The organism is Rhizobium sp. 862_C5_N1_2 (assembly GCF_051811205.1).
GTDB lineage: Bacteria > Pseudomonadota > Alphaproteobacteria > Rhizobiales > Rhizobiaceae > Rhizobium > Rhizobium leguminosarum.
The window spans coordinates 115,344-576,716 of the sequence record NZ_JBPWPT010000003.1; the positions used below are offsets into that span (position 1 = coordinate 115,344).

418 protein-coding genes, 17 pseudogenes and 1 riboswitch (2 of these 436 running past the window's edge) are annotated in these 461,373 nt (G+C 60.8%); of the genes and pseudogenes, 203 read left to right on the top strand and 232 right to left on the bottom strand.

From position 1 onward, the window contains the following. The 5 genes from ACD590_RS30485 to ACD590_RS30505 all read left to right on the top strand — a co-directional run. Positions 1-957, top strand: the 3' portion of a protein-coding gene (locus tag ACD590_RS30485) for an ABC transporter permease (protein ID WP_439004114.1). The gene continues 1,452 nt to the left of window position 1, outside the view; the window shows 957 of its 2,409 coding nt (coding positions 1,453-2,409); its start codon lies off the left edge, out of view; the stop codon is at positions 955-957. Continuing rightward, positions 947-2,014, top strand: coding sequence for a lipocalin-like domain-containing protein (locus ACD590_RS30490; protein ID WP_439004115.1), 1,068 nt, complete (start codon positions 947-949; stop codon positions 2,012-2,014). The genes ACD590_RS30485 and ACD590_RS30490 overlap by 11 nt, the downstream gene beginning before the upstream one ends. 108 nt (positions 2,015-2,122) lie before the next feature. Then, complete coding sequence (locus tag ACD590_RS30495) at positions 2,123-2,872, top strand: sulfite exporter TauE/SafE family protein (protein WP_439004116.1); 750 nt, start codon at positions 2,123-2,125, stop codon at positions 2,870-2,872. 481 nt (positions 2,873-3,353) lie between these two features. Next, positions 3,354-3,638 carry a DUF1778 domain-containing protein gene (locus tag ACD590_RS30500; RefSeq protein WP_439021038.1) on the top strand — a complete coding sequence of 95 codons (285 nt, stop codon included), beginning with the start codon at positions 3,354-3,356 and terminating at the stop codon, positions 3,636-3,638. Then, positions 3,638-4,126 carry a GNAT family N-acetyltransferase gene (locus tag ACD590_RS30505; protein ID WP_439004117.1) on the top strand — a complete coding sequence of 163 codons (489 nt, stop codon included), beginning with the start codon at positions 3,638-3,640 and terminating at the stop codon, positions 4,124-4,126. Before ACD590_RS30500 ends, ACD590_RS30505 begins: the two co-directional genes overlap by 1 nt. A 294-nt stretch (positions 4,127-4,420) precedes the next feature. Here ACD590_RS30505 and ACD590_RS30510 read toward each other — a convergent pair whose 3' ends face one another. Beyond that, on the bottom strand, positions 4,421-4,633 hold the full coding sequence (locus ACD590_RS30510; RefSeq protein WP_245268285.1) for a hypothetical protein: 213 nt from the start codon (positions 4,631-4,633) through the stop codon (positions 4,421-4,423). 612 nt (positions 4,634-5,245) lie between these two features. Between ACD590_RS30510 and ACD590_RS30515 the strand changes: the two genes are divergently transcribed. Further along, entirely contained in the window at positions 5,246-5,506 is a 261-nt protein-coding gene (locus tag ACD590_RS30515) for a DUF982 domain-containing protein (RefSeq protein WP_018246330.1), read from the top strand. 30 nt (positions 5,507-5,536) lie between these two features. On the opposite strand, the gene ACD590_RS30520 is transcribed toward ACD590_RS30515, so the two are convergent. Then, positions 5,537-5,833 (bottom strand): hypothetical protein, encoded by a 297-nt coding sequence (locus ACD590_RS30520; protein ID WP_439004118.1) that lies wholly within the window; start codon positions 5,831-5,833, stop codon positions 5,537-5,539. 168 nt (positions 5,834-6,001) lie between these two features. Here ACD590_RS30520 and ACD590_RS30525 point away from each other — a divergent pair, with 168 nt between their 5' ends. Together ACD590_RS30525 and ACD590_RS30530 are read left to right on the top strand one after the other, a co-directional pair. Beyond that, positions 6,002-6,265 (top strand): DUF982 domain-containing protein, encoded by a 264-nt coding sequence (locus ACD590_RS30525; protein WP_018246331.1) that lies wholly within the window; start codon positions 6,002-6,004, stop codon positions 6,263-6,265. A gap of 293 nt (positions 6,266-6,558) precedes the next feature. Then, positions 6,559-6,885: a hypothetical protein gene (locus tag ACD590_RS30530; RefSeq protein WP_439004119.1), complete on the top strand. Its 327-nt coding sequence runs from the start codon at positions 6,559-6,561 to the stop codon at positions 6,883-6,885. Between the two features lie 36 nt (positions 6,886-6,921). On the opposite strand, the gene ACD590_RS30535 is transcribed toward ACD590_RS30530, so the two are convergent. After that, positions 6,922-7,134, bottom strand: a complete 213-nt coding sequence (locus ACD590_RS30535) for a hypothetical protein (protein ID WP_018246334.1) — start codon at positions 7,132-7,134, stop codon at positions 6,922-6,924. 424 nt (positions 7,135-7,558) lie between these two features. On the opposite strand from ACD590_RS30535, the gene ACD590_RS30540 reads away from it, so the two are divergent. Beyond that, positions 7,559-7,777, top strand: a complete 219-nt coding sequence (locus ACD590_RS30540) for a hypothetical protein (protein WP_439004120.1) — start codon at positions 7,559-7,561, stop codon at positions 7,775-7,777. Beyond that, positions 7,770-8,471 carry a DUF899 family protein gene (locus ACD590_RS30545; protein WP_439004121.1) on the top strand — a complete coding sequence of 234 codons (702 nt, stop codon included), beginning with the start codon at positions 7,770-7,772 and terminating at the stop codon, positions 8,469-8,471. Before ACD590_RS30540 ends, ACD590_RS30545 begins: the two co-directional genes overlap by 8 nt. Positions 8,472-8,490: 19 nt before the next feature. Here the strand turns inward: ACD590_RS30545 and ACD590_RS30550 are convergent, their stop codons facing one another. From ACD590_RS30550 to hutI, 6 genes are all read right to left on the bottom strand, one after another. Next, the gene (locus tag ACD590_RS30550) at positions 8,491-9,120 is read right to left on the bottom strand and encodes a J domain-containing protein (protein ID WP_026188749.1); all 630 of its coding nucleotides are present in this window, start codon (positions 9,118-9,120) and stop codon (positions 8,491-8,493) included. Between the two features lie 175 nt (positions 9,121-9,295). Beyond that, entirely contained in the window at positions 9,296-9,871 is a 576-nt protein-coding gene (locus tag ACD590_RS30555) for a HutD/Ves family protein (protein ID WP_439004122.1), read from the bottom strand. A gap of 5 nt (positions 9,872-9,876) precedes the next feature. After that, complete coding sequence (gene hutU, locus ACD590_RS30560; protein ID WP_439004123.1) at positions 9,877-11,550, bottom strand: urocanate hydratase; 1,674 nt, start codon at positions 11,548-11,550, stop codon at positions 9,877-9,879. Between the two features lie 24 nt (positions 11,551-11,574). Continuing rightward, positions 11,575-12,396, bottom strand: coding sequence for an N-formylglutamate deformylase (hutG, locus tag ACD590_RS30565; protein WP_439004124.1), 822 nt, complete (start codon positions 12,394-12,396; stop codon positions 11,575-11,577). A gap of 1 nt (position 12,397) precedes the next feature. Next, a complete protein-coding gene (hutH, locus tag ACD590_RS30570; RefSeq protein WP_439004125.1) occupies positions 12,398-13,933 on the bottom strand; it encodes a histidine ammonia-lyase in 1,536 nt (511 codons plus the stop codon). Continuing rightward, on the bottom strand, positions 13,930-15,192 hold the full coding sequence (hutI, locus tag ACD590_RS30575; RefSeq protein WP_439004126.1) for an imidazolonepropionase: 1,263 nt from the start codon (positions 15,190-15,192) through the stop codon (positions 13,930-13,932). The genes hutH and hutI overlap by 4 nt, the downstream gene beginning before the upstream one ends. Positions 15,193-15,314: 122 nt before the next feature. On the opposite strand from hutI, the gene ACD590_RS30580 reads away from it, so the two are divergent. Next, the gene (locus ACD590_RS30580) at positions 15,315-16,661 is read left to right on the top strand and encodes a formimidoylglutamate deiminase (RefSeq protein WP_439004127.1); all 1,347 of its coding nucleotides are present in this window, start codon (positions 15,315-15,317) and stop codon (positions 16,659-16,661) included. A gap of 119 nt (positions 16,662-16,780) precedes the next feature. Then, positions 16,781-17,503: a histidine utilization repressor gene (hutC, locus tag ACD590_RS30585; RefSeq protein WP_439004128.1), complete on the top strand. Its 723-nt coding sequence runs from the start codon at positions 16,781-16,783 to the stop codon at positions 17,501-17,503. 36 nt (positions 17,504-17,539) lie between these two features. Here hutC (ACD590_RS30585) and hutC (ACD590_RS30590) read toward each other — a convergent pair whose 3' ends face one another. Beyond that, positions 17,540-18,295 carry a histidine utilization repressor gene (hutC, locus tag ACD590_RS30590; protein WP_439004129.1) on the bottom strand — a complete coding sequence of 252 codons (756 nt, stop codon included), beginning with the start codon at positions 18,293-18,295 and terminating at the stop codon, positions 17,540-17,542. Between the two features lie 196 nt (positions 18,296-18,491). Here hutC (ACD590_RS30590) and ACD590_RS30595 point away from each other — a divergent pair, with 196 nt between their 5' ends. The 5 genes from ACD590_RS30595 (at position 18,492) to ACD590_RS30615 (ending at position 23,280) form a co-directional block, all read left to right on the top strand. Beyond that, entirely contained in the window at positions 18,492-19,334 is an 843-nt protein-coding gene (locus ACD590_RS30595) for a transporter substrate-binding domain-containing protein (protein WP_439004130.1), read from the top strand. 105 nt (positions 19,335-19,439) lie between these two features. Further along, on the top strand, positions 19,440-20,165 hold the full coding sequence (locus tag ACD590_RS30600) for an ABC transporter permease (protein WP_018069855.1): 726 nt from the start codon (positions 19,440-19,442) through the stop codon (positions 20,163-20,165). Positions 20,166-20,175: 10 nt separating this feature from the next. Next, positions 20,176-20,880 carry an ABC transporter permease gene (locus tag ACD590_RS30605; RefSeq protein ID WP_439004131.1) on the top strand — a complete coding sequence of 235 codons (705 nt, stop codon included), beginning with the start codon at positions 20,176-20,178 and terminating at the stop codon, positions 20,878-20,880. A 139-nt stretch (positions 20,881-21,019) separates the two neighbouring features. Next, a complete protein-coding gene (locus ACD590_RS30610; RefSeq protein ID WP_018246352.1) occupies positions 21,020-21,796 on the top strand; it encodes an ABC transporter ATP-binding protein in 777 nt (258 codons plus the stop codon). Beyond that, complete coding sequence (locus tag ACD590_RS30615; RefSeq protein ID WP_439021040.1) at positions 21,793-23,280, top strand: HAL/PAL/TAL family ammonia-lyase; 1,488 nt, start codon at positions 21,793-21,795, stop codon at positions 23,278-23,280. Before ACD590_RS30610 ends, ACD590_RS30615 begins: the two co-directional genes overlap by 4 nt. Before the next feature lie 7 nt (positions 23,281-23,287). On the opposite strand, the gene ACD590_RS30620 is transcribed toward ACD590_RS30615, so the two are convergent. From ACD590_RS30620 to ACD590_RS30645, 6 genes are all read right to left on the bottom strand, one after another. Next, the gene (locus ACD590_RS30620) at positions 23,288-23,833 is read right to left on the bottom strand and encodes a hypothetical protein (RefSeq protein WP_018448842.1); all 546 of its coding nucleotides are present in this window, start codon (positions 23,831-23,833) and stop codon (positions 23,288-23,290) included. Positions 23,834-23,929: 96 nt separating this feature from the next. Then, positions 23,930-24,733, bottom strand: coding sequence for a transporter (locus tag ACD590_RS30625; protein WP_370091298.1), 804 nt, complete (start codon positions 24,731-24,733; stop codon positions 23,930-23,932). Between the two features lie 189 nt (positions 24,734-24,922). After that, positions 24,923-25,711, bottom strand: coding sequence for a hypothetical protein (locus ACD590_RS30630; RefSeq protein WP_018246356.1), 789 nt, complete (start codon positions 25,709-25,711; stop codon positions 24,923-24,925). A gap of 88 nt (positions 25,712-25,799) precedes the next feature. Continuing rightward, on the bottom strand, positions 25,800-28,073 hold the full coding sequence (locus ACD590_RS30635) for a tetratricopeptide repeat protein (RefSeq protein WP_050566359.1): 2,274 nt from the start codon (positions 28,071-28,073) through the stop codon (positions 25,800-25,802). A 73-nt stretch (positions 28,074-28,146) separates the two neighbouring features. Then, positions 28,147-29,157: an HAD family hydrolase gene (locus tag ACD590_RS30640; protein WP_018246358.1), complete on the bottom strand. Its 1,011-nt coding sequence runs from the start codon at positions 29,155-29,157 to the stop codon at positions 28,147-28,149. Positions 29,158-29,242: 85 nt separating this feature from the next. Continuing rightward, positions 29,243-30,913 carry an arylsulfatase gene (locus ACD590_RS30645; RefSeq protein WP_026242472.1) on the bottom strand — a complete coding sequence of 557 codons (1,671 nt, stop codon included), beginning with the start codon at positions 30,911-30,913 and terminating at the stop codon, positions 29,243-29,245. Between the two features lie 295 nt (positions 30,914-31,208). Here ACD590_RS30645 and ACD590_RS30650 point away from each other — a divergent pair, with 295 nt between their 5' ends. The 6 genes from ACD590_RS30650 (at position 31,209) to ACD590_RS30675 (ending at position 36,221) form a co-directional block, all read left to right on the top strand. After that, complete coding sequence (locus tag ACD590_RS30650) at positions 31,209-33,104, top strand: sensor histidine kinase (RefSeq protein WP_439004132.1); 1,896 nt, start codon at positions 31,209-31,211, stop codon at positions 33,102-33,104. Then, the gene (locus ACD590_RS30655) at positions 33,101-33,733 is read left to right on the top strand and encodes a response regulator transcription factor (RefSeq protein ID WP_130653700.1); all 633 of its coding nucleotides are present in this window, start codon (positions 33,101-33,103) and stop codon (positions 33,731-33,733) included. The genes ACD590_RS30650 and ACD590_RS30655 overlap by 4 nt, the downstream gene beginning before the upstream one ends. A gap of 79 nt (positions 33,734-33,812) precedes the next feature. Next, entirely contained in the window at positions 33,813-34,184 is a 372-nt protein-coding gene (locus ACD590_RS30660; protein WP_439004133.1) for a response regulator transcription factor, read from the top strand. Between the two features lie 278 nt (positions 34,185-34,462). After that, on the top strand, positions 34,463-35,191 hold the full coding sequence (locus ACD590_RS30665; RefSeq protein ID WP_439004134.1) for a phosphatase PAP2 family protein: 729 nt from the start codon (positions 34,463-34,465) through the stop codon (positions 35,189-35,191). 56 nt (positions 35,192-35,247) lie between these two features. Beyond that, positions 35,248-36,000 (top strand): COG4280 domain-containing protein, encoded by a 753-nt coding sequence (locus ACD590_RS30670; RefSeq protein ID WP_439004135.1) that lies wholly within the window; start codon positions 35,248-35,250, stop codon positions 35,998-36,000. Further along, a complete protein-coding gene (locus ACD590_RS30675; protein WP_018246364.1) occupies positions 35,997-36,221 on the top strand; it encodes a hypothetical protein in 225 nt (74 codons plus the stop codon). Before ACD590_RS30670 ends, ACD590_RS30675 begins: the two co-directional genes overlap by 4 nt. Positions 36,222-36,585: 364 nt before the next feature. Here the strand turns inward: ACD590_RS30675 and ACD590_RS30680 are convergent, their stop codons facing one another. The 6 genes from ACD590_RS30680 to ACD590_RS30705 all read right to left on the bottom strand — a co-directional run bounded on the left by ACD590_RS30680 (position 36,586) and on the right by ACD590_RS30705 (position 42,255). Continuing rightward, positions 36,586-38,106 carry a mechanosensitive ion channel family protein gene (locus ACD590_RS30680; RefSeq protein ID WP_439004136.1) on the bottom strand — a complete coding sequence of 507 codons (1,521 nt, stop codon included), beginning with the start codon at positions 38,104-38,106 and terminating at the stop codon, positions 36,586-36,588. Between the two features lie 382 nt (positions 38,107-38,488). After that, positions 38,489-41,050, bottom strand: coding sequence for a GcvT family protein (locus tag ACD590_RS30685; RefSeq protein ID WP_018246366.1), 2,562 nt, complete (start codon positions 41,048-41,050; stop codon positions 38,489-38,491). 103 nt (positions 41,051-41,153) lie between these two features. Then, on the bottom strand, positions 41,154-41,321 hold the full coding sequence (locus ACD590_RS30690; RefSeq protein ID WP_342593564.1) for a hypothetical protein: 168 nt from the start codon (positions 41,319-41,321) through the stop codon (positions 41,154-41,156). Between the two features lie 100 nt (positions 41,322-41,421). Then, positions 41,422-41,661, bottom strand: coding sequence for a hypothetical protein (locus ACD590_RS30695; RefSeq protein WP_018246367.1), 240 nt, complete (start codon positions 41,659-41,661; stop codon positions 41,422-41,424). Between the two features lie 9 nt (positions 41,662-41,670). Next, positions 41,671-41,931, bottom strand: a complete 261-nt coding sequence (locus ACD590_RS30700; protein WP_025397793.1) for a hypothetical protein — start codon at positions 41,929-41,931, stop codon at positions 41,671-41,673. 3 nt (positions 41,932-41,934) lie between these two features. Continuing rightward, positions 41,935-42,255, bottom strand: coding sequence for a helix-turn-helix domain-containing protein (locus ACD590_RS30705; protein WP_018246368.1), 321 nt, complete (start codon positions 42,253-42,255; stop codon positions 41,935-41,937). 281 nt (positions 42,256-42,536) lie between these two features. Here ACD590_RS30705 and ACD590_RS30710 point away from each other — a divergent pair, with 281 nt between their 5' ends. Then, positions 42,537-43,598 carry a class I SAM-dependent methyltransferase gene (locus ACD590_RS30710; protein WP_018246369.1) on the top strand — a complete coding sequence of 354 codons (1,062 nt, stop codon included), beginning with the start codon at positions 42,537-42,539 and terminating at the stop codon, positions 43,596-43,598. Positions 43,599-43,622: 24 nt separating this feature from the next. Here ACD590_RS30710 and ACD590_RS30715 read toward each other — a convergent pair whose 3' ends face one another. Beyond that, entirely contained in the window at positions 43,623-44,648 is a 1,026-nt protein-coding gene (locus ACD590_RS30715) for an AraC family transcriptional regulator (protein WP_018246370.1), read from the bottom strand. A gap of 60 nt (positions 44,649-44,708) precedes the next feature. Between ACD590_RS30715 and ACD590_RS30720 the strand changes: the two genes are divergently transcribed. The 6 genes from ACD590_RS30720 to ACD590_RS30745 all read left to right on the top strand — a co-directional run bounded on the left by ACD590_RS30720 (position 44,709) and on the right by ACD590_RS30745 (position 53,775). Next, positions 44,709-46,175: an alpha-glucosidase/alpha-galactosidase gene (locus ACD590_RS30720; protein WP_439004138.1), complete on the top strand. Its 1,467-nt coding sequence runs from the start codon at positions 44,709-44,711 to the stop codon at positions 46,173-46,175. Between the two features lie 122 nt (positions 46,176-46,297). Next, positions 46,298-48,385 (top strand): ABC transporter substrate-binding protein, encoded by a 2,088-nt coding sequence (locus tag ACD590_RS30725; RefSeq protein WP_018246372.1) that lies wholly within the window; start codon positions 46,298-46,300, stop codon positions 48,383-48,385. Between the two features lie 173 nt (positions 48,386-48,558). Beyond that, on the top strand, positions 48,559-49,566 hold the full coding sequence (locus tag ACD590_RS30730; protein ID WP_026188757.1) for an ABC transporter permease: 1,008 nt from the start codon (positions 48,559-48,561) through the stop codon (positions 49,564-49,566). 1 nt (position 49,567) lies between these two features. Continuing rightward, the gene (locus ACD590_RS30735; RefSeq protein WP_018246374.1) at positions 49,568-50,704 is read left to right on the top strand and encodes an ABC transporter permease; all 1,137 of its coding nucleotides are present in this window, start codon (positions 49,568-49,570) and stop codon (positions 50,702-50,704) included. Between the two features lie 10 nt (positions 50,705-50,714). Continuing rightward, positions 50,715-52,382, top strand: a complete 1,668-nt coding sequence (locus ACD590_RS30740; protein WP_018246375.1) for an ABC transporter ATP-binding protein — start codon at positions 50,715-50,717, stop codon at positions 52,380-52,382. 22 nt (positions 52,383-52,404) lie between these two features. Continuing rightward, positions 52,405-53,775 carry an alpha-glucosidase/alpha-galactosidase gene (locus ACD590_RS30745; protein WP_439004139.1) on the top strand — a complete coding sequence of 457 codons (1,371 nt, stop codon included), beginning with the start codon at positions 52,405-52,407 and terminating at the stop codon, positions 53,773-53,775. A gap of 139 nt (positions 53,776-53,914) precedes the next feature. Here ACD590_RS30745 and ACD590_RS30750 read toward each other — a convergent pair. The 5 genes and pseudogenes from ACD590_RS30750 to ACD590_RS30770 all read right to left on the bottom strand — a co-directional run. Then, a pseudogene (locus ACD590_RS30750) lies at positions 53,915-54,435 on the bottom strand (transposase family protein); the annotation flags it as partial. A 124-nt stretch (positions 54,436-54,559) separates the two neighbouring features. Then, positions 54,560-54,900, bottom strand: a pseudogene (locus tag ACD590_RS30755) (NIPSNAP family protein). Positions 54,901-55,038: 138 nt separating this feature from the next. Next, positions 55,039-55,527 (bottom strand): cupin, encoded by a 489-nt coding sequence (locus tag ACD590_RS30760; RefSeq protein ID WP_222312604.1) that lies wholly within the window; start codon positions 55,525-55,527, stop codon positions 55,039-55,041. A 1,136-nt stretch (positions 55,528-56,663) separates the two neighbouring features. Then, positions 56,664-57,275, bottom strand: a complete 612-nt coding sequence (locus ACD590_RS30765; RefSeq protein ID WP_018246381.1) for a L,D-transpeptidase — start codon at positions 57,273-57,275, stop codon at positions 56,664-56,666. A 338-nt stretch (positions 57,276-57,613) separates the two neighbouring features. After that, positions 57,614-57,892, bottom strand: a complete 279-nt coding sequence (locus ACD590_RS30770; protein ID WP_026188759.1) for a hypothetical protein — start codon at positions 57,890-57,892, stop codon at positions 57,614-57,616. 279 nt (positions 57,893-58,171) lie between these two features. Here ACD590_RS30770 and ACD590_RS30775 point away from each other — a divergent pair, with 279 nt between their 5' ends. Further along, positions 58,172-58,339 carry a hypothetical protein gene (locus tag ACD590_RS30775; protein ID WP_157626510.1) on the top strand — a complete coding sequence of 56 codons (168 nt, stop codon included), beginning with the start codon at positions 58,172-58,174 and terminating at the stop codon, positions 58,337-58,339. Between the two features lie 138 nt (positions 58,340-58,477). Here the strand turns inward: ACD590_RS30775 and ACD590_RS30780 are convergent. Further along, positions 58,478-58,659: pseudogene (locus tag ACD590_RS30780) on the bottom strand (regulator); the annotation flags it as partial. A gap of 275 nt (positions 58,660-58,934) precedes the next feature. Here ACD590_RS30780 and ACD590_RS30785 point away from each other — a divergent pair. The 3 genes and pseudogenes from ACD590_RS30785 to ACD590_RS30795 form a co-directional block, all read left to right on the top strand. Further along, positions 58,935-59,933: an ABC transporter substrate-binding protein gene (locus ACD590_RS30785; RefSeq protein WP_018246383.1), complete on the top strand. Its 999-nt coding sequence runs from the start codon at positions 58,935-58,937 to the stop codon at positions 59,931-59,933. Between the two features lie 7 nt (positions 59,934-59,940). Then, positions 59,941-61,728 (top strand): adenylate/guanylate cyclase domain-containing protein, encoded by a 1,788-nt coding sequence (locus ACD590_RS30790; RefSeq protein WP_018246384.1) that lies wholly within the window; start codon positions 59,941-59,943, stop codon positions 61,726-61,728. Between the two features lie 128 nt (positions 61,729-61,856). Beyond that, positions 61,857-62,003 (top strand): annotated as a pseudogene (locus tag ACD590_RS30795) (alpha/beta hydrolase); the annotation flags it as partial. Between the two features lie 57 nt (positions 62,004-62,060). On the opposite strand, the gene ACD590_RS30800 reads toward ACD590_RS30795, so the two are convergent. The 5 genes and pseudogenes from ACD590_RS30800 to ACD590_RS30820 all read right to left on the bottom strand — a co-directional run bounded on the left by ACD590_RS30800 (position 62,061) and on the right by ACD590_RS30820 (position 66,566). Beyond that, positions 62,061-62,855, bottom strand: a complete 795-nt coding sequence (locus tag ACD590_RS30800; RefSeq protein ID WP_018246385.1) for a potassium channel family protein — start codon at positions 62,853-62,855, stop codon at positions 62,061-62,063. A 245-nt stretch (positions 62,856-63,100) separates the two neighbouring features. Beyond that, a pseudogene (locus ACD590_RS30805) lies at positions 63,101-63,705 on the bottom strand (hypothetical protein). Positions 63,706-63,778: 73 nt separating this feature from the next. Beyond that, complete coding sequence (locus ACD590_RS30810) at positions 63,779-64,075, bottom strand: PRC-barrel domain-containing protein (RefSeq protein ID WP_047617754.1); 297 nt, start codon at positions 64,073-64,075, stop codon at positions 63,779-63,781. A gap of 84 nt (positions 64,076-64,159) precedes the next feature. Next, positions 64,160-64,342 (bottom strand): hypothetical protein, encoded by a 183-nt coding sequence (locus tag ACD590_RS30815; protein ID WP_018246387.1) that lies wholly within the window; start codon positions 64,340-64,342, stop codon positions 64,160-64,162. A 214-nt stretch (positions 64,343-64,556) separates the two neighbouring features. Next, positions 64,557-66,566: an AI-2E family transporter gene (locus tag ACD590_RS30820; protein ID WP_205931436.1), complete on the bottom strand. Its 2,010-nt coding sequence runs from the start codon at positions 66,564-66,566 to the stop codon at positions 64,557-64,559. 369 nt (positions 66,567-66,935) lie between these two features. On the opposite strand from ACD590_RS30820, the gene ACD590_RS30825 reads away from it, so the two are divergent. The 3 genes from ACD590_RS30825 (at position 66,936) to ACD590_RS30835 (ending at position 69,114) form a co-directional block, all read left to right on the top strand. After that, positions 66,936-67,754 carry an alpha/beta fold hydrolase gene (locus tag ACD590_RS30825; RefSeq protein ID WP_245268297.1) on the top strand — a complete coding sequence of 273 codons (819 nt, stop codon included), beginning with the start codon at positions 66,936-66,938 and terminating at the stop codon, positions 67,752-67,754. A 457-nt stretch (positions 67,755-68,211) separates the two neighbouring features. After that, positions 68,212-68,406, top strand: a complete 195-nt coding sequence (locus ACD590_RS30830) for a hypothetical protein (RefSeq protein ID WP_018246390.1) — start codon at positions 68,212-68,214, stop codon at positions 68,404-68,406. A gap of 273 nt (positions 68,407-68,679) precedes the next feature. After that, positions 68,680-69,114, top strand: coding sequence for a hypothetical protein (locus ACD590_RS30835; RefSeq protein WP_130822174.1), 435 nt, complete (start codon positions 68,680-68,682; stop codon positions 69,112-69,114). A 38-nt stretch (positions 69,115-69,152) separates the two neighbouring features. On the opposite strand, the pseudogene ACD590_RS30840 reads toward ACD590_RS30835, so the two are convergent. From ACD590_RS30840 to ACD590_RS30890, 11 genes and pseudogenes are all read right to left on the bottom strand, one after another. Then, positions 69,153-69,284 (bottom strand): annotated as a pseudogene (locus tag ACD590_RS30840) (transposase domain-containing protein); the annotation flags it as partial. Positions 69,285-69,398: 114 nt separating this feature from the next. Further along, a complete protein-coding gene (locus ACD590_RS30845; protein WP_096772358.1) occupies positions 69,399-70,400 on the bottom strand; it encodes a tyrosine-type recombinase/integrase in 1,002 nt (333 codons plus the stop codon). Continuing rightward, the gene (locus tag ACD590_RS30850; protein WP_086083856.1) at positions 70,397-71,320 is read right to left on the bottom strand and encodes a tyrosine-type recombinase/integrase; all 924 of its coding nucleotides are present in this window, start codon (positions 71,318-71,320) and stop codon (positions 70,397-70,399) included. The genes ACD590_RS30845 and ACD590_RS30850 overlap by 4 nt, the downstream gene beginning before the upstream one ends. Further along, on the bottom strand, positions 71,317-72,207 hold the full coding sequence (locus ACD590_RS30855; RefSeq protein WP_439020950.1) for a site-specific integrase: 891 nt from the start codon (positions 72,205-72,207) through the stop codon (positions 71,317-71,319). The genes ACD590_RS30850 and ACD590_RS30855 overlap by 4 nt, the downstream gene beginning before the upstream one ends. Positions 72,208-72,711: 504 nt before the next feature. Further along, a pseudogene (gene tnpC / locus ACD590_RS30860) lies at positions 72,712-74,127 on the bottom strand (IS66 family transposase); the annotation flags it as partial. A gap of 68 nt (positions 74,128-74,195) precedes the next feature. After that, positions 74,196-74,549, bottom strand: a complete 354-nt coding sequence (gene tnpB, locus ACD590_RS30865; protein WP_439003302.1) for an IS66 family insertion sequence element accessory protein TnpB — start codon at positions 74,547-74,549, stop codon at positions 74,196-74,198. Further along, positions 74,546-74,929 (bottom strand): transposase, encoded by a 384-nt coding sequence (locus ACD590_RS30870; protein ID WP_439003301.1) that lies wholly within the window; start codon positions 74,927-74,929, stop codon positions 74,546-74,548. The genes tnpB and ACD590_RS30870 overlap by 4 nt, the downstream gene beginning before the upstream one ends. Before the next feature lie 416 nt (positions 74,930-75,345). Beyond that, positions 75,346-75,603 carry a hypothetical protein gene (locus ACD590_RS30875; RefSeq protein WP_018246391.1) on the bottom strand — a complete coding sequence of 86 codons (258 nt, stop codon included), beginning with the start codon at positions 75,601-75,603 and terminating at the stop codon, positions 75,346-75,348. A 171-nt stretch (positions 75,604-75,774) separates the two neighbouring features. After that, a complete protein-coding gene (locus tag ACD590_RS30880; protein WP_245268287.1) occupies positions 75,775-75,999 on the bottom strand; it encodes a hypothetical protein in 225 nt (74 codons plus the stop codon). A 922-nt stretch (positions 76,000-76,921) separates the two neighbouring features. Then, positions 76,922-82,453 carry an AAA family ATPase gene (locus ACD590_RS30885; RefSeq protein WP_439004238.1) on the bottom strand — a complete coding sequence of 1,844 codons (5,532 nt, stop codon included), beginning with the start codon at positions 82,451-82,453 and terminating at the stop codon, positions 76,922-76,924. A gap of 730 nt (positions 82,454-83,183) precedes the next feature. Further along, complete coding sequence (locus ACD590_RS30890; protein WP_018246394.1) at positions 83,184-83,822, bottom strand: response regulator transcription factor; 639 nt, start codon at positions 83,820-83,822, stop codon at positions 83,184-83,186. A 582-nt stretch (positions 83,823-84,404) separates the two neighbouring features. On the opposite strand from ACD590_RS30890, the gene ACD590_RS30895 reads away from it, so the two are divergent. The 4 genes from ACD590_RS30895 (at position 84,405) to ACD590_RS30910 (ending at position 89,320) form a co-directional block, all read left to right on the top strand. Continuing rightward, positions 84,405-84,800, top strand: a complete 396-nt coding sequence (locus ACD590_RS30895; RefSeq protein WP_018246395.1) for a response regulator transcription factor — start codon at positions 84,405-84,407, stop codon at positions 84,798-84,800. Positions 84,801-85,592: 792 nt separating this feature from the next. Further along, the gene (locus tag ACD590_RS30900) at positions 85,593-86,072 is read left to right on the top strand and encodes a hypothetical protein (RefSeq protein ID WP_018517540.1); all 480 of its coding nucleotides are present in this window, start codon (positions 85,593-85,595) and stop codon (positions 86,070-86,072) included. Positions 86,073-86,428: 356 nt separating this feature from the next. Continuing rightward, positions 86,429-88,726, top strand: coding sequence for a PBP1A family penicillin-binding protein (locus ACD590_RS30905; RefSeq protein ID WP_018246398.1), 2,298 nt, complete (start codon positions 86,429-86,431; stop codon positions 88,724-88,726). A 372-nt stretch (positions 88,727-89,098) separates the two neighbouring features. Continuing rightward, entirely contained in the window at positions 89,099-89,320 is a 222-nt protein-coding gene (locus tag ACD590_RS30910; RefSeq protein ID WP_130719118.1) for a hypothetical protein, read from the top strand. 211 nt (positions 89,321-89,531) lie between these two features. On the opposite strand, the pseudogene ACD590_RS30915 reads toward ACD590_RS30910, so the two are convergent. Beyond that, a pseudogene (locus ACD590_RS30915) lies at positions 89,532-89,771 on the bottom strand (amino acid ABC transporter ATP-binding protein); the annotation flags it as partial. Positions 89,772-90,384: 613 nt separating this feature from the next. Further along, the gene (locus ACD590_RS30920; protein ID WP_018246401.1) at positions 90,385-90,819 is read right to left on the bottom strand and encodes a hypothetical protein; all 435 of its coding nucleotides are present in this window, start codon (positions 90,817-90,819) and stop codon (positions 90,385-90,387) included. 205 nt (positions 90,820-91,024) lie between these two features. On the opposite strand from ACD590_RS30920, the gene ACD590_RS30925 reads away from it, so the two are divergent. Beyond that, entirely contained in the window at positions 91,025-91,921 is an 897-nt protein-coding gene (locus ACD590_RS30925) for a GGDEF domain-containing protein (protein WP_018246402.1), read from the top strand. 134 nt (positions 91,922-92,055) lie between these two features. Here the strand turns inward: ACD590_RS30925 and ACD590_RS30930 are convergent, their stop codons facing one another. From ACD590_RS30930 to ACD590_RS30970, 9 genes and pseudogenes are all read right to left on the bottom strand, one after another. Further along, positions 92,056-92,361, bottom strand: a complete 306-nt coding sequence (locus ACD590_RS30930; protein WP_018246403.1) for a hypothetical protein — start codon at positions 92,359-92,361, stop codon at positions 92,056-92,058. 204 nt (positions 92,362-92,565) lie between these two features. Further along, entirely contained in the window at positions 92,566-92,871 is a 306-nt protein-coding gene (locus tag ACD590_RS30935; RefSeq protein ID WP_018246404.1) for a DUF982 domain-containing protein, read from the bottom strand. A gap of 85 nt (positions 92,872-92,956) precedes the next feature. Then, entirely contained in the window at positions 92,957-93,160 is a 204-nt protein-coding gene (locus tag ACD590_RS30940) for a hypothetical protein (RefSeq protein ID WP_370091309.1), read from the bottom strand. Then, positions 93,151-94,110, bottom strand: a complete 960-nt coding sequence (locus tag ACD590_RS30945; RefSeq protein WP_018246406.1) for a ThiF family adenylyltransferase — start codon at positions 94,108-94,110, stop codon at positions 93,151-93,153. Before ACD590_RS30945 ends, ACD590_RS30940 begins: the two co-directional genes overlap by 10 nt. Continuing rightward, positions 94,110-95,693, bottom strand: coding sequence for an aKG-HExxH-type peptide beta-hydroxylase (locus ACD590_RS30950; RefSeq protein ID WP_018246407.1), 1,584 nt, complete (start codon positions 95,691-95,693; stop codon positions 94,110-94,112). The genes ACD590_RS30945 and ACD590_RS30950 overlap by 1 nt, the downstream gene beginning before the upstream one ends. A 103-nt stretch (positions 95,694-95,796) precedes the next feature. Further along, a complete protein-coding gene (locus ACD590_RS30955) occupies positions 95,797-97,491 on the bottom strand; it encodes a S8 family serine peptidase (protein WP_439004141.1) in 1,695 nt (564 codons plus the stop codon). 31 nt (positions 97,492-97,522) lie between these two features. Next, positions 97,523-98,557: a phosphatase PAP2 family protein gene (locus ACD590_RS30960; RefSeq protein ID WP_130653671.1), complete on the bottom strand. Its 1,035-nt coding sequence runs from the start codon at positions 98,555-98,557 to the stop codon at positions 97,523-97,525. Between the two features lie 41 nt (positions 98,558-98,598). Then, a complete protein-coding gene (locus ACD590_RS30965) occupies positions 98,599-100,554 on the bottom strand; it encodes an SARP family transcriptional regulator (protein WP_130653670.1) in 1,956 nt (651 codons plus the stop codon). A gap of 164 nt (positions 100,555-100,718) precedes the next feature. Continuing rightward, positions 100,719-100,844, bottom strand: a pseudogene (locus ACD590_RS30970) (ABC transporter ATP-binding protein); the annotation flags it as partial. 210 nt (positions 100,845-101,054) lie between these two features. Between ACD590_RS30970 and ACD590_RS30975 the strand changes: the two are divergent. The 3 genes from ACD590_RS30975 to ACD590_RS30985 all read left to right on the top strand — a co-directional run bounded on the left by ACD590_RS30975 (position 101,055) and on the right by ACD590_RS30985 (position 105,871). Next, positions 101,055-102,830, top strand: a complete 1,776-nt coding sequence (locus tag ACD590_RS30975; RefSeq protein ID WP_439004142.1) for an adenylate/guanylate cyclase domain-containing protein — start codon at positions 101,055-101,057, stop codon at positions 102,828-102,830. A gap of 493 nt (positions 102,831-103,323) precedes the next feature. Beyond that, entirely contained in the window at positions 103,324-104,346 is a 1,023-nt protein-coding gene (locus ACD590_RS30980) for a class I SAM-dependent methyltransferase (protein WP_018246412.1), read from the top strand. 604 nt (positions 104,347-104,950) lie between these two features. Then, positions 104,951-105,871, top strand: a complete 921-nt coding sequence (locus tag ACD590_RS30985; protein WP_018245186.1) for an ArdC family protein — start codon at positions 104,951-104,953, stop codon at positions 105,869-105,871. A gap of 43 nt (positions 105,872-105,914) precedes the next feature. On the opposite strand, the gene ACD590_RS30990 is transcribed toward ACD590_RS30985, so the two are convergent. From ACD590_RS30990 to ACD590_RS31040, 11 genes and pseudogenes are all read right to left on the bottom strand, one after another. Beyond that, positions 105,915-106,160, bottom strand: coding sequence for a WGR domain-containing protein (locus tag ACD590_RS30990; protein WP_439004143.1), 246 nt, complete (start codon positions 106,158-106,160; stop codon positions 105,915-105,917). A gap of 96 nt (positions 106,161-106,256) precedes the next feature. Beyond that, positions 106,257-106,409 (bottom strand): annotated as a pseudogene (locus ACD590_RS30995) (type IV secretory system conjugative DNA transfer family protein); the annotation flags it as partial. A gap of 58 nt (positions 106,410-106,467) precedes the next feature. Continuing rightward, entirely contained in the window at positions 106,468-108,708 is a 2,241-nt protein-coding gene (locus tag ACD590_RS31000) for a bifunctional diguanylate cyclase/phosphodiesterase (RefSeq protein ID WP_018246415.1), read from the bottom strand. 206 nt (positions 108,709-108,914) lie between these two features. Then, a complete protein-coding gene (locus ACD590_RS31005; RefSeq protein ID WP_018246416.1) occupies positions 108,915-109,727 on the bottom strand; it encodes an ABC transporter ATP-binding protein in 813 nt (270 codons plus the stop codon). Then, entirely contained in the window at positions 109,724-110,713 is a 990-nt protein-coding gene (locus ACD590_RS31010; RefSeq protein WP_018246417.1) for an ABC transporter ATP-binding protein, read from the bottom strand. The genes ACD590_RS31005 and ACD590_RS31010 overlap by 4 nt, the downstream gene beginning before the upstream one ends. A gap of 1 nt (position 110,714) precedes the next feature. After that, a complete protein-coding gene (locus ACD590_RS31015; RefSeq protein WP_018246418.1) occupies positions 110,715-111,572 on the bottom strand; it encodes an ABC transporter permease in 858 nt (285 codons plus the stop codon). A gap of 3 nt (positions 111,573-111,575) precedes the next feature. Beyond that, the gene (locus ACD590_RS31020) at positions 111,576-112,580 is read right to left on the bottom strand and encodes an ABC transporter permease (RefSeq protein WP_018246419.1); all 1,005 of its coding nucleotides are present in this window, start codon (positions 112,578-112,580) and stop codon (positions 111,576-111,578) included. Positions 112,581-112,692: 112 nt separating this feature from the next. Next, complete coding sequence (locus ACD590_RS31025) at positions 112,693-114,597, bottom strand: ABC transporter substrate-binding protein (RefSeq protein WP_018246420.1); 1,905 nt, start codon at positions 114,595-114,597, stop codon at positions 112,693-112,695. Between the two features lie 191 nt (positions 114,598-114,788). Beyond that, positions 114,789-116,297, bottom strand: a complete 1,509-nt coding sequence (gene arfA / locus ACD590_RS31030; protein ID WP_018246421.1) for an arabinosylfuranosidase ArfA — start codon at positions 116,295-116,297, stop codon at positions 114,789-114,791. A 210-nt stretch (positions 116,298-116,507) separates the two neighbouring features. Continuing rightward, positions 116,508-117,434 carry an ArsR/SmtB family transcription factor gene (locus tag ACD590_RS31035; protein ID WP_018246422.1) on the bottom strand — a complete coding sequence of 309 codons (927 nt, stop codon included), beginning with the start codon at positions 117,432-117,434 and terminating at the stop codon, positions 116,508-116,510. Between the two features lie 134 nt (positions 117,435-117,568). Continuing rightward, positions 117,569-118,858: a cytochrome-c peroxidase gene (locus tag ACD590_RS31040; RefSeq protein ID WP_439004144.1), complete on the bottom strand. Its 1,290-nt coding sequence runs from the start codon at positions 118,856-118,858 to the stop codon at positions 117,569-117,571. A 199-nt stretch (positions 118,859-119,057) separates the two neighbouring features. Here ACD590_RS31040 and ACD590_RS31045 point away from each other — a divergent pair, with 199 nt between their 5' ends. After that, positions 119,058-120,602 carry an acid phosphatase gene (locus ACD590_RS31045; protein ID WP_018246424.1) on the top strand — a complete coding sequence of 515 codons (1,545 nt, stop codon included), beginning with the start codon at positions 119,058-119,060 and terminating at the stop codon, positions 120,600-120,602. A gap of 55 nt (positions 120,603-120,657) precedes the next feature. Here the strand turns inward: ACD590_RS31045 and ACD590_RS31050 are convergent, their stop codons facing one another. Continuing rightward, a complete protein-coding gene (locus ACD590_RS31050) occupies positions 120,658-121,416 on the bottom strand; it encodes an IclR family transcriptional regulator (protein WP_018246425.1) in 759 nt (252 codons plus the stop codon). A 156-nt stretch (positions 121,417-121,572) separates the two neighbouring features. Here ACD590_RS31050 and ACD590_RS31055 point away from each other — a divergent pair, with 156 nt between their 5' ends. The 9 genes from ACD590_RS31055 to ligD all read left to right on the top strand — a co-directional run bounded on the left by ACD590_RS31055 (position 121,573) and on the right by ligD (position 131,222). Next, positions 121,573-122,280, top strand: coding sequence for a 3-oxoacid CoA-transferase subunit A (locus tag ACD590_RS31055; protein ID WP_018246426.1), 708 nt, complete (start codon positions 121,573-121,575; stop codon positions 122,278-122,280). After that, positions 122,277-122,966, top strand: a complete 690-nt coding sequence (locus tag ACD590_RS31060; RefSeq protein WP_018246427.1) for a 3-oxoacid CoA-transferase subunit B — start codon at positions 122,277-122,279, stop codon at positions 122,964-122,966. The genes ACD590_RS31055 and ACD590_RS31060 overlap by 4 nt, the downstream gene beginning before the upstream one ends. A gap of 9 nt (positions 122,967-122,975) precedes the next feature. Then, positions 122,976-124,181, top strand: a complete 1,206-nt coding sequence (pcaF, locus tag ACD590_RS31065; RefSeq protein WP_018246428.1) for a 3-oxoadipyl-CoA thiolase — start codon at positions 122,976-122,978, stop codon at positions 124,179-124,181. 76 nt (positions 124,182-124,257) lie between these two features. Continuing rightward, positions 124,258-124,740 (top strand): GNAT family N-acetyltransferase, encoded by a 483-nt coding sequence (locus ACD590_RS31070; RefSeq protein ID WP_018246429.1) that lies wholly within the window; start codon positions 124,258-124,260, stop codon positions 124,738-124,740. A gap of 132 nt (positions 124,741-124,872) precedes the next feature. Continuing rightward, complete coding sequence (locus ACD590_RS31075; protein ID WP_018246430.1) at positions 124,873-126,087, top strand: MFS transporter; 1,215 nt, start codon at positions 124,873-124,875, stop codon at positions 126,085-126,087. Between the two features lie 197 nt (positions 126,088-126,284). Beyond that, the gene (locus ACD590_RS31080) at positions 126,285-127,079 is read left to right on the top strand and encodes an SDR family NAD(P)-dependent oxidoreductase (RefSeq protein ID WP_020493446.1); all 795 of its coding nucleotides are present in this window, start codon (positions 126,285-126,287) and stop codon (positions 127,077-127,079) included. Between the two features lie 95 nt (positions 127,080-127,174). Beyond that, on the top strand, positions 127,175-129,331 hold the full coding sequence (glgX, locus tag ACD590_RS31085; protein ID WP_018246432.1) for a glycogen debranching protein GlgX: 2,157 nt from the start codon (positions 127,175-127,177) through the stop codon (positions 129,329-129,331). An 8-nt stretch (positions 129,332-129,339) separates the two neighbouring features. Next, complete coding sequence (locus tag ACD590_RS31090; protein ID WP_018246433.1) at positions 129,340-130,347, top strand: DNA topoisomerase IB; 1,008 nt, start codon at positions 129,340-129,342, stop codon at positions 130,345-130,347. Beyond that, the gene (gene ligD, locus ACD590_RS31095) at positions 130,344-131,222 is read left to right on the top strand and encodes a non-homologous end-joining DNA ligase (RefSeq protein ID WP_018246434.1); all 879 of its coding nucleotides are present in this window, start codon (positions 130,344-130,346) and stop codon (positions 131,220-131,222) included. The genes ACD590_RS31090 and ligD overlap by 4 nt, the downstream gene beginning before the upstream one ends. A 122-nt stretch (positions 131,223-131,344) precedes the next feature. Here ligD and ACD590_RS31100 read toward each other — a convergent pair whose 3' ends face one another. Genes ACD590_RS31100 through ACD590_RS31110 form a run of 3 tightly spaced genes read right to left on the bottom strand, consistent with a single transcriptional unit; the run spans position 131,345 to position 132,741 of the window. Then, positions 131,345-132,070 carry a glutathione S-transferase gene (locus ACD590_RS31100; RefSeq protein WP_018246435.1) on the bottom strand — a complete coding sequence of 242 codons (726 nt, stop codon included), beginning with the start codon at positions 132,068-132,070 and terminating at the stop codon, positions 131,345-131,347. Between the two features lie 6 nt (positions 132,071-132,076). Beyond that, on the bottom strand, positions 132,077-132,367 hold the full coding sequence (locus tag ACD590_RS31105) for a DUF3175 domain-containing protein (protein ID WP_026188762.1): 291 nt from the start codon (positions 132,365-132,367) through the stop codon (positions 132,077-132,079). A 59-nt stretch (positions 132,368-132,426) separates the two neighbouring features. Continuing rightward, positions 132,427-132,741 carry a hypothetical protein gene (locus ACD590_RS31110; RefSeq protein ID WP_018246437.1) on the bottom strand — a complete coding sequence of 105 codons (315 nt, stop codon included), beginning with the start codon at positions 132,739-132,741 and terminating at the stop codon, positions 132,427-132,429. A 163-nt stretch (positions 132,742-132,904) separates the two neighbouring features. Between ACD590_RS31110 and ACD590_RS31115 the strand changes: the two genes are divergently transcribed. Beyond that, positions 132,905-133,273 carry a hypothetical protein gene (locus ACD590_RS31115; RefSeq protein WP_018246438.1) on the top strand — a complete coding sequence of 123 codons (369 nt, stop codon included), beginning with the start codon at positions 132,905-132,907 and terminating at the stop codon, positions 133,271-133,273. Positions 133,274-133,370: 97 nt separating this feature from the next. On the opposite strand, the gene ACD590_RS31120 is transcribed toward ACD590_RS31115, so the two are convergent. From ACD590_RS31120 to ACD590_RS31135, 4 genes are all read right to left on the bottom strand, one after another. Continuing rightward, positions 133,371-136,088, bottom strand: coding sequence for a hybrid sensor histidine kinase/response regulator (locus ACD590_RS31120; RefSeq protein WP_018246439.1), 2,718 nt, complete (start codon positions 136,086-136,088; stop codon positions 133,371-133,373). Between the two features lie 215 nt (positions 136,089-136,303). Then, positions 136,304-136,477, bottom strand: coding sequence for a hypothetical protein (locus tag ACD590_RS31125; protein WP_003548963.1), 174 nt, complete (start codon positions 136,475-136,477; stop codon positions 136,304-136,306). Between the two features lie 316 nt (positions 136,478-136,793). Beyond that, the gene (locus tag ACD590_RS31130; RefSeq protein ID WP_026188763.1) at positions 136,794-137,048 is read right to left on the bottom strand and encodes a DUF2934 domain-containing protein; all 255 of its coding nucleotides are present in this window, start codon (positions 137,046-137,048) and stop codon (positions 136,794-136,796) included. A gap of 143 nt (positions 137,049-137,191) precedes the next feature. Then, a complete protein-coding gene (locus tag ACD590_RS31135; RefSeq protein ID WP_439004145.1) occupies positions 137,192-137,833 on the bottom strand; it encodes a UdgX family uracil-DNA binding protein in 642 nt (213 codons plus the stop codon). Between the two features lie 212 nt (positions 137,834-138,045). On the opposite strand from ACD590_RS31135, the gene ACD590_RS31140 reads away from it, so the two are divergent. Beyond that, positions 138,046-139,509 carry a phospholipase D-like domain-containing protein gene (locus ACD590_RS31140; RefSeq protein ID WP_026188764.1) on the top strand — a complete coding sequence of 488 codons (1,464 nt, stop codon included), beginning with the start codon at positions 138,046-138,048 and terminating at the stop codon, positions 139,507-139,509. A 93-nt stretch (positions 139,510-139,602) separates the two neighbouring features. Continuing rightward, positions 139,603-140,418 (top strand): endonuclease/exonuclease/phosphatase family protein, encoded by an 816-nt coding sequence (locus ACD590_RS31145; protein ID WP_026188765.1) that lies wholly within the window; start codon positions 139,603-139,605, stop codon positions 140,416-140,418. A gap of 250 nt (positions 140,419-140,668) precedes the next feature. Here ACD590_RS31145 and ACD590_RS31150 read toward each other — a convergent pair whose 3' ends face one another. Both ACD590_RS31150 and ACD590_RS31155 read right to left on the bottom strand, forming a co-directional pair. Further along, on the bottom strand, positions 140,669-141,592 hold the full coding sequence (locus ACD590_RS31150; RefSeq protein ID WP_026188766.1) for a nucleotidyltransferase and HEPN domain-containing protein: 924 nt from the start codon (positions 141,590-141,592) through the stop codon (positions 140,669-140,671). Between the two features lie 151 nt (positions 141,593-141,743). Next, complete coding sequence (locus tag ACD590_RS31155) at positions 141,744-142,160, bottom strand: WGR domain-containing protein (protein ID WP_018246443.1); 417 nt, start codon at positions 142,158-142,160, stop codon at positions 141,744-141,746. 446 nt (positions 142,161-142,606) lie between these two features. Between ACD590_RS31155 and ACD590_RS31160 the strand changes: the two genes are divergently transcribed. The 5 genes and pseudogenes from ACD590_RS31160 to ACD590_RS31180 all read left to right on the top strand — a co-directional run. Beyond that, the gene (locus ACD590_RS31160) at positions 142,607-142,930 is read left to right on the top strand and encodes a DUF736 domain-containing protein (protein WP_018246444.1); all 324 of its coding nucleotides are present in this window, start codon (positions 142,607-142,609) and stop codon (positions 142,928-142,930) included. A gap of 338 nt (positions 142,931-143,268) precedes the next feature. Further along, positions 143,269-143,436, top strand: coding sequence for a hypothetical protein (locus ACD590_RS31165; RefSeq protein ID WP_164903098.1), 168 nt, complete (start codon positions 143,269-143,271; stop codon positions 143,434-143,436). Between the two features lie 352 nt (positions 143,437-143,788). Next, a complete protein-coding gene (locus ACD590_RS31170; RefSeq protein WP_018246446.1) occupies positions 143,789-143,953 on the top strand; it encodes a hypothetical protein in 165 nt (54 codons plus the stop codon). 620 nt (positions 143,954-144,573) lie between these two features. Continuing rightward, complete coding sequence (traA, locus tag ACD590_RS31175) at positions 144,574-149,187, top strand: Ti-type conjugative transfer relaxase TraA (RefSeq protein WP_439021043.1); 4,614 nt, start codon at positions 144,574-144,576, stop codon at positions 149,185-149,187. A 392-nt stretch (positions 149,188-149,579) separates the two neighbouring features. Next, a pseudogene (locus tag ACD590_RS31180) lies at positions 149,580-149,919 on the top strand (LysR family transcriptional regulator); the annotation flags it as partial. On the opposite strand, the gene ACD590_RS31185 reads toward ACD590_RS31180, so the two are convergent. The 3 genes and pseudogenes from ACD590_RS31185 to ACD590_RS31195 all read right to left on the bottom strand — a co-directional run bounded on the left by ACD590_RS31185 (position 149,873) and on the right by ACD590_RS31195 (position 150,972). Next, complete coding sequence (locus ACD590_RS31185) at positions 149,873-150,379, bottom strand: hypothetical protein (RefSeq protein WP_018246449.1); 507 nt, start codon at positions 150,377-150,379, stop codon at positions 149,873-149,875. The pseudogene ACD590_RS31180 and the gene ACD590_RS31185 overlap by 47 nt on opposite strands. A gap of 161 nt (positions 150,380-150,540) precedes the next feature. Next, positions 150,541-150,627, bottom strand: a pseudogene (locus ACD590_RS31190) (sugar-binding domain-containing protein); the annotation flags it as partial. Positions 150,628-150,813: 186 nt separating this feature from the next. Continuing rightward, positions 150,814-150,972: a hypothetical protein gene (locus ACD590_RS31195; protein ID WP_018246450.1), complete on the bottom strand. Its 159-nt coding sequence runs from the start codon at positions 150,970-150,972 to the stop codon at positions 150,814-150,816. Between the two features lie 119 nt (positions 150,973-151,091). Between ACD590_RS31195 and blh the strand changes: the two genes are divergently transcribed. Genes blh through ACD590_RS31220 form a run of 5 tightly spaced genes read left to right on the top strand, consistent with a single transcriptional unit; the run spans position 151,092 to position 154,342 of the window. Beyond that, positions 151,092-152,390, top strand: a complete 1,299-nt coding sequence (blh, locus tag ACD590_RS31200) for a bifunctional sulfur transferase/dioxygenase Blh (RefSeq protein WP_018246451.1) — start codon at positions 151,092-151,094, stop codon at positions 152,388-152,390. After that, entirely contained in the window at positions 152,381-152,728 is a 348-nt protein-coding gene (gene bigR, locus ACD590_RS31205) for a sulfite-sensing transcriptional repressor BigR (protein ID WP_018246452.1), read from the top strand. The genes blh and bigR overlap by 10 nt, the downstream gene beginning before the upstream one ends. Further along, positions 152,725-153,135, top strand: coding sequence for a YeeE/YedE family protein (locus tag ACD590_RS31210; protein WP_018246453.1), 411 nt, complete (start codon positions 152,725-152,727; stop codon positions 153,133-153,135). The genes bigR and ACD590_RS31210 overlap by 4 nt, the downstream gene beginning before the upstream one ends. Beyond that, positions 153,132-153,563: a YeeE/YedE family protein gene (locus ACD590_RS31215; RefSeq protein ID WP_018246454.1), complete on the top strand. Its 432-nt coding sequence runs from the start codon at positions 153,132-153,134 to the stop codon at positions 153,561-153,563. The genes ACD590_RS31210 and ACD590_RS31215 overlap by 4 nt, the downstream gene beginning before the upstream one ends. Continuing rightward, positions 153,545-154,342 carry a sulfite exporter TauE/SafE family protein gene (locus ACD590_RS31220; RefSeq protein WP_130653941.1) on the top strand — a complete coding sequence of 266 codons (798 nt, stop codon included), beginning with the start codon at positions 153,545-153,547 and terminating at the stop codon, positions 154,340-154,342. Before ACD590_RS31215 ends, ACD590_RS31220 begins: the two co-directional genes overlap by 19 nt. Before the next feature lie 218 nt (positions 154,343-154,560). On the opposite strand, the gene ACD590_RS31225 is transcribed toward ACD590_RS31220, so the two are convergent. Both ACD590_RS31225 and ACD590_RS31230 read right to left on the bottom strand, forming a co-directional pair. Continuing rightward, entirely contained in the window at positions 154,561-155,394 is an 834-nt protein-coding gene (locus ACD590_RS31225) for a universal stress protein (protein ID WP_018246456.1), read from the bottom strand. A gap of 66 nt (positions 155,395-155,460) precedes the next feature. Then, entirely contained in the window at positions 155,461-158,139 is a 2,679-nt protein-coding gene (locus tag ACD590_RS31230) for a cation-translocating P-type ATPase (protein WP_130653939.1), read from the bottom strand. Positions 158,140-158,364: 225 nt separating this feature from the next. Here ACD590_RS31230 and ACD590_RS31235 point away from each other — a divergent pair, with 225 nt between their 5' ends. Together ACD590_RS31235 and ACD590_RS31240 are read left to right on the top strand one after the other, a co-directional pair. Next, the gene (locus ACD590_RS31235; RefSeq protein ID WP_018246458.1) at positions 158,365-158,688 is read left to right on the top strand and encodes a TraR/DksA family transcriptional regulator; all 324 of its coding nucleotides are present in this window, start codon (positions 158,365-158,367) and stop codon (positions 158,686-158,688) included. 28 nt (positions 158,689-158,716) lie between these two features. After that, positions 158,717-160,579 carry a heavy metal translocating P-type ATPase gene (locus tag ACD590_RS31240; protein WP_439004147.1) on the top strand — a complete coding sequence of 621 codons (1,863 nt, stop codon included), beginning with the start codon at positions 158,717-158,719 and terminating at the stop codon, positions 160,577-160,579. Here ACD590_RS31240 and ACD590_RS31245 read toward each other — a convergent pair. Then, entirely contained in the window at positions 160,576-161,397 is an 822-nt protein-coding gene (locus ACD590_RS31245; protein ID WP_130653938.1) for a universal stress protein, read from the bottom strand. The two genes, ACD590_RS31240 and ACD590_RS31245, sit on opposite strands and share 4 nt — an antisense overlap. A 129-nt stretch (positions 161,398-161,526) precedes the next feature. Here ACD590_RS31245 and ACD590_RS31250 point away from each other — a divergent pair, with 129 nt between their 5' ends. Continuing rightward, positions 161,527-161,985 (top strand): pyridoxamine 5'-phosphate oxidase family protein, encoded by a 459-nt coding sequence (locus tag ACD590_RS31250; protein WP_026188768.1) that lies wholly within the window; start codon positions 161,527-161,529, stop codon positions 161,983-161,985. 46 nt (positions 161,986-162,031) lie between these two features. Beyond that, complete coding sequence (locus ACD590_RS31255; RefSeq protein WP_018246461.1) at positions 162,032-162,403, top strand: hypothetical protein; 372 nt, start codon at positions 162,032-162,034, stop codon at positions 162,401-162,403. Positions 162,404-162,413: 10 nt separating this feature from the next. Here the strand turns inward: ACD590_RS31255 and ACD590_RS31260 are convergent, their stop codons facing one another. Together ACD590_RS31260 and ACD590_RS31265 are read right to left on the bottom strand one after the other, a co-directional pair. Further along, on the bottom strand, positions 162,414-162,824 hold the full coding sequence (locus tag ACD590_RS31260; RefSeq protein WP_018246462.1) for a universal stress protein: 411 nt from the start codon (positions 162,822-162,824) through the stop codon (positions 162,414-162,416). A 1-nt stretch (position 162,825) separates the two neighbouring features. Beyond that, positions 162,826-163,125 (bottom strand): hypothetical protein, encoded by a 300-nt coding sequence (locus ACD590_RS31265; RefSeq protein ID WP_018246463.1) that lies wholly within the window; start codon positions 163,123-163,125, stop codon positions 162,826-162,828. Positions 163,126-163,289: 164 nt separating this feature from the next. Between ACD590_RS31265 and ACD590_RS31270 the strand changes: the two genes are divergently transcribed. The 3 genes from ACD590_RS31270 (at position 163,290) to ACD590_RS31280 (ending at position 166,509) form a co-directional block, all read left to right on the top strand. Beyond that, complete coding sequence (locus ACD590_RS31270; protein ID WP_026188769.1) at positions 163,290-164,273, top strand: zinc-dependent alcohol dehydrogenase family protein; 984 nt, start codon at positions 163,290-163,292, stop codon at positions 164,271-164,273. A 108-nt stretch (positions 164,274-164,381) separates the two neighbouring features. Further along, entirely contained in the window at positions 164,382-165,737 is a 1,356-nt protein-coding gene (locus tag ACD590_RS31275) for a trypsin-like peptidase domain-containing protein (protein ID WP_018246465.1), read from the top strand. A gap of 124 nt (positions 165,738-165,861) precedes the next feature. Next, the gene (locus tag ACD590_RS31280) at positions 165,862-166,509 is read left to right on the top strand and encodes a BON domain-containing protein (RefSeq protein WP_026188770.1); all 648 of its coding nucleotides are present in this window, start codon (positions 165,862-165,864) and stop codon (positions 166,507-166,509) included. 328 nt (positions 166,510-166,837) lie between these two features. Here ACD590_RS31280 and ACD590_RS31285 read toward each other — a convergent pair whose 3' ends face one another. Together ACD590_RS31285 and ACD590_RS31290 are read right to left on the bottom strand one after the other, a co-directional pair. Beyond that, positions 166,838-168,757: a PAS domain S-box protein gene (locus ACD590_RS31285; RefSeq protein WP_439004148.1), complete on the bottom strand. Its 1,920-nt coding sequence runs from the start codon at positions 168,755-168,757 to the stop codon at positions 166,838-166,840. Then, the gene (locus tag ACD590_RS31290; protein ID WP_245268291.1) at positions 168,735-169,418 is read right to left on the bottom strand and encodes a helix-turn-helix domain-containing protein; all 684 of its coding nucleotides are present in this window, start codon (positions 169,416-169,418) and stop codon (positions 168,735-168,737) included. The genes ACD590_RS31285 and ACD590_RS31290 overlap by 23 nt, the downstream gene beginning before the upstream one ends. 173 nt (positions 169,419-169,591) lie before the next feature. Here ACD590_RS31290 and ACD590_RS31295 point away from each other — a divergent pair, with 173 nt between their 5' ends. Next, positions 169,592-170,335 (top strand): response regulator, encoded by a 744-nt coding sequence (locus tag ACD590_RS31295; protein ID WP_018246469.1) that lies wholly within the window; start codon positions 169,592-169,594, stop codon positions 170,333-170,335. On the opposite strand, the gene ACD590_RS31300 is transcribed toward ACD590_RS31295, so the two are convergent. Then, positions 170,298-170,741, bottom strand: coding sequence for a hypothetical protein (locus tag ACD590_RS31300; protein ID WP_018246470.1), 444 nt, complete (start codon positions 170,739-170,741; stop codon positions 170,298-170,300). The two genes, ACD590_RS31295 and ACD590_RS31300, sit on opposite strands and share 38 nt — an antisense overlap. Before the next feature lie 206 nt (positions 170,742-170,947). Here ACD590_RS31300 and ACD590_RS31305 point away from each other — a divergent pair, with 206 nt between their 5' ends. Further along, positions 170,948-171,457 (top strand): Hsp20/alpha crystallin family protein, encoded by a 510-nt coding sequence (locus ACD590_RS31305; RefSeq protein ID WP_026188771.1) that lies wholly within the window; start codon positions 170,948-170,950, stop codon positions 171,455-171,457. An 81-nt stretch (positions 171,458-171,538) separates the two neighbouring features. On the opposite strand, the gene ACD590_RS31310 is transcribed toward ACD590_RS31305, so the two are convergent. Beyond that, positions 171,539-172,186 carry a BON domain-containing protein gene (locus tag ACD590_RS31310; RefSeq protein ID WP_018246472.1) on the bottom strand — a complete coding sequence of 216 codons (648 nt, stop codon included), beginning with the start codon at positions 172,184-172,186 and terminating at the stop codon, positions 171,539-171,541. Between the two features lie 214 nt (positions 172,187-172,400). Here ACD590_RS31310 and ACD590_RS31315 point away from each other — a divergent pair, with 214 nt between their 5' ends. From ACD590_RS31315 to ACD590_RS31355, 9 genes are all read left to right on the top strand, one after another. Then, positions 172,401-174,035, top strand: a complete 1,635-nt coding sequence (locus tag ACD590_RS31315) for an MBL fold metallo-hydrolase (protein WP_130653937.1) — start codon at positions 172,401-172,403, stop codon at positions 174,033-174,035. Next, the gene (locus ACD590_RS31320) at positions 174,016-174,369 is read left to right on the top strand and encodes a hypothetical protein (protein ID WP_018246474.1); all 354 of its coding nucleotides are present in this window, start codon (positions 174,016-174,018) and stop codon (positions 174,367-174,369) included. The genes ACD590_RS31315 and ACD590_RS31320 overlap by 20 nt, the downstream gene beginning before the upstream one ends. Next, on the top strand, positions 174,362-175,534 hold the full coding sequence (locus ACD590_RS31325; RefSeq protein WP_018246475.1) for an acetate/propionate family kinase: 1,173 nt from the start codon (positions 174,362-174,364) through the stop codon (positions 175,532-175,534). Before ACD590_RS31320 ends, ACD590_RS31325 begins: the two co-directional genes overlap by 8 nt. Before the next feature lie 9 nt (positions 175,535-175,543). Continuing rightward, positions 175,544-177,937 (top strand): phosphoketolase family protein, encoded by a 2,394-nt coding sequence (locus tag ACD590_RS31330; protein ID WP_018246476.1) that lies wholly within the window; start codon positions 175,544-175,546, stop codon positions 177,935-177,937. Between the two features lie 329 nt (positions 177,938-178,266). Next, complete coding sequence (locus ACD590_RS31335; protein WP_439004149.1) at positions 178,267-178,914, top strand: CBS domain-containing protein; 648 nt, start codon at positions 178,267-178,269, stop codon at positions 178,912-178,914. 39 nt (positions 178,915-178,953) lie between these two features. Further along, complete coding sequence (locus ACD590_RS31340; protein WP_018246478.1) at positions 178,954-179,106, top strand: hypothetical protein; 153 nt, start codon at positions 178,954-178,956, stop codon at positions 179,104-179,106. Positions 179,107-179,113: 7 nt separating this feature from the next. Then, positions 179,114-180,301: a hypothetical protein gene (locus ACD590_RS31345; RefSeq protein ID WP_018246479.1), complete on the top strand. Its 1,188-nt coding sequence runs from the start codon at positions 179,114-179,116 to the stop codon at positions 180,299-180,301. Positions 180,302-180,439: 138 nt separating this feature from the next. Next, positions 180,440-181,816: an adenylate/guanylate cyclase domain-containing protein gene (locus tag ACD590_RS31350; protein ID WP_018246480.1), complete on the top strand. Its 1,377-nt coding sequence runs from the start codon at positions 180,440-180,442 to the stop codon at positions 181,814-181,816. Between the two features lie 868 nt (positions 181,817-182,684). After that, the gene (locus ACD590_RS31355; RefSeq protein WP_439004239.1) at positions 182,685-183,380 is read left to right on the top strand and encodes a VIT1/CCC1 transporter family protein; all 696 of its coding nucleotides are present in this window, start codon (positions 182,685-182,687) and stop codon (positions 183,378-183,380) included. A gap of 137 nt (positions 183,381-183,517) precedes the next feature. On the opposite strand, the gene ACD590_RS31360 is transcribed toward ACD590_RS31355, so the two are convergent. Both ACD590_RS31360 and ACD590_RS31365 read right to left on the bottom strand, forming a co-directional pair. Beyond that, positions 183,518-183,907 carry a DUF302 domain-containing protein gene (locus ACD590_RS31360; protein WP_050566338.1) on the bottom strand — a complete coding sequence of 130 codons (390 nt, stop codon included), beginning with the start codon at positions 183,905-183,907 and terminating at the stop codon, positions 183,518-183,520. 51 nt (positions 183,908-183,958) lie between these two features. Beyond that, entirely contained in the window at positions 183,959-184,417 is a 459-nt protein-coding gene (locus tag ACD590_RS31365; protein ID WP_018246483.1) for an EF-hand domain-containing protein, read from the bottom strand. A gap of 371 nt (positions 184,418-184,788) precedes the next feature. On the opposite strand from ACD590_RS31365, the gene ACD590_RS31370 reads away from it, so the two are divergent. Next, positions 184,789-185,031, top strand: coding sequence for a DUF982 domain-containing protein (locus tag ACD590_RS31370; RefSeq protein WP_439004240.1), 243 nt, complete (start codon positions 184,789-184,791; stop codon positions 185,029-185,031). Between the two features lie 68 nt (positions 185,032-185,099). Here ACD590_RS31370 and ACD590_RS31375 read toward each other — a convergent pair whose 3' ends face one another. Both ACD590_RS31375 and ACD590_RS31380 read right to left on the bottom strand, forming a co-directional pair. Continuing rightward, on the bottom strand, positions 185,100-185,663 hold the full coding sequence (locus ACD590_RS31375; RefSeq protein WP_018246485.1) for a cytochrome b/b6 domain-containing protein: 564 nt from the start codon (positions 185,661-185,663) through the stop codon (positions 185,100-185,102). Next, on the bottom strand, positions 185,660-185,935 hold the full coding sequence (locus ACD590_RS31380; RefSeq protein ID WP_018246486.1) for a PepSY domain-containing protein: 276 nt from the start codon (positions 185,933-185,935) through the stop codon (positions 185,660-185,662). Before ACD590_RS31380 ends, ACD590_RS31375 begins: the two co-directional genes overlap by 4 nt. On the opposite strand from ACD590_RS31380, the gene ACD590_RS31385 reads away from it, so the two are divergent. From ACD590_RS31385 to pepT, 11 genes are all read left to right on the top strand, one after another. Further along, positions 185,922-186,413, top strand: a complete 492-nt coding sequence (locus tag ACD590_RS31385; protein ID WP_245268293.1) for a PepSY domain-containing protein — start codon at positions 185,922-185,924, stop codon at positions 186,411-186,413. The genes ACD590_RS31380 and ACD590_RS31385 overlap by 14 nt on opposite strands. Then, positions 186,410-187,081 (top strand): response regulator transcription factor, encoded by a 672-nt coding sequence (locus ACD590_RS31390; RefSeq protein WP_018246488.1) that lies wholly within the window; start codon positions 186,410-186,412, stop codon positions 187,079-187,081. The genes ACD590_RS31385 and ACD590_RS31390 overlap by 4 nt, the downstream gene beginning before the upstream one ends. Then, on the top strand, positions 187,078-188,472 hold the full coding sequence (locus ACD590_RS31395) for a sensor histidine kinase (RefSeq protein WP_018246489.1): 1,395 nt from the start codon (positions 187,078-187,080) through the stop codon (positions 188,470-188,472). Before ACD590_RS31390 ends, ACD590_RS31395 begins: the two co-directional genes overlap by 4 nt. 519 nt (positions 188,473-188,991) lie before the next feature. Further along, complete coding sequence (locus ACD590_RS31400) at positions 188,992-189,714, top strand: FadR/GntR family transcriptional regulator (protein WP_018246490.1); 723 nt, start codon at positions 188,992-188,994, stop codon at positions 189,712-189,714. Further along, positions 189,711-190,883 carry a PLP-dependent transferase gene (locus ACD590_RS31405; RefSeq protein WP_018246491.1) on the top strand — a complete coding sequence of 391 codons (1,173 nt, stop codon included), beginning with the start codon at positions 189,711-189,713 and terminating at the stop codon, positions 190,881-190,883. The genes ACD590_RS31400 and ACD590_RS31405 overlap by 4 nt, the downstream gene beginning before the upstream one ends. Positions 190,884-190,918: 35 nt before the next feature. After that, positions 190,919-192,178 carry an ABC transporter substrate-binding protein gene (locus ACD590_RS31410; protein WP_018246492.1) on the top strand — a complete coding sequence of 420 codons (1,260 nt, stop codon included), beginning with the start codon at positions 190,919-190,921 and terminating at the stop codon, positions 192,176-192,178. Positions 192,179-192,277: 99 nt separating this feature from the next. Next, entirely contained in the window at positions 192,278-193,213 is a 936-nt protein-coding gene (locus ACD590_RS31415) for a carbohydrate ABC transporter permease (RefSeq protein WP_011655107.1), read from the top strand. A 4-nt stretch (positions 193,214-193,217) separates the two neighbouring features. Beyond that, positions 193,218-194,048 carry a carbohydrate ABC transporter permease gene (locus ACD590_RS31420; protein ID WP_018246493.1) on the top strand — a complete coding sequence of 277 codons (831 nt, stop codon included), beginning with the start codon at positions 193,218-193,220 and terminating at the stop codon, positions 194,046-194,048. Between the two features lie 4 nt (positions 194,049-194,052). Continuing rightward, the gene (locus ACD590_RS31425; protein ID WP_018246494.1) at positions 194,053-195,111 is read left to right on the top strand and encodes an ABC transporter ATP-binding protein; all 1,059 of its coding nucleotides are present in this window, start codon (positions 194,053-194,055) and stop codon (positions 195,109-195,111) included. 70 nt (positions 195,112-195,181) lie between these two features. Further along, the gene (locus ACD590_RS31430) at positions 195,182-195,934 is read left to right on the top strand and encodes a metallophosphoesterase (RefSeq protein WP_018246495.1); all 753 of its coding nucleotides are present in this window, start codon (positions 195,182-195,184) and stop codon (positions 195,932-195,934) included. A 107-nt stretch (positions 195,935-196,041) separates the two neighbouring features. Further along, positions 196,042-197,274 carry a peptidase T gene (pepT, locus tag ACD590_RS31435; protein WP_018246496.1) on the top strand — a complete coding sequence of 411 codons (1,233 nt, stop codon included), beginning with the start codon at positions 196,042-196,044 and terminating at the stop codon, positions 197,272-197,274. A gap of 37 nt (positions 197,275-197,311) precedes the next feature. Here the strand turns inward: pepT and ACD590_RS31440 are convergent, their stop codons facing one another. From ACD590_RS31440 to ACD590_RS31460, 5 genes are all read right to left on the bottom strand, one after another. Next, the gene (locus ACD590_RS31440; RefSeq protein ID WP_018246497.1) at positions 197,312-198,148 is read right to left on the bottom strand and encodes a cell wall hydrolase; all 837 of its coding nucleotides are present in this window, start codon (positions 198,146-198,148) and stop codon (positions 197,312-197,314) included. A 265-nt stretch (positions 198,149-198,413) separates the two neighbouring features. Then, positions 198,414-199,454: a sulfate/molybdate ABC transporter ATP-binding protein gene (locus ACD590_RS31445; RefSeq protein ID WP_018246498.1), complete on the bottom strand. Its 1,041-nt coding sequence runs from the start codon at positions 199,452-199,454 to the stop codon at positions 198,414-198,416. 10 nt (positions 199,455-199,464) lie between these two features. Beyond that, a complete protein-coding gene (cysW, locus tag ACD590_RS31450) occupies positions 199,465-200,337 on the bottom strand; it encodes a sulfate ABC transporter permease subunit CysW (RefSeq protein WP_018246499.1) in 873 nt (290 codons plus the stop codon). Further along, positions 200,327-201,184 carry a sulfate ABC transporter permease subunit CysT gene (gene cysT / locus ACD590_RS31455; RefSeq protein WP_018246500.1) on the bottom strand — a complete coding sequence of 286 codons (858 nt, stop codon included), beginning with the start codon at positions 201,182-201,184 and terminating at the stop codon, positions 200,327-200,329. The genes cysW and cysT overlap by 11 nt, the downstream gene beginning before the upstream one ends. An 8-nt stretch (positions 201,185-201,192) precedes the next feature. After that, on the bottom strand, positions 201,193-202,218 hold the full coding sequence (locus tag ACD590_RS31460; protein ID WP_018246501.1) for a sulfate ABC transporter substrate-binding protein: 1,026 nt from the start codon (positions 202,216-202,218) through the stop codon (positions 201,193-201,195). A gap of 356 nt (positions 202,219-202,574) precedes the next feature. Between ACD590_RS31460 and ACD590_RS31465 the strand changes: the two genes are divergently transcribed. After that, positions 202,575-203,591 (top strand): porin, encoded by a 1,017-nt coding sequence (locus tag ACD590_RS31465; protein ID WP_026188774.1) that lies wholly within the window; start codon positions 202,575-202,577, stop codon positions 203,589-203,591. A 68-nt stretch (positions 203,592-203,659) separates the two neighbouring features. On the opposite strand, the gene ACD590_RS31470 is transcribed toward ACD590_RS31465, so the two are convergent. The 7 genes from ACD590_RS31470 to ACD590_RS31500 all read right to left on the bottom strand — a co-directional run bounded on the left by ACD590_RS31470 (position 203,660) and on the right by ACD590_RS31500 (position 212,403). Continuing rightward, the gene (locus ACD590_RS31470; RefSeq protein ID WP_018246503.1) at positions 203,660-204,115 is read right to left on the bottom strand and encodes a PTS sugar transporter subunit IIA; all 456 of its coding nucleotides are present in this window, start codon (positions 204,113-204,115) and stop codon (positions 203,660-203,662) included. A 41-nt stretch (positions 204,116-204,156) separates the two neighbouring features. After that, positions 204,157-204,849, bottom strand: coding sequence for a response regulator transcription factor (locus ACD590_RS31475; protein WP_018246504.1), 693 nt, complete (start codon positions 204,847-204,849; stop codon positions 204,157-204,159). After that, positions 204,846-207,554, bottom strand: a complete 2,709-nt coding sequence (locus ACD590_RS31480; RefSeq protein ID WP_018246505.1) for a sensor histidine kinase — start codon at positions 207,552-207,554, stop codon at positions 204,846-204,848. Before ACD590_RS31480 ends, ACD590_RS31475 begins: the two co-directional genes overlap by 4 nt. Positions 207,555-207,666: 112 nt before the next feature. Continuing rightward, a complete protein-coding gene (gene kdpC / locus ACD590_RS31485) occupies positions 207,667-208,236 on the bottom strand; it encodes a potassium-transporting ATPase subunit KdpC (RefSeq protein ID WP_018246506.1) in 570 nt (189 codons plus the stop codon). 34 nt (positions 208,237-208,270) lie between these two features. Then, positions 208,271-210,331: a potassium-transporting ATPase subunit KdpB gene (gene kdpB, locus ACD590_RS31490; protein WP_018246507.1), complete on the bottom strand. Its 2,061-nt coding sequence runs from the start codon at positions 210,329-210,331 to the stop codon at positions 208,271-208,273. A gap of 209 nt (positions 210,332-210,540) precedes the next feature. After that, positions 210,541-212,244, bottom strand: a complete 1,704-nt coding sequence (gene kdpA, locus ACD590_RS31495) for a potassium-transporting ATPase subunit KdpA (protein WP_018246509.1) — start codon at positions 212,242-212,244, stop codon at positions 210,541-210,543. Between the two features lie 69 nt (positions 212,245-212,313). Next, a complete protein-coding gene (locus ACD590_RS31500) occupies positions 212,314-212,403 on the bottom strand; it encodes a K(+)-transporting ATPase subunit F (RefSeq protein WP_003547774.1) in 90 nt (29 codons plus the stop codon). A 490-nt stretch (positions 212,404-212,893) separates the two neighbouring features. Between ACD590_RS31500 and ACD590_RS31505 the strand changes: the two genes are divergently transcribed. Continuing rightward, positions 212,894-213,937, top strand: a complete 1,044-nt coding sequence (locus ACD590_RS31505) for an NAD(P)-dependent alcohol dehydrogenase (RefSeq protein ID WP_018246510.1) — start codon at positions 212,894-212,896, stop codon at positions 213,935-213,937. Positions 213,938-213,952: 15 nt separating this feature from the next. Here the strand turns inward: ACD590_RS31505 and ACD590_RS31510 are convergent, their stop codons facing one another. Genes ACD590_RS31510 through ACD590_RS31525 form a run of 4 tightly spaced genes read right to left on the bottom strand, consistent with a single transcriptional unit; the run spans position 213,953 to position 217,347 of the window. Beyond that, positions 213,953-214,522 (bottom strand): DedA family protein, encoded by a 570-nt coding sequence (locus ACD590_RS31510; protein WP_439021046.1) that lies wholly within the window; start codon positions 214,520-214,522, stop codon positions 213,953-213,955. 30 nt (positions 214,523-214,552) lie between these two features. After that, the gene (locus ACD590_RS31515) at positions 214,553-215,914 is read right to left on the bottom strand and encodes an FAD-containing oxidoreductase (RefSeq protein WP_018246512.1); all 1,362 of its coding nucleotides are present in this window, start codon (positions 215,912-215,914) and stop codon (positions 214,553-214,555) included. Next, on the bottom strand, positions 215,911-216,369 hold the full coding sequence (locus ACD590_RS31520) for a DUF4126 family protein (protein WP_018246513.1): 459 nt from the start codon (positions 216,367-216,369) through the stop codon (positions 215,911-215,913). Before ACD590_RS31520 ends, ACD590_RS31515 begins: the two co-directional genes overlap by 4 nt. A gap of 54 nt (positions 216,370-216,423) precedes the next feature. After that, positions 216,424-217,347, bottom strand: coding sequence for a LysR substrate-binding domain-containing protein (locus ACD590_RS31525; protein WP_018246514.1), 924 nt, complete (start codon positions 217,345-217,347; stop codon positions 216,424-216,426). Between the two features lie 88 nt (positions 217,348-217,435). On the opposite strand from ACD590_RS31525, the gene ACD590_RS31530 reads away from it, so the two are divergent. Then, positions 217,436-218,425, top strand: coding sequence for a nitrilase family protein (locus tag ACD590_RS31530; RefSeq protein ID WP_018246515.1), 990 nt, complete (start codon positions 217,436-217,438; stop codon positions 218,423-218,425). Between the two features lie 337 nt (positions 218,426-218,762). Here the strand turns inward: ACD590_RS31530 and ACD590_RS31535 are convergent, their stop codons facing one another. After that, entirely contained in the window at positions 218,763-219,950 is a 1,188-nt protein-coding gene (locus ACD590_RS31535; RefSeq protein ID WP_018246517.1) for an acyl-CoA dehydrogenase, read from the bottom strand. Positions 219,951-220,124: 174 nt separating this feature from the next. Here ACD590_RS31535 and ACD590_RS31540 point away from each other — a divergent pair, with 174 nt between their 5' ends. Then, positions 220,125-220,463: a cupin domain-containing protein gene (locus tag ACD590_RS31540; RefSeq protein ID WP_026188775.1), complete on the top strand. Its 339-nt coding sequence runs from the start codon at positions 220,125-220,127 to the stop codon at positions 220,461-220,463. A 54-nt stretch (positions 220,464-220,517) separates the two neighbouring features. On the opposite strand, the gene ACD590_RS31545 is transcribed toward ACD590_RS31540, so the two are convergent. Then, a complete protein-coding gene (locus tag ACD590_RS31545) occupies positions 220,518-221,471 on the bottom strand; it encodes a LysR family transcriptional regulator (RefSeq protein WP_018246519.1) in 954 nt (317 codons plus the stop codon). A gap of 174 nt (positions 221,472-221,645) precedes the next feature. Between ACD590_RS31545 and ACD590_RS31550 the strand changes: the two genes are divergently transcribed. From ACD590_RS31550 to mmsB, 7 genes are all read left to right on the top strand, one after another. Then, complete coding sequence (locus ACD590_RS31550; protein WP_018246520.1) at positions 221,646-222,851, top strand: ABC transporter substrate-binding protein; 1,206 nt, start codon at positions 221,646-221,648, stop codon at positions 222,849-222,851. A gap of 5 nt (positions 222,852-222,856) precedes the next feature. After that, the gene (locus ACD590_RS31555; protein ID WP_018246521.1) at positions 222,857-223,639 is read left to right on the top strand and encodes an ABC transporter ATP-binding protein; all 783 of its coding nucleotides are present in this window, start codon (positions 222,857-222,859) and stop codon (positions 223,637-223,639) included. Beyond that, positions 223,639-224,340 (top strand): ABC transporter ATP-binding protein, encoded by a 702-nt coding sequence (locus ACD590_RS31560; protein ID WP_020493450.1) that lies wholly within the window; start codon positions 223,639-223,641, stop codon positions 224,338-224,340. The genes ACD590_RS31555 and ACD590_RS31560 overlap by 1 nt, the downstream gene beginning before the upstream one ends. Positions 224,341-224,344: 4 nt before the next feature. Then, positions 224,345-225,232, top strand: a complete 888-nt coding sequence (locus tag ACD590_RS31565) for a branched-chain amino acid ABC transporter permease (protein ID WP_018246523.1) — start codon at positions 224,345-224,347, stop codon at positions 225,230-225,232. Between the two features lies 1 nt (position 225,233). Beyond that, positions 225,234-226,223, top strand: a complete 990-nt coding sequence (locus ACD590_RS31570) for a branched-chain amino acid ABC transporter permease (protein ID WP_018246524.1) — start codon at positions 225,234-225,236, stop codon at positions 226,221-226,223. Positions 226,224-226,357: 134 nt separating this feature from the next. Further along, positions 226,358-227,953 (top strand): GMC family oxidoreductase, encoded by a 1,596-nt coding sequence (locus tag ACD590_RS31575; protein WP_439004150.1) that lies wholly within the window; start codon positions 226,358-226,360, stop codon positions 227,951-227,953. Positions 227,954-227,962: 9 nt separating this feature from the next. Beyond that, positions 227,963-228,844: a 3-hydroxyisobutyrate dehydrogenase gene (gene mmsB / locus ACD590_RS31580; RefSeq protein ID WP_018246526.1), complete on the top strand. Its 882-nt coding sequence runs from the start codon at positions 227,963-227,965 to the stop codon at positions 228,842-228,844. 16 nt (positions 228,845-228,860) lie between these two features. Here mmsB and ACD590_RS31585 read toward each other — a convergent pair whose 3' ends face one another. The 8 genes from ACD590_RS31585 to ACD590_RS31620 form a co-directional block, all read right to left on the bottom strand. Then, positions 228,861-229,619, bottom strand: coding sequence for a fumarylacetoacetate hydrolase family protein (locus tag ACD590_RS31585; RefSeq protein WP_018246527.1), 759 nt, complete (start codon positions 229,617-229,619; stop codon positions 228,861-228,863). Between the two features lie 192 nt (positions 229,620-229,811). Continuing rightward, a complete protein-coding gene (locus tag ACD590_RS31590) occupies positions 229,812-231,191 on the bottom strand; it encodes an FGGY-family carbohydrate kinase (protein WP_018246528.1) in 1,380 nt (459 codons plus the stop codon). Next, positions 231,188-231,508, bottom strand: a complete 321-nt coding sequence (rhaM, locus tag ACD590_RS31595; protein WP_018246529.1) for an L-rhamnose mutarotase — start codon at positions 231,506-231,508, stop codon at positions 231,188-231,190. The genes ACD590_RS31590 and rhaM overlap by 4 nt, the downstream gene beginning before the upstream one ends. Further along, positions 231,505-232,512: an ABC transporter permease gene (locus ACD590_RS31600; RefSeq protein WP_018246530.1), complete on the bottom strand. Its 1,008-nt coding sequence runs from the start codon at positions 232,510-232,512 to the stop codon at positions 231,505-231,507. Before ACD590_RS31600 ends, rhaM begins: the two co-directional genes overlap by 4 nt. Further along, positions 232,509-233,510, bottom strand: a complete 1,002-nt coding sequence (locus tag ACD590_RS31605; RefSeq protein ID WP_018448547.1) for an ABC transporter permease — start codon at positions 233,508-233,510, stop codon at positions 232,509-232,511. The genes ACD590_RS31600 and ACD590_RS31605 overlap by 4 nt, the downstream gene beginning before the upstream one ends. Positions 233,511-233,552: 42 nt before the next feature. Beyond that, positions 233,553-235,088: a sugar ABC transporter ATP-binding protein gene (locus ACD590_RS31610; RefSeq protein WP_115156777.1), complete on the bottom strand. Its 1,536-nt coding sequence runs from the start codon at positions 235,086-235,088 to the stop codon at positions 233,553-233,555. A 72-nt stretch (positions 235,089-235,160) separates the two neighbouring features. Further along, complete coding sequence (gene rhaS / locus ACD590_RS31615; protein WP_018448549.1) at positions 235,161-236,156, bottom strand: rhamnose ABC transporter substrate-binding protein; 996 nt, start codon at positions 236,154-236,156, stop codon at positions 235,161-235,163. A gap of 48 nt (positions 236,157-236,204) precedes the next feature. Beyond that, the gene (locus ACD590_RS31620) at positions 236,205-237,017 is read right to left on the bottom strand and encodes a DeoR/GlpR family DNA-binding transcription regulator (RefSeq protein ID WP_018246533.1); all 813 of its coding nucleotides are present in this window, start codon (positions 237,015-237,017) and stop codon (positions 236,205-236,207) included. Between the two features lie 197 nt (positions 237,018-237,214). On the opposite strand from ACD590_RS31620, the gene ACD590_RS31625 reads away from it, so the two are divergent. Both ACD590_RS31625 and rhaI read left to right on the top strand, forming a co-directional pair. After that, complete coding sequence (locus ACD590_RS31625; protein WP_018448550.1) at positions 237,215-239,311, top strand: bifunctional rhamnulose-1-phosphate aldolase/short-chain dehydrogenase; 2,097 nt, start codon at positions 237,215-237,217, stop codon at positions 239,309-239,311. Between the two features lie 194 nt (positions 239,312-239,505). Then, the gene (gene rhaI / locus ACD590_RS31630) at positions 239,506-240,798 is read left to right on the top strand and encodes an L-rhamnose catabolism isomerase (RefSeq protein WP_018448551.1); all 1,293 of its coding nucleotides are present in this window, start codon (positions 239,506-239,508) and stop codon (positions 240,796-240,798) included. Between the two features lie 94 nt (positions 240,799-240,892). On the opposite strand, the gene ACD590_RS31635 is transcribed toward rhaI, so the two are convergent. Next, the gene (locus ACD590_RS31635; RefSeq protein WP_105009482.1) at positions 240,893-241,351 is read right to left on the bottom strand and encodes a carboxymuconolactone decarboxylase family protein; all 459 of its coding nucleotides are present in this window, start codon (positions 241,349-241,351) and stop codon (positions 240,893-240,895) included. A 111-nt stretch (positions 241,352-241,462) separates the two neighbouring features. On the opposite strand from ACD590_RS31635, the gene ACD590_RS31640 reads away from it, so the two are divergent. Further along, entirely contained in the window at positions 241,463-242,332 is an 870-nt protein-coding gene (locus ACD590_RS31640; RefSeq protein WP_439004151.1) for a sigma-70 family RNA polymerase sigma factor, read from the top strand. Between the two features lie 275 nt (positions 242,333-242,607). Continuing rightward, positions 242,608-243,816, top strand: coding sequence for an amidohydrolase/deacetylase family metallohydrolase (locus ACD590_RS31645; RefSeq protein WP_193446898.1), 1,209 nt, complete (start codon positions 242,608-242,610; stop codon positions 243,814-243,816). A gap of 22 nt (positions 243,817-243,838) precedes the next feature. Here ACD590_RS31645 and ACD590_RS31650 read toward each other — a convergent pair whose 3' ends face one another. The 3 genes from ACD590_RS31650 to ACD590_RS31660 all read right to left on the bottom strand — a co-directional run bounded on the left by ACD590_RS31650 (position 243,839) and on the right by ACD590_RS31660 (position 245,470). Next, positions 243,839-244,687: an IclR family transcriptional regulator gene (locus tag ACD590_RS31650; protein WP_032980995.1), complete on the bottom strand. Its 849-nt coding sequence runs from the start codon at positions 244,685-244,687 to the stop codon at positions 243,839-243,841. A gap of 112 nt (positions 244,688-244,799) precedes the next feature. Then, complete coding sequence (locus ACD590_RS31655; protein WP_018246540.1) at positions 244,800-245,222, bottom strand: type II toxin-antitoxin system VapC family toxin; 423 nt, start codon at positions 245,220-245,222, stop codon at positions 244,800-244,802. After that, a complete protein-coding gene (locus ACD590_RS31660; protein ID WP_018246541.1) occupies positions 245,222-245,470 on the bottom strand; it encodes a type II toxin-antitoxin system Phd/YefM family antitoxin in 249 nt (82 codons plus the stop codon). The genes ACD590_RS31655 and ACD590_RS31660 overlap by 1 nt, the downstream gene beginning before the upstream one ends. Before the next feature lie 116 nt (positions 245,471-245,586). Here ACD590_RS31660 and ACD590_RS31665 point away from each other — a divergent pair, with 116 nt between their 5' ends. Continuing rightward, the gene (locus tag ACD590_RS31665; RefSeq protein WP_026188778.1) at positions 245,587-246,444 is read left to right on the top strand and encodes an SDR family oxidoreductase; all 858 of its coding nucleotides are present in this window, start codon (positions 245,587-245,589) and stop codon (positions 246,442-246,444) included. An 81-nt stretch (positions 246,445-246,525) separates the two neighbouring features. Here ACD590_RS31665 and ACD590_RS31670 read toward each other — a convergent pair whose 3' ends face one another. Next, positions 246,526-246,741: a hypothetical protein gene (locus tag ACD590_RS31670; RefSeq protein ID WP_018448558.1), complete on the bottom strand. Its 216-nt coding sequence runs from the start codon at positions 246,739-246,741 to the stop codon at positions 246,526-246,528. A gap of 127 nt (positions 246,742-246,868) precedes the next feature. Between ACD590_RS31670 and ACD590_RS31675 the strand changes: the two genes are divergently transcribed. Both ACD590_RS31675 and ACD590_RS31680 read left to right on the top strand, forming a co-directional pair. Then, the gene (locus ACD590_RS31675; protein WP_018246544.1) at positions 246,869-247,492 is read left to right on the top strand and encodes a TetR/AcrR family transcriptional regulator; all 624 of its coding nucleotides are present in this window, start codon (positions 246,869-246,871) and stop codon (positions 247,490-247,492) included. A 138-nt stretch (positions 247,493-247,630) separates the two neighbouring features. Then, the gene (locus ACD590_RS31680; protein ID WP_018246545.1) at positions 247,631-247,819 is read left to right on the top strand and encodes a hypothetical protein; all 189 of its coding nucleotides are present in this window, start codon (positions 247,631-247,633) and stop codon (positions 247,817-247,819) included. Here the strand turns inward: ACD590_RS31680 and ACD590_RS31685 are convergent. Beyond that, positions 247,816-248,250 (bottom strand): DUF1810 domain-containing protein, encoded by a 435-nt coding sequence (locus tag ACD590_RS31685; RefSeq protein ID WP_018246546.1) that lies wholly within the window; start codon positions 248,248-248,250, stop codon positions 247,816-247,818. The genes ACD590_RS31680 and ACD590_RS31685 overlap by 4 nt on opposite strands. Positions 248,251-248,425: 175 nt before the next feature. Further along, positions 248,426-248,704, bottom strand: coding sequence for a hypothetical protein (locus tag ACD590_RS31690; RefSeq protein WP_047617906.1), 279 nt, complete (start codon positions 248,702-248,704; stop codon positions 248,426-248,428). A 275-nt stretch (positions 248,705-248,979) separates the two neighbouring features. On the opposite strand from ACD590_RS31690, the gene ACD590_RS31695 reads away from it, so the two are divergent. Both ACD590_RS31695 and ACD590_RS31700 read left to right on the top strand, forming a co-directional pair. Further along, positions 248,980-250,350 carry an amidase gene (locus ACD590_RS31695; protein WP_247265938.1) on the top strand — a complete coding sequence of 457 codons (1,371 nt, stop codon included), beginning with the start codon at positions 248,980-248,982 and terminating at the stop codon, positions 250,348-250,350. 66 nt (positions 250,351-250,416) lie between these two features. Further along, positions 250,417-251,277, top strand: coding sequence for a sugar phosphate isomerase/epimerase family protein (locus ACD590_RS31700; protein ID WP_028732614.1), 861 nt, complete (start codon positions 250,417-250,419; stop codon positions 251,275-251,277). 18 nt (positions 251,278-251,295) lie between these two features. Here the strand turns inward: ACD590_RS31700 and betC are convergent, their stop codons facing one another. Then, positions 251,296-252,810, bottom strand: coding sequence for a choline-sulfatase (gene betC, locus ACD590_RS31705; protein ID WP_247265937.1), 1,515 nt, complete (start codon positions 252,808-252,810; stop codon positions 251,296-251,298). 95 nt (positions 252,811-252,905) lie between these two features. Here betC and ACD590_RS31710 point away from each other — a divergent pair, with 95 nt between their 5' ends. Next, complete coding sequence (locus ACD590_RS31710; protein WP_247265936.1) at positions 252,906-253,811, top strand: choline sulfate utilization transcriptional regulator; 906 nt, start codon at positions 252,906-252,908, stop codon at positions 253,809-253,811. Positions 253,812-253,938: 127 nt separating this feature from the next. On the opposite strand, the gene ACD590_RS31715 is transcribed toward ACD590_RS31710, so the two are convergent. Beyond that, complete coding sequence (locus tag ACD590_RS31715) at positions 253,939-254,871, bottom strand: hypothetical protein (RefSeq protein ID WP_047617913.1); 933 nt, start codon at positions 254,869-254,871, stop codon at positions 253,939-253,941. Positions 254,872-255,455: 584 nt separating this feature from the next. Here ACD590_RS31715 and ACD590_RS31720 point away from each other — a divergent pair. Together ACD590_RS31720 and ACD590_RS31725 are read left to right on the top strand one after the other, a co-directional pair. Beyond that, positions 255,456-255,659: a hypothetical protein gene (locus ACD590_RS31720; protein ID WP_025397500.1), complete on the top strand. Its 204-nt coding sequence runs from the start codon at positions 255,456-255,458 to the stop codon at positions 255,657-255,659. A 45-nt stretch (positions 255,660-255,704) separates the two neighbouring features. Beyond that, a complete protein-coding gene (locus tag ACD590_RS31725) occupies positions 255,705-256,496 on the top strand; it encodes an HpcH/HpaI aldolase family protein (protein ID WP_247265935.1) in 792 nt (263 codons plus the stop codon). Positions 256,497-256,499: 3 nt separating this feature from the next. Here the strand turns inward: ACD590_RS31725 and ACD590_RS31730 are convergent, their stop codons facing one another. The 11 genes from ACD590_RS31730 to thiM form a co-directional block, all read right to left on the bottom strand. After that, positions 256,500-257,180: a spermidine synthase gene (locus ACD590_RS31730; protein WP_439004152.1), complete on the bottom strand. Its 681-nt coding sequence runs from the start codon at positions 257,178-257,180 to the stop codon at positions 256,500-256,502. Positions 257,181-257,250: 70 nt separating this feature from the next. Then, positions 257,251-258,150, bottom strand: a complete 900-nt coding sequence (locus ACD590_RS31735) for an ABC transporter ATP-binding protein (protein ID WP_439004153.1) — start codon at positions 258,148-258,150, stop codon at positions 257,251-257,253. Further along, positions 258,147-258,950, bottom strand: a complete 804-nt coding sequence (locus ACD590_RS31740) for an ABC transporter ATP-binding protein (protein WP_247265932.1) — start codon at positions 258,948-258,950, stop codon at positions 258,147-258,149. The genes ACD590_RS31735 and ACD590_RS31740 overlap by 4 nt, the downstream gene beginning before the upstream one ends. Beyond that, complete coding sequence (locus ACD590_RS31745; protein WP_018448569.1) at positions 258,947-259,825, bottom strand: ABC transporter permease; 879 nt, start codon at positions 259,823-259,825, stop codon at positions 258,947-258,949. The genes ACD590_RS31740 and ACD590_RS31745 overlap by 4 nt, the downstream gene beginning before the upstream one ends. Position 259,826: 1 nt before the next feature. Next, the gene (locus ACD590_RS31750; RefSeq protein ID WP_247265931.1) at positions 259,827-260,804 is read right to left on the bottom strand and encodes an ABC transporter permease; all 978 of its coding nucleotides are present in this window, start codon (positions 260,802-260,804) and stop codon (positions 259,827-259,829) included. A 58-nt stretch (positions 260,805-260,862) separates the two neighbouring features. Further along, positions 260,863-262,509, bottom strand: a complete 1,647-nt coding sequence (locus ACD590_RS31755; RefSeq protein ID WP_247265930.1) for an ABC transporter substrate-binding protein — start codon at positions 262,507-262,509, stop codon at positions 260,863-260,865. A gap of 43 nt (positions 262,510-262,552) precedes the next feature. Further along, positions 262,553-263,575 carry a glycoside hydrolase family 3 protein gene (locus tag ACD590_RS31760; RefSeq protein WP_168279160.1) on the bottom strand — a complete coding sequence of 341 codons (1,023 nt, stop codon included), beginning with the start codon at positions 263,573-263,575 and terminating at the stop codon, positions 262,553-262,555. Between the two features lie 23 nt (positions 263,576-263,598). Beyond that, entirely contained in the window at positions 263,599-264,078 is a 480-nt protein-coding gene (locus ACD590_RS31765; protein WP_026231012.1) for a GNAT family N-acetyltransferase, read from the bottom strand. A 217-nt stretch (positions 264,079-264,295) separates the two neighbouring features. Then, complete coding sequence (gene thiD, locus ACD590_RS31770; protein ID WP_168319544.1) at positions 264,296-265,105, bottom strand: bifunctional hydroxymethylpyrimidine kinase/phosphomethylpyrimidine kinase; 810 nt, start codon at positions 265,103-265,105, stop codon at positions 264,296-264,298. Next, positions 265,102-265,737 (bottom strand): thiamine phosphate synthase, encoded by a 636-nt coding sequence (thiE, locus tag ACD590_RS31775; protein WP_115156758.1) that lies wholly within the window; start codon positions 265,735-265,737, stop codon positions 265,102-265,104. The genes thiD and thiE overlap by 4 nt, the downstream gene beginning before the upstream one ends. Further along, positions 265,734-266,537: a hydroxyethylthiazole kinase gene (gene thiM, locus ACD590_RS31780; RefSeq protein WP_439004154.1), complete on the bottom strand. Its 804-nt coding sequence runs from the start codon at positions 266,535-266,537 to the stop codon at positions 265,734-265,736. The genes thiE and thiM overlap by 4 nt, the downstream gene beginning before the upstream one ends. Before the next feature lie 50 nt (positions 266,538-266,587). Further along, positions 266,588-266,684: riboswitch (TPP riboswitch) on the bottom strand. Between the two features lie 692 nt (positions 266,685-267,376). Here thiM and ACD590_RS31785 point away from each other — a divergent pair. The 8 genes from ACD590_RS31785 (at position 267,377) to ACD590_RS31820 (ending at position 282,565) form a co-directional block, all read left to right on the top strand. Continuing rightward, complete coding sequence (locus tag ACD590_RS31785; RefSeq protein WP_247266457.1) at positions 267,377-268,015, top strand: invasion associated locus B family protein; 639 nt, start codon at positions 267,377-267,379, stop codon at positions 268,013-268,015. Positions 268,016-268,027: 12 nt separating this feature from the next. Beyond that, positions 268,028-269,749: a ShlB/FhaC/HecB family hemolysin secretion/activation protein gene (locus ACD590_RS31790; RefSeq protein WP_247266456.1), complete on the top strand. Its 1,722-nt coding sequence runs from the start codon at positions 268,028-268,030 to the stop codon at positions 269,747-269,749. An 11-nt stretch (positions 269,750-269,760) separates the two neighbouring features. Further along, positions 269,761-270,228 carry a hypothetical protein gene (locus ACD590_RS31795; protein WP_247266455.1) on the top strand — a complete coding sequence of 156 codons (468 nt, stop codon included), beginning with the start codon at positions 269,761-269,763 and terminating at the stop codon, positions 270,226-270,228. A 46-nt stretch (positions 270,229-270,274) separates the two neighbouring features. Continuing rightward, positions 270,275-270,826, top strand: a complete 552-nt coding sequence (locus ACD590_RS31800) for a hypothetical protein (protein ID WP_065277705.1) — start codon at positions 270,275-270,277, stop codon at positions 270,824-270,826. Between the two features lie 102 nt (positions 270,827-270,928). Beyond that, complete coding sequence (locus ACD590_RS31805) at positions 270,929-271,615, top strand: hypothetical protein (protein WP_439004155.1); 687 nt, start codon at positions 270,929-270,931, stop codon at positions 271,613-271,615. A 175-nt stretch (positions 271,616-271,790) separates the two neighbouring features. Then, positions 271,791-281,333: a hemagglutinin repeat-containing protein gene (locus ACD590_RS31810; RefSeq protein ID WP_439004156.1), complete on the top strand. Its 9,543-nt coding sequence runs from the start codon at positions 271,791-271,793 to the stop codon at positions 281,331-281,333. Positions 281,334-281,874: 541 nt separating this feature from the next. Next, positions 281,875-282,009 (top strand): hypothetical protein, encoded by a 135-nt coding sequence (locus ACD590_RS31815; protein WP_258719885.1) that lies wholly within the window; start codon positions 281,875-281,877, stop codon positions 282,007-282,009. 322 nt (positions 282,010-282,331) lie between these two features. Beyond that, on the top strand, positions 282,332-282,565 hold the full coding sequence (locus ACD590_RS31820; RefSeq protein WP_247266326.1) for a hypothetical protein: 234 nt from the start codon (positions 282,332-282,334) through the stop codon (positions 282,563-282,565). A gap of 139 nt (positions 282,566-282,704) precedes the next feature. Here the strand turns inward: ACD590_RS31820 and ACD590_RS31825 are convergent, their stop codons facing one another. Then, a complete protein-coding gene (locus tag ACD590_RS31825; RefSeq protein ID WP_247266327.1) occupies positions 282,705-283,628 on the bottom strand; it encodes a hypothetical protein in 924 nt (307 codons plus the stop codon). Between the two features lie 240 nt (positions 283,629-283,868). Here ACD590_RS31825 and ACD590_RS31830 point away from each other — a divergent pair, with 240 nt between their 5' ends. Beyond that, entirely contained in the window at positions 283,869-284,426 is a 558-nt protein-coding gene (locus tag ACD590_RS31830) for an Imm63 family immunity protein (protein WP_439004157.1), read from the top strand. 53 nt (positions 284,427-284,479) lie between these two features. Here ACD590_RS31830 and ACD590_RS31835 read toward each other — a convergent pair whose 3' ends face one another. From ACD590_RS31835 to ACD590_RS31870, 8 genes and pseudogenes are all read right to left on the bottom strand, one after another. Further along, entirely contained in the window at positions 284,480-286,168 is a 1,689-nt protein-coding gene (locus ACD590_RS31835; RefSeq protein WP_439004158.1) for an ABC transporter ATP-binding protein, read from the bottom strand. Continuing rightward, a complete protein-coding gene (locus tag ACD590_RS31840) occupies positions 286,165-287,109 on the bottom strand; it encodes an acetamidase/formamidase family protein (protein ID WP_247265684.1) in 945 nt (314 codons plus the stop codon). The genes ACD590_RS31835 and ACD590_RS31840 overlap by 4 nt, the downstream gene beginning before the upstream one ends. 61 nt (positions 287,110-287,170) lie before the next feature. After that, on the bottom strand, positions 287,171-288,790 hold the full coding sequence (locus tag ACD590_RS31845; RefSeq protein WP_247265685.1) for an ABC transporter substrate-binding protein: 1,620 nt from the start codon (positions 288,788-288,790) through the stop codon (positions 287,171-287,173). A 25-nt stretch (positions 288,791-288,815) separates the two neighbouring features. Then, entirely contained in the window at positions 288,816-289,736 is a 921-nt protein-coding gene (locus tag ACD590_RS31850) for an ABC transporter permease (protein ID WP_247265686.1), read from the bottom strand. After that, complete coding sequence (locus ACD590_RS31855) at positions 289,736-290,584, bottom strand: ABC transporter permease (protein WP_017996436.1); 849 nt, start codon at positions 290,582-290,584, stop codon at positions 289,736-289,738. Before ACD590_RS31855 ends, ACD590_RS31850 begins: the two co-directional genes overlap by 1 nt. Continuing rightward, the gene (locus ACD590_RS31860) at positions 290,584-291,165 is read right to left on the bottom strand and encodes an ANTAR domain-containing response regulator (protein ID WP_247265687.1); all 582 of its coding nucleotides are present in this window, start codon (positions 291,163-291,165) and stop codon (positions 290,584-290,586) included. Before ACD590_RS31860 ends, ACD590_RS31855 begins: the two co-directional genes overlap by 1 nt. Next, positions 291,162-292,295 carry a transporter substrate-binding protein gene (locus ACD590_RS31865; RefSeq protein ID WP_247265688.1) on the bottom strand — a complete coding sequence of 378 codons (1,134 nt, stop codon included), beginning with the start codon at positions 292,293-292,295 and terminating at the stop codon, positions 291,162-291,164. Before ACD590_RS31865 ends, ACD590_RS31860 begins: the two co-directional genes overlap by 4 nt. Positions 292,296-292,547: 252 nt before the next feature. Continuing rightward, a pseudogene (locus ACD590_RS31870) lies at positions 292,548-292,688 on the bottom strand (putative quinol monooxygenase); the annotation flags it as partial. Between the two features lie 114 nt (positions 292,689-292,802). Between ACD590_RS31870 and ACD590_RS31875 the strand changes: the two are divergent. Further along, entirely contained in the window at positions 292,803-293,054 is a 252-nt protein-coding gene (locus tag ACD590_RS31875; RefSeq protein WP_131609730.1) for a MafI family immunity protein, read from the top strand. A 144-nt stretch (positions 293,055-293,198) separates the two neighbouring features. After that, entirely contained in the window at positions 293,199-293,663 is a 465-nt protein-coding gene (locus ACD590_RS31880; protein ID WP_131605521.1) for a hypothetical protein, read from the top strand. A 64-nt stretch (positions 293,664-293,727) separates the two neighbouring features. On the opposite strand, the gene ACD590_RS31885 is transcribed toward ACD590_RS31880, so the two are convergent. Then, positions 293,728-294,312, bottom strand: coding sequence for a DUF1349 domain-containing protein (locus tag ACD590_RS31885; RefSeq protein ID WP_131646952.1), 585 nt, complete (start codon positions 294,310-294,312; stop codon positions 293,728-293,730). Between the two features lie 227 nt (positions 294,313-294,539). Between ACD590_RS31885 and ACD590_RS31890 the strand changes: the two genes are divergently transcribed. The 6 genes from ACD590_RS31890 (at position 294,540) to ACD590_RS31915 (ending at position 301,638) form a co-directional block, all read left to right on the top strand. Further along, positions 294,540-296,066: an ABC transporter substrate-binding protein gene (locus tag ACD590_RS31890; RefSeq protein ID WP_131605523.1), complete on the top strand. Its 1,527-nt coding sequence runs from the start codon at positions 294,540-294,542 to the stop codon at positions 296,064-296,066. An 80-nt stretch (positions 296,067-296,146) separates the two neighbouring features. Beyond that, a complete protein-coding gene (locus ACD590_RS31895) occupies positions 296,147-297,088 on the top strand; it encodes an ABC transporter permease (protein WP_165505469.1) in 942 nt (313 codons plus the stop codon). Beyond that, complete coding sequence (locus ACD590_RS31900) at positions 297,088-297,957, top strand: ABC transporter permease (RefSeq protein WP_247265689.1); 870 nt, start codon at positions 297,088-297,090, stop codon at positions 297,955-297,957. Before ACD590_RS31895 ends, ACD590_RS31900 begins: the two co-directional genes overlap by 1 nt. Before the next feature lie 35 nt (positions 297,958-297,992). Continuing rightward, entirely contained in the window at positions 297,993-298,505 is a 513-nt protein-coding gene (locus tag ACD590_RS31905; protein WP_131605525.1) for a RidA family protein, read from the top strand. A 68-nt stretch (positions 298,506-298,573) separates the two neighbouring features. Beyond that, the gene (locus tag ACD590_RS31910) at positions 298,574-299,770 is read left to right on the top strand and encodes an aminotransferase class V-fold PLP-dependent enzyme (protein ID WP_028732590.1); all 1,197 of its coding nucleotides are present in this window, start codon (positions 298,574-298,576) and stop codon (positions 299,768-299,770) included. 32 nt (positions 299,771-299,802) lie between these two features. Beyond that, on the top strand, positions 299,803-301,638 hold the full coding sequence (locus ACD590_RS31915) for an ABC transporter ATP-binding protein (protein WP_247265690.1): 1,836 nt from the start codon (positions 299,803-299,805) through the stop codon (positions 301,636-301,638). A 31-nt stretch (positions 301,639-301,669) separates the two neighbouring features. Here ACD590_RS31915 and ACD590_RS31920 read toward each other — a convergent pair whose 3' ends face one another. Beyond that, the gene (locus ACD590_RS31920; RefSeq protein WP_018448597.1) at positions 301,670-302,884 is read right to left on the bottom strand and encodes a polyhydroxyalkanoate depolymerase; all 1,215 of its coding nucleotides are present in this window, start codon (positions 302,882-302,884) and stop codon (positions 301,670-301,672) included. Positions 302,885-303,006: 122 nt separating this feature from the next. Here ACD590_RS31920 and ACD590_RS31925 point away from each other — a divergent pair, with 122 nt between their 5' ends. From ACD590_RS31925 to ACD590_RS31935, 3 genes are all read left to right on the top strand, one after another. Next, positions 303,007-303,660 (top strand): glutathione S-transferase, encoded by a 654-nt coding sequence (locus ACD590_RS31925; RefSeq protein ID WP_018246594.1) that lies wholly within the window; start codon positions 303,007-303,009, stop codon positions 303,658-303,660. Between the two features lie 114 nt (positions 303,661-303,774). Continuing rightward, positions 303,775-304,593, top strand: coding sequence for a bifunctional allantoicase/(S)-ureidoglycine aminohydrolase (locus ACD590_RS31930; RefSeq protein ID WP_439004159.1), 819 nt, complete (start codon positions 303,775-303,777; stop codon positions 304,591-304,593). 19 nt (positions 304,594-304,612) lie between these two features. Further along, positions 304,613-305,146 (top strand): GNAT family N-acetyltransferase, encoded by a 534-nt coding sequence (locus tag ACD590_RS31935; RefSeq protein ID WP_193444116.1) that lies wholly within the window; start codon positions 304,613-304,615, stop codon positions 305,144-305,146. Between the two features lie 793 nt (positions 305,147-305,939). On the opposite strand, the gene ACD590_RS31940 is transcribed toward ACD590_RS31935, so the two are convergent. Then, a complete protein-coding gene (locus ACD590_RS31940; RefSeq protein ID WP_113543242.1) occupies positions 305,940-306,500 on the bottom strand; it encodes a hypothetical protein in 561 nt (186 codons plus the stop codon). 210 nt (positions 306,501-306,710) lie between these two features. Here ACD590_RS31940 and ACD590_RS31945 point away from each other — a divergent pair, with 210 nt between their 5' ends. From ACD590_RS31945 to ACD590_RS31955, 3 genes are all read left to right on the top strand, one after another. Further along, entirely contained in the window at positions 306,711-306,950 is a 240-nt protein-coding gene (locus ACD590_RS31945; RefSeq protein WP_131605528.1) for a hypothetical protein, read from the top strand. 110 nt (positions 306,951-307,060) lie between these two features. Further along, entirely contained in the window at positions 307,061-307,330 is a 270-nt protein-coding gene (locus ACD590_RS31950; RefSeq protein ID WP_245509959.1) for a hypothetical protein, read from the top strand. A 130-nt stretch (positions 307,331-307,460) separates the two neighbouring features. After that, positions 307,461-308,711: a hypothetical protein gene (locus ACD590_RS31955; protein WP_439004160.1), complete on the top strand. Its 1,251-nt coding sequence runs from the start codon at positions 307,461-307,463 to the stop codon at positions 308,709-308,711. A 298-nt stretch (positions 308,712-309,009) separates the two neighbouring features. On the opposite strand, the gene ACD590_RS31960 is transcribed toward ACD590_RS31955, so the two are convergent. From ACD590_RS31960 to mug, 6 genes are all read right to left on the bottom strand, one after another. Beyond that, positions 309,010-309,414, bottom strand: coding sequence for a type II toxin-antitoxin system VapC family toxin (locus ACD590_RS31960; RefSeq protein WP_113543240.1), 405 nt, complete (start codon positions 309,412-309,414; stop codon positions 309,010-309,012). Then, entirely contained in the window at positions 309,411-309,680 is a 270-nt protein-coding gene (locus ACD590_RS31965) for an antitoxin (protein ID WP_018246605.1), read from the bottom strand. Before ACD590_RS31965 ends, ACD590_RS31960 begins: the two co-directional genes overlap by 4 nt. A gap of 224 nt (positions 309,681-309,904) precedes the next feature. Then, on the bottom strand, positions 309,905-310,123 hold the full coding sequence (locus ACD590_RS31970; protein WP_003547964.1) for a hypothetical protein: 219 nt from the start codon (positions 310,121-310,123) through the stop codon (positions 309,905-309,907). Between the two features lie 60 nt (positions 310,124-310,183). Beyond that, positions 310,184-311,029, bottom strand: a complete 846-nt coding sequence (locus ACD590_RS31975; RefSeq protein WP_439004241.1) for a pirin family protein — start codon at positions 311,027-311,029, stop codon at positions 310,184-310,186. A gap of 94 nt (positions 311,030-311,123) precedes the next feature. Then, on the bottom strand, positions 311,124-312,884 hold the full coding sequence (locus ACD590_RS31980; protein WP_439004161.1) for an MOSC domain-containing protein: 1,761 nt from the start codon (positions 312,882-312,884) through the stop codon (positions 311,124-311,126). 52 nt (positions 312,885-312,936) lie between these two features. After that, positions 312,937-313,479, bottom strand: a complete 543-nt coding sequence (gene mug / locus ACD590_RS31985; RefSeq protein WP_439004162.1) for a G/U mismatch-specific DNA glycosylase — start codon at positions 313,477-313,479, stop codon at positions 312,937-312,939. 167 nt (positions 313,480-313,646) lie between these two features. Between mug and ACD590_RS31990 the strand changes: the two genes are divergently transcribed. Further along, the gene (locus tag ACD590_RS31990; RefSeq protein ID WP_439004163.1) at positions 313,647-314,132 is read left to right on the top strand and encodes a DMT family transporter; all 486 of its coding nucleotides are present in this window, start codon (positions 313,647-313,649) and stop codon (positions 314,130-314,132) included. Further along, positions 314,129-314,569 (top strand): DMT family transporter, encoded by a 441-nt coding sequence (locus tag ACD590_RS31995; RefSeq protein ID WP_439004164.1) that lies wholly within the window; start codon positions 314,129-314,131, stop codon positions 314,567-314,569. The genes ACD590_RS31990 and ACD590_RS31995 overlap by 4 nt, the downstream gene beginning before the upstream one ends. A gap of 135 nt (positions 314,570-314,704) precedes the next feature. Here ACD590_RS31995 and ACD590_RS32000 read toward each other — a convergent pair whose 3' ends face one another. From ACD590_RS32000 to ACD590_RS32035, 8 genes are all read right to left on the bottom strand, one after another. Then, positions 314,705-316,153 (bottom strand): M20 family metallopeptidase, encoded by a 1,449-nt coding sequence (locus tag ACD590_RS32000; RefSeq protein WP_439004165.1) that lies wholly within the window; start codon positions 316,151-316,153, stop codon positions 314,705-314,707. A gap of 134 nt (positions 316,154-316,287) precedes the next feature. Beyond that, entirely contained in the window at positions 316,288-317,832 is a 1,545-nt protein-coding gene (locus ACD590_RS32005; protein WP_439004166.1) for an ABC transporter substrate-binding protein, read from the bottom strand. A 24-nt stretch (positions 317,833-317,856) separates the two neighbouring features. Then, complete coding sequence (locus tag ACD590_RS32010) at positions 317,857-318,720, bottom strand: serine hydrolase (protein WP_113543225.1); 864 nt, start codon at positions 318,718-318,720, stop codon at positions 317,857-317,859. A 1-nt stretch (position 318,721) separates the two neighbouring features. Further along, the gene (locus ACD590_RS32015) at positions 318,722-320,350 is read right to left on the bottom strand and encodes an ABC transporter ATP-binding protein (RefSeq protein WP_439004167.1); all 1,629 of its coding nucleotides are present in this window, start codon (positions 320,348-320,350) and stop codon (positions 318,722-318,724) included. Continuing rightward, positions 320,347-321,165, bottom strand: a complete 819-nt coding sequence (locus ACD590_RS32020; RefSeq protein WP_334546506.1) for an ABC transporter permease — start codon at positions 321,163-321,165, stop codon at positions 320,347-320,349. Before ACD590_RS32020 ends, ACD590_RS32015 begins: the two co-directional genes overlap by 4 nt. Then, entirely contained in the window at positions 321,162-322,106 is a 945-nt protein-coding gene (locus ACD590_RS32025) for an ABC transporter permease (protein ID WP_164026875.1), read from the bottom strand. The genes ACD590_RS32020 and ACD590_RS32025 overlap by 4 nt, the downstream gene beginning before the upstream one ends. A gap of 178 nt (positions 322,107-322,284) precedes the next feature. After that, the gene (locus tag ACD590_RS32030) at positions 322,285-323,190 is read right to left on the bottom strand and encodes a LysR family transcriptional regulator (RefSeq protein WP_310805532.1); all 906 of its coding nucleotides are present in this window, start codon (positions 323,188-323,190) and stop codon (positions 322,285-322,287) included. A 37-nt stretch (positions 323,191-323,227) separates the two neighbouring features. Further along, the gene (locus ACD590_RS32035) at positions 323,228-324,202 is read right to left on the bottom strand and encodes a LysR family transcriptional regulator (protein ID WP_439004168.1); all 975 of its coding nucleotides are present in this window, start codon (positions 324,200-324,202) and stop codon (positions 323,228-323,230) included. A 39-nt stretch (positions 324,203-324,241) separates the two neighbouring features. Here ACD590_RS32035 and ACD590_RS32040 point away from each other — a divergent pair, with 39 nt between their 5' ends. Beyond that, positions 324,242-325,615 carry an MmgE/PrpD family protein gene (locus tag ACD590_RS32040; protein ID WP_439004169.1) on the top strand — a complete coding sequence of 458 codons (1,374 nt, stop codon included), beginning with the start codon at positions 324,242-324,244 and terminating at the stop codon, positions 325,613-325,615. A 67-nt stretch (positions 325,616-325,682) separates the two neighbouring features. On the opposite strand, the gene yghX is transcribed toward ACD590_RS32040, so the two are convergent. Continuing rightward, the gene (gene yghX / locus ACD590_RS32045; RefSeq protein WP_047617997.1) at positions 325,683-326,570 is read right to left on the bottom strand and encodes a YghX family hydrolase; all 888 of its coding nucleotides are present in this window, start codon (positions 326,568-326,570) and stop codon (positions 325,683-325,685) included. A gap of 329 nt (positions 326,571-326,899) precedes the next feature. Between yghX and ACD590_RS32050 the strand changes: the two genes are divergently transcribed. The 5 genes from ACD590_RS32050 (at position 326,900) to ACD590_RS32070 (ending at position 332,423) form a co-directional block, all read left to right on the top strand. Next, positions 326,900-328,057 (top strand): Gfo/Idh/MocA family protein, encoded by a 1,158-nt coding sequence (locus tag ACD590_RS32050; protein WP_130748320.1) that lies wholly within the window; start codon positions 326,900-326,902, stop codon positions 328,055-328,057. 13 nt (positions 328,058-328,070) lie between these two features. Continuing rightward, positions 328,071-328,955 carry a carbohydrate ABC transporter permease gene (locus ACD590_RS32055; RefSeq protein ID WP_018448633.1) on the top strand — a complete coding sequence of 295 codons (885 nt, stop codon included), beginning with the start codon at positions 328,071-328,073 and terminating at the stop codon, positions 328,953-328,955. Next, positions 328,952-329,809, top strand: a complete 858-nt coding sequence (locus ACD590_RS32060; protein WP_018246088.1) for a carbohydrate ABC transporter permease — start codon at positions 328,952-328,954, stop codon at positions 329,807-329,809. The genes ACD590_RS32055 and ACD590_RS32060 overlap by 4 nt, the downstream gene beginning before the upstream one ends. 73 nt (positions 329,810-329,882) lie before the next feature. Further along, the gene (locus tag ACD590_RS32065) at positions 329,883-331,088 is read left to right on the top strand and encodes an ABC transporter substrate-binding protein (protein WP_018246089.1); all 1,206 of its coding nucleotides are present in this window, start codon (positions 329,883-329,885) and stop codon (positions 331,086-331,088) included. 201 nt (positions 331,089-331,289) lie between these two features. Beyond that, positions 331,290-332,423, top strand: coding sequence for an ABC transporter ATP-binding protein (locus ACD590_RS32070; RefSeq protein WP_439004170.1), 1,134 nt, complete (start codon positions 331,290-331,292; stop codon positions 332,421-332,423). Between the two features lie 161 nt (positions 332,424-332,584). Here ACD590_RS32070 and ACD590_RS32075 read toward each other — a convergent pair whose 3' ends face one another. From ACD590_RS32075 to ACD590_RS32095, 5 genes are all read right to left on the bottom strand, one after another. Continuing rightward, positions 332,585-333,085, bottom strand: coding sequence for an SRPBCC family protein (locus tag ACD590_RS32075; protein ID WP_439004171.1), 501 nt, complete (start codon positions 333,083-333,085; stop codon positions 332,585-332,587). Then, on the bottom strand, positions 333,072-333,425 hold the full coding sequence (locus ACD590_RS32080; protein ID WP_018448637.1) for an ArsR/SmtB family transcription factor: 354 nt from the start codon (positions 333,423-333,425) through the stop codon (positions 333,072-333,074). Before ACD590_RS32080 ends, ACD590_RS32075 begins: the two co-directional genes overlap by 14 nt. A 321-nt stretch (positions 333,426-333,746) precedes the next feature. Further along, complete coding sequence (locus ACD590_RS32085; RefSeq protein WP_439004172.1) at positions 333,747-334,847, bottom strand: D-TA family PLP-dependent enzyme; 1,101 nt, start codon at positions 334,845-334,847, stop codon at positions 333,747-333,749. Continuing rightward, a complete protein-coding gene (locus ACD590_RS32090) occupies positions 334,848-336,323 on the bottom strand; it encodes a M81 family metallopeptidase (RefSeq protein ID WP_439004173.1) in 1,476 nt (491 codons plus the stop codon). Positions 336,324-336,353: 30 nt separating this feature from the next. After that, entirely contained in the window at positions 336,354-336,836 is a 483-nt protein-coding gene (locus ACD590_RS32095; protein ID WP_018246095.1) for a hypothetical protein, read from the bottom strand. A 111-nt stretch (positions 336,837-336,947) separates the two neighbouring features. Here ACD590_RS32095 and ACD590_RS32100 point away from each other — a divergent pair, with 111 nt between their 5' ends. The 5 genes from ACD590_RS32100 (at position 336,948) to ACD590_RS32120 (ending at position 341,774) form a co-directional block, all read left to right on the top strand. Continuing rightward, complete coding sequence (locus ACD590_RS32100; RefSeq protein WP_018448641.1) at positions 336,948-337,337, top strand: RidA family protein; 390 nt, start codon at positions 336,948-336,950, stop codon at positions 337,335-337,337. Positions 337,338-337,358: 21 nt separating this feature from the next. Then, positions 337,359-338,222, top strand: a complete 864-nt coding sequence (locus tag ACD590_RS32105) for a MurR/RpiR family transcriptional regulator (RefSeq protein ID WP_018246097.1) — start codon at positions 337,359-337,361, stop codon at positions 338,220-338,222. A gap of 25 nt (positions 338,223-338,247) precedes the next feature. Then, on the top strand, positions 338,248-339,024 hold the full coding sequence (locus tag ACD590_RS32110) for an SDR family oxidoreductase (protein WP_439004174.1): 777 nt from the start codon (positions 338,248-338,250) through the stop codon (positions 339,022-339,024). Between the two features lie 163 nt (positions 339,025-339,187). Next, the gene (locus ACD590_RS32115; protein ID WP_439004175.1) at positions 339,188-340,387 is read left to right on the top strand and encodes an MFS transporter; all 1,200 of its coding nucleotides are present in this window, start codon (positions 339,188-339,190) and stop codon (positions 340,385-340,387) included. A 184-nt stretch (positions 340,388-340,571) separates the two neighbouring features. Beyond that, positions 340,572-341,774, top strand: a complete 1,203-nt coding sequence (locus ACD590_RS32120) for an ROK family transcriptional regulator (protein WP_018246100.1) — start codon at positions 340,572-340,574, stop codon at positions 341,772-341,774. A 138-nt stretch (positions 341,775-341,912) separates the two neighbouring features. On the opposite strand, the gene ACD590_RS32125 is transcribed toward ACD590_RS32120, so the two are convergent. Then, the gene (locus ACD590_RS32125) at positions 341,913-342,827 is read right to left on the bottom strand and encodes a DMT family transporter (protein WP_439004176.1); all 915 of its coding nucleotides are present in this window, start codon (positions 342,825-342,827) and stop codon (positions 341,913-341,915) included. Positions 342,828-343,104: 277 nt separating this feature from the next. Between ACD590_RS32125 and ACD590_RS32130 the strand changes: the two genes are divergently transcribed. Then, the gene (locus ACD590_RS32130) at positions 343,105-343,845 is read left to right on the top strand and encodes a helix-turn-helix domain-containing protein (protein ID WP_028732565.1); all 741 of its coding nucleotides are present in this window, start codon (positions 343,105-343,107) and stop codon (positions 343,843-343,845) included. A gap of 106 nt (positions 343,846-343,951) precedes the next feature. Here the strand turns inward: ACD590_RS32130 and ACD590_RS32135 are convergent. Beyond that, positions 343,952-344,952, bottom strand: a pseudogene (locus ACD590_RS32135) (NADP-dependent oxidoreductase). 49 nt (positions 344,953-345,001) lie between these two features. Continuing rightward, positions 345,002-345,817: an oxidoreductase gene (locus ACD590_RS32140; RefSeq protein ID WP_113543209.1), complete on the bottom strand. Its 816-nt coding sequence runs from the start codon at positions 345,815-345,817 to the stop codon at positions 345,002-345,004. 90 nt (positions 345,818-345,907) lie between these two features. Between ACD590_RS32140 and ACD590_RS32145 the strand changes: the two genes are divergently transcribed. After that, on the top strand, positions 345,908-346,384 hold the full coding sequence (locus ACD590_RS32145; RefSeq protein WP_018448648.1) for a winged helix-turn-helix transcriptional regulator: 477 nt from the start codon (positions 345,908-345,910) through the stop codon (positions 346,382-346,384). An 85-nt stretch (positions 346,385-346,469) separates the two neighbouring features. Here the strand turns inward: ACD590_RS32145 and ACD590_RS32150 are convergent, their stop codons facing one another. The 7 genes from ACD590_RS32150 to ACD590_RS32180 are packed head-to-tail and all read right to left on the bottom strand — an operon-like array spanning position 346,470 to position 354,323. Further along, positions 346,470-348,491 carry a beta-N-acetylhexosaminidase gene (locus ACD590_RS32150; RefSeq protein ID WP_439004177.1) on the bottom strand — a complete coding sequence of 674 codons (2,022 nt, stop codon included), beginning with the start codon at positions 348,489-348,491 and terminating at the stop codon, positions 346,470-346,472. A gap of 21 nt (positions 348,492-348,512) precedes the next feature. Beyond that, positions 348,513-348,983: a GNAT family N-acetyltransferase gene (locus ACD590_RS32155; RefSeq protein WP_439004178.1), complete on the bottom strand. Its 471-nt coding sequence runs from the start codon at positions 348,981-348,983 to the stop codon at positions 348,513-348,515. 11 nt (positions 348,984-348,994) lie between these two features. Then, a complete protein-coding gene (locus tag ACD590_RS32160; RefSeq protein ID WP_439004179.1) occupies positions 348,995-349,921 on the bottom strand; it encodes an ABC transporter ATP-binding protein in 927 nt (308 codons plus the stop codon). Continuing rightward, positions 349,918-350,733 carry an ABC transporter ATP-binding protein gene (locus ACD590_RS32165; protein ID WP_113543205.1) on the bottom strand — a complete coding sequence of 272 codons (816 nt, stop codon included), beginning with the start codon at positions 350,731-350,733 and terminating at the stop codon, positions 349,918-349,920. Before ACD590_RS32165 ends, ACD590_RS32160 begins: the two co-directional genes overlap by 4 nt. Beyond that, positions 350,730-351,632 (bottom strand): ABC transporter permease, encoded by a 903-nt coding sequence (locus tag ACD590_RS32170; protein ID WP_018246110.1) that lies wholly within the window; start codon positions 351,630-351,632, stop codon positions 350,730-350,732. The genes ACD590_RS32165 and ACD590_RS32170 overlap by 4 nt, the downstream gene beginning before the upstream one ends. Continuing rightward, positions 351,632-352,612 carry an ABC transporter permease gene (locus tag ACD590_RS32175; protein WP_439021048.1) on the bottom strand — a complete coding sequence of 327 codons (981 nt, stop codon included), beginning with the start codon at positions 352,610-352,612 and terminating at the stop codon, positions 351,632-351,634. The genes ACD590_RS32170 and ACD590_RS32175 overlap by 1 nt, the downstream gene beginning before the upstream one ends. Positions 352,613-352,631: 19 nt before the next feature. Next, entirely contained in the window at positions 352,632-354,323 is a 1,692-nt protein-coding gene (locus ACD590_RS32180; protein ID WP_166465931.1) for an ABC transporter substrate-binding protein, read from the bottom strand. A gap of 310 nt (positions 354,324-354,633) precedes the next feature. Between ACD590_RS32180 and ACD590_RS32185 the strand changes: the two genes are divergently transcribed. The 3 genes from ACD590_RS32185 to ACD590_RS32195 all read left to right on the top strand — a co-directional run bounded on the left by ACD590_RS32185 (position 354,634) and on the right by ACD590_RS32195 (position 360,745). Beyond that, entirely contained in the window at positions 354,634-355,542 is a 909-nt protein-coding gene (locus ACD590_RS32185) for a flagellin N-terminal helical domain-containing protein (RefSeq protein ID WP_018246113.1), read from the top strand. Positions 355,543-355,810: 268 nt separating this feature from the next. Further along, positions 355,811-357,352, top strand: a complete 1,542-nt coding sequence (locus ACD590_RS32190) for a DHA2 family efflux MFS transporter permease subunit (protein ID WP_439004181.1) — start codon at positions 355,811-355,813, stop codon at positions 357,350-357,352. Between the two features lie 105 nt (positions 357,353-357,457). After that, positions 357,458-360,745, top strand: a complete 3,288-nt coding sequence (locus tag ACD590_RS32195) for a GH36-type glycosyl hydrolase domain-containing protein (protein ID WP_439004182.1) — start codon at positions 357,458-357,460, stop codon at positions 360,743-360,745. A 6-nt stretch (positions 360,746-360,751) separates the two neighbouring features. Here ACD590_RS32195 and ACD590_RS32200 read toward each other — a convergent pair whose 3' ends face one another. From ACD590_RS32200 to ACD590_RS32240, 9 genes and pseudogenes are all read right to left on the bottom strand, one after another. Further along, positions 360,752-361,492, bottom strand: coding sequence for a FadR/GntR family transcriptional regulator (locus ACD590_RS32200; protein ID WP_018246116.1), 741 nt, complete (start codon positions 361,490-361,492; stop codon positions 360,752-360,754). A gap of 196 nt (positions 361,493-361,688) precedes the next feature. Then, on the bottom strand, positions 361,689-362,453 hold the full coding sequence (kduD, locus tag ACD590_RS32205) for a 2-dehydro-3-deoxy-D-gluconate 5-dehydrogenase KduD (RefSeq protein WP_018246117.1): 765 nt from the start codon (positions 362,451-362,453) through the stop codon (positions 361,689-361,691). Beyond that, positions 362,450-363,286 carry a 5-dehydro-4-deoxy-D-glucuronate isomerase gene (gene kduI / locus ACD590_RS32210; protein ID WP_018246118.1) on the bottom strand — a complete coding sequence of 279 codons (837 nt, stop codon included), beginning with the start codon at positions 363,284-363,286 and terminating at the stop codon, positions 362,450-362,452. Before kduI ends, kduD begins: the two co-directional genes overlap by 4 nt. Before the next feature lie 624 nt (positions 363,287-363,910). Next, the gene (locus ACD590_RS32215) at positions 363,911-364,057 is read right to left on the bottom strand and encodes a DUF1127 domain-containing protein (RefSeq protein ID WP_003548073.1); all 147 of its coding nucleotides are present in this window, start codon (positions 364,055-364,057) and stop codon (positions 363,911-363,913) included. 190 nt (positions 364,058-364,247) lie between these two features. Next, positions 364,248-365,228, bottom strand: coding sequence for a 3'-5' exonuclease (locus tag ACD590_RS32220; RefSeq protein WP_026231026.1), 981 nt, complete (start codon positions 365,226-365,228; stop codon positions 364,248-364,250). Positions 365,229-365,322: 94 nt separating this feature from the next. Beyond that, positions 365,323-365,524, bottom strand: a pseudogene (locus ACD590_RS32225) (sensor histidine kinase); the annotation flags it as partial. 64 nt (positions 365,525-365,588) lie between these two features. Continuing rightward, complete coding sequence (locus tag ACD590_RS32230) at positions 365,589-368,024, bottom strand: ImcF-related family protein (protein WP_439004243.1); 2,436 nt, start codon at positions 368,022-368,024, stop codon at positions 365,589-365,591. A 32-nt stretch (positions 368,025-368,056) separates the two neighbouring features. Then, positions 368,057-368,956, bottom strand: coding sequence for a M15 family metallopeptidase (locus tag ACD590_RS32235; RefSeq protein WP_131605560.1), 900 nt, complete (start codon positions 368,954-368,956; stop codon positions 368,057-368,059). 5 nt (positions 368,957-368,961) lie between these two features. Continuing rightward, positions 368,962-369,732, bottom strand: a complete 771-nt coding sequence (locus tag ACD590_RS32240; protein ID WP_131605561.1) for a PP2C family protein-serine/threonine phosphatase — start codon at positions 369,730-369,732, stop codon at positions 368,962-368,964. Positions 369,733-369,851: 119 nt separating this feature from the next. On the opposite strand from ACD590_RS32240, the gene ACD590_RS32245 reads away from it, so the two are divergent. Continuing rightward, positions 369,852-370,592 (top strand): OmpA family protein, encoded by a 741-nt coding sequence (locus tag ACD590_RS32245; protein ID WP_131605562.1) that lies wholly within the window; start codon positions 369,852-369,854, stop codon positions 370,590-370,592. Positions 370,593-370,625: 33 nt separating this feature from the next. Here the strand turns inward: ACD590_RS32245 and tssH are convergent, their stop codons facing one another. Continuing rightward, positions 370,626-373,355 (bottom strand): type VI secretion system ATPase TssH, encoded by a 2,730-nt coding sequence (tssH, locus tag ACD590_RS32250; protein WP_439004183.1) that lies wholly within the window; start codon positions 373,353-373,355, stop codon positions 370,626-370,628. 147 nt (positions 373,356-373,502) lie between these two features. Between tssH and ACD590_RS32255 the strand changes: the two genes are divergently transcribed. The 18 genes from ACD590_RS32255 (at position 373,503) to ACD590_RS32340 (ending at position 395,414) form a co-directional block, all read left to right on the top strand. Continuing rightward, the gene (locus ACD590_RS32255) at positions 373,503-375,596 is read left to right on the top strand and encodes a serine/threonine-protein kinase (RefSeq protein WP_439004184.1); all 2,094 of its coding nucleotides are present in this window, start codon (positions 373,503-373,505) and stop codon (positions 375,594-375,596) included. Between the two features lie 95 nt (positions 375,597-375,691). Continuing rightward, positions 375,692-376,855, top strand: a complete 1,164-nt coding sequence (locus tag ACD590_RS32260; protein ID WP_439004185.1) for an ImpA family type VI secretion system protein — start codon at positions 375,692-375,694, stop codon at positions 376,853-376,855. Then, positions 376,852-377,388, top strand: coding sequence for a type VI secretion system contractile sheath small subunit (gene tssB / locus ACD590_RS32265; RefSeq protein ID WP_130767082.1), 537 nt, complete (start codon positions 376,852-376,854; stop codon positions 377,386-377,388). The genes ACD590_RS32260 and tssB overlap by 4 nt, the downstream gene beginning before the upstream one ends. Positions 377,389-377,391: 3 nt before the next feature. Beyond that, entirely contained in the window at positions 377,392-378,900 is a 1,509-nt protein-coding gene (gene tssC / locus ACD590_RS32270) for a type VI secretion system contractile sheath large subunit (RefSeq protein ID WP_130698289.1), read from the top strand. A 26-nt stretch (positions 378,901-378,926) separates the two neighbouring features. Next, entirely contained in the window at positions 378,927-379,376 is a 450-nt protein-coding gene (locus tag ACD590_RS32275; protein WP_065277759.1) for an Hcp family type VI secretion system effector, read from the top strand. Beyond that, positions 379,363-380,124, top strand: coding sequence for a type VI secretion system baseplate subunit TssE (tssE, locus tag ACD590_RS32280; RefSeq protein WP_065277760.1), 762 nt, complete (start codon positions 379,363-379,365; stop codon positions 380,122-380,124). Before ACD590_RS32275 ends, tssE begins: the two co-directional genes overlap by 14 nt. A 1-nt stretch (position 380,125) precedes the next feature. Beyond that, positions 380,126-382,000 carry a type VI secretion system baseplate subunit TssF gene (gene tssF, locus ACD590_RS32285; protein WP_439004186.1) on the top strand — a complete coding sequence of 625 codons (1,875 nt, stop codon included), beginning with the start codon at positions 380,126-380,128 and terminating at the stop codon, positions 381,998-382,000. Further along, on the top strand, positions 381,964-383,031 hold the full coding sequence (gene tssG, locus ACD590_RS32290; protein ID WP_131605567.1) for a type VI secretion system baseplate subunit TssG: 1,068 nt from the start codon (positions 381,964-381,966) through the stop codon (positions 383,029-383,031). Before tssF ends, tssG begins: the two co-directional genes overlap by 37 nt. After that, entirely contained in the window at positions 383,022-384,302 is a 1,281-nt protein-coding gene (gene tagH, locus ACD590_RS32295; protein WP_439004187.1) for a type VI secretion system-associated FHA domain protein TagH, read from the top strand. The genes tssG and tagH overlap by 10 nt, the downstream gene beginning before the upstream one ends. Beyond that, on the top strand, positions 384,302-384,763 hold the full coding sequence (gene tssJ / locus ACD590_RS32300) for a type VI secretion system lipoprotein TssJ (protein ID WP_131605569.1): 462 nt from the start codon (positions 384,302-384,304) through the stop codon (positions 384,761-384,763). The genes tagH and tssJ overlap by 1 nt, the downstream gene beginning before the upstream one ends. A gap of 17 nt (positions 384,764-384,780) precedes the next feature. Continuing rightward, positions 384,781-386,115, top strand: a complete 1,335-nt coding sequence (tssK, locus tag ACD590_RS32305) for a type VI secretion system baseplate subunit TssK (protein ID WP_131605570.1) — start codon at positions 384,781-384,783, stop codon at positions 386,113-386,115. 4 nt (positions 386,116-386,119) lie between these two features. Further along, positions 386,120-387,445 carry a type IVB secretion system protein IcmH/DotU gene (icmH, locus tag ACD590_RS32310; RefSeq protein WP_439004188.1) on the top strand — a complete coding sequence of 442 codons (1,326 nt, stop codon included), beginning with the start codon at positions 386,120-386,122 and terminating at the stop codon, positions 387,443-387,445. Position 387,446: 1 nt separating this feature from the next. Further along, the gene (gene tssM, locus ACD590_RS32315) at positions 387,447-390,977 is read left to right on the top strand and encodes a type VI secretion system membrane subunit TssM (RefSeq protein ID WP_439004189.1); all 3,531 of its coding nucleotides are present in this window, start codon (positions 387,447-387,449) and stop codon (positions 390,975-390,977) included. Then, positions 390,959-391,504 carry a type VI secretion system-associated protein TagF gene (tagF, locus tag ACD590_RS32320; RefSeq protein WP_439004190.1) on the top strand — a complete coding sequence of 182 codons (546 nt, stop codon included), beginning with the start codon at positions 390,959-390,961 and terminating at the stop codon, positions 391,502-391,504. The genes tssM and tagF overlap by 19 nt, the downstream gene beginning before the upstream one ends. Beyond that, complete coding sequence (locus ACD590_RS32325; protein WP_439004191.1) at positions 391,504-392,613, top strand: DUF2169 family type VI secretion system accessory protein; 1,110 nt, start codon at positions 391,504-391,506, stop codon at positions 392,611-392,613. Before tagF ends, ACD590_RS32325 begins: the two co-directional genes overlap by 1 nt. Continuing rightward, positions 392,610-393,635: a 3-oxoacyl-ACP synthase gene (locus ACD590_RS32330; RefSeq protein ID WP_439004192.1), complete on the top strand. Its 1,026-nt coding sequence runs from the start codon at positions 392,610-392,612 to the stop codon at positions 393,633-393,635. The genes ACD590_RS32325 and ACD590_RS32330 overlap by 4 nt, the downstream gene beginning before the upstream one ends. Continuing rightward, entirely contained in the window at positions 393,632-394,558 is a 927-nt protein-coding gene (locus tag ACD590_RS32335; RefSeq protein WP_439004193.1) for a PAAR-like domain-containing protein, read from the top strand. The genes ACD590_RS32330 and ACD590_RS32335 overlap by 4 nt, the downstream gene beginning before the upstream one ends. A gap of 4 nt (positions 394,559-394,562) precedes the next feature. After that, positions 394,563-395,414: a hypothetical protein gene (locus ACD590_RS32340; protein ID WP_439004194.1), complete on the top strand. Its 852-nt coding sequence runs from the start codon at positions 394,563-394,565 to the stop codon at positions 395,412-395,414. A gap of 29 nt (positions 395,415-395,443) precedes the next feature. Here the strand turns inward: ACD590_RS32340 and ACD590_RS32345 are convergent, their stop codons facing one another. From ACD590_RS32345 to ACD590_RS32380, 8 genes are all read right to left on the bottom strand, one after another. Continuing rightward, positions 395,444-395,794: a hypothetical protein gene (locus tag ACD590_RS32345; RefSeq protein ID WP_439004195.1), complete on the bottom strand. Its 351-nt coding sequence runs from the start codon at positions 395,792-395,794 to the stop codon at positions 395,444-395,446. Further along, a complete protein-coding gene (locus ACD590_RS32350) occupies positions 395,794-396,219 on the bottom strand; it encodes a DUF6484 domain-containing protein (RefSeq protein ID WP_065277772.1) in 426 nt (141 codons plus the stop codon). Before ACD590_RS32350 ends, ACD590_RS32345 begins: the two co-directional genes overlap by 1 nt. Before the next feature lie 10 nt (positions 396,220-396,229). Further along, a complete protein-coding gene (locus ACD590_RS32355; RefSeq protein WP_439004196.1) occupies positions 396,230-398,536 on the bottom strand; it encodes a type VI secretion system Vgr family protein in 2,307 nt (768 codons plus the stop codon). Between the two features lie 192 nt (positions 398,537-398,728). Beyond that, positions 398,729-400,945: a glycosyltransferase gene (locus tag ACD590_RS32360; RefSeq protein ID WP_439004197.1), complete on the bottom strand. Its 2,217-nt coding sequence runs from the start codon at positions 400,943-400,945 to the stop codon at positions 398,729-398,731. 124 nt (positions 400,946-401,069) lie between these two features. Next, positions 401,070-401,522: a hypothetical protein gene (locus ACD590_RS32365; protein WP_245509964.1), complete on the bottom strand. Its 453-nt coding sequence runs from the start codon at positions 401,520-401,522 to the stop codon at positions 401,070-401,072. Between the two features lie 64 nt (positions 401,523-401,586). Continuing rightward, positions 401,587-402,876 carry a phosphoribosyltransferase family protein gene (locus tag ACD590_RS32370; RefSeq protein ID WP_131605579.1) on the bottom strand — a complete coding sequence of 430 codons (1,290 nt, stop codon included), beginning with the start codon at positions 402,874-402,876 and terminating at the stop codon, positions 401,587-401,589. A gap of 42 nt (positions 402,877-402,918) precedes the next feature. Continuing rightward, on the bottom strand, positions 402,919-405,060 hold the full coding sequence (locus tag ACD590_RS32375; protein WP_439004198.1) for a caspase family protein: 2,142 nt from the start codon (positions 405,058-405,060) through the stop codon (positions 402,919-402,921). Between the two features lie 557 nt (positions 405,061-405,617). After that, positions 405,618-406,508 (bottom strand): haloalkane dehalogenase, encoded by an 891-nt coding sequence (locus tag ACD590_RS32380; protein ID WP_439004199.1) that lies wholly within the window; start codon positions 406,506-406,508, stop codon positions 405,618-405,620. Here ACD590_RS32380 and ACD590_RS32385 point away from each other — a divergent pair, their 5' ends adjacent. From ACD590_RS32385 to ACD590_RS32395, 3 genes are all read left to right on the top strand, one after another. Next, positions 406,509-407,021: a MarR family winged helix-turn-helix transcriptional regulator gene (locus tag ACD590_RS32385; protein WP_210068254.1), complete on the top strand. Its 513-nt coding sequence runs from the start codon at positions 406,509-406,511 to the stop codon at positions 407,019-407,021. It abuts the gene before it with no gap. Positions 407,022-407,084: 63 nt separating this feature from the next. Continuing rightward, a complete protein-coding gene (locus ACD590_RS32390; RefSeq protein ID WP_439004200.1) occupies positions 407,085-408,353 on the top strand; it encodes a flavin monoamine oxidase family protein in 1,269 nt (422 codons plus the stop codon). 221 nt (positions 408,354-408,574) lie between these two features. Continuing rightward, positions 408,575-409,606, top strand: a complete 1,032-nt coding sequence (locus tag ACD590_RS32395; RefSeq protein WP_439004201.1) for an aldo/keto reductase — start codon at positions 408,575-408,577, stop codon at positions 409,604-409,606. Positions 409,607-409,703: 97 nt separating this feature from the next. Here the strand turns inward: ACD590_RS32395 and ACD590_RS32400 are convergent, their stop codons facing one another. Together ACD590_RS32400 and ACD590_RS32405 are read right to left on the bottom strand one after the other, a co-directional pair. Beyond that, on the bottom strand, positions 409,704-410,351 hold the full coding sequence (locus tag ACD590_RS32400; RefSeq protein WP_018246127.1) for a LysE family translocator: 648 nt from the start codon (positions 410,349-410,351) through the stop codon (positions 409,704-409,706). A 116-nt stretch (positions 410,352-410,467) separates the two neighbouring features. Beyond that, the gene (locus tag ACD590_RS32405) at positions 410,468-411,295 is read right to left on the bottom strand and encodes a helix-turn-helix transcriptional regulator (protein WP_131605586.1); all 828 of its coding nucleotides are present in this window, start codon (positions 411,293-411,295) and stop codon (positions 410,468-410,470) included. Between the two features lie 90 nt (positions 411,296-411,385). On the opposite strand from ACD590_RS32405, the pseudogene ACD590_RS32410 reads away from it, so the two are divergent. Further along, a pseudogene (locus ACD590_RS32410) lies at positions 411,386-411,526 on the top strand (carboxymuconolactone decarboxylase family protein); the annotation flags it as partial. A 73-nt stretch (positions 411,527-411,599) separates the two neighbouring features. Here the strand turns inward: ACD590_RS32410 and ACD590_RS32415 are convergent. Continuing rightward, on the bottom strand, positions 411,600-413,384 hold the full coding sequence (locus ACD590_RS32415) for an APC family permease (RefSeq protein WP_018246130.1): 1,785 nt from the start codon (positions 413,382-413,384) through the stop codon (positions 411,600-411,602). Positions 413,385-413,633: 249 nt separating this feature from the next. On the opposite strand from ACD590_RS32415, the gene ACD590_RS32420 reads away from it, so the two are divergent. The 4 genes from ACD590_RS32420 to ACD590_RS32435 all read left to right on the top strand — a co-directional run bounded on the left by ACD590_RS32420 (position 413,634) and on the right by ACD590_RS32435 (position 417,597). Beyond that, on the top strand, positions 413,634-416,003 hold the full coding sequence (locus tag ACD590_RS32420; RefSeq protein WP_439004202.1) for a DUF1989 domain-containing protein: 2,370 nt from the start codon (positions 413,634-413,636) through the stop codon (positions 416,001-416,003). Between the two features lie 302 nt (positions 416,004-416,305). Next, entirely contained in the window at positions 416,306-416,515 is a 210-nt protein-coding gene (locus ACD590_RS32425) for a cold-shock protein (RefSeq protein WP_003548109.1), read from the top strand. A 228-nt stretch (positions 416,516-416,743) separates the two neighbouring features. Next, positions 416,744-416,968 (top strand): hypothetical protein, encoded by a 225-nt coding sequence (locus ACD590_RS32430; protein ID WP_026188733.1) that lies wholly within the window; start codon positions 416,744-416,746, stop codon positions 416,966-416,968. 248 nt (positions 416,969-417,216) lie between these two features. Next, positions 417,217-417,597: a DUF6481 family protein gene (locus ACD590_RS32435; protein WP_018448669.1), complete on the top strand. Its 381-nt coding sequence runs from the start codon at positions 417,217-417,219 to the stop codon at positions 417,595-417,597. Between the two features lie 43 nt (positions 417,598-417,640). Here the strand turns inward: ACD590_RS32435 and minE are convergent, their stop codons facing one another. The 16 genes from minE to ACD590_RS32515 all read right to left on the bottom strand — a co-directional run bounded on the left by minE (position 417,641) and on the right by ACD590_RS32515 (position 433,059). Beyond that, positions 417,641-417,901, bottom strand: coding sequence for a cell division topological specificity factor MinE (gene minE / locus ACD590_RS32440; protein WP_003574994.1), 261 nt, complete (start codon positions 417,899-417,901; stop codon positions 417,641-417,643). Further along, complete coding sequence (minD, locus tag ACD590_RS32445) at positions 417,898-418,713, bottom strand: septum site-determining protein MinD (protein WP_025397600.1); 816 nt, start codon at positions 418,711-418,713, stop codon at positions 417,898-417,900. Before minD ends, minE begins: the two co-directional genes overlap by 4 nt. A gap of 86 nt (positions 418,714-418,799) precedes the next feature. After that, positions 418,800-419,519 carry a septum site-determining protein MinC gene (minC, locus tag ACD590_RS32450; protein ID WP_439004203.1) on the bottom strand — a complete coding sequence of 240 codons (720 nt, stop codon included), beginning with the start codon at positions 419,517-419,519 and terminating at the stop codon, positions 418,800-418,802. A gap of 209 nt (positions 419,520-419,728) precedes the next feature. After that, a complete protein-coding gene (locus tag ACD590_RS32455; RefSeq protein WP_018246135.1) occupies positions 419,729-420,331 on the bottom strand; it encodes a methyl-accepting chemotaxis protein in 603 nt (200 codons plus the stop codon). A 120-nt stretch (positions 420,332-420,451) separates the two neighbouring features. Next, positions 420,452-421,789 carry an NAD(P)-binding domain-containing protein gene (locus tag ACD590_RS32460; protein ID WP_028732542.1) on the bottom strand — a complete coding sequence of 446 codons (1,338 nt, stop codon included), beginning with the start codon at positions 421,787-421,789 and terminating at the stop codon, positions 420,452-420,454. Between the two features lie 50 nt (positions 421,790-421,839). Then, positions 421,840-422,880 carry a heme-dependent oxidative N-demethylase family protein gene (locus ACD590_RS32465; RefSeq protein WP_439004204.1) on the bottom strand — a complete coding sequence of 347 codons (1,041 nt, stop codon included), beginning with the start codon at positions 422,878-422,880 and terminating at the stop codon, positions 421,840-421,842. Positions 422,881-422,911: 31 nt separating this feature from the next. Then, complete coding sequence (locus ACD590_RS32470; protein WP_439004205.1) at positions 422,912-423,877, bottom strand: PDR/VanB family oxidoreductase; 966 nt, start codon at positions 423,875-423,877, stop codon at positions 422,912-422,914. Continuing rightward, complete coding sequence (locus tag ACD590_RS32475; protein ID WP_439004206.1) at positions 423,874-424,479, bottom strand: dimethylamine monooxygenase subunit DmmA family protein; 606 nt, start codon at positions 424,477-424,479, stop codon at positions 423,874-423,876. The genes ACD590_RS32470 and ACD590_RS32475 overlap by 4 nt, the downstream gene beginning before the upstream one ends. Positions 424,480-424,490: 11 nt before the next feature. Continuing rightward, complete coding sequence (locus ACD590_RS32480; RefSeq protein ID WP_439004207.1) at positions 424,491-425,624, bottom strand: aminomethyltransferase family protein; 1,134 nt, start codon at positions 425,622-425,624, stop codon at positions 424,491-424,493. Positions 425,625-425,794: 170 nt separating this feature from the next. Further along, complete coding sequence (purU, locus tag ACD590_RS32485) at positions 425,795-426,679, bottom strand: formyltetrahydrofolate deformylase (protein ID WP_131605592.1); 885 nt, start codon at positions 426,677-426,679, stop codon at positions 425,795-425,797. A gap of 204 nt (positions 426,680-426,883) precedes the next feature. Beyond that, complete coding sequence (glnT, locus tag ACD590_RS32490; protein WP_128403639.1) at positions 426,884-428,191, bottom strand: type III glutamate--ammonia ligase; 1,308 nt, start codon at positions 428,189-428,191, stop codon at positions 426,884-426,886. An 80-nt stretch (positions 428,192-428,271) separates the two neighbouring features. Further along, positions 428,272-429,600 carry an FMN-binding glutamate synthase family protein gene (locus ACD590_RS32495; protein WP_003548137.1) on the bottom strand — a complete coding sequence of 443 codons (1,329 nt, stop codon included), beginning with the start codon at positions 429,598-429,600 and terminating at the stop codon, positions 428,272-428,274. 14 nt (positions 429,601-429,614) lie between these two features. Further along, positions 429,615-430,301 (bottom strand): GXGXG domain-containing protein, encoded by a 687-nt coding sequence (locus ACD590_RS32500; RefSeq protein ID WP_247264971.1) that lies wholly within the window; start codon positions 430,299-430,301, stop codon positions 429,615-429,617. Positions 430,302-430,339: 38 nt separating this feature from the next. Then, complete coding sequence (locus ACD590_RS32505; RefSeq protein WP_112908747.1) at positions 430,340-431,248, bottom strand: class II glutamine amidotransferase; 909 nt, start codon at positions 431,246-431,248, stop codon at positions 430,340-430,342. 88 nt (positions 431,249-431,336) lie between these two features. Continuing rightward, the gene (locus ACD590_RS32510; protein WP_018246144.1) at positions 431,337-432,020 is read right to left on the bottom strand and encodes a helix-turn-helix domain-containing protein; all 684 of its coding nucleotides are present in this window, start codon (positions 432,018-432,020) and stop codon (positions 431,337-431,339) included. 79 nt (positions 432,021-432,099) lie between these two features. Next, positions 432,100-433,059 (bottom strand): GlxA family transcriptional regulator, encoded by a 960-nt coding sequence (locus ACD590_RS32515; protein ID WP_018517791.1) that lies wholly within the window; start codon positions 433,057-433,059, stop codon positions 432,100-432,102. Between the two features lie 87 nt (positions 433,060-433,146). On the opposite strand from ACD590_RS32515, the gene ACD590_RS32520 reads away from it, so the two are divergent. From ACD590_RS32520 to ACD590_RS32535, 4 genes are read left to right on the top strand one after another with little or no spacing between them, the layout of a single operon-like run. Continuing rightward, on the top strand, positions 433,147-434,397 hold the full coding sequence (locus ACD590_RS32520; RefSeq protein ID WP_131605594.1) for a sarcosine oxidase subunit beta family protein: 1,251 nt from the start codon (positions 433,147-433,149) through the stop codon (positions 434,395-434,397). 12 nt (positions 434,398-434,409) lie between these two features. Next, positions 434,410-434,691: a sarcosine oxidase subunit delta gene (locus tag ACD590_RS32525; RefSeq protein WP_018246147.1), complete on the top strand. Its 282-nt coding sequence runs from the start codon at positions 434,410-434,412 to the stop codon at positions 434,689-434,691. Next, positions 434,688-437,645, top strand: coding sequence for a sarcosine oxidase subunit alpha family protein (locus ACD590_RS32530; protein WP_439004208.1), 2,958 nt, complete (start codon positions 434,688-434,690; stop codon positions 437,643-437,645). Before ACD590_RS32525 ends, ACD590_RS32530 begins: the two co-directional genes overlap by 4 nt. Next, complete coding sequence (locus ACD590_RS32535; RefSeq protein WP_439004209.1) at positions 437,638-438,183, top strand: sarcosine oxidase subunit gamma family protein; 546 nt, start codon at positions 437,638-437,640, stop codon at positions 438,181-438,183. The genes ACD590_RS32530 and ACD590_RS32535 overlap by 8 nt, the downstream gene beginning before the upstream one ends. A 23-nt stretch (positions 438,184-438,206) precedes the next feature. Here the strand turns inward: ACD590_RS32535 and ACD590_RS32540 are convergent. After that, a pseudogene (locus ACD590_RS32540) lies at positions 438,207-438,449 on the bottom strand (CpaF family protein); the annotation flags it as partial. Between ACD590_RS32540 and ACD590_RS32545 the strand changes: the two are divergent. After that, positions 438,433-439,158 carry an FHA domain-containing protein gene (locus ACD590_RS32545; RefSeq protein ID WP_439004210.1) on the top strand — a complete coding sequence of 242 codons (726 nt, stop codon included), beginning with the start codon at positions 438,433-438,435 and terminating at the stop codon, positions 439,156-439,158. The pseudogene ACD590_RS32540 and the gene ACD590_RS32545 overlap by 17 nt on opposite strands. 109 nt (positions 439,159-439,267) lie before the next feature. Here ACD590_RS32545 and ACD590_RS32550 read toward each other — a convergent pair whose 3' ends face one another. The 3 genes from ACD590_RS32550 to ACD590_RS32560 form a co-directional block, all read right to left on the bottom strand. After that, positions 439,268-440,359, bottom strand: coding sequence for an acyltransferase family protein (locus tag ACD590_RS32550; protein WP_439004211.1), 1,092 nt, complete (start codon positions 440,357-440,359; stop codon positions 439,268-439,270). A gap of 153 nt (positions 440,360-440,512) precedes the next feature. After that, a complete protein-coding gene (locus ACD590_RS32555; RefSeq protein WP_439004212.1) occupies positions 440,513-442,027 on the bottom strand; it encodes a lipopolysaccharide biosynthesis protein in 1,515 nt (504 codons plus the stop codon). 19 nt (positions 442,028-442,046) lie between these two features. After that, the gene (locus ACD590_RS32560) at positions 442,047-443,132 is read right to left on the bottom strand and encodes a polysaccharide pyruvyl transferase family protein (RefSeq protein ID WP_047618109.1); all 1,086 of its coding nucleotides are present in this window, start codon (positions 443,130-443,132) and stop codon (positions 442,047-442,049) included. 512 nt (positions 443,133-443,644) lie between these two features. Between ACD590_RS32560 and ACD590_RS32565 the strand changes: the two genes are divergently transcribed. Beyond that, positions 443,645-444,229, top strand: coding sequence for a hypothetical protein (locus tag ACD590_RS32565; RefSeq protein WP_018246166.1), 585 nt, complete (start codon positions 443,645-443,647; stop codon positions 444,227-444,229). 132 nt (positions 444,230-444,361) lie between these two features. Here ACD590_RS32565 and ACD590_RS32570 read toward each other — a convergent pair whose 3' ends face one another. After that, entirely contained in the window at positions 444,362-446,290 is a 1,929-nt protein-coding gene (locus ACD590_RS32570; RefSeq protein ID WP_130748287.1) for an adenylate/guanylate cyclase domain-containing protein, read from the bottom strand. A gap of 225 nt (positions 446,291-446,515) precedes the next feature. On the opposite strand from ACD590_RS32570, the gene ACD590_RS32575 reads away from it, so the two are divergent. From ACD590_RS32575 to ACD590_RS32590, 4 genes are all read left to right on the top strand, one after another. Further along, positions 446,516-447,286 (top strand): SDR family NAD(P)-dependent oxidoreductase, encoded by a 771-nt coding sequence (locus ACD590_RS32575; RefSeq protein ID WP_439004244.1) that lies wholly within the window; start codon positions 446,516-446,518, stop codon positions 447,284-447,286. Between the two features lie 36 nt (positions 447,287-447,322). Further along, entirely contained in the window at positions 447,323-447,532 is a 210-nt protein-coding gene (locus ACD590_RS32580; RefSeq protein ID WP_439004213.1) for a hypothetical protein, read from the top strand. Between the two features lie 76 nt (positions 447,533-447,608). Continuing rightward, positions 447,609-448,667, top strand: a complete 1,059-nt coding sequence (locus ACD590_RS32585; protein WP_439004214.1) for an alpha/beta fold hydrolase — start codon at positions 447,609-447,611, stop codon at positions 448,665-448,667. 156 nt (positions 448,668-448,823) lie between these two features. Beyond that, positions 448,824-449,855, top strand: a complete 1,032-nt coding sequence (locus ACD590_RS32590) for a class I SAM-dependent methyltransferase (RefSeq protein WP_439004215.1) — start codon at positions 448,824-448,826, stop codon at positions 449,853-449,855. A gap of 118 nt (positions 449,856-449,973) precedes the next feature. Here ACD590_RS32590 and ACD590_RS32595 read toward each other — a convergent pair whose 3' ends face one another. The 3 genes from ACD590_RS32595 to ACD590_RS32605 all read right to left on the bottom strand — a co-directional run bounded on the left by ACD590_RS32595 (position 449,974) and on the right by ACD590_RS32605 (position 452,390). Beyond that, a complete protein-coding gene (locus ACD590_RS32595) occupies positions 449,974-450,351 on the bottom strand; it encodes a VOC family protein (protein WP_439004216.1) in 378 nt (125 codons plus the stop codon). A 72-nt stretch (positions 450,352-450,423) separates the two neighbouring features. Then, positions 450,424-451,266: a dienelactone hydrolase family protein gene (locus ACD590_RS32600; protein ID WP_439004217.1), complete on the bottom strand. Its 843-nt coding sequence runs from the start codon at positions 451,264-451,266 to the stop codon at positions 450,424-450,426. Between the two features lie 239 nt (positions 451,267-451,505). After that, positions 451,506-452,390 (bottom strand): LysR substrate-binding domain-containing protein, encoded by an 885-nt coding sequence (locus ACD590_RS32605; protein ID WP_439004218.1) that lies wholly within the window; start codon positions 452,388-452,390, stop codon positions 451,506-451,508. Between the two features lie 125 nt (positions 452,391-452,515). Here ACD590_RS32605 and ACD590_RS32610 point away from each other — a divergent pair, with 125 nt between their 5' ends. Continuing rightward, entirely contained in the window at positions 452,516-452,701 is a 186-nt protein-coding gene (locus ACD590_RS32610) for a 4-oxalocrotonate tautomerase (protein ID WP_003553363.1), read from the top strand. A 270-nt stretch (positions 452,702-452,971) separates the two neighbouring features. Here the strand turns inward: ACD590_RS32610 and ACD590_RS32615 are convergent, their stop codons facing one another. The 3 genes from ACD590_RS32615 to ACD590_RS32625 all read right to left on the bottom strand — a co-directional run bounded on the left by ACD590_RS32615 (position 452,972) and on the right by ACD590_RS32625 (position 455,553). After that, complete coding sequence (locus tag ACD590_RS32615) at positions 452,972-453,940, bottom strand: EamA/RhaT family transporter (protein WP_439004219.1); 969 nt, start codon at positions 453,938-453,940, stop codon at positions 452,972-452,974. A 444-nt stretch (positions 453,941-454,384) separates the two neighbouring features. After that, a complete protein-coding gene (locus ACD590_RS32620; protein ID WP_439004220.1) occupies positions 454,385-455,119 on the bottom strand; it encodes a phosphotransferase enzyme family protein in 735 nt (244 codons plus the stop codon). A 122-nt stretch (positions 455,120-455,241) separates the two neighbouring features. Then, positions 455,242-455,553: a DUF982 domain-containing protein gene (locus ACD590_RS32625; RefSeq protein ID WP_131605611.1), complete on the bottom strand. Its 312-nt coding sequence runs from the start codon at positions 455,551-455,553 to the stop codon at positions 455,242-455,244. 327 nt (positions 455,554-455,880) lie between these two features. Between ACD590_RS32625 and ACD590_RS32630 the strand changes: the two genes are divergently transcribed. Further along, positions 455,881-456,360: a GNAT family N-acetyltransferase gene (locus ACD590_RS32630; protein WP_439004221.1), complete on the top strand. Its 480-nt coding sequence runs from the start codon at positions 455,881-455,883 to the stop codon at positions 456,358-456,360. 249 nt (positions 456,361-456,609) lie between these two features. On the opposite strand, the gene ACD590_RS32635 is transcribed toward ACD590_RS32630, so the two are convergent. The 3 genes from ACD590_RS32635 to ACD590_RS32645 all read right to left on the bottom strand — a co-directional run bounded on the left by ACD590_RS32635 (position 456,610) and on the right by ACD590_RS32645 (position 459,534). Continuing rightward, a complete protein-coding gene (locus ACD590_RS32635) occupies positions 456,610-457,203 on the bottom strand; it encodes a hypothetical protein (RefSeq protein ID WP_439004222.1) in 594 nt (197 codons plus the stop codon). Positions 457,204-457,425: 222 nt separating this feature from the next. Continuing rightward, positions 457,426-458,703, bottom strand: coding sequence for an L-fuconate dehydratase (locus ACD590_RS32640; protein WP_247264954.1), 1,278 nt, complete (start codon positions 458,701-458,703; stop codon positions 457,426-457,428). A gap of 96 nt (positions 458,704-458,799) precedes the next feature. Beyond that, the gene (locus ACD590_RS32645) at positions 458,800-459,534 is read right to left on the bottom strand and encodes an SDR family oxidoreductase (protein ID WP_018246192.1); all 735 of its coding nucleotides are present in this window, start codon (positions 459,532-459,534) and stop codon (positions 458,800-458,802) included. Between the two features lie 442 nt (positions 459,535-459,976). Between ACD590_RS32645 and ACD590_RS32650 the strand changes: the two genes are divergently transcribed. Then, a complete protein-coding gene (locus ACD590_RS32650) occupies positions 459,977-460,762 on the top strand; it encodes an IclR family transcriptional regulator (RefSeq protein ID WP_018448727.1) in 786 nt (261 codons plus the stop codon). Positions 460,763-460,839: 77 nt separating this feature from the next. Next, on the top strand, positions 460,840-461,373 hold the 5' portion of the coding sequence (locus ACD590_RS32655; protein WP_439004223.1) for an amidohydrolase family protein. It continues 303 nt past the right edge of the window; 534 of the gene's 837 nt are visible here — the first part of the coding sequence; it begins with the start codon at positions 460,840-460,842; the stop codon falls past the right edge of the window.

The following is a 461,373-nucleotide window of genomic DNA, read 5'->3' on the forward strand; positions in this document are numbered from 1 at the left end:
GCAGAGCTATACGTGACCGCCAAGGATGACGACCAGTCCGAGCGACTGCGGACTTGGCTTCAGCGGCACGCCACAGCAGTCCTTCCGATCTGGAGCGTCGACGGTGAGGTCTCAGGTGAGCAGGTCCAGATTTTTGGCGTCGCAGACGATCCGACCTATCGGGAGCACTGGCCACTGATCGCTTCCGATAAGGACGTGTGGGGAACGGTTGCTAACGGGCAGGGCGCTCTCGTCAACGAGCAGATGTGGCGTCGTGGTCAAGCTAAGATCGGCCAGCCTTTGGTTATGCCGGGTGGGTGGACTACTACCGTAGTTGGCGTTTATTCAGACTACGGAAACCCCATCGGGCAGGTAATTGTTGGCATCGATACCTTGGTTGATCATTACCCGAATGTGCCGAAGCTCCGATACGGCGTCCGCGTGCCTCCCGAGCGAGCCCAGGACCTGAAACGTCAGCTGGTCGCGGACTTGGGTCTGCCGGAGACAGCGATCGTCGACCAGGCTTCACTCAAACGACAGTCGCGAGCCATCTTCGACCAGACATTTAAGGTGACAGGTGCACTGAACGTCCTCACGCTGGCGGTGGCGGGATTTGCCATGTTCTCAAGCCTCTTGACCCTCTCTGGAATTCGGCTTCCGCAGCTTGCACCAGTCTGGGCGATCGGTGTGCGGCGTCGAGATCTAGCTCTATACGAAATTGCCCGGACACTGGCGCTGTGGCTCGTGACATTTCTGGCGGCGATTCCGGTCGGTCTTACTCTGGCATGGGTGCTGCTTTCGATTGTGAACGTGGAGGCTTTCGGGTGGCGCTTGCCGATGATGGTCTTTCCGATCGACTGGCTCTGGCTGGGAGCGATTGCGCTGCTGGCGGCGTTCTTGTCGGTGCTGGTGCCCGTCAGGCGCCTGGCCACGATCAATCCTGCAGACCTGCTTAGGATTTTCTCGAATGAACGTTAGAAAAGTTTCATCCGCCTTTGTCGCGGTGGCTATGGTCTCTCTGGCTGAACAGGCGTCGGGGCAGGGGTTCGCCGGACTGGGATCGGATGCACAGGGCTTTTCGATCCCGGAGCGTGGACGCGGTCTCTCGTTTCCTGCCGATCATGGCGCTCATCCGGATTATCGGATTGAGTGGTGGTATGTCACCGCCAACCTCAAGGGTGAGGATGGCAAGCGGTATGGGGCGCAGTGGACATTGTTTCGATCCGCTCTGGCTCCGGAAGAAAGGCCAGGCTTCGCAGATCCCCAGCTATGGATCGGGCATGCGGCGATTACCACCCAGTCTCACCAGTTCGTCGCCGAGCGCTTGGGCCGGGGCGGCGTTGGACAGGCAGGCGTCGAGGCCACGCCGTTTCTGGCATGGATCGACGACTGGCAGATGACTGGTTCCATTGAGAGCGCCTTTGACCTTAGGGATCTTTCGGTGACTGCGAGCGGGACGGATTTCAGCTTTGGCTTGAACCTTGGCGCCGACGGCCCGCTCGTGCTGCAGGGTGAAAACGGGTTTTCTATGAAGTCATCAGGCGAGCAGGCGAGCTACTACTACTCGCAACCGTTCTACAAGGTCTCCGGCGCAATCACGATCTCCGGATCCCCGGTGAAGGTCACCGGGAAAGCGTGGCTGGATCGGGAGTGGTCGTCTCAGCCGCTCGCCTTAAACCAGACGGGCTGGGACTGGTTCTCATTACATTTCGACTCTGGCGAGAAGCTTATGGCCTTTCGCCTTCGCGATGATAAGGACGGGTTCATCTCCGCGAACTGGATATCCTCGGACGGGCGAACGACACCCCTGTCGAAAGAAGAGGTTCAACTGGAGCCTTTGCGGAAGGCAACAGTCAAGGGGCGAGAGATACCGGTGGAATGGCGAATACGCGTGCCAGGGAAGTCGCTCGATATAAGAACCAAACCGTTGAATGACCAGTCCTGGATGGCGACATCGACGCCATACTGGGAGGGGCCGATAGATCTCAGGGGTTCAATGTCAGGCGTCGGATATCTCGAAATGACAGGATACTAGTCGTGGGGCGGACTCTTATGGACGCACAACGTCGTACGGGCAATGTGACCGCGGTATTGGACAAGAGGCTCGGCCGAAATCAGGCTTGGGTGCTAAGGCGACCTGAACATGTACGATATAATGCTTCTTTTCCTTGCTGGCTTGTTAGCAGGCAGCATGAATGCGTTGGCGGGCGGCGGGTCGTTCGTATCCCTGCCTGCGCTGATATCGGTCGGAGTGCCGTCGGTAGCCGCAAACGCCACAAGCACCTTAGCCTTGTTTCCCGGCGGTATGGCGAGCTCGTGGGTCTACCGTGATGGGGTTAGGAGTGTGTGCGGCGTCAATGTCGTGCCCATTGCTGTCGTGACGGTGATGGGTGGTGTAGCCGGAAGCATTCTATTGCTGCTAACCCCTTCGAGGATTTTCGATGGTATCCTGCCATGGCTTTTGCTGGTGGCGACATTGATGCTCGCTGCAGGTCCGAGGCTCAGCGCCCAGTTGCAGTCGCAGGCACGTCCGAGTGTTCTGGCGTTCGCAATGGTTCAGTTCTTTCTCGGTCTTTATGGCGGCTATTTTGGCGGCGCGGTGGGTCTCATGATGCTTGCGGCGTGGAGCGCGCTCGGGGGCGGGGACATCAAGAGCCTGAATCCGACAAGAATGGTGATGGTAACCGCCGCCAACGCGGTCGCCGTCGTCGTCTTCGTACTTGCCGGGGCAATCGTATGGCAGGAGTGCATTCCCATGACGATTGGAGCCGTTATCGGCGGGTGGATCGGAGCGCATATCGGACGAAGGCTGCCATCATCGGTCGTTCGGCTGCTAACCCTCGTGGTCGCCTTTTTAACGACCGCAGTGTTCTTTTCGCGAGCTTACCTTTGAGCGGAGGTCCCGTGCCCCTCAGGCTCTCAGTCAATAACTTGCAATTGAAGGAGCCGAAGTCCTGCAAAATGCTCAAGGGGCTCGACGAATGGATCGCGGGAAAGCGTCGATCCAGTGGATTTGATTGAGAACGCACGAACGATCGTCATTGCCGCCGAATATTGGCGGCACGCAGATGAGCTTGTGCCCAGTGTTCGCCTTTCCAAATGCGTGGATTTGCTGAGGCGGGATCCCGGGCTGCTGGATCACTCAACTAGCGCCCGCAATGCGGCGGGCGCGTTCTCGAAGGCGTAGGGATTGAGGAACTGGCGTCGCCAGTTTCTTGTCTAACGGTGAAAGCCGGGCTTCCGATCGAAAGCGATCAGCGCCCATGTCCAGAAGGAACCGAAAGGGAGGCTTTGGGATATCAACCCGCAACATCGCAGGAAATAGATACACATTGTGTATGCGTTTGTGGTATAAGGCCTTGAAGGAAAAGGCCATGACCAGCAAAAACGCCCCTGATACCCATACCCGCGCCGTTAACTTGAGGGTTCGTGAGGACGTTCGCGTCCTGATCGACCGCGCCGCCAAGGCCCACGGGAAAACCCGTTCGGATTTCATGATCGACGCATCGCGCCGTGCTGCAGAAAACGCGCTTCTCGATCAGACATTGGTGCGGGTCGATCCTGACAGCTACAAACACTATCTCGCCGTCCTCGACCAGCCGCCAAATAGCGAAGGCTTCGAACGGTTGATGAATGCTCCCAAACCCTGGCAGCCGTAATGTTGTCTGCACCGACGCTTCTCGGCGAAGCGCACGATCTCCAGCTATTCGACAGCGGGCACGACAGCCTTGATGAATGGCTGCGCCGCAGGGCGCGGGCCAATCAGGTCAGCGGCGCATCGCGAACCTATGTGGTCTGCGAGGGCGAGCGCGTTGTCGGCTATTACTGCCTCTCATCGGGAGCGCTGGCGGTCGCGGACGCTCCGGGAGCGATCCGGCGCAACATGCCCGACCCGGTTCCCATGGCAGTCCTTGGCCGTCTGGCCATCGATCGCAACTGGCAGGGAAAAGGAATCGGAGCCGCGCTGTTGCAAGACGCCGTGCTGCGTACCGGACAGGCAGCCCATATCATGGGTATTCGCGGCCTTCTGGTTCACGCGATCTCCGATGAGGCCAAGGCCTTCTATGAGCATTTTGGATTTGCAGCGTCGCCCGCGAATCCTATGGCCTTGGTGTTATCATTGAAAACTCAAGTAGGCCTGAAGTGATCGGTGAAAACAGTCGCTCGTCTGACAACCCAACGACGGTCGGAGAATTGACGGAGAGCTTTGAAAAGTTTGTCTAAAATCGGAATCCATGTCCTAATTGCCACATGATTTCGGATATTTGGAGCTTGCCGGCAGTAGAAGAAGAAAGCCGGTTACAAGATGAGCCGAGGCTGAGAACAACGAACCTTCATCTGGGTGTGGTTACCGGAAAGCACAGAGCCAGTCGACGTCTTGGGCGTTCTCCAAATCGTCCTTGGGCGAGCTCACTCCCATCAGAAAGAACGTCGCATGATCTCAGTCAGCAGCATGCACCTGAACGCCGCGGCAGAGCAGTCCCCAAGTCGGGCTTCGTTGGGCCTCCTGGGCGTGAGCTTGCGTCATCGGATCGTCGCCGTCGTCTGGCTCCGGGCCATCAGGCGGCGGAGTCTCCCCAGGATCTCGCTCAGGTTCGGGATTGCCGATCGGCGGCGCTGCCGGCGGAACGATAGGCTCGTTGGGTACGGACATGATTTCCTCCTTGCTAACCGGAAAAACTCGCGTGTCCTTCCGTTTATTCAAGAGTGGTGCCGTGATGAGATGCTTTTCTCGAGCAGCGAACCGACCGCCGCCGGCGGTCTCGGGCCATGGCCCACTCTTTGATAAGGAAGGGCAAGGGTGCAAACGTCAAAAAAGCCTGCGCCCTCGCGGAGAAGACGGACAAGGCGATCCGACGGTGGTGCAAGCAGTACGGCATCGGCCGCTCCATGCCTGGCTCGCCGATCGAGATATCCATGCCGGCTTTGGATGGTGAAACATGGCGACGTGGCAGCGCTGGAGCCGGTCCGGCAGGGCAATTGCGGACATCCTCGGATTAAGCGATATCGATGATGTCTGCGTTGCGGAATAATTCGGGGCGTTCGACTTCCTCGCGAACATGTCGGCGGCCATGGTGGCTTCAGCACGGGTAATGAGGCTGGCGCGTTTCCCCGCCAACCTGTGCCTGGCGATGCTGAGGCGACTGAAGCGCCTTTAAGACATGGTCTCCTTTCATGATGCGGCCTGCGAAACGAGCTTTGGCAGAAGATCACGGAACAGTTCTTGCACGGTTACTAATATATTTACCGTGGGAGACCTAAAGTCATGAAATGGCACACATCCGCACAGTTTACCCCTCTGATGCTCGTTGTAAGCGGGTCGGAAAAATACAAGCTCGTCGCGACCCTTTTCCAGGCTGCCGAAATGCTGACGGCTAGCTGGCCGGTCGACGATGGAGAAGAATATCTTATAGCGATTAGGGCGTGCCGGAATGCAATTCATGGGGAAATTCCGGCTCAGGATGCCCGAGCAGCGCTTATCCGTGCCGCCGACGAAGCTGGCATTCCGGTGATCACCGTTCACTGAGTGTCCGCCGACTAATGAGTTATGGGCGCCTCATGACACGGGTCTCTCGTTGCGCTGCATGCGCAGGTCCACTCCGCTGAACATCACTTTCAGGCTGCGCGCGGCCAGCAGGTCTTTTTGTCTCTCTTCGGCGACAAGTGCCAGCTTCCGTTCCTTCACGTACTTCGCGTGCGTCTCCGGCGTGTCGATGCCAGAAACGAAGGGAACACCTTCCCAGCAACCGCATGTTCTGCCCGCTTCATCTACCGTGTCGCCGTCGATGACGGTCAAAGATGCGCAGATGATCCGCCCAGCAATCGTTGAACGATCTCCACGCTCTGTCTCCATCAGTTTCCGCCTCTCCCGCCATCTGCAAAAACTTGTCGGTCATCTGCTCCTCGGAACTAAAGCGGTCGCGCCGCCCCGTTCCAATGCCATGCATGCTTATAACCTGCGCGTGCATTGGCACGCCTTTTGCACCGTTAACATTACATTATCCCATCTGGAGTTTGTGTAATGGAATGGGACAAATCGATCGAATTCGCCCCCGTGCTCCTTATGTTTAAAGACCCCGACAGAGTAATTTCGGTCACGACGGCTATGGGGGCCGCCAACGCGCTCATAAGGGAATTTCCCAGTGATGATGGAGAGGAGTTCCTTCTGGCGATCAAATTGTGCCTGGACGTCGTGAAGGGCAACGCCGAGCCGGAGGAACTTAGAGCGGCGATCATTCGCGCGGCAAACGAGGCCGGCGTCACGGCAATCGCGGTTCTGCACTGACGGCACTGCTCCTCAGCAGGTCCGAGGGTTATGCGCGCCTCTCTCCAATCTCGACGGCCGCGTTCGAAGCGTTGTGTATGGCAGCCATTTCGATCAAGGCCGCCGCCATGACGAAAGCGCTGGGTCAAGACAAAGCAAATACGGTCGCTGCAAGAGCGATTTTAGTGGGGATATGCAACGGAAGGTCAACGGTCGGCTGGAATCTGTCCGAGTAGGATGCGGGTGCCGGGGTCACATGGAGCATTTGGAAACACGCCTGGTTGGCAAAATTTGCCGTTCCATTCAGATAGAGGATGCGCGCCCTCTATCTGTTCTGCCTTGAGGCTGCCCAGCCGCACGCCGCGCCAACAGCTATTCCGATCGTAGTCCCAACAGCAACGCCAATCGAGGTAACACCCAATACAGTCGCGCCGAGAACTGCTCCCAAACCGACGCCTATTCCGATACCTAAAGCCATCTCGTTGCGGTTACTGGCCGCCCTCGATTCCGGTTGGCGATTTCGGACCTGGCTCGACTTGCCCAGGGGTGAAGAAAGCCAGGTACGCCACCGCGATAATCATAGCGATGGTGAAGATAGCCAGTACGAACGTGATCATGCCTTTGCTGGCTTTCTGTTCTGAGTCGCTCATAGTGTGTGTAACAAGCCAAGCTGCCCATTAGTTCCGCTCAGGATGCTCGCCGATGAGGAGCTTGACGGCTTGCGCAAGCGACTCCCTGATAGGATAGTAACTCGGGGAGCCATCTTTCCCCAGCACACTGACATAAATGTGGGTGCTGCTGGTGAAAGCCCTGACCGCGACCACATGCTCTGGGTTGATGTAGATTATCGGGTCGTTAGTGCCCGCGTAGTGGAATGGCACCAGCCTCATCTCATCCTCCCAAGGTTAGCTATCCCCCGTGAACTAGAAAAGTCGCCGTCGGTTGCAAGATACCTGAAGGTGGGTGTGCGTCCGCCTCTCAAAAGGAAAACTCGAATGGACCCTCGATTGCTCCGGCCTCTCGCGCGTCAATCGGCCCTTCAATTGCGGGACGTAGTCCCGGCCTGTTTTGATCGAGGTCATGTGACAGCGCAGGCCCGTGGCTCAGCTTTGCAGCTGCCGCCTGTATCTCGAGATGCTTTCCTCGGAAAATGCAGGCTCAATCCGGGCCGGGGCTTCGGCTGCCTGCCGATGTTGAATGCCGATATTCGCTGCCCAACAGCTCGCCATGAAGCGCAGCGCCCAACGAAGCTTCTGGAGATCCGCTCGAGAGATATCTGCGATCGGGTCGGCGGCGTCCTCTAGGAAGGGCGCGATGCTGATCACAAGCTGGTTCGATGATCCGCGTTTCGAAACGCGCGATCTTGATGTGCTGGGTTATAGCGATCTGGGCGCCGAGCCGGTCAAAGCGGGGGGCAAATATTTTCCGTCGGCTCTGTCGATTTTCGCATCAGCCGATCGTCCTTGTAATGATGTGCTGCGACCCCGTCGTGGTACGTGCTCAGGCAACAGAAGGAGGAATCGTCATGGATAATCAGCATCTGGTACCCGCCGCCGTGCTTGCGGCCAAGAACGGCGTCCGGTTTCCCAACGAGAGCGAGGCGTATCGCAGCGCCCGCGACGCGCTGCTGGCCGAAGAGATCGAGTTGCGCCGGCACATCGAGCGTGTGGCAAGACAGCGCAGGGCGCTGCCGCCGGGCGGCGAGGTGACGAAAGACTACCGCTTCGAGGGCAGCGATGGGCCAATATCCTTCAGCGAGCTCTTCGCCGACAAGGAGACGCTGATCGTCTACAGCTACATGTTCGGCCCGCAACGCGAGCGTCCATGCCCGATGTGCACCTCGCTTCTGTCGGCCTGGGATGGCGAAGTGCCTGACATCCAGCAGCGCGCAGCGCTTGCCGTCGTCGCCCGCTCGCCGATCCAAAAGCTGCTCGCCTTCAAGAAAGAACGCGGCTGGCATCACCTGCCGCTCTATTCCGATATGACGGACGACTATAGCCGCGACTATCACGCGATCGGCACGGATGGTGGCGATGGTGCCGCCTTCAACGTCTTCACGCGACGCGATGGCACCATCCGCCATTTCTGGAGCCAGGAGATGGGCGAGGTGACGGCTGATCCGGGCGAGGATCCGCGCGGCGCGCCGGACCTGATGCCGCTTTGGACCATTATCGATTCGACGCCCGAAGGCCGGCCGGCGGACTGGTATCCGAAGCTGTCCTATTAATAGCCGGCGTCGTCCGCCGTCAGCCGGTGGAGCGGTTTCTTGAGGCCTCGACCCATTCGATGTTGGTGACCGCGGCATCCGGCAGCGGCGACGGATCGATGTCGTAGACATAGCCGCTGAGCATGTCGGCGGCGCGTTCCGTCGCCTTTATCTTCGCCTCGGTTTCCGCGACCGCCTTGGAGATTGCTTCGATGCGGGCGCGGAACATGTGGGCGAGCACATCGCGGCCTGACTGCTTTTCGAGCCGTTCGAGATGCAGTCCGACGCGCGAGGCGTGGCGCTCCAGCTCGCTCTTGCTGAAACGCGCCTTGCGCAGTTCTTCGGAAAGGCTGTCCTGCATGACGGCGACAGGATCGAAACTTCCCGGTGCGCGCTCGTCGAGCACTGCATCGGTGACGAGTTTCTCGATCATCACGAGCGCCTGCAATTCGGCCGCATCGGCGAATTCAACGTCGTAGCCGGTATCGTCGTAGACCTTGCGCCGGACCGGATCGAGAAGCAGCCCATAGGCTTTCTGCAGATTGGCAAAGGCTTCCGAATCACCACCCGAATCGGGGTGGGCAACCTTCGCCAGGCGCCGATAGGCGGCCTTCAGCTGCGCCTCGTCCGCATCGCGTTCAACGCCGAGAATATCGTATGGATCCGTCACGCCTGCTCCCTTGCTCCCCGGCACGTTGCGGGCAGTCTAGGTCTTCTTCTGCATCAGAAGGGCGAAGTTTAGACCGAAACGAGGAATGACGTCCATGGCCCGAGATGGCGATGGTTTATGCACATGCCTCGCCAAATCCTCGATTGTTTAATGTTTTCAATTCGTTGTTCGGCAATCAGCTTGTGGTGATCGAAGCGAGATAACATTTGGCTTCGCCGTCGATTTCCAGCACGGTTGCGGTCGCGTCCTCGATCAGCAGCGCATCGCCGGCCGCAAGCGCGCCGGTCTCGCCGTCCTTTCGGAATGACAATGCGCCCTGATGACAGAGAAACAGGCATGTCGAGGGCGGTAGCGGCACGGTCTTGCCGCCATCGACGTCGATGCGGATCAACCTGTGGGCGAGCCCGACACGGCGTGTCATGACGTTGAGATCGGTGATTGATCCATCCTGGAGCCTGGCCGTGACGGGGACATCCGCGGGGAAGGCTAACGGATCGCTTGCCGTTGTCAGCAGCACCGGCGCGCTGCCTTCCACTTCGAGCACCATGCCGTTGCCATCAAGGATCGCCAGCGTGCGGTCGATGCCGGGAAAGATCGAAAACGGGCCGTCCGCTGCGACCGTCGCCATGCTGATGCGCCAGTCGAAGTCGTTGATCGAAGCGTCAGCTGGAAAGACGGCGATCTCCACCGTCTCTCCCTTGCCGTTTTTCCAGGGCATGCGTTTGTGATCGCCGGCGCGCAGGATCCTCACCGGGTTCAGTTCCCGAGAATGCCGGGCAGGCGCAGGCCCTTTTCCTTGGCGCAGTCGATGGCGATCTCGTAGCCGGCATCGGCGTGGCGCATGACGCCAGTCGCCGGATCGTTCCAGAGCACACGCTCGAGACGCCTTGCAGCATCGTCCGTGCCGTCGGCGCAAATGACCATGCCGGAGTGCTGCGAGAAGCCCATGCCGACGCCGCCGCCATGATGCAGCGACACCCAGGTCGCACCCGATGCCGTGTTGAGCAGGGCATTGAGCAGCGGCCAATCGGAGACAGCGTCAGAACCGTCCTTCATCGCTTCGGTCTCGCGGTTCGGCGAGGCGACGGAGCCGGAGTCCAGATGGTCGCGGCCGATGACGATCGGGGCGGAGAGTTCGCCTGTTCTCACCATCTCGTTGAAGGCGAGGCCGAGCTTGTGGCGGTCGCCGAGGCCTACCCAGCAGATGCGTGCCGGCAGACCCTGAAAGGCAATGCGCTCCCTGGCCATGTCGAGCCAGTTGTGCAGGTGCTTGTTGTCAGGCAGCAGCTCCTTCACCTTGGCATCGGTCTTGTAGATATCCTCCGGATCGCCGGAAAGGGCCGCCCAGCGGAAGGGGCCGATGCCGCGGCAAAACAGCGGGCGGATATAGGCCGGCACGAAGCCCGGGAAGGCGAAGGCGTTTTCGAGGCCTTCGTCCAGCGCCACCTGGCGGATATTGTTGCCGTAATCGAGGGTCGGAATACCGGCATTCCAGAAGGCGATCATCGCTTCGACGTGCTCGCGCATCGAGGCGCGCGCCGCTTTTTCCACTGCCTTCGGATCGCTTTCGCGCTTTGCCTTCCACTCACCCATCGTCCAGCCCTTCGGCAGGTAGCCGTTGATCGGGTCGTGGGCCGAGGTCTGGTCGGTGACGATATCGGGGCGGATGCCGCGGCGGACCATCTCCGGCAGGATTTCGGCAGCATTTCCAAGCAGGCCGACGGACTTCGCCTCGCCGGCCTTGGTCCAGCGGTCGATCATCTCAAGCGCTTCATCGAGCGTCTCGGCCTTGGCGTCGACATAGCGGGTGCGCAGGCGGAAATCGATCGAATCGGGATTGCATTCGACGGTCAGGCAGCAGGCGCCGGCCATGACGGCGGCGAGCGGCTGGGCGCCGCCCATGCCGCCGAGGCCGCCGGTCAGGATCCATTTGCCCTTGAGATTGCCGCCGTAATGCTGGCGGCCGGCCTCGACGAAGGTCTCGTAGGTGCCCTGCACGATGCCCTGCGTGCCGATATAGATCCACGAGCCGGCCGTCATCTGGCCATACATGGCAAGGCCCTTCTTATCCAGCTCGTTGAAATGATCCCAGGTCGCCCAATGCGGTACGAGGTTGGAATTGGCGATCAGCACCCGCGGTGCATCCTTGTGGGTGCGGAATACGGCCACCGGCTTGCCGGATTGGACGATCAGGGTTTCTTCTTCCGTCAGCGTCTTCAGCGTCGCGACGATGCGGTCGAAATCCTCCCAGGTGCGGGCGGCGCGGCCGATGCCGCCATAAACGACGAGCTCGTTCGGATTTTCGGCGACGTCAGGGTCGAGATTGTTCATCAGCATGCGCAGCGGCGCTTCAGTCATCCAGCTCTTGGCATTAAGATCGTTGCCGCGGGGCGCGCGGATTTCGCGGATATTGTGGCGTGGATTGTTCATGGCGGTTCCCCTGTCGAGTGATCGTTATCGTTTCAGGCCTGGTGCAATCTGTTCGATGCGCACCAGAATGTTTTTAAGATGGACGCGAAGTCTGTCTGCCTTGGCGGCGTCGTAGGCGAAGGGCGTCGCCTCGGTTTGGAGATGCGTCGATTGCGCGAGCTCCATCTGGATCGCGTGCACACCAGTGTCGGGCCGACCATAGTGGCGTGTCGTCCAGCCGCCCTTGAAGCGACCGTTGAGCACACTGTCGTAACCTTCGGCGGCTTCGACGACGGTGAGCGTCGCCTGCTCTATGGCGCTGTCGCACGTCTTGCCCATGTCGGTGCCGATATTGAAATCCGGCAACTTGCCTTCGAAGAGGAAGGGGATGTGGGAGCGGATCGAATGGCAGTCGTAGAGAATTGCGACGCCATGGATGGCTCTCACGCGCTCGATCTCGGCGGCAAGTGCGGCATGATAGGGAGCATGGAAGTCCCGCAGCCGCGCCGCGATATCGGCTTCGTCAGGCGCCTGCCCATCCTTCCAGATCGCCTTGCCGTCGAAATCCGTCTGGGGAATGAGGCCGGTGGTGTTCTGGCCGGGATAGAGGCTGACGCCCTGGGGATCGCGGTTGGCGTCGATCACATAGCGGTGGAATGTGGCGCGAACCACCGTGACATTGTCGAGCAGGCCATCATAGAGCCGGTGGATGTGCCAGTCGGTGTCGGCCAGCATCCTGCCATTGTCGTTGAGCCGGTCGGCAATCTCAGCCGGCACGTCGGTGCCGGTATGGGGGAAGCCGAGGATGACGGGGGAGGTGCCTCGCGTTATTTCGCATGGGGAGGAGACTTTTTCCGTCACCATCATCTCAGCCCTCCAATACCGGCAATATGCCAGATGAAACCGAGGCGTTCAGCGCGCCCGTTGCCACCAGTTCGGCGGCGGCGGCGAGGTCGTTTGCCATGTAGCGATCGACGTCGAGGCTCGGAGCTTTGCTGCGGATAGCGGCGATCGCCTTGCCAAGCTCCGGGCTCGTCGATAGCGGCGCGCGCAGTTCGACGCCTTGGGCGGCGGTCAGTGCCTCGATGCCGATGATGCCGAACAGGTTCTCGGTCATGGCAAGCAGGCGGCGGGCGCCATGGCAGGCCATGGAGACATGGTCTTCCTGATTGGCCGACGTCGGTGTCGAATCGACCGAGGCCGGGTGCGACATTTGCTTGTTTTCGGACATCAAAGCCGCAGACGTCACCTCGGCGATCATCAGGCCGGAATTCAAGCCCGGCTTCTTGGCGAGAAAGGCCGGCAGGCCGTAGGAGAGGGTCGGATCGACCAGCAGCGCGATGCGTCGCTGCGAAATCGCACCGATCTCGCAGACGGCGAGCGCGATCTGGTCAGCGGCGAAGGCAACGGGTTCGGCGTGGAAATTGCCGCCGGAGACGACGGAATTGTCCGAGAGAACCAGCGGATTGTCGGTGACCGCATTGGCCTCGATTTCAAGGGTGCGGGCGACCGAGCGCAACAGATCGAGGCAGGCGCCGTCGACCTGCGGCTGGCAGCGGATGCAATAGGGATCCTGTACGCGCTCGTCGCCCTCGATGTGGCTCTGGCGAATGATGGAGTTTTCCAGCAGCGCGCGAAGCGCGGCTGCCGTGTCGATCTGGCCCTTATGGCCACGCAATGTGTGAATATCCGGATGAAAGGGCGCCGAAGAGCCCATGGCGGCATCGGTGGACATGGCGCCGGTGATGAGGGCTGCCTGTGCGGCACGATGGGCGCGAAACAGGCCGGCCAGCGCCAGCGCCGTCGAGGTCTGGGTGCCGTTGATGAGCGCCAGGCCCTCCTTGGCGGCGAGCACCACTGGTCTGAGGCCAGCCCGTTCGAGGGCTTGCGCACCCGAGAGGCGTTCGCCGGCGAAGAAGGCTTCGGCCTCGCCCATCATCACGGCCGCCATATGGGCGAGCGGGGCGAGATCGCCGGAAGCGCCGACCGAGCCCTTTTCCGGGATCAGCGGGATGACGCCCTTTTCCAGCATGCTTTCGATCAGCCGCACCAGCTCCAGCCGCACGCCGGAGGCGCCGCGCCCGAGCGAGACCAGCTTCAGCGCCATGATCAGCCGCACGATATTCTCAGGCAGCGGCGCGCCGACGCCGCAGCAATGCGACAGGATGAGATTGCGCTGCAAGGTGGTCACGTCGGCGCTGTCGATCTTGATCGAGGCGAGTTTGCCGAAGCCGGTATTGATGCCGTAGACCGGCGCATTGCCGGCGGCGATCTCGGCGATACGGGCAGCGGCCTTGGCGATCCCCGCATCGAAGGCGGGATCGAGCCTTGCCGGTGCGCCCGTCCAGTAGATGATTTCCAGATCCTTGAGCGAGACGGAGCCCGGGTGGAGCGTGATGGTCATCGACCGTTCCTTTCGCCCTTGAAGACGCGTGTGTGAAGCGGATTGAAACCGATGCGGTAGACGAGCTCGGCAAGGCTTTCGATATTCCAGATGGCGAGATCGGCGGATTTGCCGGCTTCGAGCGTTCCTGTCTTGTCGAGCAGACCGAGCCCGCGCGCACCTTCGCGGGTGGCGCCGGCGATGCATTCCTCGACGGTCAGGCCGAAAAGTGTGGCCGACATGTTCATGGTGAGCAGCATCGAGGTGAGCGGCGAGGTGCCGGGATTGCAATCGGTGGCGATCGCGATCGGCACGCCTGCCCGCCGCAACGCCTCAACCGGCGGCTTCTGCTTCTCATGGATCGCGTAGAAGGCGCCGGGCAGCAGCACGGCGACGGTGCCGGCTGCGGCCATCGCCGCAACGCCATCTTCGTCGAGATATTCGAGGTGATCGGCTGAAAGCGCGCCGTATGATGCGGCGAGCTTGGCGCCGCCAAGATTGGAGAGCTGCTCGGCATGCAGCTTGACCGGCAGGCCGAGCGCCTTGGCCTTGTCGAAGACGCGGGCGATCTCGGTCGTGGAAAAGGCGATGCCCTCGCAAAAGCCGTCGACGGCATCGGCGAGACCGAGATTATGCATGTCGTCGAGACCTGGCAGGACGACATCATCGAGATAATCGCCGTTGCGACCCTTATATTCCACAGGCGTCGCATGGGCGCCGAGATAGCTGGTAGCGACGCGGACCGGTCTGATATGGCCGAGCAGGCGGGCGCTCTGCAGCATCTTCACTTCACCGGTTCGGTTCAGCCCGTAACCGGACTTGACCTCGATCGTCGTGACACCTTCGGCAAGCAGCGTGTCGAGCCGCGGCAGAGCCGCGGCGACGAGTTCCTCGACCGACAGCGCATTGGTCGCCTTCACCGAGGAGACGATGCCGCCACCGGCACGCGCGACCTCCTCATAGGTGGCGCCTGCAAGGCGCATTTCGAACTCGCGGGCGCGGTTGCCGCCGTGAACGATATGGGTGTGGCAGTCGACGAGGCCGGGCGTGACCCAGCGGCCTTCCAGATCGACGATCTCGGAGTGTTCGATGGCCGATGCCGGCAGGTCGCTTTCGGCGCCGGCAAAGGCGATGCGGCCGTTTTCGATCAGCACGGCGCCCTTTTCGACGATGCCGAGCCCTTCTTTATCGGGCGCAAGCGTGGCCAGCCGCGCATTGCGCCAAAGCGCCGGACGGGCGTCGGCGGATGAGGCTTCCTCTGAAAAATTGTTCCCGGTCATCAGCTTTGCGCCTTTCCTTATGTCAAAACATGTATATACATAATCGACAGGTGACAAGAGAAATTTTGTGCGCTTTTCTGGAAAAGAAAGATCGGCGGCACGGCAAAAGGAGAGGGAAGGCCATGGCCACACTTCACGCAGACACGGCGCTGACCCCGCAAGGCTGGCAGAAGGATGTGCGGCTGACGCTCGAAGCCGGGCGCATCGCACGGGTCGAAATCGGCACTTCTCCCGGGCCCGGCGACGAACGCCACGCTCTCCTCGTTCCCGCCATGGCGAACCTGCACAGCCATGCCTTCCAGCGGGCGATGGCCGGCCTTGCCGAAGTGCGCGGCCCGGCCAATGACAGCTTCTGGAGCTGGCGCACTGTCATGTACAAATTTGCCCTGGCGATGACGCCGGCGCATGTCGAGGCGGTGGCGGCCAAGCTTTATGCGGAAATGCTGGAGGCCGGTTTTTCCCGCGTCGGCGAGTTCCACTATCTCCACCACGACAGGGATGGCGGCACTTATGCCAATATCGCCGAGCTTGCCGAGCGCATCGGGGCGGCGAGCGAAGAGACCGGTATCGGCCTGACGCTGCTGCCGGTCTTTTATGCCCATTCCGGCTTCGGCGGTGCTGCCCCCATCGACGGTCAGCGGCGTTTCATCAATTCGCTCGAAAGCTTCGAAAGGCTGATGGAGGGATGCCGGGCGGTGACCCGCCGGCTCGACGGCGCCGAGCTCGGGCTGGCGCCGCACAGCCTGCGCGCCGCGACACCGGACGAGCTTATGAGGCTCGTGCCGATGGCGGGCGAGGGTCCCATCCATATCCATGTCGCCGAGCAGGTGAAGGAGGTCGAGGACTGCATCGTCTGGTCCGGCGCGCGGCCTGTGGAATGGCTGCTCGATCATGCGCCTGTGGATGAGCGCTGGTGCCTGATCCATGCGACGCACATGACCGAGGACGAAACGCGGCGGATGGCGAAAAGCGGCGCGATCGCCGGCCTCTGCCCGATCACCGAAGCCAATCTCGGCGATGGCGCCTTTGCCGCACCGCTCTTCCTCGAAGAGGGCGGGCGTTACGGCATCGGCTCGGATTCCAACGTGCTGATCTCCGTGCCGGAGGAACTGCGCCAGCTCGAATATTCGCAGCGTCTGGCGCTTCGCGCCCGCAACGTCGTCGCGGCACCCGGCGGTTCGACGGCACTTTCGCTGTTTACACATGCGCTTGCCGGTGGCGGCGCCGCACTGAAGGCGCCGGCCGGGCTCGTTGAGGGCCATTCCGCTGACATCGTCTCACTCGATACGACGGCCATTCCCTATCTCACAGGCGACCAGATCCTCGATCACTGGCTGTTTGCAGGCGGCATTTCCGTCGATTGCGTCTGGTCGCGCGGCCGCAAGCAGGTGGAGGGCGGTCGCCATCTCAGGCGCGATGCCATCGACCGGCGTTTCCTCGCTGTCATGGGCGAACTGCTTGCCGCCTGAAAAAGAGCTTTGCCTGTCCGGACATTCGAATTAGAGCAGTTCCAGCAAATGTGTAGTGGTTTTACGTCCGGAATTGCGTAAAAACAAAGAGATAGCGGGAGACCAATCGGAACGTGGCGATGAACCAAAGCAGGGATCCCACCTTGCATCAGCGCATCCTCAGCGACATCGAGGGCCGTATCGTCTCGGGCGATTGGCCGCCGGGGTACCGCATTCCCTTCGAGGTCGATCTCGCCACGCAGTATGACTGCTCGCGCATGACGGTGAACAAGGTGCTGACCCAGCTCGCCAAGGCCGGCCTTATCGAGCGCCGCAAGAAGTCCGGCAGCTTCGTCACCCAGCCGCAGGCGCAATCGGCTGTTCTCGAAATCCACGACATCAAGGCCGAGGTGCAGTCGCTGAACCTGCCCTATTCCTATGCGGTATCGAAGAAGACGAGCCGCAAGGCCAAGGCAGAAGACAGTCGAAGGCTGGAACTGCCTGTGGCGTCCTCGGTCGTCGAGGTCGTCTGCATCCACAATGCCGGCATGCGGCCCTTTTGCCTGGAGGAGCGGCTGATCAGCCTTGCGACGGTGCCGGAGGCTGCCAATGCCGACTTCCAGACGATGGCGCCGGGTCCCTGGCTGCTCAACCAGGTGCCGTGGAGCACGGCCGAACACCGGATCCACGCCGTCTCGGCCAATGCCGAAGTGGCCGCCGTCTTAGACATAGCACGCAACACCGCTTGCCTCGTGGTCGAACGCCGGACCTGGAGCGGCGCCGGCCCGGTGACGCATGTGCGCTTCACCTATCCGGGCGATCGTCATGCATTGGTGGCGCGTTTCACGCCGGCGTCGCAATAAGTCCGCTATGTTCCATATACAACATGGGCAGTGTTTTCATTCCTCGAACATCTTGCCGCTGCGCGCTTCCAGCCGGTAGCGGTGGCCGGGATAGACGAGGCGGGCGGTCGAGACCACCTGCTTTGCCGACCATGTGCGCCGTCGGATCGTCAGGCACGGTTCGGTCTTCATGATGGTCAGCAGCTTGCATTCCCAGGCCTGCGGCATCGCCGCCTCGACAACGTGTTCGGAGCCGCTGAGCGGGGCCGCAGCCGTCAGATAAGCGTTCGGCGTCAGCGTCGAAAAATCCTGGTCGAGATATTCAGGCGCGGCATCCGGATGGACGAAGCGGTCCTCGATCTGCACGGGAACACCGTTTTCGCTGTGGACGATCAGCGAGTGGAAAACCGCAGCACCAATCGGAAGTTCCAGCGCGTCGGCAACCTCGGGAGAGGCGGTTTCCTGGGCGAGAACAACGACGGAGGCCTCGTGGACATGACCACGTTCGGCGATTTCCTCGGCGATGTTGCGGACCTCGAACAGTGCCGAATAACCCTTGCGCTCGGCAACGAAGGAGCCGACGCCCTGGATGCGGACGAGTTCGCCTTCGTTGGCAAGTTCGCGCAGCGCCCGATTGGCGGTCATCTTGCTGACGCCGAGCTCGACGACCAGCTCGTTTTCCGAGGGCACGCGATATTTCGGCGGCCATTCGCCGCTCTGGATGCGGTCGAGGATCACCTGCTTGACGCCGGCATAGAGCGGGGTGCTATCATTCTGCGCCAGTTCGCGCTTCATCTCGCCGGGACGCTTCATTGCCTATTCCTTTTGCACGAATGGAATTCGCCACATAGTTCGACTTTCCTCTTGCATATCACAAAATATCTCATATGGTACCATATACAACCTCCCAATCGGTCCTTGAAGCAGAAATAGGACAGGAAAGGGCAAGCCGGCGAAGATCGGCCGTGGTGCCGCAAGGTCTGTTTCAACTCCAGAGGAGAATTCACACATGAAATTCAGCGCAATCCTGCTTTGTGGCGTGGCGGCTCTTTCCGCCTTCGCCGCACCTGCCTTTTCCAAAGACTGGACGAAGGCAACCATTACCCTCGAAGGCGCCTATGCGCCCTGGAACCTCACCAATGCCGACGGCACGCTCGGCGGCTTCGAACCGGAACTCGCCAAGGTGCTGTGCGAACGCGCCAAGATCGAATGCACGCTGGTCGCCTCCGACTGGGACGGCATGATCCCGGCGCTCAACGCCGGCAAGTTCGACGTCATCATGGATGCACTGTCGATCACCGATGAGCGCAAGCAGGTCATCGACTTTACGGTTCCCTATGCCGCCACGCCTGCCGCCTTTGCTACCGCCAAGGACAGCCCGCTGGCAAAGGCCGCCGGCACCGGCACCACGATCAAGATGACGCCCGGCCAGACCGGCGTGAAAGAGATCGACGCCCTGAAGGCCGCCTTCAAGGGCAAGACGATCGGCATCCAGGCGGCGACCGTCTACGCCAAGTTCGTCTATGACAATTTCGGCGATATTGCCGAGATCCGCGAATACAAGACCGGTGCCGACCGCGACCTCGACCTGCAGAACGGCCGCATCGACCTCGGCTTCGACGATGCCGTCTATTTCAACAATGCTTTTGCGTCCGCCAACGGCGCGCTCGACTTCACCGGCCCCGAGATCGCCGGTTCGATCTGGGGCGAGGGCGAAGGCCTGGGTGTCCGCAAGGCCGACACGGACCTGCGCGACAAGTTCAGCGAAGCGATCAAGTCCGCACTTGCCGACGGCACCGTCAAGAACCTCTCGATGAAGTGGTTCAAGGTCGACGTCAGCCCGCAGGAATAAGCGTTTCGGCCTTTCGGCCGCAAACACCGGTCTCCGGCTTTATCGCCGGGGACCGCATGCTATTGTCAATCCGCAAAACACTGCCACGGACGGGGAACGGACGATATGGCAAGCTTGGAACTTCTCGGCTTCGGCTCGACGGGATGGGGCGCGTTGCTTATTGCCGCCGCCTTGATGACGCTGGCTGTCACGGCGACGGCGCTGGCGATCGGCGCAGTGCTTGGCGCGATTGTCGCAGCCGCGAAACTCTCCGGCAATCTTGTCCTCGTCACGCTCGGCAACGTCTATACGACCGTGTTTCGCGGCGTGCCGGAACTGCTGATCATCTATCTCATCTATTTCGGCGGCTCGTCGGCCGTCACCTCTATCGGCCAGGCGATGGGTTACGAGGGGTTCCTCGGCTTGCCCTCCTTTGTCGCCGGCGCGCTTGCCGTCGGCATCATCTCCGGCGCCTACCAGGCAGAGGTCTTCCGCGGCTCTTTTCTCGCCATCTCCAAGGGCGAGCTTGAGGCTGCCTCGGCGATCGGCATGCATCGCGGCATGCGCCTTCGTCGCATCATCATGCCGCAGGTGTTTCGCCTCGCCATTCCCGGCCTCGGTAACGTCTGGCAGCTCAGTCTCAAGGATTCGGCGCTGATCTCCGTCACCGGTCTTGCCGAGCTGATGCGCACCAGCCAGGTGGCGGCGGGCTCGACCCGGCAATATTTCCTGTTCTTCATTGCCGGCGGCTGCCTCTATCTGCTCCTGACCAGCCTTTCGGACCGCATCTTCAACGGGGCGGAGCGCCGCGCCAATCGCAGCATGCCGGCATCCGCCATGGGCCAGGCGTAAGGAGGCGACAATGGATTTCACCTTCATCGCCTCGACCATGGTCACCCTGCTCAAGGCCGTACCGACGACGCTCATGCTGTTTTCCCTGTCGATCGTCTCCGGCGGCCTGCTGGCGCTTGTCATCGTCTGGATGCGGACCAGCGGCAACCCAGTGCTTTCGGGCTTCGCCAAAGGCTATATCTTCGTCTTCCGCGGCTCGCCGCTGTTGATCCAGATGTTCCTGGTCTTCTACGGCCTCGGCCAGTTCGGCGTCATCCGCTATTCCTTCCTCTGGCCGTTCCTGCGCGAGCCGATGGTCTGCGCCGTGCTGTCACTAGCGCTCTGCACCGCCGGCTACACGGCGGAGATTTTCCGTGGCGGCATTCGCGCCGTCTCGCCGAAGGAGATCGAAGCGGCACGCTCGATCGGCATGTCCGGCTTCCTGCTGGTGCGCCGTATCCTGGCTCCGATTGCCTTCCGTCACGCGCTGCCGGCCTATTCCACCGAGATCGTGCTAATGATGAAGTCGACGGCGCTCGCAAGCCTTGTCACCGTCTGGGAAGTAACCGGGGTGGCGCAGCGGCTGATCTCGCAGACCTACCGCACGATGGAAGTCTTTCTCTGTGCGGCGATCATCTATCTCGTCCTCAACTTCATCATCCTGCAGGGCATGGCTCTGCTCGAATATTCGCTGTCCCGACATCGCCGCGCCATTCCGCAGGCGCTGAAGGCGTAAGCGGCCTAGAACAGGATGATTTTAGGCCGGGTCGGCCTAAAATCTGAATCCTGTTCTAAACTAAATAGTTAGAGCATGATGTTGTCCGAAAACCGCTCACACTTTTCGGCATCATGCTCGTGACCCGATTGGAGCACTCATGCCAGGCGTAACCCGACTATCGGTCCGCAATATCCGCAAGAGCTTCGGTACGCACGAAGTATTGCGCGGCATTTCCCTCGATGCGGAAGACGGCGATGTGATCTCGCTGCTCGGCGCCTCCGGCTCCGGCAAATCGACCTTTCTGCGCTGCATCAACATGCTCGAAACCGCCAGCGACGGCGAGATCTGGGTCGACGGTGAGGAGATCCGCATGGTGCATAAGGGCGGGCGAAGCAAGCCGGCCAGCCAGAAGCAGGTGGACCATATCCGCTCCGAACTCGGCATGGTGTTCCAGTCCTTCAATCTCTGGTCCCATATGACGATCCTGCAAAACGTTATCGAAGGACCGATCCATGTGCTGAAGCGACCGCGCGCCGACTGCATCGCCGAGGCCGAAGCGCTGCTCGAAAAGGTCGGCATCGCCGATAAGCGCCATGCCTATCCGGCCCATCTCTCCGGTGGCCAGCAGCAGCGCGCCGCAATCGCCCGTGCGCTGGCGATGAAACCGAAGGTGATGCTGTTCGATGAGCCGACTTCGGCGCTCGATCCGGAGCTTGTCGGCGAAGTGTTGCGCGTCATGCGCGCGCTTGCCGAGGAAGGCATGACCATGCTCGTCGTCACCCATGAGATGAGCTTTGCCCGTAACGTCTCGAACCGCGTCGTCTTCATGCGCGAAGGCCTGATCGAAAGCAGCGGCAAGCCGGACGACATGTTTACCGGCGGCGCCACACCCGCCTTCCGCCAGTTCATCGGCCATTTCGGAAGCGGTCAATGACAATCACGATCGAGTCCGTGCTGACCTGGCGCGATGTCGCGCGCGTCGGGACCGGAGAAGCGCTCGCACTGTCGCCCGCCGCCCTGGCGCGCATCGAGCAAGCAAGCCGCATCGTCGCGCGCATCGTCGAGACGGGCGTGCGTGCCTATGGCGTCAATACCGGCGTCGGGGCACTCGCCGATACGGTGGTCGATCGTGCCTCGCAGAGCCTGTTGTCGCGCAGCATCGTGCTCAGCCATGCCTGCGGCGTCGGTCCGTTGCTGGCCGCCCGCGAGGTGCGCGCCATCATCGCGGCTGAGATCGCCAATTTCGCCCATGGTCATTCCGGCGTGCGGCGCGAGATCGTCCAGCATCTTGCGGCCCTGCTGGAACATGATTGCATTCCCGACGTGCCGTCCAAGGGTTCTGCCGGTTACCTCGTCCATAACGCCCATATTGCGCTTGTTCTGATCGGCGAAGGCAGCGCTCACCGGGACGGCCGGCGCATGAGCGGTCGCGAGGCGCTTGCTGCGATCGGCCTCGAACCGCTGGTGCTCGGCGCCAAGGAAGGCTTGAGCCTGGTCAACGGCACGGCCTGCGCCACCGGTCTGACCGCCGTGGCGCTTGCGCGCGCCGAGCGGCTGCTCGACTGGGCCGATGCGATCGCCGCGCTGACGCTGGAAGCGGCAGGCTGCCAGATCGCCGCCTTCGACGGGGCGGTGCTGGCGCTGCGCCCATCGGCGGGAATAGAGAAAGTCGGAGCGAGCCTGCGCGCGCGGCTTCAGGGCAGCGGTCTTGTCGCCGCCGCCTTCGGCCGGCGCACGCAGGATGCGCTCAGCCTTCGTTCGGTGCCGCATGCCCATGGCGCTGCCCGCGATGTCTTCGACAATTCCGCCCGCGTCGTCGATCAGGAACTTGCTTCGGTGACGGACAATCCGGCTGTCTCAGGCACGCCGGAACACCCGATCGTCTCCTCCGAGGCCCATGCGGTTGCCCCGGCGCGCGGGCAGGCGGCCGATAGCCTGGCCATTGCGCTGGCGCAGATCGGCGCAATCAGCGAACGGCGCATGGATCGGCTCGTCAATCCGCTGGTGAGCGGCCTGCCGCCTTTCCTCGCCAGCGATGCCGGCAGCCATTCCGGCTTCATGATTGCCCAATATACTGCCGCGGCACTCAGCAACGAGAACCGCCGCCTTGCCGCACCCGCGGCCTTGGATGGCGGGCTGACCTCAGGCCTGCAGGAGGATTTCCTCGCGCATCCGACGGCTGCCGCCGGCAAGCTGCTCGCCGTCATCGACAACGCCGAATATATATTGGCGATCGAGCTGATGGCCGCTGCCCAGGCGCATGATTTCCTGGCGGCGACAGCGCCGCGGGCCGCAGGAACGGACCTGGTCTACAAGGCCGTGCGGGAGCATGTTTCCCACTATAGTGACGAACGGCCGCTCAACGGCGATATCGAAGCCGTCCGCAGCCTGATCCGCGATACTTCGCCGCCGCTATAATCGACTGTCAGAACGGTTTGCTTGTTTCGGAATTCTGCTTCGGCCTTTCGCCAGCCTCGAGCCGTTTGAGGCACTGGCGATAAGTCGGGTAGAGCTGATCCACCCGCGAGAGCGGAAGCGTCCAGTCGCCTTCGTCGCCGGCAAAGGTAAGCTGCACGTCAGGCGTTCCGGCAAAGGAATTCTTGATGATCTTCTTCAGTCCGCCGCTCCCCTTGCTGGCCGGACCCCAGAGGCGAAGCGTGTTCTTGTCGAAGAATTCGGCGGCGACCACTTTCGTCGTCGTACGGTTGGTCAGCGTCACCTCGGTCTTGGTATCGGCCGGGATGTCCCATGTGTTCTTTGATACCAGCCAGAACGTCTCGGTTGCGCTCTGGCGGAATTCCATGGTCTTGCCGATCTCGCTGTCCCACAGCAGGCGGCAATAGGGATGCGGGCTCTCATTCGCAAAGCCGACCGACCATTGTCTCGCGCCGCCCATCCAATCGGTCTCGCCGAAGGCTGAGACCGGCTGCAGGGCGGCTGCAATCAGAACCATCACTGTCGGAATTTTCATCGCCGAAATCTTCTCCAACGCAATCGGCTCCAGCAATAGCAAAAGAAGGTTGAGCTTTTGCTACTACAGCCGCCGCGCGCGTCGTCGACTGCGGATTCACTTCGGGAAGAGGAACGTGACCGCGACGCGGAAGCCCAGTCCTTCCGGGCCATTGTCTGGAGCCGCCGCCCAATATCGTATGCCCGCCGTCAGGCTGATTGGCTGCTTGTCGATGGTGATCAGCTTGGCGACTGCGAAGTTGATCGGCACCGACCAGTCGTTCGTTTCCCAGTTATATGTCGACTCCGTATTCAGCGAGAACGTCCAGGCGTCCTTGGTCGTGTAGGAGAGGAACGGCTGGAGGAACGTCGAACTCACATCCTCCCGGTCGCTTTGACCAGCGAACGACCAGATGTGGTTCCCGAGAAAGCCGTAAGTCCAGGGGCCGTCCTGCTTAAGGACGACCGCTGTCGGACCCGCACCCCACTTGCCGCTTCCGAGGAGCTCGTCCGTCGCCGTCGGCAGCAGGAACACCGGGCCGACGCCCCAGACGATGCCGCTCTCGGTCGGCTTGGACGGCGAGAAGAAGAAGCTTTGCGTGATGTCGCCCAGACCGAACTGCGTTCCCGACGGTCCGGCAATGTCGTTCTGCCATGTGACTGGCAGGATGGTGCGCGAGATGACGTTCCAGTCCTCGTTTATCTTGAAGGGAATGACCGGCTGAATGTTCAGCGTCGCCTTGTCGCCGTCGTCTGGACCATAGCCGTGATCGTAGTTGAACTGGAACGGGACGCTGATGAGCGAGGCTATCGGATTGGAAAGCTTCTTCGCCAGGTCTTCACTCGACTGGGCGGCTGCCGTCCCTGTCCAGACACCGAGCGGCGCGACAACCAGTACTACCCAAGAAGCGACTTTCTTCATCAATGCCTCCATGATCCGATTGAACCCAGCCCGCAGGGCAGCTTCCTCCGAAATGAAACGATATCCCCCGGATCGATCCTGTTGGATACCGAACTGTGAGCCGCTGTCACGGCGGCTCTCTGCTGCTGGGGGACGTCGTTTTTCCGGCTCCCGGAATCGCTAACAGTACGAAGTTCGCCAGTCCGGCCTTTAGAACCGAATGGCCACCCCGAAGATCGGCCCCTGCTGAACGACGTCGAAGACGAACCCGTCATTATCGTAATTGACGCCGAGTGCACGATATCCGGCGACCGCTGAGATGGTGTCGTTGAACTTGTAGCCGAGGCCCAACGCCACATCCCAGTCGATATCGGCGCCGCCGGCGCCCAGCAGGCCCCACCCCGTGACATAGATTTCCGGCGTGAAGAAGTAGTTCCCTCGGACGCCGGCGACGGCATCGACCCATGTGGCGCTGTCTTCGACATCCACTCCGGCCAGAATGCCGCCATTAAAGGAGATCTCGGTTTTGGCCGACCAGACCCTCATGCCGCCGACCACATCGAGATGGCCATTTTGGTCTTCGAGCACGGCGTAACCGGCGCCAAGAAATCCCGCGAAGGTCTTCGATGTCACATCGACGCTGTCGGCAAGGATGCCGGCAGGTGTGTCGGCGTCGGCACCGAGCTTGGTGTAGATCACGTCACCGACGATGCTGAAGCGATCGTATCTTGCTTCGCCTGCCGCCATGAAAGCGAAGTCGAGGTTATTGAGGATATCGCCGAAATCCGCGTCGATATGAACTTCCGGAAGTCCAAACTGCCCAATATCGCCGGATATGCCGGCAGCCCAGAAATATGGCGCGAAGGTGAATTCCCAGCCGCTCTGGCTCTCGACTGTTTTTGCTTCCGGCGTGAGCGGCGTGATATCGGCAGCGTTGCCGGCCGACGCCGCGCAAATGCCCGTCACCAATAGAATGGCACGCAAGTATATGGCTTTCATGAGAATCCCCCGATCTCGTTTCGCCTCGGCACTGCTGTCCCGAGTCGGCACTGTGCGGCGAGAGGTAGATTTCGACAAGCTCAAATACCTATTTTTCGTTGATCGCCTGCGTCAACTGCCCGATGAGGCCTGAAATCTGCTGGTCCTCAGGTCTCAGTCGCGCCAGATCCTCGGCGTATTTCAGCGCCTCCGGCAAGCGTCGAAGCTTGAGACTGTATCGGAGCGCAAGGCCGATGATATCAGCGTCTTCGCCCGCCGCCCAACCATCGAGCTTGTCCAGTGCTTCATCCGTCCGGCCAGCGGAATCGAGAGCGACGGCAAAGGTCGTCTTGTAGCGGGAGTTTTGTGGATCCAGCCGCACGGCTTCTTGGAGTTCTGTGATAGCCTCGGTCAATGCCTGTTTGCGTACCAGCGACAACGCGTGTCCGTACCGCAGATCCGCGCTTTCAGGCGCCATGCCGATCGCTTCGGCATAGGTCTGTTCCGATTGGTCGTTCCGGCCGGTGGCGCGGTAGAATTCCGCGAGATTGATGCGCATTGCCTCCAGTGTCGGGTCGAGCGAAATCGCTCGCCGGAAGGCGGCTTCGGCCTCGGCCGTACGCTGTCGGGCGAACAGGAAGAAGCCATAATTGCTTTGTGCTTCCGCGACGTCGCCATTGGTTTCGACATAGGCGCGCAGGTCCGCGACGGCGGCTTCGAAATTGCCTTGCTGATCGCCGAAGAGGTGGGGAGGAGTGCCGGCGAGTGCGTTGGCGGCAGCAACGCGCACCGCGCGCGTTGCATCGCCCAGCAGGTTGCCGATCGCCTCCAGCCTCTGTTCCGGCGGAATGTTGCCTGCCGCTTCCGCAGCACCGAGCCTGACGAGCGGATCTGCATCGGCTGCGGCCGTTTGAATGTCGGCGGTGATCTGCACGCCGCCAGTTCGGCTCATTGCTGCGATGGCGCTACCCCTGACAATTCCTGCCTGGTCATGGTCACTGACAAGCGCGCGCAGAGCCTCCACCGCGGCTTGATCGCCGTTTGCAGCTCCGGCGAAGGCATGGGCGATCGACGGGCGTTTGCGCCACTGCGTCCCGTACCATTTGTCCATTGTTTCGGCTGCCCAATCATTCGTTCTGCCGACATGACAGGTCGTGCACGCATTCGGCGTTCCGAGGGTTGCCGACAGGTCGGGTCGGGGGATGACGAAGGAGTGGTCGCGGCGCGGGTCGACCTTCATGTAGGTGCGTTCCGGCATGTGGCAGTTGGCGCATTGTGCTCCGGTGGAGCCGGCCTGGTGACGGGTGTGCTCGGGAGTGTCGAACAGCCCGCTCGGATCCTGGTTGACGAAGCGCTCCGGCTTCGTCTCTGTGTGGCATTGCGTGCACAGTGCATTGCCCTCGGCTTTGAGGCCGGCATCGTGCGGCCGATGGCAGTCGAGACAGGTCACGCCCGCCCTTGCCATCTTGCTTTGCTGAAACGAGCCATGTTCGAAGACCTCGTCAAGGATCTGCCCGTCGGGGAAATAGAGATCCTCCCGGAGCAGGGCAGGGGAGAAATAGTCGAGAAAGGGCTTTCCCGGCTGGTAGCCGTCCAGCAGCCTGGTGCGCCTGGCATGGCAGGCGAAGCAGGTGTTCGCCTCGACCTTCGGCAAGCCTGTATCCGTCATGGGAGATGAGACATCGGCCGATTGCGCGGAAGCGACGTGCTTGGCGCCCGGACCATGACAGGACTGACAGCCGATGCTGGTGGCGACGTAGGTCGACTCGTATTCGTTCGTCTGCGGTTGAAACTTCGCCTGGGGATCGGTCGAATGACAATCGATGCAGGTGCGGTTCCAGCGATAGAAGGGGCCCGTCCAATGATAGGTCGAGCCCGGTTTGGCCGGAGTGCCGTCGCCGAGCCAGAACCATTGCCGTCTAACCGTGTCCCAGGCGACATCGAGAGCCTGCAGCCGTCCGCCTCCGATCTCGACGAGATATTGCTGCAGCGGTTCGTAGGCGAAGGTATATTTGACTTCGAACTCGCCCTCGCTGCCGTCCGCACCCTCGGTGTTCACGAAGAAGCGGCCATCGCGGCGGTTGAAGGTCGTGACCACGCCGTCATGCTCGAACCTGCTATTGTCGAAATCGCCGCGCACCGTTTCGTCGTCGGCCAAGGCCATGGCCTTCGCATGGTGGGACTTCGAAAAAGCAGCCGCCTGATCTGCGTGGCAGGATGCACAAGTCTTTTGGTCCACGAAACCTTCATGGATCGATATTTGCGGGTCGGTAGCGGGTGTCGAGAGGGCGTCGCTTGCAAGGCTGCGCCCGGCAAAGGTGAGCAACAGGAAAAGCAGGAGGGTCACTCCTCTCACCGCTGCTGATCGAACACACGCTGCCACTCAATCGCTCCCTGTCGACGTTCCAGAAGGTCACGGCGCCGTCGCGCAACGCTCCGGCGCTCGGCGCATTCCCCTAGTCCTTGAACACCTGCTTCCAGTCGGACTTCATGTCGACGACGGTCCAGCCGGCGATGGAGGCGGCATCCAGCGCCTTGTCGAGGCGACCGAATTCGGTATCGCGGTCGTAGGCGTATTCACGGTCCGAATCGGTGTGATGGATCAGCACGCCGAGCCTGGCAGGTGCGCCCGCCATGGTCGTCCATTGCAGCATTTGGAGATCTCCGTCGGAATTGCCGAAGGCTGCAATTGGCCGCCGGCCGATCTGCTGGTTGATCCCGACGGGTTTGCCGGCCTTGTCGTCGATGAAATTGACTTCGGGGAGCCGAAACAGGGTCGGTGTGTCGTCCTGCATCCTGAACTCGGTCTTGATCGACGAGCCGATAACCTGCTCGGGCGGGACGCCATAGACTTTTTCCGCCCATGGCCGCATGAACTCGATGCCTCCGCCTGAAACGATGAAGGTCTTGAAACCGTTGGCGCGGAGATAGGCGAGAAGCTCGACCATCGGCTGATAGACGAGTTCTGTGTAAGGCCGCTTGAATTTCGGGTCACGGGCCGACGCGAGCCAATCGGTGACGATCTTCTGGAAATCGCTGCTGGTCATTCCGGCATGCGTGGTCATGATGAGCTCGACGAGGCCCTTTTCCCCCGACGCCGCGAGCGCCTTCAAGTCGCCTTCGAGCACGGCCTTAAACGGCTGCGTTTCCTTCCATTCCGGATGCTGCGGGGCAAGCGCCTTCACCCGGTCCAGGGCGAACGCGAGCTGCGTATATATCGGATGTTCGACCCACAGGGTTCCATCATTGTCGAATACGGCGATACGCTCCGCTTCCGGAACGAAGTCGGCTGAACCCGGTTTTGTCACCTTCTCAACGAAGGAGATGATCGCTTGCTTCGGTGCCGTGTCGTTCCACGAAGGCAGTGCGTCCGTTTGAGCGACTGCAGCCGCTGCGATAAAAAGGCATGCTGCGGCGGCGAGCGCGACGCCGCGGGAAAAATACAGGAAACTACGTGCCGAATTCATCGCAATGCCTCCATCGATTAACTTGCAGCAATCTTGAACTTGGAGATATGCGGCAGCCCCGGATCGCTCCGGGGCCGCCAAGGACCTAGTTTCCGGTCGGAGCCGTGATATTGACCCCCTCCTTGCCGAGTTGTTCACGCACGGACTCTAACATCTGATACTTGGAGAGTTCGATCGGGCCGTCGTAACCCATGCTCTGCAGCTTGCGCGGGGGGTACTCGACGTAGGTTTTCATGAGGTCCTTGATCGCTCCCGAGATGGAGACCAACGTCCAGGTATGTTCGGTGTAGTTGTTCATGAAGATGTCGTAGCGTTCTTGCGGATCCTGCAACAGATCGAACACCTGTGGCACGATGGCGACGTAGGACTGAGCACCCTTCCAACCCAGGTTGGTATCAACAGCCAGACCGCCCGTGGCCTGCCCATTGTCGCCGCGCAGGTTGAACACGGCCTTGTAATTGCCGACACGGGCAGCACCCGGCGTCAGTTCGTTTTCGGTGAAGTAGAACCAGTTCTTGCGGGCAGATTTTCCCGTACCCAGCAGAATCGGGGTCATATCGTAGCTATCGAAGATAATCGGTTTATCTTCGCGGTCTTTGGTGGGCAGCGGCACGCCGCCGGCTGCGGCAAAGGTCGCCATCAGATCTAGACCGCCGACGATGTCGTGACTTTTCACGTCCTGCTTGATCTTGCCGGGCCAGACAGCGATCGCGGGAACACGGTTGCCGCCTTCGCGCACGGTGCCTTTTGTACCGCGGAATGGTGTGTAGCCCGCGTCCGGATAGACGTCTTGCCAAGCGCCGTTATCGGTCGTGTAAAAAACCAGCGTATTTCTGTCCATGCCAGTCTCACGCAGCTTGTCCATAATCCTTCCGATGCGTGTATCCAGCTCCACAACGGAGTCCGCATACTTACTCTTCGAGATCGATTTGCCCTGGAAGTCCGGGGCCGGCATGTTCGGCTGGTGCACTTTCATGAAATTGACGTTGATGAAGAAAGGCTGATCCGGCGTCTTTGCAGCTTCATCAAGAAAGCCCAGTGCCGCTTTCTCTACGTAGCCGTCGAAGAACGGAATGCCGACAACGCCTTCCTTGCCGTCGATCACGGGCGTATCGACATATTGACCGTTGATCTTGAAGTCTTCCTTTACCTCACCTCCGGCCTTGCCGGACAGCGAGCCCGTTGTCACTTTCTGGAACAGAGCGCGGGTTTCCGCATCCATATCAGGGAACCAGGTCGGGTCGGCATAGGTGTAGGCATTGAGGTGATAGAGGCCGACATACTTCATTTCGTCGTAACCCTGCGCGATCGGAAGCGCATAGTCCGCCTCCCCGAGGTGCCATTTGCCGGTGAAATAGGTGTGATAGCCACCGCGCTTCAGAACGGAGGCGAGCGTCCATTCCGCTGCGGGCAATCCGCCGCCTTGGCCTTGAAATGCGACCGTCGTCATGCCGCTCCGGTTCGGAATGCGTCCCGTCTGCATGGCGGCGCGGCCGGGCGTGCAGCTCGGTTGGGCGTAGAAGGAAAAGAAGGTCATGCCTTCGTCGGCCAGCTTGTCGATGCTCGGGGTCGGCATCCCGCGGCCCTCACCTCCGCCGTAAGGCCCGAGATCGCCGTAGCCGGTATCATCCGAAACGATGAACAGGATGTTGGGTTTTCGTTGGGAGTCTTGCGCTTGCACGGGCGAGGCTGCGCACCAGAGAACGGTGGATGTAGCCAGTGCTCCGATGCAGCGGATAAGGATTCTGCTGTTCATTTCAAATCCCTCCGTTGACGTTCTTGAATGACGGAGCCACTCGCGGACAAGGCTGCGATTGCATGCGTCGATTCAACTGGACTGCTTAAAATGAAGATCCTGCCGGAGCTGCCTCCGGCAGGGATGCGAAGGCCGGCCGCATCTCTGCTCCGGCCCGCTGAATTTTAGCGAATGCTGCCTTCGCCCGATATTGTACTTTGGGGAATCTCTTCATGCAGTGGCAATCGATAATAGTGATGCGCAGATGACGCCGTAGCGGGAAGCTGTTATTCTCGGCCGGTTTGGGGGGAAGCTGATGGGCTTGGGCGAATGGTCAGGTCGATTATGCTGCGCTGCCTTTTTGTTGGCGGTGTTCGCCCCGAGTGTGTCCAGTCGTCAGGCCGCAGCCTCCGACACCTCGATTGCCGTCATCGACCGGGTTCCCCGCGTCCTCGTTCTCTACCCCTATGACGAGAGGATCGCGGCAACGACCGCTGCCGGAGAGGCGTTGCGGAGCCGTTTGCTGGAGGCGACCAACGGCAAGATCGATCTGTTTTCCGAGTTCCTGGATCTCTCGCGGTTTCCGGAAGGCGACCATGTCGCGCGCATGGCCCGATATCTGGGCGACAAATACGCAGTGCGCCGCCCCGACGTGGTCGTGGCCGTCGGCAGGGAATCGGCCAGCTTCATAGTCGCGAACCACGGCACGATCGCGCCCGGCGCAAAGATCGTCGCCGCTGGTTTCGGCACCGTCACCGCCGAGAAGATCGATTTGCCGGATGACGTGATCGGAGCCTTCACGACATTCGACATTCTGAAGACAGCCGAGATGGCCCGCAGCCTTCAGCCCGATGCCCGCCACCTCTACATTGTCGGAGGCTCGTCCGACTTCGACCGAGGATGGCTGGCGACGGCCCGCACGGATTTGAAACAGTTCTCGAAATCCTATGATACGACCACCTATCTGGAAGATCTGACGATCGACGAATTCGTCGAGCGCGCATCCCGCGTGCCGCCCGACAGCATCATCCTGGCATTGACGGTCTTCAAGGATCGGACAGGGCGCAACTTCATTCCGCGCGACGCGATCAGACAGATTGCGGCGACCGCCAGCGCGCCGGTCTATGGGCCTTATCAGACCTACATCGATCATGGCGTCGTCGGCGGCAATACCGTCACATTCGAAGCACTGGGCCGGACCGTCGGCAACCTTGTCATCGATGCGATCGCTGGCAAGCCTGTGTCGGATCTCGAAGCGCCCCAGACATATATCGCCGATGCCCGGCAACTCCAGCGCTGGGGGCTCGCCGAAAAGGATCTGCCGCCGGGCACAATCCAGATGCACAAGAAGAGGAGCCTCTGGGAGGAACACTGGGCAATTCTGGTGGCGGGGAGCGGCCTCGTGCTGGCGCAGGCCAGCATCATCTCGGTGCTCTTGTTCGAGCGGAGGCGCCGCCGCGATGCCGAGAGCCGGTCGCGCCTTCACTTGCTCGAAGCCGTCCACCTTAACCAGTCGGCGACAGCCGGAGCATTGTCCTCGTCCATTGCTCACGAACTGAACCAGCCCCTTTCGGCCATCCGAAACAATGCCGAGGCAGCCGCGGTGCTGCTCCGAAGTGTAAACCCGGATCACCAACTGATTCAGCAGATTCTCCTCGACATCCAGGAGGACGATCAGCGCGCAGGCGATATCATCAGCCGGATGAGAGGGTTGCTCAAGAAGAGAAGCGAGATCGATTGGCAGGAGTTCGATCTGAACGATGTCACGTCGAGCGCAATCCATATCATTCACGGCGAGGCAGAGCGGCGCGGAATTACGCTGACCTCAACACAGCCGCCCGGCGAGTTGCCGGTACGTGCCGACAAAGTTCATGTGCAGCAGGTTATCCTCAATCTGGCAACCAATGCTATGGACGCCATGCTGGACGCCGTCCCGGCCGGGAGAACGCTTACGTTTACAACGGGACTGGCGAACGAGAAGGCGGAGCTGCTGGTCTCCGACACCGGAGACGGCATTCCCGAGGAGAGGCTAATCCGCATCTTCGAACCGTTCTATACCACCAAGCAGGCGGGCACGGGGCTGGGTCTGTCCATAGCCCGCGCCATTCTCGAGACCTATGGCGGCACCATCTGCGCCGACAACCGCCCCGAAGGAGGCGCGGTCTTTCGCGTGGCCCTGCCTCTCGCCCACAGGGAGGAGCGATCGAGATGAAACCGGTTGTCCATATCGTCGATGACGACAAATCCTACCGGACAGCGACCGCAAGGCTGCTTTCCGCACATGGTCTCAGGGTCGAAACCTATGAATCCGGGGACCAATTTCTTGCCCGCCTTTCCACTTGCGAACCGGGATGCGTTCTCCTCGACCTCCAGATGCCCGGCCAGTCCGGGCTGCAAATCCAACGCCGATTGTGCGAGCAGGCACCGCTATTGCCAGTCGTGTTCCTCACGGGGGAGGGAGACATAAAGGCAAGCGTCGAGGCGATGAAGGCGGGTGCCAAGGATTTTCTGGAGAAGAATTCGACCGCGGCGGCATTGATGGAGGCGATCAATCGCGCCCTCATCCAATGCGAACGACAGCAGGCCCGTCACGATCGTCTTCAAGCCCAGCGGGCATTAGTCGCGAGTCTCAGCCCGCGCGAAGCGGAAGTGTTCCGGCTCGTTATACGTGGCCATCTCAACAAGCAGATCGCTTATGCGCTCGGCATCTCGGAGCGGACGGTGAAGGTGCATCGCCATCAGGTCATGGAAAAGCTCGACGTACGCTCGCTGGCCGAGGTGGTGTCGATCGCTGCATATATTGGTCTCATCGACCAGGATACAGCGGCGCCTTCCCCTTAGGACAATATCAATCGACGCCCCGCCGGCCTAATTTGATCGGGAACCATTATCTCTCATATCGTCAAAAGAGGTGTATGAGGTGGAGAACCCTCGCCGCACGGTCGCCGTCGTCGATGATGACGCAAGCCTAAGGCGCAGTCTCGGGCGGCTGCTTAACGCTTACGGTTTTCAGGCCAACGAGTATGCATCGGCCGAGGCCTTTCTCAGTCGCGATCCCAAAACGACGATCGACTGCCTCGTCCTTGATATCGACCTCGGTGGCATGTCCGGCATCGATTTGCAACGCAGGCTGAAAGCCGAGGGAACAACCCTTCCCGTGATTTTCATCACGGCACTGGAAACCGGCTCCGCAAAAGCGCAGGCGGAAAAGGCGGGGTGTGTTGCTTATCTGCAGAAGCAATTTTCCGGAGCTACATTGATTGCGGCCATCAACAGGGCGTTGGGATTGTGAACCGATAAGGGCGGAGGCATGTGCTCTCGAAGCGCGCGACGCGCATTCGAGACCGCCCGGGGAGCATGGATTCGTCGTCATCACATTCCATCGTGGTACTGCGACCAGATCAAAGCGGTTCGCTCACTGGTGCCGTTGATGAACGCCTAGAAGGCGACCTCAGCGGCCATAAAACCTCTGTCGGGAACGCCCTTGAATGCCGCAAGGTCTTGAATCCTGGATCTGGATTGCCAATCTGGCGGGGACCGACATGACGTGAAGGGAGTTCGACGGCAGGCATGAGCGAGGTTCAACGACGGGGACTCTTGGCGAGGCTCAATGCATATGAGCCGCTGACATTGATCATGGTGGCATCGATCGCCGGTGGACTGTTCCTGCTCCAGCGATTGACCAGCGAAGTCCTGGAGGGTGAGACATTCCGCTTTGACGAGTCAATCCTGCTGGCGTTGCGACGGCCGGGAGAACTTGCAGTGCCGATCGGTCCCGGCTGGCTGACGCATGCCGTCGACGATATCACTGCCCTCGGCGGCATCACCGTTCTCTCGCTGATGACCGTTCTCGTCACCGTCCATCTTCTGCTCGACCGGCGCTGGCCGATCGCAATCTTCGTCTTTTCCTCTGTGCTGAGCGGCTGGCTGGCGAGCACTCTCTTGAAGATCCTCGTCGCGCGGCCGCGCCCCGACATCGTGCCGCATCTGGTCGAAGTGAGCGATCTCAGCTTTCCCTCCGGACACGCGATGGTCTCGGCGGTGACCTATCTGACGCTTGGGGCGCTGCTGGCCCGGACACAGCGTTACCGGTCAACGCGGATCTTCGTCATGGGCACCGGCGTCTTCCTCGCCGTCCTCATCGGCTTGAGCCGAATCTATCTCGGCGTCCATTATCCCACGGACGTCTTCGCCGGATGGTGCGCCGGTGCGCTCTGGGCGCTTGGCTGCTGGCTGATCTCGAAGCGGTTTATTCCGAGCCGCGCGCCAGATGATGTTGCGGATGCCGCAAAACGGTAAGAAAAATAACAATTCAGCCCAGTACATGATCTCCGCCGGCATAACGGACAAGAACCATGACAACTCTGACAACGATCACTTCGACGGTCACGGCCGCATTTCTCGGCTCCTTCGTCGAGGTCGTTGAAGCCTTCACCATCATTCTCGCCGTCGGCGTTACGCAGAGCTGGCGTCCGGCCTTCATCGGCACCGGTCTTGCGCTCGGCCTTCTCGCTCTTCTCGTGCTGGCGCTTGGTCCGCTGCTCGGGCTCATTCCGATCGAGCTGATGCAGTTCGTGATCGGGACGCTGCTCGTTCTCTTCGGCCTGCGCTGGCTGCGCAAGGCGATCCTGCGGGCCTCGGGCTTCATCGCGCTGCACGACGAGGACAAGGCCTTCGCAGCCGAGACCGACAGCCTGCGGCGTCAATCCGCCGAGCGCCGTGCCAATTTCCTGGCGGGCACCGCCGCCTTCAAGGCGGTGCTGCTCGAGGGGATCGAAGTGGTGTTCATCGTTATCGCTACCGGCGCCGGACACGGCATGATCGGCTATGCCAGCCTTGGAGCGGCCGCGGCCTGCCTGCTGGTGCTGATCATCGGCATCTTCGTGCACAAACCGCTCTCGGCGGTTCCGGAGAACAGCCTCAAATTCGTTGTCGGGCTGCTGCTCAGCGCCTTCGGCATATTCTGGGTTGGCGAGGGCGTCGGCGCCGATTGGCCGGGCGCCGATCTTTCGCTTCTGGCGATCCTTGCCGTGCTCGCCGTCTTTTCCTTCGCAGCAGTCCGGATGCTGCGTCAGTATTTCAACACCCATGCCGAGGTGGCCGCGTGATGAATATTCTTAAGGTCGCCTTGAAGGAATTCTTCGGCATGTTCATCGACGACGGCGCGCTGGCGCTGGCGGCACTGCTGCTGATTGCCATCGTCGGCGTTCTGGTGAAATTCGCCCATGTCGACGCGCTGCTCGCCGCTACTCTGCTTCTCCTCGGCTGTCTGCTGATTCTCGCCGAGAGCGTGGCGCGCGCGGCGCGGCAGAAGTTTCAGCGGAAATAGAGCCTTTCCTGGTCAGATTGAAGCATTCTCTTGGCTCAAACGGAGTCGGATGGTCGACCGGCCGGCGCGCGTCGTAGCCAAGCTCTACGGCCAAGCCGGCCGGTCGATCAGCCGGCCCGTTTCAGCCAACCCTCCCGCAGATTTGCCGGGCAAATCTGCAAGACTTTAGAATCGCCGGACGCAGCTATTGCTTCGCATGGCGAAGCAGTGCGGCCGGTGGGCCGGGCATCTTTCCGCCAGGATCAGAGGCGATCGGCTCGCACGTACCATGAGGTATGCCCTTCGCCCATCGCCTCTGCCCTGACGAAAACCTGCTCCGGCAGAATGATTCAAGCTGACCAGGAAAGGCTCCAGCCTCAGACCGCTATTGCGGCACCTTGAACAAGTGGCGGATGCGCGTCACCAGCGAGGTCATCGAGCCACCGTTCAGCGTGGCGCCTTCGGTCGCGAAGGAATGCTGGCCGGTCTCGATGCGGCGCGACAAAGTGGCGGCAAGCTCTTCGGCGATACCGGGCCGGTCGTGCAGCAGCGGCGTCAGGCTCGCCTGGGCAATCTCGTAGACGACGACGAAGGTCAGCGCGCGCAGGCTGGCGGCCTCGCCAACGCCGATCAGCAGCCCGCTTTCGCCGAAATAATCGCCGGGCGCCAGCCGGCCGAGTTCGATTTCCTTATGGCCTTCCTGGCGCGTGGCGACGAGGGCGCCGCTGCGCACGATCATCAGCGATGCGACCGTATCGCCCTGCTCGATGAGGATGGAATCCTTTTTGTAGGTTCGACGTGTCATCGAGGCTGCGAGCGTTTCCTTCTCGTCCTCGGTCAGCGAGGAAAACAGCGGGATGGCGTCGAGAAGCTTGAGCGGCGTCGGCCGGTGCGGCTTCACCATCTCCTCCGATTGCAACTGGTCGGGCGGTGGGCCGGCGGCGTCGAGCGGCCGCGCCAAGGTGAGCCCGGCGGCCTTGATATGGCGGTAGATGAGATCGAATATCTCGTTCTTCGCCGGCCCCGTCTGGCCGATATCCCTGACGCGGAAGGAGAGCTCCAGCTCCACTGCATCTGATGTCAGCGATTTGATCTGCACGCCTGGTTTCGGCTCGGTCAGGATCGAGCCGCTGCTCAAGAGCACGGCGCGCATGACCTCGATGATCGCCGACGGCCCGATCGTCGGCACGACCCGGACCGTCAGTGAGGCGCCGTGACTGCGGTCGGGGCTGCTGAGATTGGTCAGCCCGACCTTGGCCAGAAAGCTGTTGGGCAGGACGACGAGGTCGTTCGAGCCGTTCAGCAGATGGGTGGAGCGCCAGTTGGTTTCGACGACACGACCCTCGATGCCGTCGTTCAGCACGATCCAGTCGCCGATCGCATAGGGTCTGCCGAGGTTGAGCGCGATGCCGGAAAAGACGTCACTCAAGGTGCTTTGCATCGCAAGGCCGAGGATGATGGCAAAGACACCCGAGGTGGCGATCAGCGTGCCGACGGGGAAGCTGAAGACATAGGCGACCACCGAGAGGATCGCGCCGAGATAGATCAGGCCGATGACCAGATCCTGAACGAGGCGACCTTCGCGCGGTTGGCGCTCGAAGATCAGGAAGACGCGGACGAAGGCGATCAGCGCCCAGGCGGCATTGATCCACCAGACCACTTTGGCAAGGGCGATGAAGACGCGTTCGAAGGTCGAAGTAGTCGCCGGCCCGACTTCGTAGGGCACGATGTCATGATAGAGCAGCAGGACGGTGAGCGCCGCGAAGAAAAACACCTGGCCCGCAAGCTTCCAGCTCGGGAAGGGCCGAAGCGCTATGCGCGTTATGATCGCGCCGACCACGGCCAACGTCCCGGCCTGGACGACAGGATCGGCGAGCACTCCGGACCATGTGGGATTATCAAGCATCGACTGTCCACTCGCCAGAGCATGATGCTGAAAAGTGTGAGCGGTTTTCGGACGACATCATGCCTCACTCTCGAATTCTAATGATCGCTTCGCCGCATCCTGACTTCCAATCCGACTGCGAGGCAACCGCAAAATAGCGCCAGCATCCAGAGCGTCAGAAGCGGACAGGTGACGGATCCGGGTCACCAGCGACCATCCGAGCCGCCGTTCCGCGTGGCGCTGACGATCAATCTCATGTTTGTGGCGCGCCATCCTTGCGGCGTCACAAGTTCTGGAGCGCTTACAGCGCCGCGCGTCTTCTAAGACACGCGGCGCTGCAACACTTTCAATCCTCGCACGTGCTTTCCGAAAATCGATTCCGATTTGCGGGGCGCCGCTGCGCTTAGGTGCGCGGCTTCAGATTTTCGGGGTCGTAGATCGGCTTGTACCCGACGCTGACTACCTCCACCGGATAACTTTCGGCGAAATACTCAACATTCAACCTGCGTCCAACCTGGCAATACGACCAGGGAAGGTAGGCCAGGGCGATGTTCTTTCCGACCGTCGGTCCGTAGGCCACCGAGGTCGTGTATGACCGACGGCCAAGCTCGTCGACCAGAACCTCTCCCGTCGCCGGATCGACAACCGGCAGGTTGCCGAGGGGATAACGCTTCACGCCCGATTTGTCGGTATTCTCCGTCATCACAAGTGTGCAAAGCATGGCCGGCTGGTGCTCGCGTGCCTTGTATTCCAGATGTTTCGCCTTGCCGCGGAAATCGGCCTCCTTGACCTTCGGACGGGCGAGATCGGCTTCGATCAGGTTGTACTGGGTCAGGAGGTCGGCGTTCTGCAGGCGGAGGCTCTTTTCCATGCGGCGCGAGTTTGCATAGGTCTCCACGCCGAAGGCCATCACACCGGTCGAGCGTAGCGCATCCCAGACGGCGAGGCCGTCTTCGTACTTCATGTGCAGTTCCCAGCCCTGCTCGCCGACATAGGAGATGCGGAAGGCGGTGACAGGCTTACCTGCAATTTCGATCGGTTTGATTGCCGCAAAAGCGAAGTTTTCCTGATCGAGCCCGGCCGGATCGGCGACACTCTTCTTCAGCGTCTCGCGCGCGTTCGGACCCCAGATGCCGATCGTCACGAATTTTTCCGAGACGTCTGTGATGATCACGTCAAGGCCGCGGTCTTCGGCGACGCGCTTCATATAGTGCAGGTCGCGCGGGCCGGCATCGGCGCCGTTGACGAGACGGCACCGGTCGGCCATGCGGAAGACGGTGAAGTCGGCGCGCACCATGCCTTCGTCGTCGAGGAAGTGGGTATAAATGCCCTTGCCGATGTTGGCATCGCCGCCGACCTTGGCGGCGCACAGCCATTCCATCAGTTCGACATGGTCGGGACCCTCGATGTCGACCATGTGGAAGTGGCTGAGATTGACGATGCCGCAATCCTCGCTCATCGCCAGATGCTCGGCATTCGACACGCGCCAGAAATGGCGGCTGTCCCATTCGTTCTCGCGAACCGGGACGCGGTCGGCGTATTTCTCCAGAAGGTGCTCGTTGGCGGCGTAGCCGTGCGCACGCTCCCAGCCGCCAAGTTCCATGAAGTAGCCGCCAAGCTCCTTTTCGCGCTCGTAGAAGGGCGAGCGCTTGGCGTTGCGGCCGGATGCATAGGGTTCGCGGGTGTGAACAGCCGGGAAATAAATCTTCTGGGCGGCTTCGTAGCAGCGGCCCTCGATGAACTCTTCCGTCAACTGATGCGGATAGAAGCGGGCGTAGTCGATGCTGTTGTGATCGATTTCAGTACGTCCGTCGGTCATCCAGTCGGCGATCAGCTTGCCATAGCCTGGGCCGTCCTTGACCCAGATGGCAACGCAATACCAGAGACCGCGCACTTTCTGGCTCTCGCCGCAGGAAGCGCCGCCGGCGGCGGAAACCTGCAGCAGGCCATTGAAGGAGTGACCTTCGTTGTAGCCGAGTTCGCCGAGGATCGGCGTCAATTCCATGGCGCGCTCGAGCGGCTCGATGATCTGTTCCATCTCGAGGTCGCGCTGCGAGGGCGACAGGCGCGCTTCGTGTTTTTCGAGAAGATCGCGCGGATGGCACATGCGTGGATTGGTGGCTTCGTAATAGCCCCACTCGATCTGGCCGCCCTCCGTCGTCGCCGGGTCGCCGGTATCGCGCATATAGGCGGAGTTGCCCTGGTCGCGCAGCAGCGGGAAGCCAATTTCCTTGCCGGTGCCTTCAAACTCGTTATACGGACCGAAGAAGGTGAGCGGATGGTCGACCGGCATGACCGGCAGGTCTTCGCCGACCATCTCCGCGATCAGGCGCCCCCAGAGGCCGGCACAAACGATGACGTGGTCGGCCATGATGGTGCCGCGATGGGTGACGACGCCCTTGATGCGGCCGCCTTCGACGATCAGCGACTTCGCCGGCGTGTTGCCGAACACCTGCAGCTTGCCTGCCTTTTCGGCGGCATCGACCAGCTTGCCGGCAACGGTCTGCGAGCGCGGAATGACCAGGCCGGCATCCGGATCGTAAAGGCCGCCCATCACCTGATCTTCCTCGATCAGCGGGAACTTCTCCTTGATCTCGGGAGGGCTGACATAATGAGCGCGCGTGCCGAAAGCGCGTGCCGAGGAAAGCTTGCGCTTGATTTCCTCCATCCAGGTATCGTCGCCGGTGCGCGCCACTTCGAGGCCGCCGATGCGGGCGTAATGGCCCATCTTCTCGTAGAAATCGATCGAATATTGCGTGGTCCAGACCGACAGATAGTCATGGCTCGTGGTGTAACAGAAGTCCGAGGCATGGGCTGTCGAACCGATATCGGTCGGTATGCCCGACTTATCGATGCCGACGATATCGTCCCATCCCCGCTCGACGAGATGATGCGCGATGGAGGCGCCGACGATGCCGCCGAGCCCGATGATGACGACCTTTGCCTTTTCCGGAAATGCTGCCACGTGCTGTTCCTTCTACTTATCGCACGAATAAAAATTACCTAGCCGCGCTTGACGTACGCTTCGCGCGCGCGATGCAGGAGCCATGTCAACAGCGTAAGGAGTGTCACATTTGCCGAAGCTGCGGAACCCCCAGACCGCTCCGCATGGAAGCTGCGATGGGGGTATTATGCATAAGGCTCCTGATCGTCATTGGTCCTACGCCGCCTAGTACCGGCGTAATTGCGCCAGTCCGGATCGAGGCGGCGAGGCAACCGCAAAACAGCGCCGGCACTGCTGCGATCCATCCCGCATCGAACGGTCAGGCAATGCGTGGCTTAGATCGGATATGGGCGAGCCCTTGCAGCCGGCCTGTCCGCTCGCACGCCCGGGGATCACGGCGCTGAAATCGCCGCAAGCCGATCGATGTCCACCAGCACGATGTCTTCGGAAACAGGCTCGCGATTGTGCAAGCGGAACCATTCTGCCGCTTCCCGCACGCGGTCACCATGGGGTGGCGGATAGGCGCCGAGCCCGAGGACCCATTCCCGCACGGTTTCGCGCTCCATCCGCCCGGCCCGGTATCGATCGCAGACGGTTTTCGCAGACGCGACTAGATCATTGATGCTTTTCACAAATATCCCTCAATGCACGGATGGCTCTTCATCTTCGAGAAACGATCGAATGCCGTCGCGGGCAACGACGGCCAGGAATTCGTCGAAGGCATCGCGGTCCGTCGCAAATGGCTCGTCCCAGCGGATCAGATCCTCCGCCTGCGTGACCACCTCCATCGTCCAGTCTTCATTGCTGCCGGATGTGCGGAAGATATCGACGAGCACGGTGATCCCGTCGTCGGTGAATTCTCCCGCCAGTTCGGAGTGTTCGAGCTTCTCTTTCTTTGCCATCATTCAGCCACCTGCACCGGGCGGTGCGTCGTTTTTGAGATATTCTTCATATTGAACCGTCTCGGTTTCATTCGTGTCGATCGACGCATCCGCGCGTTTTGCCAGGCGAACACCCGCACCTCCACCATTTTCAGGGATGAACACAACCCCGCCGCCTTCCAGGGCGTGCTTCACATCCTGAAGGGTTCGTTCGTAGGGAGAGCGCTTTCCGGCCTCGAAATTCGCAATCGTCGCTTTGGCAACTTTTGAAGCTGACGAGAGATCGTCCTGAGACCACGCCAAAAGGGCGCGAGCAGCACGGCATTGAGCGGAAGATAGGCACAAAACAATAACCTTGCATCAAAAGTGTGATTCTGCCTCGGATAGGTTATATAAAAAATGTAATCTCGAGACAAGAGATGACGAGAAAGCGCATGACGGAATAGGGCGTTTTGAACCATTTTACATTCGCCTTTCCGAGAATTCCGATCTCCCTGGAATAATCTGCCTATTCCATTCTTAGACCACTAATACTCGACGCTCATCTGGCGAAGGGGAAGATTGATTGACTGAATATTATTACAGTCTAATTTAGATCTTCCTTATCACGCACCCGGGAGGTAACAATGCGTGAGCCAGATATGCAAAAACTCGATGCACTCGTCGGTCGTCTTGTTGGTGACGTCGGCGCTGCCATGTCAGGTGCCTTGGTCGTGCTTGGCGACCAGGTCGGAATCTTTAAGGCGATGGCCGACGGAACGCCGATGAGCGTCCAGAATCTAGCCACGAAAACCGGAATAAAGGAGCGCTATCTCAGGGAATGGCTGAGCGCCCAGGCGGCCGCCGACTATGTCGCTTACGATGAAAAGACGGATCGTTTCAGCCTGACACCGGAGCAGGCGATGGTATTCGCCGAGGAAAACAGCCCCGCCTTTTTCGTCGGCGCCTTCGAGGTCGTCCAATCCATGTGGATGGACGAACCCAAGATCGCCGATGCCTTCCGCACCGGCAAGGGTCTCGGCTGGCATGAGCACAGCACCTGCCTCTTTCGGGGCACCGAGCGGTTCTTTCGCCCGGGCTATAACAGCCATCTCGTCAACGAATGGATACCGGCTCTTGCCGGGGTCGAGGCAAAGCTCAAGGCCGGCGCCAGTGTCGCCGACGTTGGCTGCGGTCATGGGGCCTCGACCATTCTGATGGCGCAGGCCTATCCCGCTTCCCATTTTACCGGCTTCGACTATCACGGCCCGTCGATCGAAAGAGCAAAGGCTGCTGCCCAAGATGCCGGCGTCGCCGACCGCGTGACCTTCCAGCAGGGGTCGGCTGCGGAATTTCCGGGGCGCGGCTATGACATGGTTGCCATGTTCGACTGCCTCCACGACATGGGCGATCCGGTCGGCGCCGGCCGGCATGTCAAGGAAACGCTTGGGCCGAACGGGACGTGGCTGATCGTCGAGCCCTTTGCCAATGACCATCTCAAGGACAATCTCAACCCGGTCGGCCGCGTCTATTATGGAGCATCGACGATGATCTGCACGCCGGCATCGCTCTCCCAGGAGGTCGGGCTCGGGCTCGGCGCGCAGGCGGGAGAAATGAAGCTTCGAAAGGTCGCGCTCGACGCCGGTTTCACGCATTTCCGTCGCGCCACGGAAACCCCGTTCAACATGGTGTTCGAGGTGCGGGCTTGACGCAACTGGGTTGGCAGGTGGCCGCTATCTCAGCTTTCCGATGCTGGCATACATGCCCGTCGTGCGGAACTCGGTGGGGTTGGTGCCGTAGACGCGGCGGAAGACTTTCGAGAAATAATTGGGGTCCTCGAAGCCGCACATGATGGCGACTTCCTTGACCGGCAGGAAGTCTGCCTTGGTCAGAAGCTTGACGGCGCGCTGCAGACGTTGCTGCAGGACGAATTCGGCCGGCGGCATGCCCTCGCTCTCGGCAAAGCTGCGCGAGAAATGCGCGCGGCTGAGGCCGACGATACCGGCGAGTTCGCTCACCGGCAGCGATTTTTCGAGATTGGCATTGATATGGTCGATCACCGGCTGCATGACACTGAGCTCGGCGGCAAAGGCCGGCGAGCCGAAGACGTCGTCGTATAGCGCCATCGCCGCTTCATAGGCAATCGCCGAGGCAGCACCCGGCGATGTTGCGCCCTTGACGAGGCGCAGGCTGCAATCGGCGAGATGATCGATGGTCGAGGGCTGCAGCTTCAGCACCGGGCCGGCGGTCGAAAGCACCATCTGGTGGATGCGCAGCGTTTCCTCGCCATTCATCGAAATCCAGAAATATTCCCAGCGGTCGCCTTTCTCCAGCCAGTAGCGATGATTGTGCGGCACCAGAACGAGCAGCGTGTCGCCGCCTTGAAGGCGATAGTTGCGGTTTTGATAGCGCAGCTTGCCGCTGCCGCTGATCGTGTGCTGCAGCACGGTGAAGGGGGTCTGGCCGCGCCGGCGGCCGTCCCAGTCATAGGTCTCGTTCTCGCGCACTTCGTATCCGGCGCTGGTCGGCATGGCGTGCAGCCGCTGGCGGCCCCGGGGCAGCGAAACCGTCCTCATCGACTGTCCGTTGGCGATCAAATCCTGCAGCACAAAATTACCCCTGAAAGCATAATCCTTCTCTGGTCGCCCTGCCGATTTCGGGCATAATCCCGCTCGACAAGAGGAAGAGACCACGGCCGACAGAGCGGCCGGGAGGAAAAAGGCAGATTTTACGGCGTTTTCAGCCACATGCGTCAGCATGCGGCCCGATCCTCCATAGCCTTCTTTTCCTTAGCATTCGATTGGGTCGAGGTGAAGATCATGAGTTTCAAAATCGCTATCATCGGTGCGGGCAGCGTCGGGTTCACCAAGAAGCTGTTCACCGATATATTGTGCGTTCCGGAGTTTCGCGACATCGAATTCGCGCTGACGGATCTCAGCGAACATAATCTCGAGATGATCAAGGCGATCCTCGACCGCGTCGTCGAGGCGAACGGGCTGCCGACGAAAGTGACGGCGACGACCGACCGGCGCAAGGCACTGGAAGGCGCGCGCTACATCATCAGCTGTGTCCGGGTCGGCGGTCTCGAGGCCTATGCCGATGATATCCGTATTCCGCTGAAATACGGCATCGACCAGTGCGTCGGCGATACGATCTGCGCCGGCGGCATCCTCTATGGCCAGCGCAACATCCCGGTCATCCTCGACTTCTGCAAGGATATCCGCGAGGTCGCCGAGCCCGGTGCGAAATTCCTGAACTATGCCAACCCGATGGCGATGAACACCTGGGCGGCGATCGAATACGGCAAGGTCGATACCGTCGGCCTCTGCCACGGTGTCCAGCATGGCGCCGAACAGATCGCCGAAGTGCTCGGCGCGAAGTCAGTGAGCGAGCTCGACTACATCTGCTCCGGCATCAATCACCAGACCTGGTTCATCGACCTGCGCCTCAACGGCCGCAGGATCGGCAAGGACGAGCTGATCGCCGCCTTCGAGGCGCATCCAGTCTTTTCGCAGCAGGAGAAACTGCGCATCGACGTGCTGAAGCGTTTCGGCGTCTATTCCACCGAAAGCAACGGCCATCTCTCGGAATACCTGCCCTGGTATCGCAAGCGGCCGGATGAGATCACCCGCTGGATCGACATGTCCGACTGGATCCACGGCGAGACCGGCGGCTACCTTCGTCATTCGACGGAAACGCGCAACTGGTTCGAGACCGAATATCCGCAGTTCCTCGAATCCGCCTCGCAACCGATCGATCCTGCCAAGCGCTCGAACGAGCATGCCAGCCATATCCTGGAGGCGCTGGAGACGAACCGGGTCTATCGCGGCCATTTCAACGTCAAGAATAACGGCGTCATTACCAATCTGCCGTCCGACGCGATCATCGAATCGCCAGGCTTCGTCGACCGTTTCGGCATCAACATGGTCTCGGGCGTTACCCTGCCGGAAGCCTGCGCTGCCACCTGCATTTCCTCGATCAACGTCCAGCGTATGTCGGTACATGCGGCCATATCGGGCGACATCGACCTTCTGAAGCTTGCCGTGTTGCACGATCCGCTGGTCGGCGCCGTCTCGACGCCGGAAGAGGTCTGGCAGATGGTCGACGAGATGGTCGTTGCCCAGGCCTCCTGGCTGCCGCAATATGCCCATGCCGTGCCGGCCGCCAAGGAGCGGCTGTCGAAATCGAAGGTGCAGACCCGCGACTGGGCGGGGGCCGCACGCCGCAACGTTCGCTCGATCGAGGAGCTGCGCGCGGAAAAGGCGGCGCTGAAAAAGGCCGTCTGATTTTCGTGAAGCTTGGGTTGCCGGGGGTTTCCGGGAGGGAAATCCGCGGCGTCCGGCCCGGTTTCACGTGTTCGAGGAGAAGGGAGCCGCGTGATCGCGCTCCGGAACAAGAGGGAGAAACGATGATGAATTTTCGTAACGCAGGCATTCTGGCCGGACTGGCGCTCAGCGTCTCAGCCGCGGCGCTGAATGCATATGCCTCCGAGCCAACCGTTCCACCGGCGCCGGCGGACTTTCCGGCCGAAGGCAAGATCAACTATGTCGCGCGCGACTCCATCCTGGAGTTCAAGGCGCTGCCCGAATATCATGAGCCCGACTGGGTCACGAAGAATTTCGTCGCCACCGGCAAGCTGCCGCCGGTCAAGGATCGGCTGCCGAAGGAGCCGCTGGTCTTCAAGACAGGCAATATGCCCGACGGCATCGGCGTCTACGGCGATACGATGCGCCACGTCATCGGCGGCCGGCCGGAAGGCTGGAACTACGGCGCCGGCCAGACGCAGGGCTGGGGCGGCATCGATATCGGCCTCTCCGAATGCCTGACGCGCACCGCGCCGCTGTTCCAGGTGCAGGCCTCAGACACCGAGCCGCTGCCGAACCTCGCCAAGAGCTGGGACTGGTCCGAAGATGGCCATAAGCTGACCATGCACCTGATCGAAGGCGCCAAATGGTCAGACGGCGCGCCGTTCAATGCCGACGACATCATGTTCTACTGGGACGACGAAGTCATCGACCCGAACGTCTCGCCGCTCGGCGGCGGCGCATCGCCGGAAGCCTTCGGTGCCGGGACGACGCTGAAGAAGGTCGACGATTACACCGTCGAATGGACCTTCAAGGAGGCCTTCCCGAAGCAATATCTCTACACGATGTCCTACCCGAATTTCTGCCCGGGTCCCTCGCACATCCTGAAGTCGAAGCATCCGAAATATTCGAAGAACACCTACGACCAGTTCAAGAACGCCTTCCCGCCCGAGTTCATGAACATGCCGGTCATGGGCGCCTGGGTACCGGTTGAATATCGCCCGGACGACATCATCGTCATGCGCCGCAACCCCTATTACTGGAAGGTCGACGAGAAGGGCGATCAGCTGCCTTATCTGAATGAGCTGCACTACAAGCTCTCGACCTGGGCCGACCGTGACGTCCAGGCCGTGGCAGGATCCGCCGACTTCTCGAACCTCGAGCAGCCGGAGAACTTCGTCGCCTCGCTGAAGCGTGCCGCAGAGAAGACGGCGCCCGCCCGCCTTGCCTTCGGCCCGCGCCTGATCGGCTACAATCTCCGCATGAACTTCTCCGCCAACGGCTGGGGCAACCCGGACGAGCGCGGTGAGGCGATCCGCGAGCTGAACCGTAACGAGGACTTCCGCAAGGCCGTCACCATGGCGCTCGACCGCAAGGCAATCGGCGACTCGCTGGTCAAGGGACCGTTCACCGCGATCTATCCCGGTGGGCTCTCCTCCGGCACCAGCTTCTACGACCGCAACTCGACCGTTTACTACCCCTATGATCTTGAGGGCGCCAAGGCGGAGCTCGCCAAAGCCGGTCTCAAGGACACCGACGGCAACGGCATCGTGAACTTTCCGGCCGGGACGCTCGGTGGCAAGGATGTCGAAATCGTCATGCTGATCAACAATCAGTACACGACCGACAAGAGCCTTGCCGAAGGTGTCGTCGGCCAGATGGAGAAACTCGGGCTGAAGATCGTCATCAACGCGCTCGATGGGGCCAAGCGTGACGACGCCCATTATGCCGGCCGCTTCGACTGGCTGATTCAGCGTAACACGACGGAACTGTCGTCGGTGGTGCAGAACACCGAACAGCTTGCCCCGGTCGGCCCGCGCACTAGCTGGCACCATCGCGCCGGCAAGGATGACCAGCTCGATCTGATGCCCTTCGAAAAGGAGCTTGTCGACGTCGTCAACAAGTTCAGGACGAGCCAGAACAACGACGAGCGCGTCGATCTGATGAAGCAGTATCAGAAGATCTCGACGGAGCACGTCAACACCGTCGGCCTGACGGAATATCCCGGCGCGCTGATCGTCAACAAGCGGTTCTCCAACGTGCCCCAGGGTACGCCGATCATGATGTTCAACTGGGCTGAAGATTCGGTGATCCGCGAACGCCTGTGGGTGGCTGCGGACAAGCAGGGCAAATACGAGCTGTTCCCCGAACAGCTGCCCGGCAAGCCCGGCGAAAAGGGCCCGATTAACTGATGCCTGTCATCAGGACACAAAGAGCTAAAGCGCGTCGCATGTGATGCGACGCTGGAGAGTTCCCTCCCAGCTGAAGTGAGATTCAGGCCGCGCGTGGCGCGCGGCCTGATATGACCAACAAGCCGGCCGCGCTGACAAGGAGCGACTGGCGGCAAGGAGAAGCGAACCGTTCGATGTTACGATTCCTGCTCGTGCGCATAGCCTCTGCGATCCCCATTCTCTTCATCCTGAGTGTGGTGACCTTCGCGATCATCCAGGCACCACCCGGCGACTACGCCGATTATATAAGATCCCAGCTGATCAACCAGGGCGGCGCATCCTATGCCCAGGCCGAAGCGCAGGCGCAGCTCTACCGGGTCGAACACGGCCTCGATAAGCCGCTGGTCGTCCAATACGTCAACTGGATCGGCGGGATCGTGACGCGCGGCGATTTCGGTTACAGCATGTTTTACAACAAGCCGGTCGCCGATGTCGTCGGTGAACGCCTGCCGCGGACATTGCTTCTGGCGCTCGTCTGCCACCTCTTCGCCTCGGTTCTCGGCATCGGCTTCGGCATCTGGGCGGCGACGCGCCAATACAGCTGGATCGACAGCCTGCTTTCGGGGATTTCCTTCCTCGGCATGACGGTGCCGCGCTTCCTGATGGCGCTGATCATCGTCTATCTCCTGGTTTTCCAGCTGAACGTCTCCGAAATCGGCAGCTTCTTCTCGCCGCAATATGGCGGGGCGCCCTGGTCGTGGGCGAAATTTGTCGATTTGGTTCACCATGTCTGGCCGGTCGTGGCGATCGCCACCTTCGGTGGGCTCGCCTACAATATGCGCGTCATGCGCGGCAATCTGCTCGATACGCTGAATGCCCAATATGTCGAGACGGCCAAGGCCAAGGGGCTTTCCGGCGCAGCCGTGGTGATGCGCCATGCGGTGCCGAACGCGCTGCACCCGCTGGTGATGTATCAGGGCGTCGTGTTGCCCTACATGCTGACCGGCGAGATCGAAACCGCGATCATCTTCGCTTTGCCGACCGTCGGCCCGGCGATCGTCGGCTCGATGGCGGTCGGCGACGTCTATGTCACCGCCACCTTCATGATGGTGCTGTCGGCGACGCTGATCGTCGGCAACATCATCGCCGACATGCTGCTCGCCCTGCTCGATCCCCGTGTCCGCCAATATGGAGGAGCCTGAGATGCTGGCTTTCGACTCCGCGCCGCCTCCGCCGACGACAGAACTTTCCATCAACAAGCCATCACGTGGCCATGAAAGCTATATCGCCCTTGTCTGGCGCCGGCTGAGGCGCTCCTGGACCGGCATGGCAGGGCTCGTGCTCGTTGTGCTCCTGATCGTCATGGCGATCTTTGCCGATTTCTTTGCGCCGATGGACCCGAAGGCGACCGATGTCGGCTTCGCGCCGCCGCAGGTAATGAGCTTCCACGACAAGGACGGCAATTTCGTCTTCCAGCCGCGTGTCTATGCGCTCTCCGATTCCGAAGAGCTCGACCCCGTCACCTTCCAGCCGATCGTTGGCATCGACTACGACAATCCGCGGCTGCTCGGCTTCTTCGTCAAGGGCGCTGAATACCGGCTTTTCGGCCTGATCCCGGCCAGCCGGCACTTCTTCGGCTCGACCGATGGCCAGCCGGTGCATTTCCTCGGCACCGACAAGTTCGGCCGCGATGTGCTGTCACGTGCCATCATCGGCTCGCGCATTTCGCTGACGATTGCCCTGACGGTGGTCTTCATCGTCACCATCATCGGCACGACCGTCGGAATGGTGTCCGGTTATTTCGGCGGCACATTCGATATCTGGTTGCAGCGTTTCGTCGAACTGGTGCTCGCCTTCCCACAACTGCCGCTCTATCTGGCGCTGACCTCGCTGATCCCGGTGACGGCGCCGACCAACGTCTTCCTTGCCTTTGTCATCGCCGTGATGTCGGCGCTCGGCTGGGCGCAGATGTCGCGCGAGGTGCGCGGCAAGACCTTAGCGCTCGCCCGCATCGATTATGTCCGGGCGGCAATGGCTGTCGGCGCCACCGACACGCGCATCATCATGCAGCACATCTTCCCGAACGTGATGAGCCACGTCATCGTCGCGGTGACGCTGCATATACCGAGCGTCGTGCTGCTGGAATCCTTCCTCGGTTTTCTCGGCTTTGCGGTCAAGCCGCCGCTGATCTCCTGGGGGCTGATGCTGCAGGACACGGCGACCTATTCGGTGATCGGCTCCTATCCCTGGATTCTCTCCCCCGTCGGCTTCGTGCTCGTCACCGTCTTCGCATTCAATGCGCTCGGCGACGGATTGCGCGACGCGGTCGATCCTTATTGAGGTGATTGATATGGCTTTTGCACTGGTCAATTCCTTCGCCCCGCCCGTCCGCCACGACCATGATGGCCGTTCGGACACGCCCATTATCGACGCCCGCAATGTGGCGGTAAATTTCAAGGTCGAAGACGGCATGGTCGAAGCCGTCAAGGACGTCTCGTTTCAGCTCTATCGCGGCGAGACGATCGCGATCGTCGGCGAATCCGGTTCGGGCAAATCGGTAACGGCGCGAACGGTCATGGGGCTTTTGTCGAAGCGCGCCGTCGTCTCCGAGAAATCAACGGTCGCCTATGACGGCAGCAATATCCTGAAATTCTCCGAGCGGGCGCGCCGCAAGCTGCGCGGCGACCGCATCTCGATGATCTTCCAGGAGCCGATGAGCTCGCTGAACCCGATCTATACGATCGGCAGCCAGATCGTCGAAGCGATCCGCGTGCATCGCCGGATCAGCAAGAGGGATGCGCAAAAGCGCGCCCTCGAACTGCTCGAACATGTGCAGATCCCCGATCCTGCCGCGCGGCTCATGCAATATCCGCATCAGCTTTCCGGCGGCCAGCGCCAGCGCGTGATGATCGCAATGGCGCTTGCCAACGATCCTGATGTGCTGATTGCGGACGAGCCGACGACGGCGCTCGACGTGACCGTGCAGGCGCAGATCCTGAACCTGATCCGCAACCTGCAGAAGGAACTGGGGATGGCCGTCATCCTCATCACCCACGACCTGACCGTGGTGCGGCAGTTCTCGGATTACGTCTATGTGATGCAGTACGGTGAAGTGCGCGAGCACAACACCACCGAAGCGCTGTTTGCCAATCCGCAGGACACCTATACCAAGCATCTGCTTGCCTCCGAGCCGCGTGGCCAGGCCAATCCGCTGCCGGAGGGATCGGATGTCATCCTCGATGCCAAGGGCGTGCGTGTCTCCTTCATGATGCGTCACGGAACCTTTCTCAAGCCGGCGATGCGTGAGCTTGTCGCCGTCGACAGCCTCGATCTGACGCTGCGCCGTCACGAGACGCTCGGCCTCGTCGGCGAATCCGGCTCCGGCAAGACGACATTCGGCCAAGCGATCCTACGCCTGAACACGCCCGATAGCGGCGAGATCCATTTCGACCATCAGCCGATCCACGGCCTCTCCCGGGCCGAGATGCGGCCACTGCGCGCCCGCATGCAGGTGGTGTTCCAGGACCCGTTCTCATCGCTCAACCCGCGGATGACGATCGGCCAGATCATCGAGGAAGGGCTCGTCGTCAACAGGCTGGGCGCGACCAAGGCTGAACGGCAGGACCGGGTGCGCGAAGCGCTTGTCGCCGCCGGCATGCCGGGCAATATCCTGTCGCGCTTCCCGCATGAATTTTCCGGCGGCCAGCGCCAGCGCATCGCGATCGCCCGCGCCATCGCGCTGGAGCCGGAATTCATTCTGCTCGACGAGCCGACATCGGCCCTCGACCTTTCCGTCCAGGCGCAGATCATCGAACTCCTGCGCAAGCTGCAGGACGAGCGCGGCCTGAGTTACCTGTTCATTTCCCACGATCTCAAGGTCGTCAGGGCGCTTTGCCATCGTGTCATCGTCATGCAGCATGGCAAGATCGTCGAAGAAGGCCCTGTCAACGAAGTTCTATCCCATCCCAAGACCGCCTACACCGAACGGCTCGTCAAAGCCGCTTTCGAGGTAGCATGATTGCCGAATGCCGGAGGTTATAATGGCAAGAAATCCCAAAATCACTTTCATCGGAGCTGGCTCCACCGTCTTCATGAAGAACATCGTTGGCGATGTGCTGCAGCGTCCGGCTCTGTCGGGCGCGACGATCGCCTTGATGGATCTCAATCCGCAGCGGCTGGAGGAAAGCGCCGTCGTCGTCAACAAGCTGATCTCGACGCTCGGCGTGAAGGCGAAGGCCGAGACCTATTCCGACCAGCGCAAGGCGCTTGCCGGCGCCGATTTCGTCGTCGTCGCTTTCCAGATCGGCGGTTACGAACCCTGCACGGTCACCGATTTCGAAGTGCCGAAGAAATACGGGCTGCGCCAGACGATCGCCGATACGCTCGGCGTCGGCGGCATCATGCGCGGCTTGCGCACCGTGCCGCATCTCTGGAAGGTCTGCGAGGACATGCTCGCCGTCTGCCCCGAGGCGATCATGCTGCAATATGTCAACCCGATGGCGATCAACACCTGGGCGATATCAGAGAAATATCCGGCCATTCGCCAGGTCGGCCTCTGCCACTCGGTACAGGGCACGGCGATGGAACTGGCCCATGACCTCGACATTCCCTACGAGGAAATCCGCTACCGCGCGGCCGGCATCAACCACATGGCCTTCTATCTCAAATTCGAGCATCGCCAGCCGGACGGTTCCTACCGCAACCTCTATCCCGACCTGCTGCGCGCCTATCGCGAGGGCAGGGCGCCGAAGCCCGGCTGGAACCCGCGCTGCCCGAACAAGGTGCGCTACGAGATGCTGACGCGGCTCGGCTATTTCGTCACCGAAAGCTCGGAGCATTTCGCCGAATACACGCCCTATTTCATCAAGGAGGGCCGCGACGACCTGATCGAGAAATTCGGCATTCCGCTCGATGAATATCCGAAGCGTTGCATCGAGCAGATCGAGCGCTGGAAGGGGCAGGCGGAGGCCTATCGTTCAGCCGACAAGATTGAGGTCGCGCCGTCGAAGGAATATGCCTCCTCGATCATCAATTCGGTCTGGACGGGCGAGCCCTCGGTGATCTACGGCAATGTCCGCAACAATGGCTGCATCACATCGCTGCCGACCAATTGCGCCGCCGAGGTGCCCTGCCTCGTCGATGCCTCCGGCATCCAGCCGACCTTCATCGGCGACCTGCCGCCGCAGCTGACGGCGCTGATCCGCACCAATATCAACGTGCAGGAACTGACGGTGCAGGCACTGATGACGGAAAATCGCGAGCACATCTATCATGCCGCAATGATGGACCCGCATACGGCAGCCGAACTAGACCTCGACCAGATCTGGTCGCTGGTCGACGATCTGCTCGCCACCCACGGCGACTGGCTGCCCGAATGGGCACGCACGACCCGCAAAGTACAGGCCGCCTGAGACCCCCTCTCCCGGGTGAGGCGTCAAGAAGCCCCGCGGTCGCAACAACCGCGGGGCTTTTTTGCGACAGGAACGACGGCTCTTGCAATCGGCATAGTGACCCGGACGGTCGCGGCGACAGCTTATCGCCATTTCATTAAACGCAACTGCCATAGCGATGATTGCGCCGCGAGGCCCAGTCGTCGATGCCAATCACCGAGGGCGGAATCGACAGCGGCAATCCTTGCCTGCGTATGACGCGGAGCAAGGTGTCGTTGCTGACCAGAAGGATGGGCCGCTGAGCAAAAACGCGCCGCCGGGCGTCCTCCAAGCGCGAGGGCCAGATGGTGGACGAGATGCTCGAGACGCCCGGTTCGTCTGGCGTAGGGAGGTAGCACATCGCCGAACCGCCCGGCGAATATCTGCCTGCCGCCGAGCACCGCATCACAGGTGAACCTCCGCGTGCGCACGAGAAGCCTGACCGCGCCTTCCCGACAGGGAGAGGTCCGCGACCTGGCGGCAATAGCAGCTTCGAACCGTTCGCGACATTTGTCCGCATGCCGAACATGACGCGGTAGCGCCGGAGGAAAGCAAGATGCAGGTCTCGTCGTCAATGTGGGTAATGCGTTCGGCGATGAATCCAGCCGGTACCAAATCAGAAAGGCGAAACTTAGTGCTCATCAGGCTGACTCCTTGGTGGAAACCAGCAAAGCGGCATCGTTACAACTGCATCAAAACCCCAATATTCGGCGCTGAAACACGCCAAAAAGACTTCCCAATCAATTGCGTGCTGCGTTTCCGCCCGTTATTCCGACGGCTCGGGGAAGCCGCGGTAAAAGCTCGTCGGCTGCAGCAGCGAACTGGCGATGTTGGCGATGATCGGCCCATCCGCCTCGCTCTTTGCCCTCGCTTCCTGCGCTCGCGATCGGCCACGAACTCGGCCCACTTCTGCTCGCGCTCCGCCAGCGACCGCCATTCAAGGAGGTAGGTCAGATCGTTGCTGGAAGAACCGATCATCGTCGTCCAGAAGCCGAGTGAGCGGATGCCGAGTCGCTCCCAGATCGCCAGCGTCGCGGTCTCGAAACGCTGCTGCAGTGCCGGCAGCCTCCCCGGCAGACATGTATAGATGCGCAATTCGTGGATCATCGGATGCTCCTCATGTTGGTCAGGCTAGATCGTGGATATCGTTCAGCGCTGGAAAAAGCGAGGGGCCGCTTCTCCGCTTGTCGGACGCTTGTCCTTAATCCTGCGGCAGACTGCGAAATCGGTCACTGTGCCCGATGACTACCGCCATTTCTCCGTGAGAAATCCTGACGATCCTTGGACGGGGTCGGTGTGGGGCAGGGGGACTGACGAGATTTTCGCCAGCATTTCGCTTGAGGGAGCGGACGTCTGAATGTCGGCATGCTGTCCCTTAGGATAAGCGCCTACCACCTGGAAGTCCGACGTGCAGCCGAGATTTCGGTGCCCTGTTCCGGCTGGAAGTACCAGGCAGTCTCCCGCTACCACATCAAGCTCTTGACCGTCGGGACCGCCGATCAACAGCTTGGCGCTGCCAAGTGCAATTCCCAGGACTTCATGGGCACCGGAATGGTAGTGCTGATAATCGAAGACACCGTTTATCCAGACGCCTGTCCAACCGTTTGCAGCGAAACGACGGTCGAAATCAGTAGGTTCAGCATCAGCAAAGAGCCCTCTGTAAAGCAATACAGGAAGATGCGGATTGTTCGGGACCCAGTCGCTCGGCTTGAAAAATATCGTCTCGATGTTCATGTTGAAAATTCCCAAGCGAGTTGTCAATTGCCGCGAGCCGACGGCCATCGAGCCGTCGACGTTTTCCCCCAACTCTTACGCAGCGTTTTCAATTGAACTCATCTGCGATGATGTTCTCAAAAGCTAAACTTTGGCAATCACCAGCGGTTCCTTGGCATGCCGCAGGTTCGAAGAGGGCGCATTCCGACTGATGCGCAAGGGGCCCCCTATGCCGGGCCCTCATTGGTCTCTGATTGTCAATCTGATAAGTCACAACAAGATGCATTTGTCATGGGGCGGGAACGTGATCTGGTGAAATGCCTTCGTCTTGGTGTTAGCGCCGTCTATTGCACTTTCACCATACAGCCATGCTGCGGCAGGCAGTTTAGACATGCAGCTTCGACCACCAAGTCGTCATCACCAAAGGGAGCGATGGCCAGGATAGACTGAAAATCGACGACCGAGAGGTCCTGAAGAATTACTATGTCGACATCGATGAGACGCATGTTGTCAATGGGGTCGGGGTAGCTGTCGGAACCTCGTCGGTAGCTGATATGCGTGTGAGGGATCGCCGTTAGTGGTTTCCTTCTCTAAAGGACAAAATCCACGAATCGATGGTCCGCTCGATATTGCTTTATCGTGACGGTCAGCCCTTTCGGACGACAAGCTCATACCTTGCACTCCGGCAACACCAAACCAAGTGGGACAGAAATGGGAGTGGACAGCCAGCGCCGGATTCAAAGGAATCCAGGGCGAAGCCTTCGTTGCTGACACCCTAAAGGCTGGGACCAACTGCGGGAGCGTTCGGTGACCCACCCTGCAGGATTGCTGGATTGTGCGGAGGTGGCAGCAGAGATCAACCGTTTGGTCGAGCAGATAAAGCGCTTCTCAACGACATCCTGCTTGGCGTGAGTTCTGGCGAATTTAAGGGTGACCTTTTTGTCGGCACATCCTGCTCGCGACACATGTGCACGGATCAAGAAGCCGTTGTCGTTGCAAACCTTGCTTCGCGAACTGTCTTTCTCGCTTGGAAGCCGTCCGGGCAGAAGATCAAGGTTAATCCCGACGTGAAAGCATGGCCTGAAAAGGCGAAGGCGGACTTCGTCAGTGGTCAGCGAAGTGGAAATGACGGGACAGTTCGGTCAAGCGATATTCGATCACTGCTGGACGATCACCCGGGTCCCCGGCTGAACCATATCGTAAAGCTCCTCGACGTCCTCGCGGTACATCCGAAAGCATCCGCTCGATGCATTGGTGCCGATGGAGGAGGGGTCGTTGGTGCCGTGGATGCGCAGCAGTCCGTCGGCAAGGTAGATCGCGCGAGTTCCGAGCGGGTTTGCCGGGCCGGGTTTCACGACGGCCGGAAGCCGTGGGTTCTTCTGCCGCATGCTGGCCGTGGGTCGCCATTCGGGATGCAATCGCTTCGACACCACCCGCGTTGTTCCGTACCATTGCTTGCCTTCGCGGCCGACTGCGATGGGGTAGGCGAACTGCTCGCCCTGTGCGGTCGTGTAAATCAGAGTGTGCTCACGCGTGGCGATGACGACGGTTCCCCTTCTAATTCGCGTCGATGGCTCCCCACGTTCTTGCAAAGGTTCCCGATAGCCAGGTTCTGGCTCGTAGTAGGGAGGAGGGGGATACGGGCTGTAGGGATCATCATAGTCGTAGCCCCCATAATCGTCGTATCCATCATGCGGGTCATAAACTTGGGCCTGGGCATGAATGGGCGTCAGCAAAAGGGCCGCAACAAGGAGAGCCATCAATCTCATTTTACGCAATCCGTCTGTTATACAGCCTGATTGGGCGGAATTGTGTGGCGGTACTATGGCGGGTTCAGTCTGGATTCCACGGTGATCTCTCGTCGCTCCCATCAACCGCTGAGTTCCTGTCTGCTTCAAGAAAGCGGAATGATGACGAAGCGATCTAGGGGAGGCGATTCGCGGGCTAGACCGGGAGGTAGACCTTTACCAAATTTCAAAATGCATCGCGGCCTAAGTTCACCGGTGGAACCCAATGGTCACATGCAGCGCGTCGTCAGCCTCCTCCCGATGGCGCGCTACCATTCGTCCTCTGATCAAAACCGGACTTCCATTACCAACGACTGTCATTAGAAAGATGACGACGGAACCACACCGATAGTTGGGACAGGTGGTTCCTGTTGCCGCATTTTGTTTTCTTGCTCGTCACCGGGGCTAAGTGCGTCGCGCACTTCATCGTCTTCCCAACCCGCCTCGATGGCGGATGCCACAAGCGTCTCGATTTTCTCAGTTTCCGACGCATGCGAAGTCTCAGCCAGGCGGCGTCTGGCGGTCTCGAGGCACTGACGGAGGTTCGAAGCGCGACTGGGGTCGTTACGGTCGTAGCTTGGTGATGCGATGTAGGTCATAGGAAGCTCCCTGCTGATCGAGAGGAACACCTGAACAGAACTCCGGTTCCACACTACGCATCTGCGGTAAGCGCCGCCGTTTGCCGCCGGCGCTTACGTCACGCATTGGCGCTGATCCGCCTGCATCCCCTTCGCCTTAGGCGTTCATCAAGCGTCATCCTGGCGAATGGCCGGTGGCTGTGCTGCAGATGGACCATATGCTCTGACCACGGCAGTCTGGCTGTCTCGGAACTTTCGATCTCGCAAGTCTGTTCGTACTGTTGAATGGAGGAACTGGCCATGTCCAAAAAGAATAATGACAAAGGGGGCAATCCTAAAGACCAGCCGGTCAATCACCCTGACCGTAAAGAACTGCCACCGGAGCCTGACGATCAGAAACACCCGGCTCGAGATACAAGGGAGGCACCGGTGCCCAACCCAAACGGCGAGCCTGTCGACAAACCTTAGCAACTGCCAGACCGTCGTGAACCGACTTTTGGATCGGGTTCGCTGTTGCCTGGAACAAGGAAGATCCAAACGTCTCGCGATGACATCATCGATGTCTTTGATTTCTCGAGCGCCGGCCATCCTAGCGTCGCAATCAAACTATTCCTCGGCGTCGGAACAGTTCTTATATTGCAGCTTCTGAAGTGGCGCATCCAGCCTCAGGATGAGCCCGGTCGGGGCGTAATCAAGAGAGACCTCCCCGAAAGCGGACAGGCTGGAGCTGACGAGCCGAGTGCCGAACCTTTCTTGCTCGGAGTTTCCACGGCGGGACCTCCAACCTCTTACCAAGGAGCACGTCGCCGCATGATCAGCGCCGCCGGCGCTCTGTCCGACGGGTAGGGGGGCGCCTTGTTCTGGCTTCGCAGCAACTGCCAACTAGGTTGCCCGCGCTACCAATGGGCGCCAATATCGACTATACTTTCGTCCACTGAATATCTTGGCTTGTTCGTCGGTCGCTCCTTCAGGAGAAGGGGCGCGTCGAAATGTGAGTTTGCAGCAATTAGCCGGATCTCATCATCCCACCGTTATGTGCCGTGGGTCAGCGAGGGGTGTTCGGATGAAACCGAAACGACGTCCCTTCCTCAAACTTGCAGTCGCGCTGGCGATGAGCCTTCCTGCCATCGCCGCTGCGCAGCAGACGTCGGCCAAGACGCCACGAATCGGCCTTCTCGCCTGGTGGCCTTGCGGTATGCCCTATGCGAGCGAAACCAGCGAGTTCGGAATGTTCATGCAAGGGCTTCACGACCTGGGCTACACGCTGCACGAACTCAGCTTCGAGTGCCGGAGCGCGAGTAAGCAAGACAGTCGCCTTGCAGCCGCGGCGGGGGACCTGGCGCAGCTCCCCGTGGATGTGATCGTGACTTCGTCTCAGCCGGCTGCGCATGCTGCCCAAGCAGCGACCGATGCGATTCCAATCGTGACCATCATCAGCGGTGACCCAGTTGCGGCAGGCTTAGCGAGCAGCCTCGCAAAACCTGGGGGCAATCTCACGGGTGTCACTTATTACGCCACTGAACTAGCCGCCAAACGGCTGCAGCTTTTGATGGAGGCCATACCGGGGCTTGCCACTGTCGGCGTGCTGGCAAACCCGGTGGTGTCATATCTCCCCTTCGAAACGGACACCAAGCAAGCTGCCCGCCACCTCGGAGTGGCTTTGAGCCTCCAGCAAGTCAGCGAGCCGGGCGAACTCGATGTTGCGTTCTCGCGCATGAAGGCCGACGGCGCTCAAGCCGCCTTGGTGCTTCCCGACCTCATGCTGGCCGACCAGTCGTCGCGAATCGCCGCCTTGGCGATCGAGCATCACCTGCCGGTCATGGCTTGGGGCTCGTGGTACGTCGCAGACGGCTGCCTGATGGCCTATTCGGCGGACTATGGTGTAATGCAACATCGGCTCGCCTATTATGTCGATCGCATTTTGAAAGGAACCAAGCCTGGGGAGTTGCCGATCGAGCAGCCGACGAAGTTCGACTTGTCGGTCAATCTGAAGACGGCAAAGGCACTCGGGATCGTGCTGCCGCAGACCGTTTTGCTGATGGCTGATGAAGTCATCGAGTGAGGATGGTGTGCGGCGTTCGATCCAGCTTCAAGCCGCCCCGATGCGCCGACCGTTGTTCCGGAAGTACTTCCTCGCCTTCTTCGCTGCGGTCATTGTTCCGCTGGCTATTAGCGGCATCGGCGACGCTTGGTTCGGCTATCGCGACCAGCGTGCAATGCTCAGCGCTCTATTGCGGGTGGAGGCCACATCGGCGGCCGGCAAAATTCAGAGCTTTCTCGACGGCATCAAGGATCAACTGGGTTGGACGGTCCAGCAAGCCTGGACCGCTGATGCCGAGGCATACCATCGGCTCGATGCACTGCGGGTGATGCGCCTAGCCCCGGCGATCGCCAGCATCACCCTTGTTGACGATGTCGGCGTCGAACGGCTGCATGTCTCCCGTATCGACTTGAACAGGATGGAAGGCGGATCGGATCGCTCTGGCGATCCTGCTGTCTTGGGAGTTCGTTCGAACGGCACATGGTTTGGGCCGGTCACTTTTCGCGACGGTTCCGAACCGTTCATGACCATGGCCATGGCCGGAAACCGTAAGGCAGGTGGCATCGTCGTCGCCGAAATCAACCTGAAGCTTGTCTGGACGGTTGTTTCGGAAATTCGCGTCGGGAATCGTGGCCGGGCGTTTGTTCTCGATCGGACCGGCCGGCTCATCGCCCACCCCGACATTAGCAAGGTGTTGCAGGGCACGGACGAGAAGACAGCGGCGGCCCTCACCAGATTGCGGGACGAGATCGCCGCCGCAGGGGGAGAGGCGACCACGGCCCGCAACGCCGAGAACGAACCGGTTGTGACCGCCATGGCGGCGATCCCCAATCTCGGTTGGACCGTGTTCGTGGAGCAGGCGCAGGCCGAGGCTTTCGCACCGCTGTATGCGTCATTGTGGCGGACGGGTGGCCTGCTGCTCGCCGCCGCCATCTTCGCATCGGCGCTTGCCTACTGGCTTGCCAGGCGGATGACCGGACCAATCCGCCTGCTGCAGGAAGGCACCGAAAAAATCGGTGCTGGACAGTTCGAGCACCGTATCGACATCGCCACAGGAGACGAATTCGAACGACTGGCGGACCGGTTCAATGAAATGGCGCAAGAACTCGCCGTATCGCGGGATCGTTCAGAGCGAATTGCACGGCTGAAGCGTTTTCTCGCGCCGCAGGTCGCGGAACTCGTCGAAAAGTCCGGCGACGAGAGCGTGCTCGCCGGACAGCGCGCAGAAGTCGTCGCTGTATTCTGCGACTTACGTGGCTTCACCGCTTTTTCGGCGCACGCCGAACCCGAGGAGATCATGCAGGTCTTGCGCGAGTACTATGAGGCGCTCGGCACGATCATCACACGCTACGAGGCCACGCTGACCAACTTCGCGGCAGACGGTTTGATGGTGCTCGTCAACGCGCCGGTACCGTGCGCAGACCCGGCACTTCGTGCTGTTGAGATGGCGATCGACATGCAGGACGCCATCCAGCGCCTGATCGCCGAATGGCGTCTGCTCGGTCATGCGATTGGCTTCGGCATCGGACTGGCGATGGGATGGGCGACAGTCGGCCGAATTGGTTACGAAGCCCGTGTTGACTACACTGCGATCGGACATGTCGTGAACCTGGCATCGCGACTCTGTTCGTCCGCCGCCGATCAGCAAATCCTCGTCGATCACGCTGTAGCGCAATCCGTGCGTGGAGAAATTTTATTGGTCGCTCTCGGCCCGCGACAGCTCAAAGGTTTCGACGAGCAAATACCTGCTTGGAAGGTCGGAACGAGAAGCGGAAGATCAAATGGCGTGCAAGAACCGAAGGGGTTGAACGGGTAGGTGGACCTCACACAGTTGAGAAGAGATCAGCCTTCTGAAATCTTGCTCGGTTCGCCAACTGCACCTGTCGGGGAACCAGTCTTCATCGACCAGCGCGTGAATTTCGCTCTTCCGGCGCAGTCACGCATATCGACATCGACGTGTTCCGCCGCCAGTTCACTGAGATGGGGCCGAAGCGGCCGCACTTTGTGATCCTGACATCAACACGCGACAATGCGCTGGAGATGTCGAGCTGGCTATCGGGTGGCGTCAACCGCGTCACGTTCTTGAGGCCCCCCCTTAGACAACGGCTGCGTGCAAATCCTACCGTATCGTCTAGCCAGGATCGACGGTCACGATCCCTCGTCCGGGATGTTCAAGACGTCTCCGCACGCCTTGCAATGAACGGCGTCGGCGTCATGGCGCTGAAGGCCGCATCGGTGACAGGGATAGGTCACTTTGTGAGGGCGGACGACTGCCTGAGCAAGCCTGACGAATAACGAGATGCCGACGATCATCGTCACAACGGAAGTGAGCTTGCCCAGCGTTCCGGGAAGCGTGATGTCCCCGAATCCCGTCGTCGTTACCGTCGCGACCGTGAAGTATAGCGCATCGACGAATCCTTCGCCTCCCTCCCTGTTGTAGAAGAAGGACGTATAGACGAACCCGGTTGCCATGAAGAGGAACACAAGGAGATTGATCACCGCCCGGACGACGTCGAGAAGGTATAAGTAGCCGGCCTTGCGCAGCAAGTCCTTGAGCAGCGGACTCGTGCCGATCGCCCAGAACCGCATGATCCGTAGGAAAGCGAAATTGAAGAGCAGGTCCGGCAGCAACAGCGTGGCCAGCACCACGAAGTCGATCCAGGTCATCGGCCGCCGAATCCACTCACGCACAGAGAATGCGGCGACCGCCCGGCCGACCATCTCGGCGGCGATCCACACTGCTATCGCATAGTCGATAATTAGATAGGACGGACCGGATCGCAGGTACGGGCCGAGCAGGAAGAAGGCGAGAATGGCAACGTCAATGGCAGCAAATACCAGCCGAAAGGCGATCGCCTGTCTGCCGTCGGCCCTGTCGAGGCTTCGCAGCACCTCACGAAGCGAATTCCGCTGAGAGCCGTCGCCGGATTCGAAGATTTTCATCCGGGGAATGTAGATCCCTCGTCGGCGTCCGCAAGTCGCCGAAGACACGGAACTCCCTCGGTGACAGTCTTAACTGTCACGTCCTCCTCGCGAAGGAGATATTCCGCAAGGCTGTATTGCAGCATGCCGATGGAGGGGTGGAGGCCTCCATGTCTGTAATGCCGACCCGATCTTCAAGTTCGCCGAAATGCCTTCGGCGACTATTGGGAGGGGATCGAAAACTGCGTTGCAGAGGTTCCGCCGCCTTAGCGGAGCAACCCATCGCGACTGAACTCTTCGCAGCCGAGAGGTTTCGAACGTGACGCATCGTCGGGGTCGGCATCAGGTTTCGAAGCGGTCTTGGCCTTGGTCTTCAGCGAACGCGTCGTTTCTCGACCGTAGCTTCAGCATCCTATTCGCGCCAGACTGTCACCAGGTCTCGGTCGAGGATGTCCTCCACCACGCGCGGGTCGAATACGTGGAAGGTTATTTTCCTCGCCCGCCCACGTAGCTTCACCGTGCGGGTTCCAGCGCTGCGCAAGCGTCCGTCGCTGAGCCAGCGATGTCTCTCGGTAGTAGAGCTCGTCAGGATATCCTGGATTCAGGAGGGATCACAGCAAGGTTTCGATGTCTTCGAGCACGTCGGAAACAACTGAGAAGCAGCACGGAACGCACTCTTAGCCGTTTCAGCCATCGCCAATGTCAGAGCACCCGCCTCGATTTCGAGCGACTTTCTCACCGCCAAAGGCAGACGTGCGCGAATTTCCATCAGAATCCGCTTCGCGCGAACGGATGATCCGAGCGTGGCTGCGGTCGATAGGGGCCACTCCTTGATCAGCTCCGCATCGTCGGTGGTCTTGGGTTTTGCCATGTGCGAATAGATGGGCCTTCCGCCCGGCAGCGTCAACGACTACCCCAGGACGGAAGGCATCATGTGATTACGCTCAGTCGCGGTGCGCGGGCATCTGCTTGAGCTCGTCCTTGGTCCAGCTCGTAACGGCGTGAACGTCGCCGTCTTCATCGCGCATGAACTCAAGATCCGAGATCGGAACTGCAACAGGCTTCGCGCCGATACCCAGAAAGCCTCCGACGTCGATGACCGCGGAGCCGCCGGCGCCCGCCCCGTGGATATGATCGACCTTGCCGACCTTGTGATCGTCGGCTCCATAGATGGTGGCACCTTCGAGGACGGCAGGGGTAAGTTCCGAAGTCGTGAGGCGGACGTGGTTGGTGTGGTCCATGATTGCTTCCTCCTATGTGGAGGTAGATTAATCGAGTTAAAGGCCGAATGTTCCGGCCGGTGAGAACCCTCGTCGGCCCAAAGATCAGGTCATGCGCTTCAACAATTCAATGAGGGCGTTCATCTCCTCGTTCGCCGACATCGAGAGCATATGATTGTCCGCGAGATCGATAACCGCAACGAAGACCTCGCGCTCCGACCGTCCCGCTGCGGTAGCTCTTTCGAGCAGATCACGGAACGCGGCGTCGATTGCATCCTGGCAACGCATGTGGCGATCAGGTTGATCCTGCCCGATGGAAGGTCTCGCTATCTCCATGGAAGGGAAAAGTGAGCTGATTTGCGAAGTTTAGCAACCGGTGGGCTTGTCGCACGGTCGTAGGCTTTACTGCTTCGGGAACTGCCCACGATTTGCTCACTATTGTTAGCTTGGTCTTGCCGACTGACTGGGCGCATCTTATGGCGCCTGACCGCCCCTTGGACACCTAAATCCCGGAGTGCGCGGCGGCTATGCCTGTCTTATTCGAGGACCGCCTGGTACGGATCTTGCGCGCGGGCGTCACCAATGATGGTGGTGCATCGGCGAGTGCCTCGCGGGCAGCCGAGGTCAAGGTTGTGGCAACGAAATCCGCCTCCCCAAGCGCGGGCGGCTGCCTTTCCTCCTGGTTTTCCACCCAAAGGACCGCGCCGACGCGAATGGTTGGGTATATGCGCTTGAACCGACGAACAAGTATGGTGGCATGCCTTGCCGAGTCCTCGTTGAGGAAGCAAACTACGATGGCGTTCGATTGTTTCGGAACGAGGCTCATGGCACGGCGATTGGGGATGTCAGAATGCCTCGCTGCGACCACCTCGGCGCCCTGTACCTGAAGAATCTGGGCAAGCATCGCAGCCGACGCGTCGTCGAGGGGGCCTCTGCCTCCGACGCAAAAGACTGTCTTGCCCCGTCCGTCAGGTAGTTCGCTTTCATCCCGAATCCCTTCCTTGGGAGGGGTGCTGGGCCGACCTGCCGCTTCCTTCTCCTTCTCCTTCTCCTTCTGTTCCTCTTCTTCTTCCTCTTCCTGCTCTTCTTCCTCCGCGATTTCCGCAAGGTTCGAGACCAGTGTGATGGCGGTCCCAAACACCTGTTCCATCTGCTCCGGGGTCAAGACGCCTCGACGCCTATCCTTCTCCGCGAGTAGAAGGGCGGGAATGGCGACCTTGCCATAGTAGTCCTCCAGATAATCCTCCTCGAGGAATTCCTCGGCGTAGTCGGTCGCCTCATCGGGATCGCCAGCAAGGAGCCGCTGGTACAGCCGCTCCTTGGGATCGAGCACCGGGTCACTACCAAAAACGACCTCAAGGAACTCGAATTGCGGGACATACCGGCCCAACACTGCAAGACACACGGTCAGCGGCGTGGACAGCACAAGACCGACTGGTCCCCACAGCCATGCCCAAAAAATCGCCGCGACGATGATTGCCAGCGGAGAGAGGCCGGTACGAGAACCATAGAGCCAGGGCTCGATGACGTTGTTGCTGGTCAATTCCAGCACGAGGAAGATGGCCCCAACCCAGAGAACAAGGCTCCAGCCAGGGTCAACTGCAAAAGCCAGGAACAGCGGCAGAACCGTCGCGATTACAGGCCCGATATAAGGGACAAATCGAAGGACGATGGCTAGCATCCCCCAGAGCGCTGGATTTGGAATGCCAACCGCCCATAGTCCGAGCGCCAATGGGACGCCGTAGGCGCAGTTCACCACCAGCTGCATAAGAAGATACCGCGCGACGCGGCTACCTGCCTCCTGGATGGCTTCTGTTGTGCGATGCAGATCGCCATAGCCAACGAGCCGGATAAAGCGGTCGCGAAGCTCTTCCCGCTCTAAAAGCATGAATATTACGACGACGATGATCAAGCCCAATGAGGCGATGGGGCCGAGCAGCGGACCAATCAGGCTAGTAAGCGTTTCAATTGGTCTACTCGGCGCGAATATCTCAACGAGCACAGGCTCCCTTACTCTTGATGCGGTACCGGGAGCAACTGGGCGCTCCTCGGCGTTGCTGAGCTCACGACCGACGCTCTCAACGACTGATGTCAGGCGCCGTACAATACCGCTATCCGTTCCACTTTCCTGGAGAGACCGAATTTTTGCTATGATGTTGCCTTGGTAGGCCGGAAGGTTCTGGGCGACTTCGGCTACGTGTCCCGCTACGACAAGCCCGAACAGGACGAGGACAAGAAAAGCGATCACGACAGTGACTATGACTGCCGCAATACGCGGCATGCCAAGCTTTCGAAGACGAGAGGAGATGGGAGCCAACGCGAACGTCAACAGCACTGCGATTGCTAGAGGAAGAAGCACTTCCTTGCCGAAATACAGAATGGCAATAACAGCGAGTACACTCGCGAAGGCAGGCATGCGTGAAGGGGAGGATGGCGAGGTCGAATAGACGCGGCGGGGGCCGAGGTCATTTTCCAATTCCGCCTCCGTGATCTTGGCGTCGCTCGAAGACATCGAGGTGTCGGTCGTTCTCACCAAGTCTTTTGAAATTAGGGCGCAGATTGGCCTCGGCAATGGTTGTGACGTACCTCCCTCGACGGGCTTTAGGGCATACGGTCCGAAAAACAGCGGCGCCGAGCCGGGGCGGGTCACGGTAGTTCGGGATCGCACAGGAGAATGCAAAACGGAGGAGATTTCCCCTTTGCAGAGCTACTCGTGCGATCGTGCCTTCCTAAATCCGGTCAACCGCAAAAAAGGCGTGGATCCCACCGCCTACCAGTCGGAACAATCGACTGAAAAGTACGTTCGGCGCGTATGAAGCATCCTTGTGCAAACGTCCCCCGCGTCGGCGAACTTCTGCAAGTCCACGATCATAAAATCCATATGTTGAGAAGAAGTCGGGCGAACCGCCCAGAGGTCGTTTTCTTACACGGCTGCGGAAGCCTTGCCGAGGAGGTCGTCACTCCTTTCGAAGTCCACGAGAACATCGGGATCATTGCACCTGATCGCCCAGGCTACGGCTTCAGTTCTCCACTACCTTCCGGAAGTCAGGGACCTCTCGGGCAGTCCTTCTGGCTCGAAACCTTCCTTGAGCATATAGGGGGCGGGCCGCGCGTGCTGGTCGGCCATTCTATCGGTTGCGCACCGCCACTTCTTCTCGCGCAGCGCAGGCCGGACCTCGTTAGGGCTATGTTGCTGATCGCACCTTGCTGCAGGCCAGTTCCTTTCAAGCCTTTCGTGCTGTTGCGTACGGCGATGATGCCGCTGATCGGATCCGCCGTCCGCCGCCAGATGACCACTCGCTGGCCGGAGGTGATTTTCCGCTCCGCGCTGCGAACCTCGGCCGCCCCAAATCCCGTACCGGAATACTTGGCAGCCTTGCCCGCGCGCCACATCGTGTCGTCGCCCACAATCGAGACCATGGCCGCGGAACTGTCCGCCTTCAACGCCGACATGGCCGCATTCGGGCGCCTCTCGTCCGACCTGCCTATAACCGTTGTCTTCGGCGACCGGGACGGGGTCATCGACTGTCGGTGGCACTCGGCGTGGATCCAACGGAACCACGACCAGGCGGTCTTCAAAACGCTCAGGGGCGTGGGCCATTTGCCGCATCATGTCCGGACTGAGGTGTGTGTGGAACTGCTGGAGCTGCTCGTCGACACCGTGTCCATCGTGGAGAATAAGAGGACACTGGTGGCATGAGGATGATCTTCTTCAAGCTGCTTTCTCCAAGTCCCACAGGCGCATCGATCTATCTGCGCCGCATCGATCATCTGACAGATGGAAAGCCGCTTCGATGTGGTCATCCAGACCTACGAGCGGAACTATGTGCCCCCCGCGACATCAGGTGCTGCTCGTTGTCAATGGTGGATGATGCGAGCTTTTGGAAGGCTATACGAACAGATAGCATGCCTGATTCCAACGCATCTCTTCATTAGCGCGTACAAAAATGCTCTACTGTGAGCGCCTTCTTAAAGGCAACGAGCGGCCTGACTCTCTGTGGTGCAAGAGTTCCCTTACCACCCGCTGAATGCGAGCCCTCTGCCGAGCTGCCGCCTGACGTCACGAGCCTCGCGGATGTCCAAGAGCCGCCAGGCAGTCATGTCTGATAGATCGCTCACAATTGACCAAAGTCGTTACCATATGGAGGCCGTTCACGATGGCATCGCAAAGATATAGCCGTTGCAAGAACCTCAATATTTACTGGACGGTGTTCGATAAAGTCAGCGGACAGGCGGCCATCATCGATGGGTTTGTCATGGACATGCTCACCGCCGAGGAGGCCGACAACTTGGTCAATCTACTAAATCGTGGCAACCAAGTGAGCCTCTGGTGTTTTGTCGAACAGCTTTAAAAGCAACCGGCCATCCGCGCAGGCTCGCGGCTGTTTCGAGGCTATTGGCTCTGGGCCGTTTCGGAATAAGCTCTTGTCTTACACGCCCCTGGGAACGCGAACAGGTGGTCGTCGTCGGGAAACGGATTGGATTGCCAGATTGACCAGACTGAGGCTTGTTGTACCGTTAGCGCTGTTTGCCTCGCACCTTGACCATGCGCGTATTGCCGTTTCGAGTAATACCGCTGTGATAGAGATGGCAACAATGCGCCACTTGCGGACATTTCGTAAAACATGACTATTCCCACCATGACAAAAGGTACACTACGATTTTTCTTTGATTTTGGGGCTGGCGGGTGCTTGTGGGCGGGTGATGATGCTACCCGATCCAAATTGGGCGTCGGACCGCTTGATGCGACCGTGTATGACCTTCAAGGGGATGTCGCACTTCCCCCCCGGCTTTTATTGCCAAGCAACGTTCACTCGCTCATCAACCGTCTTGATCAAGAATATCTTAGCTACCTCAACCCATTGTATCCACCTGATCCAAGCCTCTGGACGCAAGCGAGGTGCGACCGCTTCAATAGCGATGTGGACCAGCTTCTGCTTTTGCTTCAGGTCGAGTTGGGTACCAACTTCGTGATTATCGATCAGCAGAAACGCCATGCCGAGGACCCGGCTCTTGGCGAATTCCTCGTCGCGAATCCCAATCAGAAGCCAATGCCCTAGAAATAGTCGGGATGGCGGTAATGGGCCGACAGCGGACTTCAGCCGTGTGTTCGCTCCGGGTACTTCCACGGCATTAGCTCGTCGATCCGGCTCTGCTTATGGCCATTGACGAGGCGGGTGAGCGTGGCGGACAGGTACGCGAACGGATCGACGGCATTGAGCTTGCAGGTTTATGCCGACCGGCGAACTATGCCGAGTGCGTCTTCTGGCAGGAACGGCAAACCGTGCGTTCCGAGCCAGTTTGGCGGGTCGCCGTTGTTTGGCACTCGGCATAGTTCTCATGCTCAGAGGGTGTTCAGGAATTCCAGAAGCCGGTCGCTTGGTCGAAATCGCTCGGCCTTGGCGCCTTCGTACGGCTTCAGCTTTGCGAGTGCAGATTCCTTCAGTTCGAGATGCGCATGAAGATAGGTCAACGTCGTTTCCATCGCTTCATGGCCCAACCACAGGGCAATGACGGAGCAGTCGACGCCCGCCTGCAGCAACTCCATGGCAGCAGAGTGCCGCAAGACATGGGGCGACACCCGCTTTGAGCGAAGGGAGACGCAGTGCTCACGTGCTTTGGCGACATATTTGTTCAGCAGTGCCTGCACGCCGTCGGCGCTGAGCCTGCCACCGTGCGTATTCGGAAAGAGGGCTGTTGAGCCTCGCTTCCCTGGTTCCTTGAGCCAATAACGGAGGGCTTGCTGTGCAACCTTTGTGAGCGGCGTACTTCGCTCTTTGCGGCCCTTGCCGATGCATTGCACATGCGCACCGCGGCCGAGCATTACCGAATCTCGGTCAAGGTCGATGATCTCCGAGACCCGCAGCCCCGTTTGGGCGGCCAGTAACAGCAGAGTGTAGTCGCGGCGTCCCAGCCACGTGCTTCGATCCGTGCAGTCCAGGATCGCTTCAATCTCGGGCCTAGTTAGAAACTGAAGCTGCCGCTTGTCACATCGCTTGCTGGGGATCGCGAGCACACGCTGAATGTGGGCGCTATGTGCCGGCTCCTCGAACGCCGCATATCGGAAGAAAGAGCGGATGGCTGTAAGGCGGAGATTCCGGGTCCGCACCGAGGCGGATCTCTTCGTCTCAAGATCCTCCAGGAATGCGCCGATGAAGGGAGCGTCCAAATCCCGCAGCGTCAACTCCGATGGGGATCTCCCAAGGCGCGTCTGTGCGAACGCAAACAGGAGCCTGAAGGTGTCGCGATAGGAGGCGATGGTGTTAGAACTTACACCTCGATGCTTCATGAGCCGATCTGTGAACCACCGCTCGATCAGCACGGCCAGGTCTTTCGTGCGTCTCATGACCGTACCTCCCAGCGCTTATTCAATCGCCGTACGGCATGGTTCATCAGTTCCGGCGTGGCGGACAGATACCAATAGGTGTCGCGAACATTCGCATGGCCGAGGAAGGTCGAGAGAACCGGCAGCTCGCGTTCCACATCTTCGCCGGCGCGATGCCAGTTGATCAGGGTCTGGACGGCGAAACGGTGACGAAGATCATGAATCCGTGGGCCATCTCGTTTCCCCTCCTGCCGTAATCCGATTTGCCGAGATAGTCGCCAGAACACGCGGTGCACGTATTGATGCAGCAATCTGCCGCCCTGTTCGGCGACGAAGAAATAGGGACTACGCGGCGTACCAAGGTGTGCATCGCGTCGGGCGGCATAGCCTGAAAGGACAGCAATTGTCGTGGCATGCAGCGGCACCAGCCGTGACTTGCCAAACTTTGTCTCTCGGATGGTGAGGACGCCCTGGTCGAGATCTACATCGGCCCGGAGCAGGCTGAGCGCTTCGGAATGGCGCAGTCCGGCGACCGCTATCAGCCCGAACAGGCAGTGATATGTCCAGCGCCGCAGGGCGTTGGCCGGCGGCAACGACAGTGCTGCCGCCAGAAGTGCCTGAATCTCGACCTCACTATAGATGTAGGGTTTTGTCCGCCGTGCCGGCGCCACAGCGTCGCTCGGTGGCACTTCCGTCAAAGGATCGAAATGACTGAGGTGCTGGGCAAAGCAGCGCACATCAGCCAGTCGGATTGACCAACTCGGCTGCCGGCCCATCGAGGTGACCCACTCCATTGCCAGGTCCGCCGTGATGGTCTCGGCGCCGCGGGCTTCCATGAAAGCGACGAACTCCGACAATCGTTTTGCCGGACCGTCATATTTGTATCCCAGCCCTTGGCGCATGCCGATGTAGCGCTCAAGCGCGGTGCGAAGCCGGCTCATTGGACACCTCCCGGCCAGGGTAGGCTCAGTTCCCGCAGCTTCTCAATATCGAGCTTTGCATAGATTCTTGTACTGTCGATGCTTCGATGGCGGAGCAGTTGACCGATCTCGGCAAAGCTGGCGCCCGACCGCAAAAGGTCGGTCGCAAGGCTGTGGCGGAAAAGATGGGCACCGTGATGCGCATAGCCGTCAATGCCTGCCCGTTCGAGTGCCTGCTTCGCGATCATCGTGATGGCGCAGCCGGAGGCAAAGCCCACATGCGGCGCAAGTGTTCGCAAGAAGACTCGCCGACATGCCGAAGCTGGGCGCCCATGCCGGATATAAGCGACGATCGCTGTTCCGACGTCGTGACGCAGCGGCATAGTCGCTTGTCGTCGTCCCTTTCCGTGTACGAGGATCGTGCCCGACTGCCAGTCGATATCGTCAAGATTGAGGGTGGCCACTTCGCTGGCGCGCAAACCGAGCTTGGCGAGGATCATCAGAACCGCATAGTCCCGACGACCCATTGCCGTCGTCCGATCGCAGGCATCGAGAACCTTCTGGACTTTCTCGGGCGGCAGGAAGGTTGGAAGGCCGGCAAGTCGCCAGCGGCGGATGGACGGCACACAGTCAGCGAGCGGCGTCGAGATGAAGCCCTTCAGATGCAAATAGCGCAGGAAAGCACGCACAACCCCGCACATGGCTTTGCCACTGTCGGCGGAACCGTCGAGCGCATGTCGCTCGACATAACCGATAACGATCTCCGGGGTGAGCGCTGCAAACTCGTCTGCGCCGAAAGGACACACCTCCCGGAGAAATCGAAGCGACAGAAGCTTGTGGCTCCCCACTGTCGCGGCGGCGAGCCCTCTCTCATTCGAGAGATATTGCCCGAATACATCGACGATCATCTCGTGCTCACTGCGCTGAATCGGAAGCGCGGCTGGTATTAAGCCTTTCTCCCGTAACGCCAAAAGCAAGCGGCGGAGCGCCGATCGATCGCCCGAGTCGGGCTTCCAGTGTTTGAAACGATGCTCAAGAAAGCGGTCGGCGTGAACCTCATTCAAATCCTGCGGAGCATGTCCATTGCCAACATGCCAGTCCATCAGATCCCGAAACAGGCTCAGCGACCGCCACGTGCATTGCCGCCCCAAACCTTCGTTCGACATTTTGGCGGCGTAAACGCCCGCAAACTCCCGATACGGACCGTAGACCAGCTTCCGGTATAGGGCGCTGCGATTCAAATAGTCAGTTGCGTTCATGTGTCCTCTCCTTCGCGACAATTGCGACGGAGAGACCCTAAGCTATGCCGACTAGGCGGCCGCTATGGTGCTGGAAACGTTGGCAAAAAGTTGATTAATCGGCATAGTTCGCCGGTCGGCATAAACCGCCTTATGCCGCGCGCGGCATAAGGCAGTTTCTATCAGCGAGGCAATGGTCGCCCAGTTCTCCGCTCCTGCATCGTGCCCGGCGAAGAGAGCGTTCTTCCGATTTAATGCTATCGGTCGGATGGTTCTCTCGACGGTGTTGTTGTCGATCTCGATGCGGCCGTCGGTCAGGAAAACACAAAGACCGTCCCAGTATTTGGCGATATAGGCCAGAGCTTCGCCAAGCGGCGACTTGCCAGCGACGCGGGCGCGATGCTGCGTCAGCCACATCCGCATGTCGGCGATCAATGGCGCTGATCGTTCCTGCCGCCCGGCTAGGCGAGCCTCTGGGGAAAGACCCCGCAGCTCGTCTTCCATGCGATAGAGTTCGCCGATCCGCTTCACGCCTTCCACGGCAATCGGTGCCGAGCCGTTGCGGGTGATCTCGACCAGCTTACGCCGGGCATGCGCCCAACAATAGGCTAGCCGGATGTCGGGACCGACACGGTCCGGTGCGATCAGCCGATTATATCCGGCATAGCCGTCCACCTGAAGGACGCCCGTGAACCCTTGTAATATCCGCTCGGCATGTAACCCGCCGCGACCGGGTGCATAGGTGAAGGCCACCCCCGGCGGCGCACCTCCGCCCCACGGTCGGTCATCACGGGCCAGAGCCCAGAAGTATCCGGTCTTGATTTTACGGGAGCCGGGATCGAGCACCGGCGCACGGGTCTCGTCCATGAACAGCTTTGTCGATCGCTTCAGATCGGCGATCAGAGCGTTGAAGACCGGGCGCAGTTCGAAAGCAGCGCGACCCACCCAATCTGCCAGAGTGGATCGATCAAGATCAATGCCTTGGCGGCTCATGATCTGGGCCTGACGGTAAAGCGGCAGATGATCGGCATATTTGGACACAAGCACATGAGCAATGGTTGCCTCCGTGGGCAACCCGGCCAGGATCAGTCGTGCAGTCGCTGGAGCCTGAGTAACGCCGTCGGTGCAAGAACGGCAGGCATATTTGGGGCGACGGGTGACGACGACACGGAACTGCGCCGGAATGACATCCAGCCGCTCGGAGACGTCCTCGCCGATGCAATGCAAGCCTCCGCCGCAAGCGCAGATCAGGTTTTCCGGCTTGATGATCTCCTCGACGCGAGGAAGGTGGGCGGGCAGAGAACCGCGATTGATGGCGCGGGGTTTGGGGTGCGGCTTCCCAGAAGGGCTATCGGCTTCATCTTCGGCATGGATGGCCGCTATGGCTGTTTCCAGGTCTTCGAGTGCGAGGTCGAATTGCTCGGGATCGGCCTTCTCGGACTTGCGACCGAAGGCAGCTTGCTTGAAAGCGGCGACCAGCTTCTCCAGCCGTTCGATCCGGTCATCCTTGCGAACTTCCCGCGCTTGCGCCGCGATCAGCATCGCCTTTAGCGCAGCAATATCGTCGGGAAGATCGGCGGCGTCCAACATGGCCGAAGTCTATCAAAGCTAGCGTCGCTTCGCCGTTGGAATTTACCGCCCGAGTCATCGTGCCGCATCTATTCGATGGCATCCGGCGCTCTTGCCTCCACGGAACGGATACGACGCCAGTCGAGGCCTGCAAACAGCGCCTCGAACTGAGCATGGCCCAACGTCATCAGGCCATCTTTGATGCCCGGCCAGGTGAACGTGTGCTCCTCCAGCCGCTTGTAGGCCATCACCAGCCCGCTGCCATCCCAGTAGATCAGCTTCAGGCGATCCGCCTTGCGCGAGCGGAATACGAAGACCGTCCCTGTAAAAGGGTCCTTGTGCAGCTCGTTCTTGACTAGCGCCGCCAGGCCATCGTGGCCCTTGCGGAAGTCGACCGGTTTGGTCGCCACCATGATCCGAACCCGGTTCGATGGAAGGATCATGCCGGAACCGCGCAGGCACGCGCGACAGCAGCGATGCGGGCGGCAGACGCGCCCTCTTCCAGGCGGATCGTGACCGAACCGACGATGATCTCGGGGCGGCTAGTTTTGATCAGCGGCTCCAAAACGGGTGGATCGACGACTACCGCTGCGAACTCCACGGCATTCTCGGGTGCAGGCAGAACAAGCTTGCCCTGCCGCGCCATCGTCCGCCAAGTCGAAAGGCGGTTCGCCCGCAATCCAAAGCGTTCAGCGACCTCATTCACCTTCGCACCGGGCCGAAGGCTCTCAGACACGATCTGCGCTTTGACCTCATCAGGCCAATGCCGATGAACCTCACGTCCAGACTTCCTGGTTGTGAGAAACTCCAATGTACTCTCCATGGAGAAACTCCCGTTGCTCGTCCATGGAAAGGCGATCACAGATCAGGGCGGCGAGGACAATGTGGGATCGGAACACCGGTTACGTTGTACCACTTCCTTGAGGTCAAATTGGACGTGCTGGCGGGCCTGCGTTGTTTCGATCACCCTGTGACCGAGCCGCCGCGGAAGCTAGAAGCTCCGCTTGAACGCCTGTGTCGCACAGCCCGTTGAATTCCACGAATTCCTTGATCTCAGGAACTAGACATCGTCTCGGCGATCGTCAGAGAGCGCGCCGGGCAGCGTTGGGCAGCCATGGCGACATCTTCTTCCAAAATTCAATTGCTTGAGGGCGTTTCCATTGACGCAGACTTCGTTGATCGTGCTGCTGGATATCCCCGTTGGATCAATTCCCTTGGAACTTCGCGTAGACTGCCATTTCATTCAGCCGTTTGGCCGTGCATCGATATGCTTGGACTTGAATTCGCTCGGCAAAGAATATTGAGCGCGTCTTGCAATCTAAGGGCAGCCAGCGCCCTCATTGCTTCCTCGGCTGGCCATCCGGCGGCCATTGCCGCCGAAAGCAAGGTGGATTCGGTGTGAAGCTCCAGTCTTTCGTAGAGGGGCTCAAGCGCCTCGCGGGCTGTCACAACGTGCTCGTCTGGGGGCGTGATCGGAGTCGGAGATACCGTCGGCATTCTGCGTCCTTCCCTAACGGTTTTGGAACCTGAAAACTCCCCATGGCTCCAACGTACAGTGAATGGCCAGCGAAGCCGGTGCGAGGATGAGCAGCTTGGCGAAGCCGGCACTTATGAGCAAACGTTAAAACAAAGTGTACAGGTCCACCATCATACTTGTGTATGCGGAAATTATACGACCGCAGCAAACAGGCGGGCGCTAGGGAGCCATGCCAGGCTCGGCCACTCGTTTTCAAGCATGAAGCCCTCGGAAAACGAGCGCGATATCGGCGTCATGGTCGTCCATTCCAGCCGAGGGCACCTCATCGCGACGCGGGTGATGGTCGACTTTCCACCGGAGACATCACGCGGCTTGCCGACTTCGATCAAGGACTCGTAAACCTCCGTATAAGTCATCCCCTCCTGTTCGCTACCCCGATCCTTCCTCCAGATCAATGGCGGGTCGGGCAGCGTCCTGCTACGGTCAGGGTACATTTCTTCCGCGCGGCTATGTGATCAGACTCACACGGGAGTTCATCACGCAGCGGGGGTAGTACCTGCATCAAGATCAGTCGGGACGACGGTTTCACCACACAAGGTGGCCGGGGAGCCTACGGGTCGCACCGTTTGCCTCTTCGTTCTTTCGCGTTCCTTCCAAGGATTGACGCCATGACACATGAACTCAACCGAATCGAAATCGATCTGGTCCCGTTGACCTTGTTTCCCAGCGCATATGGGAAAGCTTGGCCCTGGGCTCCGGGCTCTCCGCTCCACATGCCGCCAGATGGTTCATCATGGCCGAATACGGCCTTTGGGGCTCATTTGATGATGTTTTCCGTCATGCCATGCGAAACAATCACGCCTCCCTGGGGACAAGCTTTGCGCGCCGGGAGATCTGCTTTTACCTTGTTTGTGACCGGGACGCGGTTCGGTCTCTTGTGCTACTCCTTCGGGCTTTTCCGTCTTGTGGAGGACTTCGAGGATCTTTGCCCTTCAGTGAGTTCCGTGATTATGCATTAAGCCAAACGATCTGCGTCTTCGATAGGGTTTCTTGGTCCGCACCTGGATCATCGAACTTGGGGCGAAGCACCGTTTAGCTGGTGCGGACATGGTAGTGCTGCTCATCGCGTCCAGCTTCCCGTGGCACGATTTCGCCCCTTGCGATGCGCTTGTTGCTTTCTCCACTGCTGCCTCCATTCGCCCGCTGACCGCGTCATGAAGGTGAATTCAGTTTCAGCGGCACCTCGGTCGTCTCGCGATGGAGAAGAGAGGCCCGCCGACGCCTTCACACTTCGCCGAGAGCAGCACTGGCTGCGAAAGCTTCAGCCAGTTGTTGGTCCTATTTTCCCGGCATTGTGATTTGGTCGGCATGCGTTGTGTGGATTTCGTCTCGTTCTAGAGGCAGGGTGAACAGAAACACTGCCCCACGAGGGTCATTAGCGGTGGCCCACATCTGGCCCCCGTGAGCCTCGATGATCGAACGGGAGATCGCCAGGCCCATACCCATGCCACTGGATTTGGTCGTGTAGAAAGCCTCGAAAATGCGGTCCATGCTTTGCGGGTCCAGGCCTGGACCCGAGTCGCGCACCCTGACGACCACGCCTCCCGAGCCTGTCCCGGTGCTGATCAGCAACTCGCGCTCTTCCTCATTAACGCCGTTCATCGCCTCGATGGCGTTCATGATGAGGTTTAGGATCACCTGTTGCAACTGGACACGATCCCCTTCCACCGAAGGGAGGCTCCTCGCGAATTGGGTCCGCAGCGTGACGCCTTGCCGGAGCACTTCACTGCCGGTCAAGGCAATCACGTGACGAATGGCCTCGTTGAGGTCGAATTGCCCCTTGCGAGGGGGTTCCTTCTTGATCAAGGCACGGATCCGGCCAATGACATCGCCGGCTCGATTGGCGTTCTCGACAATCCGGCCGAGCGCCTGAGTCACCTCCTCCAGATTCGGCGGACGGTTACCGAGCCAGCGCAAGGCCGCCTGGGCGTTGGTGAGCGACGCGGCGAGCGGCTGATTGACTTCATGGGCGATGGAGGCTGTGAGCTGCCCCATCGTGGCGACGCGGTTTGCGTGGGCAAGTTGCCCCAGCGCTTCGCGCAAGGCCTCCTCGCTCTCCCGTAACGCCTCTTCGGCCTGACGGCGCTCCGTCAAATCGAGGACGAAAGAAACACCTTCGTTCCTGCTTTCTTCTAGGAGAGCACCGCCCATCAGCACGGGCAGACGGCTGCCATCTTTCCGAAAGTACTCCTTCTCGAAGGGTTGGACCGACCCGATCATCTTCAACTCCGCGACGGTCCGTTCATCGCGGTCGCGCCATTCGGCCGGTGTCAGGTCCGTCCAGCAAAGCCGACCCGAGGCAAGATCCTCTCGGTCGTATCCCACCATGCGGAGGAACGCGTCGTTGGCCTCCAGAATGCGACCTTCGATATTCCAGATGACGATCCCGATGATGTTGGCCTTGACGAGGCGACGGATCTTGGCTTCGCGTTCAGCGAGATCGCGGTACAACCGGGTATTCTCCAGTGAGATCGCTGCCTGAGATGCGAGCAGCTTCAGCACCACGATCCGGGCCGGCGCGAAGACCCTGGGGGCGAGGTTGTTCTCAAGATAGAGTACCCCGGCAGGTTGGCCCTGATTGAGCAACGGAACACAGAGAATGGAACGAGCCCGGTGCCGACAAATGTAGGGGTCCGTGGAAAATGGATTCTGAGCCATGGCGTCGTCGAGAACAACGCTTTCGTTTGTGCGCAAGACATAATGAAGGAGGGATTGCGGCAGGGTTGTCCCAGTCACGATCTCGTCACTCATCCGCACCACGACCGTTTCGCCGCCCGTCGTGGCCTCCGCCGTGATCCGTGACTCACCCCCACGCGGCAGGATCAACAGGCCGCGCTCGGCGCCCGCCTGCTCAACGGCGGTCCGCAAGATCGTGTCGATCAGCTTTTGAAGAACAATCTCTCCCGACACGGCTTGCGAGATTTTGATAACGGTAGCGAGATCGAGTTGTTCGACCGGTGCACCAATGGTGCTCGTTGGAGCGGGAGCACGTTCTTCCCCTCTCAGGTCGGGATAGAGTTGGTCGAGTTGTCGCACCTTGCCGTCGGCACCCCAGCGCAGATAGCAGCCACGCGCGTTGCGGAGATAAAGACGAGCGAAGTCCTCGAAACCTCCCCGCGCATAAAAGCGGGCGGCGAGTTCATATGCGAGGGCTTCATGATGAACGAAGCCGTTTGCGCGCGCCGAGCGGATCGCATGTTCGTAAAGGCGCGCCGCGTCGATTTCGCGGCCTTCAAGGCGCGCTATCTCGGCGCCGACGAGCGCTGCTCGGTTCTCGAAGTTCTCCGGGCAATTCTTCGCATAGATTTCAAGCTGTCGGTGGTGGGCGACCAGAGCCTCCGTATGCCGCGCCCGCTGGTCGGCCGCGGTCGAGTCGCAGCATGCGGCGCGGGCCAAGGCGCCGTAGAAATGATGCTCCGGCGTTTCCTCAAAATGCGCCACCGATGTCCACGGCAGTCTCTGCGCCCTCAATGACGCATCCACGGCCGCCTCATGGTCGCCCGCAAAGAACCGCGCCTGCAGTTTTCTGACAAAGTAGCAGATTTCCGCGAGATTCGGATTTTCGGAAAACCGGCGCTCGATCTCAACTTCGTCAAAACCGTCGTCATCAAAGGAGCCGAATTTCCGGGTCAACCCCCGCAGTGTCCGGACGAGTCCGAGCTGCGCGCTGGCGAGGTCCACAACGAACTGGAACCGCACCTCCCGCGCGAACGCGAGGCCAACCTCCGCTTGGCGGTGCACGTCGATAAGCGGATCGCCAGCCGCCAGCAGATTCGAGTTCAAGCTGACATGGCTGTATCCGGCAAACGTGAGGTCGCCGCTCTGGTTGGCGATGTCAAGCGCTCGCAGCAAGATGTCGCGGCCGATTCGGACATGTCTCGTCCACGGTATGACGTGGGCCCCGAAGTCTTTGTAAGTCCTGGCCTGAAAGCGATTCAGGTCGTGCGTTTCGACCAGATGGCAGCCTAGCTGACCAAACCGGAATCCGGCCTCATAGTCGCCGAAGCGCGGCCCGGCAATATAGCCAAGCGACACATAATGGTAGCAGGAGCCGTCACTGTTGCCTCGCTCGAGGCTCACGTTCACAGCTAGGCAGATTGCCATGCATGCCAGATTCGCATCCGTGTGCCATACCGCCCCAACGAGCCGCGTGAGAATATCCAGTGTCGCGGAGGACGCTGGGTCGCTCATCAGCGGCAGGTCAATGAGTTCCTCGATCGCGTGGCTCCCGAGCCCCGACCATATCCGGTCGTATTCTCGTTGCACCTCCTCGTCGGCCGGATGCGGCGACCAGTCAACGCCGAGATGCTGCCTCAGGTAGTCGAGACCGACCGCGGCGGAACGACTGGTCTGACCGAGCGCGGCATAGAGATCGATGCGCAGGCAGGCGACAGCAGCCTGGTCGTCGGAGCAGACAGCACGATTGGAAAGCCGAGCCAACCGCTCCTCCGCGTCCGGCAGCGCGCCCAGGTGGAACTCGCATTCGGCTCGGTTCAGCTCAAGCGCGAAGGTCAGCTGGCGCTGGCGCTCCCACGCGTCTTCCGGCAGCAGCGCCGTGCCGGCGACAAAGTAGTTGAGCGCCGAGGCGTATGCCGTCGACGCCTCGGCGCGCTTGCCAGCCAGCAGATTGAACTCGGCCAGTTGCTCGCGCTCCTCGGTCGACGTGATCAGCGCGGCTCCCCGATTGAGCTGGCTGACAATCTCGAAGACATAATCGTCAATCAACTCCGGCGCGGTGTTCGCCGCAAGCAGTCTCCCTATGCGAAGGTGCAACTCGCCGCGTCGCTCCTCCGGGATCAGCGAATAGGCCGCTTCCTGAACGCGATCGTGGACGAACCGGTATGCGTCTGGCAGCCGCTCGAGCAGCTCATGAGCGACGGCGGGCCATAAGGCCCCGGCGACTTGCTCCTCCGGGATCCCGAGGATGAGTGAAAGCATCGTGGTATCAGCGATGTTTCCAAGACAGGCGAACTGCTGCAACGCTTCCCGCGTTTCGAGCGGCTGGCGCGCGAGCTTGCCGACCATGAGGTGCACGACGTTGTCGGTGTATCCCTTGGCGTGAATGCGACCGAGATCCCAGGACCAGCATGCCGCGTCATGATCGAAGGTGAGCATTCCCTCCTCGGCGAGCGAAAATAGAAACTGACGGACGAAGAACGGATTGCCGCCAGTCTTGTCGTGCATCATTTGTGCGAGCGGGGCCGCACGATCGGGCTGACAGTGGAGCGCATCCGCGATCAACTGCCGGAGATGGCCTTTTGTAAGCGGCGCAAGCGTGATCTCCGCGACATTGCCGCCGGCGCTTTGGATCGCGCGAAGTGTCCGCATCAGCGGATGGGTGGCGCTTACTTCGTTGTCGCGATAGGCACCAACCAGCATCAGGTGTCGCAGATCCGACCGCGTCAGGAGGTCTTCCAGCAGATCGAGTGTCGCCGTGTCAAGCCACTGCAGGTCATCCAGGAACAGTGCCAGCGGATGCTCGGGCTGGGCGAAGACACCAATGAAACGGCGGAATACCAGCTCGAACCGCCGTTGCGCGTCCGGTGCCGGAAGTTCAGCCACCGGCGGCTGGTCGCCGATGATAAGCTTCAGTTCGGGGACGAGATCGACCATCAGCCGTCCGTTCGGCCCCAGCGTCTCTCTCAGGGTCTCGCGCCAGAGTGCCAAATCAGCGTCGCTCTTCGCGAGAAGCCCCCGGATAAGGCTCTGAAAAGCCTGTGCCAGGGTCGCATACGGAATGTCGCGCTTGTACTGATCGAACTTGCCGGACGCAAACAGGCCGCGCGGCGGCACCAGAACTTTGTGGAGTTCATTGACCACCGCCGACTTGCCGATGCCGGAATAGCCAGAGATCAAGACCAACTCCGGCGCCCCGCTCAACACCACGCGGTCGAAGGCAGTGAGCAAGGTCTCGACCTCGTGGTCCCGCCCGTACAGCTTCTCGGGAATCCGCAGGCGGTCCGGGATATCGCGTTCACCGAGCGGGAATGCGTCGGTCGGGCACCGCATTTCCCATTGGCTGAGACAGCGCCTCAGATCGTGCTCGACGCCGGCTGCCGTCTGGTATCGTTCCTCGGCCGTCTTGGCGAGCAGCTTCATGACGATGGCCGATACCGCCGGTGAAACATCCACCGCCCGCTCGTTGGGCGGCGTCGGTTGCCGTGCGATGTGGCAATGCACCCATTCCATTGGGTCGGAGGCGGAAAAGGGCAGGCTCCCGGTAAGCATTTCGTAAAGGGTCACGCCGAGCGCATAAAGGTCGCTGCGGGAATCGATCGAGCGGTTCATGCGCCCGGTCTGTTCGGGGGCCATGTAGGCAAGCGTTCCGGCGACCACTTCGGGCGGCTCGAGGGCCTGGCGCTCGCGGGAGAGGCGCGAGGCGATCCCGAAGCCGGTTAGCCGCACCTCGGCGCCCGTGCCCGTTACCAGGATATTGGCCGGTTTGATGTCCTTGTGGACGAGACCGCGCTGGTGGACCTTGCCCAGCGCGGCGGCGATGCCGATCGCGAGGCGCAAGAAAAGCTCCGGTTCCATCGCCGTTCCGAGCCGCCGGGCGAGCGGCTCGCCGCCCGGATCTTCAAGCACCAGCATCGTCTGGCCGCCTTCGCGCACCAACTCAAGCGGTCGCACCGCCCATGCAGAATCAAGCTCGTCCTTCAAGCCATATTCATGGTCGAGGCGGCCGAGGCTCGAAGGTGTCGGGTACTCGAGGGCCGAAAGCACGACCAGTACCGGGTTCCACTTGCCGTCGGCACCTAGGCGCCGTTCCCGCCGGAACACGCGATCACCGTCCTCCCAAAGAACCTCCAAACTCATCTCCACCAACGCCGAAGCAAGAGGATGTGCCTGCTTGCCGACTTCGGCATCTCGCCTGTCGGATCTGGCACTGCCATTTTCGTTTCGGAGATCCGTCCCGTCAAATTGGCCAAAGCGAGCACATATGACGACCGCGACCACTTCGCCATCTTCTTACCACATCTCGCCTGTTCGTCCCAACAACGAGCGGCCACCCGCCCGTTCGATGCGTGGTCCGCCTCTACGAAAGACCGCCCAGCGGCTGCTGGGCGGTCGGGCGGGTCATGGACCCGCAGAGCTTCGGATGAAGGAGCGCCGAAGCTTGGTGGGTAGCAACGGGGGGATTCGCTACCTGTCTCCGGAGGCAACGGATAGAGTCTAGCGACGGAAGGGACGACGGGAAATTATACTGTGGTTTCGCCTTCGCGATACTTTGGAATACCGGCACCGATACCCATCAGCGAACTTCTGCTCAGCGAGTCATGTCGGCGAAGTCGTCCTGGGCCCCAGTCGTGCCGTCGGTTGCGATTCGGTGGAGTCGAAAGTGTCTTGCCGGGCTGAGGCCAAAAAGAAGCCTCCCGCGGGGGTGGGAGGCCAAGGCGGGCCGATCGGTGGCGATCCGGCCTGGGAGGATGGGAGGAAAGGAACGCGCACAATAGAGCAGGGCTCCCGCCTGGGCTATTGGCCATCAGGAAGGATCGATAACCAATGAGGTGGGGGTGACCTATACGCGCGGCCAGGGCCTTTATGAGTGCGTTTGCGGCTTTCCCGGAGCGAGCATCAGCTTATCAGCCATACGCGCGAGTTCGGGCAGGGATCTGGTGCCCATCTTCTGCATGACCTGGCTGCGGTGAACCTTCACTGTAATCTCGCTCACGCCTAGATCGCCGGCAATCTGCTTGTTTGGCCTTCCGGTCACCACCAAAGCCATCACCTCGCGCTCCCGCGGGGTCAGGCTATCGAAACGCGCGCGCACCGTCGCCAATGCCTTTTCATTTTCAAGCCACACGCGGTCGCGCGCCAAGCCGACGTTAACGGCGTCGAGCAAGTCCTGGTCTCGGAACGGTTTCGTCAGGAACTCGACCGCGCCCCCTTTCATCGCCTGGACGGACATGGGAATGTCGCCGTGCCCGGTGATGAAGACGATCGGCAGCTGAATATTTTCTCGCGACAGCTCGAGCTGAAAATCAAGACCGCTTTGCCCCGGAAGCCGGACATCGAGCACGAGACAGGTCGGTCCGTCGGGTCGCTCAGACCTGAGGAAGTCGCCCACCGAAGCAAGGAGATTGACGGCAAAGCCGACGGAACGCAGCAGACTGCCAAGCGCCTCGCGGATTTCCGGGTCATCATCGATGACAATGATGGTTGCTGGCGCCTCGGTCAATCGTCAGGGCCCTCAAAGTGAATCGACGTCTTGGGATTTATTCTGTCCACCCCCACCGCAGCAGCATCGGGCAAAGCCCAACCAGCGCAGCGCCAGTCACGCGATGAGAACACTCCTCCTCTCTCCTTCGCTAGTGCCGAAGCGGCTTTTCTTCGCACACCAGAATGCGCGATAATTACCTCGGCCACAAGGCTAGATGCGGGCGGTCTCCAAAAGCGCTTGCACGTCCTGGAGTCTGCCATGGCGTGCCGATGCCACAAGGTCGGCGCCTACCGTCACAAGGGACGCGTGCCGCAAGTATCGGGCGGCACGAGGCAAGAAAACCTCAAGCACTTTCGATGCTGTGTCGAGTGATCGAGCATGCATTGCGTAAAATCGAAAAGAAATCCTTCGCCGGAATATTCCAATCGGAGCACGGGCGCTTTTTGGGCAGATACCCAGCTCGCTCCACAAGTCTTAGATAATATATACGATCGTATAGCTTGCGCTGCCTTTGTCGCCGTTCAATACTAAAATCTTCCAGTCGAGCGCGCCACAACGCTAATTCGGCATGATGCTGATCGGCGAAGTTGGGAGGCGGCAGTGCCAACCAAGAGACCTCTGATTGCGATCGTCGACGACGACGAGTCGATGCGGGAGGCTATCAAGGGGCTCTTGAGGTCGATGGGATTTGATGCCGAAGCCTTTTCATCCGCGGATGATTTCTTGAGATTCCCTCATATCCGCCGCACGGCCTGCCTCGTGACGGACATCAATATGCCCGGAATGAGCGGGCTCGATCTGCATCGCCGGCTCGTCGCGCTGGGCAAGAGCATTCCGACTGTTCTGATCACCGCCTTTCCGGAAAAGAACGTACGCGCGTCTGCGTTGGGCGCGGGCATCGTCGGCTGCCTGACAAAACCGTTTGGCGAACAGGTTTTGCTTGATTGCATCAGTTCCGCGCTGGCTCTCAATAGCGGGGAGGAAAGCGGTTCATGAGGTCGCACACCGGGTCCTGGACAGCCTCACATGCGTCGTGCCGTGATGTATAAGGGGCTCGCGGCCGGTCCGTCAAAGCCTCAATGCCGCCCTCAACGGATTGTCGCAATTGACGGCTTCGACGATACCACGACCTCTGGGCTTCGATCCGCCGCAGCAGTTGAAGGGAACTCAGGTGAGGGGACGGTACCCACTAGGCGGGCGCGGGCACGCTAGGGGTCGGGGCGCATCGAATCTAGAGCCACTCTCCTGAAAATCGGACGCGACGTAATCCCATCACCAGGGGCTTGCGTCGACGCATGATATTCCAGGGCAAACCGGTCCGATAGTTTTCGATCATCAGCATCGATGACCTGTTGTCTTGTGCGGCCTTCCGCGTGCATGTTTACCGCCCGCGTGACAAGGCCAGCATATCATCTGTAGTAACTGGCGCTCACCTTTAGAACGTCGATGCGCATTACTTTCGGGATGCCCGACCCTAGACGACTTCGAGCAGGACCAACAGTTGAACGGGAATGCCGTCGCCGGGAACGACCATGTCACCCTTGAGCACGATCGTCGTAACGCCAGTCTTCCGGATGACCTGGCCTTTCGGCCTTTTGCCAAAAAGTTGCCACTTGGCGCCAGCAATCGGACGGAAGCAGCAATCAGATGGCGCCATGGGAGGTAGCGCTGAAACTCCCGTTGCTCATCCACGCATTGTCGATCACAGTTCACGGCGACGAGAACAACGTGGGAGCGGGATACGGTTACGATGCATCCATGGAAAACGCGGTGAGATCGGAGAAAGCGATGTGGAACTGTTTGGGCCTGCTGGCGGCAGGAGCCTTTCTCCTCCAGCCATGCTCCTTCGCCAACGCCCAGTCGCCGAATGCCTTGGAGAGGGCCATCGGAGACGCGCAGCCATGCAGGTCTTTGAAGGCCAAGGTGTCAAAATTCGGCATCAGTGTGGAGGTCGGCATCGACAAGCTCGATGCAGTGAAGATCGAGAACCTTGAATTGTCGGTGAATGGCGACACCGCGGAGGCGAGCGCCCGGGGCACTCTTGCTTGCAAGACCTCGGCCGAAGCGCTGGTCGAAGGAGGGTTTTCAGCGACCGCCGCAGTTCGTCTGAAGGTCGATCTGGCGACCTGCAAAATGACTGATACCTCCATCGAGATCGTGAAGACCGGTGGCCGGTTCGGCGACATCGTCAAAGGACTGGAGACTGAAATCTCTGGCGCCCTGCGGCGAGGTTTGGAGAAGAACTTGGCCAAACTTTGCGAGAAGTGATCAGCGGATCGGCGAAAATCGTCCCAGTTGTCTCACAAGTGTTCGATCTCGCACAGACGGCGACAGAACGGGAACTGGAGCGCAAGAGGCAGGTTCGTTTAGCACTCGTATGTTGGATCGGGCGGGGTTGATGGCCGTCCTTGGCGCTGCCGAGGAAATCAAACACATTCAGACAGGCCGGACTTCTCAGTGACCACAGTCTTCACCGGAGCACGCGTTACGTCGGCAGTGGCGATGATCGCGCGAATGAGAGCCGGCTTGGTTTCATACAGAAGCCTATGGGACCTTTTACGGTAGAACACTCGGCATCGCCCGGCTATAAAGTTCATGCCACGTTGGCCTTTTAGCGGTAACCGATGCCTAATCCTCCCGAATCCTCAGGCGAAAGCGTTGGCAACTCGAGCACGGGTCGCAATCAGCCAGCAGATTCAGCGACGCAAGCGGCCGCCTCGGATTCGCCAGGAATCACCCAAGGCGACAACCCGCAACTCCCCCACGGAACCTTCGTGCAAACTCGAAAGGCTGCGAGCAATCTATTACGTGCGCTGCGCCACGATTTGAAGGCAAGTTCTGCTTTGGCGAAGACCAAGACGATGGCTTCGTTTTTGAGAACGAAGCTAAGGAGGTCGATGCGGCTGGTAACCATATCAGCTCCCGCCAAATGGATGACGACTGCTCTGGCCAAAGCCGGGCGCGGCATTCGTGATCGGGGTTCCAAGCCGCGCGAAAGTCGCCGACGCCGATGGCTTCCGGCGAACTGGTGGAAATTCGCTATGGGGTCGGCCTTGCTAGTCTGCCTCCTCGTATGCAGCGTGCTGGTGTGGGCACTAAAGGACGTACCCTGGAGCGAGATCCGTGACGGGACGTTAAAGCCTATCGTTGTGCTGGAAACCGCCGACGGTGCGCCGCTCGTAAGGCAGGGACCGTATCAAGGGCCATATGCGCAATACCACCAATTCCCACCGCGTCTAATCGATGCCGTCCTTTCAATTGAGGACCGCCGGTTCATGGATCATTTCGGCGTCGATCCAAGAGGGATCGGGAGGGCGTTTCTCCGGAATTTGGAGGCTGGCTCGGTGGTGGAGGGCGGCAGCACGATTACCCAGCAACTCATCAAGCTCCAATACCTCGACAGCGATCGAACGATAAAGCGAAAGATACAGGAGGTTGTGATCGCAGTCTGGCTGGAGTGGAAGCTCGGCAAGCGGGAAATCCTGACGCGCTATCTTAACAGCGTCTATCTTGGCGCGGGCGCTACCGGCATGCCTGCCGCCGCGCGGATTTATTTCAACAAGGATATCGACGCCCTTAACCTGCCCGAGTCGGCGATGCTGGCGGGATTGCTGCGGGCGCCAAGTCAATGGAATCCCATCGACAATTTCGAAGGTGCCCGGCAGCGCACCATGGTCGTTCTCGACGCGATGGCGACGAACGACAAGATCACCATGCCAGAGGCAGCGGAGGCGAAGGCGAGCTTTGCCAAGCTGCATCCAACGACGCCGACGCCGCGCTCGGGAAGCTGGTTTGCCGACTGGATTTCGCCGCAAGCGAGCGAAGTCGCCGGCTCCTCGCCGGGTTCGACGACGGTGCGAACCACGCTGGTGCCGCAGTTGCAGCAAATCGCCGAAAGGGTCGTGAAAAGAGCCTTGGACGGTGAAGGAACAACTGTCGGAGCATCGCAGGCCGCGTTGGTTGCTATGACACCGGACGGCGCGGTCGTCGCCATGGTTGGCGGGCGCGACTACAAGGCGAGCCAGTTCAATCGCGCTGTCACTGCGATGCGCCAGCCGGGTTCCACCTTCAAGCTATTCGTCTATTACGCAGCATTGAAAGCTGGACTGACTTTGTCCGACCAGGTTCTGGACGCGCCAATTGACATAGACGGTTGGTCGCCAGAAAACTCCGGTGGCAACTATCGCGGTTGGGTTACGCTTGCCGAGGCGTTCGCGCGATCACTCAATGCCGCTTCGGTGGCGCTTGCCGAAGAGGTTGGCTTGGACAATGTGATTGCCGCAGCGCGTGAACTCGGCATCGATGCACCCCTCGCCAGCACGCCGTCGTTGGCGCTCGGGACGTCCGAAGTAAATCTGCTTAACCTCACCAGCGCCTATGCGTCTGTCCAACTCGGCAGGGCACCTGTTAAACCCTGGGGCATCATCGAGTTTCAAGCGGCAAGGCAGCCCAACCTGTTTCGAGTTGGCTCACAATCAAAGCCGAATGTCGATCTTTCGCCTTACCAGTCCGATCTCGTCGGGCTCCTGCAGTTGGTTGTCGAGCGCGGCACTGGGCGTGGAGCAGACCCCGGCTCGTTTGCAGCCGGCAAGACCGGCACCAGCCAGAACAATCGCGATGCCTGGTTCGTCGGCTTCACGGAATCGCTGGTCGTCGGTGTCTGGGTTGGCAATGATGACGACACGCCGATGAAGGGGGTGACGGGCGGCGCGCTGCCAGCGCATATTTGGCGGGACTTCATGCGCCAAGCGACGGCCGAACCTACGCCGAATGGAGTGCTATCGACAGGAGCGGCAAGCGATGGTCAAGGCGCAACACAGTCCTGCAATATCACCGCCTGCTCGCGCAGTTACCGCTCCTTCCGGCCGTCCGATTGTACCTATCAGCCATATTCCGGCGGCCGACGGCTCTGCGAAAAGTGACGTGGCGCGGTCGGGTTCGGCACGATTCCGGGCGCCGAGGCGCCGTTCAGCGGATGAAGGTCAAATCCCCGCTCGTGGCCACGAGCGTAGTTGGTCGGCACCAGCACGGATTGCCGTGAGCGCCTTCGGATTCGTGACCGGATACCCCTGTATGAACGCTTCCCCATGCCGCTCACCTATCGGTGGTCCTCGTTCTTCATTTTTCCGGATGCCGAGGAAGCCCGACAGAAACTGGAACGCACCCGAATCTCGCATTGCTGGCGTACTTGGTGATGGTGCCGATATTTTTCGCCCGTCGGGTTCGCAAAATTATAGTACTTGAAAGTACCCAAAATGTCCTTATAGTTGAGTCCATTGGAGAAAAATCGGCCAATGGACTTCGCACTCCTTTTCAACCTGTTCCGGAAGCCCAAGCAGGCCAACGTCACTGACGTCACACTCTGGCACAAGCACGAGACACTCTTTCCGGTGCCACTCGTCGACGGCGCCGCCCGAAACCCATCGGGACAAATCTGGCGCCGGCTGAACGGTGTGCAATGGGAATATAAGCAGGACCCCGAAACGATTGAAGAATTCGATGCTCGACAATATTGAGGCTTAAAGCCCTACTGTCGCACGGAACCTACGCCTCTCGACTTATCCCATTATCTTTAGTGGAGAATTCCATGTCTAGGATGGTGGTTATAGGCGTGAAGGCGAAAAAGGCCTGGAGCACTTCGAGACTAAAGACGAGGCCTTCTCCGGTCACGTCTGGAGGATCCGGCAATTGATCTCGAAGTTGGCTTCGACCCAAGGAAGCAGCCTGTCAGCGATAGTCGATGCCGCAGGAGCAACGACCCGACCGGTCCGTTTTCGGGTGGGCGAAGAATTCATCCGGCGCGCCGCTCTCGACGATGGCGCCGGCATCCATGAACACCACGCGTTGCGCGCCCTCGCGGGCAAAGCCCATTTCGTGGGTCACCACCATCACCGTCATGCGTTCTTCCGCGGACAGCGACCATGTCATCGGATCGAGCACCGAGGTTGGTTCGTCGTAAACAGCCAGGCTGTGTTTCTCAAGCGGTCGAAACACCTTGGATGGGCTAGTAACCGCCCATTTCCCCGCGAACCGGGCCTATCCCCTGCGGCTGTGCGTAGGTTGTGTTGTACGATCCACTAGTTGCGCATCCTGAGAGTGTCATGAAGACGATTGCTGCTGCGGCCAAAATGTTTTTCAGAGGCACGGCGTTCTCCGATCATGGCAGGCTGCCCAGGCCTCAAGGGCCACGCCGAGGATTTTCCGTTAAATCACCTACAATGGCAAGCGCGTGGTTAGCTGGCGGTAAGGAGCGATACGGCCTCTTCAAGCGTCTACCTGACTGGATAGTCGCGCGGCGAGGCATCTTTCCCCAGCACGCTGACATAGTGGGTGCTGCTGGTGAACGCCTTGAACCAAATCCCTCGGGGGCGTGGTGGTCGGCCAGCGCAAAAGACCTGGACCCGCCAGTTGACCAGCAGGAACCAACTGCTTCAGAAATCTGCCCCTCAAAATGTCCGCGGCAGTCGACGCCGCAGGAGCAACGACCCGACCGATCTGGCCTGGGGCGTCGCGCGTGCCACCCGCGACGGGGATCGATGCGTCCCCGACCAGCACGTCAGATGGTGACCTTTCGCCTCAATCAGGCAAACAACGCACGAAGCTGAGCGAAAAACCCACTTGGTTTGGAGCCTGACATCTTCCGCAAACGGCGAGCGACGACTGCTGCGCTGACGCGTTCACCGAAATGGCAGAAGCACACAAGATCATGCAATTGCTCATCGCCGAGGTCGAAGAACCGTTTTGCTTCTCCATAGCTGTCATTTTCCATTCCTGCCGCGCGCAGAATGGGATCAGCGAATGCAACGGAGATCGGCGTGCCGTCATCCCTGAGAGCAAGCCGATCGGCCATCGGCTGATATTCGGTTTCGTGAAGCGTCTTAAGAAACGGTCTGGGGCTGCATTCGAGACTTTCGGCCCACCGTTCAAGCCGTTCGCGCCGCGTCATTTCGAGGCGCTTGCAGGTCGTGCTGACCTTTGCAATGGTTTTCAACTGATCGAGTGCGTACTGTTCCATCTCGGCCTCCTATCTCCGGAAAAATAGATGGTCCGCCTCCCAAAAATAGCGTCGCTCAGGTCTCAGCAGATGTCCAATCACGATTGAAAACGGCATCTCGTTGACGCTTCCGTAATCACTAGAGGCGCCTTCTGCTTGCTGACGGGCTCTTTTCTCATAGGGTTTCTGCGCCATCTCATACCAAGGCAACCAGACAGGGTTCGGTATGGACGAGATATTCGAACAGCTTCTGCACCTTTCCGCACGCACCGAAACGCTGATTGCCGTCTACGATGGTCATGACCGGCTGCGATACGCCAACAGCGCCTTTCGTTCGGTTTATTTCATCGAGCCGGATGAAACTCCACTCTGGCCGGATCTCATGCGGCGCAATTTTGAGCTGCGGCGAGGCACGGTCATTCAAACGAGCAATTTCGACGAATGGCTGCGGTCGACACAGTCGCGCCGTGGCAAGATCGGCTATCGAGCTTTCGAGACGGACCTGTGTGATGGCCGATGGTTTTGGATGACCGAGGCGGTCCAGAAGAACGGTTGGATGTTGTGCATTGCGAGCGACATCACCAGTTTGCGAGCGCATGGCAGAACTGTCAGGCAAGATCGCGATCAGGCGATCAAGGCGTCTTACACTGACGAACTCACCGGTGTCGCCAACCGCCGCTTTGTGATGGCCCGCGTCGACGACATGCTGGCAACCGCCCAGCACGGAGACAACGGATGTCTTGCCGTCTTCGACATCGACAATTTCAAACACATCAATGATCGGCTTGGTCACCACGCCGGGGATGTCGTCCTGCGCGATTTTGCTCATCGCATTCATCAGAATGTTCGCCGCAACGATTGTTTTGGGCGGGTCGGCGGAGAAGAGTTCCTTCTCGTGATGCCGGCAACCGGGCCGGAAGATGCCATTGCCATGGTCGAGTGCATGCTGACGGTGATCCGCTTCTCCCGGCCTCTGCCTGAATCACCCGACTTCAGCTACACCTGTTCTGCTGGCATCGCCACTTGTGTCCCGTCTGAGAGCGCGTCGGACCTTTATCGACGCGCTGATCAAGCACTCTATGCTGCCAAGTTAAGCGGCCGGGACAGGGTGCGCGCAGCGTAGGCGCCTTGGCTAAGGTTGAACCTCAATTTGGCGTGCCGTTCCAGAGCAGGGGCTTCGTGGCGCGCCGCAGTCGTGGCGGACGGCAATCTGGACCTCTCGCGGCGGCAGGAACCATTTTTATTCGGCCGGGTTTCTTAAATCCCTGACCCGTAGAGCTCCTGGTCATCGTCGCCTTCCCAAGGGGAGGGCATCGAGGTGCGATTGAGGTTGGCCGAGGGCATCGGCATCCAACACTTCAATTCCGGCTCGGCATATTCGATGATGTGCCCGGGCGAGGAATCAGAGGCGCGCCAGCCTTCTGCACCGAACTGATCGCCATTCGACCAATAGGCGAGGTCAACTTCTGCCGGTCCCTGTTCGGACTGGCGAATCGTGACGAGGATCCGGCTGCCGTCTCTCGGTGCACTTGCCATGTCGCGCCAGCGGTCTAGGTCGTCCATCGTTTCTCCTCCTGCCTCGCTGCAGGCTGCGAGTGTCGCCTCGCCATCGGAAACGGTCAATTGAAACTTTACTGAACCGATCGCCTGTCGGATCCAAAGAGCTTCTTCGGCTCGCTCCGCAGTAAGAGCTTCGTAGAGCCGACGGCGATAGCCGCAGCGGCTCGATGGGAGCGGGATTGGGCTGAGCGCGTGAACGGCTGTCAACTATCTGACCTGGCTGACTGGATAGATCCTGAGAATACCAAGGCTGTTATCAGTCGTGATCGCAGCAACACCCGCTTCATATGCGGCGCGGACGATCGCCTCATGCAATTTCTCGGGGTCGGTATCTCCGGTAAGGACCTCCAAACAGGTTCTCACCGCCGTGAAGAATTCTTCACCATCGTCAATGGGCCATTCCTTCAGCAACAGCTGGGCAGCCTCGCGAGCGGTGCCGATCACCTTGCGATCTTTCCCTTCGTCAAAAACAAGAATTATCGTTGGGAAGTTTCTCGACATATCGAACCTCATTGTGCCTGAAAACTCCTCCTGGCGACCAGTACCAATGCCGGGCGATGGTATCGCACCGAGATTGGCCACACGTGCTCGTCAACCATCAGCTAGCCAGATTGGCTTTTAGCGCACGGGCCGCCGCCTCAAGGAGTCGCTTGAATTCTTCGATGGTCACGCCATCGGCGCGCATCACCATGGCGATCAGTGGATCGCAAAGAGCTTCGGATATCGTCAGCTCATCGTTCTTTCCGGTAGTTGCGCCAACGGAGCAACAATATCCCGACGAAAATAGCGTGTTCATGGACATACCTTGCATTCGGGGTGTTCGCAGAGAGAACGCAGCTCGGCCTGATTGCCTTTGAGGTCCAATATCCATCGGCGTCCCCGTGCGGCCGAGTGTCTCGAAAGGCATTTTTGGGCAATCCGCGACACGGCAAGGCCGGCGATAAATGCGTTCTCGGCGGCGGCCGGTGGAGCGAGAAAGCCGTGGTCGGTTGCGACCTGGGCGGTGCAATGGGAGACGGGACATGCGTCCTCATGCACTGCGACCGAGGGACCTGCCATGCCATGAGCCTGGGAGCGGCCGACATGCAGATAGGGCGGCAGGCCGGCTTTCGATGCGTGGCAGGCCGTCAGGAACTCCTGGGCCGGATGAGAATCGTCGCCGGCAAGAACGACGAACGGATTGTGGGCGTAATCTGCGATTAGTCGGAGCGCTGCGGCCCCTTCCGCAAATTCCGGCAGCGCGAAGGCATTGGCCGAGAAACACGCGGCCAGACAGGTCGCCAGCTTGTCCGTCTTCAGCCGGCCGAGATCAGCTTCGCTCGCCCATGGCACATGGTTCAAGTTGTTCTCGTCGATACGATCCGCATCCGCGAGAAAGAAATGGCGCGCGCCGTGGGCCGCAAGCTGGATGGCAATCTGCGAGCCCAAGCCGCCGCATCCGATAATGACGAAGTCGATTTCGCGAAAACCTGCGAAGTCGCGTTGCCGATGGCAAAGAGGCGTCAGGAAGGCGTCGTCGTGATCCATTGCGGCGGAGACATATTCGTCCTCATCCGGCACATTGGAACGCTCCAACGAGACGCCGAACGCAGGCCTGGTAACATTGGGGCTCCGTTCCTCGGCAAGATCGACACTATTGCCGGTGAACAGAGCCCCTCTGCCGCCCCACCCCAGGCTGTGGGCGAAGAAGTTCGGGAAGTCGACGGGCGCACGGATTGCCGCTGACAATCGTCTAGACCGATAATTGACCATCAGATCGCCTCCATCTCGCTGGACGCAACTTGGCGGATCGTCGCGGCGTAGTGTCCGTAATCCTCGCCCATCGCATGGTCGGGGGTCTTCGCAATCACGTGGAATTTGCCGTCGTACCAGAGGCTGACATTGTCGCCGCTGTCATCGATCTCTCGCCGGCCCATCCGAGGATCGATCGGCTCCTTGCCGCGCAGCAGCATCTGTCCGATATCCCAGGCTTGGCGATCGAGAACTCGCTGGCACTCGGCCAGATGCGCCTGGCGGTGCGCAATGGGTTCTTCGGCAAGCAACTGGCTCACGAGGAACAAGATCCGACTGCTCCAGGAAGGAATGGCGGCGATGTCTGGGAGGTCGAGGAGGACATCGCCGCCGAGACGTTCGATACCTTTCCGAGCGATGTCGATGAGCGGGACTTGCCGCGCGGCATAGGCAATTATGAATGCCGTCTTCCAGGCGCGGCGCTCAGCATCCGTCTCGGTGGATAGGCATGCCATGCGCAAGGCGCATTCCCAGGGAATGGTGTAGGCCGTATGCAGGATGCTCTCGAGCGTCTGTAGGTCCTTCTTGTATGGGGAAACATATTGGAACTCGCCAGGCAGGGATGCCGCCGCCGAGGTCGTATAAAACCCGAGCAGGATATTCCCCGCCTCATGAAGCAATTGGGCCGCTGTCGCGGCATGATCGCCGGCGCGCAATCTCTCTCTGGAAAGGACGATGAGCGCGCTGCCCGGCAATTCGTTCGAACTCGAAAAGGAGCACTGCGGTTCGCGCCGGACACCAACGTAAAGCGTGTGCAGGCCGGCGATCAGACGCTGATGGCCGTACTCGTCCAAGTCCGCGATTAATGCGAAGGCCTTCTCCAGATGGTCGGCGATGCGATCCAGTTCCGCATCGTCCGTGATCGGGCAGCCGGGCCGGGGATAGTCCGGCATGCATTGGCGCAGGAGGGCTTGCATGATACGGCTTCGCGCCGGACTTTCGATGTGCACAAGGCCGATGCCGCAAGAGAGCCGGCACGCTGGCTGACGTTCGAGTTCAAGATCCGATGCGATCAGATCCGGCTGCAGATAGCGGCCGACGACCTGCACATCGGGGCGGGCTGCCTGCCATTCCAGACTGCGCGCGAGCGCACCCATCCAGGCTGCAAGTACGGATGAACGGTAAGGGTCGGCGCCGACCGGTCCGGCAACCGCTGGCGGAAGCTCCGGCAGGCGCGTGTATCCGCCATCTGCAAGGTCGGGGAAATAACCTGACAATGCCTCTACCCCAGCCGAACAACCGGCGAGCTTCGAAGCCGCCGCAAGCGTGCGGCCATATTGGAAGCGTCGCTTCAAAAGGTTGCGTGTTGCTACGCGCTGCAGGGAGACGGTACTTGCCATCAGGGGATTGCGCTTGAGCAGGAGGCGCGCCTCATCTGCCAATTGTTGTATGCGGGTCGCGGACATCGGCAGCCTCCGTGAGTTTGTCTTCGGGCGGATCAAGATTGCATCTCGGGCAAAAATGCCGGAGTTCGAGACGACGTCGTCCGTCATCGGAACGTTGTGCGTCGTCTGTTGAGAGGCACTATCCCCCGAGGGCGTCATTCGCCCGCCAGTTCCGCGTTAAAAATCCGTAAAAATGACGTAAACAAAGAAAAAGCCTCCTCGATCGAGGAGGCTTGGAATTCTGGATAACGCAGCCGCGGGGTCAGATCGCCAGAGCCGCCTGCACCGCTGCCCGCGCATTCGGCAGGCCCGACCCGAAGAAATAGGCCATCTCGACGGCATCCTCGCTCTCGGCGTTCATACAATCTGCCGTCAATTTCCTCGTGCCGGGCGCGACAATTGCGTCCAGGCGGGACGCAGCTTTCAGAATCGATTTCACTTGAGGCCCCGAGAGGCGTTCACCGGCATTGTGGCGGCTTTTGTAAGCCCGCTGTATCAGGGCGCATAACCCGCCCACCTGCGCCGACGCGCCTGATGTGCCCCCGAAGGGAGTGTAGTATCCGCCTCCGATGCCCGGATTGGTTCCGAACGGCACGATGGCCGACCACGGATCGGAGCCCTGATTATAGCCGAAAATCCCCGACAGGTCCGTCGTCAGCAGCGAGAAGTGCGAATAGTAGTATTCCCGTGTTCGAAAAGCGCTGTAGTCGTGCTGCGCGGCAAATGGAGAAAGCCGGTCGAGGCGCAACTGATGCCTGTTGAAGACCTCCCCGTCGTCGGAGGGGGAGACTAACGTCAATCCTTCGCCGTAATTGCTGTAGCCCGAACGGAAACCTTCGACGGTAACGGCCCCAACTGCAATGACGCCGTTGTTGTCGGCGGCAAGACTTGCCGGATAGATCAGCTGGCTCTCGCCACTGTTTCCTGCGGCGCAGACGATCGGGATGTGCCGGCTGATGGCGAGGATGAGTTGTTTGAGGACATGCCACGGACGATCCGGATTGGAGCCTTTCTGCGCCGCCTTCGGCTCCAGTTCAGGTCCACCTTGATCAGCAAGGGCAATACGCGCGAAGAGATTGGCGGCATCCTGGTTTTTCCATAATTCCAGGTCGGCCTTCAGCTCGTTCTTCGGATCGACGATGCTGCGTTTCGGGTCAGGCAGACCGCGCGGCAAGACGATCACATCTGCTTTCTGAAGATAGGCATAAAGGAAGGCCGCAATGAACTGCCTGACATCGTCTTCGAAGGACGTTCTGATCGAGATGAGCCTTGAGAAAGGATCAACGCCGAAATAGGGGATGACATTGCGATTGCCGCTGGTGCGCAGCTCGTCACTATCACCGTAGAAGGCTCCTTCCGGCGGAAGGCTTGGCGTGCCTTCTTCCGCAACAACGGCGGGTTCGCCGACGATCAGCCCCGCACAGCAGGTACCATGCGACGCAAACAGCGATTCCGGATTGTAGAGCCGCCGGAGAACACCCTCCGACGTGGCATATTCGGCAACCAGGTCACTGAGATAGTCTCGGTCGTCGTTCGAAAGGCCGATATTGCCGAGCGGAGCGATGTCGAGCCCGGCAAAGAAGGCATGTCGTTTCTCGCGGTCAAACGACGTCGTCGTATCGAGTATTTCGAGTACACGCGCGCCGTAACGATGGGTCGTCAAATCGATTGACGCCTCGCGGTCAAGCCGGGTTGCCAGATTGGGATGATCCGGAGATACGCCGACATCGATCAGCGCGACCCGCGCGGGTCGCAACGGGCCGGCGGAAGCGATAGCATCCCAGACCGTGCCGGTGATGAGGGGGTCGGGGAGCGCGCGTACAGCGCTCGCATCGAGCGCTGGTGGAGCAGGCGGAGCCGATCCGTATTCCGCGTCGACCACGCCAAGGGCAGTCAGGTGCCAGAGATAATAGTAGTTGATCGGTGCGGGCTCAGGCATTTGTGTTTGATCCGTCATGTTCATGATCCCTGTTGTGCAACTGGCGATTTCAGACCCATTCGTCGTGTACGGCCTGGAACAGAGGACCGAACGCGTCGTGGAGGTAGGGAGCGAAACGCCGGGCGAGATCTCGCCCTGCCTGCGTATCGCTCGGATAGTGCAGGCCGGCCCATTCGCGATTTTCGGCGACGTTCTGGGCGATGCGGGCAAGCTCGTCGGTGGCCGGATGTTCCGGCAGGATCGTCGAGAAGGCGAAGGCGATCGAAAAGCACTGGAACGAATGGTTGCTGGGATAGGACTCGTGGACCGGCACGGCCAGCAATGGCCGCAGCATCGGCTCGAACTGGTTTGGCCGCAGCCGGTTGAACTGGCTCTTGTAGATCAGTCCGACATATTCGCAGGCCGTCAGGATCGCCTGGAAAAGGCCTTCCGTCTGCTCGAAACCGCCGAGATCCTCGATATGCAATGCGCGGGTGAATTCCCCCACGGAGATCGTCGACTCGATTTGGATATCGGGCAGGCGTCGCACGCGTTCGCGGTCGCGGCGTTGCATAGAGAGCAGCACCGTCGTTTCGAGGCGGGTATAATCGGGGCCGGGCGGCGGAAGTATATCCAGCATTTCCCAGGTGAAGCGCCGCGCCGCGGTATAGGCGTTGCGTGATGGCTGCTGGTGCAGCCTGCGCAGCTCGAAGGAGGGAATAAGCTGCGACACGCCGAGGCTGCCGCCGTCCATCGTCGACTTGTTCTTGTTCTTGTTCTTATTCTTATTTTTGTTCTTGTTTTTGTTCAGCGACGCCTTGTTGAGCACCGACTTGTTTGCAACGCTCTTGTTGAGGACCGAGGCTACGGCCATCGTCGCCATCATTGGCCCGGGCAGGGGCGATCCATCGTCATCCGTGCCGAGGAAAAGCACAGCTTCGGGGGCTTCATCAGGTGCAGCCGGTGATGCACCGGCGAGAGGATCAGCACCGGCATTGTCCCTGGGTTCGCATGGAAGGACCGTATCCGGCTCAATCCTGAATTTATAACTGTTTAGAAATGAAACAATTTTCGATTGCGATTCCTCAGTAGTGTCCGCTTCCATTGGAGCCTCCTTGCGCGATGATGTGAAGATTTGTCCGGAGTTCAGCGCAGCTTGGCGCCGGCCTTGAGCAGGCCGTCGATCAAGATCTGGCCGCCGCCTGTATCGAGCAGCGGATAGCCGCTGCCGCGGAAGGCGTTGATGGAGAAGCCGCCCTCGACCGCCTCAAGACGCTGCAGGTAATGCCGCGCGCCGCCGAGATTGTTGGAATGGGCGTGACTGGAGGCAAGATAGCGCAGCAGACTGTTGAAGTTCGGCCGTGCCCGCAGGGCTTCTTCGCCTGCAGCTATGGCTGCGGTATGATCGCCCGCAAGCGCTGCCGCAATGCATTTGGTCGTATCGAAGTAATATTTATGCGGACTGTAGACGCCGAGCTCTTGTACCCAACGCGCCATGGCCACCGCCTTGTCGGGCTGGCCTGCATAGCAGTGCAGCATCGCGTAGAGGTCCCAACTGAGCGGCAGGGCCGGATTCAGGCGGATCGATTTTTCGAACAGGTTGGCCGCATAGTCGTATTCGCCGAACAGGAATGAATGGACGTGGCCGACGAGCGCGAGCGAAACGGAATTCTGCGGATCGAGTTCCAGCGCTTTGCGCGCATATGCCTGAGCTTCCTCGATCAGATGCGCGTCAAGCGCGTTGAAACGTTGGCCAACCTGGAAAGTCCGGATGAATGACAGCCAGGCAAAAGTCGATGACCGCGGCTGATACTGGATCTGTTCTTCCAGGCGCCGCTCCGCATTATCCAGATCGCTACGCGACAGCCGAAAGATCGCATTGACGGCGTCGATCAGGAGGCCGTCTTGCGACAGTCGACGGTCGTTTGCCTGGGTCTCCAGGAAATAGGCCAGTTGATCGACGGCCTGGCTGATCAGCGCAGCGGCGGTGCCGAACTCGCCCCGCTCGAACTGCGTGCGGTTGATTGCCTGACTGCTCAGCCAATGAATGCGGTTGTTGATCAGGTGCTTCATCACCAGTTCGATCATCACCATGTCACCGTCAAACGTGAGGCGAAGCTGTAGGCATATCGGAAGGCTGATCCGCTGTTCGCTCTCTTCAATATCCGGCAAAGCGAAGGAGAGGTCGCTGACGCCAATGGCCAGCCCATCGGTGATGGCTTTTGCAATGAGATTCTGGAACCGGGTCGCAGCAATTTGTCCGCCCTCTCCAACACCCACCACGATCGGGGGCTGAAGGACCATGACCCATTGCCAGTCACCGTCTGCCGGCCGCCGATATGGGTTGCTGCCGGCGATTTCCACGGGTTTGCCTTGTCTTGGCACATCCGGGGCACCCGTCAGAGGTAGCAGGGCGGAATGTTTGGCGATATCGCGGCTCGGCTGCTGTCGCGGCTCGAAGACGTCGTGGACCTGTCCGACATTGAGCCGGCTATACCAGTTTTGCCGTTCAAGCGTTAACCAGTCCTCGAATTCCGGATCGCGGATGTCTATACCTTCGAGCAACTCGTCGGTGATTTGATCCGCGGACCGGTTTGTCCGAACCACCAGTTCGGTATCAAGCACCAGTCGGTCCATATCCAGCCAAACGGTATTCTTATCCGCAATCAAGAGATCACGTGCAGGCCCGAGAGTCTTATGAATGTCCAAAAGGGCCTGGCGCAGACTGGCTGCCGCCTGGTCGTCGGAGCGATCACTCCACAACTTGTCCCGAAGCCAGATTCTCGAGCGCGAGCCCCGGGCGGACAGTGCAAGCATCGCCAGAAGAGCCTGGGCTTTTTTGGATTTCGGAGTAACCGACCGCCCTTCAGCATCCACAAGGGCAAAAGGCCCGAGCAGGAACATCCGAAACGGATCGTGCCCCTTGTTCATGCGATCCACCGGCCCCGCCCCCGTTGCCTCCGATGCGCTCGTTTGGCAGGTCGAAGACCTGGCATCCAGAGACCAGTCTGCCATACCTGCGGCGCCTGGCAAGCAACCGGGAAGGGAAATCGGGATTCCGAAAGGAAGATCGATGCTTTTGCGATAATCGAACTGAAGCATAACCGGCTGAAATCCCTCTGCGTAACTTCGCAAACCGGTCGTAGCGCCCTACCGTCAAAGCAGCGTCAAAGAAGTGTTGTTTTAGGCGCCATAATTTCGCAGGCAGCCGCTAAAGGCTGCGAATTACGCAACGCAAATACCAGTCTCGATTTAGGCGAAAAGACCGACCAAGTTAAATTGCGGGCCGTCTCGAAGAGATAACGATCGACACGTTTCAGCGGATTGAAGGCCTCGAAGGGGTTCTGTAGAACCGGCTGAACCTCTTTCATGAAAGCCTTGCGTTCGGATCTGAACACTTGACTTGCGCACGCGCACTACTCAAAGTCGAGTCAATCTCAACTAGTGATAAGCGACAGCCCGATGCGGCCGTCAAGCGTCTTCGTCAAGGCGGCGGCCGGAATTGTTGGCGCCATTCAGGTCTCGCGGTGGAATTTGACCTTTGTCAGATGTAAGGTTGAGGCAGTGCACTGAGTGCGGATAGACAGCCACCAGATGGAGCGGTGACCGCTGTGAATCGAAAGCTTGCAGCCATTCTCTCCACTGACGTCGTGGGCTTCAGCCGCCTTACGGCGCTTGATGAGGAGACCACCGTTCGTGAACTCACCCTTTGCCACGATCAGATAGCGGCACTGGTGCTCGAGCATGGCGGTCGTATCTTCGGCAGCGCGGGTGATGGCCTTGTCGCGGAGTTTCCAAGTGCGGTTCAGGCCGTCCGGTGCTCGGTCGAAATGCAGCGCAGCCTTCTCAGCCGCTCAAACGACTTTCCACAGGATCGCCGCCTGGAATTTCGCATCGGTATTAATCTTGGCGACGTGATCGTGTCTGGCGATGATCTTCTTGGCGACGGCGTGAACATCGCGGCGCGCCTGCAGGAGATTGCCGCTCCCTCAGGCATATGCATTTCCGGGTCGGTGCGCGAGCATCTCGACGGCAAGGTGCTGTTCACACTCACCAGCCTTGGAGAGCGCGTCCTGAAAAATATCCCCAAGCCAGTTTCTGTCTTTCGAGTGGATTGGCCCGAAGAGAACGGTGAAGGGAATGGGGCAGGGTCGGTGCGATCGTTTTCGGCCCGCTTTGGTAAGGACCAACCATCGATCGTGGTGATGCCCTTCGACAATCTCAGCGGCCAGAGCGATGAATATTTCGTGGACGGCGTCGTGGAGGAAATCACCGCCGCTCTCTCCCGAGTACGAAATTTCTTCGTGATCGCGCGCCAGTCAGCGTTCACGTACAAGGGTCGCTTCGTCGACGTGCGTAGTGTCGGCAGGGAACTTGGCGTGACCTACGTGGTCGAAGGTACCGTCCGACGGGGAGGGGACCGGTTGCGTATTTCGGTCCAACTTGTTGAAGCCGAGATGCGGACCCAGCTTTGGTCCGAGCGCTATGAGGGCGCGACCCAGGACATCTTCGAGTTCCAGGACAGGATCGCGGCGCAGGTCGCTGGCGCAGTCCATCCAGCCATTCGCAGCGCGGAAATCGAGCTCGCGATGCGCAAACCGCCCAGCAGTCTGCGCGCCTACGACCTCGTCATGCGGGCTTACCCGTACCTCTGGGGTCAGAATAAGGATGCTATCAAGCGGGCAATCCCGCTCCTTCAGGACGCAATCGAGATCGATCCTGCGTACGGCCGAGCCCATGCTTTCCTAGCCTGGTGCCACGCCCAGAACCTCGGCTACATCTGGACTGACGAACCAGAGAAGGACCTCGAATGCGCATTACGCGCCATCGAGGTTGCAGCGGCCTCGATTGACGATGATCCGACTGCCTTGACCGCTACCGGGGGAGCGTTGAGCCACTGCGGCGATCAGGAGGGGGCGTCGGCCTATCTCGAAAGAGCACTGGCGCTCGATCCAAACAATGCCTGGGGATGGGCGAGATATGGATGGGTCGCGAGCTACAGAGGCCAGCCTGATTGCGCGCGAGAGCGTTTCGAGCGGGCGATGACGCTTAGTCCGGCGGATCCACTCGCCTTCAATATGAGAATGGGCTTGGCCCTTTCCTTGGCCCTGGCAGGCAAACTTTCCGAGGCGATCTCCATTGCCCGGGAGGTAGTTAGCAAACACCCGGAGGTGACGTGGCCATACCGGATGATGTCTGCCTGGTCGGCAATGAGTGGTGACGAGGACACAGCTCGATGGGCGGCGAAAAAGCTGCTGGCAGCCGAGCCGGGCTTTACGATCCAGCGCTATATGACACGGCCTGTGTTTCGAGCCTCACCGCAATGGGCAGATCAAATGGCCGAGGGCCTGCGGCAAGCGGGGTTGCCCGAACACTGACTGTGAGCGAGAGGGTTAGATTGACCCCTCATTGCTCGTCGATCTCGACCCCCGTATCCCTTCGATCGAACGAAGCTGTTGTCGCCGAGGGACTTGAACATCCCGGTGCACGGCCGCGCGCACATGAGCATCTTGCGGCGACTCAATCCAGCGATCGGCCTGACCTTGCTCGCGCCGCAGCGCGACGTTGCATCAAATCTGTTTTCTGGCTCCGCGACATCGTCTCGAGCATGCATCCGAGACGGACGGGTGCTGACAGCGATCGAGATGGGAAAAGCGTATCGTCCGGCAACTATGGGGAAACTGGTGCAGGCACGACAACGCAGCCATCTTGGTCGGCATGAACGGCGCGCCGGCCGCAGGACAGCTCGCCCATGAGGGCGTGGCACCCGATAAGGTTAGCGCGGTAAGTATTGTAGAATATGTGGATATACGCATAATTTCTGCGGCTGGCGCTGCCAGGCAAGATCGACCGAGGGCTCTGGGGGATCCCATGCAAACAATCGTCGAGGACGCCCGTGCTGGCGTCGTGTCGCCCGAACTCGTGATCGATGCGCTGTTTGCATGCCGCAAGACGGCGGCGATCAGGGCGGCCATCGAGCTTGATCTCTTTACTCATATCGGCGAGGGCAAAACGGCAGCATTGCTGGCGTCGATAACAGGCGCCTCGGAGCGTGGGATACGCATCCTGTGCGATTACCTTGTGGTCCACGGTTTCCTGACCAAGGAGAGCGGACAGTACCGAGTGACGCCCTCGACCAAAATGTTCCTCGATCGCAATTCGCCAGCCTATATGGGCTCTGCCGTCGAGTTCGTCGCTGCACCCGAAATACTCGATAATTTTCTGCGCGATCCGGCCGCGGTCGTGCGAAACGGCGGTTCGGTTGGGCTTGCAAACATTTCTGCGGACAACCCCGTCTGGTTGAAGTTTGCACGCGGCATGGGCTCCTTTACGGGGCTCAGCGCCAAAATACTGGCCGACGAAATCTGCGGCTGGGCCAGGCATCCCAAGAAAGTTTTGGACATTGCCGCAGGTCCAGGCTTTTTCGGGATCGAAATTGCGAAGGGCCTTCCATCGGCGGAGATCGTCGCCGTCGACTGGACCGCCGTGTTGGAGCTTTCGAGGCAGAATGCGGTAAATGCCGGCGTGTCTGACCGGTACCAGACAATTGCCGGCAGTGCTTTCGATGTTGAATGGGGCACGGGTTATGATCTTGTCCTTCTTCCGAATTTTCTGCACCATTTCGATCTGCCGACGTGCGCCCAACTGTTACGAAAGATCGTCGCGAGCCTTGCAAAGGATGGTCGGATCGTCGCGGTGGATTTCGTACCGAACGAAAATGGCGTGTCGCCGCCTTTTCCTGCGTCGTTCTCTTGGGAGATGCTCGCCAGCACGCCGGCGGGTCAGGCTTATACGCAAAGTGAGCTGACTGAGATGGCAGGACTGGCCGGTCTTGCCGGCGTCACGGTGGCGGCGATGCCGCCAACTCCGGCAAGCCTCATTCTCTTTGAATAGCCCCATCGACCGTCGCCTGCGTCGCTCTGGTTCAGGTGTCTTCGATTGGGATACCGCAACATCCTGATCTGATCCGCAAGCGCGAGGCACGCCCCAACCGTCCGATCGGACATCGATTCCACGCGTGTCGAGATGTCCTCGATTTACTCGCTCAGCCGATTGGTCCAATGGGGCCGCGTGCCATCGTCGGCATTCGGAGCCATTATGCAATTGGATTCTGCCGATTTGCCGCCGGTTATTTCCGAGATAGCCGTTGACGCCAAACTCCTCATGTGAGGAAGACCAAACCGCCTCGCGCGATGACATCGCCCGGTCATTGGCGCGGCCGGCCAGCAAGCGATCTGCGCTGCGGTTCATCGGCGATGTGAGCGACGTGATGCCGACTCGCTGATCTGCCACTTCCGCCTTCGTCAAAACCTCCTACTAAGATTGCAGTCATCGCGTCCTGCTCCGGCTCTGGTCCTGCCAGGCTCGCGCCGCCGGCAACGGCTTTGCCGTCCTCCACTGCGTTGCGGCCCTGCGGGTGCAGGCAGCACTTGCCGCCCGGCTTTCGGACCGCCGTAGCAGGTCGCGATGGCCGCGACCTCGAAACGGAGGTTCAGACATGAGCAGGCAACCATCCAATCAACGATCCGATATCTACAGCCGCATCACCACCAGGATCATCGCCGATCTCGAACAGGGTGTGCGGCCATGGACCAGGCCCTGGACGACGGGACAGGCGGCAAGTGAGGTCAGCCGGCCACTGCGCCACAATGGCCAACCCTATACCGGGATCAATGTCCTGCTCCTCTGGTCCGAAACCATCGCCCGCGGCTTTGCCTCATCACGCTGGATGACGTTTCGCCAGGCAATCGAACTCGGCGGCGCCGTCCGCAAGGGCGAAACCGGCACAACCATAGTCTTTGCCAGTTCGTTCATCCGCACCGAGACGACCGAGACAGGCACGGAGATCGAACAGGACATTCCATTTCTCAAGACCTACACCGTGTTCAACGCCGATCAGATCGCCGGTCTTCCTTACCGCTTTCATGAGATCGCACCTGTCCAGGATCCGATGCGCCGGATCGGCGATGCCGGCCGCTTCTTTGCCAATACCGGCGCACTCATCCGGCATGGCGGATCGGCTGCCTATTATGCTGCCATTCGTGATTACATCCAGATGCCATGCTTGGATGCCTTCCGGGACGATGCCGCCTATGTCGCCGTCCTCAGTCACGAGATGACGCACTGGACCGGGGCACCGCGACGGCTTGATCGTGATCTCAGCCGCTACGCAAAAGACAGGAGCGAACGCGCCCGCGAAGAACTGATTGCCGAACTCGGCAGCTCGTTTCTCTGTGCCGATCTTGGCATCGTCCCCGAGCTCGAACCACGCCCCGACCACGCAAGCTATCTCGATGGCTGGCTTAAGGTTCTTGGCAACGACAAGCGCGCCATCTTTTCCGCGGCAGCGCATGCGCAGCGCGCCGTCGACTACCTGCATTCCTTGCAGCCGGAGTTCGACGAGGAGGCGGCGGCGTGAGCCGTCTCTTCCTTCACTCAACCATGAGAGACGCGGATGCGGATCACTGCAGCGGCCGATAACCTCGCGAGCGCTTCTTGCGCAAAAGGGCGAGCAGGAGATCGACGGCTTTTGCCTCGCTGTCGAAGACATGGATCTTCTGCTGTCCGCGGCTGCCGATGCGTCCCCAGCTGCGCACGAGCGAGGTCTCGCCGAAGAGGTTCGCCTCGATCGACAGCGCATAAAAGCGAGCCATGTTTTTGGCACGCTCTCTGCGTTCGAGATAGACGTGATAGGGCTGAACTGTCATGCCGGCAGGATCGCAAACACCAGGTGAGGGTGTCCAACGACATTTGTGAATCGGTCAGGCCCGATCGATTCATCGGGGTGATGTGAACCGCTTGGCTCATCTCTCCTGGCTTATCTCCTGCTTGGCAAACAATCTGGCAAATTCCGGGTCGGCATAATAGCGCAACTTTGTCGCAACGATTGGCCGCTGGACGGTGATGAACAGCAGTTCGGTCTCGGCATGCATGTTGCGAACTTCGTCGGGCGTCAGCGGCGATGTGTCTAGGATCGACGGAAGATAGTCATACAGGGAATGCGGGGTTTGGCTATCAGCCTGCCTCGGTCATTCCTTTGTCCTTTATGCGGCAAAATTCAATCAACTGCTCCGAGGTCATTGGTCGTGCCAGAGCGTAACCTTGCAATATATGGCAACCGAGATCTTTCAGGATCTTCGCATGCTCCATGGTCTCCACGCCCTCTGCGACGATGTCGATGTTCTGCGACCGGCCGATTTCGATGATGGAGGAGACCAGACGGCGCTGAGATGGAGATGCGATAATGGGCTTGATGATTTCGCGATCGATCTTCAGGCGTCGCGGCTCAAATCGAAGCAAACTGACGATACTGGCATGTTCGGTGCCGAAGTCATCGATCTCGATTTCGATGCCAAGCTTTTTGACGGCTGGAATGATCTCCTTGAGAACAGGTTGAAGATCATTGAAGGAGATTGTCTCGAGCAGCTCGAAACACAGACGACCCTTCGCGATGGGAAGCTCGGACAGCTCGGCAAGCAGATTTGCCTGCGCCAGTCGACGCGCTGAAATGTTGACCGAGACACGTGGAATTTGCATTCCCAAGCTGTCCCATCTTGTCAGCTCGAACAGGGCCTTTTGCAGGATCAGCCTATCCATGTCGCCGGTGCGCCCCAGCTTTTCCGCGACGTCAAGAAATCTGTTCGGGGCGAGCAGACCCTTTTTCGGGTGATCCCAACGGGCCAGTGTCTCGACGCCGGCAATATCCAATGTGTTTGCATTGAACTGCGGTTGGAAGAATGCAACGAGTTCATCACGATCGAGCGCATGCGTGAATTCATCCGCCAATTCTTTCGAATGGATCGCGGCGCTGCGAAGCTCTTCTGTAAAGACCGCAGCGCGGCCGCGGCCGGCCTTCTTCGCCTCGTAGAGAGCCAAATCGGCATCGAGAAGCAATTGGCCGAGGTCCCGCCCGAGAGCACCTTCAGTCTCCCAGGCGACGCCGACGCTTGCACCGACAATACAGGCCGCACCGTCAATGAAGAGGGGTTGCTCGAGGGCATCGACAATTTGCCGGGCCAATGCGTTTGCCTTCGGCTCCGGATCTGCACTCCAGCTGGCGAAGATGAACTCATCTCCACCGATCCGAGCCGCTTCGTCGTTTGGACCAGCCAAATCGGCAAGGCGCGAAGCCGTTGTTTGCAAGACCGCGTCACCGCCGGCGTGCCCTTTCGTGTCGTTGATTTCTTTAAATCGATCGAGGTCGATATGAATGAGGATCAGACAATCTTGTGGACGAGGTCTCGGCGGTTGCGAGATCATCTGGTCGACAAATCGTCGATTGGGAAGCCCCGTCAATGCGTCATGCAATGACAGGTACTCCAGCCTCTGTCGTGCTCGAACGAGCTTTTTCTTGTGAAGGCGAAGCTTTTCGATCGTTCTTTGGCGTGATTTGGTCAGAAAACCGATCCAGACAATCGGCGCAACGACGCAAAATGCCAATAGGCTCGCGTAGAACTCAAAAGTGCCGATCCCGCTATTTTGGCCCCATCCCTGCTTTGGCAGTGCGGCGAGGGTCCATCGGCCATAAACCATATCAACGGATGTCTGGACCGGTTTCCTGGAAAAGGTTGCCAGGCTGCCGAAAAAAACCTGTTTGGGCGAATTCGGCTCCGGTACGGTGCTGATTGCGATCTCAAGCTCGGTCGAACCAAGGCCACTTTCCTGGTAAAGCTTTGGTATGTCTACTATTCCGGAAAGCAGCCCCCAAAAGATCTGGCTTGTTCCGTCATTGATGTAGATCGGGCACCTGACCACAAAAGCGGTTCCACCTTGGACAAGCTCCACCGGGCCTGTCAGAACGATATTGTGCGTGTTGCGCGCCAGCATCGCGGCAGCCCGTTGCTTCTCATTGGTTCGGTAGTCGAGCCCGATGGCCTTTTCGTTTCCATTCTCCGGATAAACCCACCTGACCACCATGTCGGGCGCAGCGGCGAAGCTTCGCAATTGTGAATCGGGCTGCAGGATCTGCGCGGCAAGTTTTGAAAAGCCGCTTTGGCCCATCTCTGGATTGACTGCGATGCCGGCCGCCAGCCCCTGCAACAGCTTCACATTGCTGTTGAGGTTGGTCTGAAGCCGGGAGGATATGGTGGCGAGCTCGCCGGCAACCGTCGAGCGTTCATCGGCAAGCGATCGCTCCAGCCGCCAGTTGGTTGCGACCCAGACGACGATTGCTGCAATAATTGCCGCAAATATTGCGGGCGCGAATGCGCTGGTATGGCTTATTACGGAGCGAGCGAGATTTCTTCGAAACTTCATCAGGTTGCCGGCGTGGATGACAGGCCCTCATCCTTGCACAGTTTCTTTAAGGCAACGCTAAACCTGCCAACCCTTATAAAGGAAAGCTGCCTGTTCGTTGCTCCTTAGAGCAGTTCAGTTTTTCACTGAAGCGCAGAACCGCTCTATCCTTTTGTTTTTACGCAATTTCGGACGGAAAACCGTTTCACACTTTTCCTGGAATTGCTCTAGGTCACCGGGCTGAAGTCGGCGGCAAGCACCGCATCCTTGAGCGCACGCGAGTAGGGATGCTGCGGGTTGTCCAGGACGGTACGGGCCTGTCCGCGCTCGACGATTTCGCCTTTGCGCATGATGATGATGTTGTCGCTGATGTAATAGGCGGTGGCGAGGTCGTGGGTGATGTAGACGATTGAGAGCCCGAGCTCGTTTTTCAAGCGGCCAAAGAGGTTGACGATGGCCATGCGCAGCGATGCGTCGACCATGGAGACCGGTTCATCTGCCACAAGCAGGCGGGGTTGCGGGATCAGCGCGCGGGCGATGGCGACGCGCTGAAGCTGGCCGCCCGACAATTCGTGGGGAAACCGGCCTTTCACCTCTTCAAGGGTCAGGCCGACATGGATGAGCGCGGCATCCGCCATCCGCTCCGCCTGCTCTCGGTCCGGCCGTTTTCCCGAGAACGAAAAATTGCGGGCGGTCTCGAAGAGATAACGGTCGACACGTTTCAGCGGATTGAAGGCTTCGAAGGGGTTCTGCAGAACCGGCTGGACCTCTTTCATGAACGCCCTGCGCTCGGCTCTGCTATGGATGGCGACGGTCCTGCCGCTGAATTGAAGCTCGCCTTCCGTTGGTTCGGTCTGGCCGAGGATCATCGCCGCGATCGTCGATTTTCCCGAGCCGGATTCGCCAACGATTGAGAGGATCTCCGGCTCCTCTCCCAGTTCGAAGCTGACATCCTTGACCGCCGTGATCAGGCGCCGGCCGAGCATGCCGCCCTGGCGGTAGACTTTCGTCACATGCGAGAGACTAAGAAGAGCACTCAAACCTGATCTCCCGTAACGGCAAAACACGCCACGCGCCGCTGCGGCTCGACGGTGACGAGCGGCGGAACCTTCTGCGAGCAAATCTCCATGCGCTTCGGACAGCGCGGGTGAAACCGGCAGCCTTCCGGCGGCATGGCGAGGTTCGGCGGACGACCCTCCAGCGAAGGGCGGGCCGTCGCATCGCCGATGCGCGGCAGACTGCCGACGAGGTGCTGCGTATAGGGGTGGAGCGGCATGTTGAAGAGTTTGGCGGTCGGCGCTTCCTCGACTAGACGCCCGGCATAGACAATGCCGATGCGGTCGGAGACCGTCGCGTGAACCCCCATATCATGGGTAACGAACAGGAAGGACGAGCCCATCTCGCGCTGGATTTCGCGGATCATCGACAGAACGTCGCGCTGAACGATCACGTCGAGTGCGGTCGTCGGTTCGTCGGCGATGATGAATTCCGGCGTCAGGATCGTCGCCAGTGCAATGGTCATGCGCTGGCGCATGCCGCCGGAGAGCTCGTGGGGGTAGGCGTCGAGCAGATGCGGATCCAGCTTAAGCCGCTGCAGATGGGTGGCGACCCTTTCGAAAAACTCGCTCTTGCCGACCTTCATGTGGCGAAAGGCGAAATCGGTGAAGGAGTGACGGATCCGGCGCACCGGATTGAGCACATTCATCGAGCCCTGCATGATATAGGACAGATGCCGCCAGCGCAGCGCCAGGCGCTCTTCCGGCTTCATCGCGTAGATATCCTGGGTGCCGCCGTCGAAATGGAATGTCACTTTCCCGGACACGACCCTCAGCGGCGGCCGGATTGCGCCGGCGATGGTCTTGATCAATGTCGTCTTGCCGCTGCTCGATTCACCGGCAACGCCATAGACCTCGCCGCGGGCGATCGTCAGGCTGATATCGTCGACGGCGCGCACCTCGCGATCGACGCCGTAGAGGAAGGCACGGTAATAGGCTTTCAGATTCTCAATTTCGACCAAAGGATCCATACTAACTTCCCATCCGGTTCAGCCGGCTGCGCGGATCATTGTATTCGTTCATCGACATGGACAGCAGGAAGAGCGCCAGGAAGAGGACGACGATGACGGCGACGGGGGCGGCCACCCACCACCATATGCCTGATATCAGCGCCGAATGCGCATTGGCCCAATAGATCATCATGCCCATGGTCGGCGTCTCGATATCGGTGAAGCCGAGCACCGACAGGGTGATCTCCATGCCGATCGACCAGATCATGTTGTTCATCGTGGTGGCAAAGACGATCGGCAGAACGTAAGGCAGGTGCTCCTCGACGAGGATCTTGCGCATGCTCATGCCGGAATAGACGCTTTGGGTGGTGAAGGATCTCGTCTTCAGGCTGATCGCTACCGACCGGATGAGGCGTGCGTCATAGGACCAGCCGAGCGAGGCCATGATGACGATCAGCGCCGTCCAGGTCATGCTGTCCTTCAGTACGAAATAGAAAAGGATCAGCAGCGGAAATTGCGGGATGACCATGACGCTGTCGTTGATGGCCATCAGCACCCGGTCGACCGCACCGCCGGCATAACCGGCGACGAGGCCGACGACCAGCGAGATGATGCGTGAAATGAAGGCGACGCCGATGCCGAAAAACAGGGTGTTGCGAAGGGCGGTCGTCAATTGCCAGAAAACGTCCTGGCCACGCGATGTCGTGCCGAGCCAATATTCGCCGTCGGGCGGCATATCGGGCGGTAGAAGATAGATGTCCGTCGCGCCGTAAGGCGAGAAATAGGACACGACTATCAATCCGACGATGACGGCAAAGAGCAGCAGGCCGCAGAGGAATTCCATATTCTGGCGTGCGAGGTCGCGGACGATCGTAAACATGTTCTATTCCACCTTGATACGCGGATCGATCAGCGGGCTCAGAATGTCGATGATGAACACGGCCGCGGCAACGCCGACGATCGACAATGCACTGAGGCCGAGCACCAGGCTGTAATCGCCGGCATGCACCGCTTCGATCAGCAGGTTGCCGATGCCCGGATAGCCGAAGACGATTTCGGTAATGACCGTGCCGTTGAAGATCGCGCCGAGCGACATGGCAAGCCCGGTAAATTGCGGCACCATGGCATTGCGGGAGATGTAGGAGCGGAGAATTTTCCGTTTGGGAACGCCGCCGAGTTCGGCGAAGACGACATAATCCTCGGTGATGATGTTGGATACGAGGGCGCGCATCCCGATCAGCCAACTGCCGGTTCCCACAAGGATGAGAGAAAAGGCCGGCAGGATGGAGTGCTTCAGTATATCGAGGACCAGGGCGAAGGAGAGGTCCAGATTGGCGTTCATCTCGTAGCCGCCATTGATCGGCAGCACCGGCCAGAGATAGCCGAACACAATCAGAAGCACGAAGGCGAGAATATAATAGGGAATGGGAAGCAGCGCGATGAAGACGAGGCTGACGGCCTTCATCACCATATTCTTCCGGTAATAGCCGGCGAGCGCGCCGATCGCATTGCCGAGCACGAAAGTGATCAGGGTCGACATCGTCATCAGCCCGATGGTCCAGGGCAGGGACCGCAGAATGATAGTGGAAACGGGTGTGGGAAAAGCCGATAGCGAGGGACCGAGATCACCGGTCGCAAGCCGAAGCCAGAAATGCAGGTATTGCTGCCAGATCGAGCCCTCCATTCCGTAAAGCTCGCGAAGCGACTGGCGCATCAGTTCGATCGCATTGGGATCGGACTGCCCCATCTGCGTGATGGCGCCTATGCTTTCTTCGACCGGATCGATCGGGGTCAGGTGGGTGACGAAGAATGTGATGGTCACGCCAAGAAATACGACGAGCAGAAACTGACCGAACCGCTTCAGCACAAAGAGCAGATAAGACGTCATAGGGCAGTGGTTCCTCTCTGGTTCCCTTCATCGACAGGAAAGGATCGACGGACATGCCACATGCCCGTCGATAGGGGGCCGGCGCGCAACACTCGCGCCGGCGTTGGGAGGATTATTTCGGTTGTGCCGGCTTGAGTTTGACCATCATCAGCCTGGAGTTTGCCCAATTCGGCACTGGGTCGGTATAGGGGTCTGATATCGTCGGATAGCCGGTCCAATAGGTCGTATCCATCGAGGTAAAGACGTTATACGACATCAGCGGGATCGTCGGCATTTCGCGGGCGACCAGCTTCAGATAATCCTTGCCGAGTTCGACGCCCTTCGGATCGTCGGCGCTGATGCCGCGGATGCTTTCGATGATCTTGTCGAGCTCCGGATTGCTCCAGCGCTGCCAGTTGCGCGGCGGCTGATTGTCACCCTTCTTGGCCACGAACTGCGAGTGCCAGCTGTCGAGGAAGAACGACAGGTCAGGATCGCCGCCCCAGGTCTCGACGCTCCAGGCAATCGCCACCTGGAAATCGCCGGGCTGGAGTGCCACCTGCCAAAGTTTCGCGGCCGGCACGGCTTTGGCGTCGATGCCGAATGCGGCCCATTGCTGTGCGATCAGCGTTCCGGCGCGGGTGAAGACCGAGCGTGTGTCGCCTTCCACCGTCATCCGGATCTTGAAGGGCTGTCCATCAGGGGTCAGCCATTTGCCGCCGGATTTCTTGAAGCCTGCCTTCTCCAGCAGTTCGCCGGCAGCCTTCGGATCCGGTTTCCACCAGCCATAGCCGAAGGCACCGCTGATTGCCTGCGGGTCGGTCGGGATCTGGTCCTTGAACTTCGGCTGCTTGCGCAGAATATCGGCGATCTGTTGCCCGACCGTCGGGTCATAAGGCTTGATCTTGCTCTTGCCGGTATCGATCTCGAAATTCTTCAGCCAATCCTGCATCGGCGCCTGATAGTCCTTCATCGTGGCCGCCGTCGGCGGCACGCCGAGCGCCGAAAGCGTCGCTGCCCCGCGATAGCTCGCCATGTCGACCGCCTTGATGTCGATCAGCAGGGCAAGCGCCCAGCGTACATCAGCGTTGTCAAATGGCGGATCCTGCGTGTTGAAAATGACAGCCGGAAGTGTCGGATCCGGATGGGCGAAGGGGAAGCCCGGGAACCAGGTTTCGATCGACTTGGATTTCTCCTTGAGGGTGAACATGCCCTCTGGCGTATTGTCGTGGATGATATCGAGATTGTGCTCGAGCTGGGCGATCGTCCGCTTATCCGGCGGGCCGGGATCGGTATAGGTCACGTATTTCGGGGCCGGCTCGCCGAAGCGGGCAAGCGAGGTCCGTTGCCAGTCGTCACGCTTCTCCCAGGTATACCATTTGCCCTGGGGATCAAACGACTTGAGCTTGTATGCGCCGAGCGAGACGGGATTGGCGAAGTCATAACGAAGCGGATCTTCGACTTTTTCGAAGACATGCTTGGGCATGATCCAGGCGCCGTTCCAGCGAACGGTGAAAATGGCGTGGAAGCGCGAATTGGGCTTCTTCAGCTTGAACACGACAGTCGAGGGGTCGGTCGCCTCGACGCTTGCCACCTGCACCGAGAAGGCAGCACTCCAGACCATGCCGGGGTGATCCATCTGCGTCTTGACGGTGTAGACCACGTCGTCTGCCGTGAACTCCACGCCGTCGCTCCAGAAGAGCCCCTTGCGCAGTTTCACGGTCATCTCGGTGAAGTCGGCATTATATTGCGGCTTGTCGGCAGCCAGCGAATTGTCCCAGGTCGCGCCGCCAAGCCCTTGTTCGGGATCGATATACCAGAGCGTATCCATGGTCAGCTGCTGCAGGCCGGTCGATACGCCGCCGCCGCCATTGACCCAGATGTTGAACCAGCCGGGATTTTTGATCGTCCCTTCCGGATTTTCGACGATGAGCGTCTCCTTGCGCGGCAAGGAGGTGTAGTCATCGGCCTTGGCCGTCGCTGTCAGGCCGAGTGCGGCCAGCGCGACGCCAAATGCGAGCCTCTTCCACTGTTGCATGAACTCCTCCCTAGAAAGCGACGATCCGGCGGCCGCAAAGGCACGCATGGGCACGTCGCGGTTGTCGGTTCGCAGAGGCCTCAGGACTCAAGGTCCAGAGCTTCGGCGAACCATCCCTCCGGCTCCCTGCCTCCTCGCAGCGAGCCGAAATCTCAGCCGGTGGCCAATCGTGGCTTACCCGGCGGCGGCTGTCACACTGACAGCCGGATGACGTTGTAGGACAGCGGCTTCAGCGCCGCCCGCAACCGTCCATCCTCAATCTTTCCACTCTCGACATTGACCGGAGCGACCGTTTGCGGCCGCGCAGCCGTGTTGACGGCTTCCAGATCACCGTGGGTCATTTCCACCTGCTCGACCACGCGGGCATTTGTGAAACCTTCCAGCCGCACATCGAGATCGAGCGCCGCGCTCGGATGACGATTGACGGCAAAGAAGGTCAGGGTCTTGCCGTCCTCGGAATGGACTGCCGATACGTCGAGATAGGGAACGTCGTTCTCCTCGTCGCTGTCATAGGTCGGACCATCGACGACCAGCTGCAGTGCCGAGCCGCGGCCATATCTGGAGGCGTAATAGAAGGGGTAATAGATGGTCTGGCGCCAGGCGGCGCCGCCGTCCTCGGTCATGATCGGGGCGATGACGTTGACGAGCTGCGCGATGCAGGCGATGCGTACGCGGTCGGAGCGACGGATGAAGGTGTTCAAGATGCCGCCGACCTGCAGCACGTCTTCGAAATTGTAGATGTCTTCCAAGAGATGCGGCGCATCCGGCCATTCGTCGCGCGCCAGGATCTCCTTGTCCTGCTGGTTGGAATGATACCAGACATTCCATTCGTCGAAGGAAATGCCGATCGTCTTCTTCGAGCGTTTTTTCGCCTTGATGTAGTCGATCACGCCGCCGATCGTGGTGATGTAGCGATCGAGCTTCGTCGCGCGGGCGAGATAGTTAAGCGTATTTTTCTCGCGGTTGGCAAAATACATATGCAGCGAGATATGGTCGGCGCTGTCATAGCACTGCTCGAGGACCTGGGCCTCCCATTCCGGATAGGTCTTCATATCGGAATTGGACGAGCCGCAGACCACGAGTTCGAGCGACTTGTCGAAGCCGCGCATGGCCTTCGCCGTCTCATCCGCCAGCCGGCCATATTCGTAGGCGGACTTGTGACCGACCTGCCAGGGACCATCCATCTCGTTGCCGAGGCACCACAATTTGACATCGTGCGGATTGGACCAGCCGTGCTTGCGGCGCAGATCCGACCAGTAGGTGCCGCCCGGATGATTGCAATATTCGAGGAAATTGCGGGCTGCATCCAGGCCGCGTGATCCGAGATTGACGGCGAGCATCGGCTTGGTGTTCGCCTTCTTGCACCAGTCGACGAATTCATTCACGCCGATCTGGTTGGCTTCGCGGGTGCGCCAGGCAAGGTCGAGGCGAACCGGGCGCTCCGCACGGGGCCCGACGCCGTCTTCCCAATTATAGGCCGAGACGAAATTACCGCCGGGATAGCGGCAGTATGGCGTGTCAAGATCACGCACCAGATCGAGGACATCCTGCCGGAATCCATCCTCATCGGCCGTCGGGTGTCCGGGCTCATAAATGCCCCCGTAGATCGCCCTGCCAAGATGCTCGAGAAATGAACTGTAGAGCCTGGAGTCAATGGTCGCGATGCGGAAATCGCGGTGAACCACAACGTTCGTCTTCAACGGATCCTCCCGTTTATATATCAGATATTTTGTTTTCTTGCCTCTAACTTGATATCAGGAATGTTGTTCTGTCAACCAAGTTGCGACTTTAATCATACTAATAGGGATTTCAGAAAAAAGTGTCTATTTACAGTTATTTGGCTGACTTTATCGGTCGTCGCAACTGGAAAGAATCGTGATATTTAAATCAAGATTTCCGATTTTGATTTTTCAGACGTGTAGCCGCATGATGATATCGCGGCCGTGATTTCCGAAGCCGCGACCGAAAATATTGACGCCGCCAGTATGGCCGGCATTTTCTGCGATGCCGACCCGGAGCCGGATGGAGGAATGCTGGGCAAGCGCGAGATCGCTGAGCGTGACATTCGAGGCGGCCATACCGTCGATGAAGGTGCCGCGCGTGGAGATCCGCCAGGTCTTCATCATCCCATATTGCGAGCCCTCGAGCTTCCACCATGCCGGCGTGAAGGCGCCGCGCTTGTCGCCGTAATCGCCAGGGGACGTCCAGGTTCCGATCGCCATTCCATTGACCCAGAGCGTTATATCCGAAGGCCAGTCCGCATTGGTGCCCGGCACCTCGGACGACAGCTCCAGCGAGAACTCTATGGCGCGGATATCCTTGTTCAACACCTTGGCGTTGTTGGGGAATTTATATTCCACATATCCCCGGCCGAACCAGACGAGCCCAGCCTGCATGCGCTGCGGATCGAGGAAATAGTCGGGGACATCGAGGGGGCCGATGACGCTCTCGGTGGAGCAAAGACCGCACGGCGCATGGACGTCGCAACTGGTGTAGAGCCCCACAGGCATCTCGACTTCGATGATATTATTGGCCCTTTGGGCTGCACTTTCCTCGAAGCTGATCAGAATTTCGCTGTAGATCGCCGAGCAGATCTTCTGGTTTCCCTTCCGGGCCTTCGTCAGCTGGGAATCGACCAGCCGGGCGTCTTCCAAAATCTGGATCCCGGTGGCGACAGTCGATTGAGGAAGAGAAAGGGCACGCGCGATATCGTTGATATTCATTGGTCCCTTGGCGCAGAGCAGCTTGAGCATCTCCAGCCGCGCCGGCGCCGAAAGCGCGCGTATCGCATCATTATTCTCGCCGGCGGCAATGGTCAAAAACGAGCGTTCCATCATTCCCCCACTATTTCCGATGAAATGATGTATATCTGAAATCATGATACATCAAGTGGGAATGCTTCGACGGGTTTGATTGTTATTATTGAGAAAGACGTCATTGGTCCTGGGCATTTCTTGAAATTCAAGGCGTCCTAATGCCCGGTCGCCTCGGGCTGCAGATCGGCATCGGTCAGAGTTTTGAGGAAAGCGACGATGTCGTCGATTTCGGGATCGGTGAGGGCAGGCGCGTCGCCCGGCTTCCTGCCGAAGGGCGGATCCTGGTTGAGGTTATCCCAATAGGCCTGCGGCAGGTCGTCATATTTCCGAACCGTGCCATCTGAATTGTTCGGATACCAACGGCCGGGATCGTTGTCGCGCGTCGCATAGAAGGAGACGACGTCGCGCAGCGAGTGGAAATAGCCGTTGTGGAAGAAGCTCTGCTTCAGCGCGACATTGCGCAGCGTCGGGGTGCGGAACAGACCGCAATATTCGCTGCGCCCGGCAAAGTCGGTGCGCAGAGGGCCGCAAAGGCCGAGATCGTGATAGTTGGGATCGTTGTTGGCCGGGACCGCCATGTTGCGGGGTGCGGCGAGCCCGAGGAAGCCGAAATCGGAAAATTGCGGCGGCTCGCCGTCACTGGCGGGTTCGCTTAAGTGACAGCTCGAACAGTTGCCCTTGGCCGGGTCCTCGAACAACTGCCGCCCGCGCAGCTCCTGCGCTGTCAGCGTCGCCTTGCCGGCGAGAAAGGCATCGTAGCGGCTGGAATAGGGATAGAAATCCGGGGCGCTCTGTTCGAAGGTGGCGAGCGCCTCGGCCGCGGCGTCGAAGGCATCCTGAGGATTGTCGAACACCGTCTCGCCGAATGTCGCCTTGATATCGTCGGCATAGGCGGCCTTCTGCAGCTTCGCCACTACCTCGGCCGCATCCCTGTTGCCCATCTCGAAGGGCGAAAGCAGCGGGATCTTCGCCTGATCGGCGCCGTGATCGACCCGGCCGTCCCAGGTCAGGCCGCCCGTCGGGCCGTTGTCGACGCTTTCGTCTCCCTCGTCCTCGGAATCGTAATAATGCTCGGTGAAAGCAGGCACCGATTGCAGGTAACGCAGCGTCGGAACGGCGCGCAACCCCGGCTGGTCCAGATGTTCGCCGCCCATTTCGATTGGCGTCGCCGATGCCGGGCCGAAGGCATGAGCCGGATCATGGCAGGACGCGCAGGCCTGGAGCCCCGAGGCTGACAGTGAGGGATCTGAGAATATCTTGCGGCCAAGTGCGGTGAGCGTTTCGGCCCGGGCGAAGGCGTCAGTGCGCGACATCGGTCCGGGATGAACGCCTGCAGCGGTCGCCGCGCTGCTTTGCCGCAGGGGAAGAATGGCAAGACCAAGCGCCACGGCACCCATGCCGACGGCCAGGCCGGAGCGCACAAGCCAGATCATCCTCGTCGTCATGGTAATGATTCCAATAAGTTAGCACTGGTTTCCGCCATGATCGAACCTCGCTGCAACAAATTGATGACGGCGATCCTCCTGCGGCATCACGGCAACCCCTGATGTCACAAAGTTGATAGATGGCCGGAATAGCGTCGAAGGGCCCCCGAGCGTTCTCCGCTCCCTCTAGCCAACGCCCCCCTAGCCATGAGGTACCACCGTGAAAAGACTGAAACTCCTCCATTCGATCTGTCTCGCCGGATCGGCCATCGTGCCGTTTGCGGTGGCGACGGCAACCCATGCGGCGCCGGCCGGTTACGACAAGATCGACAATGTCGTCGTCATCTATGCCGAAAACCGTAGCTTCGATAATCTCTACGGCAGCTTTCCCGGCGCCGATGGGCTCTCGAACGCGACTGCCGATCGCGCACGCCAGCTCGACCGCGACGGCCAGCCGCTGTCCGAACTGCCGCCGGCCTGGGGCGGCCTCACCGCCAAGGGTGTCTCGCCTGCCGTCACCGAGGCGCAGTCGGCCCATCTCGCCAACGCCTCCTTCGCGATCGACGATCCGCAGGGCTTCGCAGAGGCGCCTTCGGTCATCACCCGCGACCTCTGGCATCGCTTCTACCAGGAGCAGATGCAGATCGACGGCGGCAAGAACGACAAGTTCGTCGCCTGGGCCGATTCCGGCAGCCTGGTCATGGGCCATTACGACGGCTCCATCCTGCCGATGTGGCAGGTCGCCAAGAAATACGTCATTGCCGACAATTTCTTCCAGGGCGCCTTCGGCGGTTCGTTCCTCAACCATTTCGCGCTGGTCTGCGCCTGCACGCCCTATTATCCCAACGCCGACAAGAGCCCGGCCAAGCCCACCATCGCCAAGGTGGATGCGGATGGCACTTCGCTGACCGTGGCGGAGAACGCCCCGAAGTCGGCGCTGGACGGCGCACCGAAATTCGTTTCCGACGGCACGCTGACGCCTGACTTCTACGCCGTCAACACCATGCAGCCGCCCTACCAGCCGAGCGCCAATCCGCCGGCCAAGGATGGTGACGCGGCCTATGCCGATCCGGCGGCCGCAACGACGCTGCCGCCGCAGCACGAAATCACCATCGGCGACCTGTTGTCGCTGAAGGGCGTCAGCTGGGCCTGGTATAGCGGCGCCTGGCGGGCAGCCCTGGACGGCAAGAATGCCACCCCGGTGCCGAACTTCCAGTTCCATCACCAGCCGTTCAACTATTTCGCCAATTTCGCGCCCGGCACCCAGGCGCGTGCGGATCATCTGAGGGATGGTGGCCTAGGCGGTGAAGCCTTCCTTAGGGATATCGACGACGGCAAGCTGCCGGCGGTTTCCTTCTACAAGCCGCAGGGCAACCTCAACGAACATGGCGGTTATGCCGATGTTTCGAGCGGTGACCAGCATCTTGCCGATGTCGTCTCCCACCTGGAGAAGAGCCCGCAATGGGGCCATATGCTCGTCATCGTCACCTATGACGAGAATGGCGGCTTCTGGGATCACGTCGCGCCGCCGAAGGCCGATCGCTGGGGCCCGGGCAACCGCATTCCGGCCTTCATCATCTCGCCCTTCGCCAAGGGCGGCATGGTCGATCATACGCAGTACGACACGACGTCGATCATCCGCTTCATCACCGCGCGCTACGATCTGCCGGTGCTGCGCGGCATCGTCGCCCGCGACAAGGCGCTGCGCAACAACGACCGGCCGCCGATGGGCGACCTGACTGCCGCGCTCGACCTGACGCATTGACCGATTATGAGCCGCCCCGGCGCTGGCCGGGGTCGCTTTCCCTTCAGGCTTACCGTCACCGCCGCAGCAGCGGCCGCAATGCCGCCTGCGTTTCCTTCAGCAGCGGCAGATAGCGCTCCTTCATCTCCGCCGCCGGGACGAGGGCGGCCGGCGCGCCGATATTGATCGCCGCGACCGTTTCGCCACGATCGTTGTCGATGGGCACGGCAATGGAGCAGAGGCCGATCTCCAGCTCCTGATCGATAATGGCATAACCCTCGGTGCGGACACGGCGGAATTCGGCGATCAGTTCATCCGGATCGGTTCTGGTATTTGCAGTGTTTTGTTTCAGCTCGCTGCGGGCCAGGATCGCGCGGGCCTCGCTCTCGGTAAGGGCTGCGAGCAGCACGCGCCCCATCGAGGCGCAGTAGGCGGGCAGGCGGCTGCCGGGGGTGAGATTGATCGACATGACGCGGCGCTGCGAGGCGCGGGCGATATAGACGATGTCGGTGCCGTCGAGCACCGAAGCCGAGGCGCTCTGGCCGGCCTTTTCCGAGAGAAGATCGAGATGTGGCTGCAGCAGCGCCGGCAGCGGCGTCGCTGAGAGATAGGCATGGCCAAGGCGCAGGATCTTCGGCGTCAGCGTGAAGAACTTGCCGTCATAATCGGCATAACCGAGTTCGGCGAGCGTGAGCAGCGAGCGACGCACGGTGGCGCGGTCAAGCTCCGTCAGCTTGGCGGCCTCGGCAATGGAAAGCCGCTGCCGCGTTTCACCGAACGCTTCGATGACCTTCAGGCCGCGGGCAAAGCCGCTGACGAAATCCGTTTCGCGCATGGGTCCAGTCTCCAATGGATTCATTTACTTTGTGCGATATATGAACAAATGTCAAATAGCGCACAAATACATTGCCGCTTGGCCCGCCGCCCTTTATGTCTACGCCAGAGGACGGGATGGAGAGTTCCCGATCGCATAGCCAAGGAGAGATCCCGCATGGACAAGACAGTCGGGAGCACGGCGGAAGCCGTCTCAGAGATCGGTGATGGCGCGACCGTCATGATCGGTGGTTTTGGTGGCTCGGGCGCGCCGATCGAGCTTATCCATGCCTTGATCGACAAGGGTTCCAAGGGACTCACCGTGATCAACAACAATGCCGGCAACGGGCGCATCGGTATCGCGGCGATGATCGATGCCGGCATGGTGCGGAAGATGATCTGTTCATTCCCGCGGTCGTCGGATCCGCGCGCCTTCACCGATAAATATCTGGCCGGCGAAATCGAGCTCGAGCTGGTGCCGCAGGGAACGCTTGCCGAGCGCATCCGCGCCGGCGGAGCCGGCATCCCGGCCTTTTATACGCCGACGGCCTACGGCACCGAACTGGCCAACGGTAAGGTCATCGCCGAATTCGATGGCCGCCATTACGTGCAGGAGCGCTGGCTGAAGGCCGACTTCGCGATCGTGAAGGCCGAGATCGGCGATATCCAGGGCAACCTCACCTACAACAAGGCCGGCCGCAACTTCAATCCGCTGATGTGCATGGCCGCGGCGAAGACCATCGTCCAGGTCTCATCCATCGTTCCGGCCGGCGGCATCGATCCCGAGCATGTGGTGACACCAGGCATCTTCGTCGACCGCGTTGTCGCCGTCCCCAGTCCCCAGCAGGAAGAAGAGCTCATTCGAGCCGGAGTGGCCTACGTATGACCATCGACACTCGTGAAGACATCAAACTTTCCAATGCGCAGATCGCCTGGCGCGCCGCGCAGGATATCGCCGATGGCGCCTATGTGAACCTCGGCATCGGCTTTCCCGAAATGGTCGCCCGCTATCAGCCGCCCGGCCGTCAGGCGATCTTCCACACCGAAAACGGCATCCTGAATTTCGGCGAGCCGCCGGCGGCAGGCGAGGAAGACTGGGACCTGATCAACGCCGGCAAGAAGGCGGTGACGCTGAAGCCGGGTGCCGCCTTCTTCCATCACGCCGATAGCTTCGCCATGGTGCGCGGCGGCCATCTCGACGTTGCGATCCTCGGCGCCTATCAGGTCGCCCAGAGCGGCGACCTCGCCAACTGGCGGGTCGGCAGCAAAGGCGTGCCGGCCGTCGGCGGCGCCATGGACCTCGTGCATGGTGCCAAGCAGGTCTGCGTCATCACCGAACACGTCACCAAAACAGGCGAGCCGAAGCTGGTGGGGAAATGCACCTTCCCGCTGACCGGCGTCGCCTGCATCACCCGCGTCTATACCAGCCACGCCGTCATCGACATTGTGAAGGGACGCTTCGTCCTGCGCGAGAAGCTGGCCGCGATGTCGCAAGAGGAATTACAGGCGATGACCGGCGCGCCTCTGCACGTCGAGGGCCCGGTCGGCGACCTCGTCGTGCCCAAACTCTGAGGAAAAGCCATGACCGAAGCCTTTATCTGCGACTATGTCAGAACGCCGATCGGCCGCTTCGCCGGCTCGCTGTCCCAGGTGCGCGCTGACGACCTCGGTGCGATCCCGCTGAAGGCATTGATGGGACGAAACGGTGCCGTCGATTGGGAGGCCGTCGACGACGTCATCTTCGGCTGCGCCAACCAGGCGGGCGAGGATAACCGCAATGTCGCGCGCATGTCGGCGTTGCTCGCCGGCCTGCCGATTGCGGTTCCGGGCACGACGATCAACCGGCTCTGCGGCTCCGGCATGGATGCGGTGATCACGGCGGCGCGCGCCATCCGCTCTGGCGAGGCCGAGCTGATGATTGCTGGCGGCGTCGAGAGCATGTCGCGCGCGCCCTTCGTCATGCCGAAGGCCGAGACGGCCTTTTCACGGGCCGCCGAAATCCACGACACCACGATCGGCTGGCGCTTCGTCAACCCGCTGATGAAGAAGCAATATGGCGTCGATTCGATGCCGGAGACGGGTGAGAACGTCGCCGCGGACTATCATGTCAGCCGCGAGGATCAGGATGCATTCGCGGTGCGAAGCCAGGCGAAGGCGGCTGCCGCCCAGGCGAACGGACGGTTGGCGAAGGAGATCACCCCGGTGACCATCCCGCAGCGCAAGGGCGATTCTGTTGTCGTCGACAAGGACGAGCATCCGCGCGTGACGACGATCGAAACGCTGGCGAAACTCGCCACGCCGTTCAAAAAGGAGGGCGGCACGGTGACGGCTGGCAATGCCTCCGGCGTCAATGATGGGGCGGCGGCGCTAATCATCGCTTCCGAAGCGGCGGGACGGAAATACGGCCTGACGCCGATTGCGCGCATCCTCGGCGGCGCGGCCGCCGCAGTTCCGCCAAGGGTGATGGGTGTCGGGCCGATCCCGGCCTCGCGCAAGCTGATGGCACGGCTCGGCATGACCGCGGAGCAGTTCGATGTGATCGAACTCAACGAGGCCTTCGCCAGCCAGGGACTGGCGGTGCTGCGCGCGCTCGGGATTGCCGATGATGACGCGCGGGTGAACCGCAATGGCGGCGCGATCGCACTCGGCCATCCTCTTGGCATGTCGGGCGCACGCATCACCGGCACGGCAGCGCTCGAGCTTCTGCAGACCGGCGGAAAATATTCGCTGTCGACCATGTGCATCGGCGTCGGGCAGGGGATCGCGATCGCCCTTGAAAGAGTTTGAGGTCGGGACGCTTCCAGCTTTTGCCGGAGGCTGCCGACCCGTTGCGCGCGGCGCCCGGTTTCGTTAGAGATCGGGCATGCTGATCCGACCCGCAGACAAGAACGATCAAGGCGCCATCTGGAGGATCATCGGTCCGACCATCCGCGCCGGCGAAACCTATGCGCTCGATCGCGATCTGACTGAGGCCGATGCGCTCGCCTACTGGATGGGACCGGACCGCGAGACCTTCGTCGCCGAAGAGAATGGCGTGATCCTCGGCACCTATTACATCAAGGCCAATCAGGCAGGCGGCGGCCGGCATGTCTGCAACTGCGGCTACATGACCGACGCTGCCGCGAGCGGCCGGGGCGTCGCCCGCTTGATGCATGAGCATTCCCTGGAACATGCCCGCTTGCGGGGCTTTCGGGCGATGCAGTTCAATTTCGTCGTTAGCAGCAATGAACGCGCCGTCGCGCTGTGGCAGTCTCTCGGCTTCGATATTGTCGGCCGGCTTCCTGGCGTGTTCCTTCACCCTACGCAGGGCTATCTCGACGCATTGGTGATGTTTCGTACCCTCTAAGTGCGACGAAAAAAGATGTGAGTGCGCTGTCGAATTCGCAGCGGTTCAAACGTCTTTGGATTGCAGGCGCGAAATGTGGCAGGCTTGCCGCATGCGTCGCGATCACTCTGTCGGCATGGAGGTTATGAAGCCATGAGTGTTTCCTATCGTTGGGTCATCGTCGCTGTGGGCGCTTTGATGACATGCGTTGCGCTCGGCTCGATGTTCTCGCTGGCGATTTTCCAGGAGCCGATTGCAACGGCGACCGGCTGGTCGCATGTCGGCATAGCGAGTGCGATGACGCTGAACTTCATCGTCATGGGCTTCGGCGGATTCTTCTGGGGTGCGGCAAGCGATCGCTTCGGCCCCCGCGTCGTCGTGCTGATCGGGTCGGTGCTGCTCGGCCTGGCGCTGGTCCTCGCGAGCCGCGCCGAGACGCTGCTGCAGTTCCAGCTGACCTACGGTATCCTCGTCGGATTGGCCGCCAGCACGTTTTTCGCGCCGATGATCGCGGCGACGACCGCCTGGTTCGACGAAAACCGCGGGCTTGCGGTGTCACTCGTCTCCGCCGGCATGGGCGTCGCGCCGATGACGATCTCACCCTTCGCGCGCTGGCTGATCTCAGCCTATGAATGGCGGCCGGCCATGTTGATCATCGGCGTCGCAGCCTGGGTGCTGCTGGTGCCGGCCGCGCTTCTCGTCAGGCGCCCGCCTGCCGAGACCGCCGATACCGGAACCGAGTTCGCAGCCGACGGCGCCCCGCCGCAGCTGTCGAAAGTATTTCGATCGCCGCAATTCATCGTGCTTGGCCTGACCTTCTCAGCCTGCTGCGCAGCGCATTCCGGGCCGATCTTCCACATGGTCAACTATGCGACGATCTGCGGCGTAGCACCTATGGCGGCCGTCAGCATCTACAGCGTCGAGGGCCTGGCGGGACTGGGCGGCCGGCTGCTCTATGGCAGCCTTGCCGACAGGATCGGGGTGAAGCCGGTGCTGGTCGCCGGGCTGCTGGTGCAGGCGGCAGCACTTGCCACCTATCTCTTGGTCAGCCAGCTCGGCGAATTCTATGCGCTCGCCATCGTCTTCGGCAGCGCCTATGGCGGTGTGATGCCGCTCTATGCCGTGTTGGCGCGGGAATATTTCGGGCCGCGCATCATCGGCACCGTCTTCGGTGCTGCAACGATGCTCTCCAGCCTCGGCATGGCCTTCGGCCCTCTGATCGGCGGCTGGATATTCGACACTTTCGGCAATTATTCCTGGCTGTTCATTGGCTCCGCAATGGTCGGGTTGGGGGCTGCGGCAATAGCGCTGGCATTCCCGCCTCTTGCCGGCCAAAAACCACAGCCGGCCTTTGGCGTGGCTCCGTAGCGAGACCCCTTTCGGTGCTCGCACGCAATCTCAGGCGGCCGTCGGTGACGATGGCCGCTTGCATGAAAACCGCGTAGCGCTTCTATGGCGATGCAATCTCGCTCTTTCGTGCATTGCCCTTCGTCGATTTCCCCTAGATACTTCTCCTATTCGTTTCATCACCTATGTCCTTGGTTTTTCGGGAGGCTATCGTCGCCATGGTCGAACTTGCGCAATCGCTCGCATCCATCAAGCTGCCGGACCTGTCCGGCAAGGCCGTGCTGATCACCGGCGCCTCGACCGGGATCGGTGCGGCACTCGCCCGCGCCTTTGCCGCGCAGGGGGCCAAGGTTGGTGTGCATTACAATGCCAGCCGCGAACCGGCGGAGAAGCTTGCAGGCGAGATCCGGGCTGCCGGCGGCACGGTGCATCTGATCCAGGGCGACGTGTCGAGGGAAGGCGAGACCGAGCGTGTCGTCGAGGAGACGGCGAAGACCTTCGGTCATCTCGACGGGCTCATCAACAATGCCGGCGGCATGCTCGGGCGCAAGCCGACTTCGGAATATACCGACGCGCATTATGCCGCGGTCATGGACCTCAACGCCCGCTCGGTGCTGGCGGCAACGCGTGCGGCGCATCCCTGGCTGAAAAAGCAGGGCGGCTTCATCATCAACACCACCTCGATCGCCGCGCGCAATGGCGGCGGCAATGGTGCGATCCTTTATGCGGCGTCCAAGGGCTTCGTCTCGACGATCACCCGCGGCCATGCCAAGGAATTCGTCGCCGACAGGATCCGCGTCAACGCGGTGGCGCCGGGCGTTATCGCGACACCCTTCCACGAGCGTTATACCAATGACGAGCAGATGGAGCTGCAGCGCAAATCGATCCCGATGGGCTTCGTCGGCACATCGGAGGATTGCGTCGGGGCCTATCTCTTCCTCGCCTCGCCGACGCTGTCGGGTTACATCACCGGCCAGATTATCGAGGTCAATGGCGGACAGTTGATGCCTTAATCTCCGCCTCCTCAAGAGATCTTCCCTTGCGAGCCAAGGGAACTTTCGAGCCGCCGTTACGTTTCCCGCATGGTCTTTTTATCGAGCGGGGCATTATGAGCTATTCATTTTCGGAACTCGACTTCCTCAAGCCGGAGCTCGGGGCGGAATATACGGGTTCGGGCACTCATTTCGCGGTATTCTCAGCGCATGCAGAACAGATTGAGCTCTGCCTCTTCTCGCCTGATGGCAAGAAGGAGGTGGCGCGATTGCCGCTGCCGAAGCGCGAAGGCGATATCTGGTCCGGCTATATCGCCGGCGTGGGACCAGGCACCGTCTACGGCTATCGCGCTCACGGTCCCTATGATCCCAACGCCGGCCATCGCTTCAATGCGAACAAGCTGCTGCTCGACCCCTATGCCAAACAGGTCACCGGCGAGCTGACATGGGATGACGCGCTGTTCGGTTATCAGATCGGCGAAGACGATCTTTCCTTCGACGAGCGCGACAGTGCGCCCTTTACAGTCAAGGGCGTGGTGCAGGATCCGGATTTCGATTGGGCGGGTGAAGAGGCGATCCGCCGTCCCTGGCCGGATACGATCATCTATGAGGCGCATGTGCGCGGCCTGACGATGACGCATCCGAAGGTGCCAGACCGGCTGCGCGGCACCTTTCTCGGCATGTGCAGCGATCCGATCATCGACCATCTCGTCAAGCTCGGCATTTCGGCGATCGAGCTTCTGCCCATCCAATATTTCCTCGACGATCGCTATCTCCTGGAAAACAACCTACGCAATTATTGGGGTTACCAGACGCTCGGCTTCTTCGCGCCACAATCGCGCTACATGTCCGGCGACAAGATCACCGAGATCAAGACCATGGTGAAGAAGTTCCATGCCGCCGGCATCGAAGTCATCATGGACGTGGTCTACAATCACACCGCCGAAGGCAGCGAGAAAGGCCCGACGCTCTCCTTCCGTGGGCTGGATAATGCCAGCTATTACATCCTCTCCCCTGATGATCCACGTCACACCTTCGATACGACGGGCACCGGCAATACGCTGAATGCTGCCAATCCTATGGTGATGCGTATGGTGCTCGACAGCCTGCGCTATTGGGTCGGCGTAATGCATATCGACGGCTTTCGTTTCGACCTTGCCAGCACACTCGGCCGCCAGGATATGGAATTCGACCGGCAGGGCCTGTTCTTCGGCGCCATCCGCCAGGATCCGATCCTCGCCGGTGTCAAGCTGATCGCCGAGCCCTGGGACGTGGGCGATGGCGGCTATCAGGTTGGCGGTTTTCCCCATCCCTTCCGCGAGTGGAACGACAAGTTTCGCGACGACGTGCGCCGCTTTTGGAAGGGCGACGGCGGCATGGTGTCGGAGATCTCGCAGCGCATCACCGGCTCGGCGGTACAGTTCAACCACTCGGATCGCGGCGCGACCTCATCGATCAATCTGCTGTCGGCCCATGACGGCTTCACCCTGATGGACACGGTTTCCTTCAACGACAAGCACAATGACGCGAACGGCGAGGATAACAGGGACGGACATTCGGACAATCATTCGGACAATATGGGTGCCGAAGGTGTGACGGATAACGAGGACATCAACAGCCTTCGGGCACGGCGGCGGCGCAACATGATGGCGACGCTGATGCTCTCCCAGGGCGTTCCGATGATCCTTGCCGGTGACGAGGTGGGCAACAGCCAGGGCGGCAATAACAACGCCTATTGCCAGGATAACGAGATCGGCTGGACGGATTGGTCGGGGCTCGACGACCCCTTCCTCGATTTCTGCCGGCAGGCCGTCGCATTCCGCAAAGCCCATCCCGTCCTGCGGCAAGAGCGGTTCCTGACCGGCGAGACTGCCGAGGACGGCCGCATCGAGATCGCCTGGTACAAGCCGGATGGCAGTTTCATGGACGATGGGGCCTGGAACGACGACGGATTGCAGGTGCTCGGGGTCTATGTCTCGAGGAGCGTGAATGCCCCAGACACCGAGACGATGGACGACCTCTTCCTCATCTTCAATGCCGGCGGCGATTGCGAGGTGCACCTGCCTGTCGTGAATGGGCTGAAGCAGTGGTCGAGGGTTCTCGACACGGGGACGGAGACGGATGCCTTCGAGGTGCACGAGCCGGAGAACCCGGTCATCGTCTATGCCCAGAGCGTGGCGGTCTTTGCACCGAAGGGACAGACCGAGCCGCCGAAGGGCGCGACAAAAGCCGAGCGCCGCCGCTGGTTCCAGTTCGGCCGCAGGAGCAAGTAGAAGAGACCATGAATGCCGAAGCCATCACCGACCTTGGTCTCGTCTATGTCAGCGATACTGAACCAGGCATCCGCAGACGAAGGAAGGGCAAGGGCTTCAGCTACGTGATGCCCGACGGCACGACGCTTGCCGACGAATTGCAGCGGGCGCGCATCGGCGCGCTCGGTCTGCCGCCGGCCTATGAAAATGTCTGGATCTGCCTCTACGAGAACGGCCATCTGCAGGCGACAGGCTTCGATGCGCGCGGACGCAAGCAATACCGCTACCACAAGGAATGGCAATCCTTCCGAAGTGCGGGAAAATTCCATCAGCTGATCGAGTTCGGCCGAGCCCTGCCTCGGATACGCCGCACCGTGTTGCGCCATCTCGACACCGGCGCGGAGGATGTTAACGGCGTGCTTGCGGCTTTGACGACCCTGCTTGACGAGGCGCATTTGCGCGTCGGCAACCAGGCCTATGTCAGGGAGAACGGCACCTATGGTGCAACGACGCTGCTGAAGCGCCACCTGAAGATCGTCGACGGGCAGATAGAGCTGAAATTCCGCGCCAAGGGTGGCAAGCGTGTCCAGCGCAGTCTCAAACATCCCAGGCTGCAGAAGATCCTGGAGGAGATAGCGGACCTGCCCGGCCGCCAGCTCTTCGTCTGGAAGGATGAAAGCGGCGCGCTGAAGCCAATCGATTCCGGCCGGTTGAACGCCTATCTGGCCGAGATATCGGGGATTCCCATTTCGGCGAAGACCTTCCGCACCTGGGCCGGATCGCTGGCGGCCTTCGGAGCGGCGCGCGAGACGATTGTCGGCGGCGGCCGGCCGACGGTAAAGCAGATGTCGGAAGCCGCCGCCGAGGCGCTGCACAACACACCTGCGATCTCGCGCTCGAGCTATATCCATCCCGCGATCATCGCGCTCGCCAGCAACGATCATCCGCTGATCGAGAATGGCAACGAGCCGCTGCGGGGCTTGCGGGCCGAGGAAAACAGGCTACTTGATTTCCTCACAAGCGAGATCGAAGAATGAGCCCCAGAAATCCGCCGGCAGCAGATGTATCGCTGACCCATCCCGACCGGCTCTATTGGCCGGATGAGGGCGTGACCAAGCAGGCGCTGGCGGATTATTACGCGGCGGTCTGGCCATTCATGGTGCCTTATGTCGTCAATCGGCCGTTGGCATTGCTGCGTCTGCCGGACGGGATAAAAAGCCAACAGCGGTTCTTCCAAAAACATGCCTGGAAGGGCATGAATCCGCATATCGAGGAGATCGCCGACCCGCAGGATGCGGACGGCGAAAAGCTGCTGCGCATCGCCGATTTCAACGGTCTCGTGGCGCTGGTGCAATCGGCCGTGCTCGAAATTCATCCCTGGGGTGTAACGACCGACAATTGGGAAAAACCCGATATGATCACCATGGACCTCGATCCTGGCGAGGACGTAGCCTGGAGCGCTGTCATAACAGCAGCGATTGAATTGAAGGCGCGGCTGGAAGCCCGTGGCCTGGCGGCCTTCGTCAAGACATCAGGCGGCAAGGGGCTGCATGTGGTGACACCGCTTTCGCCGAAGGCCGGCTGGGCGGAGGTGAAGGATTTCGCCCATTCGCTGGCCGAAAGCATGTCGGCCGATGCGCCGGAGAAATATCTGGCAACCGCGACGAAGGCAAAACGCGGCGGGCATATCTACATCGACTATCTCCGCAACGGCCGCGGCAACACGGCGGTCGCGGCCTATTCGACGCGGGCACGACCGGGTGCGCCGGTTTCGATGCCGCTCGATTGGCCCGATTTGGACGAGGTCAGCGGTCCGGCCGCTTTTACACTCGGCAACGTGCCGCATCGGCTGGAGACCCGGCCGAAGGACCCGTGGGGAAATTTCTTTGATGCGGCCGTGCCACTGGAATGAACGGCTCTATCCTTTTGCTTTACGCAATTCCCGGCAAAACCGCTTCGCGCTTTGCCTGGGAAAACCGCTTCGCGCTTTGCCTGGGAAAACCGCTTCGCACTTTTCCTGGAATTGCTCTTGCCTCATCCCACACTGTCCAGCTCAGGATAATGCCTGAAAATCCCTTCCTCGTTGAAGGCGAGGCGGCGGGGGGAGGCGAGATAGCGGGCAATGTTCGGACGTTTCGCCACCGCATCATGCAGAGCCAGCAGCGCGGGATATTCCGCCTTGCGGTTTGCCATGGCTTTCGGAAAGGCATAGGTCAGCCCCTCGATCACCTGGAAGAGCGAGAGGTCGACATAGGTCAGCGCATCGCCGACTATATGATTGCGACCCTTCGGGTTCTGCCGCAGCACACGCTCGAAATAGCCGAGGAATTTCGGAATGCGTTCGCGGATGAAGGCGGCTGAGCGGGCTTTTGCCTCCGGCTTCTGGTCCTCGTAATAGAGCGACGTGTCGATCGGATGGTGCGTATCGTGCACTTCGGCGACGAAATCGGTGACGGTCAACTGCAGGCCGTTCACGACATGGCGAAGACCATATTCCTCAGGCGCAAGGCGGAGCTTCGGACCGAGGTAAAACAGGATGTTGGCGACATGCGGGATGATGAGGTCGCCGTCCTTCAGGAAGGGTGGTGCAAAAGGAATATGCGGTTCGCTTTCACTCTCCATGACGTCGATCATGGCGCTGGTACCACGCCCGGGCTGGCGGGTGATATCGATATAGTCGGCGCCGGCTTCTTCCAGCGCCAACCGTACGAATTCGCCGCGACCTTGAATGCCGTCCCAATAATAAAGCTCGTATGCCATGGCTGCTCAATCCTTCGGTTGACGACCGAAGTCTTTTCGCAATTCGTCCTTGGCTTTTTCAAGAGTGCCGCGTCGCTTTTTCGTCAGTTGGTCGCCAGCGCGGTTGATGTAGAAGGTCAGCATCGACATGGCGGCGCGATAAGGGCTCGACTTGCGGCGAGCGCTCTCTTCGGCGGAGTGCTTGACGGAACGGGCAATCTTCTTCGGATCGTCCGATTTGAACACGCCTTCCTTCAGGTCCATCGCATCGCTGTGTTCGGTAACGTCCTGCGACCATTTCTTGTTCGATTTGGCCATGTCGAAAATCCTTTTGCCGGATGCGGTGGGCAGCAAGTCACCGCCTGTCCTATTTCCAATCAGTGGTGAGTATGGTGTTCGTTGCGCTTGCGCGTCGCAGCGGCCTTCTTCGCAGAGGCGGACCGCTCCTCCTTCGAGCGTGCGGCGGACGCCGCGCCGCCGATGCGGCCGCCCTTTTCGGAGGATTCATGCGTGTCCTTCTTGCCGCGGCCGGAACCGGATTTATTGCCGCCGCCGCTTTCCTTGTTGACGGTCGCCCAGGCACGCCGTTCGGCCTCCTTGACGGAGACGCCGCGCTCTTCATAGCTTTCCTCGATGTGCTCGGCTTTGCGCTTCTGCTTGTCGGTATAGTCGGATTTGTCACCTTTCGGCATCTCAGCCTCCTCTGGTTTTCAAAGGGATTGAACCGGTACGGCGCCCAAAAGTTCCGGCCGCGGGCATGGCTGGCAAGCCCTGGATTCGGGAACAAAAGCCGATTTTATCAGGTTTCGAAGGGGAGAAGCCTGCATGCGCTGCACATGAGAAGGAGCCGAGAACATGGAAAAACACATCGTCAAAGCCGATGGAAACGGCGCGATCGACGTGAACGGCCAGGTGTCGCCGGTCACCTATACCGTCAGCCTCAAGCAAGGGAAGGGGCACTCCTACGAGGTTGGCATCCGCCTGATGGCGCCGCGCGACTGGCTGCTGCAGAGGGGTTTCGAGCGGGATGCCGTGCTGGTCAGCCAGAGCGGTGCGCGCATTCCCGTCTATCACGATGATGGCAATCATCACGATGATGACAGTCATCACGATGATGGCCGGCTCGATCCTGCCGACACGATCTCGATCGAACTGGCGGCGCGCGACGACAGCTGCACCAGCGAGGTGGATCTGATGCGCAAATATCCCGAGTTCGACGGCTAGCGCATTTCCGTTTTTCTCCGAATCACGGAAATGCTCTATCTCTTGTTTCCACGCAATTCCGGACGCAAAACCGCTGCGCACTCTTGCTGGAATTGCTCTAGCCAACAGGCCGTTGCTGGACGGCGGTCTTTACCGCCCGTTCGAGCGCGGTGCTGCTGAACGGTTTTGACAGCAGCACCGAGCCGGACAGGCGGCTTGCATCCGGCAGGCTGCTGTGGCCGGTCGCAAACACCAGGCCGACCGATGGAAAGGCCTCGCGCGCCTTGGCGGCAAAGACCGGACCCGACATGCCGGGCAGGCTGACATCGGCGACGATGATGTCGACGATGGTGTGTCCGAGGATTTCCACGCCCCGTTCGCCGCTATCAGCCTCGATGACGTCATAACCGAGATCCTGGAGAATCTCGGCAGTATCCATGCGGATGAAGGCGTCGTCTTCCACAAGCAGCAGCTTCAACTTTTCACCGGTGATATCGGGAGGTTTGGGAACGGGCGCTGCGGCATCGCTCACCCCCTGGCGGCGTTGCGTCCGGCTGGCAAGCACGTGGCGGATCTTGCGGGCGAGTTCCTCGCGCGTATAGGGCTTGGAGAGCAGTTCCAGACCAGGATCGAGCCTGCCGCCATGGACGATCGAATTTTCGGTATAGCCCGATGTGTAGAGCACGGCGATATCAGGCAGGCGCTCGCGCGCCATGCGCGCAAGCTCCGGGCTTCTCAATGGGCCGGGCATGACGACATCGGTAAAGAGCAGGTCGATATGGGCGCCGCTTTCGATAACGGTGAGCGCGCTTTGCGCATCCTTTGCCTTCAGCACGTGATAGCCGAGATCCGTCAGCATCTCGATGACAGTCGTGCGCACACCCTCGTCATCCTCGGCGACGAGGATGGTTTCCGTGCCCCCGGTTGCCGGCACACTGTCGACATTGGTGATGCGATCCTCGCTCTGGAACGAGCGGGGCAGATAGAGCTTGACGGTCGTGCCTTCGCCGATCTCGCTGTAGATCTTCACGTGGCCGCCGGACTGCTTGACGAAGCCATAGACCATCGACAGGCCAAGACCGGTACCCTTGCCTTCCGGCTTGGTCGAGAAGAAGGGCTCGAATGCCTGTTCTATTACCTCCTGCATCATGCCGGAACCGGTATCGGTGACCGCCAGCACGACATATTGGCCGGCGGTGACTTCGGGATGGGTGCGGCTGTAGGAATCGTCGAGGAAGGCGTTGCCGACCTCGATCGTCAGCTTGCCGGCGCCATCCATCGCGTCGCGGGAGTTGATCGCAAGGTTGAGCAGGGCGTTCTCGATCTGGGTGGGATCGGCAAAGCTGTTCCAGAGACCGCCGGAAACCATGGTCTCAACTTCGATCTCCTCGCCGAGCGCGCGGCGCAGCATGTCGTCCATGCCGGTGACGAGACGGCCGATATTGACGACCTTCGGTTCCAACGGTTGGCGACGGCCGAAGGCGAGCAGTTGGCTTGCCAGCCGCGATCCGCGTTCGACGGCGGCAAGCGCGTTGGAAATGCGTTCCTTGGCCCGGCCGCTCTCTGCCACGTCCTTGCCGAGAAGCTGCAGGTTGCCTGAGATCACTTGCAGCAGATTGTTGAAATCATGGGCGACGCCGCCGGTAAGCTTGCCGATCGATTCCATCTTCTGCGATTGCTGGAGTGCTGCTTCGGCCTGCTGACGCTCGGCAATCTCGGCCGCGACGCGGACCTCGAGCATTTCATTGAGTTTCCGCAGCTGATCTTCCATGCCGCGGCGCTGGTCGATTTCGACTTTGGCAGCACGGAAGAGCCGGATATTGTCGATCGCGACGGCTGATTGGCCGGCGAGGCTGACGAGGCTCGACTCGGCCGCTTGGGAAAAATGGCCGGGCTGGCCGTGGCCGAAGAACAAGCCGCCGATGACGCTGCCGTCGCGTGATTTCACCGGCACGGCAAGATAGCTCCTGACCGGCAGATGCCCCTTGGGCATGCCTGTATGTGGCGCATTCTGCCCGTAGCGCGGGTCGAGCAGGATGTCGTCGGAGCGCACGATGCCTTCGCCGTCGAAGGTCGGCGCGAAGACCTTGGTGTTGCGCGGCATCGGGAATTTCTCGAAGTTCTTCCGATCGACACCGGATAGCGCATAGAGCATATAGCTGCCGCCCTCGCCATCGTCGACATTGTAGAAGAAGGCGCCGAATTCCGCGCCGGTCAGCGTCACGCCGGCATCGACGACAATCTGGGTAAGGCGTTCGACACTGGGCTCGGCGGTGATGGCGGCTCCCGCCCGGTTGACGACCGCAAGCGCCTCCGATTTCACGCGCAGCTCTTCCAGCGCCGTCTCTTCGCCGCGCTTGGCCGATACCTGGTCGGTGACATCAAGGGCCGCACAGAGGATGCCGGCAACTGTGCCGTCATCGTCGCGCAGCGGCGTGTATGAGAAGGTGAACCAGGTGTCCTCGGTGCGGCCGTCGCGGCGCATCGGGATGAGCAGCTCTTTGAACAGCTGCGAACTGCCGTCGAGCGTGCTGGCGACGATCGGCGAGAACTGTTCCCAAATATCCGCCCAGACCTCGCGGAAAGGTCTTCCGAGTGCGTCGGGATGGCGCTGCGGGAAAACAGGCACGTAGGCGTCATTGTAGAGAAAGGCGAGATCCGGACCCCAGGCTACGAATTTGGGCTGGCGGGAATTCAACACCATTTCGGCGATATGTTTGAGGGAAGCGGGCCAGCTTTCGACCGGACCGAGACCGACGGCGTGGAAAGCCGGATGCCGTAACAATTCGCCGATTTCGCCGCCGCCTCTCGGCCAGCCGTTCCCGACGCTTCCCATTCAAAATCGCTTCCTTGTCGTCCGCTGCGCCGGAGTGTTGGCCACCTCGGGTTCAGCCCTTCCAAACCGTCAACATAGAGGCTTCCGATAGCAGGGAAAGGGCGCGGTCGAAATATCCTTAACCCAGAGCTTTGTGCGTCCTTTCGCACGCGCAAAGCTCGATGCTCCAGGGCGTTCAACACTTTTAGCCGTCTACGGACGGCGCCTGCGGGCTGTTATTTTCGATAGAGTTTCTGCGATGCGGCGAAGGCACGGCCGATATAGACGGAGACCAACTGCACCGGCGCGCGCGGATCGCGGAAAACCAGTCCCACGAGGTTATCGACGACAAGGATGAACCCGAGCGCGAGACCGAGGTAGAGCAGCGCGGCGATGACGAGGAGCGACATCTCCATCCCTCACACGATCGCAGTCGAAGCGCGGTTGCTGGCTAAAAAGAGGATTTCGGTTTGACCGTCGTTCATGGCAACTTCCCCGTCCCGCCATAAACTGTCATCGTAACTTCTTGTTCCCGGTTATCGGGCGAAGGTTCAACTTTTTTTGGAAGCCTCAAAGCTTGCAGCGTCATCCGGCCTCTGTTCACCCCCGCATGGAAGCCCACCTCTGAAATTGCATAAAGCACAACTAATTCAGGCATATGACAAACGGGGACCAAAGGGCGTCGCAACGACGCCCTTTTTTCTCGACTGCTCGGTATTTCGGTGTTCAGGACGCCGTCTTGCGGCTCGCAGTCCGTTTCGGTGCCGGTGTCACGACGCCGTTCGTCTTGCTGCCCGTCACGCTGCGCTTCGTCTTGGGCTTGACTTCCTTGCCGTCGGAAGACGCAGCAGAACCTTCGAGCCTGTCGCGCTCGTGTCGTGCCTGTTCCCAATGGATGGAATCTCGCCCTGTCGGATAGCCCTCTTCTTCCCAGAGGGCGTATGCACGTTTTTTGATCCACTCTTCCCGAGTTTCTGCCATCGCTGATCTCCAGTCACATGATGCCGTCGTTCGAACGCGATACTGCTTGGATGGTTCCAGAGGAGGGGAACTCTTTCAAGCGAAATCGCGCTGCACCCGCGAATATTTCGCGTTGCAGCATATTAGGGTTGAGAATCGACCTTTCATTGGGGCCGAAACTCCCCCGCCTTGTGCAGATCTGACACGAAATCCCGGCGCTGCCGGCGCCGCTCCGCCTCGTCGCGGATGCGCAAGAGATAGGAGGGGTGGATGGTGACCAGAACGGGTGGACGGTTTGTCGGATGCAGGATATGGCCGCGCTGCGGCGTCAGCTTCGCCATTGGCCCGAGCACCGCATAAAGTGCGCTTGCGCCGAGCGTCACGATAAGTTTCGGCTGCAGGATGTTGAGTTCGGCGCCGAGCCACCAGGCGCAACGCCTGATCTCGCCGGCATTCGGTTTTGAATGCAGCCGCCGTTTGCCGCGCGGCGTGAACTTGAAGTGCTTGACGGCATTGGTGACATAGCAGCGCTGCCGGTCGAGACCGGCCTCTTCCAGGCAGCGATCGAGCAGTTGGCCGGCGGGACCGACGAAGGGCCTGCCGGTCAGATCCTCCTGATCGCCCGGCTGCTCTCCGATGAGGACGATCTCGGCTTTCACAGAACCTTCGCCGAAGACGATTTGCGTGGCATTCCTATAGAGATCACAACGGGTGCAGCCTTCCGCCTGATGCCGGAGTTCGGCAATGCTTGCGGCATCCGCGACTTCGAGCGCCAAGGCAGGGCCGACACTTGCGGCGATGTTCATGATGGCGATCCTCATCTCCTCGGGATCAATCCATCTGTGCCGGCATTGTTCCCGTTCGGGAATGGGCCGCGCGCTTTCGAAATCGCAGGCCCCTTCCTGAACTTTTCGCGATCGATCCCGGGCCGGCAAAATGATCACGGTAAGAAATTTCGCGTCATGGGAGAGCGGCGGCGTGATTGAACGTCGCCATTTCGCGGCTATATTCGCCTGCGATGTTCTATCTCCTATCAACCTACTGGCCGCATATCCTCTTTGTCGTTTCGATCGCCATGGGGGCCGCGGCGGCGATCCATGCCGCCATGACCAAGGAGGAGGTGCGCGCGGCGATCGGCTGGGTCGGCGTCATCATTCTGTCTCCGATCATCGGTGCGCTGCTCTATGCAATTGCCGGCATCAACCGCATTCGCCGCAAATCGCTGAGCGTCCGGCGCGACGCGCTGCTGCTTGCTGCCGAATTCGACGAATTGGAGACATTCGATGCCGAGGCCGAGACGGTGATCAGCCAGTTCGGCCGCCGCTTTGCGGCGCTGCAGACGCTGGGCGACCGGGTGACGCGCAATCCGCTGACGACAGGCAATACGATCGATGTGCTGGAGACCGGCGACGAGGCCTATGCGGCGATGAAATCAAACATCGACGAGGCGACACGCAGCATTCTGCTCGAAACCTATATTTTCGACCGTGACGCTGTCGGTCTTCGCATCGCCGATGCGCTGATTGCGGCGGCCAGGCGGGGTGTGGAAGTCCGGGTGCTGATCGACGCGGTCGGTGCGCGTTATTCGGTGCCGAGCATTCTCGGCCATCTCAGGGAAGGCGGCGTCACCGTCGCCGTCTTCAACGGCAACGTCATCATGGGCTTGCGGCTGCCCTATGCCAATCTGCGCACCCACCGCAAGATCCTGATCGTCGACGGGAAAATTGCACTGACGGGCGGGATGAACATCAGGGCGGGCTTCAGCGAGGAGGCAACAGGCGAGAGCTTTGCCCACGACACGCATTTCAGCGTCACCGGCCCTGTCGTTGCCGACCTTTTCGACCTCGCCGCCGAAGACTGGCGCTTCTCCACACAGGAGTTGTTGAACGACGAGCCCTGGCACATCGAACCGCCAGAGCGCAGCCCCGGCGATCCCATCCTGATGCGTGTCGTCGCCTCCGGCCCGGACCGCAGCGTCGAGACCAACCACAAGATGCTGATGGGCGCCTTTTCCGTGGCGCGCCAATCGATCCGCATCATGTCGCCTTATTTCCTGCCGGACCGCGAACTCATCAGCGCGCTGGTGACAGCGGCGCGGCGCGGCGTCGAAGTCGATATCATCGTGCCTGCGGTCAACAACCTCGTGCTGGTCGACCGGGCGATGACGGGGCAATTCGATCAAATCCTCAAGAACTACTGCCGCATCTGGCGGTCCACCGGCAGTTTCAGCCATTCGAAGCTGCTGACGATCGACGGCACCTGGGCCTATGTCGGCTCTTCCAACCTCGACCCGCGTTCGCTGAGGCTGAATTTCGAGGTCGATCTCGAAGTGCTGAACGAGGGCTTCGCCGGCGAGATCGACGAGCATATCGAGGAAACCTTGAGATCGGCAACGCCGGTGACGCTTGAGGGGCTGCAGGCGCGACCCTTCGCGGTGCGGCTGCTAGAGAAGGTGCTATGGCTAGGGTCGCCCTATCTCTGAAGGATTTTTTGTGATCGGACGTGGCAAGTTCGACTTGGCTGCCTATACTGCTGAGACAAGCCTTTTCGATCAACGGAACAAGTGCGCCTGCCGATGCACGCCAGAAAAGACAGCCTTCCCGCCACCATTCTCGCCTCGATCAGGAGCAGGAAAAAGCGGCTCGACGCAGCCTATACCGAGGCAAGGCCGCGCAGTGCGGGAACGCTCATCGCCTCCTACAACGTGCATAAGTGCATCGGCACCGACCGCCGCTTCGATCCGGAGCGCACCAGCCGGGTGATCCATGAAATCGGCGCCGACGTGATCGCGCTGCAGGAGGCTGATACGCGCTTCGGCGAACGCACCGGCATTCTCGATCTCGGCCGGTTGGAGCGGGAGACGGGGCTGATCCCGGTGCCGGTCGCCGGCATGGCGAAGGCGCACGGCTGGCACGGCAATGTCGTGCTCTTCAAGAAGGGGCTGGTGCATGACGTGCATCAGGTCAAGCTGCCGGGACTGGAGCCGCGCGGCGCGCTGGTAGCCGAGATCGAGCTCGAGCAGGGCGGAGTGCTGCGCATCATCGCCGCGCATTTCGGATTGCTGCGCCATAGCAGAGCCCAGCAGGCTCGCACCCTGGTCGAACTCATCAACGACAGGCACGAGATGCCGACCATCCTGCTCGGCGACCTCAACGAATGGCGGCTCGGCGACCGGTCTTCGCTCAATACCTTCCAATCCGCCTTCGGACCGCTGCCGCCCGCTGTCCCGAGTTTCCCCGCCGGCCTGCCGCTTCTGGCGCTCGACCGGATCATCGCCAACCGCAAGGGGATTATCTCGCAGGTGGAAGCGCATGATACGCCGCTTGCGCGCATCGCCTCCGATCACCTGCCGATCAAGGCACTGGTCGATCTGGAACCGGTGGGCGGTTAAAGCCGGTCGGAGACTTGTGCTACTCCAATAACCTTGCGCCGGTCTGTGATAAGCTTAGCCCCGTTGCCTGTCCGGCTTCGGCTGGTCTTCCGACCGTTTCAAAGATCCAAACACCAGCCATGTTGGATGAATTCAGCCAGGCTTATTAGAATCCTCGCTTGGTCACGGTGCGCGCCACTATTCAGCCCTGATAGGGCTCCGAAGGGGAAAAGCCGGCTCCAAGGCGAGCGTGGGAAATCGTAGTGCCGACTCACGTTTCGACATCGTTGCCACTGATCCGCTCAAGTGTCTCCAGATGCTCGGCGCACGCCGTGTTGACCAGCTCAAGCAGCAAAGCGGTTTTCTCTGCAAGCCAGCCAAGAGCCTCCTCACTGATCTCGTAATGTTTGGAGTAGCGCGCCTTCACATAGGCCTCGTTCAGTGTGTTGAACCAGGCGCGCTCACGATGCTGATCGCGAGGAAAAGCTTCGGCCAATCGCCGATCCTGTTCTTCGGCAAGGGAGCGTAGGAATTTGATGTTGTGAGAAGGCGGGCCGTAGTTTGTTAGGGTTAGCAGGACGCAGGAATAGGCTTGTTCCAACGCCTGATGGAGCTGGAATGCTGCAACCCGGAGTTCCTTTTCGCTAACGCAAGATATCGCTATCTTTAGGAAAGACCGCGAAAGTGATAGCCGATCCTGATAATGTTCTTTCGCAATACGGAGTCGATCCGCCATTGAAAGTGGCTTGGGTTCCGCAAGCTGCTCATCGTCCAGTTCGTAGAGAACGATACCTTCCTTGCGGATGTCGGAGAAGAAATACTGCCCTTCCTTGAGATAGGTGTTCACCTCCCGCCTGGAGTGGACGATGAAGCTCACCGGCGTTTCGATCGACTTGTCGTGGATTAGCCGGTCAGCCGCCTTGTGCCAGTACTCGGCAAACTCGCAGAGCTTGCGATTGTTGACGATGATCAAGAGATCGAAATCCGAGCGATAACCCTTCATGGTGAAGGGTTCATCGACCCATCCACCCTTGGCGTAGGAGCCGAAGAGGATGATCTTCAAGATCCTGCCGCGCTTCTTGAAGTCGGCCGTACCCTCTTTCAACGCGTCCTCGAATTCCTCGTGCAGGATTTCCAGAACCCGGCCGAGTTCTCGCTGCTTGCGAAGCGGCATATGATCGAGCGACGACTTCATGAGCAATCGATAGGCGAAAGATCCTGCACCGTCCAGCCGCAGATTTCACATTGTACGACCCTAGGTTCGCGTCGGAATACGTCCACTTTGGTCCACCCTGCGAACGCGCCCTTAACGTTCGCCAAGGCACCGCGGCTGCCCTGGCTTACTCTCAGGAAATTCCAGGGCCCACTGGGCGTATATCGTCCGGCCGGGGCTCCATTCCGCCGGCGTCGCCGGCTCTACGAAATCTGCTGAAGCAGTCTTCGCGCCTTTCGCGGTGAAGATTTTCTTGGGCGAAGCATGTTGCACCGTCATATCGATAGCCGCGACGCAGCTTGCGGCCGAGCACGCGCTCAAAGGCAGTATCAGCCGCTTCGGGCGTATCGTACAGTTCCACCATCGGCCGGCCTTCGGTACCGATCTGGCCCCAATTGCGCACGAGAGAGCTGCCTCCGAGCAACGTCGGCTGGATCGCCAGACGATAGAAACGCGCCATATTTCGGGACGGATCGATCCGATAGAGCAGCATAATGTCAGCCGTTGTATCCATGATCGGATCATGCGCGCTCACCAATTGGCCGTCCAACGAGTTTCCTGAATCGGTCGTGGCGGATCGATTCATGTTCTTGATGCACGCTACCGCCTGACGGTTTCTTCAACACCCGGTGAAGAGCTCTTGCCGAAGTTGGCGATGAGAGAACCGATCTTACTGATCGCAGCCGGCTGTCGCGCGCGAGATGGCTTGCTGCCCGACGCAGATACGCGGAAGGAAGACCCATCCAGCTCGTGTAGACATCCGGGGCAGGGCTCCCGCACGAGGCGGCAATCGGATAGCCATGGATTGCTGTCTCCGTTTACGGTCGCTGTTCAGGACTATTCCCGTTCACCATGCCGCCTTTCTAAGGGACCGGCCGCCATCAGCGTCAACCCGCTAGGGGTTCCCCTGCGCTGGCGCTCCGGTGACGCCTACGGCTCGGCCCCTTCTTCGGGCGCCATCGGGAATGGTCCCGAGCAACCGAAGGAGACAGTACCATGGCCACCACGATCGCAACCCTCACCGCAAAGAGCGACGGCACCCTCGAAGGCATCTTCGCCACCATCCGGGTCAACGCCCCGATCGCCATCGTCCCGAACGCCAGCAAGGCGAACGATGAAGCACCCGACTACCTCATCATCCACCGTAAGACCGGCTTCGAGATCGGAGCGGGCTGGAACCGCATCGCTCGCCTGACCGGCGAGGAATACCTCTCGGTCAAGCTGGAGGCTCCGGAGATCGGCGTAATCTTCGGCAATCTCGCACAAGCCCCCGGCGGCGAGCCGAACCGGAAGGTTATCCTCTGGAACAACCCCGCCTGAGGCCTACAGGCCGGCCCCGAAAGCGGGGCCGGCTCCGAGCGTGTCTCTGCCGCGAGCCTTGTTGTTGTTCGAGCCGTCGAGGGCGTCGAGCCCATTGACGGCTATTCTGGTGCCATACGGAGAGGGAAAGTCTGCTCAGTCGATCCGAGGGTGCCATGGCGGCATAAAGGCCTCAAGCACTTCGTGGTTCCCCCAATTTTGCCTCCGCTGCGGTTCCCTCCACTCCGACAAAATCGGCTCCCCCACTCGCCGGCTCCGCCGCTCGCTGACGCGATCCTTGACCCCTCCATCCCGCCATGACCGGGACGCTCGTCTTTCACAACGTCAAGGAGACGACAATGACCATTTGCATCGACGAAGTCATCGAGCTGCTGCGCGCCGAACTCGGGAATGCCGATCCTGTCGAGCGCCGGCAGATCGAGAGCGAACTCGAACTGGCACTGGCCGAGCGGGAAATCATCGAGGCCGAACAGGATGGCCGCATCGACGTCGAGCCTCCGTTCTGACGGAGGCTTATCGCCGTGTCCATGAGCCTGACCGGCCAGATCGACCGGCCGCCAGGCTGTCAGGGGTTTCCACCCCTCGACACTCCCGCCACCTCGCGCCGGATAGGGTCGCGTCCCCTTCAGGGACGCGGGTCTCTTCTCTCTCTCTGGCATCCTATTCTACTCCAGCAAATCCGGCGTCAAGGACGGCCCGGGCTCCCGCATTTTTCCGCAGCTGCGCTTCTCAGAAAAATCGGTTCTCCCGCTTGCGAGCCGCGTCCGCGGTCCTTGACCCTCTCTGCAACGGAGTGGCCGATCTCCGCCATCAACGAAGGATGTCGCATTATGACAACCGATCTAAGCCTGATGCTCTATGCCAAGCTTGCTGCTTCGGCTCGTCGTCTCTGAAACCGCTTCGCAAGAGCTTCACGATCATCCAGCCGGCGAGAAAGAGATCAGGCGCTTCAGCATCAATCTGCTGGACGGTCTCGAGATCGATTTCGATACGCATGAATATTGCGTCAACGGCGGCGACTGAATCACCACGCTGACCGCGGACACTGGCGTCGTCGTCGAAGTCAACAAAGGGCATCCGGCAGCAAACCGGAATGCCGGTTGATGCCGCCCGTGTCGTTTATGGCCGAGGAGCAGTTGATGACAAGCTGCCATAAGCAGCGTCCCCACTCCTGGCGCTTCCCCTCCAGACCGTGGTGTGCTCGACTGCCGGTGCAGTTAGCCTTCCGGCTAGACCCACGCAAAACCATCAGTATCTTTTTGCCAGACGTAGTCCGCTCATGCGTAGCGATCGACTATGATCCTGGGTGATGATCTGCTCGACCCAATGTTTTCGACTGGGTAGTCGTGCGGCCCGATCAGCGGTCGACGCTGCAATCTGACGCGCCCGCTTTCCCGCGTTCGACCGTTTCGGTTGCCCCAGCTTAGATGGCGCGAGAAGCCTTCACCCGACCATGGAAGACCTCACCATCCTACTGTTCCTTTTGTTTCGATGAGCGATGCCAGCCAACATACTAACTAGAATAAAGTAGTAAAATACTTTAACCTGCAGCGGCAAAAGCGGCATCGGCCCTGCGTTCCGATTGGTTTGAGGGCGCAATATACGTCGCTGTCGCGACGTGCTCGGGTGAGGTGGAGACGACAGTGGCGATCATGTTCGTCAGAGCACAGGTGATCGGCAGGGGCGCGGGACGCAGCGTCGTCTCGGCCGCCGCCTATCGCCATCGCGCCCGGATGATGGACGAACAGGCCGGTACGTCGTTCAGCTATCGCGGCGGGGCTTCCGAACTGGTGCATGAGGAGCTGGCTCTTCCGGACCAAATACCGGCCTGGCTGCGGTCGGCGATTTCTGGTCAATCCGTCGCCAAGGCGAGCGAAGCGCTGTGGAATGCCGTCGATGCTTTCGAGAAACGCGCCGACGCGCAGCTGGCGCGCGAGTTGATCATCGCGTTGCCGGAAGAGCTGACGCGGGCTGAGAACATCGCGCTGGTGCGGGAGTTCGTGCTCGACAATCTGACTGCGAAAGGGATGGTCGCCGATTGGGTCTATCACGACAAGGACGGCAATCCGCATATCCATCTGATGACGACGCTCAGGCCGCTGGCGGAGGAGGGGTTCGGGCCAAAGAAGGTTCCTGTCTGTGGCGAGGACGGAAAGCCGCTGCGGGTCGTCACGCCGGATCGCCCGAATGGCAAGGTCGTCTACAAACTCTGGGCTGGCGACAAGGAAACCTTGCAGGCGTGGAAGATCGCCTGGGCGGAGACGGCCAGCCGGCACCTGGCGCTTGCCGGTCACGAGATCCGGCTCGATGGCCGCTCCTATGCCGAACAGGGGCTTGATGGCATCGCGCAAAGACATCTCGGTCCGGAGAAGGCAGCACTCTCCCGCAGGGACGCGGAGATGTATTTTGCTCCGGCCGACCTTGCCCGTCGCCAGAAGATGGCCGACCGGCTGCTTGCCGATCCTGCGCTCCTGCTGAAGCAGTTGAGCAATGAACGCTCCACCTTCGATGAGCGCGATATCGCCAAGGCGCTGCATCGCACTGTCGACGATCCCGCGGACTTCGCCAATATCCGCGCGCGACTGATGGCATCGGACGATCTCATCATGCTGAAGCCGCAGCAGATCGATGCCGAAACGGGAAAGGCGAGCGAACCTGCCGTCTTCACCACGCGGGAGATGCTGCGCATCGAATATGACATGGGGCGGTCGGCGCGGGTTTTGGCGGAGCGCCGTGGTTTTGCCGTTTCCGATCGGGTGGTTGCAGCCGCGATCAGGCAGGTCGAAACGCAGGATCCGGAAAACTCCTTCCGGCTCGATCCGGAACAGGCGGATGCCATCCACCATATCACCCGCGACAAAGGTATCGCCGCCGTGGTCGGCCTTGCCGGCGCCGGCAAGTCGACCTTGCTTGCCGCCGCCCGCGTTGCCTGGGAGAGCGATGGTCGCCGGGTGATCGGTGCTGCCCTTGCCGGGAAAGCCGCCGAAGGGCTGGAAGACAGTTCCGGCATCAGGTCGCGGACACTCGCCGCCTGGGAACTCGCCTGGGCCAGCGGACGCGAATTGCTCGAACGTGGCAATGTGCTTGTCATCGACGAGGCCGGCATGGTGTCGTCGCAGCAGATGGCCCGCCTGCTTGACATCGCCGAGCAAGCCGAGGTGAAGGTCGTGCTGGTTGGTGACGCGATGCAGCTGCAGCCGATCCAGGCGGGCGCGGCGTTCCGGGCGATCACTGAGCGGATCGGTTTTGCCGAACTTGCCGGTGTGCGCCGCCAGCGCCAGCCATGGGCGCGCGAGGCGTCGCGGCTTTTTGCGCGCGGCGAGACCGGGAAAGGCCTCGATGCCTATGCCCAGCAGGGGCATCTGATCGAGGCAGGGACACGGGCGGAAACGATCGATCGGATCGTCGCCGATTGGAGCCAAGCGCGCAAACAGGCAATCCAGAACTCAACCACGGCAGGCAATGACGGTCGTCTTCGTGGTGACGAACTGCTGGTGCTCGCCCACACCAACGAGGACGTCAAGTATCTGAACGAGGCGCTGCGATCGGTGATGGTGGGAGAGGGCGCACTTGGTGAGAACCGCGCTTTCCAGACCGAGCGCGGCGCGCGGGCATTTGCTGCCGGTGACCGCATCATCTTCCTGGAGAATGCCCGCTTCGTTGAACCGCGCGCAACTCGTCTCGGCCCGCAACATGTGAAGAATGGCATGCTCGGCACGGTCGTTTCCACCGGCGACAAACGTGGCGACGCAGTGCTTTCGGTCCGTCTCGACAGTGGCCGTGATGTCGTCTTCAGCGAGAGCAGCTATCGCAATGTCGATCATGGCTACGCCGCGACCATTCACAAGTCTCAAGGCGCCACGGTCGAGCGAACCTTCGTGCTCGCCACCGGCATGATGGACCAGCACCTGACCTATGTGTCGATGACGAGGCACAGAGACCGCGTCGATCTCTATGCGGCGAAGGACGATTTTGAAGCAAAGCCGGAATGGGGACGAAAGCCGCATGTCGATCATGCCGCCGGCGTCACCGGCGCGCTCGTGGAAACAGGACAAGCCAAGTTCCGGCCGAATGACGAGGATGCCGACGATAGCCCCTATGCCGATGTCAGAACAGATGACGGCACCCTCCATCGTCTATGGGGTGTCAGCCTGCCGAAGGCGCTCGAGGAAGGTGGCGTCTCAGAAGGCGATACCGTCACGCTGCGCAAGGACGGCGTCGAGCGGGTGACGATCAAGGTTGCGATCGTCGACGAGCAAACCGGCCAGAAGCGGTTCGAGGAAAGAGAGGTCGACCGCAACGTCTGGACCGCCAAGCGGATCGAAACCGCCGAAGCGCGTCAGCAACGGATCGAGCGGGAAAGCCATCGACCGGATGTGTTCAAGCAACTGGTAGAGCGCCTGTCGCGTTCCGGCGCCAAGACGACGACGCTCGATTTTGAAAGCGAGGCCGGTTATCGCGCCCATGCCGACGACTTCGCGCGCCGCCGTGGTCTCGATCACCTTTCGCTTGCCGCAGCCGGGGCGGAAGAAAGCCTTTCCCGGCGGTGGGCCGGGATTGCCGAGAGGCGCGAGCAGCTGGCGAAGCTGTGGGAGCGGGCAAGCGTTGCGCTCGGCTTCACGATCGAGCGGGAACGGCGCATCGCCTACAACGAGGAACGTGAACCCCAAACCGTCTTGGAGGCGGATGTTGCGAGCGGCCGATATCTGATCCCACCCACCACAGGCTTTGCCAGGAGTGCCGAGGAAGATGCGCGGCTGGCACAACTTTCGTCTCCTGCCTGGAAGGAACGGGAAGCCATCCTCCGGCCGCTGCTGGAGACGATCTATCGTGACCCGGATGCAGCCCTTGTCGCCTTGAACGCGCTTTCATCGGATACAAGCGTCGATCCGCGCAGGCTTGCCGATGATCTTGCCAAAGCACCCGAGCGGCTCGGCCGCCTGCGGGGTTCCGACCTGATCGTCGACGGTCGTGCGGCACGCGACCAGCGCGGTGTCGCTTTCACGGCATTGATGGACCTACTGCCGCTCGTCCGCGCCCATGCCACCCAGTTCCGCCGGAATGCCGAACGCTTCGAAAGCCACGAGCAACAGCGCCGCGCCCATATGGCATTGCCGATCCCGGCGCTCTCCGAAAAGGTGATGGCACGTCTTACCGAGATCGAGGCGGTGCGCAGGCAAGGTGGTGACGACGCCTACAAGGCCGCCTTTGCGCTTGCCGCCAAAGACCGCTCGATCGTCCAGGAGGTCAAGGCGGTCAGCGAGGCGCTGACCGCCCGCTTCGGCTGGAGCGCGTTTACCTCGAAGGCCGACGCGGTTGGCGAACGCAACATGGTCGAGCGTATGCCGGAGGACCTCGCCAGTATCAGAGGCGAGAAGCTGACCCGGCTGTTCAAGGCCGTGAAGCGCTTTGCCGACGAGCAGCATCTCGCCGAGCGGCGGGATCGTTCGAAGATTGTTGCCGGTGCCAGTGCCGATCAAGGGATGGAGAATGTCCCCATGCTTGCCGCCGTCACCGAGTTCAGGACCGCGATCGACGAGGAGGCGCGCTCGCGTGTGCTCTCAGATCCTCTCTATCGCCAGCAGCGAGCAGCGCTGGCGGCGGTGGCAAGCGCGATCTGGCGCGATCCGGTCGACGCCGTCGGCAAGATCGAAGAGCTGCTTCAGAAAGGCTTTGCTGGCGAGCGCATCGCGGCCGCGGTGACCAATGATCCGGCCGCCTATGGCGCATTGCGCGGTTCCGATCGCCTGATGGACCGGATGCTGGCCGCCGGCCGGGAGCGGAAACAGGCGGTGCAGGCCGTGCCTGAAGCCGGCGCCCGTTTGCGATCGCTCGGTTCGGCCTACGTCAATGTGCTCGATGCCGAACGCCAGGCTATCGCCGAAGAGCGGCGGCGCATGGCGGTTGCCATTCCTGCTCTGTCGACGGCGGCGGAAGACGTGCTCCTGCGACTGACTGCCGAGGCGAAGAACAACGACCGCAAGCTGACGGCTTCCGCTGCCCCTCTCGATCCCAGCATTCGCCGGGAGTTCGCCGCCGTCAGCCGGGCACTCGACGAGCGCTTTGGTCGCAATGCCATCATTCGCGGCGAAAAGGATCTCATCAACCGTGTGCCACAAGCGCAGCGCAGCGCCTTCGAGGCGATGCAGGACAGGTTGAAGGTCCTGCAGCGGACGGTGCGCATGGAAAGCAGCGAACAGATCATCTCGGAACGGCGCCAGCGGGCTGTCAGTCGTGGCCGTGGCATTGAACTCTGAGACCAACCGAGGAAGGCTCCATAAGCTTAGTCTTGCTTCTTTTGCCTGTTCTTCTGAGGGCGCGACGGCAGTCAGATTGCGTCGCGCCCTCAGAAGGGCATTCGCTCCTGAACTACAAGCGGAGATTGTCCGATTGATGAGTAAATCTGGACGCGCGGCGGTAAACAGCTTGATCTGCTACCTCGGTTCTCGATTTCGCAGAAAATCACGGAGAAAGACGGGTCGTCAATCGTCGGCACTCGGCGGCTGAAACGTCACCAGCCGGATAACCGCCAATATGATCTCGAATATCCGCTTACGCATCGATATCGCTCCTTTGCGATCATATGCCGCCTCTTGCCTGGCGCCTTCAAACGAGCTTATCGTCGATCTCGAATGACTTGAGGTTATGGATGAAACGCGGACGCCTGCCATTGACGGCTTTGCGCACATTCGAGGTCGCCGGCCGTCTCGAAAGCTTCACGCTGGCGGCGCAGGAGCTGTTCATCTCGCAGGCGGCGGTCAGCCGGCAGATCCGCGAGTCTGGAGACGTTGCTGGGCGAGGCGCTCTTCGAGCGCCGCCATCGCGGCGTCCATCTGACCGCTTCGGGCAACAAACTGCTGGCGATCTTGACGTTATCCTTCGACCGGATCGACCAATGCCTGGAAGAAATCCGCAGCCGACCGGCGACGGCGGCGGTGACGATCAGCGTGGAACCTTCCTTCGCGGCGTGCTGGCTCGTTTCCCGCCTGACACCTGGTCATCACGTCCTATGCGGACCAGGCACTCCGATCGGGTCTTGGGATCGCTCGCTATCAGTGCTCGGATTGCGTCGGGAGAGACCCGTTTTCCCTGCAGAAGCCGGCCGTTTGCGGACAGTTCCGCATCGAAATTAACGTACGACTTCGCCTCCGAGGCAGAGAAACCCACTTCCTTCTGAAGCCATGTCGCAATTTTGAAGCGATCACCGTCCGGCAATTTCGCCTTCAGTGTTTCGACTGCCTTTGCGGCGCGTAAGAAGTATTCGCTTTGCTTCTGCGGCTTTTGGAACAGGCTAGAACCATTGGTCCGCAGGAGATTCATGACGATACCGGCATATATGTGCTGAAGGTCTACGACGACAAGACAAAGGAAGACGCGGCCAAATTCCTTCTTAATCGGCGGCCGAAGGGCTAGATTTCGGCGCCGTTTCGGCAAGGATTCGGTAACCATACTCAAGCGTTTTTGGGAGGCTGGGTTCGAGCTAGGAAACGTTCGAGTCTGTAAAATGCGCCGGCGTGGACCTGAACGCCATCGAGCTTGTGGGTACGAAGATCACCTAGGGTCCAAGACCATTTATTCCGCCGAGATTCACTTAAGCCTCACGCCTCGTCCAACAGCATCTCCGCGGTGATCTTATCCGTCACGAGGATGTTCACGTATCCGCCGCGCAGCGCGGCTCGGATCGCAGGAACCTTGTCCTTCCGATAGCGGCGACGACGACAGTCGATAAAGACCAGGCCCTTCGGATGGAGCCCGACACACTTGGACGGAGTGTTGGAATAGGAAGCCCGTCACGATGGCCGGCAGGGCCAGCCACCGTCGATCCACCTGGCCGCCAGAACAGTTCCCGTGAATACCAATGTCGAGGCGTTCGCCTCGAGCGTTCATTCGATGTCCCACTCCCGGTCCAGTTCCGCCAGCCTGGATTCGATCTGGTCGGAATGAGCCTCGTAGTAGGCGAGCCGATCCTCCATCTGCCAGCGCAGGCGTCGGTTGATCTCGTTTGATGTCTGGGCGCTGACCCGGTTTGCTGTCGTGGCCATGGTGCGTCCTCCTCTTCGCGGCAACCACAGGGCAAGCACAAAGTTCCGCGCCTGGCCTTGATGAAACGTCGTTATATATTATATGAGAATATATAATGAAATTTCACCCGGAGCCAGTCATGCGCATTACAACGATATCCGAGAAGCTTTCCGTCTCGCCGCAGCCGAGTATTGAGGACATCCAGTCGCTCCGCGACAAAGGATTCAAGACCCTCATCAACAACCGACCGGACGACGAGGATCCCTCACAGCCGGGCACGCAAGCGGAAAGTCAGGAAGCGAAGCACCGCGGCCTGACCTATGCGTTCATCCCGGTCACGGCCGGCACGATCACTGAGGCGGACATACGTGCGTTTCAACGCGCGGTCGACGAATCCGAAGGGCCTGCGTTCGCCCACTGCAAGACCGGTGCTCGGTCGCTGAACCTCTACCTCATCGGAGAGGTTCTTGACGGCCACTTGTCTGCCGACGAGGTCGTCGAGTTCGGACGCAGCCGCGGCTTCGACACCAGCGCCGCGGCAAGCTGGCTTGAGAAGAAGGCCGCGCGCCGTCCACAGGTGGAGGGCTTCTTCGATAAACGAACCTGGAGCGTCCAGTACGTGGTGTCCGATCCCGCGACCCGCAAGTGCGCCATCATTGACCCGGTGCTAGACTTCGATGAGAGGGCCGGTGCGACGGCGACCATCAATGCCGACGCGATCCTCGACTACGTCCACGACAACGGGCTGACGGTCGAGTGGATCCTCGACACCCACCCGCACGCCGACCACTTCTCCGCCGCCCATTATCTGCAAGAGAAGACCGGCGCACAAACGGCGATCGGCGAGCGCGTCGTGGACGTCCAAAAGCTGTGGAAGGGCATCTACAACTGGCCTGAGCTTGCCACCGACGGCTCCCAATGGGACCGGCTGTTTGCCCATGGCGAGACCTTCGAGGTCGGCTCGATCAAAGCCAAAGTGCTTTTCTCTCCGGGACATACGCTCGCCTCCATCACCTATGTGATCGGCGACGCGGCCTTCGTGCACGACACGCTCTTCATGCCCGACAGCGGTACGGCACGCGCCGATTTCCCCGGCGGTGACGCCCGCGTCCTGTGGAAGTCGATACAGGAGATCCTCGCGCTCCCGGACGAGACGCGGCTATTCACGGGCCATGACTACCAGCCGGACGGTCGGGCGCCTCGATGGGAAAGCACGGTGGCGGAGCAGATGAAGTCCAACCCGCATCTTTCCGGCGTGACGGAAGAGGAATTCGTGGCGCTCAGGACGAGGCGTGACAAGACGCTGCCGATGCCGAAGCTCATCCTTCATGCCCTGCAGGCGAACATCCGCGGCGGACGTCTGCCGGAGCCGGAGGCCAACGGCAGGCGCTACCTCAAGTTTCCGCTCGATGCATTACAGGGAGCAGCATGGGAATGACCACCGATCTAAAGGCGATTATGAGGGCGGGGCTTTCCCCCGCCGAGATGGCCAGCCGGGCCGGAGAGGTAGCGAACCTGCTGAAGACGCTGTCCCATCCGGCGCGCCTGATGATCGTCTGTACCCTGGTGGAAGGCGAGTATTCGGTCGGCGAGCTTGAAGAGAAGCTCGACCTCCACCAGCCGCATCTGTCGCAGCACCTGACGGTACTGCGTGGCTCCGGGATCGTCGAAACCCGGCGGGAGGGGAAACAAATCTTCTACCGCCTGACGGAAGAGAAGGCCGCGCAACTGGTCGCCGCCCTCTATGACATTTTCTGCGTAAAGGATGACAAGTGAACGCGTATCTCCCCTCATTGGTCGGGGGCATGCTGATCGGAGTGTCGACCGTCATGCTTCTGCTCCTTAACGGCCGGATTGCCGGGATCAGCGGGATCGTCGGGCGTCTCGCGCGAGGGATCGGCTTGACGACCAATCTCGCCTTTGCGCTCGGGCTGTTGCTCGGGCCGCTCGCCTATCTGCTCATGTTCGGCGGCTGGCCGGTCGTGCAGATCACCACCGGCTGGCCGCTGCTCATCGTGGCCGGACTGCTTGTCGGCTTCGGCTCGCGCATGGGATCGGGCTGCACCAGCGGCCACGGCGTGCTTGGGCTTGCCCGCCTGTCGCCGCGGTCGATGGTGGCGGTCGCCACGTTCCTGACGGCCGGCGTCATCGCCGTCGCAATTCTGCGAGGTCTCGGACTATGAACCGGAACATCCACCAATTCGTGGCCGCTCTCGCCTCGGGTATCGTCTTCGGCTTCGGCCTGTCGCTGTCCGGCATGCTGAACCCGGTCCGTGTCCAAGGCTTCCTCGACGTGTTCGGCGCCTGGGATCCGAGCCTTGCCTTCGTTCTCGGCGGCGCCGTCGTCGTCGCCTTTATCGGCGTGCAGGTGATGAAACGGATGAAGCGTCCCGCCTTCGACGACAGCTTCCACGTGCCGACGAACCGTCGGATCGATGCTCCGCTGGTCGTTGGTTCGGCCTTGTTCGGCCTGGGCTGGGGGATCGGTGGCTTCTGTCCCGGTCCGGCAGTCGCATCCCTATCGGTCGGCCTTCCGCAGACGTTCTTGTTCGTCGTCGCCATGCTGATCGGGATGACCTTGTATGACAGAGTATGGAGCAGACGGACGTGAACACCTCCATTTTGGCGGCAGTTGGCTCCGGCGGAATCGTCGGCTTCATGCTCGGCCTGCTCGGCGGCGGCGGGTCCATCCTGGCAACGCCCCTTCTGCTCTATGTGGTGGGGGTGACGCAGCCGCATATCGCGATCGGAACGGGTGCGCTCGCTGTTTCGGTGAATGCGTTCGCAAACTTTGCCAGCCACGCGATCAAGGGCCACGTCTGGTGGCGCTGCGCGGCCGTCTTCTCTGCACTCGGCGTCGTTGGCGCCCTCGGCGGCTCCAGTCTCGGAAAAGCGATGGACGGAGATCGCCTGATTTTCCTGTTCGGCATCCTCATGCTCGTCGTCGGCGTCCTGATGCTGAAGCCCAGGAAGCCAGTATCGATAGAATGCCGGCCCGTCGATCTTAAGATGTGCCTTGCCACCGCGACCGTCGCACTCGCCGCCGGCGTTACATCGGGTTTCTTCGGCATCGGCGGGGGCTTCCTGATCGTTCCCGGCCTCATGCTGGCGACGGGCATGCCGATGATCAACGCGATCGGCACATCTCTCCTCTCCGTTGGTACGTTCGGACTGGCGACGGCCTTGAACTATGCCGGTTCGGGCCTGGTGGAATGGTGGCTTGCCGCCGAATTCATCGGCGGCGGCATCGTCGGCGGCGTACTCGGCATGCTGCTCGCCAGCCGGCTCAGCGCCTACAAGAACATCCTCAACCGCCTGTTCGCAGCGCTCATCTTCGTGGTTGCTGCATACATTTTGTATCGGAACTGGGGGACGGTGGTGCCGGGCTAAGGCGCCAAGCGAAGGCCTCGACAGCAGGCGAGCCGCGACTTCCGGCCAGAAGTGACCCTTGCGTATGAAGAGCGAGCGACCGTTGCAACACCAACACGTTGACCATCTTGTAGAGACCAGCGGCGGCGTCGCTGATGGTGATGGTCGTACCCATCGTGTCTGAAAGCGACATGCCGCCACTCCGGCACGGCGCGCGTGCAAAGCGGCCGTGTCCTTCCTCAATGCGCCATGAATATTGGCATGCTGCTTTGCTCGATCATGTTGCGCGTCACGCCTCCGAAGAGCGTCTGCTGCCAGCGAGGGTGATTGTATGCTCCCATGACGATAAGATCAGCGTTCAGGTCCATCGCATGCTGCCTCAGGACCTCGTCGGCCGTGTTTCCGCCGCTGGCCACGCGATCGACCTGAACATTGACCCCGTGACGGGACAGGAAGCTCGCGATGTCGGCGCCTGGTTCTTCTCCATTCACCCGTTCTCGCGAGACTGGATCGACCATCGTCACGTAGACGCAGTCGGCCGTCTTCAACAGGTCGAGGGCCTGCCTTGCGGCACGCGACGCCTCGTCGCTCGAATCCCATGCCAGTACGATCGATTTGGAAGTGGAAGAGAGCGGCCGCCGTCCGCGGTTGATGATGACCGGCGTCGGCGTATGGAACAGAGCGCCATCCATGACCCGCTTCTGGAGTTCCTCGTCCTTGCACGCTTGGCGGCCGACGAGAACGACGTCGGCATAGAGCGCCCGTTCTGCAATGTCCTCCCGCGCAAAAGCATATTCCGTATAGACGTCCTGCACATCGTAGGACAGTTCGGTGCGCGAGAGATACGCCTTGATCTCTTCGGCTTTCTTGACGAGTTCCTCGATTTCGCGCTGGCGTTCTTCCAGCCAGACGGTCGACAGGGAGTTGTATTCTCCCATCATCGGCGACGCGCCCATGCAGATCACGACCGCGCTGAGATGCGCTCCGGAGGCTCCGCAAAACTCCACGGCGGCCTTCAGGTCCTCGTCGAAATATTTGGAAGTCAGGATGCTCATTACCGTGCGAATGGACATTTCGATCACCTCTCTTGTTGAATATCGAGAGGATAACGGCACTTGCGGCGACGTCTTTGATCTTCGTCAAGCATTGGATGAACGATCGCGGCGTCGCCGGGAGACCAACTTGTCGACCTCGGTCACGAGAACGAGGGAGCTAGCGATCAGCATGCTGAGGCCCCATTCAAGAGGCGTGATCGGCGAAAGGCCGAGCGTTCTGCTAAGCCACGGCACGTACATCGCCGAGATGTGGATCGTCTGAGCGGCGAGCACGCTGAGGAGCAGGAACCGGTTCCGAAGGATATCGACGGAGAATATCGATCGTCTTTCGGAGGAGCATGCCAGGGTCTGGACGTTCTCGAACATCACGAAGATCAGAAGCGTTATGTTGCGTGCTTCGGGAACGCCATATCCATGCGCAATCATCCACTGGAAGGCAAGGAACGCTGCTCCGCCGATCACAACCGTCGATTGGACGACGCGCCGGATCATCGTCCGGTCGAGGACAGGCTCGAGCGGAGAACGTGGCGGCCCCGCCAGTTCGTCTCCTTCCGGCCTGCCGCCGGCAAGCGCGACGTCCTGGATGCCGTTTGTCACGAGATTGAGCCACAAGAGCTGAACAGCGAGGAGCGGCATGGGCAGGCCGAATGGTAGCGCGAGCATGAAGAGCAGGACCTCGGCGGCGCCTGTTGCGACCGACATCAGCACCACCTTGCGGATGTTGCGATAGGCGGCCCGGCCTTCTGCGATCCCCGCGACGATGGATGCGAAGTTGTCGTCCGTGACGACGAGATCGGCGCTTTCCTTCGCCACCTCGGTTCCCCTGAGCCCCATTGCGACGCCGACATGCGCCTTCTTCAACGCCGGACCGTCGTTTACACCGTCTCCGGTGACGGCGACGATATGGCCATTGCGGATCAGGGATGCGACGATCGCCGATTTCTGCGCTGGCTGCACGCGGGCGTAGATGCGGGCCTCTCTCGTGATCTCGTCCAGCCGCTGGTCGCCCGCTCGAGCGGCTTCATCGATGTCGTGGCCCGAAACGACCTGGCCCGCGTGAAAGGTCAGGCCGGCATCTCTGGCAATCGCGGCAGCGGTCCGCGGGTCGTCCCCGGTCACCATCACGACCTCCACGCCCGCCGCGTGGCAGTCTTTCATAGCGTTCGGCACTTCAGGCCGGACCGGGTCCTGCAGTCCGGCCAGCCCCAAGAACACGAGATCGACAAGGTGACCGTGTCCGAGGCTTCCGGCGAGGGACGCGCCGATTTCCCCTTCGGCGAACGCGAGCACCCTGAGGCCTCGAGCGGCCATCTCTTCCTTCTGCGCCAAAAGCGACGCACGGTCGATTTCGACTACGTTTCCCGCGGAGTCCATGCGATCAGACATTTCTATGAGCACCTCCGACGCCCCCTTGACGAAGACATGAATCCGATCACTGCCGTGGTGGAAGGATGCAGCGTATTTGTGCTCGGGCTCGTAGGCGATCCTTGCCGCCAGCGGGTATCGGTCGTTCAACTCTTCCTGTCCCAGCCCGGCCTTCCGTCCTGCTGCAAGAAGCGCCACGTCGACCGTGTCTCCGGCGGCGACCCAGAGATCGTCGCGGCGAGCTAGGGTTCCTTCGTTTGCGAGCAGTGCAGCGCGTAGCAGCCTGCGCGCCCTCTCGCGGACAAGGTCGCTGTCCAGGCCGCTCGCCCTGATCTCGCACTTGTCGAGATCTGCATGGGCGTCCAGGGCGATGTCCGTGCCGTCCGGCAGGCGAATTTCGGTCACCGTCTGCACGTTGCTGGTCAAGGTACCCGTCTTATCCGTGGCGATTATCGTGGTCGAACCGAGGGCCTCAACAGCCGGCATGCTTCGGACGATGACGTTGCGGGCGGCCATCCGCCGCATGCTGACGGCAAGCGCGACAGAGATCGCGATCGGGAGCCCTTCGGGAACAGCGCTCACCGCCAGACCTACGGACATCATGATCAGATCGTGCAGAGGGAGGCCCCGCATGAAGCCCGCGACGACCAGCACCAACGCTGCCAATCCTACGAAAACCGCGAGCGCGTTCGTGAACTTCGCCAGGAGGGCGACGAGCGGGGGCTGCGACGAACCGGCTTTTCCCAGCTCGACGGCGATGCCGCCAAGCATCGTCTCGCTACCCGTAGCGGTCACAACGCCTTTGGCTCGCCCGCGCGTCACCAGGGAACCCGCAAGCAGTAGCAGGGCGCTGCGAGTTTCATCCGACGAGCCTTCGACTGTCCGCCCTTTGGAGACCGGCATCGACTCGCCGGTCAGAAGCGACTCGTCGCACCGGAGGTCGCTCGCATCGACAAGCGTCAGATCGGCAGGGATTCTGTCACCGGATTCCAGAAGAACGAGATCGCCCACGACCAGCCGCTTGGCCTCGATCCGGCAAGCCACCCCGTCCCGGATGACCCTGGCCAACGGCTGCTCAAGCTTTCGAAGGGCGGCCGCCGCTCGATCCGCCGAATATTCCTGGTAGGTGCCTATGGAGGCATTGATCAGAAGCACGACGAGAATGAACAGGCCGTCTTCGATCCTGCCGGTCGCAAACGAGAGCGCCGATGCTAGCAAGAGGATGTAGATGATTGGGTTGCGAAATTGGCTGAGGAAGACCTTCAGCGGCGATGGGGGCTCAGGCTCGGGCAGCGTGTTGGGTCCAAGCTCGGCGAGGCGTTCCTCGGCCTCGATGCTTGTCAGTCCGATCACCGCAGGCGTCGTGGGGGCGGGTGTCTGCGCCGTCAGATTCATCATGGGCTCCGGGCTTGTCGCGACGATTTCATTGAAGGCTCCCCCGACAGCCTATGTGCTCCCGCGCACGATGCATTGACCGGGATCAAGGAGCTTCGATCGAACTGAGATATGCTGGAGCCGATTTATGGACCGCAGCTTTATGCGGCCACGCGCTGCGCTGGGATCGGTTCCCGACGGTGCCGCGTGTGGACCCGCATTGATCAGGCAAGATTGGAAGGCACTAAAATGATTAGAAGCTCAGTACAGACCGTCTTGCAGACGATGAAGGATGACCTTGTCCGTCGTCTCGGAGCGATCGATGCGGATCTCTGCGTCGCGCTAGAGAAGGACAGCGAGGAGCGCGCGACCCAGGTTGAAAACGATGAGGTTCTTCGCGAGATGCAAGCCGAGGGGCGCGACCAGATCGGGGCCATCGACGCGGCGATCGACCGGCTGAACGACGGCACATACGGGCGATGCGTCAAATGCCGCCATCCGATCGGCAAGGAGCGGCTCGCGGCGGTTCCCTATACGCCGTTCTGCATCGATTGCGCAAAATCGTTCCGCTGAGGCTTCTGGATTGATGGGAGGGTGAGGGGTGGCTACAGCGGCGGCTTGGTGGGCTGGTAGGTGGACGTGGCCTGAGGGCGGGCTGTCGCGACTGAGGGAAGCCGGCTCCCGGTCTGGCCTTCTGGTGCTCTCGTCGCTGCTTGCGCTTGCGGCCGCATTCGCCTTCTATCTCGCGGGTTACGGCCTTGGATATCGGTTAATCCTGGTTGGCTGCACCAGCCTGAGTCTGCTGTCTCTTTGCGTTGAAATCGCCAAGAAGCTGCGGAAAGAGGAATACGGTCTGGACCTGATCGCGGCCCTGGCCATGGGGTCCTCCTTATGGTTCGGCGAATATCTCGCCGGAGCGATCGTCGGCCTCATGTATTCCGGCGGTCAGTTTCTGGAGGCATACGCACATCGTCGCGCCGACGAGGGGATGTCGGCTTTGCTGGCGCAAGTTCCGCGGACCGCCCTGCGGCTTGCCGGGAGTGGCTTCGAAGAAATTCCGATCGAGACGGTCGCAGTCGGCGACGTGCTCCTGATACGCAAGGGAGACGTCGTACCGGCCGACGGGGCGCTCGTCGGCGAATTCGCAACGATCGACCAGGCGGTTTTAACCGGAGAGCCTTTCCCGGTGCGCATCGCCAAGGGTGGAAGCATTTCGAGTGGCGCTACGAACGAGGGCGACGCGGTTGAAATCCGTGTTCTAAGCCGTGCCGAGGACAGCACCTATGCAGGAATAGTCAGACTCGTGGAAGCGTCGAAGCGATCCAAGGCGAAGCTGATGCGCCTGGCCGACCGGTTCTCGGTCTGGTTCCTGTTCGCTACGATCGCGGTCGCAGGACTATCGGCAATCTTGTCCGGAGACATGTCACGGATCGTGGCCGTCCTGGTCGTCGCCACGCCATGTCCGTTGATCTTGGCCGTACCCGTCGCACTTGCAGCCGGCACTTCAAAAGCCGCCAAGGAGGGCGTTCTGGTGAAGGGAGCGGGACCTCTTGAGGCCCTCGCCCAAGCCACCGTAGTAGTGTTCGACAAGACGGGGACGCTCACCGCAGGACAGCCCGAAGTCGGCGCGATAGACGGCCCGGAGCATCCAGACAGAATCCTGCGGCTGGCCGCCTCGCTGGACCAGGCGTCCGGCCATGTGGTCGGACGCGCGCTGGTGGACGAGGCGCATAGGCGTGGATTGGTGTTGACCCGCCCGTCGGGGGTGACCGAGACTGCGGGATCCGGGATCTCCGGAATCGTCGATGGCGTGCATGTCGACGTCGGAGGAGACACCTATTTCGGAGAGGCTCCGCCGTCCGGGCCGAACGGTTCAAGCAGCGCAATGCGTGTGAAGGTGCTCTTTGACGGCGCGTCGGCTGGCACGATCACGCTCGAAGACCGGCTTCGCAAAGACGCCGTCCAGCTCGTCAACCAGCTCAGGGCATCAGGGATTTCTCGAATAGTCCTCGCTTCCGGGGACGAGCTGCCTATCGCGACAGCCATAGCTCGCTCTCTGGGCTTGGACGACGTCGCGGCGAGGCTCGATCCTGCAGACAAAGTCGCAGTCATCGAGAAGGAGCGCGTCCACGGGAGAGTTCTGATGGTCGGCGACGGAGTGAACGACGCGCCAGCGCTGGCGGCAGCCGAAGTCGGAATCGCGGTGGGCGTCGAAAACCTTGCGGCGGCTGCGGAGGCTGCGGATATCGTGCTCGTCCGGGACGACCTCACGCAGATAGCGAAGGCGATCGGCATCGCGCGTCGTTCACGCAAAATCGCGCTTCAGAGCATCTATACGGGTATAGGTCTCTCGCTCATCGCGATGGGGTTTGCGGGAGCGGGATACCTTCCGCCGGTTGGCGGCGCGTTGATTCAGGAGGCCATCGACGTGGCGGTCATCCTCAACGCCCTTCGCGCCCTCTAATGGGCGAGAAGCACTGGTAGCTCGGCCTTGACGAGCAGTTCCCGAGTGACGCCGCCGAGGATGAATTCACGAAGCCGGGAATGGCCAAATCCGCCCGCGACCAGGAGGTCCGCTTTTCGTTCCAGCGCGGCCGATTGGATGGCAGCGGTCGCGGTCTCTCCACCTGCCTGAATCGATACGCCTTCCACTTCGAATCCCGAGTGCGTCAACGAGGAGATCAGGAGCAAGCGGTTGGCCTCGTCGATCTCCTTGTCGTCGGTGATCGAGATGACCTGCACCTTGGTCGCGCGTTCGATGAAAAAGCGGGCGCAGGATAGGGCACGTGCTGCGGTGGCGCTGCCGTCCCAGGCAACGGCGATCGTGTCCACGCGAGAGCAGACGCTGGTGGCGGGAAACAGTACGATGGGACGGCCGCTCCCGAACAGCAGCGTCTCGGAAAACTGGCGGGACAGTTCCGAGGCCTCGACGATGGAGAGGTCGTGACACCTGGCGATTTCGGAAAAACGTTCGTAGACGAACGGCTCCGTGGCCTCGAATCCATGGATTCGCACTTCGACGCCAGTCTCCGAAGCAGCGTGAGTGAGATGTTCCCGCAACGAAGTCCCGCTGTGCCGGCTATTCCCCTCTGCTTGTTCCCGCCATGTGTCGACATCGATAAAAGTGGGAAAGGGCTGATGGACCTGGGGGATCCGGACTTGCGGGATGCTGGCGACGAGATCGGCGTCGTTCTGCCGAGCGAGGTCGATAGCATTGTCGACTATGGTGAAGGAACTGGGGTCGGGATAGGTCGATAACGGGAGATGGAACTGCGGCTTCATGCTGGCCTCCTGAGGTTAAACAGCCGTCATGATGCCTGCCGCGGAGAGAGTTCGCATTGCGCTTTGTCAAGGCCGCGGCGCAACGAAGCTCCTATGATCGTGCCTTCATTAAAGCTGGAGGACACGGCCATGACGATCAAGCTGAGGGAGATCAACCCCGGTGAGTGCTACCGGATCCTTGAGAACGAGCGCTTCGGTCATCTCGCCTGCTGCAAGGATGGGCAGCCTTACGTGGCGGCGATCTATTTCGCCTTTTCCAGCGGGGTTGCCTATAGCTTCACCATGCCCGGCAAGAAGCTCGACTGGATGCGGGGAAACGACAAGGTCTGCCTTCACGTCGAGCAGCGTTCGAGCGCCGGCGGGTGGACGAGCGTCGTCGTCGAAGGCAGGTTCGAGGAGTTTCCTGACAGCGACGCGCGACGAAGCGAAAGGCTCCATGCATGGTCGCTTCTCCAAAAGTATTCGGACTGGTGGGAGATCGGCTCCATGAAGCCCCACGAGCTCCCCATGCTCGACGGCTCTCCTCACGTCTTCTACGGGATCGTCGTAACGGCCGTGTCGGGTCGAAGCGCAGTCAGGACGGAATGAAAGGCGATCCTCGCGCTGATTCCACATCCCACAAACGGAGCACCACATGCCATATCCCCCCAGCCTGCATCGCAGCGCCACGCTCAACGCCGACCTCCCGCCCATTGTTAGCACGGGGTTCCTGATTCAAGGTGAGATCTGCGCCGCGTCGGCCAGGGTCACCACGGATTTGACGGCGTCCGCCGCGCGACGAGGGCTACGATACTGTGAATTCCTGGCTCGACTTGTCTGCAGCATCGACAACGGTGATGCGGTCGAGGCCCTTTCGGACTACGTTGAGAGCGAGCTGGAGGAGTATCCCAGGGAGGTGGCGCGGCTGTGCGAGGCCGGGTCACGAACGTTGTCGCACGCCGCCGAACTGTATCGAGACGCCGCCGCCGGTCAGGTCCGGGAGGCTGAAGCGAAGACGGTTGTTTGAAGCGCGCGGCTCACCGGGTCGTTCGCAAGACGAGCACGGAGCATGGTGCGCGCTGCACGACGTGCTCTACGACTGAGCCGAAGACCCGGTCGACCACGTCGTCCCGGTGAGAGGCGATCAAGACGAGATCGGCGGCGATCTCCTTCGCGATGGCGACGATGACCTGAGACGGGTTGCCCGCGCGAACGTGTATCGAAGCAGGAGTGCCGGTCGACCGCAAAGCTTCCGAAAGTCTGGTCTCGGCGGCGGCCATCACCTCGACCGCCCAATCGTCCGGAGAGGCCGACGAGGGCAGACCCTCCAGAGCGTGAACGAGGTGGAGGCTTCCGTTGGGCGCGAGCTGCGCGCGGGCCGTTTCGACGAGCTGGAGCATGCGTTGCCGGGATCCTCGGCCGATCGCGCAGACGACTGTGGCGAACATGTCAGTATATGTCCTTTCCAGACAGGCTGACGAACTCGGTGGTCAGTCCATCGCCATGCGCTTCCTTGAGAAGCCGATCGGCGCTCATGATGTCGAGACACATGGTGCCAGTGAAGGATTGCCGGAGCGCGCAGCAGAAATGGTCTCTCGCCCACGCCTGGCCTCGCGGCGTTGCCGCCGTCACCTCCCAGCGATCCTCGTCCCGACGTTCGAGAACAAGGTCTGCGGACGTTCGCTCGACTGGAGGAATGGTCGTGGCTATGTCGGTTGCTGCCTTGCGGGTCTTTTCTTGTTCGCGCATGTCCGTCTCCTTTGGATGAGGTCGTGGCGCTGTGTCCAGAAGGCTATCTGCTCCAAGGCGTTCCGTCTTTGACGAGCATCAATCCGGATGTTTGACCGGGATCAAGCCAAGGTCGGGAAGGTGGTGATACGATTAGAGCGTGGCACATGCCGGTGGAGGGAAGCGTGAGGGCGATGGTACTCGAACAGGTGGGGCGGCCGCTCCGTCTCGTGGAGCGGCCGGACCCGCCAGCGTCGCCCGGCCACGTCGTCGTCAAGGTGGGGGCCTGCGGCGTCTGCCGGACGGACCTTCACGTCTGCGACGGAGACCTCTCCCAGCCAAAGCTTCCCCTCGTTCCGGGTCATGAGATTGTGGGAACCGTGATCGCAACGGGCGAGGGCGTTCCTCGTCGTCTTATCGGTCGAAAAGGCGGGGTACCCTGGCTGGGCCACACCTGCGGCCACTGCCCATATTGCCGAGAGGGTCGCGAGAATCTTTGCGACGCCCCCGGCTTCACCGGCTACTCGATCGACGGCGGCTTCGCGACGCATGCGGTCGTCGAGGCGGGCTACGCGTTCGAACTGCCTGATGATACGGACCCGGTGGCGACCGCGCCTCTTCTCTGCGCTGGCCTCATCGGGTGGCGATCCTTGAAGATGGCGGGCGAGGGGAGGACGATCGGCATCTACGGGTTCGGCGCGGCCGCCCACATCCTCGTGCAGGTGTGCAAGCATCGGGGCCAGAGCGTCTATGCGTTCGTGCGTCCTGGAGACGAGGCTGGGCGGAAGTTCGCGCTTGATCTTGGCGCCGTCTGGGCCGGGTTCTCCGGTGAGAGGCCGCCGGTGCCGCTCGACGCCGCCATCATCTTCGCGCCGGCCGGCGAGCTCGTGCCGATGGCGCTCGACGTAGTGCGGAAGGGCGGAACGGTGGTCTGCGGCGGCATCCACATGTCAGACATCCCGAGCATGCCCTACCGTCTGCTCTGGGGCGAGCGGCGGGTCGTCTCGGTGGCGAACCTGACGCGGGGCGACGGGGCGGAATTCTTCTCGATCGCGAAGGCGGCCGAGGTCAGATGCGTCACCATCGTCTACGCGCTTGAACATGCAAACGAGGCTCTCGACGACCTGCGGGCAGGCCGCATCAACGGCGCAGCCATCATCGTGCCATAGCCGCCATCCTCGTTGACGAGGATCAATGCGGATCGATCGGGCAAAACGGAAGCTTCTTCGTCAAGACGTCCGTCGACAACCGGCGGCGCTTCCGCGAGGAGATCAGAGATGTCGCGTTCGTTGCTAGCCCTGGGGGCGCTCTTCATCGCAGGTGAGAGCCTGTTGTCGGCTCCAGCCGTTGCAAACAGCCTGTCGCTCGCGCCGATGCTCCAGCGTGTCGTGCCGAGCGTCGTCAGCATCTCGGTGCAGGGCAGGGAACTCGACGACGCGGATGCGACGCTCGCCGATCCCTTCTACAGAAAATTCTTCGGACTACCTGACGACGCCGCGCCGGCAGAGCACGGCTTCCAATCGGCCGGCTCGGGTGTCGTCATCGACGAGGTCCACGGCTACATCGTCACCAACCAGCATGTCATCGCAAGCGCCTCGAAAATCGAGGTGGCGCTCTCCGATGGCCGACGCTTCAAAGCGAAACTCGTCGGCGCCGATCCCGAGACGGATGTCGCCGTCGTTCAAATTCCACCCGATCATCTTGTTCAGGCCGATTTTGGAAGCGCGTCCTCGCTCCATGTCGGCGACGTGGTCGTGGCGATCGGAAATCCCTTCGGCCTGGGCCAGACCGCCACTATGGGCATCGTCAGCGCGCTTGGACGCCGCGCCGTGGGATCGGAGGGGTACGAAGGATTCATTCAGACGGACGCTTCGACAAATCCCGGCAACTCGGGCGGCGCACTTGTAAACGAGGACGGCGTCGTCGTCGGGATCAACAGCGCGATCATCGGGCCGGCCGGCGGAAGCATCGGCATTGGTTTTGCAGTGCCCGCCGAGACTGTCGGTATCGTGATGCGGCAGCTCATCCTGACCGGCAAGCTGGTACGCGGCGAGGTGGGACTGGTCACGCAGGACCTGACGCCCGGTCTTGCAAAAGCGTTCGGCGTCGATGAAGGGCCGGGGGCGCTCGTCAGCGAAGTCCGACCCGGTTCGCCGGCTGCGAATGCAGGAATTCAGCCGGGCGACGTCGTCCGAATGGTCGACGGAAGGACGGTGCGCGGCGCGTCCGACGTCCGCAGGCTTGTGGGATCGCTACCATTGGAGTCCAAGCCGTCCTTCCAGATCGATCGCGCCAGCCGAAGGATAGAGGCCTTTCCTGAGGTATCCGCCGCACCGGTCGCCGAACCGGCCGCTCCTCGTACCATCCATATCTCCCGTGGCCCTCTCGCCGACGTCGAGATGGCGAACTCCCCCGACGGTCTCGGCGCGCGCGTCGTCGTCGTCGCCGAGGGTTCGGTCGCGGCACAGGCCGGCCTGCAGCCAGACGACGTTATCGTCGCTCTCGACCAGCAGCCGGTGACCGACGTCGGGCAACTGCTCGCAATACTCTTGAAGGAGCATGCCCGCGCGCTCGTCACGGTCGTGAGGAACGGCCACCGCCTCTTCGTGGCCGCCGACGTCCAGACCCAGTAGCGATCTCGCACACGGTGTTCGGTCCGATGAGATCGCAAGGTCGCTCTCGTGGTTGATGAAGATCAACGACGAAATTCTGCGGCGCTGGCACCATCGGCACGTCGCAAACCTGAAGGAGGTTGTCATGAACGACATTCATCTCAGACAGAGTATTCTCGACGAAATGGAATTCGAGCCCAGCATCGACGCGGCTGGCATCGGCGTCGCGGTTCACAGCGGGATTGTAACCCTGACCGGTCACGTGCGTACCTACGCGGAGAAGGAAGCCGCCGAGCGGGTGGCCAGTCGCGTCAAGGGCGTGCGCGGAATTGCTGCCGAAATTGAAGTGCGTATCTTCGGACCCAAGGAAACGGACGACGACGACATCGCCCGGCGGGCTGTTAAGATGCTCGACTGGAACGTCTCCGTGCCAAAGGATTCCGTGCAGGTGCGGGTCCTCAAGGGTTGGGTCACCCTGCGGGGCGAGGTCGAGTGGCAATATCAAAAGAACGCAGCCTACGACGCCGTGCGCGATCTCGCCGGCGTTGTAGGGGTATCCAATCTCGTGGAGCTGAAGCCGCGCATTACAGCCGTGGACGTCAAGAAACGCATCGAGGATGCTTTCCAACGCGACGCCGCTCTGGAGGCCGATGCAATCAGAATCGACGTCCAAGGCAGGAAGGTCACCCTATCCGGCAAGGTGAAGACCTGGTCAGAACGGCAGGCAGCGGAGCGCGCTGCATGGTCTGCTCCGGGGATCAGCACTCTCGACGACCGGCTGACGGTCGGGTGATCGAATATTGGGAGCGGCTGGACGTTAAGCCGCGCAGCCCATTCAGCAGCGAGGGCACCAGTGCGAGCGCCCTCGCATACGCCATCAATTTCCGAGCTCGAAGATGGGAGCACCTCTTGGGCCTTGCCCCGACTTCCGCGTCGATCTCGTCTTCGAAACGAACCTTTTGCCTGCCAATGCAGAACCTCCGTTGCGAGCGTCAGGAGCTTGTTGTCCTTGGAAGACCGATCTTTCGGGAACGTTGACTGAATCTGCCGCGGATATCGACCTCGATGTTCCGTCACCAATAGCGACAGCGCGAATGGGAGCTATGAGTTGGAACCCGCAGTCACGCAGGATCGCAACCATGCCTCGCGTCGAGCAGCAGCCTGAGGCTGGTCGACATCTCCGAGGCCGTGTACGGCTTCTTTAGCCAGCCGGCGCCCGCTTGGATCTCCTTCTCCGCAGCATGAGGCTCCGAAAAGCCCGACGTGAGGAGAATTTTCACCCTCGGCCAGCGCTCGCGTACCTTCCGGGCCAGTTCGTCGCCGTTCATTCCAGGCATGGCCACATCACTGAACAGGAGCGCTACGTCGTGCCCCGCCTCCAGCTCCTTCAACGCGTCGATCCCGTTCGTAGCTTCGATGACGGAGTAGCCGAGCGTCAGCAGACGGCCGACCGTCACTCTGCGAACTCTCGCGTCGTCTTCGACGACCAGGATGGTCTCGGTGCCAAGAGAGGGGGCGTCCTTGGCTTGCTGCTCGTCCGGATGGGAATCCTTTCCGGTGTCGGCGCGTGGAAGAAACAGGCGAACCGTCGTCCCCTCGCCAAGTTCGCTGTAGAGCTGCAAGTGCCCTGCGGATTGCTTTGCGAAACCGTAGACCATGCTGAGTCCAAGCCCCGTTCCCGAGCCGGTCGGTTTCGTGGTGAAGAACGGCTCGAAAGCCCTCTCCATCACCTCGGATGTCATTCCGGTGCCTGTGTCGGTGACCGAAATGAGGACGTATCTGCCGGGGCGGATCGCCGGATACATCCCGGCGTAGTCGGAGTCGATCTCGACGCCTGATATCTCGATCGTCAGACGGCCGCCGGCAGGCATCGCGTCTCTGGCGTTGATCGAAAGGTTGAGAAGCGCGCTCTGGAGTTGCGCCTTGTCTGCCATTGCGCTCATCCGCCGCCCAGGAATGATCGTCCGGAGTTCGACGGAGTCGCCCAGCGTTCGCTGGACGAGGTCTGAAAACTCTCCAAGCAGGGCGCTGACGTCCAGCTCTTTTGGTGCGAGGGCCTGCCGCCTTCCGAATGCCAGAAGCTGGGAGGTCAGTCTGGCGCCGTCGTCGGCCGCTGACTGCGCCTCCCGCAACAGGGACAACTGCCCCGGTTCGGCAAGACGGGCCTCCAGCATTTCGAGATTGCCGCTGATGACGGCGAGCAGATTGTTGAAGTCGTGGGCGAGTCCTCCCGTCAACTGTCCGACCGCCTCCATCTTCTGCGACTGCCGCAGCTCGGCTTCAATGCGGTGGCGGCTCGTCAGATCCCTGACGAAGCCCGTGAACGTCCGCCTTCCGCCGGCGACCGCCTCGCCGACCGAGAGCTCCATCGGAAAGGTGGTCCCGTTCTTCCTCAGGCCGACGACCACGCGCCCGTAGCCGATAATCCGGCGGCGTCCGGTCCGAATGTACGAATCCAGATATCCGTCGTGAGCCTCCCTGTCCGGAGACGGCATCAGCATGGAAACGTTCTGCCCGATGGCCTCGTGCGCGGAGTAGCCGAAGAGTTGCTCCGCCGCAGTGCTGAACGAGGCGATGCAACCCTTGTCGTCTATCACGATCATTGCGTCGGGGACCGTAGCTAGGATGGACTGGAGGTGTGCCTGCCGCTCCCGCAGCTCGTCCTCGACCTGCTGCATGAGGGTCACGTCGTTGTTGGACTGGACGATGAGCGTGTCCGGATCCCCAAGCTCGAGAACGGTCCACCGCGTCACGATCGCGAGTCTGGCACCATCCTTTCGCCGGTGCCCCACCTGTCCGGTCCAGGACCCGTTGTTACGCACTTCGGTCCGAAGCTCCTCCACGTCCGCCGGAAATCGCGTGTCCAGGAGATCGTGAACCACCTTTCCCACGGCCTCCGACGCGGACCACCCGTAGAGCTGCTCGCAGCCCGAGGTCCAGCGCTGGATGACGCCATCGAAGCCGTGGACGATCAGATTGGAGCCGTCGAACATGCGCACGATCCGGTCCAGGTCTGTCTCACTGATAGCGTGTTCCAGCATAGCGTGCTCCTGCGTCTACGTCCTCGAACACGTCGTCCGGGTCTTCGTCGGCGGTGCGGGCCAGTGCCAACCGGCTCGCAACCTTGAACTGATGCTTGTCCGCAGGCAATAGTATGCCTTTGGCGACCAGCTTGGTAAGCGTCCTCGACACGGTCTCGATCGTCATGCCGAGATGGTCGGCGATATCGGCGCGGACCATTGGCAGACTGATCGTCCGGCCGTCCCGTCCCTCGCTCCGTTCCAGCCGATGCAGCAGGAAAGTGCAGACGCGTTGCTCGGCGTTCTTGTGCGACAGCAGGAGCATGTGGTCCTGCGCTGCGGAGATTTCGTCGCGAAGTTGCGACAGGAGCTGAAGCCGGAAATCAGGCACGAGTTGCAGTTCCTCTTCCAGCGTCCGCTTGTTCATCCGGGTGAAGGCCACCTCATCGATAGCCTCGCCTGCAAACATGTAGCGGTTGCGAAATGATAGTCCGACCAGGTCGCCTGCACCAAGAAAACCAATGATGAGGCGGCGGCCGTCGGGAAGGAACCGGCATATGCGGACGTTCCCGCGCACGATGCGAAACACGTGCCGGGCGGCGTCGCCCTCAAAGAAGATCGTGGTTCCCGACTGGGCAGTCTCGACGGTCTGGTGCATGAACAGCGGGGCGAAGTCGATCATTCCATGCGACAGTGGCCGTTCGAGTGAATGGATGTTTGATACCGCTTGCATGTCGTGGCTCCATCTGCCGTTGCGTGGCCTGGATTTGACCGAACGCTGATGACACCGGAATGCGAGAAGCGTAAGACTTGGTGCGATTGTGTAACAATCCGTAACAAGCGAAGAATGCTGGAATGACGAGCGGAATTGTCAGACGGACCCGCATACTTGTCGTGGACGACGATGTCCGGATCCAAAGAATGCTCGCGCAATATCTCGGCGAGGAGGGATTCGACGTCGACGTGGCAGGCAGCAGCTCGCAGATGCGCGCCAGAATGGCCGGGGCGAAATTCGACGCCGTTCTGCTTGACCTCGTCATGCCGGGAGACTGCGACGGGCTCCAGCTCGCAAGGGAAATCCGTTCAGGGTCGGACGTTCCCATTATCATGCTGTCCGGCCGCGACGATGTCATGGACCGCGTCGTCGGTCTGGAGGTCGGCGCGGACGACTACATTGGCAAGCCATTCCATCTCCGGGAGGTGCTCGCCCGCGTGAGGACGGTCCTGCGGAGACGCACAGTTTCCAACGAAGCCGCACCCCCGGAAGCAGGCGTGCTCTTTTTCGCTGGATGGCGGCTTGACGTGGAACGGAGAGCGGTGACGAACCCGGCCGGGGACGAAGTGGCGATGTCTACGGGGGAGTTCGACATGCTGCATGTATTCGCCACCCATGCAGGGCGTGTCATGACGCGTGACATGCTGATGGACTTGACGCACAAGCGCGGCCGCGACGGCTTCGACCGCACCATCGACGCACTGATCGTCAGGCTGCGGCGCAAGATAGAGACGGATGCGGCCAATCCTAGCCTGATCAAGTCTGTTCGTGGCGTCGGATATCTCTTCACAGCAAGGCCGGAGACGGCTTCCGGTCGATCCTGAACATCAGGCCATGATCCCACCGACGAAATCGGTCTTCGCTTTCCATCTCTGAGAAATCACCTGGAAACTGCGCCCAGAACCGCATGTAGTCGCATCCCGCCGATCGCCTTCGAAGCGAGGTGAACAGGAGGTCCGTGATGGTCATGTCGTCAATGACGCTCGCCACCGCGAAGATCGGAACGTCCATCAATCGTCCGGCGATCGGATGCGCGCCGATCCGGTAGGCGGCCAGCCCACGCACATAGCCTGCCGGATCCTTTAACGAGACGAGCGTCCACCGATCGGCGTTCGCCACCACTTGCGCCCAATCGTCGGCAGAAAAGCACGGAGCCGCCACCTGAATCAGGCTGTAGGCGATCAGCGCATCGTCCAAGTGGAGCAGGCGGACGCAATATCCCGATGTCATGGCGGCTTTCCTCCTCGATTGAGAGGAAATGTTCGCATGGTCCGACAGTTGGGGCCTTGTCCCAGGTCAATCCTCAGTCCGAGGAAACTCGAATGACAAAAGCCAGGGTGATTTGACGGTGATCAAAGACTGAGGATGCAATGGACTGTTCTATCTGCGCATCGCCGCCTGCGAACGACGGCATTCTTGAGAGAAGGAGAATGACAATGGCAGATTCTGCAACGAAACTTTCCGTAAAGACAGAAGCAAGGCCGGCGGCGCCAGTCGACCGCTGGTGGCCCCTCGACAGCCTGCGGTCCGAGATCGACCGCGTGTTCAGCGACTTCGGGAGCCCGTCGATCTTCGACCGGGCCTTCAGCAGGATGCCGGCTGCGTTCTCGCGCGGCATGCTCGCCGTCGATCTCGTTGAATCCGACAAAGCCTTCGAGCTGTCGGCCGAGCTTCCAGGCGTGGACGCCAAGGATCTTGACGTCACGCTCGCCGACGGGGTTCTCACCATCAAGGGCGAGAAGAACGAGGCCAAGGAGGAAAAGGAAAACGACTATTACCTTTCCGAACGGCGCTACGGATCATTCCACCGAAGCCTGGAATTGCCGCGCGGCGTGGACAGCGAGAAGATCGAGGCGAAGTTCTCCAACGGCGTTCTCAAGGTAACGCTGCCTAAGACGCCCGAGCGGCAGAAGAACGACAAGAAGATCACGGTCAAGGCGGCCTGACGGTCAACCCTCCGCTACGCCGAGGGGGTGGCGTACGGTGGGCGCGGAGAGAGGGAGGGGGCGGCGACCCCTCCCTCTTTTTCAGTTGATGCGGATGTGGTTCTCGACGGTGGCAACGCCTGGAACAGACCAGGCCGTCCGTTCGGCGACGCCGCGCTCGTGCCAGGCGCGCACGCCGCCTTCGAGAACGACCTTGTCGTCCTGAACCTTCACCGAAATGCCGCCGGCGTCGACTTCGGCACTCCGCTTCAGCGCGTCCTCGATCCGACGGCGGACGTCCGGCACCGATGGGCACGGCCGTATCGTCAGCAGATTGAGGACGCCGACCACGCCGCCGAGCTTCCTGACTGCACGTTCGGCGGCAGCCCTCTGGAACTGCCAGCGCACTTCGCCCGACAACGTCACCCAGCCCCTCTCGACCTTTACATGAACCGGTCCCTCCGGAAGCGCCGTGTTCCAGGCGATGATGTCGATCGCCCGCGATGCAATCTGGTCGTCCGCATGCTGCTTGTGACCTACGCACCGCACCTCGATCTCCACAGCCACCGCCCGGACGCCCTTCACCCGCGCTGCAACGTCTTCCGCTGTCAGCTTTTCGGTATAGGTCGACACGTGACCGGAGAGGATCGCAATGCCATCTTCCACCGAGACGCCGATATGCGCGGCGTCGATGCTGGGTTCGAACGCCAGCTCGTCGAGTATGTCCTGTTGGATTCCTAAGTCCGTCATTTCTACCTCCTGTTGGGGTCCGAAGCCCGTTGGCCTCGCGAGGTATGATGCGCCGTCCAAAATTTCTGGCGTTGCGCTTGGTCAATTGAACCTGGCGACGGCCTGCATTTCCCCAAAATTGCCCGTCAGGCGAGCCGCGAACACGTCTTTGACCTTCGTCAACGTGCGATCGTCCGGGGTGCCTTAAAGTGCCTGACAACACATAGGAGTTGTCATGGCCAATCCGATCCTTCACTTCCACGGCGCCGCGGGGTCGGTGACCGGATCGTGCTTCCTGCTGGAGACGGCCGGGGCGCGCATTCTCGTTGATTGCGGGATGTTTCAAGGATCCAAATCGGAAAAGGAGCTGAACTACAAGCTGCTCCCATTCGATCCAGCAAAAGTCGACGCAGTGCTGCTCACACATGCGCACATCGACCACTCGGGCCTGCTTCCGAAGCTCGCGAAGGCGGGATACGGTGGGCCAATCTTTGCATCGGCAGCAACGATCGACCTTTGCACGATCATGCTGCAGGATTCGGGTCACATCCAGGAGTCGGAGGTCCGGCAGCTTAATCGAAGGAACAGCAGAAGGGCGCGAGAGACGGTGGAGCCCATCTATACCGCCGACGACGCCCGCAGCATGCTGCCGCAGTTCATCGCGGTCGAGTACGGCGAGTGGCGGGAGACCGTTGGCGGCGTAAGGTTCCGTTACTGGAATGCAGGACATCTGATGGGTTCCGCATCGATCGAAGTCGAGACGCCCGGCGCAGACGGGGCGACGAGAATTTTGTTCTCCGGCGACGTCGGCGCGAGCAACAAACTGTTCGAAAATCTCCCTCGGGCGCCTTCCGGGGTCGATTACCTCATCTGCGAAAGCACATACGGAGACCGCGAAAGGGAAGAGTACGCTCTGAAGGATCGACGGGACCGGCTGCGCGAAGTGGTGGCGAGCTCGAACAGCCCCGGCGGGGTTCTTCTGATTCCTTCCTTCGCCGTCGAGAGAACGCAGGAAGTGCTGACCGATCTCGTCGCCCTCATGGACGAAGGACAGGTGCCCCGGTGCCCGATCATGATAGACTCGCCGCTCGCATCGCGTGCGACCGAGGCATTCAAGAAGCATGCGGCCGACCTCGGTCACGGCAAGGCGTTCCTTCGCGCGCTCAACGCGCCGAACGTCCGCTTCACCGAGACGGCCGAGCAGTCGAAGGCGCTCGATCTCGTCCGTGGCTTTCACGTCATCATCGCGGCAAGCGGAATGTGCGAGGCGGGACGGATCCGCCACCGCCTGAAGAACTGGCTCTGGCGGCCGGAGTGCACAGTGCTGTTCGTCGGGTTCCAGGCGGCGGGGACGCTTGGCCGTATCCTGCAGGAGGGCGCGACCGATATCCGCATCCAGGGCGAGGAGATTCACGTCTGCGCCAGGATGGCCACGCTCGACGCCTACAGCGGACACGCGGATGCAAGCGAACTGGATGCGTGGGTTGCCGAGCGGGAACCGATCCGGAACGCAGTCTTCCTTGTCCATGGAGAGGAGAGCGCTCGTGAAGCGATGTCCGCGCGTCTTTCGAAGCAAGTTTCCGCAAAGGTCGTCTGCCCGTCGCTGGACGACGCCTACGAGCTTTCACCGGCGGGTGCACGCCTCATCGAAGACACGACGCCCGCACGTATCAAGCCGGTCGTGCCCGGCAAGCCCGACTGGAACAACGACTATCAGCGGTTCGTTCTGGACCTGTCCGATCGTCTGAAATCCGTCGCCGACGAGAAGGGCCGTGCGGTCGTGCTGCGCAGGCTTCGACGCGCACTGGACCCGGACGATGTTTCGGCGGCCGAAGGGAGGAGAGACGGCAATGTTAATCATGGATCGTGACTGCAAGCGCGGCGGAGAACGCTTCGCGATACCGACCCAGGGTGAGGTGCAAGGCAAGCTTACCGTCCTGGAGGTCGTCGCTATAACCTGCCTGAGGGAGGTTCTCGCTTCGAAGAATGCCTTTGCGGTCGCTGCGTTAAAGAAGAAGGTCTTGCGGGCCATGAAGGAGCAGTGCGCGCCGTTCGGTCTGTCGTCGGAAGACGAGACGTCCGTCCTCGAGTACGCATGCGAGTTCTTCGAAGAGGCAAGCAAGGAGGCAGCCAGGCAGGCTGCAACGAAGGTGGCTGCGAAGTCTGCTGGGACGGCACGCTCCAGGGCTTCGGGCCATGGATAGGGTTGCCGTCACTTTCAACGCCGGGTCCTCCAGCCTCAAGGTCGGCGTCTTCAGGCTGAAGGACGGTCGGGCACTCCGGCTGGGAGGCGGTATTGCCACGCTCGGGGACCAGCCAAGGTTCACCTTCCGATTTTCTGACGGGGACGAGGCTGTCGATCTTCCATCCAGTACAGAGATCGACGCGCGGCTGGTATTGCAGGTCGTCGATTGCATTGTCCGCAGAGGATTCGACCCCGTGGTGGCCGGCCATCGCATCGTCCACGGCGGACAGGTCTTCGATGGCCCCGTTCTTCTGGAGCCAGACGTCGTCCTCAGAATGGAACACCTGACGCATCTCGCGCCGGTGCACCTCCCTCCGGCGCTTGCGATCGTTCGCGCCGTCCGGAGTGCATATCCGGACATACCGCAGACTGCGTCGTTCGATACCGCATTCCATTCGTCGCAGAGCAGTCTTGCCGCGCGGCTCGCCATTCCCAGAGAGCTGCACGACGCCGGGATCCGCAGATACGGCTTCCACGGACTTTCCTATAAGTACGTCTCCGGCGAGCTCAGGAAACACGATCCAGACCTGGCCGCCGGCCGTATCATCTGCGCGCATCTTGGAAGCGGCGCGAGCCTTTGCGGAATGGTCGACGGCGTGAGCATAGACACCAGCATGGGCTTCTCCCCGCTGGGCGGAGTTCCGATGTCGACCCGGCCGGGGTCGCTCGATCCCGGCGCTGTCGTCCACCTTCTGCGCAACAATTTCCACGACGCAGACAGCCTCGAGGATTTCCTCTACCACCGTTGCGGGCTACTCGGCGTCTCCGGGAAAAGCGGTGACGTCCGGGTCCTGCTGGAGGACTTCCATCCGGCGTCCAGGGAAGCCCTCGACCTCTTCTGCTTCAGGATCGCCGGCGAGATAGGAAGGCTTGCCGTCTCTCTACGCGGGGTGGACGCCGTCGTCTTCACCGCCGGCGTCGGCGAGCATCAACCGGAAATACGCAGTGGCGTCGCCCACCATCTGGGCTGGCTGGGTCTCTCGTTGAGCGAGCTCGCGAACAAGATGAACGCGACCGTGATCAGCGCGAGGGAAAGCGAAATCGTCGCCTTCGTCATTCCGGCCGACGAGGAACAGGTGATCGCCGAAGAAGCAATCGAAGTCATCAGCCGCCACAGGCTTTAAGGATCGAACATGTCTGAACATAGCAGCCCACCGCCGACCGAGCGCGAACTCGAACTCATCGACCGCTACTGGCGGGCCGCCAACTATCTGTCCATCGGCCAGATCTACCTCATGGACAATCCGCTTCTGCGTGAGCCGCTTCGGCCGGAACATATCAAGCCCCGCCTTCTCGGACATTGGGGAACGACGCCCGGCCTCAACTTCATCTACGCCCATCTCAACCGCATCATCAAGGCTCGTGGCGGACACGTCCTTTACGTGTGCGGGCCTGGCCACGGGGGGCCGGGAATGGTCGCGAACACCTATCTTGAGGGGACATACAGCGAGGTCTATCCCGACATCTCGCAGGATGCCGATGGCATGCGCAAGCTGTTCAGACAGTTTTCCTTTCCGGGAGGCATACCCAGCCACGTGGCCCCGGAGACCCCCGGTTCGATCCACGAAGGCGGCGAACTCGGATATGCGCTGGTCCACGCCTTCGGCGCCGCGTTCGACAATCCGGACCTCGTTGTAGCCTGCGTGGTCGGCGACGGTGAGGCTGAGACTGGCCCGCTTGCGGCGGCCTGGCATTCGACGAAGTTTCTCAATCCTGCTCGCGACGGCGCTGTGCTGCCGATCCTGCATCTCAACGGCTACAAGATCGCCAATCCGACGATCCTGTCGAGGACAAGCGACGAGGATCTCCGCAGCCTGTTCGTAGGATTTGGCTATGAGCCGATCTTCGTCGAGGGCCACGAGCCGGCGGACATGCATCGGCAGATGGCGGCCGCCTTCGACAGGGCCTTCGACATCATCGAATCCTTGCAGGCGTCGGCGAGGAACGGGTCGCCCGCGGCCGGCGTGCCGCGGTGGCCGATGATCGTGCTTCGCAGCCCCAAGGGGTGGACCGGGCCGAAGGAGGTTGACGGCAAGAAGGTGGAGGGATTCTGGCGCGCCCATCAGGTGCCTGTCGCCAATTGCCGCGGGGATGCCGGCCACCGAAAGATCCTCGAAGACTGGATGCGTAGCTATGATCCCGACGACCTGTTCGAAACGGACGGGCGGCTCAAGGACGAGTTGCGGGCCACGGCGCCGACCGGTGAGAAGCGCATGGGAGCGACGCCCTACGCAAACGGTGGACGGATGCGGCGGGAGCTGCAGTTACCGGACATTCGCGACCACGCGGTTGCGATTGACGTTCGTGGCGCTTCCCAGGTCCAGTCGACAGAGATTTTAGGGCGGTATCTGCGGGACGTCATGCGGCTCAATGCCGAGGCCAAAAACTTCCGGATCTTCGGGCCGGACGAGACCGAGTCGAACCGGCTGGGTGCCGTCTTTGAGCAGACTGACCGCGTCTGGATGCAAGAAATTGAAGACTACGATGTCCATCTCGGCAGAGATGGACGGGTTATGGAGGTTCTCAGCGAGCATCTCTGCCAGGGCTGGCTGGAAGGATATCTTCTGACTGGCCGCCACGGGCTTTTCTCCTGCTACGAAGCCTTTATCCACATCATCGACTCGATGTTCAACCAGCACGCCAAGTGGCTCAAGGTGTCTCGGGGACTGGAATGGCGCGAGCCGGTGTCGTCGCTGAACTACCTCCTGACGTCGCATGTCTGGCGACAGGACCACAACGGTTTCTCGCATCAGGACCCCGGCTTCGTCGACCTAGTCGCCAACAAGAAGGCAGACGTAGTCCGCATCTATCTGCCGCCAGACGCCAATACGCTCCTGTGGGTCGGCGATCACTGCCTGAAGACTTACGACCGCGTTAACGTGATCGTTGCCGGCAAGCAGCCGGAGTCCCAGTACCTCACGATCGACGAGGCGGTGAAGCATTGCGAGGAGGGCATTGGCGTCTGGGACTGGGCTAGCTTCGAGTACGATACGATCGCGCCCGACGTCGTGATGGCATGTGCGGGCGACGTGCCGACCATGGAGACGCTCGCGGCCGTCATGCTGCTGCACGAGGCGATACCAGATCTCAAGATCAGGACGGTCAACGTCGTCGATCTGCTCGCGCTGCAGGATCCCAAGGAGCATCCCCATGGCCTCGACGATGCACGGTTCGATGGTATCTTTACGAAGGACAGGCCGGTCATCTTCGCCTACCACGGCTATCCCTATCTCATCCACCGGTTGACGTACCGGCGAACCAATCACGGCAACATCCACGTGCGCGGGTTCGTGGAGGAGGGAACGACAACGACGCCGTTCGATATGACCGTATTGAACGAGCTGGACAGGTATCATCTCGCTCTCGAGGCGATCGCGCGAGTGCCCGATCTCGCCGAAAAGGTGCCAGATGTGATGGCAGACCTGCATGCAAAGCTCGACGAACACCGGGCGTTCGTGCGGGAGCGGGGAGAAGACATGCCGGAAATCCAGAATTGGCGCTGGGCACGCTCCTCCTCGCGCGACTGATGACCGGAATTAGCTAGCAACTGCCACCAGCTATACTCCCACAGCCACGTCAGCACGTAGGAGAGAGGTTTCGAGTGCGAGGTGGCAACCTCGCCGTCGATGTGCCGCGCGAGGACGAAACCGAACCATAACGTCTTGATCCTGCAAAAGGTTGCAATGCCGGCGAGCCTGATGCCGCACTTCGTCGGCAGGCTCCGGAGACGACGACGCGCGAAGACGGCCTCCCGCGGCTTCGTGTCAGGCTTGATCCACGTCAATGCGCTCAACGTGTGTTGGCTCCGTAATTGTTTAATCAACAAGGAGACAGCGCGATGCTTGCTAGAGACATCATGACGACCCCCGTGACGACGCTCGACGAGGGACACAACGTCAGGGAAGCCGTCGAGATCGTCAACGCCAGCAAGATCGGCGCGGTGCCCGTCGTCGATGGCGAAGGGCGGCTCACGGGCATCGTTACCGAGGGGGACCTGCTGCGCCGGGTGGCGTCTTCTTGGGCGAGACGGGCGGTACCGCATACGCGCGACCGCGAAGATGCACTGGCGGACTATGTGAAGGCCCGAAGCTGGCGCGTCAAGGACGTGATGTCGACGCCTGTCGTCAGCGCCGCCCCGACCGCCACCGCGAGCCAGCTCGCAGAACTCCTGCAGGCCCACGACATCAAACACCTGCCCGTCGTCGAGAACGGCAGCCTCGCCGGAATAATCAGCCGTCGCGACTTGATGCGGGCGTTTCTCGATGTTCCACGGCAGTGCACCGCTTCCGGCGACGAGGCCCTAGGGACCGCCGTTCGTAGCCGCCTGGAAGCCGAGCTCGAAATTACGCCCCCCATGGTCAATGCCACCGTCTCCAACGGGGTAGTCACCCTGAGGGGGGAGGTCGAGACGGAGCTGGAACGCTCAGCGGCCAGGGTGGCGGCGGAAAGCGTCCGCGGCGTCGGCGGCGTGGTGAACAAGATCACCCTGGCTTCCGCATGGTGAGCCCCCTCAAACGATGAAATCGTCCCTGGAGTTTCCGTCATGATTGTCAGGGTCATCGCAGACGCCATCATGTCGAGGCTTCTCCTCGTCATCCTGATCCTCATGGTCGGGACGGTCGTGGGCGTCCTGCTGGTGAAACCATCCGACGACTCTCGAAGCGGGCGCGTCGAGCGCTCTCTTTCTGACCCGTGAGTGCGCAATGAACATTTGGCGCTCCAGGACTGAATTGCTTGGCCGCTTCTCGCAAAGGACCGGAAGTGCGACGGATTCGATGGCCTCCGACCTGTTCGGTTTCATCTGGCTGATGGGAAGGCGTCATCAGGCTTTGATCGCCGGGCTGTCCATGGTTCTGTTTGCTATAGGCGCGGCGCCTCTCGAACTCCAGCGTCGGATCATCAACGAGGCGACCCAGCAAGCTTCGTACGGGTCGCTTCTCTTTCTCGTTTCGCTCTATCTCGCGGTGGCAGTGGTGGAGGGCGCCATTAAATTCACCCTCAATCTCTACAGAAGCTGGGTGGGCGAGAGGGGCACGCTCTGGCTGCGGGCGCGTGTTCTGCATCAGGCCGAGACGCCGCCATCAGAATCCATGCTCGAGGGTGTCGAGCTGTCGATTGTTCTTGCGGAAGCCGAGCCGGTCGGCGGTTTCGTTGGAACCAGCATCTCCGAGCCGCTGCTGCAGGTCGGCATCCTTGTCACCGTCTGCAGCTACCTGATCTATCTCCAGCCGCTGATGATGCTGGCCGTCGCAGCGACCTTTGCCCCGCAGATTGCCTTCGTCCCGATGATGCAGGCCGCGATCAACCGCCGGGTCGAGGCGAAGGTCGCCATCATGCGCGACGTCAGCGAAGGCATGGTGCATGCGATCGAAGGTGGCCAGGGAGAGAATCCTCAAACTTCGCGCATCGGAGCGATCTTCTCCGCCAACATGGGGATCTACCGCTACAAGTACGCCATGAACTTTCTCATGAATCTCATGGCGCAATTGGGCTACGTTGGCATTTTCGTCCTGGGGGGATACTACGTTGTCACCGGCAAGACCGAGATGGGTACCGTGGTCGCATTTGTCTCGGGTCTGGCGAAGATCGTCGACCCTTGGGGGGCGATCGTGGACTGGTATCGTAACCTCGTTGCTTCCTCGAAGGAAGTGTTCCGGCTCCATCGACATCCGCGATGGCGAACACGAAATTCATCATGTGACTACGCGTCGCGTCGCCGCGCATTCCGCCCATCATGCCGGCTCGCCCCATCATCGCACCTGCCGTCATCTCCGATAAACCTCGACTGTAAATTCTGGTCCTCGGCCGGGGCCGTCTCCGCGAAGGCCATAATCATGGTGCCGGCTGAAAAAAAGTGTGGCAACAGTTGCCACGCGTGGCGTCTACAATGAGGCCCAGGGCGATATCAATCGCGTTGCATCCTTCGGTTTTCGAGCTCCGCAAAATTCAAAAAGCGCTGCAAATATGATATGAGATGGCTGCACCCTCGGACGTGTGTGCCTGTCGTCCGAGTGCCGGGAGGGATCTGTTTGGGGTGGCTTTTCAAAACGATCGCCAATCGATCGCATGCGAGCCGCTCGGCCCCGACGAGCGATTCTGTAGATAAGCTATTCCGGGAATCGGAGATTGAGGCGGAATATGCGATTGGATGGGTTCGAATCGCCGTGGGGCTCGCCCTCCTCGCGAGTGGTCTGGTCGTTTGGTCAGGGACAGCCGAACTCACCGATGAATACAGCCTGAGCCAGGTTCGTTTCACGGCTCAGTTCACGGTCGGGACCTTCCTGGCCCTCGGTATCGTATCGTTGCTCTTGGTTATCCGCCGCTGGTTCAGGCCATGGATGGCATTTGTCCTCGTCACCGGTGACGCGGCCATTCTCGGATACAGCCTGTTTCTCGGCCTAGAAGGTCTTGGCCTGGGCGGCAACTGGATCGCTGCAATACCGACCATCTGGCTCGTACCTCTCGGCCTCGCCGTTGGCGCCCTTCGGTATCGGCCACTCGTTCAAGTGTGGGCCACTATTGTTACAATGATCGCCTTGGTTGGCGTCGTCTGCGCGCTCGGTTTTCGCTCGTTCCTGAACGGCTTTGGAATCGCCGAAGTTCCTTCCGACCTAGAGGCAAACATCGGTCGCCTGTTCTCACTGCCGGCTTATCTCATGCGGGCCGTCATGCTGATGCTAATCGGCCTCACAACGGCACTCGCAATGCTGCGTTCTCGGCGCCTTCTCATGCGCGCTGTCAACGAGACAACCCGGCGGGCGAACCTTGCTCGATTCCTTCCAGCCGAGATCGCGCCATTGGCGGGGGAGAGTGATATCTCCACGTGGCGGCAAGGCCGACGCCAACAGGCCGCCATCCTGTTCGTCGATATACGAGGGTTTACTGCTTATGCAGAGGGCGTGGATCCGGCGCGGCTGTCCATCTTTATCTCTTCCTTTCGGCGACGGGTAACGCATGCCGCGGAGGCCTTCGGCGGCGTTGTCGACAAGTTCATTGGAGATGGCGCTCTGCTTGTATTTGGCGTCCCAGATCCCCAGAGTGATGACTGTACCCGCGCTATAGCATGTGCCCAAGAGCTTCTCGAACTCATGGATCAATGGAACGCTAAGCGCGGATTTGATCCACCGATCCGGGTGGGGATTGGCATTCACACGGGTGAAGTGTATTGCGGGCTTGTTGGCGACGACAAACGAATTGAATTCACAGTGCTTGGCGACGTCGTCAATGTGGCTGCTAAGATCGAACAGGCCACCAAGCGGTTTAATACAGCGCTCCTGGCTTCTGAGACCGTGGTGATGCGCTCGGGACAACTTCGCACATGGCGGGAGGTCGGTCGTGAGCCGCTAGCAGGGCGCGGCGAGCACCTTGCGATCTTCGCTTGCTCGGGGACAAAGTTGAGGGACTGAGTGTCCAGGCGATGATGTACATTCAGAAAATTGGTGCTTGGATCCTATATTTTTCTAGGCCCTACGCTCCTTTGAATGGAAGGACCAGAGTTGCCGCGAGCCCAGATCCCACATCCTGATGGCGGACGTGTTGAGTCTTCGATGCACGCCATTCGTTTCAACTCGCAAACCTGTCCTGATTGATTGCAACGATTATCAAGCAACCTTCTCTGCGTTCAGCCGTAGGCGATTTTCTAAGCATTTCATCGTCGGGAACGAGCCTAGCACCGTCATTTGCTACGACAGGGTTGGCTGATGAACTTTAAGCGGCTTCAGCTCAAACGCTCTCGGTCGAACCAGATACCAGGCGCTGCCCGTGGATGATGCGTAGAATATCCTGGCAGAGTGTTTCGGCGGGTTGCGTCGCATCGCCCGTCGAAGGCCGTAGTCAAGTCTTTGACCTCCTTTGCTGAAAAGACATGGCTTGTCGCAAAGGCAGCCGGCTGAACATCCTGCTAATCTTCCAACCAACACCGAGCCGAAAACGCCATCGATATCAGGCCGCTGGTCACCCTTAGACAGCCTTCGCTCGGAAGTCGACCGGATGTTTCAATCTCCATTTACCTCGATGGCTCTGACGGGAGGCGTGCTCCCACTCTTTTCATCTCATGTAATCGAGGTGCGCTTTCATCATAGGCTGTCGATAGGTGTGAACATTGATCGGCGTCAAATCGCGACCATCCGATCGGTGTATTCTAGCAAGCATCCTGGCACCATTTGCTTGCGCAAGACGGAAGCGGCCACGCTCGGTCAGAGCAAAAATCAGGATATCTTGAAAGGTAGATGCCCTATGAAGCCTCAATTTCACCTGCCGTTGACGACCTATCCGTTGAGCAGACTGCATTCGGAACATCACCTGGTCTCCCGCATCGGCTGGCTACGGGCTGCCGTCCTCGGCGCAAACGATGGAATCGTCTCGACGGCGAGCTTGATCATGGGCGTCGCTACCGCGTCCGCCGGACCCTCGCAGATCCTGGTAGCAGGCGTCGCTGGTCTGGTCGCGGGCGCGATGTCCATGGCGGCCGGCGAATACGTGTCGGTAAGCTCCCAAGCGGACACCGAGGAAACCGATCTCGCGCGAGAACGGATCGAGTTGGAGACGCAACCCGAAGCTGAGCACGAGGAGCTGACGGAGATCTACGTCAAACGCGGTCTCACCGCCGAGCTGGCCAGGCAAGTCGCGATCCAACTGACCGCAAATGATGCTCTCGACGCGCACTCGCGCGACGAACTCGGTATCGTCGAACACATGGCGGCCCGGCCGGTTGAGGCAGCTTTGACGTCGGCCCTCACGTTTGCGGTGGGAGCCGCATTGCCCCTGCTCATGGTCGTACTTTCGCCCGCCTCGTTGCTGATCTATACCGTTGCAACCGCGTCCTTGGCCTTCCTCGCGCTGCTGGGCGCTATCGGCGCGAAAGCGGGCGGCGCCAACGTCTGGAGGGCCACCACTCGCGTCACTTTCTGGGGCGCTTTCGCTATGGCATTGACGGCGGGGATCGGTGCTTTGGTTGGCACCGCAGTTTGACGAGTAACTTTCTCCCCTTCCTGCACACCCTGCTTGAGGACGCGGTGAGTTCTAGGATGTTGCGGTTCCGGTCGCAACGAAAGAGGAGCGGACGCAATTTCGACTCCTCAAGGCTCGGGGGCCGGAACTCATAATCGTCAGATCTCGGCCACCACCTCGGCGAGCATCGATCGGACCTTGCTTGCTAGACTGTTCAGCACTTCGTTGTCGATCGCCTGCATGGAGGCAACCGGATCGATTGCGCTCACCATGACATCGCCGCCATCGACCCCGCGCAGGATGACATTGCACGGGAGCATGGCCCCCACCTTCGGTTCCAGTCTCATTGCCTCGAACGCCATGCGCGGATTGCAGGCTCCGAGGATGAGGTAGTCGTCGATGTCGGCGTCGATCTTCTTTTTCATGGTTGCCTTGACATCGATCTCCGTCAAAACTCCGAAACCGTGCTTGGAGAGAGCGGATTTCGTCCTGCCGACCGCATCGTCGAAACTGGTCGCCCAGAGGGTTCTATCCAGCGTATAGGTCATGAGATGTCTCCTTTGGGCTCCCATGCAACGGCCGGCAATGCCAGCGTCCAATCACATGTCTTGCATGAACGCCTGCATTTCTTCAGGTGTGACTTTGCCGTCATTGTTCGCGTCGACCGCGTTGAAGACGCGTTTGTGGATTGCGGTCAACTCTTCGAAAGAAATTGCACCGTCCCCATCGCTATCGGCGATGGCAAACATAATCTTCACCATATGACCGCGCATTGGCCCCATCATGCGCATTCCTGGGTACATGCCAGATGGCATCATGTTGCGGCCCATCATGCCTGGCATCATTTCCGATCCGTCGGCATCGGGTTTAGCCTCAGACTGGGCGGGGTCTGGACTTTTCGTCTGGGCGGAGGCGCTGCCCATGGCGCCGACGGCACCGAGCAAGGCCAGCATAGTGATCGTTGGCAGTCTGAAAATGGACATCCTGACTCTCCTCTTTGAGTATTGTCCTCCACGAGTTGGAGCGCCCTTTGAGGATACGATGCACACCGGTTTCAAACATTGCGCTGGATCAACCACTTGTATGGTTCGAGTCGTCGAGGACGGACCGATCGCGTTCGCGCCGTGCCATGACCGCGACGCCAGCCACCTGCCTCACCGAGGAACGATCGCGGCTGAAGCGACACGGAGGATCGAGCCGGCTAAGGCGAGAACAGGGTGATTTCAGAGTGCGATCGTGCCTGGCTTGATCGATATCAACGTCCACGCCGTTCGAACCGGGTATCCTGACGCCATCAGCCAGCGCCCGATCGTGGTCGGGCCTCGTGATGATGCCCCGCTCGCAGTCCGAAACCTTCAGGAGATCGAGGATGGCTCCCCAGAAGCAGATAGTACGAACCTGGTCGGAACCCGTTTTCGTCCAGGTGGGCATGAGCGTCCCTCAGACTATCGGCGGAGCGAGCGAGGCGCTCGATTTTCTCGCCAACCGATGGAAAGGCTCGCGAAGAAAACACGCATTCGCGAGAGAGATCTGCGCCGCGGCCGTAAGCGGCATGTCTCGCAGGAGACCGCGCGCCAGGCTTTCATTCAGGCCGCTGACGAAGCCAAGATGTCCACCTGCGCGCCCCGTGGTCGTTCGTAGACGCCAGGACGAGATCAGCTCGGTCAAGTGAGCAACAAGTCCTTAACCCAGGTGCCTTCCATGGCTTCAGGTCCTACCCGGCCGCGACGCCGATCCAGGTCAATCGGCTCGCTTCCTGCCGGTTACCATCGCTCGGACAAGGTTTTCCCTGTGCTCGATGCTTGCCAGGAGGACGCCTGCGACGTGAAGACCGACGAGGCCAAGCGTCACATCGACCAGCAGTTCATGCGTCCTTTCCACCCATTCCACTCCCCAGTAGGTGTCCGTCGTCATCATGTACCCGGTTGCGGCAATGCCCGAGATCGCGACGAGCAGCGCGAACACCATCGCGCCTCCGGCCGGATTGTGGCCGATGTAGCGCTTGGCGCGCATGGCCAGGCTGTCACGCACGAAGCCGAGGGTCGTGACCGGATCGTAGATGAAATTGGAAAAGCGCGCGTGGTGACTGCCGACGAAGCCCCAGATGATTCGCAAGAGCAGGAGGCCGACAATGGCGTAGCCCGACAGAATATGCGCCTGCTTCCACTCGTCACCGGTCAGATAGGAAAAGGCGAACAGACCCACCAGACCCCAGTGGAACATCCGCACCACCGGGTCCCAGACCCTGATCTTTGGCGGCGAGCAAGCGCCCGCCGCATCCATGTCCATCCTGCCCATGGTCATTCGCTTTCGTTGCCGACCGCTGCGCCGGTCTCCGGGTTGAACAGCGTTTCGACCTTTTTGCCCTTCGCATCGACGGCGTAGACCTCGTAGCAACTGCCCTCCATTTTGACCCGGCGCACGTCGAGGCCCGCGGCTTTGGCCTTTTCCTTGATGCCGTCCTCGCTCAGCCACTTGTCCTTGGGAGCCTGGGTGCAATTCTGACCCTCTTCGGCGCGGGCAACGCCGATCGACGCGGTGGCGAGCAGGAGGGTTGCGAACATGATCTTCTTCATTGGTTTTTCTCCATCATCCCAGGAGCGGTTTTGCTCGTCTGGTCGGCTTCGAACCTATGGGGCGCGACCTGACGGCGACCTGATCGCGATTGTCAGGTTATTGTCACCTTCGATAGGATATTCTCCGACGATGTACCCGCCCCGCACGCTCGCGTTCGTCTGCTTTGTCCTTCTGTGGTCGTCGCTTCCGGTATGGAGCGCACATGCCGACGATTTGCCTGCTCGTTCCCGCGAAGCGGATGACCTGCCGTCGCACGACGACCTGCCTAAACGGGTCCACGAAGGGAAGATTCTGCCTCTTGCCGTACTGAAGGCGAAAGTCCTCGCCAAGCTGCCCGGCGAATTGATCGATGTCAGTGTCGATCGGCATGACGATCGCATAATCTACGAGTTCCGGATTCTGAGGGGCGGCGGTCAGGTCACCGAGGTGGAAGTGGACGCCGCGTCAGGCAGGATCGCCGAAATCGAGAACGAATGATGCGCCTGTTGCTTGCCGAAGACGACCCGCTCATCGCCCGTGACGTGACCGCCCAGCTCACCAAGGCCGGTTTCAACGTCGTCCACGAATCCGATGGGGAAGCCACCCTGTTCGCTGGCGAGCATGACGACTTCGCCGCCGTCGTCCTTGATCTGGGGCTGCCGAAGATCGACGGCCTAACGATCCTCAAAAAGTGGCGGTCGAACGGTCGTGACATGCCGGTCATCATCTTGACGGCGCGCGGCAACTGGGAGGAGCGCGTCGAGGGCATCAATGCTGGCGCCGACGACTACCTTGGCAAGCCATTCCGCATTGCGGAGCTTCTCGCCAGGCTGCACGCAGTCCTGCGCAGGTACTCCGGGCACGCCAGCGCGGTCCTATCGTCAGGTCCCGTTTCTATCGACCCCCGCCGACGCGCGGTCATGGTCGACGGGATGCCTGTCGACGTCACGCCAATGGAGTATAAATGCCTGTCGGTGCTGATGCAGAATCGAGGTCGCGCGATCTCCCAGCTCGAGCTTACCGAGCAGCTTTACACTCAGGACTTTGAACGGGAGAGCAATTCGGTGGAGGTCCTGATCGGACGGCTGAGAAAGAAGCTTGGAAGGGACGCGATCGTCACGCGTCGAGGCTTCGGATACCAGATAGCATCGGGCGAGGGGACATGAGGTCGCTTCACGGCCGTTTCATCATCACGTCGTTGATAGCTGTGTCGATATGCCTTGCTGCTGCATCCGTCGCTCTCGTCCAGATCTTTGCGGACAGCTACAGCAAGCGCGTGCAGAACGAGCTGACCGGACACATAAACCGTCTGGCGGCTGTGATCCGCTTCTTGCCCGGAGGCAGGCTGCAGGTGCCCGAGAACCCTCCGGACAATCGTTTCCTGATACCCTATGGGGGGCTCTACTGGCAGATCGACGATCCTGTGGGGAAGGCGGAGGTTCGATCTTCCTCGCTCTTCGACTATGTCCTGCCTCTGCCGGAGGAGTCGCATCCTGTCGGTATCATGCACCAATATCGTCTCTCCGGGCCGGAGGGGAAAGATGTCCTTGTTCAGGAACGCGTTCTGTCGTTGGCCGCGCCTGAGGGCAGGAGGCCCATTCGCATCGCGGTGGCGGTGAATGCCGACGAGGTCGACAGCGCCCGCCTTGGATTTGCTCTCGACATTCTGCCCTATGTCGCCGTTCTTGCCGCGCTACTCGTGTTGATGTCGATCGGGCAGCTTTGGATCGGATTGAGACCTCTCGACCGCATCGGTCGTGATCTTGAAGCCGTCCGCGACCGGAGGGCCAGCCGACTGGCTGGGGCCTACCCGCGCGAGGTCCAACCGCTCGTCAACCAACTGAACAAGCTGCTGCAAAGCCAGGCCGCGGCGATGGAGAAGGCCAGGAGTAGGGCCAGTGATCTCGCCCACGGGCTGAAGACGCCTTTGACCGTTCTCACAAACAACGCGTACTCACTCCGGGAGAAGGGCGAGGTTGAGATTGCCGATGAACTCGACCATCTTGCCGAGACTATGCTTTCGCACGTCGAGCACGAGCTCGCCCGAGCCCGTATCACCCCGAGCCCTGATCAGCGAAGTGGCGATGCCGACGTCGAGAAGATCATCAGCGAGACCGTTCGAATGCTCCGACACACTGAGGCAGGCGAACGCCTCGCATGGGAAACAGACGTGGCCGAGGACTTCAGCGTTCCCGTCGATCCGCACGACTTCCGCGAACTTGCGGGCAACTTGCTTGAGAACGCCTGCAAGTGGGCCAGGAGCAGGATCCATGTCACCGCGATTCGACAAAATGGGCAGAGCCGCCTCACGGTCGAGGACGACGGCCCAGGCGTCTTGCCAGAGAGATTGCCCGATCTTCCGCGTCGGGGTGTCCGTCTCGATCGTCTGAAAACCGGCTCTGGTCTAGGTCTTGCCATCGTGTCGGAGATTGCAGCGGTGTACGATCTGACGCTCACGTTGGAAAACCGTGTCGAAGGTGGCTTCCGTGCGGAAGTCGTCTTCCCTGACGTCATCGCCTCCCGAACGCTCCATCCCAGAGTAGCGACGACGACATAACATCTTCCGAGGGGATCGACGCCATATGTCCGCGTTTGACGACGCGCGGGTAGAAGGATGAGACCATCCTGTGATGCCGGGCCGTCGTGCATCTGCGATTCGAAGGCAGGTTCAGACCTAACGCGAAAAAAATGCAGGACCAAGGGCTGTGGGTGCAAACCTTCGCGGGCTTACCACTTACCAACAACCTGGTTCTGCCATAGCAGGCACAATCGAAGACGATGCATCCGACGAGACTTGAGCACTCGACCTCAACCTTCGGACGGCGGCCCGTTCCCGGATTCGCGCTGCCCGCAATTGCGGCGCCGTGTTCGTTAATCCGGCTCCTCCCTGCGAGCGATTGCTCACGTGGGACATCGATTCAGGTACTTTAAGGCCCTTTCCGGGGTGCAAAAGGACATTGTGGAGGAGCGGGGTCAATTACCAATAAAGGCGACTTGACGTCTTTCGCTCTTTGAGAAATGCTAAGATGTCAGACCAATTCCAAGGTCGGCTGACTGAGAAGAAAAATAGGGAACCATGAAGCCAAATAGCAGCGACAGGCCGGTGATCCGGCCGCTTCCGGCCATGGACCGCGCGCGTCAGGTGACTGATGCGCTGGCGGATTATGTCGAGGAAGCCAGGTTGAGGGCGGGTGACCGGCTGCCGGCCGAGCGCGAGCTGATGGCAGCCCTTGCCGTTGGCCGCTCGACCATTCGCGAAGCGATCCGCCACTTCCAGGCGCTCGGCGTCATCGAGACGCGCAAGGGCAGCGGCACCTATCTGCTGAAGCCGGTTTCCAGGGCGACGATCCACATGCCGCTGTCGTTCGACACGGTTCATCTGCGCGACGTGCTGCTGCAGACGCTGGAGGTTCGCCGCGGCATCGAATGCGAGGCGGGCATGGTTGCGGCGCGTCGGCGCACGAACACGGATCTCGTCGTTATCGAGGAAAAGTTGAACGAGATGGAGCGGGTGCATATCGAGAAAGGCACCTCCGGGCCGGAGGATCTGGCCTTTCATCTCGCTGTCTACGATGCCACCCACAATCCGCTGTTTCGCCAGCTTCTCGAGCAGATGCGCGAGACCTTCGAGCGCTTTTGGGAACATCCCTTCGACCGGCAGGATTTCGCGCGCCGGTCCTTCCCCTTTCACCGTACGCTTTTCGACGCGATCGCTGCCGGGGATCCCGAGGCGGCGCGCGCCGAAACATTGAAAATTCTCGATATCGTCGAGGAAGACATCAAGGAAATGTCCAAATGAGTAACGGCGCAGAACCGTTCGATCTTGCTTCCCTCATCACGGCTCACGACGAAGGCAACTTCGCAGACGCCGTCGTGCCGCCGATTTTCCAGACCTCGCTTTTCACCTTTTCCGATTACGACGACATGATTGCCTCTTATCGCGGCGAGAAGGTGAGGCCGATCTATACGCGCGGCCTGAACCCGACAGTGCGTGCCTTCGAAGAAATGCTCGCCAAGCTCGAAGGTGCCGAGGATGCGCTGGGTTTTGCGAGCGGCATGGCGGCGATCTCGTCGGCGGTGCTGAGCTTCGTCGAGCCGGGCGATCGCATCGTTGCCGTCAAACATGTCTATCCCGATGCCTTTCGCCTGTTCGGCACCATCCTGAAACGGATGAAGATCGAGGTGACCTATGTCGACGGGCGCGACGAGGAGGCGGTCGCCAAGGCGCTGCCCGGCGCCAAGGTCTTCTACATGGAGAGCCCGACGAGCTGGGTGATGGAAGCGCATGATGTCGGCGCGCTCACAGCACTCGCCAGACAACACGGCGTCGTCTCGATGATCGACAACAGCTGGGCAAGCCCGTTCTTCCAGCGGCCGCTGACGCTCGGCGTCGACCTCGTCATTCATTCGGCCTCGAAATATCTCGGTGGCCACAGCGATGTGGTGGCGGGCGTCATCGCCGGCTCGAAGGCGATGATTGCACGCGTCAAGGCCGAGGCCTATCCTTATCTCGGCGGCAAGCTTTCGCCGTTCGACGCCTGGCTCCTGATCCGCGGCCTGCGCACGCTGCCGCTGCGCATGCGGGCCCACGAGGCATCCGCTCTCGAAATCGCCAGGCGCCTGCAGAAGCTCGACGTGGTGGAGACGGTCTGCCATCCGGGGCTCGCCAACCGTCTGCCCGCCGGGCTCAACGGCACCTCGGGCCTGTTTTCGTTCATCTTCCGCGAGGGCGTCGATATCCGCGCCTTCGCCGATCACCTCAAGCTCTTCAAACTGGGCGTAAGCTGGGGTGGACATGAAAGCCTGATCGTACCGGGCGAGGTGGTGCTTCAGCAGAAGGCACAGCCAAATTCCGCACATGCCTTCGGCATCCATGCGCGATCCGTACGTCTCCATGTCGGCCTCGAAGGAACCGAGGCTCTGTGGAGAGACATCGAGGAGGCGCTCGCCGCCGCCTCACAATCCTGAAACCCGAGAGAAACCTAATAAGGGGGAACTGAGCCATGAAAAAACTAATAATCTCGACGCTCTTTGCTTCGATGATGGCGGGCACGGCCTTTGCCGATACCACGCTCAAACTTGTCGAAGTCATCACCAGCCCGGAGCGCACCGAAACGCTGAAATCGATCGTCGGCAAGTTCGAAGCCGCCAATCCCGGCACCAAGGTCGACATCATCTCGCTGCCCTGGAACGAAGCGTTCCAGAAATTCGCGACCATGGTGTCCGCCGGCGACGTGCCCGATGTGATGGAAATGCCCGATACCTGGCTGTCGCTCTATGCCAATAACGGCATGCTCGAGAGCTTGGAGCCCTACCTTGAAAAGTGGGAACACACCAAGGAGCTGACGCCGCGCGCGCTCGAACTCGGCCGCGACGTCAAGAACACCGCCTATATGCTGCCCTACGGCTTCTATCTCAGGGCGATGTTCTACAACAAGAAGCTGCTTTCGGAAGCCGGCGTCGCCGCGCCGCCGAAGACGATGGAAGAGTTCACCGCCGCTTCGGAAAAGGTTTCCAAACTGTCCGGCAAATACGGCTACTGCATGCGCGGCGGACCGGGCGGCCTCAACGGCTGGATGATCTTTGCCGCCTCGATGGCCGGCTCGAACAAGTACTTCAACGACGACGGCACCTCGACGATGAACAGCCCCGGCTGGGCCAAGGGCATCGAATGGATGGTCGATCTCTACAAGAAGGGCTATGCGCCAAAGGATAGCGTCAACTGGGGCTTCAACGAAGTCGTCGCCGGCTTTTATTCCGGCACCTGCGCTTTCCTCGACCAGGATCCGGATGCGCTGATCGCCATCGCCGAACGCATGAACAAGGACGATTTCGGCGTTATGCCGCTGCCGAAGGGCCCCGACGGCAAGTCCTTCCCGACGATCGGCTATGGCGGCTGGTCGATGTTCACCACGAGCGGCAACAAGGATCTCTCCTGGAAGCTGATCGCTACCCTCGAAGGGCCGGAAGGCAATATCGAGTGGAACAAGCGTATCGGCGCCCTGCCGGCCTATACGGCGGCCGAGAAGGATCCCTTCTATGCCGGTGACCAGTTCAAGGGCTGGTTCGAGGAGCTGGCGGACCCGAACACGGTACCAACAGTCATGCCGACCTATCTCGAGGAATTCGCCTTCTTCAAGGATTCGCTGGCGATCAAGACCTCGCAGCAGGCATTGCTCGGCGATATCTCGGCAAAGGATCTGGCCGACCAGTGGGCGGAATATCTCACCAAGGCGCAGCAAAAGTTCCTCGCCAAGAAATAAGCAACGGACTGACGGCGGCGGCCTTTCGAGACGGGGCCGCCGTCGCTTCTTTGATGACACAGACGGCGCATGAACGCCGCGAATGGGAACTGCTGGCCGATGACCATTTCCGCCGATACGCTCGACATGCGCCGCGACCGCAGGCCATGGCTGCGTCGCGTTGCCGATGCTTCTGAGCCCTATCTCTACAGCGCGCCGTCGCTGATCCTGATCATCGCGGTGATGCTGGTGCCGCTGACGGTCGGCATTTCCTACGCCTTCCGCGATATCCAGCTGCTCAATCCGTTTTCCGGCGGCTTCATCGGGCTCGATCATTTCCGCGAGCTTGCCGGCGATGCCGCCTTCTACGGCGCGCTGCGGAACACGCTCTGGTGGACCGGCGCCTCCGTCGTCCTGCAATTCGTCTTCGGGCTCATTCTGGCGCTGCTGCTCGACAAGCCGTTCAAGGGCAGGGCAATCGCGCAGGCGCTGGTTTTCCTGCCTTGGGCCGTGCCGTCCTTTCTCGCCGGCCTCAACTGGGCCTGGCTGTTCAACCCGGTCATCGGGCCGATCCCGCACTGGCTCTTCGCCCTCGGGCTGATGCATGAGCCGGGCAATATCCTTTCTGATCCCAATTATGCGATGTGGGGGCCGATCGTTGCCAATGTCTGGTGGGGCATTCCGTTCTTCGCCATTACGCTGCTTGCCGCCTTACAGGCGATCCCGCGCGATCTCTATGAGGCGGCATCGATCGACGGCGCCGGCTGGTTCCAGCGCTTCCGCTCGATCACGCTGCCGTTTCTGGCGCCAACGATCGCCATCACCGTGCTGCTGCGTACCGTGTGGATTTCCAATTTCGCCGATCTCATCGTCGTCATGACCAATGGCGGGCCGGCTGACCGGACGCAGATCGTCGCCAGCTACATCTTCACGACAGCCTTCAGGCGGCTCGACTTCGGCTATGCCTCGGCGATCGCGCTGGTGCTGCTCGTGCTGCTGCTTGCCTATTCGATGCTGATCATCCTGCTCCGGCAGACGCTGCTGAACAAGGATTGAGGCCATGAGACGATCCGTCATTCCTACCATCGCACACCGTGCGGCGATCCTCTGCTACATCGCCTTTGCACTCTTTCCGCTGTTCTGGCTGCTCAAGGTCTCGGTGACGCCGAACGACCTGCTCTATAGCGAAGGCGTGCGGATGTGGCCGTCACGCACGACATGGGATCACTATGCCTTCGTGCTGCGCCACAGCGCCTTTCCGACCTTCTTCAAGAACAGCCTGATCGTCTCGGCGTCAACGGCCGTCACTGTGACGATCTGCGCCTCGCTGTCCGGCTACGCGCTGTCGCGGTTCAATTTCCGGGCAAAATACGGGATCGTCGCTCTGATGCTGCTGACCCAGATGTTTCCGCTGGTCATGCTGGTCGCGCCGATCTTCAAGATCCTGTCGCCTCTGCATCTGACCAACAGCCTGACCGGGCTCGTCATCGTCTACACCGCCTTCAACGTGCCTTTCGCCACCTTCCTGATGCAGTCCTTCTTCGACGGCATCCCGAGGGATCTCGAAGAGGCGGCGAAGATCGACGGGGCGACGCAGTTCACGGCGTTTCGCCAGATCATCCTGCCGCTGACGCTGCCGGGGATCGCCGCCACCCTCGGCTTCGTTTTCACTGCCGCCTGGAGCGAGTTGCTCTTCGCGCTGATGCTGATCAACGGCAATGACGCGGCGACCTTCCCCGTCGGCCTTCTCACCTTCGTTTCGAAATTCTCGGTGGATTTCGGGCAGATGATGGCGGCGGGCGTCATGGCGCTCATTCCGGCCGGCCTCTTCTTCCTGCTCATCCAGCGCTATCTCGTCCAGGGCCTGACGGCCGGCGCGGTCAAGGGTTAAACACATGGCATCGATCGATATCCAGAATATCCGCAAAGCCTATGGCCATGTGCAGGTGCTGCACGGCGTCGACCTCGAAATCCATGACGGCGAATTCGTCGTGCTCGTTGGCCCGTCCGGCTGCGGCAAGTCCACACTGCTGCGCATGATCGCCGGGTTGGAGGAGGTCACATCAGGTGAGATCCGCATCGCCGGGGTCAGGGTCAATGAGCTGCATCCCAAGGACCGCGATATCGCCATGGTGTTCCAGTCCTATGCGCTTTACCCGCATATGAACGTCGCCGGCAACATGAGCTACAGCCTCAGGCTCCGGAAGGTGGCGAAGGAGAAGATTGCAAGCGCGGTCGCCGCGGCCGCCGCCAAGCTCGGCCTCGATCCACTGCTCGAACGAAGGCCGAAGGCGCTTTCCGGCGGCCAGCGCCAGCGCGTCGCCATGGGCCGCGCCATCGTGCGCCAGCCGAAGGCCTTCCTGTTCGACGAACCGCTGTCGAACCTCGATGCGCGCCTGCGCGAACAGATGCGCGCCGAAATCAAGAAACTGCATGGCGACCTGAAGGCGACCTCCATCTACGTGACCCACGACCAGATCGAGGCAATGACGCTGGCGGACCGGATCGTTGCCATGCATGGCGGCGTGGTCCAGCAGGTCGGCAGTCCCCTGGAACTCTACGACCGCCCCGCCAATCTCTTCGTTGCCGGCTTCATCGGCTCGCCCGGGATGAATTTCCTCGAGGCCAGCTATGATGCCGGCGGCGTGAGGCTGAAGGACGGCACGATCGTGCCGCTTGCAAAGCCTCTGCCGCTTGTCGACGGCGCAAAGGTGACGCTCGGCATCCGGCCGGAGCATGTGCTGATGAGCGACGGCGGGGCGGGGCTTGCCGCCGACGTGGAACTCGTCGAACCGACAGGCTTCGGCATCATCCTGCACCTTGCCCTGCATGGTCTGCCGTTCAAGATCTTCACGCTGACCCGCGACGCGCTGAAGGCAGGTCCGAAGGTCAATGTCGCCTTCCCGGCCCAATATCTGCATGTGTTCGACGCCGAGGGAAAACGCGTCGATTGAACAGCAGAGCCGGTGGCCCGTTGCTGTCGGTTTTGGCATACTCTCTTCGGCGGGGGCGGGGAGGCATAACATGCTCGTTGCGCAGATATCCGATATCCATGCCGGGCCGGACCTTTCGTCGCTCCAGACGCTGGAGCTGGCGATAGGCTGGCTGAAGACGTTCCGCCCGGATGCGCTTGTTCTCACGGGAGATCTGGTGGACGACGGATGGCGGCAAGGCTATCGCCTGGTCGCCGAAAGCCTGCGGTCGCTGGACTGCCCTGTCCACCTGTTGCCGGGCAACGGTGACGATGTGCAATTGATGCGCTCCGAACTTGCCGCCGTCGGCACATGGATCAATGCGACGGGACCGATGCATTTCCGGACAGCCGTCGATGGGCTGACCCTCCTCGGTGTCGATGTGACCGTCGCCGGTCAGAGCTACGGTGACGTCCTGCCGCATCTGCCGTGGCTGATGAGCGCGCTTGCCGACCTGACGACGCCCGCCCTTCTGTTCATGCATCAGCCGCCATTCAGGATCGGCATCGAGGCGCTGGACCAGGTCGGATGCCGGAACGACAGTGCGCTTCTCAGTACCCTGGAGACGATGCATAGGCTGCCGTTGGCGATTCTCTGCGGCCATGTCCACCGACCTGCATTTGGTCGGCTGGGAATGATCCCTGTCCAGACCTGCGGCTCCCTCTGCCCACCCAATCCGCTTCTGTTAGAAGGACGGGCCGATCTTCCGGTGATCGACGCTCCGTCCTTCCTCGTGCACCAAGTTAGCGACGGCGGCCTGGTTTCCCATGTCGTATCGATTCCGGCATCGGATGGCGGCGCATGAAATGGATTGAATGGGAAACCCTCCCGAACTGCGAGCGGAAAAATCTTTTGTCGCATCGCCCATGAGGGCTATATCCTCTGCGTGATCTTGCTGCTGGAATGGATGCTATGACCGACACTGTTCTCGACCGCTTTCTCCGTTATGTCGTTATCGATACGCAATCCGACCCCGCCTCGTCGACGCAACCGACCACCGGCAAGCAGAAGGATCTCGGACGGGTTCTGGTCGATGAACTGCGGAAAATCGGTCTTGCGGACGCGCGTCTCGATGAACACGGCTATGTCTACGCGACCATTCCGGCCAATAGCGACAAGACGGTGCCGGTCATCTGTTTCTGCTCGCACATGGATACGGCGCCCGATTTCAGCGGCACGAATGTGAAGCCGCAGATCGTCAGGAATTATGCCGGCGGGGATATCAATCTTCCCGGCGACACGGGCCGGGTGATCCGCGTCAGCGATCATCCTGAACTGCAGAACCAGATCGGCAACGACATCGTCACGACCGATGGAACGACATTGCTCGGCGCCGACGACAAGGCGGGACTGGCTGAGATCATGACCGCGGCCCAAATCCTCGTCGACAATCCTGATATCAGGCACGGGACGATCAAGATCCTGTTCACGCCCGATGAGGAAGTCGGGCGCGGCGTCAACAAGGTCGACCTGAAGAAACTCGGTGCCGACTTCGCCTATACGATGGACGGCGAGACGGCCGGCCATATCGAGGACGAGACTTTCTCGGCCGACGGCGTCGAGATCAGCATTTCAGGTGTGGCAATCCATCCTGGCTTCGCCAAGGACCGCATGGAAAACGCCATCAAGATCGCAGGCGCCATCATCGACCGGCTGCCGAGGGATATTGCCCCCGAGACCACGGAAGGCCAGCAGGGTTTCATCCATCCCACCGGCGTGACCGGCTCGATGGAGAAGGCGTCGCTGAGCTTCATCATCCGTGACTTCACCGAAAAGGGGCTCACGGAAAAGGAGATCATGCTCGAAGCCATCGTCAAGGACGTGATGGCTGCCTATCCTGGCTCGACCTATCATTTCCAGGTGAAGGAACAGTATCGCAACATGAAGGTGGTGCTCGATCGTCACCCGGAGATCGTCGAGAACGCTATCGAGGCGGTGCGCCGGGCCGGCATGACGCCGGTGCGCGGCAGCATCCGCGGCGGCACGGATGGCTCGCGCCTTTCCTTCATGGGACTGCCGTGTCCGAACATCTTCGCCGGCGGCCATGCCTTCCACTCGCCGCTCGAATGGGTGAGCCGCCAGGACATGGAAAAGGCGGTCAAAACGATCGTGGAACTGGCAAAGGTCTGGGAAGAGCGCGCCTAGGCGCGCTTCCACCTAACTCTTAAACCGAAAGTGCGGTTTAACCGCCGTTCGCCGGAAGGCTTTCACGCAGCATCACGCTGTCATAGGCGGGGCGGGGAATAGGGATCGCAATGGGCATTCCCGGCTCGGGCTCGACCGATGTTACCGGCAATGTTTCCGGCGCGGTCACCGGCGCAGTTATCCGCATCTGCCCCGTGCTCGCCGTCGCCATGGGGTCCGGCGCCGGCAGAGGAACGGGAACCGCCGAGGGGATCAGTGCCTCGAACTGCGGCGGCAGCATGCTTTCGCCGGGCACATAGTTCATCGCCACCTCGTAGGAGGGCAGCGGCGGCGGCGTTTCAAGCGTGCCGTTGGCGTCGCGCTTCTCGTAGAAGGCGTTGCCGCCGGCGACCGTCACATAGTGCATGTTGTCGTAAGGGAATTTCAGCCCATCGGTGTGGAAGAACATCGCGTCCTTCACCGCGGGATGGCGTGCGCCCTTAATAAGGATCGCATCCGCTGCGGTAGCAAGCTCAGTTTCCGCCTGCGGCTTGACTTCGCGCGTCATCACGCCGGGCGCGAACTGCCTTTTCTGGGCCACCACGCCGCAGATGGAAGGGGGATAGGCGCCGGAGGTGAGCCGGTTCATGACAACGGTCCCGACCGCCATGTAACCGTCCTCGTCCGAATGCTGCGATTCGAAATACATCGCGCGCTGCAGGCATTCACGATCCTTGGCGGTATAATTGAAGGTGACCTTCGCCGCTTGGCCCTGCTTCGTTTTAGTGTTCGCCGCCGTTGCCGCCGGTTTCGATGTCGTCGTGCAGCTTGCCGCTGCCAGTCCTACGAACAAAATCCCGATCAGGGATTTTCCAAAGGAAATCTCCGCCCTCAACGCCAGGTGCCTCCTATGGGATTAGTCCAGCCCTTAATGATTAAGCGAAAACGTTTTACTCGTCATATGACTGAAATACAAACAACCTTAGATAACAAAAACCTTAAGGGACTCTCGCCAAATACGATTCCGGCGATAAGCTATTGCGTAATTCCTGAAATCGGAATCGATTCCAGCATAAAATTATGAAGAAATTCAATGTGTTGCAGAGTCGCGCGTTTGAAAAGACGCACGACTCTGTGGGCGGCGGGCCCCAATCTCTCCATCAGCTGCGGAACAGTTTCCAGCGGGTCGGCTTGAAGGCTACCCGGTTGCGGTCAAGCCTGTCGGCCTCGCTCGGCGGCAATTCGATCTCGATATGCGGGCGATCATTGCCGATATCCAACTCGATATGGCGAGTGCCGGCCACGCGGCGGCTGGAGACCGGATGGCCGGCGATGCAGTTTTCGGCTGATTCGCAGAGCCTGACGTCGTGCGGGCGGAAATAGAGCTGCGCCGTGCCATCCGGCTCGCCCTCGGCATTGAGGCCGAGCGAGCGCCCTTCGAAGCGAATGTCGCCGTCTGTAATCTCGACCTGCAGGCAGTTCGACTGGCCGATGAAGCCGAAGACGAAGGGAGAATTCGGATTGTCGTAGACCTGGTCCGGCGTGCCGACCTGTTCGATCGCGCCCTGGCTCATGACCACGACGCGGTCGGCAAGCTCCAGCGCTTCATCCTGGTCGTGGGTGACGAAGACGGTGGTATGTCCGGTGCGGTCGTGGATATCACGCAGCCATTTGCGCAGGTCCTTGCGCACCTGGGCGTCGAGCGCGCCGAAGGGTTCGTCGAGCAGCAGCACGTTCGGCTCGACGGCCATCGCGCGGGCGAGCGCCACACGCTGGCGCTGGCCGCCCGAAAGCTGGGCCGGGTAGCGTTTTTCGAGACCGGAAAGCTGGACGAGCTCGAGCAGTTCGAGCGCCCGCCTGCGGATGTCGGCCTTGGGCGGCCGCCGCGCGCTGTTTCTGACCTTGAGGCCGAAGGAGACGTTTTCGAGCACCGTCATGTAGCGGAAGAGAGCATAGTGCTGGAAGACGAAGCCGATATTGCGCTGCTGCACTGATTTCTTCGAGGCATCCTCGTCGCCGAAGAAGATCAGCCCCTCCGTCGGGCTTTCGAGGCCGGCGATCAGCCGCAGCAATGTCGTCTTGCCGGAGCCCGAAGGGCCCAGCAGTGCGATCAGCTCGCCGGAGCGGATGTCGAGCGAGACATCGTGCAGTGCCGGAAAACGATCGAATTCCTTGCGAATGTTTTGAACGCGTACTTCCATTCCAAATCCTTCAGTGCCGCCGGCTGGCGGCGATTTCCGCGCTATAGCGCATTTCCAGCAGCGTCTTCAAAACAAGAGTCACGAGCGCGAGCAAGGCCAAAAGTGTAGCGACGGCAAAAGCGCCGGTGAAATTATACTCGTTATAGAGAATTTCCACCTGCAGCGGCATGGTGTTCGTCTGGCCGCGGATGTGGCCAGAGACCACCGAGACGGCGCCGAATTCACCCATGGCGCGAGCGTTGCAGAGCAGCACACCGTAGAGCAGACCCCATTTGATGTTCGGCAGCGTCACGTACCAGAAGGTCTGCCAGCCGCTGGCGCCGAGCGAAAGGGCTGCCTCCTCGTCGGCGGTTCCCTGTTCCTGCATCAGCGGGATCAGCTCGCGGGCGACGAAGGGGAAGGTGACGAACATGGTGGCGAGGATCAACCCCGGCACGGCGAACAGGATCTTGATGTCGTGAGCGCTGAACCACTGGCCGAGCCAGGTACTGGAGCCGAACAGCAGAACGAAGACCAGGCCCGATATGACGGGTGAGACCGAGAAGGGCAGGTCGATCAGTGTCGTCAGGAAGGCCTTGCCCTTGAACTCGAACTTGGCGATCGCCCAGGCGGCGGCGACCCCGAAGACGAGGTTGAGAGGCACGCTGACGCCGGCGACGATCAGCGTCAAGCGGATCGCCGACAAGGTCTCGGCGTCGGCGAGCGCCACGAAGAAGGGGGCGGGACCTTTGCGGAAAGCCTCGACGAAAACTGCTGCGAGCGGCAGAAGCAGGATCAGCAGCAGGAAGACGAGCGAAAGAATGATCAGCGTGAAGCGCGCGATCCTGTTTTCGGTGGTCACCGAACGCAGCTTCACCGGTTGAACGGTCGCATCAAGCGCCATAGCCGTACCTCCGCCTGCTCCAGCTCTGGATGAGATTGATAACGAGCAACATGGCGAACGAGATGACCAGCATGATCGCCGCAATACCGGTCGCTGCCGCGTAATTATACTCTTCGAGTTTGATGATGATCAGCAGCGGCGCGATCTCCGATTTGAACGGCAGGTTGCCGGCGATGAAGATGACCGAGCCGTATTCGCCGACGCCGCGGGCAAAGGCGAGCGCAAAGCCGGTGAGCACGGCGGGCGCCAGCCCTGGCAGCAGCACGCGGAAAATCGTCTGGAAGCGATTGGCGCCGAGCGTTGCCGCAGCCTCCTCCACTTCCTTGTCGATTTCCTCCATGACGGGCTGCACGGTGCGCACCACGAAGGGCAGGCCGACGAAGATCAGCGCCACGACGATACCGGCTGGCGTAAAGGCGATCTTGATGCCGAGCGGCGTCAGGAACTGGCCGATCCAGCCGTTCGGCGCGTAGAGCGTCGTCAGCGCGATGCCGGCAACGGCAGTCGGCAGCGCGAAAGGCAGGTCGACCATGGCATCGATGACACGCTTGCCGGGAAAGCGGTAACGCACCAGTACCCAGGCGAGGATGATGCCGAAGACAGCATTGACGATCGCAGCGATGAAGGCGCTGCCGAAGCTGATGCGCAGCGCGTTCAGCGTGCGCGGATCGAGTGCGATCGACCAGAATGTTTCCCAGCCGAGCGCGCTCGACCGGACGGCGAGGCCCGAGAGCGGGATGAGGATCAGAAGGGTGAGCCAGGTCAAGGTAAGGCCGAGCGCCATTCCGAAACCCGGAATGACGCTCGGCCGCTTGAACCGCCACCGCGTGGGGCTATGTGCTTTCATGAAGTCTATTATTGGGCCGGCTTGTAGATTTGGTCAAATACCCCGCCGTCGCCGAAGAATTTCGGCTGTGCGTCTTTCCAGCCGCCGAAATCGTCGATGGTCGCGAGCGTCAGCTTCGGGAAGCGGGCGATGTCAGCCGGATCGGCGGCTTCCGGCTTGATCGGGCGGTAGAAGTGCTTGGCGGCGATCTTCTGGCCTTCGTCCGAATAGAGGTAGTTGAGATAGGCTTCGGCGACCTTGCGCGTTCCCTTCTTGTCGACATTGCCGTCGACGATGGCGACTGGCGGGTCGGCACGGATGGAGAAGGCCGGCGTCACGATCTCGAACTGATCGGGACCGAGCTCTTCAAGTGAAAGATAGGCTTCGTTTTCCCAGGCAAGCAGCACGTCGCCGAGGCCGCGCTGGACGAAGGTGGTCGTGGCGCCGCGCGCGCCTGTATCGAGAACTGGAACGTGCTGCAGCAGTTTCGTCACGTAATCCTGCGCCTTGGCTTCGTCGCCGCCATTCGCCTGCTTGGCCCATGCCCAGGCGGCCAGGAAGTTCCAGCGGGCGCCGCCCGAGGTCTTCGGGTTTGGGGTGATGACCTGCACGTCGTCCTTGACTAGGTCGCCCCAATCCTTGATGCCCTTCGGGTTGCCCTTACGGACCAGGAAGACGATCGTCGACGTATAGGGTGTCGAATTGTTGGGGAACTTGGTCTTCCAGTCGGCCGGGATCTTGCCGGTCTTCTTGGCGATGGCGTCGATATCACCTTCGAGCGCCAGCGTGACGACGTCGGCGTCGAGACCGTCGATGACGGAGCGCGCCTGCGCACCGGAGCCGCCATGCGACGCCTGGATCGTTACGGTTTCACCGGTGTCCTTCTGCCACTTGGCGGCAAAAGCAGCATTGAAATCCTTATACAATTCGCGAGTCGGATCGTAGGAAACGTTAAGAAGCGTCTGATCCGCGAATGCAGGAGCGATGCTCCCGATCGCGAAGCTGCCTGCCATGACCGCGGCTGCGATGAGCCGGGTGAGCCGTTGTGTCTGCATTGGGGAACCCTCCGTGTTTGTGCCTAAACACTATCAAGTTAGTCGTATAATGAAACAAAGGTTCTTCCGGTTCCGGCGCTACCCTTAGAATGTCATTCCATTTAAGGGGTAATTTGGAAATCGAAGTTGGCCGCGGCCAATTGGTCGCCCGGCGCTGCCTGCCGTAGGGCCGTGTTTTTTCGGCCACAGTTCCTCCACGAAAACGACATGGTGATGCAGATTTTTGCCAAGATTTTGCCGCGATGGCGCTTGCGGATTCCTATATGGCCTCCGTTGCGGCCGTATTCGCCGACCGCAACGCGGGGGCAACCCTTGAAGTGCGCCTCGCATTCCAAACCTGTTTAGGGCCATTCAAAATGAATATCAGAACTATCCTTTTTGCCTCCGTTGCCGCCCTTGCCGCGGCCTCCGGAGCCCGCGCAGCCGACGCCATCGTGGCGGCGGAACCCGAGCCCGTGGAATATGTTCGCGTTTGCGACGCCTACGGTACCGGCTATTTTTATATTCCGGGGACGGAAACATGCCTTTCGATCGGCGGTTACATCCGTACCGAAGTGCGTTTCGGTGACCATATTTCGGGCGACTCCGACGTAGACTTCTGGACTCGCGGTCAGGTCACCTTCCAGGCCAAGAATGACACCGAGTACGGCACGCTCACCGGCGTCATCACGCTGCGTTACAATGTCGACAACGCTTCTGACCAGGAAGCATTGCTCGATGAAGGCTACATCGACATTGCCGGTTTCCGCGTCGGTAAGCTGTATAGCTGGTGGGATGACGACATGAGCGGCGAGACCGATACCCTTGCCAGCAACGAGACGACCCACAACTCGATCCGTTATCAGTACGAGAATGGCGCTTTCGCGGCCGGCATTTCGGTCGACGAGCTGGAAGAAGACTACGCCACCAAGCCGGGCGACGGCCCGAACAACTTCGGTGTCGCAGGCCAGGTTTCCTACAAGGCCGGCGCCATCAGCGCTTACCTGCTTGCCGGTTATGACACCGACACCAGCGAAGTCGCGGTCCGCGGCATCGTTTATGCCGACATCGGCCCGGGCACGCTCGGCATTGCCGGCGTATGGGCAAGCGGCGCCAACTACTACTACGAAGAGTCCGAATGGACGATCGCAGCAGAGTATGCCTTGAAGATCAACGACAAGTGGTCGGTCACCCCCGGCTTCCAGTACTTCGAAAACATCGCTCTCGAGGCTGACGGTAACGGCTTCACCGGCGGCAGCGCCTACACGACCGGTGTCACCATCGACTACCGCATCGTCGAGGATCTGCGTACGAAGCTCAGCGTGCAATATCACGATGAGGACGAAGGCGACGACGAAGTGTTCGGCTTCCTGCGCTTCCAGCGCGATTTCTAAGATCGTCTCTTTGCAGACGAGTGGGCGCGACCTTCAGGCCGCGCCTTTTTTAATTTAGAACAATGTCATCACACCCGTGAATCGGCGATGAAATCGGAATAAAATTCGTCGACCGTTCTTGCCTTGCGCATCGCGGCGAGCGCGCCGTCCGTTTGCAGCCGCCTGGCAATGGCCGATAGCACGTTCAGATATTCGCCACGATTATTTTCTCCGAAGAGCAGCACGAAGGCGATGTCAGTCGGGATATCGTCGATCGCCTCGAAATCCAATGGTTGGGCGAAGCGGAGGAGAAGGCCGCGCGGGCTGGTCATGCCGTCGATCGCCGCATGCGGGATGGCGATACCATTGCCGATGCCGGTGGAGCCGAGCTTCTCACGCGCTTCGAGCGCCTTCAGGATGGTCTGGCCATCGACGGAGAAAGCCTTGGCGGCCTTGTCGGCTATGGTCTGCAGCGCGCGCCATTTGGTCGGCGCCGACACGCCGATGAAGGTGTGTTCCGGCCGGATGATGTTGGGAAGGTTCATGTCATTCTCGATACTGTTCGGGCAGCGGGGGGGAAGGGAGGTCAATCCGGTTCCCTGAGCCGGTAGCCAACGCCGGTCTCCGTGGTGATATAGTGCGGCTGGTCCGGAATCTGTTCGACCTTTTGCCGCAGTTGCCGGACGTAGACGCGCAGATACTGCACATCCGCCGCCGGCCCCCATACCTGCTTTAGAAGAAACTGGTGTGTCAGCACCTTGCCGGCATGCTGGGCGAGCACGCGCAGGATGTCATATTCCTTCGGCGACAGTTTTATTTCCTGGCCGTCGACCTTGACGATGCGCTTGACGAGATCGATCGACAGCCCGCCGGTCTGGAAGATCGCCTTCTCGCCCTGCTGCTGCAGGCGGTGGCGCAGCGCCACGCGGATGCGGGCGCCGAGCTCGTTGATGCCGAAGGGCTTGGTGACGTAATCGTCGGCGCCGCTTTCCAGCGCCTTGACGATACCGGCCTCGTCGGTGCGGCTGGACAGAATGACCACCGGCATGGAAAGCCCTTCGTCGCGCCACGCCTGTAGCAGGTCATGGCCGGGGGTGTCGGGAAGGCCGAGGTCGAGCACGATGAGATCGGGCATGTCATCGGCGACTGACTGCCGGGCGGCGCTGGCGTTTGGCGCCTCACGCACCTCGTAGCCCTGCGCGGTCAGGCCGACGCGGAGCAGCTTGCGGATCGGAGGCTCGTCGTCGACGACGAGGATTTTAACGGCTGAACCGGTCATCGGAGTTCATCCAGTTTCGGAATGTCGTTGGGTTTCGGCAGGCGGATGGTGAAGACGGCGCCCGGACGGCCCGTCCGGTTGCCGGCGGTGATCGTGCCACCCATCGCCTCGATGAAGCCGCGGCAGATGGAAAGGCCAAGCCCGGTGCCGGCGCGCACCTGATCGCCCTTGCGCACGCGGTAGAAGGTATCGAAGACGCGGTTAAGATCGGCCGGCGGAATGCCTGGGCCTTCGTCCGAAATCTGCACGACGACGTTGTCGGCATCGGCCCAGCCCTCGATATGGATCACCGATCCCTCGGGCGCGTATTTCGCGGCATTGTCGAGCAGGTTGAAGATCACCTGCTCGAACAGGACAGGATCGACGCGCACCATCGGCAGGTCGGCGGGAATGTTCATCTCGGTCTTGTGGCCGTCGAGGATCTTGGCGGCACGGCGCAGCGCGCTGCCGACGATATCGCCGGCATAATGCAGCGCATAGTTCGGCTCCATCGCACCGGATTCGATCTTGGTCATGTCGAGCAGGTTGGCGATGAAGCGGTTGAGGCGTTCGGATTCGTCGACGACGGTCGACAGCAGGTCGCTGCGGTCCTCCTCCGGCATCGAGGCGAAATAGTCGCGCAGCGTGCCGGCGGCGCCGAGGATGGCGGCAAGCGGTGTCTTCAGGTCGTGCGAGATCGAAGTCAGTAGGGCCGAGCGCAGCCGGTCTGCTTCGGCCCCAAGTCTTGCCCGGTCGACATCAGCGACGAGCTGGACGCGTTCGATGGCAAGGGCCGCCTGGTCGGCCAGCGCATCGAGCAGCCGCTGCTGTTCGGGCGTCAGCAACGGTCCGTCGCGGCGGTCACTGTCGAGGCCGATGACACCAACGGCGGTGCGCCCGGTTCTCAGCGGCACATAGAGGCGCTTGGCGCCGGGCAGGGTGTCGGCGCCGCGGCCGGCGGCGTGATTGTGCTCCCAGGCCCAGCGGGCGGCAGCGATATCGGCATCGTCGAGCGTATCATCAGGCGGATAACCGGCCTTGACGGCGATGGTACCGTCTTCCGGCAGCAGTAGCACGACGCGGACCTTCAGCATCGAGGCGAGCTGGAAGGCGGTCGCCCAGAGCACGTCGTCGAGCGTGCCGGTGCCGGCGAGCTTTTTCGAGAAGAGATAGAGATCTTCCGTCGTCCGCGCCCGCTGGCGGGCAGCGGCGGCTTGGCGCTGGACGGTCGCGGTCAGGTTGCTGGCGATGATGGCGACGCCCAGGAAGAAGAAGAGCGCAAGCACGCTTTCCGGATCGCTGATCGTCAGCGTGTAGCGCGGCGGCAGGAAGAAGAAATTGAAGGACAGCGCGCTGAGGATGCAGCTGTAGAGGGCCGGCCGCAGGCCGTGGAGGACGGCTGAGGTCAGCACCGCCATCAGGAAGACGAGGGCGAGGTTGCGTACGTCGAGCACCTGGTCGAGCACGACGCTGACGCCGAGCGCGATGGCAACATAAAAGGTTGCCAGCAGGTAGGCCCTGAAATCCAGTTGCGGCGCGGTGGCCGCCGCCCTGACGCCGCGCGCGGTGGTGCCGTCCTTCTCGCTGCCTGAAATCACATGGACGCTGATCTCGCCGGTCTTGCGGATCAGCTCGTCGGTGATCGAGCGGCTCCACCAGTCGCGCCATGTCGGCTTCTTCGGGGCGCCGATGACGATATGGGTGACGTTGTTGGCGGTGGCGTGGCGGACAAGTTCTTCGGCGACTTCGCGGCCGGGAAGGGTGATCGCTTCGCCGCCGAGCTGCTCGGCAAGTCGCAGCGTGGCGGCGACGGTATCGCGCTCGGCTTCGTTCAGATTGATCGATCGGTTGGTCTCGATATAGACGGCAGCCCAGGGCGCGCGCAGCCGCGAGGCCATACGGGCAGCATAACGCACCAGCGAGGCGGAGCGCGGATGGTGGTCAACCGAGACGAGAACGCGTTCGCCCGCCGCCCAGGGGCCGGATATGGCATGGGCCTGCATATGCGTGAGCAACTGGTCGTCGACGCGCTGTGCGGTCTTACGCAGCGCAAGCTCTCGCAGCGCCGTCAGGTTGCCCGGGGTGAAGTAGTTGGTCAGCGCCCGCTCGGCCGTCCGCGGCATGTAGACCTTGCCGTCATGCAGGCGCTTGATCAGATCATCCGGCGTCAGGTCGATGATCTCGATGTCGTCAGCGAGGTCGATGATCGAGTCCGGCACTGTCTCGCGCACACGGATGCGGGTGATCTGCGAGACGACGTCGTTCAGGCTCTCGACATGCTGGATGTTCAGCGTCGTATAGACATCGATGCCGCGATCGAGCAATTCCTTGACGTCGAGATAGCGCTTCGGATGACGGCTGCCCTCGGCATTGGTATGGGCGAGTTCGTCGACCAGCACGAGATCAGGCCGGCGGGCGAGGATGCCGTCGAGATCCATTTCCTCGAGCGGCCGGCCCTTGTAGCTGATTTCGACGCGAGGGATGATCTCGAAGCCGGCAAGGAGCGCCTCGGTCTCCTTGCGGCCGTGGGTCTCGACGACGCCGATGACGACATCGAGACCGTCGGCGATCTTGGCACGGCCGGAGACGAGCATCTCGTAGGTCTTGCCGACGCCGGGCGCGGCACCCAGAAAGATCTTCAGACGGCCGCGTGTCTCCGCCCGGGCTTTTTCGAGAAGCGCATCGGGCGAGGGCCTGCCGGCCTGATCGCGATTGTCGTCTGGCATGCGTATGGTCTTTCTGCAGATGGCTGGCGAGGACGGGCTACATCACCCTATCCCTCGCCCCTGTGACGAGCGCAGGGATGAGGGAAGGAAAGGGGCGCCCAGCCTGCCAGGGTCACTGAGTCATAGAAGCATCAAGGCTCTGGTTCAACGCCAGAACATTGACTGTAGGTTCGCCGAGAATGCCGAGTTCGCGGCCTTGAACGGCACCGTCGACCAACGCCTTGACCTTGGCCTCGTCGATAGCACGCGCTTTGGCGACGCGCTGCACCTGGAAGTAAGCGGCCTCCGGGGAGATATGGGGATCGAGGCCGCTGCCCGAAGCGGTGACCAGGTCGGCGGGCACCTCCGCATTCGGGTTTGCCGCCTTGGCCGCGTCGTAGTCGCCCTTGACGCGGTCGATCAGCTTCTGGCTGGTCGGGCCGAGGTTCGAGCCGCTGGAGGCGGCCGCATTGTAGCCGTCGCCGGCGGCCGAGGGACGGCCGTGGAAATACTTGTCGCTGGTGAAGGCCTGGCCGATCAGCGTCGAGCCGATCACCTGGCCGTTCTTCTCGATCAGGCTGCCGTTCGCCTGAGCCGGGAAGAGGGCCTGGGCAGCACCCGTCATGGCGAGCGGATAAAGCAGGCCGGTGATGGCGGTGGTGGCGACGATCATGACGACCGCCGGACGAAGTTCTTTCAACATTGTCTTACTCCTTCGAGTGTTCAGACGGGATCCGTTAGGCGAGGCCGAGGGCGGCGACAGCCATGTCGATCGCCTTGATGCCGATGAAGGGAACGATGATGCCGCCGGCACCGTAGATCAGCAGGTTGCGCGACAGCAGCGCGCCGGCGCCGATCGGACGGTAGCGGACGCCCTTCAGCGACAGCGGGATCAGCGCGATGATGATCAGCGCGTTGAAGATGATTGCCGAGAGGATGGCGCTTTGCGGCGTCGAAAGCCCCATGACGTTCAGGACGCCGAGCTGCGGGTAAAAGGTCAGGAACATCGCCGGGATGATGGCGAAGTACTTGGCGATGTCGTTGGCGATCGAGAAGGTCGTCAGCGCGCCGCGCGTCATCAACAGCTGTTTGCCGATCTCGACGATCTCGATGAGCTTCGTCGGGTCGCTGTCGAGGTCGACCATGTTGCCGGCCTCGCGGGCAGCGACAGTGCCGGTGTTCATGGCGACGCCGACATCGGCCTGGGCGAGCGCCGGCGCATCGTTGGTGCCGTCGCCGCACATGGCGACGAGCTTGCCCTTCGACTGTTCCTCGCGCATCAGCGCCAGCTTCATCTCCGGCGTTGCCTGGGCGAGGAAGTCGTCGACACCGGCTTCGGCGGCGATGGCCGCTGCCGTCAGCGGGTTGTCGCCAGTGATCATCACGGTGCGGATGCCCATGCGGCGCAGCTCGGTGAAGCGTTCGCGGATGCCGCCCTTGACGATGTCCTTCAGCTGGATGACGCCAAGCAGCTTGCCGTCGCGGGCAACGGCGAGCGGCGTGCCGCCAGCCTTGGCGACCTCGTCTGATATCGACTGCAGTTCGCGCACGACCTCGCTGCCGTTTTTCGAGGATGCGTCGCCGTTGACATAGGCCAGCACGGCATCGACTGCGCCTTTGCGGATCGAAGCGCCTTCGAGATCGACGCCGCTCATGCGGGTCTGGGCGGTGAAGGGCACGAAGGTCGCCTTGAGGCTCGCCATGTCGCGGCCGCGAATCGCATATTTTTCCTTGGCGAGCACGACGATGGAGCGGCCTTCCGGGGTTTCGTCGGCAAGCGAGGCGAGCTGGGCGGCGTCGGCGAGATCCTGCTCGGAAACGCCGCGAACCGGGCGGAAGGTCGTCGCCTGACGATTGCCGAGGGTGATCGTGCCGGTCTTGTCGAGCAGCAGCGTATCGACGTCGCCGGCGGCTTCGACCGCACGGCCGGACATGGCGAGCACGTTGAAGCGGACGAGGCGGTCCATGCCGGCAATGCCGATCGCCGACAGCAGCGCACCGATCGTCGTCGGGATCAGCGTCACGAAGAGGGCGACGAGCACGATGATCGGGATCGAGCCGCCGGCATAGATGGCAAAGCTCGGGATCGTCGCGGTGGCGAGCACGAAGATCAACGTCATACCGGCAAGCAGGATGTTGAGCGCAATCTCGTTCGGAGTCTTCTGGCGTTCGGCACCTTCGACGAGCGCGATCATCCGGTCGAGGAAGGTTGAGCCGGCAGCGGCGGTGATGCGGACGCGGATCCAGTCGGACAGCACCTGCGTGCCGCCTGTTACCGCCGAGCGGTCGCCGCCGGATTCGCGGATGACCGGCGCGGATTCGCCTGTGATCGCCGCTTCGTTGACGGAGGCCACACCTTCGATGACTTCACCGTCCGACGGGATGATGTCGCCGGCCTCGACGAGCACGAGGTCGCCGACCTTGAGGCTGGTGCCCGGCACCATGCGGTAGCCGCTGCCATTATTGGCGGTGAGCAGCTTCGCCTGGGTTTCGGTGCGCGCCTTGCGCAGCGAATCCGCCTGCGCCTTGCCGCGACCTTCGGCAACGGCCTCGGCGAAATTGGCAAACAGCACGGTGAACCAGAGCCAAAGATTGATCTGGAACGAGAAGCCGAGGTTGCCGTTGCCCGCCACGAGATCGCGCAGGAAGAGGATGGTGGTCAGCACCGAGACCGTGGCCACGACGAACATGACCGGGTTTCTGGCGAGTGCCCGGGGGTTGAGCTTCTTGAAAGCGGCACCCACGGCCGGAATGAGGATGCGAGAATCCATGATGCTCGCGGATTTGGCCTGGCTCATAAGAGACTCCAGCTTTGAAACGAGGATGGCGAACCGGAAGCCGGTCAGCCCTGTAAGATTTTGCATATGGCGGCGATGACGAGGAGGCCCGCCATCATCACCAGGATGATGTCGGAGGCTTGGGGTCTCGGGCCATTCCCACGTCCCGGCGCGCCAGGACGTGAGTGGAAGGCGTTGCGAAGCCTGTGACGGAGGATCATGGCATAACCTCAAAAGGTCTGGCCGGCGATCATGACCAGGTGCTCGACGACGGGGCCAAGGGCCAACGCCGGGAAGAAGGTCAGGCCGCCGACGATCAGGATCGTGCCGACGAGCAGGCCGACGAAGAGCGGACCGTCCGTCGGGAAGGTGCCCGCCGAGGCCGGAACCGACTTCTTGGCGATCAGCGAACCGGCGATTGCAAGCGCCGGGATGATGACCAGAAAGCGGCCCATCAGCATACCGAGGCCAAGGGTTATGTTGTACCAAGGCGTATTGCCCGTCAGGCCGCCGAAAGCCGAGCCGTTGTTCGCTGCCGCTGATGTATAGGCATAGAGGATTTCGGAGAAGCCGTGCGGGCCGGCGGTCCCGACCGATGCAACCGCACTCGGAAGGACGCTTGCGATTGCGGTGAAGACCAGCATGGCGAGCGGCAGGCAGAGAATGGCGAGAACGGCCATCTTCATTTCCTTCGCCTCGATCTTCTTGCCGAGATATTCCGGCGTGCGGCCGACCATCAGGCCGGCGACGAAGACGGCGACGATGATGAAGAGCAGGATGCCGTAAAAGCCAGCGCCGACACCGCCGACAATGACTTCGCCGAGCTGCATGTTGATCAGCGGAACGAGGCCACCGAGTGCCGTGAAGCTGCCATGCATGGCATTGACCGCGCCGCAGGAGGCCGCCGTGGTGATGACCGCAAAGAGCGAGGATAGGGCGACGCCGAAGCGGACTTCCTTGCCTTCCATGTTGCCGCCGCCAAGACCGAAGGCATGCATCAGCGGATTGCCGGCGGCTTCCGCCCAATAGGTGACGATGACGCCGGCGACGAACAGGACGCCCATCGTGGCGAGGATCGCCCAGCCCTGGCGCTGATTGCCGACCATGCGGCCGAAGACGTTGGTCAGTGCCGCGCCGATCGCGAAGATCGACACCATCTGGATGAGGTTGGAGATCGCATCGGGGTTTTCGAACGGATGGGCGGAGTTGGCGTTGAAGAAGCCGCCGCCGTTGGTGCCAAGCATCTTGATGGCCAGCTGCGAGGCGACCGGGCCGACGGCGATCGTCTGCTGTGCGCCTTCGAGCGTCGTCGCATTGACGTAGGAGCCGAGCGTCTGCGGCACGCCGAGATAGACAAAGACCAGCGTCAGCACGATGCAGATCGGCAAGAGCACATAGAAAGTGGCCCTCGTCATATCGATCCAGAAATTGCCGATCGCCTTGCCTGAGGCGCGCGAGAAGGCGCGGATGAAGGCGAGCGCGATGGCAATGCCGGTCGCCGCCGAGACGAAGTTCTGGACGGTGAAACCGGCCATCTGCGTCAGATACGACATCGTGCTTTCGCCGCCGTAGTTCTGCCAGTTGGTGTTGCTGACGAAGCTGACGGCCGTGTTGAAGGAAAGCTCCGGCGGGATGGCCGCCATGCCGGCCGGATTATAGGGAAGACCGGCCTGCAGGCGCTGCAGCGCGTAAAGCACGATGACGCCGAGCAGGTTGAACATTAGCATGGCGAAGGCATAGGAGGTCCAATGCTGTTCCTCGCGTTCGCTGGTGCCGGCAATGCGGTAAAGTCCCCGTTCGATCGGAACGAGGACCGGTGACAGGAAAGTGCGCTCGCCGCTGAAGACACGCGTCATATAGCCGCCGAGCGGTTTGACGAGCACGAGGACGATCCCGCAGTAAAGCAGGATCTGAAGCCATCCGTTGAGGGTCATGGAGGTAAACTTTCAATACCCGGCTGCTTCTCGGTCGCGCATGCGCGACCTCAGAAGCGCCAGTTCTCTTTAAAAGCGTTCTGGGCGAAGGAGAGCGTAGGTGAGGTAAACGGTGAGAAACACGGTTACGGCACCGCTCAAGACATAATCGAGGGTCATCGTCGCTTCTCCTGTCAAAGCCTGTCGCAGGCTCGGGTGTAGGCAAAGCACAGCGCGAAGAATATGATCGCGGTGCCGAGTAGAATGATATCCATCGTGATCGTGACTCCTGTTGTTCTTCTTGGAGTCAGACAAGACAAAGGGCGCTGGGAGGCCGCCTTTCATGCTTTCTGGCGTGGAGATGATCTTTTCGATCTCTCGGCATCAATATGGAGCCGAAGCGCATAAAGGTTCGAGACGGACGACGGGCCATCTATATAAAAATCTTATAAATGCCCTTCCGAGGCCGCTCGCCATCGGACCAGGCTGGCGCAGTTTCCCGACGGGCCGCAGCCGGTACTGAGCCTCGGAAGGTCTGAGTGAGCATTTTTTCATTTGTTGAGCAAAAGCCTTCGCAATCTGGTTGAATTGGGAAGGCTTCGGGCCTTATAGTCGCCTTCGACGCTGCCCGATGGAGTCATGGGCAAGCCATTAGGGAAGGAAACCGACGATGACCAAAGTCCGCGCGCTTGTCCTCGAGCGCCAGCATGAGCTTGCGCTTCGCGATATCGATCTGCCGCTTGAAACTAGCCCCGGCGAGGTGAAGATCAGGATCCACACCGTCGGCGTCTGCGGTTCGGACGTGCATTATTACACCCATGGCAAGATCGGCCCCTTCGTCGTCAACGCGCCGATGGTGCTCGGCCATGAGGCGGCGGGCACGGTGGTCGAGGTCGGCGCGGGCGTCACGCATCTGAAAGTCGGCGACCGCGTCTGCATGGAGCCCGGCATCCCCGATCCGAATTCCAAGGCAAGCCGGCTTGGCCTGTACAATATCGACCCGGCCGTGACCTTCTGGGCGACCCCGCCGATCCACGGCGTGCTGACGCCAGAGGTCGTGCATCCCGCCAATTACACCTTCAAGCTACCCGACAATGTCAGCTTTGCCGAAGGCGCCATGGTCGAGCCCTTCGCCGTCGGCATGCAGGCGGCTGCCAAGGCGAAGATCACGCCGGGCGACACTGCCGTCGTCCTCGGCGCCGGGCCGATCGGCACGATGGTGGCGATCGCGGCCCTTGCCGGCGGCTGCGCCCGCGCGATCGTCGCCGATCTCGCCCAGCCGAAGCTCGATATCGCCGCGCAGTACCAGGGTGTCATTCCGGTCAATATTCGCGAGAAGAACCTGGTCGAAGAGGTCGGCCGGCTGACCGACGGCTGGGGCGCCGATGTCGTCTTCGAATGCTCCGGTTCGCCGAAGGCCTGGGAGACGATCATGGCGCTGCCGCGCCCGGGTGGCGTCATTGTCGTCGTCGGCCTACCGGTCAACCCGATCGGCTTCGACGTCTCGACGGCATCCACCAAGGAAATCCGCATCGAGACGGTGTTCCGCTACGCGCACCAGTATGAGCGGTCGATCGCGCTGCTCGGCTCGGGTCGCGTCGATCTGAAGCCGCTGATATCAGAGACCTTCACATTCGAAGATTCGATCAAGGCGTTTGATCGCGCCGTCGAGGCGCGGCCCAGCGACGTGAAGCTGCAAATCGTGATGGGATAGGGCGCAACAGCGCTTCTATGAGTGCCTGGCGCTCAGTTTCATCCTGCGAAAGGCAAGAGCCGCGCCTGCAACGACAGCCGCGGCTCCGACTGCGATCAGCAGGTGGCGATGAAGCGGAAGGTGGCCCAACGTCTGTTGGATGCCGTGCCCGAACACGTAACCGAGCGCCGTGAAAAGCTGCCCCCACACCAGCGCGGCCACAGCATTCAGGATGATGAATTTACCGGTCGCTATGCGTGTTGTCCCGATGACGATCGGGCTGATTGTCCGCAACCCCACCAGAAAACGAAACGCAAGGATGAAGCCGGTCGGATATCTTTCCAGAAGTCGGGTTGCGCGCGCCAGCGCCGGTCTTTCCATCAGCCGGCGGACGAGACCCCATCGAGCCGCATAACGGTCGGCGAAGAACCAGAACTGATCGCCGGCGAAGGATCCTGCCGTTGCCGCTAGCGACGCCGACCAATAGGTCAGCAGCCCGCGGTGGGAAATGACGCCGCCGAGGAAGGCGGCTGTTTCGCCCTCGAAGGCTGCACCCAGAAATATCGCCAATAGTCCGTAGTGCTCGATCAGCAGTTCGATAGACACTCAGCTGTCCTCGGCCCGGGGTTTCGATAGCTAAACCGGCTTCAAATCCCCAAGCACCGTCGGGATCAGCTCCGACACCGTCGGATGGATCGGCACCGACCATTGCAATGCGGGATAGGTCGTTCCTGCATTCATCGCGTCTATGATGCCGTGGATCACCTCGTCACCTTCGATGCCCAGGATCGCCGCGCCGAGAATTTTTTTGGTCTCGGCGTCGGCGATCACCTTCATGAAGCCCTTGGTCTCGCCGCGCTCGTTGGCGCGGCCGACGCGGCTCATCGGCCGGGTCGAGATCATGATCTTGCGTCCCGAGGCGCGCGCCTGCTTTTCCGTCATGCCGACACGGCCGAGCGGCGGGTCGATATAAAGCGCATAGGCCAGGATGCGGCTCGAGAGCTTGCGATCGGCGCCGTCGAGAAGATTGGCGGCGGCGATCTCGAAATCATTGTAGGAGGTGTGGGTGAAGGCGCCGTGGCCGTTGCAATCGCCGAGCGCCCAGATGCCGTCGACATTGGTGGCAAGCCTGTCGTCGACGGTGATGTAGCCGTGCTTGTCGCTGATGACGCCGGCGGCATCGAGGCCGAGATCGTCTGTGTTCGGCTTGCGGCCGGTGGCGATCAGCACATGGCTCGCATCGATCCTCGCTGAATCGGTGGCGACCGTTATTCCGTCGCTGCTCCTGGCGAAGGCGATGTCGCTGACACCGGTATGAATGTCGATGCCCTCCGAGCGCAGGACATCGGCGATCGCGTCGGATATATCCTCGTCCTCGCGCGACGCGAGCTTCGGGCCATGCTCGATGACGCTGACTTCGGCGCCGAAGCGGCGATACATCTGCGCGAATTCCAGCCCGATATAACTGCCGCCGATCACAGCCAGATGCCGTGGCAGCGTGTCGAGATGGATGATCGAGGTGCTGGTGAGATAGTCGATATCGTTGATGCCGGGCAGGTCGGGGATGACGGGGCGCGCGCCGACGTTGAGGAAGATGCGCGGTGCGGTCAGCGTCTCGCCGTTGACGCTGACGGTCTTCGGGTCCTCGAAACGGGCATGGCCGTAGATCACGGTCATGCCGTCCATCCCGGCGAACCAGCCGATCAGGCCGTTGCGGGCATTCATGGTCACGGTTTCGGCACGGGCCCTGACCACCTTCATGTCGATGGCGATCTCGCCCGGAATATTGACGCCGTAAACGGCGCTATTTCTCGCGACATAGGCGGCGCGGGCGCTGGCGACAAGCGTCTTCGTCGGCATGCAGCCGGCATTGACGCAGGTGCCGCCGAGGAATTTGCGCTCGATCAGCGCCACCTTCATGCCCTTTTCGACCATGCGGGCGGCGAGGAAGGGGCCGGCCTGGCCGCCCCCGATGACGATGGCGTCGAAGCTCTTCATGACACGACCACGATCAGCAGCGCGCCGATGACGGCGACGGCATCTTCGATGAGAGCGGCCGGCAGATCCTTACCGAAGGAGGCGGCAAGCCTGCCGCGGACGGCGGCGCCACCATATGTGCCGATGACGGCGCCGATCACCCCGGCAATCAGCCCGCCGAAGAGCAGGCCGCTGGCGGCACCGATCGTGGCGCCGGCCAGCGCGCCCATGACGATGCGGGCGCCGAATTGCACCGGCACCTTGCGCGACGGCGTGGACGGCAGCTGGTCGGTGATCAGTTCGACTATGGCGAGAAGCGTGAAGATCCACGGCGTCCACTGGTAACCCATGAAGGCAAGCGGCGTCTGCGAGACATCGAACCAGCCGAGTGCTGCGCCCCAGGCGACGGCGGCCGGCGCGGTCATGGCGCGAAGCCCTGATATGACACCAATCAGCAATGCAAGAAGCAGAAACATGCATGATCCCCCTTTTTGCCGGCTCTTGCCGTCGTCAGGGAAGGTTGCACATTGTCAGGCGCGTGGCAATTCGTCGTGGTGCGCCAGCGGCCTTGAGGACGTGGGTGCGCGTCGATGCTTCGAAACGTAGTCGATGAACCGCAGCAGAAGGGGATTGCTGTCGGCGCTCCGCCAGCAAATTCCAACGGCCCACTTTGACGCCGAACCCGATAAGGGCTTTTGGTGCGTGCGATCGCCGAGCGCCTCAACGCCGTGCCACGGCAGGAATGCGGCCCCCAACCCGGCAGCAACAACGGCATGAACGGTCAAGATGTCGTCAGCGTGCTGGACGATGCGCGGCTTGAAGCGGGCCGATGTGCACCATTGGCTGATCTGCGCATCCAGTCCCGGCCCGCGCGATGACGAAAGGGCGACAAAGCCCAGACGGTTCAATGTCGACAATCGGTTCATGGGCGGAATCTCCATGCCGGAGGGAAGTACCAGCGCCAGCCGCTCCTCGATGACTGGCATGAAGGATAGCTCATCGGTCTCCTCAGGCGCCCGGCAAAAGCCGACATCGAGCCGGCCGCCAAGCAGTCGTTGGTGCTGCTCTCTTGATGGCAGGTCGTTAAGCGTAATCTGGCTATCGGGAGTCGTCACCCGGAAGGTCGCGACTATTTGGGGCGCGGTGATGAGCGCCGAGATGCCAAATCCGATGTCGAGCTGACCGGTCAGGCCGGCATTTGCACGATGCATCTTGACGTCGATTTCATCGCTCAGCCGCAAGAGCACGCGTGCTTCCTGCTGCAGCAGATTCCCCAGCGGCGTCAGCCTTGCTCCATGTCGGCCACGTTCAAATAGCGGTCCGCCGACCATCGCCTCCAACGCCTGAATTTGCTTGGACAGGGTCGACTGGGTGACGAACAACTTTGACGCGGCCTTGCCGTAATGGCCAGTGTCGGTCAGCTCGACAAAGGAGCGCAGCAACCTGATTTCCATTCAAAATCCGACTTATTTTCATCAAAAATGTCATTTTACGAAATAATGCTCGCATGTCAAATTGTTCAAGGCATCAGGAGCAATAGTCATGGCGTTCAAGGTTTCCTCCGTACAGTTTCAGCATCGGGCAAACGACAAAGCCTATAATCTTGGGCGCATCGAATCCCTCACACTGCAAGCCGTCCAGGCCGGCAGCCAACTTGTGGCCTTCCCTGAGATGTGCCTCTGCGGCTACTGGCACGTCCCGAAGCTGGACGGTGCAGCGCTGCACGCTCTTGCCGAGCCCTTGTCAGGCCCATCCGTCTCGTATGTTGCCCGGCTGGCGCGGGAGCATAGCATTGCCATCGGCGCCGGATTTCTGGAGCTCGCGGAAAACGGCGCCCTCTATAACTCCTACGCCGTGTGCATGCCGGACGGACAGGTTCATTGCCATCGCAAGCTGCATGCGTGGGAACATCGCCTCATCTCCAGCGGGGATAGTTTTACGGTCTTCGATACGCCTTGGGGAATCCGCGCAGGCATTTTGATCTGCTGGGACAACAACCTGATCGAAAACGCGCGGGCAACCGCCTTGTTGGGCGCGGAAATCCTGATCGCCCCCCATCAGGCGGGAGGAGGGGCGTCCGTCAGCCCAAATGGAATGAAGCGGATACCTGTCGAAAAATGGATCCGCCGCCATGAAGATCCTGAGGCTATTAAAGCCGAAATCAGAGGTCCCAATGGTCGCGAATGGTTTCTGCGTTGGCTGCCGTCTCGCGCGCATGACAATGGCATGTTTCTGGTATTCAGCAACGGCGTCGGTCAGGACGAGGATGAAGTGCGCACCGGCAACGCAATGATTCTCGACCCCTATGGCCGGATTCTGGTGGAGACCTGGCAGGCTGCCGACGCAATCGTCAGCACAGAACTCGATCTGGCATTGCTCGACAAATGTACGGGCCAACGCTGGATTCGTGGCCGTCGCCCGGAACTCTACGGCTGCTTGACAGAACCCAATCCGCACGGCTTGTCGCCGATGGAAGCACGTTTCTCCGATGCCCCGACCCGCAACCCTGCGCCCGCAGAAAAAACGTTATGAGCGGAGCTTCCTTGACGAGATACCCGGATTAGTTGGAGGTCCTATTGTAGATCTTGTCGCGTGGCCTTTTCCATCCTCGCTGCTCTGCCATCTGCTCTGCGCGCTTCCGGGCATTGAAAGGATCGATGTAGCCTTCAATCATGAACGTTCGGCCTTTCCACAAGAGGATGCCAGTCTTCTGTTCATCGTCCCAGTGAAATTCCATCGCGCGATTGTATATCATTCGAAACACGGTTTGCTGACACGGTCTAGAAGTGTGAGCTAATCGTGAAGCGTAAGAAGCGTCTTTGCAAGCCTATGGACGGTGTGGATCACGCATGACCGCCTTGGACAGAACCTAATTCGCAAAGGCGGCGATGCCGGTGATCGCCCGGCCGATGATCAACGCGTGGATGTCGTGTGTGCCCTCATAGGTGTTGACCACTTCGAGGTTGACGAGATGACGGGCGATGCCGAATTCGTCGGAGATGCCGTTACCGCCGAGCATGTCGCGGGCCGCCCGCGCAATCTCCAGCGCCTTGCCGCAGCTGTTGCGCTTGAGGATCGAGGTCAGCTCCACCGGCGGATGGCCTTCCTCCTTCATGCGGCCAAGTCGCAGGCAACCCTGAAGACCGAGCGAGATTTCCGCCGTCATGTCGGCGAGCTTCTTCTGGATCAGCTGGTTGGCAGCAAGCGGCCGTCTGAACTGCTTGCGCTCGAGCGTATATTGCCGTGCTCTCGCATAACAATCCTCGGCAGCACCGAGCGCGCCCCAGGCGATGCCGAAGCGGGCCGAGTTGAGGCAGGTGAACGGTCCCTTGAGGCCGGTCACATCGGGCAGAAGGTTTTCCTCAGGCACGAAGACCCCGTCCATCACCACTTCGCCGGTGATCGAGGCGCGCAGTCCCACCTTGCCGTGGATGGGGGGAGCCGAAAGCCCTTTCCAGCCCTTTTCGAGGATGAAGCCGCGGATGAGGCCATCCTCGGTCTTTGCCCAGACGACGAAGACATCGGCGATCGGCGCGTTGGAGATCCAGGTCTTCGAGCCGGTGAGGCTGTAGCCGCCGTCGACCTTCTTGGCGCGTGTCGCCATCGAGCCGGGGTCGGAGCCGTGATCCGGTTCGGTCAGGCCGAAGCAGCCGATCCATTCGCCGATGGCGAGTTTCGGCAGGTATTTCAGCTTCTGCGCCTCGGAGCCGAAGGTTTCAATCGGCACCATCACCAGCGAAGACTGGACGCTCATCATCGAACGATAGCCACTGTCGACCCGTTCGACTTCGCGGGCGATCAGGCCGTAGGCGACGTAACCGAGGCCGGCGCCGCCATAATCCGGCGAGATCGTCGGGCCGAGCAGGCCGAGTTCGCCCATTTCGCGAAAGATCTCGGGATCGGTCTTTTCATTGCGGAAGGCGTCGAGAACACGGGGAGCAAGCTTTTCCTGCGCATAGGCATGGGCGGTGTCCTGCACCATGCGCTCTTCGCTGGTCAGTTGCTCCACCAGCCGGAACGGATCGGCCCAGTCGAAAACCTCGCGCGTATGCTGCATGGCCGCGTCTCCTCATCCCGGTTCTGGCTTGCCTCGCTTAAGTTGGCCATAGACCCGCCAGCCGACCGCGTCAACAGAAGGCGGCAGTCTCGAAAAGACAGGGTGCGCCATCTTTTCAAAAGCGTCGGGATGATCCACTTTGCCCGCGATCGATTCTGGAACGAGGAGGCGGAAATGTCGTCAAGCGAGCTGTTCGTATCGGCCGAAGGCGCCGAATGGATCAATCCCGAGCCCGGCGTTGTCAGGCGCATCATGACCTATCTGCCCGAGATGATGATGGTGGAAGTGGCTTTCGAAAGCGGCGCCGTGGGTGCGGCCCATTCGCATCCGCACATCCAGGCCAGCTACGTCGCCGAAGGCAGTTTCGAAGTGACGATCGACGGCCGGACCGAGGTGCTCAAGCAGGGCGGCAGTTTCATCGTGCCCCCCAATCTGATCCACGGCGTCAAGGCGCTGGAAAAGGGCCGGCTGATCGATGCATTCACCCCGCACCGCGCCGAATTCCTGAAGTAACCAGAGCATGATGCCGAAAACTGTCAGCGGTTTTCGGACGACATCATGCTCTAATCAAACATCCGCCCTTGTCCGGCGCGCCGGGCCGGCGGCGGTGACATAGGGCGGCACGAAACGAGCATCCTCGCCGCGCACCGCCTCGCGCAGGAAATCGATGACGGCGCGCACGCGCGGCGCCTGTTTCAGGTCGCGATGACAGGTGATCCAGTAATGGCGCTTGAGGTCGATCTCCTCGGGCAGCACGCGCACGAGTTCGGGATAACGGCTGGCGAAGAAATAGGGCAGGATGCAGAGGCCGAGGCCGTTTCTCGTGGCGGTCAGCTGCGCGAAGATGCTGGAGCTCTGGAACTGCGGCTTGATGCGCGGGTGCACATCGCCCAGATAGTCCAAGCCCGGCGCAAAGATCATTTCCTCGATATAGCTGACGAAGGGATGCTCAAGCAGGTCTTCACGGCAGGTGATGGCAGGCGCCTTTGCCAGATAGTCGCGCGAGCCATAGATCTGCAGATGGTAGTCGGTCAGCTTCTCGGCGAAATACGGGCCGCCCTTCGGTTCATCGAGCACGACGGAGAGATCGGCCTCCTTGCGCGACAGCGACATGATCTGCTGGATCGTCACGAGTTCGAGCGCCAGATGCGGATGCTGGGCGGCGAACTGCGGCAGCACGGTCGCGAAGAAGAAATTGGCAAAACCCTCCGGCGCGCTGAGCCGCACGAGGCCGCGTTGCGCCATCGAGCCGTCGGCGAGGTCGGCTCGCAGCCGCTCGGTCTCCTGCTCCATCCTTTCGGCGGTCTCGACGAAGCGCGTGCCCATGGCAGTCAGCACGTAGCCGCGCGGATTGCGCTCGAACAGCTTGACCTTGAGGGTGAACTCCAGCCGGTCGATGCGGCGCGAGACGGTGGCATGGCTCGAGCGCATCTGGCGCGCTGCCGTCGACAGCTGTCCAGTGCGGGCGACGGCTAGAAAAAACTGCAGATCGTCCCAAGTAAACTGCGGTGGATTGTTCATCGCGATCCCCTCTGTTCAAAAACGAACAGATACTGTTTGGAATTAGTTGTAAATCACCCGTTGCCTCAGGGCGGAATTTCCGTGATCGTAAGGTGAGGGTCCGTCGTTCTGAGGAGTGCGGCTGGCCAAATTTGAACAGATCCGCAATCTGGCCAATCTCTGGGAGGAGATCATATGCGAAAGAATCTCATTGCATCAGTTGCATTTCTGCTTGCAAGCAGCACAGCGGTGCTCGCGCAGAGCGCGACCGACGGCAAGGTCAAGATCGGCATCCTGAACGACCAGTCGGGTGTCTATGCCGATTTTGGCGGCAAGTCCTCCGTCGAAGCTGCCAAGATGGCGGTCGAGGATTTCGGCGGCAAGGTCCTGGGTGTTCCAGTCGAGATCGTCGATGCCGACCACCAGAACAAGCCTGATATCGCCTCCAACATCGCTCGCCAGTGGTATGACACCGAGCAGGTGGATGCGATCATGGAACTGACGACCTCGTCGGTGGCGCTCGCCGTGCAGGCGATCGGCAAGGAAAAGAAGAAGATCGACATCGTCACCGGTGCGGCGACGACGGATCTCACCGGCAAGGCCTGCTCGCCCTACGGCTTCCATTGGGCCTATGACACACATGCACTGGCCGTCGGCACCGGCGGCGCACTCGTCAAGCAGGGCGGCGACAGCTGGTTCTTCCTCACCGCTGACTATGCCTTCGGCTATTCGCTGGAACAGCAGACCAGCGATTATGTCAAGGCAAGCGGCGGCAAGGTCGTCGGCGCTGTCCGCCATCCGCTCTCGACCCAGGATTTCTCGTCCTTCCTGCTGCAGGCGCAATCATCCGGCGCCAAGGTGATCGGCCTTGCCAATGCCGGCCTCGACACCTCGAATGCCATCAAGCAGGCGGCCGAATTCGGGATCACCCAGGGCGGCCAGCATCTGGCTGCGCTGCTCTTCACGCTCGCCGAAGTCCACGGCCTCGGCCTCGAAGCGGCTCAAGGGTTGACCCTGACGGAAGGTTTTTACTGGAATCGCGACGACGAAAGCCGCGCCTTCGCCAAGAAGTTCTTCGCTCGCACCGGCAAGATGCCGAACATGATCCACACCGGCACCTATTCGGCAGTGACGCAATATCTGAAGGCGGTGGAGAAGGCCGGCACCGACGAGACGGAAGCCGTCGCCAAGCAGCTGCATGAAATGCCGGTCGATGACGTCTTCGGCCGCGGCGGCACGGTCGGCGCCAATGGCCGCATGATCCATGACATGTACCTGCTGCAGGTCAAGAAGCCTTCCGAAAGCAAGGAGCCGTGGGATTACTTCAATGTGCTCGCCACCATTCCCGGCAAGGAAGCCTATATCGATCCCGCCAAGAGCGGCTGCGATCTGGTGAAGTAAGCACGATGGCGGTTTCCGCAATTGAAACTCAGGAAAAGCCGCGGGTGGTATTGTCCGCCCGCGGACTGCGTCGCGATTTCGGCGGCTTCACCGCCGTCAAGAACGTCGATCTCGATGTGCATGACGCAAGCGTGCATGCACTGATCGGCCCGAACGGCGCCGGCAAGACGACAGTCTTCAACCTGCTGACCAAGTTCCTGCAGCCGACGGCGGGCACGATCACCCTGATGGGCGTTGACATCACGAAGACGCCGCCCGACAAGGTGGCGCGCATGGGACTGGTGCGCTCTTTCCAGATCTCCGCGGTCTTCCCGCACCTGAGCGTTCTCGACAATGTGCGTGTGGCGCTGCAGCGGCCGAACAATCTTTCCACGCAGTTCTGGCGGCCGCTCTCGGCGCTCGACCGGCTGAACGAGCGCGCCGAGCAACTGCTGGCCAGCGTTGGGCTTTCCAAGGAGCGCGATCATATCGCCGCCGATCTTTCCTATGGCCGCAAGCGCGTGCTGGAGATCGCCACCACACTGGCGCTGGATCCGAAGGTGCTCCTACTGGACGAACCGATGGCCGGCATGGGGCTGGAGGATGTCGGCGTCGTCTCATCGATCATCCGCGAGGTCGCCCGCGAGCGGGCGGTGCTGATGGTCGAGCACAATCTCTCCGTCGTCGCCAATATCTGCCAGCATGTCACGGTGCTGCAGCGTGGCGAGATCCTCGCCGAGGGCGATTATGCCACCGTCAGCCAGGACGAGCGCGTACGCGTGGCCTATATGGGTACGGAGGAGCATTGATGGCCGCTCTCCTCGAGGTCCAGGGGCTCAATGCCTGGTACGGCGAAAGCCATGTCCTGCACGGCGTCGATATGCGCGTCGGTGAAGGCGAGACGATCACCATTCTCGGCCGCAATGGCGTCGGCAAGACGACGACGCTACGCACCATCACCGGCATCGTGCGGTCCCGGAAGGGCAAGATCAGCTTTGCCGGCAGCGACATGATGCAGGTGCCGCTGCACAAGACGGCGCATCGTGGCATCGGCTTCGTCCCGGAGGAGCGCGGCATCTTCTCGACGCTCACGGTTTCGGAAAACCTGCTGCTGCCGCCGGTCGTGGCAGGAGGTGGGATGACTCTCGACGAGATCTACGAGCTCTTCCCCAATCTCTACGAGCGCCGCGGTAGCCCGGGCACCAAGCTTTCCGGCGGCGAGCAGCAGATGTTGGCGATCGCCCGAATCCTGCGCACCGGCGTCAGGCTGCTCATTCTCGACGAACCGACGGAAGGGCTTGCCCCCGTGATCGTCCAGCGCATCGGCGAGGTGCTGAAGACACTGAAGGAGCGCGGCATGACAATCCTGCTCGTCGAGCAGAATTTCCGTTTCGCCAGCCGTATTGCCGATCGCTTCTATCTGATGGATCATGGGCAGATGGTGTCGGAATTCCCGGTCGGTGAACTGCCGCAGCGCATGGATACGCTGCACAAAGTTCTGGGAGTGTGACCAGATGACGATGATCTTCGGCATTCCCCTGCAGGCGCTGTTCGGCCAGCTGCTGATCGGCCTGATCAACGGTTCGTTCTATGCGCTGCTCAGCCTCGGCCTCGCCATCATCTTCGGCCTGCTCCGGGTGATCAACTTCGCCCATGGCGCGCAATATATGCTCGGCGCCTTCGTCGCCTACCTGCTGCTGACCTATGCCGGCATCGGCTACTGGCCGACGCTGATCCTGGCGCCCGTGATCGTCGGCCTTGCCGGCGCTATCATCGAGCGGCTGTTCCTGCGCCGGCTCTACGATCTCGATCCGCTCTACGGCCTGCTCTTCACCTTCGGCCTGGCGCTCGCGGTCGAGGGCACCTTCCGCTATCTCTACGGCTCTTCCGGCCAGCCCTATGCGACGCCGGCTGCGCTTGCCGGCGGCGCCAACCTCGGCTTCATGTTCCTGCCGATCTATCGCGGCTGGGTGGTCGTCGTGTCGCTCGTCGTCTGCCTCGGCACCTGGCTGCTGATCGAGAAGACCAAGCTCGGCGCTTATCTGCGCGCTGCCACGGAAAACGCCGTGCTGGTGCAGGTCTTCGGCGTCAACGTGCCGGTGCTCTTGACGCTCACTTACGCGCTCGGGGCGGGTCTCGCCGCCTTTGCCGGTGTGCTGGCGGCGCCGATCTACCAGGTCTCGCCGCTGATGGGCTCGAACATGATCATCGTCGTCTTCGCCGTGGTCGTCGTCGGCGGCATGGGATCGATCATGGGCGCGATCATCACCGGTTATGTGCTCGGCATCGCCGAGGGCCTGACCAAGGTCTTCTATCCCGAGGCTTCCAACATCGTGATCTTCGTCATCATGGCGATCGTGCTTCTTATCAGGCCCGCGGGCCTCTTCGGACGGGATGCGTGACATGGCTGACATCACCGAAACCATCCAAACGGAAAAAAGCCGAACCGCCCTTTCGGTGCAGGCGGGTTTTCTGCTGGCGGGGCTGCTGCTCCTGCTGCTGGCGCCGTTTTTCTTCTATCCAATCTTCCTGATGAAGCTGCTCTGCTTCGCGCTCTTTGCCTGCGCCTTCAACCTGCTGCTCGGCTATACCGGCTTGCTTTCCTTCGGCCATGCCACCTTCTTCGGTGGAGCGGCCTATTTCACCGCCTACACGGTGAAGGCATGGGGCCTGCCGCCGGAACTCGGCATCCTGATTGGGGTGGTGGGCGCGGCGTTTCTCGGCCTCGTCATGGGTTTCTTCGCCATCCGCCGTCAGGGCATCTATTTCGCGATGATCACGCTGGCGCTGTCGCAGATGTTCTTCTTCTTCTGCCTGCAGGCGGAGTTCACCGAAGGCGAGGACGGCATCCAGTCGGTGCCGCGCGGCCATCTCTTCGGCTTTATCGATCTGAACAGCTCGACCAACATGTATTATTTCGTGCTGGCTGTTTTCATCATCGGCGTGCTGATCATCTGGCGCTTCATCAATTCGCCCTTCGGCATGATCCTGAAATCGATCCGCGAAAATGAGCAGCGGGCAATCTCGCTCGGTTATTCCGTAGCCCGCTACAAGCTCGGCGCTTTCGTCATGTCGGCCGCGCTTGCCGGGCTCGCGGGTGCTGTGAAATCGATCGTTTTCCAGTTTGCGACGCTGACCGACGTCGCCTGGCAGATGTCGGGCGAAGTGATCCTGATGACGCTGCTCGGCGGCATCGGCACGCTGATCGGCCCGCTCTTCGGAGCCGGGCTGGTGGTGGCGCTGGAAAACTACCTCGCCACCTCGGAATTCCCGGTGACGATCATCACCGGCATCGTCTTCATGGTCTGCGTGCTGATCTTCCGCCGGGGCATCATCGGCGAATTCTACGCCTCGCGGCTGGGGCGGAAACTGGGCTTCGTCTATCGCCGCTGAACGGGCGGACCTCTCTCTTTCCGGAAAGAATCCCTCTTTCCCGGGAAAAGAGACGGGCGGCGGCGCTGCGACTCTTCCTCTCCCCGTGCTGCGGGGAGAGGGAAGCGGCAAGCATCTGGAGTCTCGTGCGGGGCATGGATCGTTACGACTACATCATCATCGGGGCAGGCAGCGCCGGCTGCGTGCTTGCCAACCGGCTGTCCGCCGATGGCAGGAGCCGCGTGCTGCTGCTCGAGGCTGGCGGCAGCGACAATTATCACTGGATCCATATTCCGGTCGGTTATCTCTATTGCATCAACAATCCGCGCACCGACTGGTGCTTCACCACAGCGCCGGAAGCGGGATTGAACGGCCGGGCGTTGAGCTATCCGCGCGGCAAGGTGCTTGGCGGCTGTTCGTCGATCAACGGCATGATCTACATGCGCGGCCAGGCGCGCGATTACGACCTCTGGCGGCAGATGGGCTGCACCGGCTGGGGTTGGGACGATGTTCTGCCCTTCTTCCGCAAGTCCGAGGATTTTTATCGCGGCGAAGACGAGATGCATGGTGTCGGCGGCGAATGGCGCATTGAGAAGGCGCGTGTGCGCTGGGCCGTGCTCGATGCCTTTCAGCAGGCGGCCAGGGAAGCAGGCATCCCTGAGACCGCGGATTTCAACCGCGGCAGCAACGAAGGTTCCGGCTATTTCGACGTCAACCAGCGTTCCGGCATTCGCTGGAACACCTCGAAGGCCTTCCTGCGCCCGGCGATGAAGCGCTCCAACCTGACCGTCCTGACCAAAGCGCAGGTCCGGCGGCTGCTGGTGGAGGAGGGCGCCGTTGCCGGCGTCGAATTCCAGCATGGTGGCGTGGCGAAACGCGCCTATGCTGCGAAAGAAACCGTCCTTTCGGCCGGTTCGATCGGCTCGCCGCATATCCTGGAACTGTCAGGCATCGGCAGGGGCGAGGTTCTCCAGCGGGCGGGTGTCGATGTCGTCACCGAGGTGAAGGGTGTCGGCGAGAACCTGCAGGACCATCTGCAGCTGCGTCTGGCCTATAAGGTCACAGGCGTTCCGACGCTGAACGAGAAGGCGACGAAGCTGATCGGCAAGGCGGCGATCGGGCTCGAATATCTCGTCCGCCGCTCCGGGCCGATGGCAATGGCGCCGAGCCAGCTCGGCATCTTCACCCGCTCAGGCCCGGACCGGGAAACGCCTGATCTGCAATATCACGTGCAACCGGTATCGCTGGAGAAGTTCGGCGATCCCGTCCATCCTTTCCCGGCGATCACGGCGAGCGTCTGCAATCTCAGGCCGGAAAGCCGGGGTTCGGTGCACCTGTCGAGCCCGGATTTTGCCGCCCAGCCGACGATCAGCCCGAAATACCTCTCGACGCAGCGCGATCGTGACATAGCTGTCCGTTCAATACGATTGACGCGCAAGATCGTCGCGCAGCCTTCCTTTGCCCGTTTCAAGCCGGAGGAATTCAAGCCGGGACCCGCCTATCAGACGGAGGCCGATCTGGAGCGGGTGGCGGGCGATATCGGCACGACGATCTTCCATCCCGTCGGCACCTGCCGCATGGGCGCCGACAGGGACAGCGTCGTCGATCCCAGGCTGAGATTCCGGGCGCTCGGCAAGCTGAGGATCGCCGACGCCTCGGTGATGCCGTTGATCACCTCGGGCAACACCAATTCGCCGACGATCATGATCGCCGAAAAGGCGGCAGCAATGATCCTCGAAGACAATCGATAGGAGAAGACCATGGCAAGGATCGCATTCATCGGGCTTGGCAATATGGGCGGGCCGATGGCGGCCAATCTGGTCAAATCAGGTCATGAAGTCTTTGGCTTCGATCTTGCGGCTTCGGTGCTGAAGGCGGCCGAGGAGAGCGGCGTCAAACCGGCAAGTCATGCCAGCCAGGCGGTCAAGGACGCGGAGATCATCATTACCATGCTGCCGCAGGGCAGGCACGTGCTGACGGCCTGGACCGATATCCTGCAGTCGGCCGCGCAAGGCACGCTGGTCATCGATTGTTCGACCATCGATGTCGACAGCAGCCGCAAGGCGCATGAGATGGCCAAGGCCGCGAGCTGCCTGTCGCTCGACGCCCCCGTCTCCGGCGGCACGGGCGGGGCAACCGCGGGCACGCTGACCTTCATGGCCGGCGGCTCGGAAGAGGCCTTCGCCAAGGCAAAACCGATCCTCGAGGCGATGGGAAAGAAGATCGTCCATTGCGGCGAGGCCGGCGCCGGCCAGGCGGCGAAGATCTGCAACAACATGATCCTCGGCATTTCGATGATCGGCGTCTGCGAGGCCTTCGTACTCGCCGAGAAACTTGGGCTCTCGCATCAGGCGCTGTTCGACGTTGCCTCGACCTCGTCGGGCCAGTGCTGGTCGATCAATACCTATTGCCCGGTGCCCGGACCAGTGCCGACTTCGCCTGCGAATAATGACTACAGGCCGGGCTTTGCCGCAGCCCTGATGCTGAAGGATCTCAGGCTTTCGCAGGAGGCGGCGCTGGCGAGTGGCGCGTCCACGCCGCTCGGCGCGGAAGCAGCGCAGCTTTTCGCGCTCTTCGAGAAGCAGGGTAATGGCGGAAGGGACTTTTCCGCCATCATCGAGATGTTCCGCGAGAAGGCTTAAGCGCCACGGGGTCAAGTCAACCCTTCGATACCGAGAAGCTGAGCCTGCTATTGCCGAGTTCGATGTCGATCTCGCCGGGTTCGGTCAGTTCGATCGCGCCGCTCAACGTGCCTGTGGTGATGAGCGCACCCGTCTTCAGCGATGTCTCGGGGCGCAAGCCATCATTGGCGTAATCGACGAGCCAGGTGAGAACGTCGCCCTTCGGATGCTGTGCCGGACCATCATAGATCGTGCGGCCGGCATGAGTGACCTTGAGCGGCGTTCCCCCGACGGTGTCGACAACGCTTTTTTCGAGCTTCGGACCGAGCACATAGCCGCTATTGCCGAGGCGGTCGGCGACGAACAGTAGAAAGGAAACGCTGCCGCTTTCCCTAACCGCGCTCACCAGCAGCTCGGCGCCGAGATGGACAGCGGAGATCGCCTTGACCACGTCGGCGCGGCTGTAGGGAACGCCTGTGCGGACCGGCAGATCACTGCCGAGACGGACGGCGATCTCGGTTTCGAATTTCAGGCCCGGATACCAGGGAATGTCAGCGCCCGAGACGGCTTCGGCATAGGGATGCAGCGGAGCGGTGACCGCCTGGCCCTGCGGCGAGACCGTCACCTTCCAGGCGTTGCTTGAAATACTGTCTGCAGCGGTGAGCAACTTCTGCGCCTCCATCGCCTGATGGAGATCGGCTGGCAGCGGGAAAGTGTCCGTTGCCTCCTGCCTGCCGGCCTGGCGCAGGCTGTGAAGCGTGGCTGCAACCGTGCGCGGATCGAATGTCTCTGTCATGCTATCTCCTCGACCTGATTTTCGAGGTGCCACACTAGAGCATGATGCCGAAAAGTGTGAGCGGTTTTCGGACGACATCATGCTCTAACTATATAATGTAGAACAGGATTCAGATTTTAGGCCGACCCGGCCTAAAATCATCCTGTTCTAGCGAGAAGGCAGGGACGAACAAGGCCGCTTTTGGAAAGACTCCTATTCCATCGCCGCGTACCAGCGGGTGCGATAGGCGGCCAGCCCCGGGATATCAGTCGGCGGAACATGCGTCTCGGCACCCGACACCGGCCGGATGCCGGTGAGAAGAGCGGCCCCCTGGCTGGTGCCGGTTGTGCCAGGAAGGGCCATGACCTCGCGGCCGGTTAGGGCGGCCAGCAGCGTGAGATAGGTCCCATTCAGGGCAAATGGGCCTTCGACGATAACAGGGCCTTTGGCGCCGATCAGTCCGAGGCAGGCATCGGTCATCAAGGCGAGATAGAGGCAGGCAGCGGCAGAGCGCTCCTCGCGGCTTGCCTCTTCAGCACCGATCCAGCGGCTTACCTTTCCGGGAAAAGGCCCGGAACCCGGCGCGATATTCGGCAGGAGCATCATGCCTTTGTCGATGACCGGGCCGATTGCCGCCTCGACGGCTTTTTCGTCGATAGGGCCGATCTCGGCAGAAAGAATTTCGAATTCCCGCCCGCCCATGAAACGCGAGGAGGGGACGGCCCGGCCATAGGCATCGACATTGGCGAGCGCATCGCGTTTCGGGTCGAGATGATCGAGATCGCCGCCGACGCCGAAATTGATGACCCATGTGCCGGTGGAGACGACCGCAAAGGGCGCTTCGCGACGCACCAGATGCGGCAGCAGCGAGGCATTGGAATCGTGAATGCCGCAATAGACCGGCACGGGTGCGGTAAGGCCGAGCTCTGCGGCGATGTCGGGAAGAACCGGGCCAAGCGCATCGAAGGCGGATCGGATCGGCGCCATGAGGTCGCGAATGCCAAGCCTGTCGACGAGCGAGGAATAGCTGCCGGCCCTCGGGTTCCAGAGGTCGGTATGACAGCCGAGCGAGGTCAGCTCATTGGCGGCAACACCCGTCAGCCGCGCCGTCCAATATTGCGCATATGTGAGGATGGTCGCAACCTCGGCGAATTCCTCGGGAAAGGCGGTCTTCTGGTAGTGCAGCTGCGCGCCGACGTTGAGGCCCATCGCGAGGTGCGGCGAGAAGGTTTCGTCGAAGGAGGGGCGCAGCCGCGTATAGGCGTCGCGGATTTCCTGCGGATATTCATGTTCATAGTCGATGACAGGCATGGCAAGCGTGCCGTCCCGGGCAAGGAGTGCTGCGGAGGCGCCATGGGTGGTGATCGAAATGGCGTCGAAGCCGGGCTCGCGCGCAAGGCTCTTCAGCGCATCGCGCGCAAAGGACCAGAGGGCCTCTACGTCGTAATGCGGATAGAGACCGGTTTTGATCGCGATATTCGGCCGTTTCAGGACGGCGACCTCGGCGCCCGTCTCGCTGTCGAGCACGACCACCTTGGCATTGGTCTTGCCGATGTCGAGGACGGCGATGCGGCGATAAGAGGTGGCGTTCATGGCATATGGAAGACGGTGACCAGGTCGCTCTGGACCGGCGAATTATCGGGATTGGTCGCCATGATATCGGCCATGTGCGCCCACCATTTTTTCATGACCGGATGGTCCGGCAGGCTTGCCATCCTATGGTCGGCGGGCCGCGTCAACACGCCGAACAGCGTGTTGGTCTCGCGGTCGAGATGAATGGAATAGTCGCTGGCGCCTGACTTGTGCAGGAGATCGACCAGTTCCGGCCAGATCTCGTCATGCCGCTTGCGGTATTCGGCTTCCATGCCCGGATTGAGCTGCATTTTGAAGGCGTGTTTTTCTAAAGTCATCGGGAGCTCATGACCTTGATGCGGCGGGCGATGATCGGGATGGCGATGGTGATGATCAGAAGCAGGCCGATGAAGATCGACATGACGATGCCTGGCACGTTCAGCAGGCCGAGGCCGAAGGTGACGAGACCCATGACGAAGGCGGCGATGACGACGCCGACGATGGTGCCGGAGCCGCCGAGGATCGAGATGCCGCCGAGCACGACCATGGTGACGACCTCAAGTTCCCAGCCCTGGGCGATTGACGGCCGGGTCGAGCCGAGGCGTGAGGTCAAGCAGACGGCGGCAACGCCGCTCATGACGCCGGTCAACAGGAAGAGGATGAATTTGACGCGCTCGACCGGAATGCCGGAGAAGCGGGCGGCGAAGTCGTTGTTGCCGATCGCATAGACCTGCCGGCCGAAATTCGTCGCATGCAGGAGGATGGCGAAGAGGATCGCCAGCACGATGAAGAGCACGAATTCGAAGGAGAATACCCAGACGACATAGCCCTGGCCGAAATAGGCGAAATCAGCCGGGTATTTGCCATAGGCCTGATCACCGAGGACGATATAGGAAATGCCGCGGAAAAGGCTCATCGTGCCGATGGTGACGACGATCGACGGCAGTTTCAGCACCGAGACCAGAACGCCGTTGAAGATGCCGCAGGCAAGGCCGGTGCCGATGCCGATCGCGACCAGGCCCGGTGTGCCGATGCCGACCTGCGCTGCCGCGCCCATTGCCGTCGAGGCGAGCGCGATGATCGCAGCGACCGAGAGGTCGATCTCGCCTGATATGACGAGCAGCGCCATGGCAAAGGCGATCATTGCCTTTTCGGTGAAGTTAAAGGTGGCGTCCGAGAGATTCCAGGCATCGAGGAAATAGGGCGAGGCGAGCGAATTGAAGATGAAGATCAGCACGGCGACGGCAAAGAGCAGCACTTCCCAGCTCGCGAGGATGCGGCGGAAGGGTGTGCCGAGGCGGTCGGGAATGACCCGCTTTTCGTGTGTGGACACGGTGCTCATGCTGCGGCCTCCGTTCTGATCTCGGCCGCGGCGCGGTCGCGCAGGATGATGCGGCCGCGGTTGCGCTCGCGCCTGGCGTTGAAGGCGACGGCGAGAATGATGACGGTTCCGGAGATCGCCATCTGCGTGAAGGGTGAAATGCCGATCACCGGCAATGCATTCTTGATGACGCCGAGGAAGAGCGCGCCGAGCACGGTGCCGGCGACCGAGCCGACGCCGCCGGCAATCGAGATGCCGCCGATAACGCAGGCCGCGACGCTGTCGAGCTCGAAGCCGTTGGCGATATCGACATAGGCAACAGCATAACGCGACACCCAGAGATAACTCGCAAGACCGGCCAGCGCGCCCGACAGAACGAAGGCCAGGAATTTCGTCCAGCCCGTATCGATGCCGGCATAGACGGCCGCGGTCGGATTGCCGCCGGTGGCATAGGCCGAGCGGCCGAACTGGGTGTATCGGAGCAGGACATACATCAGCAGCACGATAACGATCCCCACCCAGCCGAGAACGGGCAGGCCGAGGATCGGCGTGCGCGGCACCGACAGGAAGATCGGCGTCATCTGGTGGGCGTTGACCCACGCCCCGCCCGACAGTACGAAGGCCATGCCGCGATAGATGGTGAGCGTGCCGAGTGTCACGACGATCGGCGGAATTTCGAGCGCCCAGACGAGAAGGCCGTTGATGGCGCCGAGGCAGGCGCCGATGACGATCGCGGCAAGGATGAGCACGACGAGCGGCAGATCGGGATAGGCGGCATTCATCATCGCGATCGCCATGCCGGTGAAGGCGAGATTGGCGGCAACCGACAGGTCGATCGATTTCGTCAGGATGACCGTCATCTGCGCGAGCGCCAGGATGATCAGGATGGAGGTATCGTTGAAAATGCCGGCGAGATTCTCCGGCGTTGCGAAATCGGCAGCGCGCGTCGAAAAGATCGCGATCATCACGACGATGATGAGGAACAGCAGGGTTTCGCGTTTTCTGATCAGTCTTGCCATGCTCTTACCTTATGAATTGCTGGGCCTTATGCATTGCGGGCCTCATGCATTGCCGGTGGCGGCGCGCACCAGCGCTTCCGGCGACAGGTCGGCGCGGTCGAAAATTCCGGCGGCGAGACCTTCCTTCATCACCAGGACGCGATCCGACATGCCGATGATTTCGGGCAGTTCGGACGAGACCATGATGATCGACAGGCCCTCGGCGGCGAGTTCGCTGATGAAGCCGTGCACGGCCGCCTTCGAACCGATGTCGATGCCCTTTGTGGGTTCATCGAGGATGATGACCTTCGGCGCCGTCGCCAGCCATTTGCCGATGACGACCTTCTGCTGGTTGCCGCCGGAGAGCGTGCCGACCGGGACGGAAAGGGCAGCGGCGCGTAAGTCCAGCCGCTCGGCATATTTGCGGGCGAGCGCGAATTCGTTGGCCGCCCTGAGGAAGCCCCGGCGCGAGGTGCGGGCGAGCGAGGGCAGCGTCATGTTCTGGAAGATCGGCATCGGCAGCGCCAGCCCGTGGCGGCCACGTTCCTCCGGCACATAGACGATGCCGGCCCGGATCGCATCCTGCGGCGAATGGATGGTGATCTCGCGGCCTTCGAGCATCATGGTGCCCGAGAGCGGCCTGGTGATGCCGAAGAGCGATTGGGACAGTTCCGAACGGCCGGCGCCGATCAGCCCGTAAATGCCGAGAATTTCGCCCTGGCGCAGGGTGAAGGAGATGTCGCGGAATTCGGTGCGGTGGCTATAGTTGCGGATCTCGAGCACCGGGCCGCCGATGGCGACATCGACCTTCGGAAAGGCATTCTCGACGTCGCGACCGACCATCATGCGGACGATCTCGTCCTGCGGCGTTTCCTTGAGCCGGCCCTGGCCGACGGCGCGGCCGTCGCGGAAGACGACGAAATCGTCGGCGATCTCGTACACCTCGTCGAACTTGTGGCTGATGAAGAGGATCGCCTTGCCCTTTTCCTTCAGGCCCCGGACGATGCGGAAGAGATCGTCGATCTCCTTGCGGGAAAGGGCTGCCGTCGGTTCGTCCATGATGACGATGCGGGCCTCGATCGACAGAGCGCGCGCAATCGCCACCAGATGGCGCTGCGCGATCGAGAGGTCCTTCAGCCGGATCGTCGGATCGATATTGCTTTCGAGCGCGGTCAGCAGCGCCTTCGCGCGGCTGTTCATCGCCTGCCAGTCGATGGTGCGCAAACGCGTGCGCGGCGCATGGCCGAGGAAAATGTTTTCGGCAACCGTCAGCTCGTCGAACAGCACGGTTTCCTGATGGATGGCGGTAACGCCGGCATCGATTGCGGCCTGGGCGCTGGCAAAGGTCACCGGCTGGCCATCGACGAGGATCTCGCCTTCATTCGGCCTGTAGATGCCGGTCAGGATCTTGACCAGCGTCGATTTGCCGGCGCCGTTTTCGCCGATCAGCGCGGTCACCGTGCCCGGATGCAGCGCGATGCTGACATTGTCGAGCGCCTTCACGCCCGGGAAGATCTGGGAGATGCCGCGCATTTCCAGAATGGCGGGCGCATCACCGGTTTTGCTGTCCGTGGCGGTTTGTTGAAAGGCAGCGTTCATCGAGCTTCTACCAGTGTCGAATGAGAATCCCGGCGGCCATCAGACCGCCGGGCTTTTATGCGTCGGCTTGGATCAGAAGACCTTGGAGAACTGGTCGATGTTCGTAGCGTTGTAGACGAAGGGATCGGCCATGGCGGCTTCGCCGTTGTCGCCGACCTTGATCTTGCCCATGCGGCCGGCCTCGATCTCGCTGCCCGGCTTGCCGTCGGTCTCGCCCTTGACGAGGCGATAGGCGATCTGCGTTGCGGAGTAGCCGAGATCGATCGGGTTCCAGATGGCGAATTCCTTCGTCGCGCCCGACTTGATCGCGCCGGCCATTTCGGACGGCAGGCCAAGACCGGTGACGTAGACCTTGCCGACAAGGCCCTTGTCTTCGACGACCTTCGACGCGGCGAGAACGCCGACCGTCGTCGGAGCGACGATGACCTTGATGTTCGGGTTCGCCTTCAGCAGGCCCTCGGCTTCACGGTAGGACTTGTCCGAGAGGTCGTCGCCATAGACCGTGGTGACGAGGTTGAGGCCCGGGAAATCCTTGAGCTGCTTCTTCATCTGGTCGATCCAGATGTTCTGGTTGGTCGAGGTGGTCGTTGCCGACAGGATCGCGAAGTCACCCTTGCCGCCGTCGAGATGGTCCTTGACGAGGGTCAGGCACATTTTGCCGATCAACTCGTTGGACGACGGGTTGAGCTGAAGGATACGGCCTTCAGGCGCGACGCCGGAATCCCAGGAGATGACCTTGATGCCGCGCTGTGTAGCCTTCTTCAGCGCCGGAACGAGCGCGTCGGGATCGTTGGCCGAAACGGCGATGGCGCTGACGCCCTGGGCGATCAGCGAGTTGATGACTTCGATCTGGCCTTCGGCCGTCGTCGTCGTCGGACCCGTATAGATGACCTCGACGCCGCCGAGTTCCTTGGCCGCTTCCTGCGCGCCCTTGTTGGCAGCATCGAAGAAGCCGTTGCCGAGCGACTTGACGACGAGACCGATCTTGATGTCGGCGGCACTTGCCGTGCCGGCCATCATGGCGACGGCAAATGCCACGCCGATTGCGAGTTTCTTTGCGAGTTTCATGCTTTCATCCTCCCACTTGATTGACACTCTTCACACCTGGCCGGCGCCTTATGCGACCGACGAGGAATCCTCCTTGATTGCCTGGGCGACCGGGCTCGCGACAATGAGCCTGATGCCGGCATTCTCGATCATCCTGACGGCTTCCTCTGGAATGCCGTCATCGGTGATGATCGTAGACACACGCTCGAGCGGGCACAGAATGAGGCTCGAGCGGCGATGGAACTTGCTGGAATCGGCCATGACGACCAGTTCGTCGGCCTGATGCATCAGCTTCTGCTCGCTCTGGATGATCAGCGCGTCGGCTTCCATGATGCCGAGCGGGCCGACGCCCTGCGCACCGATGAAGAAACGGCGGGCGTAGAAATTGCGGATCGCGTCGTTGTCGAAGGGGGAGAGGATCAGGCTCTGCTCGCGATAGATCGCGCCGCCCGGCACCGTCACCGTGTTCTTCGAATGCTTGACCAGATGTTCGGCAATCGCGAAGGAATTGGTCATCACCTGCAGGCGGTGGGCCGCCATGAAATGCACCATCTGGAAGGTGGTCGTGCCACCGTTGATGATGATCGCGTCGCCGGGATCGCAAAGCTCGACTGCCTGGCGGGCGATTGCGCGTTTCTTGTCGATATTGACCGATTCCGACACCCGGAAGGGACGCCCGGCGAGATTGCCGAGCTGCGGCGGATGCACCGCCTCGGCGCCGCCGCGCACGCGCCGGATCTTGCCCTGAACATGAAGAGCCGCGATGTCGCGCCGGATCGTCGCCTCGGAAGCCTCGGTCAGTTCGGAAATATCCTGAACCGTCACGACGGACTTTTCCTGAACGGCGCTCAGAATGATGCGATGGCGTTCGCGTTCGTGCATGGGGCTCCTCCTTTAATCGTTTATTTCGCACATATGACAATGTGTCAATCAAAAACGATCATAAATTTTCATATTGCGCTGCACAATAATCGAATTTGATCGTTTTCGATTGACAAGCTGCGTTTTGATGAGCGATACCGTCAGCGAAAAGGGCGCGAACTTTGCGTCCCGATGAAGATTTCATATGGGAGGATGACATGGCGGCGAACGTCCGGCTTCTGGAAAACCGGTGGGATGATGCTTACGCGGCAGGCCTCGATGAGCCTGGCAAGCTGCTCTATCGCTCCAACCTGCTCGGCGCCGACAAGCGCATCACCAATTACGGCGGCGGCAACACCTCGGCGAAGGTGCTGGAAACCGATCCTCTGACCGGCGGCAAGGTCAAGGTACTCTGGGTCAAGGGATCGGGCGGCGATGTCGGCACGATCAAGCTCGACGGTTTCGCGACGCTCTACCAGGACAAGCTGGAATCGCTGAAGAGCATCTACAAGGGCGTCGAGGACGAGGACCGCATGGTCGGCTTCCTGCCGCACTGCACCTTCAACCTGAACGCCCGTGCCGCCTCGATCGACACGCCGCTGCATGGTTTCGTGCCTTTCACCCATGTCGACCACATGCATCCTGACGCGATCATCGCGATCGCCGCGTCGAAGAATTCGAGGGAATTGACGCAGCAGATCTTCGGGGACGAGATCGGTTGGCTGCCCTGGCGTCGTCCTGGCTTCCAGCTCGGCCTCGACCTTGGCGCATTCGTCGCCGCCAATCCGAATGCCAAGGGTGTCGTGCTCGAAAGCCACGGCCTCTTTACCTGGGCTGATGACGCCAAGGCCTGCTACGAGCTGACGCTCGACATCATCAACAAGGCGATCGTCTGGTTTGCCGAAAAGACCGAGGGCAAGACGATTTTCGGCGGTGCGCTCACTGAGAGCCTGGCCGTCGCCGAACGCCGCGCCATCGCCGCCCGGCTGATGCCGGAGATCCGTGGCCGCATCGGCAAGCAGGAGCGCAAGCTCGGACATTTCGACGATCAGGACGCTGTGCTCGAATTCGTCAACTCCCGGGATCTACGCCCGCTCGGCGCACTCGGCACCAGCTGCCCGGATCATTTCCTGCGCACCAAGATCCGCCCACTGATCGTCGATTTCGACCCGGCCAAGCCGGATGTCGACGCGATCGTTGCCGGTCTCGACAAGGCGCTGGAGGATTACCGCGCCGACTACGCCCGCTATTACAACGACTGCAAGCATGACAATTCGCCCGCCATCCGCGATGCCAATCCCGTCATCTTCCTCGTTCCTGGCGTCGGCATGCTGTCCTTTGCCCGAGACAAGGCGACGGCTCGTATTGCCAGCGAATTCTACGTCAACGCCATCAACGTCATGCGCGGCGCCTCGACGGTCTCGGAATATCAGGGCCTGCCGGAGCAGGAGGCCTTCGATATCGAATACTGGCTGCTCGAAGAGGCCAAGCTGCAGCGCATGCCGAAGCCGAAGAGCCTTGCCGGCCGCGTCGCCTTCGTCACCGGCGGCGCCGGCGGCATCGGCCGGGCGACGGCCGCGCGCCTCGTCGGCGAAGGTGCCTGTGTGGTGCTTGCCGATATCGACCAGGCAGCACTCGAGGGCACCGAAGCCGATTTCGTCAAGAGTTATGGCGCTGACGCCGTGCGCAGCGTTCGGCTTGACGTCACCAAGGAAGATGCGGTGATCGCCTCCTTCGCGGAAGCCTGCGTTGAATTCGGCGGCATCGATATCCTCGTCTCGAATGCCGGCATTGCCTCGTCCGCGCCAATCGAAGCCACCGAGCTGTCGACGTGGAACCGCAATATCGATATTCTGGCGACCGGCTATTTCCTCGTCTCGCGCGAAGCGTTCCGCCTGTACCGCCGTCAGGCGCTCGGCGGCAACGTTATCTTTGTCGCTTCGAAGAATGGTCTTGCCGCCTCGCCGAATGCATCTGCCTATTGCACCGCAAAGGCTGCCGAAATCCATCTCGCTCGCTGCCTGGCGCTGGAAGGCGCGGATGCCGGCATCCGCGTCAACACCGTCAATCCGGATGCTGTCCTGCGCGGCTCGAAGATCTGGAGCGGCGAATGGCGCGAGCAGCGCGCTGCCTCGTCCAAGATCGAGGTGGACGATCTCGAGGAACATTACCGCAAGCGTTCGATGCTGAAACTCAACGTGTTTCCGGAAGATATCGCCGAGGCGATCTATTTCCTCGCATCGGACCTTTCGGCAAAATCGACCGGCAACATTATCAATGTCGATGCCGGCAATGTGCAGAGTTTTACGCGGTAAGAGGGTCGCTCTTCTCCCCGGCGGGGAGAAGATGCCGGCAGGCAGATGAGGGGACGCAGAGCGAAGCGATGCGTGTTCTGGGCGGGGCAGCGAAGGACCATTAATGTCCTACCCGGCCGCCCCCTCATCCGACCCTTCGGGCCACCTTCTCCCCGCTGGGGAGAAGGGAAGAAAGAAACAATCGGGAGGAAGAAATGGCCGAATTCAGGATCGCGCAGGATCTGGTTGCGACGGATAACGACAAGCGGGCAACAGCGCTGAAAGCCGATTACGAGGCACTGGGCGCGACGCTTGCCCGTCGCGGCGTCGATATCGAAGCAGTCACCCGGAAGGTTGCGGAATTCTTCGTCGCCGTTCCCTCTTGGGGCGTCGGCACCGGCGGCACGCGTTTTGCCCGTTTCCCCGGCACCGGCGAGCCGCGCGGCATCTTCGACAAGCTCGACGATTGCGCCGTCATCAACCAACTGACGCAGGCGACGCCGAATGTCTCGCTGCATATTCCCTGGGACAAGGCCGACGCCAGGGAGTTGAAGGCCAAGGGTGATGCGCTCGGCCTCGGCTTCGATGCGATGAATTCCAACACCTTTTCCGATGCGCCCGGCCAGGCCCATTCCTATAAATACGGCTCGCTCAGCCACACCGATGCGGCAACACGGGCGCAAGCGGTCGAGCACAATCTCGAATGCATCGAAACCGGCAAGGCGCTCGGCTCCAAGGCACTGACGGTCTGGATCGGCGACGGCTCGAACTTCCCCGGCCAGAGCCATTTCACCAAGGCTTTCGAGCGTTACCTCGCCTCGATGGCGGACATCTACAAGGCGCTGCCTGATGATTGGAAGCTGTTCTCCGAGCACAAGATGTACGAGCCGGCCTTCTATTCCACCATCGTGCAGGATTGGGGAACCAACTACTTGATCGCCCAGACGCTCGGCCCCAAGGCCTATTGCCTCGTCGATCTCGGTCACCATGCGCCGAACACCAATATCGAGATGATCGTCGCCCGCCTGATCCAGTTCGGCAAGCTCGGCGGTTTCCACTTCAACGATTCGAAGTATGGCGACGACGATCTCGACGCCGGCGCGATCGATCCCTACCGGCTGTTCCTCGTCTTCAACGAACTGGTCGATGCCGAGCAGCGCGGCGTCAATGACTTCAACCCGGCCCATATGATCGATCAGTCGCACAATGTCACCGACCCGATCGAAAGCCTGATCAACAGCGCCAACGAAATCCGCCGCGCCTATGCACAGGCGCTGCTCGTCGACCGCAAGGCGCTCTCCGGTTACCAGGACGACAACGACGCGCTGATGGCATCGGAAACGTTGAAGCGCGCCTATCGCGCCGATGTCGAGCCGATCCTCGCCGAAGCCCGACGCAGGGCCGGCGGCGCGATCGACCCGATCGCCGTCTATCGCGCCAGCGGCTATCGCAGACAAGTGGCGGCCGAGCGCCCGGCATCCGCTGCCGGCGGCGGCGGCATCATCTGAACGACCGATTGTTTCGCATGGTCTGAAGTCATGCTGATTAGGGATGAATGGTTGCCGGCAGCGCAGGGGTGACGCGCTGCCGGCGTCCCGCCGTTTACGGCTTCCAGGCCCCGGCGATCTGGCGGGTGGCGATGTTCAGCCGGTTCCAGACATTGATGTTGGCGATGGCGATGACGAGTGCCGCAAGGCTCCTGCCGTCATAATGCCGGGTCGCTTCGTCCCAAATATCATCAGGCACCGGATCGGCGCGGTCGCTGACACGGGTGACTGCCTCGGTCAGCGCAAGGGCTGCGCGTTCGGCGTCGCTGAAATAGGGCGAGTCGCGCCAGGCGCCGATGGCGAATAGCCTTTCGTCGGTTTCGCCGAGCTTCTTTGCAATACGAGGATGACCGTCGACACAGACGCTGCAGCCGTTGATCTGGCTGGCGCGCAGGTTGACGAGTTCGAGCAGCTTCGGCGAAAGGCCGGTTTCGACCGGCACCTTGCTGAGCGCATTGAGCGCCTGCATGGCCGCGGGAAGGACGAGGGCGGGGTTTCCCATTCTCTCCTGCATGGTATGTCTCCTTGATGCGTTTACTGTTGTTCGACGATCCGCCGGCGCTGTCACATCGGCCGGGTTTCATTCGTCATGGCTTTGACGGAACGCAGCGGAGGAATGTGACAAATGGACGAGAAAAAATGGCTGGCCGATGAGTTCGAGGCGAACAGAGCGCATCTGAGGGCCGCAGCCTATCGCATGCTCGGCTCACGCAGCGAGGCTGATGATGCCGTTCAGGAGGCCTGGCTGCGGCTCAGCCGCACGGATACGACAGGGGTCGGCAATCTCGGCGGCTGGCTGACGACGGTGGTGGCGCGCATCTGCCTCGACATGCTGCGCGCCCGCAAGACCCGGCGCGAGGAACCGCTGGAGGTGCCCGTCCATGGCGGGATCGCCGATCCTACGGAGGATCCCGAGCGCGAAGCCGCCTTTGCCGATTCGGTCGGTCTGGCACTGCTCGTCGTGCTGCAGACGCTGGCGCCCGCCGAACGCGTCGCCTTCGTGCTGCACGACATGTTCGACCTGCCCTTCGACGAGATCGCGCCGATCATCGGCCGCTCGTCCGCGGCCGCCCGCCAGCTCGCGAGCCGCGCCCGCCGCCGGGTGCAGGGTTTGGACGAGGCACCTGATGTCGATCTCGGCCGCAAGCGGACGATCGCCGAGGCCTTTCTGACGGCGTCGCGCAACGGCGATCTGGAGGCGTTAATCGCGGTGCTTGCCCCTGACGTCGTCTTCCGGCCCGATGCGACGGCGGCCCGCTTCGGCACCATTGGCGAAATGCGCGGCGCAGCTCACGTGGCCGAAGCCTTCAAGGGTCGGGCGCAGGCGGCGGAAATCGCCGTCGTCGACGGTGAGCTCGGATTCGTCGTCGAGATCGGGGGCCAGCTCCGCGTGGTGGTGGCGCTGACGATCGCCGATGGCAGGATCGCCGCGATCGACGCCATCGCCGATCCGGATCACCTGGAACGGCTTGACTATTCGATCCTTCGAGATTGAAAACAAACGCGAATTTATCGGATCTTCGAAACGGGCGCGCTTCGGAAGGAGCGCACCGCTTACGTTCCTCAGTGGTGACGGCCACGTCATTTTTCTTGACAGCGGCGTCCTCAGCTTTATTCTATTATAAAGACTTATATAGCATAATTATGGAATTATGGCGATGCGGTGCCCTGAGGCGCCATCTCTAGCTTCCTCATTACTCTTCCAGAGCAACCCGCAGACGGATGACCGAGGAGCGATCCCGGTCCGAGACTTCGAAAGGAATGCATGTCATGCCCGGCGACCAGGCGAAGAAGCCGCTTCTCCTCACCAATGTCAAACCGATCGCTTTCGGTGCGGGCACATCCGAGGGGACAATCGACATTCTCGTCAATGCCGGCGGCAGGATCGCCGAGATCGGTCCGTCGCTTTCAGTTTCGCAAGATGTGACGCGCATCGACGGCAAGGGCGCCTTCATTTCGCCGGGCTGGGTCGACCTGCACGTGCATATCTGGCACGGCGGCACTGATATTTCCATCCGTCCCTCCGAATGCGGCGTCGAGCGCGGCGTCACCACGCTGGTCGACGCCGGTTCGGCCGGTGAGGCGAATTTTCATGGCTTCCGCGAATATATCATCGAGCCCTCGCGCGAGCGCATCAAGGCCTTCCTCAATCTCGGCTCGATCGGTCTTGTGGCCTGCAACCGCGTCGCGGAATTGCGGGATATCCGCGATATCGATCTCGACCGCATCCTCGAAGTTTATGCCGAAAACAGCGAGCACATCGTCGGCATCAAGGTGCGCGCCAGCCATGTCATCACCGGGTCCTGGGGCGTCACGCCGGTCAAGCTTGGCAAGAAGATCGCCAAGATTTTGAAAGTGCCGATGATGGTGCATGTCGGCGAGCCGCCGGCGCTTTATGACGAAGTGCTCGAGATCCTCGGCCCCGGCGACGTCGTCACCCACTGCTTCAACGGCAAGGCCGGGTCGAGCATCATGGAAGACGAGGACCTCTTCAATCTCGCCGAGCGCTGCGCCTCCGAGGGCATCCGTCTCGACATCGGCCATGGCGGCGCCTCCTTCTCCTTCAAGGTCGCCGAGGCGGCGATTGCGCGCGGGCTTCTGCCGTTCTCGATCTCGACCGACCTGCACGGCCATTCGATGAACTTCCCGGTCTGGGACCTGGCGACGACGATGTCGAAGCTGCTCAGCGTCGGCATGCCTTTCGACAAGGTGGTGGAAGCCGTCACCCATGCGCCGGCATCCGTCATCAAGCTGTCGATGGAGAACCGGCTTTCGGTCGGCTCGCAAGCGGAATTCACCGTTTTCGATCTGGTCGATTCCGATCTCGAGGCGACGGATTCCAACGGCGACGTCTCGGTCCTCACCAAGCTGTTCGAGCCGCGCTATGCCGTGATGGGCGCCGATGCCTTTGCCGCCAGCCGCTATGTGCCGCGGGCGCGCAAGCTGGTGCGCCACAGCCACGGCTATTCCTACAGGTAGGATCCGCTGAAAAGCGCAATGCTCAGCGGTTGCGCCAGCCCATCAGCTTTTCGATCCGTTCCGCTGAACTACGCACATGGGCCGTATAGTGGTTCTCGTCGGAAAAGGCCTTCTGTTCCGGCAGCACGATGGAAATGGTGGCGACGCACTGGCCATCGCGATCGCAGATCGGCGAGGCGATGCAGGCAACCGCATAATCGGATTCCCCCGCCTGGATCGACAAGCGCGACTCGAAGGCTTTGCCGGCGGCTTCCGACAGCGTACCCGGATCGATCTCGGCGCGGCCGGTCGGTGAAGAGCGGGCGCAGCGCTTGAACAGTTCGATGCGCTCCTGCTCGGGCAGGTGGCCGACGAGCAGGCGGCCGGAGGCCGTCCAGTTGAGCGGCACCCGGGTGCCAACGCGGGACGCGACCTGGAAGTGGCTCGGGCCGTCGGCCATGGCGAGCACCAGCATATAGTCGCCGTCGCGACCGCAGACCTGCACGGTTTCGCCGGCCTGGCGGCAGAGATCGTGCATTTCGTGGGTGGCGATGCTCATGAAATCCAATGACCGTGCGTAGGCAAGGCCGTAGTGGTAGAGCCGCGCGCCGAGCCAGATCGAGCCGTCCGTCTGCCGCGTCAGCATGTTCTTCTCGACGAGATCGTCGACGATGACGTAAACGGTCGAAAGCGGCGCCTTCACAGCCTTGGCGATCGCATAGACGCCGGCGGGCGATCCGGTCTCATAAAGATGATCGATCACCTGAAGCGCCCGGTCGATGCCGCTGACACGCGCGCGGCGTGCCCCCTTGCCATGGGCCTCGCTGGCAACGCCCTCATCTTCGGAGTAAACTGCGGATGATGTTTTTCCGTCCAATTCCACGCACCTCATGAAAACTGCGATCATGTTACATTACTATGGCATAGCGGTCGCTATGGCAAATCGCAACATTTTGCAGGTTGATCGTATGGGAGGCTGAGTGATACCCACGATATCGTCCACTTCATAACAGCCGATAATGCGCACCTACGATGCTGCAAGCTTTTGCCAGCCCCTTGTCCAGCGAGACGAGCGTGGCGTCGTTGCCGATCGCGACAGCGAGATGCAGAGCATCACCGGCGCGAAGACCGATATTAAATTGATCGGTCATTCGTGCCGCTTCGATGAAGTGCGACCGCGATATGGGCAGGAGCTCGAAGGACGTCGAACATAGCTCCTTGAACAGCGCCAAAGCCTTGCTGCGATCGTCCGGATCGAGTTGTCCGTTTCTCGCCTTAAGCGCGATGGCGCTCGAAAATTCGGTGATCGTCCAGCCGCTGACCGCGATCTCCTCGAATTGACGCGCTGCCAGCCATTGCTGCACGTCGTCCGTGCGGGTTTCGATCGTCCAGGCGGCGACGAGGACTGATGTGTCGATATAAAGCATCAGTAGCGATCATTGTCGCGCATGTCGCGGATGAAGGTCGCGGAATCGACCGGCTTGGCCGGCGGCTTCATCGAGGCGGTCAATGCCTTCAGCCGCGCGACATCGACCGGTTTTTTGCGCGTCTTGACGGGCACGAGTTGCGCCACCGGCTTGCCATGGCGCAAAATCTCGACGGTTTCGCCAGCTTCGACGCGATTGAGCAATTCGCTGAGATGGGCCTTGGCTTCCGCTAAATTAACACTCGCCATGACACCCTCTTGATGACCAATTTTCTAGTCATTTTAGTCCGAAAGCAAAACTGCCGCAAGACCGCTGGAACAACAAGTCTTAGCCTGAGTTTGCCCCCTGAACGCAGGAGGTCATGATGCCAAATTACCCGACACCCCCTTTTCCATCCCAGAAACAGCCGATGCCTGGTTTTACCACGCAGATGGACCCTATTCCCGATCACGGCGAGGAGAGTTATCGCGGCGCCGACAGGTTGAAAGGCAAGCGGGCGATCATCACCGGCGGCGATAGCGGCATCGGCCGCGCGGTGGCAATCGCTTACGCCAGGGAAGGTGCCGATCTGGTGATCTCCTATCTCGACGAGGATGAGGATGCCGATGAGACAAAACGGCTCGTCGAGCAGGCCGGACGCAAGGCTATCCTCGTCAGCGGCGACATCCAGGATCCGGCCCACTGCCGGCAGATCGTCGAGACGGCGGTCAAGGAACTTGGCGGTATCGACATTCTGGTCAACAACGCCGCGCATCAGGCAAGCTTCAAGAGCATTGACGAGATCAGCGACGAGGAATGGGAGCTGACCTTCAAGGTCAACATCCATTCGATGTTCTACCTGACCAAGGCAGCCGTCGCCCATATGAAACCCGGCAGCGCCATCATCAACACGGCCTCGATCAATTCGGACAGTCCAAACCCGACGCTGCTTGCCTATGCGACGACCAAGGGCGCGATCCAGAATTTCACCGCCGGCCTTGCCCAACTTCTGGCCGATAAAGGCATTCGCGCCAATGCGGTGGCGCCGGGGCCGATCTGGACGCCGCTCATCCCTTCGACACTGCCCGAAGAAAGCGTCAGCAATTTCGGCAAGCAGGTGCCGATGAAACGGCCCGGCCAGCCGGCCGAGCTGGCGACGGCTTATGTGATGCTGGCCGATCCCTTATCGAGCTACGTCTCCGGCACGACAATCGCGGTCACCGGCGGCAAGCCGATCCTCTAAAGCGGCAAGGGCCGCCGTCGGGTTATGACGGCAGCCCTTGACGGGGGCAGGGAGAGATCCCCAAGCTATTCAGGCGGCTTGTCAGCCGAAGCAGGGCATGGCCGGCAGATTGGCGCGGTTTGCGAGTGCTCCGATCATATTGCCCACCGAAGTCGAGCGCGGTTCGCGCTTGCGGGCGGCCGTCTCCAGGAGTTGCTTGAAATCTTCAAGCTTCACGCCGTCGGCGCGCAACACCATGGCAATCAGGGGGTCGCGAAGGGCTTCGGATATCGTCAGGTCATCTCTGGTCTTTGTCATGGTTGTCCTCCTTTCGTGGGCGGTCGCCCGTGTTCCACTTTCCGCTGCCATGCCCTCGGCATTGACTTTCGCGTTAGGTGGTGTTACCGGTAAGTAACAATGCATTTGTTACCGATCGGTCACATTGATGTCAAGGACTACGTCCGCAAAAAAATCAGAAACTTCGAATGAAATCTCCGCAGCCGTTCCCGAAGATCGCATCCCGCCGCGGGAGCGTATCGTCTCGACCGCCTCGGAGCTTTTCCGCGAGCGCGGCATCCGCGGCATCGGCGTCGACGCCATTGCCGACGCGGCTCTGACCAACAAGATGACGCTCTATCGGCATTTCGGCTCAAAGGACGAACTCGTCTGCGAAACGCTGCGCCGCGCCTCCGAAAAGGCGGGTACCATCTGGCGCGATCTGGATGCGGCCTATCCCGGCAATCCGCGCGCCCAGCTGGACGCCTGGGTGGAACTGCGGGCGCAGTGTCTGAACGGCGAGCCCGCCGGCTGCGATCTCGCCAATGCCGCCATCGAGCTGAAGGGCGAGGGCCATCCCGCCCACGAAATGATCGAGCGGCACAAGGCCGAACAGCGTGATCGCTTGGCCGCGCTCTGTTCGGCGGCCGGCGCGCGCGAACCCCAGCTTCTTGCCGATACGTTGACGCTGCTGCTCGAGGGTGCCCGCGTCAGCCGCCAGGCCATGGGCGCTGCCGGCTGCTGCGGTCATTTCGCCAAGGCCTGCCACGCGGCGATCGCTTCTTTCGCCTGACCGCCCTCTCTACAGCGCCGCGCGTCTTTTCAGGCGCGCAAAGGACGCTGGCACTTTCAATCGCTGAATTATCAGCGGGGGGAACCTTACCGCTTCCATGCCGTTTTCCCCTCACCGGAGCGATGTGGAGGCAGGGAGATGAACTACGTCTATCTCAAGCGCCTATATGACAAACGCGCCGAGCTCGAAGCCAAGCTGGAGCTTCATGATGCGCGCTATTGCTTCGGCGAGGAAGAGGTCGATGATGGCACCGACATCGATTTACGTCAGCGGTTGAGCGAGATCTCCGAGGAGATTGCTACGCTGGAGAGCAGGCCGGGCCGTTAATCCGCGCCAAGGATCTCTATCGTCCGCTCGTCGAATTTTCCCTGATAGAAATGCTCGATCGCCCGGTGGAAGGGCGAACCATGGTCGCTGATCGCGGCAAACAAGGTCATCGACGAGCGTAGCTTGAGGTCGTCGGGTGAGCCCAGAATTTCATGCGCCGAGCGGCCGCCGACGGACAGAATCGCCTCGACACAGCGCAGCAGCCGGCTTGAGAGAATGGGATCGGCGAGATAGGCGCCGGCTTCCTCGGCCGAGCGGATCGCATATTTTTCGGCCATCGCCGACGTGCCGAGGCCGGCGATTTGCGGGAAGATGAACCACATCCAATGGGAGGTCTTGCGCCCGGCCTTCAGCTCTGAGAGCGCCTGTTCATAGACGCCATTCTGAGCATCAATGAAGCGATCGAGATTATAATCGACATCACCGGCCATGGTTCTTTTCCCTTCCCGCTGTCAATGCAGCCTGGGCTCAAGGTCTCCATGCCCGGCGATCTACAGCGCCGTGCGTCTTTTGAGACGCACAAAGGACGCTGTAGCACTTAAAATTACCGCATAATTTTATCCTTAAATCGATTCCGATTTAAGGAATTATGCGGTGGCTTTCCTGTTAGCAGACCCTCTCAGCGTAGGGGCTGCTGTCGCGGCAATGGCCGTAGGCCGGATGCTGCGGCATGTTATCGCCGGCCGGGGCGGCAATGGCCGATGTCGTCATCGGGTCCGTATTGCCGGAAGAATATGCGGCAAAACCCGCAAAGCTCAAGAGAACCAGCGCTCCGACCACGACTATGCGTTCGAAGGCCGAAAGTTTCTGGGCGCGGACATGTTCCACATAATCGCGTTCGCCCAAACCGGCGGTTTCGTCCTCTTTTGCATGAAGGGTCACCATATCCTGGCGACGGCTTAAAGTTTCACAATCTGTCATTCTAATTACTCCTGCAACACATGCGGCGCCGGTCTCTCTAGAGCAAACTCTCACCCTCGTGCCGAACCGCTTCCGCATGCGTGCAGCATGTGTGTCTTCTGTCGTGGCAATTGAAGGGGCGATATTCAAACGCAGTGTTCAAAAAATCGTACCAATAAACGCAAAATATCGTGAAGCTCTGGTTCACCGGAATGATCCGGGGTAGTCCAGAGAGGAACATCTTTCTTCTGGATAGTCCCATGAGCAAATCCTTCGGCGCCATGTCGGTCGCGCAACTTTCGGTCCTCATTGAAGGTGGCGCGGCCGATCCGGTCGAGGTGGCCGAGGCGGTTTTCGATTCCATCGCGAACCATGCCGACAAGGCGGTTTTCACCACTCTGCTCGAAAGCCGGGGGATGGAGGAGGCGCGCGCTTCTTCGCGACGTCTGCGGGAAGGGCGCTCGCTTGGATTGCTGGACGGCATTCCGATCGCCTGGAAAGATCTTTTCGACATCGAAGGCTTGCCGACGACGGCGGGTTCCGTCGTTCTGGCAAAGGACATGCCGGCCAAGCGCGATGCGGCTGTTGTCGCTTTGCTCAAGCAGGCGGGCATGGTCGCCGTCGGGCGCACCAATATGAGCGAATTCGCCTTTTCCGGCCTCGGCATCAATCCGCATTACGGCACGCCGGTAAATCCGCGCGGCACCGATCTCCCACGGATTCCCGGCGGCTCGTCCTCGGGTGCCGGCGTCGTCGTCGCGGCCGGGTTGGTTCCGGTCGCCATGGGCACCGATACCGGCGGCTCGGTGCGTATTCCCGCCGCCTTCAACGGCATCGTCGGCTATAAGGCGACACGCGGCCGCCACGCGATGGCAGGCGTCTATCCGCTGGCAAAGAGCCTGGATTCGTTGGGGCCGCTCTGCCGCAGCGTCAGGGACGCGGTCTGGATCGATGCGGCGATGCGCGGATTGACGGCGCCCGCGGTCATTGAACGCCCGTTGCAAGGGCTGGAACTCATCGTGCCCGAAAACGTCGTCTTCGACGGCGCCGAACCCGGCGTCGTCGCCGCGTTCGAGGCCGCTTTGGAACGTCTTCAAAAGGCCGGCGCCCATGTTGCCCGCACCGTCATTCCCGCCTTTGACGAGATATTCGATCTGATGACGAGATATGGTCCGCTGGTCACGGCGGAGGCTTTCGCACTTCACCGCGAACGCTTGGCCGGACCGGACGCTGACAAGATGGATCATCGTGTCGTCATGCGTACCCGTCTCGGAAGCAAGACGACGCTGCCGGATTACCTGGCGATCCTCGAGGCGCGCCGCCGCCTGATCGCCGATGTCGAGCGCCTGGTCGGCGACCGGCTGCTCGCCTTTCCCACTGTTGCCCATGTCGCTCCACCGATCGGGCCGCTGGAGCAGGATGACGAGCTGTTCTTCGCGACGAACAACAAGACGTTGCGCAACACTGCGCTCGGCAATTTCCTCGACTGGTGCGGCGTTTCCATTCCCTGCGGCACCGGCGAGGCTGGCATGCCGGTCGGCCTGCTGCTTTCGGCCACCGCCCATCGCGATGAAGCGCTGCTGGGGATTGCTCTTGCCGCCGAGCCGGTCATCCGCGACGATTTTGCCTGAATTGGCAATTGAACCGGCCGGATTTAGTTGCCATTGATGGCATGAGGAGATCCCGGAGGAAAGCAAGTGCAGGTTTTGCAAAACGGACGTTTCGCGGTTTCGACATGGTCGCTGCATCGGCTGCTCGGCGCCGTTTATGCCTATAGCCCAGATCCTGACAAAAGTGCTGCGGCGAAAGAACCCTATGGCCCCGGCGCCGCGGCACTGATCGACGTGCCGGCGGCGCTCTCGGCGCGCGGCGTCAACCGGCTGGAGGTCTGTTCCTTCCATCTACCGAGCCTCGATGCCGCCTATATAAACGAATTGCGTGACGCAATGGCGGCCTCGAACGTGCTGTTCCAGACGCTGCTCGTCGAGGACGGTGATCCGAGCCATCCGGAGACGGCCGAACGCGATGTCAAATGGATGGCGGAGTGGATCGATATCGCCGCAGCCCTCGGGGCGCAGAGGATGCGCGTCATTGCCGGCAAGCAGAAGCCGACGGAGGAAAACCTTACCCGCGCCGCCCATCATCTGAACTGGCTGGCCGGAAAGGCGGAAGGCAGCGGCGTCCGCATCGTCGTCGAGAACTGGTTCGATCTGCTGCCGTCGCCGGTCGAAATGAACTGGCTGCTGGACCGGCTGGACGGCAAGGTCGGCCTCAACGGCGACCTCGGCAACTGGCCGGCGCCGGCCAAATATGAAGGCCTTGCCGACATCATGGGCCGGGCGGAAATCTGCCATGCCAAGGCCGATTACGGCGCTACCGGCCTCGATGCCGACGATTACCGCACGTGCCTGGAGATGTGCGAGAGGGCCGGTTACGCCGGTCCCTTCACGCTGATCTACGACTCGCCCTTCTTCCCGGATGAATGGGATGGCATCCTGCTGCAGAAGGCGTTCATCGAGGATTTCCTGCGCAAGGCGCCGGCGCGCAAGACGGCTTAAATCAGAAGTGCTTCTTGCTCATTCCTGGCGAGGGAACCTTTGGTTTTCCTCCAGCACGTTCAGATCCATGTGGTTGCGCATATAGCGCTCCGAGGCCTTCTGCAGCGGCTGAAAGTCCCAGGGATAATAGGCTCCATTGCGCAGCGCCGCGTAGACCACCCAGCGGCGCGCCTGGCTTTCGCGCACGGCGGCGTCGAAATCGGCAAGGTTCCAGCGCCGACGTGCCTGTTCGACAAGCCGTGCCAGGGTGTCGGCGTGCGCCGGCTTTCCTGCCAGATTGTCGAGCTCCCGGGGATCGGCCTCGAGATCGAACAGCATCGGCGGATCCTTGTCGCAGAGCGAGAGCTTATAGCGTCCGTCCCGGATGCAGACGAGCGGCGCTTCCGAACCCTCGGCGGCATATTCCATCGGCACCGGGCTGCGGCTGCCGGCGCCCACGGCAAGGGCCACGAGATCCTCGCCCTCGGTCCATGGTTTCAGCGAGGCGATATCGATCCCGGCAAGAGCAGCCAGCGTCGGCGTCACGTCGAGCGTGGAGACGGGCTGATCGATACGTCCCGGCTTCCAGCCGGGCACCGACATCATCAGCGGAACGCGGGCCGATCCTTCGAAGAAGTTCATCTTGAACCAGAGGCCGCGATCGCCGAGCATGTCGCCATGGTCGGACGCGAACAGGATGATCGTGTTTTCGGCCATGCGGGTCCGTTCCAGGACGCCGAGAATGTCGCCGATCTTCTCGTCGACATAGGAGATATTGGCGAAATAGCCGCGCCTTGCCCGCCTGATTTGCTCATCGCTGATGTCGAAAGCATCGTGATCGCAGGCTTTCATCAAACGCTGCGAGTGCGGGTCCTGCTGCTCGAAGGCAATCGGAGCAACCGTAGGGTCAAGTGCCGGGCAATCCTCATAGAGGTCCCAGAATTTGCGGCGCGCGACATAAGGGTCATGCGGATGGGTGAAGCTGACGGTCAGGCACCAGGGACGCTCGTCGTGTCCGCGCGAGAGATCGAACAGCTTGCGGGCGGCGTGATAAGCGACCTCGTCGTCATACTCCATCTGGTTGGTGATCTCGGCAATCCCGGCACCGGTGACTGAACCCAGATTGTGATACCACCAGTCTATGCGTTCGCCGGGTTTGCTATAGTCCGGCGTCCAGCCGAAATCGGCCGGGTAGATGTCGGTCGTCAGGCGCTCCTCGAAGCCATGCAACTGGTCGGGGCCGACGAAATGCATCTTGCCGGAAAGCGCCGTCTGATATCCGGCAGCGCGCAGATGATGCGCATAGGTCGGAATGTCAGAGGCGAATTCCGCCGCATTGTCATAGACGCGGGTTCGGCTCGGCAATTGTCCGGACATGAAGGAGGCCCGCGCCGGTGCGCAGAGCGGGCTTGCCGTATAGGCGTTGGTGAAACGCACGGAACGCTCGGCCAATGATTTCAGATGCGGGGCATGAAGAAAATCGGCCGGGCCATCGGGAAAGAAGGTCCCGTTCAACTGATCGACCATCAGAATGAGAATATTCGGGCGCGCCATCCGGTTTCTCCTATGCTATTTGAAGATTTTATTGAAACGCCTATTATCGTGGTTGTAAAGCTAGCTTTTTTCGATCGTTGCCTAAAGGAATTTTTATGTCAGACCGCCGGCCTGAGCTTGGGTGGATGCGCATCTTCGTCGAGGTCGCGAGACTCGGGAGTTTTTCGGCAGCTGCAACGCTTCTCGGGCTGACCCAGCCTGCCGTCAGCTATCAGATCCGCCGGCTGGAAGAGCAGTTCGGCGTCAACCTGCTGCGCCGCCAGCATCGCGGCGTGGCGCTGACCGCGGAAGGCGAGCGGCTTCTTGAAGTTGCCGCCAAGGCGGTCGGTGATATCGATGCACTCGCCCGTAGTTTCCATGCCGAGGCCCAAAGGCCGGTCGTCCGGCTCAGAACCGACTATGCCTTCTCATCGCTTTGGCTGATCCCGCGCATGGATGGCTTTCGTCTTCTTCATCCGGAAACGGATATACAGATCGTCGCAACGCAGAGATTTGCGGCCGATTTTCGTGACGAGGCCGATGTGGCGGTCGTTTTCGGCACGCGGGCGGAATTCGGCGCCATCGGGACGCTGCTGTTGCGGGAAAAGGTCGTGCCCGTCTGCACGCGGGAATTTCTCGATCGCAACGGCCCGTTCGGCGATCCGCGGCAGCTTGCCAAGGCGGTTCTGATCCATCTCGACACGCCGCTGCCATCACCCTGGTTCGACTGGCGCGGCTATTTGACCGAATTCTCCGTCCTCCGCGACATCAATGCCGGCCGCGGCGATATCAGCTTCAACACATACTCGCTGGTCGTTCAGGCGGCGTTGAGCGCCCAGGGCGTGGCGATCGGCTGGATGGGGCTCGTCGATACGCTGCTTTCCGCGGGCATGCTTGTCGAAGCTGGCCCGCCGCTGGAAGCGCAGGACCGCGGTTACTGGCTGGTGCCGCCGCGGTCTCCAAGCGCACACAGCGAAAGGCTCAGTGCCTGGCTGGTGAACGAGGCGGGGAAGGTCGGCTAGCTCGAGCCGCGTCGCATGGCGGAAGGGCTTTGACGGCGGTTATCCCGGATAACCATCGCCACATCCGCATGCTCACCAGACGCCTCGCAAGATATGGGTATAGTTGAAGCCTTTTCGAGTCCGACTCTTAGCCGATTTTTCTCGTCACAAAGAAACTCATCGCAACTTTTTCGTCACCATTTGGCATTGACGTGAACGGCGTTCGAAATTCCTTCCGTCCTAGTCCGTCCGTACGGATGTACTGGAGTTCCGCAAGGATTTCGAAGCCGCTCTCCTGCATCAGATTGATGTGATGGCTGCGCCACTTCCGATTTATCAGGTAGGGTCGTCGTCCACGCATCATCGTCCACGTGGGCGCGCTCAAAATCCAGTGCCCATTCCAGTCGCTTGACAGACCGTGAGATTGGAAGTCGATCAGGTGCGTCGCAAACCCTCCTGGCTTCAGCCACCGGGCAATAGCGATATAGGTATCAACGAGGTTGTCCACGTGCTCCATGACTGAATGCGTCATCAGCCAGTCAGCCACACCCGCCTGCAGTACGTTGAAATCGGTCCATGGTGCGACGAACTTTAATCGTTCGCTGCCATTCACGAGGTCCGCCTTCAGCGCGTCGATTGCCTCCCCACTGAGGCGCTGTTGCACGATCCCATCTATCCGATCCCAGGCGAAGTTTGTCGGTGACGGCGGAAAAAAGATGTCGCCCGATACGGTGTTATCCCAAAATGCGGCCCGCTCGCCGAAGAGTTCAATCAAACCGTTCAGCACTTCAAGATCGTGCTCGATGCTCCGGTGGTCTTGCAAATCCAGCCCGATGTACGTGTCGACGCCCGCAAGCAGTGCGGCAAGCCCAACGCCAAGCGAACTTCCGGGGCCGACCTCGACCAATACTTCAGGTCTTTTGCCGTTCAGCCAAGGCGCTAGGTGACCGTAGTGGCGAAAGAAAAGGTCATAACAGTGGCGCGCAGAAGCAGTGCCCCCTTCTACGTGCGTATTTCGCAGTTGCGGAAGGACAAAGGAACCCAGTCCCTTGGCTAGGGAGCGAAGTGCAATATGGGTCATGGCGCCACCTTTTTCATCCAAACTCCAGCACGGCAATGTCCGGCGTGCTCTACCCAGCAGAATTCGCGTGAAACATCATCAGAGACCAAAGAAAAGCCAAGCAATATGGTTCGGCCTTGGACTCGTTAGTTGGGATCGTACGCGACTCATAGTGATTGATATTTTCACGAATCTAAAGTCATTCATTGGGCGTACAGCAATAATCACTATGACCATGGCTGGGTTGCTGAAGCGCATGAGAGGCTGCCTCAAAAAGAATTGAGTGATTTCAGCGAGTTGTGATTCCTTCGGATTTGCGAGATTCGATGGAGTTCTTCCTCCCGTACTGGATCGTGGCTTGCTAGCGATCTATGCAACATGAGTAATAGAGAGGGCATTCGGTAAGTGGGCGGGTGTATCTCGTTCTCCTGGTCTGTATCGGGATTTCAAAAGCGCCACATGGATGCACCGCCGATCTGGGTGGCTAGCAGCAGCCTTGCGGCTCACCACGCCTCAACGCCGACTTTTGTGCCCAGGAGAAGCCTTGTCATGAACGACGCCGGTCGCCATTGTGGGATCGAATCGATAGGGAAGGCGGCTGAAGCATGTGGCGAACGATCGGATATGTTCTCGGAGTGCTTATGATCATCTTCGGACTGATCTGGATCGGCCAGGGAAGTGGCTATTTTCCCTATCCGTCGTCCAGCTTCATGATCAGGCAAACGATCTGGATCCTTTGGGGAGCCATCCTGGCGGGACTGGGAGTCGTGGTCATGATCGTCCTTTCGCGGCTACACCGGAGAGGATGAGGCCGTGAACCCTTCTGATCGAGCCAATGAACTGAGGAGAATGGCATGAGCGCAGCGGAAATCGACGGTTTCGCGGCACGGATCAGGAACCACCAGGGCGGCATGATCTCCGCCTGGGTGGGTATTCCGGACGCCACGCTCGCCAATCACCTGGCGCAGGAGGCCTTCGACACCATCGTGCTGGATATGCAGCACGGTATGTGGGACATGCCCTCGGCAGCGAATGCCGTCGCCCAGGTGCGGCTTGCCGGCAAGCCAGCGCTGGCGCGCATACCGGTCGGTGATTTCGCTTCCGCCTCGCGCCTGCTCGATGCCGGAGCCTCCGGCATCATCGCGCCGATGATCAATTCGGCTGAAGACGCGCAAGCCTTTGTCAAGACCACGAAATACCCGCCTCTTGGTGACCGCAGTTGGGGACCGTCGCTGGCACTCAACCATACCGGCCTGTCGGCCGATGATTATCTGAAAAACGCCAACGCGCTCACCGTCGCCATCGCCATGGTCGAGACCCGGGCAGCACTCGAGGCGATCGACGACATTCTCGGCGTTGCCGGCATCGATGGCATCTTCATCGGTCCCTCCGATCTTTCGATCGCCCTGTCGAACGGCGACCAGGTTGCGCCGAACGCCGCCGAGATCGACAGCGCCATGCAGCATGCGGTTTCGCGCTGCCGCGCCCACGGCAAATTCGCCTGCGCCTTCGCCGGGGACGGCGAGCGGGCCGGCGAGCTGCTGAAATTCGGCTTCGATCTGGTCATTGCCGGTGCCGAGACAGCGCAGCTGCGCTCCGGCGCTCGCCGCGCCATCAATGCCGCCCGGAGGATTGCTTCTGCTTGAACGTCATTTCGCCGGCTTGACCGCCAGCCAGATGACGTGGCGGGCGCCGCCGCGTTTGCCGTTGGCGCGTGTGTTGACCGCATCGACGGAAAAACCGCTGTCCTTGAGACGCCGCGTGAAATCGGGGTCCGGACCGGACGACCAGACGGCGAGCACGCCGCCGGGGCGCAACGCCTCGCGGGCGGCGCGAAGGCCGGCGAAATCGTAAAGCCGGTCGTTGGATTTGCGGGTCAGGCCATCAGGGCCGTTGTCGACATCGAGCAGGATCGCATCATAGGCGCCTTTACCGGAACGGATCGCCTCGCCGACATCGCCCTGATGGATGCCGACGCGCGGATCGTCGAGACAGCCCTGGAAGACCTCGGCCATCGGCCCGCGTGCCCAGGCGATCACGGCCGGCACCAGTTCGGCGACGATGACGCCGGCATCTTCGGGAAGGACGGCAAGAGCAGCGCGCAGGGTAAAGCCCATGCCGAGCCCGCCGATCAAGATCCTTGGCTTCGGGTGCGCCTTGATTCGTTCCCAGGAAAGCGTTGCCAGCGCTTCCTCCGAGCCGCTGAGACGGCTGTTCATCAGCTCATTGGCGCCGAGCATGATCGAAAATTCGCTGCCGCGCTGCTTCAGCCTGAGTTCGCCGCCTTCACCGGGAATGGTCGCGGAATCGAGCTGGATCCAGGGCAGCATGACGGTTTTGCCTCATATGAAAGAGACCGTCCCCTAGCATAGGGCGCTAGATGAGGCCAGCAAGCCGGCCTCAGATCATCCGGATGAAATGATCCTGCTCGAATTCGACGATGGTGTCCTGCGGCACGGCCGAGCGGCGGCGGATGTCCTCCACCTCGTCGGGCCTCAGCCAGGCCTTCGGGTCGTCGAAGCGGACATCCGGATCGGGTACGGCCGAGAGCAGCAGACGGGTATAGGGGTGCAGCGGATTATCGATCACCTTGGCGACGCTGCCCCATTCGACAATCTGGCCGGCATACATCACGGCGATGTCCTCGGCGACGTAACGGGCGGTGGCGATATCATGGGTGATGTAGAGCAGACCGAGATTCATTTCCTGCTTCATCTCGTTCAATAGGTTCAGCACGCCGAGGCGCACCGAGACGTCGAGCATCGAGGTCGGTTCGTCGGCGACGATCACCTCCGGCTTGACGGCCAAGGCGCGAGCGATGTTGACGCGCTGGCGCTGGCCGCCGGAGAGTTCATGCGGATATTTTGGCGCGACGAGATCGGGATCGAGCCTGACGCGCTGCAGCAGTTCGCGGACCGCGACGTCGATCTCGGCCCCCTTGATCTCCGGACGATGCAGCTTCAGTGGCCGCCGAAGATGATGGGCGATGGTGTGGGCAGGGTTCAGCGAGGCGAAGGGGTCCTGGAAGATCATCTGCACCGACCGGCGGTAACGGGCGATCTCAGCGGATTTCGCCGCCTCGACAGGCCGGCCCTTGTAGAGAATCCGGCCGGATGTCGGCAGATATTCGCGCATCGCCATGCGGGCGCAGGTGGTCTTGCCGCTGCCGGATTCGCCGACGAGCGCCAGCGCCCGCCCGGCATGCAGCGAAAACGAGATGGCGCGTGCCGCATGCACGGCTCCGGAACCATGGCCGAAGGTCTTCGTCACCTGGTCGAGTGCGAGAATGGCGTCTGTCATAGCAGCACTCCTCCATGCAGCGAGGGGAAGGAGGCCCAGAGCTTTTTCGTGTAGTCATGCTTGGGCGTCCTGTAGATCGCCTCGGCCGTGTTCTGCTCCACCAGCTTGCCGGCGAGCATGATACCGATGCGGTCGCAGAACTGCACCATCAGCCCGAGATCATGGGTGATGAACAGTACGGAAAAGCCGAAGCTGCGACGCAGTTCGTTGATGCGCTGCAGGATTTCGCGCTGGACGACGACGTCGAGCGCCGTCGTCGGCTCATCCATGACGACGAGCTTCGGATCGAGCGCCATGCAGATGGCGATGACGATGCGCTGGCGCATGCCGCCGGAAAACTGGTGCGGATAGTCGCGCATGCGATCCGGCGCGATATCGACGAGCGTCAGCATCTCGGCGGTGCGCTCGCGGGCTTCCACGCGGCTCATGTTCTTGTGAGTGCGTAGCATGTCGTAGAATTGCGTCTCGATGCGCAGCACCGGGTTCAGCGAGTTCATGGCGCTCTGGAAGACCATGGCGACCTCGCGCCAGCGGAACGCACTGAGCGCCTGCCGGTCGAGGCTGAGCACGTCGCGGCCATCGAGCAGGATGCGGCTTTCCTTGCGGATCAGCGCCGGTGGCTTGTGCAGGCGGCTGATGGCAAAAGCGATGGTGCTCTTGCCGCAGCCGGATTCGCCGGCGAGGCCGAAGACCTCGCCGGGTGCGACATCGAAGCTGACATCCTTGACGGCGCGGAAATCCTTTTCCTCGCCGATATAATCGATTGTCAGATTTCTCACCGAGAGCAGCGGCTGCGTCACAGGCGGCCCTCCCCGGAACGGACGAGCAGGGACCAGCGCTTCAGATGATTGCCGGTGCGCAGCCGTGGATTGGCGATCTCGTCGACGGCGAAGTTCAGCAATGACATGCCGATGCCGAGGAAGGCGAGCGCGAAGCAGGGGGTGAGAATATCCCACCAGGCGCCGACCGAAAGGGCCGAGGCCTTCTGCGCGTTGTAGAGCATGGTGCCCCAGGAGATCGCTCTCGGATCGCCGAGGCCGAGGAATTCCAGCGTCGCTTCGGTGATGATCGCGAAGATGACGCTGCCGATGAAATTGATGCCGACGATAGAAATCACGTTGGGAAAGATCTCGAATGTCATGATGCGCCATTGCGGCTCACCCATCATCTCGGCCGATTTGACGAAATCCTTCTGCTTGACGGAGAGCGTTTCGGCACGGGTGACGCGTGCGCCCCAGGCCCAGGAGGTGGCGCCGAGGATGAGGGCGATGACGAGGGGGCTTGCCTGGCCGATGAAGGCGGCAAGCACCAAGAGCAGCGGCAGGTTCGGAACGACCAGCACCATATTGGTGAAGAAGCTGATGATCTCGTCGGTCTTGCCGCCGCGATAGCCGGAGATGATGCCGAGTGCCGTGCCGACGAGAGTGATCAGCAGGCCGGCGCCGAAGCCGACGGCAAGCGAGGTGCGGGCACCGTAGATCAGCCGGGCGAAGACATCCTGGCCGATGCGCGTGGTGCCGAGAATATGGTCGAGTGACGGCGCCTGGTGCGGTCGTCCGGTGCGGGCGGCCGGGTCGTATTGCGTCAGGAGGGGCGCTGCGATCGCGACGAAGACGATGAAAGCGATGATGACGAGGCCGATCAGCGCCTTGCGGTTTTGAAGCAGGTTCTTCATCTCATGCTCCCTTCAGCCGCGGGTCGAGCAGCACATAGCTGACGTCGACGATAAAATTGGCGATCAGCATGGTCGCGGTCATGATGAGGAGCTGGCCCTGGATGACGGGATAGTCGCGGGCGAGGATCGCCTGATAGAGAATATTGCCGAGGCCGGGATAGTTATAGACGACCTCCGTCACCAGCGAACCGCCGAGGATGGTGCCGATGGCGATGGCAAGGCTGGAGACGGTCGGCAGCAGGGCGTTGCGCGCCGCATACCAGAGCATCACATGGCGGTCGGAAAGGCCCTTGGCGCGGGCCATGACGATATAGTCCTCGCCGAGCAGGTTGATCATGTTGTTGCGCATGGTGACGGTGAAGCCGCCGATCAGCACGGTGCAGAGCGTCACCATCGGCAGGATGCCATGATGGGCGAGGCTGCCGATATATTGCAGGCTGAAGGCCGGATCGAGTGATGGGTCGGCGGCATAACCGTTCGGAAACCAGCCGAGCGTGAAGCCGAAGATGAAGAGCACGATCAGCGAGGTGACGACGGCCGGCACCGAGGTGGCAAAAATCGCGCCGACGGAGACGACGACATCGAACTTGCTGCCGCGACGCCAGGCGGCGACGATGCCGAGGAAGGTGCCGAGCGCGAAGCTCACGATGGTGGCCGTGCCCATCAGCCCGACCGTCCAGATGAGCGCATGGCCGAGCACCGAGGTGACGGGCAGCGGGAAATACTTGATCGAGCGGCCGAGATCGCCGGTGAAGATGCTGCCGAGATAGGTGAGATATTGTTGCCAGAGCGGACCGTCGACGAAGCCGAAGGTGAGCTTCAACGCCTGCAGGCTTTCCGGCGGCAATTCGGTGCCGGCGCTCGAGAACATGATCTGCACCGGATCGCCCGGCATCAGCCGCGGCAGGAAAAAATTGATCGTCGCTGCCGCGATGAAGGCTGCCATGTAGAAGACGAGGCGGCGAAGCAGGAAAGCCATGGGGACTCCGTCGTGACGGAAGCGGCGCTTTCTACGCCGCTTCCGGAGATCGTGATGCTTACTTGACCGGCTCGAGAGCGAGCAGATTCAGCAGGCGTGCCGGATTGGTCCGCGAGATCGACGGATTGACGAAGGGGTTTTCCTTGGTCGACCAGCCGGTGAAGCGCTTGGTGTTGTACTGATACCAGTTCGGATTGTTGAACACCGGAATCATCGGCATGTTTTCGGCGACGATGCGCTGCGCCTTGTTCATCGCGTCCTTCTGCTTGGCAAGATCGGCGGTCTGGGTGAACTCGGTGACGAGTTTCTCGACCTCCGGGTAGAACCAGCGCTGCGCGGTGAAGCGGGTCTTGCCCTTATCCGAAGCGCTGAAAGCGCGCTTGTAGGGGTAATAGGGCGAAGCCGATGCCGGCAGGCTGTTGATCGCCGCATCGAAGGTGCCGTTGATGAGGTTGCCGGTCCAGACGGCTTCCTCCGGCGTTTCGATCTTGGCGTCGATGCCGACCGCCTGCATGCCTTCGACGGCGAGGTTGACGGTATCGATCCAGTCGGTCCAGGCGCTGGGGACGATGATCGAGAAGGAGATCTTGGTGCCGTCGGGATTGTCGCGGAAACCGTCGCCGTCCTTGTCCTTGTAGCCCGCCTCGTCGAGCAGGGCCTTGGCGGCGTCGGCATTATAGGTTGCGAACTTGCCGAAGTCGGCCTTGACGGATGGGTCCGCCCAGCTCTTGTAGAGCTCACCCATCAGGCCGGGGTCTTCGTTCAGCGTCGGATAGCCGTAGCCGGCGACGTCGATCATCGTCTTGCGGTCGAGCGCCATCGAGACGGCGCGGCGGAACTTCAGGTCGTTGAAGGCCTTCTTGTTGTTCTCGTTCGCCGTTTCCAAGTTGAACAGGAAGGCGACCATGCTGCTTGGCGAATACCAGTAGTGGAAATGTGCCGGATCCTTGGACACGTAGACATTGTCGATATCGGGAATGAAGGAGACGCCCCAGTCGAGTGTGCCGTCGGCCGTTGCGGTCAGCATCTGGTTGTTGTCGGCAAGCTGCGGGAAGCGCATGCAATCGACTTTCAGATGCTCGTTATCCCAATAGTTCGGGTTGCGGCACTGGTCGTAGGTCTGGCCGGTGAAACGCGGCACTTCCGTCAGCGGGCCGCTGCCAACAGGGGTCTCGTTGGCGAAGGTGACCGGATCGGCGACGTCCTTCCAGACATGTTCGGGAATGATCGGCAGCTGCGAGATCTGCTCGGCGGCGAGCGAGCTCGGATTGGCGAGCGTGAAGCGTACCGTCTGGGCGTCGACGGCCTGGATATCGGTGATGAAGGTCCAGATGCTGACGAAGTCGAGCGCCGGGAACTTCTTCAGGTAATCATAGGTGAACTTGACGTCGGCTGCGGTCAACGGCTTGCCGTCCGACCATTTCAGGTTCGGGCGCAGCTTGAAATCGATGCTCTTCAGGTCGTCGGAGAGTTTGAAGCTTTCGGCCAGGCGATAGACCGGCTTGTTGCTGTCGAAGCGGTTGAAGATGACCAACGGCTCGTAGATGAAGTCGAGCGTGGACTGGCGCGACGAGGTCTGGTTGAACGGATTGAAGTTGCGAACCCAGGTCGTCGCCGGCTCGATATTCGCTGTGAGGATCGTCTGCGCCACGGCAGATCCCGAAAGCAGCGTCAGGGCGGCGGCGGCAAGAAGATATTTTTTCATGTGTTATTCCCCTTTTCTTATGCGGTGAGAGATGACGTGCCGGTCAGGAGACCAGCGCGCTTGCAAACATGTCTTCGACTTGCGCATGGGCGGCGCGGAAATCGACCTTGAGATTGCCGAGGCGGGCCTTGCCGGCGGCGATCCGCTGCAGGGCGGCTTCCGTCAGCGGACGGGCGGCTTTGGCGGCGGTTTCGCTTTCAGGAATGTCGCCGTGGCTGTGGAGCGCGATGTCGAAGCCTGCGTCGAGCACCTGTTTGACGCGTTCCGGCAGGGAGCCGGAGAGCGACTCCATGAAGATGCAGTCTGATATCAGCACGCCGTCATAGCCCATGTCCTTGCGGATCACGTCGTGCATGATGGGCGAGACGGACGCCGGCAGCTCGGCGTCATAGGCCGAATAGACGACATGGGCGACCATCGCCCAGGGCGTATCCTTCAGCGCCACGAAGGGCTTGAAATCGGTCGCGGTGAGCGTCTCGCGGCTGGCGTCGACCACCGGACGCTCCTTGTGGGAGTCGAGCGTCGCGCGGCCATGGCCGGGAATGTGCTTGATGACGGGCATGTTGCCGCTCTCGAGCAGGCCATCGACCACCTCGCGGCCGAGGGCAGCGATGAAATCGGGATCAGGGCCGAACGAGCGGGCGCCGATGACCGCACTCGTCGTCTCGAAGACGAGGTCGAGAACGGGCGAGCAGCCGCTGGAAAGGCCGAGTTCCGTCATCATCGCGCCCATGGCCTGGGAGGAAAGGCGCAGTGCTTTTTTGCCGAGATCGAAATCGCGGCGCGCAAGTTCGGCAAACTGGCCGAAACTGCGGAAGAGCGGCCAGGGGCCGGCATCGAGATGCTGAACGCGGCCGCCTTCCTGGTCGGTGAAGACAGGCGCGTCGTCGCGGCCGACGGCCTCGCGGAAGCGGTCGATCAGCCGCTTCGTCTGTTCCGGCTCGCGCTGATTGCGCCGGCCGACGAACAGGCCGAGCGGATTGGTTTCGCGAAAGAGGGCGAATTCATCATCCGAAATAGTGGGATTCGGGAGGCCGACGAAAAGGGCGAGCGGGGTCGAGGACAATTCTGTAACTCCGGATCAGATGGTCATTTCGGCGTGCTTCTCAGCATGCCTTCGTAGATGCCCTTGTCGGGGGCGGGGATGACGATTGCGCCTGCGGTCTTGGCGTAGAAATCGACCGGGCCGGCGTCGCCGATGAAGGCATAGGCGTGACCGAGCGTCTTCATGGCCTGAAGGCAGGCGGAAAAGAGGGCGAGCCCGATGCCCCTGCCACGCGCTTCGGGGTCGACGCCGGTCGGGCCGAAGAAGCCGCGCGCCGTCGTGTCATAGCAGGCAAAGCCCAGCAGCTTGCCGCCGTCGACGGCGATCAGGCAGGCAACGGGCTGACGGGAGAAGGCGACTGTGACTTCGCTTGCCCAGTTCTCGCTGAACTGTTCGCGAACCCAGCTGACGATAAGATGCAGTTCCGGGGGGAGGGCCGGGCGGATGGAGACGCCGACATCGCCGGCCTTCTGTCTCAGGTCGGCGAGCTCAGTGGAATACAAGCTCACAAGCAGGTCTGGCACCTGTCATTCCTCCAGTTATTCCGTTATTGCGGAATGTATCCCCTTTTAGTGTCATAGATTTGGCCATCTGGCAGGGCTTGTCAACAAGGTTTTTCAACGAGAGAAAGGGACGCCCCGCCGCAGTCGCTGCGGTTTCAACGCAAAGTAGGCGCGAACGCAAAACGGCCCGGGAAGGCCGGGCCGTTTTCGATTGGCGGCATGTTCGCTGAGCGAGTGCTTATATATCGTCTTTCCAGAGCGCATGAAAATGCTGCACCGGGCCGTGGCCGGAGCCGACGGTGAGGTGTCCGGCAGCTGCGACCGCGCCGGCAAGGTAATCCTTTGCGATGGCGACGGCCTCCCGCGCCGAGGCGCCCTTGGCGAGCTCGGCCGCCAGGGCGCTGGAGAGCGTGCAGCCAGTGCCGTGGGTGTTCTTGGTCGGCACGCGCCTGGCTTCGAACCAGTGCAGGCCGGCGGCGGTGGCAAGCACGTCAGGGCTCTCGTCGCTGTCGAGATGGCCGCCCTTGACCAGCACTGCGGCCGGGCCAAGCGCCAGCAGGCGTTCGGCCTGTGACGCCATATCAGCGCGATTTGTCGCGACCGGCTGGTGCAGCAGCGCGGCGGCTTCGGGCAGGTTCGGGGTCAGCAGCGTGGCAAGCGGCAGCAGCCGGTGGGTCAGCACGTCGACCGCTTCAGGCGCGAGCAGGGCGGCTCCACCCTTGGCGATCATGACAGGATCGATGACGATCGGAATGTCCCGGTGGTCAGTCAGCGCACCGGCAACGGCGTCGGCGATGCCGGCATTGGCGATCATGCCGATCTTGACGGCATCGACGCGGACATCGGCAAAGACGGCATTGATCTGGTCGGCGACGAATTGCGGCGGCACCAGATGCACACCGCTGACACCTTGCGTGTTCTGCGCCGTCAACGCGGTCAGCACCGCCATGCCGTAGACGCCGCGGGCGGAAAAGGCCTTGAGATCGGCCTGGATGCCGGCGCCACCGGAGGGATCGGAGCCGGCGATCGAGAGAACGTTGCGGATCATGCACGGGCCTTTCGGATTTCTGCGGCGATGTGGCGCGTGGCCGCTTCAGGATCTGGCGTGCCGCAGATGGCGGAAACGACGGCAAGCCCTTTGGCGCCTGCGGCAAACACTTGAGCGACATGATCCGCCTTTAGCCCACCGATCGCGACCGATGGCACCGGCGAGGCCTTCACCAGCCTTGCAAGACCGTCAAAACCGATCGGCTGCTTGTGGTCGGCCTTGGTCGGTGTCGCAAACACCGGTCCGACGCCGGTATAATCGACCAGATCAGGATCAACGGCGGCGGCGAGCGGCGCGGTCTCGACCGAGAGGCCAAGGATCATGTCGGGGCCGATCATCGTCCGCGCTTTGTGTGCATCCATGTCTTCCTGGCCGATATGCAGACCGTCGGCGCCGATGGCGATTGCCGCCTCGACATCGTCGTTGACGATGAGGAGGGCGCCGGTCCCCTCCAATGCCTGTTTCAAGGCGCGGCCGGTCTCGATCATCCCGATGGTGGCGGCATGTTTGTCACGCAGTTGCACCATGGTCGCGCCGCCGGCAACGGCAAGTCGCGCCGTTTCGACCATGCCGATCCCGGCGCAGAGATCGGGGTCGAGGACGAGATAGAGCGAAAGGTCGAAAGCTTTCATGCCGCCGATATCCTCGCCCTGGCGTCAAGCGTTTCGGGGTCGAGCGCAGCTAACGCATCGAGGAAACGCCATGAGAATGAACCGGGGCCGGCCGCCCCAAGTGCGGCCTCTTCGCCGGCGATGGCGAAGGTTGCTAGTGCCGCAACCGTCGCGCCGAAGATGTCTTCGGGTGCCGTCGCGGCAAAGGCGCCGACGAGGCAGGTGAGCGAGCAACCGAGCGCGGTGACTTGCGGCATCAGCGCCGATCCGCCTTCGATGCGCACGGCCTTCTCGCCGTCGGTGACGAAATCCACCGCACCGGTGACGGCGACGACCGCCCGCTGACGCTCAGCCAGCCATCGCGCAGAACCTTCCGCCTGTTCGACCGGGTCGCGGCTGTCGACGCCCAGGCCGCGGCTCTCTCCGCCGGCCAGGGCGATGATTTCGGAGGCGTTGCCGCGGATGATGGTCGGACGCAGCGCCAGGAGGTCGGCGACCGCGTTGCGGCGGAAAGCCGTCGCATAATGCGCGACCGGATCGAGCACCCAGGGCTTGCCGGCTGATGTCGCGGCCTTCGCCGCCGCCTGCATGCCGTCGATCCATTGCGTCGACAGCGTGCCGATATTGATTGTCAGCGCGCTGGCGATCCCGGCGAATTCGCCGGCTTCCTCAGCGGCGTGCACCATGGCGGGCGAGGCGCCGGATGCAAGCAGAACATTTGCGGCAATGTTCATGGCGACGTAATTGGTGATGCACTGAACGAGCGGCGGCTTTTCCCGCATCGCCTTCAGCATCGCTCCTGGTGTGGTCCTGGTCTGCATATGGCCCCTTTCAGGCGGGGGCGGGCACGGGGCGGTTCGTGCGGGCTAAGCCGCGACCCCGAGCGACTCCCTCCGCCGGCATTATCCGGTTCAGGTTCGAAGGGTGCTTCTCAGCCCGTCTTTCGACGAACGCCCCTGTCTCTCATCGCGCTCTTTTTCGCAGAGAACGGGCCTGATGTCATCCTGAAAATGACAATTCTGCGACCGACCCGGCGCGACGATGGCTATGGATGATTTATGGGTCTGGATCGCCCTTCATGAAGGACGAGAGATCGCCGCCGATTCGTGTCTTGACCAGGTTTTCCCGAATGTCGTCTGCGGGTTCTGTTCCGGGCTGCCCTCGTCGTTGCCGTTTTGCCATGCGGCTGTCCTCTCCTTTTCGAGAAGAATAACAGTAGCAACCGTGGGTGCAATGAATTTCTAAAATACATCTCTGTATTTGTGAGGAGCATCGAGAAAAACGCAGATGCCGGAGCGGCTCTTTTCTTCGAAGGAACGAGGCTCATCTTTTCAAGACTTCGCAGCAGTGTGGATAGTGCGGAATTATTCATCCTATCCGTTCATCTGTCGAATTTTCAATGCAAACGGGCAGGTGGACAGCTTCGCGTAAGTTGCGCGTCGTCTCATGGTCCTCGCCAATCGGTTTTATTCGAGCGTTGAAATCTCTTGGCGAATTCGTTGAGGGCGAGTCTCAGCCAAGGCAAGACTTAATCTCCCAGAACGTGAAGTAAATATCTAACGGAAACTTTACCGTGCTGACACGCTTAGGTTGACTAAATGACGGATTGTAGCGATACGGCTTTACACGCGAATAAAATCTTCCTGAAGTTGTATTTTCAATGAGAAAATTTTTGAGAATCGGCATGAAGCGGACTCGTCCGACTATCGCCCCTGTTTTGATATTCATTGCTTGTGCCAACCCGGCTTCTTCGCAATCACCTGTTCCGGCCGATCAAGGACCGGAACAGGTGCAGGCGCCCGCTCAACCGGCGCCGACCATGAAATCCCAGAAATTCGACGACTGGTATTATCGCTGCACCGGTTCGGCAGGCGCTGAGGCCTGCGAAGTCGCCCAGGTCGCGCAAGTCACCAAAGACGGCAAACCCGTCAATATCCTGACGTTGGCGATCGCAGCTTCGCCGGCCGGTTCCCAGGGCAAGGGCGAAAAGGGCAAGGGCGACAAGGGCAAGCCGCGGCTGATGCTGACCGCCCTTCTGCCGCTCAACGTCTTCCTGCCCTCCGGCCTGTCAATCAAAGCCGATGGTAAGCCGGTCGCCAAACTCGACTATCGCAATTGCAACCAGTCCGGATGCTGGGCGCAGCAGGCGCTGGATACGAAGACGGCCGCGGCGCTGAAGAAAGGCTCTAGTGCTGAAGGGCTGGTGCGGCTGATGAACGGCCAGGACGTCAATATCCGTTTCTCGCTGAAAGGGCTGAAGCCGGCCCTCGACGAACTCCAGCCCACTGCCGTGAAGTAGCCGAATTTCAAGATGACGACAGACATTCGATCCTCCCTGGTTGTCGGCGCCGTCCTCATGATCGGTGCCGCTTCCGCCCACGCACAATCGCCGGCCGACGATTTTAACCGCCGCCAGGAAGAGCAGACGCAGTCGCAGCGGCTGGATGCGCTTCGCCGTGCCACACCGGGCGGCAGCGCGGATGGGGAAAACGGATCTTTGCCCGCAGGCCCCGGAAATGGCGCCTGTTTCGACATCACGCGTGTCGAGATCGATGGGGCAAACCTGCTATCGGCACAGGAGATCGGCAAGGTGACCGCACCTTACGGCAACCGATGCGTCGGCCTCGCCGAGATCAATGCGGTGCTGCGCGATGTCACGCACCTCTATATCGATCATGGCTATGTGACCTCGCGGGCCTATGTGCCGCAGCAGGATATCGCCAAGACCAGGATCCTCCGCCTGCTCGTCGTCGAAGGCACGCTCTCGGACATCTATCTCAATGGCCAGAAAGTCGTCGGCAGCGGTTCGCTGGCGACAGCCTTTCCGGGCCTGATCGGCCGGGTCGTCAATATCCGCGATATCGAGCAGGGGCTCGACCAGATGAACCGGCTGCAGGCCAACGACGCCAAATCCGCCATGCTGCCCGGTCCCAACGACGGAACGTCGATCCTGAATATCGAAAACCGCCCGGGCCGACCCTGGCATGTCTCCCTCGGCAACAACAATATGGGGCAGGAAAGCACCGGTTTTTCCCGGAGCTCGGCATCGCTGGGCTTGGACGACCTGCTTGATATCAACGATCAGTGGAACTTTTCATACGAGCATAGCGGTCCGGACTATCCGTGGCGCAATGACGGAAAGGGATATGGCAACAGCTATTCTGGCAGCGTCAGCGTCCCCTACGGTTACTCCACTGTCTCGCTGAACGGCTCCTGGTACCAATATGAAAGTGCGGTCGAAGGAAATTTCTCATCGCTCGAAACCTCGGGCAACTCAGGGCAGGCAGGTCTCGGCATTGATCGCGTCGTCTTGCGCGACAAGGATTCGATCACGACTGTCCGCAGCAGCCTGACCTATAAACAGACGAACAACTTCCTGCTCGGCAATCTGATCGAGGTCGGCAGCCGCCGCTATACGGTCGGCGAGATCGGTATTTCCCATTCCCGCCGCATGTTCGGCGGCATCTGGGTGTTCGATGCCAGCTACGACAAGGGGCTCGGTCTCTTCGATGCCGTGGAACCGGGCGATCCCGGCGCCGGCAACGCCGATCCGCGATTTTCAAAGTTCAACGCTACGATCAGCGTGACGCAGCCGTTCACGCTGGCCGGTAGGCAGCTCGAGCTGACCTCGCTGCTCAGCGGTCAATATTCCCCCGACAATCTCCTTGGCGCGGAGCAGATCTCGCTTGGCAGCTACAGCAATGTCCGCGGCACGCGCGAAAGCGTGCTGTTCGGCAATAACGGCATGTTCAGCCACAACGAGATCGTCTGGAGAACGAAATCCAACGAAAGCGGCGATGCAGTCGCGAAGGTCCTCGGCGAGCTGCGCCCTTACCTCGGCCTGGACTACGGCCATGTCTATTCGCAAAAACGCTTCGACATGACGGGGGGCGATCTCGCCAGCTGGACGGCCGGTATCCGCGCTGTCGGCGGCAATATCAGCGCCGACCTCGGCTATTCCGACATCGTTGCAAGCAGCCTCGACCAGGTCGACGGCGGGCTCTTTTATTTCAGCGCATCCACTCATTGGTAACGGAAGCAAAAATGACCACCGGCAATATTTCGAAGAATGATCTCACTCAGACCTTTTCGACATCGACAGCGCTGATCCTTGCCCTTTCCATCTCGCTTGCCGGCTGCGCCGGCCGGGAGGCCCGGCCGGTCGCTTCGACCAACCCGACCGACAGCGCGTTCGATTGTGCCGGCATCGCGCGTGAATTCGAGGCGAACGAACGGCAGATCACGTCGACAGTGAAGGAGCGGACGGACGCGCAGGGCAAGAATATCGTCCTCGGCGCGACCGGCGTCCTGCTGTTTCTGCCTGCGCTGTTTTTCATGGATCCGAAATCCCCCGAAAAGGTCGAGATCGATGCGTTGCGCAACAGGAACAATGTCCTGACCAGCATTGCCAAATCGAAAGGGTGCCTCGCGCCCAAGTCCCAGTTGACCGAGCTCTACAAGCATCTCGACGCCAAGGCCAAGCCTGCATCGTCGTCGGACAACAGGAACTGAATTTCGCTGACACTCGAACCCTATGCCTGAATCCCGGAGTTTCTCTATGCGTATCGTGCGTTTTCTAACCCTTCTCCTTCTGGCGGCGACACTTGCGTCCTGCGTCACGACGACCGATCCCCGGCTAATTGCGGCCCTTCAACGAACCTCGGTGCGCGAAATCCGGATTGAGTTGGCCCCCGACGTCAAGACATTCGGTTTCGGCGACAAGCCGGACCAGCAGGTCCAGGAGGCGGTTCGCACGCTTCAGGCGACGATGGCCAAGGAGTTGATCGGCGTGCCCGGCGGACCCACGCGCGGCAGGCTGGTCGTGACGCTGCACGTCTTCGATGTCACCACCAAGCAGGCGCGGATCATCGGCGGGCATGACAGCATGATCGATGGGACCGTCCGGCTGGAAGACGCCAAGACCGGGCAACTGATCGCCGAAGCGCAAAACATCCATGGCGAAGATCTCTCCATGCGCGGGAGCGGCTACGGCGTGATCGTCGCGGTTGCGATCAACGCGGCGACGACGTCAGGGGCGCCTGACATCATGGCGCAGCGATTGTCGAAATCCTTCACACGCAATGTGAAGACGTGGCTCACCCAGAAATAGTCCTGCGATGCAGCAGTCATATTGTCGAACCCGAAAGAGGATGGCAACCGGGCCTCGCCGGGGTTTGAATCCCCTGTCCCAATCGAAATGGAGAAATTTCGTATGAACAAAAGGCTTTTTGCGGCTGCGGGATTGAGCGTCATAGCGGTGCTGCTGGCTTCATGCGGCGGGGCAAAAGATCCCGCGATGGTCGCCAGCGAAAGAGTGGCAAAATCCACTGAGATTCTGAACGAAAGAAAACAAAAAGGCGCGTTGATCCTGGCGCGCTTTATCTATCCCGGCTTGTTCGGCCCCATGCAATGTGCCGGCCAAATTCGTCTCCGCAAGCTCGTCGACGGCGAACCTGACAAGGTGGCTGCTCCTGAAGATGTCTGGAGCGGTTTCAAATGGCTATTGCCTGAGCAAAGCAAGCCGGCGGATATAAACGGCAATCTCCTGAACCCTGTCGGCAACGCGAAGGAGTACGAACGCGTTTTGCATCCGATCGCGCCCGGTACTTATGTCGTGACCTACGCCTCCTGTCAGATGTCTTCGCCAAACGGAACGATGACGCTCGAGGCTGGCGGCGATCATGGCGGACTGTTCAGCTACATCAGCGCCTTGGAAGGTGCGAGCAAGATTACGATTGGCGAGGGCCAGATCGTCGATGCCGGATACTTCCGTGTGCAGGGGACGAAGACCCACCCCGTCGTGGTTGGGCAGGAAGCAAGCCAGGCCGAGCGCGAGGTCATGAGGGAAGTTCTTCCGGCAGCCTATTCCTCCATCACGTTCAAGAAGTTCGGGGACTAGGCACGCCGGACGCCCACGGGGACGCGCCAAATCGCGTCCATTTTGTTCGGATTGCATTTACCTCAAGCACAGGCAGAAGTTGACCGTCATCAACGGCTATGGTTTCGGTCAGCTAGGAAATTGCAACTAATGCGGGATTTATCCGCCGCATGGATTTAGGTCGCGGAAGGCAGTGATGAGCGAAGAGCGGTGCAAGTCGACGACAACATGTGGCGTCGCCGGAGCAAATGGAAGACCTAGTCGCAGGCTGGCACGTCTCGCCCGGCAATCGCTCGCGCTCCTGCTGAGCAGTTTGCTCGTGTTTCAGCCGATGCTTGCCAATGCCCAATCTGTGTCGGCAAGCGGCGCCGCGCCCGCCGCCAACCAGCCGGGCGTCGGCGCCGCCCCGAACGGCGTGCCGCTGATCGACATCGTCACCCCGAATGCAACCGGCTTGTCGCATAACAAATACGACAATTTCAACGTCGGCACGCCGGGCCTCATCCTGAACAACTACAAGGGCGAGATCGGCAATTCCAATCTCGGCGGCGTCACGCCGGGCAATCCTAATCTGAATAATTCTGCTCCGGCATCGGTCATCCTCAACGAGGTGACCAGCGGCAATCGCTCGGCTTTGAACGGCCCGACCGAGGTGTTCGGCGGCCGGGCGGATGTCGTCATCGCCAATCCGAACGGCATCACCTGCGATGGCTGCGGCTTCATCAACACGCCGCATGCAACGCTGACCACAGGCGCGCCGCAGATTGGGGCCGATGGCAAGCTCAACGGCTTTATCGTCAATGGCGGGGATGTCACCATTGGACCGAACGGCGGCAACTTCGCTGCCGGGCCCGGCGCGGTCGATCTCTTCGACATCGTCTCGCGCGCGGTCCACGTCAACGGCCCGGTCTATGGCAAGGACCTGCGCGTGACGGCGGGTGCATCCAACTTCGACTACGCGACGGGCAATTCCCAGGCGCTCGCTCCGATCTCCGGCACACCGGAATATGCGATCGACGGCACAGCCCTCGGCGCCATGCAGGCCGACCGCATCAAGATCGTCGTCACCGAAAAGGGCGCCGGCGTGCGCATGAGCGGCAATCTTGCGGCAAACACCAACGAATTGTCGCTGTCGGCCGACGGCAAGATCTCGCTCGGCAACGTCTCCGGCCAGCAGGGCGTTTCTATCTCCTCGAAGGCGAAGGTGACGGCCGCCAAAGTGGCGTCGAAAGCAAAGGTCGCCGTTCAGGCGGATCAGGGAATTACCCTGGATACGGTCGCCGCCGACGGCGACATCCTGCTTTCGAGCGGCAGCGGCCTGTTGAGTGTCGGCGGAGAGGCCAACAGCGCCGCCAACGTCCTGATGTCGTCGGGTGCCGGCATTGCCGCCGGCAGCGTAATCGCCGGCAATGCGCTCACCCTGTCCAGCACGTCGGGTGATATTCAGGTCGGCGATGCGGTAAAGGGCACAGGGGCGCTCTCCATCACCGCCACGTCAGGCTCGATCGCCGCAGCCTCGCTTGTCAGCGGCAATGACATCACGCTTGCCGCCGGCGCCGATATCGGCATCTCCGGCGATATGCTGGCGCAGGGCAACGTCACGGCTTCAGGCCGTTCGATCTCGGCCGATACGGTCGTCTCGGGCCTCGACATCGCTGCGACGAATGCGGCGTCAAATGGCAGCACGGTTCTATCGGGGGCCGGCGACATTCAGCTTGCCGCCGGCAGCGGCGCCGTCGATGTCGACGCGCTCCTGTCGGCCGGCGATACGTCGGTCACATCAGCGGCGCTGACGGTCCAGAGCGTCATCGCGCATGGCGCCATCGCGATCAACGCGGCCACTGACGTCAGCGGTCAGATCCTCAGTGGCGGCAACATCGGCCTCACCGGCTCGGCCATCGCAGCCGATGCGATCATCGCCGGCATCGACTTTGCCGCGACCGATGCGGCCGGCGGCAATATCGTGCTGACGCAGAGCGGCGATCTCTCCCTTGCCGCCGGCGGCGACATCGATGCCGGCACCCTGCTTGCGGCAGGCAATCTCTCGGCTTCCGCCACCAATATCGGTGCAACGGCCATCACCGGTCATGGCGCGATCGCGCTTTCCGGCAACACTGACATCACCGGCCAGCTCCTCGGCGCCGGCGATGTATCGATCATCGGCGGCTCGATTGCGGCGGGCACGATCGTCGCCGGCATGGACTTTGCCGCCACCGCCGCCTCGCCGGGCGGCGCCATCGCCGTCGGCATGGCCGGCGACCTGACGCTTGATGCCGGCAGCGGCGGGAGCGTCGATATCGACACGCTGCTTGCCGCAGGCGCGCTCCTCATCGATGCCGGTCGTTTCCAGGCCGACAATGTCAGCGGCCACGGAGCCGTTACCATCACCGCCGATACATCGGTCACCGGCCAGCTCCTTGGCGCGGGCGACGTCTCGGTCACGGGTCCGGCCATTCAGGCCGGCGCCATCGTCTCCGGTGTCGATTTTGCCGCCACCGCCCAGTCGACCAATGGCGACATCGCGCTGGGGCAGACCGGCGATCTCACGCTCAAGGCGACGGCCACCGATATCAGCGCCGGCAACCTGCTTGCCGCCGGAAGTGTCGATGCTAGCGCAGCGGGTGATGTCAGCGCCAATGTCGTTGCCCATCAGGACATGACGATCGTTGCCGGCGGCTCGATCGATCTTACCGGCCAGTCGCTTGCCGCCGGCAACGCCAGCCTCTCGGCGCGGGATATCACCGTCGATACTCTCGTTTCCGGCCTCGACTTCGCGGCCACCGCTGCATCCGCCGGCACGCTGAAGCTCCAGCAGACCGGCAGCATGAGCCTTGCTGCCAAAAGCGGTTCGATCACGGCCGGCAACGCCCTACTGAGCAGCGGCGCTCTTTCAGCCAGCGCAAGCCAGAATATTGCCTATAACAAGCTCCAGAGCCTCAGCAGCGCTGCGCTCACGGCGTCGGGCGGCCAGATCAGCTACGGCAATCCCACCCGCACCGCCGGCAACCTGACGCTCACCACGACCAATATCGATCTCTCCAATGGCCGGGCGAGCAACATTGCCACCGGCGGTACGCTGACGCTGAACGCCGCAAGCGCCAACCTTGCCAACAGCAGCCTCACTCTCGGCGGCCTGGCTCTCGATCTCTCCGGCACGGCCGATCTCAGCGGCGCCCGGGTCAATGCCATTACGACTGCCGGCGGTTCGGGCGATATCGCCATCAAGGCGCGTGGTCTTACCACGACGGCCGGCACCGCGCTGCTCGCCGCCAACGACCTGACGCTGACACTGCCGTCGCTGACCAATGCCGGGCAACTGGCAGCCGGCAACGATCTCACATTCAACATTGCCGATAACTTCACCAACAGCGCCACGGGCCTCGCCTATGCCGGCAACGACGCCAGCCTCTTCGTCGGCGGCGTGCTCACCAACAATCAGGGCGCCATCCTCGCCAACCATGACCTTCAGATCGCCGGGGTGGCGGCCGGGCTGAGAAACACTGAAGTCACCAATATTTCCGGTCTCATCCAGGCCGGAAACGACATGTCGATCCTGACCAGCAACCTGACCAACCAGCGGGCCGCCACGCCGCAATGGACGACCGGGACGCTGGTGTCTTCAGGCGTCGTCAGCGGTTTCACGCTGAATCCCGTTGCCGCCGGCCTGCCGTTCGGTTACCTCGAGACCGCAGATCAGAACATGTACCAGCTCTATGCGGGCGTGGATCCGGGGCTGTGGCAGGATTATCAGCCGCTGCTCTGGTCGAAGGCGACGCTTGCCGACGGCACGACTTACCGCGCCTGGACCTGGATCTCAGCCGACGGACCGGAGAAGGTCGGGCCGATCATCGACTGGATCAGGGACCGGGTGCCGAGGGACGCGAACGGCAATCCCGTTGTCGATCCCAACAATCCGTCGCGCTATTTCATCGTCGACGAGGTGAATTTCAGCGGCTCGGACGAAAGCACCACCTACTCATGGGATTGGTCGTCCCATCTCAGCCAGTCAGTCTACGAGGACCGCTTGGTCGGCACGCTCAGCCCGGAAGCGACGATCCGGGCGAGCCGCAACCTTTCGATCGACGCCACGAATCTCAGCAATGCCTACAGCTCGATCGAGGCCGGCGGCAACGCGACGCTGAAGGGCTCAACGCTGACCAATACCGGCGTGAGCCTGTTTCGCACGACGACGACGACCTGCCAGGCGCAGGGCGCCTGCACGGCCTATGATGCCAATGGCAACGCCAATCCCTCGAAGAACATCGCCAACGGCACGACGATCGTCAGCTCCGTCCAGGCGATCGGCGGCGTCTCGGCCAACATCAAGGCGGGCGGTGCCCTCTCCGTCAACTTCGGCAGCGTCAACAATACGTCTGCGGCCGGCTCGATGGCAGGCGGCGCCAGCCTGGCGGCATCAAGCAATCCCGGCGATCCGCTTTCAGCGCTCAACGGCCTGACCGCCGGCGGTGCGTTGTTCAATGTCAACGCGGCGCTCGGCGGCGTCACCGCCAATGGCGGCACCCTGCTTACCGGGCTCGGCAATATCGCCGACCGCATCCGCGTCGACGGCAAAGCCCTTGAGGCCGCCGCCAAACCGCAATCGGGTGGCGTCGACGGGAACATACCCCACCAGATATTCCTGTTCGAAACCCGCGGCGACTTCCTCGATGTCAGCAAGTTCTACGGCTCCGGCTATTTCATGCGCGAGATCGGCTACGTGCCGGAGACGACGGTTCCGTTTCTGGGCGATGCCTATTTCGAGAACCAGCTGATCGACACGCAGTTGCGGCAGCTTGTCGGCGAGGGGCTCGGCAGAAGCACCTTCATCGCCGGCAATGACGCCATCGAGCAGATGAAGACGTTGCTCGACAACGGCGTCACCTATGCCCAGGATAACGGCCTGGCTGTCGGCCAAGGGCTTACTCCCGAGCAGGCGGCGGCCCTCACCAAGTCGATCGTCCTCTACCAGTGGCAGACTGTCGACGGCATCCAGGTGCTTGCTCCTGTCGTCTACGTCGCCGCCGCCGACCGGCAGAAGCTTAGCGGCGCCGGCGCCGTCATGGCGGGCGGCTCGGTCGATATGAATGTCGGCAATCTCGACAATTCCGGTCTGATCGCATCCGCTGGCGGCCTTACCGTCTCCGGCAGCTCCATCCAGGGCAGCGGCACGTTCCTGTCGCGCGGCGACACGGCGCTCAATACCACCAACGGCATCGCGCTGGCGGCCCAGACGATGACGATCGGCGGCCAGAACCTCGTCAATACCTATGCCGGCGTGACGGCAGGCGGCAATCTGCTGCTTGCCGGCGGCAGCGGGGATCTCGCCCTCACGGGCGTCAAGGTCAATGCCACAGGCAACGCCTCGCTCACCGGCAAAAACGTGACGCTGGCTGCAGCCAAGGTTGACAACGCAGGCCAGCAGAATGCCACCGGCACCCAGGTCGCCAGCGGTAAGGCTCTGTCGATCAAGGCAACCGACAATGCCAACGTCATCGGCAGTTCCGCCAAGGCGGGAACGACGCTTGACGTGACCGCCGACAAGGGCTCGGTGGCCGTCGTCTCGACCGATGTCGCCCGCAACAACCAATCCGGCTACACCAGGACCCTCTCCACCGACCAGCAGCAATCGCAGCTTTCCGCCGGCACGAACACAACGATCAAGGCCGGCGACGACATCCTGCTCTCTGGCTCCTCCATCCAGGGTGGTGACAATGTCGCGCTGAATGCCGGCGACGATATCAATATCACTGCCGCGCAGGAACAATCGGCCTCAACTTTTGGCAAGAAGTCCGCCTCGTCGATCACCCATGTCGGTTCGGAGATATCGGCCGGCGGCGATCTCTCGGTCACCGCAGGCAATGGCAGCGGCGATCACGACCTCAACATCGTCGGCAGCAAGCTCGCCGCTGACGGCAAGGTCGGTCTCAAGGCCGACGGCGACGTAACGATCGCCGAAGCCACCGACACCGCAACCCTCGACGCCAAGCTCAGCACCAAGGGCGGGTTCCTCGGCAGCAGCGAGAAGACGACTACGCATCTGGAAACGACGACGGCCGTCGGCTCCGCCATCATAGGCGGCGGCGGTGTGGACATCACGTCGGGCAAGGACACGGCGGTCTCGGCCTCGAAGATCGAGGCCGGCAACGAGACCGCCGCCGCAGACCTGAACATCACCACCGGCGGCGACCTCGCCATCGCATCCGGCAAGGACACCAGCGCCAAGGATGACAAGGGGTCGCGCAGCGGCTTCCTGTCCAAAGGCTCGTCCAGCTACAAAAGCTACGACGAAACGACCGTCGGCTCGCAACTGAGCGCCACCGGTGACATCAATCTCGACGCAGGCAAGGCAGCAGTCATTGCCGGTTCAAACGTCGATGCCGACGGCTCGATTAATGTGGCGGCCAACAGTGTCTCGATCATCGGGGCGCAGGAGGCGCACGAACTCGAGGAGCAGCGCAAGAAATCAGGCTTCGGCGTAGGCGGCGGCGGCGGCTTCATTTCGATCTACGGCAGCCAGCAGAACAAGGGCGCACAGTCCTCGACCCTCAATGTCGGCTCCGCACTTTCCGCCGGCGAGGACGTCAACCTGACAGCCCGGGCAACCGACCTGAACATCATGGGCTCGTCCGTCGATGCCGAGCGCGACATCAACCTGTCTGCCAAGCGCGACGTCAACGTCACACCAGGGGCAGAAGGCTTCTCGCAGTCCGAGCAGGAGAAGAAGTCCGGCTTCGGCCTCTCCTTCTCTGCCGGCAATGGCGGCATCTCCATAGGCATCGGCGCGCAGACGAGCAAGGACAGCTCGTCCCAGCAGTCGGATACCAATGCGGCTTCGACGCTGTCCGCCGGCCGCGATCTCAACATCTCGGCCGGCAATAATGTCAATCTGCAGGCCGCGCAGGCCTCGGCCGAGCGCGACGCCAATCTGTTCGCTGCCAACGACATCAATCTTCTGTCGGCTGCGGACGAGACCAACTACGAGGAGATCCACGAGAAGACCTTTGCCGGCGTGACCCTCAGCGTCTCCAGTCAGGTGAGCCAAGCGGCCAGCAGCATCATGAACTCGGCCGAACGCCTTGCCGGCGACAGTCGCGTCAACGCGGTCACCAACACCACGATCGCAGCCCTCGGCTTCTACCAAGGCTACAAGAACCTCAAGGATGCCTATCAGCAGTTGACGAGCGCCGATCCTAAAGCGAAAGGTCTCAATTTCTCGGTCTCGCTGTCGGCCGGCGTCAACCATCAGGAAAACAGCTCGTCCTCATCATCCTCGACGCCCGTCGTCGCCGATATCCACGCCGGCCGCTCGATCACCCTGGAGGCGCAGAACGGCTCGATCACCAGCGATGGTGCGCAGATCGCGGCCGGCTACGACAAGTTCGGCCTGCCCACAAACTCCGATGATCCGCTGGCCGGCGACATCGTCCTGTCGGCGAAGAATGGCAATATCAATCTCAATGCAGCGACGGGCACGTCCGATACATCAAGCCAGAACTCCTCCTACAGCGTCGGCGTTGGCGTCAAATGGGAGTGCGGCACGAAGTCGAAGTGCGTACCTGACGTCGGCGTCAACGGATCTTACGGCAAGGGCAATGACGGCACGACCGGGCTGACGAATTACAACACCCATGTCAACGGCACCGGCGACGTCACCATTCTCACCAATGACCTCACTCTGAGAGGCGCCACCGTCACCGGCAATTCGGTGACCGTCGATGTCCGCAATCTGACGGTCGAAAGCCTGGTGGACACGGCGACTGCAGAGGCTCGCCAGCTCAACCTCTCCGGCTCGATCGGCACGGACGGCTTCAGCGCCTCCGGCGCGACGCAGAAGGCGGCGGGCGATGCCGCCATCGTTTCCGAGCAATCCGGCATCCACGCAGGAACAGGGGGGCTCGATCTAATCGTCGACAAGAAGACGACGCTCGTGGGCGGCCTACTCACCAGCCAAGCGCCTGCGGAACTGAATCATCTCGAAACCGGCACGCTCGAAGTTTCCGACGTCGATACCCATTCGCGCTGGAAGGCCGACACCTATGGCGCCTCGATTGGCTCCGGCGGCTTGAGCCTCGCAAAGGTGAACGACGGAGAGAGCGAAACCGGCAAGGCCTATTCGGCCATCGGCGGCAACATCGGCATCACCGTCACCGATCCCGAGCACCAGACGCAGGATATCGGCACGATCCGCCGCGACACTGACAATACCAACACCTCGCTGCCCGGACTGCCGGACCTGCAGAGCATCCTGCGCGATCAGTACAAGACGCAGGCCGATCTGCAGGAAGCGCAGAAGACCATGGCGGGCTTAGTCGGTGACATTGCCAGCGAACTCTACAAGCAAGCTATTCGGAACCAAGACCAAGCCGGAATGGACTATTGGAAGGAAGGCGGCGCAGGTCGTGCGCTGCTGCATGCCATCGGTGGCGGTATCCTTGGTGGCGTCAATGGTTGGGAGGGGGCGATCAAAGCCGCTCTGGGCGGTGCTGCGACTACATTGATGGCGCCGGCCATCGCCGAGCTCGTCAAGGGCATGCTCAAGGGAACAAAATACGAAGGAACGCCCGAAGGCGACGCGCTTGCCAAGCTGATCGGCGCAACCCTTTCGGCTGGTGTTGGCGTAGCGGTCGGTGGCGCTGAAGGCGCCGGATACGGTGCGGCGAACTATCAGTACAACTATCTCAAACACGCTGAAATCGAGTTGGGAGACAAGCTGAGAGCGGAATGTACCGGGGGTGATGATAAAGCCTGCGTGCAACTGGATCAGTTGCACGAGATCGACGAGGCACGCGACGATCAGTTGGAAGCTTGCGAAGGAAATTCATCGGCCGCTTGTGAAAAAGCTCGTTACGACGTCCGACAGGCAGCTGCCGAAATGTTCGAAGCTATCGCAACCGCCGACGGTCCCGTCAGCCTTGTCGACCAATTCATGATGATGAGAACTATCTCACAGGCTGTTGCTTATTTCGATCCTAAAGACCCTAATCAAGGCAGCATAACTGCTGCGCAATGGGACATCCTGAAGTCGAATGATGTTGACGCTGCCGTGGGCGTGTTGGCGGAAGCATTCAGGAAGGGTGACACCCAGGGGATGGTGCTTGGTTATCAGATCTTAGTTTTGAATAAATCCATCGCTGGCTTGCTAATCGCGGTGGATGCAGCCGGTGTTCCCGGTAGCAGTTACAAAGGTTCGGTCAAGACCATCACAGCGTCGAATGGTACGGTGGTCAAGGTGCCGGAGGGTTATCAGTCCCTGTCCGCCTCAGAAGCCGCCTTCACCGACGTGGTCGGTCTGCCCACAGGATTCGTCCGAGTGCGCGACGTAGACGGAAATGTTGTTTTTGCCGGGCCAAACGGAGCAATCTATAATGACGTAGCGGCTGCTCAAAAAGCTGCCGCTACTCCAGTCCCAAAACCGCTAAGTTTTGCCAACGAAGCTAAGTTAGACGTCCATTTCGAGAAGCATGGAGCAGAATTTGGAGTAAATAGCTCGAGTGAATATCTGCAGGTGGGAAGGGATATTCAGCGTTACGGTGAGAAGGTCGAATATTTGTACAAAGGCGAATTGCGAGAGGGTTATGTGCAATTCATGGGCAATACCTCGAAAGGGAAGGCAAAATTCGGCTTCGTTGGGACGAACGCGAACGGCGACATCACTACGATTCACGTAGAAAGCGGAAATAGCTTTTGGAAAATGCTAAATGGAGATCCAATGGACAAAACGATAAGGCCAATAAATTGATTTATTCTGCGCTAATCGAGAAAATAGGAAATGATATCGAAGAAGAGGTTTCAGTCCTCATTTGTGAGGAGAGGCTAACTTGCTTCGCGAGTTATATGCCGTATCCAATACATGTCGGAGAAGTATATCAAGTAGAACTAGTTGCGGTTGTGTTGAATGAGTATATTATTGAAGAATCTAACGATGAATTGCCGTCAATTTTTCGGACGGGAACAGACTACTCATACTTATTGACTGGCGTGTTGGGCGACGGAAATATTAACTGTAGATCAATAACTTTTTTTGATGACGTTCTCTCTGAGGATTTTGGGTTTCTCCGCGGAAAAATGGTTTCGTGGAAAGTGGATCGACTCGATATTTGTTTCTTGGAATAATATAGTACTCGCTACAAAGGCCACGGCGATCTCGACAATTCCGGCCTGATCGCATCCGCTGGTGGCCTTGCCGTCTCCGGCAGCTCCATCAAGGGCAGCGGCACGTTACTGTCACGTGGCGACACGGCGGCTCAATGCCACCAACGGCATCACGCTGGCGGCCCACGATGACGATCGCTGGCCAGAACCTCGTCAACACCAATGCAGGAGTGACGGCAAGCGGCACTCTGCAGCTTGCCGGCGGCAGCGGCGATCTGGCGCTGAAGGGCGTCAAGGTCAATGCCACAGGCAACGCCTCGTAACCGCTGTTCCGGCCCCACGTTGCCCTCGCCATCCTAATCTGTGATCTTCTTTCCATGGACGAGCAATGGAAGTTTCTCCATGGAGACTACATCGGAGCTTCTCACAACCAGGAAGTCTGGACGTGAGCTTCAACGTAAGCGGCATCGGTTTAACGGCGCTGCGTAGCGTAGCGCCAAAGCCGGGCTGTTTCTTGCGCAGAGGGCGAAAGTGTTTCCCTTTGTGAGGTCTTTTTCCCGTAACCGGTGTTCCGCTCCCACGTTGACGTCGCGGCCCAAATGAACTCAAACTTGATCTGAAAGAGTTGCGCGAGATGGTGATCCGATGAATATCGCCCCTATTCGCTTCACCAAGATCGGCCGCGAACTCAGGCTCATAAAGGCTGGGTATGAAGGGGGTGTGGTTCCTGAAGCTCGCGACGGCTGGTATTGGTGGTTACGCACGTCGGCAGGTCGGTTCGCGGGCTCCGCCGGAACCATTGAAGGAGCAAAAAGCTCCCTCGGCTTCTTGATCCACAAAATCGAGAATGGCGAAGACCCAACCTGGAGGCTGGTCTGACCATCGCTTAGGCTGCCGTATCTAAAAAAAAATGGCAGCCTAAGCCAGGGGAAATCTGATCCCGCCTTCCGTGTTGTCGCTTGATCATTGATGTTCGGCCTCAGCTCGAAATCAGTGCTCACGTTATCAACGCAAAACCTCATCTGAACCGAAGTCTTCTGACTAACTGTGCCCACCTCATTCGCAGTGAATTTGGCTCAAGTTCAGACCGGGTTGCCAGCATGAAATCGGGTAACGGTACGTTTGGCATGTTGTCATAGGCTTTAAGGATGGTCTCCAGTGGCGTCAGGGTCTGGTCGCGGTCCCAATAGACGATCTTCAACCATGTGGCCGCACGCTCATATTGGCCGACTCCCAACCATGTTTCCTCGAGATTGGCCCGCAACATTCGCTGCCCGGCCTCCAACAGGTCATTGTCGCCAAATCGCGCCCGCCCTAATTTTTTCAGACAGAGCGCATAGGCAAACGCCCGTGGCTTTAATGTTGTTTTGAGTGATGGGTTTTTCGGCTTTAGATGTCGCTCATATTCTTCGACTGCGGTGTCGTATTGACCAGCCTGGAGGCTGAACGCCATGAAATCGTCAAGAGTTCCGTCGACGAGCAGTCTCCGTGAACTATACGGCAGGCCCTTGATTTCCTGAGGAACGAAACGTTGGAGCTTGTAGTCAAACTTGTCGACACCGAGTACTTTGGTAAAGCCGGTTCGCATGTATTCAATCTCTGCATCCTGAGCGGTTTTCCACGATGCTTCGTCGTTTCCTTCACCGTGCATCCAGCGACCAAGGGCCTTAGCCCAGTGCAAAGTCCTGCGGTGGGAACAGGGAAAAGGACCAAACCTTTCCTCTTCTTTTCCCTCGATGGCCTTGTCCAACCATCGGAGCGCCCGTGGAAGAACGGGTGCTATTTGCTTGTCATGACGCACCAGCCAGGCTGAGATAACATCGTTGATCTCATGCACCGCAACATTCCCCATCGGCATCGCGGGATCGTATTCGGCACGAAGTGCGCGGGCGATAGTGCCGCCCATCACCTCCCGCGTTCGAATGGGATTGAATTTTTTCAAAGCTGTCTCCGCTTATTGGGAATGGTTCGAAACCTTCGCTGGCACCGAGTTCTTGGGCTGTGATCGCCTTTCCATGGACGAGCAATGGGAGTTTCACTGTAAGCGGCGTGCCGCTCGCACCTTGACTGAATCTTATAGGCTATGTCGGTATTGGACGCGGCAACTCGCGCCAACAGATGACATTGCGACAGGGGCAAATAGTAAGAGAAACAATTGACGTTGTAACAAAGAGGCCCGTCTATGCCAGCAAAAATTACGGCTACGTGCCTATGTCGAGCGGTTCAGATTTCGTGTGGCAATCCAGTGGGGCCTGGCGGTTATTGTCATTGCGAAGATTGCAGAAAATCCACAGGGAGCGCCTTCGGGGTTAACATTCCATTTGAGATGAGCGAATTTCGCGTTGTTTGTGGTGAAGTTGGCGCATTTACAAAGAGTACGGATGCTGGCAATGAGCTGACCCGACATTTTTGCGTGAACTGCGGATCGCCGCTATACGGCACTTCGCCTCAGTATCCGGGGCGAGTCTACGTTAGAGCGGGTGTCATCGATCAGCCAACTTTGCTTGAAGAGCGTGGCGTCGAACTGGAGAGAGTGAAATGCTCGTCAATCGACGATGTTTTGTATTTTCTATTTTCGGACATAACGCATGACATGGCTTCCAGCCATGCGGCCACGCATGGCAAGCCAGGCACGGAATTCAGAAGGCTTATGTTTCAGGAGCAGCTTAGGCTATTTGGAACTTGCGTCAAAGGAATGGCGGCTAAAAAGAGAATTGGAAATCGAGGAAGTCTTGCGTAAGCCGTACAACGACGGAATCACCTGATCTCAAATGCGATACCAAGTACCCTCAATCACGCATGCGCTTCCCTGCCGCGATAGACCTCCGGATCAGGGATCGGAACCGCGGCGATCAGCGCTCTTGAGTAATCATCCCTCGGGTTCTCGAAGATGTCCCGCCGTGTGCCGGTTTCGATGATGCGGCCGGCGCGCATGACGGCGACGTTATGGGACATGCGCTCGACCACCGCCATGTCGTGGGAGATGAACAGATAGGCGAGCCCCATCGTTTCCTGCAGTTCGAGCAGCAGTTCGAGCACGCGGGCGCGGACGGAGACGTCAAGCGCTGCGACGCTCTCATCGGCGACGATCAGCTTGGGCTCCAGCGCCAGCGCCCGGGCAATGCAGATGCGCTGGCGCTGGCCGCCTGAAAATTCGTGCGGGTAGCGCGTCGCCGCATCAGGCGTCAGGCCGACCCGGCGCAGCAGTTCTGCGACGCGGTCCTGCCGTTCGCTGTGGTTGCCGATACCGTGGATGACCATCGGTTCGCCGATCGCCTTGCCGACGGCCATGCGCGGGTCGAGCGAGGCATAGGGATCCTGGAAGATCATCTGCGCCGAGCGGCGCACGGGCCGCATCTCACGCTGGCTGAGCCCGGCGATGTCACGGCCGTCGATCAGGACGTTGCCCTTGAAGGGGATGAGACCGAGCACGGCCTTGCCCGTCGTCGATTTGCCGGAGCCGCTTTCGCCGACGAGGCCGAGCGTTTCACCCGGCAGGATATCGAAGGAAACGCTGTTCACGGCTGCAACCGGCGGCTTGCCCTTGAAAAACCGGCTTGCGGCATTGCCATAGGTGACGGTGAGGTCGCGCACGTTCAGCACCGGCGTGCGGTGCGGATGCAGCGTTTCGACGGCGCGCTGGGTGATGCGCGGCGGACGGTCGGTGCCGGCAAGCGCGCCGAGCCGCGGGACGGCGGCCAGCAATTGCTGCGTATAGGCCTCCTTCGGCCGCTGGAAGACAGCGAGCGCCGTTCCCTGCTCGACGATCCTGCCATTCTGCATGATGACGACGCGATCGGCCATTTCGGCGACGACGCCCATGTCGTGGGTGATCAGGATGATCGAGGCGCCGAATTCGCGCTTCAACTCGCGCATCAGCCGGAGGATCTGCGCCTGCACGGTGACGTCGAGTGCCGTCGTCGGCTCATCGGCGATCAGCACCTTCGGCCGGCAGGAGAGCGCCATCGCGATCATCACCCGCTGGCGCATGCCGCCGGAAAGCTCGTGCGGATATTGCTTCAGTCGCCGGGCCGGCTCGGTGATCTGCACGGCGTCGAGCATCTTCAGCGCCACCGCCTCGGCATTCTCGCTGCCCTGGTGCGCGCGGATGGCCTCGGTCAGCTGGTTGCCGACCGACATGACCGGGTTGAGCGAGGTCATCGGCTCCTGGAACACCATGGCGATATCGCCGCCGCGCACGCTGCGCATTGCCCGGTCGGAAAGCGTGAGCAGGTCGCGCTCGCCAAGCAGCACGCTGCCGGAGGCGACCCGCAGCGAGGCCTTCGGCAACAGCCCCATGATCGACAGCGAGGTGACCGACTTGCCGGAGCCGGATTCGCCGGCGATGCAGAGCGTTTCGCCGCTTGCAAGCTCGAAGCTGACATCCTGGAGCACCGGCTTGCGGCCTTCGGGTGTGCGGGCATCGACGCTCAGATTGCGAAGGCTGAGCACCGGTGCTGCGGCGGGCATGGCTTCGTTCACGCGAACACGATCCTCGGGAAGTAGAAGGAAACCACCCAGTTCGGCTGGTCGACGATCTCGCTGATCCGGAGATCGCCGCAGACCGAGCAGAGCAGATAGGCATCGATGGCGCTCATGCCGTGTTCGGCGCCGAGAAGATCGATCATGCGCATGACGCTTTCGCGCGCCCCGGTCATCAGATCAGGGCCGATGCCTGTCGTGACTTCGTAGCCGGCGCCGTCGAGATGGCGGGTCACCGGTTCGGTTGTGGTGAAGCGCGGCGTCTGCAGCTTGGCATCCTTGACGAGCTCGATCGTCGCTTCGACGTTCATCTGGCTTTCGATCGCCGTGCCGCAGACTTCGCCATCGCCCTGGGCGGCATGGGTATCGCCGATCGAAAACAGCGCGCCGTCGACCTCGACGGGCAGATAGAGCGTCACGCCGGCCGTCAGGTCGCGGATGTCCATGTTGCCGCCGACGCGACGTGGGGGAACGACGGAATGGGTGCCGGGCTCGGCGGGTGCGACGCCGATCGTGCCGGCAAAGGGCTTCAGCGGCACGCGGCCGCCCGGGCCGTAAAGGGCAGGCACCATGCTGTTGGCGTCATAGGACCAGACATGCAGCGCCGGATCCGTGAACTGGTCGGCAAGCAGGCCGAAGCCTGGGATATTGGCCGTCCAGCCGACGCCCGACGGAATGAATTTCCGCAGCGTCACCTTCAGTGCGTCGCCGGGCTCGGCGCCTTCGATATAGACCGGGCCGGAGACGGGATTGATCTTGCCGAAATCGAGTGCGTTCAGCGTTTCCAGGCTCGCGTCGCTTCCGAGCTGGCCACCCGATGAATCCATGCATTCGAAGTGGATCGTCTCGCCGGGCTTGGCGACGACGGCGGGGGCGAAATCCTTGTTCCAGCCGAAATTATGCTGGGCGCGGTGAATGGTGTGGGTGCAGGCGATGCACATGTCATGTCTCCCTGAAATTATGGCCTTCCCGGCTAGCGCCGGGAAGGCTTGATCCTTGGGTCTATTGCTTGACGTAGATCGCATCGTAATTGATGACGCGGGTCGGATCGATGTAGATGTTGTCAGCGCCGCCCATGCGCAGCGACTTGGCGACGACGCGGCGTTCGTTGATGACAGGGATCCACGGCGCATCGGCCATGATGTCGGTAAAGATCTTGCCCCAGGCGGCGGTGCGCTCGGTCGCCTTTGCCGGATCGGACATGGAGTCGGCGGCAACGGCGCGCTTGTCGAGATCGGCATTGCAGTACCATGACCAGTTCCAGCCGCCCGGAACCGCGCCGGCGCAGCCGAGGATCGGGCCGTAGAAGTTGGACGGATCCGGGAAGTCGGCGATCCAGGCCATGCCGCCCGACCAGATCATCGGCGCTTCGCCTTCGGTGCCGCCGGCCGAGATGACGTTGGCCTGGGCCAGCGCCCGGACTTCGGCCTTGACGCCAACGGCGGCCAGATCCTGCTGGATCGCCTGGGCGATACGCGGCTGCGGATCGGTGTTGGTGGAGTAGAGCACGGTCTCGAAGCCATCGGGATAGCCGGCTTCGGCCAGCAGCGCCTTGGCTTTCGCCACGTCATAGGCATAGCCGGTGAAGGACTTGTCGTAGCCCGGCATCAGCGGCGGCAGCGGCTGGTTGGCAGGCGTTGCGCGACCGTTGAGGATGCGGGTGATGCGGTCCTTGTTGATCGCCATGTTCAGCGCCTGGCGAACCTTGACGTTGTCGAAGGGCTTCACCTTGGTATTCAGCGTGATGTAGCCGGTGTGCAGCTGTTCGCCGTCGACGATCATCTGCGCGCCGTCGGCCGAATTCTTGATTTCGAGGAACTTGGCCGGCGGAATGCCATCGCCGGCAATATCAACCTCGCCCTTCTGCAGGCGCAAGAGCGCCACCAGCGGCTCCTGGCCGACTTCGACCTTGAAGCTGTCGATATAGGGAACGCCCTTGACGAAATAATCCTTGTTGCGTTCGAAAACGAGCTGCTGGCCGATCGTCCAATCCTTCAGGATGAAGGTGCCGGAGCCGACCGGCTTCTTGCCGAAGTCGCCGGCGGCCGCCTCGACGGCTTCCTTCGGCACGACCGAGGCGAAGTTGATCGCAAGCACGTGCAGGAAGGTGGCGTCGGGGCGCGAGAGGTTGAAGATGACGGTGCTATCATCCGGCGTCTCGATGCCGGAGAGCGTCGTCGTCTTGCCGCCGGTTTCTTCCTCGAAGCCCTTGATGGCGCCGAAGAAGCCGGCGCCGGGGCCTTGCGTCTTCGGGTCGACGGCGCGTTCGATCGAATATTTCACGTCGGAGGCGACGACCTCGCGGCCGTTCGAGAACTTCACGCCCTTGTGCAGCTTGAAGGTATAGGTCAAGCCATCGGGCGAAACGGTGAAGCTTTCGGCAAGCGAGGGAACCGGGTTCGGCGTGCCGGGCGCATAATCCATCAGGCGGGAATAGAGGCTCTTGATCATCGACCAGTTGACCCAGTCGTAGCCGATCGCCGGGTCGAGCGTGGTGATGTCGTCCTTGTAGGTGACGACGATATCGCCGCCCTGCTTGGGCGTTTCCTCGGCCATGACGGACAATGGGGCGAGCGCCACCATCGTTGCCATGGTCGTCTGTTGCAGCCAGCGTTTGAACATCTTGGTTCCCCTTCTTTGGTTGCTGTCAGCGTGTGCGGATGCGCGGATCGATGACCGGCGCGACGAGGTCGGCAAGCAGATTGCCGATGATGATGGCGAGCGCCGACGTCAGCGTGACGCCCATGATGATCGGGATGTCGACCTGCTGGATCGCCTGCCAGGCGAGCTGGCCGATGCCGGGCCAGCCGTAGACCGCTTCGACCACGACCACGCCGCCCATGAACTGGCCGATATCGATGCCGATCATGGCGATGATGGGCAGCACCGCGTTGGGCAGTGCATGGCGCAGGATGACGCGCTTCGAGGAAAGGCCCTTGGCGCGCGCCGTGCGGACATAATCCTGGTTCAGCACGTCGATCATCGACGAGCGCACCATGCGGGCGTACCAGCCGGCGCCGCAGATGCCGAGTGTGACGGCCGGCAGGACGAGGTGCGAGAAGCTGCCGTAGCCGCTCATCGGAAACCAGCCGAGCGTTGCCGCTAAGAGGTAGAGCAGCAGCAGGGCGACGAGAAACTGCGGCGCCGAGGTACCGACAAAGGAGGCCATCATCACCAGCCGGTCGACGAAGCCGCCGCGGCGCACCGCGGCGATGGTGCCGAGCGTCAGGCCGAGCACCACCTCGACGACGATGCCGGCAAGCATCAGTGTCAGCGTCGCCGGCAGGCGGGCGGCAATCAGCGTCCAGACATCGGTCTTCTGCGCATAGGAGCGGCCGAGATTGCCGTGCAGCAGATTGCCGAGATAGGTGCCGAACTGGACCAGCAGCGGCTGGTCGAGGCCGAGCTCATGGCGGATGTTGGCGACCGTCTGGGCCGTAGCGCTGCGGCCGGCGATCATGCGAGCCGGGTCGGCCGGAAGAGCGTAGAGCAGCACGAAGGTGATTGCCGCGACGCCGAGCAGAATGAGAGCCGCTTGCAGCAGCCGGCGGAGCATCAGGAGACCCATCAGCCCCTCCCGCGCTGGGTCGGGTCGAGAATGTCGCGCAGCGCGTCGCCCACCAGATTGAAGGAAAGCGCCGTCAGAAGGATGATCGCGCCGGGAATGAAGACCAGCCAGGGGGCGGCCTGGAAATAGCTTTGGCTCTCGAAGATGATGTTGCCCCAGGAGGGCTGCGGCGGCTGGACGCCGACGCCGAGGAAGGAAAGTGTCGCTTCGAGCAGCACGGTGGTGGCGATGCCGAGCGTTCCCCAGACGATTGCCGTCGGCACGAGATGCGGCAGGATATGCATGAAGAGCACACGCATGTGGCCGGCGCCGAGCGAGCGTTCGGCCATGATGAAGTCGCGCTCCACCAGGCCGCGCGTCTCGGTATAGACGATGCGGGCGACCTGCACCCAGTTGACGAGCGCGATCACCATGGCGACGATCCAGAGGCTCGGCTTCAAAAGGGCTGCCAGCACGATGGCGAGCAGCAGCGCCGGAAAGGCCATCATCAGATCGGTGAAGCGCATCAGGATGTTGCCCGGCAGCCCGCGAAGATAACCGGCAACGATGCCGACGAAGAGGCCGATCGCCACCGCGATGCCATTGGCGACAAGGCCGATGATCAGCGAGGTGCGGGCGCCGAAGAGCAGGCGGGAGAAGAGGTCGCGGCCGAGCGTGTCGGTGCCGAGGAGATAGGGACCGCCCGGCGGCAGCGGCGCGCCTTCGAGCGAGAGGCCGTCAAACATCTGTTCGTCGGGGCTGAACGGCGCGATCCACGGCGCTGCAATGGCGAGCCCGATGACGAGTGTAACGACGATCAGGCCGAAGAGGGCCGTCGGCTGGCGGATCATCTGTTTCAGCACATGCATCAGCCCGCCTCCGGCAGAGGTTCGGCACCCGCCAGGATGAAGGCCGCTATCTGCTCCATCGGCAGGCGGCGGCGCATGGCACAGTTGCGTAGGATTGCGTAAGCGCTCTCCTCGTCGATGCCGCGTGCGGCCTGAAGCTTTTCGACGGCGGCGTGCACGAGCGGTCGCAGCCGGACGCGCTCCTCGAGATATTGCAGCTTTTCCGCAGTCGCCTTGCGCTCCTGATGAATGGAGACGGCCATGACAAGCGCCGGATAGACGGCCGATGTGGCAATCGGCTTGGCGATGATCGCGCCGGCACCCTGTGCGAGCGCCCAGGCGATGCGGCCGGGCGCTTCCGAACCAAGCAGGGCGACGACGGGGCAGGCAGGCGTTTCGCCGTTCCAGGGCAGCAGATCGTCCCAGCCCTGGTCGGCATCGACGATGACGAGATCAGGCAGTGCCGCGGCCGAAAGCGGCGCCCATTGCAGCATTGCATGGATGCCGAGTAGGCGAAGCTGGCGGATCAGCTTTTCGGTGTTGCCGTCCTCGCGATGCAGGACCATCGCCTGCCAGCCGGTAAAATTGGGTGTCTCTCTCATGACACCACCCTCAGCCGCGGCAAGGCCTGTCGGTTGCGGCCGGTCAAGTAGGGGTCGGCGGCGAGCGGCGGCCGCGAGGCGACGACATCGAAGCCGTTGTCGGCGTTGATCCGGCCGAGATGGAAGGGCAGGGCGGCATGATTGGTCTCGCGGTCGATCGAAAGCGCGCCGAACAGCGTCGGCCAGGATCTATTGTAGAGCTCGCGCCGGACGGCGTCGGGCTCGTCACCGCCGGCAGCGACGATCGCGTCGACGCAGAGCCGGACGGTGGTATAGGCGCTGGCAAAGACGCTGGAGACACGCCGCTCCGCGCCGTGATGCTCGGTGACACGGGCCTTGAAGGCGGCATTCTCGGGGGTCGCGATACTGTCGAAATAGGAAGCGGCGCAAAGCTGGCCGGCGGCGGCACCGGCGGCGATATCGTCGAGCTCGCATTCCATCAGGTCGCAGCTCACGACCGGGCAGTTTTCCGCGCGGAAGGCCGGGTCGCGATCACCGAGGGCCTTGATCGCCTCCAGGAAAGCGTAGCTTGAGGGGCCGATCAGATTGTTGAGGATGAAGCTCGGGCGGCGTTGCGCGATCTCGGCGACGATGCGCTCGACGGCGGTTTCCTCAAGCGGAAGATAGCGTTCGCCAAGCACCTCGCCGCCGGCATTGGTAATGAGTTCGCGGGCGAGCCGGTTCATTTCCCAGCCCCAGACATAGTTGGCGCCGACGAGATAGGGCCTTGCGCCGTAACGCGGGATCAGGTGCTCGAACAGCGGCAGCAGATGCTGGTTCGGGCAGCCGCCGACATAGATGACGTTCTCGTTGGCTTCGAAGCCTTCATAGGGGCACATATACCAGAGCAGGCCGTCATGTTTCTCGACGAGCGGGATGACCTCCTTGCGTGCCGCCGAGGTAATCGTGCCGACGATATGGCGACAGCCGGTGCGCAGAAGATGGCGCGCACCGTCGAGATAGGCGGCAAGATCGGCATGCGGGTCGAAGAAGACGGGCTCGATCGCCAGCCCGTCGACGCCGGCATATTCGGCCATCGCGAAATCGGCACCGTCGCGCGCGTCGCGGCCCATCGAGCCGTAGGGTCCGGTGGTCGAAAAGAGGATGCCGATTTTCAGCGCGTCATTCATGAAGTGACCACATCAAAAACCCCACGACGCTGGTCCCATCGAGCGATGAGGCGTCATGGGGCGAAACTGCCCAGAGACTATCGGAGTCATGTCAATGCGGCAGGCCGTTTGCCTATTCCGCAGGCTTGAGTAAAATACAGGCAGCTTATCTTTGTCAAGTGTGCTGCGCTGCACTCGCAGTCATTTGATCTTGTTCTTGCGGTAGGGCCGCGAAAGGACGCCCTATCTTGAACAAATGTTAGATCACTTCGAGACATCCCAGCGCAGATTGTCGGGCTCAGCTCGGCAAAGCGGTGCCATACCCACAAGCAATGTTCGTAGCTCTGCAGCCTTGCCAAGGTGGGCAGTGAGGATGGCAGTGATTTTCGAAGCGAGGGGTTTGACAGCGGGGATCGCCGGCTATTCAATTCGCCGAGACTCTAAGCCCGGTAGGTGAAGGTTCAGTGATAGGTAACCGGATATTGCTATGGCGCCGCTTCGTTACCCACACTCTTGAGGTGCGGATGGATGGAAATCGAGAAGCGACTAATTGATTTGATCAGTGATTTTAACGGGCGGTTAGCGGGGGAAGATATTCGCGAGTACATATCCCTTGCGGAGCATAATGAGTGTGTGGTTGCGTTGGAAAATCTATGCACGCAGTTGCGCGAGTATGATGTGGTGCTGGCTCCGGAGGAACTGGCGAACATTCAGGCGCTGGCAAATGAGATGAATCTAAAAGCAGATACCTGGGCGTTTCTCAAGTACCCCAGATCTTGATGCTCATACTGCGTGTGCCTACCTGGTGCATGGAGTGCTAAAGCGCTGAAGCGGTTGCCGCACCCGAGTTGATGAGCTTGATGACAAATCCTCATTTTTCCAACGAAATGCCTCACGACGAGAGGAAGTATTCTGGGTCTGGATATGGCTAAGCGCATAAAGATTGGTAACCTAATTCAGATTCTAACGTCGAGAGGCGTTTGCTACGCCCAAGTGACTCATCAGCATTTTCGCTACGGATACCTGCTTCGCGTGTTTGATGGTTTTCACAGCGACAGGCCCAATAATTTCGGCGAAGTGGTCACCTCTCCCGTGTTATTTTCTGCCTTTTTCCCCGTCCAAAAAGCAGTTGGCGAAGGCCTAGTGGCAAATGTCGGAAACAGTAGCGTCACCGATGCAAATTCCGTCTTTCCCACCTTTCGGACCAGTGCCCGGGATAGGGACGGGCGGCGGGGGCCTTGGTGGTTGTGGAATGGCGAAACGGAAGTGATGCTGACTCGAGGCCTTTCTGATGAGGAAAAGAGATATCCGGTCCTCGGTATCATCAGCGCACCCTTGCTGGTTGAGCGAATTGAGAAGAGTTATCGAGCAGAGACTCATGATTTGTAGTTTTGCGTCGTCGGGTTATATTGTTGGGGCTTCTAAATGCGACCTGAGCGCATTCCGGAACCCCCTAACTCAAGTCATGCAACTCCGTCGTAATCGCCGCCCCAATCGAAAACTCTGAAAAGCGCACCCTCAGTCCGCTGCGCTCCGGCGTGCAGGCGGCCGGCCCAACCTCGTAGTGCGCGGCGGCGGGGAAGGGCGCTAACCGCAGCAGCGGCCAGCGGCTGCCGTCGCGGGAAGCCTGGATGCGCATTGCGCCGTTGGCGACGGTGACGCGGATGCGGAAATCCTCCAATTCCTTGAAGGGCTGCGCCACGGACCAGTCGGAACTGCCATCGGTGACGACGGTGCTGAGGAAGGCTTCGCCGTCGGTGAATTCGACGCCTGTTTTCACCCAGCGTTTCTCGTCAATGCGCACCATCAGGCCGGCCTGGTCGTAGAGCGTGCGGAATTCGCCCTGGACGCGGATTTGAGCGGTGAAGCCATCGGCCGTGGGAAAGGCGAGGAAATGGCCGCTGTCGCGGGTGAAGCCGTAATGGGTCTCCCGCCAGAAATCGGTTTTTTCATCGGTCGTCAGGGTAAGGCCGGTTTCGTTCGCCAGCCAGTGTGCCGGCTCGTTCAGCCATTTTCCGTCGTTGAAATCGATGCTCATCCTGTTCTCCCGTTCCGTTGAAGGCTCACTGCAGGGCGATTGACCCACCTTGGCATAATGCGCGGTCTTGGTGCAGGCGGGCGCAGCCGAAGATTGTGTGTTTTCCGGCGTCCCGGTATCCGCCGCGAGCATAATCCGTCGCCCGTGCTTGACAGGATCGATCCATCTCCTATTCTGTTACAAAAAGATGAATTACATAATTGTGGAACTAAATCGGGAGCCATCACATGAAAACATTGGTCGCATTCCTTCTCGGCACCGCGCTCGTCGCCCTGCCTTCGACGCTCCTTGCCCAGGAAAAGGGTGGTGTCATCAACGTCGCGACGATCGGCGAACCGCCGACGCTCGATCCGATGTCGTCGACGGCCGATCTGGTCGGCATCGTCACTCAGCACATTTTCGAAACGCTCTACACCTTTGACAAGAGCTGGAATGTCACGCCGCTTCTGGCCGAAAGCCTGCCTGAGATCAGCGCCGACGGCAAAACCTATACGATCAAGCTCAGGACCGGCATCAAGTTCCACGACAATACCGACATGACCTCGGAAGATGTCGTCGCCTCGCTTGGCCGCTGGATGAAGATCGCCTCGCGCGGCAAGCAGGTGGCCGGCTTCATCGACAAGATCACCGCGGTCGATCCGGCGACCGTCACCATCACGCTGAAGCAGCCCTATGCGCCGCTGACCTCGCTGCTCGCCTTCAACAATTCGGCGGCGATCATCATCCCGTCCGAAAAGCAGGACGAGCCGATGAAGGACTTCATCGGCACCGGTCCCTATATGCTGAAGGAGCGCAGGGCCGACCAGTATATCCAGCTCGTCCGCTTCGACGGCTACAAGTCACGCGAAGGCGACAGCAATGGTTATGGCGGCGCCCGCCATCAATATCTCGATGAGATCCGCTTCGTGCCGGTGCCCGATCCAAACACCCGCGTCGAGGCCGCTATTTCCGGCCAGTATGATTATGTCGACTCCATTCCGGTCGAATCCTACGACAAGCTGAAGGCCTCCACCGCCTCGCAGCCGATCATCCTGAAGCCCTTCGGTTATCCGGTCTTCGTCTTCAACACGGCCGATGGCATCAACAAGAATGTCGAGGTCCGCAAGGCGATCCGCCAGGCGCTCAGCATGGAAGACATGCTGGCCGCGGCTTTCGGCAGCAAGGATTTCTACGCGCTCGACGGCGCCATCTATCCGAAGACCTTTGCCTGGTCGACGGATGCTGGCGTCGAGGGCGCCTATAACGTCGCCGATCCGGAAGGGGCGGCCGCTGCCGCCAAGAAGGCCGGTTACAACGGCGAACCGATCCGCATTCTGACCAGCCGCCAATACGAGTTCCATTACAAGATGGCGCAGGTCGCCGCCGAATATCTGAAGCTTGCCGGCTTCACCGTCGATATGCAGGTTGTGGACTGGGCGACGCTGACGCAGCGCCGCACCGATCCGAAGCTCTGGGATATCTACATCACACATAGCCCGTTCCTGCCGGAGCCGGCCCTCATCGGCTCGCTCTCGACCAGCTCGCCCGGCTGGTGGGATACGCCGGCCCGCAAGGCCGCCGTCGATGCCTTCACCTCGGAAGTCGATCCGAAGAAGCGTGTGGCGCTCTGGGCCGATGTCCAGAAGGCCGTCTATGCCGACGCACCCTTCATGAAGATCGGCGACTTCAACGCCGTCTCCGCCGAGTCGACCAAGCTCGAAGGCGTCGATCCGGCTCCATGGCCGTATTTCTGGAATGCGTCGATCAAGAAGTAAGAGTCGCCATCGGTACCGGCCATTCCTGACCGGTACCGGTCTTCTTTTTCGCAGCATCTGCAAAGGTTTGCCAGGCATTCATGATACGCTACATCCTCCAGCGCCTGTTCGGCATGATCGTCGTGATGTTTCTCGTCGTCACGATCGTCTTCGTCATCGTGCGCGTGACGCCGGGAGATCCGGCCGCCGTCATGCTCGGGCCGGATGCGACGCCGCAGGATATTGCCGATCTCAGGTCCCGGCTCGGCCTCGATCAGTCTCTCGGCCTGCAATATGTCTATTACATCGGCCAGCTGCTGAAGGGTGATCTCGGCCAGTCGATCTTCCTCAATATGCCTGTCACCTCGGCCTTGCTCGACCGGGCCGAGCCGACTTTCTTCCTGACACTGTTTTCGCTTGCGATTGCCAGCACCATCGCCTTGCCGATCGGCATCTATGCCGCCTATCGGCGCGGCTCCTTCGTCGACCAGGCGGCAACGACGCTTGCGATGTTTGCCGCCAGCATTCCGAGCTTCTGGCTCGGCCTGATCCTGATGCAGTTCTTCGCGGTCAGGCTCAACCTCTTCCCGGTCTCAGGTTATGGCGGTCCCGGCTCGACCTTCTTCGAGCGGATGTATCACCTGACGCTGCCCGCCTTTGCGCTCGGCATCGTCTCCTCGGCGCTGATCCTGCGTTTCACCCGCGCTTCAATGCTCGATGTGCTCGGCGACGACTATATCCGCACGGCCCGCGCCAAGGGGTTGATCGAGCGCCGGGTGATCCTCAAGCACGCATTGAAGAATGCGCTGATCCCGATTCTGACGGTGATCGGCCTGACGGCAGCGGTCCTGATTTCGGGCGCCGTCGTCACCGAAACCGTCTTCGGCCTGCCGGGCGTCGGCAATCTCGTCGTCTCGGCGGTTCTGCGCCGCGACTATCCGGTCATCCAGGGGGCGCTGCTCGTCATCGCCGCGCTCTACGTGCTGATCAATTTTGCGATCGACATGCTTTATCTGTTGATCGATCCGAGGGTGCGCTACTGATGGCCGATATCGCAATCAAGTCAGTCGAGGGCGAGGGCAGCAAATTCGCTAAGCGCCTGCTCAAACGCAAGACGGTCGCCTGCGGCCTGCTGATCCTGACGATCTTCGTGCTTCTGGCGGTCTTCGCGCCTGTTGTCGCACCCTATTCGCCGTCGAAGCTTTCCATCGCCAACCGGCTGAAGCCGCCGGGCGGCACCTTTTTCTTTGGCACCGACGAGTTCGGCCGCGACGTCTTTTCGCGCACGATCTTCGCCGGCCGCCTGTCGCTGCTCGTCGGTGTTGCGGTCGTGACCCTGTCGGCCGTGATCGGCGTGACGCTTGGCCTGCTTGCCGGCTTCTTCCAGAAGCTCGATACGCCGATCGCCCGGCTGATCGACGCGATGATGGCGTTTCCGGATATTCTGCTGGCGATCGCGCTCGTCGCCGCCCTCGGCCCGTCGCTGACGACTGTCATCATCGCGCTGTCGATCGTCTATGCGCCGCGCCTTGCCCGCATCGTCCGCGCGTCGACACTGGTCATTCGCGAACTGCCCTATGTCGAGGCGGCAAGGGCGCTCGGCATTTCCACCTTCCATATCATGACGCGGCATGTGCTGCGCAATCTGCTGTCGCCGATCCTGGTGCAGGCCACCTTCCTTTTCGCCAGCGCGATGCTTGCCGAAGCCGGCCTGTCTTTCCTCGGCCTCGGCGTCAGCCCCGAAATCCCGACCTGGGGAACGATGATCGCCGCCGGCCGCCAGTATATCGGCCAGGCCGACTGGATGACGCTGTTTCCCGGCGTCGCCATTATTCTCTCCGTGCTGTCGCTGCAGATGGTCGGCGACGGCCTCCGGGACATGCTCGATCCAAGACTTCGCAAGGATCTTTAATCTGCCGACCAAGCGTCGGCCCAATCGAAATTCGCATGACAGGAGTTTGCGTGAATCAGTTTCCTACCGCCGCCGGCAAGGTCGAGAACTCGCCTTACGAACGGCTTGCCGCCCTCGGCATTACGCTTCCGCCGCCACCGCCGCCGATCGCCAATTTCGTGACGCACGTAGTCGAAGGCAACATGCTCTACCTCTCCGGCCAGGGACCGCGCGAGGCCGACGGCTTCATGCATGCCGGCAAGGTCGGCGCCGGCGTCAGTGTCGAGGAGGCCTACGGTCATGCGCGGCTGACCGGCATCAACCTGCTTGCAGTCATGCATGACGCGCTCGGCGATCTCACCCGGGTCAAGCGGGTGGTGAAACTGCTCGGCATGGTCAATGCCGTGCCTGAGTTCGAGGATCATCCGAGCGTCATCAACGGCTGCTCGGATCTGCTGATCGCAGTCTTCGGTCCGGCCGGCGAACATGCTCGCTCGGCTGTCGGCTTCGGCTCGCTGCCCGGCAACATCACCGTCGAGATCGAGGCGATCGTCGCCTTGCACGGCTGATGGGAGCTCGACACACTTGATCGACCGCCCCATGTTTCGTTTTTCGACCCAGAATCCTGGAGATCTCCATGTCCACTGATATCCGCCCGTCGCTCGGCCTGCGCCCTGTCATCAATGTATCGGGCACGATGACCAGCCTCGGCGCATCGATCGTCGTTCCCGAAGCGATCGAGGCGATGGCATCGATCCTGCCTCACTTCGTCGAGATCAACGATCTGCAGCGCAAGGCAAGTGGCGTCATCGCCCGGCTGACCGGCGGCGAGGCGGGCTTCGTCACCGCCTCTTGCTCGGCCGGCATTTCGCTCGCCGTCGCCGGCGCGATCACCGGCAACAATCTGCTGGCGATCGAGAGGTTGCCGGATGTCGTGCCGGAGAAGAACGAAGTGCTGGTGCAGATGGGCCATGTCGTCAGTTACGGCGCTCCTGTCGACCAGGCGATCCGGCTTGCCGGCGGCAAGGTCGTGCTTGTGGGGCAGGCGACCTCGACGCATCGCTTCCACATGGAAAATGCCATCACCGACAAGACGGCAGCTGCCGTCTATGTCGTCTCCCACCATGTCGTCGACTACGGCCTGTTGAACCTCAAGGAATTCGTCGAGATCGCCCATGCCAAGGGCGTGCCCGTCATCGTCGATGCGGCCTCGGAATATGACCTGCGGATCTTCCTGGAGCAGGGGGCCGATATCGCACTCTACTCCGGCCACAAATTCCTCGGCGGCCCGACTTCGGGCATCGTTGCCGGCAGCAAGGAGCTGGTGCGCCACGCCTTCCTGCAGAATATGGGCATCGGTCGCGGCATGAAAGTCGGCAAGGAGAGCATCTTCGGTGTCATGGCGGCACTCGAAGCCTGGGAAAATCGCGACCATGCCGGCATCCGGGAACGCGAGACCAGCTATCTCAACCTGTGGAAGCGCACGCTCGACGGCCGCCCTGGCCTCACTGCGCTGATCGAGCCTGACCCGACCAACAATCCGCTCGATCGGCTGCGCCTGATCGTCGATCCCGAGCAAGCCCATATCACCGCCTGGGATCTGGCGGATGCGCTTGCCAAGGGCAGCCCGCCGATCATCGTGCGCGATCACGAGGTGGAGCACCGCTATTTCTACCTCGACCCGTGCAATCTGCACCCGGGCGAGGAGACGATCGTCGCGGAGCGCCTGGCGCAGGAACTCGACAAGGCGCGCGCCTCCAACGAGATCATCGCAACGCCGATCGAGAACCGCAGCAGGCACCGCTTCGACGGTGCGCTGCGTTGGCCGGATTGATCCGCCGCTTACCCGTCGCAAAAGGAACCGACATGGCCAGTGCCCAAATGCAACCGATCCAGACGACGACCGACGTTCTTTCCGTCGAAAGGCTGACGACGTCCTTCCTGGTGGACGGCGTCTGGAAACCGGTCGTGCGCGATGTTTCCTTCACGGTGGCGCCAGCGGAGACGGTGGCGATCGTCGGCGAATCCGGCTCGGGCAAGAGCGTCACCTCTCTCTCGATCATGCGGCTGCTGCAGGCGGACACAAGCCGTGTCGAGGGCCGCGTCATGCTCGGCGGACGCGACCTGCTGGCATTGCCGGAAAATGCCATGCGGCAGGTGCGCGGCAACGAGGTGGCGATGATCTTCCAGGAGCCGATGACATCGCTCAATCCGCTCTTCACCATCGGCGAGCAGATTTCCGAAGCACTGCTCTGCCATTCCGACATGAGCAGGGCCGATGCCAAAGCCGAGACGATAAGGCTGCTGGAAAAGGTCCGCATCCCCTCGGCCGCTTCGCGCTTCGGCGAATATCCGCATCGTTTCTCCGGCGGCATGCGCCAGCGGGTGATGATCGCCATGGCGCTCGCCAGCCGACCGAAGCTATTGATTGCCGACGAGCCGACGACGGCGCTCGACGTGACCATCCAGGGCCAGATCCTCGATCTCATCAAGATGCTGCAGGACGAGGAGGGGACCTCCGTTCTCTTCATCACCCATGATATGGGCGTCGTTGCCGAGATCGCCGACAGGACGGTGGTGATGTATCGCGGCGAACAGGTGGAAAGCGGCGCCACCGCCGATATCTTCCACCGTGGCAAACATCCCTATACCAGGGCGTTACTATCAGCCGTGCCGGTGCTCGGCTCGATGCAGGGCCGGCAAAGGCCTCTGCGCTTCCCGGTGGTGAATACGGCAACGGGTGAATCCGACATTCCCGCCGAGGCCGCCGATACCGTCGCTGCGACGCCGGTCCTGCAGGTGAAGAACCTCACCAAGCGCTTCGACATTCATTCCGGTCTCTTCGGCCGGCTGACCAGCCGCGTGCACGCGGTCGAAAACGTCTCCTTCGATCTTCATGCCGGCGAGACGCTGTCGCTCGTCGGCGAATCCGGTTGCGGCAAATCGACGACCGGCCGCGCCATCATGCGCCTCATCGAACCGCAGGCCGGTTCCGTTCTGGTCGAGGGCAGGGAGGTGCTCGGCCTCGACAGGAAGGATCTGCGCGAGATGCGCAAATCCGTGCAGATGATTTTCCAAGATCCCTTTGCCAGCCTCAATCCGCGCATGACGGTCGGCGCAGCGATTGCCGAACCCTATCTCGAACACAGGATGGGCACTCCAAAACAGGCAAAAGATGTCGTCGCCGACCTGCTGGTGAAGGTCGGCCTGTCGGCGGATATGGCCGCGCGTTATCCGCATGAATTTTCCGGCGGCCAGCGCCAGCGCATCTGCATCGCCCGCGCGCTTGCCTTGCAGCCGAAGGTCATCGTCGCCGATGAAAGCGTCTCGGCGCTCGACGTTTCGATCAAGGCGCAGGTGATCAACCTGATGCTGGATCTGCAGCAGAGCCTCAACCTTGCCTTCCTGTTCATCTCGCACGACATGGCGGTGGTCGAACGCGTCAGCCACCGGGTGGCGGTGATGTATCTCGGCGAGATCGTCGAGATCGGCCCACGGGCCGCGGTTTTCGAAAATCCGCAGCATCCCTATACGAAGAAACTCATTGCGGCAGTGCCCGTGCCCGATCCAGACCGCCGCCACGAAAAGCGGATGGTGGCGAACGACGAGATCAAGAGCCCGATGCGCCCGGTCGACTATCAACCCGCGAACGCCTCCTATCGGGAGGTCGGGCCGGGGCATCTGGTGATGGCCGATCGGTAGACTTGCCATCGCATTTCGGATTTGGCGGGCACTATTCCATCGCCAGGATCATGTTGCGCACGACGGGGTAGATTTCCCCCTCCCAGCGGCGGCCGTTGAAGACGCCGTAATGTCCGACATTGGCCTGAAGATGATGGCGCTTCAGATGCGGGCGCAGCGCCCGACAGAGATCGTGCGCGGCCGAGGTCTGGCCGAGGGCGCAGATATCGTCGCGCCCACCCTCGACGGTCAAAAGCGCGGTGTTGCGGATCTGGCCCGGATCGACCTTGCGGCCATGGTGGGTCAAGTCGCCGGTTGCGAGTTCCGCTTTCTGGAAGACGCGTTCGATGGTCTCGATGTAGAATTCCTCGGTGAGGTCGAGCACGGCGAAATATTCGTCATAGAAATTCTTGATCTTGCCGGCCTCGGCGGTCTCGCCCTTGGCCAGATGGTCGTAAAGCTTGCGATGAGCGTCCTGGTGGCGCTCCATGTTCATCGACATGAAGGCGACGAGCTGGAGGAAGCCGGGATAGACGCGCCGTCCGGCGCCCCGATAGCGCCAGGGAACAGCTGCGATCAACGAATTCTCGAACCAGGCGAGCGACTTCGACACCGCAAGCTCGTTGACCTTCGTCGGGCTTTCGCGCGGGTCGATCGGCCCGGCCATCAGCGTCATGGTGCGCGGGGTGGCGGGATGCCGCTCTTCCGACATCACGGCAACGGCGGCCAGCGCCTGTACGCAGGGTTGGCAGACGGCGAGGATATGAGCACCCGGACCGATCTCCTCCAGGAAGCGGATGATATAGTCCACATAATCGTCCATGCCGAAACGCCCTGCCGACAGCGGCACGTCGCGGGCATTGGCCCAGTCGGTGATATAGACGTCGTGATCGCGCAGCAGGGTCTGCACGGTGCCGCGCAGGAGTGTGGCGAAATGACCGGAGAGCGGCGCGACGACCAGCACCCGCGGTCGCGGCGCGTCTGTTTCCGCCGCAAAGCGCAGCAGCGTGCCGAAGGGCATGTCGAGCACGGTCTCGACGGTGACGGGCGCCATGCGGTTGCCGATCATCGCCGAGGTGATGGCGAAGTCTGGACGTTCGTGGGTGATCTCGAAGCGTGATATCATCTCCAGCGCAGCGGCGAAGTGCCGGCCCATACTGCCGACAGGTTCCCAGAACGCTGTCGCAGAGAAGATCTGCAGGCGCCGTGCCAGATCGCGCAGGGGCGCGATGAGATCATCCTGGAACTGATAGGCCTGATAGAGCATGGCCGAAATCTCCCGCACTGCCGCATCGATGCGGCGGTGCAAAAAATGCTAGTGGAATATGTCCTGCCATGCGAGAAGATTATCGAGGAAGAAGCAACATTGTCCGACAAGGATAGAGCCCCATGTCGCAGGCGGCACTGACGATTTCCTCGAAGAACTACTCCTCATGGTCTCTGCGCGGCTGGCTGCTGTGCCGGATGGCGGGGCTGGACTTCGCCGAAGTCCTTGTGGAGCTGGATGACGAGGCGCGCCAGGAACTGCTTCTGCTTTCACCGTCGGTTCTGGTGCCGAGGCTGACCCATGACGACGTGACGGTCTGGGACACGCTGGCGATCGCGGAATATCTCCACGAAGTGGCGCCCACTGCCGGGCTCTGGCCCGCCGAGCGCGCGGCGCGCGCCCGCTGCCGGTCGGTCTCGGGTGAGATGCATTCGGGTTTCCACAATCTGCGCTCGGCATTGCCGATGAACCTCAAGGCGCGGCATGCAAGCTTCAAGATATTCTCGGGCGCGCGGCCCGATGTCGAGCGCGTCAAGGCGATCTGGACCGAATGCCTCGAGGCAAGCGGCGGGCCCTGGCTGTTCGGGACCGCGCCGACCGTGGCCGATGCGATGTACGCGCCGGTCTGCACCCGCTTTCGCACCTATGCGGTGGAGTTGGAGCCGCGGCTTGCAGCCTATGTCGAGACGGTGCTGTCCTGGCCGCTGATGGGCGAATGGACCGAAGGGGCGTTGGTCGAGCCGGACGAGATCGTCGAGCTGGAAGTCGAGTTCTGACGGAAACGCGGCCGGTCGGCTCCGCATCGATTTTCACGGTCGAATTAAGAGTTGCCTGGAAGGTGAGCCGCGCATAAAGCAGATGCAGTGCCAAATGCCGCGAAGCCTGGACCGATGAACAGAGATTATTATTCCAAACTCGGCGGATTGCCGCCGCAAACCGAACTGCTTTCCAGTAAGGCCGTTTTCACCACCGCCTATGCGGTCATCCCGCGCAGCGTCATGACCGACATCGTCACCAGCGTCCTTCCGCATTGGACGGGGACACGGGCATGGGTTCTCTCCAGGCCGCTCTCCGGTTTTTCCGAGACCTTCTCGCAATATGTGATGGAAGTTCAGCCAGGCGGCGGAAGCGATCGGCCGGAGCCCGACAAGCGGGCCGAAGCGGTTCTGTTCGTCGTCGAAGGCGAGATGGCCGTGGAACTCGGCGGCGTCAGCCATGCGCTCCGGGCCGGTTCGTTCGCCTATCTTCCGGCGGGTTCGGCCTGGCGCCTGGAAAATGGCGGCTCGACGGCGGCAAAATTCCACTGGATTCGAAAGGCCTTTCAGGAGGTCGAGGGGCTGGAGCCACCACCGGCGATCTTCACGCACGAGGACGATCATGCCATCTCGGCGATGCCGGACACCGATGGACGCTGGGGGACGACCCGGTTCATCGATCCGGCCGATGTCCGCTACGACATGCACGTGAATATCGTGACTCTGGAGCCGGGCGCCGTGATCCCCTTCATGGAAACCCATGTCATGGAGCATGGTCTCTATGTGCTGGAGGGCAAGGCGGTTTATCGGCTGAACCAGGATTGGGTCGAGGTCGAGGCCGGCGACTTCATGTGGCTGCGCTCTTTCTGCCCGCAGGCATGTTACGCGGGCGGCCCGGGCCGGTTCCGCTATCTGCTCTATAAGGACGTCAACCGTCACATGACGCTCTGGTAGGATCTATCGCAGAGGGACGATGAAGCTCGAAAGCGAACGTCTGATTTTGAGGCCCTGGCGACAGGATGATCGCAAACCCTTCGCTGCGATCAATGCCGAACCCGACGTCGTCAGATATCTCAATCCTCTGACCGACGAACAGTCGGATGCGATGCTCGACCGCATCGACCTTCACTTCGAGGATCATGGCTGGGGGTTCTGGGCGCTGGAGGAGAAGGCAAGCGGCGCGTTGATCGGCCTCTGCGGCCTCAACAATGTTTCGCCGGCTTTGCCGTTCGCCCCGGCAGTCGAAATCGGTTGGCGGCTTTCAGCGTCTCGCCACGGCGCCGGATATGCGCGCGAGGCCGCGGAACGGTCTCTCGACTTTGCGTTCAACGCGCTGAAGCTTGACCGCATCGTCAGTTTCACAGTGCCCGCAAACAGCAATTCCTGGGGTTTGATGAGACGGCTGGGGATGAGCCGGATCGGTGAGTTCGATCATCCCAATTTGGCCGAAGGGCATCCGTTGCGCCGTCACGTGCTCTACGAACTGCGATCATCAAACGATATGTGACCAACCCACGCGTCGACATCAACCGCGGGGATCGCGCTCATAGTTACGCAACTTATAAGTGTAAAAGTGGCGTAAGATATCTTATGGAACTATGGGCGTCTGCTTGGTCTTGGGTTGATATCGCACGGGTCGGAAAAACCGGGAAATGTGACGGTAGCCTCCAACCCTCTGCTTAGTCAGTTGATGAATAGAAATGCCGCATGACAGACCATCACGCAACGATGGGCTGGTCCGAATTGATTGGAAATGCGCCGACAAAAATTGCGTGAAAGTACGTGCCACAAAAGCCGATTAGATCGCCTTGTGCCTACGCCAGCCCAGGGCCCAAATCACTCGCTACGCCAATGATCACAACAGCGGGCTGAATTCCCTAGTTGTCCTAGTTCTTTTCGCGCTGCTCGGTCATCCTGACCTTGAGCTTTTTGTGATCGCGTCGGTGGCCGATAATGATCCTTATTGGGTGCGGCTCGCAGTCTGCGCCCAACCTCGCTCCTAACGGAACTTGCCATCAAGCTGAGTTTCTTTGGGCAACGGGCTTCGAGTACGCGGTATCATTGCGCTTTAGTTCGGCTTGGGATTTCAAATCAATTACGCGTGGTTCCAAGCTTCCAGCGGAGGTATCGATCCGGTTGTCGTGGCGGCGATTAGACTTGGTCTGGTTTTGTGTTTCCTTCCTCGGCTGCTCAAAAGTTCGCGGAATCGGCGTAGCCGCCACTAGGCGACCCCTCTGCCGTGGACGTGTTCGATAGCGGAGGAAGATGGAACACGCTACGCAAACGCCGTCGAGCCAGGCCTACCAGATCACCTTGGAAAGTTCGGAGAGGACATCGTTGCCATAGCTCTCGTCTTTGATGCTGAACTCAGCCTCGCCAGACACGAGATTGAAGTTAAAATAGACTTCAGCCTGATCTTGTCCGAGGAAAATCTTGGTAGTGTACCAGTCTCCAGGACCGCCGCCGAAACCGCCTCCCGAGGAGCGGATGGTCGGTGGTCCGAGAAATGCTATATCGAACGCTAGCGTGTCCTGTTTGGCGTCTGAAAGGCGAAGATCGCTCGCTTCCAGGGCTTTGCCCAGTTCGGAAAGGAAATGCGTGGGGCGCGGCCCGCCTGTGACATGGCGGAACATGCCATGCGACTCGCTCTTTAGTTCGATGGCGAATTTCGTTTCGTCGTCGCCCTCACCATACGACGCCATCAGAGCGAGGTCATCGGCGTTCGACTTAACGGGCAGCGGTGTGATCTTGAAGGCAAGCGACCCCGGAGACCGGCCGTCGGTAACCTGATCCTGTGCGTATACGCCGCCCGACAACGCAGCGCCTGCAACGACTATCAGGGCGGAGCGTCGGCTGATCATGTCATTCTCCTGAGAAAGAAACTGCGGCCGCTGACATAGCACATCCTCCTTGGCTCCGTCGCGGACCGCATGGAGGTTCATTCGGGGCCTGCCCTGCGGGTAACTGGCGGTTCACCATCTCACTAAAGTATGTGTGAAGCGATGCGCCTGTCTAGTTGATTTCAAAGGGATTTCAGGCTGAGGTGAACGCTTCCACTCTAAGGCGTCAGTATGCCGCGCTACGAAATACAAGCACTTGAGAACGGGATGTGGTCGGTCATGGATCGCCAGACCGGCAAGCCAATCGCCGGCCGTGAGGGGGCAAGCGAACGGACGAGGCTGGAAGCCCAAGCCCTGGCTGATTTCCGCAACGGCATGTTGATTCCTCCCGCAAAGGAGCGGATTTCCTCCAGGCTCGAGAAGATACGTCGCGCCTGGGAACTGCTCTCTGGGAAGCGCCAGCCACGGTAACCCGTCCGCGTAGTCCCCGATCCGACCCTCTCAGCAATGTTCCGACGCCGTTTCAACAAGATGACTGGCGACCGGTCGGGAGGAGCGTTAACCGACCCGGAGAATGGTAAATGCGAAAGATTTTAGAAGCGTTTCGGGTCGAAGGCCGCAATGGCACTATGGTCGCCGTCGAAGGATCGACCGATGTCCCTATCGGCAGTAGGCTTATTGCGAGATTACATGTTCCTGGCAAAGAAATACGTGAAGTCGCAGCTCACAAGGACCGGCTTCGTCCCAGCCCATTGAAGGAGTCGTCAACCGAGGGCTTCCTATTAGTTGGATTGGATAACTCCGAGATCAAAGACGGCACGATGGTTGAGATAAGCAGCCACACCGACTAGCCATTGAATCGTAATCCGGAACGCACCGCCATACGAGCGAGCGCGTGCCTCTTGAGAAAATCCCTAGATATTTACTGGTGCCCGTATTCCGTTTTGAAGCAGGCGGGCCAGGTTCCATAAAGGGAAAGCGATGAAATATGCACCGTCGGTAGTTTCTTTCGTCATGGGTGCCGTGATTGCGGCTTTTGGCGCCGATGAAGCAGCCATCGCGGCTCCAGAACGAATAGGCTGTTATGGCGACAACTGGGGTCCCACCCTCGAGATGCTTGAGCCAACGCCCACCGGTCCATTGACGTTCAAGACCCTGCGCTGTCTGCCGATCCCAGAGGGTTGGCCGAGGATCATTCCACCCTCCGTTTCGCCGAACGCCCACTTTGTGGCCGCCTTCGGTTTCTCGAAGGGTTTTTGGCTCGGTGATGTGACGCGAGGCGGGCGCGCCAATACCACTACCGAAAGACTTCCAGGAGACCTCCTTTCAAGGACGGTCCCTTTCGCCTGGCTTGATGACTCGTCCGCGGTCATCGGGGTTAAACATGAGATCACGGTGCTCAGCGGCTCCGCGCGCGGCACCTTGCGACCGTATCTGTTCGCGCTGGACGGTTCGCAGATAAAATTGTCCGAACTCGTTCATCCAAACGGTCCACTTGATGAGATTTACTGGATTGGCGGTTCGGGGCTGGCGCTTGCCGGGTTCGGAACCAAGGGAATTTTCGGGGAGCCGAAACTCGGAGATCGTAAGCCGACGCTAGCCTTGGTTGATGCACGCACCGGAACGATCCTGCAGTCGGTCGAAAAGGACAGCATTCCGGAACCGTCCGATCAAAAAATCATTCAAGCCGTCACATCACGGCTCGACGCATTCGGCAAAGCGCATGTATTGATCGCCTGGGCACCTGACAAATGGCTGCTCTGGGTCCAGGGGCAATCACCGCGCGTCGTTCCGAGCGCACCGACTACTTGGTTGACGCCGTTCGCACTTTCAAGCGATGCCTCGAGCGTTTTGATCATGGCCAATCTTAGCGCAACGGGTTCAATATGCGAATTTGGAGCCTCCTGCCCCCCACCGACACCGCAATCCGGAACAATTGCCGAGTTGAGGGACGTTGCAACCGGCCAGGTGAAATGGACACTCTCGGGTACCGCATTAAATTTCTCGCAAAGCGTAGCTCCGGCAGTCAGCCCGAATGGTCGCTACGGTTTGATTTCACTGCCGGACGGGGAAAGCAGTGCGATCGCACTGATCTCGATGGACACGGGCAAAGTCATTCAGAAGTTTCAACAGCCAGGTTGGGGTCCGATAGGGCTGTCATTCTCGCCGGACAGCAAGTTCGCTGTCGTCGCCGCAGGCACGACGATGGCCGCTTTCGCAATAGATAAATGAACGGGGACGAGAGTATCTCAACCGGGAAAATCTCGCCGGCAGAAGTCTCGTGGGATCGATTGGCTTACCCGTAGTTTCTGGCGTCGAGGTCAGGAGACTGCTTCGCCGGATGTGCGCCAACACGAATGAGGTTCGCACGGCCAGTCTTCGTAGATACTTCTTACGCTTGCGTGTCAGTTCGCGATCTCTGCGCAGAACCCGAAATGATCTTCGCGCCAACCTACCTGGCTATGACCGGATTGTGAAACTGATGCAGAGGGTTGCCATCGGGAATCTCCCGATCGGGCCTGTCGCCCTTTCAAATCAACCAGTTTTCGACCTGCAAAGCGCGGATACGCATGAACTCGCCCATGTTCGCCGTCACCAGAACTGCTCCGAGGGCAGAGGCGTGGGCAGCGATGAATAAGTCATTTGGACCGATAGGCTTGCCAGCACCCTCCAGTTCAGCCCGGATGCCACCGTATTTAGCATCGGCGGGCAGATCCAGCGCAAGCACCGGTATGCTGCCAAGGATGGCTTCGATCTGTGCTAGAAGTTTCGGTGATCCCTTCTTGGCGCACCCGTAGCGCAACTCCGACGCCGTGATAATGCTGACGCAAATTGCATCGGGCCCAACCTCGGCGATGCGTCGGGTGATTGTGCCCATCGGGTTTCGAGCAAGCTCCGAGACGATATTGGTGTCCAGCATATAAAGCCTGCTCACAGGTCGATTTCCTCCACAGGAAGCAGGGTATCGTCGACATCGGGAAACTGATCTTCAGGACCAAGCGGCTCCAAACCAGCCAGAACTTCCAGGAGGTTCTTCCGGTGCACAGGCTCTATAATGAGCCGATCGCCGTCGCGGTGGATCATCACTCTGTCACCGGGTAGCTCAAAGTCAGCCGGGATTCGTACAGCCTGACTCTTGTTGTTTCTGAAAAGCTTGGCCTCCCGCTGGGGAATAGGCTCTTGACGTCGGGAATTGACCACGTCGGACTCCTATGTATATACACATGCATATACATGGCATCGGTGAAGAGTTCAAGTAGGATCGGGGTCTTGTGACCTCCGCTGCTTTTGAAAAGGCTTGGCGCAGTTCGTGGTGGAGATTAGAAATCATCGAGTGAAATGGGATAACATCTCACAGAATCTATCTGAGGCCCGGAAGGTGTTGTGCTAACCACGTAACCCGATCTTTGCCGGAGTTTTATTGGTCAGGCCGTTCGTCCAAGGGTGGAAAGTGCATCCTGCAGTCTGAGCGCCGCCAGTGCCTCGGTTGCCTCATCCGAAGACCATCCCGCTTCCAGCGCCGCAGACAGGACCAGCGATTCCGTTTGAAGCTCAAGCTTCTCATAAAGCGGCTCGATGGCTTCGCGCGCTGTTACCACGTGCTGGTCTGGTGGGGTGATGGGTGTGGCGGCAACCGTAGGCATGAAATGCTCCTCCTATTGAACGCTAAGGTTCGAAACCCGTTCGGGGCATCCTTGTTCCATTCATATCGCCTTTTCGGTCTTCGAGCGGCGATGCGAAAGATGACGACGCCACATATGGCGAAATTTCCTCCATCGCAGGAACGCGCGAATGATGATTGCCGGCGGGATCTTCTTGTGGTCGCCGACAGTCCCCTGCTTGGTGATAGATGCGTTCGGGTCGAGCAGAAACGCGACCAACGTGCTTGCACTCTGCGCCTCTACTTCGAGCTTGTCATCAGATAAATGCAGCCCCTGCTCGCCTTCGGCGAAGGTCTGCTGATCGACGACAATGGATCCGCCAAAGACATAGAAATAGAGGTCTCGGCCTTGTTTCTGCGGGAATTCCACCCGTACGCCCGCGTCCAGCCGCATGTCGAAGACGTCGATCGCGCTGCGGACATAGAAGGGGGCGCCCTCTCCTTCCGGCCCGACCAGGTGACGCCAGGCGTTTGCCGCGGCAGCTGGCATCGGCCCGTGCTGGATCTTCGGCTCCAGATCGACCGCATAAGGGCGAACGAGGATCTGCAGCATTCGCAGAGGCGGGTCGGATGCCAGCGTCTCTTCGGAATGCCAAAAGCTTGCTCCGGCATTCATCACCATCAGATGGTCACGGTCGATCACCAGCCGGCCAGCGGCTTTGTCGTCGTGACGCATTACGCCTTCGGGCACCCAGGAAATAATCTCGTCGTTGCTGTGCTCGTGCATGGCGATCAGGCGGCCAGGATCGAGGATCGATTCAACAACCATGGCGAGAGGGCCTTGGCCGTGATCGGTCGGCTTGGGCTTCAACCACCCTGGCATGTTGATGTGCGCGACGAAGCCTCCCCTATCCCGCACCACGAATGTTCGTTCGCCCTTGAGCAGCATCGCATCCTCCATGCTTGCAAGCAGTGACGACACCGGGCCATTACCGCGCCGTGCGTCGTCAGCAAGAGTCACGGTCGGCGCGCTCGTCCAGGCGTTACAAATCGATCACGATGTCGCCCTCAGGTTTTGAGCAGCAAATCAGCACATTGCCCTCCGCTGGAGCATCGACAGGCTCCGGCCGGTAGCCCACACTGCCCTCCACAAGTCCGGTCTCGCAAGTGTGACAGACGCCGGTTCGGCACGACCATCGCACAGGTACGTCGCAGGCCTCGGCCAGTTCGAGCAAGCTCTGGAATGTCGGTTCCCAGCGCACATTAAGACCGGTGCGGGCAAATGACACCAGCGGCCCCGAGCCTGGAAGCCCTGCCGGCAAATGTGGCGGCCGGCGAGATGAAGCAGCTATGCCGGGGGTCATCGCAGGACCGGCTCCGAACATCTCGGTGTGGATGCGATCCGGCGCGATGCCCAAGGCTGCAAGGCCGACGGTCAGATCGCTCATGAAGGTCGACGGTCCGCAGACATAGACGTCACAATCGCGCGGCAGGTTGAGCGACTTGAGCGCTTGCGCATCCAGATGGCCGCGAGCGTCGAAATCTATATCGGGCCGATCCTTGGGATCGGGAGAGCTGTAGCAAATATGGTTGTGATGGTGAGCCAGCGCCTTCAGCAGCCCGCGCGCCTCCTCGGCAAACGGATGTTCGCGGCCATTGCGGGTTCCATATAACCACCAGACCTCCCGCGTCGATGCTTCGGCCGCCAAAACATGAAGCATCGCCAGCACCGGCGTCACTCCGATCCCGGCACTCATCAGAACAACCGGCGTATCGCCTGGCCGCAATGTGAAACTGCCGCGGGCGGCACTTGCCTGCACGATGTCGCCAACCTGCAGCTCGTCGTCGATGTAGCCGCTGGCAGCGCCATGGGCCTCCCGCTTGATGCTGACGCGGTAGCGGGTGGCGCTGGGCTCGCCCGACAGCGAATAGCTGCGCATCAGCGCTGGCGCAGAAGCCGGCCCGAGCCGCAGCACTACGAACTGCCCGGGGAGTGCGGCGGCAACAGGTTGGCCATCCGCCGGTTCGAGCACGAGGGAAACCACGCTGCCGCTTTCGCGCACCTTGCGCGACACACGCAGCGGGCGGAACCCGCGCCATGCCGGAGGGGGGCCGGACGCGGCGGTCAGCCCGGCATTTCCTGTCGGCGCGCCCTGCTTTCGCTCCTGCTTGAGCAGCGCCTGGAAAGAACGACGCCAGCCCGGGCTCAGCGCCGGGATGCGCAGCGCGCGCTCCAACTGATCGCGGGGGTGGCCCGGCATATAAAGGAGCGCGTTGATCTCGAAAACGCTCATGCCTTCAGGCCCGGACGCCACTTTCGTGATCTCGTCGCCGGCCTGCACTTCCCCTTCCTCCAGTACACGGAAATAGAAACCGGGTCGACCGTGTCTGACCACCAGCGCGGCCATCTCCGGCTCGTCCATGCGTATGCCGAGCCGGTAGCAGGTAACGCGCGGTTGCGTCACTTCGAACAAAGCGCCGCCGATCCGGTAACGGTCTCCAATGCATATCTCTGCGTCGGGCAGGCCATCGACGGTGAAATTCTCGCCGAACTGCCCGTAGACGAAGTCGTCTCGGCGCAATTGCTCCTGCCAGTACCGATAGGAATCGATTTGATAGACAAAGACTGCGCGGCGTTCGCCGCCGTGGCCAGCCAGGTCGCCTTGTCCATCGCCGTCCACGTTCAGGCGCCGCACCATACGCGGGCCGTCGACCGGCGTCTTCCAAATGGCCGTGTTGACGATCTTGCCTCGCCAGGTGATGTCGCGCGGCAGGCCCACATTGACCGAAAGCAAGTGTACCATGACATTTCTCCCGAATGATGCTCACCGCAATTTCGAGATCGACGGAGGACGGTTACAGCGTCAATCTCAGCTCGAGATAGTGTTCGGTCAACGTCGTCAAGGTGAAGGCTCTGTTGAGGCCGCTCGGATTTGGCAACAGCCAGACGGCGGCGCCGGCAAATGTCTCGGGTTGCCGACCCCATTCAACATCGGCGCGAAGACTGATCGCCGCGTATGCCGCCTTTCCGAGAAAGGCCAGATTGGCCGGCGCAAACTTTCGTATCTTGTTTTCCAGGACAGGCGCGGCGCTGAGATAATCCTGCCTCTTGAGCTCGCTTGCGCTTTTCGTCGGACGTGAAACCGCCGATGTCAGACCACAGCCATATTGCAGCAGCTCGCGCTCTTCATCCGCCTGCAGCAGACGCGGTGTAAATCCAGCCAGATGCAACACGCGCCAAAAACGGTTGCTCGGGTTCGAGAAATTATGCCCGTCGCGAACGGCGGACAAAGCCGGATTCAATCCGCAGAAAACCACGGAAAGGTCAGGTGCGAGGATTTCCGACAATCCGGTGCTCGGCCTCGTGGAGGCGTCTGGACTGTCGAGGTCCGCGGACATGGCATCATCTTGCATTATGGGACATCGCTCGAATTACGCCTGTCAAACAATGAGGGGCCGGTCTGACAGACACACGGTGCTAATCATCTTGCTGAAAATGTCGATGAATGGCCTTAGTGGCAATTTGAAAAATATCGGGCGCAATCGATTCTTTGACAGGATCCGTAATGACCACCGAAGCAGCGCGTAATTCGCATCCCATCTACTTCATCGGAGCTTTTGCCACGGGTGGGCTCCTGACTTTCATGGTGCACCTCAATGGGGAATTGGCCCGTTATGGGAATCCCCTGTTCTCATCTTGGACCGCACACGGCACGGGCATCATCGCAGCCGTCATTCTTCTCCTGGTGGTCCACCGCCGGCGCAGGCCGAGGGTAGAAAAAGACCCCAACGCGCCTTGGTGGGCTTACTTCGGTGGGATATCCGGTGCGGCAACGGTCATTCTGACCTCGACTGCGGTCAACTCACCGCTCGGGCTCTCCGGCACCTTGGCTTTGGGTTTGGCAGGCCAGGTCGCCTTCAGCGTCGCGGCCGACAGCTGGGGACTGTTCGGTCTGCCAAAGCGGCATCCAGATAGAAGAGACATCGCCGCGCTCGGCTTGGTCGTCATGGGCGCTGCGCTCATCATCCTGTTTGGGCGAGGTGCGGCGTGACGGTGTTCATTCTCCTGGCTTGCCTGGGCGGTGTGCTCGTTGGCCTCAGTCGTCAGCTCAATGGGCGGTTGAGCATATCCACCACGCCGTTGATCGCATCCTTCTGGAATCATGCCATAGGTTTTGCTTCCCTCACCTGCCTTGGTCTCTTTGTCGGAGGTCTGCTTCCTGCGGGCGCTGCCGAGGCGCCTTGGTATGCCTATCTGGGTGGCTCGATCGGCGTTGTTTTCGTGGCGGCGGGCAGTTGGGTCATTGCTCGTATAGGTGCGGTTAATTCGGCTCTGCTGATCATCGGTGGCCAGATGGTAACAGGGGTGGCGTTTGATTATCTCAGCGCGGTCCCAGGGTCGTTTTGGGCGAACGCGACTGGAATTGTTCTCATCATCGGCGGAATGATGGTCAGTCGGGGACGCCGCAAAGCCAGCGGTTCGCAATAGCCAAGCAGATGGCTTTCGACGCCATGGCTGACCAGCAATTTCATCGACCGATCGCAAGCCAAGGGATAGATAGACGCGGGGGATGCCTCCCCGCCCCGCAGCATCTTTTTACGCGCGGCGTTCTCAGGGCAGGAACTACCGGCTGTGAACCGTTGCGGGCATCACATTGTCGGGGATCGGGCATACATAGGCTTTACCGCTGGTCTTTTCTCGCCACTCGGCCGTCGCGGCTGCCAGGAGGCCGGATGACGACATCAATCCCAGACCCGTTGTTGCAAGCGTCTTGGCCGCATGCGCCATGGCTTTGTGCGCGGCCGGGCTTTTTCCCTGCGCGACGACCTGCCAGGTATGGGGATTGGTGCCGATCGCCCAGGCTGGCGCCCAGCATTGCGCGGTCGGCGTCACCCAGCTGACGTCGCCGACATCGGTCGATCCGGCCCGGAAATGCGATAGTCCCTCGAAATCGCGCAGTCCGGTGTGCAAGGGCGTCGAGCCATCGACCTTGGCATTGGAGAACACATCGCCCTTCATCTGATAGAGGCGGATGCTGCTCCTGATCGCTTCCTCAGTGAAGGTATCCTGGATTTCCCTGGCGAAGGCGATGTCAGCCTCGTCGAAGGCTATCGGCCCGAGCGCGACCATGTTCTCGTGCATTGCGGTTTCAAGCGTAATGTTGGGAAGAAGGTTCGTCGAGGCGGTGTCGAACACGATCTCGACTTCGGTTTCGGTCATCATCGCGGCACCTCGTGCAACTTTCTCGACGCGCCCGGCAAGCTCAAGCGCCTGCGGCATGTCAGGCGCCCTGATCAGATAGAGAACCTCGGCGCTGGCCTGTACGACATTGGCGGCCCTGCCGCCGGTGTCGGTGATTGCGTAATGAACGCGACAATCCTGCGGCATGTGTTCGCGCAGGAAATTGACGCCGACATTCATGAGTTCGACCGCATCGAGCGCCGAACGGCCGAGATGGGCGCTGTTGGCCGCATGTGCCGCGACACCCCTGAAGCGATAGTAATATTCGAGAACGGCGAGATTGTTCGTTGAACGAACACCGTTGAACGGAGCCGGATGCCAGGTCAGGGCGGCATCGACGTCATCAAATGCGCCGGCACGAACCATGAAGGTCTTGCCGGAACCGCCCTCCTCTCCTGGGCAGCCGTAATAGCGCACCGTCCCGGGCAGGTTGTTCTCCTTGAGGTGGCGGGCAAGCGCAACCGCCGCCATCAGCGACCCGACGCCAAGCAGATTGTGTCCGCAGCCGTGACCGGTCGCCCCCGCCGCTTGGGGACGAGGCTCGGCCACGTCGGCGGTCTGGCTCATTCCGGCCAGGGCATCGAATTCGCCGAGGAAGGCAATCACCGGCTTGCCGCTGCCGGATTCGCCGATGAAGGCCGTTTCCATGTCTGCGACGCCGTGGCGCACGGCAAAGCCGTTTTCCTCGAGTGTCCTTGCCAGCAATTGCGACGAGCGCCGCTCCTCGAACTTCAACTCCGCGAAATCCCAGATACTGTCGCTGAGAGCGACATAATCCGGCTTCATCTTTTCGATCGTCGCGGCAATTGAGCTGATCGCGTCAAGATTCATGGCATTTCCTCGCTGTCTGTCCTGCCGCCACAGGGACGTGTTGCACCGGATCCGGCAGGACTGCCTGCCGGATCTCCTATTAACTGTCGAAGTGGGATGGCGGCGCCCGATCCACCGGGCGCGGCAATTCGGGCTCAATTGTCGAGCGAAACTTCCCAAAGACGGGCATTCGATTGCCAGACGGGCTGACCCTTCAGCTTCTTGGTCGCGCCCCAGACATCGACCATGTCGTAGAGGAAGATGCCCGGCATTTCCTTGAGCATCAGCGTGTGAAACTCGTCGAAGATCGCCTGACGCTTCGTCTGGTCGGACTCCGCATAGGCGGCCTTCATCAACTCGACGGCTTTCGGGTCATCCCACATCAAAGAAGCGTTCTTGTCCTTGTTGCCGACATAGAAGCCGTACATCAGCGCCGGATCGAGCCGCGGCGCGACCGATTGCGAGATGATCTGGTAGTTGCCGGAGCGGCGACGATCGACCTGCGTCGCATAGTCGAGCACCTCGATCTGCACATTGAGACCTGCCTGCTGCATCATGGCCTGCGCCATCACCGCGGCCGGGAAGCTTGGCACGTTGCTGCGCTTGTTGGCGATGATGGTGATCGGCTCGCCCTTGTAGCCGGCCGTCGCAAGCTCCTTCTTCGCGGCCTCTAGGTCGTAGGGCAGACGCGTCTTCTGGACATCGTCGAAATAGAGCGAGTCTTCCGAAACCATGGAGCCGTTGGCTGCGCCGGTGCCATTGGAGGCGGCCTCGACGAGCTGGTCGAGATCGAGTGCCATCGCCATGGCGCGGCGCACGCCGGGATTGCTCAGAACCTTGTCGCGCGTCTGAATGTAGAAGAGGTTTTTGCCGTTGTTGCGAGCCACGATCAGTTGCATCGTGTCGCTCGTCTTGAATTCGGGAATGAGATCCGGCGAAATCTCCGCGGTATCGAGTACGCCGGACTGAAGGCCGGCCTTTACGGTCGAAGCATCGGGAATGACCATGAACTTGATGCCATCGACGAGAGGGCGTTTGGAGCCGACCATGCCGTCGGGCTTGCCGTCGTTCTGGGGCGACACATAATCGTCGAACTTGGCAAGGTGGATATACTCGCCCTTCTTCCATTCATCCCATCTGAAGGGACCGGTGCCGATCGGCTTGATGAAGCTTCCGTCCGCACCGACCGATTCCGGGGAAATCATCCCGGTGTAACCGCATTCGGGGCGCGACATCAGGCCAAGGAAAACTGCGGATGGCTTTTCCAGCGTGATGGTGACTGTGGAAGCATCGACTGCCTTGACCCCCGTAACATGCACGCTGCCGCTGCCGTCGAAATCAGGAAGGCAGGTCCATTTCGTTTCGGGCTTGAGATAGCGGTTCCAGTTCCACACGACGTCATCGGCGGTCAATTTCTTGCCGTTGTGAAATTTGACGTCATCACGCAGTTTGAAGCTGTAGGTCAGCCCATCCGCCGAGACTTCGAAGCTCTTTGCCAGCAGCGGCTTGACCTCGCCGTTATTGGCATAGCCGACGAGCCCTTCGACGATGTGCAGGATGACGCCATCGGTATTGCCGTCGCGATTGACGCCTGGATTGGCGCTGCGCAGATCGGAACTTTGAGCCACGACGATGTCGCGGGCGTCGACCACGCCGGTCATCGCCATCAACATGGTCCCTGCAAGAAGAAGCTTATGCATTGTTCTACCCTCTTTTATGGATTGTTAGGATCGGAGTTCATCCCAGCAGGCGCGTGAAAGCCTGCCGATGGTTTCAAGCGCGACCGTGTAGCCAGGGGTGCCGTCCGGCATTTCCTGCGGCACGTCGTCGGTATAGGCGGCGATGATGTAGAAGGGGGACCCGTCGCGATAGACGATACCGGCATTCATGCGGCCGCGCTTTCCAGTGCCGCCCTTGTGGGCGACGAGCACGCCGAATGGCAACCGGGAGGGAATGGCATAACGCAGTATCTGGTTCTTCAGGGTTTGAAGCGCGTAAGCGCACAGCGCCTGCGAGCAGCCGAGCCGGTCCGCGGCTTCCCGCGAATCCTGAGCATCCAGGATGGTCTGCAGCAGATAGACCTGATCCCGCGCCGTCGTCGTGGTGACGGCTTTCAAAGAATGATCGGGCGACAGTGCCAAGGGAGGGATGAGGAAGCGATGGTTGGTGCCTGACATGCCGATCGACTTGCAATAACCGTCGACCTCTTCGAGCGTCAGCCTTTCGAAGACCATCTTGGTGCAGACATTGTCGCTCAGCACCATCATACCGGTGATGGCATCGCGCAGCGATATGACGATACCGGGCGTCAGATAGCGGAACATCCCGCTCGCCACTTCCTCGGCGAAACGCTTTTCGTAGGTAATCCGTTCGTCCAGATCCAGGCGGCCTTCATGCGCGGCCTTCAGGGCTGCCATCATGATCGAAGTCTTTCGGGTGCTGGCGGAGGGGGTTTCCTCGTCCGCGCCTCTGCCGATCGTTTCACCGCTGCCGAGCGCACGCACCATGAAGCGTGTCACGAACGGCTGGGCATCGCAGATCGCGTTCAATCGCTCCGCGAGCTTTCCGGATTCAATCATCGTCGTCATGTCAGTTCTCCAGGCGCCATTTGAGGATCACGCCGCCCTGAGCATTGTGGTCCAGAGCGGGGATGGCCGAGAGAAGCCGTTGCGTATAGGCCTCCTTCGGGCTGTCGAAAACCGTATCGCGGTCGCCCTCCTCGATGATCCGGCCGTCCTGCATGACCACGACGCGATCGGCCACCTGTTCGACCACGCCGAGATCGTGGCTGATGAACAGGCAGGAAAAGCCGTAGCGTTTTTGCAGATCGGACAGGAGTTCGAGGACCTGCGCCCGGACCGTCACGTCGAGGGCCGATACCGGCTCGTCGGCGATCAGAAATTTCGGCCGGCGCGCAATGGCGCGGGCAATCGCCACGCGCTGCCGCTGGCCGCCCGAAAGCTCATGCGGGTAGCGCTCGGCATAGTCGGCCCCAAGCCCGACTTCCTCGAGCGTCTCCAGGGCGCGCTTGCGCTTTGCCGCAGCGTCGAGATCGGGAACGAGCCGCAGCGCTTCTCCCACAAGCGCGACGATGGTCATGCGCGGATCGAGCGAGGAATAAGGATCCTGAAAAACCATCTGGCAATTCAGCCGATAGTCCATCCAGTCGTCGTCGCGGCTGCGTCCCTTGAACCGGATATCGCCTTCGCTCTCCCGGACCAGTCCGGCAATGGTGCGGCCGAGCGTGGTTTTGCCGGAACCCGAACCGCCGACCAGGGCCACGACTTCGCCCTCGTGGATATCGATGCTGACGCCATGCAGCGCCCGTTTCGGCGTTGCCTTCTTCATCAGCGACCGCCGGCCTGCATAGTCGACGACGATATCCCGCGCCGAGACCATCGGCGCCTTGGTCTTGTCGATCGTCCGCGTCTCTCCGCGAAACGGCAGGGAGGAAAGCAGTTTCTTGGTATAGGCACGCTGCGGTGCGTCGAGCAGATCGGCGGTGCGTCCTTCTTCGACGATCACGCCCTTTTCCATGACGACAATGCGGTTCGTGTAACGGGCAACCATCGGCAGATCGTGACTGATCAGCAGCACGGCGGTGCCTTCCGCCTGTGTCAGCTCCACCATCAATTCCATGACGTCGCGCTGGATCACGGCATCGAGCGCCGTCGTCGGCTCGTCGGCGATCAAGAGCGCCGGTTTCAGCAGCATGACCGATGCCAGCATGATGCGCTGGCGCATGCCGCCCGAGAATTCATGCGGATAGGAAGTGAGCGCTCCGGCGGGATCGCGGATCCCGACCCGGTTCAGCATGTCGAGGATCCGGCTGCGCCGCTCTTCCCGCGAAAGTTTCGTATGCAGCTGCAACCCTTCTTCGAGTTGGCGGCCGACGGTCATCGAGGGATTGAGCGAGGTCATCGGCTCCTGGAAGACGACACCGATTTCCGCACCACGCAATTGGCGCAATTGCGCGCCGTTCATGGAAAGCACGTCGCGTCCCTTGTAGGCAACGGAGCCGCCGATCACCTTGATGGGCGCCGGCAGCAGCGAGATCAGGGCGCGTGTTGCCAACGTCTTGCCCGATCCGCTTTCTCCGACGATGCCGAAGATCTCGCCTGGGGCGATGTCGAAGCTGACGTCCTTGACGACCTGCACACCGGTCCCAGTGACCTGAAGCGACAGGTTGCGGACATTCAAAAGCGTTTTATTGGTCATTTCAGCCCCCTCATCCGCGGATCAAGCTTGTCTCGAAGAGCGTCGCCCAGAAGATTGATGCCGAGGAGCGTCAGGGCGATCGCCAGGCCCGGGAACAGACCCAGCCAGACAGCCTGTTCGATGAATGGTCGGCCGGCAGCCAGCATGTTGCCCCAGGTCGGCGCCGGTGGTGGAACGCCGAGACCGAGAAAGCTGAGCGCGCTTTCCGAAAGGATCGCCCAGCCGAACATCGAGGTCGCAAGCACGGTGATCGGGGCGATGCAATTGGGGAGGATATGGCGGAACATGGTGTGGAGCTCGCCATTGCCCATCACCTTGGAGGCCTCGACGAACTCCCGCTCGCGCAGTGACAGGACTGCACCCCGGACAACGCGGGCCATCGAGGGAGAATAGGCAATGCCCAGCGCGAAGATGATGCCATATTGATTGGCGCCGAAGACGGCGAGCAATCCAAGCGCCAGAAGAATGCCCGGAAAGGCGAGAAGCGCATTGTTGACGGCCATGATGACGGCATCGACCCAACCGCGAGCGTAACCGCTGACGAGACCGATCAGCGTGCCGCAGACTGTTGCGAATGTGACCGTCAAGGTGCCGATCCAGACGCTCGCCCGGGCGCCGACGATCAGGCGGCTGAGCACGTCTCGGCCGAATTCGTCGGTTCCGAGCCAGTGGGCGCTGCTTGGCGCCGCCAGCCGTGCCGTGAAGCCAAGCTTCATCGGATCATAGGGGGTCCAGAAAAGGCCGATCGCAGCCGAGATCAGCAATGCGGCAATCAGAATGCTGCCGATGAAGCCGTTGAAGGTGACGTTTTTCATTCGGCGACGACCCGCGGATCGAACAAGGGATAGAGCAGATCGACGACCAAATTGACCAGCACATAGGAAAGCGAGACGAACAGCAGGCAACCCTGGATAACGGGGTAATCGCGGGCAAAAATACTGTCGACCATCAGTCGCCCGAGCCCCGGAATGGTGAAGACCGTCTCGATGACGGCAATGCCGCCGAGCAGATTGCCGAGGATCAGACCGATGACTGTCCAGGTTGGGCCGAAGGCATTCTTGAAGGCGTGCCGCCAAAGGACGGCGCTTTCTGAAAGCCCCTTTGCCCGGGCGTGGGTGATATAGTCGAGCCGCAGCACTTCCAGCGTCGAGGCGCGTGCCATGCGGATCAACACACCCATCTCGTGAATGACCAGGGTCATGATCGGCAGCACGAGGTAGAGCAGGCCGCCGGTGACGTTGCTGCCGATCGAGACATAACCGAGGACCGGTAGCCAGCTGAGTTTCAAGCCGAAGAAAAGCAGAAGCAGGAGGCCGAGCCAGAATGTCGGTATCGACAGCAGGATCGTGGCCGTGCCGACCAGCGCCAGGTCTGTCAGACTGTTCTGCCGCCAGGCGGCGATGACGCCGGCCGGCACGGCGATGAGGCTCGCCAGAAGGACGGCGACGACGACGACTTCGGCGCTGACCAGAAAACGCGATGCGACGAGCGGCAGAACGGGCTCGTCATTGACGATGGAGCGGCCGAAATCACCCTGCACGACATTGGCGGTCCAGATCAGGAACTGTTGCGGCAGCGATTTGTCGAGGCCGAGCTCCGAGCGCATCGCCGCGATCTGGGCCGGCTCAGCCATATCACCCAGCATCAGTGCCGCCGGATCGCCGGGTATGAAGCGGATCAGCGTGAAGACGGTCACCGAAACGAGGACGATCGTCGGCAATGCCATCAACAGGCGGTTCAGAACGAATTTCAGCATTTTTGTTCCCCGCGATTGGCGACGGACAGTGCCCGGCGCCACCGGTTTCGTTGCCGCAGACTATGATCGAATGAGGAAATATCCGCAATATTATGCGATTCTGTCATAAGTCTATGCGGAATACGACCGCAACCAGAACGGCTGCCTTGGCGCAGGAGCTCAAGCTAAAAATTTGATTTTAAACGTCTTTTTGAGAGAGCTGGATCTGTCGCTTCAGGGCGTCGCTCAGAGCGTGGGCGGCAATCGAGAGTGGCGTCCCGACGGCCCGCGCCAATCCGAATTCCTGGGTAGCGCGTGGCACGAAAGGGCGATGAACCACCGGCAGGTGGCGATAGAGATTCGCATAAAAGCTGCTGATGATCGTGACCCCAAGGCCATGCGCGACGTAGGAACAGGCGGAACTGTTGGTATGCGTCTCGATCTTGACGATCTGCTTGACGCCGGCCCGCCGGAAGGTCTGGTCGAGCGCCATGCGGTTCGGCCGTTGGCGGCCAATCAGAATGAGGGGCACGTCGCGCAAATTCCTGACCGTGATTTCCTCCAGTTTCGCAAGAGGATGATCCTTCGGAACGACGCAGACGCTTTCGCCGGTGGCGACGCGCTCGACCTCGATGCCCGGTCCGCTCTCGCCCTCCATGCGCAGAAAGCCGAAATCGATCACTCTCTGCTCGACGAGCTTATTGATCGCGGTCGTCGTCTCGAAGAAGGTTTCGATCCGCACACCGGGGAAATCGCTGATGTAGTCGGCCAGCATTGCCGGCGCGAAATGCTCCCACATGCTGCTCGGCAGGCCGATGCGGACGATCTCCGGGCCGGCGGCGCCGCTTCTTAAATCCTCCGCGTGGCCCGACATCCGATCGACCGCGAGCAAGATGGTCTCGGCATCGCGGGCAAGAAGCAGGGCCTCGGGGGTGGGGACGAGACGGCCTTTGTCGCGGACGAATAGCGACATCGAAAGGTCCGCCTCAAGTTGCTGCAGGAGGCGGCTGACGCCGGATTGACTGAGACCCATCGTCTTTGCCGTCGCAATCGTCGACCCTGTCGCCAGAAGCGTGCGCAGGACTTCCAGTTGCTTGATATTCATGCGTTTTCGATCCCCCGGGACGGTTCATACACCGTCATCATGCCCAGTCCGAAATGCTTTGAAGGAAGAGGCCGGCTGCCTTGGGCATCGGAAATTTCTCTCCGCTGATCAGCGCGTAAGCAACCGGCAGTTCCGGTTCGAGCGGAATGAACTGCAGCGGCAGCGTCGCGAATTCGCGGGCGATGATCTCGCCGACCAGCGCAATGCCGAGCCCCTGGGCGGCCAGCGCGCAGGCACTCGCCACCGAATGCGCCTCGAGCAAGGGGCGTTGGCGGATGCCGGCCTTGTAGAACAACGCCTCCAGCTCATGGCGAACCGGTCGCTCCCTGTTCAGCATGATCAGATCCTGCCCCTTCAGGTCGCCGACAGACAATAGGCCGCTGCCCGCCTTGGGATGATCATTGTGCAGGGCGCAAATGATCCGCGACGACAGGATCTTCTCCTGTTTCAGTCCCGGGCTCATCAGCGGCAGACGCGCGAAACCGAGATCGGCCTCGCCGTCGGCCACCATCCGTTCAATTGCGAGATAGCTGCCGGATGCGACTTCGACGCGCATCGGACCATTTGCGGCGAGAAAGCTCTTCACCAGCTTCGGAATGCGCGTCGAGGAAAGGCTGGCGGGAAAGGCGAGCCGCAGCATGATCTCGCGCGATCGACCGCTCTCGAGTTCCATCGCCGCCGTTTTCAAGGCGCGTAGCCGGTCGGAAATGGCACGGATTTCCGGGCCGAGCTGCAGCCCCTCGCGGGTCGGTTGAAGCCGGTTCTTTTCCCGGTCGAAAAGCCGGACGCCGAGATAGTCTTCCAGTTGCTGCAACAAGCGGCTGGCGTTCGATTGCGAGATCCCAAGCTCGATGGAAGCGGCGATCGTCGAGCCCGTCGCGGCGATGGCGTCATAGGCCTCGATATGCTTCAGGCTGATCGCCGCACTCGTGTCTCGCGCCATTCTATCTCCAATGTCGATAGCCCTACCCGCAAACCGCATAAGATTGCGGACCTGCGGAAAGTTGAACATTTTCCGCTGAGAACCAAACTCACGGAAAGACTTTCGTCAATGGCCACCATTCTCCGGAAGATCGCGGAACAGGTCCTGTCGCGAACGGCGTTCTCAAACCTCGCCATGGACCGGGCAAGAGATGCAGCGGTGGACACCATCGGCTGCATGATTGCAGGCAGAAGCGATGAAAGCGTTGCCGCGCTCACTCGCGCTTTCGATGAGGAAATCGCCGGAGGCGGCGAAGCGCGGCTCGTCACCGGCGGCTCCGCCTCGCCCTCGCTCGCCGCACTCATCAATGCAACGGCGGCTCATGCGCTCGATTTCGATGACAATTTCCATCCGGCCAGGGCGCATGCTTCCGCGGTGCTGGTGCCGGCGCTGCTGGCGGTTCTGGCGCGCGGCAAGGTGACAAGCGGAAAGCGGTTTCTCGAGGCCTACCTGGCCGGGCTGGAAGCGCAGGCGTCGGTCGGCTTCGGCGTCAATCCCTCTCATTACAACAGAGGCTGGCACGCAACGGCGACGGTCGGCAGCATCGGGGCTGCGGCTGGCGTGGCACGGCTTCTCGGCGCTGACGAAAACGGCTTGGTCGCGGCGATGAGCCTCGCGACGAGCTTCGCCTGCGGCCCGAAAGGGCAATTCGGCACGACCGCCAAACCGCTTCATGCCGGCATTGCCGCGCGCAATGCCGTGGATGCGGCGCGCATGGCGCTTGCGGGCATGAGCGGGCGGCCGGATATCCTCGAGCGGCCGCAAGGCTTCCTCGACCTTTTCGGAGGCGATGATGCCAAGGGCTGGGAAGGCCTGACATTTGACGAAGAGCATATCATCGAAACCCGGGGTGTGGTGACCAAGCGTCATCCCTGCTGCGCCTCGACCCATCGCGCGATCGACGCGCTTCTGGATCTGAAGCAGGAGCATGGGCTTTTGGCGGGCGACATTGCCAGGATCGAGACGAAAGTCGGCATATCCGCTGTCCGCAACCTCGCTTATCCCGACCCCACCGACGAGATGCAGGCCCGCTTCTCAATGCAATATTGCCTGGCGACAGCTTTCCTCAAAGGCGCCCTTAGCCTTTCGGACTTTACACGGCAGGAGATCGGACGGCCGGAAATCCGGGAATTCATGCCGCGCATCGAAATGCGGTCCTATTCGGCTGATGAGGAAAAAGGCGTGGAGCGCCTCCCGCATGTCGTCACGGTCACGATGCGCGACGGGCGCATTTTGAACAAGTCCCGCTTGCATGCGAAGGGATCGCTCGAAGCGCCGATGAGTGTGCATGAACGCGAAGTCAAATTCATGGACTGCTTGCGCTGGGGAAATCGGAATGTGTCCGGCGCCTCTTTCCTGCAGCTTCGCAGGCTTGCCGATTTGGAAAACCTGTCCGGCGACGATCGCTTCTGGAACCTGATCACAGGCCGTCAGTCGCCGTGACAAGCCGCGGGACGGATAGGTGGCGGGGAAGCCTCCCCGCCGCAGCATCGTTCAAGCCACGGCCTTCTCAGGCGAGGTATTTCGTAAACCAGTCGACCGTTCGCTGCCAGGCGAGCTTGGCAGCCGCCTCGTCATAGCGCGGCGTGGAATCATTGTGGAAGCCGTGATTGACGTCAGGATAGATATAGGCCTCGAATGTTTTTCCTGATGACTTCAGCGCAGCTTCATAGGCCGGCCAGCCTTCGTTGATGCCCTTATCCAGCCCGGCATAATGGAGAAGCAACGGCGCCTTGATCTTCGGCACGTCTTCGGCGCGCGGCTGTCGGCCGTAAAAGGGCACGGCGGCGGCAAGTTCCGGATAGGCAACCGCCGCAGCGTTGGCAACGCCGCCGCCATAGCAGAAGCCGGTGATGCCGACCTTGCCGGTGGTGAGATCGCTGTGCATCAAAAATTCGACCGCCGCGAAGAAGTCGTTCATCAGTTTTTCCGGGTCGACCTTCTGCTGGAGTTCCCGCCCCTTTTCATCATTGCCGGGGTAGCCTCCGACCGACGTGAGGCCATCCGGGGCAAGCGCTACGAAACCCGCCTTTGCCACGCGCCGCGCCACATCCTCGATATAGGGGTTCAGGCCCCTGTTCTCGTGAACGACCACCACGGCCGCGACTTTGCCGGTCGCGTTTTTGGGGCGGACGAGATAGGCGCGGACATCTCCATTTCCCTTTGGCGAGGGATAGGTGATGTATTCGGCTGATATATCGGGATCGGTGAACTCGACCTGGGTCGCCAGCGCATAGTCAGGGCTCAGCGATGCAAGAATGGCGGCTGCCGTGACGCCGCCGACGGCGAATTTGCCGGCGCGGTCGAGAAACTCGCGCTTGGTAATTCTGCCGTGCGCGTAATAATCGTAGAGTTCGAGAAGTTCCTGAGGGAAATCCTTGGCTGTCATTCGGGTCATGATGGCTCCTCCTTGCCTCCGGTTCTCGCACCATCCTACACAGGTAAGCTCGCGACTCTTTTCAACATTTCGCGAGTTCCGCGTGAGCTTGCCAGGGCGATCGTTGCCTGCGCCAACAGTCGCTGAATTCGCCGCCTCGGCTTCAAGAGATGCGGACTATTCCCTTTGGCAATCGGCGTCCGGCCGGTCGCAGCCAGCAATCGACCGCCGGCTACCGATCTATGAAAATTAATTTCATACTCGCGCTTTGAGGCCCGTTTTCTATTGACGCCTCCCGATTTTTGTCCCAACTTAAAGAAAATAAATTACTAAATGGGAACTTGATCGGCATGAAAGTGGGAATCATCGGGCTAGGATTCCGGCTCGGCTATCTCGGCTATGTTTTCAAGGCAATTGATAGCAGCTTCGACATCGTAGGCTATGTGGATCCGGAACCTGCCGGACTTCCCGGATTGACGGAAAAGGGAATTTCAGTCGGCAAGGCCTATGGCTCGCCGGAGGAACTCCTCGCTTCCGAAAAGCTCGATCTGCTGATGATCGGCTCTCCCAATCACCTGCATCTCGATCATATCAGGCTCGGACTTCAAGCCGGCCTCAAGGTCTTCTGCGAAAAGCCGATCGTCACGACCATCACCGAAAGCATCGAGCTTGCCCATCTGATGGCAAAATTCGGCCACGAGCGGCTGATGGTCGGTCTCGTCCTGCGCTATTCTCCTCTTTACAAGGATCTGCGCGCCATCCAGGCCGAGGGCAAGCTTGGCCAGATCGTGTCGATCGAGGCCTCCGAACATATCGAGCCTTATCATGGCGCCTTCTTCATGCGCGACTGGCGCCGCTATGAGCGCTATTCCGGCAGCTTCATGCTGGAGAAATGCTGCCACGACCTCGATCTTTACAATGGTGTCGTCGGTGCACGGCCGGAGCGCGTTGCAAGTTTCGGCGGCCGCAAGAGTTTCATTCCGGACAACGACCCGGCGCGCGAGGGTATCAACGACCTCGAGCTTTTCCACCGCAAGCCGAGCGGATGGATGGGATCGGACAAGGTCTTCGACAGCGACGCCGATATCATCGACTATCAGGTCGCGATCGTCGAATATGCCAATGGCGTCGGCATGAACTTCCACACCAATCTGAACGTGCCCGACCAGTTCCGCCGTTTCGCCATCATGGGCTCGCGCGGCATGGCCGAAGGCGATTTCGTTCGTGGCTATCTCGACGTGCACGAACAGCTGACTGGCAACAAGGTGGTCGAAAACAAATATGCCGCCACGGAGCTGTCCCAGCATTACGGCGCCGATGAACAGATGGCGAGCGACCTGCTTGAAAGCGTGCGCACCGGGCTCGAACTTCCTGTTTCGACGCTGAATGCGCTCGAAGCCGGCATCCTCGCCTTGGCGATGGACGAAGCGAGGATGAAGAAAGCGGTCGTCGATCTGCGTCCCATTTGGGACCGCTTCGACGAAGCCCTTCACGCAAGAGCGGCTTGAGGAGGTCGGCAAGATGAGTGTTCAAAGAAGCACGGTCATCTTCGCCTGGATCCTTCTTCTTCCGGCTGTCCTTTATGTTCTCGCGATCGTCGCCTACCCGCTGGTCGATACGTTCATTCTCTCCTTCACCGATGCCTCCCTCAAAAAGACCACCAATTGGGTCGGCTGGATCAATTACGAAAAGATCTTCGATGCGCGGTTTGCGGAGGTCATCTTCCGTACCTTCATCTGGACGTTCTTCTCGGTCGCCTTGAAAATGGTGATCGGCACCTTCGGTGCGACCATGCTGAATGCCGCGGTGCCCGGCCGCTCATTGTTCCGGCTTTTGACCATGCCGCCATGGATCGTGCCGATGGCGATCGGCATCTTCATGTGGGGCTGGATGTATAATGGCCAGTTCGGGATGATATCGGGCATGTTGCAGCGCTTCGGTCTCGTCGACGGCCCAGTCGCCTTCCTCGCCTATGGAAGCACGGCCTTCTGGGCCACGATCATCACCGACGTGTGGATCGGCGTGCCGCTGGTGACGATCTACTTCCTGGCGGCGATCCAATCGATTCCGAAGGATCTCTACGAGGCCGCCTGGACCGACGGCGCCGGTCGTTGGTATCGCTTCCGCCGCATCACGCTGCCGCTGATGGTTCCGGCGATCATCACCATGTCGATGCTCTCGCTGATCGCCACCTTCAACTCCTTCGACATCATCTGGATTCTGACTCAGGGCGGACCGAGCGGCGAGACGACGACGATGATCATCGATACCTATCAGACCGCGATCGGCTCGAAGAAATACGGTGAAGGTGCAGCGCGCGCCGTTTTGATCTGCATCTTCCTGTCGCTCTTCTGCTTCGCCTATTTCCGCGTTACCCGCCGCCTCAATCCGGAGAAGCGCGCATGAGCAATGCAGCCATGATCGACCGTTATCGCTGGTGGGAAATCATTCTGATTTATTGCGGCATCGCGGTGTTTCTTTTCTTCGTGCTGTCGCCCTTCGTCGAAGGTTTCCTGGTTTCACTGAAGCCGCTCAGCCAGCTCTTCTCGTCGCCCTACCGCTTCTGGCCGGAGAACGGCTCGTTCGAAGCCTATCGGACGATGTGGATCAGCGTGCCGGGTTTCGGTCGCTATATCTTCAATTCTTTCTTCATCTCGATCATCGTCACGCTGATCGTGCTTTGCCTCGTCATTCCGGCGGCCTATGCCTTCGCGAAGTTCGAATTCAAGGGCATGGGGATCCTGCTCGGCGCATTCCTGACGGTGAACATGTTCTCCGGCGCCGTGCTGTTGATCCCGCTCTTCCGGCTGATGCGCAGCATGGGTGTGCTCAACACCTATCTCGCGATGATCGTGCCGGGCGTCGCCTTCCTGATCCCTTCGGCGATCTGGCTGCTGCGCACCTACATGATCCGTATTCCGCAGGAACTCAACGAAGCCGCCTATATGGATGGCGCCAGCCATTTCTACACGCTTCGCCGTGTCATCCTGCCCATCGCGATGCCGGGGATTATCGTCGTCGCCATAACCACCTTCATCGGCGCTTACGCCCAGCAATTCATCTTCGCGCTGACGTTCAACTCGAAGACCGAATACATGCCCTTGCCGGTGGGGCTCTTTGCTTACTTCGGCAAGCAGGAGGTCATCTGGAACGAACTGATGGCGGCCTCCTTCGTCGGTATCGCGCCGGCGATGGTCGTCATTTTCTTCCTTCAGCGCTACCTTGTCGGCGGGCTGACCGCCGGTGCGGTGAAACAATAAGACCAAAAAACGAGTGAACAGCTAACACAAGAATGGGAGTCACGACGTGAGCATTACCATCAAGACAGGCCTTATGGGGCTCGCTTTGCTCGGTTCGACGGCACTGACCACAGTCACTGTCCAGGCGGCCGACAAGGAAATCAGCTGGATCTATTGCGGCGACACGATCGACCCGGTCCACACCAAATACATCAAGCAGTGGGAAGAAAAGAACACAGGCTGGAAGATCGCCCCCGAGGTCGTCGGATGGGCGCAGTGCCAGGACAAGGCAACGACGCTTGCCGCTGCAGGCACGCCGGTGGCGATGGCCTATGTCGGTTCGCGCACGCTGAAGGAGTTCGCGCAGAACGACCTCATCGTTCCGGTGCCGATGACGGACGACGAGAAGAAGACCTACTATCCGCACATCGTCGACACGGTCACCTTCGAGGGCTCGCAGTGGGGCGTTCCGATCGCCTTCTCTACCAAGGCGCTCTATTGGAACAAGGACCTCTTCAAGCAGGCCGGCCTCGATCCCGAGACGCCTCCCAAGACCTGGGCTGAAGAAATCGAGATGGCAAAGACCATCAAGGAAAAGACCGGCATTCCGGGCTTCGGTCTCTCCGCCAAGACCTTCGACAACACGATGCACCAGTTCATGCATTGGGTTTACACCAACAACGGTGCGGTGATCGATGCCGACGGCAAGGTCACGCTCGACAGCCCTGAGATTCTTGCTGCGCTGAAGGCATACAAGGATATCGTTCCCTACTCCGAAGAAGGCCCGACGGCCTACGAGCAGAACGAAGTCCGCGCCATCTTCCTCGACGGCAAGGTCGCGATGATCCAGGCAGGCTCGGGTGCGGCCGACCGTCTGAAGAAAACGAAGATCAGCTGGGGCATCACGACACTGCCGCTCGGTCCCGACGCCAAGGGCCCCGGCACGCTGCTGATCACCGACAGCCTGGCGATCTTCAAGGGTTCAGGGGTCGAGGACAAGGCGACGGAATTTGCCAAGTTCATCACCTCGCCCGATGTGCAGTCCGAATACGAACTGCAGGGCGGCGCCGGCCTCACTCCCCTGCGTCCGTCCGCAAAGGTCGACGAGTTCGTCGCCAAGGATCCTTACTGGAAGCCCTTGATCGACGGCATCAGCTATGGTGGTCCCGAGCCGCTCTTCACCGACTATAAGGGCTTCCAGAACTCGATGATCGAGATGATCCAGTCCGTGGTGACGGGTAAGGCCGAGCCGGAAGCGGCGCTCAAGAAGGCTGCTGGCGAAGTCGAGGCGTTCAAGTAAGCTTTTGGGCACCTTGGGATCGCGGACGGCAACAGCCCGCGATCCCTCCCCTACAGCGCCGCGCGTCTTTTCGAGAGCCGCAAGGGAACGCTGTAACACTTTGAATTGCTGCATATTTTATCTCTAAATCGAATCCGATTTAAGGAATTTGCAGGAACGATGATCGAATGTGCGACGAAGGCCGCCGGTGGAGACAGATTTTTGGGACAGCTCTTTCTCAACAAAGTTCAGAAGTTCTATGGCGACTACGAAGTTCTGAAGGGCGTGCAGCTCGATGTGAAGAACGGCGAGTTCGTCGTCTTCGTCGGCCCGTCAGGCTGCGGCAAGTCCACCCTGCTGCGCATGATCGCCGGTCTCGACGCGACGAGCGCGGGCGACATCGTCATCGATGGTATCAGGGTCAATGACCTGCCGCCGGTCAAGCGCGGCATCGCCATGGTGTTCCAGTCCTACGCGCTCTACCCGCACATGACAGTCTTCGAGAACATCGCCTTTCCGCTTCGCGTCGAAAAGATGGAGGAGGAAAAGCTCAAGGCCAAGGTGGAAAATGCAGCGCGCATCCTTCACCTCGAACAACGGCTGCAGCAGAAACCCGGCATGCTGTCCGGTGGCCAGCGCCAACGCGTGGCGATCGGCCGCGCCATCGTGCGCGAACCGAAGATATTCCTGTTCGACGAGCCGCTCTCCAACCTCGACGCAGCACTTCGCGCCGACATGCGCATCGAGCTTGCCAAGCTGCACAGGCAGTTGAAGGCGACGATGATCTATGTGACGCACGACCAGGTCGAGGCGATGACCATGGCCGACCGTATCGTCGTGCTAGATTCCGGCGATATCTCCCAGACGGGGGCGCCGCTGGAGCTCTATCACAAGCCCAGAAATCAGTTTGTCGCCGGCTTCATCGGCAATCCGAAAATGAATTTTCTGCCCGTAACCTGCAAAAGCGTCACCGCCAATGGTGTCGAGGTGGATTATCAAGGCCAGACAGCCGTTCTGCCCGTGACGCCGCGCGACGGCATTGTCGGCAAGGCTTTGACGCTCGGCATCCGGCCGGAGCATATCCAGCTCGGCGGCGGCGATATCGTCTTTACCGTGACGCCGACGGTCATCGAGCGCCTCGGGGCCAATACGGTCGCTTACGCCTCGCTCAACGGCGAGGCCGAGAATTTCTGCGCCATGCTGCCCGGCAGCGTCGGCATCCGCGCGGACGCGCCGGTTGCGACCGGCATCAATGCCGTCGATTGCCACCTGTTCGACGAGGCGGGCGTGGCCTTCGAGCGGCGCGTGGAGCTCACCGAAATCGATATGAACGTGATCAATCCAACGGCGGCCTGAACCGACTGGTTCTGTGTCGGCGGTTCGTCCTGCAGGGTCGAGTCCAGCGGCGATGAGGCGCTAGGCAATTACGGCTGCCGGCCGGCACATATTACCCAGCCGGGGTAACTTGACGAACCCCTATGTTCAGACCTTCCCCGGGGCGAGCTTCCCGACCCGCGCTACTCGCCTATGCTGGAAAGCAATTCGTCGAGCTGCTCCAACTGCTCCGGCAATGCGGCCGCCGAGCCCTGTAGTGCTTCCTCAAGCGCCTCCTTGGACGGATAGACCTCGTGGAACTTCAGTAGTGTCCTTCCGCCTTGGTCCTCGAAGGTCACGGTCGTGATCGCGCCCTCTTCGCCCTCGTCGTTGGTCCAGACGATGCGCTCGTTCGGCACCACCTCGAGATACTTGCCAAAGAAGGCCATGGTGTCCGAACCGCCGGAGCCGAATTCCAGCCGATAATTGCCGCCGGTACGGACGTCCATATCGCACGATACGAGCGAAACGCCGGATGCCGATTTTGGCACCCACCAGCGTTGGAACAGCTCGGGCTGGCTCCACGCCCTGTAAACCGTGCTCGGCGGCGCATTGAATGTCCGCGTTACGACAAGTTCGCGATCCCCTCGGCGCTCGACTGACGTCCGGTTCTGCGCACCACCTGCAATGTTAACTTGAGTCATCGCTTCCCTCCCGTTTCATTTCGCTGATGATTTCGTCCAATGCTTCGAAGCGGGCTTCGAAGAGCTTGCGATGCGCCTCGATCCACTCGGCCTCCGCCTTGAGGCCGCGTTTCCCGAGCTTGCAGGTTCTCACCCGTCCGACCTTCTGTGTGACGACGAGCCCCGCCCGCTCGAGAACCTGGACGTGCTTTTTCATGCCGGTCAGCGTCATCTGGAACTTATCCGCGAGACTGGTGATCGACGCGTCCCCTCGCCCAAGCTGATCGATGATCCCGCGGCGGGTCGCATCGGACAGCGCCGCAAACGAGAGATCGAGGGGAGGACTTAGATACTGAACCATCTAGTTCAGTATCTACCCTACTCGCGCAGGAAGCGCAAGCGTCCCGAACTTTCCATGCCGTGTACCGGTCATCCGAGGTTATGCACCGCGGCGGCAGCAGCAATAAATCGTCTGCTGCGGGTCAAGAGCGGACCTTCGAGCCGCCTGCTCTCCGAAAGCAGGCTGCCGGCTAACGGCCCCAAAGCGGACACTCGCCCGAAGAGTCTATGTCCGCCATTGGCGCAACGAAGTCATCCGCCGCGCGCACGTGTTCTGATACTCGTTGCTGATACCGATACCTTCGGCGATCAGGGCCACTTCACCCTCAACCGGAACCAACCCCTACCAGACGAAGCCACGGGCGGCGACCTCTTCGACGCGGGTGACGATGCCGCCCCGGTGGAAGACCATCGTATCGAACAGGTTGGAAACCACGCAGGTGTGGTTCGGGATGATGAAGAGCTTCTCGCCGATCTGTGGTCGGGGGCCGGCGCAGTTCGAAAGGTCGATGACGCCATGCTCTTCCGAGAGGCTGCTGATCCGCGCTTGGGGATAACCGACGATCAATCCGTAATCGCTAAAACCTTGAAGATCCGATGTCAGCGCCTTCGAGCCGGCATCGATGACGGCGCGGTCGGCGTTTGGCCGCGACACGACGGTTGCCAGCACATGCATCGCGCAATCGTCCTCGGTGCAATGGCCCATGCGCACCATCTGGCGATCGTTGTAGATATAGGTGCCGGCGCGGTGTTCCGTGGCCGAGGTGACGAGATGCGCCTCGAAGAGGCTCGGCGTTCCGCCATTGCTGACGATCGGGCAGTCAATGCCTTCCGATGTCAGCTGTCGCAGCGTTTCGGCAATGAAGGCTTCCACGGCGGCCGCCGATTGCGGCTTCGGGTAGGTCACGATGCCGCCAAACTCCAGACCGTCGGCCGCGGCAATCCGCTTGGCGAGCGAGGCCGCTTCTCCTGATGTCTGCACGCCGCAGCGGCCGCCGCCCGTATCGCATTCGACCAGGACTGTAAGCGGCTTGTGGCCGGAGAAATGCGCTGCGAGCCCATCGACGGTCACTTCGCTGTCGGCGACGACCTTGAGGGCGGAAATTCTCTCGTTCAACTTGGCCAGGCGTTCGAGTTTCTGTGGTCCGAGGATGTTGAAGGTGATGAGGATGTCCTCGAAGCCGGCTGCGGCAAAGACTTCGGCTTCCGTCACCTTCTGGCAATTGATGCCCTTGGCGCCGGCGGCAACCTGCGCGACGGCCAGGGCCGGGATCTTGTGGGTCTTGATATGCGGGCGAAAATTCAGCCCGTGCTGATCCATATAGGATTGAACGCGGCTTATGTTCGCAGCCAGCCGGTCTTCGTCGATAACGGGACGCGGCGTCGAGAGATCGGCGATGCGGTCTCCTGCCTTGGCGACGACGGCAAACCTGGCATCAGGCATCTAGGCGGCTCCGCGTTCTGTTCCATGTGGATCGGCGACGATCGGCCATATGGTCTTCGGTGCCCGCTGGTACGGCGTCGTCGCCGGATTATTGGGATAGGGCGTTCCGGCAGAGCAGTAAAGGATTTCCGCCGCAATCTTCGAGAAGGAGGCGAAGAAGTGGTTGGTGGATTTGATCACCAGGATCTTCTGCCTGGCGGGATCGATACCCATCACCGAAAACAGGCTCGGGTCGAAGCTTTGGGCGCGAGTCGAATTGAGGATGATGTCGATGCCGTCAAGCACGATATGGGCGGCATCGCCGAAAGGTGCGAGGCTCTCGCCGAACTGCATCTCGGCATTGTTCACCAGCTTGACGACCTTCACGGTGCCGTCGATGGGATTGCCCGTGCCGGGCGCCGACTTGGCGCCGAAGCGCAGCGGAATTTCTGCCCCCTCGCCCGCTGCAAAACAAATCTGGACGGCCACTGGATCCCAGATGGTGCCGATCGCAGCACTGGTGACGCCGCGGGCCATGAGCTCCCCGAGAATGACAGTCGCATCGCCTGCCGTGCCGCCGCCCGGATTATCCCAGACGTCGGTAATGACAACAGGCCATGCGGTGGCGGTCATCGCGCGTGAGACGGCTTCCTTCTCGTCGATCTGCGGGACCATGAAGGTGCCGCGCTTCGAAAACAGCTCGAGGCCGAGTTCGCGTGCCAAAGCCGCGCCCTTTTCCGGCTTATTGTCAGTCACGACAAGCAGCTTCGTTCCCATTTCAGGAACGTCGCCCACCATGAAGCCGTGGACCACCGAGATCGACAGGACGTCCGGATCATCCTTCTCGATCCGCATGATCTTGTCGACGAAGGAGCGCATGGGCTCGCGCGATGTCGGGAAGACGTCGATCATCTTGCAGTCGAACACCGACATAACAGGCTTGATCCGGCCTTCGAGCGTTTCGACCGCGATGCGCCAGAGGTCCTCGGCGCGGTCGACGAAGTCGGTATGCGGAAACTCCTTGAAATAGACCGCGAAATTAAGTGCGGCGACGCGTTTTGCCGTGAGATGGCTGTGCGGATCGAGTTCGGCGCAGATGAGCACATCAGGCCCGACGATCTGGCGGATGCGCGAGAGAAGATCGCCTTCCGTATCCTCGTATCCGGCCGCCACCATGGCGCCGTGCAGGCCCATGACAACCGCGTCGACAGGCATTGCCGCGCGGAGTTGACCGAGAATTTCGTCACGCAATTCCTCGTAGGTCGTCCGGTTGACGAGGCCTGCGGGGTCGGCCCAGGTGGCGGTTCCCTCAATCAGCTCCCAACCCTTTTCAGCAGTGACGCGCCTTCCGACGGTGATCGGCGCGGTGCAGAGTGTCGGTGTTTCGGGATGTTGGCCGGGCGGGGCATAAAGCGACGCTTCGAATGCGCGACGATCGACGCAGATCGGGGAAAAAGTGTTGGTCTCGGTCGCCAGTGCTGCCGTGAAAATGCGCAAGAAAGTGGCCTTCGTGTTGTCGGCCCCGCTTCAACCCATCGGGTTCGGCAGGTAGCCGGTGAAACCTGAGATTTTCCAGCGTCCTTGGTGAAGCCTGCAATAATAGAGCGTCTGCCATTGCATGACATCTCGGGTGCCGTCAGGCTTGGAAATTCCGCCGTCGAATTTCTTGCGGACGAGCGCCGTGTCGCCTTCGATTTCGATATCTTCCAGCGTCGTCGTGGTGAAGATCGCCGTGCGCGCATCTTCCGCGAAACTCTGTTGGGCGAAATCCTGCGCCTGCCTCAGCCATTCCTGGCGATAGGCGGACAGCGTCGGAAATGCGAGGCGCCACTTGTCGGGGCTGACTTCCTTTCGGCCATCGATGCCGATGAAGCCCTCTTCCACGAAATCACCAGCCACCATCGACCAATCGGCGGCGAGAAAGGCATCGATATCGCGCGGAACGAGCATTTCCCAGATGGCATGCCGGGCACTGTCGGAGGGGAAAGGGTTCTTGAAAGGATCGCGCATATCTGCCCCGGATTGAAATTCTTTTCATAAATCGCGTTTTTCACTGGTCAAATTCTGCTTTCTATGGTCATTTGTCAACTTATCAAGAAAATAATTTGCAAGGACTTCAGCATGCCTATCAAGCGCTATGGCACTGTTCAAACGGGCGCCGGCGGCAAGGCGCTGCCTTTCGCGCGTGCGGTTGAAGCCGACGGATGGCTGTATGTTTCCGGGCAGGTTGCGATGGAAGATGGCGAAATCATCGACGGCAACATCGTTGCCCAGACCCACAAGACGATTGCCAATGTTCTGGCGATCCTCGATGAGGCCGGATACGGCGTCGAGGACGTCGTGCGCGTCGGCGTCTGGCTCGACGATCCGCGCGACTTCTGGACCTTCAATAAGATCTATCAGGAGTATTTCGGCGAACATCCGCCGGCGCGCGCCTGTGTGCAATCGTCGATGATGGTTGATTGCAAGGTTGAGATCGACTGCGTGGCCTATAAGAAGAAGGGTAAATAGAGAACCATTGGGGGGACGGGCTTGGATATCTTTTCAACGCTGCAGGAAGACAAGAGCAGGCTCTCTCCCTCCGAGAGCCGCATCGCGGAGATCATCGTCAACGATTTCGAGTTTGCCGTGAACGCCTCGATCATCGAGCTTGCGGAACGGGCCGAGGTTTCGCCGCCGACCGTCACCCGCTTTTGCCGGCGGCTCGGTTGCGAGAGCTTTTCCGACTTCAAGGTGCAGCTCGCCCGGACCGCCCATATCGGCGTTCGCTATCTGAAACCGGAATCGAAAAGCACCGATCCGGCCGATGTCGCCCAGGACATCATCACCAAGGCCCAGAACGCGCTCTTTCTCCTGCATCGCTCGCTCGATCTTGCGGCGATCGAAGCCGCCGTCTCGCATATCGCCAAGGCCGATATGATCTATGCGTTCGGGTCGGGCGGCAATTCGTCGATGATCGCCGACGAGCTCCAGAACCGGCTCTTCCGTCTCGGGCTTCGCATCACGGCAAGTTCCGACCATAGCATGCAGCTGATGATGGCTGCTGCGGCTCGGCCGGGCGATGTCGTGATCGGCTCGTCCTTCTCGGGACGCAATACCGAGCTGGTGCGCGCCTTCGAGCTTGCCCGCCAGGCCAAGGTGAAGACGATCGCCCTGACACAGACGGCAAGCCCGGTTGCCAAGGCTGCCGAAATCGTCGTGCCGATCGACCTTCCCGAGGGCAATAACATCTATCGCCCGACCTCGACGCGTATCGCCTACATCGCGACGGTCGATATCCTGTCGAGCCTCGTCGCCTACGCCGTTCAGCCCAAGGCGACGACCACGCTTCGGCGTATCAAGCAGCAGCTTGTCATTCACCGTGACGGCGACGACCGGCAATTGCTTGGAGATTGAGGTTCATGAACGGGAGCGACAGAAAATGACGCAGTCGATTGCCATCGTTACGGGCGCTGCCGGCGATATCGGCGCGGCGATCGCCGCACGGCTCGCCGATGACCACGACGTCGTTTTTCTCGCCGACATCGATGCTGCGGCTGGGGCTGCCGTGGCGTCGAGGCTCGGGCCGGACAATCGCTTCGTCGCCGTCGGATGCGATGTGACCAGCGAGACGAGCATTGCCGAATTGGCAAGGCGCGCTGCGGAGGCCGGTGTGGTTCGAACCCTCGTCAACAATGCCGGTGCCGCCCGCGCGACCAGCCTGCACGAGACGACGCCTGAGATCTGGCGGGCGGACAATGCGCTTAATCTCGAGGCGGCATTTTTGTGTTTCCGCGCATTCGAGCCCATGCTGAAGGCCTCGAAGGGTTCCGTCGTCAATATCGCCTCGGTCAACGGCCTGCATGTCTTCGGACACCCGGCCTATAGCGTCGCCAAGGCCGGCCTTCTGCATTTCACCCGGCTGGTCGCCGTGGAATACGGCAAGTTCGGCATCCGGTCCAACGCCGTCGCACCCGGCACGGTGAAGACGCAGGCCTGGGAAGCACGCGCGGCAGCCAATCCGAATGTTTTCGAGGAAGCACGCCGCTGGTATCCGCTGCAGCGCGTCGTCGATCCGAAAGATGTTGCCAATGCCGTAGGCTTCCTTGCCGGTCCCCAGGCCGCAGCGATCACCGGCGTCTGCCTGCCTGTCGATTGCGGCCTCACGGCCGGCCAGGCCGAACTCGCGCGAACCTTCTCGCAATCGGAACATTACTGAAACCTAGAGCGGTTCAATTTTTCATGGAAGCGCAGAACCGCTCTAACTTTTTGTTTTTACGCAATTCCGGACGAAAAACCGCTTCGCACTTTTCCTGGAATTGCTCTAGAGGAAGACGAGAGGAGCAGGTTGTGAAGCCGGCTTACTTCTGATCGATGACCGCATGAGCCGACTTTTTCCCGACGTCTTCCGCAATCCGGCGATCCGCGCCAGCATGATCGCCATTTTCACCTTCGGAATGGCGGGGGCGATGACCGCACCTTACCGTTCGGTCGTAGGTATCCGCGAATTGGGCTTGAGCGACGGTCTCTATTCGTTCCTGAGTTTCGTCTCGGCGGCGGTGAACGTCGTCATCAGCATTCTGCTCGGCAATCTCGCCGACCGGCTTGGCGAGTACCGGTCGACGATGATCGGCGCCGGCCTCTTCGGCATCGTCGGCTACGGCATGGTCTACGCTTTTCCCACAGCGGCTGTCTTCGTCATCAGCGGGTTGCTGCCCCTGCCGATCTACGGGGCGCTGAACTCGCTGCTGTTTGCCAATGCGCGCGCGGCGATGCACGGCATGAACCGAAGCGACATGGTGACGGCCAACTCGGGCGTGCGCGCCATGATCTCGCTGTCCTGGGTGCTGATCCCAGGGATAACCGGCCTGCTGCTGTCTGGCGCATCGAGCATGCTGCCGGCCTACCTCTTTGCCAGCATCTCATGCCTGCTCTGCCAGGGCATCATCGTCTTCGCCTTGCCGAAGCGCGCGGGAACGGAGATGGCGGCGGCTCATCATCTCAGCTATCTCGGCGCGCTTCGCCAAGTGGTTTCTCCGCGCATCTCGGCGCATATTTGCGGGGTGGCGCTCATCACCAGCACGCTGCATCTCAATGACGCCCTTCTGCCATTGATTGCCACTGGTGCTGCACATGGCAGGCTGAGTGACGTCGGCATTCTCGTTGGCATCGTCGCATTGCTGGAAGTCGTCTTCATCATCGTCTGGTCGCGAATCGCGCGGAAGGCCGGCCAGATGACGGCGCTTGCTGCCGGTACCATCATCTATGCCGTGTTCCTCAGCCTACTCGGCTTTGCCTCCGAACCGTGGCACCTCTATGCGCTCACCTTGCTTGCGGGCATGGGAGCGTCGGCGATCATCAGCATTCCGATCACTTATCTGCAGGATCTGATCGCCGACCGGCCGGGGCTCGGCAGCGCACTGATCTCCGTCAATATCTTTGCCAGCGCCGGGATCGGCGCGCTGGTCTTCGCCGCCGGCACCTATGTGACAGGCTATTCGGGAACCGCGATCCTGAGCGCCGTCACCGGATTGGCGGGGATAGCGATCATCGGCCTCCTGCATAGAGGCAAAGCCCGCTAAAGCGCGTCACGATCTTTCAGATTCGCTTGTCGCGCTTGGGGTCTTTGTTTTTACGCATGTCGTTGTCGCAAAACCGCTGCACAGTTTTGCGCGACATGCTTAGTCCAGGGACGTGACGAAGAATGTGGCTTTCATCGGTGTTCGTCTTGTGACAAGGGTGACGCACCATTTCTTTGAAGGCGACATGAAGGCAATTTCCGGCACGAATCTCGAGCAGGCCAAGTCTCACAACCGGCGTGTGGTGATCGAGGCTGTCCGCACGAACGGTCCCTTGTCGCGCGCAGCGATCGCCCGGATGACGGCGCTGACGGCCCAGACCGTGTCGAATATCGTCGAGGAACTGGAGAGATCGCACCTTCTCGTCCCGTCCGAGGCGCAGAAGCTGGCGCGCGGCCAGCCGATCATTCCCTACACCATCAATCCGCGCGGCGCCTATTCGATCGGCCTCGAACTTGGCCGCCAGCGCGCCAGCGGGGTCCTGACGGATCTCTCCGGCGCGGTTTGCGCCCGCATCGAGCGCCATGTCGAACATCCAGATCCGCAACGTGCCATGCCGGCTCTTCAGTCCATCGTCGAGGATCTTCAGCAGGCCTTCGTTTTCGATCGGAACCGGCTGCTCGGCGTCGGGATGGCCCTGCCCGGCCGCTATGCCGATGGCGGCACCACCTCTCTCAGCCCGCTGAACCTGCCCGGCTGGCAGGGTTTTCCAGTCGGGCATGAGCTGGAACAGCGGGTTAAGGTGCCGGTGCTCGTCGAAAACGATGCGACGGCAGCAGCGATCGGCGAGCGTCTTCATGGCGTCGCCCGCGGTTTGGGCAGCTTCGTCTATCTCTTCCTCGCCGGCGGAGGTGGCATCGGCGCCGGAATGTTCCTCGATGGCCACCTCTACAAGGGCAGCCGCAACAATGCCGGTGAGATCGGGCACATCATCGTCGAACCGCAAGGCAAGCTCTGCAGCTGCGGTAAGCGCGGCTGTCTGGATCGCTACATCTCGTTGACGGTGGCCTACGAATTCATGGGCATTGCCAACGCCGAGGAGCTTTCGCCCGATGATCTCGATGCGCTGATCGCCAAGGGCGGCGAAGGTCTCGACGCCTGGCTGGATCAGGCCGTCCAGCCGCTGCGGCAGACCGTCGACTTTCTGGAACTGGCCTTCGATCCGCAGACCATCGTGCTTGGAGGCAGCATTTCGACATCGCTGATGCTTCGGCTTGCCGAGCGGCTGGAGCCGCTGCACACCCCGATCGACCCCAACCAGAAGCGGACATTGCCCCGCGTCATGATCGGCATGACCGGCAAGGATACGGCGATCCTCGGCGCCGCCGCCCTGCCGATCTTTTCCGAAACCAATCCGCGCTTCGACGTTCTTCAAAAGCCGCTCGGCTAGAGCAATTCCAGCAAAAGTGCGTAGCGGTTTTGCGTCCGGAATTGCTTGAAAACAAAGAGATAGAGCATTTCCGTGATTCGGAGAAAAACGGAAAGGCTCTAGTACACCTCGTCACGGGAGATTGCCGAGGCCGGCCCCTCATCCGCCTGCCGGCAGCCTTGCATCTGCCTGCACCGGGCGGCGGGCTAGAGGTCGCGCAAAGATGACCACGTTCCCGAGAAGCGTCAGCGCCAGACCGATCAGGCCCAGGCCGCTCCAGTGGTAGCCCTCGAAAACCGTCGACAACGACAGGGCGACGATCGGGAACAGGACGGTGGCATAGGCAGCGCGTGAGGAGCCGATGCGGGACACCAGCATGAGGTAGGTGGTGAAGCCGATCACTGATCCGATCGCCGCGAGATAGAGCAGTGCGGCAAGATAGGTGATGTTAGGCGGCGCCATGATCGGCGTTTGCGTCACGGCAATCAGGAAGAGGAGGACGATCGCGCCATAGGTCATGCCCCAGGCATTGGCGGTCAGCGGTGAGATTCCGGCCGCGCTGTTTCGACGCGACGCCATATTGCCCAGCGAGAAGAACAGCGTGCCAAGCGCTGCGAGCCCGATCCCTTGCAACGTGCCCATATCGAAATCGACGACAACGTCCTGTCCGAAAAGCAGGAGGAGGCCGATTGCTCCGAGCGCGGCTGCGAGAAGCGTGCGGCCTGTAATGCGGTCGCCGAAGAAGAGGCGCGCATTGACGGCATTGTAGATCGTTGCGAGTGAGAAGATCACGGAGATCAGCCCGGACGGGATAGAGGCGGCGGCGTTGTAGAAACAAATGAAATTGAGGCTGAACAGGCAGAGCGCCTGCGCAAGGATGAAAGGTTGATCGCGCAAGGCAGGGAGCTTGAGCCGCCGCATGACAGCCAGGATGGCGACGAGGATCACTGCTGCGACCGCAAATCTGTAAAAGACCGAGACCAAGACCGGCACGGGACCGACCTGCATCGCAATGGCGATCCAGGTCGTCCCCCATATGAGCACGGTCGCGATGAAGAGAGCGGCATTTGCCATGAAGTGATCCTCGTTTTCCCGACCAATAGGCGAACCGTGAGAAGGCCTCTTGCAGATTCTTGCTATCAAATCGATTTGCCCGGACTTCCGGCTCGCCATGCGGGTCGTCCGCCGGTATTGTTCGCGCGGCATGGTCAGGTGTGGGGAAGAATTGGTGAAATATAGTCACCCCTCGGTTTTCGGGTTTTTGTCAGCATCTCCCACTGCGCGGATGTCACAGTCCATCGATTTGGGGTTCGGGCGATCAGCTGCCATCTGGAGCAATGCACACGACAGGATGAGCTATCAGCGGCCGAACGGTCATACGTTCAGTCTTTATCTCAAAGGCGGCGCCGGAACGCGTCGTCTAGATGGCAGCCCCGCCGCGCGCGGCCGTCCGGGAGTGCTGTGCATCATGCCACAGGAGCACTCGTCCGAATGGGAAATCACCGACTTCTCCCAATTCGTCCATCTGTATGTTCCCGACGACCAGATGCGGCGGATGTTTGCGGAGACGTTTGACCGCGATGCTCGGCTCATGGCTCTTCCCGAAGTGACCTTCGCAGATGCACCCGCCTTAGCGCGCACGCTTTGGCAGATGACGCAAGCGATGGTGGCGGGCGGTCATCTGCAGGCTGAAGAAGCGATGGCACAGACGATCAACGATTTCTTCGTCGATCCTCGTTATGGAGGGATGCGTCCCTGCGCGATCAGCGGCGGGCTCGCTCCTCATGTGCGGCGCCGGAGTCTGGAGTATATCGAGGCCCATCTCGGTGAGACAATCCGATTGCAGGATCTGGCGGCGATCGGGCAGCTCAGCGCCTTTCATTTTCAGCGGATGTTCCGGGCAAGTTATGGTGTGTCCCCGCATGGCTGGGTCGCTCACCGGCGGGTCGAGCGCGCCAAATCGATGTTGTCAGGCATGGACCCGATCGCGCAGATCGCTTCGGCCTGCGGCTTCAGCAGCCAGAGCCACATGACACGGGCATTCAAGTTGGGCACAGGCGTCACACCCTCTGCCTATCGGCAACGACAGTGAAGAGCCCCTTCGCTCGACCGCCCTTCTCTTTTCCGAAACCAATCCGCGCTTCGACGTCCTGCAAAAGCCGCTCGGCTAAACCGAGGGCTCTTCGGCCTTCCCGGGTCTACTTCACCGCGATGACGACCTTGCCCTTAACGCGGCCTGTCTCCACATAGTCCAGCGCCTCGTTGGTCTTCTCGAATTGGAAGGCCCGGTCGATGACGGGGCGGATGGCGCCCGCCTCGATCAGCGAGGTGATCTTGCCGAGCTGCGCGCCGTTTGCCGTCATGAAGAGGAAGGAATAGCCGATCCCCCGGCGTTTCGATTTCCGCCGGATGCTTAAACTCAAGAAGCGCATGACCTGCCGCAGCAGCCAGCCGAAGCCGTTTTCCCTGGCGAAATCGGGATCGGGCGGCCTGATATCGAGATCAGCTTGCCGCCGGGCTTCAGGACGGCGAGCGATTTCTCCAGCGTATCCTTGCCGAGGCTGTTCAGCACGACGTCATAGCCCTTCAGCACCTTGTCGAAGTCGTCCTTCTTGTAATCGACCACCACGTCGGCGCCGAGGCTTTTCACCAGATCGATATTTGCCGTGCTCACGGTCGTCGCCACGTGGGCGCCGAGATGTTTGGCAAGCTGGATCGCTTTAGTGCCGACGCCGCCGGAGCCCGCATGGATCAGCACCCTCTGCCCCTTCTGCAGTTTGGCGCGTTCGACCAGCGCCTGCCATGCGGTCAGCGCCACAAGTGGAATGGATGCGGCTTCTTCCATGCTGAGATTGGCAGGTTTCAACGCGACATCGCCAGCGTCGATGGCGATATACTCGGCGAAGGTGCCGATGCGATCCTGGCCGGGACGCGCATAGACCGCGTCGCCGGGTTTGAACTGCCGGACATTGGCGCCCACCCGGACCACGACACCAGCGACATCATTGCCGAGCACCAATGGAAGCCGGTAAGGCAGGATCAGCTTGAACTCTCCGTCCCGGATCTTGCCATCCAGTGGGTTCACGCTGGCGGCATGGATCTCGACCATGACGTCATTCTCGCGCAGCTGCGGTTCAGGGCTCTGGCCGAGCCTGAGGGCGCCGCCCTTCTTGTAGCGATCGATCAGGAATGCTTTCATGGGACGAACTTTCGTTTCTGTGGTGTGCCGGAAATGCGGTAAGGCAGGCTCAACCGGGAAGTTTGTTGAATTTCCGGAGGCTCTTGTCGACGAAGGACTCTGGCAGGAAGCGACGGATGAAGCGGACCTGTCCTGCCGCCTTTCCGGCAGTATAGCGTCTCTTGGGCGATGGCGCATTGGCGGCCCTGACGACGGTTGCGGCGACCACCTCGGGCGCATCTCCTTTTGAGACGATCTCGCGCATCAGCTTCTCCGCATCGGCGCGCACCGCATCATAGACGGCAAGCGGCCGGTCGGGGCGCGTGATGTTCTCCTCGAACGAGGTGCGGGTGACACCCGGTTCGACGAGCACGACGCGGATGCCCTGTGTGCGCACTTCATGGTCGAGGGATTCCGAATAACCTTCGATCGCGTGTTTGGTCGCTGCGTAGAGTGCGTTGAAGGGCGCCGGGATCAGCCCAAGGATCGAGCTCAGGTTGATGATCCGGCCGCTACGCTGCCGCCGCATCACCGGCAGTACTGCATTGGTCATGCGCATCGTGCCGAAGACGTTGACGTCGAATACGGCTTTTGCCTGTGCCGTCGTCGATTCCTCGGCGCCGCCCAGCAGGCCGATCCCGGCATTGTTGACCAGAAGATCGATCCGTCCCGTGCGCTTCAGAATCTCGTCGACGACGCTCTGCACGGATTGATCGTCGATGACGTCGCAGACCAGCATGGTGATGCCGTCGGCGGTGTCGGCCATCGGCTTTCGGCTGGTGCCGAACACCCGGTAACCGTCGCGCCGCAGCGCCTTCGCCGTCACCAGCCCGATGCCGGAGGAAGCCCCGGTGACCAGGGCAATGCCGCGTTCTCTCTTGCTCATTGAAGTCTGCCTTCGTTTTTGCCGTGGAATATCTATGCGCATTCTGTTACTATCAAATCGATAGCAAGTCACTACTAAAAAGATATCGACATGAAGAATCTTTCGAAACAGCCCTGCCTGATCGCCCGCAGCCTGGCGCTCGTCGGCGATGCGTGGAGCATGCTGATCATGCGCGACGCCCATGCGGGGCTGACCCGCTTCGATGAATTTCGCAAAAGCCTCGGCATCGTCCCGACAATGCTGACGGGGCGGCTGTCATCGCTGACCGAGGAAGGATTGCTGGAAAAGCGTCGCTATTCCGAGCGTCCGCCGCGCGACGAATATGTGCTGACGGAAGCCGGCCGCGACTTTCTGCCGGTGCTGTTTGCAATCGGCGCCTGGGGCCGCAAGTACCGCGGCGGCGGCGACGTCACCCGTTTCTTCGACGCCGAGACTGGTACGGAAATCGATCCCGTCACCATCGACCGCGCGACCGGCGCGCCGATTGGAACACGTCCTATTCGTATCGCCGCACCCGAATGCGATCTGCCTGCGGCAGATGAAGCGGCACCTGACAACTCGCCTTGAAGCCAGCGTAGTATCCCCCGCCATCACCGCCTCCGGCGATGGCAAGGGTGATCCTCAAATAAAGCCCGAGGCGCCAATCCGAGCGCTACGACTGCTGCAGTCCGTAGAGCAGCGGCATCAATCCTGCGAGCGCCCTGAAACGCTCCCACGACTTGGATGACGGCTTTGTCCAGCCCGTTTCGGCAAGTGCGGAAAGGCGCGGGAAGACGAGGCGGTCGAAAACGGCGCGGTCCGTCATCGGCTCGGACCAGATGCAGGCCTGGATGCCGAGAAGTTTCTGTTTCTGGCTCGCCGTCCAGCCGCCGATGGGATCGAAATTGTAGAGCTTCTCGGCATCCGAAGTCCCCGCCCAGCTGGCGCCGGGCTCATCCCAGTCGGGCCTGAGCGCCATGTCGAGGTAGTAGACCTGTCCGGGGCAGACGACGATTTCGTAGCCGCGCTCGGCCAGTTCGGCCGAGACCTCGACATTGCGCCAGCTGCAGAGATAGCTCTTCGACTTGTCGATGACATCGCCGTGGGCGGCCTCTTCCCAGCCGCCGGTGATGCAGCCCTTGCTCGCAAGGAAGCGCTGGACGCGGCTGAGGAACTCCGCCTGCAGGATGGCGGCACCCGAGCCGTGGATGTCGTCGGCGCCATGGGTATTGGTCACGACGTTCAGCCGCTTGGCATGGGCATCGGCAACCTCGTTGCCGGCCGCGCTGCGCAGACGTTCGAGCGCCTCCGGCGAACCCGACCACGCGCCAAGCGGAACCTCGTCGGCGCCGAGATGGATGATCTTGAACGGAAAGAGCTCGATGAGCTCGGAGAGGATCGTCTCGATGATCTCATAGGTCTTCTCGCGGGCCGGATTGATGCAATTGTCGGGAAAGCCCTGAACCGAATAATAGCTGCCGACCTCGGCCGGATCGCGCAGCTCCGGTATCGCTTGCAGCATGGCGTAGCAATGGCCGGGGACATCGATCTCCGGCACGATCTCCACGCCGAAGCTCTTGCCATGGGCGACGATCTCGCGGATGGCGGCCTTGGTGTAATAGCCGCCGGTGCGGGCCGGGCTCGAACCGAGCAGCGGCGGAACGGCCAGACCGTGGCCGCGCCAGGCGCCGACCGCGGTCAGATCAGGATAGGCGTCGATCTCGACGCGCCATGCTTCGTCGTCGGAAAGGTGCCAGTGGAAGCGGTTGAGCTTGTTCCAGGCAAGCACCGCCAACAGCTTCTTGACCTCGGCGGCGCCGTAGAACTGGCGGGCGACATCGAGATGCAGCCCGCGCCAACCCATCGACGGCTCATCGACGATCTCGCCGGCGGCCGGAAACTGGAAGACCTCGGGATGCAGCCTTACACCGCGCCAGATCTGGCCGAGCGTGACGAGACCGTAGAGGAAGCCAGTCCGGCTGCTTGCCTCGATCGTGATCGCCTCACCCTCGAAGCTCAGCCGATAGGCCTCCGGCCCGAACCCGGCGGCATCCTTCAGGGTAACCGGAACCGCGCCTTGCGCCTCGCTTCGCACGATGCCCTCGACGGCAAAGAGATGCTCTACCAGCGCTGCGAAGTTTCGTGCTGCCGCCTCCCCTTCAGCGCTCTGCGCCTGCGGCGCAAAACCGGCCGGCAGTGGCCGGCGGGAAGTGACCGACACATGGTTCGGCCAGGGGATGATCGACACCTGAACGGGCGCATTGACGGGCACCGGATAGATCTCGGCGCCACGCTTCAGCGGCGCATTGCTGACCGAAGATCGCGTCGGCTCTATGGTGAGGACGATCGTGCTGCCATCGGAAAGCGCGAGATAGCCGCTCGTCGCGCCGTCCGTCCAGTGACGGAACTGCCAGCTCAGCGCGTAGACCGAAATCGTCCACGTCTCGCCGGCGCCGAGAACGAAATTGGCCGGCGGCTGGAATTCGGTGAAATTCGAGAGCCGTTGCGAGACCGTCGCGCCTTCGACGCGACCCGCCGGATCGACACGGCCCGGGCCGCTCACGCAGAGGGAGAAATTCGAAAGCGGCTCGGTGCCGAGGTTCTTGAGGCGCAGGACATAGGAAAACTCCTTACCATCAGCAGGCGGATTCCAAAGGGTTTCAAGCCGCAGGGCTTTCGGTCGCGAAATGGACATGGTCACTCTTCCTTCTGAAGATCAGGTCTTGAGCATTCCGGCGTAAATGCCGGGAGCGGAATTGGGGATAGGCATGGCCCCTACGGCCTTTTCGTAAAAGGCAGAAGGGCCGACATCGCCGATGATCGCGTAGGCATAGCCCATCGCTGTCAGGTCGTTCAGGCTGGCAAAAAGCAATGCCCGGCCGATGCCGAGCCCGCGAAGGCCTTCGTCGACGCCGGTCGGTCCGAAGAAACCGCGTGCCGTCGCTTCATGGCAGGAAAAACCGACGAGCTTCTGTTCGCGCGTGGCGATGAAGCAGGTCGTCGGCTGGCGGGTCATCGCGACGGATGCCTCGCTCGCCCATCCCTCACCGAATTGGTCTGCGATCCAGCCAGTGATCAGCCGGAATTCCGGCGGCAGAGCCCGGCGGATCGTCACACCCTCGCGGGCCATTCGCTCGGGCGATTGCGTATCTTGCGGCAGGGTGGAAAGGTTTACCAGGTAGTCCACTTTGCCATCCTTCAGCCGGAAGCGCCGAGCGCGCGTATGAAATGATTGGAGCCGACCTGCTCGACGACAGTCGATTCCGGACGGCTGAGCGAGCGTACCTTTTCCGCTTGTTCGAGGAAACGCGCGCTTCCGCCCGTCACGAACGGCCGGCTGCCATCTGGAACGGCTGAAAGCAGCAATCTTGTATAGGGATGGCGCGGATCGGACAGAACCGCATCGGTGTCGCCCCATTCGACCATCTGGCCGGCGAACATGACGACGATCTCTTCGGCCACATGTGCGGCCGTTGCGATGTCGTGCGTGATATAGAGCATGGCGAGCTCATTCTCGCGTTTCACTTTCGCGAGCAGATCGAGAATGTCTTTGCGGATGGAGACATCAAGCATCGAGGTCGGCTCATCGGCAACCAGCACGCTCGGCGCGACGGCCAGCGCCCGAGCGATATTCACACGCTGCCGCTGCCCGCCCGAGAGTTCATGCGGGAATTTCTGCCTGGTCACATCGGGCTCCAGCCCGACGCTTGCCAGCAGGCGGGCAATCTCTTCGGGAAGATCCGCCCTGGAGCCGCTCTGCCGATGCAATTGCAGTGGCCGCGCCAGATGATGGCTGACCGTGAAGGCTGGGTTGAGCGACGAGAACGGATCCTGGAAGACCATCTGCACCTCCCTGCGGTACTGATGCTCATCCTTCGCCTCGCCGCGGGCGGTCAGATCCTGCCCGCGGAAAAACAGCCTGCCGCCCGTCGGTTTGTCCAAGCGGGCGATGATGCGGGCGCAAGTCGTCTTGCCGCAGCCGGATTCGCCGACCAGCGCCAATGCCCGCCCGGGAAAGAGCGAGAAGGACACACCTTTCAGCGCATGTACCGGGCCGAAATTACGCTTGATGTCTTCGAGCCGGATCACCGCGTCGGCGACAACAGGATTTGCCTCCGCTTTCATGCCAAGACTCCCGATAGATGCGGATTGCCCGGAAGCTGCGGAATGGCATTCCAAAGCTTGCGGGTATAATCGTGCCGCGGCGCTTGAGCGACCTGGCGCACGTCGCCCACTTCGACGAGTTCGCCCTTCAGCATCACGCCGATGCGCTGGCAGAGCTGCGCCATCAGATGCAGGTCATGGGTGATGAAGAGCACCGAAAAACCATAGGTCCGCTGCAGATCGACCACCTGCTCGAGGATCTCCCGCTGCACGACCACGTCGAGAGCCGTCGTCGGTTCGTCCATGATGATAAGCTCGGGTCTCAGCGCCAGGCAGATCGCGATGACGATGCGCTGGCGCATGCCGCCGGAGAACTGGTGCGGGTAGTCGCCGATGCGATGTGTGGGGATGCCGACGAGGCGGAACATCTCCTCGCCGCGAGCCCTTGATTCCTCATGCGAGCAACCGGTGTGTCGGCGCAGAACGTCATGGAACTGCGCCTCGACCCGCATCAGCGGATTGAGCGAATTCATCGCGCTCTGGAAGACCATGCCGATGCGCTTCCAGCGGATTTTCTGCAACTCGCGTTCGGGTAGCCTCAGGAGATCTTGTCCGTCTAGCCGGATGCTGCCGCCGCTGATCCAGGCAGGCGCCTTGGAAAGACGCGTGATGGCATAGGCAATCGTGCTCTTGCCGCAACCGGATTCACCCGCCAGCCCGAAGATCTCGCCGCGGCCGATATTGAAGGAGACCTCCTTCACGGCGCGGAATTCTCCCTTGTCGATGAGGTAATCGACATTGAGCTTTTCGATTTCCAGAAGATTGTCGCTCATCGGCCAAGCTCCAGTTCCCTGTTGCGGGCACGGTTGAGGCGGAACCAGCGCGTCAGCGCCGGGCCGGAGCGCAGCTGCGGATTGGCGATCTCGTCGAAGGTGAAATTCAGCAGCGCAAGACCAAGCCCCGTCAGCGCGATGCCAACTGCCGGCACCCCGATGTCCCACCATGCGCCGACCATGATCGCCGAGGAATTCTGGGCATTGTAGAGCATCGTGCCCCAGGAGACCTTCAGCGGATCGCCAAAGCCCAGATATTCGAGCGTCGTCTGGGCAACGATGGCATAGATGATGCTGCCGACGAGGTTGATGCCGATCAGCGTCGTCAGGTTCGGCAGGATTTCCACGAAGATGATGCGCCAGGCCGGCTCTCCGATCATCTTGGAGGCCGTGACGAAGTCACGATTGCGAAGCGCCATCGTCTGCGAGCGTGTCATGCGGGCGCCCCAGGGCCAGGAGGTCAGCGCGATGATCGCCATGATCGTCATCGGCCCCACCGTCCCGGCGAAGGAGGCGAGCAGGATCAGCAGCGGCATGTTGGGGACAACAAGCACGGCATTGGTCGCAAGATCGAGCACCGCATCGGTCCTGCCTCCGGCATAACCGGCGACGAGGCCGATGGCCGTGCCGAGAACGGTGATGGCAATGCCCGTGGCAAAACCGACGGAGAGAGAGCTACGGGCGCCCCAGACGAACTGGCGATAGACATCTCGCCCCATCTTCGTCGTGCCCATGACATGTTCGATCGACGGCGGTTGATGCGAGCGCCCGACACGCGCTCCGGGCTCGCCGGGCGCAACGATCGGCGCAAACAGCGCCATCAGCCACAGAGCCACAATGATGATGAGGCCGGCCAGCGCTTTCTTTTGCCTGAGGATGGGCCGCAGCGTAAAGCTCATCATACGGCCTCCCGCAATCTGGGATCGACGAGCCCGTAGATGATGTCGACGAGGAAGTTGGCACCCAGCGTCGCGAGCGTCATCAGCAGCAACTGTCCCTGGATGACAGGATAATCGCGGGCGATGCTCGCAGTATAAAGTGTAAGTCCCAACCTCGGATAGTTGAAGACGATCTCGGTGACGATCGAGCCGCCGAAGACGGCGCCGAGCATCAGCGCCAGGTTGGTCAGAACAGGAAGCATGGCGTTGCGTGCGCCGTAGCCGAACATGACGGTGAGGTGGCTGAGCCCCTTGGCGCGCGCCATGGTTACATAGTCCTCGCCGAGTACCGAGATCATCGACGAGCGCATCGTCGTCTGGAATTCGCCGATCAGGAACGGCGAAAGCGTCAGGACCGGCAGGATCGCATGGGCGAACACGCTGCCAATGAAGGTGAAATCGAAGGCGGGATCGAGGTTGGGATCATAGGCATATCCCACCGGAAACCAGCGCAGTGAGACCGCGAAGACGAAAAGTGTCGTCAGCGCCACGATGACAGGCGGCACCGAAATCACGATCACGGAGAGCGGCGAGACGATCGTGTCGAAGCGTCCGCCGCGACGCCAGGCCGAGATCGCGCCGAGCACGACACCGACGCAGAGCGAAAAGATGATCGCGGTGGTGACAAGGAAGACCGTCCAGAGCGTCGAACGGCCAAGAACCTGGACGACGGTCTGGGGGTAATATTTGACCGAGACGCCGAGATCGAGGGTCGCCAACCCCTTCACGTAATCGACGAACTGCCAGAGCATCGGCTGGTCGACCGCGCCGAAACGCGCCTTGATCGCCTCGACGGCGGCAGGTGTTGCCCGCGGGCCGAGCTGGGCGACCATGGCATCGACAGGACTCCCCGGCATGAGCCGGGGAAGAATGAAGTTCATGACGATGGCGAACGCCAGGGCGACCGCATAGACGCCGAGGCGCCGGCTCGAAACGCGCATTTCCGCTCCCTCGCGAGGCTTATTGGACCGGCTTGAGGCGCAGCAGATGCATCAGGCGCATGCGGTTGTTGTCATGATCCTCCGGATTCATGACGGGATCCTTGTCGGTGACCCAGCCGGTGAAGCGCTTGCTGGAGAACTGATACCAGGTCGGCCCGTTGAATACCGGCACGACAGGGAAGTCGTCGGCAATCAGCAGCTGGATGTCGTTGAAGATCTTCTTGTGATCGTCCTCCGACGTCGCCTTCAGATACTGATCGAAAAGCGCGTCCAGCTTCGGGTTCGAATAGCGCGAGGGCGCGCCGGTGATGCGCCCGCCGTAAGCGGTCGACAAGCTCTGGTAATAGCCGCGGAATGGCGTTGCCCCGTCGGCGCGGGAGTTCATGACGACCTCGAAGCTGCCATCGATGATCTGCTTGCGCCATTGTTCATATTCCGGCGTGGCAACGGACGCGTTGATGCCGGCTGCACGCAGTCCTTCGACCGCAATCTGGACCGCATCGATCCAGTCCGTCCAGCCGTTCGGAACGATGATCGGGAAGGCAATCGGCTTGCCGCTCGGCGTGGTGCGGAAGCCGTCGGCACCCTTCTTGTAGCCGGCATCGTCGAGAATCTTGTTGGCCTTCTCGGTATCGAAGCCCATGAAGGCGTCCTTGTCGCCTTCGGCGCCCTTGTTGCGCCAGGTCTCAAAACGCGGCGGCAGGCCGGTCGCATGCACGTTGACGACAGGATAGCCGAAGCCGGCAATATCGACCATCGACGCGCGGTCCATGGCGAGGCTGAAGGCATGGCGGAAGTTCAGATCCTTATAGGCCTCGAGGTTGCCTTCATTGCCGCTCTTGAAGTTCATCTGGAAGGCGACGGTTTCGGCCGGCGGCTGCCAATAGCCGTTATGGTCGGGATCGAGCGCCACGAAGGTCTTGTCGATCTGCGGAATGAAGGATCCGATCCAGTCCATGTTGCCTTCCGGCAGGATGGCAAGCATCTGGTCGTTGCCTGATATCTGCGGCAGCCTCAGGCAATCGACATGCAGCGAGGCGGCATCCCAATAGTTCGGGTTGCGGCATTGCTCATAGACCTGCGGCGTGAAACGGCGCAGCTCCGTCATCGGGCCGGAACCGACCGGCTTCTCGTTCTTGAAGGCGACCGGATCGGAAACGTCCTTCCAGATATGCTCGGGAACGACGGCGAGATCGGCAAGCGTTTCCGGGAAATCGGAGTTCACGGCCTTGAGATCGATCCTGACCTCGGTCGCCGACGGCGCCTCGACGGAGGCAATGGTTTCGCCGACGCCGACAGTGTCGAGCGCGGGGTTCTTCAGCATGAGATCGATCGTGTACTTCACGTCAGCCGACGTCAGCGGCTGGCCGTCGGACCACTTCAGACCAGGCCGCAGCGTATAGGTGACTGATTTCATATCCTCGGAGAATTTATAGTCGGTCGCCAGGCGAAACACCGGCTTGCCGCCATCCTCGGCATTGAAGATGACCAGGGGCTCGTAGATGAAATCCATCGTGCTCTGCCGGCGGCCGGCAAGGTCGAACGGATTGAAGTTCTGAACCCAGCTGCTCTGCTCCTCGATATGCATCGTCAGCACCGACTCTGCGGCTGCACCCCCCGCCCCAAAAACGACGAGCGCCGTCAGAGCGGTTGCCGCCGCAAAGCCAGCGCGCATGGAATTGTTGCGGATTCCACTCTTGCTCAATCTCATTCCATCGTTCCCCTTGTTGCTTATTTTTGAAGTCAATCAAATTGATTTAATATTGATAGTCAGTTTCCTGCCGACACGTCAATTGGCGATCTCAAACTTTTTGCAACGGCCTCGGAGCCGGTTACATGCGTTGTTTTGTAAGGATAATTCCGGCGTTAATAATTAATGTACCTTTAAGTACCATAATTTTTTCAACGATGGCGAATCGACCTGCTCGAACATTGGTCGATAAGCATGAGGCTGCTCGCCACGGCCGGGATGTCACCCGGGATGCAACACATTCAACTTCTAAGAGCGGGTCGAATTTCCCATGACGAGCATCAACACGAACAATTCAGCGATGTCTGCCCTTCAGACGCTGCGCAACATCAACTCCAGTCTCGAAACGACACAGAATAGTGTTTCTACCGGCTATCGGGTCGACACCGCATCCGACAACGCCGCCTACTGGTCGATCGCAACCACGATGCGGTCCGACAACAAGGCGCTCTCCGCCGTGTCCGACGCGCTGGGCCTTGGCGCAGCAAAGGTCGATACTGCCTACACGGCCATGGACAATGCGATCGACGTTGTCGACGAGATCAAATCCAAGCTTGTCGCAGCGACCGAGGACGGTGTCGACAAGTCCAAGGTCCAGGAAGAAATCAGTCAGCTTCAGGAACAGCTGCTGAGCATTGCCCAGTCGGCGTCGTTCTCGGGTGAAAACTGGGTCGCGGGCGCGGATGGCACGAAAAGTGTCGTATCGTCCTTCGTTCGCGACGGCTCCGGCGCCGTTTCCGTTAAAATGACGGAATACGCTCTGGATACCAGCTCCACGGGCAATGTGTTGTTCGGCATGAGCAGCGGGACGATCGATACCGCGTCCGGCATCCTCGGAACGGCTGATGCAAACGGCGATTCCGTCTATTCGCTTGATATCACCGACTTCACCACCGGTCAGATCCAGTCGGCGCTGTCGACCATCGAATCCGCACTGTCGGCAATGACCTCTGCCGGTGCGCAACTAGGTTCGATCTCGACGCGCATCGATCTGCAGGAAGACTTCGTCAGTGCACTTTCCGATTCGATCGACTCGGGTGTGGGCCGGCTGGTCGACGCCGACATGGAGGAGGAGTCGAGCAAACTGTCTGCCTTGCAAACACAACAGCAGCTTGCGATCCAGTCGCTATCGATCGCGAATTCGTCGTCGCAGAACATCCTGTCGCTCTTCCGCAGCTAAGCGCCGGATATATAGGACGCTCGGAGCAAATCCGTTGGTGAGACGATCGAGCCTGGCCCACCCGGTCAGGCTCGATCGCGTTCAACTCACTCGTGCAAATTTGTGTCGGCGGGTCCCTATCCCTCCTGTCCTCATCCGAACTATGGTGTCGCGATCGGCGAAATCGCGGTTCACTTCCGAGCCATGCTGTCCGTCGTCCCGATCGCAACCACGATCGGCCTTAGTCTTCGCACTCCAGGGCGGAGAACGCAGCGCGCGGGATCATCGCATGTCGGAACGACTTCAATCTGCCCGTCCTGATGAAACGCCCGCCATCGTCTGGCTCGGCTTCATGGCGATGTGCGTCGGCATGTTCATGGCGATCCTCGACGTCCAGGTGGTGGCAACATCGCTGCCGACCATCCAGTCCGCGCTGGGTATCGATCCGGATCAGATGAGCTGGATACAGACGGCCTATCTCATCGCCGAAGTGGTCGCGATCCCGCTCACCGGCTTCTTGACCCGGCTGCTGACGATGCGATGGCTTTTCGTCATTGCCATCAGCCTGTTCGTCGCAGCCTCCGCCGGCTGTGCGGCCAGCGGCAGCTTCGGCGAGTTGGTGGCCTGGCGGGTGCTTCAGGGTTTTTCCGGCGGAACCCTGATCCCATCGGTGTTTTCAGCCGTGTTCATCCTCTTTCCGAACGAGCGGCAGGCGCTTGCGACGACGATCGCCGGCGTGCTTGCGGTGCTTGCTCCAACCGTCGGACCGATCGTCGGCGGATGGCTGACGCAGACCTATTCCTGGCACTGGCTTTTCCTGATCAACATCATCCCCGGTATCATCTCGGCAATCCTGGCCGCACGGTCCCTGCCGCGGCAGGCGACCGATCCGTCCGAACTCAGGCATCTCGATGGTCTGTCGCTCCTGCTGATGGCGACCGCGCTGACGACTTTGGAACTCAGCCTGAAGGAGGCGCCGACGAGCGGCTGGATCTCGGCCTATGTGCTCAGCCTGCTCACCGTCTGCCTGGCTTCGGGAGGCATCTTCGTCTGGCGAACGATTCGCCGAGACAGGCCGATCGTCGATCTCGGCAATTTCGGCGATCGGAACTTTCTCGTCGGCTCGGTTCTGAGCTTCGTCCTTGGCATCGGCCTTTTCGGTTCGGTCTATCTCATGCCGGTCTTCCTCGCTTTTATCAGGGGGCATGACGCGCTTGAGATCGGGATGACGATGCTGGTCACCGGCATCGCGCAGTTGGTGACGGCGCCGATTGCGGTCGCGCTGGAGAAGCGCATGGATGCGCGGCTGCTGTCGGCGGCCGGTTTCGCGCTCTTTGCGATCGGCGTCGGGATGAGCGCGTTTCAGGATCCTCGCACGGATTATGACGCGATGTTCTGGCCGCAGGTCGTGCGCGGCGTCGCCATCATGTTCTGCCTGCTGCCGCCGACGCGGCTGGCGCTCGGCACACTTCCGCCAGATCGCATCCCCGATGCCAGTGGACTTTTCAACCTGATGCGCAATCTCGGCGGGGCGATCGGCATCGCGCTGATCGACACCATCATCTACACGCGCTCGGAACCGCTGGGGCAGGCCCTGTGGACCCGTCTTCAAGCCGGCGACATCGGGGCTGGGGCATTCGTCGGCGCGCCTCCGCAGACCATATCGGCACATAGCGGCAGCTTCGATGCCGATACCATGGCGCTGCTCGATCCGCTGGTCCAGACCGCGGCAAGCGTCCAGGCGATCAACGAAGCCTGGATGATCGTCGCTATCCTGACCGGCTGCGCCCTGCTCTCGGTGCCCTTCGCCAGGCGACCGGCCACAACGTGAAAACCATGGTGACAAGTTGCCGATCTTCCGATCGCCGGTAAGATTTCTCTCAATCATTTTGCGTCATCTTCCAGTTCCCTTCTGAAGCCAATCGACGAGATCTCAATGGCCACGGACCTTACGCGCAGTTTTCAAATGCCCCGACGCGAAGAGCTTGGCCTCTTCACGATCAGCAACGGATCCGGCCTGTCGATAGCGGCCCTGCCGAACGGCACGCTGTTTGCCATCGAATATGCCGACGACAAGGGATCGGTGCAGATCAACCAGATCCAGGGCTCGCCGCTCACCGGCGGCATCGGACGGCTGTATCTGCGCATCGGCGGTGCGGCACCTGATGTCGTTGAGATTGTCGGGCCTCGCGCCAATGGCAGCTTCGGGCACGATGCGACGAGCTTCTCCTGGAGCGGCAAGAGAGGCGATATCGGCTACACCGTCCGCCTCGAGCTTCATCCCTCCGAAACGGCCTGGTTCTGGCGTGTCTCCATCCGCCATCTGAAGGATGGAGCGCTGCCGGTGGATCTGGTACTGATCCAGGACGTCGGTCTCGGCGACCGCGGCTTCCTGATGAACAGCGAAGCCTATGCATCGCAATATGTCGATCACCATATCACCGATCATGAGACATTCGGCCCGGTCGTGATGAACCGGCAAAATCTCAAGCAGTCGGGTGCCCGCAACCCCTGGCTCGTGCAAGGCTGCCGCGATGGGGCGGCTGCCTATGCCACGGATGCCATTCAGCTGGTGCAGGCGAAGGACCGCCTCGACGATCAGCTGGTCGGCGCCTTCGGCACCAGCCTGCCGAGCAAACGGCGGCAGCAAGAGACGGCGTGTCCCGCCATCCAGTCGAAATCGCTCTCCGTGCCGGCAAGCGGTGTGACCGCGACCTTCTTTGCCGTCTTCGCCGCCGATCATCCCGAGGCGTCGAGCGATGCCGACCTTTCACGACTTGACGCGCTTGCGGCGACCAACAGTGCGGCCGCCGATATCGAGGAGGTCACGCCGGTCCGCAGCCTGCTTCAGGATGCTGCCCTGCTGAAGGCGGAGGCGCTGGATAAAAAGGCGATCACCAAGCTCTATCCGGAGCGGAGCCTGGAAGAGCGTGTCGACGGAAAGCTTCTTTCGTTTTTCGTGTCGGAGGGTGTTTTGAACCGGCATGTGGTCCTGCGCGACAAGGAGCTCATCGTGGCGCGCCGTCACGGCGCGATCGTCAGAAGCGGTGAGAATATGCTGCTCGATGATGCGACGCTTGCCGCGACCTGCTGGATGCAGGGCATTTTTGCGGCGCAGCTGACGATCGGCAATACGTCTTTTCACAAGCTCTTTTCCGTCTCCCGTGACCCCTACAATCTGACGCGCGCCAGCGGGCTGCGCATCATGGCGGATGTCGGCGCCGGCTGGCAGCTTCTGGCGGTGCCGTCGGCTTTCGAAATGGGACTCAGCGATTGCCGTTGGATCTATCGCTTCTCCGAACGCACGATCATCGTATCGGCAGTCGCCTCCGGCGAGGATGCGGCGATGCAGTGGACCGTCTCTGTCGAGGGCGAGCCATGCCGCTTCCTGGTGTTTGGTCATGTCGTGCTCGGCGAGCGCGAATATGACGCGGGCGGGCAGATCGCATTCGACACCTTAGCCAAGCGTATTCTTTTCCGGCCGGACCCGGCCTGGCTCTGGGGCGAGCGTTATCCCGATGCCAGCTATTGGTTGGTGAGTTCGACGCCCGATGCCATCGAGGAGATCGGTGGCGACGAGTTGCTCTATAGCGACGGGATGGCGCGCAACGGCGCCTTCGTCGCGCTGCGATCGCGACCGACGCAGACGCTTTCCTTTGCCGTCGTCGGCTCGATGACCGATGCGGCGGAGGCCGAGCGCCTGGCGCAACGATATGAGGCCGGCGTCACCGGTGATGCCATGCTTGCGCCGGCATCAAAATTCTGGCGGAACGCCGTGCGCGGCGTGACGATCGCCAGCACCTCGCCCGACCTTGCCGCGCAGACGGCCCTGCTTCCCTGGCTCGCGCATGATGCCATTGTGCATCTGAGCGTGCCGCACGGCCTCGAGCAATATACCGGCGCTGCCTGGGGTACGCGCGACGCCTGCCAGGGGCCGATCGAATTCCTGCTCGCCTACGAGCATGACCGCGAAGCCAAGGAGGTGCTGAAGACCGTCTTCAGCGAACAGTACCTGGAAAAAGGCGACTGGCCGCAGTGGTTCATGCTGGAGCCCTATGCCAATATCCGGGCGGGCGACAGCCACGGCGATATCGTCGTCTGGCCGCTGAAGGCGCTCTGCGACTATATTGAAGCAACCGGCGATCTCGCCATCCTCGACGAGAAAGTCTCCTGGCGTGATGAAAAGACGATGGCCAGGGCACCGGAGCCCGACACCATCGCAATCCATGTCGAGAAGCTGCTCGATACCGTTCGCGAAGCTTTCATCCCGGGAACGCATCTGATCCGCTATGGCGAGGGAGACTGGAACGATTCCCTGCAGCCGGCCGATCCGCATCTGCGCGATTGGATGGTCAGTAGCTGGACCGTTGCTTTGCTCTACGAGCAGATCGTCCGTTATTCCGCGATCCTGCGCCGCCTCGGCCATGGCAACAAGGCCAAGGGCTTGCGGAAGATCGCAACGGCGATGCGCCGGGATTTCAACCGCCATCTCGTGCGTGACGGTATCGTTGCCGGCTACGGCATCTTCGATCCCAGCCATGATGGCGTCGAATTGCTGCTGCACCCGAGCGACCGGCGCACCGGGCTGCATTACTCGCTGATCTCGATGACGCAGGCGATGCTCGGCGGCCTCTTCACGCCGGTTCAGCGACGCGATCATATGAAGCTGATCGAAGAGCATCTGCTCTTTCCCGACGGCGTGCGGCTGATGGAAAAGCCCGCGACCTACGCCGGAGGGCCCGAGACGCTGTTTCGCCGCGCCGAATCCTCCTCTTTCTTCGGGCGCGAGATCGGGCTGATGTACGTGCATGCGCATCTGCGCTACTGCGAGACGCTGGCGCTGGAGGCGGAAGTGGACGAGCTCTGGAAGGCGATCGCCGTCGTCAATCCGATTTCAGTCACATCAGCGCTGTCGCATGCCTCGCTGCGCCAGCGCAATACCTATTTCAGCAGCAGCGACGCGGCTTTCCATGATCGTTATCAGGCGGCGGCCGAATGGGAGCGGGTCAAGGCGGGAGAGATCGCCGTCGACGGTGGATGGCGCATCTATTCAAGCGGCCCCGGGCTCTACACCAGAAGCGTCGTCGAAAATATCCTCGGCTTCAAACGGCGCTTCGGCCGACGCAAACGCAAACCGCTTCTTCCCGCGATCCACGCCTCGGTCGATCTGCAAACCGACCACGCCGCCTGGCTTCGGCTGATGAGACCGAAGCCTGAGGTGTGAAAAGGATTATGCCGTAGCGTCGCGCAACTCCTCGAAGCGCGCGGCGCTCTTCGACAGGTGGCTTCGGATGGCGCGGCGCGCGGCGGGCTCGTCGCGGTCGCGGATTGCCGCGAATATGGCATGGTGTTCCCTGCGCATGCGCGCCGCATGGCGCTTGCGCTCGGCTGATGTCATCTTGTCCAAGCGCGCCCACTGCCGCGGCACCATGATGTTGCCGAACGTGTCGAAGAGGCGGCCGTAATAGGAGTTCTGTGTCGCGACCAGAATGGACCTGTGGAAGGCGTAATCCTCCTGCGCGCCGTATCCGCCCTCTTCGAGCGCCTTGTCGAGGGCATCGAGACGATCCTGCATGCGGTCGATATCCTCCTGCGTGCGCCGCAGCGCGGCAAGGCCGGCGGCTTCGTATTCGATCCCCATGCGCAGCTCCAGCACGCGCAGAACCTCGTCGATCGACTGCAGGTCGTTCGGAATGATCGAGAAGGATCTCGGTGTCGGATCGTTCGAGACGAAAGCCCCAAGGCCTTGCCGTGTGGTGATCAACCCCTTTGCACGCAGGGCGGCAAGCGCTTCGCGAACGATCGTCCGGCTGACGCCGGTCGCCGTCATGATCGCCTGTTCGGTCGGCAGGCGCTGGCCGGGCTTCAGGTCGCCGGACTCGATTTGCGCCGTCAACATATCGGCAAGGTTGCTGCGCAGGTTCGGCGCCTGCTGAATGGTATTGAAGACCGCGTTGTCCTTATCTGCCATCCTGTTTCGAAATCCTGGTGTCGAGGCGGCTGCGCCGACCCCGTTTCCTGTTCGCATTCCGCATCTACGCCGATACGGTGGGCAGCAGCCCTAGCGCATAACCCCGAAAACCGGAATCAATTTTCGGGGTTATGCGGAGAGTCGAAGCGATAGAGCATCCTTAGCCCGCCTGAAAAGAGGCACGGCGTGAGACCGATCAGCGCGCCAGCCAACCGCCATCGACGGGCAGCACCGTTCCATGCACGTAGTCGGACGCCGACGATGCCAGGAATACGGCCGCACCGCCGAGTTCGGACGGCGTTCCCCAGCGCCCGGCCGGGATGCGGGCAAGGATGGCGGCATTGCGGTCGGCATCCTCGCGCAGCGCCGTGGTGTTGTTGGTCACGAAATAGCCCGGGGCAATGGCGTTGACGTTGACGCCCTTGCCGGCCCATTCGCAGGCCAGCAGCTTGGTCAGGCCGGCGAGGCCACTTTTCGAGGCGGTATAGGACGGGATCCGGATGCCGCCCTGGAAGGAGAGCAGCGAGGCGATGTTGATGATCTTACCCCTGCCCTTGTCGACCATGTGGCGGCCGGCGGCCTGCGACAGGAAGAAGGCAGTCTTCAGGTTGACGTCGATCACCGCGTCCCAGTCTTCCTCGGTGAAGTCGAGCGCATCGGCGCGGCGGATGATGCCGGCATTGTTGACGAGGATGTCGAGGCCGCCGAAGGTCTGGATGGTCTCAGTGACGATCCCCTTCACCGGTTCGATGCTGGCAAGATCGGCCTTGACGACATGAAAGCGGCTTCCCGCTTCCTTCACCAGCGCCTCGGTTTCGTCCATTGAGGAGCGTCCGACGGCGACGATCGACGCACCGGCCGCTGCCAGTGCGGCCGCGATGGCCTGGCCGAGCCCTGTATTGGCGCCGGTGACGACGGCAACCCGGCCAGAAAGGTCGAAGGGATTTGCCACGACGCTCACCTCAGATCCGCAATGGCGATATGGTCCATGTCGGTAAAGCTCTTATTGTCGCCGGCCATCGCCCAGATGAAGCTGTAATTCTTGGTGCCGGCGCCCGAATGGATCGACCAGGGCGGCGAGATGACCGCTTGTTCGTTGGCGACAAGCATATGCCGGGTCTGCTGCGGCTCGCCCATGAAGTGGAACACACGCTGTTCCGCTTCGAGATCGAAATAGAGATAGGCTTCCATGCGGCGGTCATGCGTATGGGCCGGCATGGTGTTCCAGACGCTGCCCGGTTCGATCATGGTGAAGCCCAGGGTGAGTTGGCAGGATTGGCAGACTTCCGGGTGGATGAACTGGTAGATCGACCGCTTGTTGGCTGTGGCGGCTTCGCCCGGCGTCAGGTGACGGGCCTTTTCGCGGGTGAGCAACACGGTTGGATGGGCTTGATGCGCTGGCGTCGAGACCAGATAGAACTTTGCCGGATTGGCAGCATCCGCGCTCTCGAAGCTGACGTCCTTGGCACCCTTGCCGACATACAGGCAATCATATTTGGCAAGATCGTAATTCGTGCCGTCGACGATGATGCGGCCGGCACCACCGATGTTCAGGGCGCCGAGTTCACGTTCGGCAAGGAAGGTTTCCTGTCCGATCGCCGTCGGCGCCGTCAGCGTCAGCCCGGAGCCGAGCGGCGTCGCGCCGCCGATGACCATTCGGTCGTAATGCGAATATGTGAGCCGGATCTCGCCGCTCGCGAAGACGGTTTCCACCAGAAAGTGACGCCGCAGCGTCTCCGTGTCGAAATCACGCACGGCCTCTGGATGGGAGGCGTGCCTCACGTCGATCTGCATGTCAATTTTCCTTCCGCTTCATTGTCGCTAGGGGTCGTCGCTATTGCGGAAGCCGGTCTTGTCCGGCCTGTTCCGCTGCGGCGGTATCCATCCGGTTACATAGTTGTACGACAAGTTTGGTGTCAACAGGTTTGTCGGCGCTCGCTTGAGGAGACGCAAGGCCCGCAAGAGCACGAAAGAAAATCTGGGAATAGACAGGAGAATTTGCGGAGATGATGACGCCATCATCAAGCGATGATCGCAAGCGGCCGCTTCGGCACGGGCCGGTATTTTCTTGGGCCAAAACGAAAAAGCCTGCCGCGGGAGGAGGTGCGGCAGGCTTTCGAAAAAAACCGAACGACAGCTGGGAGGAGGAGTGCTGTCATTCCACAGACGACCCTGGGAGGAGGATGGGGCGCCTGTATATCGAAGGGACGCGGGAGGAGGTGCATCGCTTCGATAGAAATAATCATACTTATTTCTTGCTCAGTTGATAGGCATTTATTTGCAATGCAGCTATGCGCTATGCGAAAAGCGGGCGGCTTGATCACCCTGCTCCATCCGCCGGACGCACAAAAGCAAAGCGCCCGCTCGGGAGGAAGCAGGCGCTGGCATAGTCTCGAAGATGCTTGGTCTAATTTGCCGTTAGCGGGCGATGGCCGCGCGGGCGACATTGCGGATTTCGCTGCGGCCGATGCCGAGGTCGTCCAGTTCGCGTGCGGACATACGACCCAGTTCAGCGACCGTCTGACGGTACTTGCGCCAGTTGTTGAAAGAGCGTGCTACGTTCATGATGATCCCCTTTCGTGGGCTTTCGAAGCTCAGCTGCCAGTCCTTGGCGCTTCGTTCGCTTCGATGAGTTGTATATAATATGAGACCTCTGACTATTACAGCGCCAATGCATCACTGCACCTATGCAGCAATTGCATGGATCGTCATATCTGGTAGCGATTTCCCGATCAGGATCCGAACCGCTTCGCGGTCAGAGTTTGAAACGATCGAAGGCCGTCAGCCGCACGATCGGCGGCTCCGCTTCTTTCCACCGGTAAATTTCCGAACGCAGATAGGAAAGCTCGTCGCCGAGATCCTCTTCGCCGACTTCTATCCACCAGGACTTCAGACGGCCGTCGCTGCCGTCAGACCAGCGATAACCCCTCGCCTTCAGGTGGTCCTTCATCTCGAACGGGCTGTGTTCGGCAAAGATGCGGATGCGCGAGCGCTGGCTGGCGCGGTAGAGCTCGGTGAACGGGCTTTCACCGTCGCGCTGCTCTCGATCGAGGATTTCCAGGAGCGCGTGGCAGTCGTCCACGGCGCGATGGCCTTCATGGAAATACCCGGCCTGGCCGACGAGATAGCCGAGTTTCGTGCCCTCGAAGCCGCGGGCGCTCCAGTCGATCTCCGAAACCGAGCATGCCCAGGCCTTGCCGGCGAAAATCGTCGAGAAGGCCTCGCAGAACGGCCGGTCGAACCCGGCATTGTGGGCAATAATTAGATCCGCCGGTTCGATCAGCGCTCTCAGAGATTGGATATCGATGAGCTGTCCTTCGACCATCGCATCGGTGATACCCGTCAGCCGGGTGATCTCGGGCGGGATCGGTCGGGACGGCTGTTGCAGGCCGCCATAAATGCTGATGATATCGCCGATTGCCCCGTCATCGTTGAACGTGAAGGCGACGGCGCCGATTTCGATGATCTCGTCGCTGCGGTGGTTGAGACCTGTGGTCTCCGTATCGAGAATGACGCCGAGCTGTGAAAACCCGGGCCGCCTGACTGACGCAACCGGCCGGGCGGCCAGCTTTCTCAAGATGCGATAGTTGCCGCTCTCTTCCAGCGTCCGCGCCATGTCTTCATCAGAGTAGGCGGTCGGTTGGGAAGGTTGCCGGCGCACTGGACCGCGCACCTTGGCAATCGCGGGCGATGCCTTGGCAAACATGTCGAGTTGCGAATCTCTGTGCACGCTCATCGACTCTATATGTCACGGAGACGCGATTTAATCCATCGCACGACAGCGCCGCGCGTCTTTTCGCGAGCCACAAAGGACGCGGTAGCCCTTAGTATTATGCAGTCGCCAGGCGCGGCGGCGTATGAACGCCTGCCGTTTTGTCCGGCGGGAAGCTCAGCCGGCAGACCGCCCCGGGATTGCGGTTGTCGATCGTCACCTCGCCGCCGGTGCATGCGCAGGATGTCACGAACGAGATTGAGGCCGAGACCGGCGCCGCGTCCGTCGTGATGGCGCTTGAAGAACGGCTCGAATATCCGGCCAAAAGACTGCGGTTGGCGTTTCAGCATTAACTCACACCGGGCGGGCGCCCCCATGTTGCTCTCAGAGCGCGGACGGACATGTCAATCCCCGCATCAACAAACGCGCGGAGACGGGATTGGCTGGCGCGGCGAATGACATCTGAAGGTAGGCGCGCGCGCCGGTCGTCCGCACGTCGACGAGGAAGCGCTGGCCGCCTTCGCGTGGTCGCAAGCGTGACCCGTCCAGAAAGCGCAATAGGCCCCAGGGCCCGGGCGCGCTCTTTTTCTCGACCGCGCCACTACTCTCGAAGGAGATCTCAAGGCCGCGCGCTGGCAGGTCGCCTGGCCAGTTAAGAGTCACCGTTCCGCCTGACGTGGTAACCGGAGCGTGAGAGCCGCCGATCGAGATGGTTGCGGCACCACGTTGCGCCAGCGCCTCAAGCGACAAAGGGACATGCGGCGAGCTTCCATGATGAAAGAGCGCGTCGCCGATCGCGGAAGCCCTTTGAAAGAATGCTGCGCTTTCGGGCGCGTATCCGGAGAGCCTGGCTTCGGGTTTCCAACGCCACGGGGACGCCGACGTATCCATCAAAGGCGCCAGCTGTGTACGGAAATATGTCTCTACGAGCCCATTCGGAGCGAAAATGCGCGCTACTTCCGCCATATCCGCGTCCGCCCCGTCATAGAACGGATAGCGGCCTGCGACAGCCGCCTGGCAGGCCACAGCGACCTCGCCCCAAGCCCCCGACGGCTTTGCTGCCGGAACTGGATCGGCGGGCTTTTCTACCGGCTTTGGAGAGGCTGTCTGCGAGATCACGTCTTCGACCATTTGTACGACGAGGAGCGGGGCCTGCTGCAGGGCGACGACGGAATTGGCGCGATCCTGTGCATCCATCAACGACTTTTTTCCGATTTCCGTGTTTCCGTCCAGAAGGGCAAGCGCGACATTCAGCGATAAGAAAAGGCGCGAGATTTCAGACATGCGACCCTGTTCCACGAACTGGATCGCAGGCCCGAGTGTCGCGGCAATCCGAAGCTGGTTCGCGTGGCTTCGGCCACGGTCGGTGCCACCCGCCTGGCGCCATACCTCACGGATCAGTGCCGAGAGCGGCGAGTTGCTGGCGCTTAGTACACCGCTGACGATCACGGCACTCGGTTGATCGGTGAACGGCCGCACACGAAGATCGCCGAGATACTGCGACCATGTCTCCAGAGTTCGTTTCTGAAGGAGGTCCATAACTGCATCAGCGCTCGTTTTGTCGGAGGAGCCCAGGAGTTTCGCAGTTTCGGCTGTTGCCTTCCCGATCGCCTCCTCTGCGGCGCCAGAGCGCGCATAAGCCCACCCTGTCTCCGTATAAAGACTGGGCACGGTCCGCTCGATAGGTCGTCCGGACCTGCGGATCAAAATCCTGTCGAGACCAGGGGCCGCCTGCCCGAGAGACCAGGCAGGCAAGGCCGCGGGTTTCTCGGCACGGGAAAGCTCGAGCATGGCACGCTCGGTCGCAGAGCCCTCTGAAGCAAACTGTCTCGCCTGGGCGATTGCTTCGGAATCCGGCTTTTGAAGATCTGCCGGGCCCGCTGACATGGCAGCGACATGTACTGCCAGGCCGGTAAGTTCGGGAAATGTCTGAGCTCGATCGTCGATCCAGCCTGCCAGAAACCACGGTTGCCAGTCGGATGTGCCGCTCAAGATGGACCAGGCGCGTAGGGAATCGTAAAGTGCAGTCGCCTCCCCTTCCGTTGCAAGAGCAACACCAAGGGCATCAGCGAGCGGGCTGGCGGCCAGGGCGTCGACGGCTTGGCCATAGCGGCGGCGTGCGGCCTCTGCCGGGTCGAGCATGCCTATGTGATGAATGAGACCAAGCGGAGAACGCTTTGCATCCTGCTCAACGAGCTGAACTGCGGCCAGGAATGCATCGAGTTGAACCGCGCGCGCGGCAGGTGTTGCCGCCTGACCGGCTTCTATGACGCGTGCGACATCGGGCAGTTGCGACAAAAGCCGCTCGCGAAACTGCCATTCGGCCCATCCTGCCCAAACCACGAGGATTGCCAGGAAAAGTCCGATCACAAGAGCAGAAAGACCGCGATCCGCCCGCGTTTTATGCTGAGTGGCCGACAGGAGCGCTGCCTGGACAGCATCGTTACAGTGACCAAGGAAGCGCGCGAGATCCCGGCGCGCGGGCCCTGCCCTTGCAGCCGCCGTCGCCCGTTCGGCGAGGCTGCTGGCAGCAATAACGCCGCCAATCGGAAGAGCAGCGGCAAGCGCGCGCTCCCATTTTCGGATCGACAATGCCGGATTGTTGCGCGCGCGCGCGTCGAGCAAAGCGACGAGTGCATCGCGTGCGTCGAGCAGCCAGTCCTGTGGAACCTTCCTGCGTCGCGCTTCCGTCTCGAAATTGGCGACGAGGCTACGCGCCGTTGCCGCGAGCTCGCGCGGATCTGGATGCTTTTCGCTTTCGGCACGTTTTGCCAGATCCAACAGGGGCTGTGCCAGTGCGGGAAGCACATCTGCCTGGATAGCGGCTGGACCCGGCGGTTCGAAATGGCCCTTCACAGCTTGCCCTCGGCCGCCCATTTTCGCAGGAGCGCCTCGCCTACCTCGAAGTGCATGGAATCTTCGCGGCTATAGCCCGCACCCCAATACCAGCCGGCCTCATTGAAGAATTCCGCGAGGACCACGAGCCCGAATTGCGTGCTGTTGTCGCCCATGTTGTCGAGGTTCTTCTTTAGTTTCAGGTCGACCGCCGCCCCCCACGCATGTGAGGACACCGACTTCGCCGACCCCCGCACATAGCGTGCACAGAGCGCGCCCTCGGTCCCGATTGCAGCATAGATATCGGGCTCCTCTTTCTGGAGGCGCGCCATGATCTGCTGCAGCGAATCCAGCGCGGGCCTGATCATGGTCAGCCGAACATGGCCGATATTCCGGGTTTCGAGTGCATTCAGCAATTTTGGATTGGTGACCGGTTCGCAGGTCGTCGAATAGGTGTTTCGCGGTTCGCCCAATATCTGCCGTAGCACTGCCGGGGTCGGGCGTATGACATTCTCGTTGAAGCGCTTCTTGGCCAGTTGCATCGGTTCAGTCAGATTTTCTTCTTCTTCCTGCGGTGCCATGCCACCGAATTGATCCGTGAAGAGGGGTGACGGATCGGGCGCTTGGCCGCCTTGCGGGCTGATGACAGGGGCTGTCTGAGCAGGGTCGGGACGTGGTGTTTTTTCCAGCTCCGTCATCCTGCCATCGACGTCCGACACCCGTCCTTTCAGGGCGTTCAATTCAGAGCGAAGCCCTCGAATTTCGCTGTCCTGCTGGGCAAGCTGCTGCGTGAGACGATCTAATTTGCCCGCATTGGGATCAAATTCCGTATCTTGGAGGAGGTTACCGACAAACGCAAAGATGATGGCCGCGAGAACGATGCTCATGCCGATGACGACGGCCGCGATGGCATTCATGGGCCTCAAGATATCGCTGCTCCGTCAATCTGGACGACAATCACGGAGACGTTGTCCGGGGCACCGTTGTCGAGAGCAGCACTGATCAATCGCTGACAGGCCACCGGCGGCGTTGAAACGGCATTCATAAGGGCGGTGATCTCGGCATCCGCCACACAGTCGGTCAGTCCGTCGGAGCAGAGAATGAGGGCATCACCCGGGCGGAATGAAACTTCCGTGGTTTCGACGACAAGATGATCGGACGCTCCAATTGCGCGGGTGACAATATGCGCTTGCGGGTGCTGCCAGGCCTCATTGGGAGAAAGGCGTCCGTCATCGAGAAGCTCCTGCACGACCGAATGATCGCGCGTCAGCTGCAGTAGTTCCCGATCGCGCCAGCGATAGGCACGGCTATCGCCCGCCCAGGCGAGCGTAGCAGTGCTGCCGTCCAGGAGCGCAGCCACTACCGTTGCGCCCATCTGCGCCACGTCGGCGGAGATTGCCCATCGCCGAACGGCGGAATTGGCGGCCTCGAGGGCGCCCACGAGATCGGCGCTCGTGATTGGAGCATGGGGAAGCAGGGCCAGGTGCTCGATCACCAGGTCGGCCGCAACGTCGCCGTGGCCATAGCCGCCCATACCGTCCGCAACGGCCCACAGCACACCCGAGGGATCCGTGAGTATTGCATCCTCGTTGCGTTTGCGAACATGACCGGTGTGACTCAGCCCAGCCCCTTGCGGCCTGCCCGGCGAGCTCGGGACGCGCGTCGAGGGACTCTTGGGATACTCCGCGGTCATGACCGGAAGAACCTCATCATTCGCTCCGTCGTGAGGGCCGGCACCGGAGCGGTTGCGCCCAAAGTCATCCTATAGTAATTTTTGGCAACGCGAAACATTTTTGCCGAGAGGAACCTAAAATGAAGCGCCTTCTGACTTTGAAGCTGCTGGTGTCTCTCGCTTTATTCTTCGCGTTGCGAAGTGAATTGAATGCGCAGGAACTAAACGAATCGGCGCTCAAGGAACGTTTCCAAAGGCAAATGGAATTGTTCAAGGCCGCCAAGCTGGGGTCGTCCCGCGGCCTCGTGCTGACCAATTCCGCGCCTGCACCCGAGGCGACGCCAGTGCCGATCGCAACGCCCGAGACCACGCGAGCCAAGACCGGATCCGGCCAGGCGAGTAGCAATTCGGGCACTCCGGCAAGTGCAACCAGTGGGGCAACAGTCGAGGCGACCCCGTCGTCCGGACAGGGGTCGGCGGAGACTTCACCAGCAACTGCAGCAGCGACGATAACGACACCTCAAACATACTGGAAGTTGCCTGATGATGATCAAATCAACTATCGCGTGCAGTTTGCCTTTGATTCCTCCGCCATCGAACCGAAGCAGAAGCCGATGCTGCAGAAGCTTTGCAGTGTCGTGAAAGAAATGGATATCAAGCTCGTTCGCATCATCGGTCACACCGATGCTTCCGGCGGAGCGCGGTACAATCAGAGCCTCTCCACGCTGCGCGCCAGGGAAGTGGCGCGCTTCTTCACGGAGGATTGCCATGTTCCCCGTGAACGGCTCGAGGCTGTTGGCGTTGGCGAGCAGTTTCCACTCAATCCGCAAACGCCGAAAGCGGACGAGAACCGACGCGTGGAATTCCAGGCAGTCAGCTAAAGGCGAATGGCAGCTCGCAATAGTATCTGAGCGCTATTCAAAGGCGTAGGTGAAGCCGTCCGCAGACGCTCCGACCGTTGCCTTCGTCAAGCGTTTGCCGTCCAGCGCCCAGTTCAATATGCCGGTGCTGAGCGCCGGCAGAAGCGAGTTGGTCAAGATCGCATCGATCATGCGGCCGCCCGACTCGACTTCTGTGCAGCGCGTCTTGATCAGCTCGAGAACGCCCTCTCCTATGACCAGCTCGGCGTTATGGCTCGTACGCAGTCGCTCTGCAATCTTCTTAAAGTTTGCCAGCGTGATCGCTTCGATCATGGAATCGGAGAGGGGATAATAAGGCACAACAATGACGCGCCCAAGGAAGGCGGCCGGGAACACTTGCAGCAACGGAGCCCGCAACGCAGCTTCGAGCTCTTCGGTGGCAGCGCGGGAGAGCCCGTTGCTTGTCAGCCTCATGATGACATCCGAACCGACATTGGAGGTCAGCAATATGAGGGTATTTCTAAAATCAATCCGTCGACCCTCGCTGTCGTCCATCATTCCCTTGTCAAAGACCTGAAAGAAGATCTCGTGGACATCGGGGTGCGCCTTCTCGACCTCGTCGAGTAAAATGACGGAATAGGGTCTGCGGCGAACAGCCTCGGTCAGAATACCTCCCTTGCCATAGCCCACATAGCCTGGGGGTGCTCCCTTCAAGGTCGAGACGGTATGGGCTTCCTGAAATTCCGACATGTTGATGGAGATCAGGTTCTGTTCGCCTCCGTACAATGCCTCAGCAAGTGCAAGCGCCGTTTCCGTCTTGCCGACGCCGGATGGTCCACAAAGAAGGAAAACGCCGACCGGCTTTTCCGGCGCCCCTAGTCCTGCGCGGCTGGTCCGCACCCGACGCGCTATCGCCTCCATGGCAAGGTCCTGGCCCACAACGCGTTCGCCCAGAATTCCGGCAAGCTTGAGAGCCCTCTCGGTCTGGCCGGCCAGCATTCGTCCGACGGGAATTCCGGTCCAGTCCTGAACCACCGAGGCTACGGCGTTGCGGTCTACCGACAGCAGCATCAGTGGCGTTTCGCCCTGCATCTCGGCAAGTTCTTGCGTGAGCGCTGTCAGGCGCAAAAGATCGGCATTTCCATCGGGAGAGTGTTTGTCGCGTTCCTTTGCGGAGGCATTTTCGTCTGGGACCGTCGCAACGGGCGCAGTTTCATCTTTCCGCGACAGCGCCGCATCGAGGCGAACGCCCTGTTCGCGTAGCCTCGCCCGCAAGTCGAGAATCTCAGAGACAATCGACCGTTCACTCTCCCAGCGGGCACGCGCCGCGGCAAGGGCTGTATCCGCCTCGCCGAGTGCCTTGTCGACCTTGACCTGGCGGTCTGCAACTTCAATGCCGATGGACCTTTCACGGCCGATGATCCCCTGCTCGATCTCAAGAGACTGTTTGCGTCGCAAAAGATCTTCAACCTCGGCCGGCGTCGCGTGCTGCGATACCGCTACGCGTGCGCAAGCGGTATCCAGTAAGCTGACTGCCTTGTCAGGCAGCTGTCGGGCCGGAATGTAACGATGCGAAAGGCTGACAGCCGTTTCGATCGCCTCGTCCAGGACCTGCACCTGATGATGTTTCTCGAGGATGCCCGCCACGCCTCGAAGCATAAGGATGGCGCTTTCTTCGCTGGGCTCCTCAATCTTGACCACCTGGAAGCGTCGGGTCAGCGCCGGGTCCTTCTCGATATGCTGTTTGTACTCCGCCCATGTCGTTGCCGCGATCGTGCGAAGTTCGCCGCGCGCCAATGCCGGCTTCAAAAGATTGGCCGCGTCCCCCGTTCCCGCAGCTCCGCCCGCTCCGATCAGTGTATGTGCCTCGTCGATGAAGAGGATGATCGGCGTCTCCGATGACTGAACCTCGTCGATCACTGTCTTGAGGCGTTTTTCGAACTCGCCTTTGACGCTTGCGCCAGCCTGCATCAAACCAACATCCAGCATGTGGAGCGTAACCCCTTTCAGAGGCGGCGGCACGTCCTCTGCAGCAAGGCGAAGTGCAAAGCCTTCGACGACCGCCGTCTTGCCGACCCCGGCCTCGCCCGTCAGGATCGGGTTGTTCTGCCGTCGGCGCATGAGAATGTCTACGATCTGGCGGATTTCCGGATCGCGACCCAGAACCGGATCGATCTTCCCTTCCCGAGCACGCCTGGTCAGATCCGTCGCATATTTCGCCAACGCGGAATCGCCCCCCGCCGCGCGTTCCTTGCGCACGAGTTCGCCAGCATCGCTTCTGCCGCTATTTTCAAGCGATCCCGAGAGTACGTCGTCCAAGCGGGCAAGGACAGAATCGGCCTCGATCCGGTCGAACTCACCGCTGATCTTCGAGAGCAGGCCGTCAAGCACTGGCACCTTCCTGCAGGCTAGAAGGACGTAGGCGCCACGAACCACCTCTGAGCCGAACTGAAGGCTTGCGAGACTCCAGGCTTCCTGGACAGCGTGGAATATATGGTCCGAAAACTCTTCAATGGACGTCGCGCCATAGGGCAGCTTGTCGATCGACTGCGCCATGTCGGCTGCAAGGCGCCCGAGGTCCACGCCAGCGTCGGCGAGGATGAACTGGAAATCCCCGCGGTCGACGAGCGCCAGCTGCTCGATCCAATGCACGAGTTCGACATAGGGATTGCCCCGAAGCTTGGCGGCGTCAGCCGCCGCCTTAAATGCACGCAGGCAAATCGGATCGAGCTTGCCGATCAGTTCTTTACGCTTGAAGCTCTGGGAAGACATGTTCTGCTGCATGCCGGTCGGGCTCCTGCCATGTGCTCTGGAACGAACGAGCCTAGTCTTCGATGTCGATGGCAAACTGCCACATTATAGTGTCCTTGACAAATATTCGAACCGCATGTCTTTGATGAATAGTGTGACCGCGTGGTTTGGAGTTGCCAGATGATCGATCCATTGCCCGGTGACATCTTTCGCAAAAGCCAGGTACTCAACAATACCTATGAGATCGAGGGTGTGCTTGGTCGCGGCGGAACGGGCGAAGTCTACCGCGCCAGCAACAAGATCACCGGCCGTGTCGTCGCGCTCAAGGCACTCAAGCGAGAGCTATCGGCCAATGCCAATTATCTGGAGCTGATGAAGCGGGAAGAAGAGATGCGCGGCATCTCGCATGACGCGGTCGTACGCTATACCGACTGCAGCCAGACAGCCGAGGGTCACGTCTATTTGGTCATGGATTACGTCGCAGGCACGCCACTCAGCGACTATCTCGAGCGTGGCGGGATTTCCCCTGGCGACCTGCTCGTCGTGGCCCAAAGAGTGGCCGAGGGCCTAGTTGCGACACACGAACGCAAAATCGTCCATCGCGATCTGTCGCCCGACAACATCATCCTCCGCAACGGCCGGCCCGAGGAGGCCGTCATCATCGACTTCGGCATTGCCAAGGACAGCACGACGGGCGCGCGCACAATCGTCGGTAATGAGTTTGCCGGCAAATATGAATATGCAGCGCCCGAACAATTGCACGGGCGGGCCGAGCCGCGTTCGGACCTTTATGCCCTCGGCGCATCCTTGCTTGCGACTTTTCGGGGGAAAATTCCAAATGTCGGGACGAGCCCTGGTGAGGTCGTCCGCTACAAGGAGCGCCGGCTCGATACAGCGGGCGTTCCCGAGCCGCTCAAGGCTTTGATCGACGATCTGACCCAACCTGACGCGTCGCGACGCCCGCCAACCGCTGCGGCCGTCGTCAAGCAGGTGAGCGAGCTGTGGCGGACCGGTCGCACAGGCCAGCAGGAAGGCGGGCCCGGCGCCAGGCGAGGCTGGCGACCATGGCTGGCGATCTTAGCCATTGCTGCCGTGGCGGCGATCGCGGGGCTTTGGTTTGCAGGCTTTCCTGATGGCCTGTTTGTGAAAAGCCTGCCGGTCGCCGCACCCTATAAACTCAGCGCCGGGCTCGATGGGCAACACCAGACGACCTTGTCCGGTTTCGCTCCCGATGCCGACCAGCGGCAGGCGATATTGGCAGGTTTTACCCGTGCAGCCGGGCTTGCAGCACCCAAGGATGCACTCGGTCTCGCGAGGGGCGAACCTTCCGCGCGCTGGGCACAGGACATCGACAGCTTTTTTGCAGCCGCCGACGGACTAGACGAGTGGAAGCTTGACGTTACGGATCGCACCGTTCGCCTCACCGGCCTTGCGCCCGACAAGACATCACGTGACGCCGCCGTCAGCCAATTCAACGAGGCGAGCAAGGCCGCGGGCTACCAGCCGATCGTGCGAATTGCCGCAGGTCCGAGAAGTTTGACGCCCGACGAGCTGAAATCGGCCATCGCACCAATGGAGACTTGCGGTCCGCTTGGCGTCCACGCGCCGGAAGGGGCAAACTTTCCTCTCGGTTCGACAGTCACAATTCGGGGAGCCGTCGCCGCCAGCGGCGATGTTGAAGCGCTCCGGCAGACGCTTGCGCCGCGTCTCGGTGATCGCGACCTCCGATTTGATACGACAGTGCTCAGTAGCCAGCTGTGCGTGGTCCAGTCATTGTTGCCCGATGCGCCGCAGGGACCGATGACGATCGTGCTCGGTTATGGCGACAAATCCGAGCCAAACATGTCCGGCATCTACGCGGTCGGCGACAATCCAGTCATCGATGTGCTTGCTCCGACTACGATTAAGAACGGCTACCTCTGGGTCGCGATCGCCGATGTCACCGGCAATCTGTTCAACGTCCTTCCGAACATCAAGCGCCCGGACAACGCGCTTTCCAGTCTCGGGACCGTGTCCAACGGCATGCGGACGATCCGTGTCGCCTACTCCACGGCTGATGGAGCGACTGACCCCGCAAAGCTTTCCTTTGCCGTCGACAATACGTTCGGCAGAAGTCTGATAATCGCGATGCAGACTGACCGTCCTCTATTTTCGCAACTTCGCCCTACAACCGAGTCCACGAAGTCCTTTGCTGAGGATTTACATGCAGTTATTGCCAGCGGGCAGGTTTCGATCCTGTCGACTACGACCCGATTGATCGATACTCGGAATTAGTTGCTGCTTGCCCGCAAAGTGGCATTAGTACAGAGCGAAAAGTTATGCTAAAACAGGACTGAGAGAACAATATTAGTCGGTAAACGGGGGTTGTGTTGTTCGAATCTGCTCTCTGGTTGAATCCGATAGACGGTGACAACCCGTCCGGCGAAAGCCTGCGGAATGACGGACGATTCCACGAACTCGAACGCCTCGTACAGCCCCAGATCGAAATCAGCCGAGACGAGCGCAACAACCCCGTTTCACGAACGGAAGTGCCGGTCGACTGGTCTGTCGTGCTTCGCAAATCCGAAGAGTTGCGAGCGCACGGGCGCGATCTCAGGCTGCTTGTGATCGTGACGCGTGCCCTCGCAAATGAGCGGGGGTTTGTTGGCCTTGCCGACGGATTGAAGCTGATTGCCCAAACCTTCGACATGCACTGGCAGACAATGCATCCGGAACTTCGCGACGGCCAGCCCCCCCGTGATGCGGCTCTTCGCCGCATCAATGCACTGATACAGCTTCAAAATGACAAGGACGGCTTGCTCGGCGACCTGCGCAAGATGACGTTCTTTGCTCCACGTGGCGTCAGTCCGGTGACGGGACGCGATCTGGAGCGGGGGGCAATCGACGGTCGTACCGTTATTAACGAAGCGGCGCCTGGTTTGAGTTCTGCTGAAAAGACCTCGCTTGTCAGCGAGCATGATCAATTGCTCAATCGCATACGGACCAGCTGCGCGGCATTTGCCGAACAGGCGCCTGGAGAAGCAGCAGCGCTAGCGGCCAGTGCAAGTGCTGCCGTTGCAGCTCTGGAGGCGGCGGAACAGTCGCTCAACCTGCAGATCGGTGGCGATTTGCGCGTTGGCCTGCCGGATCTGAGCCGATTTCTGCATCGCGTGTCAGCGACCCTGGAGCGTGCCAAACCCAATGCGCAACAGGAGGGCCCAAAAGAGGGCCCGTCTGGCAGCGATCGTACGCTCGCTGCCGTCAGCGCTGCGGCAGACCAGGCCCCCATCTGGCCAGCGACAGTCTTTCCCTCCCGCCTAAACTCGCGAGACGAGGTCATGCGTTGCATCGACCTTATCATCGCTTTCTACGACCGTACGGAGCCGTCAAGCCCTATTCCCCATCTGGCCCGCAGGATCAAGCGCATGGTGCCGATGGATTTTCTCGAGCTCATGGAGGACCTGGCTCCCTCCGGGCTGAAAGAATTCCGGCTTTTAGCCGGCGTTTCGGAAAGCAAGAGACCTGCCCCTGGGACAAAAGGTGACCACCAATGAGCGAAACTAAGGCGAAGGTAATAGAACGCAACAGGGCGCCTCGCGTCCAGATCGCCTATGAAGTGGAAACGTATGGCAGCCCGACCACGATCGAGTTGCCCTTCGTGATGGGCGTGATGGCTGATCTTGCCGGTGCGTCCGAAACGCCGGAGGCTCTCAAATCCGTGCGGGACAGGACCTTCGTCGAAACCGATGCGAACCGGTTCGGTCGATTCATGGAGGCGCTGAGCCCGCGGGTCAAGGCGCGGGTCAAGAACACGCTTCCTCAACCGCCTGGCGAAGAGCGGGACGAGGAACTCGCCGTCGACCTGACCTTTACGAGCATGGGGGACTTTGCGCCGGACCGGATTGCCGAACAGGTTCCGCAGCTCGCTGAACTGTTGAAGATGCGCCGCCAGCTTGAGGAACTGCTGGGCTTCATGGATGGCCGCGTCGACGCCGAAAAGCGCATCGCCCAGCTTTTGAACAACGAGCCCCTTTTAGCAAAGATCGCCGACCAGGCGATCGATGATGGCAGCAAGTTGGAGGGCTAAATCATGGCCGAACAGGAAAGAACCGCCGCTGTCGACGTCAAGGAAGCCGAAGGCGTCGATCTTCAGGAATTCAGTGATCTTCTCGAAAAGGACTTCAAGGTCAAGAAGGACGACAGCGACAAGCTGCAAACCCTTGTCAAGAATCTCGCGCTTGCAGCACGCGCTCGTTCTCAATCGACGGCGATTTCCTCGAACGCGATCAAGTCGATCAAATCGCTGATTTTCGGCATCGACAAACTTCTGACCGAGCAGGTCAACGAGGTCCTCCATGCGCCCGAAGTGCTGCAGATCGAAGGAACCTGGCGTGGTTTGTGGTATCTCGTCAACAATACCGAGACGGATCAGAAACTGAAGATCCGCGTCATGAACATATCAAAAGAAGCACTGGCCGACACGCTCGAAGACTACGAGGGTCAGATGTGGGATCAGAGTCCCATATTCAAGAAAGTCTATACGGACGAGTATTCCATGCTTGGCGGCAGCCCGTACGGCTGCCTGATCGGTGCCTACGAGTTCTCCAATCACCCAAAGGACGTCGCCCTTCTGCGCAATATGTCCGGCATTTGCGCGTCGGCGCATACGCCCTTCATCGCAGCCGCCGCCCCCCGCCTCTTCCGCATGGAAAGCTGGCAGGAACTGCCAAATCCCCAGGACCTGCAACAGATCGTCTCGTCGCCCGCCTATGCGTCCTGGCAGTCGCTGCGTGAGAGTGAGGATTCGCGTTACATCGGGCTGACGATGCCCCGGGTCCTTGCGCGCCTGCCTTACGGTGCGGAAACCGTTCCGGTAAAGGGCTTCGCCTTCGAGGAGGACGTACAGGGCAATCATCATCGCTACGCGTGGATGAACGCTGCCTTCCCCATGGGGGTCAATATCAATCGAAGCCACAAGCTGTTTGGCTGGGGCACGCAAATTCGCGGCGTCGAGAACGGTGGAGCGGTCATCAACCTTCCGGTTCACAATTTCCCGACCGACGATGGTACGGTCGCGATGAAATGCCCGACCGAGGTCGCCATCGACGATCGCCGCGAGGCTGAGCTTGCCAAGCTTGGGCTCATGCCGATCCTCCATCGGAAGAACACCGACATCGCGGCCTTCATCGGTGCGCATTCGCTACAGGACGACGAGACGCGTGCCGGGCGGCTGGTCGATCCCGATGCACAGGCCAATGAGCGCCTGAGCGCAAATCTGCCCTATCTTTTCCCGGTCTCGCGTTTCGCCCATTACCTGAAGGCAATCGCCCGCGACAAAATCGGCTCGTTCAAGGAGCGGTCCGACATGCAGATCTGGCTGACGGAGTGGATCAACCGCTACGTCCTTGCCAACCCTGCCTTTGCCGACGACAAGGCCCGCGCCAAGCGGCCCCTGGCTGCGGCGGAGGTTCAGGTCGACAGCGTCGAAGGCCGTCCGGGATGGTATAATGCTCGGTTTTATCTGCGGCCCCATTATCAGTTGGAAGGCATCAACGCGTCGCTGCGCCTCGTATCGGAGCTGCCGTCGACGAAGACCTGAATTCACAAGGGAACGGGAGGTTATCCATGAAAATTGACGGTTTTCTCAAGGTGCCCGACATTACGGGACCGAGCGTACGTGATGGCCACGAAGACGAGATCGAAATCCACGGCGTGGAGTTTGAAATGGTCGGTCCTTACGATCCCAACTCACTTTCGCGACGAGGTCGCGTCAGTCTGGGCATGATCACGTTCATCAAGCATTACGACAAATCCTCGCCGTATCTGAAGAAGGCGCTTTTCGACAACACGCTTCTCGATGAGGTCAAGTTCTCGGCGCGTAGAACGATCGAAGGCGAGACGAGCGATTATCTGGTCGTTACGCTGAAGGAGGCTTCGGTCACCAAGTACAATATGATGCCAAGCGAGGACGAGCCCGATCTCATCGAAGAGCGCGTCGGCTTCGCCTACAAGAACATCACGTTCAACTACGACGACAAGGACGAGGTCGAAATGGATGTCTATGTCGGCAAGTGACGGCTGGCGAAAGGAATTTGGAAGGGAGTCGAGGCCCCTTGGCGGGCACCAGCGCGCAACCCGCGAAACGATCCAGCCGTCTTTGTGGGATCGCCTGGTCAATGACCTGCCGGGGCTCAGCTCCGAAATCAAAGATCTGCGGCAGATGCTGCAAGGCGACACAGACGCAGAGCGGCTGGACGCAATGGTGGCTGGCGGCGTCAGGGAAGTTGAATCTGCGACGGATCTCAGCATCGAGCAGAAAAAGAACATCCATCGTCTGCTTTCCCTGGAACGTCGTCGCATAGAACTCGAAAGTCGCGGCGTGGTCGTATCGACCGATGTGCTTCGCGAGGCGGTGCGGCGCGACATTGAGGCGCTTTTCAATGTGCAACGCTTCGAATCCTCGCCCCTCTTGACCGATGCAGAGGCCGACCAGGCCGGCGACAACCCTCCATCGCTTGAGGATTTCCCTCTGGTTCGCCGCAGTGTCGTCAATTACGGGGTGCCGCCATTTTCGGGCCGCTCATCGCGCGACTTCGACCGCGAGGAACTCGCCAAAGAAATTGCCCAGGTGCTTGCGGCATTCGAGCCCCGGCTGAAGGAAAGCGCTACCAAGGTCACCGTCAGCCTTGGCGACAAGTCGGTTGGTCTCAGGATCGACATCGACGCACTGCTCCTGACGACGCCGGCACCGGAACGGCTGCGCATCCGTACCATCCTCGATCTCGACAATGGCTCGGCAAGGACCGAATTGAAGGACGCCTGAAATGGATCGCGTCTTCCTGGAATATTATGAGGAGGAACTCACCCATATTCGCGCGCTTGCCGCCGAGTTTGCCGATATGCATCCCTCGATAGCGCGCAATCTTTCACTCGATACCGTCCCGTGCCCCGACCCCTTCGTCGAACGGCTTCTTGACGGCGTCGCATTTCTGGCCGCCCGCACACGCCAGAAGGTTGACGCAGAAAGCATGCGCTATGTCCGCAGCGTGCTCGAAAACTTCTATCCGGACCTCGTCTCGCCGGCCCCAGCAACGGCCATGGCTTTGCTCAAACCCGGCCAGCAGGTTCAAACGATGCTGGCCGGTCACCTTGTGAAGCGGGGAACGCGGCTCGTTTCGAGCGTGCGGCCCGGAATTTCCACAAGGTCCATCTTCACCACGGTCCAGGACGTGACGCTCTGGCCGCTTGCAATCAGCTCCGTGACCTACATGCAGGACCGAAGCGCACTTGCGGCGGCAGGGATCGGCGCCATTGACGGAGTTCCCGGCGCCTCGGGATTGAGCATCACCGTCAATCGAACCGGCAAGGGCAAGCTCGCCGACTTGGCGCTCGATCGCCTGGACCTATACTTCAGCGAAAAGAGCAAGGCGCCGTTGCTCTTCGATACGCTGTTTGGCGCCTGCAACTGCGTTGGCGCGCGCCCGGAGGGCCGCGAGAATCCGCTAAGCCCGTTGCCTGCGCCGGAGATGGTCGGCATATCGGACGACGAGGCGCTCATGCCCCGAACGAGGGAAACCTTTGAGGGCTACCGGCTGTTACGCGAATATTTCATCGCCCCCGAGCGGTTTCACTATGCCCGTGTGACGGGCATGCGGCCGGTCGTTCGCCATTGCGGCGAGAGGCTGGAACTGGTCTTCCTGCTCCGGCGACCCGTCCCGGAGCTTACGGGCCTTACCGCGAAGGATCTCGACCTCTTCGCAACGCCGATCATCAATCTGTTCGAGCGCTCGTGCAGTGTCATCGAGCTCGATCCACGGCGGACCCGCCAGGTGCTCCACGCCGATCGGACGCGGCCGCGCGATTTCGAAATCTATCGCGCGTTGCGTGTCGAGGATGCCGATGGCGAAGGCTCCGATGCCGAGATACCGGCACTTTTCAGTCTCGGTCAGAACCGCGCAAGCGGCTGGGTCTATTATACCGAACGTCGCCCACGGCGGCCGAGCGAGGACGAGCTTCGTCAGGGACAAACCCGCACGTCCTACGTCGGAGACGACGTATTCATCACCCTCTCACGCCCGGCGCAGTCGAAAGCGACCCGACCGCCCAAGCGGATCGAGGTGACGGCCCTATGCACCAACCGCGACCTGCCGATACTGGACGACACGCCCTCTCTGACGCTCGAAAGCGGCGATCCGGTAGAGGCCGTCCAATTGCTGGGTGCGTTGCGCCAACCTTGGCCATCCATCCCGGCAATGCTGCCAGCCGGTGCCGTCGACGCCTCGAGAGCCGATGAACTCGCCTGGCGCTTTATTGCACAATTGTCGCTGAACTTTCTCAGTCTTTCGGAGGAAGGCCGCGGGGTCGACCCTCTTCATGCCCTGCTTGATCTTTATGCGCAGCGGGGAGATCCGAGCCTCTCGCGGCATGTGCGCGCCATTGCGCGGGTCGAGGCCCGACCTCTCATCGAGCGCCTGCCGATCGCTGGGCCGATGTGCTTTGCCCGCGGCAGCGACATCACGCTCCATGTCGACCAGTCGGTGCTTGCCGGGCATAGCAGTTTGCTCCTTACGGCGCTGCTCTCGAGGCTTTTTGCACGCTATGCGGCGATTAACGGATTCGTGCGCACAAGAGCGAGAATCCTGCAGAAACAGGAGGATGTGCTATGGCCGATAACGCCGGGCAACCGCTTCCTGATCTGAGGAATGACGTCGCCCAATCTGCCGAGCTGTTCGACTTTTTCGAGCTCTTGCGGCAGCTCGAAAATACCGACAGGATCTTCGGTCAGGCAGGCCCTCCGCAGCGCGAACCGGCCAGGCTCGGGCAACACATTCGGCTTGGTTTTGCCGTACAGGATGTCGCAAGGCTCGAGCCCGCCACCGAAACAGCGCCCGCCCGGGTTACGGTCGCGACTATCGGCCTGCTCGGTCCGGAAGGCCCGATGCCGCTTTATCTGACGCGCTGGGTGCTAGATCGCCTGTCGCAGCGCTGGTTTGCCGGTGCCGACATGCGCGAGGTCAGCGACACGACGTTCGTCGACTTCGTCAATGTGCTGCAACATCGCATGATCGCGCTCTTCTATCGGGCCTGGGCGGATGCGCACCCGGCCGTTCAGATCGAGCGCACCGAGGGCGGACGCATTCGTGCCATGGCGGCGGCCATGGCGGGGATCGGCCTGCGAGGCAGGGCAGACCGCGAGCCGACAGCGATCGACATGACGAAGCTCGCCCACGCCGCAGCCCTTGCCCATCAGGTCGATGGGCCCGAAAGGCTCACGCAGTTTCTCGCCGACCACTTCAAGGTTCCCATCAGGCTTCGCGAGTTTGTCGGCGTCTGGATGGACATACCGCAAAGGCTCCAGTCCCGCCTCGCCGGCGCCTACGCACAGCTTGGCCGAAGCGCGACGATCGGGCCGAGAACGTTCCAGCGACAACAGAGAATTGAGCTTTCGGTCGGACCGTTGACCCTATCCGATTACACCGCGTTTCTTCCTGGCAGCGACCGGCACAGGGCCCTTAAAACCGCAATCCGCGATCTGGTTGGAAACGGGCTCGACATCGACGTCAGGCTGGTGCTTGCAAAAGAGGAGGTTCCGGCATCGCGGCTGAGCAAGGCGCGGCTCGGACACATTGCCTGGCTCGCTCCTAAGCAGGATCGCGACGCTTCCGATTTGTGCATGCGCACACTCGTCGGCTTTCGCGCCGGTTTTGCGGAGGATTCGCCATGTCGCTGATACTCACTCTCGAACAGTCGCCGCACCAGCAGGCGGTTCGCCAGATGCGGCTCGTGGAAGGCGAGCTCGTGATCGGTCGCAGCGCCGATGCCGACTGGCGGATCGACGACCCGGACATGTATATTTCCCGCGCCCATTGCACGATTGCCTGCGTTCATGGCCGCTATGAGGTGACGGATACGTCGAGCGGGGGCCTTTTCATCGATGGATCGCGCGTCCCGCTTGGGTCGGGAAATTCCGCCCCTCTCCACGACGGGGCTAGATTGCAGCTCGGCAACTATATCGTCCGTGTCGAGGTCCAGAGCACACCCTCGGATCGCCTGCCTGAACGCCCGCCGTCTCCCGCCCCGATCAGTTTCGAGCGTGACACTTTCTTTTCCGAGCGCAGCGAAAAGGTGGAGCCTCCCCCGCGACCTGCCGGATTGCCGGACCCGTTCGAACAGCCCGCCGCGTCGGCGTTTGAGGCAGTAAATCGGCAGGAAGCCACAAAGAGCGGTCACCCATTTGATGATCCGTTCAGTCTCGATCCTCTGCCGGCCCAGAGGCAGGACGACAAGGCATTGAACCTTTTCCTGACGGGCGGGCCCGCGGATCAGCCGGTTCCTGACCGCACGGCACCCGAACAGAAGGCAAAGCCCCAATCCAGACCTGACTTGCCGCCGCAAATGCCGCCGCAGGCGAGCCCATCAACCGATGCCGGGCTGCGCGAAGCGTTTCTGCGCGGATTAGGTTTTGACGGTGATGAATTTCCAGCCGCCGATTCGATCGCGCAAATGGAGAGTTTCGGGCGGGAGTACCGGATGATGCTGGAGGGCCTGATCCATCTCCTGCGCAAGCGAGCCGAAGAAAAAGGCGAAGCCAGGATCGCGCAAACCGTTGTCGGTGCATCCGAAGTCAATCCGCTCAAATTCATGCCGACGGTCGACGATGTTATCGCGACCTTCCTCGCACAGCGCACCGTAGGTTTTCTGCCGGCGGAAGCCGCAATCAGCGGCTCCATCCGCGACTTGGCCCACCATCACGTGCGCACGTGGCGCGGGGTCCAGGCTGCGCTCGCAAGGATGATCGACCGTTTCGATCCGGCAGCGCTTGAAAGCGAGCTGAAGTCGCAATCGACATGGGACGCGGTGCTTGCAGGCGGACGGCGTGCCAAGCTCTGGGAACTTTACGAGAAGCGCTACCGCGAAATTGCCAGGAATGCATCGACGCGTTTTCTCGGCGAGATCGGCAGCGACTTCCGGGATGGCTATGAAGAGAGGGAGAAAGAATAATGCTTCACCGACGCGGCTTTCTGATGATGCTTGGCACGACAGCCTTGATTTCCGGTTGTGTGGGCGGACCGCCGAAATCCTCGACCGTAACCGTCACGGCGACGGGACAGGCGGGTATGAATCTTGCGCCGGACGGCGGTGACCGCCCGGTGACACTCCTCGTCCTCAGGCTCAAGGACGTTTCAAAATTCAACACGGCCGATGTTTTTGCTCTCCAGTCTGATCCGTCTTCCGCGCTTGGAGCCGATCTCGTCGGCGCCGATCAGTTGACGATCTCGCCCGGCGCATCGGCCTCCAAGACGGTAGCCTTCCCTCCGGAAGCGACGTTCCTCGGGGTCGTCGCATTCTTCAGGACGCCAGGCGGGCGTGTCTGGCGAAGGGCGGTACCGATCAAGCCGGAATCGACGGTAACCGCGACTGTAGCGTTGAGTAGCGGCGGCATGGCGCTCTCGCTCGCCTGAAGGGAGGGCGTTTCCCCATGACGGATACGAATAAGGTGCTCTGGTCCGAAGGGCTTTTCCTGCGGACGCAGCATTTTCAACAGCAGGATCGATATACCGAGGCGCTGATGCGCGGCGCGCTGCAGGCTGGACGGCTGCAGACGTTCGGCTTCAGATCCCTGATGCTGGATGCCGCACAGCTCGAAGCCGGCCGGGTGGCGGTCTTGTCGGCGCGCGGCATTTTCCCAGACGGCACGCCCTTTTCCATTCCCGAGACGATGGATGCGCCCGCCCCTTTGTCCATCGCCCGCGACATGGGCTCTGGATTGGTGCAGCTTGCCCTTCCGCTGGAACCGCCCGGAGGCGTGAGCTTCGATGCCGCCCATGGCGAGCCGACCGGCGCGCGCTACAAAGGCCAGATCGAGCCGATGCGCGATGCTGTCCATGGCGGCGCCGATCCGGAGGAGATCGAGATCGCCCGGCCGCAAGCCCTACTTCTGTCGCCGGCGCAAATGACCGGCGGATATACGGCGATGCCGGTCGCAAAGGTCAACGGGCTGCTCGCCGACGGGAGCGTCGCGATCGGGGAGAACTTTCTGCCGCCGGCTCTCGTGACCGGCGCGGTGGCCTTCTATGGCCAGCTCATGCAGGAAGTGATCACCGGCCTCGACCGCATTGCCGATGCGCACGGCAAGATGGTCCTCGGCGGTGCGGGCCGCAGCGTGGAAAACCTTTTAGTGCTCGATCTTGCCAACACTGCGCGGGCGCGGCTAGCACATATCCTTCCCCAGGAGGTCTTTCACCCGGCCGAGCTCTTTCTGGAGCTCAGCGGACTTGCAGGACGGATGGCGACCTACGGGTCAGGGTCGCGCCGGCTGACCGAACTGCCGACCTATGACCACATGCTGCCGGGACCCGCCTATGCCGCGCTCGCTGACACCCTACGTTCGCTGATCCTCAGCCTGCGTTACGTGGAGCCGAAATCAAGGGCACTGCCCGTTCTCAAGCATGCGACAAACGTGTGGAAGGTCCGGGTCGATAATCCCGAATTGCTGACCGCAAGCCGTATTGTCGTACGCGTCGGATGCGACATGTCGGAAGACGCGCTGCGCAAGATCTTCGTCGATCAGGTCACCGTCGGTGCAGCCGACGAGTTCGAAGCCTTGTGGAAGTCCAGGTTGCCCGGCATCCGTCTGAAGCCGCTTCATTCGCAGCCGCGCGAAATTCCCTATGATGGGGACCGCCTTTGCCTCGAGCTCGATCAGCGCAGCGAACATTGGGAATCCCTGCTGCGCTCGCCCGGCTTCGTGATTGGTGTGTCCGGCGTGTTGCCCAGTGAACCACAGGTCGACTGCTATTCGGTAAACAGGTAGCGCCATGTCAAGTGAGGATCCATTCGGTCTATCGGGCGATCACGGCCGGACGCGTATCCGGCCTCCGCCATCGTCGGGCGCAAGGCAGGTTGCCGCTGCAGCCAGCCTGGCAAGGCGGGCACGATCTCATCCGAACACATTGATCAATGCGTTCGCCAAATTGCTGGAATTTGCCCCCGAACTCGAAAGCGCCTTGCCGCCGAGCAACCCGGAAGTGCTGCGAACGAGATTGATGGATGAACTTGTGGTGGCTCGGGACGCGGCGATGGCGTCCGGTTCGGTCCTGCAGCGTGCAGACGCGGCCGCCTGGGCTGTCGCCTCGCTGCTCGACGATCTGGCGCTGAACACGCCCTGGGGTGGGGCAAGCGCGTGGCCGCGCCAGCCGCTCGTCGTCATGTTACGGGGCGATGTCGATGCCGGCGCGCAGTTTTTTGCAAGGCTGGAAGAGCTTGAACGCCATCCCGGCCGCGATAAGGAATTGCTCGAACTCCAGTATTTCTGCCTGGCGCTCGGTTTTCGCGGCAAGTATCGCGTGCCCGGCCGCGCCGGTGACCGCTCGATCAGCGCCGTTCGTGCGGGGGCAGCCCGCTTCCTCAAAGATGCCGATGCGGAGGACGCGCCGCTATCACCCCGATGGGAGGGGGTCGCTGCGGCCGACGAACCATCCCGGTTTGCGGTGCCGATCTGGGTCCTGGTTGTCGTTGCTGTCGCACTCTCGACCGCGATCTATTTGGCGCTGTCAATGCGCCTCGATACCAAGGCGGAGGGGCTTGCTGCGCTTGTGCGGGCGCTGCCACCGCCCGAGCGCGCCGAAATCTACCGGCCGGAAAAGCGCACCCCGCCGCCAAACGCGCCGCCGGTGGAGCCGGTCGTTATCGAGCTGCTGCCGGAATTCCGCGCCGCCGCCCCTGCACCGCTGCTCCCCGCCCTGAAGGGAAATGAAAACGCCTCTTCGGTCACGCTTCTCTTGCAATCAAGCACACCTGAGCTTTTCCGGTCCGCCAGACCCGAATTGACCAAGGACTTTGAACCTCTCGTTGCTTCCATTGCAACGGTTCTCAAGCAGAATGCGGAATTGATCGGTGGCGTTACGATCACCGGCCATACCGATAATGTCCCGGTCCAGGCATCCAATCCCCTGTCCAATAATCAGCGCCTTTCCGAGGCGCGCGCTGCAACCATTGCCTCGTTGCTCGCAGCTGCCGGGGTGCCGGCCGAACGGTTGAAGTCACAAGGACGCGCGGCAAGCCAGCCGCTCGCCGGCAACAATACGCGCGAGGGGCGGGCTGCCAACCGGCGCATCGAAATCCTGATTGAAAAGAGGCTCTGAGATGGCGATCTTCCGGTTCCTCTGGGCCATTGTCACGTCTCGCTGGCTCTGGACCTTCATCGGGCTCATCCTGTTGTCCCTAATCGTGTGGATCTTCGGTCCAATCGTCAGCGTCGGAGACAGTGCGCCCTTTGCGTCCGAGATCGTGCGACTGGTCATCATCGGCCTTCTGTTTCTCCTGTTCATCCTCTGGTGGATTGTGGCGCGGCGGCGTGCGGTACGCGCCAATCGCCTCTTCGTTTCCGAAATTACTCCCCAGCCTGAAGCGCCGCCAAGTCCGTCCGAAGAAGGCGTTGCCGCCGTCGGTGCAAAATTCCGCGAGGTCATGGCGGGTCTCAAACGCCAGAAGGTCGGCGGCCGAAAGTTTCTGCGCGAGATGCCCTGGTATGTCATCATCGGTCCGCCTGCGACCGGCAAGACCACAGCCCTCAGGCAATCCGGACTGAGCTTTCCGATCGATCTGACCGACGATCTGCATGGCGTTGGCGGCACGCGCAATTGCGACTGGTTCTTCACCGAGGAAGCGGTGCTGATCGACACGGCGGGGCGCTATGTTCAGCAGGAGAGCCAGCCGGAAGTCGATGCCGCCGAATGGCTGGGCTTCCTCGATCTCCTGAAGAAGCATAGGGGTCGTCGCGCCTTGAACGGCGTGATCGTGGCGCTTGGTATCGACACGCTGTCCGAAGACGATGCGGCAATCCGCATGCATGGGCGTCAGATCCGCAAACGGCTGGCGGAACTCCAGGAGCGCCTCGGGATCCGCTTGCCAGTCTATCTCATGCTGACAAAGGCCGACCTGATAAAGGGGTTCGAGAAATTCTTCGGGTCGTTGTCGACGGCAGATCGGGAACAGGTGTGGGGGGCGACCTTTGCTCCGGGCGCGCGCATCGACGGCGCCGAAGTCACCCAAGAGATTTCCACACTTGCAGGCGTGCTCGAACGGCGTCTCATCCCGCGGCTCGAAGGCGAGGAAAGTCTCGCGGACCGGGCAGAGATATTCCGGTTCCCGGCCCAAGTTGAAAGCCTTTCAGAACCTGTGCGGGTTTTGATCGAAACCGTCTTCGGCGAAAGCAAGTATGCCGAAAGCGCGTGGTTGCGGGGCATCTATGTGACGTCGGCGACCCAGGAAGGCACGGCAATCGACAGGTTGACGGCGGCGCTGGCGTCATCCTTTGGACTGCCTACCCAACCCGCCTCCCCGATGTTGCGGGTGGAGAAACGCAGCTTCTTCCTGAAGGACCTGCTGACGAAGGTGATTTTCAGGGAAGCGGGGCTCGGCACGTTCGACCCGGCGGCAGAAGAACGGCGTATCTGGATATGGCGCGGCGCAGTGGTGGCCGCGACCGCGTTCGTGGTCATCTCTACCTTGCTGTTCACCCTGTCCTATAGGCGAAACGACGCGGCTCTGGCGGCGCAAGCCGAGCAACTTGAGGGCCTGCAGCTTCCCCTCTCCCCGGTTGCCGCGCGCCAGGCACCCGTCGACCCACTCGACCTCGATCTCGGCCTCGAAGCGGCAACGGAAGTTGCCAACGCCCGCACGGACCCGCCTGGGGGCGCGGCCGCAATGATCGGACCTTCGGCTGAAGCCGCGATCCATCAGGCGCAGTCGGATGCCTATGACCGCACGCTGCGCAATATATTGGAGCCGCGCATGGTCGCTCTGCTTGAGGCGACAATGTGGCGGAAAATCCGGGATCCCGAATTCCAGCTGGGTGCGCTGAAGACCTATCGCATGATGACCGGGCTGTCGCCGATGGATCCGGACTTCGCCAAGCTATGGTGGGTCGAGACGCTGCCGGGCTCAGCACCCATACCGCCCTTCAAGACCGAAATGGCATCGGATCATCAACTTGCGGCGATCGACAATATGGCGACGGAACAGGCCTTCGTCGCCCCCGACGAAGCACTGGTGGCCGAAGCTCTGCGAACGATCTGCTCGATCCCGCTGCCTGTGCGCGCCTATAATGCGCTGCTCTCGGATCCGGAGGTCGCGGCGCTGAAGCAGTGGATTCCGGCCGACCATGTCGGCCCGAATGGCCTGAAGGTGCTGGCACGCCGCTCGGACAAGACGCTCAGGGTGGGCATCAGCGGTGCTTTCACCTATGACGGTTTTCACAACGTCATCCTCGCCCGCCTCGAAGATGTCGCCACCCAGGCCGCCCTGGACCGCTCCGTCTTTGCAGGCGGATGCTCTGAGAGCGCCAGCCCGTCGGTCGCGGCGCTTTCGCAGGACATCCTCAAGCTCTATTATGACGACTATATCGCCAAGTGGGACGGCTTCATGCGGGACGTCCGGCTTGCGCCGCTCTCTGACCTGCAGACGGCCGGTGAAAATCTCAAGGATCTTTCGAGCGCGGACTCATCCATGAAGCGTTTGCTGACCGCCATCGTGCGCGAGACGGAACTGACACGCCCCGAGGGTGACGGTGGCGGCCAGACCCCGCCGGCTGGAACATCCAAACTCCTGTCGAAGCTCGGCAAGATCGGCAAGCTTGCCTCCAAGGGCGTGAAAATGATGCCAGCAGCCGGCGCGAAGTCGGATGTGGACCTGTCGGGTGCGCTGGTTGCCGAGCATTTTAAACCGATCAAGGCCGCCGTCGTCGAGGTCGACGGCCAGCCTCCAGCGCTCAACGATGCGGTCGCAGCCCTGACTGCCCTCTCGAACATGCTCCAGACGGTCTCGGCAAGCCCGGATGCCCAGGACGCCATGAAACGGCAAGGTGGCCTGGCGGAATTGACCGGGGCGGTGGCAAAACAGGCCGTTACCCTTCCCGATCCGCTGGACGACTGGCTGGCGGGACTGGCTGGCGATACCAGTGAGCTGGCGACCGGCGCGGTCACTTCGGAGCTGAACGCAATCTGGCGCGCCGATGTGCTTCCCTTTTGTCAGGCGGCATTGACCAACCGATATCCCTTCGTCCCCGACAGTCCAATCGATGTCACGGTGGTCGACTTCCAGCGCGTCTTCGGCCCCGGCGGACTGATCGACAATTTCACCAACAACAACCTCGTCAACTATATCGACACGACCAGCCATCCCTGGAAATGGCGCTCCGACATCAAGCTCGATCCCGCACCGCTCGTGGCGCTGGAGCAAGCCCGCTTGATCCGTGACAGCCTGTTTCCCGGTGGTGCGGGACCGATCCTGACCTTCACGCTTGAGCCGAAGGATCTTTCGCCCACCGTCAGCCGCGTGACCCTGAACGTCGACGGGCAGAGTCTGTCCTATTTCAACAACCCGACCCGCCCACAACAAATGACCTGGCCGGGCAAGGATGGCACCGGCGTGATCATCCTCTCCTTTCAGCCGATCGACGGCTCACCCGAAGTCATGGCAAGCGAGACCGGGAGCTGGGCCTTCCTGCGAATGCTGCGCGCCGGCCGGCTCACCGGAACCAATCTTGCCGAGCTTTTCAAACTGCGGCTCGCCGCCCAGAGCTATTATGCCGATTTCGAGCTCAGGGCGGGGAGTGTTGCCAATCCCTTCGACCTGAAGATGTTTGCGAGGTTTTCGTGCCCGACGCAGCTTTGATCCTGCCAGGATTTTTCGGAAAGTTGCCGGCGATGGGGGACTTCGTCACCCGCCGCCTGCCTGCCTCCTTCGTCGGGCGGTGGGATCGCTGGATCAGCCGGCATCTGGTTCACCGGTTCTCGCTTGGGCCGATGGAGAACGTTCCGGTCTTGCGATTTCTGCTGGGCAGCGACACATTCGGTCCGATGACGGGCGTGATCCTGGCGAGCGCCGACCGCGCAGGGCGCCGCTTTCCGCTGACCATTGCAGCGATGCCGCCCCTTGCCTCTCTCGATATCGTAAGGCTTGCCGCAGGCTGGTTCGATCAGTTGGAAGCGACAGGGACGTCGGCGAGAGACGATACGATGGATAGCGACGCGCTGGCCGCTTGCCTCGCGGCGCTGCCTTACCCGGCGGTCGGAGGGAGCGACGGCCCGGTTGGCGGCATGATATTCTGGACGTGGGATTGCGAGGCAATAGAAGTCGACCCCGATGCGCCTGAAACAAAGCTTGGCCTGTTTTTCCCCGGCGCTCAGGATGCCACCTGATGCAGATCTGGAACCAGACCGGCTATCCGACCGAGTTCACGATGGGCATGGACAAGGCCGGCCACGAATACATAGTCGTTGTCGTAAAGGGGACCTTTGACTTCCCCGAGGAAGCGGGTGGTTCGGTCCAAAAATCTTCCGTTCAGGTACCGCTGGTTATGGCCGACACGCATACCGGCGCACCAGGCTTTTCGGCTACACTTTGGGAGTCCGATTTCGCGTTCCGCAAGCCGCGTTGTGATGTCATCGCCAATGGGTGCGCCTATGCTCCGGCCGGCCGGCCGGCCGAACGCGTCACAGTCGGCGTTAAACTCGGGCAATGGTCAAAGGTGTTCGAAGTGCTCGGACATCGCGAGTGGCGGGCGCTGGGGCCTCTCTTTGTTGCTTCCGCCGCGCAGCCCTTTCTACGCCAGCCCTTCTCCTATGACACGGCATGGGGTGGGGTCGACCGCCTTGACCCAGAGGACAAACTGCCCGCGAGCTACAGGCAAAACCCCTTCGGTACCGGGTGGGCGCGCACTGGCAATCAACGTCTCATTCCCGGGCTGCGGTTGCCCAATACCCAGGCCATCGGCGAAGACATTCGCTCGCCCTTCGGCACTTACACCCCGATGAGCTTCGGCCCTTATTGCCGGGCCTGGCCCGGTAGGATCGAGTTCGGTGGCACCTACGACCAGAACTGGATCGACAATGTCTTCCCGTTCTTGCCTAGCGATTTCGACGAGCGATATTTCCAGATGGCGCCTTCCGACCAGCAGATAGAATTCCCGAGGGGGGGCGAGGATGTGGTCATCGTCAATCTGACCCCATCGGGACGTGAAAGCTTTCGGCTGCCGGCCACCCCCCTGGCGATCACGTTGTTCAAGGGCAGCGAAAGAGCATTCGAGAACACAATATTGCCCGATACCGTATTGTTTGACATGGAAAACAGGCGCTTTTCGTTGGTCTGGCGCGTGTCGCAGCGCATCCACAGAACGATCCTCGACTTCTCCGAATGCTGGGTTGGTTCACCGACAAGGGGCATGCTGAGGGCAAGGGCTGCCGGCAAGCGCTATGTCCGGACCTTTGAGCGGCCGGCCCGCTTCCAGATGGAGGAAGACGCCCAATGAGCGCCATGCTGGATATTGTGTCAATCGGTATGGTGACGGCGGTAGGTCTTGATGCGTCGTCCTCGTGCGCCGCAATGCGAGCAAAGCTCGACGGTTTTCAAGAGACACAGTTTGTTGGCTCGAGCAGTGAATGGGTTGTCGGAGCTCCAGTGCCGCTTCCGCACAACTGGATCGGGGAAGAGCGGATGGCTCGCATGGCAGCCGCTGCGATATCAGAATCCCTCGCGCAAGCGCCCGGAGCACGGGAGCAAGCCGTGCTGCTTCTGTGCCTTGCCGAGGAAAGTCGCCCGGGTCGCCCCTACGGTAAAGGATCGGCTTTGCTTGACCGAATAGCGGCTATCATCAATTTCGAGCCGCGAGCCGGCTCACAAATCGTCGCTCATGGTCGTCCATCGGGGCATGTCGCTCTCAATCTTGCCCGCAAGATTTTGGCCTCCAACCAAGAGCGTTTCGTTGTGATTGCCGGTATCGACAGCTATCTAACCAAAGCAGCCATTTCCGAATACCTAAGCGCGGAGCGGTTGCTAACACCGGACAATCCCAACGGCTTTATCCCCGGCGAGGCCGCTGCCGCGGTTCTGTGCTGCAAGGCCGGCAGCAACCCATTTCAGCTTCTTGGTCTTGGCCTCACGCATGAGCGAGCCCCAATCTACAATTCCAGTGATTTGCCGATGCGCGGCGATGGAATGACTGATGCCTATCGTCTTGCTCTCGAAGAAACTGAAATCGACATGAACAACATTGGTTATCGTATCTCCGACCTAATAGGTGAACAATATTGGTTCAAGCAGAGTGCCCTAGCGAGCCTGCGCTTGCTACGCGGCCGCCACGAATTTCAAGACCTATGGTCTCCCGCAGAGTCGTTAGGCAACATCGGCGCCGCGGTCGTACCTGTGATGCTTGGGATGGCTTGGATGGCTGCCAGAAAGGGTTATGCCGCCAGCAACCCAGTTCTCATCGAAGCATCCAGCGACGCCGGTATTTGCGGCGCAGCGGTTCTTGCCGCCGGAGCTACGCGATGACGGTTTTTGCAAATGGCCTCGAAGTGGCCTGCAAAGCGCAGGCGAACAAAGTTCTTGCTGCATTCCCTTACGTTTGCTTCACGCCGCCCCAGACGCCAGCCACACCGCCTGGCGTCCCAGTGCCGTATCCGACCTTCGGGATGGACGGCGATACCGATAACGGCACGTCCACAGTCAAGATTGGCGGACAAACTGTTACTCAGAAGAATAAATCGTACTACACAAAATGCTCTGGTAATGAGGCGGGCTGCGCTCCGAAAAAGAACCTGATCACGTCCGTCAACACCGGAAAGGAATATGCCCACGCTTGGTCAGGCAACGTTCGAATGGATGGTGAACCTGTTAGCCGGTTCACAGACATTTCGAGTAACGATCACGCTTCCCCGACCGGAGGAGGTCCTCCCTGGCCGAAAATCGCCAGCCTTGACCTAGGACTCGGGAACTGCGTCGCCATACTGCAGAACATAGGACTCAATATTCACAAACACGGACATAAGGGTAAGGCGTGCAATCCCCAAGGCAGAGATCCGCCCCTAAGGCAATCTGATCACATTATGCAGAATCGTTGCTTCACGTCCGGTGGCCGCACAGGTTACCTCTCGAACTGGCCAAACTACACGGAGTATTCCGCCCCTTGCGTTTGTCTCAACGATGGGACATCGCCAACCTCCGAACACGGGCGGAAATCGCAGAAGCAGAAAGCGTATGCCGCACGCTGGCGCAGCGGCGGCAAAACGACCGTTAAATTTTCTACAGTAAAAAGGAACAACATGGATGCCATGAAGTCGGCGTGCAAACGCCTTGCTAAGAACCAAGCCGCACTTGCCTGCCTGTCAGAAATCATCGATATCTACTTCATGCATGCTGCCGGCGTTTCCACAAAGGAAGAGCTAAACGCAATGGACTGCGCTGTACCGGGTTAAAATGATGTCCGACTCTGACCTTACAACGACGGTAACCGCCATCGAGCTGCTCGACAATCAGACGCTTCACGTACTTGTCACGACGAACGACATTCGCGACAACTACGTGTCGGAACTGCGAAGATTGAGCGGTCCTCGTTTTGAAGCAGTGGAGGTTCTCTTTCGCCGAACCGAATGGCTGACTGGGTTCACCAGCCCTAGCCGCGAAGTTAGCTACATCGCACGCTGGGACAACACGATCTACGTTGTCGGAACTCAAAACCAAAGAGCCGTTGACCGCCCCTGCGAAGCAATTACTCGTGTTGTCAGTGGTCCCGATGGCCAGGTCTTCGCCACTTGCTATTGGGGGCTGATTCAGTGGCTTCGAAACGGTCAGTGGCAGTCTATAGACTTCGGCCGCGAGGTGGATTTATTTCATGTTTTACCGACAGGTAGTAACGAGTTTTATGTATGTGGAGCAGAAGGTAGCCTAGCGCAGTGGTCGAATGGCAATGTTGCTTTCTTTGAACTTCCTACTGACGCTGCGCTATTTGCTCTCGCGCAGGATACCAATGGCAAGATCATCGTAGGTGGCGAGGGGATCTTATTTCGAGGCGGAGGCACAATTTGGGATGCTGTTGATGTCAGCGAGACCACATTCCACCATGCCCGACGTCATGGATCGGCCATAAACCTTGGCGGGGGCGAAAACGGATTGTACAGGCTTTCCGACAGCAATCTCCTACAGGTCAACGGGGATATTCTTGCCTATTATGTGGCCGACTTCGGAGATCTGATAGCTACATGCGGAGCCAACAAAGTCTGGATTATTGACGGCAATACCACCTACGCAATTACTTTTGACCATCTTTTCTAAAGTCTTGGTCTTTCTGGCCACCGAAGTCACTAAGGGCGCTTAGGAGAATGATTTGCCAACAAATATGCACGCACTTTCTCAAGATCCAGTTCCTTGATCCGTGGCGCCTCTTTCACCGAGAGCATTCGCACCACGAATAGCTCACCTGCCTCCGGAAATTCATGATAACGTTCCTGCGCGACCCTTAACCCATCATCTCCCGCCACGCGTAGTCCGTCCAGATGAGCCTCCAGCCTCTCAACCAATCGGGCAAGGCGCTCCTCATCCATATCCGGATTTTCGTCCGGATGGAGCAGATGATAATCGTAGACGGTCCACAAAAACGCAGCCATCTCGGCATGCTGGCGGATGATTTCGCGAAGAACGGGGACGGCCGGCATCAGTTGAGGTTCACCGATCCACCGCGGATGCGGTTGGCGGCGCTGGCATGGCTCGTCACATACGTGCCCCGGATGGTGATGTGACCATCCTTCTCCATGATGATCGTCGCCTTGCCACAGCGAAGCTCGATGCGCTCCTGGGCGGTGATCTGCACACGCTCACCGTCCCGGATCACATGTGGCATCGGCGACCTGCGCGCCGGGTCGACGATGCGTCCGACGATCAGCGGTCGCAAGGCGTCTCCGCCTTCAAAGAGCAGGGCAACTTCCGATCCGACCATGGCCGGGGTCAACTCGGCGAGGCTTCGCGCGCGCAAGGCAACATCCTGAGGGTTACCGGGAAAAACGACGAGCGGCACACCTGCATCTAAACCCAGCAGCAGGCCGATGACCACGCCCTCGATACGCTCCATAACATCGGACATAGGCCGTTCCTCAATTCTGGTTGATCTTGCTGCCCTTCCAGGTGACTTCTCCCGAAGCCTTGCCATTGAACTTGCCCGAGGCGTTGATCGAAATGTCCTTGCCTTCGATCGAGATCGTGCCGTCCTTCTTCATTGCAATGCTTGCCGAGCCACATTTGATGACGACCGAGTCTGCCGCTTCGATCAGAAGGTCCTTCCCAATCTTGATCGCTCCGTCCTCGCCGACCTCGACCAGACTGCCTTTGGCGACCTTCACCGCCCGGCTGCCACCGATTTCCGTCGAATCGTCGTCGCCGATCTTGGCGCTGCGAGCCTTGCCGATGCTGCTTGCCTGTGCGCCGCCGATCGACACGCTCTGGTCGGAGCCGACATTCCAGCTGTCGGAGGCGCCGATGTCGTGGCTCTGGGCCGCGCCGACGCTGACCGATCGGCTTGTACCAATGGTGTTCAATTGGGCCGCGCCGACCGATCGTGTCTCCGCCGCACCGACCGTGTCAACGCGTGCAGCCCCAACCGTCACCGTCTGGACGATGGCGACGGTCTGGGTGTGATTGGCGCCGATTGTCTCGGTCGAGTTCGAGCCGATACTGATCGTCTCGTTGGCGCCCACCGTCAGAGATCGATTGACCCCCACCGTCTCGGTATCGTTCGATCCGATATTAACAGTGCGGTGGACGCCCACCTTGGTCGTCTTGTTGTTGCCGACATCCTCGTCGAGGTTCACACCGACGGAGTGCTTGGCATTGTTGTCGATGCGGTCCGACTGGTCGTGCTGGACGAGCTTGCTGCGATCGTGCTTGATCAAAAGATTGTGATCCTTCTGAGCCTGGAAATAGACCTCCTCCGACCCGGCCTTGTCTTCGAAACGCAATTCATTCCAACCACCGCCCCCCGGCGAGGAATTCGTCTTCAATCCGGATTGCGTGGCATGTCCCGGCAACTCGTAGGGCGGCATTTCCTTGCCGTTATAGACCCTGCCGGTGATGATGGGCCGGTCAGGATCCCCCTCGAGGAAGTCAACGATTACTTCCTGGCCAATCCGAGGGATCTGGATAAAGCCCCAGCCGGCACCGCTCCAGGTCTGCGACACGCGCACGAAACAGGAACTGTTCTGGTCCTTCTTGCCGAGGCGATCCCAGTGAAACTGGACTTTCACGCGTGCATACTTGTCTGTGAAGATCTCCTCGCCCGCAGGACCGACCACGGTCGCTGTCTGCGGCCCGCGCATGACCGGCCGGATCGTGGTGCGAGGCGGCCGATAACTGATGGAGGTCGGAGCGACCTGAAACATCGCCCGGAAGGTTTCTTCCCTTGCATCGGCGGCGGGGCGGTAGCCGGGGTCGAACAGACGGTAATCTGCGCGAAGCACGACATATTCCGCGTTCTGATCCTTGCGAGGAAAATTTTCAAGCTTGAACCTGCAACCCGAGGCAAGGCCGCGTACGGTGCCGGCGGCCGCGATCCGTTGATGCGCCGCCTGAATTTCCTCCCGCCGCACGACGGCCACTGCATCACCGCGGCTGACCGTCAAATGTGCACCGGGATGGCGATAATGCTCGCCCTGTGCCTCCGCGTGAGAGAAAGGTTGCGCCGATTGCGTCATGAGGTCGGCGCCCGGCTTGGTGAAATCGTAGTCCGTGTGGGCGAAGGTGCCCGGCAGGACAGAACTGGTCGCAACCCAGTCCGTCATATATTCCTCGTCCCGGCGCACGGGATCGCCCTCGGCCCGGAACTTGACGCTCTCATAGCCTCGTGCCGGCTTCAGTTTGTTCATGGCGTCCGCAAGCACGAGTGTGTGTTCACCCTCGTCATACTCGAAGAAGTACATGATGCCTTCGTGCTCGAGCAGCCGCTGCACGAAGTCGAGGTCGGTTTCGTCATATTGCACGCAATATTCCCGCGCCTCGTAGGAACCCTGCAACCGCTTCTCGAATTTTGCCCCCTTGTACTTCGAAAAGACCTTCTCGACGATTTCGACGACGCTCATATTCTGGAAGATGCGGCAATCCGTGCTGTTGCCGAGCAGCCAAAGCCAAGGCCGCATCTCTGCCTCGTAGTAGGCGAACCTTTCCTCGATGCGCGTCAGGCGAAAGTCAGTGACGAGTCCGCTGAACCAGCGTTTCTTGTCTCCGCCTTCCCCTTCCACCGATAGGGGTTTTCCAAGCAGCTTGAGTGCGTCGACATTCTCGTCAGAACTGATGAAGCCCACCATGAAGGCAAAACACCGACTGACCTCGTCGCGGCCGATGAGATGCGTGAACGTCAGCGCTTCGGATCCGAGCGGCGTCTGGACGGTTGTCTTGCGATCATCAGCCATGCGGAGAATGCCCCTGTCTCGTGACGCCGGCGATCCTGATGGAGAAGCCTAGCATAAAGGCCCGTCGCTCCGGAAGTGACATCGACATTGCAGCAGGCCAGCGCCTATCGAGTGGTGGTCGAGGACGGCAAGACGCGCCCGGAAGGCGAGGATCGGTATGACCAGCACAATCGGACCGGCGCGGCGAAAACGTCATACGCGCGCAATCGATCCCCCGAGCGCGCGATCCGTCCTGACGGAGAATACGAGCTCTTCGATCGCCAGTGCCGCTTCACGCGCCCCATTGGCAAAAACGATGCGACCTGCTCGCGTGCGATGCTGGCCAAGAAAATCCTCCGACAAGGCAAGTTCGATCACCTCGTGCGCTCGCTCGACATCCACCGATCTCAGACATAGCCCCAATCCGGAGCTTTGCGCATAGGCGGCTCTGACGGCCTGCTCGTCCATCTCGGGCGCCTCGTTCGGAACGAAGATTGCCGGGATGCCGCCATAAATACATTCATGGAAGCTGTTGTAGCCGGCATTCGTGATTATCAGGTCGACAGCGTTGAAATATCTGGCGATCGGGTAGATCGCCTTCTGGAGGGTGCCGCCGATATGGTCTTCTCGCTTCGGCGCGAGAGGATTAACTGCATCGATAACCTGGACGCCATGTTTTAGCAGCCCGCTTATGATCGCCGGCCGCAGCCGGCTGACGTCGAAATTACGCTCCGAACCGAGCTGCACGACGGCGACAAGACCGGCCGGATCGGCACCGAGAGCCGATGCAGCCTCCAAACGCGGGAGCCTGTCTTCGTCGTCAACGAGGAGGATGGGAGGAACGCCGATCACGCCAGCGCGCAATTGCGCGGTGATGCCGTGGTCCTCGTCCGCGGCGAACTCGCCCGGCTCGATCACCATGTCGAACCGACGCTGTATCGACGGATCGAGACCATGTCGGGAAGCCCACATCCCACGGCGGATCCAGACCCAGTTTAGATCGGGACGGGCCGCCAGAACCTTTAGAAGACCGGGAAAGGGATGGTTGCTGTCGAAGACGACGCTGTTGACGGCAAACGCCTCGACGGCAGCCAGCAATTCCTGTGCGAAGACTTCGTTCCAGCTGTCGTCAGTCACACCGATCTTCGGGGCGGACGGTATATAGTCAACCGGATGCCCGCGTGCTTCGATAATGGAAGAGCCGGCCGACATTGTCAGGAAGACAGGCTCTATGTCAGACGATATGCGCTCGGCGATCGCCATCAATCGCGTAATGTGGCCAAGCCCTATGCCGTTTGTCGCAACAAACAGAACGCGCCGTCGTCCCATCGGCGACCGTTGCGATCTGTGCGGCCCGGAACGGACCGTTGCCCCCTCGCGCGACGCGGAGAAACCGTCACCATCGACGGGCTTTGCGACCACGGCAAGCGTGGGGGGCGCACAAAGCCCGAGGGCGTCATAGAGCGCACGCATTCTTTCCGGGTAGCGGCTCGTCGAAAACTTCCTCTCGACCAATGTGCGCGCGGCTGTCGACTGGGCGCTGAACTCCTCGGGAGACGCGAGATATCTCTCGAGAACGTCAGGTGTCTCCTTAGGCCGACAATAGACTGCACCGTCTTCGAACAGGTCCCGAAACGATGGATCCAGAATGGTCACAAGCCCGCTCGCCATCGCTTCGGCAATGCCGATGCCAAACGCCTCAATCCAACGTCGACTGTGAAAAAACACATAGAAATCTAGCTTGTTCAGAAACTGCGGCACACCGCTGTTTGAATAGGGTGAGACGTTCCAGTTGGATCCAACAAGAGGCACGAGCTGGTCAGGCACGCCGCCCATGACCTTCACCTGGACATTACCAAGATCGGGATAGGCTGCACGCAGTTCAGCCTCGGTGTCCGGCCATTTCAAGAGATCGCGACGCGAATGCCTGCCGATAATAGCCCGCTCGCGCGGCGGCGGCGCGGCCCTGTCTGGCCATTCGCCGAGGTCGATGAGGTTGAACAGATCATGACCCAAGAGCTGGGGCCTGCCGGCAACGATGTCTTCGAACTGATTGCGCACCTTGGGACCGACCGGAGCAAAGATGACGGGAGCCCCGAACATTCTCTCCAGGTTCCGTTTGACCACGTCGATATTGTATTGGGCATTTCCAGCCCCGTCGAATGGCGGGTGCTGGACCGAAAGTAGGACGACCTTCGATCTTATTCGCAGTGGCCGTGTCGGCATGTGCGCGAACGCCAGAGGATTATGCGCAAATAGAATGTCGCACTCGACTGTCTCCTCGCCGGTCAGCCACGGCACCTCCTGACGCTGGAGAACGTCGAGAAGACGTTCCTCGAACCGCCTGGAGCGGATGTCGGAAACGCCCAGAAATGGAAGGAGCGCTGTCGAGAGACCAAATTGCCGGGCGGCTTGGATCTCGACCCGCACCGCCGATGACGCGCCTCCATAAAATCGAGGATCGGCTGCATGGACAATATCAAAATGCATTAGAAAGCCAGATCGGGTCCACAGTGAGCTACCAGATTGAATTGCCAGTCTTCCGGCAAGCGCGTCAATAAGCGCTTCCGCTCCGACCGAAAGATGAGCTGCGATCGGAACCGCCAAAATTCCTGACGGCAACGGGTTTGGGATTGACCGACCGGGTGATCCTCGATGTCGCGACCGGGACATAGGAACTGTTCGGATACTGGCTGATGAAATTGCGATAGGCTTGATCGGTGTTACTACGCTGTGCGTTGCGCCAAGCCACGGTTTCCGCGCTGGTCGGTGCGCCCCGGTAACCGCTCATCATCGACGCCAGCGTCATGTTTGAGCCTTGAGACGTGCACGAAGCAAGTATCAGCGTTCCGAGGATAGAGATTTTCCGAAGCATATATTGCCCTCCCCGCAGCTTGTTCTTAGTAAGCAGTTTCAAGTTGTGAAAGTCAATGCCCGCAAGATGAAACCCATTATTTCTATGGTTCTGTCCAGATTTGACGGACTGCTCTGGCTTTTCAAGCACCAAATAGATGCACTTTTCAACCTTAAGATTGAGCCGCGGTTTGTCTTAAGTGTGTTCGTCTTTTCCGCTACGACAACTGCTCGGCAAGAAATTCCTCGAAGCCCAGCCCCAACGTGATCTCGCGCGAAATTGCCCATTTACGCAACATGAGGTCGTGACGCCTGCGCGCGTAGTCCTGATATTGGCCGGCCGAAAGCGACGGCAGGTGGCGCACCTGCGGAATAAATTCGACCGGCGTGTCTGCCTGGGACATCAGTTCCTGATGGAATTCGGAAAGGACGATGATCGGATATTCGTTCTTGGCTACGCAAATCCTTCGAACGGATTCGATGGCATCGACAAAGCCGTCCGGCGTTGGCCCGAGCCAGGTGACGAGAGTTCTGGATTTTGCGCGGTTCTGCGCGTCGGCGATCGTATAGCGGAGTTCCTCGGGCATTGCCTGCGCTCGCTTCAGAAAGGCAAAGGCGTCGAAAGGAATTCTCATTCTGAACAAGCTGCGCAAAGGGGTCGGCAAAACCATCTGGTGGGTCTCCGTGCAAAGGACCGGCTTGTTCGATATGCTGGCAATCTCGGTTGCCTGTCTGAGGCTGCTCTCGATGAAGATTTCAGCATCGCTCTGCCGATAAAAGGCGGCCTTGAACCCTGCATGGATGCCGCGCCGCCGACGCTCCGTCGCGGTCGGCAGATCGAGCATGACGAGCTTGCCGTAATCGATTGCATTTGTGCGAAGCCATGTTTCGGTCAGGGACCGATACTTTTCCAGGCGGCTCGTAACGAGATAGGCGATGAAACGCGTCGGTTTGTGAAGCGCGCGAGCATTTCTCAAGAAGGAGTCATAGGTCGGACCATCGTCATTTTCCGCCTCTGTCGGATCGAGGCAGAGCACCCCGTCGATATCGACGCATGCCTTCGACAACAGTCCATGATGCATGAAATTCCACTGGAACAGCCTGGGCTGTTCAACCACCTCGAATATGAAGTCGACGCCCTCAACCCTATCGCCCAGGCCATAGACTGCTGCAAAGACAAATTGAGCGGGGCTTTCGCATGCCAACAACTTGGCTTTGGCTTGCCGCATGGCCCCACCGGTATTGATGCTGTCGTCGAGGACCAGCACCTTTCGAACGTCTGATGCGCCCCTGAACGTAGCCGTATTCTTCGTCGCGCCGAAGGAATAAACACGGCCTTCCACGAAGCTGTCGAGATCGGTCATCGGCAGGTTGGCGACAAGACCCAGCATGTTGGCGGCTAGCAAGCCGCTGCGTGGAATGCCGACGACCAGGTCGATATCGCGAGGCAGCATGTGCAACCCGTTGACGATCGCTCTGTGAAGATCCGATATCGAGCGGTACTGCATCCGCTTTTCGATGCTCCATTGTTCACGTCAGTTGCGCGGCTGTCATTTGCCGTTCTGCTCCACAAAGAGATCGACCTGCGCTTCCATTTTTTGCCGCGTTGCAGCGTCAAGCTTTTTGCCGATTGCCGCGCGCGCCTCATCTGCCCGGTTAACGCCAAGCTTTTCCGCCAGTACGCCATAATAATATGCAAGCGGCACATCCGCCTTTCCCGTGAAGCTGCCCTTGTCGTAGCCGAAGGCAAGATCAAGGTTGGCGAGTTCAAGACCACGGTCGGCCGACAGCTTGAAGAGGGAGAGCGCGCGGTTTCGATCGGCAGGAAGTTTATCGGCGCCTTTCAGGTACAGCCTTGCGGCATAGTAGGGGGCGTATTTGTTGCCCATGTCCGTTGCCTTCAGCAGAGTCTCCAGGCCGCGTGCGGGATCTTTCTTGATGCCCTCTCCGCTGATGTAGGCCTGACCCAGATTTGCCATGGCGTCGATCTGGCCCGTGTCGGCTGCCGCAGTGTAAAGTGCAACGGCCCGCGTGGCATCCTGCTTTACACCCGTGCCCAGCCTGTAGCAGTCACCCAGCGCCGTGATTGCGTTGGCCCAACCACTGGATGCGGCAAGACGATACCAGAGAACCCCTTCTTCTGGCTCCTTCGAGACACCCTGGCCAAGAATATAAGCGGTGCCGACATTTGTGCGTGCACGCAGGTTGCCCATTTTTGCGGCCGCCATGTAGTAGGAGAGGGCTTGATCGTAGTCGACCTTGCGGCCGATTCCCATGCGAGCCATGTAGCCGAGATTGACGAGAGCGGCGCTATACTGGTGACCGCCGGCGATCTTGTAGAAATATTCCGCCCAATTGTACCGACCGGCGATCTCGAGAACACGACCAAGCTGATATTGCAGTCTTGCGTTGTTCGGATCTGCAGCAAGCGCAAAGGCGCAGGCCCGTAATGCGTCGCGCACATTGACGAGGCCATTGCTGACCCCTGGTACCTGTCGCTGGGGATCGTTCGGGTCGGCACCGTAGAGATCGCAGTCGGTGACAAGACTGCGCATCCCGCCGGCCACCTCGGGCAAGACGCTTGGCCACATCCGGAATGTTTCGCTCACCGCTCGCTCGCCGGATTGCTGGAACACGAATTCTTTGGCCTCGGCGTCGACTGCGCTCGGCGCCTGACTGGCAATGGAGGAAGCCACCAAGCTTTCGCGGACATAGAGCCCGCGTTTGGAAAGGGCGGCAACCTGGACACGGCTCTTTTCTTCCGCCTCCGCCGCATGCGCGCTGTTGGGAAAGATTTTGGCGAAGCGCTCGAAATCAGCAGGATCTGGACTATCCTTAATGAAGGTCCAAAGTACCTCGTCGATATCAACCGGACTAGACGTTTCCGTGGGCGGAACGACAGGGTCTGCGTTGAGAACGGCTGCCTGTGGCCGGAACACGAACCGTGTTTCGATCGAGCCGGTGATCCACGGTATTTGGGCATTGCCGGTGGCTTGCCTGACATCGCCGCGAACAGTTCGAAACGTGTCGTAGACATCCAGATTCGGTCGCTGCAGGGCATTGGCGAGCGCCGACGAATAGGGGCTGTTCAGCCCAGTACCATCATAAGCAACTTCACCGGCGCTGGTCGCGTAAGCCATCAGGACCTGTCCGCTGCCGGCCTCGGTATCCGCCAGCCCCTGATGAAGACCCTCGAAATTTGCAGCCGGATTGTTGCGGCACGCATCAAGAATGAAGAGCTTCAGTCCGACTGGATCGTCCTTGACAATATCGATGAGGTCGTTGAGGGCGACCGCATCCGCGACGACTTTTTGCGCCGAGCTGGTATCGACATCCACTGGCAGCAGCAGATTGCGGCCACTTGCCTGCAAGGCGTGGCCGGCATAGTAGAACACGGCAATGTCGGCCCCGATCAGATGGGTCCGGATGGTCTCTTTCAGGTCTTTGACCGCTTCTTTCTTCAGATCGTAAAACAGAAGGACGTCGAAATTCAATTCAGTCAGGGTATTCGCGATCAGCTTGGCGTCGTTGTGAGGATTGCTCAGCGGCGCAAAGGGATAGTCACTGTTACCGATGACGATTGCAGCGCGCTTCTCTGCGTGAGCAGGTGACGCCAAGATTTGAAACGCGATTAGCAGAAATAGGCAGATGAGGAAACGTGGGCCCCGCCCCTGCGCAAATGTGAACACCATCACCATCGCTCCCATGGAAAGGCCGTGCCCGACTCCATCGGTGCAAAGCCTCAAACGTTGCTTGTCCGCCTGCCACCCGTACGATCGAAAATAGGAAGTATATTTTTCGCTGAAATATCCGCTAATTTACCTGTTTACACACGAAGCGATAGCCTTTCTGCAATACATAAATCGATCTGCCGCAATTGCTGAAGTTGACAAAGATCTCCTTCGCGTGCCGATCGTGGAAAGTGAGCCTCGATTCGACCAGTTGATCGCATAGACGTTCAGAGCTCCATATGGGTGGTTGGTGAACTATCCGGAGGGACGAAAACAGACTTACCTCTGATCGAAATCGGCTGTTCTCTGTCGAATTTCCCGTTGCAGGGAGCAAGGCGGGGGCCTGATGGCGTGATCGAGGCGATGCGCAGCGGCGCGCGCAGCCAGGCAAGAAGAAAGCGTCGTCGATCGAAACGTGGCATTGGACCTTCACAGTGGCTGATTGATCCCACCCATGAACCGGCTCAACATTGCAACAGTCTGTCATGTCGCATTCACGGTGACGCAGGCGAAGATTTTTATGCCTGAGAGGTGACCTTCCGCTGCGCTGTTCTGAGCCCCTTCCAATCGATCCAGCCTTTGATTTCGGCGGCAATCGCCTCGGGCTGGTCCTCGGGGGCAATGTGGCGCGCTGGCCCGCAGCCCCTGATTTCCAGGCCGGCGATGGTGTCGCGGCACCACGAAATCATCTGGCTGCCGATCAATAGCGCTTCGGCAGGCCCGTCGAAGGTCAGCAGCAGCTTGGGAATTTGGGGACTGGCAGCAAGCCAGCGGTCATAGGCCTCGATCCTGGCGACGACATCGGCCGGCTCGCCGTTGATCGGCATGGCGCGCGGCCATTCCAGCAGCGGGCGCCGGCTGTCGCGGTCCGGATAGGGGGCGCGGTAGACGTCCCAATCGGCATCGCTGAGCCCTTTCAGCGTGGTCGCGCGCAAGGCCTGTTCGATGAAGAAATTTTCGTCGAGGACCTTGGCCTCGCCGGTTCCCGTACCCCGCAACAGTTCATAACGGGCTTTTCCGCCGCCTGGCAGATCCTGCCAGCTCATCGGCCGCAGGATGGTTTCCATGAAGGCGATGCCGCGCACCCGTTCGGCGTGTCGTGAAGCCCAGTCGAATGCCAGCGCGCCGCCCCAGTCGTGGCCGACGAGCACGACGTCGTCGAGGTCAAGCGCATCGAACCAGGCGTCGAGATAGGCGATGTGATCGCCATAGCGATAGCCGATATCGGGTTTGCCGGATCGTCCCATGCCGATGAGATCGGGCGCCAGGCAGCGGCCAGGCCCGATAACGGGCATGATGTTCCGCCAGAGATGCGATGAGGTGGGATTGCCGTGAAGGAAGACGATCGGGTCGCCCTCCCCCAGTTCCTCATAGGAGATGAACGAGGTGAGAATATCGATGGTCGGCATATGGAGCTCCGCGCTTTCGTGCTATATAGGCAGGCGACTGTCCATTTATCATATAGACAGTTACCTGTCTATATTGTTGCGCGGGGTTTCATGTCGTCTTCTTCCCTTGGCCTGTTGTTGCGTCTGGTCCATCAGCATTGGACGCAGGCCGTCGAAGCGGCACTCGATGAGGCCGGCTACGGCGATATCCGCCCACCGCATGCCAACGTTTTCACTTTCGCGCGGCCCGAGGGCATCCAGGTCAGCGAGCTGACCAAGCTCGCCCGGGTGCGTAAGCAGACGATGACGCAGGCTGTCGAAGAACTCGAGCGCCTGGGTTATGTCGAGCGCCGGCCAGATCCGAACGATCGGCGCGGCCGGCTGGTGTTTTTGACGGAAAAAGGCCAGGGGGTCAGGCCGATAGCAATGGCGGCGGGCCGGCGCGTCGATGAAAGTTGGGCCGCCTTGACCAGCCCGCAGCAGATGGATGATCTGCGGACAGCACTCCGGCGGCTGCTGGAGCAACTGCAATAGCGAAGCGGGGCTGGCTTGAGACGACCCTTTCCACTTAACCGTCGCACGACCGAAGGAAAATTCATGCCGGGTGACAACAGCAAGGGCGCCGAAGAGGATGTCGTCATCATCGGCGCCGGTGCCGCCGGCATCGCCGCCGCCCGTCGCCTGCAGGCAATCCGCCCGGATCTTTCCATCCTCCTGCTTGAAGCCGGCGATCGTCTCGGCGGGCGCGCCTGGACGGTCGGACTGCCTGACGCCGATGTCGCGCTCGATCTCGGCTGCGGCTGGCTGCATGGCGCGCGGACCAATGCCTGGACTGCGATCGCCGGCGAGGTCGGACTGACGGTCGACCGTACGCCGGCACCCTGGAACGATGGCGGACGGCGGCTTCAGCGGGATGGCGCGGAGGCCCATGCCGCAAGGGAGGCGATCGGCGCCTATTTCGAGCGCCTCGAGAGCCATGAGGGGAATGACGCAGCCATGGCCGAAATGCTCGAGCCCGGCAACCCCTGGAATGGTCAGATCCGGGCGATCGGCACCTATATCACCGGTGCCGAACTGGAGCGGTCGTCGGTCGTCGATTACAACAGATACGATCCCGGCTCCGGCCCTGACTGGCGGGTACGCGAGGGCTATGGAACGCTGGTCTCGCTTTACGGCAAGCCGGTTCGGGCAAAGCTCGGCACCGCGGTGACGCGCATCGACCATCGTCACGCCGGCCGCATCGGCATCGAGACGAACCAGGGTGTGCTGAGTGCCCGCGCGGTGCTGGTGACCGTTTCGACGAATGTGCTTGCCGCCGGCAAGATCGCCTTCGACCCGCCTTTGCCGGAGAAGATCGAGGCCGCAGCCCGTTTGCCCCTAGGGCTCGCCGACAAGCTCTTCCTGAGGCTCGCAAATCAGGAGGCGCTGCCGGCGGATACGCATATGCTCGGCTCCACCGGTCGCGGCGCAACCGGCACCTATCAGCTCCGGCCGTTCGGCGCGCCCGTCGTCGAGGCCTATTTCGCCGGTGACCTCGCGCATGATCTGGAGCGGCAAGGCAAAGAGGCCGCCTTCTCCTTCGCCGGAGATGAACTGGCGGCACATTTTGGCGCGGATATCCGCAAGGAATTGTCGGTCGCCGCAATGTCGGCCTGGGCCGCAGCGCCCCATATCGGCGGCTCCTATTCCTATGCCGAACCCGGCGCCTCCGATCTGCGCGGCCGTCTCGCAGCGCCGCATGACGAGCGGATCTTCTTTGCCGGCGAGGCCTGTTCGAAGTCGCGTTATTCGACGGCGCACGGCGCCTACGAGGCCGGCGTCGCCGCAGCCGATCTGATCGCCGGCTCGTTTTCGCAAAATCCGTGATCCTCGCCGGCCGCGACGGCAGGAATATTTTTTTCTCACTTGTCGCGCGGGCGGGATTGGTTATGCTCCCCCCGGCCCCTGTGCTCCCAGCTTGGGGCGCTATACGTCATCCGGCGGCAAGCGGCCGCCTCAAGCACAATATTGTCATTGATTGCAGGAGCCCCGGCTTCTACCCCGACCGTTTGCGTGTCGGCTGCGGGTATCCGCATGAGGAGGAAGAAATGGACTATCGCAAGCTCGGTCCCAGCGGGACCGTCGTCACCGCCTATTGCCTCGGCACCATGACCTTCGGCGCGGAGGCCGACGAGGCCGCCTCGCACAAGCTGCTCGACGATTATTTCGCCTGGGGCGGCAATTTCATCGATACCGCCGATGTCTACAGCGCCGGCAAATCGGAAGAGATCATCGGACGCTGGCTGAAGGCTCGCCCAACCGAGGCCCGCCAGGCGATCGTCGCCACCAAGGGGCGCTTTCCGATGGGCAACGGACCCAACGATATCGGCCTGTCGCGCCGGCATCTCGGCCAGGCGCTCGACGATTCGCTCCGCCGTCTCGGCCTCGAGCAGATCGACCTCTACCAGATGCATGCCTGGGACGCGCTGGCGCCGATCGAAGAGACGCTCCGTTTTCTCGACGATGCGGTTTCCTCCGGCAAGATCGGCTATTACGGCTTTTCCAATTATGTCGGCTGGCACATCGCCAAGGCCTCGGAGATCGCCAAGGCGCGGGGTTATACCCGCCCGGTGACGCTGCAGCCGCAATATAACCTGCTGGTGCGCGACATCGAGCTCGAGATCGTCGCAGCCTGCCAGGATGCCGGCATGGGCCTGTTGCCATGGTCGCCGCTCGGCGGCGGCTGGCTGACCGGCAAATACAAGCGCGATGAGATGCCGACGGGCGCCACCCGCCTCGGTGAAAACCCCAATCGCGGCGGTGAATCCTATGCGCCGCGCAATGCGCTGGAGCGAACCTGGGCGATCATCGGCGTCGTCGAGGAAATCGCCAAGGCGCATGGCGTCAGCATGGCGCAGGTAGCGCTCGCCTGGACGGCGGCGCAGCCGGCGATCACCTCAGTCATCCTCGGCGCCCGCACGCCGGAACAGCTCGCCGACAATCTCGGCGCCATGAAACTCAAGCTCTCCGACGACGACATGGCGAGGCTCAATGAGGTGAGCGCGCCTCAGCCACTCGACTACCCCTACGGCAAGGGCGGCATCAACCAGCGCCACCGCAAGATCGAAGGCGGCCGCTGAACCTTCCTTCAGCTCTGATTGAACGAACCCTGTCCGCTTCTCGCCGAAGCGGACAGGATGTCCCAGGTTCAGGATGATCGACCGGCGCCGGCTCGCGTCACGACTGACTGCTGCCTCGGTTTCCTGCAAAAGCGGCCGTCAACCCGAGGCCGATCAGCAAGGCCCCGCTGACATAGCGTTCGGCTGTGAGATAGCGGCGATTGCGCCTCAACCAGTCGCCCGCAGTGCCGGCCGCGAATGCGTAGCTGCCGTCAGTTATGATGCCGAGACAGGTGTAGATCAGACCCAGGAACGCGATCTGCATCGCTGCATGACCCCGGTCCACCTCGACGAACTGGGGCAGGAAGGCAAGAAAGAAGAGCGCGGTCTTGGGATTGAAGAGATTGACGACGAACCCGTCGCGGAGAAGGCGCGCGTGCCCGAACGCCTTCAAGCCGGTCTCGGTGCCGGGAATCTCGCTTCGGCCGAAAATCTTCTTGAGCCCAAGCCAAATCAGATAGGCAGCGCCTGCATACTTGACCGCGCTGAACGCCAGAGCCGATGAAGCCAGGACTGCCGATAAGCCCAACGCCGCGACGATGACATGTACCAGCGTCGCGGCATGGATGCCGAGAATCGAAACAAAGCCGGCGAGGCGGCCCTGCTCGACCGAGCGGGCAAAGATGTAGAGAACCGCCGGCCCGGGAATCAGAAGCAGGGCCAAGGAAGCGCCGATAAACAACCAGATATTGCCGAGGGTTGGCATGATAATCGCCCCGCTCCTGTTTTCCCCATCGCCTTGCGGGCGCATCGCCGGAGCCAGCCGTCGTCACCCGCAAGAGTAGACAGTATTCACATAAGCAAACCCTGCTGTCTTGAACGCTATAAACCTTTCGCATAATCGGCGGGCGTCACGCCCGTCGTCTGTTTGAACAGGCGGGAGAGATGGCTCTGATCGGCGAAGCCGACCATCTCGGCTACTTCGGCCGGCGGCGTGCCCAACCGAAGCAACTGCCGCGCCCGGCTCAGTCGCAATTGCCTCTGATAGGCATGCGGCGGCAGCCCGACAGACGAGCGGAAGGATCGGACGAGATACACGGGATTGAGCCTGACCAGCTGGGCAAGATCGGCAAGGGCAATACGCCTGTCGTAGTTGGCGTCCAAAAATTCGCGAATGGTCGTGACGTGCCGCGGCTCGCTGCCTGCTTCGATCCTTGCGTGCGGCTGCCCGGAGTAAGTGGCCAGCGCCGCGAGCCCGCTCGTCAGCAGCGTCTCGGCTTCAAAAGCGTCATCGTCAGTTTCGAGATATCGATGCGCATTGCCAAGGCTTTGGAAAAGCTCGAGGTCGCCAAGGCATAACAACCGCTCGAACAGCGCTAGGCGCGTCGCCCCCGGGTCGAGCGCCGCGTACTGCAAAAACGCAGGCGAAACGAACAGGCAGCGGTAGTTCAACGCCTGTTCGTCGGCCGGCAGGCACATGTGAACGACGCCGGGCGCAAGGACATTGATGTTGCCTGGTTTCAGGGCCACCTGAGGCTGACCATATTGGAACGCCATTGTGCCGCGTTCGTGGAGATGGATTGCGTAAGCGTCGTGGAAGTGCTTCGGAAAGTGATGCTGCGTTCCCGACGCGCGCAGCAATTCAACTCCGGCTAACGCGTCGTTTCGCCAGATTCGAATGCGTCCCGCATCCTGCTTCATCCGCACCATTCGATAGTCTTCCTACAGACCGTTCCCCCCTTCAAGCAATTTCCATGACAATCTTGCCTGCGCCGCTGGAGTCGTAGATCGAAAAATTTCCGCACCCAGTTCATAGAAGAGGAGCAGGTTAAGCTCACCGTGATGATCAACATCATCAATGGCTGGAATCGCATCGCTGTCGGCTTCGGCCTCTATGTCGACGCGGCCGCCATCAAGGCCGCCAGGGCTTCGGCCGCCTGACGCCACGACCGTCCATGAAAAAGCCGCCCTGTTTCCATGGCGGCTTTTCGGCCTTTGTGCTTGGGAGGCGATTCTAGGCCGGAAGCTGGAAGATCACGTTGGCGATCAGGACGATCGCCAGGCCGCCGGCGAGCGCGAGGTAAGGCAGGATGCCGGCTTTCTTGACGCCGAGATCCTGGCCGACGAGGCCGAGATCCTCCATCGCGCCGGCTGGGAATTTACCGCCGTCGCGCACATAGTGGCGATAGGCAAAGACCGGCAGGATCAGGGCGGCGAAGATGAAGCCGACCCAGAGCGCATTGGAATAACCCCAGACCTTGGCACCGGCGCCGAGAAACAGTGCGTTGACGAAGGCCAGCACGGTGTTGAGGCCGATCAGCCACGTCGGCGCCTTCCAGGGGCGTTCGATATGACCGGAATCCATCCGGTGGATCCAGCCGGAATTGAGGTTCAGGAAGTTGAAGATGATGTAGCCGACATTCGAGACGGCGAGCACGAAGAAATAGCCGCCGACATCCGAGGCGATCGCCAGCAGGAAGAGATTGAAGGCGAAATCGGTCCACATCGCCCGCGTCGGCGCGCCGTGTTCGTTGACGTGGTCGAGGTATTTTGGCAGCCAGCCGTCCTTCGAGCCCTGGTAGAGCGTGCGCGAGGAGCCGGCCATCGCCGTCATGATGGCAAGGAAGAGTGCCATGATCATCAGTACGACGAGCAACTGGGTAACGACGCGGCCGGCGCCGATCAGGCCGCCGAGCGCTTCGGCAACACCCGTGCCATCGACGATGCCGGGGGCCAGCATGCCTGCATGGCCGAGAACGCCCTGGAAGGCGAACGGCACCAGGAAGAAGAACAGGCAGCAGGCAAGGCCGGAATAGAAGATCGCCTTGAAGGTGTCGGTCTTCGGGTTCTTGAGTTCGCGGGTGTAGCAGACCGCCGTCTCGAAGCCGTAGGTTGACCAGGCGGCGATATAGAGGCCGCCGAGGAAGAGCGTCCAGCCGCCGTTGCTCCAGGTGCCGTCGACAGCGGCATAGGCGGCTGTCGGCGGCACGAGACCGGTGACGTTGGTGGCAAGGATCTGGCCGCTGACGATCGGATAGAGGCCGATGATGAGCAGCGGCACCAACACGATGATTGCCAGCCACTTCTGCACGCTTGCCGTTTCCGAAATGCCGCGATGCTGAATGGCGAAGATGATCAGCATCAGGATGCCGCCGATGAAGAAGGTGGCGTTGATATTGGCGGTGGCAAGGAAGGGAATGCTGAAGCTGAAGAGCGACCAGCTGCGGATCGCCGGCGTCAGGGCAGCGACGCCGTCGGTGCCGAGCAATGCCTTGACGGCGTCATCCGGGGTGGTGCCGGCATGGGCTGCGATATATTCGGCGACGCGGGGGCTATCGGCCGTGACGGAAGCGGCATGCGCGGAGATCCAGTCGAGGACCATCTGCGAATCCGCCGCCGGAATCGGGTAGAATGCGTTGAGGATGTAACCGGCGGCGATGGCGCAGCCGAGCGACAGCACCGGCGACCAGGCAAACCAGTTGCACCAGACCGACAGCGGCGCGATGAATTTCGAATATCGCAGCCAGGCGGTGGCGCCATAGACCGAAGCGCCGCCGGACTTGTTGGCGAACATGCCGGCGATTTCGGCATAGGTGAAGGATTGCAGGAAACCCATCACCATCGAGATGATCCAGACGACGAAGGCGAGCTTGCCCGTCGTGCCCGCAATGCCGCCGATGGAGAAAAGAACGAGCGGCGGCACGCCCGCAGCCACCCAGAATGCGCCCTTCCAGTCGAGCGCGCGTACAAGCTTACCTTCGGTGCCGGATGCAATCCCGGCCTCCACAATGTCTGTCATCGGTGAAATTCCCCATTCTATTTGTTCCGGACGTATCTTTGTACGTCTCCCTGAACGTGTCTCCCTGACAGTCTCAAGCCCGCCCGGATGATTTTGGCGATCCGCGTTCCCGACGGATTCCCCGAGTCTCAACTCTTTATGCATAGTGAAGATATTTTCTTTTTAGTCAACTCGACTTTACTTTCCTGGGGCATTTTGTAACCTGTATGGGTGGTGCCCGAGGGCATGCTGGATCCCCAAGAGGGCGCAATGCGAGAACTTCATCCTGCTATGACGGGCCTGCGACCGGCGGCTCCGAGCCTCGTGCACTATCCCGGCATTCCCACCCTGCCGGAGGGAACCGAGCGCTACAGGGCAAAGGGCGGCGGATCGGTCGTTATGCGCGTCGAGCCGGGCGACCACGTCAGCGTTATCGACAGCGAGGGCGGACAGGTCTGCGAGATCTCTTTCCTCGATGAAAAAGGGCGCTTCCTGGCCGCCGGTCTCGGAGCGGCATTCAGCAATTCGGCCGAAGGTTTGAAGGCCATACTTCAGGCAGAGGATGAGAGTGCTGCCCGCACGCGTGCAGCACTTCAGCGTCGCGGCGCCGATCTGGCAGTGGCCGGCGCGCTCAGCATCTTCGGGGCCGGATCGACGCCGGGCAGCCGGGCGGAATTCACGATTTCGCTGAAGGGCCTGCTGATCGTTGCAGCACCCGCTGGCGCCATGTCACCGGGGGCGCAGGATACGGCGACGCCGATCGAGATCAGGATCAAGCGCAGTCTGCTGATCCGCGATTATGCCTCTGCCCTGCCGGAACCGGCCGCCGATCCCGTCGAGGATATCCGCATCCGGGCGGCGACCGCCGCGGCCTATTTCGTGCGGGCCGGCGAATTCATCCAGATCATCGATGTCTATGGACGCCAGTGCACCGATTTCCAGGCTTTTGCCGCCCGCAAGGTCGATAAGGGTCTCGATCTCGCGCTCGATTCCACCGTCACCCGCACGCTGCTGGGCCGCAGCTATCCGATGCCGGGCCTGCCCTCCAAGGCCTTCGACCGCGACTTCGAGCCGCTGGTCGAGATCGTGCAGGATACGGTCGGCCGCCACGACGCTTTCGCGACCGCCTGCAATTCGCGCTATTACGACGACATGGGTTATCCCGGCCACGTCAACTGCACGGATAATTTCAACGCGGTGCTGGCACCTTACGGTATTGCCGGCCGCAAGGGCTGGGAAGCGCTGAACTATTTCTACAACACCAACATCGACCACAACAACCAGCTCTACCTTGACGAGCCCTGGTCGCGCCCCGGCGATTACGTGCTGATGCGGGCGTTGACCGACCTCGTCTGCGTCTCCTCGTCCTGCCCTGACGATATCGACGCGGCGAACGGCTGGGATCCGACGGATATCCACGTCCGCACCTTTTCCAGAAAAGAGAAATTCTCACGAGCGGTAGCCTATCGCATGACCCCAGATGCCGACGCCGAACTGACGCGCGAAACCGCCTTTCATCCCCGCCTCTCCACGCTGACGCGGGACTACACCGAATATCGCGGCTACTGGCTGCCGAACCGCTTTTCCAGCGAAGGGCCGGTCGAGGAATATTGGGCCTGCCGCGAGCGCGCCGCCGTCATCGACCTTTCGCCCTTGCGGAAATTCGAGGTGACGGGGCCGGATGCCGAGGAGCTGCTGCAATATTGCCTGACGCGCGACGTGCGCAAGCTGTCGACCGGCCAGGTCGTCTATTCCGCCATGTGCTACGAAAACGGTGGCATGATCGATGACGGCACGCTATTCCGGCTCGGCGACAAGAACTTCCGCTGGATCGGCGGCGATGATTTCAGCGGCATCTGGCTGCGTCAGCAGGCCGAGAAGAAGGGCTTCAAGGCCTGGGTCCGCTCCTCGACCGATCAGATGCACAATATCGCCCTGCAGGGTCCGAAAAGCCGCGATATCCTGAAGGAGATCATCTGGACGGCGCCGCGCCAACCGACGATCGGCGAGCTCGAATGGTTCCGCTTCACCGTCGGCCGCATCGGCGGCTTCGAGGGTGTTCCAATCGTCGTCTCGCGCACGGGCTACACCGGCGAGCTCGGCTACGAGATCTTCTGTCATCCGAAGGATGCGCTGACAGTGTTCGACGCCGTCTGGGAGGCAGGGCAGCCGCACGGGTTGAAGCCGATGGGGCTGGAGGCGCTCGACATGGTCCGCATCGAGGCGGGCCTGATCTTCGCCCATCACGAATTCACCGACCAGACGGATCCGTTCGAGGCCGGGATCGGCTTCACGGTGCCGCTGAAATCCAAGCAGGACGATTTCATCGGCCGCGAGGCGCTGATCCGGCGCAAGGAGCATCCGCGCCATCTGCTCGTCGGCCTCGACATCAAGGCCAACGAGGCCGTCGGCCATGGCGATTGCATCCATATCGGCCGGGCGCAGGTCGGCGTTATCACCAGCGCCACGCGCTCGCCGATCCTCGGCAAGACGATCGCGCTCGCCCGCATCGACGTGATGCATGCAAGCCCTGGCACCGAGGTCGAGATCGGCAAGCTCGACGGCCACCAGAAGCGCCTGCCGGCGACGATCGTGCCGCTTTCGCATTACGACCCGCAGAAGACGCGACCGCGCTCGTAATGCCTGCTTTTGAGGTCGAGGCCGGCGATCGGTTTCTCGCACTGTTGACGAAGCCGCACGTTTTAGCGGCGGCACGCAATGCGATGGAGATGCAACCTTATATTGAGTGCGCGGCCCTGAAAAACTAAAAGTTGACAAATTTGGGTTGAATGACTATATCTCGGTAGTCGATATTGCTTGTTTGACTTTTGTTATCGCACGCTGGCAACGTGCCCTGGACGAACTTCCCTCTTCAAAATCGAGACCATCATCCGTCGTGCTTCCGCACGTGCGGTCGTTCAATTGCTATGAAAGGGTTTGTTATGACCACTGGCACAGTTAAATGGTTCAATTCCACCAAGGGCTTCGGCTTCATTCAGCCTGATGACGGCGGTGCTGACGCCTTCGTCCACATCTCTGCCGTCGAACGCGCTGGAATGCGTGAAATCGTCGAAGGCCAGAAGATCGGCTACGAGCTTGAGCGCGATAACAAGTCGGGCAAAATGTCCGCTTGCAATCTCCAAGCTGCCTGAACTGACATCTGCTTTCCTTTGACCGCGGATGTACCGGCACTGTCGAAAGCATGATACTATTGAGGTCAGGCACGTTGCCTGGCCTTTTTTGCTGAGTCGGCCAGCGGGCTGCTGTGCAATTCCTTAAACGCGGAATCGATTTCAGGAATTATGCAGTAATTCAAAGTGTTACAGCGTCCTTTGCGCGTCTGAAAAACGCGCGGCGCTGTAATAAAATCCGGGATGAAGATGACAGAGACACACAGCAAATCACGCAAGCAGGCGGAGATTGCCTTCGGAAACGTGCAATCGCAGTTCTTGGAGCGAAGCCGCGCGGTCGAAGAGATCGACTCGACAGTGCGAGCCCGCGAGGAAAAAACCTTGCGGTTACGCGAGGCCCGTGAGGCCAAGGAATTGCAGGATCGCTTGGCAGCGACGACTGCGCCTGCCGCGAAGCGGAAAAAGAAAATCTGACCCTGCTGCATAATTCCTTAAATCGGATTCGATTTCAGGATAAAACATGCGGCAGTTCAAAATATTGCAGCGTCCTTTGCGCGTCTGAAGACGCGCGGCGCCCTAGAACAGGATGATTTTAGGCCGGGATCGGCCTAAACTCTGAATCCTGTTCTAATTAAAGAGTTAGAGCATGATGTCGTCCGAAAACCGCGCACACTTTTCGGCATCATGCTCTAGGGTCGAAGTCAAACAGTCAGGAAACAGATTTGAAAAACGCCAGAAACAACGAGCTTTCCGATCGCCGCAGCGCAGCTGCCGAAGCCAAGGCCGCTCTCCTCAACGCGTATCGCACCGCCAAGGATACGGCCGAACCCACAAGGCTGGCAAAGCAGGCGGAGCGTCAAGCCATTGCCGCAGCCAGGGAAGAACGGCGTGCTGCGCGAGAACGGCTGAAGCTTGAGGAACTGGAGCGGGCTAAAGCCGCGGAAGTCGAGCGTCAGGCCGCCGCCGAAGCCGCAGCACGCGCCGATGCCGACGCGCGCGAAGCGGCTGACAAAGACCGGATCGCCCGCGTGATTGCGGATGAAGCCGCCCGAAAGGCCGAACGCGACCTGCGTTACGCCAATCGCAAAGCCAGAAAGTCCTGACCGTCAGCGCTGCCTGTTGTCGCAACAGGCAGCGCGCTGTCTATCAAGCGGCCTGCACGGCTGCATTCAGCGGGATTTCGACGTCGATCTCAAGGGTCGAGACGTACTCGTTGCGATCGATCGTCACCTGCACCTTGTCGTGGTCGAGCTGCACGTGCTTTGCGATCACCGCAAGGATTTCCTCGCGCAGCAGGGAGACCAGGTCCGACCCCGCCGAGGAACGTTCATGGGCGAGAAGGACCTGCAGCCGTTCGCGGGCGGCCGGTGCGGTTCTCTGCTTGTTGAAAAGACGGAAAATATTCATGCCGCCCTCCGTCCGAAGATCTTGCCGAAAATGTTCCTCTTTTCCTCTGGGATCGCGATCGGCACCACCTCGCCGGCGAGCCGGCGAGCGGCGTCGAAATAGGCCATCGCAGCCGCGCTGCGACTGTCTGCCAGCGTGACCGGTGCACCGATGTTGGATGCCCGCAGAACGTCCATGCTTTCGGGTATGATGCCGAGGAGCGGGATGGACAGGATCTCCAGGACGTCGTCGACCTTGAGCATGTCGCCGCGTTCGGCGCGATTGGCGTCGTAGCGGGTGAGCAGCAGGTGCTTTTCCATCCGCTCGCCGCGCTCGGCCTTGGCGGTCTTGGCATCCAGTAGGCCGATGATGCGATCCGAATCGCGCACCGACGAGACCTCGGGATTGGTGACGACCACGGCAACATCGGCGTGGCGCATGGCAAGCGTTGCACCGCGCTCGATCCCGGCGGGGCTGTCGCAGATGATCCAGTCGAAATAGCGCTTCAGGTCGTTGATGACGCGCTCGACGCCCTCGGCCGTCAGATTGTCCTTGTCGCGCGTCTGCGAGGCCGGCAAGAGGAACAGCGTCTCCAGCCGCTTGTCGCGGATCAGTGCCTGGGTAAGCTTGGCGTCGCCCTGGATGACATTGATCAGGTCGTAGACGACCCTGCGTTCGGCGCCCATCACGAGGTCGAGATTGCGTAAGCCCACGTCGAAATCGACGACGACGACTTTTTCATTGCGTTGCGCCAGCGCCGCTCCTAATGCGGCGGTCGAGGTCGTCTTGCCGACCCCGCCCTTGCCTGACGTGACGACGATCACTTTCCCCATCATTGTCTCTCCTTTGCCGTGGCCCCAGTAATTCAAAGTGTTAAAGCGTCCTCTTGCGGCTCTCGAAGAGACGCGCGGCGCTGCCGTCAGATCAGTCTCTCTGCCATGATCGCGTCGTCCTCGAGCCAGAGCTGAACAGCCTGTCCGCGAAGATTAGGGGCCATGTCTTCCGCCATTTTGTAGATGCCGTCGATTGCAACCAGCTCGGCCTCGAGCTTGCGGCAAAAGATCCGCGCCGATGCGTTTCCGATGGACCCTGCCATGGCTCGGCCACGCAAGGTGCCATAGATATGGACGGACCCGCCGGCGATGACCTCGGCACCCGAGGCGACCGAACCGATGACGGTGACGTCGCCTTCCGGAAAGATCACCGATTGCCCCGAGCGCACAGGCTCCCGGATGACGATCGATTGCATGGCCGGGCGGGTCTCTGCCACTGCCGGTTTGCCGGGCGGATCGACAGGCTCCTTTGCCTGAACCTCTATATCGGAAACCGACCGACCGCCCTTGAGCGCCGGCGGCATGCCGGATCCGAGGATGGAAGGCCGCGCGCCCTCGATGCCCATGATGCTGACATTGCGCTTGGCAAGTTCAGCAATCAGATCCTTCAGCTGCGGCCGGTCGATTTGCAGGTCCGTCAGGTCGAGCACGACAGGCCGTCCGAGGAAGAAGCCGGCCGAACGGGCGGCCAGATCGTCCAGCCGGATCAACCAATCATCGATCGGAAGATCCGGGGACAGCATGACCGCGAGGAAAGAGCGGCCCTTGATGCGGATAGAGCGAGCGTCTGTTAGCACTTTGGTCATCTATGTGAAGAAATCGTTGACCATGTCTACCGCTGCTATGGTTAACAAAAAGTTAACGCGGCCTTAACATTACCGACAATCACAGCAGATTCTTCACACACTGAATTACCGCAAGTCATTGGAAAAGCGTTGCAATCGCTGGAAGCGCCGAACGGTTAATAATACGGCTTCGAAGGTGAGCCGCAAATCTGCCGCTGCTTGGCTAACGCTCAGCCTTCCGCCTTGCGTTGTGCGTTGGAAATGGCGCGTGCGGCCTCTTCCGAGGAGTTGGCAAGCGTGCGCATCTCGGCGGCAAGCACGGCAAAGCCCGATCCGGCCGTGCCGGCGCGAGCAGCCTCGATGCCGGCATTGACGGCGAGCAGCTTCAGGTAACGCAGTGATTGCAGGATCTCATTGGTCTTCGAGGCGGTGACGCGCATATCGGCGGTCTGGTCATCGATTCGCTGATAGAGTGATTCGATATTGATGATGCTTCCTTCGAGATAGAGAAGTTCGCCCTTCTCGTCCCAGATGCCGCCGCCCGTCTCGGTGACCCAGATGAGATGGCCCATGGCGTGACGGATGCGGTATTCCATCGTCCAGTCGGTGCGCCTCTCCAGCGCCCGTCCGACGATCTCGTCCATCAGAGGCACGTCTTCCTCGTACATGATCGAGGTGAAGGTCCGCGTGCGGTTGCCGATGATTTCCTCGGCCGGATAACCGAAGATGCGCTCGATGCCGTTGGTCATCTCCAGCATCGTATAGTTTTCATCGGCACGGCAGCGATAGAGAAAACCGCTCATGCGCCCGAGAATGCTCGTTTGAAAATCCATGAAGGCCACATCCGAAGAGAAGAGTTGCAGATGGATTTATGTCGTCTCATTTAAAAAGGCGCACGTCACAATGCCGGAAGAGAGCACGAACACCCTCCTCCGGCAATGCCGTCCGCCTCATCAGTTGCGCAGATATTCCTCCATGGAATCGTCGAGCGCCTCGACCCAGGGCGTGTGGTGCGTCGGCGACATGTTGCCGGTCATCAGCGACCGGTAGGCATGGTCGCGGAAGCCCATGATGTTGTGGGCCTTGTGATGTTCCCACTCCATGAAGGTCTGGTTGGTGCCCTCGATGTCGAAGTTGGGATAGTCGGTTTCGGCAAGCAGTTCCTTCACGTAATCGCCCTGGTACCAGATCATCTGCTCGGCATCCTCGAGCGTTTCCTCGCGGGCGCGCCACATGTCGAAATTGGCTTTCAGCTCCTCTTCGGATGGCAGGGTGATGCGACCCATCATCACGTCGCGCGCCCACCAGGCCTGCACGTCGAACATGTTGAAGGTGTAGAACTGGTCCTGCATGCCGATATAGAAAAGCTGCGGGTTCTTGTCGAAGATCACCCCCTTGTAGAGGCTGTCGGCCCAGAGGCGGTTGGCGGTCTTCAGCCGGAGGTCGTCGGGCAGGAAGGGGAAGTGGTGCTGGTATCCGGTGCAGAGGATCACCGCATCGACCTCCTTGGTCGAGCCGTCGAGGAAATGCGCCGTGCGGTTTTCGAGCTTGGTCAGCAGCGGCCGTTCCTCGAAATTCTCCGGCCATTTGAAGCCCATCGGTTTCGAGCGGTAGCTGGTCGTCACCGATTTTGCGCCGTATTTCCAGCATTGCGAGCCGATGTCTTCGGCCGAATAGCTGCGGCCGACGATCAGGATATCCTTGCCCTTGAACTCCAGCGCGTCGCGGAAATCATGGGCATGCAGCACGCGGCCGTTGAAGGTCTTCACGCCCTCGAAATAGGGCACGTTCGGCGTCGAGAAATGACCTGATGCCACGACGACATAGTCGAATTCCTCGTCATACATCCGGTCCTCGATGCGGTTATGCGCCGTCACCGTGAATTTCTTCGTCTGATCGTCGAAACGGACCATGCGCACCGGCGTGCTGAAACGCACCCAGTGGCGGACGTTCGCCTTCTCGACGCGGCCCTTGATGTAATCCCAGAGCACGGCGCGCGGCGGATAGGAGGCGATCGGCTTGCCGAAATGCTCCTCGAAGGAATAATCGGCGAATTCGAGGCATTCCTTCGGGCCGTTCGACCAGAGGTAACGATACATGCTGCCATGAACCGGCTCGCCATATTCGTCGAGCCCGGTGCGCCAGGTATAGTTCCAGAGCCCGCCCCAATCCGACTGCTTTTCGAAGCAGACGATCTCCGGGATTTCGGCGCCCTTCTGGGCGGCCGATTGAAAGGCGCGCAGCTGCGCCAGCCCGGAAGGACCGGCACCGATGACGGCTACTCTTGTCATGAAGCATTCCCCTCTTGATTATGTCGTTTTATCTGGTGCATCGCTGCGCCTCAGTCCGGATAGATGCCGGGGCTGGTCGGCGCCCCGTCGTCGTATTTTGAAAGCCAGTCGATCGTCGTCTCGCGGAAGCGCGTGAGGCCCTTGTAGTCGATGAGCTCGGGCGGCAGCGTCTTCAGCACGCGCGGGAAACGGCGCGCCCATTTCGGCACGGTGACGAGCTCTTCCATGTTCATCAGGTAGCAGCGGATGACGAAGAGGATGGCGTTCGAGCGCGGCAGGCGCCAAAGGCTTTGCAGCTCGACGCGCAGATGCACCTTCTCGCCGACATTCTCCGGCGTCACCGTCGTGCGGTCGGGCCCCCATTTGTGATAATTCTCCGGGCTGGTGTCGAGCCGCGGATTGATCGTCATCGTCCAGTTGAAACGTCGTGTGGGCTTGCCCTGCTGCAGGTTCAGCAGGAATTTCAGCGCCCGGTCGAAGACGCCGATCTGGTGGGCGAGCGGCACCGGTCCGTGCCATTCCATGAAGTTCATGCCGATATCGAAATCGAGCGACCAGTCGGCCTGCGTCGTCACCATGCCGGCGTCCATCCAGAGATTGCTGTCGCGCTGGTCGACGATGCAGAAATCGCCCTGGGCTTGGCGGGTGATATATTCGAAGGGCTCGTAGGGCAGCGTCGAGGCATCGCCAAAGGTGAAGCTGTCGTCGATGCCGAGCGGACGGTTGATCCAGCGCCACTGGTCGCCGGTGCGGATCAGCGTGAAGTGTTCGGGGTACCCTGCCGCCTGCTCTTCCATCAGCAATTCGAGCGTGTCCCATTGGGCACTCATCATGTGCGGCAGCGCCTGGTAGCGCAGCGGATCTTCCTTCAGGACGAGGGCCCGGTCGTGCATCTCGGCGACATAATGCTCGTCGACGTCGATCAGGCTTTCGTAGACGGTTCCCGCCCGGCCGTGCACATGCGGCTCCATGTTGACCGAATACATGTATTCGTCGCGGTCGAAGGGAAACGGGAAACGCCGGATGTTCTCGGGGCTGTTCCGATAGCTGAAATCGTTCCGGAAGGTTTCCTGCTTGAAGACGATTGCCATGTCCGGTCTCCTTGTTCCGCTTCCGATGCCGCTAGAGATCAAGATGCAGCGTGTTTCCCTCGAAGCGGGAAACGCAGATCATCACCTTGCGGCCGGATGCTTTTTCTTCGCTCGTCAAATAGACGTCATGGTGCAGCAGCTTGCCGTCGCAGGTGACGACCCCGGTCTCGCATTGACCGCAGGCGCCGCCGCGACAGAGGAAGGGCGCGTCGACGCCCGCCGCCTCGATCGCCTCCAGCATGCTTTCGTGATGGCCGACCTTCACGGTCTTGCCGGACCGCAGGAGCTCGATCGCGAAGGGCTTGCCGGGCAGCGACGACAGGAACCGTTCCGAATGCAAGTTCTGTTCCGGCCAGCCGGCGTTGAGGCCGGTTTTCAGCACGCCGTCGATCATCCCGGACGGGCCGCAGACATAAAGATGCGTGCCGAGCGGCTGGCTGTCGAGCAGGCGTGTCAACGGGATAGCGCCGCCTTCGGCGTCGCAATAGATCTTGATGCGATGTCTGCCGTAGCGCTCGACGAGTTGCTGCCAATGGGCGCCGCGGTCGCGCGTGCGGATGGCATAATGCAGCTCGAAATTGGCGCCCTCGCGGGAAAACTGCTCCATCATCGCGATGAAGGGGGTAATGCCGATGCCGCCGGCGATCAGAAGGTGCTTGCGTCCGCGCCAGTCCGGCTGGAACAGGTTGACGGGATAGCTGACCTTCAGCTCATCGCCTTCGCTGAGCTTCTCATGCATGAAGGTGGAGCCGCCGCGTGAATCCTCGACATGCAGCACGCTGATCTCATAGGCTGCGCAATCATGCGGCGGCGACATCAGCGAATAGGCGTTGCGGCGCATATGGCCGCCATCGTTCATCGAGACGATGATATGCGCGCCGCCGGAGAAATAGGGCATCGGCTTGCCGTCAAGGCGCTCGAAACGGAAGCGCTTGACGCGCTCGGCGATCGGCGTGATCCGCGTCACGCGGACAGGAATTTCAGTGCCACCGCTCAAAGGAACAAATCCTCCGGATCAGGCGCGCTGCCCGGTTCTTCGGCGTCGATATTGACGCCCTGGAAGGCAGCGAGCCGGCGCGAATAATGGTCGCGTACCAGAAGCGGCAGCCGGCAATGGCTGCAGGCAAAGGGGCTGGTGGTGACGTCGTCGGTGATGCCCTTGCAATGGACGCATTGCACACGCCGTGCCAGCGAGCCGCGATGCTCGGTGATGACGGAGGCATGGTCCATGCCGTAATCGAGCGCCACCAGCATTGCCTGGCCGATGAAGCCTTCCGTGCCCGATAGATAGAGCCGCGTGCCCATATGGGCGGTGGCCAGTGAACCCTTCAGTCGGAAGAGCAGCGTTGCGATGGTCGGCGCCGTGAAGAACATGTCGGCGCCGAGGCGGCGCAGCGCCTCGTCCAGGCCGGTGCCCTGCGAGCCGCGGGCGACATAGAGGATTTCGCCGCGGGCAAGCGCCGTTTCGTCAAGCGCTGGCTGCTGATCGAGGAGAGCCTTGGCGCCCTCCCCTTCGAGCGCGAAAATGTGCCGCCGGGCGCGCGGCTGGATGGTCAGGCCCGAGTAGACTGGTCGGCTCTTGATGCCTGCAACGAGCATTCGCGTGCTCCTTAACCTACGGCGGTCCTCTTCTTCTTCTCCGGATCGTCGAAAGGAAGCGTGTGGGCGGTGGCGCCTGCCTTTACGGTCTTGCCGCGGACTTCGAGTTTCGTCCCATGCACCGCCTTGTCAACGTCCAGACGGGCAATCGCCATGGATTTCTGCGTCAGCGACGAATAGCTCGGGCAGGTAATGACGCCGACCTTTTTGCCGTCGGAAAAGACTTCGTCGCCGAGATCGGCCGGTCCGTCGGCATCGATCAGCATGCCGAAGATCTTGAAGCGTTCCTTGCCCTTCAGGCGAGCATGTTCCTCGGCGCCGCGGAAGCCCGTCTTGCCGGGGCTGACGGTGAAGTCGAGGCCGAGTTCCCAGAGACTGTCGCCGGGCGGCTGATCGGCGAAGGGATACATCTGCGAATTGTCATAGGGATAGAAGAGCAGGTAGCTTTCGACCCGCAGCATGTCGAGGACGGAGAAGCAGCAGGGGATGATGCCCATCTCCTTGCCTTCCTCGACGATCCGATCCCAGACCATCACGGCGTCCTGGCCGCGCACGAAGACCTCGTAGCCGCGTTCGCCGGTATAGCCGGTGCGCGAGATCATCACCGGTGCACCGAACAGCGTCGTCTGCATGTGGTGGAAATATTTGAGGTCGCGGATGCCGGGCACATATTTGGCGAGATAGTCGACCGCGATCGGACCCTGCAGCGACAGGTCGTGCAGGTCGTCGTCGAAGAGCACGGCGCAATTGCGGCCCGCCGCCTGCTTGACGAGTTCCTCGTGCCCAGAGCCGGAGCCATGCACCAGCATCCAGGAATTCGGGCCGGTGCGATAGACGATGCAGTCGTCGGTGAAGTGGCCGCGGTCGTTCAGCATGGTCGCGTAGACCGACCGTCCGGGGTAGATCTTCGTCAGGTCGCGGGTGGTGATGGAGTCGAGCACGGCGATGGCGTGCGGGCCGACCAGGTGCACCTTCTTCAGGCCCGAGACATCCATGATGCCGGCCTTGGTGCGGACGGCGACATGTTCTTCCGACATGTCCTTGTCGTAGGTCCAGGCGGTGCCCATGCCGCTCCAGTCCTCGAGCTTAGATCCCAGAGCGCGATGCCGATCCGCCAAGACGGAGAAACGCCATGATAAAGCCATTGTCCGTTCCCTTTTGTTTCCTCTACGGAATATTTATTTCCTGACTATATAAGTCTTTCGCGCCGTGGCAAGCCCGCCCGGCATGCATTTCCCAAACTTTGATGGCACCTGCCGCAACCTTAACGCTCTGAATGACGGATGCGGCGAGGCTGCTACTGTCGATGCACGTCTCAACCCATGCGTTCGGAGGCGTAGCTGCCGGGGCTTGCCGGGAAGACCACGGTGCGGTTGCCGTTGATGAAGGTGCGATGATGGATATGGGCGTGGATGGCACGTGCCAGCACCTGGCTTTCGACGTCGCGGCCGATTGAGACATAGTCGTCGGGCGACTGCGCATGGGTGATCCGCGCCGTGTCCTGCTCGATGATCGGGCCTTCGTCGAGATCGGCGGTGACGTAATGCGCCGTCGCCCCGATCAGCTTCACGCCGCGGCCGTAGGCCTGCTTGTAAGGGTTGGCGCCTTTGAAGCTCGGCAGGAAGGAATGATGGATGTTGATGATCCGGCCGGACATCTTCTGGCACATCTCGTCCGACAGGATCTGCATGTAGCGGGCCAGTACGATCAACTCCGTGCCGGTCTGCTCGGCCACCTCCATGATACGGGCCTCGGCCTGCGTTTTATTGGCCTTGGTGACCGGAATATGGTGGAAGGGGATGTCGTGGTTGACCACGACCTTCTGGTAATCGAAATGGTTGGAGACGACGCCGACGATATCGATCGGCAGTGCGCCGATCTTCCAGCGGTAAAGCAGGTCGTTGAGGCAATGGCCGAAGCGCGACACCATCAACAGCACCTTCATGCGCTTCTCGCTGTCGTGAAAATCGTAATCCATTTCGAAGGGCGCGGCGACGGCAGCAAAGCCGGCGTCGATATCGGCGCCCGAAAGCCCCTCTTCCGAAATGAAGCTGACGCGCATGAAGAACTTTCCGGTATCGAGATCGTCGAACTGCGAGCTGTCGATGATGTTGCAGCCCTTGTCGGCCAGATAGCTCGAAATCGCCGCGACGATGCCGCGTGTCGATTTGCAGGATACGGTGAGTACGAAGTTCTTCATGCTGTCACTTTCTTCGCCATATCAAGTGCAGAAGGTCCGATCACGCCGAAGCCTGTTCGCCCCGGCGCGCGTCAGCGTGTCAATAGAGCGCCGCGCGTCTTTTCAGACGCGCCAAGGACGCTCTATCACTTTGAATCAGCGCATAATCCTTTCCGAAAATCGATTCCGGTTTTCGGGAGGTATGCGCCAGAGGCGTCCAGCCCCTCAGATGTCGAGCGTGCTGTCGCGTTCCCACTGGGTGAAATGCGAGCAATAGGCATTCCATTCCTGATGCTTGAGCTTGAGATAGGCGGCGGAAAACTCGGCCCCGATCGCCTCCTTCAAGCCTTCGTCGGCATCATAGGCACGTAGCGCGTCGAGCAGGTTGAGCGGCAGGCGCGGCGCGTCCTTCACCAGATGCCCCTCGGCATACATGTCGATATCGTAGTGCCGGCCGGGATCGGCCTGGCTGCGGATGCCGTCGAGGCCGGCGGCGATGATGATCGCCTGCAGCAGGTACGGGTTGACCGCACCGTCTGGCAGGCGCAATTCGAAACGTCCCGGTCCCGGCACGCGCACCATGTGGGTGCGGTTATTGCCCGTCCAGGTCACGGTGTTCGGCGACCAGGTCGCGCCAGATGTCGTGCGCGGCGCGTTGATGCGCTTGTAGGAATTGACCGTCGGATTGGTGATCGCGGCAAGCGCGGATGCGTGTTTCATGATGCCGCCGAGAAAGGTTTTCCCCTGAGCGGAAAGCCCAAAGGCCATTTCCTTGTCCGCGAAGGCGTTTACCTTGCCATCGATGTCCCAGACCGAGATGTGGGCATGGCACCCGTTTCCGGTCAGGCCTTTGAAGGGCTTCGGCATGAAGGTGGCGCGAAGGCCGTGCTTTTCGGCGACCGACTTGACCATGAACTTGAAGAAGGAGTGCTTGTCTGCCGTTTGAAGAGCGTCGTCATATTCCCAGTTCATCTCGAACTGACCGTTCGCGTCCTCGTGGTCGTTCTGATAGGGCTTCCAGCCGAGCTCGAGCATGTAGTCGCAAATCTCGGCAATGACATCATACCGACGCATCACGGCCTGCTGGTCGTAGCAAGGCTTCTCGGCTGTATCGAACTGGTCTGAAATCACCGAGCCGTCGGCAGAGATGAGAAAGAACTCGGGCTCCACGCCGGTTTTCACCCGGAGCCCTTCTTTCGCAGCTTCAGCGACCAGTCTTTTCAGCAGCACACGTGGCGCCTGTTCGACAGGCTGATCGTCCATGACGCAGTCGGCGGCAACCCATGCGACGTCTTTCTTCCAGGGTAGTTGGATGACCGAGGAAGCATCGGGAACCGCGAACAGGTCGGGATGGGCAGGCGTCAAATCGAGCCAGGTTGCGAAGCCCGCGAAGCCGGCGCCATCTTTCTGCATATCGGCGATGGCTTCCGCGGGGACCAGCTTGGCGCGTTGGCCGCCGAACAGGTCGGTATAGCTGATCATGAAATATTTGATGCCTTTGTCTCTGGCAAAAGCAGCAAGGTCCAGTGTCATTCTCGTTCCCCTTTGGATTTCTTGGAGACACTTTGGTTATGGATGCGAGACGGCCGGGACGTTTGCCCGGCCGGTAGAAATTAGTAGCCTCCCTTGCCGGGATACCAGTTTGTGCCGGCGAGCGGGATCTGGGCCATGGCGGCGGCCTCCATCGTCAGGGCGCAAAGATCTTCCGGTTCCAGGTTGTGCAGGTGGTTCTTGCCGCAGGCGCGCGCAATGGTCTGGGCTTCCAGCGTCATAACCTTCAGATAGTTGGCGAGACGGCGGCCGGCCGCGATTGGATCAAGCCGCTTCATCAGTTCCGGGTCCTGCGTCGTGATGCCGGCCGGATCTTTGCCCTCGTGCCAGTCGTCATAGGCGCCGGCCGTCGTGCCGAGCTTTTGGTATTCTTCTTCCCAGTGCGGATCGTTGTCGCCGATCGCAACGAGCGCCGCCGTGCCGATGGCAACGGCATCGGCACCCAGCGCCAGTGCCTTGGCCACGTCGGCGCCCGAACGAATGCCGCCCGAGATGATCAATTGCACCTTGCGATGCATGCCGAGATCCTGCAGTGCCTGGACCGCGGGGCGGATGCAGGCGAGCGTCGGCATGCCGACATTCTCGATGAACACATCCTGCGTCGCGGCGGTTCCGCCCTGCATGCCATCGAGCACCACCACGTCGGCACCGGCCTTCACGGCAAGCGCTGTGTCGTAATAGGGACGCGCGCCGCCGACCTTCACATAGATCGGCTTTTCCCAGTCGGTGATCTCGCGCAGTTCCAGGATCTTGATTTCGAGGTCGTCCGGGCCAGTCCAATCCGGATGGCGGCACGCCGAGCGCTGGTCGATGCCCTTCGGCAGGTTGCGCATGTTGGCGACGCGATCGGAGATCTTCTGGCCGAGCAGCATGCCGCCGCCGCCGGGCTTTGCGCCTTGACCGACTACCACTTCGATCGCATCGGCGCGACGCAGGTCCTTGGGATTCATGCCGTATCGCGACGGCAGATACTGGTAGACCAACGTCTGTGAATGGCCGCGCTCTTCATCGGTCATCCCGCCGTCGCCTGTGGTGGTGGAGGTTCCGGCAATCGTCGCGCCGCGTCCGAGCGCTTCCTTGGCATTGCCGGACAGGGCGCCGAAGCTCATGCCGGCAATGGTGATCGGCGTCTTCAGGTGAATGGGCTTTTTGGCAAAGCGCGCGCCGAGGACGACCGACGTGTCGCACTTCTCGCGGTAGCCTTCGAGCGGATAGCGCGAGATCGATGCGCCGAGAAACAGCAAGTCATCGAAATGCGGAACCTTCCGTTTGGTGCCGGCGCCACGGATGTCGTAAATTCCAGTCGCCGCAGCACGGCGGATTTCCGCCAGCGTGTAATCGTCGAAGGTCGCGGACTTGCGCGGCGGGGTATAGGGGTTGTGATAGCTCATGATGGTCCCTCGCCTTAATATGCGTCAGCGTTGTCGATATTGAAATTGTAAAGCTTGCGGGCGGAGCCGTAACGCTTGAATTCCTCGGGCCTCACTTCGGTCACGCCCGCCTTTTCGAGAAGTTCGGCCAGCTTCGTCAGATGCTCCGGACGCAGCTCCTTTTCGATGCAATCCGCACCCAGGCTCTTGACCGAACCGCGCACGAAGAGCTTCGCCTCGTAGAGCGAATCCCCAAGCGCATCGCCGGCATCGCCGAGCACCACGAGGTGGCCGGACTGGCCCATGAAGGCGGACATGTGGCCGATATTGCCATGAACGACAATGTCGATGCCCTTCATCGAGATGCCGCAGCGTGACGCCGCATTGCCCTTGATGACAAGGAGGCCGCCGCGGCCGGTTGCGCCGGCATACTGGCTGGCATCGCCCTCGATGACGACTGTTCCAGACATCATGTTTTCCGCAACACCCGGACCTGCCGAACCGTGAACGGTGATGGTCCCGCCGTCGTTCATGCCGGCGCAATAATAGCCGACGGACCCCTTCACGTCGACCGTGACCGGCGCATCGATCCCGACGGCAACCGAATGGCTGCCACGCGGATTGACGACTTCGAAGGAAAGATCGTTCGAACCGTTCTGGATGTTGTGCAGGGCGCTGTTGAGTTCGCGTAACGGCGTAGTGGCAAGATCAATGACAGGCATGTTTCAATAACCCTTGGAGAATACGCATGAGGCGCCGGTCAAGCGACCTTCTGGTGATCCCAGAAATAGACGGTTGCAGGCTCCGGCTCCCAGACCCGGGCATTCTCGATGCCGGGCAGATTGACGAGCGCCCGGTATTCCGAACCGAATGCGACATACTGGTCCGTTTCGGCCATGACAGCGGGCTTGCAGGCAATTGCGTCGCGCACGACGCCGAAGCCGGACTTCGTACCGACGACGAAGGTGAAGAAGCCGTCGAGGTCATCGACCGCGCCTTCCAGCGCCTGGCCGAGATTCTTGCCCTTGGCCATCTCTGCGGTCAGATAGGCAGCGGCGACCTCGGTGTCGTTTTCTGTTTCGAAGGTCATGCCTTCGCGCTTCAGCTCGCGGCGCAGATTGTTGTGGTTCGAGAGCGAGCCATTATGCACCAGGCATTGGTCGGAGCCGGTGGAGAAAGGATGGGCGCCGAGCGTCGTGACGGCCGATTCCGTCGCCATGCGGGTATGGCCGATGCCGTGGGTGCCGGCCATTGAATTGACCGCGAAGCGGGAGACGACATCCTTTGGCAGGCCGGTTTCCTTATAGATCTCGATGGCGTCGCCGCTGCTCATGATGCGAACGTTCGGACGCAGTTCCGCAACGGCTGCCTTGCCCGCGTCGAGCAGATCCTTCGCAAGCGTGATGACGGCATGCGTGCTCTTCACCTGGATGGCGACCGGTGCGCTAACCGCCTGGCCGAGTTCGGCCTCGAGGCCGGCGAAATCCTTCTTCGGATTGGCCGACTGGATGGTGATCTTGGCATTGTTGCCGCTGGCGTCGCCATAGATCGCGATACCGGCACTGTCCGGCCCCCGATCCGTCATCGTCACCAGCATGGACGACAGGAGCGCGCCGAGCTCCGGTTCGAGACTTTTATCCTTGAGGAAGAGACCCACAATTCCGCACATGACCAGACCTCCGTTCGTGTTGAGAAAGGACTAGCAGGTCTGTTTTGGGATTTCAACTCGGAAGAAAGATTTTTTCTTTTAAGGCAAGTCAGCCTTTCGAGCTCCGCTGAGGATAGGTGATGATCGAAAGGTACTTGCTAGGCAGTTTCACCAGCTGCTCCGGCCCATGCGGTGCATCGGCATCGAAGAACAGGCTGTCGCCCGGCTCCATCTGGAAAAGCTGGTCGCCATGGCGGTAAACGACCACGCCTTCCAGCATGTAGAGAAATTCCATGCCCTCGTGCTGAAAGGTCGGGAAGGTGTCGGAATCGGCCGTCAGTGTGATGAGATAGGGCTCGACAATGACGCCGCTGGTATTGTTGTCGATATGGCCGAGCAGATTATATTGATGGCCGGCGCGCGTGCCGCGCCGTTCGAGCTCGATGCCCTGCCCCGCCTTGACGAAGACGGCATTGCGCGGTTCCTCATAGCGGCGAAAAAAGGCAGTCAGCGGTACGCCGAGCGCCCGCGACAGTGATTGCAGCGTCGTCAACGACGGCGAGATGTTGCCGTTCTCGATCTTCGACAGCATGCCGAGCGAAATGCCGGTGGCGGCGGCCAGATCGGTGACCGTGATGCCGAGTTTCTTGCGGTAGGCGCGCACCTCATGGCCGATCGCCATTTCGAGGTTGTTTTCCTTCGGCTCGCGAACGGCGTGCGGATCCTGGGAAAAGGGAGCGCGTCCGCTAGGCGCCTGTTCCGGTTGCTCTGCCGCTTTACGGTTGGATTTCATGGGTTTTCCACTGCCGCCTTTTCTTTTGTCCAAGACAACCCTATCGTCATAGTGAAAATTTCTCAACCGTGAAGAAAACCTATTCCCGCCGCGCTTCGCGCGGAGCGATGCCGTAGAGGGCACGGAACATCCGGGAAAAATGGCTCAGACTGGAAAAACCGGTAGCCACCGCGATTTCCGAGACGGAAAGCGGGCTCTGTTTCAGCAGACGATGGGCATGCTGCAGCCTGATCCTGCGGTATTGATCGAGGAAGGTGGTATTGAGCTGGGCCGCAAAGAGCCGGTCGAGATGGCGGGTGGTGACGCCGGCGATGCGCGCCATGGCGGCACGCTCGAGCGGCATCTCGATCGTCTCCTCCATCCGCTCGAGAACGCTGAGCAGGCCGGGATGATAAACGCCATAACGCTCCGCCAGCGAGGCGCGCTGGGGTGCGGCGGGTTCGTTGACCTCTGTATGAAGATACCAGTCGCTGACGCGGCGGGCGAAATCCGGCCCCATGCGCTCGGCGATCAGCACATGCATCATGTCGAGCGGTGCGATGCCGCCGCCGCAGGTAATCCGGTTGCCGTCGATCATGAAGCGCGCCTGGCGCGGCGTGAGGTCCGGGAAGGCTTCAAGAAGGGCTGCGGCATGCTCCCAGTGGATAGTGAAGTCGCGGCCGCCAAGCAGACCGGCAGCGGCCATCAGATAGGGGCCGCCCGAGATGCCGCCGATCCTCACACCTTCGCGCGACAGCTGCCGCAAGCAGGCAAGTACGCCGGGATACCGCCAGTCGCGGGGCAACCCGCCGGCGCAGACGAAGGCCGTTCCGAGCCCCGCGCCCCTGACGGGCAGAGGTTCGGCGGGGACGCTGACGCCCGAGGAGGAAAGCGCCGGGGCGCCATCGGGCGAGAAGATCTGCAGCCGATAGATCTCACGTCCGGCCAAGAGATTTGCCGCCCTGAGCGGCTCGGTCGCCGAGGCATAGGACATCAGCGCAAATCCCGGGATAAGGATGAACCCGATCGTCTGGGTATTTCTGCTATCAAGTGAGGACATGTCTCTTTCTTAGCGATTGATGTCCGTATTGTGCAAGTCAGCGCTCCTCTTTCTGGCATCATGGACGTGTTCTTTCCGGGGTGACCCATGCGCTATTCCGCTCTTTCGATTTTCCTGAACGGCCTTCGCGGCAACAAAAGCTGGGCGCCTGCCTGGCGCGACCCGGCGCCAAAGCCGCATTACGACGTCATCATCGTCGGTGGCGGCGGCCATGGTCTTGCCACCGCCTATTATCTTGCCAAGGAATTCGGCGTCACCAATGTCGCCGTCCTCGAAAAGGGCTATCTCGGCTCCGGCAATATCGGCAGGAACACGACGATCATCCGTTCGAACTATCTGCTGCCGGGCAACAATCCCTTCTACGAGCTGTCGATGAAACTCTGGGAGGGGCTGGAGCAGGACTTCAACTTCAACGCCATGGTCTCGCAGCGCGGCGTGCTCAACCTCTTCCATTCCGACGCCCAGCGCGACGCCTATACGCGCCGCGGCAACGCCATGCGGCTGCACGGCGTCGACGCCGAGCTTCTCGACAGGCAGGCGGTGCGCCGGAAATTACCCTTCCTCGATTTCGACAATGCCCGTTTCCCCATTATGGGCGGCCTGTTCCACCCGCGCGGCGGCACGGTGCGCCACGATGCGGTCGCCTGGGGTTATGCGCGCGGCGCCGATCAACGCGGCGTCGACATCATCACCCAGTGCGAGGTGACCGGCATCCGCAGCGAAAACGGCCAGGTGACCGGCGTCGAGACCAGCAAGGGCTTCATCGGCTGCGGCAAGCTGGCGCTTGCGGCAGCCGGCAACTCCACCGTCGTCGCCGACATGGCCGGCCTGCGGCTGCCGATCGAAAGCCATGTGCTGCAGGCCTTCGTTTCCGAAGGGCTGAAGCCGTTCATCGACACAGTCGTCACCTTCGGCGCCGGGCATTTCTACGTGTCCCAGTCGGACAAGGGCGGCCTCGTCTTCGGCGGCGATATCGACGGCTACAATTCCTATGCCCAGCGCGGCAATCTCGCTTCGGTCGAACATGTCGCCGAAGCCGGGCTGGCGATGATCCCTTCCTTGTCGCGCGTGCGGTATCTGCGCTCCTGGGGTGGCGTCATGGATATGAGCATGGACGGCTCGCCGATCATCGATCGCACCCATATCGACAATCTCTATCTCAACACCGGCTGGTGTTATGGCGGCTTCAAGGCCACGCCCGCCTCCGGCTTCTGCTACGCCCATCTGATTGCCCGCAATGCGCCGCATCAGACCGCCCGCGCCTTCCGGCTCGACCGCTTCGCGCGCGGCTACCCGATCGACGAAAAGGGCGTCGGCGCCCAGCCCAATCTGCACTGAGGACTTTCGACGATGGCAAGCCTGATTTCCTGTCCCCATTGCGGCGCCCGACCCAAGGAGGAATTTTCGATCCGCGGCGATGCCGGCCTTATCAGGCCGGCGCCGGATGCCGGTGCGGAGGCCTGGTTCGATTATGTCTATCTGCGTGACAATCCGAGGGGCCGGCACAGCGAATACTGGCACCACTCCTCCGGATGCCGCCGCTGGCTGATCGTCGAACGCGATACCGTCACCCATGCGGTCCACGGCGTCAGGGACGCCGCCCTTTCCAAGCTCGGCGGAGAACCGGCATGACGAGCTTCCGTCTTTCCTCCGGCGGCCGCATCGAGCGCGCCACAACACTCGGCTTCACCTTCGACGGCAGGCCGCTCGAAGGCCATCCGGGCGATACGCTCGCCTCGGCGCTGCTTGCCAACGGCGTCCAGCTCGTCGGCCGCAGCTTCAAATATCACCGCCCGCGCGGCATCCTGACGGCGGGGGCCGCCGAACCGAACGCGCTGGTGACGACAGGCAGCGGCGGGCGCACCGAACCGAATACGCGCGCGACGATGATCGAGCTTTACCAGGGGCTGACGGCAAAGAGCCAGAACCGCTGGCCCTCGCTCGGCGTCGATGTCGGCGCCGTCAACGGGCTGCTGTCGCCCTTCCTCAGCGCCGGTTTCTACTACAAGACCTTCATGTGGCCGGCGGCCCTCTGGGAAAAGCTCTACGAGCCGGTGATCCGCAAGGCGGCAGGCCTCGGCAGGGCCTCCTATGAGGCCGATCCCGACACCTACGAGAAATCCTGGGCGCATTGCGATCTGTTCGTGATCGGCGCCGGCCCTGCTGGTCTTGCCGCAGCGCTGACCGCCGGCCGCGCCGGTGCGCGCGTCATCCTCGCCGACGAGGGAGCCGAACTCGGCGGCAGCCTGCTTTCCGACCGCGGCACTGTTGACGGCAAGCCGGCGGACGCGCTTCTGGGAGAGCTGCTTGCCGAGCTGGCGAGCCTGGAGAACGTGCGCCGCCTGCCGCGGATGACGGTGTTCGGCTGGTACGACGACAATGTCTTCGGCGCCGTCGAACGGGTGCAGAAGCATGTGGCGATGCCCGATCCTGATCGTCCGGTCGAAAGATTGTGGCGCATCGTCGCCCGCCAGGCGATCCTTGCGACGGGCGCCGAAGAGCGGCCGCTCGTCTTCGGCGGCAACGATATTCCCGGTGTGATGATGGCAGGCGCCATGCGCAGCTATCTCAACCGGCAGGCGGTCGCGCCCGGCAGAAGCACTGTCATCTTCACCACCAACGATGCCGGATATCGCACCGCTGCCGATCTCGAGGCCGCCGGTCTTGAGGTCGCGGCGATTATCGACAGCCGCGGGGATGCGGCCGAGAGCTGGCAGGGTCGCGCCGAAGTGCTGAAGGGCGCCAGGGTCATCGATGCGTTTGGCGGCAAGCGACTGCGCGGCGTCAGCGTCGAGGCAGCAGGCGGCACCCGTCGGATTGAAGCGGATGCGCTTGCCATGTCGGGCGGCTGGAGCCCGATCATTCATCTTGCCTGCCATCGCGGTGCAAAACCGCAATGGTCGAATGAGGCCTCGGCGTTTCTGGCGCCTGTCCAGCAGGAAGGTCTGACCGTTGCCGGCTCGGCTGCCGGCATGGTGCAAACCGCGACCTGCCTCGGGGATGGCGCCGCAAAGGCAGTTGCCGCGTTGAAGGCGATCGGTTTCGCATCGGCGGAGCCGGCCTTTGCCCCGGCGTCCGAGACGGCTGCACAGGCAAAGCCGCTCTGGTCGGTCAAGGGCTCGAAGGGCAAGGCTTTCGTCGATTATCAGAACGACGTGCATCTCAAGGATTTGGGTCTCGCCGTCCGCGAAGGCTACGGCCATGTCGAGCTCGCCAAGCGTTACACCACAAGCGGCATGGCGACCGACCAGGGCAAGCTTTCCAACATCAACGCCATCGGCATTCTCGCCGAGGCGCGCGGCGTGTCTCCCGCCGAGGTGGGAACGACGACCTTCCGGCCCTTCTATACGCCGGTTTCCTTCGGCGCCCTGACCGGGGCGTCGCGCGGCAAACATTTCCAGCCGGCGCGCAAATCGCCGCTGCATGGCTGGGCTGAGAAGAACGGTGCGGTCTTCGTCGAAACCGGCCTGTGGTACCGTTCCTCCTGGTTCCCGCGCCCCGGCGAGACGACTTGGCGCGAAAGCGTCGACCGCGAGGTGCTGAATATCCGGAAGAATGCCGGCCTCTGCGACGTCTCGACCCTCGGCAAGATCGAAATCTTCGGTAGGGATGCCGCGACCTTCCTCGATCGCATCTATTGCAACGGCTTCGCCAAGGTCGCCGTCGGCAAGGCGCGTTACGGCATCATGCTGCGCGAGGACGGCTTCATCTACGATGACGGCACCACCAGCCGGTTCAGTGACGACCATTTCTTCATGACCACGACGACCGCACTTGCCGCTGGTGTGCTGACCCATCTCGAATTCTGTGCCCAGACGCTCTGGCCGGAACTCGACGTCTGCTTCGCCTCCTCGACCGATCAATGGGCGCAGATGGCCGTCGCCGGGCCGAAGTCGCGCGCCGTCCTCTCCGAGATCGTCGACGGGGACATATCGGATGCGGCCTTTCCCTTCATGACTGCCCGCAAGGTCTCGCTCTTCGGCGGCGGGCTCGAGGGCCGGCTCTTCCGGATCTCCTTCTCCGGCGAACTCGCCTACGAGCTGGCCGTACCGGCCGGCTATGGCGAAGGCGTTGCCGACGCGATCATGGCGGCGGGCGAGAAACATGGCATCTGCGCCTATGGCGCCGAAGCGCTCGGCGTCATGCGCATCGAAAAGGGTCATGTCACCCATGCCGAAATCAACGGGACGGTGACGCCAGGCGATCTCGGTTTCGGCCGCATGGTTTCATCAACCAAGCCGGACTTCATCGGCAGGGCAATGCTGGCCCGCGAAGGGCTGCAGGACCCCGAGCGGCCACGCCTCGTCGGTGTCAAGCCGATTAATCCGGCGACCGGCTTTCGCACCGGCTCGCATATTCTTGCCGACGGCGTTGCGGCGACGCTCGAAAACGACCAGGGCTACGTGACGTCAAGCGCCTTTTCGCCGACGCTCGGCCATTCGATCGGCCTGGCGCTCGTCAGGCGCGGGCCGGAGCGCATCGGTGAAAAGGTGACGGTCTGGAACGGCCTGCGCAATGAATTCACCGATGCGGTGCTCTGCAATCCCGTCTTCATCGATCCTGAAAACGAGAAGCTCCATGCGTGATCTTCCGCAACATAAACCGGTTCTGTCCGGAACGCTCTATAACGGCATCTCGGAGGCAGGCATCCGGCTGGCAGCCCTGCCGGAGGGCCATCTCCTGCATGTGCTTGGCGCCATCGAGCCATCCGCGCTCGCCGCGGAATTGGTGAAGGCGGGCTTTGCTCAGAGTTCGATCCGCAAGGCGGGCTTCCGGCAATGGTTCGTCGCCGGCGACGAGCCGCTTGTCCCGGCCAGCCTCGATGCTCTCGCCGCAGCGCTTGCGGGAAAGGCCTACGTCATGGACCAGAGCCACGGGCGCGTGCGTATCGGCGTTTCCGGCCGTTCTTCGCGGGCGCTTCTTTCAAAGGGAACTGCCGTCGATCTCGATCCTTCCACCTTTCCGGAAGGCCATTCGGCCATGACGATGGTCGGTCATCTCTCGGTGCAGATCGTCCGCACCGGCGATGACAGCTTCGAACTCACGGTGCTGCGCAGCTTTGCCGAAAGCCTCTGGGACGATCTCACCCATATGGCGGCGAGCGCTGAAAAGGATAGCGTCTGATAGAGGCGGGTTTCGATCGTTTTTCAAGCTGTATGCAGCGTGGCGGCACCAACCCGTTCGGGGCGCTCCGCGCCTTGCAGTTCTTCCACCGCATCGGCGGCAAAGCTCGGCACGACACCGGTCCACAGCAGTGCGCCATCGGGATTGGAATGTCCGTCGCCCTCGAGCTTGTAGATGCTTTCGACGATATACTGGCCGTCATTGTTCAGGCCCTTGATCTCGGAAATCTCGATCACCCGGCGCCGGCCGGTGCGCTTGAAGCGGGCGGAGCGGCAGAGCGACGGCGGCTTCATCATTCGCCGCATGGGGCTGAACCCGATCATGCTGCGCGGCGAAGCATTGTTGCAGACAGCCTCGCTGAAGGCCGGCGACAGCTTCCGTCTCGGCAAGGATGTCGAATTCCAGTTCGTCGTCAAAGCCGCCGCCAAGGAGGCGCCGAAGAAGGAGGCTTCCAAAGCAAGTGACGACAAGCCGAAAAAGTCGCTCCTCAAGCAGCCGGCCTTCCTGGCCGGCATGGGGGTCGCCTATCTCGCCATCGTCGGCATCATCGGCTACGTGATCCTGTCCGACAGCGGCAGCGCGGAAAGTGGCCCGACGGCCGAGCGCATCAATGCGGAAGCCGGCCGCATTCCGACATGCATCAAGAATGCCCGACGCATGCGCCAGGTTTCCGAGCAAAGCTTTAACGGCGCTGTCGGCGGCCGCGTCGGCAGGGATGGCGACGCAACCTATGCCGCCCTTTCGCTTGCAGCCGAACCGTCTGACGACGCGGCGCTGGCAAAGGCCGCAGAGCCGATCGTCGAGGCCTACAAGCGTACGGCACTGGCAGCCCTTGCCTCGGAAAATCGCGGCAACAATACGCTGGCGCAGAGCCTCTACCAGCAGACCTACGATCTCGTTCCCGACATCAACTGCTCGGCCGCGCGTTTCGCGCTGCAGCGCCGCGCCGCCGTGAAGCCGGTCGCCCGCCGCTGATCGACGACATAAACTCGTCGAAGCGGTTTGCCGCAAGACGAGCAGTTGACCGACCATTCCCAGCGCACCCATGTATTTAATGCGTACACCTGGGAAAGCCGACGCAAAGTTATCGAGCTCGACGGGTCCGCGTAGCCATCGTTTTGTCAACGAGACGAGCGGTCACATAAGCGAAACATACGACCGCGCTGAGAAACACCGAGAAAGCGAGAGGGTTATTCAATCCAATCGACGCCGCAACCGGCTTGAACACACCGATCGCCCCTCGATGTAGGATGTAGATTGGGTAGGAGATATACCCAATCCATGTCGCCAACGCCTCTGCTTTTGCAGGCATCTCCAAAAAGAGGCCAAGCATCACGATGAGCGGTGCCAAGGCCATCGCGAACATCAAGTCGTAGTAAGGCCGCAGCACGACAGGAACCGGCGCCGCGATGCAAATCATCAGAAGAAGGCATGGCACAATGGCGGCCCAGCCCTTTCTCCAAGCGGGCATGCCGCCGAATAGACGGCTTATCACGACCCCTGCGGTAAATGAAAACATCACCCTTGGCAGGCCACCTACCGCTGAGGGCCACTCCCAGCCAATATTCAACATACCGTATTTAAGACCGACAAAAACCAAAAATGCAGCCGAGACCAATGCAACTCCGCAGAGGGCGCGGATAGAGAGCCGAAAAAGCCACAGGGCGAAGACTATATTCACCAACAGTTCCCAGAACATCGACCATGCTGGACCGTTGATTGGAAACATTCCTTGCATCGGGTTCGCTTGAAGGAAGTACATTGGGCTGGGCAGAAAGAACGTGTTCGCAGTCGTCGACACCAGCAGGTCGATGACACTTTGATTTCTCAGCCCCCAGCTTGTTAACAGAATGATCTGGATGAGGCCGACCAAAATTCCGATCAAATAGAGCGGATAAAGGCGCTTGATGCGGGCCGCCATAAACGACTGGAACAGCAGACCGCGCGAGAGTCGTTTTCCATAAATTTCGGCGATTATAAATCCGCTGAGAACGAAGAAAAAATCGACTGCCAGATAGGCTGAAGGCGCATAGCTCTCCCGGAAATGTGTAGCGACAACACAAATAGCGGCAAATCCGCGCATTGCATCGAGCGTATAGTAACGGTTGCGGTCGGCAACCGAGACTCCTACATCGTCCATCGCCGGTGGCGAATAACCGCGGTCGAGGCTAGTCATCTTATGGATTATCCTATTACGCGTTGGTCTGAGGGGCGTTCGGATGCGGTGAATGAGAACGTCACCGAAGCGACGTTCTCATAATTTCAGATGACGGCTTGAGCACCAGATCCTTCAAATCGCAACACAGGTCTCTGCGGTAGGGCCAGGAAATCATGCGGGGTTGGCAACCGCACCCCTGTTACTTTTGCGCTGCCGTGCCTGCTTTATGCTGCCGATCAAGATATTTAAACGAGCTCTGCACAGAACGAATATCAGGCCGCAGTAAACCATGCCGCCTGCAAGGATTTCTGCGGCCAAGCGTGGATACGGGGACCAATGAATGAGCAATTCGTGGAGGAGGAAAATGACTGCAACCATTCCTGCACAGGCTATCGTAGGCCGCAGGAATTGCGCCAGATATGCCGGGATACTCAGCTCTATATGCTGCGAAACCTTCCAGCTGGTGATCGGCCAAAACAACAGAACTTCGATCATTATGGCGAAAACAATCGTCGTGACGCCATAAGGATAGAGAATTGCGATCGTCAGGAGTGTGAGGAGGTTTCGTGCCAGCTGGTAGTAAAACCACCAATCCATCTCTCCTTGGCTCTTGATCAAGGATGCCTGCACGTAGCCGATCCCAGCCATCAATCCTATGACGCAGTAGAACCGAACCGGCCAAACGGCCGCGATCCAATGTGCACCGAAAATTGTCGTGATCGCATCATCGGCAACGGCGGCAAGGCCAATGAATACGGGGTAGGACACCAGAGCGCAGCCAAACGTTGCCATGAGAAATGCTTCTCGCACTTTCTTCGGATCGGCTCGCAATGAAGAAAGCAAGACGTGCGTGACAGATGTTAAGCCACCGGCGATGACGTTGTTGATCATATCAAACAAACGCTTGGAAAAGTTATAGATCCCGAGCGCTGCCGGGCTCAAGAGCACCCCAATGAGCAAGTTGTCCAAGCTCATCGTCTGTAAAAACCGAGTGCCGGATGCAAAGAACCCATAATGAAGGAGCTCGTTGAGGCTTGCTCGCTTCAGGTAAAGCCCGGGCCGCCACCCGGCGCCCCAGAAAGCGGCGCCGCATGATGCCGCTGTGGCCGCGATCTGTGCAATCGCAAGCCCCCACAAGCCGAAACCCGCGAGAACCAAAACAAGGCAAATGCAGGCAGAAGTGATGGTCGCAATCACAGTGCGGACGGCTACCAGATGAAACGACATCTTCCTATTGACAATTGCATTCGGAACGACGGCCGTGAAGTCGAAGAAAACCTTCAATCCCATGATGTAAATCAGGGGTGTGATTTGCTCATGCCCCACATAGGCCGCGATTGGCGAAGCGGAAATGCACAAAGCGCCATAGATCAAAAATGAAAAAGCGAGCGAAAGCAGGAATATCGTATCCAGATGGCTGCGCCTGATTTCGGCTTTTTGTATAATCGCTTCGCCAAATGCCGTTGGTCCAAAGCTGCCCGCAAACGACACAATGCTGAATGCCAGCGCGACAAGACCGAAATCCTGGGGCTGGAGAACGCGAGACGTCACCACAAAAACAGCGAAGGTCAGAACTGTCGGAATAAGCGTGCTCAGCGCCGACCAGAAGGCACCGGTTACGGCTGCGGCGGATCGGTTCTCACTGACATGGCTGAATAGAATATCGTCGTCTTGTAAAACCGACAAAGTGAGCTCCTACCGGGAATCAGACTATGGAGGGTTGAGGTATTAGATCGGGGGCGGGAATAGCGGGACTTGGATTCATGGGCTTACTCGACTTGTACCAAGTTCCTCCCATCTCATACGGCAGGCGAGACATTGCTGCTAAAAGCTCACCGGCATTTGTCGCTTTCTCCACCAGAGGGCTATCGCCAGTCTGGCTACCGATGACGTCGTGTAGATTGCTTCCGTCCCTCGCAACCGCGATATGCGGCTTATTCAGCAAAAGACAGAGAATATGACCGTGTAGATGGTTGGTGATGATCCGTTGCGCGCCGGACAGGATCTTCACGCCGTAATCGACATATCGAGCCGCGACATCCTCACGATGTTGGGCGATCATCTCTGTGCGGCTAAAGCCATGCCGCAACGCCGACTTGACGACGCTCGACTTGCGCATGCGCGACAAACTATTTGGACCGTTGATCCAATTGGTAAGAGGTCCATCAACGATCGCTCGCGCTTTCGCTATATCAACCTCGTCCTCTCCAAGAGGCTGCATGACATATAATACCCTGAGAGGATCGGCTTCGAACGGTTTCAGCGTTCCCATGCCGAATGCCGTGTCCGGGCCAGCCTCGACATCACAATCGAAGTTGGCTTTCGCTAACTCGAAACTCTGACCATCGCGCGTCATGCAAAAAAAATTGCGATGCCTCCCAATCGTACGTTTCGCGTATTCCTTGAGGGACTCGTTCGCGAAATGAATCGTTTGCGGCATCTGAATGATCGTTCGATCCGGATATTTCCACATCAAACGGTAGCGAACATCATCCCTGCCCGTCCGCGCGTCTCCAAAGTCGGTCCAACCGCAAATGAATATTGGAGCGTCGCCTGGTGTTGTTTTTATCTCATCTATACTTTGAGCGGTACTGCCAGTCAGCACCGGGAGGCGCCCTGTTACTTCGCGCAATACCATCGACAATCCAAGCCAACTCGCATGATGGCCAGGATCTTTATTTGATGGAAAGTTCATTATAACGTAAGGCTGTCCCCGGCTTACAAATTTCCTTACGATTTCAATCAACTTTTCTTTTTGTCGTCGTATTACAACTTCGCCGAGGTGATGCATATACTCAACTTGTATTTTCAAAACTCGAACAGCAATTACAGCCGCGATTCTGAAAAGTCAATTGGAGGATGTATTACTTTTGAGTAATAGTTAAGTGGGCAAATTGTCTCACTTCTTAGCCACCAGCGATCACGAGGTTCGAGCGTGGTCGACGCCTTTTAGGCCTTGGCGACAGGTCCACTTTTGGAGCGCTTGTAGTCTGCTTGAGGCCAAAGTCGACCTTCCCGATTGAGACTCCGACGTCGCGGATTGCTCAGTAATTTGAGACCCCAATTGCGCCTGTGACAGCGGAGTTCGTTCGCCATGGACGCTTGCAATCTTGGCTACGATCAAAGTGGTGACCGGGAGTAAGACGCGGCAACCGGTTGCCGAATTCAGTCCCGTGCAAGCTACTTAAGGTTTCTCTCTTCCATTGTTAAACGCCTGACGCGGTGAATGATGAGCAAGCTGGATGGAGTAATGTCGCTCCTGGCGGCTCGGAAACGCCATGCCAAAAATAAGTGAAGGTCACTATGCGCGTCGGCATCGTTGCTTTAATTCTCCCAGTGATTTTGTCGGTCGTATCGCAGTCCGCCGCACAAGAAGATCGTAGGTCTTTCGGCTTGCTCGACCGTCTGCCAGACGAAGACCCTTCATGTGATTTCGTCAACCGTTCTTATGAGCGCACCTTTGGAGGCAATTTCGCGTACCGGCTTTACGGCGTTCAGCCGACGGGCGCTTTTGACCTGCTCGAAATTCGAGTCTTCATTGGTGATTTCGCTTATGATCGACAGGGGCTCGGTAGATGGCATTTGCGACACCGTGGGCTACGCAAGACTGTAGATGGTATCGGAGCAGTTTTCCGGCATTGCTCGAACGCTTCCGACAGCCTCTATGGCGCTGTGCCGGTGAAGGTTTTTCAGGTGGACTGGGCAAGAAATGGCTATAACGCCAAATCAGAAGTCGTGATTTCTACAGCAACTTCAAAAATCATCAAAACCACCCGCCAGTTCGTTGGAGCCACCCCAACCGGCTTCCCCGTGATGACGGAAATCTTCGAGACGAAGCGAGATCGGATCAAAGCTCCCTCTGACGCAGTCGATCTTCGCAACGAGTAGGTTTTGCGCGTTCCATGGCTACTGATCCCAGATGAATGGTTGGTCCAGTTGAAGGCTCGTTCGGGGGAAGTCGCTGAGAAAGCGTGCCGAGAGAAGGCCTCTTATATGGCGCGCGCGTTGCACAGGGCTGTTCTATGGCTGCCCGAGGGGTTTGGCCTTCTCCGCCTCGCATTCCGGCAGTCGCACAGGTTTGGCGAGGTTCGCCAGCGCCTCGGGCTTGGCGCATGCCGGGAAGCCAGCGAGTGGCATTGTCTCTATGAACCGATTGCGCTCGATTGTGCTTAGGCCGGGTTCACTGATCATGCTCTCGACAGTCACCTCGGGGTGCTGCTTGAGAGTTTCCATAGCTGAAGCATGCGCCTCATCGGTTCGACCCAGTGCCGCAAGCGAACTGCTGCGCACCACCCAAGTCCACCTTTGGTAGTTGTCAGGCGTCATGCGCTCCAGCATCGTCACCGCGTCCTCATACCGCCCGGCCATAAAATAGGCAGGTGCGAAGAAGTTGGACGCCCACATCGGATAGTTCGGGTCGAGCCGCATGACCTTGTCGACCATTTGAGCACCGCGTTCTGGTTCACCGAAGCGTGCTGCATAGCCGCTGTAAAAGGTCAGGATTTCGGACGAACCCGGAGCCAGGCGAAGGGCCGTGTCGAATTCGGACTTGCCGCGGCCCATATCGCCCTTATTGGCAAGGCTCATACCAAACACCGCATGGGCTTCAGCGTCGCTCGGATCAAGCCGCACCGCGCGTTCGGCCACATCGGCGGCCACCTTGCGGTTGCTCTCGGGATCGACGCCAAACACGCCCATCAGATCATGAGCATGGTAAAGTTCGACCCAGGCCCGGGCCAGCCCCGGGTCGAGCTCGACGGCGCGGTTGAGCAAGGTGATGGCCTCCTCGTCATCAGCCTTGGTGAGCTTTTCAATCTTTTCGGACCCGAGCAGATAGTAATCATAGGCATTCAGGTTTTCAGGCCGTTTGCGTTTGGCTGCCGCCCGCCCGGCCTCTTGAATCAGTCCCACTCCGCCGCCGAGGCGGTTGGCGACCTGCTCTGCGATTTCGGTCTGAACGGCGAACACGTCCTCGGCGGGCCGGTCCCAATTCTCCGACCAAAGATGGTGGCCGGCTTTTGCATCGATCAACTGTGCTGTGATCCGTACCCGATCACTCTGCCGCTGGATCGAGCCTTCCAGAACAAAGCCTACATGGAGCGCGCTTGCGACCTGGCGGGCATCCACGGGCTTGCCTTTATAAACGTCCGTCGAATTCCGCGCCACCACCTCAAATTCGGGAAACCGCGCGAGGTCGGTGATGATGTCCTCGGTCAGGCCATCGGCCAGACGCCCGCTAGCCTCGTCGCCGCCATAATTGTCGAAGGGCAGCACCGCCACCGACGGCTTGCCGCTCAAAGGTTCGGGCTGCGAGAACCGCCAGACCCCGCCGCCTGCCAGAGCCAGTGCCACGATCGCCGCGGCAGCCGCCTTGGCCCAGCGCGGCATCATTTTGAGAAGGGGCCGACGCGCCCGTTTGCCGTCGAGCCGCAGCCGATACATCCGTACCGGGCGGCTGATGTTCTTGACCTGCTGCTCGCCGGCGAAATCGAGCGGCCAGTCGAGTTTGCCCTGGAGATGATCGTATGCGGTGCCCGACACCACGACGCCGCCCGGCTCGGCCAAATGCTCCAGCCGCGCGGCGACATTCACCCCATCCCCATAGACATCGCCATCCACCAAGGCCACATCGCCCAGATTGATCCCGACGCGAAATACGATGCGCTCAGGCTCCGGTAGGTCGGCGTTGCGCGCCGCCACGACATTCTGAAACTCCGCGGCGCAGGCAACCGCATCAACCACGCTATCGAAGGAGACGAGCGCGCCGTCGCCCATCAGCTTGATAATTGTGCCATGGCGCTGGGAGATGGCGGGATTGATCAGTTCGGCGCGGATGGCCTTCAGTCGCTTGATGGTGCCGGCCTCATCGGCCTCCATCGCCTTCGAGTAGCCGACCATATCCGCCGCGAGGATCGCGAGCAGCTTTCGGTCGAGCGCGAGGGTGCCCATCATTGTTGCCTTGCATGAACATGCAATCGTATCGGCAGTCTACACCCATCGAAGCGCCGCAACTAGCACACCGCCAAAACGGCAGGTCTGCTTGTGGTGCTATCCGGCCCAGAGCCGAAGCAGACCTCACGCGTCCCAAAGGGACGCGCCTCAGCACGCTGAGAATATCTGGCATCCGCACGCCGACACTGCCATAAATGAGCTTCATCGAGGGGAGGCATCATGATGCAGAAGAATGCGCCGGACTTCAGCCTTGAGGGCAAGGTGACTTTGGTGACGGGAGCGAGCCGTGGCATCGGTCGAGCTTGCGCGCTTGCCTGTGCCAGAGCAGGCTCCGATATTGTTTTGGGGGTCCGCGATGTCGCGGCGTCGGCGGGCCTGGTTGCCGAACTCGAGGGCACGGGACGAAAAGTTCTCCCTGTTGAACTGGATATTCCCAACAAGGCCCATATCGCAAACGCCGTCGACGCGGCGCTTACCGCGTCCGGTCGGATCGACGTCCTCGTCAACAACGTCGGCGTGGCTCCCGGCAATCTCGCGGAACTCGTTGAGGAGAAGGACCTTGACGAGATACTCGATGTCAACATCAAGGGCACCTTTCTGATGACGCAGGCCGTAGGGCGTCACATGATCAAGCGCAATGGCGGCCGGATCATCAACATCAGCTCACAGGCCGGCACCGTGGCACTGCGCGGCGAGGCAATCTATTGCATGAGCAAGGCGGCAATTAATCACCTCACGCGCTGCCTTGCAGCCGAATGGGCACGTTATAATGTCACCGTAAATACCGTATCGCCGACGTTCATTCACACCGATGGCACAGCACCATTTCTATCCGATACCGACAATCGCGAAGCGACGCTCGGTCACATTCCGCTCGGCCGGATCGGTGAAACCGATGATGTGGTGGGTGCCGTGGTCTTCCTCGCATCGCCGGCTGCGAGCCTCATCACCGGCGCGAACCTGCTGGTGGACGGTGGATGGTCCGTCGCCTGAGCCTAGAGCATTTCCGTTTTTCTCCGAAGCACGGAAATGCTCTATCTCATTGTTTTCACGCAATTCCCGGCAAAAGCGTTTACGCTTTGCCTGGCAAAACCGCTACGCACTTTTGCTGGAATTGCTCTAGGCTGGCTGCGCAGCAGCGCAAGATCATCCGCCGCTTTCGGCCCGAAGCGGACGAGCGTCAATAAATCACATACAAAAATTGCGCGCCGGATTGGCGGTATCAGACACCGTCACTGACCACGCGTCCGTCCACGGCGCGAAGTTCGTCGGGACGGACCTGTTGCGCAACCTCTCGATGCGCTAATCTTGACGGATGAAACTCAGCCAGACCATACGGTTCTGCGCCTCCGCCGACGGCACCCGGATCGCCGTCGCATCGTGCGGGACGGGACAAGTGATCCTGCGGGCGGCTCACTGGCTTAGTCATGTCGACTATGATGTCGAGAGCCCTGTCTGGCGGCCATGGCTGCAGGCGCTCTCGGCCGGCAACCGGTTTGTGCGCTACGATCCGCGCGGCTGTGGTCTATCGGATCGGCATGTCGCCGATCTTTCGGTTGAGGCGTGGCATGCGGACCTGGATGCCGTGGCAGCCTCCATCGAGGAGCCGCGTTTCGTCCTCCTCGGTCTTTCGCAAGGCGGCGCCCTCAGTATCGCATTCGCCCTGAGGCATCCCGAGCGGGTGTCACACCTGGTGCTCCTGAATGCCTATAGTCAGGGTGCGCGGGCCCGCGCGCAGACCGAGGCCGAGCGCTTGGAAGCCGAGACGCTCGTCAACCTCATCCGCATCGGCTGGGGCCGCGACAATCCGGCATTCTGTCGGTTCTTTACCAACCTTTTCATTCCGGACGGGACACCCGAACAGCATCGCTGGTGGGGCGATCTGGAGCGTGTGACGGCAACACCCGACGTTGCCGCGCAGCTGCTCTGGCAGATGCAGGGGCTCGATATGCTGGATCTGGCGACGACACTTCGCGTCCCGACTTTGGTTGCGCATAGCCGCGGCGATATGCGCGTGCCGTTCGACCAAGGCTGCAAGCTTGCGGCGGCGATTCCCGGAGCACGCTTCATACCGCTCGAGAGCAAGAACCATGTGCTCTTGCCCGACGAACCGGCCTGGGCCGTCTTCCATGCCGAACTCGCAACCTTCCTCGGGCAGGATCGACCGGTGCGACCACGCGCCGTTCGCGACGCCGGTCTGACACCCGCCGAGGCGGCGCTTTTCGACCTCGTCGCGGAGGGGCTCGACAATCGCGCGATCGCAGCCCGCCTTGGCAAGAGCGTGAAGACCGTGCGCAACCAATTGTCGGTGATTTTCAGCAAGCTCGGCGTGCATAACCGTTCGCAGGCGATCGTCATGGCGCTTTCCAGGTAGCGAGCTGCATCGCCGACATCTTTGGGACAAACGCCCCTTTGCCGGGCCTGAATCCGCAGCTGCGCGGGACAATCGTCTCATGCCGTCAGGCGCGAGGCGTCTCATCCTTGAACCGCGATCGGCAAGAGGCCGCCCGTCAATCAGGAGGAATCCGACATGACCCAACTCAACGAAACAACGCTCAATGAGCTCGTGGGCCGCATCCTTGGTGACCTTGGCGGTGCGGTCAGCGTGCCGCTGGTGCGGATCGGAGACGCGCTCGACCTCTACAAGACCCTCAGGGACATCGGCCCCGCAACGGCCGACGAGCTTGCCGATGCCGCGGAATGCGCGCCGCGCTATGTGCGCGAATGGCTAGCAGCACAGGCGGCTTCGGGCTACGTGCACTACGAGAATGGCCGGTTCTCGCTGACGCCCGAGCAGGCCTACGTGTTTGCTAAACCCGACAGCCCCGTCAACCTGATTGGCGCGTTCGATACGGCTGCCGCGATGGTCGAAAACCAGCCGAAGGTGCAGTCTGCCTTCAAGACCGGCCGAGGCGTGGCTTGGGGGGATCAGGCCGGCTGCATGTTCTGCGCCGTGGCGAGGCTGTTCCGGCCCGGCTATGTGAATGCCCTCGTGCAGGACTGGCTGCCGGCGCTCGATGGCGTCGTCGACAGGTTAAAGGCGGGCGCGACTGTGGCGGACGTCGGATGTGGACATGGGCTGTCGACGATCCTCATGGCGCAGGCTTTCCCCAATTCCCGGTTCATCGGCTACGACTTCCATGCGGATTCGATTGCGGCCGCGACTGCCCATGCCCGGGCAGATGGCCTGGCGAACGTGCACTTCAAGGTGGGCCGGGCGCAGGACTTCGACGGAAGCGACTTCGATCTGATCACCTGCTTCGACTGCCTGCACGACATGGGCGACCCGAAGACTGCGGCGGCGCATATCAGAAAGGCGCTGAAGGAGGGTGGCACCTGGATGGTGGTCGAGCCCATCGCCGGAGATACGCTCGAGGACAACATCAACCCGGTCGGGCGGCTCTACTACTCCGCCTCGACGATGATCTGCGTTCCCACCTCCCTGGCGCAGGAGACGGGATTAGCAGAGAAGCGATTGGCGGAGGTGATCCGGTCAGGCGGGTTCACACATGTCCGGCGAGCAGCCCAGACCCCACTCAACATGGTGCTCGAAGCAACCTGATGAGAAGGAGTGGCACCTCCGTGTCCGGCCAGGTGGGGCGCGCTCCTCATCTGATGACCGCTCTTGGGGCAAAGCGGGATCTGTCTTCGTCCGCCTCGGGCTCGCGCCCGGACTTGCATCAGCTCGTATGACGGCTGGTCACTCTGACATAGTAGCCGTCGGGATCGATAAGGCGAAAGTCACGCAGCCCCCAAGGCTGTAGAGCAAGATCGGAGACCGGCCAGTCACTCTCTTTTGCCGCGCGATATGCATCCTCTACGTCAGCGACCTTCAAGACGATCTCGACGCCGAGCCCAGCTCTGTGGCCGGTATCGATCCGTAGCGGATGATCGCTCGAAAGGACGCTACGCGAGTTGATCGCGATCACCGCATCACCGTTTTTCAACATCGTGTATTCGGTGCTCGACGAGCCCTGGCTCTCAAAGCCGAGAACCCTCCGATAGAAATCAATCGATGTTTCAGGCGTTTCGACAAATAGCTCCAAACTCAGGTGCAACTGTTGCCTCCTTTTTTGCTCAGAATGAAGGCTGTTGCCAGAAGGGACAGACGAGCCTGGCGCTGGCGGGCTTCAGTTAGAGAGGTACTTGTTGAGGAATGCTCGAACGCTGCTAAAGGACTGCTCGGCCGCCGTCGCATTATATTCTTCCCGATGACCGAATGCCGTCTTTGCCACCGTGACATAAGGGGAATCGAAATCATGGTATGCACCCGGATAGACGTTGAGTTCGATTGGCGGACCTTTGCCACTCAGGTGAGACACCCTCTGCCGACACCTTTCGGCGGGGCTCCAATCGTCCAGTTCGCCATTTAGGATCAAAGTTGGCACCGTCGCATCGCCCTCATGGGGAGCGCAAGCCGGATAGTAGGCGACTGCAGCCTTGAACTTTCGATCCATGAACTGCTCGTTGCCTTCGGTTTTCGTGGCTTCCAGCGTTGCGATTCCACCAGCCGAGAAGCCCATCAGCCCTACACGTCGGGCGTCAACGAAGGTGTATGTAGACAGGAGATCGAGCGCCCCGTAGGCATCGAACACCCGATCGGGAAGATAGCGCTCACAAGTGTTGTCAATATTGCGGGTCGTGAAGCTGTCGACCACCAGCACGACATACCCCCATGAGGTCAACCGCTGCGGCCAGTAAGTCTTGGTGTTCGGCCGAATACCTCCGCAACCGTGCATGACAACGACGGCCGGAAAGGGACCATCTCCCTCTGGTCGGCTCAGATATCCCAGCAAGTGCGTCGCTTGGGCCTGCGGGAGGCTGATACCTTGTTCCCTGGCCTTGCGTTCCAGGAACGGACTTGGCTTTGTGACTGCGCTGTCGAATCGCACCAACTCGTCAGCGTGGGCCGCAGGGTTAGGCTGCACGATAGCGATGAGCAAAAGTCCGAAAGCAAGCTTTGTGATTTGCATTGAATTGTTCCGCTGGGCGACAGGCAGTTGATCAAACGCTATCCACAACCGATCATCATTTAGATGCGGAAACTTCGACGTCCATAGGCTAAAAAGGGGCGTGGCAAATAGCCGCCCCTCATGAGTATCTGACGGCTTTTTATGCCGATGCCGGATTTATTTTAGCGGCTGGTGTGCGTGATGCGCTGTTTCTGCCAAGGCTAAACCGCAACAGCGATATCGGCCTCGACGGAGCGTTGTCAGCCAAACCGGTCTACCAGGGAATCTATCACCGTCCGCAACATCGCTGTCGGCCGCCGGTTCGGCGCATAGACGAGGTGCATCGGTACAGGCTTGTAGGACCATTCCGGCAGCACCTGCTCAAGCCGTCCTTCGGCGATATCGGCGGCGAGCAGCAGCTCCGGCTGAAGCGTAATTCCCGCGCCGCTGAGCGCCGCCATGCGCAGCGCCGCTCCCTGGTTGGTGGAGAATTTTCCGGAAATCAATACATCGCGCATTTCGCCGCCCGGTCCGACCAGGTGCCAGCGATCCTGCATGCGCCAATAGGAGTGGCCGAGGCAGAGATGGTTCGCCAGAGCCTCCGGCGAGGCCGGCCGACCATGGCGGGCAAGATAGTCCGGCGAGGCAGCGAGAATCCGCCGGTAGGGCGTGAGCGGGCGGGCGACGAGGCTGCTGTCCGAGAGCGGGCCGATGTGGATACCGAGCTCGAACCCCTCGCCGACGAGATCATGGACGTTGTTGTCGAGCGATAGCTCGATGCTGACGTCGGGATAGGCGTTCTGGTAATCGACCAGCGCCGGCACCAGGACTTGCGTCCCGAAGCTGACCGGCGCAACCACGCGAAGCCGGCCGCGAGGCGCCGATTGCAGCTCGCTCGCCGAAGCCTCGGCCAGCGCCACTTCGGAAAGGGCGCGCTTGCAGCGCTCGTAATAGAGCTGGCCAACCTCTGTCAGCTGATGGCGTCGCGTGGTGCGATGGATCAGCTTCGCCCCGAGCCGGGTCTCAATCGTCTTGATGTGCTTGGCAACCATGGCAGGCGACACTTGCGCGATCTCCGCGGCGGCGGCGAAACTGCCTTTGTCGATGACCCTGACGAACATCGCCATGCCGGCCAGCTTGTCCACGATTGCCTACCTCTTGGTTTCGAATGACAATACCGGGAGCTTATTTATCAACCAAGGAATTTACAACATGGTCGTGATGCCCGCGCCAAGACGACGGACATCACCAACCTGACCAAGGAGACACCATGCCCATTCTTCACCTGCAGATGCATCCCGGCCGCACCGACGATCAGAAGCGCGCCTTCGCGCGCGAAGCGACCAAGGCCGCCGTCGAAACCCTGGCGTGCCCGCCGGAATCGCTGGAAATCCTGATAACGGAGATCGCCAAGGATTCCTGGGCGGTCGGTGGCAAGCTGAAATCTGAAGCCTGAGAGGCGACCCGCAGCGTCGAACGCTCGAGCTGCGGGACGCCGCCGCCATGGTATTGGACAGGGAGCCGGCAGCCGGCTCCCGTGCTGAATGTGAAGGGCGGCCGGTTGACCTAAGCCTTTTTCGTCGGCGAAGGATAAGGCTGCTTTGCGCCCTCATGTCAGTCATAGAGCCCAGCCAAGCGGCGGCTTGAAAGCGGAAAACGCATTGGACTGGCGAGGGCGGCATGTTTGCGTAAAAGCGGATTTTATTTTGGCCCTGTGTTCAGCGGGTCACTCGTTCGCAAGCACCGTCTTTCCAGATGCAAATTGGCGATCATAGAAAATCCGAACCGACAGAACGACGCCGGCGATCAGGACAACAACCCCAGCGACTGCGATCGGAGTTGGCCAGCGCGCATGCACGACAAGTCCGCCGATCACGCCGAAGGCAGTCTCTGAGACGATCAATTGCGCGGCCAAGGCAACCGGCAGGCTGCGTGAGGCTATATTCCAGGCCCAGACGCCGCCCACCGTGGCCAGCAGCGCGAGAGTTGTGCCCCAGACATAGAGGTTGCCGGCAGCGCTCCAGCCGAATCCCAATGTAGGAAGCCGGAAGAGGCCCATCGCGGCACCGATGGGATAGAAGGCCAGCATCAAGACGCCGCCGCCAACCAGTATCAGCGCCGACCACACGCCGGAGGGCATGTCCGGCCGTGCGGCGAGTGCTGCCTGATTGGAAAGCGCGAACCAGACCCAAAGGCCCACGGCAGCAAGCGCCAGCGGCGCGCCAATCCACAATGATTGCACAGTGTCCAGTCCTTCGGCCGTGAATGCCGTGCCATTGACGAGACCAAGGCCGACCAGCACCAGTGCCAGAGGCACCATGAGGGATTGCCATGGCAATGATGCCTGACGCTGATTGCCAATGACCATCAATACGATTGGTACCAGCCCGAGAAAGGCCGGAGCGATGACTGGGCCGGCAAAGAGGGCCGCTCCCGTCACTGTCAGGAAGTAGCCGACATAGCCGACGAAGGCGAGCCAGATGGCTTGCAGGCAGTTTCGAAGCGTGAGGTGGCGCATGACACCATTCTCGGAAAACAGAATGTAAAGCCCGACGAGTGCCGAGACGACGTGACGGATGAGGGCAAAGTCAAAGGTGGAATAGTCACCGATGATGAAGGGCACGACGAAGTTGAGCGAAAAGGCAAAGGCCGCAAAGAGCGCGGCCGACACGCCAACATAGAAAAGTCTGTCCATAATGTTCACCCTTTTGAAGTTGCGTCACCGAGCCCTGGTCTCCGCGACACCGAGTGTGCCGTTTGGCAATCAAGCGAAATGCTTGATCAAATGGGGAAAATTTACCGGCCACGCGCTCTGGCCGGTAGCCGGCGAAAATGAGAACCAGCCTCTCGATACGCATCACCCGGATCGTGAAACGGTGCTGTATCGCGGGGGCCGCGATGCGTATGCAACGCTTCGAAGCGGTCATCGCTGCATCATCGGGATTGGATTCAAGCAGACGGCCGTGCCGCCTGTTCAGCGGAGTCGATTTCCCCTATCCTCGACATCGAGGCTTTCAATCGGCGTGGTGTCATGGATCGGCTTGATACAATGCGGGTTCTGCTTGCGGTAGTTGACGCCGGCAGCTGAACGCGCCGCTGCCGAGCGACAGCCGCAAGGTCGTCGATCCGCCGGAACCGTTCAGACCGGGCGAACTTCGGCAAGCCGCTTGACTGCATACTCGTCCCGCCAGCAGACGGCGGCTTCCCATGCGGCTGATGCTTGCGCGGCGATGTCATGCGCGCCGTCGTCGAGGTCGGCAGCGTTGCCGGGCAGCACCAGGTCAAGGTCGGGGACGTCGACATGTGCCTCGTCCCAATCGATCAACGCGACCCGATCCGCGGTCATGCGGACGTTGCCGGGGTTGCTGGGGTTGCCGTGGACAACGCATGTCTGGCGTCCGACTAGCCGCGCCCATGCTGCACGACATCGAACAACGCCCTCCGGCGGCATCGCGGCAAGGTTGATCCTCGTTCCGGTATCGGCATGCAGGAGGTCGCTCGACGATCGCCAGCCTGGGCGCTGCGGCCAGTCCTGCGTCAACCGATGCAGTTCGCGGAGCGTTTCGGCCACGCGACGCCAGTCGGACTCCGTCTCGGGCGGTCCGCCCTCCATGTACTTCATGACCACCAGACCGTTCGCGAACAGCCGGCCGTCAGTCGTGGGGATCGGCACTGGAACGTTCATCCCTTCACGGTCGAGATGTTGGAGCAGCTCGGTTTCCCAGGCGAGATCAGCGTCGGTCCTGGAGCCGAAACGACCGACCGCGATCTGCCCGTTGATGCGAACGCTCCACACGTCGTTGGCGACTCCACCGGCAAGTGGTTCGATGCGGACCGCACCTTCACCCCATTGCTCCAGTGCTTCCCATCCCATTGACAATATCCCTGGCGGTCGTGATCAAATCGACGGAGAAATAGAAAAAGTTTGCGACGCCACGATGTCCGCTGCTGGCGCAAACGTGACCTCGAAAAGCGGTTAGACCCTGGATATAAGGCCTATGTTCGCATCATGGGGGGAAGGTCCGATCGTCGCTCTCGAACTCCCTGCGGGACGAGCGACAGAGTAGCGATACCCGCCTCATCGGCCGCACGCAGAAGCGCTTCCCGGAATTGTTCCGGGGCAATCTTCCCGCTCAATGCGTCGACGCAGGCTTTGACGGCAGCCACATATTCCTCGCCGTCATCGCAAGGCCAGTCGTTGATCAGGAGACGCGCCGCGTCACCCAGCGTCCATACGATCTTGCGAGATGCCGGGCCTCGCAAAGCAAATCCAACCGGCGTGAATGCTGATGATGTGTTCCAGCACATTGTCCTCGACCCCTCAAGGCACGGATACTGCAGTCCCCAGCTCAATATACGCGCGTATTCTGAAATTTGGAATTGAAAAGTGTAGAGGTATGCGGCTTGAGCGCGAGCTGTCGAATGAAGAAGAAAGGGCACTCTGGAACCTTATGTGGGAGCGCCCTGCGCTCCGTCGACAAGGGTTGCACTGATGAATGCATTCCGGGTTCGCAACCGATTGCCCGCCCCGGTGTCAGCGGCGCACGCTTCCCTTTTCGGTCTCCACATCACTTCATGCAGTTGACAGGCCGGGACGGTTCTTTCATCTGGAGCGCAAGATCAGGAGCCTCTCACATGACCCTTACCGTACGCCCCGCGACGCCTTTAGACGCGGCAACGATCCTGCGATTCGTCCGCGAATTGGCCGACTACGAAAAGGCAATCCACGAGGTCGAGGCGACCGAGGAGAGCACGCGTGCGGCGATCTTCGGCGACGGTTCGGTCACGCATGCGCTGATCTGCGAACGCGAAGGCCAAGCGATCGGCATGGCGGTCTATTTCTTCAGCTATTCGACTTGGCAGGCGAAGAACGGCCTTTATCTGGAAGATCTCTACGTAACACCGGAGGCGCGCGGCTCGGGGGCCGGCAAGGCGCTGCTGCGGCGCCTAGCACAGATCGCGCTGGAGAAGAGCTGCGGCCGCTTTGAATGGAGTGTGCTCGACTGGAACGAACCTTCGATCCGCGTCTATGAGGCGATCGGCGCGGAGCCGCAGAAGGAATGGATCCGCTATCGGATGGCGGGAGAGAAGCTGGCGGCGTTTGCCCGCGGCTAGAACCCTCTCTTTTTCCTGGCGACGGCCTCGATTTTCGGAGCCTTTTCCAGCTCCGGCCGCGTCAGCAGTGCGTCCCGCCTCTTCCAATATATCCGCAATCAGGCATTGGACCGCTCAGGAATGCCGTCCGGCGATATTCGGCCTGTTCGAGACGGCCCCGGCTCTGGTCGTACTTGGCCTTCACCGCATTGAGATTGGCTAGTAATCGGCACACAGCTCCCGCTTTCCGATCTCCACCCTTCTGATCCCTTACCGCAATTCAGCAGTAACCCGGAATATCCCGCCGGCCGAAGCGTCGGAGCAGACGACGAAGGTCGAGCCCTCCTGCGTCATGAAGGCGACATTGCCGCCGGCTTCGCAGGGGGTGGCGCTCCATTGCAGGATGATATCGCCGTTGTCGGGCAGCTTTTCCGTGGTGATCTTTGTTGCACTTGCCATCCATTCCGTCGCCGACGGCAGGTGGACCGGGGCGTTCAGCTGTTTCGACAGCCAGGCCGTATAGTTCTGCGCCACGGCAAGAGGCACGTCGTCGGCCGGCTGCTGCGGATTGTCGGCATAGGCCTGGGCTGCGGCGGGATCGGAGTTGGCGGTGTAATATTCAGCCATCTCGGCGCGGGTGACGGCCTTCGTCTGCATGCAGAAGGACTTGTCGATCTTCACGGCGCCATTGGCAGGATTGGGAAGCGAGGGCAGCGTCTTGTAGACCGAGTTGCCGATGACGAGAGCGACGCGGCGCCCACTCTCTTCTGTAACGGCGGCAAATGCCGTGCCGATCGGCAGCAGCATTGCCGCGACGATCAGCAGATAAGCGCACAGTCTCTTGACGTGGTGAAACTTGGGCATGGCTCGATCGCAAACATTCTATTGTTTAAGTTCAATAAAATTTGCTGGCCTGCTGGTGCTGGGCCCCTCCGCATTCACACTACGAAAATATTCCTCGGCGCTTTAAAAATCAAGCTTCGCCGCCTCCAAGTCAATTGGAGCAGTCCCGTCAGATTGGAAGCCCATCGTCGACAAGAAAGACTGTCGAAATCAAGAATTCAACATGCGGCCGGCGAAGTTTCCTTAGCCTCGAAACGTATAGTTGCTGATCGAGGCCGATTTCATCTCGATCGAGAAGCCCGGCAGGGTGGGCGGCATGTAGGCGGCGTTCTCGATCAGGCAGGGGTCGAGGAAGTGTTCGTGCAGATGATCGACATATTCAATGACGCGGCCGTCCTTGGTGCCCGACACCGCGACGTAATCGATCATCGACAGATGTTGCACATATTCGCAGAGGCCGACGCCGCCGGCATGTGGCCAGACCGGCAGGTCGAACTTGGCAGCGATCAGCAGCACGGCCAGAACCTCGTTCAGCCCACCCATGCGGCAGGAATCGATCTGCACGACGTCGATCGCGCCCTCGGCAATGAACTGCTTGAACATGATGCGGTTCTGGCACATCTCGCCGGTCGCAACCTTCACCGGTGCGATCGCCTGGCGGATCTTGCGGTGGCCGGCGACATCATCCGGGCTTGTCGGTTCCTCGATGAAGAAGGGCTTGGCGAAGGAGAGCGCCTTAACCCAGTCGATCGCCTGGCCGACATCCCAGACCTGGTTGGCATCGATCATCAGGTAACGATCGGGACCGATCACCTCGCGGGCAATCCTGAGGCGGCGGATATCATCCTCCAGGTCGCGGCCGACCTTCATCTTGATATGGTTGAAACCGGCATCGATCGCCTCCTGGCAGAGGCGGCGCAGCTTTTCGTCGCCGTAGCCGAGCCAGCCGGCCGAGGTCGTGTAGCAGGCGTAGCCCTCCTTTTCGAGGATGGCGATGCGTTCCGCCTTGCCCGCCTCGGCGCGCTTCAGGATCTCGACCGCCTCGGCGCGCGTCAGCACATCGGTGAGGTAGCGGTAATCGACGATATCGGCGATCTCTTCCGCCGACATCTCGGCGACGAGTCGCCAGACAGGCTTGCCGGCCTGTTTGGCCAGCAGATCCCAGACGGCATTGACGACCGCACCGGTCGCCAGATGAATGGCGCCCTTTTCCGGGCCGATCCAGCGCAACTGGCTGTCGCTGGTCAGGTGCCGCCAGAAGGTGCCGGGATGGGCGAGAACCTCGGCGAGGTCGGCGCCGACGACGAGGTGGCGCATCGCTTCGATCGCCATGCAGCAAATGTCGTTACCGCGGCCGATGGTGAAGGTCAGGCCATGGCCGGCAAGATCAGGCGCATCCGTATCGAGAATGACGTAGGCCGCCGAATAATCCGGATCGGGATTCATCGCATCGGATCCATCAAGGCTTTGCGACGTGGGGAAGCGGAGATCGAAGACACGAAGGTCGGTGATGCGGGTCATGGTTGTTCCTCCCGTTTATATGCGCCGATTATATAGAGCCGATTGCAGTGGCCGGGCCGGCCGGCAAGACTGCCGGGCCGGCCGCATCAGCTGAAATCAGATCGTCCAGCCGCCGTCGATGGCGATCGCCTGGCCCGACGTGTAGGTCGCGCCGGCGAGATAGACGGCGAGATCGGCGATCTCTTCCGGCGAGCCGAGCCGGCCCATCGGCTGGCGGGCGATGAAAGCGGCGCGCGCGGCGTCGTAATCGCCCTGCGCGCGCATGCGGTCCTGCAGCGACGGGCTTTCCACCGTGCCGGGGCAGATGGCGTTGCAGCGGATGCCCTGACCGACATAATCGGCGGCAACGGCTTTGGTGAGCCCGATCACGGCCGCCTTGGTGACGCCGTAGGCGAAGCGGTTCGGCACGCCCTTGATGCTGGAGGCGACGGAGGCCATGTTGATGATCGCTCCGTCCTTGCGCTCGATCATGCCGGGCAGCACGGCGCGGATGGTGCGGATCATCGCCTTGACGTTGAGGTCGAAGGCGAATTCGAGATCGGAATCCTTCATCTCGAGGATCGAGCCGGCATGGACGAAGCCGGCGCAGTTGAACAGCACGTCAACAGCCCCGATCTCGGCGACAAGGGCCTTGACCGCATCCTCTTCGAGCACGTTCAACTGATGGGTGAAAACGCCGGTTTCGGCGGCAAGCGTCGCCAACGCCTCGGTGTTGATATCCGTCGCGTGAACCCTGGCGCCGATCGCGGCAAAGGCTGCCGCCGTCGCCCGGCCGATGCCCTGACCGGCGGCGGTGATGAGAACGGTCTTGCCGGAAAGTCTGTTTGTCATGTCACGGGCCTTTTCTGGAATTGTCTACGCTGGACGATGGAGTGCGGTTGATGTCTTGGCGAAGCTCGGTCGTGATGGAGCGCGCCGGTCTGCTTCCAGAGATGCGCGGCTCTCTGCGTTAAATGGAGGAGTTGGCGCTGTTGCACAGGCAGATCGGCGGGGGATTCAGTCGATTGGCTGCTTTTTCGGCGATCTCCGCCGGCGGCGGGTCCGATGACCATTCCCATGCGCTGCACGGCCTTCCTCCCTGTCCCGGCTTGCTTATGATCCTGCCGCTCGGGCGCCTTCTGTACCTCAGTCGTTCGCTTCCGATCGACCTTTTTCAGTGATGATTTGTCTGTTTATAGACAAACAGACGATTGGCCAAGGGTCAAGTGCGAAGTTTTCCTTTTCCGGCTGCGGTTCTGCGTATATGCAGAGTGATATTCACAGGAGGAAGGACATGGAGTCCGACGAGTCCGACCGCTACCGCGCTCCTGCCCTCGACAAGGGCCTCGATATCCTGGAATTGCTCGCCGGCGTCGACAGCGGCCTCACTCAGGCCGAAATCGCCAAACGGCTCGACCGCAGCCCCAACGAATTCTACCGCATGCTCGACCGGTTGGTGCGCCGCGGTTACGTCACCCGGTTGGATGGCGACCGCTATTCGCTGACGCTGAAGCTCTTCGGTCTTGCGCAACTGCACGCGCCGGTGCGCCGGCTCGCCTCCTATGCCACGCCGCTGATGCGCGATCTCGCCCAGCGCACACGCCAGGCCAATCATCTTGCGGTCTTCGATCGTGGCGCGGCGGTTGTCATCGCCCAACAGGAGGCGCCGGACTATTGGGGATTCTCGATCCGCATCGGCGCCCATATCAGCCTCTTCGACACCGGCTCGGGCCATGTGCTGCTTGCCTTCCGCAGCGAGGAGGAGCGGGAGATGATGATCTCGGAACATGTGCGCAGCCGCTCGGACATCGAACTCGGCCCCGAATTCTACGATCGTCTCCACCAGATCCGCGAGCGCGGCTACGAGATGATGGCGAGCGCCCAGACATCAGGCGTCTACAATCTTTCCGCTCCCGTTCTTGGACCGGACCGCCGCTGCATCGCCGCCCTCACCTGCCCCTTTATCGCGCTCGTCAATGCGCCGTCCGCTCCCGATATCACGCAGGCGATCACGCTGGTGCAGAAGACCGCCGCCCAGCTTTCGCTGCTTGCCGGCGCCGATGTCGTCAACCCGGCCTGAGGCCTAAGAATTTCTATTTGAACAATCCATTCACCAGGAATAGGTTTGCCGCCAAACCACTCTGGGAGGAGAAGAGCGTGTTCATCGACACCCACCTGCACATCATCGATCGATCGGCCCTGCCCTATCCCTGGCTCTCAGGCGCGCCCGCTCTCGATCATGATTTCCTCTACGAGACCTATGCGACTGAAGCCCGGCGCTGCGGCATCACCACGGTGCTGCATATGGAGGTCGACGTCGATCCCGCCGCGATGCAGGCCGAGACCGATCACGTCGCCAGCGTCGCCAAAAAGCAAGGCAGTCTGATTGCCGGCGCCATCGTCTCCTGCCGGCCGGAAGAGGAAGGCTTTGCCGCCTATCTCGAGCGGCAAAAGGCCGATCCCTTCGTCAAGGGGTTCCGCCGTGTGCTGCATGTCGTGCCAGATGATGTTTCCGAAGGCGCCCTGTTTCGCGAAAACATCAGGCGCATGAGCGGGAGCGGCCTGACTTTCGACCTCTGCACATTGCCGCATCAGGCGAGCCGTGTAACCGCCCTCGTCGATCTTGCGCCTGATGTGCAGTTCGTTCTCGACCATTGCGGCGTGCCGGATATCCGCTCGGACGCCTTTCAG

Bases quoted from the DNA above. Each gene is read 5' to 3' on its own strand.
- ACD590_RS30490 (WP_439004115.1), top strand. From the start codon at position 947: ATGAACGTTAGAAAAGTTTCATCCGCCTTTGTCGCGGTGGCTATGGTC.
- ACD590_RS30495 (WP_439004116.1), top strand. From the start codon at position 2,123: ATGTACGATATAATGCTTCTTTTCCTTGCTGGCTTGTTAGCAGGCAGC.
- ACD590_RS30500 (WP_439021038.1), top strand. From the start codon at position 3,354: ATGACCAGCAAAAACGCCCCTGATACCCATACCCGCGCCGTTAACTTG.
- ACD590_RS30505 (WP_439004117.1), top strand. From the start codon at position 3,638: ATGTTGTCTGCACCGACGCTTCTCGGCGAAGCGCACGATCTCCAGCTA.
- ACD590_RS30510 (WP_245268285.1), bottom strand. From the start codon at position 4,633: ATGTCCGTACCCAACGAGCCTATCGTTCCGCCGGCAGCGCCGCCGATC.
- ACD590_RS30515 (WP_018246330.1), top strand. From the start codon at position 5,246: ATGAAATGGCACACATCCGCACAGTTTACCCCTCTGATGCTCGTTGTA.
- ACD590_RS30520 (WP_439004118.1), bottom strand. From the start codon at position 5,833: ATGGAGACAGAGCGTGGAGATCGTTCAACGATTGCTGGGCGGATCATC.
- ACD590_RS30525 (WP_018246331.1), top strand. From the start codon at position 6,002: ATGGAATGGGACAAATCGATCGAATTCGCCCCCGTGCTCCTTATGTTT.
- ACD590_RS30530 (WP_439004119.1), top strand. From the start codon at position 6,559: ATGCGCGCCCTCTATCTGTTCTGCCTTGAGGCTGCCCAGCCGCACGCC.
- ACD590_RS30535 (WP_018246334.1), bottom strand. From the start codon at position 7,134: ATGAGGCTGGTGCCATTCCACTACGCGGGCACTAACGACCCGATAATC.
- ACD590_RS30540 (WP_439004120.1), top strand. From the start codon at position 7,559: ATGCTGATCACAAGCTGGTTCGATGATCCGCGTTTCGAAACGCGCGAT.
- ACD590_RS30545 (WP_439004121.1), top strand. From the start codon at position 7,770: ATGGATAATCAGCATCTGGTACCCGCCGCCGTGCTTGCGGCCAAGAAC.
- hutU (WP_439004123.1), bottom strand. From the start codon at position 11,550: ATGAACAATCCACGCCACAATATCCGCGAAATCCGCGCGCCCCGCGGC.
- hutG (WP_439004124.1), bottom strand. From the start codon at position 12,396: ATGATGGTGACGGAAAAAGTCTCCTCCCCATGCGAAATAACGCGAGGC.
- hutH (WP_439004125.1), bottom strand. From the start codon at position 13,933: ATGACCATCACGCTCCACCCGGGCTCCGTCTCGCTCAAGGATCTGGAA.
- hutI (WP_439004126.1), bottom strand. From the start codon at position 15,192: ATGACCGGGAACAATTTTTCAGAGGAAGCCTCATCCGCCGACGCCCGT.
- ACD590_RS30580 (WP_439004127.1), top strand. From the start codon at position 15,315: ATGGCCACACTTCACGCAGACACGGCGCTGACCCCGCAAGGCTGGCAG.
- hutC (WP_439004128.1), top strand. From the start codon at position 16,781: ATGAACCAAAGCAGGGATCCCACCTTGCATCAGCGCATCCTCAGCGAC.
- hutC (WP_439004129.1), bottom strand. From the start codon at position 18,295: ATGAAGCGTCCCGGCGAGATGAAGCGCGAACTGGCGCAGAATGATAGC.
- ACD590_RS30595 (WP_439004130.1), top strand. From the start codon at position 18,492: ATGAAATTCAGCGCAATCCTGCTTTGTGGCGTGGCGGCTCTTTCCGCC.
- ACD590_RS30600 (WP_018069855.1), top strand. From the start codon at position 19,440: ATGGCAAGCTTGGAACTTCTCGGCTTCGGCTCGACGGGATGGGGCGCG.
- ACD590_RS30605 (WP_439004131.1), top strand. From the start codon at position 20,176: ATGGATTTCACCTTCATCGCCTCGACCATGGTCACCCTGCTCAAGGCC.
- ACD590_RS30610 (WP_018246352.1), top strand. From the start codon at position 21,020: ATGCCAGGCGTAACCCGACTATCGGTCCGCAATATCCGCAAGAGCTTC.
- ACD590_RS30615 (WP_439021040.1), top strand. From the start codon at position 21,793: ATGACAATCACGATCGAGTCCGTGCTGACCTGGCGCGATGTCGCGCGC.
- ACD590_RS30620 (WP_018448842.1), bottom strand. From the start codon at position 23,833: ATGAAAATTCCGACAGTGATGGTTCTGATTGCAGCCGCCCTGCAGCCG.
- ACD590_RS30625 (WP_370091298.1), bottom strand. From the start codon at position 24,733: ATGAAGAAAGTCGCTTCTTGGGTAGTACTGGTTGTCGCGCCGCTCGGT.
- ACD590_RS30630 (WP_018246356.1), bottom strand. From the start codon at position 25,711: ATGAAAGCCATATACTTGCGTGCCATTCTATTGGTGACGGGCATTTGC.
- ACD590_RS30640 (WP_018246358.1), bottom strand. From the start codon at position 29,157: ATGAATTCGGCACGTAGTTTCCTGTATTTTTCCCGCGGCGTCGCGCTC.
- ACD590_RS30645 (WP_026242472.1), bottom strand. From the start codon at position 30,913: ATGAACAGCAGAATCCTTATCCGCTGCATCGGAGCACTGGCTACATCC.
- ACD590_RS30650 (WP_439004132.1), top strand. From the start codon at position 31,209: ATGGGCTTGGGCGAATGGTCAGGTCGATTATGCTGCGCTGCCTTTTTG.
- ACD590_RS30655 (WP_130653700.1), top strand. From the start codon at position 33,101: ATGAAACCGGTTGTCCATATCGTCGATGACGACAAATCCTACCGGACA.
- ACD590_RS30665 (WP_439004134.1), top strand. From the start codon at position 34,463: ATGAGCGAGGTTCAACGACGGGGACTCTTGGCGAGGCTCAATGCATAT.
- ACD590_RS30670 (WP_439004135.1), top strand. From the start codon at position 35,248: ATGACAACTCTGACAACGATCACTTCGACGGTCACGGCCGCATTTCTC.
- ACD590_RS30680 (WP_439004136.1), bottom strand. From the start codon at position 38,106: ATGCTTGATAATCCCACATGGTCCGGAGTGCTCGCCGATCCTGTCGTC.
- ACD590_RS30700 (WP_025397793.1), bottom strand. From the start codon at position 41,931: ATGGCAAAGAAAGAGAAGCTCGAACACTCCGAACTGGCGGGAGAATTC.
- ACD590_RS30710 (WP_018246369.1), top strand. From the start codon at position 42,537: ATGCGTGAGCCAGATATGCAAAAACTCGATGCACTCGTCGGTCGTCTT.
- ACD590_RS30715 (WP_018246370.1), bottom strand. From the start codon at position 44,648: ATGCTGACGCATGTGGCTGAAAACGCCGTAAAATCTGCCTTTTTCCTC.
- ACD590_RS30720 (WP_439004138.1), top strand. From the start codon at position 44,709: ATGAGTTTCAAAATCGCTATCATCGGTGCGGGCAGCGTCGGGTTCACC.
- ACD590_RS30725 (WP_018246372.1), top strand. From the start codon at position 46,298: ATGATGAATTTTCGTAACGCAGGCATTCTGGCCGGACTGGCGCTCAGC.
- ACD590_RS30730 (WP_026188757.1), top strand. From the start codon at position 48,559: ATGTTACGATTCCTGCTCGTGCGCATAGCCTCTGCGATCCCCATTCTC.
- ACD590_RS30735 (WP_018246374.1), top strand. From the start codon at position 49,568: ATGCTGGCTTTCGACTCCGCGCCGCCTCCGCCGACGACAGAACTTTCC.
- ACD590_RS30740 (WP_018246375.1), top strand. From the start codon at position 50,715: ATGGCTTTTGCACTGGTCAATTCCTTCGCCCCGCCCGTCCGCCACGAC.
- ACD590_RS30745 (WP_439004139.1), top strand. From the start codon at position 52,405: ATGGCAAGAAATCCCAAAATCACTTTCATCGGAGCTGGCTCCACCGTC.
- ACD590_RS30760 (WP_222312604.1), bottom strand. From the start codon at position 55,527: ATGAACATCGAGACGATATTTTTCAAGCCGAGCGACTGGGTCCCGAAC.
- ACD590_RS30765 (WP_018246381.1), bottom strand. From the start codon at position 57,275: ATGAGATTGATGGCTCTCCTTGTTGCGGCCCTTTTGCTGACGCCCATT.
- ACD590_RS30770 (WP_026188759.1), bottom strand. From the start codon at position 57,892: ATGACCTACATCGCATCACCAAGCTACGACCGTAACGACCCCAGTCGC.
- ACD590_RS30775 (WP_157626510.1), top strand. From the start codon at position 58,172: ATGTCCAAAAAGAATAATGACAAAGGGGGCAATCCTAAAGACCAGCCG.
- ACD590_RS30785 (WP_018246383.1), top strand. From the start codon at position 58,935: ATGAAACCGAAACGACGTCCCTTCCTCAAACTTGCAGTCGCGCTGGCG.
- ACD590_RS30800 (WP_018246385.1), bottom strand. From the start codon at position 62,855: ATGAAAATCTTCGAATCCGGCGACGGCTCTCAGCGGAATTCGCTTCGT.
- ACD590_RS30810 (WP_047617754.1), bottom strand. From the start codon at position 64,075: ATGGACCACACCAACCACGTCCGCCTCACGACTTCGGAACTTACCCCT.
- ACD590_RS30815 (WP_018246387.1), bottom strand. From the start codon at position 64,342: ATGCGTTGCCAGGATGCAATCGACGCCGCGTTCCGTGATCTGCTCGAA.
- ACD590_RS30820 (WP_205931436.1), bottom strand. From the start codon at position 66,566: ATGTCTTCGAGCGACGCCAAGATCACGGAGGCGGAATTGGAAAATGAC.
- ACD590_RS30825 (WP_245268297.1), top strand. From the start codon at position 66,936: ATGTTGAGAAGAAGTCGGGCGAACCGCCCAGAGGTCGTTTTCTTACAC.
- ACD590_RS30830 (WP_018246390.1), top strand. From the start codon at position 68,212: ATGGCATCGCAAAGATATAGCCGTTGCAAGAACCTCAATATTTACTGG.
- ACD590_RS30835 (WP_130822174.1), top strand. From the start codon at position 68,680: ATGACTATTCCCACCATGACAAAAGGTACACTACGATTTTTCTTTGAT.
- ACD590_RS30845 (WP_096772358.1), bottom strand. From the start codon at position 70,400: ATGAGACGCACGAAAGACCTGGCCGTGCTGATCGAGCGGTGGTTCACA.
- ACD590_RS30850 (WP_086083856.1), bottom strand. From the start codon at position 71,320: ATGAGCCGGCTTCGCACCGCGCTTGAGCGCTACATCGGCATGCGCCAA.
- ACD590_RS30855 (WP_439020950.1), bottom strand. From the start codon at position 72,207: ATGATCGTCGATGTATTCGGGCAATATCTCTCGAATGAGAGAGGGCTC.
- tnpB (WP_439003302.1), bottom strand. From the start codon at position 74,549: ATGATCCTTCCATCGAACCGGGTTCGGATCATGGTGGCGACCAAACCG.
- ACD590_RS30870 (WP_439003301.1), bottom strand. From the start codon at position 74,929: ATGGAGAGTACATTGGAGTTTCTCACAACCAGGAAGTCTGGACGTGAG.
- ACD590_RS30875 (WP_018246391.1), bottom strand. From the start codon at position 75,603: ATGCCGACGGTATCTCCGACTCCGATCACGCCCCCAGACGAGCACGTT.
- ACD590_RS30880 (WP_245268287.1), bottom strand. From the start codon at position 75,999: ATGACTTATACGGAGGTTTACGAGTCCTTGATCGAAGTCGGCAAGCCG.
- ACD590_RS30900 (WP_018517540.1), top strand. From the start codon at position 85,593: ATGTGGAACTGTTTGGGCCTGCTGGCGGCAGGAGCCTTTCTCCTCCAG.
- ACD590_RS30905 (WP_018246398.1), top strand. From the start codon at position 86,429: ATGCCTAATCCTCCCGAATCCTCAGGCGAAAGCGTTGGCAACTCGAGC.
- ACD590_RS30910 (WP_130719118.1), top strand. From the start codon at position 89,099: ATGGACTTCGCACTCCTTTTCAACCTGTTCCGGAAGCCCAAGCAGGCC.
- ACD590_RS30920 (WP_018246401.1), bottom strand. From the start codon at position 90,819: ATGGAACAGTACGCACTCGATCAGTTGAAAACCATTGCAAAGGTCAGC.
- ACD590_RS30925 (WP_018246402.1), top strand. From the start codon at position 91,025: ATGGACGAGATATTCGAACAGCTTCTGCACCTTTCCGCACGCACCGAA.
- ACD590_RS30930 (WP_018246403.1), bottom strand. From the start codon at position 92,361: ATGGACGACCTAGACCGCTGGCGCGACATGGCAAGTGCACCGAGAGAC.
- ACD590_RS30935 (WP_018246404.1), bottom strand. From the start codon at position 92,871: ATGAGGTTCGATATGTCGAGAAACTTCCCAACGATAATTCTTGTTTTT.
- ACD590_RS30940 (WP_370091309.1), bottom strand. From the start codon at position 93,160: ATGTCCATGAACACGCTATTTTCGTCGGGATATTGTTGCTCCGTTGGC.
- ACD590_RS30945 (WP_018246406.1), bottom strand. From the start codon at position 94,110: ATGGTCAATTATCGGTCTAGACGATTGTCAGCGGCAATCCGTGCGCCC.
- ACD590_RS30950 (WP_018246407.1), bottom strand. From the start codon at position 95,693: ATGACGCCCTCGGGGGATAGTGCCTCTCAACAGACGACGCACAACGTT.
- ACD590_RS30955 (WP_439004141.1), bottom strand. From the start codon at position 97,491: ATGACGGATCAAACACAAATGCCTGAGCCCGCACCGATCAACTACTAT.
- ACD590_RS30960 (WP_130653671.1), bottom strand. From the start codon at position 98,557: ATGGAAGCGGACACTACTGAGGAATCGCAATCGAAAATTGTTTCATTT.
- ACD590_RS30965 (WP_130653670.1), bottom strand. From the start codon at position 100,554: ATGCTTCAGTTCGATTATCGCAAAAGCATCGATCTTCCTTTCGGAATC.
- ACD590_RS30980 (WP_018246412.1), top strand. From the start codon at position 103,324: ATGCAAACAATCGTCGAGGACGCCCGTGCTGGCGTCGTGTCGCCCGAA.
- ACD590_RS30985 (WP_018245186.1), top strand. From the start codon at position 104,951: ATGAGCAGGCAACCATCCAATCAACGATCCGATATCTACAGCCGCATC.
- ACD590_RS30990 (WP_439004143.1), bottom strand. From the start codon at position 106,160: ATGACAGTTCAGCCCTATCACGTCTATCTCGAACGCAGAGAGCGTGCC.
- ACD590_RS31000 (WP_018246415.1), bottom strand. From the start codon at position 108,708: ATGAAGTTTCGAAGAAATCTCGCTCGCTCCGTAATAAGCCATACCAGC.
- ACD590_RS31010 (WP_018246417.1), bottom strand. From the start codon at position 110,713: ATGGATCCTTTGGTCGAAATTGAGAATCTGAAAGCCTATTACCGTGCC.
- ACD590_RS31015 (WP_018246418.1), bottom strand. From the start codon at position 111,572: ATGTTTACGATCGTCCGCGACCTCGCACGCCAGAATATGGAATTCCTC.
- ACD590_RS31020 (WP_018246419.1), bottom strand. From the start codon at position 112,580: ATGACGTCTTATCTGCTCTTTGTGCTGAAGCGGTTCGGTCAGTTTCTG.
- ACD590_RS31025 (WP_018246420.1), bottom strand. From the start codon at position 114,597: ATGCAACAGTGGAAGAGGCTCGCATTTGGCGTCGCGCTGGCCGCACTC.
- ACD590_RS31035 (WP_018246422.1), bottom strand. From the start codon at position 117,434: ATGATGGAACGCTCGTTTTTGACCATTGCCGCCGGCGAGAATAATGAT.
- ACD590_RS31040 (WP_439004144.1), bottom strand. From the start codon at position 118,858: ATGACGACGAGGATGATCTGGCTTGTGCGCTCCGGCCTGGCCGTCGGC.
- ACD590_RS31050 (WP_018246425.1), bottom strand. From the start codon at position 121,416: ATGCGCGAAACGGATTTCGTCAGCGGCTTTGCCCGCGGCCTGAAGGTC.
- ACD590_RS31055 (WP_018246426.1), top strand. From the start codon at position 121,573: ATGGACAAGACAGTCGGGAGCACGGCGGAAGCCGTCTCAGAGATCGGT.
- ACD590_RS31060 (WP_018246427.1), top strand. From the start codon at position 122,277: ATGACCATCGACACTCGTGAAGACATCAAACTTTCCAATGCGCAGATC.
- pcaF (WP_018246428.1), top strand. From the start codon at position 122,976: ATGACCGAAGCCTTTATCTGCGACTATGTCAGAACGCCGATCGGCCGC.
- ACD590_RS31070 (WP_018246429.1), top strand. From the start codon at position 124,258: ATGCTGATCCGACCCGCAGACAAGAACGATCAAGGCGCCATCTGGAGG.
- ACD590_RS31075 (WP_018246430.1), top strand. From the start codon at position 124,873: ATGAGTGTTTCCTATCGTTGGGTCATCGTCGCTGTGGGCGCTTTGATG.
- ACD590_RS31080 (WP_020493446.1), top strand. From the start codon at position 126,285: ATGGTCGAACTTGCGCAATCGCTCGCATCCATCAAGCTGCCGGACCTG.
- glgX (WP_018246432.1), top strand. From the start codon at position 127,175: ATGAGCTATTCATTTTCGGAACTCGACTTCCTCAAGCCGGAGCTCGGG.
- ACD590_RS31090 (WP_018246433.1), top strand. From the start codon at position 129,340: ATGAATGCCGAAGCCATCACCGACCTTGGTCTCGTCTATGTCAGCGAT.
- ligD (WP_018246434.1), top strand. From the start codon at position 130,344: ATGAGCCCCAGAAATCCGCCGGCAGCAGATGTATCGCTGACCCATCCC.
- ACD590_RS31100 (WP_018246435.1), bottom strand. From the start codon at position 132,070: ATGGCATACGAGCTTTATTATTGGGACGGCATTCAAGGTCGCGGCGAA.
- ACD590_RS31105 (WP_026188762.1), bottom strand. From the start codon at position 132,367: ATGGCCAAATCGAACAAGAAATGGTCGCAGGACGTTACCGAACACAGC.
- ACD590_RS31110 (WP_018246437.1), bottom strand. From the start codon at position 132,741: ATGCCGAAAGGTGACAAATCCGACTATACCGACAAGCAGAAGCGCAAA.
- ACD590_RS31115 (WP_018246438.1), top strand. From the start codon at position 132,905: ATGGAAAAACACATCGTCAAAGCCGATGGAAACGGCGCGATCGACGTG.
- ACD590_RS31120 (WP_018246439.1), bottom strand. From the start codon at position 136,088: ATGGGAAGCGTCGGGAACGGCTGGCCGAGAGGCGGCGGCGAAATCGGC.
- ACD590_RS31125 (WP_003548963.1), bottom strand. From the start codon at position 136,477: ATGTCGCTCCTCGTCATCGCCGCGCTGCTCTACCTCGGTCTCGCGCTC.
- ACD590_RS31130 (WP_026188763.1), bottom strand. From the start codon at position 137,048: ATGGCAGAAACTCGGGAAGAGTGGATCAAAAAACGTGCATACGCCCTC.
- ACD590_RS31135 (WP_439004145.1), bottom strand. From the start codon at position 137,833: ATGAACATCGCCGCAAGTGTCGGCCCTGCCTTGGCGCTCGAAGTCGCG.
- ACD590_RS31140 (WP_026188764.1), top strand. From the start codon at position 138,046: ATGTTCTATCTCCTATCAACCTACTGGCCGCATATCCTCTTTGTCGTT.
- ACD590_RS31145 (WP_026188765.1), top strand. From the start codon at position 139,603: ATGCACGCCAGAAAAGACAGCCTTCCCGCCACCATTCTCGCCTCGATC.
- ACD590_RS31150 (WP_026188766.1), bottom strand. From the start codon at position 141,592: ATGAAGTCGTCGCTCGATCATATGCCGCTTCGCAAGCAGCGAGAACTC.
- ACD590_RS31160 (WP_018246444.1), top strand. From the start codon at position 142,607: ATGGCCACCACGATCGCAACCCTCACCGCAAAGAGCGACGGCACCCTC.
- ACD590_RS31165 (WP_164903098.1), top strand. From the start codon at position 143,269: ATGACCATTTGCATCGACGAAGTCATCGAGCTGCTGCGCGCCGAACTC.
- ACD590_RS31170 (WP_018246446.1), top strand. From the start codon at position 143,789: ATGCCAAGCTTGCTGCTTCGGCTCGTCGTCTCTGAAACCGCTTCGCAA.
- ACD590_RS31185 (WP_018246449.1), bottom strand. From the start codon at position 150,379: ATGGTTACCGAATCCTTGCCGAAACGGCGCCGAAATCTAGCCCTTCGG.
- ACD590_RS31195 (WP_018246450.1), bottom strand. From the start codon at position 150,972: ATGGCCACGACAGCAAACCGGGTCAGCGCCCAGACATCAAACGAGATC.
- blh (WP_018246451.1), top strand. From the start codon at position 151,092: ATGCGCATTACAACGATATCCGAGAAGCTTTCCGTCTCGCCGCAGCCG.
- bigR (WP_018246452.1), top strand. From the start codon at position 152,381: ATGGGAATGACCACCGATCTAAAGGCGATTATGAGGGCGGGGCTTTCC.
- ACD590_RS31215 (WP_018246454.1), top strand. From the start codon at position 153,132: ATGAACCGGAACATCCACCAATTCGTGGCCGCTCTCGCCTCGGGTATC.
- ACD590_RS31220 (WP_130653941.1), top strand. From the start codon at position 153,545: ATGGAGCAGACGGACGTGAACACCTCCATTTTGGCGGCAGTTGGCTCC.
- ACD590_RS31225 (WP_018246456.1), bottom strand. From the start codon at position 155,394: ATGTCCATTCGCACGGTAATGAGCATCCTGACTTCCAAATATTTCGAC.
- ACD590_RS31230 (WP_130653939.1), bottom strand. From the start codon at position 158,139: ATGATGAATCTGACGGCGCAGACACCCGCCCCCACGACGCCTGCGGTG.
- ACD590_RS31235 (WP_018246458.1), top strand. From the start codon at position 158,365: ATGATTAGAAGCTCAGTACAGACCGTCTTGCAGACGATGAAGGATGAC.
- ACD590_RS31245 (WP_130653938.1), bottom strand. From the start codon at position 161,397: ATGAAGCCGCAGTTCCATCTCCCGTTATCGACCTATCCCGACCCCAGT.
- ACD590_RS31250 (WP_026188768.1), top strand. From the start codon at position 161,527: ATGACGATCAAGCTGAGGGAGATCAACCCCGGTGAGTGCTACCGGATC.
- ACD590_RS31255 (WP_018246461.1), top strand. From the start codon at position 162,032: ATGCCATATCCCCCCAGCCTGCATCGCAGCGCCACGCTCAACGCCGAC.
- ACD590_RS31260 (WP_018246462.1), bottom strand. From the start codon at position 162,824: ATGTTCGCCACAGTCGTCTGCGCGATCGGCCGAGGATCCCGGCAACGC.
- ACD590_RS31265 (WP_018246463.1), bottom strand. From the start codon at position 163,125: ATGCGCGAACAAGAAAAGACCCGCAAGGCAGCAACCGACATAGCCACG.
- ACD590_RS31275 (WP_018246465.1), top strand. From the start codon at position 164,382: ATGTCGCGTTCGTTGCTAGCCCTGGGGGCGCTCTTCATCGCAGGTGAG.
- ACD590_RS31280 (WP_026188770.1), top strand. From the start codon at position 165,862: ATGAACGACATTCATCTCAGACAGAGTATTCTCGACGAAATGGAATTC.
- ACD590_RS31285 (WP_439004148.1), bottom strand. From the start codon at position 168,757: ATGCTGGAACACGCTATCAGTGAGACAGACCTGGACCGGATCGTGCGC.
- ACD590_RS31290 (WP_245268291.1), bottom strand. From the start codon at position 169,418: ATGATCGACTTCGCCCCGCTGTTCATGCACCAGACCGTCGAGACTGCC.
- ACD590_RS31295 (WP_018246469.1), top strand. From the start codon at position 169,592: ATGACGAGCGGAATTGTCAGACGGACCCGCATACTTGTCGTGGACGAC.
- ACD590_RS31300 (WP_018246470.1), bottom strand. From the start codon at position 170,741: ATGACATCGGGATATTGCGTCCGCCTGCTCCACTTGGACGATGCGCTG.
- ACD590_RS31305 (WP_026188771.1), top strand. From the start codon at position 170,948: ATGGCAGATTCTGCAACGAAACTTTCCGTAAAGACAGAAGCAAGGCCG.
- ACD590_RS31310 (WP_018246472.1), bottom strand. From the start codon at position 172,186: ATGACGGACTTAGGAATCCAACAGGACATACTCGACGAGCTGGCGTTC.
- ACD590_RS31315 (WP_130653937.1), top strand. From the start codon at position 172,401: ATGGCCAATCCGATCCTTCACTTCCACGGCGCCGCGGGGTCGGTGACC.
- ACD590_RS31320 (WP_018246474.1), top strand. From the start codon at position 174,016: ATGTTAATCATGGATCGTGACTGCAAGCGCGGCGGAGAACGCTTCGCG.
- ACD590_RS31325 (WP_018246475.1), top strand. From the start codon at position 174,362: ATGGATAGGGTTGCCGTCACTTTCAACGCCGGGTCCTCCAGCCTCAAG.
- ACD590_RS31330 (WP_018246476.1), top strand. From the start codon at position 175,544: ATGTCTGAACATAGCAGCCCACCGCCGACCGAGCGCGAACTCGAACTC.
- ACD590_RS31335 (WP_439004149.1), top strand. From the start codon at position 178,267: ATGACGACCCCCGTGACGACGCTCGACGAGGGACACAACGTCAGGGAA.
- ACD590_RS31340 (WP_018246478.1), top strand. From the start codon at position 178,954: ATGATTGTCAGGGTCATCGCAGACGCCATCATGTCGAGGCTTCTCCTC.
- ACD590_RS31345 (WP_018246479.1), top strand. From the start codon at position 179,114: ATGAACATTTGGCGCTCCAGGACTGAATTGCTTGGCCGCTTCTCGCAA.
- ACD590_RS31360 (WP_050566338.1), bottom strand. From the start codon at position 183,907: ATGACCTATACGCTGGATAGAACCCTCTGGGCGACCAGTTTCGACGAT.
- ACD590_RS31370 (WP_439004240.1), top strand. From the start codon at position 184,789: ATGAGCGTCCCTCAGACTATCGGCGGAGCGAGCGAGGCGCTCGATTTT.
- ACD590_RS31375 (WP_018246485.1), bottom strand. From the start codon at position 185,663: ATGACCATGGGCAGGATGGACATGGATGCGGCGGGCGCTTGCTCGCCG.
- ACD590_RS31385 (WP_245268293.1), top strand. From the start codon at position 185,922: ATGATCTTCTTCATTGGTTTTTCTCCATCATCCCAGGAGCGGTTTTGC.
- ACD590_RS31380 (WP_018246486.1), bottom strand. From the start codon at position 185,935: ATGAAGAAGATCATGTTCGCAACCCTCCTGCTCGCCACCGCGTCGATC.
- ACD590_RS31390 (WP_018246488.1), top strand. From the start codon at position 186,410: ATGATGCGCCTGTTGCTTGCCGAAGACGACCCGCTCATCGCCCGTGAC.
- ACD590_RS31395 (WP_018246489.1), top strand. From the start codon at position 187,078: ATGAGGTCGCTTCACGGCCGTTTCATCATCACGTCGTTGATAGCTGTG.
- ACD590_RS31400 (WP_018246490.1), top strand. From the start codon at position 188,992: ATGAAGCCAAATAGCAGCGACAGGCCGGTGATCCGGCCGCTTCCGGCC.
- ACD590_RS31405 (WP_018246491.1), top strand. From the start codon at position 189,711: ATGAGTAACGGCGCAGAACCGTTCGATCTTGCTTCCCTCATCACGGCT.
- ACD590_RS31410 (WP_018246492.1), top strand. From the start codon at position 190,919: ATGAAAAAACTAATAATCTCGACGCTCTTTGCTTCGATGATGGCGGGC.
- ACD590_RS31415 (WP_011655107.1), top strand. From the start codon at position 192,278: ATGACCATTTCCGCCGATACGCTCGACATGCGCCGCGACCGCAGGCCA.
- ACD590_RS31420 (WP_018246493.1), top strand. From the start codon at position 193,218: ATGAGACGATCCGTCATTCCTACCATCGCACACCGTGCGGCGATCCTC.
- ACD590_RS31425 (WP_018246494.1), top strand. From the start codon at position 194,053: ATGGCATCGATCGATATCCAGAATATCCGCAAAGCCTATGGCCATGTG.
- ACD590_RS31430 (WP_018246495.1), top strand. From the start codon at position 195,182: ATGCTCGTTGCGCAGATATCCGATATCCATGCCGGGCCGGACCTTTCG.
- pepT (WP_018246496.1), top strand. From the start codon at position 196,042: ATGACCGACACTGTTCTCGACCGCTTTCTCCGTTATGTCGTTATCGAT.
- ACD590_RS31445 (WP_018246498.1), bottom strand. From the start codon at position 199,454: ATGGAAGTACGCGTTCAAAACATTCGCAAGGAATTCGATCGTTTTCCG.
- cysW (WP_018246499.1), bottom strand. From the start codon at position 200,337: ATGGCGCTTGATGCGACCGTTCAACCGGTGAAGCTGCGTTCGGTGACC.
- cysT (WP_018246500.1), bottom strand. From the start codon at position 201,184: ATGAAAGCACATAGCCCCACGCGGTGGCGGTTCAAGCGGCCGAGCGTC.
- ACD590_RS31460 (WP_018246501.1), bottom strand. From the start codon at position 202,218: ATGCAGACACAACGGCTCACCCGGCTCATCGCAGCCGCGGTCATGGCA.
- ACD590_RS31465 (WP_026188774.1), top strand. From the start codon at position 202,575: ATGAATATCAGAACTATCCTTTTTGCCTCCGTTGCCGCCCTTGCCGCG.
- ACD590_RS31470 (WP_018246503.1), bottom strand. From the start codon at position 204,115: ATGAACCTTCCCAACATCATCCGGCCGGAACACACCTTCATCGGCGTG.
- ACD590_RS31475 (WP_018246504.1), bottom strand. From the start codon at position 204,849: ATGACCGGTTCAGCCGTTAAAATCCTCGTCGTCGACGACGAGCCTCCG.
- ACD590_RS31480 (WP_018246505.1), bottom strand. From the start codon at position 207,554: ATGCCAGACGACAATCGCGATCAGGCCGGCAGGCCCTCGCCCGATGCG.
- kdpC (WP_018246506.1), bottom strand. From the start codon at position 208,236: ATGTTGAAAGAACTTCGTCCGGCGGTCGTCATGATCGTCGCCACCACC.
- kdpB (WP_018246507.1), bottom strand. From the start codon at position 210,331: ATGAGCCAGGCCAAATCCGCGAGCATCATGGATTCTCGCATCCTCATT.
- kdpA (WP_018246509.1), bottom strand. From the start codon at position 212,244: ATGACCCTCAACGGATGGCTTCAGATCCTGCTTTACTGCGGGATCGTC.
- ACD590_RS31500 (WP_003547774.1), bottom strand. From the start codon at position 212,403: ATGACCCTCGATTATGTCTTGAGCGGTGCCGTAACCGTGTTTCTCACC.
- ACD590_RS31505 (WP_018246510.1), top strand. From the start codon at position 212,894: ATGACCAAAGTCCGCGCGCTTGTCCTCGAGCGCCAGCATGAGCTTGCG.
- ACD590_RS31515 (WP_018246512.1), bottom strand. From the start codon at position 215,914: ATGAAGAGCTTCGACGCCATCGTCATCGGGGGCGGCCAGGCCGGCCCC.
- ACD590_RS31520 (WP_018246513.1), bottom strand. From the start codon at position 216,369: ATGTTTCTGCTTCTTGCATTGCTGATTGGTGTCATATCAGGGCTTCGC.
- ACD590_RS31525 (WP_018246514.1), bottom strand. From the start codon at position 217,347: ATGGAAATCAGGTTGCTGCGCTCCTTTGTCGAGCTGACCGACACTGGC.
- ACD590_RS31530 (WP_018246515.1), top strand. From the start codon at position 217,436: ATGGCGTTCAAGGTTTCCTCCGTACAGTTTCAGCATCGGGCAAACGAC.
- ACD590_RS31535 (WP_018246517.1), bottom strand. From the start codon at position 219,950: ATGCAGCATACGCGCGAGGTTTTCGACTGGGCCGATCCGTTCCGGCTG.
- ACD590_RS31540 (WP_026188775.1), top strand. From the start codon at position 220,125: ATGTCGTCAAGCGAGCTGTTCGTATCGGCCGAAGGCGCCGAATGGATC.
- ACD590_RS31545 (WP_018246519.1), bottom strand. From the start codon at position 221,471: ATGAACAATCCACCGCAGTTTACTTGGGACGATCTGCAGTTTTTTCTA.
- ACD590_RS31550 (WP_018246520.1), top strand. From the start codon at position 221,646: ATGCGAAAGAATCTCATTGCATCAGTTGCATTTCTGCTTGCAAGCAGC.
- ACD590_RS31555 (WP_018246521.1), top strand. From the start codon at position 222,857: ATGGCGGTTTCCGCAATTGAAACTCAGGAAAAGCCGCGGGTGGTATTG.
- ACD590_RS31560 (WP_020493450.1), top strand. From the start codon at position 223,639: ATGGCCGCTCTCCTCGAGGTCCAGGGGCTCAATGCCTGGTACGGCGAA.
- ACD590_RS31565 (WP_018246523.1), top strand. From the start codon at position 224,345: ATGACGATGATCTTCGGCATTCCCCTGCAGGCGCTGTTCGGCCAGCTG.
- ACD590_RS31570 (WP_018246524.1), top strand. From the start codon at position 225,234: ATGGCTGACATCACCGAAACCATCCAAACGGAAAAAAGCCGAACCGCC.
- ACD590_RS31575 (WP_439004150.1), top strand. From the start codon at position 226,358: ATGGATCGTTACGACTACATCATCATCGGGGCAGGCAGCGCCGGCTGC.
- mmsB (WP_018246526.1), top strand. From the start codon at position 227,963: ATGGCAAGGATCGCATTCATCGGGCTTGGCAATATGGGCGGGCCGATG.
- ACD590_RS31585 (WP_018246527.1), bottom strand. From the start codon at position 229,619: ATGACAGAGACATTCGATCCGCGCACGGTTGCAGCCACGCTTCACAGC.
- ACD590_RS31590 (WP_018246528.1), bottom strand. From the start codon at position 231,191: ATGAACGCCACCTCTTATCGCCGCATCGCCGTCCTCGACATCGGCAAG.
- rhaM (WP_018246529.1), bottom strand. From the start codon at position 231,508: ATGACTTTAGAAAAACACGCCTTCAAAATGCAGCTCAATCCGGGCATG.
- ACD590_RS31600 (WP_018246530.1), bottom strand. From the start codon at position 232,512: ATGAGCACCGTGTCCACACACGAAAAGCGGGTCATTCCCGACCGCCTC.
- ACD590_RS31605 (WP_018448547.1), bottom strand. From the start codon at position 233,510: ATGGCAAGACTGATCAGAAAACGCGAAACCCTGCTGTTCCTCATCATC.
- ACD590_RS31610 (WP_115156777.1), bottom strand. From the start codon at position 235,088: ATGAACGCTGCCTTTCAACAAACCGCCACGGACAGCAAAACCGGTGAT.
- rhaS (WP_018448549.1), bottom strand. From the start codon at position 236,156: ATGAAACTCGCAAAGAAACTCGCAATCGGCGTGGCATTTGCCGTCGCC.
- ACD590_RS31620 (WP_018246533.1), bottom strand. From the start codon at position 237,017: ATGCACGAACGCGAACGCCATCGCATCATTCTGAGCGCCGTTCAGGAA.
- ACD590_RS31625 (WP_018448550.1), top strand. From the start codon at position 237,215: ATGGCGGCGAACGTCCGGCTTCTGGAAAACCGGTGGGATGATGCTTAC.
- rhaI (WP_018448551.1), top strand. From the start codon at position 239,506: ATGGCCGAATTCAGGATCGCGCAGGATCTGGTTGCGACGGATAACGAC.
- ACD590_RS31635 (WP_105009482.1), bottom strand. From the start codon at position 241,351: ATGCAGGAGAGAATGGGAAACCCCGCCCTCGTCCTTCCCGCGGCCATG.
- ACD590_RS31640 (WP_439004151.1), top strand. From the start codon at position 241,463: ATGGACGAGAAAAAATGGCTGGCCGATGAGTTCGAGGCGAACAGAGCG.
- ACD590_RS31645 (WP_193446898.1), top strand. From the start codon at position 242,608: ATGCCCGGCGACCAGGCGAAGAAGCCGCTTCTCCTCACCAATGTCAAA.
- ACD590_RS31650 (WP_032980995.1), bottom strand. From the start codon at position 244,687: ATGAGGTGCGTGGAATTGGACGGAAAAACATCATCCGCAGTTTACTCC.
- ACD590_RS31655 (WP_018246540.1), bottom strand. From the start codon at position 245,222: ATGCTTTATATCGACACATCAGTCCTCGTCGCCGCCTGGACGATCGAA.
- ACD590_RS31660 (WP_018246541.1), bottom strand. From the start codon at position 245,470: ATGGCGAGTGTTAATTTAGCGGAAGCCAAGGCCCATCTCAGCGAATTG.
- ACD590_RS31665 (WP_026188778.1), top strand. From the start codon at position 245,587: ATGCCAAATTACCCGACACCCCCTTTTCCATCCCAGAAACAGCCGATG.
- ACD590_RS31670 (WP_018448558.1), bottom strand. From the start codon at position 246,741: ATGACAAAGACCAGAGATGACCTGACGATATCCGAAGCCCTTCGCGAC.
- ACD590_RS31675 (WP_018246544.1), top strand. From the start codon at position 246,869: ATGTCAAGGACTACGTCCGCAAAAAAATCAGAAACTTCGAATGAAATC.
- ACD590_RS31680 (WP_018246545.1), top strand. From the start codon at position 247,631: ATGAACTACGTCTATCTCAAGCGCCTATATGACAAACGCGCCGAGCTC.
- ACD590_RS31685 (WP_018246546.1), bottom strand. From the start codon at position 248,250: ATGGCCGGTGATGTCGATTATAATCTCGATCGCTTCATTGATGCTCAG.
- ACD590_RS31690 (WP_047617906.1), bottom strand. From the start codon at position 248,704: ATGGTGACCCTTCATGCAAAAGAGGACGAAACCGCCGGTTTGGGCGAA.
- ACD590_RS31695 (WP_247265938.1), top strand. From the start codon at position 248,980: ATGAGCAAATCCTTCGGCGCCATGTCGGTCGCGCAACTTTCGGTCCTC.
- betC (WP_247265937.1), bottom strand. From the start codon at position 252,810: ATGGCGCGCCCGAATATTCTCATTCTGATGGTCGATCAGTTGAACGGG.
- ACD590_RS31710 (WP_247265936.1), top strand. From the start codon at position 252,906: ATGTCAGACCGCCGGCCTGAGCTTGGGTGGATGCGCATCTTCGTCGAG.
- ACD590_RS31715 (WP_047617913.1), bottom strand. From the start codon at position 254,871: ATGACCCATATTGCACTTCGCTCCCTAGCCAAGGGACTGGGTTCCTTT.
- ACD590_RS31720 (WP_025397500.1), top strand. From the start codon at position 255,456: ATGTGGCGAACGATCGGATATGTTCTCGGAGTGCTTATGATCATCTTC.
- ACD590_RS31725 (WP_247265935.1), top strand. From the start codon at position 255,705: ATGAGCGCAGCGGAAATCGACGGTTTCGCGGCACGGATCAGGAACCAC.
- ACD590_RS31730 (WP_439004152.1), bottom strand. From the start codon at position 257,180: ATGCTGCCCTGGATCCAGCTCGATTCCGCGACCATTCCCGGTGAAGGC.
- ACD590_RS31735 (WP_439004153.1), bottom strand. From the start codon at position 258,150: ATGACAGACGCCATTCTCGCACTCGACCAGGTGACGAAGACCTTCGGC.
- ACD590_RS31745 (WP_018448569.1), bottom strand. From the start codon at position 259,825: ATGAAGAACCTGCTTCAAAACCGCAAGGCGCTGATCGGCCTCGTCATC.
- ACD590_RS31750 (WP_247265931.1), bottom strand. From the start codon at position 260,804: ATGGCTTTCCTGCTTCGCCGCCTCGTCTTCTACATGGCAGCCTTCATC.
- ACD590_RS31755 (WP_247265930.1), bottom strand. From the start codon at position 262,509: ATGAAAAAATATCTTCTTGCCGCCGCCGCCCTGACGCTGCTTTCGGGA.
- thiD (WP_168319544.1), bottom strand. From the start codon at position 265,105: ATGATCCGCAACGTTCTCTCGATCGCCGGCTCCGATCCCTCCGGTGGC.
- thiE (WP_115156758.1), bottom strand. From the start codon at position 265,737: ATGAAAGCTTTCGACCTTTCGCTCTATCTCGTCCTCGACCCCGATCTC.
- thiM (WP_439004154.1), bottom strand. From the start codon at position 266,537: ATGCAGACCAGGACCACACCAGGAGCGATGCTGAAGGCGATGCGGGAA.
- ACD590_RS31785 (WP_247266457.1), top strand. From the start codon at position 267,377: ATGAGAAAATTTTTGAGAATCGGCATGAAGCGGACTCGTCCGACTATC.
- ACD590_RS31790 (WP_247266456.1), top strand. From the start codon at position 268,028: ATGACGACAGACATTCGATCCTCCCTGGTTGTCGGCGCCGTCCTCATG.
- ACD590_RS31795 (WP_247266455.1), top strand. From the start codon at position 269,761: ATGACCACCGGCAATATTTCGAAGAATGATCTCACTCAGACCTTTTCG.
- ACD590_RS31800 (WP_065277705.1), top strand. From the start codon at position 270,275: ATGCGTATCGTGCGTTTTCTAACCCTTCTCCTTCTGGCGGCGACACTT.
- ACD590_RS31805 (WP_439004155.1), top strand. From the start codon at position 270,929: ATGAACAAAAGGCTTTTTGCGGCTGCGGGATTGAGCGTCATAGCGGTG.
- ACD590_RS31810 (WP_439004156.1), top strand. From the start codon at position 271,791: ATGAGCGAAGAGCGGTGCAAGTCGACGACAACATGTGGCGTCGCCGGA.
- ACD590_RS31815 (WP_258719885.1), top strand. From the start codon at position 281,875: ATGACGATCGCTGGCCAGAACCTCGTCAACACCAATGCAGGAGTGACG.
- ACD590_RS31820 (WP_247266326.1), top strand. From the start codon at position 282,332: ATGAATATCGCCCCTATTCGCTTCACCAAGATCGGCCGCGAACTCAGG.
- ACD590_RS31830 (WP_439004157.1), top strand. From the start codon at position 283,869: ATGCCAGCAAAAATTACGGCTACGTGCCTATGTCGAGCGGTTCAGATT.
- ACD590_RS31840 (WP_247265684.1), bottom strand. From the start codon at position 287,109: ATGTGCATCGCCTGCACCCACACCATTCACCGCGCCCAGCATAATTTC.
- ACD590_RS31845 (WP_247265685.1), bottom strand. From the start codon at position 288,790: ATGTTCAAACGCTGGCTGCAACAGACGACCATGGCAACGATGGTGGCG.
- ACD590_RS31850 (WP_247265686.1), bottom strand. From the start codon at position 289,736: ATGGGTCTCCTGATGCTCCGCCGGCTGCTGCAAGCGGCTCTCATTCTG.
- ACD590_RS31855 (WP_017996436.1), bottom strand. From the start codon at position 290,584: ATGCATGTGCTGAAACAGATGATCCGCCAGCCGACGGCCCTCTTCGGC.
- ACD590_RS31860 (WP_247265687.1), bottom strand. From the start codon at position 291,165: ATGAGAGAGACACCCAATTTTACCGGCTGGCAGGCGATGGTCCTGCAT.
- ACD590_RS31865 (WP_247265688.1), bottom strand. From the start codon at position 292,295: ATGAATGACGCGCTGAAAATCGGCATCCTCTTTTCGACCACCGGACCC.
- ACD590_RS31875 (WP_131609730.1), top strand. From the start codon at position 292,803: ATGGAAATCGAGAAGCGACTAATTGATTTGATCAGTGATTTTAACGGG.
- ACD590_RS31880 (WP_131605521.1), top strand. From the start codon at position 293,199: ATGGCTAAGCGCATAAAGATTGGTAACCTAATTCAGATTCTAACGTCG.
- ACD590_RS31885 (WP_131646952.1), bottom strand. From the start codon at position 294,312: ATGAGCATCGATTTCAACGACGGAAAATGGCTGAACGAGCCGGCACAC.
- ACD590_RS31890 (WP_131605523.1), top strand. From the start codon at position 294,540: ATGAAAACATTGGTCGCATTCCTTCTCGGCACCGCGCTCGTCGCCCTG.
- ACD590_RS31895 (WP_165505469.1), top strand. From the start codon at position 296,147: ATGATACGCTACATCCTCCAGCGCCTGTTCGGCATGATCGTCGTGATG.
- ACD590_RS31900 (WP_247265689.1), top strand. From the start codon at position 297,088: ATGGCCGATATCGCAATCAAGTCAGTCGAGGGCGAGGGCAGCAAATTC.
- ACD590_RS31905 (WP_131605525.1), top strand. From the start codon at position 297,993: ATGACAGGAGTTTGCGTGAATCAGTTTCCTACCGCCGCCGGCAAGGTC.
- ACD590_RS31910 (WP_028732590.1), top strand. From the start codon at position 298,574: ATGTCCACTGATATCCGCCCGTCGCTCGGCCTGCGCCCTGTCATCAAT.
- ACD590_RS31915 (WP_247265690.1), top strand. From the start codon at position 299,803: ATGGCCAGTGCCCAAATGCAACCGATCCAGACGACGACCGACGTTCTT.
- ACD590_RS31920 (WP_018448597.1), bottom strand. From the start codon at position 302,884: ATGCTCTATCAGGCCTATCAGTTCCAGGATGATCTCATCGCGCCCCTG.
- ACD590_RS31925 (WP_018246594.1), top strand. From the start codon at position 303,007: ATGTCGCAGGCGGCACTGACGATTTCCTCGAAGAACTACTCCTCATGG.
- ACD590_RS31930 (WP_439004159.1), top strand. From the start codon at position 303,775: ATGAACAGAGATTATTATTCCAAACTCGGCGGATTGCCGCCGCAAACC.
- ACD590_RS31935 (WP_193444116.1), top strand. From the start codon at position 304,613: ATGAAGCTCGAAAGCGAACGTCTGATTTTGAGGCCCTGGCGACAGGAT.
- ACD590_RS31940 (WP_113543242.1), bottom strand. From the start codon at position 306,500: ATGATCAGCCGACGCTCCGCCCTGATAGTCGTTGCAGGCGCTGCGTTG.
- ACD590_RS31945 (WP_131605528.1), top strand. From the start codon at position 306,711: ATGCCGCGCTACGAAATACAAGCACTTGAGAACGGGATGTGGTCGGTC.
- ACD590_RS31950 (WP_245509959.1), top strand. From the start codon at position 307,061: ATGCGAAAGATTTTAGAAGCGTTTCGGGTCGAAGGCCGCAATGGCACT.
- ACD590_RS31955 (WP_439004160.1), top strand. From the start codon at position 307,461: ATGAAATATGCACCGTCGGTAGTTTCTTTCGTCATGGGTGCCGTGATT.
- ACD590_RS31970 (WP_003547964.1), bottom strand. From the start codon at position 310,123: ATGCCTACGGTTGCCGCCACACCCATCACCCCACCAGACCAGCACGTG.
- ACD590_RS31975 (WP_439004241.1), bottom strand. From the start codon at position 311,029: ATGCTGCTCAAGGGCGAACGAACATTCGTGGTGCGGGATAGGGGAGGC.
- ACD590_RS31980 (WP_439004161.1), bottom strand. From the start codon at position 312,884: ATGGTACACTTGCTTTCGGTCAATGTGGGCCTGCCGCGCGACATCACC.
- mug (WP_439004162.1), bottom strand. From the start codon at position 313,479: ATGTCCGCGGACCTCGACAGTCCAGACGCCTCCACGAGGCCGAGCACC.
- ACD590_RS31990 (WP_439004163.1), top strand. From the start codon at position 313,647: ATGACCACCGAAGCAGCGCGTAATTCGCATCCCATCTACTTCATCGGA.
- ACD590_RS32000 (WP_439004165.1), bottom strand. From the start codon at position 316,153: ATGAATCTTGACGCGATCAGCTCAATTGCCGCGACGATCGAAAAGATG.
- ACD590_RS32005 (WP_439004166.1), bottom strand. From the start codon at position 317,832: ATGCATAAGCTTCTTCTTGCAGGGACCATGTTGATGGCGATGACCGGC.
- ACD590_RS32010 (WP_113543225.1), bottom strand. From the start codon at position 318,720: ATGACGACGATGATTGAATCCGGAAAGCTCGCGGAGCGATTGAACGCG.
- ACD590_RS32015 (WP_439004167.1), bottom strand. From the start codon at position 320,350: ATGACCAATAAAACGCTTTTGAATGTCCGCAACCTGTCGCTTCAGGTC.
- ACD590_RS32020 (WP_334546506.1), bottom strand. From the start codon at position 321,165: ATGAAAAACGTCACCTTCAACGGCTTCATCGGCAGCATTCTGATTGCC.
- ACD590_RS32025 (WP_164026875.1), bottom strand. From the start codon at position 322,106: ATGCTGAAATTCGTTCTGAACCGCCTGTTGATGGCATTGCCGACGATC.
- ACD590_RS32030 (WP_310805532.1), bottom strand. From the start codon at position 323,190: ATGAATATCAAGCAACTGGAAGTCCTGCGCACGCTTCTGGCGACAGGG.
- ACD590_RS32035 (WP_439004168.1), bottom strand. From the start codon at position 324,202: ATGTTCAACTTTCCGCAGGTCCGCAATCTTATGCGGTTTGCGGGTAGG.
- ACD590_RS32040 (WP_439004169.1), top strand. From the start codon at position 324,242: ATGGCCACCATTCTCCGGAAGATCGCGGAACAGGTCCTGTCGCGAACG.
- yghX (WP_047617997.1), bottom strand. From the start codon at position 326,570: ATGACCCGAATGACAGCCAAGGATTTCCCTCAGGAACTTCTCGAACTC.
- ACD590_RS32050 (WP_130748320.1), top strand. From the start codon at position 326,900: ATGAAAGTGGGAATCATCGGGCTAGGATTCCGGCTCGGCTATCTCGGC.
- ACD590_RS32055 (WP_018448633.1), top strand. From the start codon at position 328,071: ATGAGTGTTCAAAGAAGCACGGTCATCTTCGCCTGGATCCTTCTTCTT.
- ACD590_RS32060 (WP_018246088.1), top strand. From the start codon at position 328,952: ATGAGCAATGCAGCCATGATCGACCGTTATCGCTGGTGGGAAATCATT.
- ACD590_RS32065 (WP_018246089.1), top strand. From the start codon at position 329,883: ATGGGGCTCGCTTTGCTCGGTTCGACGGCACTGACCACAGTCACTGTC.
- ACD590_RS32075 (WP_439004171.1), bottom strand. From the start codon at position 333,085: ATGACTCAAGTTAACATTGCAGGTGGTGCGCAGAACCGGACGTCAGTC.
- ACD590_RS32080 (WP_018448637.1), bottom strand. From the start codon at position 333,425: ATGGTTCAGTATCTAAGTCCTCCCCTCGATCTCTCGTTTGCGGCGCTG.
- ACD590_RS32085 (WP_439004172.1), bottom strand. From the start codon at position 334,847: ATGCCTGATGCCAGGTTTGCCGTCGTCGCCAAGGCAGGAGACCGCATC.
- ACD590_RS32095 (WP_018246095.1), bottom strand. From the start codon at position 336,836: ATGCGCGATCCTTTCAAGAACCCTTTCCCCTCCGACAGTGCCCGGCAT.
- ACD590_RS32100 (WP_018448641.1), top strand. From the start codon at position 336,948: ATGCCTATCAAGCGCTATGGCACTGTTCAAACGGGCGCCGGCGGCAAG.
- ACD590_RS32110 (WP_439004174.1), top strand. From the start codon at position 338,248: ATGACGCAGTCGATTGCCATCGTTACGGGCGCTGCCGGCGATATCGGC.
- ACD590_RS32115 (WP_439004175.1), top strand. From the start codon at position 339,188: ATGAGCCGACTTTTTCCCGACGTCTTCCGCAATCCGGCGATCCGCGCC.
- ACD590_RS32120 (WP_018246100.1), top strand. From the start codon at position 340,572: ATGAAGGCAATTTCCGGCACGAATCTCGAGCAGGCCAAGTCTCACAAC.
- ACD590_RS32125 (WP_439004176.1), bottom strand. From the start codon at position 342,827: ATGGCAAATGCCGCTCTCTTCATCGCGACCGTGCTCATATGGGGGACG.
- ACD590_RS32130 (WP_028732565.1), top strand. From the start codon at position 343,105: ATGAGCTATCAGCGGCCGAACGGTCATACGTTCAGTCTTTATCTCAAA.
- ACD590_RS32140 (WP_113543209.1), bottom strand. From the start codon at position 345,817: ATGAGCAAGAGAGAACGCGGCATTGCCCTGGTCACCGGGGCTTCCTCC.
- ACD590_RS32145 (WP_018448648.1), top strand. From the start codon at position 345,908: ATGAAGAATCTTTCGAAACAGCCCTGCCTGATCGCCCGCAGCCTGGCG.
- ACD590_RS32150 (WP_439004177.1), bottom strand. From the start codon at position 348,491: ATGTCCATTTCGCGACCGAAAGCCCTGCGGCTTGAAACCCTTTGGAAT.
- ACD590_RS32160 (WP_439004179.1), bottom strand. From the start codon at position 349,921: ATGAAAGCGGAGGCAAATCCTGTTGTCGCCGACGCGGTGATCCGGCTC.
- ACD590_RS32165 (WP_113543205.1), bottom strand. From the start codon at position 350,733: ATGAGCGACAATCTTCTGGAAATCGAAAAGCTCAATGTCGATTACCTC.
- ACD590_RS32170 (WP_018246110.1), bottom strand. From the start codon at position 351,632: ATGAGCTTTACGCTGCGGCCCATCCTCAGGCAAAAGAAAGCGCTGGCC.
- ACD590_RS32175 (WP_439021048.1), bottom strand. From the start codon at position 352,612: ATGCGCGTTTCGAGCCGGCGCCTCGGCGTCTATGCGGTCGCCCTGGCG.
- ACD590_RS32180 (WP_166465931.1), bottom strand. From the start codon at position 354,323: ATGAGATTGAGCAAGAGTGGAATCCGCAACAATTCCATGCGCGCTGGC.
- ACD590_RS32185 (WP_018246113.1), top strand. From the start codon at position 354,634: ATGACGAGCATCAACACGAACAATTCAGCGATGTCTGCCCTTCAGACG.
- ACD590_RS32190 (WP_439004181.1), top strand. From the start codon at position 355,811: ATGTCGGAACGACTTCAATCTGCCCGTCCTGATGAAACGCCCGCCATC.
- ACD590_RS32195 (WP_439004182.1), top strand. From the start codon at position 357,458: ATGGCCACGGACCTTACGCGCAGTTTTCAAATGCCCCGACGCGAAGAG.
- ACD590_RS32200 (WP_018246116.1), bottom strand. From the start codon at position 361,492: ATGGCAGATAAGGACAACGCGGTCTTCAATACCATTCAGCAGGCGCCG.
- kduI (WP_018246118.1), bottom strand. From the start codon at position 363,286: ATGCAGATCGACGTGAGGCACGCCTCCCATCCAGAGGCCGTGCGTGAT.
- ACD590_RS32215 (WP_003548073.1), bottom strand. From the start codon at position 364,057: ATGAACGTAGCACGCTCTTTCAACAACTGGCGCAAGTACCGTCAGACG.
- ACD590_RS32220 (WP_026231026.1), bottom strand. From the start codon at position 365,228: ATGAGCGTGCACAGAGATTCGCAACTCGACATGTTTGCCAAGGCATCG.
- ACD590_RS32235 (WP_131605560.1), bottom strand. From the start codon at position 368,956: ATGAATGCCATCGCGGCCGTCGTCATCGGCATGAGCATCGTTCTCGCG.
- ACD590_RS32240 (WP_131605561.1), bottom strand. From the start codon at position 369,732: ATGACCGCGGAGTATCCCAAGAGTCCCTCGACGCGCGTCCCGAGCTCG.
- ACD590_RS32245 (WP_131605562.1), top strand. From the start codon at position 369,852: ATGAAGCGCCTTCTGACTTTGAAGCTGCTGGTGTCTCTCGCTTTATTC.
- tssH (WP_439004183.1), bottom strand. From the start codon at position 373,355: ATGCAGCAGAACATGTCTTCCCAGAGCTTCAAGCGTAAAGAACTGATC.
- ACD590_RS32255 (WP_439004184.1), top strand. From the start codon at position 373,503: ATGATCGATCCATTGCCCGGTGACATCTTTCGCAAAAGCCAGGTACTC.
- tssB (WP_130767082.1), top strand. From the start codon at position 376,852: ATGAGCGAAACTAAGGCGAAGGTAATAGAACGCAACAGGGCGCCTCGC.
- tssC (WP_130698289.1), top strand. From the start codon at position 377,392: ATGGCCGAACAGGAAAGAACCGCCGCTGTCGACGTCAAGGAAGCCGAA.
- ACD590_RS32275 (WP_065277759.1), top strand. From the start codon at position 378,927: ATGAAAATTGACGGTTTTCTCAAGGTGCCCGACATTACGGGACCGAGC.
- tssE (WP_065277760.1), top strand. From the start codon at position 379,363: ATGTCGGCAAGTGACGGCTGGCGAAAGGAATTTGGAAGGGAGTCGAGG.
- tssF (WP_439004186.1), top strand. From the start codon at position 380,126: ATGGATCGCGTCTTCCTGGAATATTATGAGGAGGAACTCACCCATATT.
- tssG (WP_131605567.1), top strand. From the start codon at position 381,964: ATGGCCGATAACGCCGGGCAACCGCTTCCTGATCTGAGGAATGACGTC.
- tagH (WP_439004187.1), top strand. From the start codon at position 383,022: ATGTCGCTGATACTCACTCTCGAACAGTCGCCGCACCAGCAGGCGGTT.
- tssJ (WP_131605569.1), top strand. From the start codon at position 384,302: ATGCTTCACCGACGCGGCTTTCTGATGATGCTTGGCACGACAGCCTTG.
- tssK (WP_131605570.1), top strand. From the start codon at position 384,781: ATGACGGATACGAATAAGGTGCTCTGGTCCGAAGGGCTTTTCCTGCGG.
- icmH (WP_439004188.1), top strand. From the start codon at position 386,120: ATGTCAAGTGAGGATCCATTCGGTCTATCGGGCGATCACGGCCGGACG.
- tssM (WP_439004189.1), top strand. From the start codon at position 387,447: ATGGCGATCTTCCGGTTCCTCTGGGCCATTGTCACGTCTCGCTGGCTC.
- ACD590_RS32325 (WP_439004191.1), top strand. From the start codon at position 391,504: ATGCAGATCTGGAACCAGACCGGCTATCCGACCGAGTTCACGATGGGC.
- ACD590_RS32330 (WP_439004192.1), top strand. From the start codon at position 392,610: ATGAGCGCCATGCTGGATATTGTGTCAATCGGTATGGTGACGGCGGTA.
- ACD590_RS32335 (WP_439004193.1), top strand. From the start codon at position 393,632: ATGACGGTTTTTGCAAATGGCCTCGAAGTGGCCTGCAAAGCGCAGGCG.
- ACD590_RS32340 (WP_439004194.1), top strand. From the start codon at position 394,563: ATGTCCGACTCTGACCTTACAACGACGGTAACCGCCATCGAGCTGCTC.
- ACD590_RS32345 (WP_439004195.1), bottom strand. From the start codon at position 395,794: ATGCCGGCCGTCCCCGTTCTTCGCGAAATCATCCGCCAGCATGCCGAG.
- ACD590_RS32350 (WP_065277772.1), bottom strand. From the start codon at position 396,219: ATGTCCGATGTTATGGAGCGTATCGAGGGCGTGGTCATCGGCCTGCTG.
- ACD590_RS32355 (WP_439004196.1), bottom strand. From the start codon at position 398,536: ATGGCTGATGATCGCAAGACAACCGTCCAGACGCCGCTCGGATCCGAA.
- ACD590_RS32370 (WP_131605579.1), bottom strand. From the start codon at position 402,876: ATGCAGTACCGCTCGATATCGGATCTTCACAGAGCGATCGTCAACGGG.
- ACD590_RS32375 (WP_439004198.1), bottom strand. From the start codon at position 405,060: ATGGTGTTCACATTTGCGCAGGGGCGGGGCCCACGTTTCCTCATCTGC.
- ACD590_RS32380 (WP_439004199.1), bottom strand. From the start codon at position 406,508: ATGCCGACCATCGATATTCTCACCTCGTTCATCTCCTATGAGGAACTG.
- ACD590_RS32385 (WP_210068254.1), top strand. From the start codon at position 406,509: ATGGAGCTCCGCGCTTTCGTGCTATATAGGCAGGCGACTGTCCATTTA.
- ACD590_RS32390 (WP_439004200.1), top strand. From the start codon at position 407,085: ATGCCGGGTGACAACAGCAAGGGCGCCGAAGAGGATGTCGTCATCATC.
- ACD590_RS32395 (WP_439004201.1), top strand. From the start codon at position 408,575: ATGGACTATCGCAAGCTCGGTCCCAGCGGGACCGTCGTCACCGCCTAT.
- ACD590_RS32400 (WP_018246127.1), bottom strand. From the start codon at position 410,351: ATGCCAACCCTCGGCAATATCTGGTTGTTTATCGGCGCTTCCTTGGCC.
- ACD590_RS32405 (WP_131605586.1), bottom strand. From the start codon at position 411,295: ATGGTGCGGATGAAGCAGGATGCGGGACGCATTCGAATCTGGCGAAAC.
- ACD590_RS32415 (WP_018246130.1), bottom strand. From the start codon at position 413,384: ATGACAGACATTGTGGAGGCCGGGATTGCATCCGGCACCGAAGGTAAG.
- ACD590_RS32420 (WP_439004202.1), top strand. From the start codon at position 413,634: ATGCGAGAACTTCATCCTGCTATGACGGGCCTGCGACCGGCGGCTCCG.
- ACD590_RS32425 (WP_003548109.1), top strand. From the start codon at position 416,306: ATGACCACTGGCACAGTTAAATGGTTCAATTCCACCAAGGGCTTCGGC.
- ACD590_RS32430 (WP_026188733.1), top strand. From the start codon at position 416,744: ATGACAGAGACACACAGCAAATCACGCAAGCAGGCGGAGATTGCCTTC.
- minE (WP_003574994.1), bottom strand. From the start codon at position 417,901: ATGAATATTTTCCGTCTTTTCAACAAGCAGAGAACCGCACCGGCCGCC.
- minD (WP_025397600.1), bottom strand. From the start codon at position 418,713: ATGGGGAAAGTGATCGTCGTCACGTCAGGCAAGGGCGGGGTCGGCAAG.
- minC (WP_439004203.1), bottom strand. From the start codon at position 419,519: ATGACCAAAGTGCTAACAGACGCTCGCTCTATCCGCATCAAGGGCCGC.
- ACD590_RS32455 (WP_018246135.1), bottom strand. From the start codon at position 420,331: ATGGATTTTCAAACGAGCATTCTCGGGCGCATGAGCGGTTTTCTCTAT.
- ACD590_RS32460 (WP_028732542.1), bottom strand. From the start codon at position 421,789: ATGACAAGAGTAGCCGTCATCGGTGCCGGTCCTTCCGGGCTGGCGCAG.
- ACD590_RS32465 (WP_439004204.1), bottom strand. From the start codon at position 422,880: ATGGCAATCGTCTTCAAGCAGGAAACCTTCCGGAACGATTTCAGCTAT.
- ACD590_RS32475 (WP_439004206.1), bottom strand. From the start codon at position 424,479: ATGCTCGTTGCAGGCATCAAGAGCCGACCAGTCTACTCGGGCCTGACC.
- ACD590_RS32480 (WP_439004207.1), bottom strand. From the start codon at position 425,624: ATGGCTTTATCATGGCGTTTCTCCGTCTTGGCGGATCGGCATCGCGCT.
- purU (WP_131605592.1), bottom strand. From the start codon at position 426,679: ATGAAGAACTTCGTACTCACCGTATCCTGCAAATCGACACGCGGCATC.
- glnT (WP_128403639.1), bottom strand. From the start codon at position 428,191: ATGACACTGGACCTTGCTGCTTTTGCCAGAGACAAAGGCATCAAATAT.
- ACD590_RS32495 (WP_003548137.1), bottom strand. From the start codon at position 429,600: ATGAGCTATCACAACCCCTATACCCCGCCGCGCAAGTCCGCGACCTTC.
- ACD590_RS32500 (WP_247264971.1), bottom strand. From the start codon at position 430,301: ATGCCTGTCATTGATCTTGCCACTACGCCGTTACGCGAACTCAACAGC.
- ACD590_RS32505 (WP_112908747.1), bottom strand. From the start codon at position 431,248: ATGTGCGGAATTGTGGGTCTCTTCCTCAAGGATAAAAGTCTCGAACCG.
- ACD590_RS32510 (WP_018246144.1), bottom strand. From the start codon at position 432,020: ATGAAATCCAACCGTAAAGCGGCAGAGCAACCGGAACAGGCGCCTAGC.
- ACD590_RS32515 (WP_018517791.1), bottom strand. From the start codon at position 433,059: ATGTCCTCACTTGATAGCAGAAATACCCAGACGATCGGGTTCATCCTT.
- ACD590_RS32520 (WP_131605594.1), top strand. From the start codon at position 433,147: ATGCGCTATTCCGCTCTTTCGATTTTCCTGAACGGCCTTCGCGGCAAC.
- ACD590_RS32525 (WP_018246147.1), top strand. From the start codon at position 434,410: ATGGCAAGCCTGATTTCCTGTCCCCATTGCGGCGCCCGACCCAAGGAG.
- ACD590_RS32530 (WP_439004208.1), top strand. From the start codon at position 434,688: ATGACGAGCTTCCGTCTTTCCTCCGGCGGCCGCATCGAGCGCGCCACA.
- ACD590_RS32535 (WP_439004209.1), top strand. From the start codon at position 437,638: ATGCGTGATCTTCCGCAACATAAACCGGTTCTGTCCGGAACGCTCTAT.
- ACD590_RS32550 (WP_439004211.1), bottom strand. From the start codon at position 440,359: ATGACTAGCCTCGACCGCGGTTATTCGCCACCGGCGATGGACGATGTA.
- ACD590_RS32560 (WP_047618109.1), bottom strand. From the start codon at position 443,132: ATGCATCACCTCGGCGAAGTTGTAATACGACGACAAAAAGAAAAGTTG.
- ACD590_RS32565 (WP_018246166.1), top strand. From the start codon at position 443,645: ATGCGCGTCGGCATCGTTGCTTTAATTCTCCCAGTGATTTTGTCGGTC.
- ACD590_RS32570 (WP_130748287.1), bottom strand. From the start codon at position 446,290: ATGGGCACCCTCGCGCTCGACCGAAAGCTGCTCGCGATCCTCGCGGCG.
- ACD590_RS32575 (WP_439004244.1), top strand. From the start codon at position 446,516: ATGCAGAAGAATGCGCCGGACTTCAGCCTTGAGGGCAAGGTGACTTTG.
- ACD590_RS32580 (WP_439004213.1), top strand. From the start codon at position 447,323: ATGCTCTATCTCATTGTTTTCACGCAATTCCCGGCAAAAGCGTTTACG.
- ACD590_RS32585 (WP_439004214.1), top strand. From the start codon at position 447,609: ATGAAACTCAGCCAGACCATACGGTTCTGCGCCTCCGCCGACGGCACC.
- ACD590_RS32590 (WP_439004215.1), top strand. From the start codon at position 448,824: ATGACCCAACTCAACGAAACAACGCTCAATGAGCTCGTGGGCCGCATC.
- ACD590_RS32600 (WP_439004217.1), bottom strand. From the start codon at position 451,266: ATGCAAATCACAAAGCTTGCTTTCGGACTTTTGCTCATCGCTATCGTG.
- ACD590_RS32610 (WP_003553363.1), top strand. From the start codon at position 452,516: ATGCCCATTCTTCACCTGCAGATGCATCCCGGCCGCACCGACGATCAG.
- ACD590_RS32615 (WP_439004219.1), bottom strand. From the start codon at position 453,940: ATGGACAGACTTTTCTATGTTGGCGTGTCGGCCGCGCTCTTTGCGGCC.
- ACD590_RS32620 (WP_439004220.1), bottom strand. From the start codon at position 455,119: ATGGGATGGGAAGCACTGGAGCAATGGGGTGAAGGTGCGGTCCGCATC.
- ACD590_RS32625 (WP_131605611.1), bottom strand. From the start codon at position 455,553: ATGTGCTGGAACACATCATCAGCATTCACGCCGGTTGGATTTGCTTTG.
- ACD590_RS32630 (WP_439004221.1), top strand. From the start codon at position 455,881: ATGACCCTTACCGTACGCCCCGCGACGCCTTTAGACGCGGCAACGATC.
- ACD590_RS32635 (WP_439004222.1), bottom strand. From the start codon at position 457,203: ATGCCCAAGTTTCACCACGTCAAGAGACTGTGCGCTTATCTGCTGATC.
- ACD590_RS32640 (WP_247264954.1), bottom strand. From the start codon at position 458,703: ATGACCCGCATCACCGACCTTCGTGTCTTCGATCTCCGCTTCCCCACG.
- ACD590_RS32645 (WP_018246192.1), bottom strand. From the start codon at position 459,534: ATGACAAACAGACTTTCCGGCAAGACCGTTCTCATCACCGCCGCCGGT.
- ACD590_RS32650 (WP_018448727.1), top strand. From the start codon at position 459,977: ATGGAGTCCGACGAGTCCGACCGCTACCGCGCTCCTGCCCTCGACAAG.